The 461,373-nt window shown below is 58.4% G+C and carries 379 protein-coding genes, 9 tRNA genes and 13 pseudogenes (2 of these 401 running past the window's edge); 220 read left to right on the top strand and 181 right to left on the bottom strand.

What is annotated here, in order from left to right:
• A protein-coding gene (locus tag AC0L8G_RS16950) for a M28 family metallopeptidase (RefSeq protein ID WP_473385339.1) crosses the window boundary here: on the top strand, positions 1-514 show its 3' portion. It extends 1,163 nt beyond the left edge of the window; 514 of the gene's 1,677 nt are visible here — the last part of the coding sequence; its start codon lies beyond the left edge, outside the window; the stop codon is at positions 512-514.
• Between the two features lie 33 nt (positions 515-547).
• Here AC0L8G_RS16950 and AC0L8G_RS16945 read toward each other — a convergent pair whose 3' ends face one another.
• Positions 548-1,276 (bottom strand): SIMPL domain-containing protein, encoded by a 729-nt coding sequence (locus AC0L8G_RS16945; RefSeq protein WP_473385338.1) that lies wholly within the window; start codon positions 1,274-1,276, stop codon positions 548-550.
• Between the two features lie 188 nt (positions 1,277-1,464).
• Here AC0L8G_RS16945 and AC0L8G_RS16940 point away from each other — a divergent pair.
• Positions 1,465-1,541: transfer RNA gene (locus AC0L8G_RS16940), tRNA-Ile, on the top strand.
• A 104-nt stretch (positions 1,542-1,645) separates the two neighbouring features.
• On the opposite strand, the gene AC0L8G_RS16935 is transcribed toward AC0L8G_RS16940, so the two are convergent.
• Entirely contained in the window at positions 1,646-2,125 is a 480-nt protein-coding gene (locus tag AC0L8G_RS16935) for a P-loop nucleotide/nucleoside kinase family protein (protein ID WP_473385337.1), read from the bottom strand.
• A 240-nt stretch (positions 2,126-2,365) separates the two neighbouring features.
• Between AC0L8G_RS16935 and AC0L8G_RS16930 the strand changes: the two genes are divergently transcribed.
• The gene (locus tag AC0L8G_RS16930) at positions 2,366-3,838 is read left to right on the top strand and encodes an AMP-binding protein (RefSeq protein WP_473385336.1); all 1,473 of its coding nucleotides are present in this window, start codon (positions 2,366-2,368) and stop codon (positions 3,836-3,838) included.
• A 22-nt stretch (positions 3,839-3,860) separates the two neighbouring features.
• Here AC0L8G_RS16930 and AC0L8G_RS16925 read toward each other — a convergent pair whose 3' ends face one another.
• Positions 3,861-4,589 carry a TetR/AcrR family transcriptional regulator gene (locus tag AC0L8G_RS16925; protein WP_473385335.1) on the bottom strand — a complete coding sequence of 243 codons (729 nt, stop codon included), beginning with the start codon at positions 4,587-4,589 and terminating at the stop codon, positions 3,861-3,863.
• A gap of 280 nt (positions 4,590-4,869) precedes the next feature.
• Between AC0L8G_RS16925 and AC0L8G_RS16920 the strand changes: the two genes are divergently transcribed.
• From AC0L8G_RS16920 to AC0L8G_RS16905, 4 genes are all read left to right on the top strand, one after another.
• On the top strand, positions 4,870-7,482 hold the full coding sequence (locus tag AC0L8G_RS16920) for a TonB-dependent receptor plug domain-containing protein (protein ID WP_473385334.1): 2,613 nt from the start codon (positions 4,870-4,872) through the stop codon (positions 7,480-7,482).
• Positions 7,483-7,520: 38 nt separating this feature from the next.
• Positions 7,521-8,807: a serine hydrolase domain-containing protein gene (locus tag AC0L8G_RS16915; RefSeq protein ID WP_473385333.1), complete on the top strand. Its 1,287-nt coding sequence runs from the start codon at positions 7,521-7,523 to the stop codon at positions 8,805-8,807.
• Positions 8,808-8,856: 49 nt separating this feature from the next.
• Positions 8,857-10,344, top strand: a complete 1,488-nt coding sequence (locus tag AC0L8G_RS16910) for an MFS transporter (protein ID WP_473385332.1) — start codon at positions 8,857-8,859, stop codon at positions 10,342-10,344.
• A gap of 70 nt (positions 10,345-10,414) precedes the next feature.
• The gene (locus tag AC0L8G_RS16905) at positions 10,415-12,034 is read left to right on the top strand and encodes a carboxylesterase/lipase family protein (protein WP_473388898.1); all 1,620 of its coding nucleotides are present in this window, start codon (positions 10,415-10,417) and stop codon (positions 12,032-12,034) included.
• A 34-nt stretch (positions 12,035-12,068) separates the two neighbouring features.
• Here the strand turns inward: AC0L8G_RS16905 and putA are convergent, their stop codons facing one another.
• A complete protein-coding gene (gene putA, locus AC0L8G_RS16900; protein WP_473385331.1) occupies positions 12,069-15,737 on the bottom strand; it encodes a bifunctional proline dehydrogenase/L-glutamate gamma-semialdehyde dehydrogenase PutA in 3,669 nt (1,222 codons plus the stop codon).
• On the opposite strand from putA, the gene AC0L8G_RS16895 reads away from it, so the two are divergent.
• From AC0L8G_RS16895 to AC0L8G_RS16845, 11 genes are all read left to right on the top strand, one after another.
• On the top strand, positions 15,736-16,350 hold the full coding sequence (locus AC0L8G_RS16895) for an Lrp/AsnC family transcriptional regulator (protein ID WP_473385330.1): 615 nt from the start codon (positions 15,736-15,738) through the stop codon (positions 16,348-16,350). The two genes, putA and AC0L8G_RS16895, sit on opposite strands and share 2 nt — an antisense overlap.
• Before the next feature lie 101 nt (positions 16,351-16,451).
• Entirely contained in the window at positions 16,452-17,561 is a 1,110-nt protein-coding gene (locus AC0L8G_RS16890; RefSeq protein ID WP_473385329.1) for a winged helix-turn-helix domain-containing protein, read from the top strand.
• A gap of 13 nt (positions 17,562-17,574) precedes the next feature.
• Positions 17,575-19,056 carry a helix-turn-helix transcriptional regulator gene (locus tag AC0L8G_RS16885; RefSeq protein ID WP_473385328.1) on the top strand — a complete coding sequence of 494 codons (1,482 nt, stop codon included), beginning with the start codon at positions 17,575-17,577 and terminating at the stop codon, positions 19,054-19,056.
• A 50-nt stretch (positions 19,057-19,106) separates the two neighbouring features.
• The gene (locus AC0L8G_RS16880) at positions 19,107-19,616 is read left to right on the top strand and encodes a peptidylprolyl isomerase (RefSeq protein ID WP_473385327.1); all 510 of its coding nucleotides are present in this window, start codon (positions 19,107-19,109) and stop codon (positions 19,614-19,616) included.
• 153 nt (positions 19,617-19,769) lie between these two features.
• The gene (locus AC0L8G_RS16875; RefSeq protein WP_473385326.1) at positions 19,770-22,016 is read left to right on the top strand and encodes a TonB-dependent receptor; all 2,247 of its coding nucleotides are present in this window, start codon (positions 19,770-19,772) and stop codon (positions 22,014-22,016) included.
• 98 nt (positions 22,017-22,114) lie between these two features.
• Positions 22,115-24,160, top strand: coding sequence for a hydantoinase/oxoprolinase family protein (locus AC0L8G_RS16870; protein ID WP_473385325.1), 2,046 nt, complete (start codon positions 22,115-22,117; stop codon positions 24,158-24,160).
• On the top strand, positions 24,157-25,851 hold the full coding sequence (locus AC0L8G_RS16865) for a hydantoinase B/oxoprolinase family protein (RefSeq protein WP_473385324.1): 1,695 nt from the start codon (positions 24,157-24,159) through the stop codon (positions 25,849-25,851). Before AC0L8G_RS16870 ends, AC0L8G_RS16865 begins: the two co-directional genes overlap by 4 nt.
• Positions 25,852-25,869: 18 nt before the next feature.
• Complete coding sequence (locus AC0L8G_RS16860; RefSeq protein ID WP_473385323.1) at positions 25,870-27,933, top strand: hydantoinase/oxoprolinase family protein; 2,064 nt, start codon at positions 25,870-25,872, stop codon at positions 27,931-27,933.
• An 11-nt stretch (positions 27,934-27,944) separates the two neighbouring features.
• Positions 27,945-29,624, top strand: coding sequence for a hydantoinase B/oxoprolinase family protein (locus tag AC0L8G_RS16855; RefSeq protein ID WP_473385322.1), 1,680 nt, complete (start codon positions 27,945-27,947; stop codon positions 29,622-29,624).
• A gap of 30 nt (positions 29,625-29,654) precedes the next feature.
• Positions 29,655-30,893: a metal-dependent hydrolase family protein gene (locus AC0L8G_RS16850; RefSeq protein ID WP_473385321.1), complete on the top strand. Its 1,239-nt coding sequence runs from the start codon at positions 29,655-29,657 to the stop codon at positions 30,891-30,893.
• A 9-nt stretch (positions 30,894-30,902) separates the two neighbouring features.
• Complete coding sequence (locus AC0L8G_RS16845) at positions 30,903-32,228, top strand: MFS transporter (protein ID WP_473385320.1); 1,326 nt, start codon at positions 30,903-30,905, stop codon at positions 32,226-32,228.
• Positions 32,229-32,238: 10 nt separating this feature from the next.
• Here the strand turns inward: AC0L8G_RS16845 and AC0L8G_RS16840 are convergent, their stop codons facing one another.
• The 4 genes from AC0L8G_RS16840 to AC0L8G_RS16825 all read right to left on the bottom strand — a co-directional run bounded on the left by AC0L8G_RS16840 (position 32,239) and on the right by AC0L8G_RS16825 (position 38,336).
• Complete coding sequence (locus AC0L8G_RS16840) at positions 32,239-32,922, bottom strand: 5-formyltetrahydrofolate cyclo-ligase (RefSeq protein ID WP_473385319.1); 684 nt, start codon at positions 32,920-32,922, stop codon at positions 32,239-32,241.
• Positions 32,923-33,046: 124 nt separating this feature from the next.
• A complete protein-coding gene (locus AC0L8G_RS16835) occupies positions 33,047-34,396 on the bottom strand; it encodes an HlyD family type I secretion periplasmic adaptor subunit (protein ID WP_473385318.1) in 1,350 nt (449 codons plus the stop codon).
• 17 nt (positions 34,397-34,413) lie between these two features.
• Positions 34,414-36,624 carry a peptidase domain-containing ABC transporter gene (locus AC0L8G_RS16830; protein WP_473385317.1) on the bottom strand — a complete coding sequence of 737 codons (2,211 nt, stop codon included), beginning with the start codon at positions 36,622-36,624 and terminating at the stop codon, positions 34,414-34,416.
• On the bottom strand, positions 36,621-38,336 hold the full coding sequence (locus tag AC0L8G_RS16825) for a peptidase domain-containing ABC transporter (protein WP_473385316.1): 1,716 nt from the start codon (positions 38,334-38,336) through the stop codon (positions 36,621-36,623). Before AC0L8G_RS16825 ends, AC0L8G_RS16830 begins: the two co-directional genes overlap by 4 nt.
• Before the next feature lie 174 nt (positions 38,337-38,510).
• On the opposite strand from AC0L8G_RS16825, the gene AC0L8G_RS16820 reads away from it, so the two are divergent.
• Together AC0L8G_RS16820 and AC0L8G_RS16815 are read left to right on the top strand one after the other, a co-directional pair.
• Positions 38,511-40,535, top strand: coding sequence for a cadherin repeat domain-containing protein (locus AC0L8G_RS16820; protein WP_473385315.1), 2,025 nt, complete (start codon positions 38,511-38,513; stop codon positions 40,533-40,535).
• Positions 40,474-45,552, top strand: coding sequence for a PA14 domain-containing protein (locus tag AC0L8G_RS16815; RefSeq protein ID WP_473385314.1), 5,079 nt, complete (start codon positions 40,474-40,476; stop codon positions 45,550-45,552). Before AC0L8G_RS16820 ends, AC0L8G_RS16815 begins: the two co-directional genes overlap by 62 nt.
• 33 nt (positions 45,553-45,585) lie before the next feature.
• Here the strand turns inward: AC0L8G_RS16815 and AC0L8G_RS16810 are convergent, their stop codons facing one another.
• Together AC0L8G_RS16810 and AC0L8G_RS16805 are read right to left on the bottom strand one after the other, a co-directional pair.
• The gene (locus AC0L8G_RS16810) at positions 45,586-46,986 is read right to left on the bottom strand and encodes a TolC family protein (RefSeq protein ID WP_473385313.1); all 1,401 of its coding nucleotides are present in this window, start codon (positions 46,984-46,986) and stop codon (positions 45,586-45,588) included.
• A 111-nt stretch (positions 46,987-47,097) separates the two neighbouring features.
• On the bottom strand, positions 47,098-47,637 hold the full coding sequence (locus AC0L8G_RS16805) for a VOC family protein (protein ID WP_473385312.1): 540 nt from the start codon (positions 47,635-47,637) through the stop codon (positions 47,098-47,100).
• A gap of 169 nt (positions 47,638-47,806) precedes the next feature.
• Here AC0L8G_RS16805 and AC0L8G_RS16800 point away from each other — a divergent pair.
• Positions 47,807-47,898 (top strand) — tRNA-Ser (locus AC0L8G_RS16800).
• 442 nt (positions 47,899-48,340) lie between these two features.
• Here AC0L8G_RS16800 and AC0L8G_RS16795 read toward each other — a convergent pair.
• Positions 48,341-51,208, bottom strand: a complete 2,868-nt coding sequence (locus AC0L8G_RS16795) for a lytic transglycosylase domain-containing protein (protein WP_473385311.1) — start codon at positions 51,206-51,208, stop codon at positions 48,341-48,343.
• 133 nt (positions 51,209-51,341) lie between these two features.
• On the opposite strand from AC0L8G_RS16795, the gene dapA reads away from it, so the two are divergent.
• The 3 genes from dapA to AC0L8G_RS16780 all read left to right on the top strand — a co-directional run bounded on the left by dapA (position 51,342) and on the right by AC0L8G_RS16780 (position 53,453).
• On the top strand, positions 51,342-52,223 hold the full coding sequence (dapA, locus tag AC0L8G_RS16790; protein ID WP_473385310.1) for a 4-hydroxy-tetrahydrodipicolinate synthase: 882 nt from the start codon (positions 51,342-51,344) through the stop codon (positions 52,221-52,223).
• Positions 52,223-52,696, top strand: coding sequence for an SsrA-binding protein SmpB (gene smpB, locus AC0L8G_RS16785; RefSeq protein WP_473385309.1), 474 nt, complete (start codon positions 52,223-52,225; stop codon positions 52,694-52,696). Before dapA ends, smpB begins: the two co-directional genes overlap by 1 nt.
• Positions 52,697-52,763: 67 nt before the next feature.
• Complete coding sequence (locus AC0L8G_RS16780; protein ID WP_473385308.1) at positions 52,764-53,453, top strand: hypothetical protein; 690 nt, start codon at positions 52,764-52,766, stop codon at positions 53,451-53,453.
• Positions 53,454-53,477: 24 nt separating this feature from the next.
• Here AC0L8G_RS16780 and AC0L8G_RS16775 read toward each other — a convergent pair whose 3' ends face one another.
• The 3 genes from AC0L8G_RS16775 to AC0L8G_RS16765 all read right to left on the bottom strand — a co-directional run bounded on the left by AC0L8G_RS16775 (position 53,478) and on the right by AC0L8G_RS16765 (position 55,401).
• Positions 53,478-53,954, bottom strand: coding sequence for a hypothetical protein (locus AC0L8G_RS16775; RefSeq protein WP_473385307.1), 477 nt, complete (start codon positions 53,952-53,954; stop codon positions 53,478-53,480).
• 122 nt (positions 53,955-54,076) lie between these two features.
• On the bottom strand, positions 54,077-54,742 hold the full coding sequence (locus tag AC0L8G_RS16770) for a uracil-DNA glycosylase (protein ID WP_473388897.1): 666 nt from the start codon (positions 54,740-54,742) through the stop codon (positions 54,077-54,079).
• A 23-nt stretch (positions 54,743-54,765) separates the two neighbouring features.
• Entirely contained in the window at positions 54,766-55,401 is a 636-nt protein-coding gene (locus AC0L8G_RS16765; protein WP_473385306.1) for a LabA-like NYN domain-containing protein, read from the bottom strand.
• 160 nt (positions 55,402-55,561) lie between these two features.
• On the opposite strand from AC0L8G_RS16765, the gene folK reads away from it, so the two are divergent.
• From folK to era, 10 genes are all read left to right on the top strand, one after another.
• Entirely contained in the window at positions 55,562-55,960 is a 399-nt protein-coding gene (gene folK, locus AC0L8G_RS16760) for a 2-amino-4-hydroxy-6-hydroxymethyldihydropteridine diphosphokinase (protein ID WP_473385305.1), read from the top strand.
• 122 nt (positions 55,961-56,082) lie between these two features.
• Positions 56,083-56,448: a DNA-directed RNA polymerase subunit omega gene (gene rpoZ / locus AC0L8G_RS16755; protein ID WP_473385304.1), complete on the top strand. Its 366-nt coding sequence runs from the start codon at positions 56,083-56,085 to the stop codon at positions 56,446-56,448.
• 331 nt (positions 56,449-56,779) lie between these two features.
• Entirely contained in the window at positions 56,780-58,813 is a 2,034-nt protein-coding gene (locus AC0L8G_RS16750; RefSeq protein ID WP_473385303.1) for a RelA/SpoT family protein, read from the top strand.
• Positions 58,800-59,384 carry an orotate phosphoribosyltransferase gene (gene pyrE, locus AC0L8G_RS16745; protein WP_473385302.1) on the top strand — a complete coding sequence of 195 codons (585 nt, stop codon included), beginning with the start codon at positions 58,800-58,802 and terminating at the stop codon, positions 59,382-59,384. Before AC0L8G_RS16750 ends, pyrE begins: the two co-directional genes overlap by 14 nt.
• A 195-nt stretch (positions 59,385-59,579) precedes the next feature.
• Positions 59,580-60,344, top strand: a complete 765-nt coding sequence (locus AC0L8G_RS16740; RefSeq protein WP_473385301.1) for a pyridoxine 5'-phosphate synthase — start codon at positions 59,580-59,582, stop codon at positions 60,342-60,344.
• Between the two features lie 145 nt (positions 60,345-60,489).
• Complete coding sequence (locus tag AC0L8G_RS16735) at positions 60,490-61,233, top strand: glutathione S-transferase family protein (protein WP_473385300.1); 744 nt, start codon at positions 60,490-60,492, stop codon at positions 61,231-61,233.
• Between the two features lie 10 nt (positions 61,234-61,243).
• Positions 61,244-61,642, top strand: a complete 399-nt coding sequence (gene acpS / locus AC0L8G_RS16730; protein ID WP_473385299.1) for a holo-ACP synthase — start codon at positions 61,244-61,246, stop codon at positions 61,640-61,642.
• 57 nt (positions 61,643-61,699) lie between these two features.
• A complete protein-coding gene (lepB, locus tag AC0L8G_RS16725; RefSeq protein ID WP_473385298.1) occupies positions 61,700-62,521 on the top strand; it encodes a signal peptidase I in 822 nt (273 codons plus the stop codon).
• Complete coding sequence (gene rnc / locus AC0L8G_RS16720) at positions 62,518-63,216, top strand: ribonuclease III (RefSeq protein WP_473385297.1); 699 nt, start codon at positions 62,518-62,520, stop codon at positions 63,214-63,216. Before lepB (AC0L8G_RS16725) ends, rnc begins: the two co-directional genes overlap by 4 nt.
• Positions 63,206-64,144: a GTPase Era gene (gene era / locus AC0L8G_RS16715; RefSeq protein ID WP_473385296.1), complete on the top strand. Its 939-nt coding sequence runs from the start codon at positions 63,206-63,208 to the stop codon at positions 64,142-64,144. The genes rnc and era overlap by 11 nt, the downstream gene beginning before the upstream one ends.
• Position 64,145: 1 nt before the next feature.
• Here era and lepB (AC0L8G_RS16710) read toward each other — a convergent pair whose 3' ends face one another.
• The gene (gene lepB / locus AC0L8G_RS16710) at positions 64,146-65,159 is read right to left on the bottom strand and encodes a signal peptidase I (protein ID WP_473385295.1); all 1,014 of its coding nucleotides are present in this window, start codon (positions 65,157-65,159) and stop codon (positions 64,146-64,148) included.
• Between the two features lie 144 nt (positions 65,160-65,303).
• On the opposite strand from lepB (AC0L8G_RS16710), the gene recO reads away from it, so the two are divergent.
• On the top strand, positions 65,304-66,029 hold the full coding sequence (gene recO, locus AC0L8G_RS16705; RefSeq protein ID WP_473385294.1) for a DNA repair protein RecO: 726 nt from the start codon (positions 65,304-65,306) through the stop codon (positions 66,027-66,029).
• 4 nt (positions 66,030-66,033) lie between these two features.
• Here the strand turns inward: recO and AC0L8G_RS16700 are convergent, their stop codons facing one another.
• The 6 genes from AC0L8G_RS16700 to AC0L8G_RS16675 form a co-directional block, all read right to left on the bottom strand.
• A complete protein-coding gene (locus AC0L8G_RS16700; RefSeq protein ID WP_473385293.1) occupies positions 66,034-67,110 on the bottom strand; it encodes a ComEC/Rec2 family competence protein in 1,077 nt (358 codons plus the stop codon).
• 225 nt (positions 67,111-67,335) lie between these two features.
• A complete protein-coding gene (locus AC0L8G_RS16695; protein WP_473385292.1) occupies positions 67,336-68,448 on the bottom strand; it encodes a flagellar basal body P-ring protein FlgI in 1,113 nt (370 codons plus the stop codon).
• A gap of 1 nt (position 68,449) precedes the next feature.
• Complete coding sequence (locus AC0L8G_RS16690; RefSeq protein ID WP_473385291.1) at positions 68,450-69,451, bottom strand: hypothetical protein; 1,002 nt, start codon at positions 69,449-69,451, stop codon at positions 68,450-68,452.
• A gap of 2 nt (positions 69,452-69,453) precedes the next feature.
• On the bottom strand, positions 69,454-70,923 hold the full coding sequence (gene flgK, locus AC0L8G_RS16685) for a flagellar hook-associated protein FlgK (RefSeq protein ID WP_473385290.1): 1,470 nt from the start codon (positions 70,921-70,923) through the stop codon (positions 69,454-69,456).
• A 35-nt stretch (positions 70,924-70,958) separates the two neighbouring features.
• Positions 70,959-72,266, bottom strand: coding sequence for a flagellar hook protein FlgE (locus AC0L8G_RS16680; RefSeq protein ID WP_473385289.1), 1,308 nt, complete (start codon positions 72,264-72,266; stop codon positions 70,959-70,961).
• Positions 72,267-72,358: 92 nt separating this feature from the next.
• Complete coding sequence (locus tag AC0L8G_RS16675; protein WP_473385288.1) at positions 72,359-73,291, bottom strand: flagellar motor protein MotB; 933 nt, start codon at positions 73,289-73,291, stop codon at positions 72,359-72,361.
• Positions 73,292-73,430: 139 nt separating this feature from the next.
• On the opposite strand from AC0L8G_RS16675, the gene AC0L8G_RS16670 reads away from it, so the two are divergent.
• Together AC0L8G_RS16670 and AC0L8G_RS16665 are read left to right on the top strand one after the other, a co-directional pair.
• The gene (locus AC0L8G_RS16670; RefSeq protein WP_473385287.1) at positions 73,431-74,327 is read left to right on the top strand and encodes a hypothetical protein; all 897 of its coding nucleotides are present in this window, start codon (positions 73,431-73,433) and stop codon (positions 74,325-74,327) included.
• A 102-nt stretch (positions 74,328-74,429) separates the two neighbouring features.
• Entirely contained in the window at positions 74,430-76,118 is a 1,689-nt protein-coding gene (locus AC0L8G_RS16665; protein WP_473385286.1) for a M28 family metallopeptidase, read from the top strand.
• A gap of 186 nt (positions 76,119-76,304) precedes the next feature.
• Here the strand turns inward: AC0L8G_RS16665 and AC0L8G_RS16660 are convergent, their stop codons facing one another.
• Entirely contained in the window at positions 76,305-77,234 is a 930-nt protein-coding gene (locus AC0L8G_RS16660; protein ID WP_473385285.1) for a hypothetical protein, read from the bottom strand.
• Positions 77,231-77,911 carry a hypothetical protein gene (locus tag AC0L8G_RS16655; RefSeq protein WP_473385284.1) on the bottom strand — a complete coding sequence of 227 codons (681 nt, stop codon included), beginning with the start codon at positions 77,909-77,911 and terminating at the stop codon, positions 77,231-77,233. Before AC0L8G_RS16655 ends, AC0L8G_RS16660 begins: the two co-directional genes overlap by 4 nt.
• Positions 77,912-78,012: 101 nt before the next feature.
• Here AC0L8G_RS16655 and parC point away from each other — a divergent pair, with 101 nt between their 5' ends.
• From parC to AC0L8G_RS16640, 3 genes are all read left to right on the top strand, one after another.
• Positions 78,013-80,304, top strand: coding sequence for a DNA topoisomerase IV subunit A (gene parC, locus AC0L8G_RS16650; protein WP_473385283.1), 2,292 nt, complete (start codon positions 78,013-78,015; stop codon positions 80,302-80,304).
• Between the two features lie 128 nt (positions 80,305-80,432).
• Positions 80,433-81,041: a hypothetical protein gene (locus tag AC0L8G_RS16645; RefSeq protein WP_473385282.1), complete on the top strand. Its 609-nt coding sequence runs from the start codon at positions 80,433-80,435 to the stop codon at positions 81,039-81,041.
• Positions 81,042-81,245: 204 nt separating this feature from the next.
• Positions 81,246-81,425 carry a hypothetical protein gene (locus AC0L8G_RS16640; protein WP_473385281.1) on the top strand — a complete coding sequence of 60 codons (180 nt, stop codon included), beginning with the start codon at positions 81,246-81,248 and terminating at the stop codon, positions 81,423-81,425.
• Positions 81,426-81,453: 28 nt separating this feature from the next.
• Here the strand turns inward: AC0L8G_RS16640 and AC0L8G_RS16635 are convergent, their stop codons facing one another.
• The 8 genes from AC0L8G_RS16635 to AC0L8G_RS16600 form a co-directional block, all read right to left on the bottom strand.
• Positions 81,454-83,016: a hypothetical protein gene (locus AC0L8G_RS16635; protein ID WP_473385280.1), complete on the bottom strand. Its 1,563-nt coding sequence runs from the start codon at positions 83,014-83,016 to the stop codon at positions 81,454-81,456.
• A gap of 110 nt (positions 83,017-83,126) precedes the next feature.
• Positions 83,127-83,744 carry a TetR/AcrR family transcriptional regulator gene (locus AC0L8G_RS16630; protein ID WP_473385279.1) on the bottom strand — a complete coding sequence of 206 codons (618 nt, stop codon included), beginning with the start codon at positions 83,742-83,744 and terminating at the stop codon, positions 83,127-83,129.
• Positions 83,741-85,336, bottom strand: coding sequence for a DHA2 family efflux MFS transporter permease subunit (locus AC0L8G_RS16625; RefSeq protein ID WP_473385278.1), 1,596 nt, complete (start codon positions 85,334-85,336; stop codon positions 83,741-83,743). The genes AC0L8G_RS16630 and AC0L8G_RS16625 overlap by 4 nt, the downstream gene beginning before the upstream one ends.
• Positions 85,333-85,509 (bottom strand): hypothetical protein, encoded by a 177-nt coding sequence (locus AC0L8G_RS16620; protein WP_473385277.1) that lies wholly within the window; start codon positions 85,507-85,509, stop codon positions 85,333-85,335. Before AC0L8G_RS16620 ends, AC0L8G_RS16625 begins: the two co-directional genes overlap by 4 nt.
• Positions 85,473-86,441 carry an HlyD family secretion protein gene (locus AC0L8G_RS16615; RefSeq protein ID WP_473385276.1) on the bottom strand — a complete coding sequence of 323 codons (969 nt, stop codon included), beginning with the start codon at positions 86,439-86,441 and terminating at the stop codon, positions 85,473-85,475. Before AC0L8G_RS16615 ends, AC0L8G_RS16620 begins: the two co-directional genes overlap by 37 nt.
• Before the next feature lie 273 nt (positions 86,442-86,714).
• The gene (locus AC0L8G_RS16610) at positions 86,715-87,842 is read right to left on the bottom strand and encodes a glycosyltransferase (protein ID WP_473385275.1); all 1,128 of its coding nucleotides are present in this window, start codon (positions 87,840-87,842) and stop codon (positions 86,715-86,717) included.
• A gap of 60 nt (positions 87,843-87,902) precedes the next feature.
• Complete coding sequence (locus tag AC0L8G_RS16605) at positions 87,903-89,390, bottom strand: oligosaccharide flippase family protein (protein WP_473385274.1); 1,488 nt, start codon at positions 89,388-89,390, stop codon at positions 87,903-87,905.
• Between the two features lie 72 nt (positions 89,391-89,462).
• Positions 89,463-90,320 carry an NTP transferase domain-containing protein gene (locus AC0L8G_RS16600; RefSeq protein WP_473385273.1) on the bottom strand — a complete coding sequence of 286 codons (858 nt, stop codon included), beginning with the start codon at positions 90,318-90,320 and terminating at the stop codon, positions 89,463-89,465.
• Positions 90,321-90,643: 323 nt separating this feature from the next.
• On the opposite strand from AC0L8G_RS16600, the gene AC0L8G_RS16595 reads away from it, so the two are divergent.
• Positions 90,644-91,741 (top strand): hypothetical protein, encoded by a 1,098-nt coding sequence (locus AC0L8G_RS16595; RefSeq protein WP_473385272.1) that lies wholly within the window; start codon positions 90,644-90,646, stop codon positions 91,739-91,741.
• Positions 91,742-91,766: 25 nt separating this feature from the next.
• Here AC0L8G_RS16595 and AC0L8G_RS16590 read toward each other — a convergent pair whose 3' ends face one another.
• The 6 genes from AC0L8G_RS16590 to AC0L8G_RS16565 all read right to left on the bottom strand — a co-directional run bounded on the left by AC0L8G_RS16590 (position 91,767) and on the right by AC0L8G_RS16565 (position 104,779).
• The gene (locus AC0L8G_RS16590) at positions 91,767-92,447 is read right to left on the bottom strand and encodes an HAD family hydrolase (protein WP_473385271.1); all 681 of its coding nucleotides are present in this window, start codon (positions 92,445-92,447) and stop codon (positions 91,767-91,769) included.
• A gap of 171 nt (positions 92,448-92,618) precedes the next feature.
• The gene (locus AC0L8G_RS16585) at positions 92,619-95,048 is read right to left on the bottom strand and encodes a PAS domain-containing hybrid sensor histidine kinase/response regulator (protein WP_473385270.1); all 2,430 of its coding nucleotides are present in this window, start codon (positions 95,046-95,048) and stop codon (positions 92,619-92,621) included.
• Positions 95,049-95,089: 41 nt separating this feature from the next.
• Entirely contained in the window at positions 95,090-95,563 is a 474-nt protein-coding gene (locus AC0L8G_RS16580) for a hypothetical protein (RefSeq protein ID WP_473385269.1), read from the bottom strand.
• Between the two features lie 109 nt (positions 95,564-95,672).
• Entirely contained in the window at positions 95,673-98,246 is a 2,574-nt protein-coding gene (locus tag AC0L8G_RS16575) for a CshA/CshB family fibrillar adhesin-related protein (protein WP_473385268.1), read from the bottom strand.
• Positions 98,246-103,306: a hypothetical protein gene (locus AC0L8G_RS16570; protein ID WP_473385267.1), complete on the bottom strand. Its 5,061-nt coding sequence runs from the start codon at positions 103,304-103,306 to the stop codon at positions 98,246-98,248. Before AC0L8G_RS16570 ends, AC0L8G_RS16575 begins: the two co-directional genes overlap by 1 nt.
• Positions 103,307-103,528: 222 nt before the next feature.
• Positions 103,529-104,779 (bottom strand): hypothetical protein, encoded by a 1,251-nt coding sequence (locus tag AC0L8G_RS16565; protein WP_473385266.1) that lies wholly within the window; start codon positions 104,777-104,779, stop codon positions 103,529-103,531.
• Positions 104,780-105,122: 343 nt separating this feature from the next.
• Between AC0L8G_RS16565 and AC0L8G_RS16560 the strand changes: the two genes are divergently transcribed.
• The 13 genes from AC0L8G_RS16560 (at position 105,123) to AC0L8G_RS16500 (ending at position 122,125) form a co-directional block, all read left to right on the top strand.
• On the top strand, positions 105,123-105,767 hold the full coding sequence (locus AC0L8G_RS16560; protein WP_473385265.1) for a response regulator: 645 nt from the start codon (positions 105,123-105,125) through the stop codon (positions 105,765-105,767).
• Between the two features lie 3 nt (positions 105,768-105,770).
• Positions 105,771-108,575 (top strand): ATP-binding protein, encoded by a 2,805-nt coding sequence (locus AC0L8G_RS16555; protein ID WP_473385264.1) that lies wholly within the window; start codon positions 105,771-105,773, stop codon positions 108,573-108,575.
• A 564-nt stretch (positions 108,576-109,139) separates the two neighbouring features.
• The gene (locus AC0L8G_RS16550) at positions 109,140-110,327 is read left to right on the top strand and encodes a TonB-dependent receptor plug domain-containing protein (RefSeq protein WP_473385263.1); all 1,188 of its coding nucleotides are present in this window, start codon (positions 109,140-109,142) and stop codon (positions 110,325-110,327) included.
• 13 nt (positions 110,328-110,340) lie between these two features.
• Positions 110,341-112,230 carry a TonB-dependent receptor domain-containing protein gene (locus tag AC0L8G_RS16545; RefSeq protein WP_473385262.1) on the top strand — a complete coding sequence of 630 codons (1,890 nt, stop codon included), beginning with the start codon at positions 110,341-110,343 and terminating at the stop codon, positions 112,228-112,230.
• A 209-nt stretch (positions 112,231-112,439) separates the two neighbouring features.
• Positions 112,440-112,826: a FadR/GntR family transcriptional regulator gene (locus tag AC0L8G_RS16540; RefSeq protein ID WP_473385261.1), complete on the top strand. Its 387-nt coding sequence runs from the start codon at positions 112,440-112,442 to the stop codon at positions 112,824-112,826.
• Positions 112,786-113,190, top strand: coding sequence for a FadR/GntR family transcriptional regulator (locus AC0L8G_RS16535; RefSeq protein WP_473385260.1), 405 nt, complete (start codon positions 112,786-112,788; stop codon positions 113,188-113,190). Before AC0L8G_RS16540 ends, AC0L8G_RS16535 begins: the two co-directional genes overlap by 41 nt.
• Before the next feature lie 154 nt (positions 113,191-113,344).
• Entirely contained in the window at positions 113,345-115,612 is a 2,268-nt protein-coding gene (locus AC0L8G_RS16530; protein WP_473385259.1) for a polysaccharide lyase 6 family protein, read from the top strand.
• Between the two features lie 95 nt (positions 115,613-115,707).
• A complete protein-coding gene (locus tag AC0L8G_RS16525) occupies positions 115,708-117,801 on the top strand; it encodes a heparinase II/III domain-containing protein (RefSeq protein WP_473385258.1) in 2,094 nt (697 codons plus the stop codon).
• A 2-nt stretch (positions 117,802-117,803) separates the two neighbouring features.
• Positions 117,804-118,196 carry a cupin domain-containing protein gene (locus tag AC0L8G_RS16520; RefSeq protein ID WP_473385257.1) on the top strand — a complete coding sequence of 131 codons (393 nt, stop codon included), beginning with the start codon at positions 117,804-117,806 and terminating at the stop codon, positions 118,194-118,196.
• Complete coding sequence (locus tag AC0L8G_RS16515; protein WP_473385256.1) at positions 118,193-119,509, top strand: MFS transporter; 1,317 nt, start codon at positions 118,193-118,195, stop codon at positions 119,507-119,509. Before AC0L8G_RS16520 ends, AC0L8G_RS16515 begins: the two co-directional genes overlap by 4 nt.
• A 22-nt stretch (positions 119,510-119,531) precedes the next feature.
• Positions 119,532-120,413 (top strand): NAD(P)-dependent oxidoreductase, encoded by an 882-nt coding sequence (locus AC0L8G_RS16510; protein ID WP_473385255.1) that lies wholly within the window; start codon positions 119,532-119,534, stop codon positions 120,411-120,413.
• On the top strand, positions 120,310-121,074 hold the full coding sequence (locus AC0L8G_RS16505) for a bifunctional 4-hydroxy-2-oxoglutarate aldolase/2-dehydro-3-deoxy-phosphogluconate aldolase (RefSeq protein ID WP_473385254.1): 765 nt from the start codon (positions 120,310-120,312) through the stop codon (positions 121,072-121,074). Before AC0L8G_RS16510 ends, AC0L8G_RS16505 begins: the two co-directional genes overlap by 104 nt.
• Positions 121,075-121,126: 52 nt before the next feature.
• Complete coding sequence (locus AC0L8G_RS16500) at positions 121,127-122,125, top strand: PfkB family carbohydrate kinase (protein WP_473385253.1); 999 nt, start codon at positions 121,127-121,129, stop codon at positions 122,123-122,125.
• 458 nt (positions 122,126-122,583) lie between these two features.
• Here the strand turns inward: AC0L8G_RS16500 and AC0L8G_RS16495 are convergent.
• The 6 genes and pseudogenes from AC0L8G_RS16495 to AC0L8G_RS16470 form a co-directional block, all read right to left on the bottom strand.
• Positions 122,584-122,659: transfer RNA gene (locus AC0L8G_RS16495), tRNA-Asn, on the bottom strand.
• A 353-nt stretch (positions 122,660-123,012) separates the two neighbouring features.
• Positions 123,013-126,207 carry an efflux RND transporter permease subunit gene (locus tag AC0L8G_RS16490; protein ID WP_473385252.1) on the bottom strand — a complete coding sequence of 1,065 codons (3,195 nt, stop codon included), beginning with the start codon at positions 126,205-126,207 and terminating at the stop codon, positions 123,013-123,015.
• 2 nt (positions 126,208-126,209) lie between these two features.
• Complete coding sequence (locus AC0L8G_RS16485; protein WP_473385251.1) at positions 126,210-127,415, bottom strand: efflux RND transporter periplasmic adaptor subunit; 1,206 nt, start codon at positions 127,413-127,415, stop codon at positions 126,210-126,212.
• Positions 127,416-127,424: 9 nt separating this feature from the next.
• Positions 127,425-128,984 carry an efflux transporter outer membrane subunit gene (locus AC0L8G_RS16480; protein WP_473385250.1) on the bottom strand — a complete coding sequence of 520 codons (1,560 nt, stop codon included), beginning with the start codon at positions 128,982-128,984 and terminating at the stop codon, positions 127,425-127,427.
• A gap of 450 nt (positions 128,985-129,434) precedes the next feature.
• Positions 129,435-131,772: pseudogene (locus AC0L8G_RS16475) on the bottom strand (TonB-dependent receptor).
• 418 nt (positions 131,773-132,190) lie between these two features.
• Positions 132,191-132,264 (bottom strand) — tRNA-Cys (locus tag AC0L8G_RS16470).
• A 200-nt stretch (positions 132,265-132,464) separates the two neighbouring features.
• Between AC0L8G_RS16470 and AC0L8G_RS16465 the strand changes: the two genes are divergently transcribed.
• The 5 genes from AC0L8G_RS16465 (at position 132,465) to AC0L8G_RS16445 (ending at position 140,391) form a co-directional block, all read left to right on the top strand.
• The gene (locus AC0L8G_RS16465) at positions 132,465-133,118 is read left to right on the top strand and encodes a protein-L-isoaspartate O-methyltransferase family protein (protein ID WP_473385249.1); all 654 of its coding nucleotides are present in this window, start codon (positions 132,465-132,467) and stop codon (positions 133,116-133,118) included.
• Between the two features lie 115 nt (positions 133,119-133,233).
• Positions 133,234-134,571, top strand: a complete 1,338-nt coding sequence (locus tag AC0L8G_RS16460) for a TolC family outer membrane protein (protein WP_473385248.1) — start codon at positions 133,234-133,236, stop codon at positions 134,569-134,571.
• 110 nt (positions 134,572-134,681) lie between these two features.
• Positions 134,682-135,191: a DUF2497 domain-containing protein gene (locus tag AC0L8G_RS16455; RefSeq protein ID WP_473385247.1), complete on the top strand. Its 510-nt coding sequence runs from the start codon at positions 134,682-134,684 to the stop codon at positions 135,189-135,191.
• 210 nt (positions 135,192-135,401) lie between these two features.
• Positions 135,402-137,429: a prolyl oligopeptidase family serine peptidase gene (locus AC0L8G_RS16450; protein ID WP_473385246.1), complete on the top strand. Its 2,028-nt coding sequence runs from the start codon at positions 135,402-135,404 to the stop codon at positions 137,427-137,429.
• A 79-nt stretch (positions 137,430-137,508) separates the two neighbouring features.
• A complete protein-coding gene (locus tag AC0L8G_RS16445) occupies positions 137,509-140,391 on the top strand; it encodes a valine--tRNA ligase (RefSeq protein ID WP_473385245.1) in 2,883 nt (960 codons plus the stop codon).
• A 6-nt stretch (positions 140,392-140,397) separates the two neighbouring features.
• Here the strand turns inward: AC0L8G_RS16445 and AC0L8G_RS16440 are convergent, their stop codons facing one another.
• The 4 genes and pseudogenes from AC0L8G_RS16440 to radA all read right to left on the bottom strand — a co-directional run bounded on the left by AC0L8G_RS16440 (position 140,398) and on the right by radA (position 145,170).
• Positions 140,398-141,372 (bottom strand): class I SAM-dependent DNA methyltransferase, encoded by a 975-nt coding sequence (locus tag AC0L8G_RS16440; protein WP_473385244.1) that lies wholly within the window; start codon positions 141,370-141,372, stop codon positions 140,398-140,400.
• Between the two features lie 81 nt (positions 141,373-141,453).
• Complete coding sequence (gene purF / locus AC0L8G_RS16435) at positions 141,454-143,013, bottom strand: amidophosphoribosyltransferase (protein WP_473385243.1); 1,560 nt, start codon at positions 143,011-143,013, stop codon at positions 141,454-141,456.
• Positions 143,010-143,687, bottom strand: coding sequence for a CvpA family protein (locus AC0L8G_RS16430; RefSeq protein ID WP_473385242.1), 678 nt, complete (start codon positions 143,685-143,687; stop codon positions 143,010-143,012). The genes purF and AC0L8G_RS16430 overlap by 4 nt, the downstream gene beginning before the upstream one ends.
• A 114-nt stretch (positions 143,688-143,801) precedes the next feature.
• Positions 143,802-145,170, bottom strand: a pseudogene (gene radA, locus AC0L8G_RS16425) (DNA repair protein RadA).
• Positions 145,171-145,392: 222 nt separating this feature from the next.
• Here radA and AC0L8G_RS16420 point away from each other — a divergent pair.
• Both AC0L8G_RS16420 and AC0L8G_RS16415 read left to right on the top strand, forming a co-directional pair.
• Positions 145,393-146,664, top strand: a complete 1,272-nt coding sequence (locus AC0L8G_RS16420; RefSeq protein WP_473385241.1) for a response regulator — start codon at positions 145,393-145,395, stop codon at positions 146,662-146,664.
• 159 nt (positions 146,665-146,823) lie between these two features.
• Positions 146,824-148,215: a carotenoid oxygenase family protein gene (locus AC0L8G_RS16415; protein WP_473385240.1), complete on the top strand. Its 1,392-nt coding sequence runs from the start codon at positions 146,824-146,826 to the stop codon at positions 148,213-148,215.
• 7 nt (positions 148,216-148,222) lie between these two features.
• Here AC0L8G_RS16415 and AC0L8G_RS16410 read toward each other — a convergent pair whose 3' ends face one another.
• Positions 148,223-150,160 (bottom strand): EAL domain-containing protein, encoded by a 1,938-nt coding sequence (locus AC0L8G_RS16410; protein WP_473385239.1) that lies wholly within the window; start codon positions 150,158-150,160, stop codon positions 148,223-148,225.
• Between the two features lie 206 nt (positions 150,161-150,366).
• A complete protein-coding gene (locus tag AC0L8G_RS16405) occupies positions 150,367-151,125 on the bottom strand; it encodes an NAD kinase (RefSeq protein WP_473385238.1) in 759 nt (252 codons plus the stop codon).
• Between the two features lie 116 nt (positions 151,126-151,241).
• Between AC0L8G_RS16405 and egtB the strand changes: the two genes are divergently transcribed.
• Both egtB and AC0L8G_RS16395 read left to right on the top strand, forming a co-directional pair.
• Complete coding sequence (gene egtB, locus AC0L8G_RS16400) at positions 151,242-152,528, top strand: ergothioneine biosynthesis protein EgtB (protein ID WP_473388896.1); 1,287 nt, start codon at positions 151,242-151,244, stop codon at positions 152,526-152,528.
• Between the two features lie 68 nt (positions 152,529-152,596).
• Positions 152,597-153,430, top strand: coding sequence for a class II aldolase/adducin family protein (locus tag AC0L8G_RS16395; protein WP_473385237.1), 834 nt, complete (start codon positions 152,597-152,599; stop codon positions 153,428-153,430).
• Between the two features lie 15 nt (positions 153,431-153,445).
• Here AC0L8G_RS16395 and AC0L8G_RS16390 read toward each other — a convergent pair whose 3' ends face one another.
• Positions 153,446-153,889 (bottom strand): c-type cytochrome, encoded by a 444-nt coding sequence (locus tag AC0L8G_RS16390; protein ID WP_473385236.1) that lies wholly within the window; start codon positions 153,887-153,889, stop codon positions 153,446-153,448.
• A 78-nt stretch (positions 153,890-153,967) separates the two neighbouring features.
• Here AC0L8G_RS16390 and AC0L8G_RS16385 point away from each other — a divergent pair.
• Positions 153,968-154,043: transfer RNA gene (locus tag AC0L8G_RS16385), tRNA-Thr, on the top strand.
• Between the two features lie 161 nt (positions 154,044-154,204).
• Here the strand turns inward: AC0L8G_RS16385 and AC0L8G_RS16380 are convergent.
• Together AC0L8G_RS16380 and AC0L8G_RS16375 are read right to left on the bottom strand one after the other, a co-directional pair.
• Positions 154,205-154,678 carry a Dps family protein gene (locus AC0L8G_RS16380; RefSeq protein WP_473385235.1) on the bottom strand — a complete coding sequence of 158 codons (474 nt, stop codon included), beginning with the start codon at positions 154,676-154,678 and terminating at the stop codon, positions 154,205-154,207.
• 129 nt (positions 154,679-154,807) lie between these two features.
• Entirely contained in the window at positions 154,808-156,016 is a 1,209-nt protein-coding gene (locus tag AC0L8G_RS16375) for a pyridoxal phosphate-dependent aminotransferase (RefSeq protein ID WP_473385234.1), read from the bottom strand.
• A gap of 299 nt (positions 156,017-156,315) precedes the next feature.
• Between AC0L8G_RS16375 and AC0L8G_RS16370 the strand changes: the two genes are divergently transcribed.
• From AC0L8G_RS16370 to AC0L8G_RS16350, 5 genes are all read left to right on the top strand, one after another.
• On the top strand, positions 156,316-157,404 hold the full coding sequence (locus tag AC0L8G_RS16370) for a PAS domain S-box protein (protein ID WP_473385233.1): 1,089 nt from the start codon (positions 156,316-156,318) through the stop codon (positions 157,402-157,404).
• 88 nt (positions 157,405-157,492) lie between these two features.
• Entirely contained in the window at positions 157,493-158,617 is a 1,125-nt protein-coding gene (locus AC0L8G_RS16365; RefSeq protein WP_473385232.1) for a CaiB/BaiF CoA transferase family protein, read from the top strand.
• Between the two features lies 1 nt (position 158,618).
• Positions 158,619-159,092, top strand: coding sequence for an ATP-dependent zinc protease family protein (locus AC0L8G_RS16360; protein ID WP_473385231.1), 474 nt, complete (start codon positions 158,619-158,621; stop codon positions 159,090-159,092).
• Positions 159,093-159,104: 12 nt separating this feature from the next.
• Entirely contained in the window at positions 159,105-160,010 is a 906-nt protein-coding gene (rimK, locus tag AC0L8G_RS16355; protein ID WP_473385230.1) for a 30S ribosomal protein S6--L-glutamate ligase, read from the top strand.
• Positions 160,011-160,155: 145 nt separating this feature from the next.
• Complete coding sequence (locus AC0L8G_RS16350; protein WP_473385229.1) at positions 160,156-160,533, top strand: VOC family protein; 378 nt, start codon at positions 160,156-160,158, stop codon at positions 160,531-160,533.
• 29 nt (positions 160,534-160,562) lie between these two features.
• Here AC0L8G_RS16350 and AC0L8G_RS16345 read toward each other — a convergent pair whose 3' ends face one another.
• From AC0L8G_RS16345 to lgt, 4 genes are all read right to left on the bottom strand, one after another.
• Entirely contained in the window at positions 160,563-161,507 is a 945-nt protein-coding gene (locus AC0L8G_RS16345) for a ribose-phosphate pyrophosphokinase (protein WP_473385228.1), read from the bottom strand.
• An 88-nt stretch (positions 161,508-161,595) separates the two neighbouring features.
• On the bottom strand, positions 161,596-162,390 hold the full coding sequence (gene pgeF, locus AC0L8G_RS16340; protein WP_473385227.1) for a peptidoglycan editing factor PgeF: 795 nt from the start codon (positions 162,388-162,390) through the stop codon (positions 161,596-161,598).
• Positions 162,387-163,496, bottom strand: a complete 1,110-nt coding sequence (locus AC0L8G_RS16335; RefSeq protein WP_473385226.1) for a class I SAM-dependent methyltransferase — start codon at positions 163,494-163,496, stop codon at positions 162,387-162,389. Before AC0L8G_RS16335 ends, pgeF begins: the two co-directional genes overlap by 4 nt.
• On the bottom strand, positions 163,493-164,365 hold the full coding sequence (lgt, locus tag AC0L8G_RS16330; protein WP_473385225.1) for a prolipoprotein diacylglyceryl transferase: 873 nt from the start codon (positions 164,363-164,365) through the stop codon (positions 163,493-163,495). The genes AC0L8G_RS16335 and lgt overlap by 4 nt, the downstream gene beginning before the upstream one ends.
• Positions 164,366-164,472: 107 nt before the next feature.
• Here lgt and AC0L8G_RS16325 point away from each other — a divergent pair, with 107 nt between their 5' ends.
• The 3 genes from AC0L8G_RS16325 (at position 164,473) to proC (ending at position 166,193) form a co-directional block, all read left to right on the top strand.
• Positions 164,473-164,730, top strand: coding sequence for an accessory factor UbiK family protein (locus tag AC0L8G_RS16325; protein ID WP_473385224.1), 258 nt, complete (start codon positions 164,473-164,475; stop codon positions 164,728-164,730).
• A 105-nt stretch (positions 164,731-164,835) separates the two neighbouring features.
• Positions 164,836-165,339, top strand: a complete 504-nt coding sequence (locus AC0L8G_RS16320; protein ID WP_473385223.1) for a type III secretion system chaperone family protein — start codon at positions 164,836-164,838, stop codon at positions 165,337-165,339.
• A gap of 44 nt (positions 165,340-165,383) precedes the next feature.
• Positions 165,384-166,193, top strand: coding sequence for a pyrroline-5-carboxylate reductase (gene proC, locus AC0L8G_RS16315; protein WP_473385222.1), 810 nt, complete (start codon positions 165,384-165,386; stop codon positions 166,191-166,193).
• Here proC and AC0L8G_RS16310 read toward each other — a convergent pair.
• From AC0L8G_RS16310 to uvrC, 11 genes and pseudogenes are all read right to left on the bottom strand, one after another.
• Entirely contained in the window at positions 166,190-166,768 is a 579-nt protein-coding gene (locus AC0L8G_RS16310) for a hypothetical protein (protein ID WP_473385221.1), read from the bottom strand. The genes proC and AC0L8G_RS16310 overlap by 4 nt on opposite strands.
• A 97-nt stretch (positions 166,769-166,865) precedes the next feature.
• Positions 166,866-168,176, bottom strand: coding sequence for an ATP-binding protein (locus AC0L8G_RS16305; RefSeq protein ID WP_473385220.1), 1,311 nt, complete (start codon positions 168,174-168,176; stop codon positions 166,866-166,868).
• A gap of 5 nt (positions 168,177-168,181) precedes the next feature.
• Positions 168,182-168,880: a response regulator gene (locus AC0L8G_RS16300; RefSeq protein WP_473385219.1), complete on the bottom strand. Its 699-nt coding sequence runs from the start codon at positions 168,878-168,880 to the stop codon at positions 168,182-168,184.
• Entirely contained in the window at positions 168,877-169,431 is a 555-nt protein-coding gene (pgsA, locus tag AC0L8G_RS16295) for a CDP-diacylglycerol--glycerol-3-phosphate 3-phosphatidyltransferase (protein ID WP_473385218.1), read from the bottom strand. The genes AC0L8G_RS16300 and pgsA overlap by 4 nt, the downstream gene beginning before the upstream one ends.
• A 46-nt stretch (positions 169,432-169,477) precedes the next feature.
• The gene (locus tag AC0L8G_RS16290; protein ID WP_473385217.1) at positions 169,478-170,878 is read right to left on the bottom strand and encodes a DUF2330 domain-containing protein; all 1,401 of its coding nucleotides are present in this window, start codon (positions 170,876-170,878) and stop codon (positions 169,478-169,480) included.
• 15 nt (positions 170,879-170,893) lie between these two features.
• Positions 170,894-171,760: an RnfABCDGE type electron transport complex subunit D gene (locus AC0L8G_RS16285; RefSeq protein WP_473385216.1), complete on the bottom strand. Its 867-nt coding sequence runs from the start codon at positions 171,758-171,760 to the stop codon at positions 170,894-170,896.
• Between the two features lie 96 nt (positions 171,761-171,856).
• Positions 171,857-172,645, bottom strand: coding sequence for an agmatinase (gene speB / locus AC0L8G_RS16280; protein ID WP_473385215.1), 789 nt, complete (start codon positions 172,643-172,645; stop codon positions 171,857-171,859).
• Positions 172,646-172,916: 271 nt separating this feature from the next.
• A pseudogene (gene infA, locus AC0L8G_RS16275) lies at positions 172,917-173,199 on the bottom strand (translation initiation factor IF-1).
• A gap of 310 nt (positions 173,200-173,509) precedes the next feature.
• Positions 173,510-174,340: pseudogene (locus AC0L8G_RS16270) on the bottom strand (DEAD/DEAH box helicase); the annotation flags it as partial.
• A gap of 357 nt (positions 174,341-174,697) precedes the next feature.
• Positions 174,698-174,886, bottom strand: coding sequence for a hypothetical protein (locus AC0L8G_RS16265; RefSeq protein WP_473385214.1), 189 nt, complete (start codon positions 174,884-174,886; stop codon positions 174,698-174,700).
• Between the two features lie 130 nt (positions 174,887-175,016).
• The gene (gene uvrC, locus AC0L8G_RS16260; RefSeq protein ID WP_473385213.1) at positions 175,017-176,954 is read right to left on the bottom strand and encodes an excinuclease ABC subunit UvrC; all 1,938 of its coding nucleotides are present in this window, start codon (positions 176,952-176,954) and stop codon (positions 175,017-175,019) included.
• A gap of 79 nt (positions 176,955-177,033) precedes the next feature.
• Between uvrC and AC0L8G_RS16255 the strand changes: the two genes are divergently transcribed.
• Positions 177,034-177,516, top strand: coding sequence for a DUF3592 domain-containing protein (locus AC0L8G_RS16255; RefSeq protein WP_473385212.1), 483 nt, complete (start codon positions 177,034-177,036; stop codon positions 177,514-177,516).
• Positions 177,517-177,534: 18 nt separating this feature from the next.
• On the opposite strand, the gene folB is transcribed toward AC0L8G_RS16255, so the two are convergent.
• From folB to AC0L8G_RS16240, 3 genes are all read right to left on the bottom strand, one after another.
• Entirely contained in the window at positions 177,535-177,846 is a 312-nt protein-coding gene (folB, locus tag AC0L8G_RS16250; RefSeq protein ID WP_473388895.1) for a dihydroneopterin aldolase, read from the bottom strand.
• A gap of 105 nt (positions 177,847-177,951) precedes the next feature.
• The gene (locus AC0L8G_RS16245; RefSeq protein WP_473385211.1) at positions 177,952-178,713 is read right to left on the bottom strand and encodes an SDR family oxidoreductase; all 762 of its coding nucleotides are present in this window, start codon (positions 178,711-178,713) and stop codon (positions 177,952-177,954) included.
• Between the two features lie 3 nt (positions 178,714-178,716).
• Positions 178,717-179,694 (bottom strand): calcium/sodium antiporter, encoded by a 978-nt coding sequence (locus AC0L8G_RS16240; RefSeq protein ID WP_473385210.1) that lies wholly within the window; start codon positions 179,692-179,694, stop codon positions 178,717-178,719.
• Positions 179,695-180,069: 375 nt separating this feature from the next.
• Here AC0L8G_RS16240 and AC0L8G_RS16235 point away from each other — a divergent pair, with 375 nt between their 5' ends.
• From AC0L8G_RS16235 to mmsB, 12 genes are all read left to right on the top strand, one after another.
• Complete coding sequence (locus AC0L8G_RS16235; RefSeq protein ID WP_473385209.1) at positions 180,070-180,552, top strand: hypothetical protein; 483 nt, start codon at positions 180,070-180,072, stop codon at positions 180,550-180,552.
• A gap of 119 nt (positions 180,553-180,671) precedes the next feature.
• Entirely contained in the window at positions 180,672-181,172 is a 501-nt protein-coding gene (locus AC0L8G_RS16230) for a hypothetical protein (protein ID WP_473385208.1), read from the top strand.
• Positions 181,173-181,259: 87 nt separating this feature from the next.
• Complete coding sequence (locus AC0L8G_RS16225; protein ID WP_473385207.1) at positions 181,260-182,483, top strand: aminotransferase class V-fold PLP-dependent enzyme; 1,224 nt, start codon at positions 181,260-181,262, stop codon at positions 182,481-182,483.
• Between the two features lie 176 nt (positions 182,484-182,659).
• A complete protein-coding gene (locus tag AC0L8G_RS16220) occupies positions 182,660-184,153 on the top strand; it encodes a CoA-acylating methylmalonate-semialdehyde dehydrogenase (RefSeq protein WP_473385206.1) in 1,494 nt (497 codons plus the stop codon).
• Between the two features lie 4 nt (positions 184,154-184,157).
• A complete protein-coding gene (locus AC0L8G_RS16215; protein WP_473385205.1) occupies positions 184,158-184,583 on the top strand; it encodes a GFA family protein in 426 nt (141 codons plus the stop codon).
• 9 nt (positions 184,584-184,592) lie between these two features.
• Complete coding sequence (locus AC0L8G_RS16210) at positions 184,593-185,255, top strand: DedA family protein (protein ID WP_473385204.1); 663 nt, start codon at positions 184,593-184,595, stop codon at positions 185,253-185,255.
• Between the two features lie 6 nt (positions 185,256-185,261).
• The gene (locus tag AC0L8G_RS16205) at positions 185,262-186,410 is read left to right on the top strand and encodes an isobutyryl-CoA dehydrogenase (RefSeq protein WP_473385203.1); all 1,149 of its coding nucleotides are present in this window, start codon (positions 185,262-185,264) and stop codon (positions 186,408-186,410) included.
• Positions 186,411-186,420: 10 nt separating this feature from the next.
• Positions 186,421-186,699, top strand: a complete 279-nt coding sequence (locus AC0L8G_RS16200) for a hypothetical protein (protein ID WP_473385202.1) — start codon at positions 186,421-186,423, stop codon at positions 186,697-186,699.
• Positions 186,677-187,738 (top strand): enoyl-CoA hydratase/isomerase family protein, encoded by a 1,062-nt coding sequence (locus tag AC0L8G_RS16195; RefSeq protein WP_473385201.1) that lies wholly within the window; start codon positions 186,677-186,679, stop codon positions 187,736-187,738. The genes AC0L8G_RS16200 and AC0L8G_RS16195 overlap by 23 nt, the downstream gene beginning before the upstream one ends.
• Before the next feature lie 20 nt (positions 187,739-187,758).
• A complete protein-coding gene (locus AC0L8G_RS16190; protein WP_473385200.1) occupies positions 187,759-188,175 on the top strand; it encodes an EVE domain-containing protein in 417 nt (138 codons plus the stop codon).
• A 50-nt stretch (positions 188,176-188,225) separates the two neighbouring features.
• On the top strand, positions 188,226-188,900 hold the full coding sequence (locus tag AC0L8G_RS16185; protein ID WP_473385199.1) for an SDR family oxidoreductase: 675 nt from the start codon (positions 188,226-188,228) through the stop codon (positions 188,898-188,900).
• Between the two features lie 25 nt (positions 188,901-188,925).
• Positions 188,926-189,816 carry a 3-hydroxyisobutyrate dehydrogenase gene (mmsB, locus tag AC0L8G_RS16180; RefSeq protein WP_473385198.1) on the top strand — a complete coding sequence of 297 codons (891 nt, stop codon included), beginning with the start codon at positions 188,926-188,928 and terminating at the stop codon, positions 189,814-189,816.
• On the opposite strand, the gene AC0L8G_RS16175 is transcribed toward mmsB, so the two are convergent.
• Entirely contained in the window at positions 189,797-190,201 is a 405-nt protein-coding gene (locus tag AC0L8G_RS16175; RefSeq protein WP_473385197.1) for a PilZ domain-containing protein, read from the bottom strand. The two genes, mmsB and AC0L8G_RS16175, sit on opposite strands and share 20 nt — an antisense overlap.
• 200 nt (positions 190,202-190,401) lie before the next feature.
• On the opposite strand from AC0L8G_RS16175, the gene AC0L8G_RS16170 reads away from it, so the two are divergent.
• Complete coding sequence (locus tag AC0L8G_RS16170) at positions 190,402-190,722, top strand: hypothetical protein (RefSeq protein WP_473385196.1); 321 nt, start codon at positions 190,402-190,404, stop codon at positions 190,720-190,722.
• Complete coding sequence (locus AC0L8G_RS16165; RefSeq protein ID WP_473385195.1) at positions 190,719-192,233, top strand: ABCB family ABC transporter ATP-binding protein/permease; 1,515 nt, start codon at positions 190,719-190,721, stop codon at positions 192,231-192,233. The genes AC0L8G_RS16170 and AC0L8G_RS16165 overlap by 4 nt, the downstream gene beginning before the upstream one ends.
• Here AC0L8G_RS16165 and AC0L8G_RS16160 read toward each other — a convergent pair.
• The gene (locus AC0L8G_RS16160) at positions 192,230-195,745 is read right to left on the bottom strand and encodes a response regulator (RefSeq protein ID WP_473385194.1); all 3,516 of its coding nucleotides are present in this window, start codon (positions 195,743-195,745) and stop codon (positions 192,230-192,232) included. The two genes, AC0L8G_RS16165 and AC0L8G_RS16160, sit on opposite strands and share 4 nt — an antisense overlap.
• Positions 195,746-196,088: 343 nt before the next feature.
• On the opposite strand from AC0L8G_RS16160, the gene AC0L8G_RS16155 reads away from it, so the two are divergent.
• Positions 196,089-196,958 carry a DUF3137 domain-containing protein gene (locus tag AC0L8G_RS16155; RefSeq protein WP_473385193.1) on the top strand — a complete coding sequence of 290 codons (870 nt, stop codon included), beginning with the start codon at positions 196,089-196,091 and terminating at the stop codon, positions 196,956-196,958.
• A gap of 78 nt (positions 196,959-197,036) precedes the next feature.
• Here AC0L8G_RS16155 and AC0L8G_RS16150 read toward each other — a convergent pair whose 3' ends face one another.
• The 6 genes from AC0L8G_RS16150 to AC0L8G_RS16125 form a co-directional block, all read right to left on the bottom strand.
• Positions 197,037-197,465 carry a PH domain-containing protein gene (locus AC0L8G_RS16150; protein ID WP_473385192.1) on the bottom strand — a complete coding sequence of 143 codons (429 nt, stop codon included), beginning with the start codon at positions 197,463-197,465 and terminating at the stop codon, positions 197,037-197,039.
• Positions 197,466-197,636: 171 nt separating this feature from the next.
• Positions 197,637-197,996: a DUF805 domain-containing protein gene (locus AC0L8G_RS16145; RefSeq protein WP_473385191.1), complete on the bottom strand. Its 360-nt coding sequence runs from the start codon at positions 197,994-197,996 to the stop codon at positions 197,637-197,639.
• Between the two features lie 63 nt (positions 197,997-198,059).
• Positions 198,060-199,148, bottom strand: coding sequence for an ATP-dependent DNA helicase (locus tag AC0L8G_RS16140; protein ID WP_473385190.1), 1,089 nt, complete (start codon positions 199,146-199,148; stop codon positions 198,060-198,062).
• A complete protein-coding gene (gene xth / locus AC0L8G_RS16135; RefSeq protein WP_473385189.1) occupies positions 199,148-199,942 on the bottom strand; it encodes an exodeoxyribonuclease III in 795 nt (264 codons plus the stop codon). The genes AC0L8G_RS16140 and xth overlap by 1 nt, the downstream gene beginning before the upstream one ends.
• Positions 199,939-200,418 (bottom strand): SRPBCC family protein, encoded by a 480-nt coding sequence (locus AC0L8G_RS16130; protein ID WP_473385188.1) that lies wholly within the window; start codon positions 200,416-200,418, stop codon positions 199,939-199,941. The genes xth and AC0L8G_RS16130 overlap by 4 nt, the downstream gene beginning before the upstream one ends.
• Positions 200,419-200,425: 7 nt before the next feature.
• On the bottom strand, positions 200,426-201,097 hold the full coding sequence (locus tag AC0L8G_RS16125; protein WP_473385187.1) for a nitroreductase: 672 nt from the start codon (positions 201,095-201,097) through the stop codon (positions 200,426-200,428).
• Between the two features lie 99 nt (positions 201,098-201,196).
• Between AC0L8G_RS16125 and AC0L8G_RS16120 the strand changes: the two genes are divergently transcribed.
• Positions 201,197-201,856 (top strand): ATP-dependent Clp protease proteolytic subunit, encoded by a 660-nt coding sequence (locus AC0L8G_RS16120; RefSeq protein ID WP_473385186.1) that lies wholly within the window; start codon positions 201,197-201,199, stop codon positions 201,854-201,856.
• Between the two features lie 130 nt (positions 201,857-201,986).
• On the opposite strand, the gene AC0L8G_RS16115 is transcribed toward AC0L8G_RS16120, so the two are convergent.
• Both AC0L8G_RS16115 and erpA read right to left on the bottom strand, forming a co-directional pair.
• Positions 201,987-202,466 carry a nuclear transport factor 2 family protein gene (locus AC0L8G_RS16115; protein WP_473385185.1) on the bottom strand — a complete coding sequence of 160 codons (480 nt, stop codon included), beginning with the start codon at positions 202,464-202,466 and terminating at the stop codon, positions 201,987-201,989.
• A gap of 83 nt (positions 202,467-202,549) precedes the next feature.
• Complete coding sequence (gene erpA / locus AC0L8G_RS16110) at positions 202,550-202,891, bottom strand: iron-sulfur cluster insertion protein ErpA (protein ID WP_473385184.1); 342 nt, start codon at positions 202,889-202,891, stop codon at positions 202,550-202,552.
• A 336-nt stretch (positions 202,892-203,227) separates the two neighbouring features.
• Here erpA and AC0L8G_RS16105 point away from each other — a divergent pair.
• The 12 genes and pseudogenes from AC0L8G_RS16105 (at position 203,228) to AC0L8G_RS16050 (ending at position 214,304) form a co-directional block, all read left to right on the top strand.
• A pseudogene (locus AC0L8G_RS16105) lies at positions 203,228-204,461 on the top strand (deoxyguanosinetriphosphate triphosphohydrolase).
• A 196-nt stretch (positions 204,462-204,657) separates the two neighbouring features.
• On the top strand, positions 204,658-205,485 hold the full coding sequence (locus AC0L8G_RS16100) for an SPOR domain-containing protein (protein WP_473385183.1): 828 nt from the start codon (positions 204,658-204,660) through the stop codon (positions 205,483-205,485).
• 28 nt (positions 205,486-205,513) lie between these two features.
• Positions 205,514-206,533: a beta-N-acetylhexosaminidase gene (gene nagZ / locus AC0L8G_RS16095; protein ID WP_473385182.1), complete on the top strand. Its 1,020-nt coding sequence runs from the start codon at positions 205,514-205,516 to the stop codon at positions 206,531-206,533.
• Between the two features lie 110 nt (positions 206,534-206,643).
• Complete coding sequence (locus tag AC0L8G_RS16090; protein ID WP_473385181.1) at positions 206,644-207,558, top strand: segregation and condensation protein A; 915 nt, start codon at positions 206,644-206,646, stop codon at positions 207,556-207,558.
• Entirely contained in the window at positions 207,555-208,487 is a 933-nt protein-coding gene (gene scpB, locus AC0L8G_RS16085; protein WP_473385180.1) for an SMC-Scp complex subunit ScpB, read from the top strand. The genes AC0L8G_RS16090 and scpB overlap by 4 nt, the downstream gene beginning before the upstream one ends.
• Positions 208,488-208,578: 91 nt before the next feature.
• On the top strand, positions 208,579-208,791 hold the full coding sequence (gene tatA, locus AC0L8G_RS16080) for a twin-arginine translocase TatA/TatE family subunit (protein WP_473385179.1): 213 nt from the start codon (positions 208,579-208,581) through the stop codon (positions 208,789-208,791).
• Positions 208,792-208,848: 57 nt separating this feature from the next.
• Positions 208,849-209,253, top strand: a complete 405-nt coding sequence (tatB, locus tag AC0L8G_RS16075; protein WP_473385178.1) for a Sec-independent protein translocase protein TatB — start codon at positions 208,849-208,851, stop codon at positions 209,251-209,253.
• Entirely contained in the window at positions 209,250-210,077 is an 828-nt protein-coding gene (gene tatC, locus AC0L8G_RS16070) for a twin-arginine translocase subunit TatC (protein WP_473385177.1), read from the top strand. Before tatB ends, tatC begins: the two co-directional genes overlap by 4 nt.
• Before the next feature lie 43 nt (positions 210,078-210,120).
• The gene (serS, locus tag AC0L8G_RS16065) at positions 210,121-211,404 is read left to right on the top strand and encodes a serine--tRNA ligase (protein ID WP_473385176.1); all 1,284 of its coding nucleotides are present in this window, start codon (positions 210,121-210,123) and stop codon (positions 211,402-211,404) included.
• Between the two features lie 47 nt (positions 211,405-211,451).
• On the top strand, positions 211,452-212,129 hold the full coding sequence (locus tag AC0L8G_RS16060; RefSeq protein ID WP_473385175.1) for a phosphatase PAP2 family protein: 678 nt from the start codon (positions 211,452-211,454) through the stop codon (positions 212,127-212,129).
• A gap of 32 nt (positions 212,130-212,161) precedes the next feature.
• Positions 212,162-212,926: a 5'/3'-nucleotidase SurE gene (surE, locus tag AC0L8G_RS16055; RefSeq protein ID WP_473385174.1), complete on the top strand. Its 765-nt coding sequence runs from the start codon at positions 212,162-212,164 to the stop codon at positions 212,924-212,926.
• 157 nt (positions 212,927-213,083) lie between these two features.
• Complete coding sequence (locus AC0L8G_RS16050; protein WP_473385173.1) at positions 213,084-214,304, top strand: peptidoglycan DD-metalloendopeptidase family protein; 1,221 nt, start codon at positions 213,084-213,086, stop codon at positions 214,302-214,304.
• 148 nt (positions 214,305-214,452) lie between these two features.
• Here AC0L8G_RS16050 and AC0L8G_RS16045 read toward each other — a convergent pair whose 3' ends face one another.
• From AC0L8G_RS16045 to AC0L8G_RS16035, 3 genes are all read right to left on the bottom strand, one after another.
• On the bottom strand, positions 214,453-215,550 hold the full coding sequence (locus AC0L8G_RS16045) for a flagellar biosynthesis protein FlhF (protein WP_473385172.1): 1,098 nt from the start codon (positions 215,548-215,550) through the stop codon (positions 214,453-214,455).
• 190 nt (positions 215,551-215,740) lie between these two features.
• Entirely contained in the window at positions 215,741-216,031 is a 291-nt protein-coding gene (gene sciP / locus AC0L8G_RS16040; RefSeq protein WP_473385171.1) for a CtrA inhibitor SciP, read from the bottom strand.
• A 540-nt stretch (positions 216,032-216,571) separates the two neighbouring features.
• Positions 216,572-217,036 (bottom strand): Ros/MucR family transcriptional regulator, encoded by a 465-nt coding sequence (locus tag AC0L8G_RS16035; protein WP_473385170.1) that lies wholly within the window; start codon positions 217,034-217,036, stop codon positions 216,572-216,574.
• Positions 217,037-217,454: 418 nt separating this feature from the next.
• Here AC0L8G_RS16035 and glyA point away from each other — a divergent pair, with 418 nt between their 5' ends.
• The 4 genes from glyA to thiL all read left to right on the top strand — a co-directional run bounded on the left by glyA (position 217,455) and on the right by thiL (position 220,876).
• Positions 217,455-218,771, top strand: coding sequence for a serine hydroxymethyltransferase (gene glyA / locus AC0L8G_RS16030; protein ID WP_473385169.1), 1,317 nt, complete (start codon positions 217,455-217,457; stop codon positions 218,769-218,771).
• A 102-nt stretch (positions 218,772-218,873) separates the two neighbouring features.
• A complete protein-coding gene (nrdR, locus tag AC0L8G_RS16025) occupies positions 218,874-219,335 on the top strand; it encodes a transcriptional regulator NrdR (protein ID WP_473385168.1) in 462 nt (153 codons plus the stop codon).
• Between the two features lie 46 nt (positions 219,336-219,381).
• On the top strand, positions 219,382-219,864 hold the full coding sequence (nusB, locus tag AC0L8G_RS16020; protein WP_473388894.1) for a transcription antitermination factor NusB: 483 nt from the start codon (positions 219,382-219,384) through the stop codon (positions 219,862-219,864).
• Between the two features lie 25 nt (positions 219,865-219,889).
• A complete protein-coding gene (gene thiL / locus AC0L8G_RS16015; protein ID WP_473385167.1) occupies positions 219,890-220,876 on the top strand; it encodes a thiamine-phosphate kinase in 987 nt (328 codons plus the stop codon).
• A gap of 21 nt (positions 220,877-220,897) precedes the next feature.
• Here the strand turns inward: thiL and AC0L8G_RS16010 are convergent, their stop codons facing one another.
• On the bottom strand, positions 220,898-221,194 hold the full coding sequence (locus AC0L8G_RS16010; protein ID WP_473385166.1) for a hypothetical protein: 297 nt from the start codon (positions 221,192-221,194) through the stop codon (positions 220,898-220,900).
• A gap of 176 nt (positions 221,195-221,370) precedes the next feature.
• Positions 221,371-221,580, bottom strand: a complete 210-nt coding sequence (locus AC0L8G_RS16005; protein WP_473385165.1) for a hypothetical protein — start codon at positions 221,578-221,580, stop codon at positions 221,371-221,373.
• On the opposite strand from AC0L8G_RS16005, the gene AC0L8G_RS16000 reads away from it, so the two are divergent.
• From AC0L8G_RS16000 to AC0L8G_RS15965, 8 genes are all read left to right on the top strand, one after another.
• Positions 221,573-222,109, top strand: a complete 537-nt coding sequence (locus AC0L8G_RS16000) for a ubiquinol-cytochrome C chaperone family protein (protein ID WP_473385164.1) — start codon at positions 221,573-221,575, stop codon at positions 222,107-222,109. The genes AC0L8G_RS16005 and AC0L8G_RS16000 overlap by 8 nt on opposite strands.
• A complete protein-coding gene (locus AC0L8G_RS15995) occupies positions 222,106-222,630 on the top strand; it encodes a YceD family protein (protein ID WP_473385163.1) in 525 nt (174 codons plus the stop codon). The genes AC0L8G_RS16000 and AC0L8G_RS15995 overlap by 4 nt, the downstream gene beginning before the upstream one ends.
• Positions 222,631-222,760: 130 nt before the next feature.
• The gene (gene plsX, locus AC0L8G_RS15990; RefSeq protein ID WP_473385162.1) at positions 222,761-223,840 is read left to right on the top strand and encodes a phosphate acyltransferase PlsX; all 1,080 of its coding nucleotides are present in this window, start codon (positions 222,761-222,763) and stop codon (positions 223,838-223,840) included.
• On the top strand, positions 223,837-224,808 hold the full coding sequence (locus tag AC0L8G_RS15985; RefSeq protein ID WP_473385161.1) for a beta-ketoacyl-ACP synthase III: 972 nt from the start codon (positions 223,837-223,839) through the stop codon (positions 224,806-224,808). Before plsX ends, AC0L8G_RS15985 begins: the two co-directional genes overlap by 4 nt.
• Before the next feature lie 114 nt (positions 224,809-224,922).
• Positions 224,923-225,240: an integration host factor subunit alpha gene (locus tag AC0L8G_RS15980; RefSeq protein ID WP_473385160.1), complete on the top strand. Its 318-nt coding sequence runs from the start codon at positions 224,923-224,925 to the stop codon at positions 225,238-225,240.
• Positions 225,241-225,299: 59 nt separating this feature from the next.
• Complete coding sequence (locus AC0L8G_RS15975; RefSeq protein WP_473385159.1) at positions 225,300-225,806, top strand: MerR family transcriptional regulator; 507 nt, start codon at positions 225,300-225,302, stop codon at positions 225,804-225,806.
• A gap of 164 nt (positions 225,807-225,970) precedes the next feature.
• Positions 225,971-226,047, top strand: a tRNA-Pro gene (locus AC0L8G_RS15970).
• A 171-nt stretch (positions 226,048-226,218) separates the two neighbouring features.
• Entirely contained in the window at positions 226,219-226,689 is a 471-nt protein-coding gene (locus tag AC0L8G_RS15965; RefSeq protein WP_473385158.1) for a tetratricopeptide repeat protein, read from the top strand.
• Between the two features lie 58 nt (positions 226,690-226,747).
• Here AC0L8G_RS15965 and AC0L8G_RS15960 read toward each other — a convergent pair whose 3' ends face one another.
• The 6 genes from AC0L8G_RS15960 to rlmB all read right to left on the bottom strand — a co-directional run bounded on the left by AC0L8G_RS15960 (position 226,748) and on the right by rlmB (position 231,381).
• On the bottom strand, positions 226,748-227,137 hold the full coding sequence (locus AC0L8G_RS15960; protein ID WP_473385157.1) for a hypothetical protein: 390 nt from the start codon (positions 227,135-227,137) through the stop codon (positions 226,748-226,750).
• Positions 227,138-227,262: 125 nt separating this feature from the next.
• On the bottom strand, positions 227,263-228,912 hold the full coding sequence (locus tag AC0L8G_RS15955; RefSeq protein WP_473385156.1) for an acyl-CoA dehydrogenase family protein: 1,650 nt from the start codon (positions 228,910-228,912) through the stop codon (positions 227,263-227,265).
• A 112-nt stretch (positions 228,913-229,024) separates the two neighbouring features.
• A complete protein-coding gene (locus AC0L8G_RS15950) occupies positions 229,025-229,672 on the bottom strand; it encodes an HAD-IA family hydrolase (RefSeq protein ID WP_473385155.1) in 648 nt (215 codons plus the stop codon).
• A complete protein-coding gene (locus AC0L8G_RS15945; protein ID WP_473385154.1) occupies positions 229,672-230,055 on the bottom strand; it encodes a GFA family protein in 384 nt (127 codons plus the stop codon). The genes AC0L8G_RS15950 and AC0L8G_RS15945 overlap by 1 nt, the downstream gene beginning before the upstream one ends.
• Positions 230,056-230,679, bottom strand: coding sequence for a glutathione S-transferase family protein (locus AC0L8G_RS15940; RefSeq protein WP_473385153.1), 624 nt, complete (start codon positions 230,677-230,679; stop codon positions 230,056-230,058).
• A 27-nt stretch (positions 230,680-230,706) separates the two neighbouring features.
• A complete protein-coding gene (gene rlmB / locus AC0L8G_RS15935) occupies positions 230,707-231,381 on the bottom strand; it encodes a 23S rRNA (guanosine(2251)-2'-O)-methyltransferase RlmB (protein WP_473385152.1) in 675 nt (224 codons plus the stop codon).
• A 356-nt stretch (positions 231,382-231,737) separates the two neighbouring features.
• Here rlmB and AC0L8G_RS15930 point away from each other — a divergent pair.
• Positions 231,738-231,822: transfer RNA gene (locus tag AC0L8G_RS15930), tRNA-Tyr, on the top strand.
• Positions 231,823-231,876: 54 nt separating this feature from the next.
• Here AC0L8G_RS15930 and AC0L8G_RS15925 read toward each other — a convergent pair.
• From AC0L8G_RS15925 to AC0L8G_RS15890, 8 genes and pseudogenes are all read right to left on the bottom strand, one after another.
• Positions 231,877-233,535, bottom strand: a complete 1,659-nt coding sequence (locus AC0L8G_RS15925; protein ID WP_473385151.1) for an amidohydrolase — start codon at positions 233,533-233,535, stop codon at positions 231,877-231,879.
• A gap of 40 nt (positions 233,536-233,575) precedes the next feature.
• On the bottom strand, positions 233,576-234,532 hold the full coding sequence (locus AC0L8G_RS15920; RefSeq protein ID WP_473385150.1) for an alpha/beta hydrolase: 957 nt from the start codon (positions 234,530-234,532) through the stop codon (positions 233,576-233,578).
• Positions 234,533-234,543: 11 nt separating this feature from the next.
• Entirely contained in the window at positions 234,544-237,558 is a 3,015-nt protein-coding gene (locus tag AC0L8G_RS15915) for an amidohydrolase family protein (RefSeq protein WP_473385149.1), read from the bottom strand.
• Between the two features lie 4 nt (positions 237,559-237,562).
• Positions 237,563-238,483 carry an alpha/beta hydrolase gene (locus AC0L8G_RS15910; RefSeq protein ID WP_473385148.1) on the bottom strand — a complete coding sequence of 307 codons (921 nt, stop codon included), beginning with the start codon at positions 238,481-238,483 and terminating at the stop codon, positions 237,563-237,565.
• Between the two features lie 23 nt (positions 238,484-238,506).
• Entirely contained in the window at positions 238,507-239,778 is a 1,272-nt protein-coding gene (locus AC0L8G_RS15905) for a purine-cytosine permease family protein (RefSeq protein ID WP_473385147.1), read from the bottom strand.
• Positions 239,775-240,878 carry a DUF917 domain-containing protein gene (locus AC0L8G_RS15900; RefSeq protein ID WP_473385146.1) on the bottom strand — a complete coding sequence of 368 codons (1,104 nt, stop codon included), beginning with the start codon at positions 240,876-240,878 and terminating at the stop codon, positions 239,775-239,777. The genes AC0L8G_RS15905 and AC0L8G_RS15900 overlap by 4 nt, the downstream gene beginning before the upstream one ends.
• The gene (locus AC0L8G_RS15895; protein WP_473388893.1) at positions 240,868-241,878 is read right to left on the bottom strand and encodes a hydantoinase/oxoprolinase family protein; all 1,011 of its coding nucleotides are present in this window, start codon (positions 241,876-241,878) and stop codon (positions 240,868-240,870) included. Before AC0L8G_RS15895 ends, AC0L8G_RS15900 begins: the two co-directional genes overlap by 11 nt.
• A gap of 168 nt (positions 241,879-242,046) precedes the next feature.
• Positions 242,047-242,608 (bottom strand): annotated as a pseudogene (locus tag AC0L8G_RS15890) (hydantoinase/oxoprolinase N-terminal domain-containing protein); the annotation flags it as partial.
• Positions 242,609-242,724: 116 nt separating this feature from the next.
• On the opposite strand from AC0L8G_RS15890, the gene AC0L8G_RS15885 reads away from it, so the two are divergent.
• Complete coding sequence (locus AC0L8G_RS15885) at positions 242,725-245,463, top strand: winged helix-turn-helix domain-containing protein (protein WP_473385145.1); 2,739 nt, start codon at positions 242,725-242,727, stop codon at positions 245,461-245,463.
• Here the strand turns inward: AC0L8G_RS15885 and AC0L8G_RS15880 are convergent.
• From AC0L8G_RS15880 to AC0L8G_RS15850, 7 genes and pseudogenes are all read right to left on the bottom strand, one after another.
• The gene (locus AC0L8G_RS15880; protein WP_473385144.1) at positions 245,446-246,081 is read right to left on the bottom strand and encodes an MFS transporter; all 636 of its coding nucleotides are present in this window, start codon (positions 246,079-246,081) and stop codon (positions 245,446-245,448) included. The genes AC0L8G_RS15885 and AC0L8G_RS15880 overlap by 18 nt on opposite strands.
• Complete coding sequence (locus tag AC0L8G_RS15875) at positions 246,078-246,755, bottom strand: MFS transporter (RefSeq protein ID WP_473385143.1); 678 nt, start codon at positions 246,753-246,755, stop codon at positions 246,078-246,080. The genes AC0L8G_RS15880 and AC0L8G_RS15875 overlap by 4 nt, the downstream gene beginning before the upstream one ends.
• 13 nt (positions 246,756-246,768) lie before the next feature.
• Complete coding sequence (locus AC0L8G_RS15870; RefSeq protein ID WP_473385142.1) at positions 246,769-247,533, bottom strand: SDR family NAD(P)-dependent oxidoreductase; 765 nt, start codon at positions 247,531-247,533, stop codon at positions 246,769-246,771.
• A 13-nt stretch (positions 247,534-247,546) separates the two neighbouring features.
• Positions 247,547-248,365: an aldehyde dehydrogenase family protein gene (locus tag AC0L8G_RS15865; protein ID WP_473385141.1), complete on the bottom strand. Its 819-nt coding sequence runs from the start codon at positions 248,363-248,365 to the stop codon at positions 247,547-247,549.
• 31 nt (positions 248,366-248,396) lie between these two features.
• Positions 248,397-248,981, bottom strand: a pseudogene (locus AC0L8G_RS15860) (aldehyde dehydrogenase family protein); the annotation flags it as partial.
• Positions 248,982-249,181: 200 nt separating this feature from the next.
• A complete protein-coding gene (locus tag AC0L8G_RS15855; protein WP_473385140.1) occupies positions 249,182-250,399 on the bottom strand; it encodes a carbohydrate porin in 1,218 nt (405 codons plus the stop codon).
• A gap of 25 nt (positions 250,400-250,424) precedes the next feature.
• Positions 250,425-251,426: a PepSY-associated TM helix domain-containing protein gene (locus AC0L8G_RS15850; protein ID WP_473385139.1), complete on the bottom strand. Its 1,002-nt coding sequence runs from the start codon at positions 251,424-251,426 to the stop codon at positions 250,425-250,427.
• A gap of 313 nt (positions 251,427-251,739) precedes the next feature.
• Between AC0L8G_RS15850 and AC0L8G_RS15845 the strand changes: the two genes are divergently transcribed.
• Positions 251,740-252,366: an FMN-binding negative transcriptional regulator gene (locus AC0L8G_RS15845; RefSeq protein ID WP_473385138.1), complete on the top strand. Its 627-nt coding sequence runs from the start codon at positions 251,740-251,742 to the stop codon at positions 252,364-252,366.
• A 48-nt stretch (positions 252,367-252,414) separates the two neighbouring features.
• On the top strand, positions 252,415-253,560 hold the full coding sequence (locus tag AC0L8G_RS15840) for a CaiB/BaiF CoA transferase family protein (RefSeq protein WP_473385137.1): 1,146 nt from the start codon (positions 252,415-252,417) through the stop codon (positions 253,558-253,560).
• A gap of 48 nt (positions 253,561-253,608) precedes the next feature.
• Here the strand turns inward: AC0L8G_RS15840 and AC0L8G_RS15835 are convergent, their stop codons facing one another.
• Positions 253,609-255,678, bottom strand: coding sequence for a M20/M25/M40 family metallo-hydrolase (locus AC0L8G_RS15835; protein WP_473385136.1), 2,070 nt, complete (start codon positions 255,676-255,678; stop codon positions 253,609-253,611).
• Between the two features lie 142 nt (positions 255,679-255,820).
• On the opposite strand from AC0L8G_RS15835, the gene AC0L8G_RS15830 reads away from it, so the two are divergent.
• Positions 255,821-256,093 carry a hypothetical protein gene (locus AC0L8G_RS15830; protein WP_473385135.1) on the top strand — a complete coding sequence of 91 codons (273 nt, stop codon included), beginning with the start codon at positions 255,821-255,823 and terminating at the stop codon, positions 256,091-256,093.
• A gap of 258 nt (positions 256,094-256,351) precedes the next feature.
• Positions 256,352-258,352, top strand: coding sequence for a TonB-dependent siderophore receptor (locus tag AC0L8G_RS15825; RefSeq protein WP_473385134.1), 2,001 nt, complete (start codon positions 256,352-256,354; stop codon positions 258,350-258,352).
• Between the two features lie 346 nt (positions 258,353-258,698).
• On the opposite strand, the gene AC0L8G_RS15820 is transcribed toward AC0L8G_RS15825, so the two are convergent.
• Positions 258,699-259,172 carry a hypothetical protein gene (locus tag AC0L8G_RS15820; protein WP_473385133.1) on the bottom strand — a complete coding sequence of 158 codons (474 nt, stop codon included), beginning with the start codon at positions 259,170-259,172 and terminating at the stop codon, positions 258,699-258,701.
• Positions 259,173-259,481: 309 nt separating this feature from the next.
• Between AC0L8G_RS15820 and AC0L8G_RS15815 the strand changes: the two genes are divergently transcribed.
• From AC0L8G_RS15815 to AC0L8G_RS15770, 10 genes are all read left to right on the top strand, one after another.
• On the top strand, positions 259,482-260,102 hold the full coding sequence (locus AC0L8G_RS15815; protein ID WP_473385132.1) for a hypothetical protein: 621 nt from the start codon (positions 259,482-259,484) through the stop codon (positions 260,100-260,102).
• Between the two features lie 20 nt (positions 260,103-260,122).
• Positions 260,123-260,794 (top strand): Fe2+-dependent dioxygenase, encoded by a 672-nt coding sequence (locus AC0L8G_RS15810; RefSeq protein ID WP_473385131.1) that lies wholly within the window; start codon positions 260,123-260,125, stop codon positions 260,792-260,794.
• A gap of 148 nt (positions 260,795-260,942) precedes the next feature.
• Positions 260,943-262,694 (top strand): amidohydrolase, encoded by a 1,752-nt coding sequence (locus AC0L8G_RS15805; RefSeq protein ID WP_473385130.1) that lies wholly within the window; start codon positions 260,943-260,945, stop codon positions 262,692-262,694.
• Positions 262,695-262,729: 35 nt separating this feature from the next.
• Positions 262,730-264,064 (top strand): putative porin, encoded by a 1,335-nt coding sequence (locus tag AC0L8G_RS15800; RefSeq protein WP_473385129.1) that lies wholly within the window; start codon positions 262,730-262,732, stop codon positions 264,062-264,064.
• Between the two features lie 60 nt (positions 264,065-264,124).
• Positions 264,125-265,978 carry a winged helix-turn-helix domain-containing protein gene (locus tag AC0L8G_RS15795; protein ID WP_473385128.1) on the top strand — a complete coding sequence of 618 codons (1,854 nt, stop codon included), beginning with the start codon at positions 264,125-264,127 and terminating at the stop codon, positions 265,976-265,978.
• Entirely contained in the window at positions 265,929-266,852 is a 924-nt protein-coding gene (locus AC0L8G_RS15790; RefSeq protein ID WP_473388892.1) for a LuxR C-terminal-related transcriptional regulator, read from the top strand. Before AC0L8G_RS15795 ends, AC0L8G_RS15790 begins: the two co-directional genes overlap by 50 nt.
• 201 nt (positions 266,853-267,053) lie before the next feature.
• The gene (locus AC0L8G_RS15785; protein ID WP_473388890.1) at positions 267,054-268,628 is read left to right on the top strand and encodes a hydantoinase/oxoprolinase N-terminal domain-containing protein; all 1,575 of its coding nucleotides are present in this window, start codon (positions 267,054-267,056) and stop codon (positions 268,626-268,628) included.
• A complete protein-coding gene (locus AC0L8G_RS15780; protein ID WP_473385127.1) occupies positions 268,625-269,746 on the top strand; it encodes a DUF917 domain-containing protein in 1,122 nt (373 codons plus the stop codon). The genes AC0L8G_RS15785 and AC0L8G_RS15780 overlap by 4 nt, the downstream gene beginning before the upstream one ends.
• 48 nt (positions 269,747-269,794) lie before the next feature.
• Positions 269,795-271,987 (top strand): TonB-dependent receptor, encoded by a 2,193-nt coding sequence (locus AC0L8G_RS15775; RefSeq protein WP_473385126.1) that lies wholly within the window; start codon positions 269,795-269,797, stop codon positions 271,985-271,987.
• 54 nt (positions 271,988-272,041) lie between these two features.
• Positions 272,042-272,764 carry an aspartate/glutamate racemase family protein gene (locus AC0L8G_RS15770; protein WP_473385125.1) on the top strand — a complete coding sequence of 241 codons (723 nt, stop codon included), beginning with the start codon at positions 272,042-272,044 and terminating at the stop codon, positions 272,762-272,764.
• Here AC0L8G_RS15770 and AC0L8G_RS15765 read toward each other — a convergent pair.
• The 6 genes from AC0L8G_RS15765 to AC0L8G_RS15740 all read right to left on the bottom strand — a co-directional run bounded on the left by AC0L8G_RS15765 (position 272,761) and on the right by AC0L8G_RS15740 (position 278,653).
• On the bottom strand, positions 272,761-273,522 hold the full coding sequence (locus AC0L8G_RS15765; protein WP_473385124.1) for a sulfite exporter TauE/SafE family protein: 762 nt from the start codon (positions 273,520-273,522) through the stop codon (positions 272,761-272,763). The two genes, AC0L8G_RS15770 and AC0L8G_RS15765, sit on opposite strands and share 4 nt — an antisense overlap.
• A 106-nt stretch (positions 273,523-273,628) precedes the next feature.
• Positions 273,629-274,279, bottom strand: coding sequence for an Isoquinoline 1-oxidoreductase subunit (locus AC0L8G_RS15760; RefSeq protein WP_473385123.1), 651 nt, complete (start codon positions 274,277-274,279; stop codon positions 273,629-273,631).
• A gap of 9 nt (positions 274,280-274,288) precedes the next feature.
• A complete protein-coding gene (locus AC0L8G_RS15755; RefSeq protein ID WP_473385122.1) occupies positions 274,289-276,496 on the bottom strand; it encodes a xanthine dehydrogenase family protein molybdopterin-binding subunit in 2,208 nt (735 codons plus the stop codon).
• A gap of 3 nt (positions 276,497-276,499) precedes the next feature.
• On the bottom strand, positions 276,500-276,961 hold the full coding sequence (locus AC0L8G_RS15750) for a (2Fe-2S)-binding protein (RefSeq protein WP_473385121.1): 462 nt from the start codon (positions 276,959-276,961) through the stop codon (positions 276,500-276,502).
• Positions 276,962-277,097: 136 nt separating this feature from the next.
• Entirely contained in the window at positions 277,098-277,688 is a 591-nt protein-coding gene (locus AC0L8G_RS15745; RefSeq protein ID WP_473385120.1) for a nucleotidyltransferase family protein, read from the bottom strand.
• Positions 277,685-278,653, bottom strand: a complete 969-nt coding sequence (locus tag AC0L8G_RS15740; protein ID WP_473385119.1) for an XdhC family protein — start codon at positions 278,651-278,653, stop codon at positions 277,685-277,687. Before AC0L8G_RS15740 ends, AC0L8G_RS15745 begins: the two co-directional genes overlap by 4 nt.
• Before the next feature lie 239 nt (positions 278,654-278,892).
• Here AC0L8G_RS15740 and AC0L8G_RS15735 point away from each other — a divergent pair, with 239 nt between their 5' ends.
• A complete protein-coding gene (locus tag AC0L8G_RS15735) occupies positions 278,893-281,046 on the top strand; it encodes an anthranilate synthase component I (protein ID WP_473385118.1) in 2,154 nt (717 codons plus the stop codon).
• Positions 281,047-281,182: 136 nt separating this feature from the next.
• Here the strand turns inward: AC0L8G_RS15735 and AC0L8G_RS15730 are convergent, their stop codons facing one another.
• Together AC0L8G_RS15730 and AC0L8G_RS15725 are read right to left on the bottom strand one after the other, a co-directional pair.
• Positions 281,183-281,926 carry a glutathione S-transferase family protein gene (locus tag AC0L8G_RS15730; RefSeq protein ID WP_473385117.1) on the bottom strand — a complete coding sequence of 248 codons (744 nt, stop codon included), beginning with the start codon at positions 281,924-281,926 and terminating at the stop codon, positions 281,183-281,185.
• Between the two features lie 308 nt (positions 281,927-282,234).
• Positions 282,235-283,833: an isocitrate lyase gene (locus AC0L8G_RS15725; protein ID WP_473385116.1), complete on the bottom strand. Its 1,599-nt coding sequence runs from the start codon at positions 283,831-283,833 to the stop codon at positions 282,235-282,237.
• Positions 283,834-284,021: 188 nt separating this feature from the next.
• On the opposite strand from AC0L8G_RS15725, the pseudogene AC0L8G_RS15720 reads away from it, so the two are divergent.
• Positions 284,022-285,462 (top strand): annotated as a pseudogene (locus AC0L8G_RS15720) (helix-turn-helix domain-containing protein).
• 608 nt (positions 285,463-286,070) lie between these two features.
• Here the strand turns inward: AC0L8G_RS15720 and AC0L8G_RS15715 are convergent.
• Positions 286,071-288,218: a malate synthase G gene (locus AC0L8G_RS15715; RefSeq protein ID WP_473385115.1), complete on the bottom strand. Its 2,148-nt coding sequence runs from the start codon at positions 288,216-288,218 to the stop codon at positions 286,071-286,073.
• A gap of 132 nt (positions 288,219-288,350) precedes the next feature.
• Here AC0L8G_RS15715 and AC0L8G_RS15710 point away from each other — a divergent pair, with 132 nt between their 5' ends.
• On the top strand, positions 288,351-289,568 hold the full coding sequence (locus AC0L8G_RS15710; RefSeq protein ID WP_473385114.1) for an NAD(P)/FAD-dependent oxidoreductase: 1,218 nt from the start codon (positions 288,351-288,353) through the stop codon (positions 289,566-289,568).
• A 122-nt stretch (positions 289,569-289,690) separates the two neighbouring features.
• On the opposite strand, the gene AC0L8G_RS15705 is transcribed toward AC0L8G_RS15710, so the two are convergent.
• The 6 genes from AC0L8G_RS15705 to AC0L8G_RS15680 form a co-directional block, all read right to left on the bottom strand.
• Complete coding sequence (locus tag AC0L8G_RS15705) at positions 289,691-291,313, bottom strand: TRAP transporter large permease (protein ID WP_473385113.1); 1,623 nt, start codon at positions 291,311-291,313, stop codon at positions 289,691-289,693.
• Positions 291,313-292,083 carry a TRAP transporter small permease subunit gene (locus tag AC0L8G_RS15700; protein ID WP_473385112.1) on the bottom strand — a complete coding sequence of 257 codons (771 nt, stop codon included), beginning with the start codon at positions 292,081-292,083 and terminating at the stop codon, positions 291,313-291,315. The genes AC0L8G_RS15705 and AC0L8G_RS15700 overlap by 1 nt, the downstream gene beginning before the upstream one ends.
• Positions 292,084-292,086: 3 nt before the next feature.
• Positions 292,087-293,202 (bottom strand): TRAP transporter substrate-binding protein, encoded by a 1,116-nt coding sequence (locus tag AC0L8G_RS15695; protein WP_473385111.1) that lies wholly within the window; start codon positions 293,200-293,202, stop codon positions 292,087-292,089.
• A 123-nt stretch (positions 293,203-293,325) separates the two neighbouring features.
• Complete coding sequence (locus tag AC0L8G_RS15690) at positions 293,326-293,706, bottom strand: hypothetical protein (RefSeq protein WP_473385110.1); 381 nt, start codon at positions 293,704-293,706, stop codon at positions 293,326-293,328.
• 141 nt (positions 293,707-293,847) lie between these two features.
• Positions 293,848-294,618 carry an arginyltransferase gene (locus AC0L8G_RS15685; protein ID WP_473385109.1) on the bottom strand — a complete coding sequence of 257 codons (771 nt, stop codon included), beginning with the start codon at positions 294,616-294,618 and terminating at the stop codon, positions 293,848-293,850.
• Between the two features lie 71 nt (positions 294,619-294,689).
• Positions 294,690-296,534: an SLC13 family permease gene (locus AC0L8G_RS15680; RefSeq protein ID WP_473385108.1), complete on the bottom strand. Its 1,845-nt coding sequence runs from the start codon at positions 296,532-296,534 to the stop codon at positions 294,690-294,692.
• A 177-nt stretch (positions 296,535-296,711) separates the two neighbouring features.
• Here AC0L8G_RS15680 and AC0L8G_RS15675 point away from each other — a divergent pair, with 177 nt between their 5' ends.
• From AC0L8G_RS15675 to AC0L8G_RS15650, 6 genes are all read left to right on the top strand, one after another.
• Complete coding sequence (locus AC0L8G_RS15675; RefSeq protein ID WP_473385107.1) at positions 296,712-297,194, top strand: flavin reductase family protein; 483 nt, start codon at positions 296,712-296,714, stop codon at positions 297,192-297,194.
• Complete coding sequence (locus AC0L8G_RS15670; protein ID WP_473385106.1) at positions 297,191-298,069, top strand: NAD(P)-dependent oxidoreductase; 879 nt, start codon at positions 297,191-297,193, stop codon at positions 298,067-298,069. The genes AC0L8G_RS15675 and AC0L8G_RS15670 overlap by 4 nt, the downstream gene beginning before the upstream one ends.
• A 154-nt stretch (positions 298,070-298,223) precedes the next feature.
• The gene (locus AC0L8G_RS15665) at positions 298,224-299,570 is read left to right on the top strand and encodes an OmpP1/FadL family transporter (protein ID WP_473385105.1); all 1,347 of its coding nucleotides are present in this window, start codon (positions 298,224-298,226) and stop codon (positions 299,568-299,570) included.
• 87 nt (positions 299,571-299,657) lie between these two features.
• Positions 299,658-300,815 (top strand): acyl-CoA dehydrogenase family protein, encoded by a 1,158-nt coding sequence (locus AC0L8G_RS15660; RefSeq protein ID WP_473385104.1) that lies wholly within the window; start codon positions 299,658-299,660, stop codon positions 300,813-300,815.
• A gap of 39 nt (positions 300,816-300,854) precedes the next feature.
• On the top strand, positions 300,855-301,328 hold the full coding sequence (locus tag AC0L8G_RS15655; protein WP_473385103.1) for a GNAT family N-acetyltransferase: 474 nt from the start codon (positions 300,855-300,857) through the stop codon (positions 301,326-301,328).
• A 19-nt stretch (positions 301,329-301,347) separates the two neighbouring features.
• Entirely contained in the window at positions 301,348-301,980 is a 633-nt protein-coding gene (locus tag AC0L8G_RS15650; RefSeq protein ID WP_473385102.1) for a trimeric intracellular cation channel family protein, read from the top strand.
• An 18-nt stretch (positions 301,981-301,998) separates the two neighbouring features.
• On the opposite strand, the gene AC0L8G_RS15645 is transcribed toward AC0L8G_RS15650, so the two are convergent.
• Positions 301,999-302,241: a YdcH family protein gene (locus AC0L8G_RS15645; protein WP_473385101.1), complete on the bottom strand. Its 243-nt coding sequence runs from the start codon at positions 302,239-302,241 to the stop codon at positions 301,999-302,001.
• 146 nt (positions 302,242-302,387) lie between these two features.
• On the opposite strand from AC0L8G_RS15645, the gene AC0L8G_RS15640 reads away from it, so the two are divergent.
• Together AC0L8G_RS15640 and AC0L8G_RS15635 are read left to right on the top strand one after the other, a co-directional pair.
• Positions 302,388-302,461: transfer RNA gene (locus AC0L8G_RS15640), tRNA-Gly, on the top strand.
• A 128-nt stretch (positions 302,462-302,589) separates the two neighbouring features.
• A complete protein-coding gene (locus tag AC0L8G_RS15635; protein ID WP_473385100.1) occupies positions 302,590-304,002 on the top strand; it encodes a DUF6538 domain-containing protein in 1,413 nt (470 codons plus the stop codon).
• A 408-nt stretch (positions 304,003-304,410) separates the two neighbouring features.
• On the opposite strand, the gene AC0L8G_RS15630 is transcribed toward AC0L8G_RS15635, so the two are convergent.
• The 7 genes from AC0L8G_RS15630 to AC0L8G_RS15600 form a co-directional block, all read right to left on the bottom strand.
• Positions 304,411-304,779 (bottom strand): hypothetical protein, encoded by a 369-nt coding sequence (locus tag AC0L8G_RS15630; RefSeq protein WP_473388889.1) that lies wholly within the window; start codon positions 304,777-304,779, stop codon positions 304,411-304,413.
• A complete protein-coding gene (gene traG, locus AC0L8G_RS15625; RefSeq protein WP_473385099.1) occupies positions 304,676-306,760 on the bottom strand; it encodes an IncP-type conjugal transfer protein TraG in 2,085 nt (694 codons plus the stop codon). Before traG ends, AC0L8G_RS15630 begins: the two co-directional genes overlap by 104 nt.
• A 210-nt stretch (positions 306,761-306,970) precedes the next feature.
• On the bottom strand, positions 306,971-308,134 hold the full coding sequence (locus tag AC0L8G_RS15620; RefSeq protein WP_473385098.1) for a Fic family protein: 1,164 nt from the start codon (positions 308,132-308,134) through the stop codon (positions 306,971-306,973).
• A gap of 175 nt (positions 308,135-308,309) precedes the next feature.
• On the bottom strand, positions 308,310-310,229 hold the full coding sequence (locus AC0L8G_RS15615; protein WP_473385097.1) for a DUF3363 domain-containing protein: 1,920 nt from the start codon (positions 310,227-310,229) through the stop codon (positions 308,310-308,312).
• A gap of 218 nt (positions 310,230-310,447) precedes the next feature.
• Complete coding sequence (locus AC0L8G_RS15610) at positions 310,448-310,948, bottom strand: S26 family signal peptidase (RefSeq protein WP_473385096.1); 501 nt, start codon at positions 310,946-310,948, stop codon at positions 310,448-310,450.
• Positions 310,945-311,223, bottom strand: coding sequence for a helix-turn-helix domain-containing protein (locus AC0L8G_RS15605; protein WP_473385095.1), 279 nt, complete (start codon positions 311,221-311,223; stop codon positions 310,945-310,947). The genes AC0L8G_RS15610 and AC0L8G_RS15605 overlap by 4 nt, the downstream gene beginning before the upstream one ends.
• Positions 311,224-311,391: 168 nt before the next feature.
• The gene (locus AC0L8G_RS15600) at positions 311,392-311,724 is read right to left on the bottom strand and encodes a DUF736 family protein (RefSeq protein ID WP_473385094.1); all 333 of its coding nucleotides are present in this window, start codon (positions 311,722-311,724) and stop codon (positions 311,392-311,394) included.
• Between the two features lie 861 nt (positions 311,725-312,585).
• On the opposite strand from AC0L8G_RS15600, the gene AC0L8G_RS15595 reads away from it, so the two are divergent.
• Positions 312,586-312,924, top strand: a complete 339-nt coding sequence (locus tag AC0L8G_RS15595) for a Ros/MucR family transcriptional regulator (protein WP_473385093.1) — start codon at positions 312,586-312,588, stop codon at positions 312,922-312,924.
• Between the two features lie 432 nt (positions 312,925-313,356).
• On the opposite strand, the gene AC0L8G_RS15590 is transcribed toward AC0L8G_RS15595, so the two are convergent.
• The 12 genes from AC0L8G_RS15590 to AC0L8G_RS15535 all read right to left on the bottom strand — a co-directional run bounded on the left by AC0L8G_RS15590 (position 313,357) and on the right by AC0L8G_RS15535 (position 325,080).
• Positions 313,357-313,725 carry a hypothetical protein gene (locus AC0L8G_RS15590; protein WP_473385092.1) on the bottom strand — a complete coding sequence of 123 codons (369 nt, stop codon included), beginning with the start codon at positions 313,723-313,725 and terminating at the stop codon, positions 313,357-313,359.
• Between the two features lie 112 nt (positions 313,726-313,837).
• Entirely contained in the window at positions 313,838-314,875 is a 1,038-nt protein-coding gene (locus AC0L8G_RS15585; protein WP_473385091.1) for a hypothetical protein, read from the bottom strand.
• A 91-nt stretch (positions 314,876-314,966) separates the two neighbouring features.
• A complete protein-coding gene (locus AC0L8G_RS15580; protein WP_473385090.1) occupies positions 314,967-315,107 on the bottom strand; it encodes a hypothetical protein in 141 nt (46 codons plus the stop codon).
• A gap of 28 nt (positions 315,108-315,135) precedes the next feature.
• On the bottom strand, positions 315,136-316,269 hold the full coding sequence (locus tag AC0L8G_RS15575; RefSeq protein WP_473385089.1) for a hypothetical protein: 1,134 nt from the start codon (positions 316,267-316,269) through the stop codon (positions 315,136-315,138).
• Between the two features lie 243 nt (positions 316,270-316,512).
• Positions 316,513-317,433, bottom strand: coding sequence for a restriction endonuclease (locus tag AC0L8G_RS15570; RefSeq protein ID WP_473385088.1), 921 nt, complete (start codon positions 317,431-317,433; stop codon positions 316,513-316,515).
• 263 nt (positions 317,434-317,696) lie between these two features.
• Entirely contained in the window at positions 317,697-320,660 is a 2,964-nt protein-coding gene (locus AC0L8G_RS15565; RefSeq protein WP_473385087.1) for a cold shock domain-containing protein, read from the bottom strand.
• A 60-nt stretch (positions 320,661-320,720) separates the two neighbouring features.
• Positions 320,721-321,656 (bottom strand): HEPN domain-containing protein, encoded by a 936-nt coding sequence (locus tag AC0L8G_RS15560; RefSeq protein ID WP_473385086.1) that lies wholly within the window; start codon positions 321,654-321,656, stop codon positions 320,721-320,723.
• A 126-nt stretch (positions 321,657-321,782) separates the two neighbouring features.
• Positions 321,783-322,943: a tyrosine-type recombinase/integrase gene (locus tag AC0L8G_RS15555; protein ID WP_473385085.1), complete on the bottom strand. Its 1,161-nt coding sequence runs from the start codon at positions 322,941-322,943 to the stop codon at positions 321,783-321,785.
• Positions 322,940-323,083 (bottom strand): hypothetical protein, encoded by a 144-nt coding sequence (locus AC0L8G_RS15550; protein WP_473385084.1) that lies wholly within the window; start codon positions 323,081-323,083, stop codon positions 322,940-322,942. Before AC0L8G_RS15550 ends, AC0L8G_RS15555 begins: the two co-directional genes overlap by 4 nt.
• A 7-nt stretch (positions 323,084-323,090) precedes the next feature.
• Positions 323,091-323,648 (bottom strand): integrase arm-type DNA-binding domain-containing protein, encoded by a 558-nt coding sequence (locus AC0L8G_RS15545; protein ID WP_473385083.1) that lies wholly within the window; start codon positions 323,646-323,648, stop codon positions 323,091-323,093.
• A gap of 458 nt (positions 323,649-324,106) precedes the next feature.
• The gene (locus tag AC0L8G_RS15540; protein ID WP_473385082.1) at positions 324,107-324,517 is read right to left on the bottom strand and encodes a helix-turn-helix domain-containing protein; all 411 of its coding nucleotides are present in this window, start codon (positions 324,515-324,517) and stop codon (positions 324,107-324,109) included.
• Positions 324,518-324,522: 5 nt separating this feature from the next.
• Positions 324,523-325,080, bottom strand: a complete 558-nt coding sequence (locus AC0L8G_RS15535) for an antirestriction protein ArdA (RefSeq protein ID WP_473385081.1) — start codon at positions 325,078-325,080, stop codon at positions 324,523-324,525.
• Between the two features lie 380 nt (positions 325,081-325,460).
• Between AC0L8G_RS15535 and AC0L8G_RS15530 the strand changes: the two genes are divergently transcribed.
• From AC0L8G_RS15530 to AC0L8G_RS15520, 3 genes are read left to right on the top strand one after another with little or no spacing between them, the layout of a single operon-like run.
• Positions 325,461-326,129: a hypothetical protein gene (locus AC0L8G_RS15530; RefSeq protein WP_473385080.1), complete on the top strand. Its 669-nt coding sequence runs from the start codon at positions 325,461-325,463 to the stop codon at positions 326,127-326,129.
• Position 326,130: 1 nt separating this feature from the next.
• Complete coding sequence (locus tag AC0L8G_RS15525; RefSeq protein WP_473385079.1) at positions 326,131-326,697, top strand: hypothetical protein; 567 nt, start codon at positions 326,131-326,133, stop codon at positions 326,695-326,697.
• Between the two features lie 32 nt (positions 326,698-326,729).
• Positions 326,730-327,845, top strand: a complete 1,116-nt coding sequence (locus AC0L8G_RS15520) for a hypothetical protein (RefSeq protein ID WP_473385078.1) — start codon at positions 326,730-326,732, stop codon at positions 327,843-327,845.
• Positions 327,846-328,118: 273 nt separating this feature from the next.
• Here AC0L8G_RS15520 and AC0L8G_RS15515 read toward each other — a convergent pair whose 3' ends face one another.
• The 4 genes from AC0L8G_RS15515 to AC0L8G_RS15500 form a co-directional block, all read right to left on the bottom strand.
• Positions 328,119-328,973, bottom strand: coding sequence for a DNA -binding domain-containing protein (locus tag AC0L8G_RS15515; protein ID WP_473385077.1), 855 nt, complete (start codon positions 328,971-328,973; stop codon positions 328,119-328,121).
• A gap of 417 nt (positions 328,974-329,390) precedes the next feature.
• On the bottom strand, positions 329,391-329,807 hold the full coding sequence (locus AC0L8G_RS15510) for a hypothetical protein (protein WP_473385076.1): 417 nt from the start codon (positions 329,805-329,807) through the stop codon (positions 329,391-329,393).
• Between the two features lie 490 nt (positions 329,808-330,297).
• Positions 330,298-332,028 (bottom strand): hypothetical protein, encoded by a 1,731-nt coding sequence (locus AC0L8G_RS15505; RefSeq protein WP_473385075.1) that lies wholly within the window; start codon positions 332,026-332,028, stop codon positions 330,298-330,300.
• Between the two features lie 8 nt (positions 332,029-332,036).
• Positions 332,037-332,327, bottom strand: coding sequence for a hypothetical protein (locus AC0L8G_RS15500; RefSeq protein ID WP_473385074.1), 291 nt, complete (start codon positions 332,325-332,327; stop codon positions 332,037-332,039).
• Positions 332,328-332,703: 376 nt separating this feature from the next.
• Between AC0L8G_RS15500 and trbB the strand changes: the two genes are divergently transcribed.
• The 12 genes and pseudogenes from trbB (at position 332,704) to AC0L8G_RS15440 (ending at position 342,641) form a co-directional block, all read left to right on the top strand.
• The gene (trbB, locus tag AC0L8G_RS15495; RefSeq protein ID WP_473385073.1) at positions 332,704-333,651 is read left to right on the top strand and encodes a P-type conjugative transfer ATPase TrbB; all 948 of its coding nucleotides are present in this window, start codon (positions 332,704-332,706) and stop codon (positions 333,649-333,651) included.
• Positions 333,648-333,980, top strand: coding sequence for a TrbC/VirB2 family type IV secretion system protein (locus AC0L8G_RS15490; protein ID WP_473385072.1), 333 nt, complete (start codon positions 333,648-333,650; stop codon positions 333,978-333,980). Before trbB ends, AC0L8G_RS15490 begins: the two co-directional genes overlap by 4 nt.
• Positions 333,980-334,234, top strand: coding sequence for a VirB3 family type IV secretion system protein (locus AC0L8G_RS15485; RefSeq protein WP_473385071.1), 255 nt, complete (start codon positions 333,980-333,982; stop codon positions 334,232-334,234). Before AC0L8G_RS15490 ends, AC0L8G_RS15485 begins: the two co-directional genes overlap by 1 nt.
• Positions 334,228-336,687: a conjugal transfer protein TrbE gene (gene trbE, locus AC0L8G_RS15480; RefSeq protein WP_473385070.1), complete on the top strand. Its 2,460-nt coding sequence runs from the start codon at positions 334,228-334,230 to the stop codon at positions 336,685-336,687. The genes AC0L8G_RS15485 and trbE overlap by 7 nt, the downstream gene beginning before the upstream one ends.
• Before the next feature lie 11 nt (positions 336,688-336,698).
• A complete protein-coding gene (trbJ, locus tag AC0L8G_RS15475; protein WP_473385069.1) occupies positions 336,699-337,409 on the top strand; it encodes a P-type conjugative transfer protein TrbJ in 711 nt (236 codons plus the stop codon).
• Positions 337,410-337,415: 6 nt separating this feature from the next.
• Positions 337,416-338,740: pseudogene (gene trbL / locus AC0L8G_RS15470) on the top strand (P-type conjugative transfer protein TrbL).
• Positions 338,741-338,743: 3 nt separating this feature from the next.
• The gene (gene trbF / locus AC0L8G_RS15465) at positions 338,744-339,436 is read left to right on the top strand and encodes a conjugal transfer protein TrbF (protein WP_473385068.1); all 693 of its coding nucleotides are present in this window, start codon (positions 338,744-338,746) and stop codon (positions 339,434-339,436) included.
• 4 nt (positions 339,437-339,440) lie between these two features.
• Complete coding sequence (gene trbG / locus AC0L8G_RS15460) at positions 339,441-340,433, top strand: P-type conjugative transfer protein TrbG (RefSeq protein ID WP_473385067.1); 993 nt, start codon at positions 339,441-339,443, stop codon at positions 340,431-340,433.
• A 4-nt stretch (positions 340,434-340,437) separates the two neighbouring features.
• A complete protein-coding gene (locus tag AC0L8G_RS15455) occupies positions 340,438-341,694 on the top strand; it encodes a TraB/TrbI/VirB10 family type IV secretion system protein (protein WP_473385066.1) in 1,257 nt (418 codons plus the stop codon).
• A gap of 3 nt (positions 341,695-341,697) precedes the next feature.
• The gene (locus AC0L8G_RS15450) at positions 341,698-342,087 is read left to right on the top strand and encodes a hypothetical protein (protein ID WP_473385065.1); all 390 of its coding nucleotides are present in this window, start codon (positions 341,698-341,700) and stop codon (positions 342,085-342,087) included.
• On the top strand, positions 342,087-342,323 hold the full coding sequence (locus AC0L8G_RS15445) for a DUF2274 domain-containing protein (RefSeq protein WP_473385064.1): 237 nt from the start codon (positions 342,087-342,089) through the stop codon (positions 342,321-342,323). The genes AC0L8G_RS15450 and AC0L8G_RS15445 overlap by 1 nt, the downstream gene beginning before the upstream one ends.
• A gap of 3 nt (positions 342,324-342,326) precedes the next feature.
• The gene (locus AC0L8G_RS15440) at positions 342,327-342,641 is read left to right on the top strand and encodes a DUF736 domain-containing protein (protein WP_473385063.1); all 315 of its coding nucleotides are present in this window, start codon (positions 342,327-342,329) and stop codon (positions 342,639-342,641) included.
• A gap of 333 nt (positions 342,642-342,974) precedes the next feature.
• Here AC0L8G_RS15440 and AC0L8G_RS15435 read toward each other — a convergent pair whose 3' ends face one another.
• On the bottom strand, positions 342,975-343,451 hold the full coding sequence (locus tag AC0L8G_RS15435; protein WP_473385062.1) for an Lrp/AsnC family transcriptional regulator: 477 nt from the start codon (positions 343,449-343,451) through the stop codon (positions 342,975-342,977).
• A 187-nt stretch (positions 343,452-343,638) separates the two neighbouring features.
• Between AC0L8G_RS15435 and phhA the strand changes: the two genes are divergently transcribed.
• From phhA to AC0L8G_RS15395, 8 genes are all read left to right on the top strand, one after another.
• Positions 343,639-344,535 carry a phenylalanine 4-monooxygenase gene (gene phhA, locus AC0L8G_RS15430; protein WP_473385061.1) on the top strand — a complete coding sequence of 299 codons (897 nt, stop codon included), beginning with the start codon at positions 343,639-343,641 and terminating at the stop codon, positions 344,533-344,535.
• A gap of 95 nt (positions 344,536-344,630) precedes the next feature.
• Complete coding sequence (locus tag AC0L8G_RS15425; protein WP_473385060.1) at positions 344,631-345,545, top strand: tryptophan 2,3-dioxygenase; 915 nt, start codon at positions 344,631-344,633, stop codon at positions 345,543-345,545.
• Positions 345,542-346,168, top strand: a complete 627-nt coding sequence (gene kynB / locus AC0L8G_RS15420) for an arylformamidase (protein WP_473385059.1) — start codon at positions 345,542-345,544, stop codon at positions 346,166-346,168. The genes AC0L8G_RS15425 and kynB overlap by 4 nt, the downstream gene beginning before the upstream one ends.
• A complete protein-coding gene (gene kynU, locus AC0L8G_RS15415) occupies positions 346,165-347,406 on the top strand; it encodes a kynureninase (RefSeq protein WP_473385058.1) in 1,242 nt (413 codons plus the stop codon). Before kynB ends, kynU begins: the two co-directional genes overlap by 4 nt.
• A 10-nt stretch (positions 347,407-347,416) precedes the next feature.
• Entirely contained in the window at positions 347,417-348,436 is a 1,020-nt protein-coding gene (locus AC0L8G_RS15410; RefSeq protein ID WP_473385057.1) for a carbon-nitrogen hydrolase family protein, read from the top strand.
• Positions 348,429-349,562, top strand: a complete 1,134-nt coding sequence (locus AC0L8G_RS15405; protein WP_473385056.1) for a cupin domain-containing protein — start codon at positions 348,429-348,431, stop codon at positions 349,560-349,562. Before AC0L8G_RS15410 ends, AC0L8G_RS15405 begins: the two co-directional genes overlap by 8 nt.
• Before the next feature lie 44 nt (positions 349,563-349,606).
• On the top strand, positions 349,607-350,515 hold the full coding sequence (locus tag AC0L8G_RS15400; RefSeq protein ID WP_473385055.1) for a fumarylacetoacetate hydrolase family protein: 909 nt from the start codon (positions 349,607-349,609) through the stop codon (positions 350,513-350,515).
• Between the two features lie 11 nt (positions 350,516-350,526).
• Positions 350,527-351,279: a maleate cis-trans isomerase family protein gene (locus AC0L8G_RS15395; RefSeq protein ID WP_473385054.1), complete on the top strand. Its 753-nt coding sequence runs from the start codon at positions 350,527-350,529 to the stop codon at positions 351,277-351,279.
• Between the two features lie 185 nt (positions 351,280-351,464).
• On the opposite strand, the gene AC0L8G_RS15390 is transcribed toward AC0L8G_RS15395, so the two are convergent.
• The gene (locus AC0L8G_RS15390; RefSeq protein ID WP_473385053.1) at positions 351,465-352,580 is read right to left on the bottom strand and encodes an aminotransferase class I/II-fold pyridoxal phosphate-dependent enzyme; all 1,116 of its coding nucleotides are present in this window, start codon (positions 352,578-352,580) and stop codon (positions 351,465-351,467) included.
• Between the two features lie 37 nt (positions 352,581-352,617).
• Complete coding sequence (locus AC0L8G_RS15385) at positions 352,618-354,186, bottom strand: AbgT family transporter (RefSeq protein WP_473385052.1); 1,569 nt, start codon at positions 354,184-354,186, stop codon at positions 352,618-352,620.
• A gap of 150 nt (positions 354,187-354,336) precedes the next feature.
• Between AC0L8G_RS15385 and AC0L8G_RS15380 the strand changes: the two are divergent.
• The 7 genes and pseudogenes from AC0L8G_RS15380 to AC0L8G_RS15350 form a co-directional block, all read left to right on the top strand.
• A pseudogene (locus AC0L8G_RS15380) lies at positions 354,337-354,777 on the top strand (hypothetical protein); the annotation flags it as partial.
• Positions 354,778-354,897: 120 nt separating this feature from the next.
• Complete coding sequence (locus AC0L8G_RS15375) at positions 354,898-355,803, top strand: M17 family metallopeptidase (RefSeq protein WP_473388888.1); 906 nt, start codon at positions 354,898-354,900, stop codon at positions 355,801-355,803.
• 454 nt (positions 355,804-356,257) lie between these two features.
• Positions 356,258-357,805, top strand: coding sequence for an AMP-binding protein (locus tag AC0L8G_RS15370; RefSeq protein ID WP_473385051.1), 1,548 nt, complete (start codon positions 356,258-356,260; stop codon positions 357,803-357,805).
• A 176-nt stretch (positions 357,806-357,981) separates the two neighbouring features.
• Positions 357,982-359,322, top strand: coding sequence for an amino acid permease (locus tag AC0L8G_RS15365; RefSeq protein ID WP_473385050.1), 1,341 nt, complete (start codon positions 357,982-357,984; stop codon positions 359,320-359,322).
• Between the two features lies 1 nt (position 359,323).
• On the top strand, positions 359,324-360,283 hold the full coding sequence (locus AC0L8G_RS15360) for a threonine ammonia-lyase (protein WP_473385049.1): 960 nt from the start codon (positions 359,324-359,326) through the stop codon (positions 360,281-360,283).
• Positions 360,280-361,194 (top strand): aldo/keto reductase, encoded by a 915-nt coding sequence (locus tag AC0L8G_RS15355; RefSeq protein ID WP_473385048.1) that lies wholly within the window; start codon positions 360,280-360,282, stop codon positions 361,192-361,194. The genes AC0L8G_RS15360 and AC0L8G_RS15355 overlap by 4 nt, the downstream gene beginning before the upstream one ends.
• A 48-nt stretch (positions 361,195-361,242) precedes the next feature.
• Positions 361,243-361,677, top strand: a complete 435-nt coding sequence (locus AC0L8G_RS15350) for a VOC family protein (protein WP_473385047.1) — start codon at positions 361,243-361,245, stop codon at positions 361,675-361,677.
• A gap of 224 nt (positions 361,678-361,901) precedes the next feature.
• Here the strand turns inward: AC0L8G_RS15350 and AC0L8G_RS15345 are convergent, their stop codons facing one another.
• Positions 361,902-362,846 carry an IclR family transcriptional regulator gene (locus AC0L8G_RS15345; protein WP_473385046.1) on the bottom strand — a complete coding sequence of 315 codons (945 nt, stop codon included), beginning with the start codon at positions 362,844-362,846 and terminating at the stop codon, positions 361,902-361,904.
• 350 nt (positions 362,847-363,196) lie between these two features.
• On the opposite strand from AC0L8G_RS15345, the gene AC0L8G_RS15340 reads away from it, so the two are divergent.
• The 11 genes from AC0L8G_RS15340 (at position 363,197) to AC0L8G_RS15290 (ending at position 376,198) form a co-directional block, all read left to right on the top strand.
• Positions 363,197-363,352: a hypothetical protein gene (locus AC0L8G_RS15340; RefSeq protein WP_473385045.1), complete on the top strand. Its 156-nt coding sequence runs from the start codon at positions 363,197-363,199 to the stop codon at positions 363,350-363,352.
• Positions 363,353-363,371: 19 nt separating this feature from the next.
• On the top strand, positions 363,372-363,986 hold the full coding sequence (locus tag AC0L8G_RS15335) for an ornithine cyclodeaminase family protein (RefSeq protein WP_473385044.1): 615 nt from the start codon (positions 363,372-363,374) through the stop codon (positions 363,984-363,986).
• A gap of 614 nt (positions 363,987-364,600) precedes the next feature.
• Complete coding sequence (locus AC0L8G_RS15330) at positions 364,601-367,354, top strand: TonB-dependent receptor plug domain-containing protein (RefSeq protein ID WP_473385043.1); 2,754 nt, start codon at positions 364,601-364,603, stop codon at positions 367,352-367,354.
• A gap of 156 nt (positions 367,355-367,510) precedes the next feature.
• The gene (locus AC0L8G_RS15325) at positions 367,511-368,905 is read left to right on the top strand and encodes a serine hydrolase domain-containing protein (RefSeq protein ID WP_473385042.1); all 1,395 of its coding nucleotides are present in this window, start codon (positions 367,511-367,513) and stop codon (positions 368,903-368,905) included.
• Positions 368,906-368,981: 76 nt separating this feature from the next.
• Positions 368,982-369,575 carry an alpha/beta fold hydrolase gene (locus AC0L8G_RS15320; RefSeq protein WP_473385041.1) on the top strand — a complete coding sequence of 198 codons (594 nt, stop codon included), beginning with the start codon at positions 368,982-368,984 and terminating at the stop codon, positions 369,573-369,575.
• Entirely contained in the window at positions 369,460-370,191 is a 732-nt protein-coding gene (locus AC0L8G_RS15315; protein ID WP_473385040.1) for an alpha/beta fold hydrolase, read from the top strand. Before AC0L8G_RS15320 ends, AC0L8G_RS15315 begins: the two co-directional genes overlap by 116 nt.
• Positions 370,192-370,196: 5 nt before the next feature.
• The gene (locus AC0L8G_RS15310; protein WP_473385039.1) at positions 370,197-371,408 is read left to right on the top strand and encodes an alpha/beta hydrolase; all 1,212 of its coding nucleotides are present in this window, start codon (positions 370,197-370,199) and stop codon (positions 371,406-371,408) included.
• 184 nt (positions 371,409-371,592) lie between these two features.
• Positions 371,593-372,777: a lipid-transfer protein gene (locus AC0L8G_RS15305; protein ID WP_473385038.1), complete on the top strand. Its 1,185-nt coding sequence runs from the start codon at positions 371,593-371,595 to the stop codon at positions 372,775-372,777.
• A gap of 127 nt (positions 372,778-372,904) precedes the next feature.
• Positions 372,905-374,176 (top strand): dicarboxylate/amino acid:cation symporter, encoded by a 1,272-nt coding sequence (locus AC0L8G_RS15300; RefSeq protein ID WP_473385037.1) that lies wholly within the window; start codon positions 372,905-372,907, stop codon positions 374,174-374,176.
• 173 nt (positions 374,177-374,349) lie between these two features.
• Positions 374,350-375,180, top strand: coding sequence for an SDR family NAD(P)-dependent oxidoreductase (locus AC0L8G_RS15295; RefSeq protein WP_473385036.1), 831 nt, complete (start codon positions 374,350-374,352; stop codon positions 375,178-375,180).
• A gap of 94 nt (positions 375,181-375,274) precedes the next feature.
• On the top strand, positions 375,275-376,198 hold the full coding sequence (locus AC0L8G_RS15290) for a LysR family transcriptional regulator (RefSeq protein WP_473385035.1): 924 nt from the start codon (positions 375,275-375,277) through the stop codon (positions 376,196-376,198).
• A gap of 290 nt (positions 376,199-376,488) precedes the next feature.
• Here the strand turns inward: AC0L8G_RS15290 and AC0L8G_RS15285 are convergent, their stop codons facing one another.
• From AC0L8G_RS15285 to dgcN, 3 genes are all read right to left on the bottom strand, one after another.
• Complete coding sequence (locus AC0L8G_RS15285) at positions 376,489-378,081, bottom strand: N-acyl-D-amino-acid deacylase family protein (protein ID WP_473385034.1); 1,593 nt, start codon at positions 378,079-378,081, stop codon at positions 376,489-376,491.
• 98 nt (positions 378,082-378,179) lie between these two features.
• Positions 378,180-379,169: an N-acetyl-D-Glu racemase DgcA gene (dgcA, locus tag AC0L8G_RS15280; protein WP_473385033.1), complete on the bottom strand. Its 990-nt coding sequence runs from the start codon at positions 379,167-379,169 to the stop codon at positions 378,180-378,182.
• Positions 379,127-380,164 (bottom strand): N-acetyltransferase DgcN, encoded by a 1,038-nt coding sequence (gene dgcN, locus AC0L8G_RS15275; RefSeq protein ID WP_473385032.1) that lies wholly within the window; start codon positions 380,162-380,164, stop codon positions 379,127-379,129. The genes dgcA (AC0L8G_RS15280) and dgcN overlap by 43 nt, the downstream gene beginning before the upstream one ends.
• A 309-nt stretch (positions 380,165-380,473) precedes the next feature.
• Here dgcN and AC0L8G_RS15270 point away from each other — a divergent pair, with 309 nt between their 5' ends.
• From AC0L8G_RS15270 to AC0L8G_RS15255, 4 genes are all read left to right on the top strand, one after another.
• The gene (locus tag AC0L8G_RS15270) at positions 380,474-382,159 is read left to right on the top strand and encodes an acyl-CoA dehydrogenase family protein (protein ID WP_473385031.1); all 1,686 of its coding nucleotides are present in this window, start codon (positions 380,474-380,476) and stop codon (positions 382,157-382,159) included.
• Between the two features lie 182 nt (positions 382,160-382,341).
• The gene (locus AC0L8G_RS15265; protein WP_473385030.1) at positions 382,342-383,151 is read left to right on the top strand and encodes an HTD2 family dehydratase; all 810 of its coding nucleotides are present in this window, start codon (positions 382,342-382,344) and stop codon (positions 383,149-383,151) included.
• Entirely contained in the window at positions 383,130-383,987 is an 858-nt protein-coding gene (locus AC0L8G_RS15260; RefSeq protein ID WP_473385029.1) for an HpcH/HpaI aldolase/citrate lyase family protein, read from the top strand. Before AC0L8G_RS15265 ends, AC0L8G_RS15260 begins: the two co-directional genes overlap by 22 nt.
• 110 nt (positions 383,988-384,097) lie before the next feature.
• The gene (locus AC0L8G_RS15255; protein ID WP_473385028.1) at positions 384,098-385,312 is read left to right on the top strand and encodes a CoA transferase; all 1,215 of its coding nucleotides are present in this window, start codon (positions 384,098-384,100) and stop codon (positions 385,310-385,312) included.
• Between the two features lie 163 nt (positions 385,313-385,475).
• On the opposite strand, the gene AC0L8G_RS15250 is transcribed toward AC0L8G_RS15255, so the two are convergent.
• Positions 385,476-386,789: an MFS transporter gene (locus AC0L8G_RS15250; RefSeq protein ID WP_473385027.1), complete on the bottom strand. Its 1,314-nt coding sequence runs from the start codon at positions 386,787-386,789 to the stop codon at positions 385,476-385,478.
• A 383-nt stretch (positions 386,790-387,172) separates the two neighbouring features.
• Here AC0L8G_RS15250 and AC0L8G_RS15245 point away from each other — a divergent pair, with 383 nt between their 5' ends.
• From AC0L8G_RS15245 to AC0L8G_RS15235, 3 genes and pseudogenes are all read left to right on the top strand, one after another.
• Entirely contained in the window at positions 387,173-388,753 is a 1,581-nt protein-coding gene (locus tag AC0L8G_RS15245; protein ID WP_473385026.1) for an AMP-binding protein, read from the top strand.
• A gap of 317 nt (positions 388,754-389,070) precedes the next feature.
• Positions 389,071-389,978 (top strand): annotated as a pseudogene (locus tag AC0L8G_RS15240) (SDR family NAD(P)-dependent oxidoreductase).
• Positions 389,978-391,159 carry an acyl-CoA dehydrogenase family protein gene (locus tag AC0L8G_RS15235; RefSeq protein ID WP_473385025.1) on the top strand — a complete coding sequence of 394 codons (1,182 nt, stop codon included), beginning with the start codon at positions 389,978-389,980 and terminating at the stop codon, positions 391,157-391,159. The pseudogene AC0L8G_RS15240 and the gene AC0L8G_RS15235 overlap by 1 nt, the downstream one beginning before the upstream one ends.
• A 64-nt stretch (positions 391,160-391,223) precedes the next feature.
• Here AC0L8G_RS15235 and AC0L8G_RS15230 read toward each other — a convergent pair whose 3' ends face one another.
• The 10 genes from AC0L8G_RS15230 to AC0L8G_RS15185 all read right to left on the bottom strand — a co-directional run bounded on the left by AC0L8G_RS15230 (position 391,224) and on the right by AC0L8G_RS15185 (position 398,417).
• Positions 391,224-392,024 carry a crotonase/enoyl-CoA hydratase family protein gene (locus tag AC0L8G_RS15230; RefSeq protein WP_473385024.1) on the bottom strand — a complete coding sequence of 267 codons (801 nt, stop codon included), beginning with the start codon at positions 392,022-392,024 and terminating at the stop codon, positions 391,224-391,226.
• The gene (locus AC0L8G_RS15225; protein WP_473388886.1) at positions 392,021-392,488 is read right to left on the bottom strand and encodes an acyl-CoA dehydrogenase family protein; all 468 of its coding nucleotides are present in this window, start codon (positions 392,486-392,488) and stop codon (positions 392,021-392,023) included. Before AC0L8G_RS15225 ends, AC0L8G_RS15230 begins: the two co-directional genes overlap by 4 nt.
• Positions 392,446-393,015: an acyl-CoA dehydrogenase family protein gene (locus tag AC0L8G_RS15220; protein ID WP_473385023.1), complete on the bottom strand. Its 570-nt coding sequence runs from the start codon at positions 393,013-393,015 to the stop codon at positions 392,446-392,448. Before AC0L8G_RS15220 ends, AC0L8G_RS15225 begins: the two co-directional genes overlap by 43 nt.
• Before the next feature lies 1 nt (position 393,016).
• On the bottom strand, positions 393,017-394,213 hold the full coding sequence (locus tag AC0L8G_RS15215; RefSeq protein WP_473385022.1) for an acyl-CoA dehydrogenase family protein: 1,197 nt from the start codon (positions 394,211-394,213) through the stop codon (positions 393,017-393,019).
• Positions 394,173-395,378 carry an acetyl-CoA acetyltransferase gene (locus AC0L8G_RS15210; protein ID WP_473385021.1) on the bottom strand — a complete coding sequence of 402 codons (1,206 nt, stop codon included), beginning with the start codon at positions 395,376-395,378 and terminating at the stop codon, positions 394,173-394,175. Before AC0L8G_RS15210 ends, AC0L8G_RS15215 begins: the two co-directional genes overlap by 41 nt.
• Positions 395,379-395,389: 11 nt before the next feature.
• Positions 395,390-396,322, bottom strand: coding sequence for a Zn-ribbon domain-containing OB-fold protein (locus AC0L8G_RS15205; protein WP_473385020.1), 933 nt, complete (start codon positions 396,320-396,322; stop codon positions 395,390-395,392).
• A gap of 510 nt (positions 396,323-396,832) precedes the next feature.
• The gene (locus AC0L8G_RS15200; protein WP_473388885.1) at positions 396,833-397,150 is read right to left on the bottom strand and encodes a MaoC family dehydratase; all 318 of its coding nucleotides are present in this window, start codon (positions 397,148-397,150) and stop codon (positions 396,833-396,835) included.
• A gap of 32 nt (positions 397,151-397,182) precedes the next feature.
• Entirely contained in the window at positions 397,183-397,674 is a 492-nt protein-coding gene (locus AC0L8G_RS15195) for an FAS1-like dehydratase domain-containing protein (RefSeq protein ID WP_473385019.1), read from the bottom strand.
• A gap of 73 nt (positions 397,675-397,747) precedes the next feature.
• On the bottom strand, positions 397,748-398,203 hold the full coding sequence (locus AC0L8G_RS15190; RefSeq protein WP_473385018.1) for a hypothetical protein: 456 nt from the start codon (positions 398,201-398,203) through the stop codon (positions 397,748-397,750).
• A gap of 85 nt (positions 398,204-398,288) precedes the next feature.
• Positions 398,289-398,417, bottom strand: a complete 129-nt coding sequence (locus AC0L8G_RS15185) for a hypothetical protein (protein WP_473385017.1) — start codon at positions 398,415-398,417, stop codon at positions 398,289-398,291.
• A 445-nt stretch (positions 398,418-398,862) separates the two neighbouring features.
• Between AC0L8G_RS15185 and AC0L8G_RS15180 the strand changes: the two genes are divergently transcribed.
• Both AC0L8G_RS15180 and AC0L8G_RS15175 read left to right on the top strand, forming a co-directional pair.
• A complete protein-coding gene (locus tag AC0L8G_RS15180; RefSeq protein ID WP_473385016.1) occupies positions 398,863-400,182 on the top strand; it encodes a serine hydrolase domain-containing protein in 1,320 nt (439 codons plus the stop codon).
• Between the two features lie 71 nt (positions 400,183-400,253).
• Complete coding sequence (locus AC0L8G_RS15175) at positions 400,254-402,356, top strand: S9 family peptidase (RefSeq protein ID WP_473385015.1); 2,103 nt, start codon at positions 400,254-400,256, stop codon at positions 402,354-402,356.
• Positions 402,357-402,367: 11 nt separating this feature from the next.
• Here AC0L8G_RS15175 and AC0L8G_RS15170 read toward each other — a convergent pair.
• Positions 402,368-403,442 (bottom strand): annotated as a pseudogene (locus AC0L8G_RS15170) (Fic family protein); the annotation flags it as partial.
• A 303-nt stretch (positions 403,443-403,745) separates the two neighbouring features.
• Here AC0L8G_RS15170 and AC0L8G_RS15165 point away from each other — a divergent pair.
• The gene (locus AC0L8G_RS15165; RefSeq protein WP_473385014.1) at positions 403,746-404,681 is read left to right on the top strand and encodes a glutaminase; all 936 of its coding nucleotides are present in this window, start codon (positions 403,746-403,748) and stop codon (positions 404,679-404,681) included.
• A gap of 12 nt (positions 404,682-404,693) precedes the next feature.
• Here the strand turns inward: AC0L8G_RS15165 and AC0L8G_RS15160 are convergent, their stop codons facing one another.
• Positions 404,694-406,559 (bottom strand): class II glutamine amidotransferase, encoded by a 1,866-nt coding sequence (locus tag AC0L8G_RS15160; RefSeq protein WP_473385013.1) that lies wholly within the window; start codon positions 406,557-406,559, stop codon positions 404,694-404,696.
• A gap of 129 nt (positions 406,560-406,688) precedes the next feature.
• Between AC0L8G_RS15160 and AC0L8G_RS15155 the strand changes: the two are divergent.
• From AC0L8G_RS15155 to AC0L8G_RS15145, 3 genes and pseudogenes are all read left to right on the top strand, one after another.
• A pseudogene (locus AC0L8G_RS15155) lies at positions 406,689-409,962 on the top strand (transglutaminase family protein).
• 86 nt (positions 409,963-410,048) lie between these two features.
• Positions 410,049-410,135: transfer RNA gene (locus AC0L8G_RS15150), tRNA-Leu, on the top strand.
• A 329-nt stretch (positions 410,136-410,464) separates the two neighbouring features.
• A complete protein-coding gene (locus tag AC0L8G_RS15145) occupies positions 410,465-411,031 on the top strand; it encodes a nuclear transport factor 2 family protein (RefSeq protein ID WP_473385012.1) in 567 nt (188 codons plus the stop codon).
• A gap of 71 nt (positions 411,032-411,102) precedes the next feature.
• Here the strand turns inward: AC0L8G_RS15145 and AC0L8G_RS15140 are convergent, their stop codons facing one another.
• Positions 411,103-412,671, bottom strand: coding sequence for a serine hydrolase (locus AC0L8G_RS15140; protein WP_473385011.1), 1,569 nt, complete (start codon positions 412,669-412,671; stop codon positions 411,103-411,105).
• 31 nt (positions 412,672-412,702) lie between these two features.
• Positions 412,703-413,866, bottom strand: a complete 1,164-nt coding sequence (locus tag AC0L8G_RS15135; protein ID WP_473385010.1) for a dipeptidase — start codon at positions 413,864-413,866, stop codon at positions 412,703-412,705.
• Positions 413,867-414,029: 163 nt separating this feature from the next.
• On the opposite strand from AC0L8G_RS15135, the gene AC0L8G_RS15130 reads away from it, so the two are divergent.
• From AC0L8G_RS15130 to AC0L8G_RS15080, 11 genes are all read left to right on the top strand, one after another.
• Positions 414,030-414,575: a GntR family transcriptional regulator gene (locus AC0L8G_RS15130; RefSeq protein WP_473385009.1), complete on the top strand. Its 546-nt coding sequence runs from the start codon at positions 414,030-414,032 to the stop codon at positions 414,573-414,575.
• Positions 414,535-414,726, top strand: coding sequence for a hypothetical protein (locus AC0L8G_RS15125; protein WP_473385008.1), 192 nt, complete (start codon positions 414,535-414,537; stop codon positions 414,724-414,726). Before AC0L8G_RS15130 ends, AC0L8G_RS15125 begins: the two co-directional genes overlap by 41 nt.
• 247 nt (positions 414,727-414,973) lie before the next feature.
• On the top strand, positions 414,974-417,190 hold the full coding sequence (locus AC0L8G_RS15120) for a TonB-dependent receptor (RefSeq protein ID WP_473385007.1): 2,217 nt from the start codon (positions 414,974-414,976) through the stop codon (positions 417,188-417,190).
• An 88-nt stretch (positions 417,191-417,278) separates the two neighbouring features.
• Positions 417,279-418,133 carry a hypothetical protein gene (locus AC0L8G_RS15115; RefSeq protein ID WP_473385006.1) on the top strand — a complete coding sequence of 285 codons (855 nt, stop codon included), beginning with the start codon at positions 417,279-417,281 and terminating at the stop codon, positions 418,131-418,133.
• A complete protein-coding gene (locus tag AC0L8G_RS15110) occupies positions 418,067-418,393 on the top strand; it encodes a hypothetical protein (RefSeq protein ID WP_473385005.1) in 327 nt (108 codons plus the stop codon). Before AC0L8G_RS15115 ends, AC0L8G_RS15110 begins: the two co-directional genes overlap by 67 nt.
• A gap of 46 nt (positions 418,394-418,439) precedes the next feature.
• On the top strand, positions 418,440-419,462 hold the full coding sequence (locus tag AC0L8G_RS15105; protein ID WP_473388884.1) for an N-acetyltransferase DgcN family protein: 1,023 nt from the start codon (positions 418,440-418,442) through the stop codon (positions 419,460-419,462).
• A gap of 5 nt (positions 419,463-419,467) precedes the next feature.
• Positions 419,468-420,460, top strand: a complete 993-nt coding sequence (gene dgcA / locus AC0L8G_RS15100; RefSeq protein WP_473385004.1) for an N-acetyl-D-Glu racemase DgcA — start codon at positions 419,468-419,470, stop codon at positions 420,458-420,460.
• Between the two features lie 61 nt (positions 420,461-420,521).
• Positions 420,522-421,655: a DUF819 family protein gene (locus AC0L8G_RS15095; RefSeq protein WP_473385003.1), complete on the top strand. Its 1,134-nt coding sequence runs from the start codon at positions 420,522-420,524 to the stop codon at positions 421,653-421,655.
• A 37-nt stretch (positions 421,656-421,692) separates the two neighbouring features.
• Positions 421,693-423,702, top strand: a complete 2,010-nt coding sequence (locus AC0L8G_RS15090) for a serine hydrolase domain-containing protein (RefSeq protein WP_473385002.1) — start codon at positions 421,693-421,695, stop codon at positions 423,700-423,702.
• Positions 423,703-423,845: 143 nt separating this feature from the next.
• Positions 423,846-425,075: a thiamine pyrophosphate-dependent enzyme gene (locus tag AC0L8G_RS15085; protein ID WP_473385001.1), complete on the top strand. Its 1,230-nt coding sequence runs from the start codon at positions 423,846-423,848 to the stop codon at positions 425,073-425,075.
• 1 nt (position 425,076) lies between these two features.
• Complete coding sequence (locus tag AC0L8G_RS15080; RefSeq protein ID WP_473385000.1) at positions 425,077-426,090, top strand: alpha-ketoacid dehydrogenase subunit beta; 1,014 nt, start codon at positions 425,077-425,079, stop codon at positions 426,088-426,090.
• Between the two features lie 24 nt (positions 426,091-426,114).
• Here the strand turns inward: AC0L8G_RS15080 and AC0L8G_RS15075 are convergent, their stop codons facing one another.
• Genes AC0L8G_RS15075 through AC0L8G_RS15060 form a run of 4 tightly spaced genes read right to left on the bottom strand, consistent with a single transcriptional unit; the run spans position 426,115 to position 431,993 of the window.
• Positions 426,115-427,473, bottom strand: a complete 1,359-nt coding sequence (locus tag AC0L8G_RS15075) for a GntP family permease (RefSeq protein WP_473384999.1) — start codon at positions 427,471-427,473, stop codon at positions 426,115-426,117.
• Between the two features lie 60 nt (positions 427,474-427,533).
• Positions 427,534-429,270, bottom strand: coding sequence for an IlvD/Edd family dehydratase (locus AC0L8G_RS15070; RefSeq protein WP_473384998.1), 1,737 nt, complete (start codon positions 429,268-429,270; stop codon positions 427,534-427,536).
• A gap of 15 nt (positions 429,271-429,285) precedes the next feature.
• Positions 429,286-430,425 (bottom strand): fumarylacetoacetate hydrolase family protein, encoded by a 1,140-nt coding sequence (locus AC0L8G_RS15065; protein ID WP_473384997.1) that lies wholly within the window; start codon positions 430,423-430,425, stop codon positions 429,286-429,288.
• The gene (locus tag AC0L8G_RS15060; RefSeq protein WP_473384996.1) at positions 430,422-431,993 is read right to left on the bottom strand and encodes an aldehyde dehydrogenase (NADP(+)); all 1,572 of its coding nucleotides are present in this window, start codon (positions 431,991-431,993) and stop codon (positions 430,422-430,424) included. The genes AC0L8G_RS15065 and AC0L8G_RS15060 overlap by 4 nt, the downstream gene beginning before the upstream one ends.
• A gap of 108 nt (positions 431,994-432,101) precedes the next feature.
• Here AC0L8G_RS15060 and AC0L8G_RS15055 point away from each other — a divergent pair, with 108 nt between their 5' ends.
• Positions 432,102-432,614 (top strand): gluconokinase, encoded by a 513-nt coding sequence (locus AC0L8G_RS15055; RefSeq protein ID WP_473384995.1) that lies wholly within the window; start codon positions 432,102-432,104, stop codon positions 432,612-432,614.
• A gap of 12 nt (positions 432,615-432,626) precedes the next feature.
• Here AC0L8G_RS15055 and AC0L8G_RS15050 read toward each other — a convergent pair whose 3' ends face one another.
• The 6 genes from AC0L8G_RS15050 to AC0L8G_RS15025 form a co-directional block, all read right to left on the bottom strand.
• Positions 432,627-433,682: an SMP-30/gluconolactonase/LRE family protein gene (locus AC0L8G_RS15050; RefSeq protein WP_473384994.1), complete on the bottom strand. Its 1,056-nt coding sequence runs from the start codon at positions 433,680-433,682 to the stop codon at positions 432,627-432,629.
• Between the two features lie 2 nt (positions 433,683-433,684).
• The gene (locus tag AC0L8G_RS15045; RefSeq protein WP_473384993.1) at positions 433,685-435,949 is read right to left on the bottom strand and encodes a glycoside hydrolase family 3 N-terminal domain-containing protein; all 2,265 of its coding nucleotides are present in this window, start codon (positions 435,947-435,949) and stop codon (positions 433,685-433,687) included.
• Between the two features lie 191 nt (positions 435,950-436,140).
• Positions 436,141-437,325 (bottom strand): Gfo/Idh/MocA family protein, encoded by a 1,185-nt coding sequence (locus AC0L8G_RS15040; protein WP_473384992.1) that lies wholly within the window; start codon positions 437,323-437,325, stop codon positions 436,141-436,143.
• Between the two features lie 315 nt (positions 437,326-437,640).
• Positions 437,641-438,399 (bottom strand): SDR family NAD(P)-dependent oxidoreductase, encoded by a 759-nt coding sequence (locus AC0L8G_RS15035; RefSeq protein ID WP_473384991.1) that lies wholly within the window; start codon positions 438,397-438,399, stop codon positions 437,641-437,643.
• A 133-nt stretch (positions 438,400-438,532) separates the two neighbouring features.
• Complete coding sequence (locus AC0L8G_RS15030; protein WP_473384990.1) at positions 438,533-439,777, bottom strand: TetR/AcrR family transcriptional regulator; 1,245 nt, start codon at positions 439,775-439,777, stop codon at positions 438,533-438,535.
• A 28-nt stretch (positions 439,778-439,805) separates the two neighbouring features.
• Positions 439,806-441,602, bottom strand: coding sequence for an acyl-CoA dehydrogenase (locus AC0L8G_RS15025; RefSeq protein ID WP_473384989.1), 1,797 nt, complete (start codon positions 441,600-441,602; stop codon positions 439,806-439,808).
• Positions 441,603-441,865: 263 nt separating this feature from the next.
• On the opposite strand from AC0L8G_RS15025, the gene AC0L8G_RS15020 reads away from it, so the two are divergent.
• The 6 genes from AC0L8G_RS15020 to AC0L8G_RS14995 are packed head-to-tail and all read left to right on the top strand — an operon-like array spanning position 441,866 to position 449,515.
• Positions 441,866-442,279 carry a hypothetical protein gene (locus AC0L8G_RS15020; protein WP_473384988.1) on the top strand — a complete coding sequence of 138 codons (414 nt, stop codon included), beginning with the start codon at positions 441,866-441,868 and terminating at the stop codon, positions 442,277-442,279.
• Positions 442,176-444,137, top strand: a complete 1,962-nt coding sequence (locus AC0L8G_RS15015; protein WP_473384987.1) for a TonB-dependent receptor — start codon at positions 442,176-442,178, stop codon at positions 444,135-444,137. The genes AC0L8G_RS15020 and AC0L8G_RS15015 overlap by 104 nt, the downstream gene beginning before the upstream one ends.
• A gap of 3 nt (positions 444,138-444,140) precedes the next feature.
• Entirely contained in the window at positions 444,141-445,505 is a 1,365-nt protein-coding gene (locus AC0L8G_RS15010) for a spinster family MFS transporter (protein WP_473384986.1), read from the top strand.
• A complete protein-coding gene (locus AC0L8G_RS15005) occupies positions 445,505-447,175 on the top strand; it encodes a carboxylesterase/lipase family protein (RefSeq protein WP_473384985.1) in 1,671 nt (556 codons plus the stop codon). Before AC0L8G_RS15010 ends, AC0L8G_RS15005 begins: the two co-directional genes overlap by 1 nt.
• Complete coding sequence (locus AC0L8G_RS15000; protein WP_473384984.1) at positions 447,172-448,764, top strand: AMP-binding protein; 1,593 nt, start codon at positions 447,172-447,174, stop codon at positions 448,762-448,764. Before AC0L8G_RS15005 ends, AC0L8G_RS15000 begins: the two co-directional genes overlap by 4 nt.
• A gap of 55 nt (positions 448,765-448,819) precedes the next feature.
• Positions 448,820-449,515 carry a TetR/AcrR family transcriptional regulator gene (locus AC0L8G_RS14995; protein ID WP_473384983.1) on the top strand — a complete coding sequence of 232 codons (696 nt, stop codon included), beginning with the start codon at positions 448,820-448,822 and terminating at the stop codon, positions 449,513-449,515.
• Between the two features lie 8 nt (positions 449,516-449,523).
• Here the strand turns inward: AC0L8G_RS14995 and AC0L8G_RS14990 are convergent, their stop codons facing one another.
• The gene (locus AC0L8G_RS14990; protein WP_473384982.1) at positions 449,524-450,456 is read right to left on the bottom strand and encodes a helix-turn-helix domain-containing protein; all 933 of its coding nucleotides are present in this window, start codon (positions 450,454-450,456) and stop codon (positions 449,524-449,526) included.
• Positions 450,457-450,570: 114 nt separating this feature from the next.
• Between AC0L8G_RS14990 and pobA the strand changes: the two genes are divergently transcribed.
• From pobA to AC0L8G_RS14965, 5 genes are all read left to right on the top strand, one after another.
• A complete protein-coding gene (gene pobA / locus AC0L8G_RS14985) occupies positions 450,571-451,740 on the top strand; it encodes a 4-hydroxybenzoate 3-monooxygenase (RefSeq protein ID WP_473384981.1) in 1,170 nt (389 codons plus the stop codon).
• 196 nt (positions 451,741-451,936) lie between these two features.
• Entirely contained in the window at positions 451,937-452,554 is a 618-nt protein-coding gene (locus AC0L8G_RS14980) for an RNA polymerase sigma factor (RefSeq protein WP_473384980.1), read from the top strand.
• A gap of 4 nt (positions 452,555-452,558) precedes the next feature.
• Positions 452,559-453,608, top strand: coding sequence for a FecR family protein (locus AC0L8G_RS14975; RefSeq protein WP_473384979.1), 1,050 nt, complete (start codon positions 452,559-452,561; stop codon positions 453,606-453,608).
• 126 nt (positions 453,609-453,734) lie between these two features.
• Positions 453,735-456,446, top strand: a complete 2,712-nt coding sequence (locus tag AC0L8G_RS14970; protein WP_473384978.1) for a TonB-dependent receptor — start codon at positions 453,735-453,737, stop codon at positions 456,444-456,446.
• Between the two features lie 185 nt (positions 456,447-456,631).
• Positions 456,632-458,344: an N-acyl-D-amino-acid deacylase family protein gene (locus tag AC0L8G_RS14965; protein ID WP_473384977.1), complete on the top strand. Its 1,713-nt coding sequence runs from the start codon at positions 456,632-456,634 to the stop codon at positions 458,342-458,344.
• Between the two features lie 48 nt (positions 458,345-458,392).
• Here the strand turns inward: AC0L8G_RS14965 and AC0L8G_RS14960 are convergent, their stop codons facing one another.
• A complete protein-coding gene (locus AC0L8G_RS14960) occupies positions 458,393-458,773 on the bottom strand; it encodes a LysR family transcriptional regulator (RefSeq protein WP_473384976.1) in 381 nt (126 codons plus the stop codon).
• Between the two features lie 100 nt (positions 458,774-458,873).
• Here AC0L8G_RS14960 and AC0L8G_RS14955 point away from each other — a divergent pair, with 100 nt between their 5' ends.
• Positions 458,874-460,289 carry a D-serine ammonia-lyase gene (locus tag AC0L8G_RS14955; RefSeq protein WP_473384975.1) on the top strand — a complete coding sequence of 472 codons (1,416 nt, stop codon included), beginning with the start codon at positions 458,874-458,876 and terminating at the stop codon, positions 460,287-460,289.
• Positions 460,282-461,373: the 5' portion of a serine hydrolase domain-containing protein gene (locus tag AC0L8G_RS14950; protein ID WP_473384974.1), read on the top strand. Its footprint extends 681 nt past the window's final position; 1,092 of the gene's 1,773 nt are visible here — the first part of the coding sequence; the start codon lies at positions 460,282-460,284; the stop codon falls past the right edge of the window. Before AC0L8G_RS14955 ends, AC0L8G_RS14950 begins: the two co-directional genes overlap by 8 nt.

The following is a 461,373-nucleotide window of genomic DNA, read 5'->3' as shown; positions in this document are numbered from 1 at the left end:
CGCTGTGACAGCGGAAGAAAAAGGATTGCTGGGGTCGGAATATTTCGCGCATTTCCCGACAATCGGGGAGGGCTCGATGGTTGCGAATGTCAATCTCGATATGCCGGTGATGCTGCATGACTTCACCGACGTCATCGCCTTCGGCGCCGAGCGGTCTTCCATCGGGCCGATCATGAAAGCGGCGCTGGCGGATCTGGGCGTTGGGCTATCGCCTGATCCGATTCCGGAGCTCGGCATCTTCACCCGCTCGGACCATTACCCGTTTGTCGAGCAGGGCGTGCCGTCGGTGTATCTGTGGACGGGGTTTGAAAGTGGCGGCGAAGAAAAATTCTGGAATTTTTATCGCGACCACTATCACCGTCCAAGCGACGACATCAGCCAGCCGATTAAATATGACAGTCTGGCGCGTTTTGCCGTGGTGAATTTCGAGATTGCACAAGCGCTTGCAAATGTACCGGAAAAGCCGGCCTGGAATGAGGGCGACTTTTTCGGCGACCTTTTCGGCAAAGACTGAAAATGAAAACGGCCCCGATATGGGGCCGTTTTGCTATTCAATTTCGTATATTAGCGAAACCGTTACATTCACGCTTGATTCACCGGCTTGCAACGGAACCGAAGACTCGGCCATTTCCATACGTGCAGAATACATTTTCGGCTGCGGCGCAGCGGCGTAGCCTTCCTGAATACTGAGCAGTTTGCCGAGACGGACCCCTGCGGCGTCGGTCAGCAATGTGGCTTTTGCTTTAGCGCTGGCGACGGCGTCCTTGCGCGCTTCGTCAAGCAGCGGCTTCGGATCGGAAAAGGCGAATGAAATTCCGCCCAGCGAATTCGCGCCGGACTGCACGGCCTGATCAATGACAGCGCCCGCGGCGCTCAGGTCACGCAGGCGCACGGTGACGGTGTTGGAGGCGGTGAAGCCGATGACTTCGGGGCGCGAGCGGTTTTTCTCATAGTCGTAACGCGGATTGACCGACAGGCCGGACGTCTGGATGTCGCGTTCTGCAACGCCGAGTTTTTTCAACTTGTCTATCGTCGCGGACATGTTCGCCGAATTCTGGCGCAATGCTTCTGCAGCGGTCAGCGCGTCGCTTTGCACGCCGATTGAAACGACGGCCATGTCCGGCGCGGCCGAGGCTTCGCCCTCGCCATTAACGGAAATGGTGCGGTGTGTGGCGGCGGCATCGGCGGCGATGGCTTGGGGCGCGCTGCAACTGGCGGCCAGAAGCGCGGCGGCGGCGGCAGGGGCGAGGGCGTGACGCATTGGTTTTTTCTCCATTTTTGCGGTCTGCGCGGATGTGATCGGCTTCGCATGGCGAAATCAAGGCGGAAACAAGCGCAAGCGCTGGCGGTTCCTTCACGATCTGGTGGTCGGCGATGGCGAGAAAGCTGGCGGGAGCGGGCTTTCACGGTCGGGAAATAGCTGATAATAGGGCGCTCCCAATTTGCGGCGCGCGCCGCCTGATTGGGCCTGTAGCTCAATTGGTTAGAGCTGGCGGCTCATAACCGCTAGGTTGGGGGTTCGAGTCCCTCCGGGCCCACCAAAACCTTGCGGAAAAGCGGTTGGGATCACAAATCCCGAAACATGGCTGGCGCCGGATGGCGGCGAGAGAAAAGCTGGATGTCGGCGGACGGGGCTGATGGCGCCTCAACTTTCATGAATGGTTATGTTGAAACCCTCATCATCTCCGGGACGTTCGAAGTAAGCTGCAAATTGATCATACTCTTCGTCGCTTGTCTGGTACGCATGTCCATTGCGTTCATTGCGCGCGCGAAGCCTTTTCTTGCAGATATCGTCAGGCACATCCAGAAAGTGCAGAACATGATCGCATCCGCTATTGTCGATTATGCTTTTCATCCAGGCGCGGCGTTTTCGGGTGTTGGCATGAAAATCCAACACGACATTCGCACCCGATAAAAGCATGTCAGCGACTAGCGGCGCCAGCGCTTCTTCAAGACAGGAAGAGCGCCGCCGGAATTGTTCAAGCGTAGTAATCTCATTTGGATAGAGTGACGAAAGCAAGTCATCTTCGCTCAGACGAATACACGCCATCTCCGCTTCCAGTTTTGAGGCAAGCGTAGACTTTCCGGCTGCGATTTTTCCGCAGATCAAATGTAATGTTGGCATGCCAAAATATGACTTCGTGATTTTTCGCGGTCAATACAGTTTGCGGCTTCACGCCGGCGGTCAGGGTGATGCGGGAAACGGCCATTCCTTTCTATCACCGATGATCGCCATTGACCTTCGGCCAGCCTCTTGTCATTCATTCACGGCTAAATTAATGAATTCGCCAAACTGCACGCCTGCGCCAGCAAGAAAAGCAAAAGTGCAGCGGCGAGAAATCGGGATCAAGGGAGGCCCTGCGCTATGTCGAATGAAGTCGCTCTAAGCTCTATTCTGCGCCATCACGCGCAGCTTTCGCCGTCGAAAGCCGCATTGGTCATTGATGATGCGCAGATCACCTATGACCAGCTCGATGCCCGCGCGAACATGCATGCGCGGATGCTGGCGGCGCAGGGGGTTGGGCAGGGCGACTTCGTGACGGTGGCGCTTCCGAATGGCCTTGAGTTTTACGAAACCGTTTTTGCAATCTGGAAGCTGGGCGCGATTCCGAACATCGTTTCCGCCAAGCTTGCGCGCCCGGAAATGGAAGCGATCCTCGATATCGTGCGACCAAAACTGTTTTTGGGTGCAAGCTCAGGCCTTAACGCGCCGATGATTGCGGAAGGGGAGAATGCGCCGGAGAGCTACTCCGCTGAGCCGCTGACGGAAGCTGTATCGCCGCATTGGAAAGCCATGACCAGCGGCGGCTCCACCGGCCGGCCGAAGGTGATCGTTGACGCCATGCCGGCGCGGTGGAATCCGCAAGAAGGGTTTCTGGGTCAGCGCCCGGGCGATGTGATCCTCAATCCCGGACCGCTTTATCACAATGCGCCATTTCACTGCATCACCATGGGCATGTTTGTCGGCGCCACGATTGTGGAAATGGGCAAGTTTGACGCGTTGCGCGCGCTCCAGCTAATCGATGCGCTTCACGTCAATTGGGTGACGATGGTGCCGACCATGATGAACCGCATCTGGCGGTTGGGGCCTGACGTCCTGTCTGATTTCACCCTGCTAAGCCTGCGCATGATGCTCCATATGGCGGCCCCTTGCGCGCCCTGGCTGAAACAGGCGTGGATTGACTGGCTTGGGGGCGAGCGCGTCTGGGAATATTTCGGCACGACCGAAGCGATCGGCTCGACGATGATTTCGGGCGCGGACTGGCTTACGCATCGCGGCTCTGTGGGCCGTGTCCGCGATGGCTATGAGATGGCGATCCTCGACGGGGAAGGGCGTCCGCGTCCAACCGGCGAGGTTGGCGAAATCTTTTTCCGCCCGCAAGGCGGCGCCGGATCGACCTATCACTATCTCGGCAGCGCAGCGCGGCGCATCGGCGAGTGGGAGTCGACCGGCGATCTCGGCAGCGTGGACGAGGACGGATATCTCTTTCTATCCGACCGCCGCAATGACCTGATCATTTCCGGCGGCGCAAACATTTATCCAGCGGAAGTTGAGGCGGCGATTGACGCGCATCCGTTGGTTCGTTCCAGCGCGGTGGTGGGGCTTCCCGATGAAGACTGGGGCGCGCGCGTGCACGCTATTGTTCAGCGAGCCGATGGCGCGGCGCTTGATGAGGCGGGGCTGCTCGACTTCGTCGCCGAACGCCTCACGCATTACAAATTGCCTCGAAGCATCGAGTTCACCAGCGAGGCGTTGCGTGATGAGGCGGGCAAAGTGCGCCGGGCCGCATTGCGCGATGCGCGGCTGGAAAAAACCGGGACTGCGGCGCAGCCATAAACCCGTCAAACGGGCGGGGCGATCACTTTTTTTTCGTTTTCGCCTTTTTGCGTTTGGTCTTTGGTTTTGCGGTTTTTCTGCTGTTATAGAGCGCATCGAAACCGCCGGCCATGAATGTCACGAAGCGTTCGCGCACCGCTTCGAAATCATCGGAGGCGCATAGATTATTCGACAGCCTGTCAATGCGTCCGGTGCGCGACAGGATCAGCGTATAGGCGCCGGACGTGAACTGGAAACTCCAGAACAGATCTTCTGGTTTTGCGTCGGGAAGCGCCTTCTGCAACAGCTCAATCAGGCGCAGCACGAGGGGATCAAAATAGAGATCCATCTTTTCCGCGCCATAGCCGGGCGCATTGTTTACCTGCGCGAAAATCCGGCCGAAATTGCTCCAGCCTTTATCTTCATTGATATACACATCGAAGGCGCCGTCATAATAGGCGCGCAGCGCGCCCTCGATGGTCGGATGCTCGCCGACTTCTTCTTCATAGGCGTCTAGGCCGGCGGTGCGCGCATCGACTGCAAATTGCACGCGCCGATCAAAAACCGCGTCGAACAATGCTTTCTTGCCGTCGAAATAATAATGGATAAGCGCCGGATGGATGCCCATCTTGTCGGCGACATCCTTGATCGTCACGCCGAAATAACCGAGCTGCGCGAACAGGTCTTCGCTCGTATCCAGGATCTGTTTCACCGTCGCGGCCCGCTGTTCAGCGCGCGTGCGGCGACCTTCGCGTTTTGGCGCTGCCGCCATATTCTCAGGCCCCTATATTGATCGGCCGCTGTCAGAACGGCGCCAAGCTCTTGATAAATCAGGGAGACGATGGGGCGGGCGCCTTACGCAGTCAACCGATGGCGGGCGGAAATTTGATTTAGCAGTAAATAAATGAACTTGACCGGGCGAAGGGGCTGCGGTAGCAGTCGATTTCATTCATTTATGACTAAATGAATGAAATCGACTGCCCGCCCTGATGCGGGCGGCGACAAAGAAAAACACAGGCGCCCAAGAAAAGCGGCGCTATTGGGAGGGGTAAATGAGAACAAGTTTTAACCTGATGGCGTGCGTCTCGGCGAGCGCTCTGATGTTTGCAGCCGGACCCGCCTTTGCGCAATCTTCCGCTGCGGGGCAAGGCGACGAAGACGCGCCGGCCGATGAAATTGTCGTCACCGGCACCAGCATTCGGGGCGTGCCGCCCACCGGTTCAAACCTGATCAGCGTCTCTCGCGATGACATTGAGGCGATTGGCGCGGCGAATACGCCGGACTTGCTGGCGAGCGTTCCGCAGCTCAACAGCTTCAACACAGCGCCGTCGCCAAGTCTCGGCGGGTTCGGTTCCTTTGCGCCGGGTCTTCGCGGGCTGCCGGCGAATGCGACCTTGCCGCTGATGAACGGGCATCGCCTTGTCGCGGCGGCGGCGAATGAAACCAATCCCGATTACCCGCTTATCCCGAATCTGGCGCTTGAACGGATCGAAGTCGTTGCGGATGGTGCATCGGCAATTTACGGGTCGGATGCGGTTGCCGGCGTCGTGAACTTCATCACCCGCAAAAATGTGTCAGGTGTGGAAATCGCTGGCGGCTATGGCATAGCCGACGACTATGATTCTGTGCATGCGGGCGTGTTGTTCGGCGAGGACTGGGATAGCGGATCAATCCTCCTAGCCTATCAATATTCTGAAAATGACAACATCACCGGCGGCGATCGCGATTATCGGGTTCAGGATTTTCGCCCCTTTGGCGGCATCGATACACGCGGCGTATCCTGCCCATCGCCGAATGTGCGGGTCGATGCGACATTCTACGCGATCTATTACGGCGCGCCGGACTTTGCGCCTAATACGCAGAATTTCTGCGACAACGGCGCCGCCGCCGATCTCTATCCGAGCTCGCGCACGCACGCCGTTTTCGCCTCGGGCGAACAGGACATTGGCGAGCGCGTCACCTTGTGGGGCGAGGTTCTGTATACGGACCGGGAAGATTTGCTTCGCGTTTCCCCGCCGGTTCAGGCGGCGTTTCTCGCCAACACCAATCCATTCTTTCAGGCGCCTCCCGGAACCGGCGCGACGGTCGAATATGTGGAGTTCCGTCCGGACAATCTGGTCGGGGCCGATCATTTCACCAACACTGATGTGAGAAAAGTCGGCAATGCGTCTTTCGGGGTCGATATCTCCCTGCCGCGCGATTTGAATTTCAGCGTCTATGGGACTTACGACTGGGCCAAGAATGACGCCTTCATCCCGCAGATAAACCCGACCGCGCTTGCCATAGCGGCTGCTGGCGTGACAACGGACACGGCGCTTGATCCGTTCGGCATGGGCACGTCTCCGGCTGTTGTCGCCGCCATCCTTGATTCCTCAACGGATGTTTCGATTGACCAGCGCACGCATCTGGCGGCCGCAAAGCTCGACGGGCCGATTTCTGACTTGCCCGGCGGACAGTTGAGATTCGCCCTTGGCGGTGAATTGCGGCGCGAGACTTTCGAGCAGCAAGGCTTTGTCGGATCGACGCCTGTGCCCGAAGATTTGGTGCGTGACATCAGTTCTGTTTATGGCGAGCTGTTCATTCCGATTTTTGGCGACGGAAATGCTGCGCCCATGTTTAACAGCCTTTCTCTCTCCGTGTCCGGCCGGTTTGACGATTACAGTGATTTCGGATCGACGACGAACCCGAAGGTCGGTCTCAACTGGGAGCCGGTGAGTGGCGTCAATTTGCGCGGCTCTTACGGCACATCCTTCCGGGCGCCGGGCATGCGCCAGGTCGGCGCCACTGTCGGCGCATACTATCTGGACGCGGCAAACTCCGCCGTTGCCGCAAATGATCCGACGCGCGGACTGGCGCAGGTGAACACCGTCTACCTGCTTGGGGGCAATCGCGATCTGCAGCCGGAGAAAGCCACCACCTATTCATTCGGCGTTGACATCAATCCGGCGGCGCTGCCGGATCTACGCGCCAGCGTGACCTACTACAATATTGACTACACTGAGGTCATCGGCACGCCGTCAGCGGCGATTGTCTTCACCGATCCGACATTCACCTCAATCGTATATCGCGATCCCACGGTGGCGGAGCTGACGGAACTGTTGTCGATTGCGGTGCCGGTCAATTTGCCGAGCCCCTTGCCGGCGATTGGAAACTTCCTTGACCTGCGGCTCAACAATTTCGGCAGCCGCGACACGGACGGTCTGGATTTCAACATCAATTATCGCTGGTCGACAAATTTCGGCGCGGTGTATGCAGACCTGGCGGGCAATTACATCCTCAATTTCGACACGCAATTGTCTCCCGCATCGCCAACATCCGACAGCTTGCTGCTTGGGGTGCCGCGCGCAACGGCGCGGGCGACATTGGGCGCGCAAGTCGGGTCGCTGGGGCTGGCGAGCTTCGTCAATTATCGCGACGGGGTTACGAACAATTTCACCACGCCGACCGGTGTAAGTTCGTTTGAAGCCGATCCCTATGTAACGGTGGATCTGCGCGTCAGTTTGACATTGCCGAATGAGGGCTGGACGGAAGGCGGGGTCGTCGCCTTGCAGGTGAACAATCTGTTCGATCAGGATCCGCCATTCTTTCCCGCTACAGACGGCATTGGCGGCGCCTATAATCCGATCGGGCGGTATGTGGCGATCAATCTGCGCAAATCCTTTTGATCGACAAGAAGCAAGACAGCGGCCGAAGCACCCGATTCATGAACAGTGATCCACTTCGCCGCGCTACAGGCTTTGATCCAGCGAGACTCGCCATGGTTCGACCCGCCCTTCAGGCATTTGTCGATCATGGCGAGCTTGCGGGCGTCGTCACGCTGACCTCGCGCGCCGGCGAAATCGTTCAGTCGGAACAAATCGGCTGGAGCGACATTGAAACAAACACGCCGATGCGGTCCGACACGCTTTTTCGGATCGCTTCGATGACCAAGCCGATCACATCAGCGGCGGCGTTGATGTTGTTGGAGCAAGGAAAAATCGCTTTATCGGACCCGATTACGCGATGGATTCCCGAGCTTGCCGAACTGAATGTGTTGCGCGACGCCGCAGGATCGCTCGACAAGGTTGTCCGCGCGCAACGCGAAATCACCATTGAAGACCTGCTCACCCATCGGTCGGGAATAGCCTATGGCTTCTTCTCGGAAGGCCCGCTCAAAAAGGCTTATGAGGACGTTCTGGGCGATCCGGCGATGAACCGGTCAACTCCGGATGAATGGCTGGCGGCGCTCGGCTCGCTTCCCTTGGCCTATCAGCCCGGCGAGCGTTTTCACTATGGGCATTCAACCGACGTGCTCGGCTTCCTGATCGGCCGCGTTGAAGGCAAGCCGTTTCGCGATGTGTTGAAGGAGCGGATTTTTGCGCCGCTCGGTATGGCGGATACGGATTTCTGGCTTCCTGAAGAAAAACGAAGCCGTCTCGCCAGCGTCTACAAATATGACGAAGCGGCAGGCGCGCTGATCAAATCCGAACAGGTTATGTATGACGATCCGCCGGCCTATACGCCGGGGGGAGGCGGGCTGATTTCATCAGCGGCGGACTATCACCATTTTGCGCGCATGCTGCTCGGGCGCGGCGCCCTTGACGGGGTTCGCCTGTTGCGGCCCGAGACGGTGCGCCTCATGCACACGAACCGGCTGACCGACGCGCAGCGCGAAGTGCCTTTCGCCGGCATGCCGCTCTGGCGCAAAAGCGGTTTCGGGCTTGGCCTCTCCATTGCGGAGGACCTTGTCGACAACCCCTATGCTTGCGGCGCGCCGGGATCGATGACCTGGCCGGGCATATTCGGCACATGGTGGCAGGCCGATCCGGTCAATGATCTGGTCATGATCTATCTCATCCAGCATCAAGTGCCGGTGTCTGCAAAAGCGGGATCGACCATCGCAACAGGCCGCGGCGCCGCAGGACGGCGCGCATTGCCTGTCTATCAGCAGGGGATCTACGCCGCCTTGCAGGACGGGCGCGCCTTTGCCGATCGCGAACCCGTCGCATGAATCACCGGGCGCAGAGATAAAAATCAAAACAAGTCCCCAGGAGGAAGCCGTGGCCGGACATTCTGTCAGCTCCTACGACGAACAGGCCGCTCAGGCGGCCCGCAGCGTACCGCTCACGCGTCGGTTCAAGGCTGAATATGGCGCGGGCGCCATGGCCGATGGTCTGGTGGCGGCGGGGTTTGGTTTTTTCCTGTTGTTTTACCTGACGGCGGTGTGCGGCATGTCAGGAACCATGGCGGGCACGGCGAAACTGATCGCCTTGCTGGTTGACGGCGTCGCCGACCCGGCGATCGGGCTGGCGAGCGACCGGGTGCGCTCGCGCTTTGGGCGGCGACTGCCTTTCATGATCGGCAGTCTTGCGCCATTCGCCTGCGCATTCGGTCTGCTTTTCACCGTCCCCGCATTATTGACCGGCGGCGCGCAATTTCTGTTTGTCACAATCTGCCTTGTCGTCCTGCGGCTTTCGCTTTCCTGTTTCGTACTGCCCTTTACCGCTGTCGGCGCAGAGGTGACCGATAATTATCGCGAGCGCGCCAGCATCGTGTCCTACCGGCTGTCGTTTCAGAATGCGGGTATTTTATGCGGCGTGGTTCTCGGCCTTGGCGTCTTCATGTCGGGGCCTTCGGGACTTTTGCAGCGCGAGAACTATGTGCCCTTCGCCTGGACCTGTGCGGTGGTCATCATATTGACCGGCCTGATTGCAATTGGCGCCGTGCGCCGCGCTTCGCCGCGCTTGCATGGGGCGAAGCCGGGCGAAGTCAATTTTCTCGCAGGCTTTGCGCGTGAGATGATCGAGCTGTCGCGCAACCGTTCGTTTCTGGTCCTGTTCGGAACGGTGCTCACCTATTTCCTCGCTTATTCCGCCCATGTTTCGCTGGCGCTGCATGCCAGCCGCTATTTCTGGAAACTTGATTCCTTTGCAATCCAGCTGGTCCTGTTGAGCACGACGCTTGGTCCGTTGCTCGGCGCGCCGATCAGCGCTTTCGCATTGCGTCACATCGAAAAGCGAACTTTGTCTATCGGCGCGTTTCTGGCCATCGCTTTGTTTTTGATGTGGCCGCCATTGTTGCAGCTTTACGGCCCGTTTTCGCTGACGCCGGCAAGTGCAACGGTGGTTTTGTTCGTCAACGGATTAATGGTCGGCACCGCCATCATGGTGGGCGGCGTCGGCTTCCAGTCAATGCTCGCTGATACTGCGGATGAACATGAATGGTTATTTGGCGTGCGCCGCGAAGGCCTGTTTTTTTCCGGCCTGACGCTTGCCTATAAGGCGGCGTCCGGTCTTGGGGGGCTGATTGCCGGGGTGGCGCTGGATCTGATCCATTTCCCGGCGGATATCGCCTCGCGCGGACCGGAACTGACGATCCCGAGCGAGGTGCTCGACAAGCTGGCCCTGATTTCCGGGCCGCTGCCGGCGGTGTTCGCGCTTGTCGCGCCGCTATTCCTGTTCGGATACCATCTGACCCGCAAGCGGCACGCAGAAATCATAAATGACCTTGAACAGCGCCATGCACAGACATCCGACAACCCGTCCTGACCCCGCACGGCGCGGGAAATTATCTGAACGCCAATGCCATGGGAGGCGCCGTGTGAACCGTTTTATTCAGATGCTTGCGATGGTCACGCTGATCTGTTCCGGCGCCTGCGCGCATGCGGAGACTGCGCCGGTCGTCAATGCGCCCGCAGGTAAAATGCGCGGCGAGGCGGAAGGGGGCGTCCGGATTTATCGCGGCGTACCCTATGCGCGGCCGCCGGTTGGCGAATTGCGTTGGCGTCCGGCTCAGGCGCTGGCGCGCTGGGCCGGGATGCGTGATGCGACCGGGTTCGGCGATGCATGTGTGCAGCCGGCGACACCGTTCAATGTAGAACTGCAAAACGCCATGAGCGAAGATTGTCTCTTCCTCAATATCTGGACGCCGGAACATGCGAAAGACGCGCCGGTGCTTGTCTGGATCCATGGCGGGTCGCTGGTGAACGGCGCCAGCAGCGAGGCGTTGTATGACGGCGCGGGCTTTGCGAAGCGCGGTGTGATTGTGGTGTCGATCAATTATCGCCTTGGCGCGCTCGGCTATCTGGCGCATCCTGAACTCAGCGCTGAATCGCCCGACAATATATCGGGCAATTATGGCCTCACGGACCAGATCGAGGCGTTGCGATGGGTCAACCGCAATATAGCCGCGTTTGGCGGCGATCCGGACAATGTCACTATCGCGGGCGAGTCAGCGGGCGCCCTTAGCGTGATGTTTTTAATGGCCGCGCCGCAAGCGCGCGATCTGTTCCAGCGCGCCATCGCCCAGAGCGGCTATATGATCACCATGCCGGAATTAAGGAACAGCACATTTGCGGATTTACCCGCCGCCGAACCGGCGGGCGCATGGGTGGCCAGTCAGTTGGGCGCTGAGGGTCTGGCGGAACTGCGCGCCATGAGCGCGGAAGCGATTATAAATGGCGCAGCGAGCGTCGGTTATTTCCCGCTTGGAACCATTGACGGGCGCCTTTTGCCACGGCAACTCGCCGATGTGTTTGACCGGGGCGAACAGGCGCCGGCGCCGATACTCGCGGGCTATAATGAGGGCGAAATCCGCTCGCTGCCGATCCTGTTGCCGCCGCCGCCTGCGAACGCCGAAGCCTATGAAGATGAAATCAGGGCCCGATACGGCGATCTTGCGGATGCATTTCTCGCGCTCTATACGCCAGAGACGATAAAAGAGAGCATGTTGGCGACGACCCGGGATGCGATGTATGGCTGGACGTCGGAACGGCTGACGGCGAAGCAAACCGCCATTGGCGCGCCGTCATTCCTTTATTATTTCGATCATGGTTATCCGGCTGCGGATGATGCGGGCTATCGCGCCTTTCACGCATCGGAAATTCCTTTCGTCTTCGGCACGACGGGAGCGACGCCGGATTACTGGCCCGCTGTGCCGCAAACCGCGCAAGAGCAACGCCTGTCCGACGCGATGATCAATTATTGGGCTTCCTTCGCCCGGAACGGAATCCCGCAGGCGCAGAACGAGGAAGACTGGCGGCCCTATGGGCAGGACCGCGCCTATATGGCGTTTGAAGAGGCGCCGGTCATGCGCGCCGCGCCGCCAAACGGCTATGAAATCCACGAGGCGGTGGTCTGCAGGCGGCGCGCAGCAGGCGGCATCCCCTGGAACTGGAATGTCGGCGTCATCTCGCCGCCATTGCCGGCGAAGACGCCGGCTTGCGACGCGGACCAATAAGCGACGGCGCGCGCCGGTTTCGCGCCATGCATCATTATCCGCTATTGGCGAGCAGCGACGCGTTGCCGCCAGCTGCGGTCGTGTCGATGGTGACAACCCGTTCCAGAAAGAAACGCTCTATGGGATCGCAAGCGTAAAGGATCGGTGCGATCGCGCCGCTTCGTTGTTGCAAGAGAGCCATCACCTGATTTGCGTGTTGCGCTTCGGCGATGACGCCGGCGACGCCAGCGGAGGATATCGCCGCCGCCGCCCATGCCGCAGGCTTTAGGGTCAACAGAAGATCGTCCAGTTTTGTTTCGCGGCGAAGGGCGGACCGCGCCTGGCTCAGCCACTCGGTTTCTACATCTGAACACACAATAAGACTGTTCCCGGCGAGAAGCGCGCTGGCGATTTGCGCGTTGCGGGTTTTCGCATCCGATGCGGGCAAAAGCAGGAGCGCGCCACGGGGCCATAGGCGCAACCGGTTATTCTCTCCGGTTGGTCCGGGCAGCGAGGCGCCGCTTTCGCTTGTCTCCTCAACAAGGCGCGCATCCACGCTTCGTTCATTCGGAAAGAGCGCGGAAACGATACGGCGCCGGGACTGGAAATCGTGCTTCGAATTCCAATGCGCTTGCGCCTCTAGCGAGCGCTGAACGATTTTGTCTTGCCCGGTTTCCTGCCCATCTTGCCCGACGCTCACGCGCACCGGTAAAAGTCCAGCGTCGGGGGTGTCGATGGGAGCGGCGGTCTCGTTCTTCGTCAGTCGTAGCAAATAATGCGGTCCGCCGGCTTTGGGGCCCGTGCCGGAAAGACCTTCGCCGCCGAAAGGCTGCACGCCGACCACGGCGCCGATCTGATTGCGGTTCACATAGAGGTTCCCCACATGCGCGGTGTTGGAGACCTGCTCGACGCGCGTATCGATTCGCGTATGCAGCCCCATGGTGAGCCCGAAGCCGAGCCCATTGATCTGGTCTATTGTCGTATGAAGCTTGTCGGCGTCGTAGCGGCAGAGATGGAGAACGGGACCGAAGATTTCTTCGCGAACATCACTCACGCCGGAGAGTTTGAAGATGGTGGGGGCGATGAAGAATCCGTTCTCCGGCGCCGCCGAAACGTCAGCGTCTGTGAGGACCGGCCATTGGTTTTTCTTTTCCGCAATATAGGCGGAAATTTTTTGATGGGCGGCGGCGTCGATCACCGGACCGATATCGGTGCTCAGCTTTCTTGGGTCGCCCAGGGTCAGTTCAGCCGCCGCGCCCCGGAGCATTTCTTCAAATCGGTCTGCAATATCGGATTGGACGCAGACTAACCGGCAGGCGGAGCAGCGTTGCCCCGCGCTCTGGAATGCAGAATCAAGCACATCTTTAACCGCTTGCTCAAGCAGGGCGGTAGAGTCGATGATCATTGCATTGACGCCGCCGGTTTCGGCGATGAACGGAATGGCGCTGCGTCCGGTTTCAGTGAGGCTTTTTGCGATCGCCTTTGCGGTGGCGGTCGAGCCGGTAAAGCATACGCCGTCAACGCCGCCATGCCGGACAAGCGGCGCCCCAATGTCTGCGCCGGTTCCCAGAAGCAAACCAAGCGCGTCTTCCGGCACGCCCGCCTTATGCAACAGTTTGACAGCGCGATAGGCGACCAACGGCGTCTGGTCCGCCGGTTTCGCGATGACGCAATTACCGGCAGCGAGGGCGGCCGTTATCTGGCCCATGAAAATGGCGAGGGGGAAGTTCCAGGGAGAAATGCAAGCAACAACGCCCAGCGGTTTTCGCGACGCAATGCGCCCGCTCTTTGCTTCCATTGCATAGTAGCGGCAAAAATCGACGGCCTCGCGCACTTCCGCAATGGAGTCCGGTATCGTCTTGCCCGCTTCTGCGGCGCAGAGCGCGATGAAACTATCCTGTTCGCGTTCCAATAGCGTCGCGGCGCGCTCTATTATCTCAGCGCGCGCTTGCGCCGTCAGGGATGGCCAGGCGGATCCGCGTGCGGCGGTGACGGCTTTCTCGATAAGCGCTGGCGCAGCTTCCGCCACTTCGCCGATAGTGAAGGCGGCGTCGAATGGCGATGTGAGTTTGCGCGCGGCGCCGGTGACAGTCTCTCCGCTGATAAGGCTTGTTGCGCTGATATACGGCGCGTCGGCCGCCGCCTTTTCAAGCCGGCTTGCGATATCGGCCTGCGTCCAGTCTTCTCCGGCGGCCGCGCGGCGGGCGCTGTGCAAATAATCACGCGGCGCGCCGATTGAAGCATTGGACGAGAAATTATCGGCCGCCGCCATTGTCATCGGATCGCAGCTTATCTGATCGATATCGCATGCAGGGTTCGTCATCTGATTCACAAATGAACTATTGGCGCCGTTCTCCAGCAATCTGCGAACGAGATAAGGCAGGAGATCTTTGTGAGGACCCACAGGCGCGTAAATTCGGCTCGATATATTCGCTTCTTTCAGCAGGTGATCGTGCAGCGCTTCGCCCATGCCGTGCAGGCGCTGAAACTCAAAATCCTTGCGGCCGGCGGCCATGTGCAGGATCGCCGCCGTGCTGTTGGCGTTATGCGTTGCAAATTGCGGATAGACACACGTCCCCGCATCCAGCAGCTTGCGGGCGCAAGCCAGATAGCTGATGTCTGTGTGGTGTTTGTGGGTGTAAACCGGATATGTCTCAAGGCCGAGTTCTTGCGCGCGTTTGATTTCAGTATCCCAATAGGCGCCTTTGACGAGACGCACAGGAATGCGCTGGCGGGTCTTCTCCGCCAATTGACCGATCCAGTCGATCACGGCGGGCGCGCGTTTCTGATAGGCTTGTACGACCAGGCCGACGCCGCCTTGCTGGCGTAGGTCGCCATGCTCGATCAGGCGTTCAAAAATGGCGAGCGACGCTTCAAGCCGGTCCGATTCTTCCGCATCGATCGTGATCGAAAAATTTCCTTCGCGGGCGATCCGCGCAATGTCCAGCAATTTGGAAATGATCGCCGGCGCGCAGCTTTCCAGCTTGTTATATTCATAGCGCGGATGAAGCGCCGAGAGTTTGATTGAAATGTTATTGGCGTCTGACATTGGGGGCTGTCCGGCGAGTGCGATGGCGGCGCGTTTATATTTCTCAAAATACTGCTCGGCGTCGTCATCTGTCAGGGCCGCCTCGCCAAGCATGTCGAACGAAAACGCATAGCCTTTTTCAGCGTATCGTTCGCCTCTTTCGAGCGCGGCTTCGATGGTCTCGCCCAGAACGAAATGTCCGCCGATCAAGGTCATGGCGTGTTTGATGATGGCGGCGAGCAGGCGGTCGCCAAGACGCGCCGCAAGGTTTATGGCCGCCGGGCCCCCCGTCGCGTTGATCCAGAGTTTGGAAATCGCGAGACCGCCGCTCGCGGCGGAGACAAGCACCGGGCGCTCGCCGCCCATATGGTCGCGCCAAGTGCCGCGATAAAGCTTGTCGCGAATTAAAAGGCGCGCAGTCTCAAAATCCGGCGTCCGAATGAGCGACTCCGACAGGCGCATCAAGGCGACGCCTTCTTCCGTGGACAGGCCGTATTCCTGCAACAGAGCGTCGATGGCGCCCGTGGTCCGCGTTTCTGCGCGCAATTGTGCAATGATGTTTTTCGCCGAGCCCTCAATGGCTGCGCGTTCGCGTTCAGAGAGCGAAAGGGCGGCGATCAGGCGCTTTACGCAAGTGGATTCATCAATCTTGAGGAGATCGGAAAAATCAGGGGAGTTGTGTGGTTGGTCAAACATGGTGTGGGGCCCGGCGGTTGATGGCGAGCCGGCTTTTACACCCGGTGCGATAGGCTATGTTCCCAATGTTTCAGATTTTTGCTTGCAATATCGAAGTATTTCTGGTGTCAATTTATCCATTATGCCTACATATGATGAAAAACGTAGCTCTATAGACCACCTCGACAGGGCGCTCCTGAACGAGCTTCAGACGGATGGGCGGGCAACGGTTGTCGAACTCGCCGAGCGCATCAATCTGTCGAAAACCCCGTGCCAGAAGCGCTTGCGCCGGCTGGAGCGCGACAAGGTCATTCGCGGTTATCGCGCGGATATTGACCCGTCAAAGATCAATTTAGGCTATCTGGTTTTTGTTCAGGTCAAGCTTGAGAGCACGAGACGCGACTGCCTCACGCAATTTAACGCTGCGGTAAAAAAGGTGCCGCAAATTCTATCCTGCCATATGCTGTCGGGAGGATACGACTATTTGCTGAAGGTGCGGACAAAGGACATGGCGGCGTATCGCGCGCTTTTGGGTGATGTCATTGCTGACTTGCCCGGCGTTGCGCAAACATCGACATTTCCAGTTATGGAAGAGGTTAAAGACACTTCGGCGCTTGCAATCGCCGAGGGGTAACGCATCTCTCCCTGAAAATATGGCTATGAATGACAATTGACCCGAATTTACCGGATGTTCCATGGGTTTTGGAATCCAAATTTGAGCCGAACAGGCCGAGAGTGGATCTCGTACCGAGAAACCGGCTTGTCTCGCAACTGAGTGATGCGGTCGACAAACGCCTGGCGCTCATCGTCGCGCCGGCGGGATATGGAAAATCGTCTTTGCTCGGACAATGGGCTGCCGACGCCAGCGAAAAGGGCATCCGCTATGGCTGGCTGACGCTGGAGCAGGGCGAGGCGGACGAAAAACAGTTTCTCGCTTATGTCGTACTTGTCATGTCGCGCGCCGGCATAAGGCTCGACGAATTGGTGACCGGCGCCCGCGACGGCTTTGCCGATGCCGCGACTAATGCGGTTCTGGCGAAGCTCGTGCGATCGTTGAATGAGGAAGAAGGCCAGATTGTCCTTATTCTAGAGGACTATCACAATGCGGAGTGCGACGCGGTCAACGCAATTGTCAAACGCCTCATTCGCGATACGCTGTCGCGATTTACGATCTTCATCGACAGCCGCCGCCAGCCGAATATTGACGCCTTTTCCCTGATCGCCTCCGGTGATGCGATTGAAATCGACGCGCAACAATTACGGCTCACAAAGGGAGAGACGCTTGAGGCGTTGCGCGATGTCACGGATGAAAATAGCGGTCTTGAAATTTACGGCCAGACTGAAGGCTGGCCGGTGGCGGTGCAGCTCGCGCGCGTGCAAAGGCGGGCGGCGCCGGACGAGCCCATCCTCGCCGGAGTCGATGGCGGGCTTATTGCGTCCTATCTGACCGAGCAAATTCTCTCGACGCTGGATGAGAATACGCAAGAGCTTCTGTTAACGCTGGCGTTTCTGGAGCGCTTTAATCCCGAGCTTACCAACTACGTGCTCGATTCCCCCAAAGCCTGGGGGCGCATCGATTCCCTGTCTTCATTCGCCGCCTTGATCGTGCCCCTCGACACCCAGGGCGGCTGGTATCGCTTGCATCACCTCTTCGCGGAATATCTTAGGGAGATGCAAATCCGCCAGAGCCATGCAAAGGCGAGTTCAATTCAGTTGCGGGCCAGCCGCTGGCATGCAGAAAAGAAGCAATTAGTGGAGGCGGTGCGCTATGCAGCGAACGCCGGCGACTATGATGAATGTGAAGCGCTGATCCTCGCGGCGGGGGTGGAAAATCATCCTTCATGATGGGATTGGCGTCTTGCGCAACGCATTGCGCCTGATGCCCGATGACGTGGTTGCTTCTAGCGCGCGGCTGATGATTGCGCGCGCTTATTTGCACTGCAAATATGGGGAGATTCCAGAGGCGCGGGCGATGCTGGACGCTTCGGAACTGATTTCCGATATGCAGCAGCCGGAACTCTGCGATACGGACCGCCTTGTCGTGGAATCGATGATTAATCTGTATGAGGATAGAACATCCTGGACCGAGAATCACTCGCGCATACGAAAACAATATTCCGACCCTGCCTGCCTTGATGCTCTGGGTTGGGGCACGATCCGGTGCGAGGAAGTGCTGATCAATCTGGCCTGCGCCGAATTTGAACAAGCCAGCACCCGCCTGCGGGAAGCGTTTTCCTTTATGCGCCAAAGCGCATCGGTTCTTGGGTTGAATTATTGCTATATCCACGCGGCGCATACCGCTTTTTACAAGGGCGACCTTGCCACGGCGGCGGCGAATGTCGAGCGCGCCGGGAAAATGGCGGATGAAAATTTTGGGTCCGACAGCGGTCTCAAAGCGCTTGCCTCAGTATTGGGCTATACGCTGCGCATCTGGAAAGGCGAATGCGACCGCAGCGAGTGGCCGGCATTTGAAGAAACGCTGTTCCATACGGTCGAAAATGACGGGTGGGTGGATATCTACATAACCGGGCTGAACGCGGCGATCCTGTTTTCGCACCAATGCGGCGATGAGCAGGCGCCTTATCGCATTCTTTCCAGGATGCGCGCCTTTGCGCAAAACCGAAATCTCGACCGTTTGCAAAAGTTTTGCGCCATGCAGGGATACAGCCTGACGGCGCAGTATGGTGGTGGGCATATTCCAGGCGCCGCCGCATCTGATCCCGCGCGCCGCTTTCTGGGTGGTTACGATTATGAAACAAACAAACGGGACTGGCAGTCCTATTTGCTGGGGGCCAGCGTTGTCGGCGAGGGAGCTGCGAGCGACGGCCTTCAGCATCTCGATCAGGCTTTGGCGTTGGCGGATCAAGTGGGCTCCGGCGCATGGGCGCTTTATTTAAGGCTGGCGCAATGTGTCCGGCAAATCAAAAAAGGCGCGATTGAAGAGGCGAAGCAAGAGCTGACGCTCTTATTGAAGTTCGCGCTTCCCGGCCGCGTGATGGGGCCGTTTCTCGCGCATGCAGAGATATTACGCCTGTTGCCGGGGCTTCGTTCCGACCTGCATCAGCGCGAAGAAGAGCTGATCACCTTGCAGTTCATCAATGAGATCTTAGAGCGCGCGAAGGTCATGAATCCCGTGCGCGATACCGGTTTGTTAAGCGAGCGCGAATATGAAGTGCTGCAAAAACTGGCGATCGGCATGTCAAATAAAGAAATTGCGCGGGCGCTTGAACTCACCGAGAACACTGTAAAGTTTCATTTGAAAAGTCTTTTTGCAAAGTTGTCTGTAAACAAACGAACGCAAGCCGTCGTTGAAGCGCAGCGACTGGGGCTGGTTGACTAACCGAAAATTTCTCGCCAAGGCTTCCCCGCAATGTGAACCGGGAGGCGTGCGTGAAAGCCAGATTTCAAACTGAGTGCGGTGAATTTGAAATTCGCCTTTTTCTCAAAGAGGCGCCGCGAACCGCCGAATATTTCCGCGACTTGATTTCAAAGGGCGCGCTTGACGGTTCGTATTTCTTTCGGATTGTCTGTGCTGCGAACGCTTCCATGCGGAAAGACAATCCGATTGAGGTCATTCAGGGCGGGTTGCGCGAAGAGGATCCGCAGCCTGTTCCTCCGATCGCCCATGAGCCGACGTCGCAAACCGGGCTGACGCATAAAAAATGGACGGTCTCAACGGCTCGCCACGGCGCCGGCGAGACATTCGGCAGTTTCTTTGTCTGCATGCGCGATGAACCCGAGCTGGATTTCGGCGGCAAGCGCCATCCGGACGGATTGGGGTTCGCGGCGTTTGGCGAAGTGGTGAGCGGATTCGAAACGCTCGACACCATTTTTTCTCGCTATGAGCCGGAAGAATTTGTTAAAAAACAAATACTTATCGAGAAATGCACACTGGTCTGATTTGCGGCCCGGCGCCCGTCGCCACCTGAACGGGTAGTGTGTCATCTGCGGCTCACCCGATTTATACGCGCCCCAACTCTTTTTTACATTTGTGTGAACCCTGCGGTTTCTGACAAGTGTCTGGCTGTGTTTCGCCAAAGGTAGGGGTGCCCAGTGACCAAATCCAGTCGACTTTTTATCGCCGCGCTTATGTGCGGCTCTTCATTGGCGGCGCCTTCTGCGCCTGCTTTCGCGCAGACCGACGCCGATGCGTCGCAAGATGTCATTGTGGTGATCGGCCGCGGGCGGGAAGAGAATGTTCAAGACGTTCCGATTTCTGAAACCGTCTTCACGGCGGAATCGATCCGCGATGCGCGTATCGATCAGGTCGATGATTTCTTCGCACTGACGCCGGGCGTGACCTTCGCCAATGCGCAAGACTCCGGCACGAGCTTCATCACCATTCGCGGCGTTTCGCAGGTCCGCAATGGCGAGGCGCCGGTCGCCGTCGTCATTGACGATGTGCTGCAGATCAACGCCCGGTCTTTCGATCAGCCGCTTTTTGACGTGGACAGCATCGAAGTGCTGCGCGGGCCCCAAGGCGCGCTTTACGGCCGCAACGCAACCGGCGGCGCCATCATCATCAACACCGCCATGCCGACCGATGAATTTGAAGGTTACGGTCAGGTGAGCTATGGCAGCGGCAATGACATTCAGATCGAAGGCTCGGTTTCCGGACCGATTGTTCCCGGCCGTCTTCTTGGCCGTATTTCGGCGCGTTACTCAGATCGCGATGGCGTCTTCGACAACGTCATTCTCGACGAGAAGGTCGATTATAGCGAAGACTTCTCCCTTCGCGGTCATCTTCGTTTCATCGCCAGCGACGCGGTGACGGCTGACCTGCGCGGTTCGCTCGTCAGAACCGAGGGCGGTGCGCTGAACTACAGCTACCAGCCGGCGATTGTCGACAAGACAACGGGCCTGCCTTCCGCTTTCGATTTCGCGATCGCCGATGCCGATCTGGTTGAGCGTGAATTCACAGCGAACAATATTGGTGTTGATGAACGCGATGCGGAGCAACTCTCGCTGCGCATCAACGCGGATCTCGGTTTCGCCACGCTTCGCTCGGTAACCGCCTATGATCACATCGAGCAGACGACCTTCAGCGACCAGTTCCCCTATACGGCTGCGAGCACAGTGACCCCGGCGCCGCCATTCCCGCTCGGCGACGGAATTCAATCGCAGCACATTGAAGTTGAAGCGTTCAGCCAGGAATTGCGCCTGACATCGCCAGACGATCAGGCTTTCCGCTGGATGGTTGGGGCGTATTACGTTTCCACCGACCGTTTCATCAACTCATCGATCTATGATGATCTGGAGAACGGTTTGCCGACAGTCTCCAAGCGCCTGCCGGTTGTTGATCCATTGGCGCCGCAGACGAGCTTTATCGCTGACGATAACAACAACGAAGCATGGGCGCTGTTCTTCAACGCCGCTTATGATCTGACGGATCGTCTCGAGCTTGCTTTCGCCGGCCGTTACGACAAGGACACGCGCGAACAGCAAGTGTCTCCGCTGCAAGGCAACTATGTTGGCGGCGCTTATGTATCGCCGACGGGCGTGCCCGGTTCGCTCAATACGGCCGAGTTCGATCTGTTCCAGCCGAAAGTCACGCTGCGTTACGCGGCTCTGGATAATCTCAACCTGTATGCGTCCTGGGGCAAGGGCTTCCGCTCCGGTCAATTCAACCAGAACGGCGTTGGCGCAGTCGCCGCCGGCGGCGGCGTCCTGGGCGTTTCCGACCTGTTGCCGCAGGAAGAGACCTCGACCTATGAGGTCGGCTTTAAATCCGCTCTCGCAGATGGCGTGACGCTCAACACCTCCGGCTACCGGACGAAAGTCGAGAACGCGCCGTATTTTGTGTTCATCGGCGCCGTCAGCGCGCAGGTGCTGGTGCCGGTCGATGAGATCGAAATCTGGGGCGGTGAAGTGGAATTGACGGCCAACCTTTATGATGGCCTCGATTTCTACGCCAGCTTCGGCCTCGCGGACAGCGAGATCAACGCATATACCGTAAACCCGGCGGCGGTTGGCAATTACGCGCCTTATGTTGCGAAGACGACGTTCAACACAGGGCTGCAATACCGTACGCCGATCACCAGTTCGATCGGCATCTTCGGGCGCGTCGACTATGAGCGTCGCGGTCAGCAATTCTGGGATCCTGAAAATTCGACGGCCCGTTCGGCGCTCAATCTCGTCAATGCCCGCGCGGGATTTGAAGCCAATGACGGCTCATGGGCGCTCACCGCGTCCGTCGATAATTTGACCGACGAAGTCTACAACTCCGAATGGGTTCTTGGCGGCTTTGCGAATGCCGGCGTGCCTCGCTTGTGGCGCGTGGACCTGCGGGTGAATTTCTAGTCCTTCTGTAGGGCGCTCCGCGTCTTGTAACGCGGAGCGCCGTTTCTCCTGAGGGGGAGGGCGGACGCACTTAACATAATCGAAAGGCCTTGGTGACGATGCGCGTTGCAACGGATGTCGGCGGCACATTTACAGATCTTGTCTGCATTGATGATGACGGCATTCGGATCACAAAATCGGATACGACGCCGCCGAATTTCGAACAGGGCGTCATCAATGTCATCGAGAAAGCCGATATCGATCCTGGCTTGATTGATGACTTCGTGCACGGCACGACCGTCGTCATCAATGCGCTGCTTTCGCGGCGCGGCGCCAAGACCGGACTGATCACCACGCGCGGTTTTCGCGATGTCCTGGAAATCGCACGGGGCAATCGTCCGGACCTCTTCAATTTTGCATTCAAAAAGCCAGCGCCTTTTGTTCCGCGTTATCTGCGTCATGAAATCACTGAGCGGCTGGACTATCTCGGCCGGGTGGTTGAGCCCCTGGCGCTTGAAGAAATCGAACCCATTCTTGCGGCGCTGAAAGCCGAGGGGGTGGAAGCGGTCGCGATTTGCTGCCTGCATGCTTATGTCAATCCGGAGCATGAGCTGGCGATTGAAGCGCGCATCCGGGAATTATGGCCCGAGGTTTCGGTGATCGCCTCGCACAAGGTGTGCGGTGAATGGCGCGAATATGAGCGCACCAGCACGGCGGTTTTGTCCGCCTATGTTCACCCCATCGCAAAAGGCTATCTCGCCTCGCTTGATGAAAAACTGAGCGCAAGGGGACTTTCCGGCAAGCCGCTGATCATGCGGTCCAATGGCGGCGTGGCGACTGTAGAAGGCGCGCGCAACGATCCGATCTCAATGGTGGAATCCGGTCCGGCCAGCGGCGTTCTGGGCGCTGCGGCGCTGGGAACGCAGATCGGCGCGCAAAATCTTATTGCGCTCGATATTGGCGGGACGACCGCGAAAACCGCGCTCATAGAGAACGGCGCGGCGAAAATCACCACATCATACAAGATCGAATGGGACCGCGCTAATCCGGGCTACCCGATCCGCACGCCGGTGGTTGATCTCGTCGAGATCGGCAATGGCGGCGGCTCTATCGCCTGGGTCGACAAGGGCGGGCGCATGCATGTGGGGCCGCAAAGCGCGGGCTCGCAACCGGGTCCCGCAGCCTATGGCCGGGGCGGCAAGCATGTGACGACGACGGACGCCAATCTCGTCCTGGGGCGGATCAATCCGAAATTGTTTCTCGGCGGCGAGCAGGAACCGGACTGGGATAGCATTGATCGCGCCTTTGCCCCGCTGGTTGAAGCGCTGGGCGAGAGCAAGGAAGACATTGCGCGCGGCATAATCGGCATCGCAAACGCCAATATGGTCAATGCGCTCAAGCTGGTGTCGCTCAACCGCGGATATGATCCGCGCGAATTCGCCCTTATCGCCTTTGGCGGCGGCGGCGCCATGCATGCGGTTGCGCTCGCCGAAGAGCTGATGACGCCGAAAGTCATCATCCCGGTCAACTCATCGGTGTTTTCCGCCTGGGGCATGTTGATGTGCGATTTGCGCCGGGATTTTCTGAAGACTGATGTGAAAACCGTAAATGCAGGCGCTGCCGATGCAATCGAAGCCTCCTATGAGGCGATGGAAGCGCAGGCGCGCGAAACCTGTCTGGCGGAAGGCATGCCCGCAGACGCCATGCGCATCGAGCGCTTCGCCGATATGCGTTATGCTGGTCAGGAACACACGGTCAAAGTGCCGACGCCGCGAACACGGCTTGATGATGCGGCGCTCAGCGAATTGATTTCGGCGTTTCACGCCGAACATATGCGCGAATATACATTCCAGCTCGACAGCGATGTGGAGCTTGTGAATTTCCACGTCGTTGTTTTCGCCGATATCGACAAGAAGCAGCTTCCGGCGCTTCCCGTCACCGGGCGGGACGTCGCGCAAGCCCGCAAGGGCGCCCGCAAAGTCGATTTCGATGCGGACGGCGTTCACGATACGGACGAATATGACTTGTCCCTGCTGGAGCCGGGCATGGTCATTGAAGGGCCTGCCGTGCTGGAAGATCCGACCGCGACAATTGTCATCTCTCCTGGCAAGCGGGCGGAAATGGACGCTTATGGGAACATCCACATCCAGATGAGGGCGTCATGATCGAGCATAAGTCGGATAAATTCAGCCAGGAGATCATCAAGAACGCGCTGGTGGCGATCGGCGATGAGATGTTCGAGGCGATGGCGCGCTCCAGCATGAGCCCGATCATCTATGAAGTGCTGGACTATTCAGTCGGCCTGACGACGAAGGACGGCGACCTGATTGCGCAGGGCAATGGCACGACGGTCTTTCTGGGCATGATCGATGCGCTGGTGAAAGAGATCATCGAAAAGTTCGGCGCCAAAGACGACATCAAGCCGGGCGACGTGTTCATCAGCAACGACCCTTATTACGGCACGCATCTTTCGGATGTGGCGCTCGCCAAACCGATTTTCCATGCGGGCGCGCTGGTCGGCTTCGCCGTCAACAAGGCGCATTGGGTGGATGTCGGCGGCATGGCGCCCGGCAGCTTTACGCCCGCCTCGACTGAAATCTATCAGGAGGGGCTGCAGATTCCGACCATGAAGGTCATGGAAGAGGGCAAGGTTCTCCAGCCCATTCTTGACCTTATCTCCGCGAATATCCGAATGCCGCGAGAATCGCTTGGCGATTTCTGGGCGGGTGTTGCGGCGAACAATGTCGGCGCGGAGCGTCTCGTGATGCTGTATGAAAAATACGGCGCCGAGGCGATGGCGACGGCGATGGACGGCTTGCTTGATTACGGCGAGGCGATGATCGCCGAGGAATTGAGAAAGCTTCCCAAGGGCGTTTTTGAAGCGGAAGACTGGATCGATGATGACGGCCAGAGCGAAGAACCCTTACGGGTTTGCGTGCGCATCGAAATCAGCGACGAGACATTCAAAGTTGATTTCACCGGCTCTGCGCCGCAGGCGTTGGGTCCGATCAATCACGGCCGCACAGCGCTTGTGGCCGCCGTCCGAACCATTTTCAAAGCGCTGACCAATCCGCAAATTCCGTCTAATGGCGGCTGTTTTCGCGCGCTTGAAATCATCTGTCCGGATCGCACCGTGTTCACCGCCGAAAGGCCGGCGCCGGTCTCCACCTATTGGGAGACGATGCTCTATGCTGAGGATCTGATCTGGAAAGCGATGGCGGAGCATTTGCCTGACCGTCTGACGGCGGGGCATGTTCTGTCGGTTTGCGCGTTCATCCTTTCCGCATCGCATCCGGAAACCGGAGAGGAAGTCATCCTGGTGCAGCCGCTGGTTGGCGGCTGGGGCGCCATGAGCGACCGCGATGGACTAAACGGTCAGTTTTCCGTCGCTGACGGCGAGACCTACAACATCCCCGTTGAAATTCAGGAAGCGCGTTACGGCGTTCGCATCAAGCAATATGCGCTGCACAATGAAGATGGCGGCGAGGGCAAGTTTCGCGGCGGCAAAGGCGTCTATCTGGATTACGAAATCCTCTGCGATCAGGCGCATTTCAGCGGCAGCTTTGGCCGGTTTAAATTCCCGCCATGGGGCGCGGCGGGCGGCGCCAAAGGCTCTTCGAATTATGTCGAGCTGATCCGCAAGGACGGATCAGGAGCGGACAGAGAGATTTACGGCAAGCCTTCCCGCGTGCAGATGAAAAAGGGCGATGTTGTGCGCTGCGTGACGGCGACCGGCGGCGGCTGGGGCGATCCCCATGAGCGTTCTGCGGAAGCGCTGGAAGACGACCTTAAAAACGGTTTCATCACAAAAGAACAGGCGGCTCGTTTTTATAAACGCCCGCAAGCCGCTGAATAGGGAAGGTGTATTTCGGGCATGGTAAAAATTCGAGCGGCGTCCGATGTCGGCGGAACATTCACCGACCTCGTATATTTCAACATTGACGAAAAGACCGGCGAAGTTCGTTCGGTAGAGACCGAAAAAGCGCATACGACGCCGCCCAATTTTGAAAAAGGCGTGGCTGACGCGTTCCAGAAGGCGAAGGTTTCGCTGGAGGATGTTGAATTTTTCGCCCATGGCACAACCGTCGTCATCAATGCGCTGACCGAGCGCAAGGGCGTCAAAACCGCGCTGATCACGACCACGGGTTTCCGCGATATTCTTGAAATCGCGCGCGGCAACCGGCCGGATTTCTTCAATCTGAAATATCAAAAGCCGGAGCCTTTCATTCCGCGATATCTTCGCCGAGAAGTTGACGGGCGCATGAATTACAAGGGGGAAATCCTGACGGCGCTTGACCTGTCAGGCATTGAGCCGATCCTGGAAGAGTTCAAAGCGGAGGGCGTTGAAGCCATCGCCATCTGCCTGCTGCATTCCTACGCCAACCCCTTGCACGAAATTGAAGTCGCCGAACATATTCGAAAATTATGGCCGGAAGTATCTGTGGTCGCGTCGCACGAGATTTCGCGTGAGTGGCGTGAATATGAACGCACGAACACCGCCGCCGTCTGCGCCTATGTGCAACCGACAACGGAGCAATATCTCGGCAAGCTGGAAGCGCGGCTGAAAGACGACGCCTTTAAGGGCGTCTTCTATGTGATGCAGTCCAATGGCGGCATCGACACCGTGACGGCGACAAAGCGCACGCCGATTTCGATTGTCGAATCCGGACCGGCGAGCGGCGTTCTCGGCGCTGCGGCGCTAGGCGAAGCGCTCGGCATCAAAAACATCATCGCCTTTGATATTGGCGGCACGACTGCGAAATGTTCGCTCATCGACAATGGCGAGGTCGCCGTCACCAGCCAGTATATGATCGAACGCAGCGAGAAATCTGCAGGCTATCCGATCATGACGCCCGTGGTCGACATTGTTGAAATCGGCAATGGCGGCGGATCGATTGGCTGGGTCGATGCGCATGGCAAGATGCATGTAGGCCCGCAAAGCGCGGGCGCGGCGCCGGGACCAGTTGCCTATGGCAAGGGCGGCGCCGAGCCGACGACGACTGACGCAAACCTCATGATGCGGCGGATCAATCCGGGATATTTTATCGGTGGTGAGATCGAAGCTGACATGAGCGCTGTTGAAGCAGCCTTCGCCCGGCTCGGCGCCAAGCTTGGCCTCTCCGCCGAAGAGGCGGCGCGCGGCGTGATCCGCATCGCCAACAATAACATGACCAACGCGCTGAAGCTTGTGTCGATCAATCGCGGCTATGATCCGCGCGATTTCACCATGGTGGCGTTTGGCGGCGGCGGCGCCATGCATGCGACGGCGCTGGCGGCGGAGTTGAACATTCCGAAGGTCATCATTCCCGCCCATTCCGCGGTGTTCTCCGCCTGGGGCATGCTGATGTCCGATCTGCGGCGCGATTATATTCGCACGCAGCCCTGTCTTTTTGTTCCAGAAACTGCGCCGCTGGTCAGCAGCACATTCGCCGAAATGGAGCGCGAAGCGGTCGCCGCTTATGAAGCGGAGGGGATCGCCGGCAAGCGCATTCGCCTCGAACGCGCATTGTCCATGCGGTATCAGGGCCAGGAACATTCGGTACGGGTGCCGGTGGCCGAAGGCGCGCTGACGGAAGCAGGCATTGCGGCGGTCATCGAAGAATTCAAGGCCGCATATGAGCGCGAATATACCTACAGACTCGACAACGCCGTTGAAGTCGTCAACTTTTCCGTGGTCGCTTACGCCTCCGTCGATCGTCCGGCGCTCGCGGTCATTGACGAAGACCCTGACGCGGAAAGCGCCTTGAAGGGCAGCCGAAGGGTCGATTTCGATCGAGAAGGAATACTGGATGCGGCGATCTATGACCGCGACCGGCTCGGGCGCGGCGCAAAGATTTCCGGCCCGGCGATCATCGAAGAAGCAGGCTCGACAACCGTCGTGTTTCCGGGCCAGCGCGTCACGGTCGATGATTTCGGCAATCTGCATATTGAAATTTAGGGGAAACGCTCATGTCTTCCACTGCACAAAAACTGTCCCCCGAATTTGACCCGATCACCATCGAGATCATCCAGAGTTCGCTCTCGGCGATCACGGATGAAATGTTCGCCACCATGCGGCGCACCGCGATGAGTTCGATCATCTATGAGGTGCTGGATTTTGGTGTGGCCTTGTTCAATGAGCAGGGCGAACTGGCGAGTTCCGGCTCGGGCATTCCGGGATTCATCGGCATGCTGGAGCCGGGCGTCGCGGCGATCCTGAAAAAATTCGACGCCGCTGAAATTCGCGACGGCGACATCTTCATGTTGAATATTCCCCATCATGGCGGCGTCAGCCACATCAATGATGTGGTGATGATCCTGCCGGTCTTCGCTAACGGGTCGCTGATCGGCTGGCTCGCCAACAAGGCGCATTGGGTGGATCTCGGCGGCGCATTCCCGGGCGGCATAAGCCCCGACGCGACGGAGATCTATCAGGAAGGTCTGCAGCTTCCGGGCATCAAGGTGATCGACCGCGGCGAAGTCAATCAGGCGGTGCTCGACATCATCTTGATGAACTCCCGTGTGCCGGAAACCACCAAAGGCGATTTCTGGGCGGGCGTTGCGTCCATGCGCGCCGGCCAGAAGCGTTTTCTCAGCCTTGTGGAGAAATATGGCGACCCGGCCGTCCGCTTTGCGATGAACGACTATCTTGCGCTTGGCGAAAAAATTGCGCGCGCCGCCATGTCTGACTTGCCGAAAGGAACATTCACGGCGAGTGAGACCCTGGAGGACGGGCGCGTGCTCAAAGCGGCGATCACCATTACCGATGATGCGTTCACGGTCGATCTTCGCGGCAATCCAGAACAGAGCAAGACATCGCTCAATTCTTCGCGCGATGCGACCTTTGTCGATTGCCAGATGATTTTCAAAGCGGTCACCAGCCCGGAGACTTTCGGCAATGCAGGCTCCTTTCGCCCGATAGAGTTGCTGACGGATGAAGGGTCGATTTTCGACGCCAAATATCCCGCAGCCATGAGCATCTATTACGAAGCCAGCATGCTGCTTTTCGATCTTCTGTGGAAAGCGCTGGCGTCAGCCATGCCGAACCGGTTGACCGCCGGACATTACGCTTCGATCTGCGGCACTTTTATGGGCGGGCCGCATCCGGAAACCGGGCATGTGCATGGCATTGTCGAACCGCAGCTTGGCGGCTGGGGCGCGTCGCAGGAAAATGACGGCATCAATGCGCTCTACACCGGCTATCACGGCGATACATTCAATGTGCCGGTCGAGGTCACAGAGCAGCGCAACGGCTTGATGGTCGACCGTCTCGCCTTGAATGAAGCGCCGGGCGGCGAAGGCGAGCGCATTGGCGGCAAGGGCATCCTGCTGGATTATCGCATTCTCGCGGAAGACTGGTGGCTGACCATGGCTTACACACGTTCGGAGACCGGGCCGTGGGGGCTTGAAGGCGGCTTGCAGGGCTCAACCAACTATGTGGAAGTCGTCAAAGCTGACGGTGAAGCGACGCGCTACGCCGCCTGCACGGCGATTCCGCTTGGCGTCAACGATGTGGTGAAGGTTTATACCGCGACAGGCGGCGGTTACGGCGATCCCGGCAAGCGGCCGCGCAAAAAGGTTCTTGAAGACATCAAAAACGGCTATGTCACGAAAGAACGGGCGCAAGAGATTTACGGCGTTAGTGATTAAGGCGCCGCGAACTGGAACAGGAATATTCATATGACAACGGCGCTGATCAGGAACGCGCGGATCCTCGATACAAATCAGGAAGACGCTAGCGATCCGTCGGACATCTTCATCGAAAATGGCGAGATCAGGGAAATCGCCGCCGCAGGCGCCATCGGCGTCGCCAGCGATGCGGTAATTGATGCGGGCGGGCGGTATGCATTGCCGGGCCTGATCGACTGTCATGCGCATCCATTTCTCGCCGACACCAATCTCGCGCGGTTGAATGAAGTGCCGTTGACGCTGATGACGGCCCGCGCCGGCAACATCTTGCAGAAAATGCTGATGCGCGGCTTCACCACTATCCGCGACGCCGCCGGCGGCGATTGGGGCATCAAACAGGCAGTAGAAGAAGACGAGGTTATCGGACCGCGAATGTTCATCGCCGGACGGGCCTTGTCGCAAACAGGCGGACATGGCGACAGCCGCCGCAAGACTGAGACGGCGCATCCATGCCGTTGCGCAGATGCGCTCGCCCTGACTGGCGTCATTGCGGACGGTCTTGATGAGGTCAGAAAAGCGGTTCGCGAAGAACTTCGCAAAGGCGCGGACCAGATCAAGATCTTCGTTTCCGGCGGCGTCTCCTCTCCCCATGATCCGCTCGAATGCAATCAATATTCACCCGAAGAAATTCGGGTGATCGTCGAAGAGGCGACGCGGCGCAACACCTATGTGATGGCGCATGCTTATGGCGCCAGTGCGATCAAGGTCGCCCTGGAGCAGGGCGTCCGCACCATTGAACACGGAAACCTGATTGACGACGAGGCGGCCAAACTCGCGGCGGAGAAGGGCGCTTATGTCGTGCCCACGCTGGTCACCTACACGGTGCTGGAGGAAGAGGGCCGCAAGCATGGCTGGAGCAGCGCAATGCTTGAAAAGCTTGCGGTTGTGAAAGAGGCGGGCCTCGCCAGCGTCGACATATGCAAGAAGGCCGGCGTCAAGCTGGGGCTTGGCACCGATCTGTTGGGCGATTCATTCGATCACCAGTCGCGGGAGTTTCTGATCCGGTCGGAAATTGAAACGCCGCGCGAAATTCTCCATTCCGCGACTCGCGTCAATGCGGAGATACTCAACCGGTCGGGCCGGCTGGGAGAAATCTCGGCGGGCGCCATTGCGGATATTCTGCTTCTCGAGCGCAATCCTTTTGGTGATCTGGGCGTGTTGCAGGATCAGGGCGGACATATGCCGCTGATCATGAAGGGCGGCCGGGTTTACAAGAACACTCTTCACTAAAGGACTGTAATGCAGGGCGCGGATGTGAATGAGACAGTGACGGCGCGCCCGGTTGGCGAGTGGTTTGAGGACATGCCGGTGACGCGGGCCCATTGGCTCGCGGGGCTGGTGCTGTTTTTCGCTTTCGCCATTGAAGCATGGGAGATGATGATCATCATCCTCTCTTCCGGTGCGATCGGCGCCGGGTTTGAAGCGGATGCGAAAGCCGTCGGCGGTTTGATCAGCGCGATTTTTCTCGGCATGATTCCGGGCTCGCTGATTTGGGGCAAACTGTCGAATAGTCTAGGCCGCAAGAAAAGCCTGTTGATCAGCATCGGCGCTTATGGGGTGTTCCCGATTTTGAGCGCATTGGCGCCGTCCATCGAAATATTGTGGTGGGTGCGGTTTTTCGCCGGCGTTGTCCTGTCCGGTGCGCTGGTCGTCACATTTCCTCTGTTTACGGAGTTGCTGCCAGTCAAATCGCGCGGGCGCGGCACGGTCTTCCTGTCCGCCGGGTGGCCGGTGGGCACGTTGCTGGCCGTTTGCGTGACAGCATTGTTTGTCGACGCCGGCTGGCGCTGGACCCTTGGTTTCAGCACGATCGTATCTTTATGGGTGATCCCGATTTTTTTCTTCGTGCCGGAATCCGCTTATTGGCTGGTTGAGCGCGGGCGCAAGGCGGAGGCGGGCCGCGCCATGACGCAGCTTTCAGGCAAGCCGTTTGCGCCCGAAGCAATTGCGGATTCGCCGTCAAGCGGCGTTCAAACGCCCTTTATCGGCATATTCAGCCCGAGTGTCATGCGCCTTACGCTGCTCAATACGGTGATCAATTTCTGTTTCTCCTGGGGCTATTGGGGCATGACATCATGGCTGCCGTCGCTGCTCGCCCGGAAAGGATTGAGCGCCCCGGAAGGGCTTGGCTTTATCGCGCTGTCTGCGCTTTTCATGTTCCCCGGTTATTTGACCGCCAGCTATTTGACCGGCATCTACGGACGCAAAAAAATCATGGTCGCTTATGTGGCGCTTGCGACAATCGCCGGGTTTGGTTTCGCCAACGCCAATTCCCTGACGCAGCTTTACGCCTGGAACTTCATGTTGTCCTTCTTCAGCCTTGGCGCATGGGGCGTTTGGAATACATGGATGGGCGAAATCTACGACACGGCGCATCGCGGCGCGGGCGTGGCGTGGGGCGTCATGTTGCAGCGTGTGGCGAACACGATTGCCCCGATCGTCATCGGCGCCATTCTTGTCTCCGGCACCTTCACGGCGACCGTTGCGTTCATTTCGGCGTTTCTTGCAATCACCGCGCTGGCGTCGCTCTTCCTGCCGGAAACGGAAGGCAAGAGCCTGACCTGAGGCCGGTTGCTCAATCGCTGTTCTCGGTCAAAATCTCCGACATCGCGATATCATAGGGCTGCGGGCGGATTGTCGGGATTTTGCTGCTTTGATAGCCGACGCCGATGACGCGCGGTTTCGTCGCCAGGGATGCGAGTGTCCGGTCGAAATAGCCGCCGCCATATCCCAAGCGGTAATTGTCGCTGTCATAGCCGACGACCGGCGCGATGATCACATCGGGGATCACGACCGCCGCAGTCTCCGCCGGCACGGGAATGTTCCAGATGCCGCGCTCCAATGCATCGCCTGAAGACCATAGCCGGAAAATCATCGGCGCCGCGCGTGTGACGACTACCGGCAATGCGCTGCGCCCGCCGCCCTGAACAACGCTTTCTAGGAACGGGCGCAAATCCGGTTCTCCGCGAAAGGGCCAATAGGCGCTCACGGTCAGGCCGGAAAAGTCACCGATAGCGGCGGCGAGATTGGAGGCGATTTCACGGCCCATTTGCGCGCGCCGTTCCGCCGGAATGGCGAGGCGCGCTTCGATCAGGCGCTGGCGTTCGCGCTTTCGCCATTGAGAAATGTTTTCGGCGCCGCCACCAAGCCCGGAATAGGCCGGATCAACCTCATGCAGGGAGCAGGGGGGCGATGCGACGTCGCCATGGGCGGCGCGGTCGTCTTCGTTGGCGTCGTCATCTTGTGGTGGAAGCGTCATTCGTCACCGCCTGTGGCCCGCAAAATAGCCGGCTTTCCGGCGCCGCACCCGATTGGACGGGCGCCGAAAGCCTGCAATTTCCGAACGCCGCCATGGCGTGGCGGTCATGCGTGAGCGGTGAAAATCAGCGCTCCGTAAATGCGCGATCAAGCGAGCGCGATACCGGTTTCAATACATATTGCATCAAGGTGCGGCTTTGCGTGACGATTTCGGCGCGCACCTGCATGCCCGCTGCAAGCGAGCGAGCATTATGGCCTTTGCCGATCACCTGATCGCCGAGCGCGATATAGGCGATGTAATAGGCGTCGCCGGTGCGTTCATCGGTGAAGCTGTCGGCGGAGATATGCGACACGGTTCCGGCGATCTTGCCATAGCGATTGGGATCGAACGTCGTGATGGTCACATCGGTTTTTTGTCCCGGCGCAATATGGCCGATATCCTTTGGCGCGACTCGGACTTCTGCGAAAAGCTTGGCGCCGGTGGGCGTAATCTCCGCCACAACGCCGCCCGGTCGGACCACATCTCCGTGACCATTGACCAGCACCGCATTGACGACGCCGGCGACAGGCGCACGCACCGTCAACCGGTCGGAACGGTCCTGCAGGGCGCTAAAGGGTTGCTCAAGTTCCGCCAGTTCGCCGATGACGCTTGAGCGTTCCTCGGCGATTTTCGATTTGTAATCGGCTTCTGCGCCGGCGCGGTCGGCCGTAGCGGCCTCAAGCGCGTCGCGCGCCTGTTGCAACCGGGATTCGGCGACGGCGGCGTTCGCTTGTGCGGTGGCGACGGCGGACTTCGCCTGCAAATGCGATTGCTTTGAGGTGAATCCTTCATCGATCAGTTGGTCCTGAATGGCGAGCTGCTCGCGCGCAAATTCCAGGAGTTCGGTTTCCGCGAGCAATTGGGCTTCCGACTTCAGCACTTCGGCTTTCGCAGAGGTCTCGCGGGAAATGATGGTCGCCATGGCGGCGTCCTGCTTCGCGACCTCTGCGTCGAAGACGGATTTTTGTTCCGCCACAAGCGCCGGCCAGTTATTGAGCCATGCGGAAAAGTCGGGCTCGCGGGCGCCCGCCTGTGCATCCATGCGTTCGGCGCGAATGGCGAGGCTCGCCCGGCGGGCGGCCAGCCGGTCGACTTCACCGCCGGAGCCTTCTGCGCGCAATTTCGCCAGCGCCTGGTTTTGCGTGACCACATCGCCGGGCTCGACCAGCAGCTGGTCGATAATGCCGCCCTCAAGATGCGCCGCTTCGCGGGTTGAGCCATAAGGCGCAATCTCGCCATTCGCGATCGACAATTCGCGGATATGCGCGATGTTCGCCCAGACCAGAAGAACGATGACCAGCCCGCTGATCACGGCCATGGCCGCCCTCGCAATTTGCGGCGGGGCGCCTTCCTCGAGTTCGATCGGCAAGGCGAGGCCGTGGCGTTCGCCGACGGACTCGTGACGCGTTGCGATATTCATTTTGTGTTTCGGCATCGGTTTGCTCTCTGGAGTCATGCGGCAAGCACCTTTGGCACAATCGCATCTGGCGCGCCGATGTCGCGAACAAAGCCGCGATCCATCCACACGACAAAATCCGCCAGCCGCATATGGCTCGGTCTTTGGGTCGTCATGATGATTGAACTGGTTTTTCGTTTTTCCTCGAGAATCGACAGCAGCGCTTGCTCGCCTGCCTCATCGAGCGTCGCGCCCGGTTCGTCGAGGAAGTAGATCGGGGCGTCCTTGATGAAGGCGCGGGCGAGGTTGATCCGCGCCAGCAGCGGGTCCGGCCATTGCGCGCGCGCCATGGTGCTGCACTTCGTGTCCAGTCCCTGTTCCAGCACGCCGCCATAGTAACGGTCGATGCCGAGTTTTTCGGCGATGGCGTTGATCTCCCGGTCCGATGCATCCGGGCGGGCGAGGCGGATATTCTGCGCCACCGTGCCGTGGAAGAAATCCAGCGATTGAAGGGCGACGCCAATCGCATGGCGCCATTCGCCCTTGTCCAGCTGACGAAGATCCAGCCCGTCAATGAAAATCGAGCCGGCCTGTTGCTGGTGCAGACCGAGCAGCACCCGCAGCACGGTCGAGGCGCCGGAACCGCTTTGCCCATAAAGACACATCAACTGTCCGGGGCGCACCTCGAACGAGACGCCGCGCAGCGATGGTTCGCGTTGGCCGGCATAGCGGAAGGTCAGCTTGTCCGCCACAATGTGCCCCTTGAAGGAACGCGGGATCGACGGACTGCTATTGGGCTCACGCTCAAGCGGCATGCGCGCCAGACGGTTGACCTGTTGCAGACTCTGTAATGTTTGCCCAAGCGTCAGGCCGGTCAGGAACAGATTGCGAATAGGACCGAGCACGCGCCAGGACAGCGCCATCACGGCGATCAGCGCGCCGCCGGTGAGATTGCCGTCTATGACCATTTTCACGCCGATGATCAGCACCGCGACGCCGACAATCTGGACCATGGATTGCGAGAAGGTCTGCAACACGAAATTGAGCTGTCGCGCTTTCAGATTGGCCATGGCGGATTCTGCGGAAAGCTTGCGCTGACGGCGCAGCCAGACATGTTCCGCCGCCAGATCGCTAATCGCGCGCTGGCATGACACCGCCTCGACTGTGAGATTGTTGAGATGAGAGCGCGCTTCGCCGGCGCGGCGGATCAAATGACTGTTTTTGGGTATCGCCCAGGCGGCGGCGAGGGCGTAAATCGCCACCAGCGCAAGCGGCGCCCAGACCAGATGCCCGCCAATCATGGCGATCACCACGACAAACAGCGCGACGAAAGGCAAATCGAACAATGCGCTCGCCAGCGGGCCGGTGAACACTTCATGCAAGGATGTCATCTGCCGCAACCGGGTCAGTTGCGCGCCGATGGGCGCGTCTTCCGTGTGCGACAGGGAAAGGTGGAGCAAGTGACGGAACGCCGTTTCGTTGAGCTGTTCGTCGAGCCGGGCGCCGAGATAGGCCTGCAAACGCACCCGCAACTGGCGCAGCGCAAAATCGGCGGCCACGATAAAGGCGATGCCGATTGTCAGTCCGGCGAGCACATCAAACGACCGTGTCGAGATCGCTTTGTCATAGACCGACATCACGAAGATCGGCGGCGCCAACGCCAGCAGATTGACGACGAAGCTGAGGATGAAAATATGCCGGATCAGCGGGCGGAATACATTCAGGATCTCGGACGTCCAGGATGGCGCCGTCGGGCCTGTCTGGGTCTCGGTTTTTTCCGCCTTTTCAGGGAATATAGCGAGCCCGTCAATTTCTTCAGGCTTGCGCTTTGAACTGGTTGCTTCCGCCGGGTCGTAAAGGACGATATCCCCATCGCGCGTGCGTGACTCTGCGAGTTTGACCGATCCGTTTTCTTCGCGGATGAAGCAGGGCAAGAATTCCGGCCGCAGATTTTCCGCGCTGGCGGGTTCGGTCTTGGAGGTAAAGCCGAGACGGAATAGCACCGCGCGAAACGCCGCAACCGTTTCGACCGAGTCCGCATGGGGCATCGCTTCGAAGATGCGCCGCCGCCCCTGGGCCCAGTCTGTAAGTTCTAGAAAGCGCTCAAGCGCCGCGAGGCAGTCGTCATTCGTTGTCGCCTTGCGGCTATCGCCGGCGACAAACGCCTTGCGCACGCGTTCCTGCAATCGATGCACAGGTTGATCGCGGGCGTCGCCGTCAGCCGGATCGCCGGAGAGAGACAACGGGATTTTCGGCATGGTGATCATGACGCCACCCGATTGGCAGGTGTGTTGGATGCGCAAAGCGCAAGCTTGCCGTTCCGGATTTCCAGTATCGTATCAGCGAGGCGCAGCAAAGAAGGGCGATGCGTCGAAATGATGATCGTTACTTTGCCGCGCAATTTCTCCAGCGAGTCGAGAAATTTCTGCTCGCCAATCAGATCAAGCGACGCATTGGCTTCATCCAGCACCAATATGGAGGGGCGCATAGCGAGCGCGCGCGTCAGGCAGACCCGTTGCGCGGTCGGGATCGGAAGATCGCGGCCGGCGGAGTTTTTCAAAAGCGTGTCATAGCCGAGCGGCATGCGAACGACTTCGTCATCGAGGCCGATGAATTTTGCAGCAGAGAGCGCCACATTCGCCGGTATCTCGCCAAACAGGGTAATGTTGTCGAGGATCGATCCGCGGAACAAAACCGGGTGCTGCCCCACATAGCGCACGGAGCGCCGCGAAAGGCTTGACGTATCGGCGCCCGAAGCGTCATCCCCGATGACCACTTCGCCTTCGGTAATCGGTGCGTCGTGGATGAGTGCGCGCAAAAGGGTTGAGCGCCCGCTGCCATCTTCGCCCCTGATCGCGATGAAGTCACCCGCCGCGATTTCCAGATTGAGATTTTCAAACAGCGCCGGTCCGTCGCCATAGCGAATGGTGAGATTTTTAAGAGAGAGCGCTTTCGGCGTGAAGCGATTGGGAAAGCGCGCCTTGGGCAGCGGTCTTTCTTCGCAATCATCGAAGATCGCGGCGATCCGCTCGCGCCGGTGTTGCGCCAGGCGCGTTTCATTCCAGCTGGCGAGCGAGCGCATCAGGGGTTGCAGCAATTGTGAGGACAGCAGCATGCAGCATGCGAGCGCGCCGAGGGTCAGGCGGCCATTCAACACCAGGATCGCGCCAACGGCGACGATGAAGATCGTCGACAGGGCGGCATAGGCGTTGTTGTAAGTTTGCGCGACGCCCGTCAGCGTGACCATTTTTTTGGTGACGATGCTGGCGGCGGACTGCATCCGCTCATAGCGGCGCATCATCAACGGCTCCATGGCGTTCGCCTTGACCGTCTGGATTGCGCCCAAAACTTCAATTGTAAAATCCTGCTTACGCGCATCGAACGATTCGCGCTCATGGATTGTCTCGTTGAGAGATTTGGTGCCCTGAAATGCGAGAAATCCGAAGATGGCGAACAGCGCGATGACCGCGCCGAAAATCACCCCGCCAATCAACATGATCACGGCGGAAAAAACCGGGATGAACAAGATATCGACTTTAACGGTGCGGGATTGGGCGCTGAGATGCGCGCCGAGCCCGGTGATGGCGTTCAACCGTTCAAGATGTTCGCTGGCGGTGGTCTTGCCGAAAGACGAGGGCTGGGTCGCGAGCATGGCGGAAAGCGCGCGAACGGAAAGGCGGTGCGTGAAGGAGGCGGCCGACCAGTTAACCACGGTGGAGCGAAAATACTTTAGCAGCCCGTCAATCAGGATTGACGCGATGAGCAGCAGCACCAGCGCCGTCAGTGTTTCATAGGCGGCGTTGGGCAGCACACGGTCGTAGACCTGAAGAATGGTCAGCGGCAGGGCGAGGGAAAGTGTGTTGATGACGGCGGAGGCGACATAGGTGGTCGCACCGAGAGGCGGCTCGGGAAACGGGCTTTCCGTTTCGCCGCCGCTTTTGAAAACTTCGGCAGCGAATTCTCGTACTAACGATAGCATCAAACACACTTCGATTGACGACTGAACTTACCCATTCTGAATATGGTTAAAACCTTTAGGAATGCTAAGCGTATGGCGAGGTTATGTTTTACCGGACGTTAACTAGGTTGATAAGTTTCTGATTAAGTCTCGCCCGCTAAGCTCAATTAGTTGCGTAATGAGTAGAGTTGAGTGATGGCAAGAGACATCCCGGAAACGAACGAGACACCAAAGCCGGTCAACGGCGCGCCGTTGAATGGGCGCGAAGAGGCCGAGACTCGTGTGACGAGTGCGGATACGGATCTCGAAAGCGAACGGGATTCGCTCAAAAAAGCCCGTGAAAGCGACCTTTATCCGAATGAGTCCGAAGGCGTCGCGGATGGCTATGGCAATTTGCATTTCGGCGATCAGCGGATGGACGAAGAGCAAAACGGCGCCGGGCGCATTCGTGATGGCGGCTATGAATCCCCCGCTCTCGATGCTGGCGAACGCAGCCGCACAGAAGCAGGCGCGGAAGATGAGGGCAGCGAAGAAAGCAACGATTTGGAAAGCTTTGTTGACGACGCATTAACCAATGCGCCGGAAATAAACGCTAACAATCAATCTTCTTCACCAGCTGATTCAGACGGTGTTGCTGTCGCCGCGACAGCCGGCGCCGCAGCTTCGGCGCCAGCCGGTTCCGGGCTTGGCGCGCCGCAGGGCGTTTCCGCTCGTTCCGGTGAGCCGGCAGGCGCTGAAGGCAAGCCATTCGGCGAGCAATCGCCGGTCAATGAAGCGCCGACGGAAATTCTCCTGTCTGCTGCAAGCGCTGCGGAAAATGCTTCGGGCGCAGTGATTGCGAGCCTTTCTGCGGTTGATCCAGATGCTGATGACACGGCAGTTTTTGCGATTGCGTCGGACGAATCCGGCTTGTTCGAGATTGTCGGTGATGAGCTGAAGCTGAAAGCGGGCGCCGCCTTCGATTTTGAAGCGCAAGACAGCTATGTCATCACCTTGCGCGTGACTGACAGCGCAGGAAATGTCTTTGAAAAACCCGTCACCATAAATGTGACGGATGTGAATGAAGCGCCAGACGACATCATGTTGTCTGCGAACAGCGTCGATGAAAACAATAGCGGCGCGATGGTCGGCACGCTTTCGTCGACTGACCAGGATGCGGGCGACAGCGTAACCTATTCTATCTCGGAAGACGCTTCCGGCCTGTTCGAAATTGTCGGCGACGAATTGCGGCTGAAGCCTGGTTCCGCCACGGATTTCGAGGCGCAGGACAGCTATGAAATCACCTTGCTGGTCACGGACAGCGCGGGCAATACCTTCTCCAAACCGGTGACCATCAATGTCGCGGATGTGAACGAAGCGCCGCTCGACATAACGCTGTCTGCGAACAATATCGATGAAAACAATAGCGGTGCGACGGTCGGCACGCTGTCGGCGGTCGATCCGGATTCCGGCGACACCATGAGCTATTCTATCGCGGAAGACGCTTCCGGTCTGTTCGAAATTGTCGGCGATGAATTGCGCTTGAAGTCCGGCGCGGCGGCGGATTTCGAGGCGCAGGACAGCCATCAGATTACATTGAATGTCACCGATAGCGCTGGCGCCAGCTATCAGGAGATCATGACGATCAATGTCGCCGACATCAATGAAGCGCCGACGGATGTCTTGCTTTCCGCAAATATGGTTGCTGAAAATGATGCGGGCGCGACTGTTGGAACGCTCTCCGCAATAGATCCGGATTTCGGCGACAGCGTCAGCCTTGCGATCGCCAATGATGCATCTGGCCTTTTCGAGATTGTCGGCGACACGCTGAAACTGAAACCCGGCGCTGCGGTTGATTTCGAAGCACAGGATGCGTTCGAGATCACGGTGCAGGCGACGGATAGCGCCGGCGCCAGTTTTGAAAAAATCGTCACCGTCAATGCGAGCGACATCAACGAAGCGCCGCAGACAATTTCGCTTTCTTCAACCAGCGTTGCGGAAAACAGCGATGGCGGCGTGGTCGGCACGATCGCGACCTTCGATCCTGATGCGGGCGACACCATTAGCTATGCTGTTTCCGACGGCCGCTTTGAGATTGTCGGCGACCAGTTGAAGTTGAAATCCGGCGTTTCCCTCGACTATGAAACCGCCGAACCGATTGATGTGACCATCACCGCGAGTGATCTCGGGCGGTCTGACGTCGGTTCAGGACTTCACCCTGACAGTCGCAGATGCGAATGATGCGCCGATGCTGAGTTTTGTCAGCAATGCGGGCCTCAAAGCATCCTACTTCGACATTGGGCACTCGCTGAGCAATCTCGATGAGATCGATTTCGACGCGACGCCGGATGCGCAGGGCGTTGTTGACACTCTGAATTACATGCAAGGCCAGGAAGCTTTCTGGGAAGGCGCCCCGGCGGATTATTTCGCGGCGAAATATGAAGGCCAGATCATCGTCGAGGAGGGTGGAAGCTACACCTTCTCCATGGCGAGCGACGACGGCAGCATGATGTTTATCGATGGCGTGCCGGTGCTCGATAATGACGGATTGCATGGAACGACAACGCGCACGGTGACGCTGGATCTTGAGTCGGGCGCGCATGATATTGAAATCCGCTATTTTGAAAATGGCGGCAGCCAGACTTTGCAGCTTGCATGGTCGGGCCCTGACACGGGCGGCGCCACCGAAGTCATTGGCGGCGATTCTTACGCCCATGGATATTCTGCTGAAACGCTTTCCGTGCCTGAAGATACGGCGGGCGCAGTGGTCGCCGAACTGGCGGTGTCTGATATCGATGCCGGCGACACGCACAGCTTTTCCGTTAGCGATGATCGCTTTGAAGTTGTCGATGATGGCGGCGTCTATGTCCTGAAACTGAAGGACGGCGAGAGCCTGGATTATGAAGAAGCAAGCGCGGTCGACATTTCCGTCACCGTGATGGATTCCGGCGGCGCGACGGACACGATGAACCTTTCGGTCGCCGTCAATGACGTGAATTCGGCGCCGGAGCTGTCTTTGATGGGCGGCGAGGGGTTGAAAGCGTCCTTCTTCAATATTGGTCATTCGCTGAGCAATCTCGACCAGATTGATTTTGATGCGACGCCTGATGCGGAAGGCGTCGTCAGCAGCCTCGACCATATGCAGGGCCAGGCAGCTTTCTGGGACGGGGCGCCGGCGGATTATTTCGCGGCGAAATATGAAGGCCAGATCATGGTCGGCGAGGGGGGAACCTACACCTTCTCCATGGCGAGCGACGATGGCAGCATGCTGTTCATCGACGGCGAGCCGGTGCTTGATAATGACGGCTTGCATTCGACCAGAACGCGCACCGTGACGCTCGAACTCGATTCCGGCGCGCATGACATTGAAGTGCGGTATTTTGAAAATGGCGGCGATGCAACATTGCAGCTGTCATGGGCCGGGCCTGATACGGGCGGCGCCACCGAAGTCATCGGCGGCTCTTCCTATCGCCTGCCGGGCGTTACCGACGCCGACCGGCTTGGCATAACGGAAAATGTCGCGGGCGATCACGCAGCATTGCTGTCGATTGTAGATCCGGACGGGGATGCGGTCACGGTTACGGTAAGCGATGATCGCTTTGAAGTTGTTGAGTCTGAAAGCGGCTATGTGCTGAAGCTGAAGGACGATGCGTCTGTCAGCTATGAGGATGGTGCAGAAATCGCGGTGACGGTGACGGCGACGGATGCGAATGGAGAAAGCTCAAGCGAAAGCTTCGATATTCCCGTCGGCGATGTGGTCGAAACGCCATTCGGATTCGCGATGGCGCCGCCAAATTCGTCAGGCGCGCTGCTGCTGAACACAGATGGCGGCGTCGATGATGCGGCGGTGGCTTCAAATATCGCCGGTTTCCCGACACAGGCGCTTACTGTCGAGGTTGCCTTTGCCTCCGATCAGACGGATGTGGGCAATGGCACGCCCTTGTTCTCCTATGCCGCAAGCGATGGCTCCGACAATGAAGCGCTGATCTGGCTCGAAGGCGCCAGCGGCAATCTGAATATTTATCTCGCGGGCCAGCGCATTGATACGGGCATTCCGAATGCGTCGCTGCTTGATGGGGAGCAGCATCAGGTTTCCTTCACCTGGGATCAGTCCACCAATGAGCTGAAAGTCTATGTGGATGGCGAGGCGGCGTTCGAGACCGCTGTCGATATCCGCGATTTGAGGGCGGGCGGCACGCTGGCGCTAGGTCAGGAACAGGATTCAGAAGGCGGCGGCTTTAACAGCGGTCAGGTCTTCGAAGGCGAAATTGCTGAAGTGCGGATCTTCGACTATGCGCGCAGCGATGCGGAGATCGCCGACAATGCCGGCGCGCCGATTGGCAGCCCGGATACTGAGCCCGGTCTTGTCAATAATTGGGTGATGAACGCGGCGACTGATGGCGCAATCGAGGATCTCGTCGGCGGCGATCACCTGCAATTGCAAAATGGCGCTTCGGTTCAGGGCGGCGAGGCCTTTGATGTCCCGACCGTGGTGGAAAATCAGGAAGGCGCCGTTGCCGGCGTATTGTCTGCGAGCGATCCCGACACTGGCGGTCCGGTCACGCAATTTGCAATCGTGAACGACCCGTCCGGCGCTTTCGAGATTGTCGGCAATGAAGTGAAATTGAAGGAAGGCGTCGCGCTCGATCACGAAACGCAGAATTCCTACGATCTGACGATTGAAGCGATCAGCGCTTCCGGCGATCGCACCGAGATGAGCTTTACCGTTGCGGTTGCGGATGTGAATGAAGCGCCGACCAATTTCGCCCTTGCGCCGGTGAGCACGTCCAATGCGCTGGCGTTGAATGCGGATGGCGGCGACGATGATGCGGCGCTGGCGATGAATATGGAGGCGTTCCCCACAGACGCCGTGACCGTGGAAGTGAGTTTCGCGTCTGATCAAACCGATGTGGGCAATGGCACGCCGTTGTTCTCTTATGCCGCAAATGGCGGCTCGAACAACGAAGCCTTGCTCTGGCTTGAGGGCGGCAGCGGCAATCTGAACGTGTTCCTTGCGGGACAGAAAATAGACACCGGCATTCCGAATGCTTCCCTGTTGGATGGGGAGCGCCACCAGGTGTCGTTCTCCTGGGATCAGGCGTCCAACGAGTTGAAAGTCTATGTGGACGGCGAATCGGCGTTCGAGACCACAATCGATATTCGCGATTTGAGAGCCGGCGGCGCCGTTGCTTTCGGTCAGGAGCAGGATGCAGAAGGCGGCGGCTTTGACACCGGGCAGGTGTTTGAAGGCGAAATCTTCGAGGCCCGGATTTTCGACTATGCGCGCAGCCCGGAAGAGGTCGCGGCGCATTCAAACGCTCCGATCAACGATCCGGAAACAGAACCCGGCCTGATTAACAATTGGGTGATGGATGGCGCTGTCGACGGCGTGATTGAAGACCTTGCAGGCGCGAATGATCTGCAGCTTGTGAATGGCGCGGAAATCACCATGAGCGAGCTTTCCTATGCGCCCATGGTGGTTGAAAACAACCCCGGCGCCATTGTGGGCGACCTTTCCGCGATTGATCCGGAGACCGGCGGCGCAGTTACAGAATTTGTGATCGCCGATGATCCTTCCGGCGCATTCGAGATTGTCGGCGCTCAGTTGAAACTGAAGGATGGCGTCGCCGCCGATTATGAAGGCCAGCCATCCCATGATGTGACGATCAACGCGATCGGCGCGGGCGGGGAAGTGACGCCGATGGTGTTCACTATCGACGTCGCCGATGCGGAAGACTACGAAAATATTGCGGGCGGCGACAGCAATGACGTGATCACCGGCAGCGCCGGCAATGACGACATTCACGGCGAGGCTGGCGACGATCAGATCACCGGCGCCGCCGGCGATGATTATATCCATGGCGGCGAAGGGAACGACACTGTCGTCTTTTCCGGCGACCGGGCTGATTACACCGTGGAACAGATTGACGAGACGACTTTCCGCGTGATCGACAATCGCGCGGGCTCGCCCGACGGAACGGACACGGTCTACGAGGTCGAGAACTTCGAATTCGCAGACCAGACTGTCGGCGCGGAAGATATTCTCAATCTGCCGCCGACGGGCATTTCGCTCACGGCTGCTGACGCGTCGCGCAACGCAGACGCCAGCGTCAGCAATGGTGAAATCACAACCGCCGATGGCGGCGGCAGCGGGACAGCCACGGTGAACTTTGGCGGCGCGGCCGCCGGCGCCGGCGTTGTCACGCTGGCGTTCGCGTCGGTCGACAATTCATTTGAATTGCTCGTCAATGGTGACAGCATTTCGGACAAGACGCTGCAATTGCAGTCGAATGTCTATGACGCCGGCAGCCAGGCGTTCCTGCAATTCGAAGATGGCTCCGCGATTTCCGAACCATGGGTCGCTGGCGGCGAAAACACGCCGCGCATCGTCGTGCAGATCTCCGAAAGCGGCGTTCAGGTATTCGCCACGCGCACGCCCGGCTCCACGGAATATGAGCCGATGACGCTGGTGAATGGCGCGTTCACGCCGCCAAGCTTTATTGACGGTGACAACGCCATCACCATCATCAATCCCGATGATGACGGACCCGACGGCTTGTCCGCGGTGGTTTCGGCGCAGTTTGACGAAATCGTTCAAGGCCCGGTCGAAGGCGTTGACGGCGCGGTCGTCGGAACCCTGTCGGCGGCGGATGCGGATGCTGTCGGCGCGCCGAGCTTTGCGATTGCCGACGATCCCTCCGGCATGTTCGAAGTGGTTGGCGATCAGCTGAAAGTCAAAGACGGCATGTCCTTGGACTACGCTGATCAGGCCTCGCATGATGTCGTTGTCGAGGCGACGGACGAACATGGCGCAACCTATCAGCAGACGGTGTCGGTCGAGGTGCAGGAATCCGCGCCCGGTTCGCAATATCTGTTTGGCGGCGCTGGCGAAGATGCGCTTTCCGGCGGCGACGGCGATGACTATCTGTTTGGCGGCGGCGGCAATGATACGCTGGATGGCGGCGCGGGCGATGACTTCATGTCCGGCGGCGATGGCGATGATGTCTTCGTCTATGAAATGGGCGACGGGTCCGACCAGATTGCCGGCGGGGCCGGCTGGACGGACACGATCCAGTTGAATGACGGCTCAATGCCTTTGGGCGAGCTTGGCGCCGACTGGACCATCGAACTCACCGAAGGCTCGATTGTCTCTTCCGATGAAAACGGCGTGATCTTCAGCGAAGATTCCAGCGGCGTCATCACCTTGAGCGACGGGTCGACCATCGCCTTCTCTGAAATCGAGCAGGTGACGTACTAGTTCTGAGCGGAATGAAAGGGGTCGTCAGCGCGTTTATTCTACGCGTTCCGCGTCGCCGAAAAACGCTTCCAGAATGAAGCCGGTCGCGGCGGCGAGTTCATACTGGCTGACGCGGACTTCATATTCGGCCTGTGAAGCATTGATCTGCGCTGTGACGAGATCGCGCTGACCGTCAAGCACGTCGATCACGCTGCGCTGTCCGGCTTCATATTCAAGCTTTAGGCCGCGAACAGAATGGGTCGCCGCGTTGATGCCGGTTTTGGCGGCGGCGGCGCGGGCCATCGCTTCGCTCCATTGCCGCCAGCTGCGCGTTACGGTTTCTTCAATCGCGAGCACGGCGGTCATCAGCTGTGCTTGTTCCTGGGAGACATTGGCGCCGGCGCTGCGCAGGCTGGCGATGTCTTCGGTCTGGCGGAAGATCGGCATGCGCACGCGCGCGACAAGTTGATATTCTTCATCTTGCGTTTGCGGGAGCGGCGACATGGCCTGCGTGTCGCCATAGCGTTTCAGATAGCTCGCCTCAACCGTGAGACGCGGCGCAAAGGCGCCCTTGGCGGCGTTCTTGGCGTGCTTTGCCGCATCGACGCCTTTGTCCGCGGCGGCGATGACCGGATTGTTGTTATGCGCGGTGTTGATTGCGTCTTCGGCCGATGCAAATTCGGCCGCGAGATCGCGCGAGTCCGGAACGAGGTTTGCGGTCGGCGGGCGGCCGATGATGCGGGTGAAGGCGGCTTCGCTTTCGGCGAGCTGGGTGCGCGCCAGTCCGAGATCCACCTGCGCCTGGGCGAGGCGCATGCGCGCCTGCTCGACGCCGGTGCGACTTTGCGCGCCGGCCTGCTGACGTTTTTCCGCAACGTTGAGTTGCTCTTTGACCAGCGCCATATTGTCGATGCGGTGCTGCACGATGGCGCGCAGCAGGATGACGCCCGCATGGGCGCGCGCCGCGTCGAGCGCGGTTTGCTGTTGCGCGGCGAGCAGGGAAAGATCGGACTGGCTGACGCGCGCGCGTGCGGCGCGGAAGCGGTTGATCGCGGCGAGTCCCTGAAACACCGGCTGCACGGCGGTGACGCCGAGCGTTGTGCCGTCGCGGTCAGTCAGTGTCTGCAAGGACGAGCTGCGCAGATCATCATCCGCATAGGTCGCCGTCGCTTCGATATTCGGCAGGAAGCCGCCCAGCGCGCGAAACCGTTCGGCCTTGGCGGCGTCGGTTTGCGCGGCGGCGGCGCGGATTTGCGGATTATGAAAGAGCGCGGCGCGGATTGCTCCGACGACGGTTTCGACTTCTTCAGCGCCGCCATCGGGGGGCAGGGTTTCCTGATCGAAGGCGGCGTAAATGCTGCCCCGGACTTCAATCTCTTCATCGGCATGCGCAGCTGTCGCGAGCCCTGAAAGCGCGCAGCAGATCAGCAGCTGATAGTAATTTTTACCCGCCATGGTTGTATAAGCCTTTAGGCGCACCATGGCTGTAAATTGGTTAACGTTTTATGAATAGTTAACTTGGCGCGCGGGGAGCATCTCAGCAGGCATTGCATCCGGAAGCGGCGGTTACGCCATGGGGCGGACCGGGTCGCTTCCGTCCCATTTGATCGAGGCGGCGTAGAACCGGCTGAACGTGTCGTCGAGGCCCGGACCGGACTCGATCAGCTCCAGAAAGCCGGGCAGTTCGCCTTTGGTGTCGAGATAGCCGACGCGCCCGCCGGTGGGCACCAGCGCCTGAAAGGCGAGTTCATAGCCTGCCGCCTCATAATGCTTGAGATCGCCGTCATAGTCGGGCGAGGCCTTGCCGAAATGATGGAAACCATAGCCGCGCGCATCGATCACTTCCTTATAGACGGAAGGATGCGCGTCATTGGGCTGGATCAGCTCGATCTGCATATGGCCGGCGAAGCCCATGGCGATCGCCACATCGGCTTTCGACGGGCCGCCGCGATAGACCGGTTCGCCGCCGGTGAAATGCTCGATCAGGAACCATGGGCCGACATTCATGCGCTTGGTCCAGGAGGCCATGGCGGCGGACAGATCCTCGACCACATAGGCCATCTGGATGATGCCGTCGGCGGGCTGGCCGAAATCGAACTGGGTCATGGGGCGTTTCTCCTCAATGCGCGGGCGGGCGTGTTTTCACGCTTTTCTTTGGTAAATTTACCGCGCGGGCGGGGCGGGCGAAAGGCGCGGGACGGAAGCCGGAATGGCCCGCAAGCGCGACCGCCGGCGCGTCTTGCAATGCCAGACATTTCCGGGCATTACCGGCGGCGGAGAGGTGGCCGAGTGGTCGAAGGCGCTCCCCTGCTAAGGGAGTAAGGGCTTTAACTCCCTTCGAGGGTTCGAATCCCTTCCTCTCCGCCAGTCTTTATCTATATCTCGCGCCAACTCGCTTCGCTCGTGGCTCCGATGGGGCGCGCTAACCGCGCGGCGCACGCTTGTGCGCTGAGGGTAAGGTTCGAAGACTGTCTCATCTTACCGCCAGCGCTTCGGCAAACTACATCAGCGACATTGGCTTGAATAACACCTCTCGCGTCACCATTTTGTCGCTGCTGTAACGATGGGAGATTTCACCATCAAAACTTTGATATAGCGCCGGTCTAATCCAACGCCTGACTTTCAGGCGGCCCGTTGGGCAACCGGCTCCAAGCGCTAGGCAATTTGGATCATATCAACGGCCCCTCCTAGCGGGGCCGATTGCTTTTGCTGTTTGGGACTGCGCGCCGGGCGACGGGTCCGGCTAGCGCGCGTTGGCTCGACCCGCATCGCGTTTTCGCCAGCATGTACAGTTCATTAACGCGAACCGCTACTCGCAGGCGCTGCCGCCGCCGCCCTGAAGCTCGGCGAGCATGGCGGCGTTGAGGTCGGTCGCCGCGTCTGAATCTTCTTCCGCATTCCGCGCCAGGAAATCGCGATAGGCGAGGCAACTATCCATTTCGTCGGCGGGGATCGCATCGAGATCGGTTGCGATGGCGCTGAGATCGTCAACGGCGTCGACGATAGCTTCCGGCGGCAGGGGCTCGCTTTCTTCGGAAGCAAGCAGCTCTTCTTCGACCGCTTCCGTCTCGCCGCCTTCAGCGATTGCATCTTCGGCGGCGAGGGCGGCGTCGGCCGCGATGATGTCCGCCGCGTCCTTTTCGGTGAGCGTCGGGGCGCTTTGGTGCGCTGCATCTGTTTCATTGAGCGCGAGGGTTTCGGCCGGGGCGATGACGGCGCGGATTTCTTCCGGTTTCGGCGTAAGCGTCGGCGCCGGCTCTTCGCGCTGGCGGGTCTTGTTGCGCTTTCTGGAGTTTTTCTTCTTCGCGCTGGCTTTGCCGTCCGCCGGATCGGCCAGGGCGACGGCAGTCGGCTCCGGAGTCACCAGAGAGCCGGTGTCCGCGCCCGGCATTGTCGGCGGGTTTTCCATCGCATATTGGCGCGCGCGCGCTTCTGTGCGTTCCGGCACGGGCGGCAGGATTTGCGCGCCGAGCGGGGCGGCGATGCTGGCCAACACCAGCGACGGCGCCGTTTGACTGGCGATGCGCCCGAGCGCGCCGCCGCGTTCAATGTCGCCCGCCAGGCGTCCGGGGATCGGCTTGTTATTCAGGCGTCCGCGATAGACTTGCGTATTTTCCAGCACCCGCTGCACATAATTGCGGGTTTCGGAAAACGGAATCAGTTCGACCCAGTCGAGAGGATCAACCGCGTCGCTGCGCGGGTCGCCATATTCGCGCATCCACCGGTCAACGCGGCTGGCGCCGGCGTTATAAGAAGCGAGCGTCATGATCAGCGAGCCGTCAAACCGGTCGATAAGATGCGAAAGATGCGCCGACCCTAAGGTCATGTTGTAAACCGGATCATCGAGCAGCGCCGAACGCGAATAAGTCAGGCCCTCTTTGCGCGCGGTGATCTGCGCCGTGGTCGGAATAAGCTGCATCACGCCGCGCGCCCCGGCGCGGGAATAGGCGCGCGGGTTGAATTCGCTTTCCTGACGCGACAGGCCGAGAATGATCTCCGGCGAGACGAAACGCGCCGCTTCCTCGGGCACAAAGACAAGCGGATAGGCGACCGCCGGCGTGAAGGCGCCGCGCTGGGTCGCGACCTTGCCCGCGCGCACGGTAAGATGCGGCGCGCCTTCGCCATCGGTAAGCTTGGCGAGTTCAAGATATTCGCCGGGACGCTCCAACTGGTCGTCCACATGATAGGCGAAGACCATGAATTCATAATCGAGATCGAGATCGCTCAGCATGCGCAGCGCCGCAACCGCCGGGCGCGAGGCGAACAGCGCGCGATCCGCCGGCGTTGACTCCGTAAGCCCGGAGAAGGTGGCGGCCGACAGGTCGATGCCCGCTTCTTCCGCCGCCAATTGTCCGTAATAGGAGTAATAATGTTCAGCGGCGTTGGCGTAGTAAATCTCTGCGGTGGCGGCGTCGCCCTTCGCGGCGGCGGCGCGGCCAAGCCAGTATTGCGCGCGCGACACCGAGATCGGCGTGCCGACTTCGGAAGCAAGGGCGAGGAAATGCGTTTCCGCCCGCGCCGGCTCGTTCAGGAAGCGCAGGGCGATCCAGCCGGCGTAGAATTCCGCCTCCGCATAATCGCTGCCCTCGGTCATGCCGTGCGAGGCCGCCATCATATAGGCGTCGGCGAAGCGGCCGTTTTTCAGCGCCCAGCGCATCAGCAGATTGCGTTCATCCCACCAGCGTTCGCCATTGCGTAATTGTTCCGGATCGTCCGGCGCCATGGCGGCAAGGGCCATCGCATATTGTTCTTCACCGCGCCGGCGATGATAGCGCACCGCCGCATGCAACACGCCGCTGTCGAGTTTGTCAGCTTCAGGCAGGCGGTCATAAAGCTTCTGCGCGCTCGCCGCCTGGAGCAGGAGGGCGGCGCGCGCTTCGGCTTTTTTGCGTTCATGGCTGTCGAGATAGGGAAAGACGCGGCGCGAATTGGTGACCTGGCGATCCCATAACATCCGGTCGACCCGGGCTGCATGATCTTCCCGGTTCAGCCGTCCGCCATAATTCGACAGGATCCGTTTTTCTTCGGCGAGGGTGAAGTTGTCGTTGATCCAGGCGTCGCGAAGATAGAGTTCGCCGCCTTGCTTGTCGCCGACGGAAAAAAGAGCGCGGGCGAGTTGCACCTTGCCGTCGCCGGTGACCGGTTTACGAGTGTCGAAAAAGGCGAGCACCTGATCGGCGGGCGCATTATCGGGGATGCGTTTTTCGACGAAGCTGGCGATGCGCGAAATGGCGGGCCATTCCGGATTGGCGTCGAGGAACCGGTCCGCTTCTTTGAAATCCACCTGCGGGTCCTGCGCCATCAAATACATCCAGGCGCCGAGCTCGCGGGCCATCGGATCTTCGACCAGCGCGTTCAGTGATTGCGCTGTGGAAAACTGGCGGGCCTTGAGCGCCTTGGAGACCGCGAGCAAGCGGTCCTTGTCGGGCCGGGTCATATAGACAGGGCCGGGCGCGGGCGGTTTCAGGCGCGGGGCGAGGGCGGACATGCTGGCCGAGGCCGCGCCCATGGGCGTCGCGGCGCATAGGCCAATAAGGGTTAACGCCGCTGCGCCAGCGCGAAGCAGTTGCGCGATCGCCGACTTTTCTGGCGAAATTTGTCCTGTAGTCCGCCGGGCCCCGGTCTGCGCCCCCTTTTGCGTGCGCCGACGATGACCATTTGGCGCAAAACGCATCATACTCTCGAGACTCCCACCTAAACGCACCGGATCGCCTCATAATAGCCCAAACCGGGCGGCATCAAAACAGGCGACGCTTGCCGAATTCAGGGCTTGGGGTTATCGAGACCTTAAATTTGAGAAAATTGAGCCAATGACACAGTTTAAAGGGTCTATCACGGCCTTGGTTACCCCGTTCCGCAATGGCGCTGTCGATGAGCGCGGCGTGCAGACCCTTGTCGAGCGCCAGATCGCCGCCGGCACGCATGGGCTTGTGCCAGTCGGCACAACCGGCGAATCCGCGACGCTGACCGATGAAGAGCATGAGCGCGTCATCGCCTTGTGCGTTGAAGCCGCCGCCGGACGCGTGCCGGTGATTGGCGGGGCCGGGTCGAACGAAACCGCCTATGCGATTTCCATGGCCCAGCGCATCGAGAAGATCGGCGTTGATGCGATCTTGTCGGTGACCGGATATTACAACCGGCCGAATCAGGCGGGCCTTGTCGCGCATTACACCGCGCTGCATGACGCGACCGACATTCCGATCATTGTCTACAACATCCCCGCGCGCACCGTTGTCGGCCTGTCGCGCGAGACCATGGCGTCGCTGTCGAAACTGCCGCGCATTGTCGCCGTCAAGGACGCGACCGGTGATCTCGCCCGCGTCGCCGTGCAGCGCCGTGAATGCGAGAAGGGCTTCATTCAGCTTTCCGGCGAAGACATGACAGCGGTGGGTTTTAACGCCATGGGCGGGACGGGCTGCATTTCCGTGACGTCGAATGTGGCGCCGGAACTCTGCGCGCATATGCAGGAAGCCTGTCTCAATGATGACTACGTCACCGCGCGGGCGCTGCAGGACCGGCTCATGCCGCTGCATGACGCGCTGTTTTCCGACGCATCGCCGGGGCCGGTGAAATACGCCATGTCGCTGATGGGTTTGATGTCGGATGAGCTGCGCCTGCCGATGGTGACGCCGAGCGACGCTTCCAAGGCCAAGGTCAAAGCGGCGCTTGAAGAGCTTGGCCTGCTCGGCTGATGTCCGACAAAGCCAAAGACGACCGCAAGATCATCGCCGAGAACCGCCGCGCGCGTCACGAATTTTTCATCGGCGACGTGCTCGAAGCGGGGATCATGCTGACCGGCACGGAAGTGAAGGCGCTGCGCGAGGGCAAGGCGAATATCGCCGAAGCCTATTGCTCGCCGGAAGAAGGCGCGATCTGGTTGATCAACGCCAACATCCCGGAATATTCCGCCGGCAATCGCGAAAATCACGAGCCCAAGCGCAAGCGCAAATTGCTGTTGCACAAACGCGAGATTGAACGGCTTGCGCAAGCGGTGGAGCGCAAGGGTTTCACGCTGACGCCGCTGAAGCTGTATTTCAATGCGCGCGGCCGCGCCAAGCTGGAGATCGGCGTCGGGCAGGGCAAGAAGCTGCACGACAAGCGCGACACGTCGAAAGACAGAGACTGGAATCGCCAGAAGCAGCGGCTGTTGCGCGATCGGGGCTGACAAGTAGACCGCCCCCGGTATAGGATATTCTTTTACTTTACGGGTTTCGAGAAGTGGGGGGCTTTACATGCGAAATTTTTTATCAGTACTTTTCTGTGTAGCTTTATTTGGTTGTGCGACAACTGGTGAGGTGCCAATTGCAGGTTTGGCGAAGCCTAAGATCACTAAATTTGCGGGTATTGCTCCTCAAATTGGCGAATCCTCAACAGCATCTGTCGGCCAGACGATTTTCCAGAATTTTGATTACTACGCTTACCAGGCTGCAGATTATTATCACGTAGATACCGCAGTCGATATAACGGTTGGCCCAATGATGAGTGTGAAGGCTGAACCGCACACACAGCTGTTTCGTGTAACAGATAGTAAATACTGCATGGATAATTACGGCAAGGATTGCTTCTACGATGATGATGGTGATGGCTCGTTTGAGCGCGCTTCGAGCAAACCCGGATATATATTGTTCGATAAGGCGCTTCCTTCGCCGGTTTCCTATTCACAGGCGTTAGGCGAAACTGTGATGGCTGAAGCGGGTGGGTACAAACGGGAGTTGATCTATCAGGGCCGCGATGGCAACACGCTACGTGTTGCGTACAGGGAGTACACAGATAATTTGGCTCGCCCGGCTTTCAGCCAAGATTTAACCTACCCAATCAGTAATAAAAACATCTCTAAAATCGTGTTTCGAGGTGTCGTTATTGATGTGCAAAAGGTTCAAGACACTTCCATCACATATAGTGTAGTGGAGAGCAAGTTTTGACGGGTAATTTGCGTGCTTCAGTCCTCAGACTTCTTCTTCATAGTAAGGCACGAAGGCGATCACGGTCTGAAACGCCGCCGCCGCGCCGGCGCCGCCTGACACGCATAAAAGCAGCACGCTGATGATTTTCAAATCAATGATTCCGGTGAGTTTGGCGACCAGCAGCATCGCGCCAAGGCCAAGCGCCGCTTTGGCGTAAAACCGCAAGAGCTTTGAAAATGCGTCGCCCTTGCCGGAAAGCTGCGCGGCGAAACGCGGGCGCGCCAGCCAGATATAGACCCAGCACCCAAAGCCCGCCGCAACAACGGCGGCGACAAGGCTGAAGCCGTGAAACAGGCCGACAATCGCATCGCGGGCGTCGGCGAAGCTGATCGCCGCTACTGCCGCGCCGATGACCCCGAACACCGCGCTGACAAACAGCGTCAGGCCGGGCTTTGCATCCTTGGCGCTGCGGAATGCCGCGCGCTCGCCCTTTGCCGGAATGCCCCAATTTCTGTTCATGGCGTCATCGTTCTCGCTGCTGGCCCGTTGCTTGCGGCATGGGCCGGGGCTTGCAAATTGGGCCGGGCGCGCCAAAAGCGGCTCGGCGGCGTCTTCTTCCCTCAATTCGGCTGATCTTACCGTCAGCTCTTGCCGATCTTCTTTCGAATCGCGGCGAACACCGACTCAAACATTTCAGGCGTTAGCCTGCGCGTATTCGTATTGTAGCGCGAGCAGTGGTAGCTGTCGAACAAGATCAGGTCACGATCCGCGACCTCATGCGCGGCGCCATGGCCGAAGGGCGCATCCTTCGGTTTCAGCCCCAGCGCGGCGAGGGTGGAGTCGTGCGAAATCCGCCCGAGACACAAGATCGCCTCAAGCTTCGGCAGCGCCGCGATGCGCGCCACCAGAAACTGCCGGCAGGTCTTGATCTCCGCGCCCACCGGCTTGTTCTGCGGCGGCACGCAGCGCACCGCATTGGTGATCATCGCCGCGTTCAACCTCACGCCGTCATTGGGGTCGGCCTGATAAGTTCCTGACGAGAAACCGAATTTCGCCAGCGTCGCGTAAAGCAGATCACCCGCATAATCACCGGTGAAGGGCCGGGCGGTGCGGTTCGCCCCATGCAGGCCGGGCGCGAGACCGACAATCAACAGCCTGGCGTCCGCCTCGCCAAAGGATGGCGCGGCGCCGTTGAAATAATCCGGATAGGCCTCGCAGTTTTCGTCGCGAAATTCCGCCAGCCGCGGGCACAGCCTGCAATCGACAGGCGGCTCGGGGGGATTTTGGCGGGACGGGCGGTTGCGGATTTGGCGCGTTTCACCGGCACGGCTTAATCGACGTCTTCGAAATCGTCTTCATAGTCATCTTCGAAATCATCATCATAATCCGGCGCCGGTTTCGCCGGTTTGCGCGCCGGGCCGCCGCGGCGGCCGATGAGGTTTTCGAGGTCGGCGAGATCGAAGAAGCTGTCGGCCTGGCGGCGCAATTCGTCCGACGCCATGGGCGGCGACGATTTTACGGTGGAGACGACGCTGACGCGCACGCTTTTGGCCTGGATCGCTTCGATCACCCGGCGGAAGTCGCCATTGCCGGAAAACAGGATGACGTGATCGAGCTTGTCGGACATTTGCATCATGTCGACGACCAGCTCCACATCGGTCGAGCCTTTGAAGCGCTTGCGCCCCTGGGCGTCGGTGAACTCCCGCGTGATCTTGGTGACCATCGTGTAGCCATTATAATCGAGCCAATCGACCAGCGGCCGGAGCGGGGAATAGTCCTGTTCGCGGTCCTCTTGAATGGCGGTGTAATAAGACGCGCGCACAAGCTGGCAGCTGTCCTGCGCTTTCGCGAGCAGGCTCTTGTAATCAATATCGAATCCGAGATTTCTTGCGGCTTTATAGAGGTTGGCGCCATCAATAAAAAACGCGGTCTTTTCCTGCTCGCGCAGGCCGAGAAACTTCGTCATAGTCGCCTCTGAGAGTCTTGCTTTAAAATAAGTAAGTCCGCTTTCTGCGTGACATGCATTTGAGTAGAAATGATTTTTATTGCTGCCGGATCTAATCTGCCTTTTTGCGGTCTTGATCTCGCAACATATTGTTTTAAAGGCGTTTCAGGCTATTGGCCGAATGTCGCACCTGAAGTGCGTATCATGCCTTTATGAAACTCCTGCATGGCCCGACCCATCCGATCCGCCCTTTGTGAACGCGGTGGCGGAAATCGAGACCGAACTGGACCCCGACGCGCTGCTGGCGGCGCTGCATGCGGTGGAGGCGGGGTTCGGGCGGCAGCGCTCGGTCAAAAACGCCCCGCGCACCCTCGATCTTGATCTTGTGGCCTATCACGACGAGCGCCGCGACGGGGCGGAAGGCGGGCCGATCCTGCCGCATCCGCGGATCGCCGACCGGGCCTTCGTGCTTGTCCCGCTGGCCGAGATCGCCCCGGATTGGCGCCATCCGGTGAGCGGCGACACCGCCGCCGCCATGGCGGGCCGGATTTCCACGCAGGACGTGGTTAAAATCTCGTGATTTCACCGGTTTTTTGCATTGCAGCGCTTGTATCGCGTGGCCGCAGGGGATAAGCAAAAAGGCCCGCTCCGACCCTGCGGTCGGCGCGTTCGTATCCTATATGACGATTTCTGGAGAACTGAATGGCCCGCGTCACCGTCGAAGATTGCGTCGATAAAGTCACGAACCGTTTCGATCTCGTGCTGCTCGCAGGCCATCGCGCCCGCGTTCTGGCCTCTGGCGCGCCGCTTCTGGTTGAGCGCGACAATGACAAGAACCCGGTTGTCGCCCTGCGTGAAATCGCCGATGGCGAGCTTGTGCCCGACGAGATTGAAGAAGATCTGGTTGTCTCTCTGCAAAAGCAGGTGGAGCTCGACGATACGGACGATTCCGAAACAGCGCCGGAAAAAGCCGACGCGCCGGAATTCGATACGCTTACCGAAGAAGATTATCTCAAGGCCATTCAGGCTGCCGGCATCACCTCGCCGCAGACCCTGCCAAAGGGCTAAGAGACCTGGCCGGCGGTTCCGGACTGCCCGATTGAAGACGAGCATCCCGACCGGCCGCATTATGGTGTGATGGCCGAAGGGATATGGCGGATAAACAGGCGGCCAGCGGGACCGATAGTTCAGCAACAGGCATTTCAACAACTGCACCGGCAGCGGCGCCGACGCGCCAGCCCATCGGCTTTATTCGTCAGGTCGAACTGGTCGATCGCGTCAAGGCCTATGATCCGGATGCAGATGAAATCCTGCTGAACAAGGCTTATGTTTACGCCATGAAAGCACATGGCGGACAAACGCGCGCCTCGGGCGATCCTTATTTCTCTCACCCCTGGCGGTGGCGGCGATCCTCACCGGTTTGCGCGCTGATCCGGCGACAGTGGCGACGGCGCTGCTCCATGACGTGGTCGAAGACACCGACGCGACAATCGAAGACATTCGCAAGCTCTTTGGCGACGAGGTGGCGCGGCTGGTCGACGGCGTCACCAAGCTCTCGCAGATCGAGCTGAAAAGCGAAGCCAGCAAGCAGGCGGAGAATTTCCGCAAGCTTGTGGTGGCGATGGCCGATGATGTGCGCGTGCTGCTCGTCAAACTCGCGGACCGGCTGCACAATATGCGCACGCTGCATTACATTCCGAAGCCGGAAAAGCGCCAGCGCATCGCCCGCGAGACCATGGACATCTACGCGCCGCTGGCCGGCCGCATCGGCGTGCACCGGTTCCGCGAAGAGCTCGAGGATATTTCCTTCCGCGAATTGAGCCCCGATGCTTTTTCAACGATCTCAAGCCGGCTTGATGATTTGCAGCATCATTCTCTGGGCGGCGTGGTTGAGCTGGCGAATGTGCTGCGCGACCGGCTTGCGGCGGCGGGACTGAAAGCGCAAGTGACGAGCCGCGAAAAGCGCGCCTATTCGATCTGGCGCAAGATGACGCAAAAAAACGTCTCCTTTGACGAACTCGCCGATATTTATGCATTCCGGGTGCTGGTCGACAAAACCGAAGATTGCTACGCGGCGCTGGCGGTCATCCACACCAATTGGCGAATGATCCCGTCTGAATTCGATGATTATATTTCCGCGCCCAAGCCGAATAATTACCGCTCGATCCATACTGCGGTGATCGGCCCGCCTTCTTCCGACGGACGCCGCCAGCGCATCGAGATCCAGATCCGCACTTACGAAATGCACGAAACCGCCGAACGCGGCGTCGCGGCGCATTGGCAATATAAGGATGCGAGCTCAGGCGGCGCCAGCGTCGAGATTGTCACCCGCGGCCAGTATGACCCCTATGAAACGCCGCGCCGGCTGGTTGAGATGTTCCAGGCCGGCGAAGACCCGGACGAGGCGCTGCAATACGCCAAGCTTGAGCTGTTTCAGGATCAGGTGTTCTGTTTCACGCCAAAGGGCCGCGTCATCGCCTTGCCGAAAGGCGCGACGCCTCTCGACTTCGCCTATGGCGTGCACACCGATGTGGGCGATCAGTGCATCGGCGCCAAGATCAACGGCGTGCAGCGGCCTTTGCGCACCTCGCTCAATAATGGCGATGTCGTCGAGATTTTGCGCTCAGAACATGCGCCCGTGCCGGCGGAGTGGGAGAGCGTCGCCGTTATGGGCCGCACGCGCAGCGCCATTCGCCGCCGCATCAAAAAGATGCAGCATGACGAAGCGATCGCGCTGGGCCGTTCAATTGCGGAAAGCGTTTTCACCGGCGCGCATCTGGAATTCTCGCTGAAGGGCGTGCGCGAGGCGCTGAAGCGTCTCGACAAGACATCAGTCGAAGACGTGCTGTATGCGATCGGGCGCGGCGAACTTCCCGTGGGCGATCTGGTTGAAGCGGTCTATCCGGGCGCGTCCGTGGAAGAGAGCGAAAGCGAAATCCGCGCCGCCTCCTTGCGCGCTTTCCGGCCGCGCGCCGCGATCTCCGGGCTGACGCCGGGGGTGAAGGTGGCGATATCGCGCTGCTGCACGCCATTGCCCGGCGAGCGCATTGTCGGCATCCGCCAGGATGATGGCTCGGTCATGGTGCATGCGATTTCCTGCGAAACGCTGGAGCGCGAAGACCCGCCGCAGGAACGCTGGCTCGACCTCAAATGGCGCGATCAGGAAGAAAACGCGACTGCGTTCACCCGGGTTCGCTGCACCGTGCGCAACGGACTCGGCGTGTTGTCGGAAGTTGCGGGCATTGTTGCGCGCTATGGCGTTTCCATTGCCAATATTCGCATCCAGAACCGCTCGCGCGAATTTGTGGATTTCCTTATGGATGTGGAACTGAAAGATGCGCGCCATCTCGCGCAAGTGCTGGCGGGGCTGCGCGCGTCGCCAAATGTGATTGATGTGGAACGGACAGGAGCCGAAGACCATGACGAGCTTTGACGCGCTGAAGGAATTTGAAGAAGCCGGCGCGCTGATGAAGGGGCATTTCATTCTGTCTTCGGGGCTGCATAGCGACACCTATTTGAACAAGTCGATCGTCTCTATGTATCCCGACCGCGCCGAACGGCTTTGCCGGGCGCTCGCAGAAAAAATTGCGGGCGCGGTGAGCGATGTCGACTATGTGATTTCCCCGGCCATGGGCGCGATCATTTACGGTTACGAAACCGCGCGTCATCTCAAAACGCCTTTCATGTTTCTCGAACGCGTTGAGGGCGAGTTTCAATTGCGCCGGGGTTTTTCGATTGAAAAGGGCGCGCGCGTCGTGATCGTCGAGGACATCGTGTCCACGGGCCTGTCCGCGCGCGAGGCGATCATCGCGGTGAAAAAGGCGGGCGGTGAAATTCTGGCGCTTGGCTGTCTGGTTGACCGGTCGGCGGGCGCGGTTGATGTGGGCGCGCCGATCATTCCGCTTGCGGAAATCAAGGTCGAAGCGTGGGAGCCGGATAAACTTCCTGAACACCTAAAGGGCGTGCCGGCGGTGAAACCCGGCAGCCGCGGGGTCAGTCAGTGAGTTTTTATCTTGCGGCGAAGCGGAGGGCTTTACCCTCTCCCGCTGGCGGGAGAGGGTGGCGAATGAGCCGCAAGGCTCGCTCGCCGGGTGAGGGTGGAATTTGAATCGATGAAAGAGCTTTTGCTTTACACCCTCACCCCCGACCCCTCTCCCTTAAGGGAGAGGGGAGAAGAAACCGTGATTTGATGACGCGCCATGACTGAACAGAAAAAACCCATCCGCCTCGGGGTCAATATCGACCATGTGGCGACGATCCGGAATGCGCGCGGCGGTCCGCATCCCGACCCGGTGCGCGCGGCGCTGCTGGTGGAAGGCGCGGGCGCCGACGGCATCACTGCGCATCTGCGCGAAGACCGGCGTCATATTCGCGATGACGATATGCGCCGCCTGAAAGACGAAATCGGTCTGCCGCTCAATTTCGAAATGGCCTCGACCGCCGAGATGCTGCAATTGTGCACGCAGGTGCAGCCACATGGCTGTTGCATCGTGCCGGAAAACCGCAATGAGCGCACCACCGAAGGCGGGCTCGATGTGGCGGGCCAGCATAATTTCATCGCGCCTTTCATTCGGGAACTGACGGACGCAGGCATTCGCGTATCGCTATTCGTTGATCCGGAGCCGGAGCAAATCCACGCAGCGAAATCCGCCGGCGCGCCGGTGATCGAATTGCATACGGGCGCCTATTACGAGGCGACGCTCGCGACCGAGCCTGCGCGCTATAAAGCCGAGCTTGAGAAAATCCGCGCCGGGGCGGAGCTTGCGGACTCGCTGGGGCTTGAGGTTCACGCCGGTCACGGCCTGACATTCCTTAATGTGCAGCCCGTCGCGGCGATCCCGCAGATCGTTGAACTCAATATCGGGCATTTCCTGGTGGGCGAGGCGGTGTTTATGGGCCTTGCTGAAAGCGTGAAGGAAATGAAGCGCCTGATGAAGGACGCCCGCACCGGCGGGCTTTATTGATGATCCAGCCGGAGAACAGCTTCATCCTGAGGAGCAAAAAATCCTTTGCCCTTCGAGATGAACCTTCGGTTCTCCTCAGGATGAAGGATTTTTTGCGTCTCGAAGGACGACGCTGTTCGGCGTCCCTTATCCTTACGGCGGCCGTATGATCCAGATTATCGGCTCGCCGGTCTCTCCCTATGTCAAAAAAGTGCTGGCGCTGCTCGTGATGAAGGGCGTCGATTTCGAGGTTGATCCGATTACGCCATTTTATGGCGACGAACGGTTTTCTGCATTGTCGCCCTTGCGGCGCATCCCGGTTTTTATCGACGGCGATCTGGTGTTGAACGATTCCTCCGTCATTGCCCACTATATTGACGAACGCTGGCCGTCGTCCGCGGCGCTTCCTTCAACGCCCGAGGCGCGGGCGAAAGCGCGTTGGCTCGAGGAATATTCCGACAGCCGCATGGGCGAGATTTTCATCTGGAAAGGCTTCGCGGCGAAACTCGTGCGCCCACGCGTATTTAAAGAACCGTTCGATGACGCGGCGTTCAACGACAACATTGGGACTGGCGTCGTGGAAGTGATGGACTATCTCGAACGCGTCGCGCCGGAGGCGGGGTTCCTCGCCGGCCCGTTCGGCCTTGCCGACATTACGATCGCCGCGATGTTCCGCTGCATGCGCTACGCCGAATGGAAACCCGACGCCGCGCGATGGCCAAAGACCTGCGCGTGGCTCACCCGCGCGGAGGCGGAGCCGGTCATGATGAAGGTCAATGAATGGTCCGATGCGCTGATCACCGCGCCGATCCTTGAGCGCCGGCGGGTCGCCGCGGAAATCGGCCTGAAGCTCACCGAAGAAACGCTCGGCCTTAAAACCCCGCGCCGCGCGGCGATGTCACAACTGTAATGAGGGCCCCATGATCATCGGTCTCGGCAACGATCTTATCGACATCCGCCGCGTGGAAAAGACGCTGGCCCGCCATGGTGACCGCTTCACCACCCGCATCTTCACCGAGATCGAGCAGGCGAAATCCGACAAACGGCTCAACCGGGCCGCGTCCTACGCCAAGCGATTCGCCGCCAAGGAGGCTTGCTCCAAGGCGCTGGGGACGGGCTTGTCACGGGGCGTTTTCTGGCGCGATATGGGGGTTGTGAACCTGCCGGGCGGAAAACCGACCCTGGCGCTTACCGGCGGCGCAGCCGAAAGGCTCAAGGAAATCACGCCTGAAGGCTATGTTCCGGACATTCACCTGACCATCACCGACGATTTTCCATTGGCTCAGGCCATTGTCATAATCTACGCGCAGGCTAAATAGGGTCTCTTGGCGCCTTGGGCGGGGACGTCTTGGGGCAAGCAGCAAAAAGGTAGAGTCATGTCGACAAGCGAAGAAAGCGGTCCCGTTGCTGCGAAGGCCGCCGCCAAGCCGGCGAAGCCCGCGCAGATTCCCATGACCCCGGCGGAAGAGGCGTGGGATCTGGCCAAGACCGTTGTTTTCGCCGTCGCCATCGCGCTGGTGCTGCGCATCCTGATATTCCAGCCCTTCAACATCCCGTCCGGCTCCATGAAGCCGACCCTGCTGGTGGGTGATTTCCTGGTCGTGTCGAAGCCGACCTTTGGCTATTCCAAAGCTTCCCTTGTTTATCCGCTGACGCGCCTGCCGGTGGAAGGGCGCGTCCTTTCCTTCGCATCGCCCCATCGCGGCGACATCGTCGTCTTCAAGAACAAGAAAGACGACAACAAGGATTACATCAAGCGCGTTATCGGCATGCCCGGCGATACGGTGCAAATGCTTGGCGGGCGTCTCCACATAAATGGTCAGCCGGTTCAAAAAGAACTGGTTTCGGCGAACGTTGCCGACATTTGCGGCAATGGCATTGGCGGCCCGGAATATCGCGAGACGCTGGATAATGGCGTTTCCTATATTGTGCAGGAATGCAGCGGCGACGATGGCGCGCTCGATACGACGGGCGCTTACCGCGTTCCCGCCGGCCACTATTTCATGATGGGCGATAATCGCGATCAATCACAGGACAGCCGAGTCACCAGGCAGGTTGGCTATATCCCTGAAGATGCGATTGTCGGCAAAGCGGAGCGGCTGTTTTTCTCCGTAGACGGACAGAAGACAAAAATCTGGTCGGTCTGGAATTGGCCTTTCGCAATTCGCTATGGCCGCATTTTCGACCCGGTTAAATGACAAAGCCGAATTTCGCCGAACTTGAAAAGCGTATAGACCACGCCTTCGCCGACAAAGCCCTGCTTGTGCGGGCGCTCACCCATTCGAGCCTGTCGGGCGGCGATAATACGGTGCGCGACCTTGAGCGGCTTGAGTTTCTCGGCGACCGGGTGCTCGGGCTGTTGACGGCGGAAGAATTGTGGCGCCGATACCCGCATTATTCCGAGGGCGATATGGCGCCGCGATTGAATGCGCTGGTCCGCAAGGAAACCTGCGCCAAGGCTGCCCAGCATTTCGGCGTCGATGAGTTCATCATGATGTCGGAATGGGAGGCGCAGTCGGGCGGCCGCAAAAAGAAAGCGATCCTCGGCGATGTGATGGAAGCGCTGCTCGGCGCGCTGTATATTGACGGCGGGCTAGAGGCGGCGCGGCGCGTGTATGACCAGTTCTGGACGCCGAACCTTGAAGATTTGTCGAAGCTCCACAAGGACCCGAAGACGGCGTTGCAGGAGTGGAGCCAGAACAAGAAACTCGGCACGCCGCATTATGAAGTCATCAATGCGGACGGCCCGGCCCACGCGCCAGCCTTTACAGTTGATGTGCGGGTGAAGGGCATGAAGCCGACACAGGGCGAAGGGCGCTCGAAACGCGAGGCGCAGATGGAGGCGGCGAGACGCTTCCTGGTGCGCGAAAAAGTTTGGACAGATGATGAGTGAAGCTGAAACCCATTGCGGCGTTGTCGCGGTGATCGGCGCGCCGAACGCCGGCAAATCGACGCTGGTCAATGCGCTGGTCGGCGCGAAGATCTCCATTGTCACGCAGAAAGTGCAGACGACGCGGGCGCGGGTGCGCGGCATCCTGACCGAAGATGCGGCGCAGCTCATTTTCATCGACACGCCGGGGATATTCCTGCCCAAACGCCGGCTCGACCGCGCCATGGTCGCCGCCGCCTGGGAAGGGATCGACGGCGCCGATGTGACGCTGCTGGTCGTCGATGCGCCGTCTTATCTTGCGGGCGCCAATGAAAAGGGCGCGGCGGGCAAGGGCCGGGCAGACGCGGAACGCATCATTGAGGGGCTTACATCCGCGAACCGCAAGGCCGCGCTCATCCTCAACAAGATTGACGACATTGCGATCCCGAACCTTCTGGCGCTGGCGCAGGAGCTGAATGAAGCGGGCGTCTTCACCGACGTCTTCATGATCTCCGCGAAGAATGGCGACGGGCTCAAAGACCTCAAAAAATTCCTGCTGGAAAAAGCGCCGGCCGGACCGTGGCTTTATCCGGAAGATCAGCTCTCGGATATTTCCGACCGGCTGATGGCGGCGGAAGTGACGCGCGAAAAACTGTTCCTGCGCTTGCATCAGGAATTGCCTTATGACTCGACGGTCGAAACCGAAAGCTGGAAAGAAACCAAGAGCGGCATTCGCATCGACCAGACAATCTATGTGGCGCGCGATAGCCAGAAGCCCATCGTCCTTGGCAAGAATGGCCAGACCCTGAAGATCATCGGGCAGGCGGCGCGCGAAGAACTATCCGAACAGCTCGGACAGCCGGTGCATCTGTTTTTGCATGTCAAAGTCCGCGAAGGCTGGGACGAGGAAGCGGCGCGCCTCAGGAGCATCGGGCTCGACAGCGTGGATTGAGCTAGTTTTGCGTCTGGGGATTTGCCCCAGAAAGATGCGCCTTGCCCACAAGGGCGTCAAACTCAATATAACCGACCATTGAAACGACGCGGCTGTCCTGTGATTGATCGCGATTGTCGCCCATCATGAAATAATGACCGGCGGGCACTTGATAAACGCCGGTATTGTCGAGCAGCCCTTCATTGCCGCTGCATTCCTGCACGATGTAGGAAACGCCATTATCCAGCGTCTCGCGATATTCTGCGCCGCCAACGCCAGGGCCGCAGCTATCGGGCGCGTTTGCCGTGACCAGTTCTTTTTGAACCGGCTCGCCATTGATGTGTAAGCGGCCGCTAATCATTTGAACCTTGTCTCCGGGCAGGCCGATAACGCGTTTGACGTAATCTCGGTTGCCATCCTTTTTGTTTTTGAAGATGACAACGTCGCCGCGTTCCGGCGCGCTGGCGAAGATGCGCCCGTCCATCGGCATTCGCGTAAGGGGATAAATCAGCGACGCTCTTGAATAGCCATAGCGCCATTTTTCCGCGCCAAAATAATCGCCAACCTGCAAAGTCGGTTTCATGGAGCCCGCGGGGATGCTGAATGGCTGCGCGATAAAACTGCGGAGCAGCAATGTGATAAAGGCTGCGCCGAGGATCGGCAGCAACCAGATAGCGAGATAGCCCCAAAGCCTTACGGGGCCGGCTTTCGTAACTTCGCGTCCTTGCCGCGAGACGAATACGCCGACGGCGATGGCGGCGATAATCGCCAGGCCAAAACCGAACATGTCGAACACTGATCGAATGTCGCTGTCGGGAACTGATGAGCGTATGGGGCCGTTGGTGAAAAGAAAGGCAATCAGGCCAATGCCGATGATCGCGCTGATGGCGACTTGCGCGACCGCCATGTTGATGGCGGCGCGGGTGCGCTTCGCGTAAAAGAGGCCGAGACCCCAGCCGAAAATGGTCAGCAATCCGGCGATCCATGGCCGGATGCGGCGCGTCGGTGCGGCGGAAGCTGTTTCGGTCTCGGTCATAAGCTTCAATATCCAAATGAGTTTTGGGTATTTAACAATACAAATGCGGGGTTTGTCACGGTCAGACGTCGATTGAAAAAATGCCGAGTGGCGGTCTTTGTGCAACGAGCGTAGAACCAAACTCTCGGCAATCACAGCTTGGTCATGAACTTCACCGACACCGGCATTATTCTCGACGCGCGCGGCCATGGGGAGACCCATGCGATCGCGGATGTGTTCACGCGCGAGCATGGCCGCTGGGCGGGCCTCGTCTATGGCGGGCAGGGGCGCAAAATGCGCCCGCTCCTGCAGCCGGGCAATGAAGTGACGCTGGAATGGAAAGGCCGGAGCGAGGACACGCTGGGCCATTTCACGCTGGAGATGTCTCATGCGCGCGCCGGCGAGGCGATGGGCGAGCGCATGTCTTTGTCTGCATTGTCGGCGGCTTGCGCGGTGGCGCTGGCGACCTTGCCGGAGCGCGAGCCCCATCCGCGCGCCTATGAGGCGATGGCGGTGCTGCTCGCCAATCTCGACGACATGGAAGTCTGGGCGGCGCTGATGGCGCGCTGGGAATTGGGCTTGCTGGCGGAGCTTGGCTTCGGCCTGACGCTGGACCGCTGCGCATCAACCGGCGCGCGCGAAAACCTTATTTATGTGTCGCCGCGTTCGGCCTGTGCGGTGTCGGCGGAGGCGGGCGAACCCTATAAGGAAAAGATGCTGCCCTTGCCGCCCTTTCTGCGCGGCGCGTCGAGCGAAGCGAGCTTGCAGGAAGCGATTGATGCGCTGGCCACCACCGGACATTTTCTGGAGACCCGCATCCTGCATTTATCGGACAAGCAACTGCCTGAAGCACGACTGCGTGTAGTGGAATTACTGACCGGCAAGCTGTAGCGCGTCAGTGGATGTCGTAATTCACCCATTCCTCAGTGCGCGGGTTGTAAATACGAAACGACCCGTCGCCAAAGGCGCTGAGCTTGATCCAGTGCGCGGTCTGATCGTCTAGATTGGCGATCTGTTCCTCAGCGAAGTTTTCAACCCCGGTGTTTTCCGACGCGTGTAACTGCCACACATGCTCAATATCGCGGGCCAGGCGCAGATTGGCGAAAAGTTTCGCGCCGCCGCCTTTTCTGCGGCCATTATTGACGATCGCGACGCGCGGGCTGAAGGCGGCGAAAGTGGCGGGGTCGGCGGCGTCGTCATCGCCATGATGAGTTACGAGATAAACATCGACGGCGCCGATTTTGTCTGTCGGGCACACCAGATCGGATAGCGGCTGCCCGGTGAGGTCGCCAATATCGAGAAAGCGGAATTTGCCGAATTCGATCATCAGGCCGGTGGAGCGGGGATTTTCAACCGCTTCGCCCGGCGCAATGACGGACCCGTCGCAAGCGGTGTTTTCGCCGCCAGCGCCTTTGAGCGGCGAGGACAGGGTTTCGAGATTATTGCTGACAATCGTCGCGTCGATGCCCTTCACGGGAAGTTTGTCGCCCACCCTGGGCTCGATGAATTCATATTGCGCGCGGGTGTTTTTGTACGCCTCGATCAGTTCAAGCGTGCCGGGAACATTGAGCGCTTCAATCGCGTCCGTGCCGTGATCGATGATCGCGCCAACCGGCATGAGCTGCGACAGCTCCATGACGCCGCCGAAATGGTCGGGATGAAAATGCGTGATAAGCACATAATCAATCCGGATGACGCCAGCGTCTTGTGCGGCGGCGGCGATCCGTTGCGCATCGCGCGCAAGGGCCGGGTCGCCCGGCATCGAACTGTTCTTGCCGTCGCTCGGATAGCCCGCATCAATGAGAAGCGTTTCGCCCTCCGGGGTGATGACCAGCGTCGACTGCCCGCCTTCAACATCGATGAAATAGATGTCGACCGTCCCGGTGTTTTGTGAACAGGCGGCCAGCGCCAGAAAGCCGAAAATCACTGCGGCGAGCGCCAAAAAGCGCCGGGCGAGGTTGGTGTAGGTCATCTTCGTTCCCGCTACGGATGATAAGAATTTCAGCGCGGCGGAGACCGGCTGGCATGGGCGTAAACTCGCATGCTAGCTTTGAAAGGCTGTGGCGACAAGATTTTGGCTGGTTTGATGGAATATGGCGTAGGGGGCGCATTATCTGCGCCTTCGCCAGGCAGGTTTTTCGAGCAAAAGCGGGGCCGCGAAACTTTAGGACACCAGGTCACGCAAAAGTTGCGCGGTCTACATCAATACAAGTTCCGCATGGAGCGCGCCGGCGGCTTTCACCGATTTCAGGATATCGATCAATTCGCGCGGGCCGACCCCAAGGGCGTTGAGACCCTCGATCAGATCGGACAGCGAGACATTCTCGTCGACTTCCGCAATGCGCCGTTCGGAATTGGTGTTCACCTCAATCGTCGTGTCCGGCAGCACAATGGTTTCGCCATTGCGTGAGAACGGATTGGGCTGCGAGACGAAAGGCGTTTCGCGCACGGTGATGGTGAGGTTGCCCTGGGTTACGGCGAAGCGCGAAATTTTGACATCTTCACCCAGCACGACTGTGCCGGATTTCTGGTCGATGACGATGCGCGCTTTTTGCTCGGGGCGGATGCGAATGTTTTCGATGCGGCCAATCATGTGCACCGGGCTCATTGGCGCGCCGGCCATGGCGAGCTCAATCGTGCCGGGATCGAGAATTTTGGCGATCGGCTGGCCGAAAGATTTGTTGATGGCGTCTTCGATGCGCGCCGCTGTGGTGAAGTCTGGCGAACGCAAGGCCAAGTGCATGGTTTGCATTTCTTCGAAGTTGAAGTCGATTTCCCGTTCGACGCGGGCGCCTTGCGGGATCGAGCCGGTTGTCGGCGCGCCAAAGGTCACCGATGCGCCGTCGCCTTCGGCGGAAAATCCGCTGGCGAGGACAGGGCCTTGCGCGATTGCGTAAATCTGACCGTCGCCCGCATGCAGCGGCGTCATGATCAGCGTGCCGCCGAGTAGATTGCTGGCGTCGCCGATGGCTGAAACAGTGATGTCGATCTGCGAACCGGCGCGCGCGAAAGGCGGCAGGGTCGCGGTGACAATGACCGCAGCAACGTTGCGCGGCCGGAAATCTTCACCCTGCACATTGACGCCCAACCGTTCCAGAAGGCTGGACAGGGCTTCTTCCGTATAGGGAGAGTTGCGCAGGCCGTCGCCCGTGCCGTCGAGGCCGACAACAAGGCCGTAGCCGACGAGGTCGTTGCCCCGCACGCCTTCAATATTGACGATGTCTTTCAGGCGCACATCGGCAGCGGCGTCGGCGCAAAAGACAAAACCGGCAAGCAGCGCAGCGAAGAATATTTTCAATTGATCAATCATCTTATCTCAGGAAATTGGTGAGCGACAGCATAGAGATGCGCGAGGTGACGAGGTAGGACGCCTGCAATTGCGATTCGATTTGCTCAAGCAGCGTCGCGGCTTCATAGGGATCGCGGGCTGTGCGTTCGTTATAGGTAAGGCTGTAGGCTGTGGCTTCCGCCTCAAGGCGCAGATCAGCAGCGGCGATGCGCTCTTCCGATGCGCCGATGCGCGCGCGAATGGCGATGACGTCGCCTGAAGACTGGATCAGGCCGCCGGCGGCGGCGGCGAGGGCTTCGCTGCGATCGGCAAATCCGGTTTGCTCTTGCGCGACCACGACAGAGGAGAGATGGCGCAACAGGTCTCTGATCGGTTGCTCGTCGGCTTTCGCGCTATATCCCACCAATTCGCCATCGGCGATTTCCGTGCGCGCCGCGTCGCCTGCGCCGCCAGTATAGATATTGGTCTCAAACCCGCCGCCGACATCATTGAAATACGTATCGAGGTCGGTCTGAAGTTGGGCGTTGTCCGCCGCGCCTGCAAAGATCGCGCGAATATCGGTGAGCAATGTGTCGACATCCGCCAGCGCCGGCTGGTTGGTGGCGTCGCCGGCGAACAGGCTGCGCCCTTCATAGCGGGTGTTGAAGGCGGAGATCGCCGCGCCAAGTTGCAGCTTGGCCTGGGTGCTTGCAATGTTGATGCTCGGCTCATGGCCCTGGCTGACGGCGCTGAGCAGGTTGGCGCCGATTGTCTCGACGCCTTCCGTTGCGAGGTTCAGCGCCACTTGCGATGATTGCGCGCGGCCCAGCGCGCGTGTCGCCGCCGACTGGCGCGCCGTGACATCGTCAATCGCCTTGCGCAAAAGATGCACGTCGCCGACCGATCCGCCGAATTCGGTTTTGAGATCGGCGATGCGGTTGGTGACCATCTCGGTGCGCGCTGTTTCCGCGCGTGATTTGAGGTCAGCGGCCGAATTGGTCAGGCGGCTATATTGGAGAAGCGTGGGAAATCCGTATGAGGTCATGATCAGATATCCATCAAGCGGCGGATCATATCGTCCACGGTTTGAATGACGCGCGTATTGGCGGCGAAGGACTGTTCAATGATCAGCAGATTTTGCAATTCGCGATCGGTATCGACGCCGGTCTCGAATTTCTCCGCCTCATAGAGGCTTTGGGCGAGGGCGGATGAGGCGCTGAGCTGTGACGTTGCTTGTGAACGCGCGCCGCCGGCAAGCGAGGTGAGGTGAGCGGCGCCTTCCGCGGCGTTCAGATCGCCGGGTGATTGCAGCGCCGCATTGGTCGGGCGCGAATCCGTCATGGCGGAAATCAGGGCGCGCACAAATGCGTCGGAGCCTGCTGCTGCGGGCGTGACGGCGCCAATGCCGTCGCGAATGCGCCATACGGCGCCGCCTTGCGCAGGGTCGACCGAGGCGTTGATTTCGAGGCGGCCGGCGAGACCGTTCAGCGCCAGCACGTCGCCAGCGGCGCCGCCGTCGGTGAACAAGCCGGGATCGCCAGGATTGAGGGTCGGATCGACAGCGGGATCTTCAAAGCGGCCGATCAGGTCGAAGGCCAGCGCGTCGAGCGCTGACGACATTTCAGGAACCGTGTTGTCGCGGACATTGAACAGGCCGGCGATCGCGCCGCTGCTGCTCCGCAGCGTGCCAGGGCCGCCCGGGGTGATGTCTTTGCCTTCCACCGTGATGCCGGAAAGCGAGCCTGCGCCGCCAAGATATTCGCGGGCCGGGTCCATGATCGGAGACGGCGAAAATTCTACTGTGCGCGCCGTGCCGGCGAGCAGGAAAACGCCTTCCGGCGTCATCAGATCGACCTTGCCGCCATCGCGCTGAAGTTCGCGCACGGGGATCGATTCATTGACCGTGTTGATCAGCTGCTGGCGCTGGTCCTGCAACGCCGCGACATCGGCGCCGGAATTGATTCCGCGCGTGATCGAAGTGTTGAGCTTTTCAATTTTCTGGAGCGCATCATTTACGACCGAGACGCGTTCGCCGATTTCCTTGTCCGCATCTGCGCGGATTTTCTGATAGCTGGTGGAAAGCTGGTTGAAGGTCGTCGAAAGGTCTCTCGCAGCGGAAACGACATTTTGCTGCAGCGGCGTCGAGTCCGGGGTTTCCGCCAGCGCGCGCATCGCCGATTCGAGATTGGCGTATTTCTGGAACAGCGAACCCGCTTCTTCCGGTCCGCCAATCAGGTTGGAAATGCGCGTCATCGCACCGGCGTTGGCGCCGTTAAAGGAATGCTCGGCATCCGCGATGCGCCGCTCATAGGTGATGGACGGGTTGGTGACGCGGTTGACGCCTGAAACGATCACGCCGGCGCCCTGTGCGCCGGTGACGCGTTCGGAAAGAACCACGTCGCGCCGGCTATAGCCTTCGGTCAACGCGTTGGCGATGTTGTTGGAGGTGACGCCGGCCCGCCGCGACGCTGCGGAAAGGCCTGAGCCGGCGTTCAAAAGCGCTTGGGAGATTGTCATGGCGACGTCTCCTTTTCCTACTCTATACTACGCGCCTAGCGGATGATGTCGGTGGTTTCCTGCAACATCTCATCGACCGTTTGAATGATCTTGGCGTTCGATGAATAGGCGCGCTGGGTTTGAATCAAATCAGTCAGTTCCGATGCGATGTCCGTCGCGGATTCGGTCAGCGCGAAGCCGATGGTCAGGCCCGCAGGACCGTCGCCCGCATCCCAGAAATAGACGTCGCCGGAAGTTTGCGTGACGGAGAAGGCGGAGTTGCCGACGGCGTCGAGGCCCTTGAAGTTCGGAACGTCTGCGACCGGGATCTGGTAGATCGTGCGGCGGAAGCCGGTGTCGTAAACCGCCTGCAGCATGCCGCGTTCGTCGATCTCGATGGAGTTCAGATTGCCGATCGGCGCGCCGTCTTTAGTGACGGAGAGCGGCGCGAAGTTGGCGGAGAGCTGTGTCAGCGGCGAGGGTTGTCCGGCCGTGCCGATGTAAAGAGAGATAGGCGCGCCGGCGGTGTTGACCGTGACGGTGCCGGCGGCGGAATCATAGGTCGCGCCTGCGCCGGCTGTCACCGTGGCGAGCGAGCCGCCCGCATTCACGCTGTCGTCAAACGTGACGGTGAATGTCGCGATCGGCGTCAGCGGGTCGCCGGCTTCGTCGTAAATATTGGCGGTCCATTCGTTACTGGCGGGAGCGCTCGCCGGAACGGTCGGAATGAACTCGGTGCGCAAGGTCTGCGAGCGGCCGAGCGTATCGAAATACTCAATCGGCAGATCATAACTGTTGCCCGCTGCGCCAGGCTCGGTTTCCGTCGCCGGCAGGTTGACGCCGAGCTGGATGTTTTGTGTCGGCGCCGCCGCATTCTGGTTCAGGTTGACGCGCACTGGCGAAAGGCCGGTGGCGCTGTCGCGCGGCGGGGAGGCGATATTGCCGTTCACGTCAGCCGGCCAGCCCATCAGGTAAAGACCGCTGAGCGTGCGCAAAAAGCCTTGTTCGTCCGTATAGAACGAGCCGGTCGAGGTCAGCATGAGTGAGCGTGAACCGGCTGGCGCGTTAATGCTGCCAACATCGGTGACGGGGAGCATGCCGCGGCCGGATATTGAAATATCGGTAGAGCTTGAGGTCGTCACCAGCGAGCCTTGCGCGCCTGCGTCGCGATAGGTCAGTGCGCGTACGCCGCCTGCTGAATAATCGCCGCTGGTTTGCGCGAGCACCATGTCAGCGAATTCTGACTCGGCGCGTTTATACCCGTAGGTCTGCGAGTTCGCGATATTGTCCGAAATCGTACCGAGCTTAACCGCGTTTACGGCAAGTCCCATGACGCCGGCGTTAAGCGATGACGAAATCCCCATAACAATCTCCAGTCGGAAAAAATTTTACTGCTATTGTTAGTTCTATCGCCGCTCTATTTAAGGAACCCCTAATGAGACAACGACTTTTACAGTTATTTTTTCGTCAAAAGAGTAATCGCGATACGGCGGTTTTGCGGGGCAAACGGATCATTGGAGAAAGGTTCTGTCGCCGCCTTGCCGGTAACCTGAACGATTTGTTTACCTGTGATGCCGCTGGCGATCAGCATGCGTCGCGCCGCGAGCGCGCGGTCCGTCGACAGTTCCCAATTGGTGTAATCGGCGCCCGCTGAAAACGGTCTTGCATCGGTGTGGCCGACAATCGCCATGTCATTGCTGACGGTTGCGAGCACCGGGCCGACGACTTCAAGCAGATCGTGCAGCAATTGCGACGGATTGGATGAGCCGAGATTGAAAAGCGGGTCGCCATCGGCGTCCACCAGTTCAATCACCAGGCCGTCCGGCGTCATGCGCGTATGAATATGTTCCGCTAGGCCGCGTTCCAGCGCCTGCACCGTTTCGGCGTCGATCTGGTCTTGCACGTCTTCGAGGCCGCGAGCGTCCAGGCTGCCTATTTCTGTTCCGTCATCGGCCTTGGCGCCGGCGTCAAAGCCATCGCCTGCGCCATATTCATTATCGACGCCGCGGCCTTCCATATCGCCGTAAAGATCATAGTCGTTCATCTCGCCGTCTTCGTCGAGAACACGGCTTTTGGGGAATTCGTCGCTGGAGCCGGCGCTGTTCGAGACGGCGCTGTCTTCTGAAAACACCGATTCACCGTTCAGCGCGCCATCGCCGCCGCCGGAGATCCGGCTGATCGGAATAGAAGGATTGAAATAGTCGGCAAGGCCCTTGCGCTGGTCTTCGGTGGTGGCGTTCAAGAGCCACATCAACAGAAAGAACGCCATCATCGCGGTCACGAAGTCTGCATAGGCCACCTTCCACGCGCCGCCATGGTGTCCGCCCCCGGCGACCACCTTTTTACGCTTAATGATGATTGGCGCTTCGCCCTTGCCCCGGCCAGCCATCTAACCCACCTAACTGCACTAAGATTGGATGGTTAACTGAAACTCCTTTCCGGGACTTTTACGCGTTTACATAATTTATAGCTATTCGTGATGGAAATGGCCGCTGAAAACCAGACACCCAGTATGCAGTCAGGCGCGCATGAGCGACGATAGTACCCATATCCTTAAACGAAAAATGGCGACGGCGGGGCGTGATCCCGGTCCGTTGCATCTGATTGCAGATCTGTCGCGGCGCATGGGCGCAGAGGCCGCCGGCGCATTCACCGAATTTTTCGGAGAGAAATGCCAGCTCGCTGAAGCGCGCGCACCGGTCTTTGCGGCATTGGGCGAAGCGCTTACGCCTTTTGCGTCTGTGTCGGGGATTTATCACTTCCGTCATATCTCGGGCCAGGATTTTGTTCTGGTGCTTGATGTGGAAACTTCCTTGCGTGCGGCCGGGTGGTCGCTGTCGGCGTCGCGCGATTTGCCTGACCCGGCGCCGGAATCGGTGAGCGCGATTGATCGCCGTCTCGCCAAGCGGCTCGCCATCCGTTCGGCGGAACTGATTTTCGAAAAATGCGACAAGACCGCCATGTTGAAAGGCGGCGTAGAACTGATCGCCAGCGGCGACGATCCGCGCCGCTTTGATTTCACTGCCGATGATCAGAAAGTTGTCTGCGCCAGCTACGACATTCAAACGCTGGAAGCAGAAGGGCTCGGCACGATCCGGGTGTTCGCAGCGGAAAAGCTGACGCTCGCCATGCGCGATTATCATGACAAGGCGGTGCCGCTTGCGGCGCAAAAATGGAAGCGCGATCTGATGAAACTGGCGGCGATGTCGCCGGTAATGATGCGCACCTCGCTGACCGAGCAGGATATTCCGCTCGGCCTGCTGATGGAGCTGAAGCCGGGGCAGGTCATCGATCTGACCACGGCGACCATTGACGATGTGAAAGTCCGGCCGCTGTTCCAGACCAGTTCGAAGCTCGAACTGACCGGGGCGCTGGGCAATCGCGATGGGGTGCGCGCCCTCAAAATCCAGAATGTCGCGCTTTAGCCCCTGAAATTGCGCTTAAATCTCTGAATGCCGGCGTGTTTGACGCCAGCCGCGGCGAGGGGCAAAATCCCTCCCAATGATTCCTGCCAGAGGGTGTTCCACATGATTTACCGTTCTTCCGCCGCATTTGCGGCGCTTATTATGCTGTCCGCCGTCGCCTGCGCGCCAAAGGGCGAGGCGCCTGCTGATGCTTCGGAGACGACTGCTCAGAGTGACGCGCTTCAGCTCGCGCCGATCAACGAAGCGGATTTGCGCGCGCGCATCGCTACGCTCGCCTCCGACGAGTTTGAGGGCCGCGCGCCCGCGACCGCAGGCGGCGCCAAGACGCGCGCCTGGCTGGTCGATCAGATGAAAGAGATCGGCCTGAAGCCCGGCAATGGCGCATCCTACGAACAGCCGGTGCCGCTGGTTGAGCTGAAAGTCGATCCTGCGGCGTCCAGCCTGTCGATCAATGGCGACAAGCTCGAGCTTGGTTCGCAGACGGTGTATTGGACTAAGCGCGTCGAGGAAGACATTTCCTTCACCGACAGCGATCTGGTTTTTGTCGGCTATGGGGTCGTCGCGCCGGAATATGGCTGGGACGATTATGCCGGCGTTGATGTGACCGGCAAGACGGTGGTCATGCTGGTCAATGATCCGGGCTATGCGACCGAAGATCCCGAACTCTTCAATGGCCGCTCCATGACCTATTACGGCCGCTGGACCTATAAATTTGAAGAAGCCGCGCGTCAGGGCGCCGCTGCTGCGCTGATCATTCACCAGACCGCGCCCGCCGCCTATGGCTGGGGCGTTGTTGAGGGCAGCTGGTCCGGCGCGCAGCTCGATCTTGAGCGTCCCGATGGCGGGGCCGGGCGGATCGCGCTCGAAGGCTGGGTGCAGGAAGCGGTCGCGCAAGACCTGTTCGCAAAAGCCGGTCTGGATTTCGCCGAGCTTACCGCCGCCGCCCAGGAGCGCGGCTTCACCGCTATTCCCATGAGCGGGTTGAAAGCGTCGGGAACGCTCAAAAACACCATCCGCCGCAGCAATTCAGCGAATGTCGCCGGTATTCTTCCGGGAACGGATCATCCGGATGAATATGTGCTCTATATGGCCCATTGGGATCATAATGGTGTTGGCGCGCCCGACGAAAATGGCGATACGATCTGGAACGGCGCGGTCGACAACGCCACCGGCACGGCGGGGATCATCTCCATCGCCGAGTCTTTCATGAAATCGACGCCAAAGCCGAAACGCTCGATCATGTTCGTTGCGGTGACGGCGGAAGAATCCGGCTTGCTGGGGTCTGCCTATTTTGGCGAAGACCCGCTGGTCCCGTTTGCGCAGATTGTCGGCGGCGTGAATATCGACGCCATCCTGCCGGCGCCCCCGTCAAAGGATTTGATCGTGGTCGGCTATGGCGCATCGCAGCTTGAAGACCTGCTGAAGCAAGCAGCCGACAAGCGCGATATGTATCTGCGTCCTGATGCGGAGCCGGAAAAGGGATATTTCTACCGCTCCGACCATATTTCGCTCGCCAAAAAAGGCGTGCCGATGCTCTACGCTGATGCGGGTATTGATTATGTGGATGGCGGCGAAGAAGCGGGCCGCGCCTTTGGCGAAGACTACACGCTGAACCGCTATCACAAGCCGGCGGACGAATATTCGCCGGACTGGGATATGCGCGGCATGATGAACACGCTTGAAATTCTCGAAGAGGTCGGCGCCGCCATGGCGTATTCCGATGACTGGCCGAACTGGTATGAGGGCAATGAGTTCCGCGCCTTGCGCGATGCGCAGCGCGCCGGCGAATAGCCCTGTTCTGTTCTTTCGCGGGCGCGCACCAATAGGTTGATCGCGCCCGCGAATTTTACATCCTATGTGATGAATTCTTTTACGAAACCCGCATTTGGTGCGTAGTTATCCCCGGGTTTCGCAGCGGGCGTATGATGCCTTTTCTTCCTTGCTGGCAGAAGAAAGGAGCGCCCGATGCAAAAATCACTACGCCTTTATCAGCGCCGAGACTTTTTCCAATGTGCGCTCCACATTGGCGACGCCATCTATCGGCACGCGGCCGAAATATCCATTGACGCCCGTATGCGTCATGCGCGGCAGCTTGTGCAGGGTGATGCGCCCGTCGCGTTTGCCGGCGTTCCATTCGGAATAGGCGGCGGCGGCCCAGCGATCGGGAAACATCAGCGCGCCAACCCGTTCAACTTTGTCGCGGGCGCCGTAAATATGATGAAACGCGCGCAGATAGGCGAGGCCGGGGTCGGACGCCATGACGCCGCCAAGCGAAATGACGTCGATCGGCGCTTTCAGCCGCGCTCTCAGAAAGGGCGCGGCGCCAGTCGCGACCTGTGCGCCGCCGGAATAGCCGATGATCGTGATCGCAGCGCCGGAATCGCGCCGATAGCCTTCTTTCACAAGCGCCGCCTCGATCACGCCGGCCGCGCCCTGATTGAAAATCGGCCCGTAGCGGTGGTCGGCGGAGACCATCACCTGGAAGACATTGCGGGCCTTGATCAGCGCCGCGAGGATGGACGGCGCGCCGGAGACCCGCAGCGCCTGAACCCGTCGCCAGAGCTGGTCGAACAGGCGCGGCGCGGCGAGCAGGGGCAGACCTTGCGGCGAATAGGGGAAGACATCGGAGACGATGACCGCGCCGGGCACGCGCTGGCGCAAGGCGCGCAGGAACGCTTTTTCACGCGGCAGCAAATAGCGTCCGGAAATCGATCCGATGCCCGAGAGATAGACAATGTAATGCCGCGCCCCGCCGCCGGATTTACTGACGGGTGGCGGCGCGGCGCCGAGTTCCTCTTCGGTCCAGCCTGCCCACCAGCTCAGGGTTTCGAGCGGCGACAAGGCGGCGGTCAGCAACAGCGTGACAACGCCAAGGCCCAACGCCGCGAGCAGCACATCGGAAATCATAGATCACCATCCAGCCGCAACCGGCGCGCGAGATCGTCAATGATTTGCTGCGGCGTGCGTTCCAGCGGCGAGCCGGATACCAGCACCCGGACACGGGCGAGAGGTTTGGCGAGCAAGTGACCGAGATAACTGCGCACTCCATAGGACACGGCCCAACCGGCGCCGCCGCAAAACAACGCGGCCCACAAGGGCAGGCCGAAGCCCACATGCAGGCCGAACACCGCGAGCACCATGGCGGAGGCTTCCAGAAAATGCCCGAGCGCCAGGCCGAAATAAGGCGCGATGGCGAACACGCCGAACAGCCGCGGGGCGAAGGCGAGGGAAACGACGCCGACCACGCCGGCGATTTCATTCGGCGTCAACACGCCAAGCCGGGTCAGCGGCGCGACGGCTATTGCGGACAGGGACCAGGCGAGCGCCGTGATGACATAGGTCAGCCCGGTAAAGGCGAGGCTCGCGAGAAACCGATACAGCGCGACGCGGTTGATGACGAGAATGACCGACTGGCCGAGCATTTCGGAAACGCCGGCGAGGAAGGCGATGATGAGCGCGGCGGTCTGCGCCTCGCCGGATGTCGCCGCACGGGCGAAGGCCGCCGCCGAAAAGCGCAGCGCCCCGCCTGCGAGCGCCAGGACAGAGAGCGGAAAGGCGAAGATGTCGGCGAGGACAGCAAGCATGACAAGCGGAATAGCCGAATGCGCCGCTGGGGAAAACCTCGCCCTGCGGCTGGGCGACGGAAAGGCTGGCGGGAAGCGAAGACTCTGCTAGAGACAGGCCCATGAAACGTTCGAAAACCAAATCCGCCCCGTCTTCCAGAAAAGGCGGCCCGCCGAAACCGCCCCGGCCAGAGGAGATTTTCCTCGAGCCGTTCGATGAAGCGCTTTCCCAGCGCTATCTCGCTTATGCGCTGTCGACGATCACCTCGCGGGCGCTGCCCGATGTGCGCGACGGGCTGAAGCCGGTGCACCGGCGCATTCTCTACGCCATGCGCCAGATGAAGCTGAATCCGACGGGCAGCTTCAAAAAGTCTGCGAAAGTCGTGGGCGAGGTGATGGGTAACTTTCACCCCCATGGGGACCAGGCGATCTATGACGCCATGGTCCGGCTTGTGCAGGATTTTTCGGTCCGCGTGCCGCTGATCGACGGGCAGGGGAACTTCGGCAATATTGACGGCGATAACGCCGCCGCCATGCGCTACACCGAAAGCCGCCTGACCGAGGCGGCGCAATTGCTGCTCGACGGCATTGATGAAGACACGGTCGATTTCCGCGACACCTATGATGGCGAAGGCAAGGAGCCGACGGTTCTGCCCGCCGCCTATCCGAATCTGTTGGCGAATGGCGCCAGCGGCATCGCGGTTGGCATGGCGACATCGATCCCGCCGCATAATGTGGCCGAACTGATTGATGCGTCGCTGCATCTGATCAAAACGCCGAATGCGCGCACGGAAACGCTGCTGAAATATGTGAAGGGACCGGATTTCCCGACCGGCGGCGTGTGCATCGAGGATGCGGCGTCGATGGAAGAAGCCTATGCGACGGGGCGCGGCGGGTTCCGTTTGCGCGCGCGCTGGGAAACGGAAGATCTCGGGCGCGGCAAATATCAGATCGTCGTCACCGAAATTCCCTATCAGGTGCAGAAGTCGAAGCTGATCGAAAAGATCGCCGAGATGATGCAGGCGAAAAAACTTCCCGCTTTGGCGGATATTCGCGATGAAAGCGCCGAGGACATTCGCCTGATCCTTGAGCCGAAATCCGGCAATATCGAGCCGGCGGCGCTGATGGAATCGCTGTTCAAGGCGACCGATCTTGAATCGCGCTTCTCGCTCAACATGAACGTGCTTGGCGCCGATGGCAGCCCGCGCGTCATGGGCCTGCGCGAAGTGTTGCAGTCCTATCTCGATCACCGCAAGGACGTGTTGAAGCGGCGCACGGCGTTCCGCCTCGACAAGATCGCCAGGCGGCTTGAAATTCTCGACGGCTTTTTGATCGCCTATCTCAATCTCGACGAGGTGATCCGCATCATCCGCTATGAGGGCGATCCCAAAGCGGAATTGATGAAGACCTTCAAACTCACGGAGATGCAGACCGAGGCGATCCTTAATATGCGTCTGCGCAGTTTGCGCAAGCTTGAGGAAATGGAGATCAAGACCGAGCACAAGGACTTGCTCGACGAACAAAAGGCATTGAAGGCGCTGCTCAAATCCGACGAAAAGCAATGGGCGAAAATCGCTGACGAGCTGCGGGAAGTCAAAAAACTCTTCGATCCGAAATCCGACCTTGGCAAGCGCCGCACCGATATCGCCGGCGCGCCGGAGATTGAAGATATCGATCTCGACATCCTCGTGGAGAAAGAGCCTGTCACCATCGTCCTGTCCGAAAAAGGATGGGTGCGGACGATGAAAGGCCATGTGGAAGACGCCAAGTCGATCAAATATAAAGAGGGCGACCGCGAACAATTCATCGTGCACGCCCAGACGACCGACAAGCTGATGCTGTTCGCCACCAACGGAAAATTCTACGCGCTCGATGTGGCGGGGCTTCCCGGCGGGCGCGGCCATGGCGAGCCGATACGCCTGATGGTCGATATGGGTAATGACGACGCCATCGTTTCGGCGTTTTTGTATCAGGGCGGCCGTAAATTTCTCGTCGCTTCCTCATCCGGGCACGGTTTCATCGCGCCGGAAGATGAATGTCTGTCCAACACCCGCAAAGGCAAGCAGGTGCTGAATGTCGCCACCGGGGCGGAGGCGGTGGTGTGCCGCGCCGCACCTGCGGACATCAAGAAAGACGACATGCTTGCGGTGGTCGGCGAGAACAAAAAGTTCCTGGTCTTTGAGGGATCGGAACTGCCGGAAATGACTCGCGGCAAGGGCGTCGTCCTGCAGAAATATCATGATGGCGGCCTGTCAGACGCGAAGATTTTCTCGCGCAAGGAAGGCCTGACCTGGACGGACCGGTCAGGACGCACACAGACGGTCGATGACTGGAAATCCTATCTCGGCAAGCGCGCCCAGGCTGGCCGCATCGCGCCGAAAGGTTTCCCGACCTCGAAGAAATTCGGGGCCTAGTCTCGCATACGCGCCGGATATCTTGCCGATGCCTTAACCACGCCTGTGGGGTTTTAACAAAGGCCCACAGCAAACCGAAAATATCCGGGCGTATCCTTGCGGCGTAAAAACATGCCGGGGGAAACGCCATGAAAATTCTCGGAACGCTCGCCAGCGCCGCTGCAATGTTGTTTGCCAGCGCGTGTGATCAGAACGGTTCTGCGCAATCAATGAGCGCATCGATCAACTATTGGAGCATGCAGCGCGACGCTAAAAAGGCATATCCGAACCTGCCGAAAAATGAAGCGCAGCTTCAATATGCGAAACGGATGATCGGCCACGCGCTGATGAATGAAAGCGATCCGGCGAAAAAACAATGGCTCGCGACGCAGTTCTACCTCGGCTACGCCTTTATGGTTGGGCGTGCGGTGCCGGATTATTGCAGCGAAATGAATTTCGAGATGGACGGTTTGCGCAAACTCTATCGGTCGCAGAACCGGTTGCTGGAAAGACAGGCGGACAAGGTTCTGGAATCGCGGGGCCTGACCCGGGAGGATGTCTGGAACCGCGCAAAAGGGCGGCTGAAATCCAGCGTCAAGGCGCAGCTGGTCAATCCGAGCGGTGTTGGCGGCGGCGGCAGCTACGACACTTGCAAAGTGCTGCGCGACCAGCCGCATTTGCTGACCTCCCGGGTTCAGTTCTCCAGTCAGTTCTCCAATGTGGTCGCGGCAATGAACCTGCCGCTCGACGGCGCTTAGCGCTGGCGGCGTGAAATGCTGCGGAAGCAGAAAAAAGTTTCCGTAGAAACGATTATGCTTATTCTTTGACGCATTCGTTCGAAGTTGAACCTGCGTCAAAATTCCCCTTGGAAAATCACCGGCGCGCGCGGAATCTCGTTCTTGCGCAGATGCCTGCGTGATGAGCCGCGACGATCATGATCGCGGCGCCCCAAGGAGAAAAAGATGGCAAGCAATAGAACCGTCGCCATATTGGCGGTCGCTGTGGTCGCCGGCATGGTGTTCGCGGAATATGCCGTGGCGCATCACTGGATCCCGGACCCGCAGAAAGCCTTTCCGGCTTCGTCAGAAACGCCTGCGCCGGATGGGATTGTATCCGCGCCGGGCGCTCAGGAAGCATCCTAGGCGCGCGCGATAAGTCGATGACGGCGCGTTAGCTGTTGGCTGCTTGCGGGCGCGGCTTGGCCGCAAGCGGCGGCGCTTGCTTGGGCTTTGGCTGCGCGGGCTTTGCTGCCGCAGGATGACGCTCAGCGGTGTTCGCCTTTGCTGCGGGCGCCTGTTTTTGCGGAGCTTTGCGCGCTGGCGCGGAAGGCGCAGCTGCAGGTTTCGTTTTTGCGGCAGGCGCGGCCGCCGGCCGGGTTTTCGCCGTCGGGGTCAGTTTAACCGTCGGTTGCTTCACCGGCGGATGCGGCGCCGCTTGGGGCGCCGTTTGCGATGCCGGGGCGCTGCCGGTTTTCGGGGCGGCGGCGGGCTTTGCCGGCTGCGCTTGCACCGGCTGTTTGCCGCCAAGGCTGTTCATCAGCCTTTGTTGTTTGTGATCTGCGCGGGCGCGCGTCGCCTCTGAAAGCCGGGCTTTGGCGAAGCTCGAATAAGCCCTGTAGTGCTCGCTATTTAAGAAAACCCGCTTGGGCAGGGCGATGACATTGTTCGGCATAATGACGAGATAGGCGGTCAGGCGGCATTCGAGGAAGCTTTGCACGCCGTGCCATTCGATGACTTCCGTTGACCCGTTACGCTTGATGAAGACGCCGCTTTTGGACAGCGTCACCGCCGTCAGCTCTGATTGAGCGAAGGGCCAGTTTCGCGACTTGCGGAACGGAAACGCCGGACCACGGAAAAAGCGCGCATTCGTCACGAAGATGGCGATGGCGGCAAGCGCAAATGCAAAGCCGATCGCCGTCGCAATGAGGTCATATGTGCGAAACGCCGTGTAGAGGGCGATGGCGGCGACAGCCAGGAAAGCGATAAACAAGAACGCCGGCCAGGGGCGCCATTGCGAGAATGCACGCAGCGCGCTCAGCATGCCTTCGCGCTGGCGGTGGTAATGCGCGCGGTATTCTTTGAGATCTTCCGGGGTGCGCTCATAGCAAATGCTCAGCGGCGTAGCGTGCACCGCCTCATCGAAAGAGAGATTGCTTTTTATGGCCGCGCCGTGATGCTTCAGGAGAAGGTCGAGCAAGTCTTTTTGTTTGATCGTGTTTTTCGGCAGGAATTCGAAACTCCCGTCATATTTCCAGAAGATCAAATTCGATCTGGCGTACTCAATCCGGTCAATTGCGGACCAGGCGACTTTTTTCGTTGCATGCGGGCCCTTGATGACAAGATAGGCTTCCGTGAAATGGAAGTCGAAACGCCCGAGCGTCACGCCGGTTTTGAGGCGCTCGTGCCGCTTCGCCTTGGCAAGGGCGCGGCGCGCTTTGTAGACGCCAAACGATACGCCGCCGCATAAAGCGACGATGACGATAGCGGCGACAAGCTTAGTGAAATCCGGTGTAGGGGCTTGCGCGAGCGTCATCAGCGTTTCGCCGAGCGGGCCAGAATTGGCGCGCCGGATCGCTGAAAAGGCGGCAAAACCGGCGAACGCGGCGGCGAGGCATATGGCCGCCAATAGCGTAATGGTCGCCGCCAAACTGACGCGCGCGCGCGTGACGCGCTTCTGCACGTCACGCTGCACGTTCAAAATGTCCTGTTGGTCGATATCGGCGCGTATGGTCACTGAACGCCCCTGCTGCAATGGCAGGATAGCTATCGGCAATGATCAAACGCTCTGTGAAACAATTGCGTTGGATTTGTTTAAAACAAGCCGCTTTCCGCCAGCAATTGGCGCTATGCCTGATAGATCTTCAGGAAAGCCTCGACCGCGCGCTGCACTTTTTTCCGGCGCAATTTATCGGCGCTGGCGTCTTCCAATCCCATCAATGCAGCGAGCTGATCAGAACCTTTTACAAGGCCGAGAAATTGCTGTGCCGCCTCGGCCGTGTCGTCGATTGCGAGACGCCCTTTAATTTTCTCGCTTTCCAGATATTCCGCCAGCAGACTATGCACATAGCCGGGACCGCTTTCGAAAAACCGCCGGGCGAGGTCGGGAAATTGTTGCGCTTGTGCGATCAGCAGGCGCTGCATGGAAACGCGGCGCGGATCGAGCACGATTTCCTGATAGCGCAATCCAAGTTCACTCAGGGCGTCTGTGAGCGACGCCTGACGGCTGGCGTTGAACACCGCGCCGAACAACTGGTCCGCGCCCGCGCGGACGGCGGCCTCGAAGAGCTCTTCCTTGCTGGCGAAACGCGAATAGACGGTTTGTTTCGAAACACCGGCCAGCGCGGCTATATCGTCTATCGACACCGTATAGCCATGCTCGATAAATTGTGCGCTGGCGGCGTCGAGGATCGCCTTGTCTTTTGCCGGATCGGGCCGGCGTCCGCGTTTCACCGCCGCTGTCATTCGTGTCCTCCTGCCGCCAATTGCTTTTGCGGCGCGCGCGCCAGCAGTAATGTCAGCATGGTCAGAGCGCAAGCAAACATGATGATGCGGATCGTGTCGCTAAAGGCAAGCGTTGAGGCCTCCCTTTCGACGAGATGTTTCATCATCGCGAGCGCGGCGTTTTCCGGGTCAGCCATGCCGCGCTCCTGCATCATTGCCGTGAACCCGGCGAGCTTTTCGGCGACGATGGGCCGGCTCGGATCGAGCGTGTCGGCGAGGCGCTGCATATGGAATGTGGTTCGGTCCGTCAGGATGGTGTTGATGATCGCCAGGCCCATCGCGCCGCCGAGATTACGCATAAGATTGTAGAGCCCGCTGGCGCCTTTCAGTTTCTCCGGCGGCAGCGTTCCAAGGGCGATGACATTGACTGCCGACATGACCCATATAATGCCGACACCGCGTGCAACCTGCGGCCAGAATAATTGCTGAAATCCCCATTCCGATGTCAGCTTCGACATGGAGTAGGAACTTATTGTGACCATGATCAGGCCGGCCGCGGCGATCAGGCGCGGATCGATTTTGCGCGAAAGGATGCCTGCGATTGGCGCGGCGAAAAACATCGCGGCGCCGGTGACGAATAGCGTTTCTCCGACCTGAAGAGAATTGAAGCCCCGCACCCGCGCCAGGAACAGCGGCAGGAGATAGACCAGACCAAAAAGCGCGATGCCCATGACAAAGGCGATAAGACTGCCGGCGCAGAAATTCACATTGCGATAGGCGGTGAGATCGACGATGGGGTTCGTGCTTCGCAGAGATCGATAGAAAAAGGCGGCGCCGGCGGCGACCGCAATGACCGTCATGATCAAAATGGCGCGGCTTTCAAACCAGTCCTCGCCGGGCGCTTCTTCAAGGATGTATTCGGCCAGCCCGAGCGATGCGGCCATTAAAATGAATGCGCCGAAATCGAACCTCTTTAGCAGGGAGAGATCCGGCTTGTCGAAATCCGCGTAAAGCCAGGCGACGATGGTGATCAATGCGCCGGGAATGAGATTGACGAAAAACAACCAGTGCCAGGAGAGGTGCTCGGAAATGTAACCGCCCAGCGTCGGGCCGATTGTCGGGGCGAGGGTGACGATCAGGCCGGTGGTCGCCGATAGGGGGCCTGCATAGCTGCGCGGAAATGCCGAGAAGGACACGGCGAACACGACGGGTATCATTGCGCCACCGAGAAATCCCTGGATCGCGCGCATGACAATCAGCGATTCCATATTCCACGCCATGCCGCAGCCAAAGCTGGCGAGGGTGAAGCCGCCTGCCGAGACGACGAAAATAATCCGTGTGGACAGCGCCCGGGACAGATAGCCGGAGATCGGGATCATGATCACTTCGGCGATCAGATAAGAGGTCTGAATCCAGCTTACTTCTTCGGGGCTGGCGGCGAGGCCGGCCTGAATTTGCGGCAGGGAGGCGGCGACAATCTGGATGTCGAGGATCGACATGAACATGCCGGCCGCCATGGCGGCGAAGATGGCGAGCTTGCCGATGCTGACATTTGCCGGGTCGGCGAAAGACAAGGCGTCGCCCTTCGCCGGCATGACGCCCGCGGTGGTCATCCCGCGTCTTTCGTTTCTTGCGGCGCGACGGAGATTGGCGTGCCTTGCTCCACATGGCGCGGCGAAAACACCGGCGCATCATGATCGCCGGTGCGCGTATCCACTGAAGCGGTAACGGACAGTCCAGGCAGGATTGTCACGCCTTCCGGGACTTCGACGATGCGGATGCGCACGGGAATGCGCTGCACGATCTTGACGAAATTGCCGGTGGCGTTTTCCGGGGGAGGAGGCTGAACTCCGATCCGCTTGCCGGAGAGAAATTTTCGACCTCGCCGATGACCTCTTCGCCGGGATAGGCGTCAAGTTCGAGTTTCACCCTTGCGCCGGGTTTGATACGACGGATTTGCGTTTCTTTGAAATTCGCAATGACGTAAAGATCTTGCTGCGGCACCAGCGACATCAGCCTTTGGCCGGGGGTGACGAACTGACCTTCGCGCGCGGCAAGATTGCCAACGACACCGTCACGCGGGGCGCGAATGACCGTATTCTGCTCATGCAGGCGCGCCGTCTCCGCAAGGGCCAGCGCCTTTTCCAGCGCCGCTTTCGCTTCGTCGGTCTGGGCGAGTGTAATCTGCGCCGCTGCTTTTGCGGCGTTTAGCGACGCGGCCGCGCTTTCAAGTTTGCCGCTCCAGTTTTTGACGCCTGCATTGGCCTGATCGAGAGTTTGGCGCGCCGCGATATTTTGATCGGTGAGCTCGACTGTCCGTTTGCGGTCAAGCTGCTGCAAGGTCAGCGTGGCTTCCGCCGATTTCACCGCCGCCGCCGCGTCAGCAATGTTTGCATCCGACAACGCAATCTGTTGGCGTATCGCTTCGAAGGCGGCGCGACGCGCCGCAACTTCAGCTTCCGCCTGTTTGCGCGCTGCGACATAGTCAGCGTCGTCAAGATAGACCAGCGGGTCGCCGGCGCGCACATAGGCGTTTTCGCCGACGGCGACACGCGCCACGCGGTTTGCGAGCTTTGCAGAAATGGTGACCGCGTCCGCCTTCACATAAGCGTTGTCGGTTTCCTGCAGGAAACGGCCGTGCATCGCCCAGCGCCCGCCCGCGTAAAGCGAGGCGATCGCCAGCAACCCGACAAATGATGCGAGGATGATTTTTCGCATGTGAACCGGCTCAATATCCCGTCTGTAATCTCATACTGGACTGAGTAGTATGAAAAATGGGTTGCGAGCGCCAGTATTTTTTGATCGGCGCATGCGCGCAATCTGACGCGGCGGCGGGTACCTGTAGGTCGCTGTTTCTGTGTGGGAATTAGCTCTTTTGGGCTCCTGGCGGCGCCTGCGGGCGGTCTCTCCCGCGCCCGCCTTCGCACCGCGCCGCCTTTCGGTTTGGGCGATTTCTTAGGGGTGGGGCGAATTGCGGTGATGCTCGAAGGCTCAGCCAATCAGGGCGCGAACATGGTCCACATGGCTGCGCACGCCATTCTCGACTGTGTATTTTTCTGCAATGGAGCGCAGGCTATTCGGCCGTTTCAAGTGAACATGCTCGCGCATAAGCGCGGCCAAGGCGGAGGCGTCGTCGCTTTCTATCAGCGCGCAATGTTCTGCATGTTCCAGCAATTCGCGGGCGGCGGGAAAACAGTCTGTCGACAAAACAGGACAATTACAGGCAAGGGCTTCTAAAACGACCGCCGGCAGCCCCTCATAAACAGATGCCAGTACGAAAATATTCGCCGTACTAAGCCAGGAGGCGACGTCGGGTACAAAGCCCGGCATATGCACCCGGTCGCTGATCTTGAGTTCACGAACCAAAGCTTCGCATTCCTCGCGCTCAGGCCCATCCCCGAGAATGACCAGCCTGATATCCGGATCATCCATGAGCGCAAATGCGTTGATCAGCAGTCCCATGCGTTTCTGGGGTTCGAAGCGCCCGACGCCAAGAATGGTCTTACGGCCGTCTCCGGCATCATGCGTTGTTTCGGGGTTGAGCATTTCCGGCGTGACATAGGGGTTAATGACGGTTTCGATATTGCCAGCCGCTGAAGGGAATTGCTGATGTAACAGCCGGGTCTCCGCATCGGAAAGCGCGAGTACTTTGTCAGCATACTCAAAGGCCCGGCGATAAAAATATTTTCGAATGCGTGCATACAAACCCTTGTCGCGCTTGCGGATAATTGGGTTGGTGGTTTTTAAGATGAGCTTTGTGTTTGCGCCTTTCGCAGCATTCACGCCGAAAGCCGTAACCCAATTCATATTGTTGCAGGTGGAAAGGGCTGCGTCAGGCTTGTTTTGCTTTAGCCAGCCGATCCATTTTGGCGTCAGCCTGATGAGGTCAAGCAATCGCGAATTTGACCGCTCGCCGAGATAGGTCACGCGGACACGGCGATCCAGAATTGGCAGCAATGCATCCTCAGCCGGTCCGCCTTTGCAGAACACCAGCAGATCGACCTCGAAATTCGCTTCGGCGAAACCGTTTGCGAGCAGGCAGCCGACCCGGTCTATGCCGCCAAGCCCAAACATATGTTGTGTGAGGACAATTCTTTTGGCGGATTTATCTGAGGACATTCATCTGACTCAGCTGAACGGAATTTACATCAGCGCGCTTGCTGGTGGGCCGGCGCGACGTCACTGCGTAGAGGAAGGGCCGCGTTCACGCAACAAAACGAACCCTATTCCGCCATAGATGCAGGCAAAAACCAGACTGGCGACGAGGTAGGCCGCCGCATTGTCGGGCCCGAATTTGATGATGGCGAATGCGGGGACGGCGCCCGCCAGCGCGCCAGTTAAAACCCATAAATAGGTGCTGGTGAGCACCTGGAATTTATATTCCTTCCAGACAAGCAGCAGCCTAATGCCCGCCAGCAGGGCCATGGCGGCGGCGAATCCCGCTGCTGCGCCCGCCGCGCCGAATGCCTGCGCCAGCGCCAGTACTAATGCGCATTCCGCGGTCAGTGCGATCAGCACAGCCCTTGGGGGCCATTTTGGATGGCGGAACACCAATGGCAGCTCACTCAACCCGAAACTGCCGTCAAACAGCTCGCCAAGCAGTATCAACGCAAGGACGCCGGCGCCGGCGGCGAATCCCGGTCCGAACCAGGCCAGCAATCCATCGCCATTGAGAATTGCGATGACCAGCAAGCCAAGCTGCACCGTGAAAACGAACAGGCATAGGCGCTTCAAATGTGCGCCGATCACATCGAGCGACGCGCTCTGGGCGATGATCGGCGCGAGCATCGGCTCGAACAGGTAGCGTACTTTCTCGACTACCGTGCCGATCTGTTGCGCCAGATAGTAGATGCCAGTCGCCGCGGGGCCGGCGACAACGCCCAGCAAAATAATGTCGATACGCCGGAAGGCGAAGACGCCGGTTTCGTTAATGGCGATCGGGAAGCTGCGGCGCGCCAAGCCCGCAATCTCGGCGAAGGCGGGCTGGCGAAGTGTGGGCCCGTTGAATTTTCTGGCGGTGACGAAAAATGCGACGAGGGCGGAAAGGACAAGCGATCCGAGATAGGCGCCGATCAGCGCGTGGGGCATGGCGTGTGCCGTCGATCCGTCGATCAGCCAGTCGAATGCATTGGCTGAAACCAGCCAGTAGAATAGCAATGCCAGCGCCAAAAAACTCCAGGGCTTTATCGCAGCTTTGACGATTGTGTCCCAGGCGACGGTGCGATGATGCCGGGTTGCGGTCAGGGCGATATCCGTCAGGGCGATCAGCGGGATGCCGATGACGGCGACGCGCGGCGCAGCGTCGGTCGGAAAGAGGAGGGGCCATAACAGCCAGATAAACCCGGCGATGAAAGCGGATACCGCGCTTCCCAGCATGATCGCTTCGACAAGGCGGGTCTTGGTGGCGCCGCCCGCCGCCTCATCGCGCGCCATTTCGCCAAGCAATGTCTTTGTCAGTCCAAAACTCGCAAAGGCCGCTGCGAGTTCGATAATCGCCACCGTCTCGCCCAAGCGGCCAAAAACGGACGCGCCGAAAAGTTTGGCGACAAAGACGATCAGAAGAATGCGGGCGAGGATGCGCACGCCGAATCCGGAGAGGATTTGCCGCGCGCCTTTTGCGAGGTCGCGCCGGTCTCGGTTCATCGCGCCCGGATTATCTGCCGACATCGACTTGCTTCTCATGTTGCGAAAAGGTCTGGCGGTGGCGGGCGGGAATAATATGCGTGGAAGATTGCGCCATTAAGCGTGGTCAAACTGCCCTTGAGGCGCCGCGCCAACGGATTTTTCCGACGCAAAAATGGTGTTGACGGTTTCAAGGTCCGAGACCTTGTCTACATCGACTGCCGCATTGGCGTGACCCAGGAGAACCGGCCGAACCGTGCACTTCAAGAGTTTCGAGACTCGTTGAAATGCTTGCTCAGGCGTAAAAGCCCTCAGCAGAAATCCGATCAGATTGACCAGACCGAATGTAGAGACCATTTTCAGCGGCGATTTGCGATTGCGCTCAATGTGCCTGAAAAATTCAATGGCATGCAGCCCTTGCTTGCCATTGAAGGCAAATAAATTAGCGCCGGAAATTTTCGCTCCGCGAAACGGCAAATAGGTTCTCTGCATGCCCGGATGCCTGCGTTCAATTGTCTGCCGCTCAACAAATGCGATGGCAATGCCTTGCTCGGCGTCGGCTGCACTCAGGAAGTCATCGACCATGGCGGGGGTAAGGAGCGGATGATCGGACGTCGTCACCAGGAAGCGTTCGCTGTCCGGCCGGCTGGCGATGGCGCCGAGCACGCTCTCGCTCAGCGTTTCTTTCGCGCCGCATTCAGTAACGGGTTTGCCGTTGCAGGCGTCCCAAAGCCCGTCAATTTGACGCACATCACTTAATCCCTCGCCGGCGACGATAATAATATCGCTGATACGGTTGGACTGGCAAAGGGCCGCTGCGACATGGGTCACCATCGGCGCGCCGCATACTGGCACCATCGCCTTGTATATTTCGCCATGGGCGGCTGCGACTGGATCCACGCCGGGCCGTTTTCCGGCGAGAATGATAGCGCTATAGCGCTCGCAGGAGTGATTCGCCTTGGTGGCGGTGGGCATGTAGCGTTTCCTGATGCTGGACGGGAGTGTGTGCTATGATAGTTCAGTTCAACGGGCGGCTTGGCGGGGTTTTCGCCTTTACGCCCAAGGGTTACGCGAATAGGGAACGCCGGTATTGCGAATCGCGCATCGGCGGCGTCCCTTATGTGCGCAGTTTAGGCCACATCTTTTGGCTTGAATAGAATGAAAACGATATGGCTGAAATACACGCATTAGACGCTCCTGAGGACCTATCTCCCCCTAGGGTTGGGAGGGCGGCGGAGACCGCAAACCGGTCCATCGGATTTTTGTTTCTGCATGAGCAACCCCACCAGATTCCGCATTTGGCGCCGATTCTGGAGGCGCTGACGGAATTGCGGGCTTATCGCAAAATTCAAGCATTTGTGATGGGCGATGAAAACGCCAGATTGCTGCGGGCTCTGGTTTCCGAAAAAGTGCTCCGGCAGGTCGAGCTTATTGTTCTGCAACCGCCGAAAATAGCCCGGGGCCTCGAGGCGATGATCGGCAAGGCGATCCCGCTGCAGCGCATTGGCGCGCTCTATTCCATTCGAAAACAATTGGAGCAGCTTGATGTCATCGCGTCGCCGGAGATGACCTGTTTGTTGTTGCGCAGTCACTTTGGCGTCAAGGACGTGAAAATCGTGTGGACCCAGCATGGGTGCGGCGATAGGGCGGCGGGCTTCAAACAGAGCATTCGTCTTTTCGATCACGTTTTCGTGCCTGGCGCGAACCAACGTGACCGAATGTTAAGGGAGCAGGTAATCCAGGAAGGAAAATACAGCGTCGTCGGATACCCCAAATTCGATCTTGTGGATCACTCGGCGAAACGCGCATCACGTATTTTTGACAACGACAATCCGACTTTTGTTTACAATCCGCATTTCGACCCAAGCCTCTCCTCCTGGTACAAGCATGGCGAGCAAGTGATAGAGGCGTTCGCGAACCGGCCCGACTTCAATCTCATCGTCGCGCCGCATATCATGCTGTTTACGCGAAAACTGCATATGACCGGAAATCTTTCCGCGATCGAATGGCGTAAGAACATACCTCATCGCTATCGCAACCTTCCCAATATTCACATCGACACCGGTTCGATCAACAGCATCGACATGAGCTATTTACATGCGGCGGACGCCTATCTGGGAGATGTTTCCAGTCAGATTTATGAGTTTCTTTTTGAGCCGCGCATGTGCGTATTTCTGAACAGTCACGGCGTTGATTGGAAAAATGATCCAAATTACGCCAATTGGAAACTGGGCAATGTTGTTGCTGATGTTGAAGGCTTGAATGCGCTGCTCGATCGCTATTCAGAAGAGAAAGACCGTTTTCGCGATGCGCAGGTCAGGGCGTTTCGAGGCACCTTTGACGAGCCTATCCTGGGCGGGGCGCAGCGTGCGGCGATCGCGTTGAGCAAGGTCTGATCGTAGCGGGCAGAGCCTATCCCACTTACCAGACGACGACCGGCAGATTTTCTCTTGCGGCTTTAGTTTTTGTTTTCAATTTCGGCGTGACGACCACGGGCGTATCCGCTTCGTGGAGCAACACGAAATCGGAATGATGATCGCTGTAAAATGTCCAATGCTGCTGGTCCCTCGGTGCGCCGGTCGTCTCCTCCAGAATTGCGAGAACCATGTCGAGCTTGCTGCGCCCATAGCAATTGGCGCCGACAATGCGCGGCGCGTCTCCGTTTGCGTCCGAGGGCGGATCATTGAAGGTCGTGCGCGTCGCAATGCACAGATCAAAGCCCAAACGCTCAGCAAAAATACTTGCGTAAAAATCGACGCTTGCGGTGGCCATGACAAGTTTGTCGCCAGCGCCTTTGTGTTTTTTAATAGCCTCGACGGCTCCGGGGCGAAGGCCGGAAATCATTGTACGCTCGACGAAAGCTTGGGAATAGGCTGCGATTTCGGCGCGGCTGAAGCTGCTCAGCGTGTTCGCCATCATGCGATCCTTCAGCATTTTACGGTCGCTTGAGCCCACTCCATAGGCGGCGAGATGCGGAATAAACCCGCCAAGCAGCGCTGCGCGATCAAGCGGTGATTTCTGTGTGCTGAGGAGAAAGGGGGTGAAGGTGCCAAACGTTGTGATTGTGCGATCAAGATCGAAGATGGCAATTCGGTTGGTCATTGGCGGCTTTCTGCTGTGAACTTTGCGTTGTGCGCAATATGGCGAACATCAGGAAAAAGCAAACAGGTTTCTCGGAAGAAAGGACCTGCGGGGCCAGCCTGGGAGCGTGCTGTATGGGATGGCCGCAAAACGCCAGGTCGCTATCACCTGCTTAGCCGGGCCTTGCCGGGCTCAGCCGGCCTTTCTGGCAAGGCCGGTGCGCAATCTTGCTGCGATTTTCGCCAGCAGCAATTCCTTGTTGATTGGCTTGGTCATAAAGTCATCCATGTCGCCGGCCAATACTTTTTCACGCTGCCCCTCTTCAGCATGTGCGGTAATGCAAAAAATCGGCGTGCGCGGCGTGTTGCTCGCGGCCTCGATGGCGCGAATTTGCTTTACCGCGCCAAAACCGTCGAGATTGGGCATGGATAAATCCATCAAGATTAAGTCGAAGGAATGTTTGTGAAATTCGGCGACCGCCGCTTCACCGTCTTCGGCCATAGTCAGATCATACGAACCGTTCGAAAGAAGGCTTTCCAAAACCAGCCGGTTGATCTCATTGTCCTCGGCGATGAGAATTCTTGAACGATGTGAGCCAGGCGCCGGGTTCTCTGCGCTTTTACGCAACCTATCTGCGCGGCGTTGCTGGACTTTTCGAGTGGTTCGCAGAAATGCTTTTCTGATCGAGCAGTAGAGATTTTTCGCTCGCAGGGGTTTCACAACAAATTCGTCTGCGCCCGCTGCGCGGAACTCAGAAATTATCGATTCTTTATCGCCAGCCGACAGGACGACTATTGTCGTGCAGGCCAGTTCCGGGTTGGCTTGAATGAAGCGGGCGACGGCGAGTCCGTCAGTCTCGGGCATGTGGTGATCGAGCAGCACAGCCTCGAAAGGCGCCCCTTCCGCTGCGGCGCGTTTGAGTTTTTGAATGGCTTCGGCGCCGCTGATCGCCGCTTCGGGGTAGAGCGACCAGGCTCGGCATTGCTCCTCCAGCATCTGCAGATGTTCTTCAACATCGTCGACGATCAGGATGCGCGCTTTGGGCAGCGGCGCCTTTCCAATTCGTTGGGAAGGGGATTCCTCCTTGATTGGGAGGGGCAGTTCCACCCAAAATGTCGATCCCTTTCCAACTTCCGTATCAACGCCGATCTCGCCGCCCATCAGTTCCACGAGGCGCTTGGAAATGGCAAGCCCAAGCCCGGTGCCGCCGAAATGGCGTGTGGTCGTCTCATCAGCTTGTGTAAACTCGTCGAAGATGGAGTCGATATTGTCGGCGTGCACGCCTATGCCGGTATCGGTCACGTCGATGCGACAGCGTGACGAGCCATCTGCCTTCTGAATGTTTCCTACGCGAATGCGAACAAAGCCTTCGGCGGTGAATTTGATCGCGTTTGCAACAAGATTGCTGACAACCTGACGGATACGCCCGGCGTCGCCGATGAAGTGCTGCGGCAGAGCGGGGTCGCAATGAACGAACATTTCAAGCTTTTTCTTCTGGGCGCAGCCGTCGAGCAGGGCGGCGACGTCTTCCATCGCTACGCGCAGGTCAAAGGGAGAGGTATCGAGTTCGAGATTGTTGGATTCGACCTTCGAAAAATCCAGCACGTCATTGAGAATTGTCAGCAAGGTCGAGCCTGACCCTGAAATAGTCTCGGCGAACATGCGCTGCCGGCCTGTCAGGTCGCTGGCCAATAAAAGATCCGCCATGCCGAGCACCCCGTTTAAGGGCGTGCGAATTTCGTGGCTCATATTTGCAAGGAACGCCGATTTTGCGACATTTGCAGCTTCCGCCTGCTTAAGGGCCGCCTGCAGTTGCACGAGCGTTTCCTCTTGTTTCACCAGCAAGGCGTTGAGGGTGTCTTGATCGGCTTTTTGCTGAGAAATATCGCGCGTGATTTTTGCGTAGCCGACCAGTTTTTCTTCGTCAAAAATAGGATCGATCACCACATTCGCCCAAAATTCCGAACCGTCTTTTCGGATGCGAAAACCTTGCGCCTCGAACCGGCCTTGTTCACGCGCCTCTTTGAGCGCGCGTTGCGGCAGCCCGGCGTCGCGATCTTCCTTTTTGTAGAATGTTGAGAAATGCCTGCCGAGTATTTCTTCCTCTGTATATCCTTTCGCACGTTCGGCGCCGGCATTCCAATTGGCGACTCGTCCATCAGTGTCGAGCATGTAAATTGCGTAATCAGTGACGCCTTGCACCAGCAAGCGGAAACTGCGTTCGCTTTCCAGTAACGCATCGGAAGCGGCTTTTGACTCACTTCTGTCGCGCAGGATATGTGCGATATTGACGATGTTATGATCATCATCGCGAACGGCTTTCAAGATGACTGTAGCCCAAACGCGGGAGCCGTTTTTTTTGACGCGCCACCCTTCAGACAGGTGCTCACCTTTTTCCAAGGCGTCGTTTAAGGATCGCGCCGGCTCGTTGGCTTTTTGCGCCTCGGGCGGAAAGAAATCCGAGAAATACCGCCCAATAATTTCTTCGGAGCTGTATCCAAAGATATTCTGGGCAAATCCGTCCCAGCTTTCCACACACCCTTCAGGTGATAGCAGGAAATTCGCAAAGCCGGCCATGCCATCAACAACATTTCTTCTTGGTTTTGTCTTCGTTGATTGCATGAGGGCCTCCTGATTTCTTCCTTCTGCGTGTTGCGCGAGCGCTAGTTCAGTTTCGCGAGAAAACCGACAACTCCAGATGCGCCAGGCTTGATCGGCGCCGAGAAGCTCCAGCGCGCATGCGTCACATCATAAGCACTGTTTTGCGTTTCTTCGGTCGGGATTGCGTTTAACTCGCTGATCGACAGATATGATTTGCCGCCGTCAAGGGAGTAGCTGATTTTTGCGCCCGCCGGATTGGATGACTGACCGAGATACGACATTTCGTTCGGCACCGGCATGGTCAGCACCGCGTTTTCCGCGCCGGTATTGTCATTGTTTACATAGCGGATCGTATATCGAATCGTGTCACCCGGTGCGACGGTCTCAACCGGCACATAGCTGCGCGTGATTTCGCCGTCAGCAGATTTCGTCACGACAAGCTTGTGAATTTCCTGCGTAGCGGTGAGGTCGCCGGCCAGGGCGGGGAGGGCGAAGAGGCTCAGGCTTGCTGTCAGTCCGAGAAGTTTCGTGTTCATGGTATTTCCTTTCGAAGTGTTGTTCAGTTTCTAATCAGGCGTTTATTTAATCCTTGCCCTGAAGGACACGGAGAATCCCGGGTCAGGGTCTCCGGCGGCCATCGCTCCTTTAGGGTTGAAGCAGATATAGGTGACTGCCGGGTCGTAGCCCGCCGCTGGCGAATAGGTGCATGATGCAAAATCCGCGGGGCGCGTCGCCTGATTCTGAATAGGCGACATCAGTTGCGTAGGTGAAGGTGAGATTAGACGAAGCATCGACAAAGCCGACCGGGTCGCCGCCGGCGAAACTGTCCGGGCCGCCTGTGTCGATATCGCCGTTAAAGAACTCAACTTCGTCCGGGAGCCGGTCGATAAGCACGACGGTGTCGGCGTCGGCCGCGCCGGCGCCCGTGTTCGCCACGGACAATGTGTAGATCACATCCTCACCCGGCAAGGCGTAGACTTCGCCGGTCCCGGCGGGATCGAAAACCGAGATTGTTTTCGCGCCGCTCAGTTCCGTCTCCAACGCGACGAATGTGAATGAATAGTCTTCGGCTTCGCCGTCGGCGGCCATCGTCGCGTCATCAAGTCCCTGAACGCTCGACCAGCGAAAGCGAATGAAGCTGACGGTATTGACGGCGACCGCTGTCGGGACGGTCGTGTTGATTGTAATAACGCCTGGCGTAGCATCGCCATCGTCAGTGCGGCCAGCCGCGCCGACAACGCCGTCTTGTGCGTCAATCGCGATTTGTTCACCGGCGTCGGCGAAATCGCCATCGCCGTTCCAGTCCGCCCAAGCCTGCAAATACCCGCCTGCGCCGACAACGGTCACCGGAAACGAAACCGCGGCGCCAGGATTGATCGCAGGCATGACGACGCCGTCTTCATCGTCCGTCTTGTCGGCGTCATCGCCAGTGGCGTCGGCATTGGCCAATGTCGTCGGGTCGGCGTCCGGCCTTTCCGCGCCCATATAGACTGCCGCCGCCGGTTCGATACTCGCATAGGTAAGGCTGTCCGCGAGAGTCACCGCTGCTGGCTGGATGGCGGAACTCACCGCGACATGCCGTGCATAGTGACCTGCAGAGGCGAAACCCTGCGCGTCGCCGGTGTCGATCGGCAAGAAGAAGCCGAAAGCGACAGCGGAAACCGAATTGGAGATTATTTGAACGTTCACTGTCGTAACGTTTTCTGACAACGCCAGCAGTGTTCCGGCGCCGAAATTGGGCGGTTCGCTTTCAATGATCTGCTGACCGTTTTGCGGGAATGCGGCATAAACTTCGCCGGCATATTCGATTGGCTGCCATGCGCCGCCATTGGTGGTGGCCAGTGTGGCCTCTCCGCCGCCGAGGTCTTCAGCATCGGCGAAAACCAGATCAAGCGGGATCGCATTGCCGTTATAGCTTGCGGTCCATGCGATATCCAAGGTGGGGTCGCCAGCGCCAACCGCGTTGCGCAAACCGATCGGGTTCAGGCCTGCATACATGTTATCGAGTATGTCGCCGAGCCAGTCGCCGGTGTTGTATTGGCGAACGCCCGAAGTGAGGTTGGTGATCTGCGCCGTGACGATGATGCCGCCCGGCAGGGTCCAGCTCTTGTTGACTGTGTCGCCCGCATTGAAGGTGACGTTGCCGCATTCCCAGTCGAACCACCATATTTCGTTCTGGAATGTCCCGGTCCCGCCGGAGGCGTAGCCGGAACCGGTCGCAGAGGAGCCGGCGATGCAATTATGCGTGACCGCGCTGACGGTGATGGTGACGGTCGCAATGTCACAATTGAATGTCGAGCCGGAAGAGCAAAGTTGATAGTCAAAGCTGTAAACACCGGCTGCAGCGGTCGCCTCAAGGCTTACTGCGCCTGTGAGCGTGTCGAATGCGATCCCTGCAGGCAGGCTCGAACCAGAAGCGATAGACAAGTCAAAGCTGGAGACCGCCGCGCCATTGTCTGTATCGTTCGCGAGAACGTTCAGGATATTTGCAGCCCCGCCAGTCTGGTTGTTGACCGTTGTTGAGTCGTCATTAGCGACGACCGTGATTGGTTTGCGAAACTCAATATCGTCGATGGCGAGATCATTACCGCAACCGCCGGGCGCGTTATTGCTCAGAACCAGTTGAACCTGGGATGTTGATGGGCCCGTTGTGAAGTCCAGCACATACTCTTCCCAGGCAGGCGGATCGCTCAACGGGATATTGCCCGTTGTATTTGACGCCAGCACATTGCCGCTCATATCCTGAATGGAAAAAGTGACATTCGGCAAAATCAGGCCGCCGACTGTGTCGCAATAGTTTTTGACGGTCTGGGTGTTGGCGTTCACGATCCATGCGGAGAAATGGTATTCCTGATTTGTTTCGAGATTTACCGTCGTTCTGTAAAATTCGTCGGCGAACCCTTCAGTGGCGTTCACCACCATCATGTATCCGACGCCGTCATTGCTGGTATGGTCGTTCAGATCCACCCAGTTGTTGAATGCGCGGCGTGCATTCTCCGCGATGACGTACTGTCCGTCATCAAGAGAGTCCGGGAATGCGCCGGTTGTGGGTGCATTATAGGTATAGGTGGTCACCGTTGAGGGCAGGGGAGCGCCCGGATAGGCGCCGCCGCCGAAATCTTCCTTGTAAACGATCTGGGCGTTTGCGGCGCCGATAAGACAGGCCGTGGCGGAAACCGAAGCGGCGAGTCGCGTAAAAGTATTATTAAGTCCAGTCATTAGTTACGCCCTCCCGGAGAGACCCAGCGCAGTAAATCGCCTGCGTCGTTTTGGTCGAATTTTATCCGCAATTTTATGAACGCGCCCTTATGACTTTCAGACGCCGCTTCGAAATCTTCGTCTCTGAAGCCGATAAAATTGTATCCGACGCTAAACCACATGTTGTTTTTCGGGGAAAAACCTACACTTGGCCCAAATTGATACTCTGCGGTGCGGGTTGCAGTAGACTGCAACACAGAGGCGCGAAGGCCAAAATCTATATTTGTGGTGATGTCGCGGCGCAGCTCCATGCCAACCAGATTGGTCCAGCTTGAAAACTGCTCGCCGAAGAAGTTGGCGTTCGAATATTTGATGCCATGGAACGCGGCGAGTTGCGTTTTTTCGGACAACATGACGTTCGCGCCAGTATTGCTGACCAGTTTCCAGCTTTCGCCCTGGGCGTCGCCGCGCTGCATCGCAAAGTCGAGGCGGTTGAAAAGCGCGAACCGGTCTGACACGGGCCGCCATGCGAGGCCCAAGCGGGCTTCGACGCTGTCATTGACGCCAGCCAATTCGCTCTCGGTGCGTTGCAAGCGTGCGCCGCCTGCATAAGAAAGGCTTTCGGACAATTCACGCGCGGCGCCGAAAACAAGCGTCATGCGTTCATTCTCCTGCGTTTCGCGATATTCGGCGCGTGCTGACAAGGCGGTGTTGTCCTTGCGGAAACCGACGCCGAAATAGCCTGAAGTAAAGGCTTCTCTTTTGGCGAGCAGCGGCGAGTCTTCTTCCTCGCCCGCAATGTCGTCGGAAGTCGCATCATCCAGCCAATTGCGCTTCGCCAATCCAAGGCTTGCACTCCAGGCATCGCTCATGCGGAAGGATTGATCAACGCCGACGGTGGCTGCAATGCGCGACGCGCCGTCTTGCGTGATCTGATTGACATCCGTGACAATCTTGCCGCCGGTCCAGGGCAGAACAGTGACGCCGACAAGCGTATTCTGATTGGAGCCTTCAAGACCGTCAGTGATCTCGTGACGCAGATTGAGCGTAACGCGTTCGCCAATCGCCTTGTCGGCGCCGAGGATCGTTCTTTCAGGCGCGATCGCCGCCGGGTCGTCTGATCCGCCGATCGGCTGTTCGCGCGATGCGGAAAGGGTCAGGCCGAGATTCGGCATTGCGACGCTCACATTTCCGGTGGCCAGGAAAGACTGACGCTCCTTGCCGCCGATATTTTCCTGTACGGCGCGCAGTCCGGCGCCGGCGCTCAGGGTCGAGCCCGCATGAGTGACGCCGATTTCACCGACCGTGCGTTGATCGTCGGTTTCAAGCGCGGTCTCATTATAGACTTGAGCATTCAGGTTGCGCGTGCTGCGACGGCCGGATTTCTCACTCACCGATTCATCGATTTGCGCTGTGGCCTGACCGCCGATGCGGCGGATCGACTGGGTGCTGCGCGCTGTCTGGCCAAGACCGAAGCCAGCGCTTTCTTCGCGAATGTACGCTTCCGCGCCGAAAGTCTCGGTTTGGTGACGCAGTTCGACAAGATAGGCTTCCGCGTCGCTTGGCTCGCCTTCTTCGTCGTCGGCGCTGCGGCGCGAACGCGCATATTCAGCCTTGAGCTGCGTGTTTTTTCCGATTTTCACGGTCGCATCGACGCCGGCAAGTTCAGCTTTGTGGCTTGCGGAGGAGCCGTCGCCATCTTCGCGAATTGCAGTGGCCCCGGCGGTGATCCGCTCGCCCTTGCTGCGTACTTCCGCACGTCCGCCAAAGGTCAGATTGCGTTCCGCATCCGAATAGGTCTCATAGTCGACAACGATGACATTGTCGTTGAATTGCGGATCGGCGGCCACAACCGGCGCGCGGAAAATAAGCTCGCCCGTTTTGTAGTCGATTTCATAGTCGGCATAGCGCTCCATCGATGTTGTCGCCAGGACCTGATCCGGACGGAACCGGTCCCGCGTTTCAATGATGATGACTTCGGAATTGCGGACAATATCAGCCTGCGACAACTGGTACGGTCCGGAAGTGCCGTCAGCAGGGATTTCGTCTTTTGCAAAGCCCTGATTGGTCTCAGAGGCGAAGGCCGTGGCTGAGAAGTTGTTGCCGTCATAGCTGGCGCGCAGGCCCGACAGATTGCGGTTATAGCGCGTGAGCTCGGTGTCATTAAGTCCGGTGTTGAAGTCTCCGAACAGAAGCTGGGCGAGGTTGTTTTCCAGTTTCACGTAAAACGGATATCTGCTTTCAGCTTCATGACCCTGCACAGAGCGGTCGCCATACAGCGTGTAATACGCGTTCGGATCTATCTCTTCATAAAGAGCATTGTCTTCACGGCCACGTTTTTTCGCCGTATCCACAGCCACGGTCAGCAGCCAGTCGCCTTTGACGACGCCTTTTGCGAACAGAGCGATGCGGCCAGCTTCGTTCCACTTGCCATTCTGCCCGAGCGGGCCTGCGGCGCCGTCGAGTTGCGAAAGCTGGCCTTCCGCCAGACCGACGACGATCCAGTCGCGCTTTTCCGGACGAAGATGGGCGTCGATTTCCTCAACCCGCGTACCGGTCAGCGGCGCGAGGATACGCACTTTGCCGGTCTTCAGCGTCGGCTCCAGCTCAATGCGGGCGATGCCGTCAGCATCGACGCGAACACTGCGCGCTTCAGTCTGGCTTGCATCGACCGGCGCGAGCTTTGCCAGTTCGTTGTCCGACTTCAGCTTGTAAGGCGGCGCCACATCGATCTCGATGATGCGCCCGGCGTGAACTGCGCGTCCGGCGGCGTTTTCCAGGCGGATTGCGATGACCGGATTAGTGCGGCCGTCCGCAACCAGGATGGACTGATCGTCGACCAGGCGGGCGCTCTGCGCTTCGGTGACGAACCAGATTTCCCGCGTAAGGCGTTTCGTTTCGCCGCCCTTTAAGGTGATGACGGCCTCAAACACGTTTTTGCCAGGTTCAATATCGACGCCTCTCCAGCGATGAAGATTGACCGACTGATCGCGTGAAGAAATGCGAGCCTGTTTGTTTGCGCCGCTGGTCTTGCGGCCATTCAGGCGCAACTCGACTTTGGCGCGGGTCGGCGCCTTGATGCCGAGATTGACGCTCTGGCTGGACGGCGTCTTATTCGCATCAGGGTAGACCCAGGCAATGTCGGCGGACTGCGTGTTCAACCAGTCGCGGTCATAGGCGAGATATTCCGTAATATCATCTTCGACCGCTTCTTTGGTCTCTTGCGTAACCGGCGCAGCAGCCTCTGCGGTCCGCTTGAGGTAGAAGTTCGCACGCCAGACCGTGCCGCCCATCGCGTCTACGAATTTTGAAATGGCGCTGCCGGCATATCGGCTATTTGCTTCGCATTCCATCGGCTGATATCCGGCAGGCAGGGTCGCCGGATCGATCTGCACGACATGCGAACCAGGGTCGACATCTTCGAAATGGAATTGACCGTTTTCATCGGTGACAACAAAGTCGCCGGTTTCCATGTAGAGGCGCACGTCAGCAACGCCTTCACCCGCAAGGATCTTGCGCGCTGGTTCAGCCTCGCCATCGCAGGCATTGGTCGCAACGCGGCCGATAATCGTTAATTTCGAACGCAGCAGATCTTCCTGAATAGTGATCGCGGCTTCGGCTGTGTTCGACAGAGGGCGGTTATAGGGGTTGACCGCAGTTGCGCGATTAATGGCTTCGCCATTGCGCACGCCCGGGCCAATCGCAGCAACGTAGGAAAAGATGTGCGTGTCGCCCGGCTGAATGTCGCCGCCAGCGAAATAGAGAGTCTGGCCATTTGCTGAAATTTCCGGGTCTGCAATGCGCTCGCCATCAAGATGCGCCGTGCCTTCACGGTAGCGGAATCCATCCGGCAAGGCGTCTTGAACACGCAAGGGCAGGCGGCTGTCATCGCTGTTTTCGACTTCAACCGTGTAGGTGATGAAGTCGCCAATTGATGCGGTTGGGGCCCCGGACTTTTTCACGACAGTCAGGCCGCGATCGGTGTCAAGCGGGACATCGAAATGCAGGGGGCCGGAAGCCGAAACCGTGAATTCAAGCCCGTAGGAACCGTCAATGATTTCAAACGGACCATTTTCCAGGTTTTCAAACTGGTCGGCCTCAAAACCTGACGGGAAGACATAGCCGTCCGGCGGCGCAATCTGCAGGCGGTACTGACCAGGCGCCATTAGCGGAAACAGAAACTGACCCGGGTCCAGATCATAGACAGCGCCGGACGCGTCCGTAACGCTGCCGCCGGTGGTGAGGGTTGAGGGGTATGCCGACATGCCGTCGACGCCGTACACCGCCGCAGGCTGGCCAGTCGCTGCCTCGGCAATGGTGACCACTGCGCCATCGATAAGCTCGCCGGTCAGCGAATCGAACAGCAGGCCGAAAGGATCAACAAGCGCAGTGTCGATCGACACTTCTGTTGCGTCGAACGGATCAATATAGGTCGCGCTAAGCCCCGCCGATTCTGCGACAGTGAGCATAGAGTCATCGAACGCAGTGGCGCTGGATGTCGTTGGAATGTAACCGTAAAACTGGCCGCTATCCGGACCGTCTTCGTAAAGGCGAAGCGTAACGCGGTCCATGCCTTTTGATTCGATCGTGGCGGTCACTGTTTCGATCCGGCCCGGGTCGCCATTTTGGCCGGCGTCGGTAACGCGCACCAGCAGCAATTCGCCGCTGTAAAAAGCGTCGGCAGGGATCAGCGCATTGGGCTCGCCCTTGGAAAGCGGGGCGGTGGCTTTCGCCATTGACGGATCGACCTGCTCGAATTCTGCGGTTCTAGAAACGCCGCTGGAGCGCCGCGCGGAATTCGCGGCCGGACGGTAGTCGCTGCCATTCAGCGCGATCATCTGTCCGTCGGTGGCGGCAGGGGCGTGGCGGAAAAATTCAATTGTGGAAGGCGTCGGACGCGCAACGACCTGGAAGGTTGCGTCATTGGTTGGAAATGCAAAGCGTCCGCTCGGATGGTCATAAGCGACCACTGCAGTGTTCGTGACTTCTGTGCCCAGCGGCGAGGGTTGCGCGTGAGCCGCTGCTGCAAAGCAGACCGAAGTGCAGAGCGTTTTGAGGATGTATTGACCAAACTTAGACATCTTCAAATCCTTTGCTGACGTTCATTTCGCTCGCCGAATCTCGGCATGGTTGGGGCGGGCGCGCACTCGCCATCGAGTGCGCGGGAAGAGTAGTGTCTGGCGTATGTTGAACGCCTCGGTGGTTAGGAACGGGCGCCGATCAAGCGGGGGGCAGCAGAGTGATGATCGGCGCCCGTCGCGCGATGGCTAGATTTTGCTAGCCAATCCGGTCGCTAGATTTTTCTAGCGGACCAGTGCGCGGATATAGAGCTGAGCGACGGAGTTCGTGGTGCCCTCCGTTGCGGCGAGACCTGCGCTGGTGAGCGAAATCGTACAGATTTCACCATCGGCGCCGTCGCAGTCCGTTGTGTTGTCAGCTTTGGTGAAGGTAAGCGTGCCTGGCGTATCGAAGCCTGTGGTTGTGGCTGATACAAAGGCGACATTGTCCGGCAGCACGTCGGTAATATCGATGCTGTCGGCGTTGGAGCCGGCGACTTCGCCGGTATTGGTGACTTCGATCGTGTAAAGCACACAGGCGCCCGGCGTTGAATATTCCGCCGTCGGCTCGGTTGCCGGGATCGCTTCCGATGAACATGCCGTTGCGTCGGAATCGGTTTTCAGCACCCAGACCAGCTTTTCAGCCGTCAGGTCAGGCGAGGTCACAACAAAGCTGGACTGCGCCGACATGCGGCCATCCTGGCCCGCTTCTTCGGAAGTATTGCTGCCATCTGCGAAGACGTTTTCAGCAACGCCGTCGATTGTGTTGGAGCCGTCTCCATCCTGCGCGGTAACATCGCCAACCGCCGGAGCGACTGCTTCGTACGACCACGCGCTTGGGTTGCGGGTCTCGGCAACAAGAACGAGATTGTCGGTATTCAACTCCTGCAGGCCATCCGGAATATCGCCGGAAACCTTGACGGTGAAGGGAAGGTCGGCGGGAATGTCACAAGTGAAGCTTGCCGAACCAGCCGGTGAACCGACTACGGTCGCCGTCAACGGGGCGTCTGTAATTGCAGCTTCGCAAGCATCGGCGAAATCGCCGTCGCCATTGAGGTCGGCCTGCGCCCGTGAGTAGGTGATCTGCAGTCCGGTTGCGTCGAAATCATCACCCGCAACATCAGCGACGCTGAACGAATAGGACTGATGATCGTTACCGAGGTTGGTGATTGTATATTCCAGAATGCGGTCTTGCGCGTTGGACGGCACGACCAGGCCCGGATTGAGCGCCGTAACCTCAAGGTCAATGATCCGGTCGACCGTGAAGTCAGTCGGACCGTTAGGGTCGATTACCGGTGAGGGCTCGCCAGCGCCGGCCGTATATGCCGGATCGTTGGTGATGGTGCCTTGAGAAACACCGCTAACCGCATAGTCGAGGGTGAAGGTGTTCTCTACGGACTTGCCGGCGTCCGTGCCGTTTGCATTTGCAGTTCCAAAGAACGTGACCGCGCTCGCCGCAGTCAGAGCTAACTTTGAAACCTCCCAAAACTTTCGCATTTTCGTCTCCATTTGTTTGCGCCAGGAGTGCGAAAACTGCGAATTGGCCCTTTCCGAGAACTAAACAGTATAGATACGATTTTATCTATTAACTTAACCAAGAGTGCTTTTTTGATCTGCAGCTAATTCGTGAAGGCTAGTCGATACAAGCGTTCCAGGAACTGCTGGCGGCGACTTATACTTAATCTGATGGGGTTGCCGGGGGTGAACAGAGCATAAACATTCAGCCCAAGGTATTAGAACAATTTATTTAGAATTGTAGAGATTGGATAATACTTATGTACTAAACGTGGCTTTAGATTTGGATCGTGTTGGTTCGCGGGGGCAAAAAAAGGCCAAGTAAATGCTGAAACGCGCGCTTATTATTGATGACCATCCGCTATATTGCGATGCGCTTTCGGTTGGGCTTACGACGCTTAGTCCAAAAACCCAAGTGGACGTCGCGAAGACATTCTCAACAGCGCAAAGCATGATTGATCAAAGCGAACCTTATGATTTGATCTTGCTCGATCTCATGTTGCCAGACGCCTACGGGCTTTCCGGGCTTGGAAAGCTCAGGGAAGCGCTTCCCGAGGCGCGCATTGTTCTGATTTCGGCGCGCGAAGAAGCGGGCGTTATTCGCGGCGCGCGGACTTTCGGTGCGGATGGTTTTCTTGGAAAATCCATGACGATGCCGGAGATCATCAAGAAATTGCGATATATTTCATGGGGCGAAAAGGTATTTCCGGATATCGATATGGAGCCCGATAACGCAAAGGGTGTTTCCGACGGCATTGCCGGGCTTTCTCCAGCTCAGATGAGAATTTTGTTGTCGTTGGCGGATGGTCGTTCCAACAAACAGATTGCATTCGATCTTCAGCTTGCCGAGCAAACCGTCAAAAGCCACCTTTCGGTGATCTTCAAGAAGCTGGGCGTTACCAACCGCACCCAGGCGAATTTGGTTGCGCGTGATTTGCTGCCTGATTATGCGACAAAGAACGTCAGCTAGCCCATGAACCGTCCCTACGATTTGCGCTCACCTTTTGGCCCACCCTCGTCAGTAGGGAAGAAGCGAGTTGCGCCGGCGCGAGCGCATGACTGTGAAGCACAACGCCTGGCGGAACTGCTTTCCTATGACATTCTTGATACGCCGGAAGAGCCTTTTTTTGACGCGATAACACAAGCCGCCGCCCTTACATGCGGCGCGCCGATCGCCCTTGTTTCTCTGGTTGATGGAAAGCGGCAATGGTTTAAGGCCAGGGTGGGGCTTGATGTTGCGGAAACACCGCGTTCACTGGCGTTTTGCGCGCACGCCATTCAGTCGAGCGCGCCATTTGTTGTTGAGGATACTCACAAGGACCCACGCTTTGCTGATAGCCCGCTTGTCACCGGGCCGCCGCATATAAGGAGTTATGTTGGGGCGCCCTTGATTACGAAATCGGGCATGGCGCTGGGGACGCTTTGCGTCATTTTTCAACAACCGACAACACTGAATGCCGACCAGATCCGCCAACTCCAATTGATGGCGAAGGCGATCGTCGAGCACTTGGATGATCGACGGCGTGCGGACGAGGTTCGTGATAGCCGTGGCATGCTCGCAAGTTTCGTGTCGCGCTCTCCCGGCGCAATGGCCATGTTCGACAAAGACATGTGCTATATGACGTTGAGCAAGCGGTGGGCGGATGATTTCAACCTCGATGCGAAAGACGTGATTGGAAAATGCCAATATGACGTCATGCCGGAGATTTCCGACAGCGAAAAAGAAGTGAATAATCGTTGTCTGCGTGGCGCGGTTGAGCGCAGCAGCAATTACGAATTTCACAGGCTTGACGGAACGACAGTGCATATGCGCTGGGAAGTCCGGCCATGGGTGGAAGAGACCGGTGACATTGGCGGAATTATCATTTTTATTGAAGATATTTCCAGCGAACATAAAGCCATGCAGGCGCTTCAAGAAAGCGAAGCTCGGCTTGCGCGTGCATTGGATCTTTCAGGCGCGGCGATCTGGGAGATAGATCTTCACGAGCAAGTCTATCACCGGTCAAACAATTTCGAGAAATTTTTCAGCAAACCGCCGAGCTCTCTGCGGATATTCAGCGACTTCTGGAGCATCGTCCATCCGGATGACCAGGAGGGGGCGAGAAATGCCTGGATTGCGCATTATCGCGGCGGCCCGCCCATGGATTTCGACCACAGGCTTGCCAATCCGGCGGACGGCGTCACCTGGGTGAACACCTTCGCCCAGCTTCACCATGATGAGAATGGTGCGCCGTCTCGCATAACAGGCATGGTGCGCGATGTTACGCTGCGCAAGAAAGAGCAGATCGAACTCGCCAAAGCGCGGGACGCGGCTAATCAGGCGAGCATCGCAAAGACGGCGTTCGTCGCGACGATCAGTCATGAAGTGCGAACGCCGCTCCACGCGATTGCAGGGTTTGCGGAGTTGTTGAATGAAAGTCCGAGTCTGACGGCGCCTGACCGGCGTCATGCGGAACTCATTCATGGCTCTTGCGAAGTTTTGCTGGCGCTGTTGAACGACGTGCTGGACCTTTCGACAATCGAGTCCGGGGGCATGACGATCGCCCGAAATCCCATCAGCCTTTCCGCCATTGCGCAGGATGTAATCGACCTGCTTCGTGAGCCGGCCTCAGAGAAGGGCCTGGAGCTTTCATTCACGTTTAACCATGATGTCGCGCCGGTGCATCTTGGCGATGAAACAAGAATACGCCAGATCTTCACCAACCTGATTTTCAATGCGATCAAGTTTACCGACAAAGGCAGCGTGAAAGTGGCTGTGGACTTGCTGGAAAGCGAGCCGGAAGAGCAAAAGCTCCGTTTCTCCGTGACCGATACGGGAATTGGAATCGCCAAGGACAAGATTGGTTTGCTCTTCGACAAGTTCACGCAGGTTGAAGAATTCAATGGGCGCTCGCAAGGCGGCGCCGGCTTGGGGCTGGCGATTTGCCGCGCCATTGCGGAGCTGATGGGCGGCGAGATTGGGGTGGTCAGCACAGTCGGCAAAGGATCGACATTCTGGGTTGAGTTGCCCTTGTCAGTCTCCGCTGCGCCGGAAAAAGCGCTTAGGGATGTGAAAACACACCAACAGATCACCGGCGCATTGCTCAGTGACTGTGTTGGCAAGCGGTTGCTGCTTGTTGATGATGTCGAGCTTAATCATGAGCTGCTTAAGGGCATGCTGCAGCCAAGCGGCTGTGAAATAGACACCGCTTTTTCGGGGGAGGAAGCAATCCGAGCCGTTCGTCAGAAAGACTACGATCTCATTTTGATGGATATTCAGATGTCTGGCATGGACGGCATTCAAGCGACCCATTTCATTCGCGCGCTCGGGGAGAAATATCAGAAAATTCCGATTGTCGCGATGACAGCGAATGTCCTCTCGACACAGATCGACGCCTATTACGAAGCGGGCATGAACGCGCATATCAGCAAGCCTGCAAATCGCCGTCAGGTGTTGGAGGTTGTTGGTCGCTGGTTTGGCGACGATGCGCCTCTAACCGATGACGATAATATCCCTGATGATCTGACCAAAGCGCTTTCGGGGCGCTTTCTTGAGAATGCGCGTCAGGAGTTGGAGGAAATTGAGATTTGCCGGCAAAATCGCGATGCCGGCTCGGTCAAGCGCATGCATGAGTCTGTGCATCGCCTCGCCGGTGTGGCCGGCGCCTTCGGCTTTGAAGAAGTGGCGGCGCAAGCGCGTCAACTGGATCAGGCGTTTCATGCCAGTGACCCAGACACTGACGAGGCGATCGAACTGTTCGCTATGACGCTGCGCGATACGATTCACGCCGGTAGGTAAGCGAGCGTAATCTCGAGCCGTGTGCGATTAAGTTCAGTAACTACTGCTTTTTTAAGGGGTTGTGACGCTTTGAAAACTCATCCCGCGCTGTTGGGGTGGGCGGGGACTTCGGTTGACCCGCAGACTAACTGGCGGAATGTTACATAGCGAAATCAGTAGTTTGTCTGTGAACGGATGTAATATCGCGTCGACTAACTTCAGCGAGATAGATTCCGATCGCAAGCGGCTTGTCGTAGTTCCTACGCGGTAAGCCACTGTCTACGGCCTATTTTCCGAGTGAAACATGCATTTCCCGACAAAGGTGTTGGGTTTGTAATGGGTATGCGCCCCTCGAAAGCCCGGAGAATCCGAACTTACGTTGCGGATGGAACACAGTGGCGGTTCAAGCCCGCCAACCCCTTAAGATTATTATCCAAATGAAAACCGACGGCATGCGCCGCGAAATAACATACCAAAAACACATACCAATATATGCCAAATGGCATGAGTCATATGTTGACAGATTGAGGTTTATTGGTCGATGGTGCTGGCAATAACAACAATCGACGCCATGGGAGGGGTCACATGAAACTCAAGCAGACCAACACTATTTTCAGTGGTTCAAATAAAACCACCAGCAATTTCAAAGCATTGCTTCTTTCATCGGCGATTGCTCAAGTGCTTTTGCTGCCTTCTGGGACGGCCTGGGCGCAGGATGACGAAGCCGAGGACGTTATTGTCGTTCAGGGGATTCGTGCATCACTCGCGAACGCGCTCGATGAAAAACGTGAGGCGCCGAGCCTTAAAGAGGTCATTCTCGCGGAAGATATCGGTAAGCTTCCAGATCAAAACCTCGCGGAGGTTCTGGAGAACATCACAGGTGTCCAGATTACCCGTGAGGAGGGCGTGGGTACGGGTGTTCAAATCCGGGGTACGGGGAGCAACCGACTCGAAATCAACGGCGTCTCATCCGTTGGCGCCGGAAATGGACGTACGGGTATTAACTTTGAGGATCTAAATCCATCCATCATTGCGGGTGTTGAAGTTATCAAAGCGCCCGAAGCGAAAACGATTGAAGGATCAGTCGGCGGCACGATTAATCTGAGAACCATTCGCCCGCTGGACTTGAAGGAGACTCTCTTCAGCGTCCAAGCGCAAGCGGAAAATAGCAGCCTTTCGACTGAAGGCTTGCAGCCAAGATTTTCAGGGGCGGTTGGTAAAAAATGGGAGGCTGACTCCGGACAAGAATTTGGTGTTGTTTTGAGCGGCAGCTACACCCAATCAAGCAATACTTCTTTCCGTCCACGTCTTGATCTCGATAATTTGACGACATGTCCGGCTGTCGACACGCCAAGCTCGTGCCCAACCGGAGCCACTCATTTTCTTGGCATTCAGTTCTTGAATCAGGTTCAAAGGACAGAAGATTTTGAAACGTTCAACCTGGCGGGCTCCGTAGAGTATAAGCCGACTGCCAATCTGAAGCTTTACGCCGATTATATTTATACAGACCAAACCCGTCGAAGAGCAGGCTCCAGAGCGCAGTTTTCCAACGTTAGCCGGCTGAATGGCGACGGACAGCCCGGCGCTGGGGATCCTCTCACCAGAGACACCAATATTAACTTCACAGATTTTGAAACATTCGATTTAGGGCTCGACGCGATCGGTCAAGATCTTGGCAGCATTCTAGCCGTCACAGCCGGTACTTTTACGCCGTTTCAAGGGACAGAACCTTTTGATTCTGCGGGGAGCGCCATTCCTGCGGGGGTCCAGTGACAACAGTTCGCGGTTGACTAATAGCGATGTTCTTATTGGTGGGGCCGAATGGGAAGCGGGCCGGCTAAGCGTAGCCGCCGAATACTCCCGAGTGTCGGCGGACACAGTCAATCCAGCCCTGGAAATAACGCTTAACTTTATCAATCCGAACTCGGGAATAACCACGAGAGACGAAAACGGCGTCCCGATTATTTTCGACTTCAGCCAAGGAAACTCCTTCGCTATCAATTTTGATGACCCATTCGCGCCAACTGTAGACCAGTTGCTGGATCCAAATAACTATGTGTTTGATGGCAGTCCGAACTACAGCGGAGATATTCAGGAAAATGTGGAAAATGCATTTCGCCTGGACACCTCCTACGATCTTACTGACTCCAGCATACCCTTCATTAGTTCAGTTGATGTTGGCTATCGTTACAGTAATCGCACGACCCTTAGAGACAACAGGTCAGCGTCAACGAGCGGTTCCGGCTCATTAGCGAACAGTTTGAATGCTGGTGCTATTTCGCAACTCCTCACCGCGATTCCTGATAACTTTGGAGACGGTACAAATAGCGATTTGTTCGTTCGGGATTTATTGCACGTAAACCCAAACATTGCTGCAAATCCGGAAGAGACGGTAAACGCGATCAATGCCGCCGCTATGGCCCAGGGCCTCTCGCCAATCTTCACCTCCGGGTTAATGTCAGAGGATAGCGCGTTCTTTGATATCCAGGAAAAGACAAATGCTTTTTACGGTCAGGTGAACTTTGAAAGTGGAAGGTTCCGCGGCAATGCGGGTCTTCGCTATGTCAGGACATCCATTGCGTCGACGGCCAATGTGATAGACATTGGTGGTCCCGTCTTGACGACGGTTGATAGCAAATACGACCACTTTTTGCCGCGCGTGAACCTCTCTCTGGATGCAACAGATAGCATTGTCCTGCGTGCGTCTTACGCCAGAGAAATTAATCGCCCCGGCTTTGCCAATATATCATCTGCGCGATCCTTCCCGGATGCTGGCGGAGTCAACGGTAATTCTGTGGCTGGCAATCCTGATTTGCGGCCGGAAGAAATTACTGCCTTTGACGTATCTGCGTCATGGTATTTCGCGCCTGAAGCAGTCATCAGTGTGGGGTTGTTCCGCAAAGAACGTAATGGGCTGTTCGGAACGACCGTTGACGAGCCAGGCGGGCCGGGCGACGCGGGTGTTATTGCGCCCAACACGCGTGATACGGTTGGTCCTGTTTGCGAAGGCGGCGGTATTTTTTCTACGGGCACGGAAGCCGGTATTTTCGGTAATGGCGAGGTCGGCGTCTGTGTTGGAAATCAGTTCCCATTCAATTCCGACAACACAACCACGCAACAAGGTGTCGAAGTCGCTTTCCAGTATAACCTGGGAAGTTGGGAAGACAGACTTGGCTGGGCTTCCGGTTTTGGTGTCCTTGCGAATTACACTTACCAAGACGAGAATAACAATTCCGGTTTCACTGATATTGCAGGCAGCCGTGCTCAGGCGATTTTTGAGGCGCAAGGATTTGACCCTGCCGTAAATCCTGTTCAGCGTGAAACCGCCACCCTGTTGAACCTTTCCAATCACGCTTATAACGTGACGGCATTCTACGAAAAGTATGGGCTGTCAGCCCGTATGCGTTACACATGGCGTAGTTCGTTTAGAACTGATGATCTGCCGGGTACCGGTAGCGTATTTGATCCACTCGGCTTCAGAGGTGTCGTTGAGGCTAGAGGGCAGCTGAACGGCAGCGTAAGTTATGACGTTACTGATCAGATCACGCTCAACATAGATGCGGTCAATCTGACTGAATCCAGTCAAAATGTATTCTGTGTGAATAACAAAGCGTTGCTATGCTACGAAGGCATCACCGATCGAAGAATCATCTTTGGGGCTCGCTTCACATACTAGATCGCATTCGAGTATCGGTCAGTCCTTGCGTAAGGATACGGATTGACCTTTCCTCCGGCCCGCTTGCTGTTCCTCCCGACAGTAGGCGGGCTTTTCTTTGCGCGAAATAAGCCCCGCGTTCATAGAAATTCAACTGGAAATTGGTATGTGAAATTGATATAATTTCCGCAGGTGCGGCGGTATTCGCCGAATGGACGGATGTGTAGAGAATGGCTGAAAAACGGCTTTATCACTCAGTAGCGGAGCGCATTAAAGAGCTCGTTCGCAAGGGCGTCTATCCGCCGGGGAGCCGGCTTCCTGGCGAGCGCGATCTGGCGGAGGAGATGGGGGTGAGCCGGGTGACCATCCGCGAAGCGCAAATTGCGCTTGAGGCGGTCGGCATGCTGGATATTCGTGTCGGTTCAGGGGTCTATGTGTTGCGCAACTCCACCGAAGATGTAAGCGCCATGCCGGATGTCGGCGCTTTCGAGCTTACAGAGGCGCGCTCAGCTATTGAATCGGAAGCGGCGGCTTTGGCTGCGGCGGCAATCACTGATGAAGAGCTTGATAAGCTTGATGAAATCGTTGATCGGATGGCGTCAGATCTCGGAGCCTGACGCGCCTCTTGAGGCTGATGCGGACCGGGAATTTCACCTTTTGATCGCCCGTGCCACAAAGAACAACGCCATGGTTGAAACCGTTGAGCGGCTATGGCGCATCCGCAACGGGAAGCCCGAAGTCAAACAGGCTTATGATTCCATTTGTGAGATAGATTCGGAGAAGCGGCTCAAGGAGCATAGGGATATTGCGACCGCGCTGCGAAAGCGCGACCCGGAGCGGGCGCGCAAGGCTATGCGCACGCATTTCAAATGCATCATCGAAGCGATGTTGAGCGCAACGGAAGCGCAGGCAATCGAAGAAGCCCGGCGCAGGACTCAGGAGAGCCGTGAGCGGTTCCTCAACGGGGCGGCGGCTCTCTAAGAGTGCTGGTCTGGGTTATCTCTGATCTGCATACCAAATAATTTTACCACTTTTGAAAATTGGACTGTTAATAAACTTGTCCAATTCTGATTTTTCCCTTATTGTTTCATAAAAGAGCCGCACTAGCGGCGCCTGGAACAACAAGGGAGGAAGCATGGCCGGTGGATTTGGATCATCCCTGCGCATCCATTGGCCCGTCGGCGCTGGCGTGACGGCGTTATTGCTTGGAACAAGCTCTGCGCTGGCGGAAACCTTTCTGGTTGAAAATCAGGACGCATACAAAGAGGCGGCCGAGGGTCTGAAGCCCGGCGATACGCTGGTTCTCGCAGACGGGGTCTGGCGAGATTTTGAAATCGTTTTCAAAGGTCACGGGGCTGAGGGCTCGCCTATATCCCTGACCGCGCAAACGCCGGGAAAGGTGATCCTGACCGGGCAGTCGAATTTACGGCTGGCCGGAGAATATCTCGAAGTTTCCGGTCTGGTGTTTAAAGACGGCTACACGCCCACAAGCGAAGTGATTTCTTTCCGCGTCGACGCGAATAATCTTGCTAACAACTCCCGCGTCACTGAAGTCGTCATCGACAATTTCAACCAACCCGAACGCCAGGAAGTCGATTTCTGGGTAATGATGTATGGGAAGAACAACCGCTTCGATCACAACCACATTGCCGGAAAGCGCAATAAGGGCGTGACCATGGCCGTTCGGTTGAATACGAATCAAAGCCAGGAAAACCATCACCGTATTGACCATAATTATTTCGGGCCGCGCCAGGTTTTAGGATCAAATGGCGGGGAGACGTTGCGGATCGGCACAAGCCATTATTCGCTGAGCGATTCTTTTACAGTTGTTGAAAACAATTACTTCGATCGCGCCGACGGCGAGCTGGAAATCATTTCCAACAAATCTGGCAAGAATATTTTCCGGAACAACACATTTTATAAGTCTCGCGGCACGCTGACCATGCGCCACGGAAACGGCAACCTTGTTGAAGGAAATGTTTTCTTTGGCGAAGGCGCTGATCACACAGGCGGCATTCGCGTCATCAATGCGGGGCAAACAATTCGCAACAACTACATGGAAGGCCTGAAGGGCACGCGCTTTGGCGGTGCACTCGTGGTGATGAACGGTGTGCCGAACTCGCCGATAAACCGCTATCATCAGGTGAAAGATGCGAAGATCACGAATAACAGCATCATCAACAGCGATAACATTCAACTGGCGGCGGGAAGCGATGCGGAGCGCAGCGCTGTTCCCGTTGACAGTGAATTTGTTGAAAACCTCCTCTTTCATGCCGGCGCCAAAAACATCTTTACGGTCTACGATGACGTGTCAGGCATCATGTTTGCCGGGAATGTCATTGGCGCTATGGATCCGCCGGATTTCGCGCAAGGGTTTCGCCGTGAGAAATTCAAGCTTGCGCGTGCTGATAATGGATTGTTGTATCCGGCGGGCGATCTTGGCGCAGGGGCGCCCCGCAATCTTGAAGTGACAAGAAAAGAAGAAACGGGCGTAGCCTGGTATCCGAAGTCGGAGCCCATTGTAGAATTTGGTTCCGGCCAAAATGTAAAGGTGTCGCCGGAAGCGAATGAATTAGTCACCGCCGTCAGTGAAGCGGCGCCGGGCGATACGATCATATTAACGCCGGGCGACTATGTCGTTGCGAAGTTTCTTAAGATTGACAAGCCGCTTACCATCAAAGGGAAGGGTGAAGTCAACATCACCTTTGAGCGCTCAACTCTGTTTGAAATTCTCGACGGCGGCAGTCTCCGGCTGTCAGGCGTCAATATCTCCGGTGAAAATGCGCCGGATAATGCGGGCAACGCCGTCATCCGAACCAGCCCCTATTCCATGTTGGAAAACTACCGGCTGGAAATCATCGATGTTCGTTTCAAAGATCTCGATGTCAACCATTCTTTCAATGTCATCTCCGCATCCAAAGGCACATTCGCCGACAATATTCTGATCCAGGATTCCAGCTTCAAGGATATAACAGGTGCGGTTTTGAGGCTGGACAAGGAAAGCGACGATTACGGCATCTATAACGCCGAATATCTGGCCATCACGAACTCAAAATTTGAAAATATCGAAGGCGCGGTGGTCGATTTCTATCGCGGCGGCACCGACGAAAGCACTTTCGGTCCGCATTTTGAGCTTACCGGCTCTACTTTCACGAATGTCGGGGGAGGAAAACGGAACAAGTCAAAAGCCTCTATTCATCTTCACGGCGTTCAAGTGACGAATATTTCCGGCAATACGTTTAAAGACAGCGAGCCCTTTCTCATCAATCATACGGTTGGCGAGCCGAAAACGCGCGTTATCGACAATACATTCGTCAATATGGGCTTACCAAAGGTTTACGAGCTAAATAGCGGGCTTGAGCCGACAGCGGTGATTGAACACAACAAGGTGAAAAGCCAGTGAAGCGCGCCGTCCTGATATCCCTTTGCGGCGTGGCCCTGACGGCTTCGTCATGCGAACGATCAACGCAACCGGATTCACATGAAGAAGCCGTCTCCATGCATGCGGCGACAGATCAATCGATCGATTTTACTGCAACCATTAGCGCATTGGCGACAAAGATTGACGCTCAGATTGATGAGCCGATTGTCGTGCCCGAACCAAAAGACGCGGGCGGCGGCTATACGCATGAGCAACACAAAAGCAACGCCAAGGCGATCTATGAGGCCGGGAAACTATACGAGTTTACTGGCGATGAACGCTATGCTCAGCACGCCGAAAAATTGCTGCTTGCCTATGCAGATATGTATCCGGGGCTGCCGCTGCACCCTGAACAAAAAGAACAATCGCCCGGGCGGCTGTTCTGGCAAAATCTGAATGAAAGCTGGTGGCTGGTTTACGCTATCCAGGGCTATGACAGCATCAGGGATGGTCTGTCTTTACAGTCGCGGGAAAAAATCGAAACCGATCTTTTGCGTGAACTGACGGCATTTCTTTCGGAAGGCTCGCCAGAGACGTTCAACAAAGTTCATAATCACGGGACCTGGGCCAATGCCGCCGTCGGCATGACCGGCTATGTGATCGGCGACGAAGACCTTGTCGAGAAGGCGCTGCTGGGTCTCGACAAGTCCGGCGACTATGGCTTCCTCAAACAGCTTGATGAACTGTTTTCGCCGGACGGCTATTACAATGAAGGGCCATACTATCAGCGCTACGCCCTGATGCCGTTCGTCCTGTTCGGCCAGGCGATTGAGAAGAACGATCCTGAACGGAAAATTTTCGAGTATCGCGACGGCATACTGAAAAAAGCGATCTATGCGACGATCCAGCAAAATTACGGGGGACTGTTTTTCCCGATTAATGACGCCATCAAAGACAAGGATATTGCGACAGCCGAGCTGCAATATGGCGTCGCTATCGCGTATGATCTGACCGGCGATCCGGGCCTTCTATCGATTGCGAAGACTCAAGGAGAAGTTGTCCCCACCAAAGGCGGCAAGAAACTGGCTGACGCAATTGGGCGCGCCGAGGCCGAACCGTTCGAATACGCCTCAATGCGCCTGCGTGATGGGGGTAAAGGCGATGCGGGCGCGCTCGATATCCTGCGCGCGTCGAAAGACCCGGATGATCTGGCGGTTGTCGTCAAGAATACGTCTCAGGGGCTTGGTCACGGCCATTTCGATAAACTGGGATTGCTTGTCTACGACGCCGGACACGAAATTATCCGAGATTATGGCGCTGCACGGTTCCTCAATGTCGAAGCGAAATTCGGCGGGCATTATCTTCCGGAGAATGACAGTTTCGCCAAGCAGACTATCGCGCATAATGCGCTCGTCGTTGACCAGACAAGTCATTTCAATGGTGACACGGATACCGGCAACAAGTTCGCACCGGATGTCGGCGCGTTTTTCGTCTCGGACAATTTGCAGGCGACAAGCGCAAAAATTGATACTGCGTATGAAGGCGTCTCCCTCAGCCGAACAGTGGCGATGATAAAGGATGATGCGTTTCCAAATCCGATCATTGTCGATATGGTTGATGCGCATACGGAAAAGCCGCGTCTGTATGATCTTCCATTTTACTATAACGGCCAGCTGGTTGAGACGAATTTCGAGATCGCCGCTGATCCGCTGACCCGCAGTCCGATGGGTTCTGACAATGGCTACCAATATCTGTGGCGCGTCGCCGAGAGCGACTTTCTTGACGGAAATACGCAGATTACATGGCTGTTAGATCGGCGGTTTTATTCTGTGACGTCGTCCGTTCCCGACAACACAAAAATCGTCATTGCGGAAATCGGCGCAAACGATCCTAATTTCAATCTGCGCCGGGAGCCTGGGTTTATGTATCGGACGAGAGCACCGGCCGGCGTATCCTTCACTTCCGTCATTGAGCCGCACGGCGAATATAACCCGACAGCTGAATATACGGTGGGCAGCCATTCCAATGTTAAGTCCGTTTCTCAATTTGAAGCGGGTGCAGCCCGCTATGTGCTGATTGAAACCAGAGACGGGCAACGCGTGGGTCTTGGCGTTGCGGGCGATGTCGCCGCTGGCGCAACGCATACCGTAACAGCAGGCGGTCAAGACGTTTCATGGACCGGGCCTTACAAAATTTTCCACTCACAAAAGCATATCGATGGAGGGAAGTAACCGTGCAAAACCCGAAAACAAAAATTGAACAAAGTCGCGAGAGCCTTCCTTTCATACTGAACGCAAAAACGCCGGTTGAGACGGTGGGGCAGGGCCTGACGCGGCAAATTCTTGGTTACAACGACGAAATCATGGCCGTGCGCGCAATTTTTGAAGAGGGCGCCATTGGCGAGATGCACAAGCATCCGCACAGTCAGGTGGCGTTTGTCGTGTCGGGAAAATTCGATGTCACTGTTGGCGATGAGACGAAAACTCTCACCGCCGGAGACAGCTTTTACGTAGCGCCGGAAACAATGCATGGCGCCGTATGCAAAGAAGCTGGCGTATTGATCGATATGTTTTCGCCTGTGCGCGAAGACTTCCTTGCCGATCCGGCCAAAGGCTATTCGTCATGATGAAGGGGCGCCTCAGATGGGTTGTGGTGAGCCTTGTCGCGCTGGCGACAATCATCAACTATATTGACCGGCAAACGATCAATGTTCTGTGGCCGCAGCATATTGCGCCCGACCTTTGGCCCGATATGGGCCCAGACGGGCATAAAAAGATTTTGGGCGCAATTTCGGTCGCCTTTATCTTCTCTTATGCGTTAGGCCAGGCGATCTTCGGGAAAATATTTGACTGGATCGGTACACGGTTAGGATTTGTTTTGTCGATTGGCGTCTGGTCGCTGGCGACGGCGGCGCATGCGCTTGCACAAGGTGTCTTAAGCTTCAGTATTTTCCGTTCGATTCTTGGCGTTGCGGAAGCTGGCAATTGGCCCGGCGCCACGAAAGCGAATGCGGAATGGTTCCCGATCAAGGAACGCGCCCTGGCGCAGGGCATTTTCAATTCCGGCGCAGCAATCGGCGGGATCATTTCCATTCCGCTGATCAGCTATCTGGCGATTTTTCTTGATTGGAAAATCATATTCATCGGTGTGGGCGTCATTGGGCTGCTTTGGCTGGTTCCATGGTGGATTATCGTCAAGGCGCCGCCGAAATATCATTCATGGCTGACTGACAGCGAGCGCGAATACATTCTGAGCGGTCAGGCCATTGAGGATGTGGACGGAGATGGAAAGCTGGATGGCGGATACAATCCTTCCACCGGAGATCTATTGAGCCGAAAACAAAGTTGGGGTGTGATTATCGCCTCTGCCGCGATTGATCCAATCTGGTGGTTGTTCATCATCTGGATACCGACATATTTGTTTGAAGTTCACGGGTTCAACATCAAAGAGCTTGCCGCATCTGGCTGGCTTCCTTTTGTCGGGGCGATGTTCGGCGCATGGTTCGGCGGCTTGCTCGCCCAAAATCGGCTCAAAGCCGGCTGGGACGTTAACAAGACCCGCAAGTTTACGATCACCTTGGGCTGTCTGATTATGCTTCCCGCTTTGCTCGCAATGGCTGTCGCCGCGACGCCTGCGCTGGCTTTGACGTTGATGTTTATCATCCTGTTCGGGTTTCAAACGGCCATTGGCAATGTGCAAACGCTGCCCAGTGATTTCTATGGCGGCAAGACGGTCGGCACCTTATCCGGCTTCGCCGGCATGGCGGCGAAACTGACGGCGGCGGGGCTCACTTATCTTGTTCCGTGGCTGACGATGGGCGCCAATTACACGTCAGTCTTTATCGTCGGCGCCGCGCTGGCGCTCACCGCAATATTCAGCGTCTGGGTCCTGTGCGGCCATATCCAACCTCTGAAACCGCGCGCCGAAAACGTTGCGTAACTAGTTAGACAAGGAAGAGAATATGACAAAACCTGTGATTGGTTTCATTGGCCTCGGTCTTATGGGCGGCAATATGGTAGAGTGTTTGCAAAAGAACGGCTTTGAGCTTGTGGTCATGGACCTCAACAAGGACGCGGTCGCGACAGTACTTGAACGCGGTAACGCCTCCGAAGCGGCCTCGCCAAAAGCACTCGCCGAAGCCAGCGACATTGTGATGCTCGCACTAACGACATCTGCGGTTGTAGAGAAAGTCACCTATGGCGATGACGGCATTCTGGCCGGCATCAAAGAAGGTTCTGTCCTGATCGATTTCGGAACGTCGATCCCGGCCTCGACGCGCAAGATCGGTGCGGAGCTTGCTGAAAAAGGCGCAGGCATGATTGATGCCCCGCTTGGCCGCACGCCCGCGCACGCCAAGGACGGGCTGCTCAACATCATGGCGGCAGGCGATACTGAAACTTTCGACAAGGTAAAGCCGGTTCTCGATGTGCTCGGAGAGAATGTTTTTTATCTTGGGGCGCTCGGCGCTGGGCACACAACGAAACTGATCAACAACTTCATGGGCATGACGACGGTTTGCGCTATGAGCCAGGCATTCGCCGTGGCCGACCGGGCCGGCGTTGACCGCCAGCAGCTTTTCGACATCATGTCTACGGGCCCTTCCAGTTCGCCCTTCATGCAATTTTGTAAAAACTACGCGGTGGATGGCGTGAGCGATCTTGGGTTTTCTATCGCCAATGCAAACAAGGATCTCGGCTACTTCGTGAAAATGGTTGAGGACCTCGATACGCGCTCCCTGATTGCCGAAGGCACATCGACCAACCTCCAGGCCGCCCTCGACGTCGGCATGGGCGACGGTAATGTTCCGGAAATATTCGATTATTTCCGCAAGCTGGAGAGGTAAGCCGGGCGATGTTCAAGAGTATCAAAAAATGACAAACGCGATTGTCAAAACTTTGGAGCAGACGCGCGTCGTGCCGCTTGTTCAGGCAGACGATGCCGCAACGGCGATAAGGATTTCGGAAGCGCTTATCGAGGGGGGGCTCTCCGTCCTTGAGGTCGTTCTGCGTACTGATGAGGCGTTGAAATGCCTCGAGGCCATTGTGAACAAGTTTCCAGACGCCCATATCGGCGCAGGCACGGTTTTAAGCGCAGGGCAATGCAAAGAAGTCATCGCGCGGGGCGCAAAGTTTATTGTCTCGCCAGGTCTTGATGAGGCATCGGTGCAAGTTGCGCAATCGCAAGGCGTTCCGATCTTTCCGGGCGTGGCGACACCGACGGAACTTCAACGCGCGTGGAATTTAGGCCTTCGCACAGTCAAATTCTTTCCGGCCGGTCTTGCCGGGGGAACAAAAATGCTGAAGGCGTTCTCTTCGGTTTTTCGCGATATGCAGTTTATGCCAACCGGTGGGGTTAGCGCGAATAATCTTGCCGAATTCCTGGAAATCCCTTCTGTGCTGGCCTGCGGCGGCAGCTGGCTGACGCCGCAATCGGCCATCACAAATGGAGATTTCGCCGCAATCACAAGTCTGGCTCGAGAAGCGGCGAGCATTGCACAGCAGTAGCTATTCTACGGAGAACTTGTAAATGGCAAAATATCTATCATTTGGCGAAATCATGTTGCGCCTTAAAACGCCGGGCCATGAACGCTTTTTTCAATCGCCATCATTTGAGGCGACGTTCGGCGGCGGTGAGGCCAATGTCGCTGTTGCGCTGAGCAATTACGGCTTGCCCGCTGCATTTGTGACTGCGCTGCCCGATAATGATATTGGACATGCGGCGATCGCGGAACTCAGGCGGTTCGGTGTGGATACGTCCATGATCCGGCGGTCCGGCGATCGTATAGGGATTTACTTCTTGGAGACAGGGGCCAATCAGCGGCCGTCAAAGGTCGTTTACGACAGAGCGCAATCGTCAATTTGCGAATGTGCTCCTGGCGATTTCAACTGGTCGGAAATTTATGATGGCGCCAAATGGCTGCACATTACAGGCATAACACCGGCTTTGAGCCAGTCCGCAGCGGACCTTAGCCTTGAATGTGTGAAAGAGGCAAAGGCGCACGGCGTGACAGTGTCCTGCGATTTCAACTACCGTGGCAAGCTCTGGAAATATGGGAAATCAGCGCCCGAAGTCATGACCGATCTGGTGAAGTATGTGGATGTCGGTATCGCTAATGAAGAAGATTGCCAAAAATCGCTGGGCGTTTCGGTAGATGTGGACATTGAAAGCGGTGAGTTAGACACTGCAAAATACGAAGCGCTTTCTCAAAAAATGCTCGAGCTCTACCCGCAAATGTCCACGATTGCGATTACATTGCGCGAAAGCCATAGCGCCGATCAAAACGGCTGGTCAGCGTGCATGCGGGACAAGGACGGGTTTCGTTTGAGCCGGCGCTATCAGATTACAGATATCATAGACCGGGTAGGCGGGGGCGACAGTTTTGCGTCTGCCTTTATTTACGGCCTCAACGCATATGAAGACCGTCAACAATCGCTTGAATTCGCCGTTGCGGCGAGCTGTTTGAAACATTCAATACTTGGCGATTTCAATCGCGTGACAGTGGGTGAAGTAGAAAAGCTGATGTCAGGAGATGGTTCTGGAAGGGTGCAGCGGTAATTTAAGGAACGCCTATTGCCGGGCGGCCAGGCGCTTCGCACACGGCTGCATTCTGTCAGAAGCCGACGCTCGCTCTAAGTTCAGTTTAGGCGGGCTAAAAGCGGTCAGCATGCCAGGATATGGCCAGGGTTTATTTGCCGAGCCGCGAGCGGCTATCGTTGTGTCAAGCAATAGGGCTTAGCGCCGTCTGTGAAGGTCAGCCGCGTATATTTGTATCAAAAGGACGAGTTGCTGCGTTGGCATGACAATGGTCGTCCGGTGATAGGTCAGTCTGTGCGCTGCGCGTCGATGCGAAACTCAAGGTGGATGCAAGATTTGAGACCGCCGAGACGGTCGCCGGCGCGATGATCCCCCGACTAGCGAGAACACCACGCATTTGATTTCTGCAAACCGCCTGTAATCAGCCCAGCCCGTGAACGCCTGCCCGCGGGGAATATCTATTTTCTTCAATGAGATAATGGCTCCCCGAACTGGACTCGAACCAGTGACCCGCTGATTAACAGTCAGCTGCTCTACCAACTGAGCTATCGGGGAACGCCCTTGGAACGCGGCGTATAGCAACTGCGCCGCGCCAAATCCATACCCTATTTGCCGGGGAGTGCGCATTTTTTCTCTCCCCCTCACGCGAAAAACTGTCATCGAATCGGCGGTATGAGAGCGCCGCAGGGCGGGACCCAAATGGGGCGCACGAGCGACACCCGCCGCCGCCGGGCGATTGCGCCAAAAGCGGGCCATAATAGCGAGACGGCCGCGCTTGGGGGAAGCGCGGCCGGTACTCACTGTCGTGGGGTATGGTGGGGTATCTTCTCGGGAGAAGACCTAATTAAGGTCTCATCAAGATATTAACATAAGGTTAACGAGGGGGCGGGGAGGCTGGCCGTCGTAGGCTATTCCGCCGGGTCCCAAAGCGGATTGCGACGCTCGCCCAGCTCTGGCGCCTGACCCTCGCCACCATGATGGGATTCGCCATAATCGCTATGCTCTGATGCGCCATGGCCGACGGCGGCCTGCTTCTGGCCGGTCCACGCCCATAGGTAAAAGCGTTTGATATCCGCCCCGACCGCATACATCGCCGGGACGAACAGCAAGGTCACAAAGGTCGCGAAGAACACCCCGAAGGCGAGCGAGACAACCGTCGGCATGAGGAACTGAGCGTCGGTTGAGCGCTCGAACATGATCGGCAGCAAGCCGACAAAAGTCGTCAATGAGGTGAGCAGGATAGGCCGGAAACGCCCGACGCCTGCCTTCACCAATGCGGAGATGGCGCCTTCGCCGCTATCTCTCAGGCGGTTCACATAGTCGATCAGGACGAGGTTGTCGTTGATCACGACGCCGGCTGCGGCGGCTACGCCAAAGAACGAAAACATTGCAAAGTCGAGACCGAAGATGAGGTGTCCGAAGGTGGCCCCCATAAAGCCAAACGGAATCGCCGACATGATCAGCAGCGGTTGAGCATACGATCCAAAGGCGATAGCGAGCAGCGCATACATCGCGAAAATCGCCATGACGAACAGAGGGATTATGCCGGTCAGGAATTCCTGTTGCGCTTCGGCGTCACCGCGCTGGGCGAGGTTGATGCCGGGGTGGCGCGCGGCGAATTCGGGCTGGAATTCGCGATACATACGCATGACTTCGGCGCGGTCCGCGCCATCGCGCAATTCGCCGGTGACCTGGGCGGAGCGCTCGCGGTCGCGACGTTCGATACGCTTAAAGCTTGGCGCAAATTTCGCGTCGGCGACCGCCGTGAGCGGTACTTCGCGCCCGTCCGGCGTGCGCACGCGCATGGACTCAATGGAGGTGAGCGATTCCCGGGCGGATTTCGGATAGCGCACCATCACGCGCACATCCTGACCGCCGCGCGGCAGGCGCTGAACCTCTTCGCCGTAAAACGCCTGACGGATCTGCCGGGATACTTCGGCGAGGGTCAGGCCGAAGCGGTGCGCGCCCGGCTTCAACTCCACCTGTAGCTCAGGCGTCGCCGACTGCAAATTGTTGCGCACATCATATGTGCCGGGAAGCGTGCGCAGGAAATTTTGCAGATCAAGCACGCCGAGCCGTAAATCTTCGAGGTTTTTGGCTTCGATGCCGAATGACAGCGAGGGGCCGCCATCGTTCAGCGTATAGCCGACGGTGATTTCTTCAGCGTCGGGAATGTCGCTGAGCTTGCTGCGGAAAATATCCGCAACCTGTTTGGTTGAAAGGCGCCGTTGTTCGGCGGGTATAATTGTCAGATAGGCGTCGATATCGGTTTCGTCGGCGCCGATGTAAACGGATTTGACGAACTCCAGTTCGGGTGTGTTGAGCTCTTCTTTGAGCGCGCCTGCGGCTCGCTCGACTTCAGCGAATACCTGCTCGGTCCGCGCCCATGGCGAGCCTTCGGGCATGCGCACCGTGAGATTGACAAATGTGCCCTGGACTTCCGGTTCGAATTTGAAAGCGATCCAGCCCTGGTTCATCAGCGCAACGGCGACCATAAAGGCGCCGATAAAGAAGGCGACGGTGAAATAGCGTAAGCGCAGCGCCAACCTGACCATTGGCCGGTAGACCGTGTCGGCGAAGGTCATTAGCCCTTCGGCGAAAATGCCCTGCATCCGATAATACACGCCATTTTTGTTCTGCTTTTTCATATGCGCAAGGTGCGCAGGCAAGATCAGGAATGACTCGACCAGAGAAAACGACAGGGCGAAGATGATCGTATAGGAAATGTGTTTGGTGAATTGCGATGTCCCGCCGCCGATAAACAGCCATGGCAGAAAGGCGATCATCGTCGTCAGAACAGCAAAGAAAACCGGCTTCGCCATGAGCTGGGCGGCGAGAATCGCTGCGTCGACGCCTTTGCCCCCGGCCTCGACTTCGTTGTGAATGGCTTCGCCCACCACAATTGCGTCATCAACCACAACGCCGATGACAAGCAGGAAGGCGAACATGGAAAGCATGTTCAAAGAGACGCCTGAAACCGGCATAAAGATGAAAGCGCCGGTGAAGGAAACGAGGATGCCTACCGAGACCCAGAACGCAACATAGGGGCGCAGAAACAAAAGCAGCACGATCAGGACAAGCACGAGTCCGACCGCCGCGTTAGACGATACGAGGTTCATCCGGCCATGATAGAGATCGGCGAAGTCGAACCAGATATAGAGTTCCGCCTTGCCGTCGAGTTCTGCGTTTTTCTCATCGAGCCACGCATTCACGGCGTTTGAGATCTCGACAATATTGAGCGTATCTGGCGCTTGAATGGCGAGGTTGACGGCGGGCAGGCCGTTCATCTCGCGGATGGATTTTGAATCTTCAAATCCGTCAACAACATTCGCAACATCGCGAACGCGGATGGTCGATCCATCTGCGCGCTGGCGGATGATGATGTTTTCGAATTCTTCTTCAGTGTCAGCGAGATTGCGCGTGGCGAGTTGAATATTGCCCGTGTCCGTGCGCACTTGTCCGCCGGCGAGATTGAGAGACGATCCCTTGATCGCGCGCGAGACATCGTCAAAGGTCAGGCCGAACCGGCGCAGCGCTTCTTCAGACACCTCGATGGAGACTTCCTCGTTTCGGATGCCCCATGTGTCGACGAGCGGCGACCCTTTGGGAAGTTGGGCCAGTTCGTCGCGAAGATCGCGGCCGAGGCGATAAAGGTCGCGCGCAGGCATGTCGCCGAACAGCGCAATAAATTGCGTTGGCATTTGGTTGCGCCATTGCTGCACAACTGGCGGGAATGCGTCTTGTGGAAGGGTCGAAATGCCGTCAACGCGGTTCTTGATCTCATTGAGGAAGAAGGTGGCGTCGACTGTATCGATGCCTTCCACATTGACATAGCCGACACCTTCGCGCGCGGTGGAGTTGATGTGTTCAACGCCGTCAATATCTGAAACGGATTCTTCGATCCGCAGAATGATTTGCTCTTCAATTTCCTGCGGCGAGGCGCCAGGCCAAGCGACGGAGATCGTGGCGCCGTTGAAGCTTGCGGACGGAAAGACCTCGCGCTCGAGCCGCATGAATGCGATGACGCCGGCGATGATGATGGTGATCATCAACAGGTTTGCGGCTACGGAATTCCTTGCCCACCATGCGATCAGTCCGTTCACGGCTAATCTCCCGAAGTGGCGTTTTGCGCGGTCGCGCTGGCGCTTGGTGAAGGTTCATCAGACTTGATCGCGCCGGGTATGTTATCGAGCGGATCAGCGGGAGAAACCTTGGCGCCCGCGCCGGCGCCGCGCAGCGGAGAGATGACGACGCGATCGCCTGTGTTCAGGCCGCTGGCGATTGTGATCGTATCGCGGTCCGTGGAAACGATGTCCACTTTATGCTCCACGAGCATGTCGTCTTCACTGATCGTATAGACAGTGTCCCGTCCATAGAGAGCTGAGCGCGGCAGCACGATTGCGTTTTCATATGGTTTGCCGATGATCGACGCGTCGACAAACAGGCCCATCGCGAGCGGCGTGCCGTCATCAGAGCCCTCGCCATAGGGATCGTCAACGACGGCGATGGCGATAACCTGACGCGTGGCGGCGTCGATTGCGCCTTCCGTGCGCGCAACGCGGCCGGTCCAGTGATGCAGCTTGCCGGCGATTGTCGCGCTCATGCTGACGGTCGGGCCGGGGACGGCGTCGCTTTCCGAAAATGCGAGCGGCAGGCCGAGCTTGGCCAGATCATTGTCGGTCAGCGCCAGGCGAATTTCTGCGACATCAGTTGAGAATATCCGGCCGAGCTGGGCGCCAGGCGATACATATTGGCCGACGCCGGCGATGCGTTCGCGCACCCGGCCGGGGAAGGGCGCGCGGATGGTTGTGCGCTCGAGATCGAGCTGCGCGGCTTTGTATTCTGCTCTCGATTGCTCCAGTTGCGGGAGGCGCAAGGTCAATGCTGTGGGGTCTACCTCAAGGCCAAGCTCTTCATAATCCCTGCGCGCGAGCGCCGCTTCGGCTTCCTCTTGGGCGAGCCGTGCGCCCGCCGCCGCTTCCGCCGCGCGATATGGCGCGTCCTCGATTTTGATCAGCGTGTCGCCTTTGTTGAAAGCGCCGCCATTGACGAATGCATCTGACGTCGAAACGATTTGTCCAGAAACCTGCGCCGTCAATGAAATATCGGTGCGCGGGCGCACTTCGCCCTGGGCGGTGACATCAAGCGTCACTGATTGCGTTGTAGCGACGGTGTAGAAGACGGTCGGCGGCGTAACCACCGGGTCCTGACGTTCAGGCTTGGGCTTTAACGCGCCCATAAGCCCGATCAGTCCGAAAAAGACCACGAAAATGCCGACAGTGCCCAATATTGTGAACAGCTTGCGAAACATGACGGTTACTTACTCTCCCATTTCCGCTTGCAGCGCCGCGAGCTTTTCTTCCGTCAGGAAGTCGCCGCCAATGGCGAGGTAAAGCTGCACCCGGTTGGATACGCGTTGCTGTTGCGCCTGGATGTACTGGCTTTCCGACGAAATCCGGCGGGTTTGAGCATCCAGCAGGTTAAAAATTGTGGCGGCGCCGCTGGAATAGCGACGTTCGGTCAGCTCTTCCGCCGCCGCCGCTTCTTCATAGGCGAGACGCAAGGCGTCTTCGCGCAGCGCGAGCAAAGTTTCAGCGGCGATTGCGTTCTCAGCTTCCTGATAGGCGGTCAGCACGGTCTGCGCGTAGTTGTATAGAGACGCTTGCGCCGCGGCGCGCGCCCGTTTGGAATTTGCGAGGAGGCGGCCGCCCTGAAACAGTGGTTGGAAAAGGCCGCCCACGATGTTTCCGGCGAGGCGTTCAGGGTCAATGAGATCAGCGATCTGCGGACCCGACGTGCTGATCTGCGAGGTCAGGGTGAGTTGCGGCAAGAGCTCCTTGCGGGCGGCGCGCGCGCGAAGACCGGTTGCGGTCATGCGGGCCTCAGCGGCGACAAGATCAGGCCGTCTTGCGAGGATTTCACCCGGGGCGCCGGCGCCGGCAAGCGGTGGAAGGTTTGGCAGCGTCGCCGCCGCTTCAAGTTCCGCCGCCGGATAGCGCCCGAGCAGCACTTCAAGCGTGCGTGACGCTTCAAGCTCCAGCCGTTGGCGAAGTGCGAGGTTAGCCCGGCTGGAGCCCAGCGCTGAGCGGGACAAACGCACATCAAGACTGGATGAAACGCCGCGTTCATACCGACGTTCGGTCACGCGCAGATTGCGTTCGCGCGCATCGGTGTCGCGTTGCGCCAGTTCGCGCTGCTGCCGGGCTTCGATCAAAGCGAACCAGGATTGAGAGACCCGCGCGGCGAGGGACATGCGCGCCGCTTCCAGATCGGCGTAAGCGGCGGCGGCGTCTTTATAGGCGGCGCGCGTTTCGTCAGTCAGCCGCCCCCAAACATCGAGCTCCCAGCGGATCTGAGCGCCGAGCGAAAAATTGTTGATGTATAGCCGACGGTCCGGAAGGTCCTGTTCCGCTATGCCGTCACCATCGAGGTCGAGGCCGTCAAGCTTGCCGTCATTATTCGAGTCAACGCCGAACTGATCTTCCAGATCTTGCGCGCGCAATCCGCTGAGGCTGGTATTGCCGCCAGCTTGAGCGGCCGATGTCGGATCGGTGACGATGGCGTTGCGGCTGACATTTCCCGAGGCGCCAAGCGTCGGCAACAGGTTGGCGCGCGTGATCTTGGCGCTCGCGCGGGCTTGCTCCAGATTGGCGGCGGCGGCGAGGAAATTGTTGTTGCGATCCAGCGCCTCGTCGATCAGACCGCGCAGGGCGGTGTCCTGAAACGCGGCGACCCAATCACCGGTGGGCGCATCGACAATGCTGTCATCTGCGGTCCACGTATTGGGCGCTTCCGGCAATTGAGCCGTAAGCAATTCCTGATCCACGCTTGCGCATGACGCCGTCATTAATGCGGCTAACGCTACGCCCCCGATTCGCATGAAGTCGTCTCCTCAAACTCTCAACCTGACCTGGGAAGGTCGTCGCTCAGTACTTGTCGGTTGTTCACCGGAACCGCAAGCGCCAAGCGGCGGGCGGTTACGCGTGTGCGGCGAACAGCGTTTACCCAGTCTTATCCCTAACCAATTGAAAACATGTGGGCTTGAAATTTTAATGAAGAAATAAGGGCTCAGGCCCGGAAAATAAGGGCCAAAGGGCATAAAAACGAAAGAATGTCAGTATGTTGCGCCAGCCCTGCGCGGATGGCGCCATGGCGAGCAAATGCGGAAATGCGCTGCGGCGGCGAGTCCGCGCCGCGCATAAGTCATTGTTTAATATAGAGAAAAATCTGGGGCGGGAAACGCCCGCCGATGCGAGCCTCCCGGGGAGGCCCGCCAAGCGGCGTTTGAGCGTTCCACCGCTACAAAAAGCGTGGAACGCCCGTCGGTTTTTTAGAAATCCGCGACGATCGAGAACTGGAAGGTGCGCGGCGCCAAGGGGCGGTAGAAAGCCGTCCCGTTCACGGTGGTGAAGGTGAAGGAGAGCGTGTCCGTATCGGTGATGTTGGTCACGTTCATGCGCGCCTTCAAATTCTTCAGCGGACCGACGCCAAAGCCCTCGCCGATGTCGATATATCCATCGAGCACGGCATAGCTTTCCATCTCCTGCAAGTTGACGAAATCCGCATAGCGCTTGCCCACAAAGCGGCCCGTCAGATTGGCGACAATCCATTCGGTGGGTTCAAAAGTTGCGCCGGCCGTCACCAGCCAGTGAGGGCTGTCGGGAAGGTCATTGCCCGGAAGCCCCAGATCGGCGAAATCATCCTGGAACTCAGAAACGCTATAGGTGACGTTGCCGTTGAAATAGGCATAGCCTTTCAGGAATTCCGGTTTCCAGTTGCCGGTGAATTCGACGCCGTAGGATTCAACCGCGCCGACATTTTGCGCAAAGCTTTGCGTTGCGCCTGGCGAGCCGGGCAGTTCGCCGGCGGTCACTTCGATCCGGTCTTTGAATTTGACATAGTAAAGCGCGATGGCGCCGTTGAATGTCGGCCGGTTCGTACGGAACCCAAGCTCATAGTTTGTTGACCGTTCGCCGCTGATCGGCGGCGGCAGTTCGGTGGTGACGGTGGAGTAAATGTCATCCGCGCCTCTGGGGAGCGAAAAGTTCTGTGAATAGGACATGAACAACTGTTCGCGGTCGGAGAGCGAATAGACGGCGCCAACCATCGGAAGGAACGCATCGTCGAATTCAGCCGACACGGTTTGCGGGCCATAGCCGGGAACAGGCATGCCGCCGACGACGCGCGAATAGTCGTCAAAATCGCGATAGCCATCCAGTTCATAGTCAAGGAACAACGATTTGAAACCGGCCTCGAAGCGCAGTTGATCATCGAACAGGCTGACGGAGTCTTTCAAATACACCTGTATGAACTCGCGGTCCGTGGTGTAGTCGCGCCGGAAATAGGCGACTTCGTCCGGCAGCACGCGTCCGGCGGGATTGCCGCCCTCTTTGTTGGTTCGATATTGTTCGCGGTTATACTCTTCGGTCTCGTACCATCCGCCGAATTCAAAACTGTGCATGCCAAGATCAAGGACGCCGCCGGCGACTACGCCGTAGCGGTCGCCGCCAACCGTGGACAGGCCATATTGAACGCCGCGCGGCGGCGTGACGGCAAGTCCGACGGCGGACTGTTCCAGATAATGCGTGTTGGTGTTGCCATAGCTGTCAGGAGAAACGCCAAAACCGTCTTTTGATTCCCAATAGCCCGTGATCTTCGCTGAAAGATTTTCGAGCAGATTTGTTTCGAAAGTCCCGCCAACCAGTATGTCTTCGCGCTGGTTCACGCGATCAATGTAATATTGCGTGTAACCGCTGTCCTGAAACACCACATCCATACCGACGCCGAGGTCGGGCACGTCGCCGAGATAGGCGATGTTTCTGCCGGTGCGGCCTAGAGCGTCGCCCGCCGAGCTTTCATATTGGGCCCGCGACATGGACGGCGAGGTCGTAATCGAAGAAGTCATTATAGACGAATTGCAGCGATATCTGCGTGTCGTCATCAAAGGCGTATCTCGCTTTGCCTTCCAGATGCTCGCGGTCAATCGTGCCGGGGCCGCGCCATAGATCGCTGTCGGTTTTCGAGCGGCTCACATAAGCTGAGAAGCCGTCAAGATCGCCGGTCTGCACTTTCATGAAAGTGCGCTGAAGGTCGTCATCGCCAAAAGTAACGGACACGGTGGCGGCGAATTCGTCTGACGGCTCGGTTGTCAGATATTCAACGATGGGGCCGAGCGAGGTAGCGCTGGCCAGCGAGACGTCGCCGGCGCCGGGAGATGCGCGTACGAGTTGCAGGTTTTCATTGTCTACATAGCGGAAAATGGGACTGCCGCCGAACGCGTCAGGCCTGCCCATCGGTATATTGTCCAACAAGAATCCGATCTGACGGAAATTGAAGGCGCGAACAGTGACCGAATTACCGAATTCATAAAGACCAAGCGCGCCATCGGTCTGTACGTTGAAGCCGGGCAGGCCTTCCAGCATTTTGAGACCCGATATGCCGGCAGGCGCGGAAAGCAGCGCTTCGCGAGTGACGGCGACGGTGTTTGTCGGTTTATCTTCGCCGATCGCCAGGCCGGCGGTGGAGACGCGTCTGCCTGTGACCACGATTTCGTCGCCATCGGCCTCGGCATCGTCCTGTGCATGCGCGACCGAGAGAGAAGAAGCCAAGAGAACAGTGAGCGTAGTCAGTGAAACGTTGGAAAACAGCGATCGTCTCGCTGAACGTATTTTTGAAACAACATTTTATTCTCCGAAGTGGGGGTGATATGCCCACGTCAGAGGCGTTTCCTTTCGTGATCTCAGGAGTTATTCGGACTCAGGTGGAAATCTCCGCCCGCAAGGGCCCCAGGATCGATTCTTCATTCGATCACTGAGCGAAGTGGATCACTGATCGTTTTCTCAGGCAACTGATCAGAAGGTCTTGATACGGATAAATGCCGCCGCCATCATATGTGTGCGGTGTTTTTCACGGATTGTGTATTTGAGGTCACAGGCCCGCCCATTCGATGGCGTAACAAAAATAATCACCAGATTAGCTCGACTGACAAGGCATGCTCGCTCACGAAAACTTGAGCGGCTTCGAGCCAAGCTGCGCCACGCATACCGGCCGGGCATTGCTGATCGAAAGAAGAGGGGGCTTCGAAAATGGAGGCCACGGCCGGAATCGAACCGGCGTACACGGCTTTGCAGGCCGCTGCGTCACCACTCCGCCACGTGGCCGGAAGACAAACCGGCGGTGGTGAGCGCCGGTCCGGAAGGGCCGACCTCATAGCGCGGGGCGGTGGTGTGGTCAAAGCCTGATTTGGCCCGGATCGCCCATTCGTCCGGGACGGATTGCCGAACGGTCCTTTTGGCGCGTTGCCAGCCAGCGCGGCGGGATGTATGCCGCTCGGGAAAGAGCTTGTGAATAGAGGCCTCCCATGGATTTCAAAGAAGCCCGGCGCAAAATGGTGGATAGCCAGGTGCGCACCAATGACGTGACCGATATACGCCTCCAATCGGCGCTCGAAACCGTCCCGCGCGAGGCTTTTCTGCCGGTTGAACTGCGCGATCAGGCCTATGTCGAGCGCGAATTGGCCTTCGCGCCGGGCCGGACGATGATCACCGCCCGTGATTTTTCGAAGCTGGCCGACGCCGCCGCCCCGCGCCAGGGCGATCTGTGTCTCAATGTCGCCCCCGGCGCTGGCTATTCCACAGCCATCCTCGCCAGTCTGGTGGACATGGTGGTCGCGGTTGAAGGCGATGAGGCGCTGGCGGCAGCCGCGCAGGAGAATCTGACGACCCTGGGGGTCAGCAATGCTGCGGTATTGCATGCGGACAACACCAAAGGCGCGCCGGATCAGGGCCCGTTCGACCTGATTTTTATCGATGGGGTCATTGAAACCCGGCCCGATGCGCTGCTTGCGCAACTGAAGGACGGTGGCCGCCTCGCGGCGATCGAGCGCAGAAACGGCGTCTCCCGAGGCGTTCTGTATAGACGTTCTGCTGATGCTTTCGCCTGTGTCGAGAAATTTGACGCTTCGGCGAAATCCGTCCTGCCGGGCTTTGCAGCGGAGAAAACATTCGTTTTTTAACCGGAATTTTACGCCGCAAGCTGCGGAATCGCCTTGAAGAATGCCGGTAAAGGCACAGATTATCCCTGCGCCGGCGCAGCGGATTTAGATCATCGGGCGGCAAGGAGCGTATGTGGTGCGAGTTTCAGCTACAGTTTTGACGGCCTTGGCGGCAATCGCCGCCGGCACGATAGCCCCCGCGTCGGCGGATACGCTGAATGAGGCCATGGCGCTCGCCTATCAGACAAATCCGACGATTCGCGCCGAACGAGCGCGATTGCGCGCGGTGCGAGAATCAAAAGCGCAAGCATGGGCCGGCGCATTGCCGCAGGTTTCCGCCAGCAGCGCCTATTCCAAGGTGGACAACACAACACAGTCATCCGCATTTGGCGGGTCGTCCACAAGTAAACTCGATACGATTACAGCGGGAGTTTCCGCCGAGCAGCCGGTATTTACGGGATTTCGGAACTTCAACGCCATCAAGCAGGCTGGCGCGCGCATTCGCGCTGGCGGCGCGCAACTCGCGTCTACCGAACAGCAAGTGTTGTTTGATGTGGCGTCAGCCTATTTCAACGTACAGCGCAACATGGCGGTTTTTGAACTGCGCAATCGCAATGTGACCGTGCTGGTGCGCCAAAAGGAAATGGCGCAAGCGCGCTATGATGTCGGAGAAATTACGCGAACCGATGTGGCGCAGGCCGAGGCGCGGCTAGCTGAGGCTCGTGCGCAGCTTTCTTTGGCGCAGGGGGAGCTCGCCATCGCGCGTTCCGCATACGCCCAGTTGGTTGGTCAATTGCCGGGCGATCTTGAGCCGGTGGAAGAGCTTCCGCAGTTGCCGGAAACGCTGGAATCCGCGCAGGCGGTGGCGTTTCAATATGCGCCGGCGCTAATTAGCGCGCGCGAGCAATCTGATGTGTCGCGCCGTCAGGTGAATATTGCAAAGGGCGCCTTTCTTCCGTCGGTCTCCCTTACCGCAGGTTATCAGTATGCGGAGGAGCCCAGTTTTTTCGTGGACAACAGCAAGGAATTCAGCTTTGGCGCGCGGGCGTCCATGCCGATTTTTCTCGGCGGCCTGAATTTTTCCCGCGTGCGCGAGGCCAAGGCGCTGCATGCCAGTGATCGTTCCATGCTTACCGCCGCCGAACGCGCTGTAGAGGCGCAGACCATTTCTGCGTGGGAGCAATTAACGTCAGCCCGCGCGGTGACGATTTCAGCGGCGTCGTCAGTTGAGGCGAACAAGCTGGCGCTGGAAGGCGTCCGCCAGGAGGCGCAGGTCGGAACGCGCACCACGCTTGATGTGCTGAACGCCGAGCAAGAAGCGCTGAATGCGGAAGTGGCCCTTGTCAGCGCCCAGCGCGACGCCCAAACCGCCGCCTATGGGCTGCTCGCCGCGATCGGCATGTTGACGCCGGAAGCCGCCGGCCTGACGCCCGCAGCGCTTGAGGCGACGGCGCTCGACCTTTATGAGGAATAAGTCAGGCACGCTGGGTCTTGATAAGTGCCGCGAAGCGCTTGAAAACAGTATGAGAACAGCGTGCACATGCCGAATTTACTGAATTGACCCGCCAGAGGGACCCTAGGTCAATGGAAAACGCCCAACCTGAACCGAGTATGGAAGAGATTCTCGCCTCGATCCGCCGCATCATTTCCGAAGATGAGGAAGATCAGGCCCAACCTGCTGCGCCGGCGGCTGCCGCTGCTGCGCCAAAGCCGGAGCTGTCTTTGAAGGCGGCCGCGCCGGCCCCGGCGGCTGCGTCCGCAGCGCCGAAACCGGCAGAACCGGTTGCGCCTGCCGAAACGCAGAGCCCGGTTGAAAACGTCGAAACGGTGAAAACAACAATGGCGGCTCCCATGCATGATGATATTCAAGAAGACATCATTGACCAGACAACAGCCGCCGCAGCGTCGCAGGCGTTCCGGACGCTCTCGCAATCGGTGCGGATTTCCGAAGGGCCAGGGCGGACTTTGGAAGACATCGTCGTCGAAATGCTCAAGCCCATGGTCAAGGACTGGCTCGACGCCAACCTGCCGGGGATTGTCGAAGAAAAGGTCGAAGAAGAGGTTCAGCGCGTGGCGCGCCGCCGCCGCGGCTAATGCGGGCCTTCAACTGAACAGAGAGCCGGCCGTCAGGCCGGCTTTTTTTGTGTTTTGCGATCGCTTCGGAGACGTATCGTCTGTTGATTTCATCGGTAGTCCGCCTGAATGTGCGCGGGCTCAGGCCGAGAAAAATTTTTGTAGGCGTAAAAGGCTGCATCGCGCAGCGCGGAGGCGGAACTGCTCTATCCCAAGACCAAAAAAACCGAATTGACGGATGAGTTTTTCGGCGTTCGCGTGGGCGATCCCTATCGCTGGCTTGAGGCGGATGTGCGCGAAAGCGAAGAGGTCGCGGCATGGGTGGCGGCGCAGAATCAAGCCTGCAATAGCCATTTGGATGCGCTGCCGGGGCGAGACGCCATCAAGGCGCGCCTCAAGACGCTCTGGGATTATGAAAAATTCACCTTGTCGACCAAGAAAGGCGACCGCATTTTTTACGGGCGCAATGACGGGCTGCAAAATCAATATGTGCTTTTTGTAGAAGAACCGGGCGCCGATCCGCGCATCCTTCTGGATCCCAACGTGTGGTCCGAGGACGGGGCGACCGCGCTTGGCGAATATGCGCCCAGCCCGGACGGGGCATTGGTCGCCTATACGGTGCAGGATGGCGGGTCTGACTGGCGCACCGTAAAAGTCGTCGATGCAGCGAGCGGTGTTGTGCTGGACGATGCAATCGACTGGGTGAAATTTTCGGGCGTCAGCTGGGCGAAGGACGGATCGGGCTTTTACTATTCGCGCTATCCCGCGCCAGAAAAGGGCGCCGCATTTCAGAGCCTCAATCTCAACCAGGCGGTGTATTTTCACAAAATCGGCGATGCGCAGGAAGATGACGTGCAAATATATGCGCGGCCCTCTCATCCCGATCATGGGTTTTCTGCGTCGGTTTCAAGCGACGGCAAGGCGCTTGTGGTCACCGTCTGGAAAGGCACCGACAGTCGCTATGAGGTGGTGGTGATCGACCTTGTGCATTTTGCAGCGGCGCCGCTGGAAATAGTTTCCGGCTTTGAGCACGACTATAGCTATGTCGCGACAGCGGGTGGCCGCCATTTCTTCTTCACTGACAAGCAAGCGCCCAAGGGCAAGTTGGTCGCGACGCCGGTGCAGGCGCCCGGCGCCTCATGGGCGGACGTCATTCCCGAAACCGAGCATGTTCTTTCCGGGGTCAACATCGTTGGCGGGCGGGCGTTTGCTCATTACATGGAAGACGTAAAGTCCGCAGTGCGCATATTCTCCCTTGAGGGCGCATCCATGGGCGCTGTTGAGCTTCCGGGCGTCGGGTCGGCGGGCGGATTTGGCGGCGAACCCGACGATACAGAGACATTTTTCAGTTTCGAAAGCTTCAATCAGCCGCCGGCGATATATCGCTACAATATTGAGGCCGGGACGCGATCGGTTTTTCGGCAAGCGCAGGCGCCTTTCAGTCCGGAAGATTTTGAAGTTCGGCAAGTTTTTTATCCGTCCAGGGACGGAACAAAAATACCGATGTTCATCGCCCACAAAAAGGCGCTTGATCTGTCCGGAGGTGCGCCGACGCTGCTTTACGGATATGGCGGTTTCAACGTTTCCTTGACGCCGGGATTTTCCGTGACGCGGCTTCAGTGGATGGAGATGGGCGGCGTCTTGGCTGTCGCAAATCTGCGCGGCGGCGGTGAATATGGCAAAGCCTGGCATGATGCCGGCCGCCTTCTCAACAAACAGAATGTCTTTGATGATTTTATCGCCGCGGGCGAATATCTGATCGGGCAAGGGATCACGACCAAGGCCAAGCTGGCGATCCAGGGCGGATCAAATGGCGGATTGCTGGTCGGGGCGGTGGTCAATCAGCGCCCAGACCTGTTCGCGGCGGGGCTGCCGGCGGTGGGCGTGATGGACATGCTGCGCTTCAACCAGTTCACGGCCGGGCGTTTCTGGACGGACGATTATGGCGATCCGGCGAATGAGGCGGATTTCCGCAATCTCTATTCCTATTCGCCCTACCATAACATTCAGGATGGCGAGGCTTATCCGGCGATTTTGGTGACCACGGCGGACACCGATGACAGGGTGGTGCCGGGCCACAGCTTCAAATACGCCGCCGCGCTTCAGGCGGCTGATATTGGCGACAAGCCCCATTTGATCCGGATCGAGACCCGGGCGGGCCATGGCGCCGGCAAGCCGACCGAGAAAATCATCGAGGAATATGCCGATATGTGGGCGTTTATCGCCCATGAGACGGGGCTGAAGGTCGCTGGGGCGTAGGGCGCTGCGAAAGCGGTTGAGGAATTCCGCCCTGGCGGATAAACCCGGACCTTCGCAGCCGCAGAATGACCTTATCCCCATGTCCGAAAAAACGCTCGACAAGAATTTTGACTATAAAGACGCAGAAGCCCGCCTCTACAAGGCGTGGGAGGAATCCGGCGCATTCAAACCGGCAGGCGAGGGCGAGCCCTTCACCATCGTCATTCCGCCGCCCAACGTCACCGGCTCGCTCCATATGGGCCATGCGCTGAATAATACGCTGCAGGACATTCTCTGCCGTTTCGAGCGCATGCGCGGCAAAGCTGTGTTGTGGCAGCCGGGCACGGACCATGCGGGCATCGCAACGCAAATGGTGGTCGAGCGCCAGATGATGGAGCGCCAGGAGCCCAAGCGCACCGATATCGGCCGTGAGGCCTTTGTCGAGAAAGTCTGGAAATGGCGCCATGAGTCAGGCGGCACGATCATCAATCAGTTGAAACGCCTGGGCGCGTCCTGTGACTGGTCGCGCGAACGTTTCACCATGGGCGATGACGGCTCCGCCGACGACCAGATGGTCAAGGCGGTTATGAAGGTCTTTGTGGAGCTCTATAATCAAGGGCTGATCTATCGCGACAAACGCCTCGTCAACTGGGACCCGAAATTCGAAACCGCGATCTCCGATCTCGAAGTGGAGAACCGCGAAGTCGACGGCCATATGTGGCACTTCAAATATCCGCTGGCCGGCGGCGCCACCTATGAATATGTGGAGAAGGACGAAGACGGCAACGTCACCCTGCGCGAAACCCGCGATTACATTTCCATTGCGACGACGCGGCCCGAAACGATGCTCGGAGACGGCGCCGTCGCGGTGCATCCTTCCGATGAACGCTATGCGCCCATCGTCGGCAAGCTTTGCGAAATCCCCGTGGGGCCGAAGGAGCATCGCCGCCTCATTCCGATCATCACCGACGATTATCCGGACCCGGATTTTGGTTCCGGCGCGGTGAAGATCACCGGCGCCCATGACTTCAACGACTATCAGGTCGCCAAGCGCGGCGATATTCCCATGTATCGCCTGATGGATACGACGGGCGCCATGCGCGATGACGGCGCGCCCTATGCGGAAGAAGCAGCGAAGGCGAAGAAGATCGTCGAAAAGGGCGGCGCGCCGGACACTGCTTATGTGGACGGGATCAACTTAGTACCTGACGAATATCGCGGGCTCGACCGCTTTGAGGCGCGCAAGCGTGTCATCGCTGATATCGACGCCGAAGGGCTGATGATCCAGGTCGAAGACAAAAAGATCATGCAGCCGTTTGGCGACCGCTCAGGCGTCGTCATCGAACCGATGATCACTGACCAGTGGTATGTGGATGCGAAAACGCTCGCCAAGCCCGCCATCGAAGCGGTGCAAAAAGGCAAGACGAAGTTCGTCCCCGAAAACTGGTCGAAGACCTATTATCAGTGGATGGACAATATCGAGCCATGGTGCGTTTCGCGCCAGCTCTGGTGGGGCCATCGCATTCCAGCGTGGTACGGGCCTGACGGGCACTGTTATGTGGCCGAGAGCGAGGAAGCAGCGACCAAGATCGCCATCGCTAAATATACACAAGAAGGGTATTCGCTCGAAGACATTAACGACATGCGCCGTCACGAGCATGATGGCGCCCCGCTTCTGGTTCAGGACGAAGATGTTCTCGACACATGGTTTTCGTCTGCACTGTGGCCGTTCTCGACGCTCGGCTGGCCGGAGAAAACGCCGGAGCTGAAAAAACACTATCCGACCAGCGTCCTCGTCACCGCTTTTGACATCATCTTTTTCTGGGTGGCGCGGATGATGATGCAGGGCATCCACTTCATGAAGGACGTGCCGTTCCACACGGTCTACATTCACGCGCTGGTGCTCGATGAGCACGGCCAGAAAATGTCGAAGTCAAAGGGCAATGTGATTGATCCGCTCGTCCTGATCGACAAATTCGGCGCCGACGCTTTACGTTTCACTCTGGCGGCGCAAGCCGCGCAGGGCCGCAATATCCGTCTGTCGGAATCCCGCGTCGAAGGCTACCGCAATTTTTCGACCAAGCTGTGGAATGCCGCGCGCTTTTGCGAAATGAATGAATGCAAGCCGGACCCCGATTTCGACCCGGAAAAGGCGAGCCTGACCCTCAATAAATGGATCGTCCATGAGGCGAACCAATGCGCGGCGGAAGTGACCCGCGAGATCGAGGCCTACCGTTTCAACGATGCGGCGGGAGCGAACTACAAATTCATCTGGAACATCTTCTGCGACTGGTATCTCGAGCTCGCCAAGCCGGTCTTTATGGGCGATGACGAGGCGGCGAAAAAAGAGACGCGCGCCGCCGCCGCCTGGGCGCTCGACCGGATTTTGCAGCTCCTGCACCCCTTCATGCCATTCGTGACGGAAGAACTCTGGAGCAGTTTTGCGACCCGCGATGCGCTGATGCTTAGCCAGTGGCCGTCTTATACGGACGCACTGAAAAATGATGACGCGGCGACAGAAATGAACTGGGTGATCGACCTCATATCCGGCGTTCGGTCTGTGCGTCAGGAAATGAACGTGCCGGTCGCTGCAAAAATCCCGCTGATCTTTATAGGCGGTTCCGCCGAGGATGCCGCCAAGCTGGAGCGTCATGACGACGTCTTGAAACGCCTTGCGCGCCTGTCTGAGATTTCAACCGCTGACGCAGCGCCCAAGGGCGCGGTGCAGGTGGTTCATGCGGGGGCTGTTGCGGCGCTGCCCGTCGCCGACTTCATTGACATCGCGGCGGAAAAAGCCCGTCTCGTCAAAGAAAAAGACAAGACCGAAAAAGAAGTCGCCGGGATCGACAAGAAACTCGGCAACAAAAACTTTGTCGACAAGGCGCCAAAGGAAGTTGTCGAGGAGCAGCACACCCGCCGCACCAATTTCGTTGAACAATTGGAAAAGCTTGACGCCGCGCTGGCCCGGTTGAACGACTTGTAACGCGGTCTAGTTGGGCTTTGCGAGATAAGGCGTTTTGGACGAGTTCCTGTCTGGCGATTTCCGTCCGGATAGTTCTTCGGGTTTGCGGGCGACGACCAACAGGCCTTCCACATCGCGGCCACGATCCTGCCTAAGGGCGGCGGGTTCCATATTCACAACCTCGAAGCCCGCGCCATTCAGCGCTTTGCGGACATACTCCGCCGAATGCGCAAAACGCAGCGAGTCGCGCAAAGTTATATCAGCGTCTTTCGATCGCTCCACAGAAAAGGCGAATAACGCGCCGGAAGACATCTTCGCGGATGCCGCCGCAAAGAGATGTTTCAAGTCGCCAAAATAGATGAACACATCCGCGGCGATGATAAGGTCGTATGAGTTTTTGCTGGCGCCGAGAAAGGTCATGATGTCCGTGCAGGCAAGGCTGTTATAGATCCCCTTGTCCAGCGCTGCGCCGATCATCTCATCGGCAACATCGACACCATCAAGCCAGCCCGTGCTGGCGATAATGGCCTCACCGGCGAGGCCGGTGCCGCATCCCAGATCAAGCGCACGCTGAAAATGGCGCGGTGCGGCGCCGCTGATGGATTCGATCATTTGCGCCAGCCTTTGCGGGGCCGTGTAGTCGAGGCGTTCGACCAGCATCGTGTCGAACACTTCGGCGTAAGCGTTGAACAGGCCTTTCACGTAAGCGAGCGGGGCGGCGTCAATCGCAACGCTCGCATCGAGGCGGGTCAGCTCAAGGCTTGCGCCGAGCGTATCCGCCGGATCATGGCGCAGCGCTTCGCGGAAGGCGGCGATCGCTGCTGCCGCGTCGCCGGCATCGCGCCGCACGCGCCCCAGAGCGAACCATGCGTCAGCCCAGCCGGATGCGCGTTCAATCGCCTGCTCAAAAAGGTCATTGGCGGCGGCGAGGTCGCCCTTTTCGGCGAACGCCAGTCCGTATTGATAGCGGCGGTCGGCGATCAAATCGCCGGACGAACGCATGACGCGACGCATAACAGCTCCACGAGAATTCCGGCAGCGGGTTTGCAGCCGGGCGCAGGCGAAATCAAGCGATTTGTACGGTTAACTCGTTTCGGCGAGGAACGAGAGTTGGGTCACCATGGCGTTGCGCGCTTCGGCGTCGCGATCGGTGAGCTTGGTCGGGTAGTCGCCGGTAAAGCAGTGGTCAGTGAAGGCAGGGGCGTCGTCATCACGCTTGCCTTTGCGGAAGGCTTTGTAGAGCCCGTCGAGAGACAGGAAGGCGAGGCTGTCGACGCCGATCATCTGGCGCATTTCTTCGACGGTGCGGTCAACGGACAGAAGTTCTTCATAGGAAGGCGTGTTGATGCCGTAAAAGTCCGGATGAATAATCGGCGGACAGGCGATCCGCATATGCACTTCCTTGGCGCCGGCATAGCGGAGCATCTGCGCAATCTTGCGGGATGTTGTGCCGCGCACGATGGAATCGTCGATCAAAACAACGCGCTTGCCGCGGATCAGTTCGCGATTGGGCGAATGCTTGCGCGCGACGCCGGCTTCGCGAATTTTCTGTTCCGGCTCGATAAACGTGCGGCCAATGTGATGGCTGCGGATAAGCGCCATTTCGTAGGGCAGGCCGGTCTTTTGTGAGTAACCGATAGCCGCCGGCACGCCGGAATCGGGAATCGGCGACACCAGATCCGCCTCGCAAGGGGCTTCTTTGGCCAGGCGCTCGCCAAGGCGTTTGCGCAATTCATAGACGCTCTGCCCATCGACCACCGAATTCGGCTTTGCGAAATAGATCAGCTCAAAGATGCAGGCGCGCGCGTGATCTTTCTTCGGAAAGACCTGGCGGCTTTCAATGGTCCCGTCGGCCTTGCAGATGACGACTTCGCCTGGATTAATGTCGCGTACGAATTTCGCGCCGATAATGTCGAGGGCGCAGGTTTCCGAGGCGAGAATCGGCGCGCCTTCCAGATCGCCGAGCACAAGCGGACGGATGCCGACCGGATCGCGCGCGCCGATCAGCCCTTCCGGCGTCAGCACGGTCAATGCGTAGGCGCCTTCGATCTGTTTCAGCGACTCAATGAGCTTGTCGACCACCGACAAATATTGCGAACGCGCCGTCAGTTGCAGGAAGATTTCCGAGTCCGAGGTGGATTGGAAAATGCACCCGCGCCGCACCAGGTCGGCGCGCAGCGTTTTCGAGTTGGTCAGATTACCATTATGAGCGATGGCGATGCCGGTCTGGTCGAGATCTGCGTAAAGCGGCTGCACATTGCGAAGCACCGTGTCGCCTTGGGTCGAATAGCGCGTATGGCCAATCGCGGCTTCGCCATTTAGCGCGCCGAGCGTTGTTGCGTCGGAGAAATTATCAGAGACGAGCCCGAGAAACCGTTCATTGTGAAAGTGCTTGCCGTCATAGCTGGCGATGCCCGCCGCTTCCTGGCCGCGATGCTGGAGCGCATGCAGGCCGAGCGCGGTTAGCGCCGCCGCATCCTTGGTGCCGATGACGCCGAAAACGCCGCATTCCTCGATCAGTTTCGGTTTGCCAACCAGCGCCTCAAGTTCGGCCTGCCGGGCCTTATAGGCCGGACCTGCTGATTTGAGGAATTGGGCGGCGCGTTCGTTCATGGGCATAGCAGCGTCGCCGTTGATGGTCATTCGGGCGTGTCCTCATTCAGGATGTCGGCAATTGGGTCGTTTTCTTCATCGGCCGGAGGCGTCTCGTCTTCTGCTTCCGGCGCGCTCGCCGCAATAGCGGGATCTGTCGTGGTCACGGTGGTGACGATTTCATTTAGGCTGTTGCGATCGCCGCGCTCATAGCCGCTCACTGCTGCATCTTCTGCAGGCTCTGCTGGCGCATCGAGATCTGCGGTCTCCGGCGTAAATCCTTCGAACCAATTCGCCATGCCGGCGGCGATGGGCCGGGTTATCGCCGTTTTGACTTCTTCCGGCTGTTTGGCTTCGTCCAGATAAAAGGAGTAGCCGAGATAGCCGAGGCCAATGAGGACCAGTCCGCGCGCCAACCCGAAAACACCGCCGCCAATCCGGTCGGCCAGCGCCGCGCGTCCTGTCAGGGTGAACCGCTTGAGGGCGACGTGAAAGCCGATATGAGCAGCCACAAAAAAGGCGCCCACTAAGAGCGCCGCGATTATCGCTGTTCCGAAAAAGCTGCCTGCCTGGCCTGTAATCGCAAGCGCCGGCTCGATCAGGAGGAGCGTGACGCCGCCGGCCACTGCGAGTGACAACAGGGTCGACAATTCGCGCAAACCACCGCGCAGCACGGCAAAGGCTGTCGAGATCCCGACAACTACGAGAAACAGGAGATCAAACATTACTGAACCCGCCTATCACCGCCCCGAATATGCTGGTCGCATAATGGGCCGAGTCGCTCACTTCCCCCGGTCAATTCAATAGCTGTGCCGGGGAGAATTCTCAACCGGTAAGGCTCACCCATTGCGAGCCCATTTGACTAAATCCGCCAATGTTTCCGCCTCGACAAGGGAGAGTGTCCCGCTTTTGGCGCCCGTCGGGGCGAGCGCGCCGGAAAAGCCCAGCTTTTTGGCCTCCTTGAGGCGCGCCTCGGTCTGGTTGACGGGACGCACCGCGCCGGACAGCGCCACCTCGCCAAACACCACCCGGTCGCGGGGCAAGGGCGAGATCAAAGAGAGACGAGCAAAGCGCGGCGGCGGCGGCGAGATCCGCCGCAGGTTCGGCAATCCGGAGGCCGCCGGCGACGTTGAGAAAGACATCATTCCGGCCGAAATCGAGACCCGCCCGCGCATCGAGCACTGCGAGCAGCATGGAGAGCCGCGCGCTGTCCCAGCCGACCACCGCACGGCGCGGCGCGGCGAGGGAGGAGGGCGAGACCAGCGCCTGAATTTCCACCAAGACGGGCCGCGTCCCTTCAATGCCGGCAAAGACGGCGGCGCCGGAAACCGCCGCATCGCCGCCGGTCAGGAACAATTCGGACGGATTGGCGACCTCGCGCAGGCCGTCCGAGGACATTTCAAAAACGCCAATCTCATGCGCGGCGCCAAAACGGTTTTTCACGGCGCGCAAAATGCGGAAGTCGCGCCCCTGTTCGCTTTCGAAATACATGACGGCGTCAACCATATGTTCGACGACGCGGGGGCCGGCGATCTGCCCGTCCTTGGTCACATGACCGACGAGCATGACAATACAGCCCGACGCTTTGGCGAAGCGCACCAGTTCCTGGGCGCAGGCGCGGACCTGTGTCACCGTGCCGGGCGCGGCGGGCAGCGCGTCCGACCATAATGTCTGGATGGAATCGATGATTACCGCGCCGGGCGGGTCAGCTTTGAGGCTGGCCAGAATATCGCGCAATGATGTGGCGGAGGCGAGATTAACCGGCGCTTTTTCGACTCCGAGCCGTTTGGCGCGCAATCGAATCTGCGCCGTGGCTTCCTCGCCGGAAATATAGGCGACATTGGTTCCGCCTTTGGAAAGCCCCGAGGCGATTTGCAGAAGCAGCGTCGACTTCCCGACGCCAGGATCGCCGCCTATTAAAATCGCCGAGCCGGGAACAAGGCCGCCGCCGCAGGCCCGGTCGAACTCGCTATTGCCGGTGAGAAGCCTGGGCGCCTCTTCTGTGGAGCCGGAAAGCGATGAAAAATCGAGTTTTTTGCCTTTGCCCTTGGCGCCGCCGGCGCCTCCCGCCAATGAGCCGGGAGGACCCGCTTCCGAGGCCTCCATCTCGATCGTATTCCACTCGCCACACGCCTCGCAGCGTCCGGCCCATTTTCCATAGACCGCGCCGCAGGACTGGCAAACATAATTGTCGGTTGATCTCGCCATAAGTGGTTAATGCCTTACCGCCAACGCGGCGAAAATCAAAGGCAAAGCGCATACTTATCCAAAAACCGATAAGGCTCGCCGCGCCGTCAGGGAAAGTAGATAAAATTTAGGGATAATTTTCACACTTTAGGAGGGTGAGCGCCATAAAATCCGCCAATCGGCCCAGCCATTACCGGGCCTTCGCATGTCGAACTTAACCGGGGGAGAAAGCTGGGGCCGTTCGTGACAATCATTGGTGTGTTGTTCCTGTTTCTTTCATTCGCCGCTGGCGCTGCGACCGCTTGGATGCTGAGCAAGGCTCGGAACCAAAAATTGCTCAGTGCGCGCGTAGAGGCGAACAACGCGTTTTTGTCTGCGTCCGCCCAGCAATTGCGGGCGCCGTTAAACCAGATTGTCGGAACGCTGCAGGTCCTCGATTTCCAGAAAATGGGGTTGACGCAAAAGCAGGAAGAGTTGTTGGGCATCCTGAATGAAGGCTCGTACAATCTTCGCGGCGCGTTGATGGACATTCTCGACATTCTGGATTTGCAGGCCAACCGGCTGAAAATCGAAACGTCCAAAGTCAATTTCAAAAAGACCGTAAACTTGCTTGAACGGCGATTTGCAAAACGTGCGGCGAGCAAGGGGCTCGCGCTGAGTTTCGACACCCGTAAACTGGCTCACTGGCATTTTGAAATGGACCGGATGCGGTTCATACAATGCCTCTCAACTGTTCTGGCGCAATGTATCAAGCAAACCGAATCCGGCGCCGTAAACGTCGCGTTTGATCTTTCCGCCATGGGCCAGCAGAAACACGGAAGTCTGATTGTCGTCATTAAGGACAGCAGCGCCGGGATGGATCAGTATATGACTGAGGCCTATTTTAGTCCCGACAAGTTTGATTTCAATGCGGAGATGATGAATACAGAAGGGCGTCGTTTGGCGCTCATGCTTGCCCGAATGCTGGTCGTAAAAATGGGCGGCAAGCTGACAGTGAAGAGCGCCTTTGGCAGCGGCGTTGTGTTTCAACTCAGCATTCCGGTCGCGTTGGCGCCGGCGCCGGCTCAGGAAATTGAGCAGCCGCTGGTCAAACCCGCCGAGCGCGCGCGGTCGCTGCTTGCAAACAAAACGATCCTGGTCGCGGATGATGACCCGCTCAATTTGATGATCATGAAGGAACTGCTCGAGCAGGGACATGTGGGCGCCGTGTTGACGGCCCAAAACGGGCTTGAGGCGGTGAAGATCATCGCGCAAAACAAATGCGATCTTGTGTTCATGGATATTCAGATGCCGGTCCTGGACGGGCTGACGGCGACACGCGAAATTCGAAACTGCGGACGGGAGTTTTCAGCGGTTCCGATTATCGCCCTGACGACCGCTGTGCGTGAGGAAGATCTTACGCTGTATACTGAAGCAGGCATGAATGCTGCGCTGCCAAAGCCGATCATTATCGATACGCTGTTCGAAACGATTGAGCGCGTCCTGACCAGGAAAAAACAAAGCAAGGCTGCATAAGGCCAAGACTGGCCGAGTCTCAATCGCGCGCAACGCCAAGTGGCGACGGCATGCTGTGACGGCTGCTGGCGCACTCAACTAGACCACGCTAACCTCAATCGGATCAGACGACTGGCGTCCTGCGCCGGAACGTTATTGTATGGCGAAAGGGATTTTTCGATGAGTGAAGCGGCGCTAAATCGTGTGAACCCTTATCTCCACGGGCTTTTCGCACCGGTGCAAGAGGAGGTCAGCGCCGAGGACTTGCCGGTCAGCGGTGAAATTCCCCGCGACCTTCACGGCGCCTATTTTCGCAACGGGCCAAATCCATCCTCGCCGCCGGCGGGGATGCATCATTGGTTTGACGGCGACGGCATGATTCATGGCGTCTGGTTCGAGAACGGCAAGGCGCGTTACCGAAACCGATATGTGGGCACCGAAGACTTGGCGGAGAACGGCGCCGCTTCGCTTGGCGGCATATTCGAGCCATCGCGTAACGCACCTGGTCGCACAGTGTATTACCGTGACACGGCGAATACCGATGTCATCGTACATAATGGGAAGCTGCTGGCGTTATGGTATATCTCCGGCCAACCGGTCGCCGTGGACGTTGAAACGCTTGAAACGATCCGCACGGAGACTTTTGCCGGTAAATTGCCGCGCAACATGTCCGCCCATTCGAAAGTTGATCCCGAATCCGGCGAGCTGGTGTTTTTCGACTACGCACTTTACGAGCCGAAAATGTGGACAGGAACAATTTCCGCGACAGGTGTGCTGACGCAATTTCAGGAGATCGATCTGCCGGGGCCGCGGCTTCCGCATGATATGGGAATGACGGAGAACTACGTTGTTCTCCATGACTTGCCGGTGATTTTTTCCGAGCAGGCGATCCGCAACCGGCTCTGGCAAATCCATGTGGCCGACCAGCCAACCCGCTTCGGCGTTGTGCCGCGAAAAGGAGGCGCGCCGACATGGTTCGAGTTTCCGACATGTTATGTCTATCACGTCATCAATTGCTGGGAGGAGGGCGACGAAGTCGTCATGGCCGCCTGCAAAATGGTTCCCAACGGTCTTCGGCCTGATCCGGCATACGGCCCCTATGCGGCGATGGCGGATGTGCTGGCCCTGCGCGCGCACCCCTTTAGATGGCGCATGAATTTGAAAACCGGCGAGGGGCGTGAAGAGCAGATTGACGATGCGCTGTCTGAGTTTCCGGTCATCAATAATGATTATGCGGGCCGTCAAACGCGGTATTCCTATCACGTCATTTTTGACGATTGCATCGAGCAGCGCTTTTCCGGCTTGCTGAAATATGACCTCAGAACCGGCGCGGCGGTGCGCCACGAATTCCCCGACGGTGTATTCGGGTCAGAGCCGGCATTTGCACCGCGCTCGCAAGTCAGCGGCGGCGAAGACGATGGCTGGCTGGTTACTTTTACCGCCGATCTCGCCGGGAATTCAGAAGCTCATATTATTGACGCGGGAAATATGTCCGCACCGCCAGTCGCGCGTGTGAAGTTGCCCCAGCGCGTGCCGGCGGGATTTCATGGGACCTGGGCTAAGGGAAGTTAATTGCCGATTATTCCGCAGGTTGCGGCTGCGTCTCGGTTTCTTCTTCGCGTTCGGCGCGGCGCGCCTCGCGCTCTTCGGCTCGGCGTTTCCACGCGCGGCGCCAGCTATGCGGCCAGAAATGAGTCGGCCAGATCTGGTATTTCCGTTGCAGGAAGTTTTTGCGGCGCCGGGGTTTGCTGACCGGTTCGCGCGGTTCCCCGTCGTCTTGATGCAAATCCCCAAGCAGTTCGTCTTCGGTCGGCTGGGTTTTTTGCGGCGCGGTGAGCGGCGGCTCGCTGGCATCCGTTTCCAGTGTTTCGGAAGCCGGAATATCCAGTTTCGCAGCTGTAATCGGCTGGTCTGGCGCGCCGGGAAAGGCGGCGGCGCCGACCTTGATGCCGGGCTGGAAATAGGCGCCGGAATGGCCGACCGGCAATGACACCGGCTCCATCAAACTGGCGGCGCCTGGTTGCGCTGCATTTTGCGCCGCCATGGCGCGTTCAACCGTCGTGCCTGCGCTTGCAGCCCGGGCCGAAGCGGCATTAGCGGCTTTGATCGCGGCGGGCGTGACCTCATCGCGCGATACGATGAAGGGCGAACCCGCTGACACTTCCTTTTCGGGGGGCGGTGTTTCCTCGGTCGGGGCTTGCGCCGTGGGCGCGGCCTCTGCGGGCGCTTCTGCGTCGCCCGGTTTGAATGCCTTGTTCAGGCGTTCCTGCATCTCCCGCGGCGCGGTTTGTTTCTCATCGGCGAAATCCGTGAAGACTTCGTCGTCGCCCTCCGGTTTCGTCGCGGCTTTCGCCTTCGCCCGCTCTATAGCGGCGGTTTTGCGCGCGGCGCGCGCTTTCGCGCGTTTAGCGAGCGCGAGCGCCTTGGCTTTCTCACGGGCGCGCGCTTTTTTGTCATCCTCGCCGTCTGCGGCGGCTTCCGGAGCGGGCGTCTCGGATGCATTTTCGGAGACAGGCGCATCTTCCGCCAGTTGTTCGTCCTGTTCGATTTCTGCGGGCTCGTCCTCAACGGGATCGCCGAATTGCGCCACGCGCTCGTTCAATCGTTCGATCAGCGCGTCTTCGCTTTCGACATCCGCGCCGCTGGTCTCGCCCGCAGGCTGAACGGCTGGCGCTTCAGTCCGGAACAGCGCCGTCACGCTTTCGGCGGCCAATGGCTCAAGGCCGAGAAGTTCACGCACCTCGTTGATGCGGTGTGGGCGGAAATCTTTCAGATCGCCGACCTTGCCGAGATGGTTGCCTTGCGCCGCCGTGAAGCCGAGGCCGCGCAGCGCCGCGAGGGACGCCTGGTCCTCAACGCCGACCGCAGTGATGGCTGCATTAGATTTGCTAGCTACGTCCAAAAGGTCGGCGATTGCGGAAAGGCCGGGCCCGCGCACCGTGCGCGCAAAGCGCAGGATCGCCGAACCGCCGGTCTTGATTTCGTCAAAGGGAAAAGGGTCGAGCGTGCGCAGCAGGTCGTTGGCGCGGCCGCGCACCTCGATGGCGAGGCGGGCGCCGGTTTCCGACAAACGGTTGAAATGCGCCGCAGCCACGCCCACAGGCATGTCCACCGGCGGCATCGGGCATTCCAGCGTTACGAGATCTGCTGGAAAATCATAGTCTCGCAGCAATTTCGTAAAGTGTGAGGTGAAGGCGTCATCGCTGAGATCCGACAGCGCCAGATTGACCGACAATCCCGGAGGCCAGGGGCCGCGCCAGTCCATATAGGCGTTCAGAGCGCTGCCGAGGACATAGCGGGTGAGCTCGCTCATCCGGCCCTGGCTCTCAAAGAAAGAAATAAAAGCGCCCGGCGGCAACAAGCCGAGGCGCGGATGGCGCCAGCGCACAAAGGTTTCAACGCGCGCAAGGGCGCCATTGCCAAGATCAAAGATTGGCTGGAAAAGGACCTCGAAGTCCTTGTTCTTCAAGGCATTATCTATGTCGACATTGGAAAGTCGAACTGCTTGTGCGCCCATCCCTATGTCCTTCCGTCAGCCGTCAGGCCGCGACCCCCCGATTAAGACTCCGTCCATACTCCTTGGCGCGGGTTAATTCTCGCTGAACGGAACCGGTGGGTATACCTCAAAATCACCCTGATGCGATTCAGGCGACAAGGTAAACAGTTAGTTAGCCCTTGGGGATAAGGGATCAGCTAAGAATTGGTCGGGCCGCCGGGTCGGCCTCAATAGTCAAACTGTTCGCTCAGGATGCGTTCATCCAGAGACTGCCCGCGATCGAACAGCAGCGTCATGGCGATATCGCGATTCTCCCACGCTTCCACTTTGGCGACATCGCGCACTTCCTGATTGTCGGCAACGCCGGAGACGGGCCGCTTTTCGCTTTCAAGAGCTTCAAACGTTACGACCGCATCGAAGGGCAAAAGCGCGCCGCGCCAGCGTCTTGGGCGGAAGGCGCTGATCGGCGTCAGCGCAAGCATATGCGCGCTGATCGGCAGGATAGGGCCATGCGCGGACAAATTATACGCGGTGGAGCCCGCCGGCGTTGCAAGCAGCACCCCGTCGCAGGTCAGGCTTTCCATCCGCACTTTGCCGTTGATTGAAATTCTGATGCGCGCTGACTGGCGGGTCTCGCGAAAAAGTGAAACTTCATTTATCGCCATCGCAGTTTCGGTTCGCCCGTCAATGGTCGTCGCCTTCATGACCAGCGGATAGATTACGGTCGGTTCGGCGTCAGCTATTCTTTCCTTCAACCCTCCGGCGTCTGCATCATTCATCATGAAGCCGACAGTGCCGCGATTAAAGCCGTATATTGGCTTGCCTGCAGTCATATGCGCACGCAGGACGTCGAGCATGAACCCGTCGCCGCCAATCGCGACAATGACATCGCAGTCCTCGACCGGGTGATTGCCGTATCGCTTTTTAAGCTCTTTTTCCGTTTCTTGCGCGACCGGTTTGTCGCTGGCGAAAAAACACAGTTTCATGTCATGGGCATTGAGAGAGGCGCCCATCATGGAGGCAGACAATGTTGCATCATCCCCTCGTGTTCGGGTTATGATGCGCTCTGTCTTGCGATGACCGAAAAACTTCATTGACGCTTATGCCCCTGGACCTGCCTGTACCCTATTCCGCCAAGACTATACGCGAAACTTTCGCGCGCGTCAGGGGCGCGAGCGAGGCGCTAGCCCAGCCCTTGAGTCCTGAGGATTGCATGGTGCAGTCGATGGAGGCGGCGAGCCCTGTGAAATGGAACCTCGCCCATACCAGCTGGTTCTTTGAGACCTTCATTCTCGCTCCCCACGCCCCCGGATATGAGCCATTCGACCCACATTTCGGATTTCTCTTCAATTCCTACTACAATCAGGTCGGGGAGATGCATCCCCGTCCGTTTCGCGGCCTTGTCTCCCGTCCGACGCTGGAGACTGTCTATGCATATCGCAGGCATGTGAATGAGGCGTTGACGGCGTTTCTGGAAAAGGCGGACGAGGATGCGCTGGCGGCGGTCGCAGGGCTGATGGCGCTTGGTTGCGCTCATGAGGAGCAGCATCAGGAATTGCTGCTCACCGATTTGCAGCATGCAATGTCGTTCAATGCGCTGAAGCCCGCGATCTATGAAGAGGCGAGGGGCGTTGATGCGGTAAACGCTCCGTCGACGACTTGGCGCCGGATGGAAGGCGGCGTCTGCGACATCGGATGGGCGGGCGGTGATTTCGCCTTCGATAATGAAGGCCCGCGTCACAAGATTTATCTTCACCCTTTCGAATTGGCGAACAGGCCAGTGACGAATGGGGAGTTCATCGAATTCATGGAAGACGGCGGCTATGACACGCCTGATCACTGGCTTTCCGATGGTTGGGATATGGTCCGCGCCGAGCGCTGGCGCGCGCCGCTTTACTGGCGCAACATTGATGGCGAGTGGCGGCAATATTCATTATTCGGTGAAAAGAAAATTGATCCGCATGCCCCGGTTTGCCATGTGAGCCATTACGAAGCGGCCGCTTACGCCGCCTGGGCGGGGGCGCGATTGCCGACCGAGTATGAATGGGAGGCGGCGGCGTCGCTTTTCCCGGTTGAGGGGCGGTTTATGGAGCGCGGCGTCCCGCGTGCGCCGGCGCCCGCGCCGTTGCCGAGCGATGACAGCCTGTTGCAGCTTTTCGGCGATGTCTGGGAATGGACCGCCAGCGCCTATCTGCCCTATCCGGGATTCGCCGTCGCGGACGGCGCAGTCGGCGAATATAATGGCAAGTTCATGTCGGGTCAGATGGTGCTGAAAGGCGGATCCTGCGCGACGCCGGCCGGTCACATCCGTGCGTCCTATCGCAATTTTTTCCCGCCTTCTGCGCGCTGGCAGTATTCGGGTTTCCGTCTCGCAAAGGATATTAACTGATCTGGGTCATGGCGCGCAGCGGCCTAATCTTCTAAAATCACCTGAGAAAAAGGCGAGGAGACCGGATCATGAGCGCGCAGGAAAAAGGATTTCAAGGGATCGATAAGGCGCCGGGTTTCGACATACCCGATCCGTTGAGCCTGCCATCTTTGAAAGGCAAGGTCAGCGACGAGGAATGGCGCTTGCGCTGTGATTTGGCGGCGACCTATCGGCTAGCGGCGATCTATGGCTGGACCGACCTTATCTTCACGCATATTTCCGCGCGCTGCCCGGATGAAGGGGGCAAGCCGCGTTTCCTGCTCAACCCCTATGGCGTCCTTTATGATGAAATGACGGCGTCGGCCTTGCTGAAAGTGGATGTGGGCGGCCAGGTCGTCGGCGACACGCCGTATTTTTCAAATCCCGCGGGCTTCACCATTCACTCGGCGATCCACATGGCGCGCGATGACGCCCATGCGGTGATCCATGTGCACACGCCCTATGGCGTCGCCGTGTCAGCCCAACAGGACGGGCTGAAACGCTACACCCAATTCGCCATGGTTGTGCATGATGACATCGCCTATCACGGCTATGAGGGCATCGCGCTTGACCATGACGAACGCGAACGTCTGGTCGCGGATATGGGCGCCCATCATTTCATGATCCTGCGCAATCACGGCACGCTGACGGTCGGCGCCAATTGCGCGACGGCGTTCCTGCGCATGTATTTTCTTGAGCAGGCCTGCAAGTCGCAAATTCTCGCGCAGTCGGATCTAAAGCCGCCGCTGGAAGAAAGCGCGGAGATGAGCGCCAAGGTCATGATGCAGGGATCGCCCGCCTTTATTCCGGGCCTTGGCGACAATCTCGCCTGGCCCGGACTGTTGCGCCGGCTGAACCGGATCAATCCCGGCTACGACGTTTAACCTTCCGGCCGGGACCTATTTCAGCGTGTTGAGATAGGCGATGATGGCGGCGCGTTTTTCCGCGTCGCGCTGGCCGGCATAGGCCATGCGGTTGCCCCGCAGGAACATTTGCGGGTTTTCGATAAAGCTGCCGAGGGTCTCGTCATCCCAGACGATGCCCGACTCGCGCATTGCTTTTGAGTAGGCGAAGCCGTCACGGGTTCCCGCCGTGTGACCGACGACGCCGAACAGATTCGGGCCAACCCGATGGGCGTCCCCTTCTTTAACCGTGTGGCAGACAGCGCATTCGTTAAACAATTTGCGCCCGCGTTCTTCCGGGCTCACGGGAGCCTCAGCCACGGTGGCGGCCTCAGCGGGGGCTGCAGAAGAGGCCGCCGGGGCCGGCGCATTGGCGCTCTCTGCTTTTTCGCCGCAGGCGGTGAGAATGAGGGCGGCGGCGAAAATGAAGGGATATTTCATGGGGAGGCTCCGGAAAACTGACTGAGCCTCTATACCCCCTAGTCAGGCGGCGTCCAATCCGTTATCGAGACGCCCCGTGCCCCTATAGCTCAGCTGGTAGAGCAACTGATTTGTAATCAGTAGGTCGTTCGTTCGAATCGGACTGGGGGCACCATCCTTCCTTCAAATCCTTCAGGTCAGATTGTCGCGGCGTTCCGTTTTGCATGAGCGGAACCGAGGCGGACTTGCATGCGCTCCGATATGCGCCCGCAAAAGAAAAAAGGGCTGGCGCATGGCCAGCCCTCGAAAGATACAGAAGAGAAAAACCGTCGGCGTTTATTGTGTAAGAGCGCGCAGCATCCATGCGGTTTTCTCATGCGTCTGGATACGCACGGTCAAAAGGTCGGCGCTTGCGGCGTCGCCGGCTTCTTCCGCAGTCTCAAGGCCTTTGCGCGCGCGCTTGATCAGGATTTCATGATCCGCCAGGAGGCGGTTCACCATCGCGTCGGCTTTAGGCGGGGTAGTGTCGGCGTTATCGATTGCAGAAAGCTCCGCGAGTTGCTTGCCGCTGGTCGGCGCGAAAACGCCAAGCGCACGGACGCGTTCGGCGATCTCATCAAGCGCCGCCCACATTTCGCGATATTGTTCTTCGAACATGATGTGCAGCGTGTGGAATTGCGGCCCGGTCACATTCCAGTGGTAGGCGTGGGTTTTCATGTAAAGCGAGTAGGTGTCGGCGAGCGTTTCATTGAGGGCGACGGCGACTGCGTTACGCGCATTCTCTTCAATACCAATATCGATGCTCATCAAATCTCTCCTTTGTATAGCGGCTTCGATACACACATAGGAATGGCTGCGCGAACAATCAAATTGATTATATCAAAATGATTGTTCGGAATTATCGATGGAACACCGGCGCGGTCCGGGCTGTTGGCGCTCCTATTTCAAAGATGCCGTAAACCGCTGAATCCGGGTGCAGGCTTCGCGCATATCCTCAATCGAGGCTGCGTAGGAGACCCGGAAAAAGGGAGCGAGCCCAAATGCCGCGCCGAACACCGCCGAAACGCCCTCGGCCTGCAGCAATTCGGTGGTGAAATCCTGATCATTTGTGATTTTCACGCCGCCGGGCGTCGTTTTGCCGATCGTTCCCGCGCAGGACGGATAGACGTAAAATGCGCCTTCCGGTTTGGCGCAGGAAATGCCTTCCGCGTCATTCAGCATATCGACAACGAGATTTCTGCGCTCTTTGAACGCCGCATTGCGCTCGACCAGAAAGGACTGGTCGCCATTCAACGCGGCGACGCATGCATATTGCGAGATGGAGCACGGGTTCGAGGTTGATTGCGACATGACCTTCGACATCGCCTTGATCAGCGGCGCCGGTCCGCCCGCATAGCCAAGGCGCCAGCCGGTCATAGCATAGGCCTTGGAGGCGCCGTTGATTGTCAGCGTGCGGTCATAGAGCGCCGGCTCGACCTGCGCCGGGGTTGTGAACTGGAAGTCATCATAGACGATATGCTCATACATATCGTCGGACATGATCCAGACATGCGGATGACGCAGCAGCACATCCGTCAGCGCCTTGACCTCGTCGCGCGTATAGGCGGCGCCGGTCGGGTTGGACGGGGAGTTGAAGATGAACCATTTGGTGCGCGGGGTGATCGCCCGCTCAAGGTCTTCCGGCGTGAGTTTGAAATTGTTTTCCGCCGTTGCTTCGACGATGACAGGTTCGCCGCCGGCCAGATAAGTCATGTCCGGATAAGAGACCCAATAGGGCGCGGGGATGATGACTTCATCGCCCGGATTCAAGGTGGCGACCAGCGCGTTATAGAGCACGGCCTTGCCGCCCGGCGCGACGTTGATCTGGCTCGCCTCATAGCTGAGATCGTTGTCGCGTTTGAATTTCTGGATGATCGCCTGTTTCAACTCGGGAATGCCGTCAACAGCGGTGTATTTGGTCTTGCCCTCATGGATCGCCTTGATCGCGGCTTCCTTGACGAAGTCCGGCGTATCGAAATCCGGCTCGCCGGCGCCGAGGGAAATCACGTCCCGTCCAGCAGCCTTTAGGTCGCGGGCCATTTGCGTGGCGGCGAGCGTCGGTGATGGCTTGACGCGGGACAGGGCGGCGGAAGGTTCAAAGCTAGACATTTGGGATTCTTCTATACAGTTGCGGGGGCTCTTTACCCTTAACGCGGCGTGCGGCCAAACCCTTTTCGGTATTGCGGCGGATTTCTTGGGTGTTCCGCCATCAGCCCGGCTACGGACTGGATTAGTTTCGTTAACGATCTAAGGCGGCAGGTCGGCTTTCGGCGTTAACACCCCTGAATTTGGGCCATTTTTTGCAAATCTGTGGAAAAGCAGTTGAAGGGCTGAAAACACCCAACTTTTGGTTTGAGCAAGTCCCGCTTTGTGTTTTCATAGACCTGCGGGGGAACATGGGAGAGCCTATGATTGCGGAACTCCAGACCGCAATTTCAAAAGTTCCAAGCCGTAAGGCTCGGTTGAAAGGCCTGACACAGGTCGAAGCGGTCAAAATCAAAGTAGAGCGCGCGGCGCTCTTGTTCCGCGGAGCACCGGTCGCGGTGCTGGCAAGCGCGATGAATGCGATGATTACCGTCGCCGTCGCGTGGCGCGCGGTTGAACATCCTGTCCTGTTTGCCTGGGCGGGCGCGGTGATCGCGATTGCCGCATTACGGGGCGGCTTATGGCTGCGCTACCGGATGGGCGGCGTCGGCGCGCGCCATCTTTCCAATTTCGCCAGGCTCCATGTTTTCTTCATGGCGTTAAACGGCATGGTCTGGGGCGCGCTCGCGCCCATATTCGCCGTACACGGTGCAATCGATCATGCATTTCTTCCATTCGTTATCGCGGGCATGACGGCGGCGGCGATTGTATCAGCGGGCGCTTCCTGGCGCGCAGTGCTGGCGTTCAACATTCCTGCGCTGACGCCGCTGGCGGTGACTTATGCACTGGCGGCGAATGAAAGCGGTCTGTTGATTGCGATGGCGGTGGTGTTTTACGGCGTTTCCACCGGATATCTCGCCATGGTTACGCAACGGATGATCGACCGGTCGATCCTGTTGCATACGAAAAACGAAAAGCTGCTCACGGCGCTTCGCCGGCGCGTCGATGATGCGCATACGGCTGAGCAGCGGTTCCGCGCGCTGGTGGAGTCGTCGCTTGACGTCACGCTGATTTTTTCACCGCAAGGGCGCGTAACCTACGCCAGTCCGTCCGCTGAAAAAGCCTTCGCCACCCAGTCGGCCTTGTTGGTGGGGAAGACCACCAAGGAGATTGTTCATCCGGACGACATGCCCTTGTTCCGGGCGGTCGGTGAAAAAGCGCTGTCGCAGCTCGGCGAAGTTATGGCGCTTCCCCATATTTGCATGCGCGGCTGCGCCGATGGCGAATATATCGCGTTTAGCGGCCGGTTGACCAACATGCTCTATGTGCCGGGTGTCGAGGGGTTTGTCTTTGCCGGCGGAAAACTCTCGGAAAAGGCCGGGCGCCGCCACCATATCCACGCAGCGGAATAGGCTGTCCTTCCTGCTTGTCTCGCCGGGAATCATGGGCATTAGTGCCTTGGGCGCGCGCGCTATCTCCATCAGCGCCAACAGGTAATGAATGAGCATGCTCGCTGGCGTCAGGATTGTTGAATTTGAAGGCCTCGGCCCGGCGCCATTCTGCGGGATGCTGCTCGCTGATCTTGGGGCGGACGTGATCTTGATAGAGCGCAAGGGCGGCGCCGACGCCGGGCGCGCCGCGATCTACAAACGCGGCAAACGTTCGATAGCGCTTGACCTCAAAAACGACCAGGCGAGGCAGATCGCGCTCGACATCATCGCCAATTCCGATGCGCTGATCGAAGGGCTTCGCCCCGGCGTTATGGAGCGGCTTGGCCTCGGCCCGGACGATGCACGCGCGCGAAATGCGAAGCTGGTCTATGGGCGGCTCACCGGGTGGGGCCAAACCGGGCCGCTTGCGAATGCTGCAGGCCATGACCTCAATTATGCGTCCTTGTCGGGCGCTGCATGGTATGCGGGCGAGGAAGACGCCGCGCCGGTCCCGCCGCCGACGCTTGTCGGGGATGTGGGCGGTGGCGCTCTTTACCTTGCAATCGGCATTCTCGCCGGGATCATGCGCGCGCGCGAAAGCGGCGAGGGCGCGGTGGTCGATGCCGCCATCATTGACGGGGCGGCGCATATGATGAATTTGCTGTATTCCGTTCGCGCCGCAGGCGGTATGCCCGACGCGCGCGGGCAAAGCATGTTGGATGGCGCGCATTTTTACGGTTCCTATCGATGCGCCGATGGCGGATGGATCAGCATCGGTCCGCTTGAGCCGAAATTTTATGCGCAGTTGCTGGAGCGGTTAGGCCTGTCAGGCGACCCTGAATTCACTGCGCAATATGACAAGGCGAAATGGCCGGCCTTGAAGGCCCGGTTCGCGGAGATATTTAAAGCCAAATCAAGGGAGCAATGGTCGGCGCTGTTTGAAGGAACCGATGTTTGTTTTGCGCCGGTGCTGGCCCCGTCGGAGGCGGCGAACCATCCGCATATACGCTCGCGTGATATTTTGCGCGACATTGACGGCGTGTTGCAGGCCGCTGCTGCGCCGCGCTTTGACGGCGCCGCGCCCGCTGACCCCGGACCAATTCCTGTTGCTGGTCAGCATGCGGAAGAAATCCTCTCTGAAATCGGCGTCGATGATCGCCTGATCGCCCAGTGGCGCGATGCGGGGGTTCTCTAGCATGAAGAAACCCGCTGAGAAGACGAAAGCCAAAACTGCGAAAAGGCCAAAACAGCTTATCGGCTGGCGGGAATGGGCGGACCTGCCGGATTTCGACGTTAAGGGGGTCAATGCAAAAATTGACACGGGCGCCAAGTCATCGGCCATCCATGCCTTCCGGATACGCGAAACCATGCTGGACGGCGTTGAGCATGTGGAGTTTTACCTCCACCCGGTGCAAAGGCGGAAAAATCCTCAGGTGTTCTGCCGCGCCCCGATAGCCGGCCGCCGCACCATTCGCAGCTCAAATGGGCAGGAAGAGGAACGATATTATATCGAAACGCGTTTGCGTCTTGGTGGCCGGACGATCAAAATAGATTTGACATTGACGAACCGGGACGCCATGGGCTTTCGCCTCTTGCTGGGGCGGGATGCGCTACGCCGAAAATTCCTGGTCGATCCTGGCGCCTCTTATTTGCTCGACCGGCAAGACTGAAGGACAAAAATCATGAAACTTGCCTTGATGTGCCGCAATGCGGACCTCTATTCCCATAAGCGCATTGTCGAGGCCGCCGAAGCGCGCGGGCACGAAATCGACGTCGTTGACCATTTGCGGTGCTATATCAATATCACCTCGCATCGGCCCAGCGTGCGGTATCGCGGGGAAGATTTGCCGCTTTACGAAGCCGTCATCCCGCGCATTGGCGCGTCGGTTACGTTTTACGGCACTGCGGTGCTGCGCCAGTTCGAAATGATGGGCGTCTATCCGGTCAATGAGTCCGTCGCGATCAGCCGTTCGCGCGACAAATTGCGGTCGCTGCAATTGCTGGCGCGCAAAGGCATCGGTTTGCCGGTGACCGTTTTTGCGCACCGCACCAGCCAGGCGGACGAAATTCTCGATATGATCGGCGGCGCGCCGGTTATCATCAAGCTGCTCGAAGGCACGCAAGGCATCGGCGTTGTCCTAGGCGAAACCCAAAAAGCCGCTGAGTCGATCATTCAGGCGTTTGGCGGCGTGAACACCAACATTCTGGTGCAGGAATTCATCAAGGAAGCCGGCGGCGAGGATATCCGCTGCATCGTCCTGGGCGATAAAGTGGTCGCGACGATGAAGCGCAAGGGCAAGGAGGGGGATTTCCGCTCCAACATCCATCGCGGCGGGTCGGCCGAAAAGGTGAAGATCACGCCGCAAGAGCGCATGACGGCGGTCGGCGCCGCCAAAGCCATGGGCCTCAATTTTTGCGGCGTTGACATGCTGCGCTCCAATCACGGGCCGGTGGTTATGGAAGTCAATTCCTCGCCCGGTCTGGAAGGCATGGAGAAAGCCACGGGAATCGATGTCGCCGGGCAATTGATCGAGTTCATCGAGAAAAACGCCAAGCCCGGAAAAACAAAAACTCGCGGAAAAGGCTAATCCAAACCCGATATCGCCGCTCGTGGTTTGTCCGAAGCGTCACCCATATGGGTGAAACCGTGCGAATTCCATTGATTACCACCGGCGGACGCTTGCGTGCGTGCTTTCGTCATGATGCACTTCGGAAAAAATGAAGGAGAGGACCATGGAAAAAGTTGACGGCATTGGCGGGTTCTTTTTCCGCGCGAAAGACCCGGACGGCCTCGCGCAATGGTATGAAGACAATCTCGGCGTGACGATGGTGCCTGACGACTATGACAAGCCCGCATGGCGCACCAATGCCGGCACAACCGTGTTTGCGCCGTTCAAAGCTGACACCACCTATTTCGGCGATATGAGAAATCAGTGGATGTTGAATTTCCGCGTCCGTGATCTGGACGCCATGGCGAAACAATTGCGCGCCAATGGGACCGAGGTTGAGATCGATCCGGAAGAATATCCGAATGGCCGTTTCGCGCAGTTGTTCGACCCGGAGGGACATCCGATTCAGCTCTGGCAGCCGGGCGGGAAAGATCCCGGCTGAGCGACTTCACGGCATAACGCCCTAAGCGCTTAGTCGAACAGGCTGGAAACGGATTCTTCGTTGGCGATGCGCCGGATTGCTTCAGCAAGCAGCTTGGCGATCGAGACCTGCTCGATTTTCGGGCAGTCGGCCACGCCCTGACGCGCCTCGATCGAGTCGGTGATGATCAAGCGGGTCAGCGCGTCGGATTTCATCACACGCTGCTCGGCGTGATCGGAAAGCACGCCATGGGTGATGCAGGCGGTGACCGATTTCGCACCCTTGTCCATCAGCGCCTGCGCGGCGTTGCAAAGCGTGCCGCCGGAATCGACAATGTCGTCGAAGATCACGCAATGGCGGTCTTTGACCTCGCCGATGATATTCATGACTTCTGAAAGGCCCGGTCCCTCGCGACGTTTGTCGACAATGGCGAGCGGGCGGTCATCTAGGCGCTTGGCGAGCGCGCGTGCGCGCACCACGCCGCCGACATCCGGGGATACGACAGTGACCTGGCCGAGATCGCCATTATGCAATGCGCGAATACGAACTTCGAATTCCTTCACCGCGTATAGATTGTCGGTGGGAATGTCGAAGAAGCCCTGAATTTGCCCGGCATGGAGGTCAACCGTAAGAACGCGGTCGGCGCCTGCAGAGGTGATCAGATTTGCGACAAGCTTTGCAGAGATCGGCGTGCGCGGTCCGGCTTTGCGGTCCTGGCGGGCGTATCCAAAATAAGGAATGACTGCAGTGATGCGGCTTGCCGATGCGCGCGTCAGCGCGTCCATCGTAATCAACAGCTCCATCAGATTGTCATTGGCGGGATAGGAGGTCGACTGGATGACAAACACATCCTCGCCGCGGACATTCTCCTGAATTTCAACGAAGACTTCACCGTCTTTGAAGGTTTTGATTTCTGCTCTGGAAAGCGACGATGAAAGTTTGCGTGCGATTGCGTCGCTTAACCGTCGGTTGGAGTTGCCGGCGATTAGTTTCATGAAATCCGTCCTATAGGTGGCCCCCGCGCGGGCGTTTCATGACGGTTTCTTGAAGAATGCGCAACCCGGATTCGCGGCGATTCTCGATTCAATTCGCGCTGAGCGCAATCGCCGAGAGATTGCGGCCATAGTCAGCCTCGCCATTTCGGCGCATGGCGCGATAGCTGAAGAACCGGCCCGGCTGGTCAAGGGTGCACAAGCCGATATCGTCAAGCGTCGTGATTCCTGATTGCGCTAACCGCCAGCGTCCGAACGCAACCAGGTCGAGCTGGCGCTTTTCGTGGGTCTGGCCGGGACCGAAAAAGCGTTGTGCTTCCGGGTATTTGTTGGTGAATGTTTCCACGAGGTCGAGCCCGACTTCGAAATTCGGCTGGCGCAGGCAGGGGCCGACTGCGGCACGGATGCGTCCCGGATCGGCGCCGAGCTTTGTCATCGCGGCGACAGTGTTTTCCAGCACGCCAGCCAGCGCGCCGCGCCATCCGGCATGCGCCGCCCCGATGATCCGCGCTTGCGGGTCGGCGAACAGGAAGGGCATGCAATCCGCCGCCAGCACGCCGAGGGCGAGGCCGGGGATTTGGGTGACCATGCCGTCGACTTTTTCCGGACCCTGCGCCCAGGGCGCTTCAATCACGCGCACATCGGGGGAGTGAACCTGATAGCCTGACAGCAAGCGGTCCGGCTGGACGCCAAGCGCATCTGCGCAGCGGCGCCGGTTCTCGGCGACATTTTCCGGTGCATCGCCCGAGCCCGGCCCGGTATTGAGCGTCGCATAGGGTGCGGGGGAAACGCCGCCATCGCGGCTGAAAAACCCGTGCGAAATCCCCGGCAGATCAAGCAGCGGCGAAACCAGGTAAGGCGGAGAGTTTCGCTGCGCCGTCGTCATGTTTCAAAGCCCGCTGGTGCAGGAAGGTCGGGCGCTGCGAGGCAAAGCGCTTTGAAGATTTCGCCCATAGCGGCCGAGGAGGCGATTCGCGTTGCGCCGGATTGGATCTCTTTGGCCTTTTCCGGACTCTGGCCCCGGCACAGGGCTTCAACTCGCAGGGCGAGACCGAGCCGGTCAAGAAATTTGCCTTGGGGAACCGGGCCATGAGCGGCGACACCGGCTTCGATGGCGGCGCTCGCCAACAATTCGAAGTCCACATGGGCGGTCAGGTCGGCGCGGCCGGGCGAGGCGAGGGGCGGCCAGTATTTGTGGCGGCGAACAGCCTGAAGCGTGTCGCCAAATCCCCGCTGCATATGTCCGTAATCAATGATCAGCGCATAGCCGCCATGGGTCTTCAGTGTCGCGCAAATATCGGCGGTGAATTTTTTGGCTTCGAATGATATTTCAAAAATGTCGCCTTCCGACGTTTCATCAATATCGGGCAAATTATATTCTGGCGGCGGCGGCGTACGGCCGAGCTTAAAGGCGAGATGGTCGCCGGCCTCGTTGAGCCCGACCAGCCTTTCGCGCCAACCCGTTTTAATGCGTTCGAACTGGCGGATCGGCAGGCAGTCGAAAAATTCATTGGCGATAATGAGAGACGGCGCGGGCGGAATGTCTGCATATTCATCGGCCCAGAGCGGTTTGATCTCTGTCGCCTTTAGCCGCTTTTGTTGTTCAAGACGCAACCGCCCGGAGCTTTCGAGCAGCCAGACTTGCGCAGCTTTCGCAAAGGCCGGACGCAACCGCGCCGCGCGCAACACATCTTCCATCAGCACGCCGCGGCCCGGGCCAAGCTCGATCAGGTTAAAGCTCGCGGGCGCGCCCATCTGTTGCCACGCCTCGACCAGCCACATGCCGATCAGTTCGCCGAAAATCTGACTGATCTCGGGCGCGGTTGTGAAGTCGCCCTCAGCGCCGATTGGCGTTGCCTGCATGTAATAGCCTTCATGCGGATGGCCGAGCGCGTCGGTCATGAAGTCCGCAATCGTGATCGGCCCTTTCAGTTTGATGAGGTCGATCAGGCGTTCTTCCAGGGGCGTCGTTTCTGGCGCCTCGTCGTTCATGCTTCAGCCTTTTTCGTGGTTGGTTTTTTCGCCGCGCGCATTGTGCGCCAGACCAGCCACAATCCCAGCGCCAGCATTGGCAGGGACAGGACCATCCCCATGGTCAGGCCAAAGGGAAAATCAGGGAGCGTCGCAATGTCGTCTGGTTGGCGGAAATTCTCAACGATAATGCGCGAGATGGCATAGCCGGAGAGAAACAATCCAATCGTTGCGCCGGGACGTTTCAACAATCCGAATCTATGGGTCGCGATGCGCACAACGATAAAAAGCAGAACGCCTTCCAATGCGGCCTCATAGAGCTGGCTCGGATGACGGGCGAGGCCATCCGGATCGCTCGGGAACACCATCGACCAGGGGCCGTCCCATGGCCGCCCGTAAAGTTCAGCATTGATGAAATTGGCGATCCTTCCGAAGAAAAGTCCGATCGGCGCGGCGCAGGCGAACAGATCGCCCAGCGACAGGGCGTTCAGCTTGTGCTTGCGTGAAAAGAAAAAGCCGACAGCGGTCACGCCGATCAGCCCGCCATGGAAGGACATGCCGCCTTTCCACATCATTAGCAGCGGCGGCAATGGCAAAAAGCCGAGAACCTTTTCCCACGGCTCAAAAATCAAAGACGGTTCGTAAAAGAACACATAGCCGAGGCGACCGCCCGCCATGACCCCGATCGCGACCCAGAAAATCACATCATCGAGCAGCAGGCGTGTGATCGGGGCGCCATTCTTGTTCCAGATCGATGAATTCTTCAAAAGCCGGGACAGATACCACCAGCCGACGGTGAGCCCGCCAATATAGGCCAGCGAATACCATCGCAGCGGCAAAGGGCCGATCTGCAGCGCGACGGGGTCGATATTGGGGTAAGGAAGGCTCATTTCGGGCTCTGCGTGGCTGGCATGATTGTGCGTCTCAATAGCGCGCTTTGGCGCCCCTGTCGCCCTGCGCACATTGTTCCTATATTGGGGTCTTGAAGGAGCTTCATATGCAGACCCAGAACGCTATTTTCGATGAAATTGCAAAGCTGATGACCGAGGCCGCCGGCGCGGCGGACGGCGTCCGGCGTGAAGCGGAAACAGTGATGCGCAGCCGCCTGCAGCGCCTTCTGGCCGATATGGAAGTGGTCAGCCGCGAGGAGTTCGATGCGGTGAAGGAAATGGCCCGAATCGCCCGCGAAGAAAATGATGCGCTCAAAGCCCGCATCGAGGCGCTGGAAGAATCGTTAATTCCCCCAAGGCTTTGAGGAAAACCAACTAAATCGAGATCATTTCTCGGCGTCCCGAATCGCAGCGACATGCGGGTTGCAAGCGGCTGAATTTAGTCGCGCAAATCGGGAAAAGGGGCGCAGATGTCCATCGAGTTGATCCGCAAGCCAAAGCAAATCGCCAATCCGCTGAAAGCGCTTGAAGCTGCTGCGGCCGGACTTGAATTCGATATGGAGCGCGCGGGCGAACATGAACTCCATGTGATGTTGCCCGGCGTATGGCGCGATATCGGATTGTGGTTCACCTGGCGCCCGGAACTGGCGACATTGCAAATGGGCGCGCCGCTCGACCTGAAAGCGCCCGCAGGCCGCCTCGATGAGGCGAGCCGGCTGGTGGTGATGGTGAATGAGCGTCTATGGATCGGGCATTTCGATTTGTGGGCTGAAGATCATTCGATCGTTTATCGCAATGCCGCGTTGCTTACCGCAGAAGGCGGTCTCGACAGCATTCAGGGGGAGGCGTTGCTGCGGGCGGCAAGCGAGGCGGTGGATCGTTTTTATCCTGCTTTCAACTTTTTCATCTGGGGCGGCAAGAAGCCCGACGACGCATTGAAAGCATCTCTGTTTGAGACAGCGGGCAACGCTTGAGCGGACGCGTTTCCAACCGCGCATAAACGCGCTAGTCTGTCTGCATGACTGAAAAACCTTCTGTTGCATTGATCGGCGCGGGCGCCATGGGCGGCTCTTTGTTGAAAGGCTGGCTCGCCGCTGGCTCGATTTCTCCTTCGCGGTCGGCCATTTTCGATCCGTCACCAAGCGAAGATATGAAAGCGCTGTGCGGCGCTTCCAGCGTAGAATTGAATTCCGCCAGCGAGCAATTCGATGTCATGGTGGTCTCGGTAAAGCCGCAAATGGCTGACCTTGTGCTGCCAAAATACGCCTATCTGGCGAAGAACGCGCTTGCGATCTCGGTCATGGCCGGCAAAAGCATTGCGAGCATTTCAGCGGGACTGGGCGGCGCCGACCGGGTGGTGCGGGTGATGCCCAACCTTCCCGCCGCTATCGGCAAGGGCGTTTCAGGCCTTTTCGCGCCAGATGCGGTGTCCACCGAAGGCAGAGATCTCGCCGATACGCTGATGCAGGCGGTTGGCCAGACCGTCTGGGTGCGGACAGAACAGGAGATCGATTTCGTCACGGCGATTTCCGGGTCCGGCCCCGCCTATTATTTTCTGCTGACCGAAGCGCTGGCGGAAGCGGGCGCTGCGTTGGGGCTGGAAAAAGACGCCGCCGCCGCGCTGGCGCGCGCGACATTGGCGGGCTCCGGCGCAATGATGGATGCGGATGCGCGCGAGCCGAGCGCGATGCGCAAGGCGGTCACGTCGCCAGGCGGCACGACTGAAGCTGCGTTAAAGGTTTTCGATGGCGAAAGTGAAGCAATGCGAAAACTGGTCAACCAGGCTGTCGCCGCAGCGGCCAAACGCGCCGGCGAACTGACAAGCTAACCATATAGCCGCTTTGTGAAGTTGCGCCAGATCCATAGGGGCGTGATGAGAAAGACGACGCAGAACGCGCCGCCCACAAGCAACAGCCATAGCGGAATATGGATAAGTTCAAGCATCGTAATGAAAATGCCGCAAAGTAAAGGCGGGCAAAGAAATGCGAAAAAAATCGCAAAATTGAAAATCCATTTTTTGACCTGGAAATAGCGGGTCAAATTCAACTGCGCCCGATATTCATACCAGTACAGGTCCCCATGCGTGTCGACGGATTTTTCCTTGGTCCGCAAAAACCTGTCGATCCCGGCAATGGTGATCGCGTCATCAACCCAAAACAGAAATAGCGTCGCCGAGATTGTGGTCAGGACAACCATCATCGCGAAAATTATCGATGCGTTGTTGCTGACGGCGTCAAGCGTGTCTGTGCTCGCACCGACAACGCTGTAAATGCCTGACACCGATACGACGCCGACGCTGATCAGATTCATCCGCACGCATTCAAATTGTTGGCGGCTTCGGCGCAATCGCTCTTCGTTCAGAAGATCGATTTGCTTCATCAAAATATCGTTTTCCAGAGTCATGTATCGCCGCGAATTTGAATGGATGAGAAGGCATGGACGATGAGCTTAGGAAAACAGGGCGCCAAGGTCCAGAGCGCGCCGGAGACTATCGCCCGAACTAGATCGGCAGGCGCATGGTGGCTTTCAGTCCGCCCTCGTCAGATTTTTCCAGCGTGACTTCTCCGCCATGGGCGCGCGCGACATCGCGCACGATCGTCAATCCCATGCCGACGCCGCTTTCATTCTGGTTACGCGCCTCATCGAGACGCGTAAACGGCTTGAAGACATCTTCATAGCGCGCCGGGTCAATGCCCGGGCCGTCATCTTCAACGATGATTTCAATATAGCGGTTGGACCGGCGTGTGCTGATCCAGACATGATCGGCATAGCGCAGGCTGTTATTGGCGAGATTGCCGATTGCGCGTTTGAGTGCGCTGCGCCGGGCCTCGATGTTGATCGGAGCAGGAGCGTTCACCGTAATCTCCCGTCCGCTGCGTTTTGCGTCCCCGGCGATTTCCCGGATGAGTTCGCCAAGGCGGAAAATCTCGGGATCTTCATCCGCCGCCTCATTGCTCGCAAAGTCGAGATAGGCCTGGATCATCCGTTCCATCTCGGTCGCGTCCTTGCGAATGGCTTCCATCTCCTCGCTGTCTTCCTGCATGGCGAGCGCCAGCTTGATGCGGGTCAGCGGCGTTCTGAGGTCGTGGCTGATGCCTGCAAGCATGGCCGTGCGCTGCTCCAGGTGACGTTTGATGCGCTCGCGCATGGCGATGAAGGCGTAGCCGGCTTTTCGCACTTCGGTCGCACCGGCAGGGCGGTAGTCCGGCGCATCGCGTCCGCGCCCGAAGGCCGCCGCCGCGTCGGCGAGGCGCAAAATCGAACGCACCTGGTTGCGCATGAAAATGATCGCGACGATGCCCAGCAGCACCGATGTACCGGCGAGCCAGAACAGGAAAATACGGCCTGTGGTGGCGAAGACCCGGTCACGGCGGGCGAAAAACACCAGCGCGCCTTCATTCATCGCGACGCGTATTTCAACATCCTGCGGCCAGCTTTGCGTATTGAGCCAGTACGGTCCGTCGAGCGTATTTTTCAGGCGCCGGTCCAGGGTCGCGTTATAGACATTGAAGCGCGCAAGGAGGTTTGCGGAAGGAATTTCTGCTTCCGGGTCGTAAGTGACGCGCATTTTCAGATCGTTGAACGTCATGGCGGCGATCGCATCGCGTTCGGCGAGGCTGTCCGCCTCATTATACAACCGCGTCACCATGGCGATTTGCCCGGCGACGCTTTCGGAAAGATTGGCGGTGACATGGTCCCAGTGACGGGCGAAGAAAATATAGGTGACGAGCGCCTGGGTCAGAAAGATCGGCAAGATCACGATCAACGTGACGCGCGCATAAAGGCTTTTGGGAAGATACCGGCGAAACATCGGCGCTAATCCGTCATCAGCGCGTAGCCGATGCCGCGTACAGTCTGGAGATAGATCGGCGCGCGCGGGTCTTCTTCGATTTTTTTGCGCAGCCGCGTCACCTGCACATCCACTGAGCGCTCCATGCCGGCGGCGGTCTGTTCCGCAAGCGCTTCGCGGCTGATGGCGTCACGGGGCTTTTGCGCAAGTGCTTTCAACAGCGACGCCTCTCCGGCGGTGAGCCGGACAAGGTCGCCGTTTTTGCGCAACTCGCTGCGTCCGAGCGAAAATGTGCAGACGCCAAACTTGACTTCACGCTTGTCAGGGCTCGCGGTTCCGGCGCGCCGCAACAAGGCGTTGACGCGAAGCAGCAACTCGCGCGGTTCAAACGGCTTTGACAGATAATCGTCGGCGCCCATCTCCAGACCCTCAATGCGGTCTTCGGGCAGGCCGCGCGCGGTGAGCAGCAAGATCGGAACATTCGATGCAGCGCGCACCGATTTTGTCAGGGCGAAGCCGGTTTCGCCAGGCATCATCACATCGAGAATGAGCAGGTCAAAGTCGACAGACGCCATTAATGCGCGTGCTTCCTTTGCATTGCCGGCGACCGACGTGCGGAAACCATTTTCGCTCAGATAGCGTTTGAGCAAGGTTCGTATGCGATCATCATCGTCAACGATCAGCAGATGCGCGGCGCCCTCAGCAATGGTCTGTACGGGGTTCACTGTTGCGGCGTCCGCAAAAGGGTCGCTGCGCGCAAGGAATATTCAGCGCCGGTCCAGAAGGTCATCACCGTCGCGATCCACAGGGCGGCGCTGGCGACGGGGCGCAGCGGCTCGCCGATTATCCCGGTAGGCGCGGCGGCCAACAACAATCCGGCGGCGACGAGTTGTGCAGTGGTTTTCCATTTGGCGAGGGTGGTGACTGCAAGCGTTTTTTGCTGTGCGCTTAACGCTTCCCGCAATCCGCTAACCAGAAGTTCGCGCAGGATGATCACAATGACGGCGATGACGCCGGCGCCGACAATAACGCCATTTCGCACCAGCAAAATAAATGCAGCGGCGATCAGCAGCTTGTCGGCGATCGGGTCAAGCGCGGCGCCGAGCGCGCTGGTTTCGCCGCGCGCGCGGGCGACCCAGCCGTCAACAAAGTCGGTCAGCGAGGCAATGATGAATATCGCCAGCGCGACAGTCATGTTCCATGGCGCATTGGCGAGAAACGCGATGACGAACGGAATGATAAGCGCCATGCGCGCAAGCGTGATGAGATTGGCCATGACCGGAAGATAAGCCGGTCCGCGGCGCGAGGCTAGTCTGCGCGGCTCAGCCTTCCTTCTTGTCGCCGCCCCACAGGCGCTTCCACCAGGGTTCCGGTTTTGGCGGATCAAAGCTCTGGTCTGCAGCGCTCATTTTGCCTCGTATGTCGTCAATGTCCCAGCCTGTGAGGGTCGCGAGGGTTTGCGCTTCGGCTTCGAAACGCTTGGGCAGTTCGGCGCGGTAAGCCTGTCCGGCGTCGCAAGTCGCGTCGCCCTTATAAGGGTGGCGCAAGACATAGCGGCCCTGATAGTTTGACCGGTCGCCGGTTTCCTTGAAGATCAGATCTTCCGGAAAATGCTCTGCGTCATAGGAAACATGCAGACGCGTGACGAAAACATCCTGCGCGCCGCCTGGCGACGGGCGTCGCGGCAAAACGCCATTGCCGCTTCCCACGCCATCAAGCCAGTACACCCCGAGTTCGCGCAGTTCCTGTTGTGAAAGCGGGTCGGCGGCGCAGGGGTCGCACCAGGCCATGTCCCAGGCATATTCGAGGAAGACGGCGCGGCCATTTTCCTTTTCGACCTGTTCATGGAACATGGATTTATAAAAACTGCCGAACTCATCTTTGACGAAAAGCGGTATATCCATGCCCGTAGGAAGCTTCACCGTGCGGTAATTGGTGGTTTCAATACGGCCGGAACGGGTGAGGGCGAAAACGAACAATTCCTGCTTGCCTTCGGCGTTCACCGTGCCGAGGCGGATGGGCAACTGGAATTTCGGCGATTCAAACGCGACCTGAAGCGGCCGCAGATATTTCAGACCCGTCTGCGCTTGTTCTTCGAGATTGACCTTGGCGACGAAAAACTTCGTGCCTTGCTTGATGTAGCTGCCCAGCGTTGCTTCCGCGCCTTTCGGCAGGTTGTAGCCGTTATCGGTTAGCCATTGCGCGAGGCCGTCTGACTGATCGGCGGAGAGGATCTGAATGTCATATTCGCCGACGGTGTATTCCGCCTCTATGGTGACGCCGTAGCTGTTCTGCTTGCTGGCTGTTACGACAATGGTCTCGTCCGCCATTGGCGCAGCCATCGCCAGTTCTTCGCGATAATAAGTCCGGCAGGGATCTTCATCGAAATATTCGACCAGGCGCGGCGCCGTATAGGCGTCGATATGATCGAGGATCGCATTGTCTGTGACATGGATCTGGCCTTCCTCCAGCACTACCGGCACGGGGATGACGATCGCAAATTCATTGAGCTCGCCCTGAAAGTCATTGGCCATGGTGATGACGGTGCGCTCGCCATCGCGCATGATCGCGACCTTCGACGCCTTGTTGAATAGTTTGGTGTCGGCTTTCGCGACGTAAAATCCGCAAAAGGCGACGGCGCCGCCGGTGAGTGCTAATGCTGCAGTCGCGGATACGGCGGCGAATAGCGTTTTTCTCAAGGAACGATTTCTGGATCTCGTCATGGATATTTTCTCCATCTATTCGGCGGGAAAAGGATGGACCCTCGATGGGGCCAGACGCTTCAGGAAAGGCGGCGGTTTCACAGGATCGCCCCAGCGGTAATGCGGCGCCGGGTCAAACGCTTCGAGCAGCGGGCGGATCAGACACATGGCCGCCAGCGCGATGAAAATTCCGTCGGACATGTAGAAATGATAGCCGAGCACGTAAGCGATAAGCGCGGCGCCGGCGGCGAACACGCTGCGCGCTATGGCGCCGTCCGGGGTCGTTTTCGGATCGGAGATCATGAAGAAGGCGAACAGAATGAGCGCGCCATTTTGCAGGCGCAGCAAGGGGATCGCCAGCGGATCGCCGAGCCACAGCGCGCGAGCGATGATCAAGAACGCATAAGTTCCAAGAAAGATCAGCGGCACGTCTATCCGCGCCGCGCGATAGGTGACGAGCATGCCGGCGCCGGCCAGCGCTGCGGCGAGCCAAAGCGCGGTTCCCCATTGGCCCGGCGTCGTCCAGGCGGCATCGGGCATGATGGTCGCCGACAGGATGAGCAGCGCGACAATGCCGACATTCGCCGGATTGAAAACATGCTTACCGTAAAGCCGGAGCGTGAATTTCGACCCGATGGCGAGCGCCGCAGCGATCATCAGCGGCGCGAGCGCGTCAGCGCGCAACAGAAGCGATAGCGAAAGGGTTGTGATCAATGCGCTGCGCGGTTCGAAGCGGATCGCCGTCATGAACGAGCCAAGAAACTGCACGCTGAGGGCGGTGACAAGAATGGCGGCGATCTGGAGCGGCGAAATATCGAAGGCGCGGGTTGTGACGCCAAAGGCGAGGAGCGCAGACAGGGTCGCGATCTGGTAGTGCCTCGGGTCTTTCAACAAGCCCTTCATAATCCCGCCATCCGGTTCGCGCTGACCTCGCCCAGCCGTAAAAGAGCGCAGGACTAAGGCGGAAACGGGGCGCCGGTTGGATGGTTTGTGGGCGCGTCAGCCCGCCATCATCCCGGCAAGCTCCTTCACCAGCCGCCCGGCGACCTGCGCCGTCATCATATTGATGTCGCGCTCCGGATTGAGCTCGACAATATCAGCGCCCACAGGCGCTTCCGGCAAATGCTTCAGGATCGAAATCACGTCGCGCGTCGACAGTCCGCCGGGTTCAGGATGGGACACCCCCGGCGCGAAGGCCGGATCAAGCCCGTCGAGGTCTATAGAGACGTAAACCGGCGCCTGAAGGCGTTGAAAGGGGATAGCGTCAACTTCGTCCGCGCCCAGCATGACGACGCCGTGTTTTTCGCCGAAGGCGCGGCAATCTGGCGAAATGGAACGCAAGCCGACCTGAATGAGGGCGCCGACGCAGCCATCTTCAATGGCGCGGGCAAACGGGCATGCGTGAGAGTAGGGATCGCCTTCGAACTCCTGGTAAAGATCCGTATGCGCATCGACATGCAGAATGTTCAGCGGGCCATGCTTTTCCTTCATGGCGCGCAAAATCGGATAACTCACCGAATGATCGCCGCCCAGGCTCAAGGGCTTCTGGCCTGCGTCAAGTGATGCAGTAATGCGGGCGCTGATCGCCGTGCGCGCCGCTGTGCCCTCTATCGGCAGATCGCCGAAATCAAATTGGGAAATGGCTTGTCGCGCGTCGATGCCGGAAAGCGAATAGGGGCTCGATGCTTCGGAAAACAGAGATGCGCGAATAATGGCGGGCGCCAGCGCTGGCCCGCGGGCATAAGAGGAACTTGCGTCCCAGGGAAAACCGTGAAGGGTGACCGGCATGGGCGCGAGATTAGCGCCGGCGCACGAGGCTTGTCCATGCCATGGTCAAGCGCTCGCGCAGCATCGGTATGCTTGTGTGTGGTTCAGCCGTTGGCGAGCTTGCGCAGCTTCAGTTCAGCCCGAAACAAGGGGGCCAACCGAATGGCGCGCGCTTGTTTCGTTTTGTTTTTGCTTTGCGTCGACCGCCATGCCCGAAAGGCCAGAGCCTGAAGCTTGGCGTCCGAAAGCGCAGCGATCTTATCGCGCGGCGAGAGTTCAGCAGCTTCTTTGCTCATCTCCGTCCTCGTGATTTGAAGGAGCTCTGGCGTTTGACGGATGGCGGGCCCGAACCCTCTGGCTTGTGCCGGAAGGTAATACGGCCCTTGGTCAGGTCGTATCCGGACATTTCGATCGTCACCCGGTCGCCCGCCAGCGTCTTGATGCGGTTCTTGCGCATCTTGCCGCCAGCATAGGCGAGAACCATGTGCTCGTTATCCAGCTTGACCTCGAAAGTTTCCGTCCGGAAGAGCCTCGGTGACGACGCCGTCGAACTCGATCAGTTCCTCTTTCGCCATTTGATTCGCCTTTCTTGCCGCCGCCTTCATGGGCGCGACGGTCAGTTTGGGGTTTTCCAGACCGTTTTGACGGTCCGCCGGCGGCTGGCCGCTGCCGGTTTTGATTTTTGCGATTTTGATTTGCAGGTTTGTGGAATTCGGGGCGTTCGCCGCCGCCTTCCACGGGCATGGTCTGGCGCGTCAGCTTTTCGATCGCGCGCAGGAAAGGGCGTTCTTCGCCGGAGCAGAAGGAGACCGCAATGCCAGTGGCGCCCGCGCGGCCGGTTCTGCCGATGCGGTGCGTATAGGTTTCCGGCGTATTCGGCAGGTCGTAATTCACCACATGGGTGACGTCGCGCACATCAATGCCGCGCGCTGCAATATCCGTTGCAACGAGAATGCGGGTTTTGCCGCGACGGAATGCATCCAGCGCTCTTTCGCGTTGAACTTGTGAGCGGTTGCCGTGGATTGCATGAGCAGGCGAACCTGCAGCATTCAGCGCACGCACGAGCTTGTCTGCGCCGTGCTTGGTGCGGGTGAAAACCAGCCCGCGCGCAAATTCCGGCTTTTTCACAAAGGCGATCAAGGTCGCCGCTTTGTGCGGTTTTTCGACGAAGAGCACGCTTTGGTCGATTTTCAGCGGTTTGGCTGCTTCTATCTCGACGCGCGCCGGGTTGGAGAGCAGGCTGCCTGCGAGTTTTGCGATCGCCGGCGGCATTGTCGCTGAGAAGAAAATGTTCTGGCGTTTTTCTGGAAGCTTCGCTGCGACTTCACGAATTGAGTGAATGAAGCCGAGGTCCAGCATTTGATCGACTTCGTCGAGGACGAAATATTCAACGCCTGTCAATTTCAGTGCGCCCTTGTCCATCACGTCTTTCAGGCGGCCGGGCGTGGCGACGAGAATATCGACGCCGCGATTAAGCATGGCGCGTTGTTTGCCAAAGGCGACGCCGCCAATGACGAGGCCGGTAGAGAGGCCCTGAGCGGCGCCATAGGCCTTGAAACGGTCTTGCACCTGCAGCGCGAGCTCGCGCGTCGGCGCCAGGATCAGCGCGCGACATTCGCGGGCGTTTGTCCTTTGGCGATTGTCGGCGAGGTGCTGCAGGATCGGCAGCGCGAACGCCGCCGTCTTGCCGGTGCCGGTCTGGGCGATGCCGAGCAAGTCGCGGCCCTTCAGGATTTGCGGAATCGCCGCTGCCTGAATTGGCGTTGCTGCTGTATGTCCTTCGCGCGCAAGCGCTGCGAGGATCGGCTTTGAAAGGCCGAGTTCGGTAAAACTGGTCAAAATAATCTTTCCGCGCTCGGCACAAAAAATGCGCGGAAACGCTAGAGGTTCTTTGAGAACCCGCGTGCCAGGGCGCTCTTTATGTCAGGATGAAGGGGCTAGGCGGGACTTTGATCCGCTTACACGCGCCACGAGCGGCTTATATGGGTTGCACATGCGAAAAAGCAAGCAAAATCTTGGCTGCAGCCCGGCTTCGTCCGTGGACGTAAAGTCTTAACACGGGCGAGAAGCGGCTTAACGCTCCCGCTCGAACTCGGGCAGGCCGCGTTTTCTCGGCGTTTTTGCGGCCTTTTTTGGCTTTTCAGCCTCGACGGCGCGTTCTTCGGCCTCTTTGGCGAGGCGCAATTCGCGCAGTTTGGCGGTTTTGCGCAGCGTATCGCGCTTTTCTTTTTCAACTTCAGCGACGGCTGCTTTCGCATCCACTTGCCGAAATGCCTTGCTTTGAGCGGGCGTTGGTCCTGAAGCCAAGCGGCTATTCCCTTCGGATTTCGCCAGAAACAGCACCATGCGGCCGAGGCGTTGGGCCTTCTAACACCCCGGCGCAACGAATGCATCAACTGCTGTGGAAATAATCATATATCTTCTGCGCCAGCGCGGCGGAGACGCCTTCAACGGCCTCCAGATCAGCAGGTTTGGCGCGGGCGATCTCTTTTGCTGATCCGAAATGGTTAAGCAGCGCGCGTTTGCGCTTGGCGCCGATGCCGGCGATTCCGTCCAGCGGATTGGCGGCGATGGCCTTCTTTCGTTTCGCCCGATGCGCGCCAATTGCAAAGCGATGAGCCTCATCTCGGAGACGTTGCAACACGAAGAGTCCGGGGTCGCGCGGCGGCAAGGTAAAAGGCTCGCGTCCCGGCATCACAATTTGTTCGCCGGTGGCGCCCATTGTCCGGTCGATGCGCTTTTCGCCAGCATCATTCTCACGCCGGCCTTTCGCTACGCCGATAATTGTCACGCCTTCCGCTTCGGGATCAACGCCAATCTCTTTCAGCGCATCCAGCACAACGGATAATTGCCCTTTGCCGCCGTCGATAATGACAAGGTCCGGGCGTTCAGCGTTTTCATCCTTCAGCATGCGGGCGAAACGCCGGGTAAGCACTTCGCGCATCATGCCGAAATCATCACCGGGCGTCAGGCTGTCCGTTTTGATGTTGAACTTTCGATACTGGTTTTTGACGAAGCCTTCAGGGCCGGAGACGATCATGGCGCCGACGGCGTTGGTTCCCTGAATATGCGAGTTGTCATAAACTTCGATGCGCTCTGGCGATGCTTCCAGTCCCAGAATATCGGCAAGCTGCCGCAGGCTTTTCAGCTGGCTCGCCGATTCCGCCATGCGCCGTGACAGCGCTTCGCGGGCGTTCATCTCCGCCGCTTTTACGAGATCGCGTTTTTCACCCCGTTGCGGCGCCAGAATGGTGACCTTGCGTTCGGCTTTGATAGAGAGCGCTTCTGCGAGGAGATCATCTTGCGGCGGCTTCACCGAAACCAGAATTGATGGCGGCGGCACGCGTGAATCATAGAATTGCGCGATGAATGCGTCGAGAACCGCGGCAGGTTCGTCTTCCTTGTCGTGTTTTGGGAAAAAGGCGTGATTGCCCCAGTTTTGCCCGGCGCGGAAAAAGAAAACCTGCACGCAAGATTGTCCGCCTTCGGAGTGAATGGCGAACACATCGGCTTCGGAAACCCCGCCCGGATTGATATCCTGGGTTCCCTGAATATAGGAAAGCGCGCGGATGCGGTCGCGCAGTTTTGCGGCGCTTTCGAAATCGAGATCGGCGGAGGCTTGCTCCATTTGCGCAGACAGCGTTTTCTGCACGCTTGCGCTCTCGCCAGACAGGAATGACTTCGCCTCGGCGACAAGTTCGCTATAGTCTTCAATGCTGACAAGCCCGACGCAGGGAGCCGCGCATCGTTTGATCTGGTGCAACAGGCAGGGCCGTGTGCGTCCTTCATAAACGCTGTCGGTGCAGGAACGCAGAAGAAACGCCTTTTGCAGCGTGTTCAGCGTGCGATTGACCGCGCCGGCGGAAGCGAAGGGGCCGTAATAGGCGCCGGGGCGTTTCTGCGCACCGCGATGCTTTTGCAATTGCGGCGCTTCGTGATCTTCGGCGACAAGAATGAACGGAAACGACTTGTCGTCGCGCAGAATGACATTGTAGCGCGGCTTAAGCTGTTTGATCAGATTGGCTTCGAGAAGCAGCGCTTCGGTTTCCGTGCCGGTGACCACAAATTCCATGGCGCGCGTTTCTGAAATCATCCGCATGATGCGGTTGGAATGACCGCGTCCTTGTGCATAGGACGAAACGCGATTTTTGAGATTTTTCGCCTTGCCCACATAAAGGACGTCGCCCTTGGCGCCATACATCCGGTAGACGCCGGGCTTGGACGGCAGGCGCGACACTTCGTCCGCGATAAGCTCGGCGCCCGTAAGCGCTTCCCTTTTCGAGGAATTCAGGTCGACAGCGTCTTGTGAGTCAGGTGTTTCGGGGTTCATGGCGTAATGGTTAACCGGGCGTTCACAATCCGGATTTACATCTGGCCCATGAGCTAATGGCGCGCGGAGGCGAGGTCAAATGCCCCCTGAACTGAAAACCAAGTCAGATGTCTCGATCGTGTTGATTTTCTTCACGGCGCTGGCGGTGTTTGGCGTGGCCGGGGGCGGATTTTTCGTACAGGACTATGCGCGCTCGCGGGCCAGTCTCGCCTGGCCGGCGGCGGATGCGATTGTCCTCAGCCAGCTCGATCGCGACCGGGCGCGGCTGCGTTATGTCTATTCTTTTGACGGGCATAGCTATGAATCAACGCGCACCCGCAATTTCATGGCGCAGTTCACGAGCGCCGAACGTCGCGATTTCAGGCCCGGTGAAACCCTGACAGTCTACGTCAATCCGGAAGAGCCTGACTATGCCGTGATCTATCCGGGCGGCGCTGGGGCCGCCTTCGTGATCTTGTCATTGCTTGCAGGGTGCGCCGTGTTTTTTGGGGTCGGCGGCGTCGTATGGGCGCTTTCGCGTGCAAACGCGCAGGACTTCGCGATTGCCGGACACGCTGCGTAATCCGCAATTTTTTCCGGTCTAGTTTTTTGTGCGAATGATCTCGACGCCTGCTGCGTCGGCTTCGGGAATCGCGTTCGGTTTTACGATGCGCACCATCACCGAATTCACCATGGGATGCGACATGACGAGATCGGCAATACGCTCGGCCAGCGTTTCGACCAGTTTGATATGGCCTTCAGCGACAATCGCCTTAATGCCCTGGGTCATCGCATCATAACAGACGATATCGTCAAGACTGTCGCTCACCGGATTGGCGGGCTCAAGCACGTCGGCTTCAAAGTCGATCCGGATTGGTTGGGTGACGCCCTGTTCGCTTTCATAGGCGCCGATATAGGCGTCGAGAACCAGGCCGCGAATAAAGACCCGCCGGCGCGGCGCGGTCGCGCTGCGGGGAAGGGGGTGATGTCGGGCGGGGTTTGTCGCTTGCTCATTCGCCTATTCCTGCACCAGAACGTCCGGGGTGCGCCAAGCCAGATGTTGCCCTCCGTCGACCGCAATCATCTGTCCTGTGACCGAACGCGCTGACAGCAAATAAAGAAGCGCCCCGCAAATATCTTCCAGCGCGGCGCCATAACCAAGGATCGTCGCCTCATTCTGGCGCGACCAGTCGGCGTCGGACTGGCGGGGGTTCTTCAAGGTGGGACCGGGACCAATAGCGTTAACGCGAATTCCCTTGGGCCCGAGCGCCTGCGCCAGCGTTTGGGTCAGCGTAAACAGCGCCGACTTAGACGCCGTGTAGGAAAGAAATTGCGGCGTCAGTTTGAGGACGCGCTGATCGACGAGATTGACGATCTGGCTTCCGGTCGATGCTTGTGCGGCGAAATCCTGCGCGAGTTTCAGCGGCGCGCGCGCATTGACATTCATATGCATGTCCCAGCTTTCGCGGGTCATGTTTTCAACGTCATCATGTTCAAAAACAGAGGCGGAGTTCACAAGCAGAGTAAGCGGGCCGACCGCCGTTATGGCGTTGCCGATCAGCGCCGCCATTTCGGCTTCGTCCGACAAATTTGCGCCGATAGCGGCGGCCTTGCGGCCCTTTGCTTCGATGAGCGACACAACTTCGTCGGCTTCCGCTTTCGATGTGTTGTAATGCACCGCCACGTCATAGCCCGCATCCGCCAGCGTGAGCGCCAGCGCGCGGCCGATGCGTTTTCCTGCGCCGGTGACGAGCGCGGCGCCCGCCTTTTTCGCAGCCATGATCTAAAATGCTCCGGCGTTATGGGCGAGCAGCAGGATAAAGCCGATATAGGCGACTGTGAACAGGAAGCCGGTAAGGCGGCCGATATCCCGGCGCGTTATAACGAAACCGGCCAGGATGATGGCGGCGATCGCCATGACCGGCAGGTCGAGGCGCAGCGAAGCTGCGTCGAAAACAGCAGTGCCGGAAAGGCCGGCGGCACCGCCGACAGCGAGAATGTTGAATATGTTCGAACCGACGACGCCGCCAATCGCGACATCAGATTTCTTGTGAATGGCCGCGGCGAAGACTGTAGCCAGTTCAGGCAGCGACGTGCCAAAGGCGATGATCGTCAGGCCGATCAATTCTTCGCGGACGCCAAGGTCCGTCGCCAGGCTGGCGCCGTTCGTAACCAGGAGTTGCGCTCCGAGCGGCAAGCCAATCAATCCGGCGATGAGAAAACCGATAGTCTTGGCGTTGATGCTCGCGGTTTCCTGATACTCTTCGACCTCATCAAGGATCGGGTCGTTCGCGCGTCCGCTTGCGGCGCGCACCCACATATATCCCACATAAGCAAGGATGCCGGCGAACAGGCCGGCGCCGATTTTCGTGCCGATTTCACCGGGCCCGTAAGCGGCGCCGAAAAAGGCGACCGTCGCCAGCAGCATGATCACCGCATGGCGGCGCAGACCCAGAACATGGGTGCTTACCGGGTAAATGAGGGCCGGCAGACCAAGCACCAGAAAAATATTGGCGATATTGGAGCCGACAATATTCCCCAGCGCTATGCCGTCATTTCCGGACATGACGGCTTGCACGGTCACCACAAGTTCCGGCGCGGATGTGCCGAAGGCGACAATGGTCAAGCTGACCAAAAGGGCGGGAACCTTTAACGCCGCCGCCAGACTGACGGCGCCGCGGACAAGCAAATCTCCAGCGACCAGCAAAACGGCAAGGCCGAGAATGAGAAAGGCGATCTGGGAGGCGATCTCCGGGACCATGAAACCCCTGGGGTTAAAATCAGCGACATCCGGCGAGGGCCGATCCCATGCGGGCTCGGCCGACGCGCCGGTGCGGCCTAATCAATGCGGCCTTTTTCGACAACATTCAGCAGGGCGAACGCAATAATAAAAATGCCAATCGCCGTGACCGCCATCCAACCTGGATTCATGGATTTACCCCTTCTTTACGCTGCGTGGCGCTCCTTATAGGGCCGCTCGGGCGGAGCGTCACCCCCTTTGCAACCGCTAAAAGCCGCCCCCCTTTGCGCGAAATCGCTTCAAATTTAGGAAAAAACCCCACAACGCTCGATACAGGTTTTTCATGTCTTGAGAGGTAGATTCGCGCATGGGTTGCGAAAATTGGTGGGCGACAAAATGAAAAACGACGTCTTGGAGACTCCCGGCTCAGCGGGAGATCGTCGCAGCGGCGAGCGCCGGGTGACCGAACGGCGGTTGACGGCAAGGATTCAAAACAAATGGGCGCGTATCGCCCAGGGCAGGCTGCCAAGCTTGCGTGAGGTCGAAGAGCTGAATTTGGGTCCCGACAGACCCTTTTGCTTCGCGATCGATTTGCGCCTGTCTGACGTCTTTCCCTATTTCGTTTTTATGGGCGAAGAGCTCACCCGGTTTTCATCTGCCTATCCGCTGGGCGATCCGCGCCGGGAAAAAACCGTGCTCGACGCCGCCATGGCCAAAATGGATGAGGCTGCGCTCAGCCGCAAGCCGGTGGAATATTCAGATATCAAAAAGCTGGATGACGGACGCCGCGTCGGATTTCGCAGCATCCTTCTGCCGGTTTCCGAGAACGGGCAAGATGTGAGCCACATTTTCGGCGCCGCAAAGGGGCGCATGTTGTAAAGCTCATGGGCGTCCATGCTTAAAGGCCGAACCAAATTTGATCTAAATTTGCGCCGCCGCAAAAATCATCAGCTTACGAACATGTTTTATCATACGCCTGTTGAATTTATGGGGCGGTAATGCTGAGCGATGTAGCGGAATTATTTGGCGACGGGTTTGTCGTGCCGGCGGCGGACCGCCGCCTGACGCGCCGATTGGTCGATGCATGGGCGCGCGCCGCGCGCGGACATTTCCCGAGTTGGGAGGCGATGCAGGAAACCGGTCTGGAAGAAGACTGGGATTGGGTTTTCGCTGTCGATTTGGAAAAGAGCGTTGGCTTTCCCTTTTTCATTTTCCTGGGCGACAGTCTCGCAAAACTTTCCGACGTCCATCTCAGCGGAGAAGCCGACTGGACTTTTACGCTGCTCGATAAGGCGACAGCGGATATCTATGCCGCCGTTGCATCCGAAGCGCCGCATTTTCGCGATGATGTGCTGACCCTGTGCGATGGCCGCAAGGTGCAGTTCCGGTCGGTCACCGCGCCGCTCGCGGAGGACGGTTCCACCATCACGCATGTGGTCGGCGCGGCAAGCGGCCGGCTCGCTTTTGACGCTGATCCGGTGCTGCGTCTCGCCGATTAGCGGCAGCGGACCGCGCGTCGGGCGCGGTGATCCTTGCAAGTTCGAATGAGCCCGGTCAGGGTGGTCTCGCAAAAAATCCGAGGCCCCATGCCGTTAGATATCGACTTCGTCCGCAGCCAGTTTCCCGCATTTGCAGAGCCGTCGCTAAGAGGCCAGGCGTTTTTTGAAAATGCCGGCGGATCTTACATGTGCCGGCAGGTCATGGACCGGCTGACGCGGTTTTTTCACGAACGCAAAGTTCAGCCCTATGCGCCCTATGAGGCGTCACGCCTTGGCGGCGAGGAAATGGACGAGGCGCGCAGGCGTCTGGCCGCGATGTTGAACGTCGAAACAGATGAAGTGAGTTTCGGGCCGTCCACAACACAGAACACCTATGTGTTGGCGCAGGCTTTTGGTCAGGCGCTGGCGCCGGGCGATGCAATCATCGTCACCAATCAGGATCATGAAGCCAATTCCGGCCCGTGGCGCCGGCTTGCTGATCGCGGCGTGGAAATCCGCGAATGGCGGATTGACCCCGACACGGGGCATTTGCCGTTGGACGGGCTTAAACGGCTGCTCGACCACAAAGTGAAACTGCTTTGCTTTCCCCATTGCTCAAACATCGTCGCTGAAATCAATCCGGTCGCGGAAATCGCGCGGCTCGCGCATGAAGTTGGCGCTGCGGTCTGCGTGGATGGCGTCAGTTATGCGCCGCATGGACTTCCCGATGTGGCGGCGCTGGGCGCCGATATCTATTTGTTCTCCGCCTACAAGACCTATGGTCCGCATCAAGGCGTCATGGTGATGCGCCGCGCCTTGGGCCAGCGCTTGCCCAATCAGGGGCATTATTTCAACGCTGGCGTTTTGTACAAACGATTTACGCCGGCGGGACCAGATCATGCGCAAGTGGCGGCGTGCGCCGGCATGGCGGACTATATGGATGCGCTTCATTCGCACCATATTGGCGGTGATGCGAGTGACATGGAAAAGGCGCGGGGCGTGCATGACTTGATGCGTGAGCATGAAGTCGCATTGCTGCAACCTTTGCTCGACTATCTTTCCGACAAAAACTCCGTGCGTCTTCTGGGGCCGCGGCAAGCGGCGCGGAGGGCGCCGACGGTCGCCATCGCGCTGGAAGCGCCGGCGGAAGATGTTGCGATCAAGCTGGCGCCGCTGGGGATCATGGCGAGCGGCGGCGCTTTTTATGCGGATCGCTGCCTTGAGGCGCAGGGCGTGGACGTGAAACGCGGAGCGCTCCGGGTCAGTTTCGTTCACTACACAAATGCGCAAGAGATCGAAAAGCTCATCGGCGCGCTGGACGCCGTGTTGTAACCCCCGATTCAGAATCGACATGCGCCAAATACGCTAGTTTATGGCGTCGAAGCCCGGCATGTCCGGCTGATATCCGCCATTTGCTTCGAACCGGGAGCACACTCTGCCGCCGCTTGCGGGGGGCGCTGCGAAGACTAGTGTCCCGCCAAATTTCAAGAGCGTGAGCGAGGAAATCGATGACCATCCACGGACATTTTGTTGGCGGGCAGCTTCTGGCGGGGACAAGCGGACGAACCAGCGATATTTTCAACCCCACGACCGGCGAGGTGCAGGCTCAGGCCGCGCTGGCCAGCGCCAGCGAGGTGGCGAAAGCGGTGGATGCGGCGGAAAAGGCGTTTCCCGCCTGGGCGGCGATGAACCCTCAGCGCCGGGCGCGGGTGATGTTCAAGTTCAAAGAGCTTGTCGAAAAGGACATGGACAATCTCGCCAAGCTGATTTCTTCGGAGCATGGCAAAATCCTGCCCGACGCGCGCGGCGACGTGCAGCGCGGTCTCGATGTGATCGAATTCGCCTGCGGCATCCCGCATCTGCAAAAAGGCGAATACACCGAAGCCGCCGGTCCGGGGATTGATGTCTATTCCATGCGCCAGCCTTTGGGCGTGGTGGCGGGCATTACGCCTTTCAACTTTCCAGCGATGATTCCCATGTGGATGTTCGGCGTTGCGGTTGCGTGCGGCAACACCTTCATCAACAAACCATCCGAGCGCGATCCGTCCTGTCCGCTGCGCCTTGCGGAGCTGATGATGGAAGCCGGCGCTCCGGAAGGCGTCCTGAACGTCGTCAATGGCGACAAGGAAGCGGTGGACGCGCTCATCGCGGAACCCCGCGTCAAAGCGATCTCATTTGTTGGCTCGTCCGATATCGCCAACTACATTTACGCCGAAGGCGCAAAGCACGGAAAGCGGGTGCAGGCGTTTGGCGGCGCCAAGAACCACATGATCATCCTGCCCGACGCGGATATGGAAAATGCGGTCAACAATCTGATTGGTTCGGCCTTTGGCTCGGCTGGCGAACGCTGCATGGCGACGCCGGTCGCCGTGCCGGTGGGCGAGGGAACAGCGGAAGCGTTGATCTCCATGCTGAAGCCAAAAGTGGAAAGCCTGCGCATCGGCCCGTCCATGTCGGAAGATTCAGACCTCGGCCCGCTGGTCACCGCCGCGCATAAAGAGCGTGTATCGAACTACATCCAGATGGCGGTCGACGAAGGCCAGGAAGCCATTGTCGATGGCCGTGATTTCAAGCTTCAAGGCTATGAGAATGGATTCTTCCTTGGCGGCACCTTGCTCGACAAGGCGAAGCCCGGACACAAATCCTATGAGGAAGAAATTTTCGGGCCGGTGTTGCAAATTGTCCGGGCGAAGAATTTCGAGGAAGCGGTGGCGCTGCCGTCGCAGCATCAATATGGCAATGGCGTTGCGATCTTCACGCGCAATGGGGCGGCGGCGCGCGAATTCGTCAAGAACGTCAATGTGGGCATGGTCGGCGTCAATGTGCCGATCCCCGTGCCGGTTTCCTACCACACATTCGGCGGCTGGAAGCGGTCGGGCTTTGGCGACACCAATCAGCACGGGCCGGAAGGGGTGAAGTTCTGGACCAAGATCAAAACCATCACCCAGCGCTGGCCGGAAGATGTTCAGGGTTCGGAGTTCGTTATTCCGACAATGGAGTAGGGCGATGCAAACCGACAAGGGTCCATCGAAAAAGCTCACCGGAAAATGCATGTGCGGCGGCGTGGCCTTTGAGTTCCGCGCCGACCGTGAGGATGTGACGGCCTGTCATTGCGGGCAATGCCGGTCATGGAGCGGTCACTATTGGGCGTCGCTCAATGTGCCGTTTGAATCCCTGAAAATCAAAAAGGGCGAAGATCTGCTCGGTTGGTTCAAGTCCTCTGACTTCGCCCGTCGCGGCTTTTGCAAGCAATGCGGGTCTGCGCTGTTTTGGCACGCCGAGCGGCTGGACGACTACAAGCACCGCATCGCCATCGCGGCGGGCTCCATCGACGAGGGCGCGACCATAAGACTTGCCGAACACATTTTCGTTGCGGACAAAGGCGGCTATTACGACATTGGCGACGGGTTGCCGCAATTGGAAACGCATTAAGGGGGCCGGGTGTTCGGGATTGAAGTTGCAGATATCGGCTCGATGAGTCTTTGGGTGCTGTTTGCCGCCCTGTTTTTTTCGCCCTTCCTGCAGGAGGATTTCGGCGTCATTCTCGCCGCCGCCGCGTCGCTCGCCGGTGTTGCGCCGACGCCGTTTCTGGCCGTCGCGATCCTGACTGGGCTCGTTGCGTCTGACGCCTGGAAATACTGGATGGGGCGTCTCGCCCGGCGCTATGACTGGGCGCATAAATTTGCGGAAAAACCGGGCGTTTCCGTCGCCGGTGATTTGATCCGCAAAGAGTTTCTGCAGACCATGCTCACGGCGCGATTTGTTCCTGGCACGCGCATCCCGACTTACATCGCGGCAGGCTTTTTCAAGGCCGATTATGTTCGATACATCCTGACGCTGATGTTCACTGCGTCTTTGTATATTTGCGTCGTGTTCACAATTTTTCACACGGTCGGCGCCGTCGCCGGCGAGGAAGCGATTGTTTGGCTTCCAGCGATCGCGATCGTCCTGCTCGTGGCTTATGTTTTGTTTCGCTGGTTCAACCATCGGCGCAATCAGGAAGGTGTCATGACGCCGCTTTCAAAAGAAAAAGATCACCCGATGCCCGGCATGCCGGGTTTTGAAGGAACGCCTCTCGAAAAAGAAGAAGAGGAAGAGGAGTAGGCCGGAATGGATTTTGCGCTCAGTGACGAACAGGAAGCCATTCAGGACATGGCGCGGCGTTTCGCCGAAGACGAACTGGCGCCGAACGCCGCGCAATGGGATGAGCAGAAGCATTTTCCCGTAGACGTCATCAAGAAATCGGCAGCGCTTGGTCTCGCCGGAATTTACACGCGCGAAGATGTCGGCGGCTCTGGCCTCGGACGGCTCGATGCGGCGCTGATTTTCGAGGCCTTGTCTGCGGGCTGCACCGCAACGGCGGCATATATCTCCATTCACAATATGTGCTCCTGGATGATCGACCGTTTTGGGTCAGAGGAGTTGCGTCAGAAATATTGCCCGAAATTGACCTCGATGGAGATGGTGGCGAGCTATTGCCTGACCGAACCGGGTTCGGGTTCCGACGCGGCGGCGTTGAAAACGAAAGCTGTGAAAGACGGCGACCACTATGTCCTGAACGGATCGAAAGCGTTCATCTCCGGCGCGGGCGTTTCCGACCTTTACGTGGTCATGGTCCGCACTGGCGGCGATGGCCCGAAAGGCATTTCGACGGTGCTGGTGGAAAAGGATACGCCCGGTCTTTCTTTTGGCGCCAATGAAAAGAAAATGGGCTGGAACGCGCAACCGACCGCCATCGTGAATTTCGAAGACTGCCGCATACCGGCTTCGAACCGTGTCGGCGAGGAAGGCGAGGGCTTTAAGTTCGCCATGATGGGGCTCGATGGCGGGCGCCTTAATATCGCTGCCTGTTCACTGGGTACGGCGAATGCCGCGCTCAAAGCCGCGCTTGATTATTCGAATGAACGCAAAGCCTTTGGCAAGCCGCTGAACCAGCAACAAGCATTGCAGTTCAAGCTCGCTGACATGGCGACGGAATTAGAAGCTGCACGCGTCATGCTCTATCAGGCGGCGTGGAAGCTCGATCAGAAAACCCCGGATGCGACACGCGCCTGCGCCATGGCCAAGCGTTTTGTCACTGATATGGGCTTTAATGTGGTCAATGATGCGCTGCAAATTCATGGCGGCTATGGCTATCTCAAGGATTACCCGCTGGAGCGCATGCTGCGGGATGTGCGCGTGCACCAGATCTTGGAGGGCGCGAATGAAATCATGCGCGTCATCGTCGCGCGCGATTTGCTGAAGGAATATCAGGCGTAAAGAGATTGTTTTGAGAATACTCGCTTCCATCGCTTTGCTTCTCGCCGGGCTCGCCGCCATCGGCTATTCTTATTTAGACGCCTATGCGGCGATCGGGCGCGACATTGCCGCAACGGCGGAGCGCGGCGAGGAAGTCTCCGCCTTTAACAAGGCGCTCGCCGTGATTATGTCCGGAGAACTGCCGCAGCCGACAAGTTTTATTTATCTGGGCCTTCTTTTCATCGCTATTGGCGTGGTGGTCCTGATCATGAATGGCGGAAAAAAGCATGACGACAGAGATCCTGTTTGAAGAAATCGGCGACTGGGGCGTCGTCACGCTGAACAATGAAAAGGCGTTGAACGCGCTTAACTGGGATATGGCGAAAGCCATGCGCGCACAACTGACAAAATGGGCGGGCGGGCGCTCATCTGTGAAGGCGGTGATGGTGCGCGCAGCGGGTGAACGCGCCTTTTGCGCCGGCGGCGATATTCGTTGGCTGCATGATACAGCCAAACAAGACCCTGCGCATGCGAGTGAGTTTTTCCGCGAGGAATATCGCAACAATTCGCTGATCTATCATTATCCCAAACCCTATGTGGCGATGATTGACGGGATCGTCATGGGCGGTGGTGTCGGGATTTCCGTGCATGGCGATTTCCGCGTCGCGGGCGATGCAACACTCTTCGCCATGCCCGAAACCGGCATCGGTCTTTTCCCCGATGTGGGCGGCGGGCATTTCATGCCGCGCTTGCATGACGGGCTCGGGCTTTATTACGCGCTGACCGGCGCGCGGGCGAAAGCCGCCGACTGCATGGCGGCGGGCATCGCCACCCATTACGCGCCGGGTGACAAATATGCAGAACTTGAAGCGGCCTTGCTGAAAACCCCGCTTGGCGGGCACGCCCATGCGGATATCGAAACTGTGCTCGATATTTATGCGGGCGATCCCGGTCATGCGCCGGTGAATGATTTACGCGAGGACATTGCGCGCCTGTTTCAGGGCCATGAAACGCTTGATGGCCTGATGAAGGTGCTCCAAGCAGACAAAAGCGATTTCGCGAAAGAGACTTTGAAAACGCTCTCCCGTATGTCGCCGACCTCCATGCGCCTGACATTTGAACAGATGAAGCGCGGACATGAGCTTGATTTCGATGACGTCATGCAGATGGAGTTCCGCATGGTGCGACGGGTCATGGAAGGCCATGACTTTTTCGAGGGCGTGCGCGCGCAAATCCTCGACAAGGATCGCAATCCGAAATGGAAGCCTGCGTCACTGGCTGAGGTGAATGATCCGGACATTGCGCATTATTTCGAGCCGCTAGGTGATGACGAGTTGGCGCTCCCTTAAGCGACGTGTGAGGAACTGAGATGGCCTACTGGCTTTTGAAAACCGAACCCGATGACTGGTCATGGGACCAACAGGTCGCTCGCGGCAAAAAGGGCGAAGTCTGGACCGGCGTCAGGAATGCGCAAGCGCGCAATTTCATGCGTGAAATGAAGAAAGGCGATCTCGCCTTCTTCTATCACACGGGCGGCGAGAAACAGATCGTCGGCGTGGTGAAAGTCATCAAGGAAGCTTACCAGGACCCGACGACTGACGATGAGCGCTGGCTGGTTGTTGATGTGGCCGCAGTGGAGCCGGTTCCGCAGCCCGTCACGCTGGCGGCGATCAAAGCTGAACCGAAACTCGCCGAGATGAAGCTTGTAAAGTATGCGCGGCTCTCGGTTCAGCCGGTCACGCAAGCAGAATGGAAACGCATTCGAAAAATGGCCGGCATGAAATAGCCGACCGAAATCTGACGACCAAAAGAAAAAAGCAAAAATAGGGATCGAAAATGTCAACAATTCTGATTACCGGCGCCAATCGCGGGATTGGCCTTGAATTCGTCAAGCAATATGCGGGCGAGGGCGCGCGCATTCACGCCTGCTGCCGCAATCCGGATAAGGCGGATGCGCTGCGAGCGGTGAAGGGCGATGTTGTCATCCATGCGCTTGACGTTTCCGACTTCGCTGCGATCAAGGCGCTTGGCGAGAAGATTGACGAGCCGCTCGACATTGTCATCGCCAATGCGGGCGTCGCGGGTTTTGATTCAGGCGAGATGGGCGACTTGAATTTTTCAACTTTCGCTTCGGTGATGACGATCAACGCAGTGTCGCCAATCGCAACATTGGAGGCGTTTGCGCCGCAGCTTAAAAAAGCAAAGGGAAAATTCGCAGCGATCTCTTCGATACTGTCATCCTTTGCCGTCAACATGGCTTTCGATCCGTCATATTGCGCGTCGAAGGCCGCGTTGAACCGCGCGCTGCTCGCGTTCGCGCCGTCCTTCGTGAATGACGGCATTGCAATTGGGCCGTTTCATCCGGGCTGGGTGCGCACCGATATGGGCGGGCCGCAGGCCGATGTCGCGGTTGAAGACAGCGTGTCGGGATTACGCAAACAGATCGCAAAGATGCGAGTTGATGCGCCAATCCGGCTGATCGATTATCAGGGCAATGAAATCGGCTGGTGAGCCGCCGGGCCAAGAGGAAACATCAATGACCAAAATCGGATTTATCGGACTTGGCAATATGGGCGGGCCAATGGCGGCCAATCTCGCCAAAGCCGGCTTCGAGGTGACGGCGACGGATCTGTCGATCGGCGCCATGGATCGGGCGGAGCAGGCCGGATGCAAACGCGGAGAGACGGTGGCGGCGACCGTCAAGGACGCTGACATTGTGGTCTCCATGCTGCCTGCAGGTGCGCATGTGCGCTCCGTCTACACGGACTCCTATGGGGTGCTGGCCAATGCAAAACCGGGCGCGCTGTTCATTGACAGCTCGACGATTGACGTTGATTCCGCGCGGGCGGTGATTTCCGCGGCGACCGATAAAGGCTTCGCCATGGTCGATGCGCCTGTCTCCGGCGGCGTGGCGGCGGCGAGCGCGGGCACACTGACCTTTATGGTTGGCGGCGAGGCCGACGCCTTTGCGCGCGCCAAACCAGCGCTTGAAAAAATGGGCAAGAACATTTTTCACGCGGGCGCCGCCGGCAACGGGCAAGCGGCGAAAATCTGCAACAACATGCTGCTCGGCATTTCGATGATCGCCACCTGCGAGGCGTTCAACCTTGCGGACAAGCTTGGCCTCGACGCGCAGACCTTTTTTGACATTTCCTCAACCGCCTCGGGGCAGTGCTGGTCAATGACGAGCTATTGTCCGGCGCCCGGACCGGTGCCGAATGCGCCGTCAAACCGCGAGTATCAGCCGGGCTTCGCTGCGGCGATGATGTTAAAGGATATGCGCCTGGCGCAGGAAGCGGCTCATCAGGCGAAAGCCGCGACGCCGCTCGGGGCGCAGTCGGAAGCGCTTTATGCGTTGATGGAATCGGCGGGCAAGGATGATCTCGATTTTTCCGGGATCATGAAGCTCATTCAGGGGGCGCTTTAGAGCCCGCCTCATGCGGGTCCGGGCCCTCGCGGCCCGGCGTCAGGTCCTGAATATATGCGAGGCCCGCTTCGGTTTCTTTTTGCCAGGCGACGCGGGCTTTCTTGATGACCCCTGTCTGATCGAAGTGCAGCACCACTATCGGCGGCAGGGGATGCATGCCTTCAAGATGCACATAGGCGCCGCCGCCGCTGACATTGCGGATGACGCAGCGCACATGCGCTGATTTTGAGACATAGAGCTTGCCGGGCCGGAATACGGCGCCGCGCTCGCTGCGCGACGGCGGTCCGCGCCTTTTGGGGGGCGGAATACCGGCGTCGGTCACGACATGGGCGGCGTTTTTGATTGCCGCCAGGCGCTCCGCGATTCGATTGTTCTTCTTATCCATCAAAGCCGTCTGCTGCTCGAGCCGCCTCTCCCCCGATCAGCGTGTCCTAAATATAGTCATTTCATCGCCCAGCGCTATCGATGCGAAGCATTGTATTGAATTTCTTTTGTGATCCCGTATGGGCTCCGAAATTCCCCAACTGATCGATTTTTCACCGGCGGGGGTGGTTTTTCCCGCCCGACAGTCCCACTTTCCGGCTCGTGCGCAGTCATGATGAACAGGAATTCGCCAGCGAGCCGGCGCCCTTCGGGCGCTCGGTCTCACGCATGTTTGGCGTGCTTTTAAGGCCCGAACTCTCGCGCTGGCGCTTCCGGATATTCCTCGCCTTTGTGCTGACCGTTGCCGCGATGGGGCTGAATGTGGCCTCGCCGGTCTTTATGGGCATGGGGGTGGACGCCATTGTGGCCGGCGACTCCGAACAGGCCGGCGTCTCCTTCGCGCTTTTCTTCATTCTTTTCGCCGCCGCCCGATTCGCCTCCAACGCTCTGCCAGCGCTTCGGGACGGATTTTTTCACCAGTGACCCAGGACGCCCAACGGCTCGTGGCGGTGGACGCCTTTCGCCATGCGCAAAATCTCGACCTGCAATTTCACCTGACGCGCCGGTCTGGCGCGCTGAACCGCATCATCGAACGCGGCGCTGGCGCGATGGAATATTTGCTGCGGTTTCTCGCCTTCAATATCGGGCCGACCTTCGTGCAGTTGGGCTTCGCCGCAATCGTCATGGCGAGCCTTTACGGCGCGCAATTCTCGGTGGCGACGATCATCACCATCGCGATTTATGCGGCCTTCACAATCATCGTCACCGAATGGCGCAACAAGCAGCGCCGGGTCATGAATGAGGCGGACACGCGGTTGCGCGGCATTGCGCTCGACACGCTGTCGAATTTCGAGACCGTGAAAGCGTTTGCGGCGGAGGATCGCGAGGCGGACCGCTATGACGGCGCCATGCGCGACTACAACCAGCACTATGTGAAAATCATGACGTCGCTGTCCTTTTTGAATGCGGGGCAGGAGTTGATCATGGCGGGCGGCCTGCTGGCGGTCGCCTTGATGGCAGGCTATGGCGCCGCTGCGGGAACGCTTCAGGTGGGCGCCGTCCCCGCCGTGATTTTCATGTTGTTCAACCTCTATCGCCCGCTGAACATTCTCGGCTGGGCCTGGCGCGAGATCAAACAGGGCACGGTCGATATTGAAAAACTCTTCGGGCTGATGGACCGGCAACCCGATGTCGCTGATGCGGCGGATGCGATTGCGTACCGGCCGCGCGAAGGCGATATCGAATTTCAGCAGGTTTCCTTCGCCCATGAGGGCCGGGCGAGCGGATTGCGCGACGTGTCGTTTTCGGTTCCGGGCGGCGCCTTTATCGGCGTGGTCGGGCCATCCGGCGCGGGCAAGTCGACAATTTTGAAGCTTCTCTTCCGGTTTTACGATCCGGCGGCGGGGCGTATTCTTGTGGACGGGCAAGACATCAAGTCCCTGTCGCAGCAGTCCTTGCGCACGGCGCTGGGCCTGGTGCCGCAGGAAGTGACGTTGTTCAACGATACGTTGCGGTTCAATCTCGCTTATGCTCGCCTTGACGCCAGCGATGAAGAGATCATGGCGGCGGTGCGCCGGGCGCAACTAGGCGCCTTTATCGAAAGCCTTCCTTTGGGGCTCGACACCAAGGTTGGTGAACGCGGGCTAAAGCTTTCCGGCGGGGAGAAACAGCGGGTCGGCGTCGCGCGCGCGATCCTGCTGGACCCGAAAATACTCATCCTCGATGAAGCCACATCGTCGCTCGATTCAACGACAGAGCGCGAGGTGCAGGCTGCGTTGAAGGAAGCGGCGCGGGGGCGCACCACCATCGCGGTGGCCCACCGTCTTTCGACGATTGCCGGCGCCGACATGATTTTGGTGTTTGATCAGGGCGAAATTGTCGAGCGCGGAACCCATCAGGATCTGATCGCGATGGGCGGGCTTTATGCCTCGCTGTGGCAGCGCCAGACAGGCGGCGAAGAGACGGCGTTGCTGGAAACGGAACCGGTATATTAAGAGGCGGCGCTGACGGCGCCGGTCTGCCTCTCGATCGTCCATTTGGCGAGTATAGCCTCCAGCGCATCCTGCTTCACCGGCTTTGGCAGATAGTCATCCATGCCCGCATCGAGGCAGCGCTGGCGATCTTCGCGCAGCGCATGCGCGGTGACGCCGACGATCGGGATGTGAAAGCCCTCTTTTTCCTGCAAGGTGCGAATATGCCCTGTAGCCTGAGCGCCATCCATTTCAGGCATGGACATATCCATCAGCACGATATCCGGGCGTTCTGCGGCGTGTTGTTCGACCGCGAATTTACCATTCGGCGCGATGGACACGACACAAGACAGTTTCTCAAGCATCGCCCGGATCACCATTTGATTGACGTCATTATCCTCAGCGACCAGTACGCGCAGCGGCTCCCCGGAAGCGGTGAAGCGGCAGGCTTTGACGGCGTTGTCCTCGGGCAGGACTGCGCTTTGCGCGCGCAGTGACGAGACGGCGCTGTCGTTGAACGCTGTCAAAATGGAATCGAGCAACATGGATGAGCGCGCCGGCTTGACCAGATAGGCGGAGAAGAGGTCGCCTGACAATCCGGCCGGGTCGCCCTTGCGGCCCGCTGACGTAAGCAGCACCAGCGGCGTAGAGGCGAGGGCGGCGTCTGCCTTGATCAATCTGGCGAGTTCAATCCCGTCCGCGCCCGGCATTTGGAAATCAAGAACGCCGATCGCGTATGGCGCGCCATTGGCGGCCGCCTTGCGCATGGCGGAAAGCGCCTGGCCTGCATCTTCGGCTAAATCAGAGACCAGCCCCCAGGAGGCGAGTTGTTCTTTCAAGATGGTCCGATTGACTGCGTTGTCATCGACGATGATCGCTTTTTTCCCGTCAAATGACACCGCCGGCGCCGGCTTTGCGCATGGCGCGCTGTCATCGACCGCTAAAGGTATCGAAATCCGGAATGTGGAGCCTTTGCCGGATTGGCTTTTGACGCTGATTGTTCCGCCCATCGCTTCGATCATTTTCTTGCTGATCGCGAGGCCAAGGCCGGCGCCATTATGTTTGCGCGCAGACGAACCGTCGACCTGTTCGAATTCTTCGAAAATCGCCTGCAGCTTGTGGTCGGGAATGCCGCAACCGGTGTCGGTGACAGCGATGTTGACTTCCGCGATCTCGCCGCGTTTTGCGCCGTCCACTTCAACCAGAATATGACCTTCCTCGGTGAATTTCACAGCATTGCCGACGAGGTTTGTAACGACCTGGCGAACCCGGCCCGGATCGCCGATATAGGCGCCGTCGAGGTCCGGGTCGAACCGCAGCAAAAGCTCGAGATTTTTTTCTTCCACCGGAAGCGACAACAGTGCCGCAACATCTTCCACGCATTCGCGCAAGCTGAAGGACTCGCGCACCAGGCGCAATTTCCCGGCCTCGAGGCGGGAGAAGTCGAGAATGTCGTTGATGATTTTCAAAAGCGCATCGCCGGAGCTGACGATGACGCGCGCCATGTCTGACTGGGTGTCATCCAGTTTTGTGTCAAGCAAGAGCGAGGCCATGCCGATCACCCCATTCATCGGCGTTCTGATCTCGTGACTCATATTGGCGAGGAATTCGGATTTCGCCCGGTTCGCAGCCTCAGCTTCGTCTTTTGAGATGCGTAGCTGCTCCGATAAGGCGCGCAATTCATCCTCGCGAATTTGCGCAATCGTGATGTCGCGATAGGTGATGACAAGCCCGCCATTGGGGCGTCGACGCGCGCTTTCTTCGATGATGAGGCCGTCTTTCTGGCGCCGGATGGCGCGGAAATCTTCGCCAGCATCAAGCGCGGCGTTGCATTTTTGCAGATATTCATCGGCGCAGGAGAATTCATACATGCCATGTCGGATGCCGACTTCAAGCAAGGGCTGAATGTGGTTTCCGACCGCCCAGGCCTCGCGCGGCAAGCCTGACATGCGCCATGCTTTTTCGTTCAGCTCGATAATTCGGTTGTCCTCGTCCAGCACAATGACCCCCTGGGCCATGGACTGCAAAACTTCAGTCATGAGCAGTGACTTGGTCGCGATGTCTTCCGTGCGCTGGCGAACGGTTTCCTCGAGATTTAAATTGGCGTTCTCAAGTTTGAGGAGCGCATCGGCGGCGGCGAGCTTGGCTTCCATACGCTCGGAAATGTCGTGCGCGACACCGCGATAGCCACGAAACTCACCGTCTGACCCGAAAACGGGTTTGGCGCTGCGCTCAATCCAGACGCTCTTTCCATTGCTAAAGGTCACACGCGAGGTGAAGGCGTTGATCGGCTCGCGCTTCTCGATGGTTGCTTGCAACTCCGCCCAGGCTTCTTCGTTCACCATATTGCCGGAAAGAGTCATCTTTGTGCCGATAAACTGGCTGTGATCCGCACCGGTGACTTCGGCCGCACGCTCTGAGATGTAAGTGTAACGCAGTTCGGCATCGACTTCCCAACGCCAGTCGCCGGCGGACTCGGCGAAGTCGCGATATCGCGCTTCGCTCTCGCGCAATTTATTCTCGGCGAGGGCCTGCTCGGAAATGTCTTTCGACCAGCCCACATAGCCTTTGAAGCGACCGTCCTCGGAAAATTGCGGCATGCCATGTTCGGCGACCGTGATTACAGAACCGTCCTTGCGAACAACGTCATGACGAATTCCGTCGATCGGCTTACGTTCGTCAAAGAGACGTATAAATTCCGCTTCCGCCTGCTTCGACTTTCCACCGTCGAGGCGGGAAATTCTAAGCGCATCCATGTTGAGCACTCTCTCCGACGAGAGCCCGGACAGGCGATTAAAGTTCGGCGAGATATAGGTGAGTTTGCCCTCGGCATCGATCTCCCAGGCCCAATCCGACGCGGCTTCGATAAAATGCCGGAAGCGCATGGCGGCGCGATCTGCGTGCCTCTCGATGATTTGCTGTTTCACCGAAAGTTCAATCAGCGCTCTGCCGACGCGCAAATTATGGAGATAGGCGATAACCGATGCGATGAGCGTGATGCTGCCGATGATAATGAGATCAGGCTCGCCGGTAGCCAACAGGATCGGCGCAAAAGGCAGGATACAGGCGAAAAGCGGAAAGCTCATCGCGCGCGGCAATGAAGCAAGTCCCATCGACGCCGCGACGCCGCAATAAAGGCACCAAAGCGCCAGCATGATGAGGCCGTCTTTGTCGGCAAATTGCGAAAGGTAGATCGCCAGCAATGGACAAGTCACGCCAAGCCCGGCGGCGATCCGCGGCGTCGCATCAATGCGACGGCGTTTTTCTTCGACGCTCATGGCGTCTATCTTGAGGCCGATCCAGCTGGGCAGACGAAATGCGAGAAAGACGGTGTAAAGGCCGAGCGCTGGTAAAATTATGACTGCTGCATGGTCGAGAAAGCGATAACCGATAAGAGCAGAGCACAATGCAATGCCGATCAATACGCGCGGCAATTGCACTTTCAGTTCGCATAATTGCCGATCAATGACAGCCTCGGATTCGGCGTCAATCGCCGCCTCGGGGGCGTCTGCGGTCTTGTTATTTTGTCCGAACATCCGGGAAAGACTCCAGAAAAGAATGCCCCTGATCATGGAAAATGATGGTTAATTCGCCGTTTACCGGCCATGGGGCAGCGGCGATTATATGATAAAGTGTTCTCCGGGTGCGGATGGTTCACGGAAAAGGTTTTCAAGTTGAAAAGGTCGGTTAATAAATTGCTAGCATTCTGGGCGCCGATGATCGGCGCTGATGCAATGCCGGGCTGAAAGGGGAGTCTGCTGCTCATGATGATGTCGCCGCCATCGGACCGCGAAGAATTCAACGGTTTTCAGGAATTTTACGAGATCCGAGATCGCGCCTTTCCTGCGCGAACGGGAAGAGGCGCGCCAGTCGGCGGTCATGCAGGCCGGACTGGTGGGTATCGCCAGCGCGGTCACAGCGTTCGCCGCATTTCGGTTCGGCCCGTTCGGCGACGGCAACCTTCAACTTGGCGTGGTGCTGGGCATGCTGGGGCTGGCCGCCGCGACATGGCGCATCAACCGGACGAGAAGCGACATCACTCACGGGCTGCTGCAGCGAGTCTGCGGGCGGCTCGGCTTCGCCTATAAGCGCGATATTGACCGGCCGGAATATTTTGCGGAGTTCGACCGTTTGAAACTCATGCCCGGTTTTAACCGGGAAGGCTGGGAGGATGAGGTTCGCGGGGCGCGCGCCGGCGCGGATTTCGTATTTTGCGAGGCGCATCTCAAATACAAATCAAGCGGCAAGAATTCGTCGACCCGCACCGTGTTTCACGGCCAATTGCTGGTCATTGACTATCACAAGAAATTTCTCGGCGAGACCGTGGTTCGCCGCGATGCAGGAATTTTTAACCGGTTCGGAAAGCCGGATGCGCGTTTTCAGCGTATTGGCATCGCATCCCCGAAATTTGAAAAGATCTTCGAAGCCTGGTCAACGGATCAGGTTGAGGCGCGTGACCTGCTTGACCCGTTGGTGCTGGAGCGATTTGAGGAGCTTGACCGGTTGTTTGACGGCGCGAAGCTTCGGGCGGCATTTGCGGGCGGCAGACTTTATCTGGCGCTCGAAACCGGTGACAAGCTGAATATGGGATCGATGTTTGCGCCGCTGGAAGGGCCGCAACGGGTCGAAAACATACTCCATGAGTTCGATCTGATTTTTGACTTGATTGACGTGTTGTTGAAGCGCGTCGACACGCGTCTTGACGGCGCTTTTTCTGTAGACGCGGTGCGCGCTACCGGTTCGTCGTGACCTTTCGGTTTCGCTGATCGGCGAAATTGTACGCTATGATGGCTGGCTCGAACCGGTCGCGGCAGAGGCGGACACGCTTTAATTTTGGGCAACGGGTTCATGCGGCGGGTCAACAATGACAGCGCGGTCCTGGGCGCGCGCATCCGTGACAAGCCGGCGAAAAGTGACAGGGTCCGCCATGGGATGGGTGCGAATATGCCCTTCGCCCGTGCCCGAGACTTCAATGACTCCGAAGCCGAACAGGCGGCCCCAAAAACCTTGATGGAGCTGTATCTGTTCCAGCGTTGAAACGCCGAGTTCCATTGTTTCGCGGCGGAACAGCCCTCTTTTATAGACGATCCGGCGCGACGTAAGCGCTGACTCCGTCGTTGAAAAGTGGATGAGCATCAGCGCCCAGATGAGAATGCCGACCCCGGCAACCCCTAAAAACACCAATGCAGCCCAGGCCGCCAGATGATATGGCCATGGGAAGCGGGCGATCATCAGGACTTCTTCGTCCGCGCCCAAGCTATCCTTCACATATGACATAAACTATCCGGCTTCGGTTGCTGCTAGTGCAAGAACACCGCTGCCGGAATTTGGTTGCTCAAGAACGCGCTGCTACAGGCGATGCGCCCTAAATGCTGTCAGTGCCGAATTTAATGTCTTTTGGCGCGCCGCCGCCGACAGCCTCCTGAACTACGCCGCGGGACCTTGCGGGCCTTCGCCATACTGGTTCGGGCCTTCAGAGACTTTGGTGAAGAAAATAAGCCAGACGATGAGGTTCACGATCGGGATGATGAACAACAGGCACCACCAACCCGATTTTCCGATATCGTGAAATCTTCGGACGCTGACCGCGATGTTGGGTATGAGAAGGCCGATGGCGAGCAGGCCAGCGAGCAATTCGCCAGCGCCGACAATCGAACCCACGATATATGCGGCGATATAGGCGATTACATAGGCGAGCACCCACCACCAATATTCAGAGCGTCCTGAACGCCCCTCGAATTTTGCGTAACTCGCCAAAACGGTCTTAACTGCCTGCTGAATGTCCATCTCAGACTCCCTCCTGAAATTTGAAGCGAGTCTAGCCGGGTTTGTTTTCCGTGCAAGGAGGTTTCAGCGCACTAAAATCAACCGCTCTGCGGCCCGTGTAACCCCCGTATAGAGCCAGCGAGCGCCATGATCGCGGAACATATAGCTCTCATCGAAGAGGACCACATTATCCCATTGGGAGCCTTGCGCCTTATGGACCGTGAGGGCGTAGCCATAGTCGAATTCGTCCGCGCCCTTCTTTTGCGGCCAGGAAACGGACTCAGGCCCCTCCGTAAAGAACTGGCGCGGCACGGAGACATTGACGGATTTCCCGCCTTCTTCGGGGAGAACCGAAAAACGCACGCGCCCGCCGCGCGGGCTCATGCGCTGCCTGACGGTCCAGATGCCGCCATTGAGCAACCCCTTTTTCTTGTTATTCCGCAGGCAGACGAGCTTCTCACCGGCCTCGGGCGAGGAATCTGTAAATCCATGCAGCTCACGCAAGCGGTCATTATAGCGTTTGCGGGTTTTATTGGCGCCGACAAGGATCTGGTCTGACTCCATGATTTCTTCCGTCGTGATCTCGCGGCGCGACACGATACGGCATTCATCCGACTGCTCGTCAAATTCGCCGCCCTCGCGGATCGCCATCGACAGCCGGATGATCGGATTATCGGCCGCCTGGCGGTGGATTTCCGTCAGCATGAAATCCGGTTCGCCCTCGGTGAAAAAACCGCCGCCCTTGACGGGGGGCAACTGCGCCGGGTCGCCAAGCACCAGCACCGGCTTGCCAAAGGTGAGAAGGTCGCGGCCGAGATCTTCATCGACCATGGAGCATTCGTCGATGATGATGAGGTCTGCGTCGGCGGCGGGCGCGTCATGGCGAATGGTGAAGGAGGGTTCGCCTTCTTCCTCCTCAACGCGCGAGGGCCGATAGATCAGCGAGTGGATTGTCGTCGCGCCGACACAGCCCTTCTGGCGCATCACATGGGCGGCTTTGCCGGTGAAGGCGGCGAAGGCGACGTCGCCGCCGGCGTTTTCGGCGATGTGGCGGGCGAGGGTCGTCTTGCCGGCGCCGGCGTAACCGAACAGGCGGAACACCTGTTGCCCGCCGGCCTTGCGCCAGCGCTCGACAGCCATCAGCGCGTCATCTTGTTGGGGAGACCATTTCACTATGCAAGTTCCACCCAAACCGGCACATGATCTGAAGGCTTTTCCTTTTTGTCGCCGGGCGCGCGTTCCTTGCGATCGACGCCGGCGTCCTTGAAGCGGTCAGCCGCCTGCGGGCTCAGGAGAAGATGATCAATGCGGATGCCATTATCCTTCTCCCAGGCGCCGCGCTGATAATCCCAGAAAGTGTAGCGTATGCCGGTCGGGTCCGCCTGTCTCAGCGCGTCAGTCAGGCCGAGATTGAGGATGTCGCGAAACGCCGCGCGTGTTTCGGGAAGGAACAGCGCATCATCGGCCCAGGCTTTGGGATCATGCACGTCTTCTTCCTGTGGAATGACGTTGTAGTCGCCAGTGAGGACAAAGGCTTCTTCATGCTCCAGCAATTTCTGCGCATGTTTTTTCAGCCGCTTCATCCATTTCAGCTTGTAATCATATTTCGGACCGGGCGCCGGATTGCCGTTCGGCAGATACAGCCCGCCAACGCGCACAGGCTCTGCATTGTCGGGCATGATCAGCGCTTCGATATAGCGGGCCTGGTCGTCAACCTTGTCGCCGGGAAGGCCGCGCACCACATCGTCAACGGGATGTTTCGATAGCAGCGCTACGCCATTATAGGTTTTCTGGCCGTGCACTTCGACATTATAGCCGCGATCTTCAAATTCCAGCGCCGGGAACTTCTCATTCACGCATTTGATTTCCTGCAGCACCGCGACGTCGGGTTTTGCAGAATCGAACCAGTCGAGAATTCTGGGCAGGCGCGCATTGATGGAGTTGACGTTGAAACTTGCGATTTTCATGGCTGTCCGGCTTCGGCTTTCTGTTTGACGCGGGCGAGGGCGCCTTTCAGATAGCCGGGCCAGAACATTTTGACAACAAACCACAGGACAGGCTGGGCGAGCGGGCCTGTCGGCGTGAACACATAGGTCCAGTCGATTCGGGTGCGCGCCGCGCCCGATTGGGTGAAATGCCAGTCGGCGCGGGCATGGGCGACCAGCGGCGCGAACGCCCCGGCGAAGTCTGTGAGGCGATAGCCGAATGTCGTTCCTTGCGTGTAGGCGACTAACTCTTCGCATACGGATGAATTATCGGAAAGAGTGTGCCGGCGCGTCTCGCCAATGGCGGACCATGGCGCGTCATGGCCTTCCACATTGACGATGCCGGGCAGGATGCCGTGTTTTCTGATCAGGTCGCGCGCATCGATCGACGTTGCGGCGCGGAAAACATCGCGCGCATGGGCGTTGACGTTTTCCGTCACCGAAATTTGAACCGCCATGAAATGTTTATTCCGTAATAAAGTGCGCGAACGCATCGACGGGCTCGCGCGAGGAGCGCAGTTCATTGACCTTCGCCGATTTGTCGGCATAGCCCAAAGCCATCCCGCAATAAAGCTGTTCTGTCTCCGGCAGGCCGAGAAAGGCGGAAACAGTCTTGGCGCGCGCCGCCCACGCCTCCTGCATGCAGGTCGCGAGGCCCATCTCTTTCGCTGCAAGTGCGAAGCTGGCCATGAACATGCCGAGATGGGCCCATTGACCCTTGTCGAACTGCCGGTCGAGGGAGAAGAAAAGGCCCGCAGGCGCGCCGAAAAATTCGTAATTTCGCAGCAATTGCTGGATCCGCGCCGGCTTGTCGTCGCGCGGAATACCCAGCAATGCGTATAAGGCTTCACCAACCTCATAGCGCCGTGTCCGCCAGGGCTCGCCCAGTTTTTGGGGGTAGATCGCCAGTTCGCTCTCATCGGCGAAGGGATTGTCCCTGATCGCCTGCTGCACGGTGGCGACCAGCCGGTCGCGGCCTGCGCCGGTCACCACATGCACCTTCCATGGCTGCAAATTGCCGCCAGAGGGCGACCATCGGGCGGTGTCGAGCAAATCGCGTATCTGAGATTCGCAGACTGGCGTGTCGAGAAACTGTCTCGTTGAAATGCGGGATTTGATCGCTTCGGTGACGTTCATGGTTTTTCAGCGCTTTTATTCGTTGATGGGCGAACCTAAATATATCCGTATTCGAGACGAGCGTAGGCGCAATTGGCGTGCAGGCAATGACGGTGTGCAGTGGATAAACGTCAGCAATCGAGACTGACCTTGCTTGCGACGCTGTTCATGTTGGCGGCGACGGCGTTTTTGATCGCGCGCAATGAAGAGCTGATCTTCAAGGACAAGGGCGAGCTTTCCGTCACCCGGGACCGCCAGGACGCTGAAGCGCTCATATTCACCTGGCGCAATCAGGTTGAGGCGCCGATGGCGCGCCGTTTTGAAGAGGCTTACCGGGAATGGAAAGGCAAGGGGACGCGCATCATCATCGATCTTCACTCGCCCGGCGGCTCAATCGCCGAGGGCGAACAGGTGATCCGGATAATCGACCGGATGAAGCGCACGCATATTGTCGAAACGCGCGTGCGGTCGCGCCGCGCTTGCTATTCCATGTGCGTGCCGATCTATCTGCAAGGCGAGACGCGATATGCGGCGGCGAATGCGCGGTTTATGTTTCATGAACCGACAGCCTATGATTTCTACACCGGTGAGGAAGTCGACCAGCCGCAATTCGAACGCGACTTCACCAGCCGCCGGTTTTTCGACCGCTATTTCGTCAACTCGCCCATGGATGCGACATGGCGAGAGGGGCTTGCGCGCGAATGGAAGGGCAAGGATTTGTTCTATAGCGCGCAGCAATTGGTCGATCAGGATTCCAATATCGTGACGGTGTTGGAGTAGCTGTCAAATTTGCAACGAGCCTTCATCCTGAGGAGAAAAATTTCCTTCGTCCATCGAGACACGGCCGCTTCGCGTCCGCCCTCAGGATGAAGGAAATTTTGCGTCTCGAAGGACGAAGGCGTGATCGCCGCTAGAACATTGTATTTTCATTCGCCGAGGTTTCCGGCACCGGCTGCACGACGTCCCAGTGCTCGACGAACTTGCCGTCTTCCATGCGCAGGATGTCGACCACTGCGAGGCCGAGCAGATCCGGCGTTGGCTTGTTATTGTAATGGATCCAGACGAGATCGCCTTCGGCGGCGACGCGCTTCACATCAATGGCGAGATCGGGGTTGGCTTCAAAGAACGGCGTCATGAAGGAGAACAAGGCTTCGGCGCCGTCAGGTGCATGGGGGTTATGCTGAATATAGGTTTCGCCCCAGCACTCGGCGCGCGATTTTTCGATGTCTTTTTTGTTGAAGAGTAGGTCCATGCAGTAAAGCGCCTTCTCCTTGTTGGCGGCTTCAAGCGCCGCCTGCGCGTCGCCGCCGTCCTTGTCCGCCGCCGTGCAGGCCGCCACGACCATGCTCGCTGTCAGCGCCGCAACGCCAGTCATCAAAATGTTCCGCATGTGCTTCCTCCCGTTTGTTTGTAGGGGGAAGATAGCGGGGAATGATACGTGCGGCCAGAAAGGGAAAAGAGTCTAAACCGGGCTCAAAGCGAAAAACTCGTACCGCAGCCGCAGGCCGCCGTCGCATTCGGGTTTTCGATCTTGAACGCCGCGCCGATGAGTTCGTCGGAAAAGTCGATCACAGAGCCCGCCATATAGTCGACCGACACGGAATCGACGAGCACGGAATGTCCGTTTGCGTCGAGCACGAGGTCGTCATCCTCGCGCGCCGTCACGATGTCGAATTTATACTGAAAGCCAGAACAGCCGCCGCCCTCGACCGCGACGCGCAGCATGGCGCCGGCGGGCTCCTTGGCGAGGATCGCGGCGATGCGCTTGGCGGCGCGGGGGGAAACAGAGACGGGTGTGGTGGTTTCGACGGTCATGGGGCTCACTTTACGCTTCGTGTGAAGATAGGGGGTTAATGGACGGATTTCGAGGGCTGGCGTGCTTTTCTTCCCCCGTTTACGGGGGAAGTGGCCGCGAAGCGGTCGATGGGGGTGATCTGGCGGAAACCCCCTCCGTCACAGCGGCGCGCGCCGCTGTGACACCTCCCCGCAGGCGGGGGAGGAAAGGCGCTTCTAAGTGGTCAGCGGGCGAAATCCTCCGGAATTGCCTATATTGATCCAAGCAATGTTAACGGAATCGGCAGACAAGACCCTATAGCCCGCAGGCGGCAGCGGAGCGCTTAAATGAAATTACAGGGCCAAGTGACTGAAAATATGCCGAAATCGGCGTTTGAAGACGCATCTGCGCTCGCGACAGCGCCTATCGGATTTCCCGCGCCGCTCGCGCCCTATGCCGCGCGTGCGCAGGAGACCCGCGGGCGCCTGCATCCCGAGGCGGAAAGCCGGGGCCGCACGCCGTTCCAGCGCGACCGCGACCGAGTGATCCATGCGGTCGCCTTCCGCCGACTGATGCACAAAACCCAGGTTTTCATCTCCCATGAGGGGGACCATTACCGCACGCGGCTAACCCATTCCCTTGAGGTCGCCCAGATCGCCAGAACGCTCGCCCGGTCATTGCAGCTCGACGAAGACCTCGCAGAGACCCTCGCGCTCGCCCATGATCTCGGCCATCCGCCTTTCGGCCATACGGGCGAGGACGTGCTGGTTGAGTGCATGGCGCCCTATGACGGGTTTGATCACAACGCCCAGACCCTGCGGCTGCTGACCAAACTCGAGCGCCGCCATGCCGGGTTTGAGGGGCTGAACCTCACCTGGGAGTCGCTCGAAGGGGTAGTCAAACATAACGGCCCGCTCACCGGGGCGCTGGCGCGCAAGCAGGAACCGCTGCCCGCCGCCATCGTCGAATATGCGGCGACCCATGATCTCTGGCTCGACACCTATCCCTCGCTGGAGGCGCAAGTCGCGGGCATCGCCGACGACATCGCCTATAATAATCACGATGTGGATGACGGGCTGCGCGCCGGGTTGTTCAGTTTCGCCGAGGCGCGGGAATTGCCGCTGGTCGGTCCGGCGATCCGCTCGGCGGAAGAGCGCTTTGCCGATGCGCCGCGCGACATCCTGATCGCCGAGGCGGTCTCCGATCTGATCGGCGCTATGGTGGAAGACGTGCTCGCGGAAACCCGCAAACGGCTGATCGCGGTCAACCCGAAGGACGCCGACGCGGTGCGCCGCGCGCCGGCGGCCCTATGCGCCTTTTCCCCAGGGATGGAGGCGGATCTGGAAGGATTGCGCGCCTTCCTGCATCAAAACATGTACCGGCATTTCAAGGTCAATCGCGCCCGCAGCCGGGCGAAGCGAGATCATTAAATCTTTGTTTGAGTTGTTTTTTACCGAGCCCGAAACATTGCCGCCGGAATGGCGCGAGCGATATGAGAGTGGCGGCGAGGCGCGACGGGCGCGGGCGGTCTGCGATTATATCGCGGGGATGACGGACCGATATGCGGCTCGGGAGTACCGGCGCCTTTTTAGCGTCGAATTTGACGGCTAGCGCTCTGTCTTCGCGTCTTCCGGTGTTAGAATAGCGCGGAATGGCGATTCGGCGTTTCGTAAGGCGTTGGGTTGGAATGACAATTTAAGACCAGCGAAGCGCGGCGATGATGCGCTTCCTTCAGCCCGGTTCCGGGCGGTCTTGGGGAGAATATCGGGCGCGAAATTTCAGCGCTTTCGAAGGAGCGGTTTTAGACATGGCGAACGCAGCACACGAAGAAGGCTACGAGGAAGAGTACCAGGAGTACGACGAGTTCGACGATGAAGAAGATGATCGCGGACTATCGGGCTTCGCCGTCCTGATCATGGGCATCGTCATGATCGGCGCATTCGTGTCGGTCGTGTGGATCGCTTACAAGCAAGGCATGAAAGTCGGCCGTGACGGCGGCGCGATTGAAACGCCTTATGTCGCCGCCGACCCCGAGCCGATCAAGATCGAGACCGCCGAAGACGGCACGCCGACGGTTGAGCGCGAAGTCTATGATGCGCTGGGCGGCGACGCTGATCCCGTGACGACGCTCGCCGAAGGGCCGGAAGAGCCGGTTGACCGCAATGTGGAAGACGCTATCGGCGCCTTGAGCGCAGAGGCCGAGACCGCCGCTGCGGACATGACGGATGAAGTGGAGGACCGGCTGGCGGATCTGGCGGCGCAAGACGCTGCGGTGCTTGATGACGCGCCGACCGTTGAAGAGCCTGTCGATACGGCGCCGCCGACTGTCAGCGTAACGCCGACCCGCAGCTCGCCCTCAAGCACAAGTCCGGTGCGCGCCGGTTCGGGCACCCATGTGGTGCAGGTTGGCGCTTTCCGTTCGAATGACGAAGCCATGGGGCAGTGGGGCCGCATGCAGACCAAGCTTGGCGACTATGTCGACGGCAAGGGCCCGGATGTGGAAGTGGCCGATCTTGGTGATCGCGGCGTCTATTACCGCCTTCGCGTCGGTCCGTTTTCTTCATCCGATGAAGCCAAGACCTATTGTGTCGGCTTGAAAGAGCGCGGACAGGACTGTCTGGTAAAAGCGCTTTAAGCGCGCAGAATAAGGGCGAAGTTGAGTTATGCCCACAGCTGCGATCTTTGATTGCGAAGGCCCGCGCCTCTCAGCAGAGGAGCGGGCTTTCTTTAAGGATGTCGATCCCTGGGGATTCATCCTGTTCGCCCGTCATTGTGAAAACGCCGATCAGATACGCGCCCATTGCGATGAATTGCGCGACTGCGTCGGCCGTGAAGATGCGCCGATCCTGATCGACCAGGAGGGCGGGCGCGTCGCGCGGATGAAGCCGCCGGCATTTCCCGCCCATCCGGCCCCGGCGGTTTTCGGCGAACTCTGGAAGCTTGATCCGAAAAAAGCCGGTGAGGCGGCGCGGCTCAATGGTTATCTGCTTGGCCGGCTGGTTTCAGATCTTGGAGTCACGGTGAATTGCGTGCCGATGCTCGACGTGCCGCAAATGGACGCCGATCCTGTGGTCATCGGTGACAGGGCGCTCGCGAAACATGCGTCGACCATCACCTTGCTCGCCACGCAGATGGCGGAAGGGTTGATAGAGGGCGGGGCGCTGCCGGTGATCAAGCATCTGCCCGGTCATGGCCGCTCCCTTTGCGATTCTCATCATGATTTGCCGCGTGTCTGCGCAAAGCAGCGCGATTTGAAATATTGCGACTTCCTGCCGTTCAAAGCGCTGCGCGATACGAAGATGGGCATGACCGCGCATATTGTTTACGAAGCCTATGATGCGGAACGCCCTGCGACTTTGTCGCCTATCATTGTTGAAAATGTCATCCGCGGCGAAATCGGATTTGAGGGTCTGCTGTTTACGGATGATCTGAAAATGAAGGCGCTGGGCGGCGCCATCGCGGAGCGGATTTCAGGCGCTTATGATGCGGGTTGTGACATCGCGCTCGCTTGTAATTTCTCGCTCGCGGAAAAGAAAGAAAGCGCTGGCGCGTTGTGCGAACTCACGGGCGAATCGGCGCGCCGGGCCGGGGCGGCGCTGGCGGAATTGAAGTCGCCGGAGCGGAGCGATACAAGCGCTGACTATGAGCGTCTCAACGCGCTGATAAAGCCGGCGCTTGCTTAATTTTCAACAGGGCGGCAAAGCCGATAGGATGCGGCCAGAATCGGCCCTAAACTGACTTGATGGCGGATGGTGAACATAATCCCATGGCGGCGGCCCAGATGGCCGCTCACATGACGGCCCCGATAGCATCGGAAAATGGGCCCGAGGCGGAAGCAATTGATGCTTTCGATGCGCCGGTGCGCGCGGAAACGGGCGACGAGGCGGTCGATGCGCTTGTCGTGAATATTGAGGGCTATGAAGGCCCGCTCGATGTTCTGCTCGATCTCGCACGCCACCAGAAAGTCGATATCCGCAAGATATCCATGGTCGCGCTGGTCGATCAGTATTTGCTGTTTGTCGAGGCCGCGAAGGCGCGCAATCTTGAGCTAGCCGCCGACTATCTCGTTATGGCGTCCTGGCTGGCTTATCTCAAATCCAAGATGCTGTTGCCTGCGGCGGAAGATCAGGGCGACGAGCCGACTGCTGACGAGATGGCGGCGCGGCTCGCCTTCCAGCTCCAGCGGCTCGAAGCGATGCGCAAGGCGGTGGAGGATCTGCAAGCCCTGCCGCAGCAAGGCTGGGACTTTTTCCCGCGCGGCGCGCCGGAAGGCGTGCGCGTCACCCATAAGCCGGACTGGCAGGCGGACCTGCTCGATCTTCTCAAGGCATATGCCGTGCAGCGTGTCGCAGCGGTGGATCGCGAATATCATATTGAACCGCCGGCGGTGTATTCCATTGAGGCCGCGCGGAACCGCTTGCAACGTATTCTCGGCGCCATCCCGCAATGGACGGACCTCCGTTCACTGACGAAAACCTACGATGTCGATGCGCCGCCGGTTTCGATTCTGGCGAGTTCATTCAATGCGGCGCTGGAATTTGCAAAGGCCGGACGTATTGATCTGCGTCAGGTCAGCGCTTTTGAGCCGATTTACATTAAAGCCCGCGCTGAGGGCGAAGAAGCAGACAACACCGAACAGGATAACGCCATGCCCGAAGGCGCTGAAGATGGCGCGGTTGCGGCGGGCGATGAAGGAGAAGCGTCATGACGCTCGAAGACGCAGGACGCAATTTCAAAGGGCTCGACGCCCGTGAAGCGCAAGAAGCGCTGGCAGAGGAAATGGCGGAAGAGGCGATGCATGAGGAAGACGAGGCCGAAGCCGTGACCGACGAAGCAGAAGAGACGGATGCAGAAGCGGTAGACGCCGGCGATGACGGCGAGGAAACTGCGGCTGAATCAGACGCAGAGTCCGTTGAAGGCGATGCCGCCGCCGAACCAGAAGCCGCGCAAGCTGAACAGGCGCCGGTGGAGTGGAGCGAAGAGGAGCTGGCCGAACATAAATGCATGGTCGAGGCCCTGTTGTTCGCCGCCGCCGAGCCGCTTGATGAAAAAAGCATCGCCGACCGCCTGCCGGCCGGGGCGGCGATTTCTGAGCTGATCACGCGCATCGCCGCCGACTATGAAGGGCGCGGCATCGAGCTGAAGCGGATCGAGTCCAAATGGCGCTTCGTGACCGCGTCGGGCGTGGCGCATGTCCTGCACAAGGAAAAGACGACCCAGCGCAAACTATCGCGCGCGGCGCTCGAGACCCTTGCGATCATCGCCTATCACCAGCCTTGCACCCGCGCCGATATCGAAGATGTGCGCGGCGTTCAGGTCGCCAAGGGCTCGCTAGACCAGCTTTTGGAAATTGGCTGGGTGAAAATGCGCGGCAAGCGCCGCGATGCGCCGGGCCGGCCGACGCTCTATGGCACGACCGAGGGTTTTCTCGAGCATTTCGGGCTGGAGAGCATTCAGGACCTCCCCGGACTGGCGGATTTGAAGGCTGCGGGCCTTCTGGATGCGCGCCTGCCGCCCGGCTTTTCGGTCCCGTCGCCCGCTGACAGTGACGATGAGGACATCGAAGATGACGAGGAATCCGGCGAATTTGCGCAGGATTTCCTTGATGAAGGCGAGGACGAGGCGGCTGATGCCTGACAAGGCGCATAAAATGCACCGTTCTTTCGCATTTGCGTCCTAACCTCTGTCGCATTACCTATAGACCGCAATTCAAGTTGAGAGGCGCATCATGGGCGCAATCGGACCCTGGCAGATCGTCATAATCCTCGTCCTGGCGTTGTTGCTGTTTGGCGGCGGCGGCAAGATATCCGCGATTATGGGCGACTTCGCCAAAGGCATTAAATCCTTCCGCAAAGGCCTGCAGGAAGAGGATAAATCCCTCGATGACCGGGGCGACGCGGCGATGGACGTGACGCCAGTCGAGGAAAAGGACAAGGCGTAAGCCTTGGGCCGCGAAGGCCGGACTTGCTGAAGCAAGTCGGATTGGTATTGGGCCGACATGAACCTCCTGCCGCAATTCGGGTTTTTCGAGCTGGTGCTCGTCGCTATCGTGGCGTTGATCGTCGTTGGCCCGAAGGATCTTCCAAAACTTATGCGTTCCGCCGGCCGGATGGTGGCGAAGGCGCGCAGCCTTGCGGGCGAGTTCACCGCCGCTTTCGACCAGATGGCGCGCGAGGCGGAGATGGAAGATCTCCGCAAGGAAATTGACGATCTGAAAAAGAACAATCCGGTCGCCGACGCCAAGCGCGCCCTGGAAGAGACCATGGCGCCGATCGACAAGGAATTGCGCGACGAAGCGCGAGAGCTCAACAAAGCCGTGACGGAGACGGCGAAAACCGAGGCCGATCCAGACCAGCCTGCACAACAGGGCGAAACCGGCCAGGGCGAAGCGGCGAAGTCATGAGCGCGCAGCCGGACAAGGACAAAATCTCCGAAGAGGAGGAGCTCAAGGCGTCATCGGCGCCCTTGCTCGATCATCTGGTTGAGTTGCGGTCGCGTCTGATTGTTTCGGTCGCCGCCTTCGGCGTCGCCTTTGCCCTGTGTTTTGCGTTTTCGGTGCCGCTTTACGATTTCCTCGTCATCCCGTTTGAGCGCGCGGTGACCGCCGCCGGCGCGGAACCGAAACTCTATTTCGCGCCGCTGGAGTTTTTCTTCACACGGGTTCGGCTCGCAGCATTGGGCGGGATTGCGCTCGCCTTTCCGGTAATGGCTTATGAGCTCTACAAATTCGTCGCGCCGGGCCTGTATCGGCGCGAGCGCGCGGCGGCCCTGCCGTTTCTGGCGGCGATGCCGGTGTTGTTCACGGCGGGTGCGGCGCTGGTTTATTTTGTGCTGATGCCCTTCGTCATGCGCTTTGCGGTCGGCATGGAGCAGGCCCCGGCGCAGACCGGCGGCGTCGCCATCGAATTGCTGACCCGGGTGGGCGACTATCTCTCCTTGATGACCACCTTGATCATGGCGTTCGGCTTCGCCTTCCAATTGCCGGTGTTTTTGACCTTGCTGGCGCGGGCCGGGCTGATCAATTCAGCCTTTCTGGTCCGCAACCGGCGGGTGGCGATCGTCGTGATCTTTGTGCTCGCGGCGTTCCTGACCCCGCCGGACCCGTTCAGCCAGCTCGTTCTCGGGGCCTGCATTATCGGGCTCTATGAGCTTTCCGTCCTGTCCGTTCGCCTTGCCGAGAAAAAGGTGAAAGAGCAAATGGAAGAGGCCGAGGAGGCTTCGGTCTAAGTCAGGCTGGACCGTTTGGCGCGGGCAGGCTAAACCGCGCCCCATGTTTGACATCAGATTTATCCGCGAAAATCCGGACGCTTTCGACGCCGGTCTGGCGCGCCGGGGCCTTTCCCCCCGCGCCGGGGAGATCCTTGCGCTGGACGAGGACGCCCGCAAATTCACCCATGCGCTGAACGAGATGCAGGAAAAGCGCAATGCGTCTTCCAAGCTGATCGGTCAGGCCAAGGCCAAGGGCGACGAAGCGGAATTCAATCGTCTTCGCGAGGAAGTCGAGACCATCAAGGCGCAAATGCCGGTGGCGGAAGCCGAGCAGAAGAAATACGCAGATCAGATCCGCGACATTCTTTCCGCGCTTCCGAATTTGCCCGCCGATGATGTGCCCGAAGGCGCCGACGAAAAGGCCAATGTTGAGTTGCGCAAAATCGGCGAGCCGAAGCGCCTCAACAATGCAAAAGAGCATTTCGATATTGGCGAAGCTCTGGGGCAGATGGATTTCGAGACTGCTGCGAAAATGTCGGGCTCGCGCTTTGTCCTGCTTAAAGGCCAGCTCGCGCGGCTCGAACGCGCCATCGCGTCTTTCATGCTCGACCTGCATACCGGCGAGTTCGGCTACACCGAATGCGCGCCGCCGCTGCTCGTCAAGGACGAAGCGCTTTACGGCACGGGGCAGTTGCCGAAATTCGCGGAAGATTTGTTCAAAACAACGGGCGAGCACTGGCTTATTCCCACCGCTGAAGTTTCGCTGACCAATTTGGTTTCCGGCGAAATTTTGAGCGAAGAAGAACTGCCAATGCGGTTGACCGCCTGGACGCCGTGCTTCCGCTCTGAAGCGGGCTCGGCCGGTCGCGATACGCGCGGCATGATCCGTCTGCATCAATTCTCGAAGGTCGAACTGGTTTCGATCACCACGCCGGAGCAGTCGCAAGACGAGCATGAGCGCATGGTCTCCTGCGCTGAGGAAGTCTTGAAGCGCCTTGAATTGCCTTTCCGCACCATGGTTTTGTCCACCGGCGATATGGGTTTCAGCGCGACCAAGACCTATGACATCGAAGTCTGGCTGCCGGGGCAGGGCGAGTATCGCGAGATTTCTTCCTGCTCGAATTGCGGCGACTTCCAGGCGCGGCGCATGAATGCGCGCTATCGCGCCGCCGCTGAGAAGAAAAAGATCAATCCTGTCCATACGCTCAACGGTTCCGGCCTGGCGGTGGGGCGCACGCTGGTGGCGGTGCTTGAAAACTATCAGCAGGCGGATGGCTCCGTCGCGATTCCGGATGTGCTGAAACCCTATATGGGCGGCGCGGAAAAAATCGAGGCGCTCAAATAAAGCTCCCAGAGATAAAGTTCCTCAAAGAGCATCCCGTAGTTCGTCTGATGCTCGACAGGGCGCGGTCAGAACTTGGCGCGCTGATCGCCTTTGCCGTCGCTGCGACAGGACTGCTCAGTTTCGCCGCTATTGCAGACGAAACCACCGAAGGCGAAACGCATTCATTCGACGAGAACATTCTACTCGCCTTGCGCTCGCCGCTCGACCGGTCCGATCCGATCGGTCCGGCCTGGCTCGATCTGGCGGTGAGCGACATCACCAGCCTGGGCGGTTTTGTCGTGCTGACGCTGCTGGTGCTCAGCGTCGTTATCTATCTTCTCATTCAGGGCAAATGGAAAAACGCGCTCGTCATTGCGGGCGCATCAGCGAGCGGCATTGTCTTGAGCGAAGGGTTGAAGGTCGGTTTTGGCCGTCCGCGCCCCGATCTGGTGCCGCAGCTTGCGGAAGTGCACTCACTCAGCTTTCCCAGCGGTCACGCCATGCTGTCGGCGGTGATCTATCTGACCCTTGGCGCGCTGCTGGCGCGGTTTCACAAACGCAAGCGCGAACGCGCGTTGATCATGCTCTATGCGGTGCTGGTCACCATGCTGGTGGGCGCGAGCCGGGTTTATCTCGGCGTGCACTGGCCGACCGATGTGCTGGCGGGCTGGGCGTTGGGCGCGGCATGGGCGGCGCTATGGTGGCTTTTCGCTTGGGCGTTTCTGCGCGATAAGCAGGAAACCTGAAACTGGTTCGCGCGTAATTAAAGGGTTCTCACATGCGTATTCTCTGCACCAATGATGACGGCATTTATGCGCGCGGGCTCGAAAGCCTTGTGAAGATCGCGCGCGACTTGTCCGATGATGTCTGGGTCTGTGCGCCGCAGGAAGAGCAATCCGGCGCCGCGCGCGCGCTGACGCTGGCGCATCCGGTTCGCATGCGTGAATATGATGCGCGGCGTTTTGCGGTGACCGGCACGCCGAGCGATGCGGTCTTGATGGGCATTCAAAAAGTGCTGGGCGGCAAAAAGCCGGATCTCATTCTCTCCGGCGTCAATAACGGCCAGAACCTTGCGGAAGATGTGACGGTTTCCGGCACCATCGCCGGCGCGTTTCAGGGCATGGCCATGGGCGTGCCGTCCATTGCGTTGTCGCTGTCGCGGCTGGCGCGTGATGCGGCGCGCTGGGAAACGCCGGAGGCCCATGGCGCAAAAATCGTTCGCATGTTGCTGGAGGCGGGCTGGCCCGAAAATGTCGTCATGAATGTCAATTTTCCCGACTGCGCTCCGGATGATATCGCCGGCGTAGAAGCGACGCGTCAGGGCCATCGCGACTCGGTTCAACTCTTCGCCGAGGAGCGCCGGGATCTGCGCGGCGGGACCTATTTCTGGTATGGTTTTTCAGGCGAGCTTTCCAACCCGCCAGAGGGGACGGATCTGCGCGCAATCTATGACGGGCGGATTTCAATCACGCCGCTGCATCTGTCGCTGACCGACAATCCAACCCGTGACGCGCTGGAAAAGGCGCTGGCGAAAAACGCCTAGGCGGCGCGTTTCAGGCTTGTGGGAAATGCTGCAACAAAAGCTTAACGATCACGCCATATCTTAACGCTTCGTTAACCAAAGAAGACAAACGTCGGATCGAATCGGCGATTGGATTTGCGGAAAACGTTCCGCAGCTTTTTTGCATTGAGGAGGGGCGATGAAACGCGTGCGTTGGGCGATGTTGACGGGATCACTACTGGCGATTTCCGCTTGTGGTTCTCACAGCAATCATGCGCCGGTGGTTTACGGCTCTGATGCTGCGCGCCAGACCCGCGTTTATCATTCGCCAGAAGAAATCTATCGCGAACAGCAGGCGGCGCGCGCTCAGACCGCGCAAGCGCCGGCCTACCGGCAACCGGAATTCAATCCGCGTCCGGCGGCGAGCATTGAACCGGTGCAGCTTTCGCCTTTGTCGGCCGTTTATCTCGACGACGCCGATCGCGCCCGCGTTCACAAAACATCCGCAACGCCGCCGGCGCATTTGCACAAAGCCAAGGGCTATATTGAAGTGCAGCGCGGCGACACGGTTTATGCGATCGCGCGCCGGTTCAATGTGACGCCTGCGGCGGTGATTGACGAGAATGATCTGAAAAAGCCCTATGCGCTGAAGGTCGGTCAGGCGTTGAAACTGCCGAGCGGCGCAACGGCTCTGGCTGTTGACGCGCCATCGCGGCAGACCGCCAGCGCGGCTGTTTCAACGCGTCAGGTTGTGGCGGCAGACAAGCTCTACACCGTGCGCGCAGGCGACACGCTTTACGAAATTTCGCGCCGTACCGGCGTGCCGGTGCAAAACATCGCCGCCGCCAACAAGATGCAGCCGCCCTATGCGCTGGATGTGGGGCAGGGATTGCTGATCCCGCAGGCGCCGACAGGCGCGTCGCGCCCGATGACCGTCGCGCGCACCGCGCCCGCCAAGCCCGCCGAGACGCAAGCCCCCGCCAACGTCGCCGAGATTGCGCGCAATGCTTCCTATACGAAGCCCGCGCCGGTTTCCGCCAAATCGATGTTTGACTGGCCGGTGCATGGCGCAGTGGTTTCTGAATTCGGATCGGGAAATCTCGGCCGCCGAAATGACGGCGTGAACATCGCCGCGCCGGTCGGCGCTCCGGTGCGCGCCGCTGCGGATGGACAAGTCGTCTATCGCGGCTCGGAACTGGAAGGCTTTGGAAATCTGTTGCTGATCAAGCATCAGGACGGGTTCGTCACGGCCTACGCCCATAATGACACGATGCTCGTCAAAAAGGGCGATCAAATCCGTAAAGGCCAGGTCATCGCAAAAGTCGGGCAAACCGGCGCGGTGACAACGCCGCAATTGCATTTTGAAATCCGCCAGCAAAGTCAGGCCATCGACCCGGTTGCATTGCTCGGCAAACCATAATACGCGCCTGTGTAAAGCGCGGACTGACGAGTTAGTAGCTGCGTATTCCGTATAAAGAAGAAAATCAGTTGAGTATCATTTGGCGGGCCTGTTGGCCCGCTTTTTCTTTGCCAGCCCGCGTTGCCGGTTCGCGTCGTGCTTGTTCGGTTCAGGTGATTTTTCCCGGCCGGCTCGCGATCAGGCGGCGGGCGAGAAATTCCGGACTGGCGTTAAGCAGGCCTTCGGAAATAAACGCGGTTTCGGAAAAATGCGCCAAGGCCAGTCCGCCTTCAAAGGCGGCGCGCAATCCGGCGCCGACGCGTTTGGTTGCATCGAACTTCGTCAGGATGCAGCGCCGCACGCCTATTTCCTTAAAGGCCATGGCCCAGTCCACATATTCATCGGCGTCGCCGCTTGCGGGCAGGACCAGCACGGGCTCCGCATCCGCCGCCTCGCGATATGACCGCAAGGCGGCGATATCGCCTGCATCATAGGGGCTGACGCCGGGCGTATCGAACACCACCGCGCCGCCAGGGCGATGGCTCTTTAAAATTTGCGCCACGTCGAGCGGGGATTCAGCGATAAAATAATCTGCACCCAGGGCGGCCCCATAGGCCCGGATTTGATCAATAGCGCCGGCGCGGCCGACATCAGCGGTGATCATCGTGGCCGGCGCGCCGCCTGCCTGCGCTGACGCGGCGAGTTTTGCGGAGCTTGAGGTCTTGCCGGCGCCAGTGGGGCCGACCAGCATGATCGGCGCGGTCGGCGCAAAATGCAGCGGCGCGTAAGTGAAGACTTCGCGAAAGGCGGTTTCGAGCCGGTACAGGTCTTCGTCAATCTGAGATTTGCGCGCCCCATCGACCAATGCCGCGAGCAGCGCATCGCCAATTCCGTGGGGCGCGAGAATTTCCGCCATAGCGCGAACGCTAACATCGCTCATATCGAGAGAGCGCTGGCTCTTGCCGCCGGTGAGCTTGGAGGAAAGTTTTGACAGAGCGTCGGCGGAGAATTTCGATTCAATATTTTCGCTTAGGCGTGCGCCCGCGCCCATCTTGAACGGGCCTTCATCGACGGCCTCGCGGGCGGCGCCGGCGAATTGCGCTTTCGGCGCTGGCTCCGGCGCAGCCGGGGCGGGTTTGTCGGACGCCGTGACTTCCACATCGCCGCTCGGCAGCTCCCGCACTGAAAGGACCACCATCTTGTCCCCCAGGGCCCGGCGCGCTTTGGACTTGGCGGCGTCAAGGTCAGAGGCGATGAACTTCATCATTGGCGGGATACCGGCGGGTTACTACAGGGCCACATGGCCCGGATTGATACAAAGTCGAGCATAGCGCGAAGCAGGCGCGGGTTCCAAGGGGAGGGCCGCCGCCCGGCCCGCCAGCCGGTCGCCTGGGCGAAAAAAAACCCGCCGGGGCAGCGCCTCGGCGGGTTTCGAAGACCGAAAAGTGTAGGAGGGGTTAGCGGTATTGCTGGACGCGGGTCGCCCGCAGCCCCGGCAGACCAAACTGGTCGATCGCTTTTTGCCAGGACAGAAACTCTTCAACTGTCAGCGTGTAGCGGTTGCACGCTTCTTCAAGCGTCAACAGGCCTCCGCGCACGGCGGCGACAACTTCTGCCTTGCGGCGGATCACCCAGCGTTTGGTGGTCGGCGGCGGCAGATCTTGTAATGTGAGCGGCGTGCCATCCGGACCAATGACATAAGCATCGGTTTTTGCGGATGGTGCAGCGTTGTCAGCAACGACAGACATGAGCTCTATAACCCTTAAAACACAACTATCTTCTGACGCAGACTAGGCGTGCGCTTTTAAAAAACGCCTAAACAGCAAGGTAAAAGCTTCTATAAGTGGTTGATTATTGGTGAAAAAATAGGGTTTCCGCTTTCTGAAAAGGAAACAATTGTATCTTTGTGCGACGCTTCGGGCGGATGCGGTCGCATGATGCGTTGTTGAGATGTATCGCAGCGTTTGCGCGTGGTCTTGTGCCGCGCGCGCGGGTTTTACCGCTAATAACAAGGCTTATGCGCTTGTGGCTGTGAATGGCGCAGGCGCGATGTTGCGGCGAATGCGTGTCGCGCCTATCGCGGCGCAGGAAACTTCGTTTCAGAAAAGGACAGCGCATCGTCCCGTATCAAGACCATGCGGGTTAATTCGGCGCAGGGCGTCGCGTGATAAATTTTGCGGAAATATGCAGATAAAAATGCGCCCTTTCGCAATTTCGATGAAACCGCGGAAGTAAAAGCGCAGCGGAAGGTCCGCCGCTGCGCTTCACAGGTAAGGCACGAAGTGGTCTTAAGACTTTTTGCGCGTTGATTTGCGCTTGACGGTCTTACGTTTTTTGGACGTCGCCGCCGTCCCCAAACCAATATCTTTCGCGAGTTGCGAACGAGACTTTGCATAGTTCGGCGCAGTCATCGGATAATCGGCGGGCAATCCCCATTTGCGGCGATATTCCTCTGGGGACAGATCATAATGCGTACGCAAGTAGCGTTTGAGCATCTTCAGTTTTTTGCCGTCCTCCAAGCAGATCACAAAATCGGGTGTCACCGATTTGTTGATCGGCACGGCTGGCTCGCGGTTAGCGAGGAACGATGCACCTTCTTCGGCGAGGCCGGAGACGGCGGAGTACACATCATGCAGTAGAGTAGGAAGTTGGTCGGCTTTTACAGCATTGTTTCCGACATACGCGGCGACGATATCACTCGCCAGGTGGATCGCGCTGATCTGGTCAACGGAATCCGTCTTCTTATTGGCCATTCTAGTCTTCTCCAGTGCGGAAGCCACCGACAATAGCGTTCTCGCTATCCCTTGCCTTCTCGGCAGCCCGCAGGTTCTAGGCGCAACTTGCCATTGCGCACAGTTTTCACCCCGCAAGGGCGGTAACGGGTCTTTCTGCTGATAGCAAGCTGCTCATTTATGATGACTGTTAAATCAGCGTTGTATAAAGCCGATTTCTTCCACTTTAAGTGAAGCTGTATTTGTCATTCGTTTTTGGCATGATATCATTCCGGCTAAGCATGCGTTTAAGTCGGCTAATGGGTGCGGCGATTGGGTAGGGCGCTTTTGGGCCTGGATGTTTGGCGGCGCCATTGCTGGCGGGGGCGGCCGCCTCTATATGTCGCCGCTGTTAGTGGGGCCTCATTTCCGGGGTCGAATGCCGCCAGGAGCCGCCGGGATGAGCGCAAGTAAATTAGCCAGTGACGTCGCCAGTTCTTACAAGCTTCCGGAAGGATTTTTCACCGAATCGCTCTCCAGCCGCGATGACGAAGTCTTTCATTGGGTGAAGGGCGAACTCGCCCGCCAGCAGCATCAGATCGAGCTGATCGCGTCGGAAAACATTGTTTCAAAGGCGGTTCTCGAGGCGGCCGGGTCGGTGCTGACCAACAAATACGCCGAAGGATATCCCGGCAAGCGCTATTATGGCGGTTGTGAGCAGGTGGACGAGGTCGAAGAAATCGCCATCGCGCGGGCGAAAAAGCTGTTTAACTGCGAAGAGGCGATCGTTCAGCCGCATTCCGGCAGCCAGGCAAATCAATGTGTTTTCATGGGCTTGATGAAGCCGGGCGACACTTTCATCGGCATGGATCTCGCCGCTGGCGGTCACCTTACCCATGGCGGCGCGGCCAACCAGTCCGGCAAATGGTTCAATGCGGTGTCCTACAGCGTCACCAAAGACGATCACCGCATCGACTTTGACCAACTGGAAAGCCTTGCGAAGCAACACAAGCCGAAGATCATCATCGCCGGCGGCAGCGCTTATTCCCGCATCATCGACTTCAAGCGGTTCCGCGAGATCGCAGACAGCGTTGGCGCTTTCTTGATGGTCGACATGGCGCATTTCGCCGGGCTTGTCGCGGGCGGGGTTTATCCCAATCCGCTGGAGCACGCCCATGTTGTGACCACGACCACCCACAAGACGCTGCGCGGCCCACGTGGCGGGATGGTGCTGACCAATGACCCGGCTTTGGCGAAAAAAATCCGCTCCGCATTGTTTCCGGGCATTCAGGGCGGTCCTTTGATGCACATCATCGCCGCCAAGGCGGTGGCGTTCGGAGAGGCGCTGCGTCCTGAATTCAAGACCTATGCGCAAGCGGTCATCGACAACGCCCAGGCGCTTGCGGGATCGCTGGTCGATGCGGGCTATGCGGTGGTCTCAGGCGGCACGGACACGCATCTGGCGCTGATCGATCTGCGGCCCAAGGGCGTTAAAGGCAATGAAGCCGAGCATAGCCTCGAGCGCGCCGGCATCACCTGCAACAAGAACGGCGTCCCTTACGATCCTGAAAAATTCACCATCACTTCAGGCATTCGAATCGGCTCGCCAGCCGGGACCACTCGCGGCTTTGGCGTCGCCGAGTTCCAGGAAGTGGGCGCGATGATGGCCGATGTCCTCGACGCGCTGGCGGCGAAGGGTGAGGCGGATCCGGCGGTGGAAGCGTCTGTCATGGCCAGGGTCAAGGCTCTGACGGCGCAGTTTCCCATTTACGGCTGACTCGCGTAGAACCGGCCTTCTGTAGGTTTTTTATCGCATTTTCTTAACGCGAACCGGCATCCACTTCGCTTGAAAATGCTCTGACCAGCCGGAGGCAAGCCCATGCGATGTCCGTTTTGCGGCAGCGATGATACCCAGGTTAAAGATTCCCGTCCCGCAGAGGACGGCGCGTCGGTTCGCCGACGGCGGGAATGCTCTGCCTGCGGCGGCCGCTTCACGACCTTCGAGCGGGTGCAATTGCGTGAGCTGGTGGTGATCAAGAGCACCGGCAAGCGTGCGCCCTTCGACCGCGACAAGCTGATGCGTTCGATCCTGGTGGCGCTGAGAAAGCGCGATTTCGAGCCGGAGCGGATGGAGCAGATGGTTTCCGGCATCGTCCGCCGCCTCGAGGCCACCGGCGAATCCGAGATCGAAACCAAATTGATCGGCGAGATGGTGATGGAAGGCCTCGCCAAGCTCGATGATGTCGCTTATGTGCGCTATGCGTCGGTCTATAAAAATTTCAGAGAAGCAAAAGACTTCGGTGAATTTCTTGGCGGCATGGAAGAGGGTGAGGGCGAATAGCCCTTGCTGATATTGAGTTTGGACAAGGCCCTTGGGCGCAATGAGTATGACCGCAAAAGACAATAAAAAAACCGAAGGCGCGCCGCCGCGCTCCGCCGCCCGGCTCGCCGCCGTGCAAGCGCTCTATCAAATGGAGACGGGGCGTCAGGGCGTTGAGTCGATTATCCGTGAATTCAAGGACTTCCGCCTTGGCGGTGAGATCGAAGGTGAAACGCTTCATGCGGCGGATGCGGCGTTTTTCGCCGACATTCTGCGCGGCGCTGTGGAGACGCAGGGCAAGCTGGATCCGTATCTGCAACGCCAGCTTGCGGAAGGCTGGCGCCTGGCGCGACTCGACGCGACGGTGCGGGCGATCTTGCGCGCCGGTTTGTACGAGATGATCCGCCGGCCCGATGTGCCCTACAAAGTCGTCATCAACGAATATGTGGATGTGGCGCGCGCCTTTTTCGAAGGCGACGAGCCGGGCTTTATCAATGCGGTGCTGGATGCGGCGGCGAAGGAAGCGCGCAGCGATGAATTGCAGCTATAGCAATCAGGGTTGGCGCTAGGGGCGCATGAGCGAATTTGACATCATCCACGAGATTTTTGCGCCGCTGACGGCGTCGGCGCCGGGCGCCTTTGGTCTCACCGATGATGCTGCGCTGCTTGAATCTCAGCAATTTGTGGTCACCAAAGACCTGATGGTGGCGGGGGTGCATTTCCTCCCGAAAGATCCGCTAGATCTTGTTGCGCGCAAGCTCATCCGCGCGAATTTGTCTGACCTTGCGGCGAAGGGCGCCAAGCCGGCGGGGTATTTTCTCGGCTGTGTCTGGCCGCAAAATGTAAAGCGCGCAGATATAGAGTTGTTTGCGCGCGGCCTCGCCGAAGACCAGCAGCAATTCCGAATTTCGCTATATGGCGGCGACACAACGGTGCATGGCGCGAAGAGCGCGCCGCTGACGTTGTCGGCGACATTTTTCGGCGCGCCGCCGCGCCAGGGCATGACCCCGCGTTCGGGCGCATCGCTTGGCGATGATCTATATGTGTCGGGCACGATCGGCGATGCGGGGCTTGGCCTCGCGGCGCTTAGGAAAGAGTTCAAGTTCACGACCGTCGACAAAGCATCGCTGGCGAGCCGTTATCACCTTCCAGAGCCGCGGCTGTCATTGGGGGCGGCGTTGGCGGGGCTGGCGACCGCTGCGATTGACGTATCCGACGGACTGATCGCTGACGCCGGGCATCTGGCGCGCGCATCCGGCTTGCGGGCGGAAATCGAAGCTGTGGCGGTGCCGCGCTCCGCCGGCGCGGCGTCATGGGTCGCGGCGCAGGAAAACCGCTGGAAAGCGCTCGCGGCGCTGACCGGGTTTGGTGATGATTATGAAATTCTGTTTGCTGCGCCGCCGGCCATGCGCCGCTCTGTGACGGTCGCCGCCAAAGCCTCGCGCACCGAAGTTTCGCGTATCGGCACGCTGACGAGAGGCGACGGTGTGTTGTTTCTCGCCGAAGGCGGCGCGCCGATTGCCGTACCGCATAGCGGCTTCGACCACTTCACAAAGCGCTGACCTTCGGTCTCGCGCCGAGCCTTACTGACCGGGGACCGGGCCTTCTTCGCCCAGCGAGGCAGGCAGCGCGCCCACATTGCCCAGCAATTGCTCCCAGAAATTCAGCTCCTTGCCGCGTGTCGGCGTTTCACGCTGGACGAGGCGAATGTCTTCGCCGTCTTCCAGGGAGTAGGTGTCGAACTTGCTCACTTCGCCGCTGGCGGGATCGAAATTGATGGCGATGACATTGCGCGTTGATGTCTTGGGCTTGAAGAAGGCGCGGGTCTGGTCGGTGGAGTAAAGATAGTACCAGGCGTTGCGGTCGAATGTGCCGATCATCGACGGCTCGCCATATTTCGCGAGGATCGAGATCCTTGGTGTCGAAGCCTACTTTGGCCTCCAGCGCTGACTGGTCCGCTTCAAGGACATAGCCATGGGAGGTGCGGACGGAAACGCAGGCCTGTAGTGAGAAAAAGCACAACGCAAGCAGGACAAATCTGGTCATCGGGTTCTCTTTACTCTGCCGGATCGGCCTGCCGGGCGGGGCGTCCCGCGGGCGGCGCGACCAAACCTGCGACGCCCGGGGACTTGATCCCGGGCCTTGTGAGGAATAACTGGCCTTCGATACCAGTGATTTCAACTCGCCGCAAATCCAAGATGTCGTCCCTGATATGGGCAAGCAGGCGGTTTTCGCCCGCGCCGAAGAGGAAAAGCCAGATGTTCAAGGCGTTATTCAGGAAAGATCCCGCCCATGAGGCTGGCCGGGCGCTCTATGCGGCGGCGGTGGAGCAAGCCCGTAATCCTGTGCTGTATCAGAAATTCGGCGCGCCGGACACGGTTGAAGGCCGGTTCGAACAGGTGGCGCTGCATGTCTATCTCATCATGCGCCGCCTCAAGGGCGACGAGGCCGCCAAACAGGCGAGCCAGAGCCTCATTGATGCGATGTTTCAGAATATGGATGACAGCCTGCGCGAGCTTGGAGTCGGCGATCTTCAGGTCGGCAAGAAAGTGCGCAAGCTGGCGGAAAATTATTATGGCCGCGTAGAGGCTTACCAGGCCGCGCTTCAGGAAGACGCGGAAGAAGGCGCGCTGGCCTCCGCGCTTGCCCGCAATATTTACGGCGTCGAGGCCAGCGAGAATGCAGACGCGCTCGCGGCCTATGTGCGCCGCGCCGATGATTCGCTCGGCCGCCAGCCTGCATCACGCATCGCAAATGGAATTGTGGTGTTTGCCGCAACGGAACAGACTTCATGACTGACGACGAACAAATCACGCCGGAATTCAGTCACGAGATTGATCTGGGCGACGTCGGAAAGCCGGGCAAAACCTTTCGCTTGTCCGCCAGCGAAGAAGAGCGGCGCAAGGTTGCAGAAAGGCTAGGCGCGCTGTCGATAGAAGCGCTCTCCGGCGAGTTGCAGGTCTTTGTCACGAAATCGACTATTCGCATTGAAGGGACCATCAAGGCCGAGATGACGCGCGAATGTGTCGCGAGCCTCGAGCCGACGCCGGAAAGCATTTCGGAAAGCTTTGATCTGGATTTGCTGCGCACCGCTTCGGATGGCGACGAAGAAGAGAACTGGGATGCGCCGGAAATCCATGAGGGCGATACGCTTGATCTCGGCGAAGTGCTTGTCCAGCAATTATCGCTGGCTATGGACCCATTCCCGCGAAAGGAAGGCGCGGCCAGCCTTGCGGACGCCTACGCCCCTCCCGAAAAAGTTTCGCCCTTTGCCGGGCTTAAACAGGCTTTGGGAAAAGACGATGATAATCAATAGGTTTACGGCGGCGGCGAAGGGGTTATAAGGGCTGTTTCGGCGCTTCCCAGGGGCGCACAAGGGGCGCGTTGCCAGCGGCGGCGGGCGCTCATATTCTGCGCCGCACCAAGAATGGCAGGTTAGTACGGCGATGAGCGAAGCGCGTGAACTAACGCTCGCGGTTGACGCGATGGGCGGCGACGCAGGCCCGCAAGCGGTCGTCGACGGCGTCGCTTATGCGGTGAAGCGCGGCCTTAAAGTGCCGGTCGTGTTCTTTGGCGACAAGGCGCAGCTTGAACCGATGATCGCCGCGCGCCGCGAAATCGCCGGCGCGCAAATCCATCATGCCGATAGCGTTGTCGCGATGACCGACAAGCCGATGCATGTGCTGCGGCGCGGTCGCGATACCTCCATGTGGGCGGCGATAACAGCGCTCAGCGAAGGCAAGGTGCAGGCGGTGGTGTCCGGCGGCAATACCGGCGCGCTCATGGCGGTGGCGCGCAAGCAGCTCGGCATGATTGACGGCATTGACCGTCCGGCAGTGACGGCGTTGTGGCCGACGCCGCGCGGGCGTTCCGTGGTGCTCGATGTCGGCGCCAATGTGGAAGCCGATGAAAATCAACTCGTGCAATTCGCGATCATGGGCGAAGCTTTTTTCCGTGCGCTGATGAATGTCGAGCGGCCGACCGTCGGCCTGCTGAATGTCGGCGCTGAAGATTTGAAGGGCCATGAGCTGATCCGTGCGGCCGCGCGGGTGTTGCGCGAGGCTGACCCGGATATGGCCTTCAAAGGCTTTGTCGAAGGCAATGACATTTCCAAGGGCACTGTGGATGTTGTCGTCACTGACGGCTTCACCGGCAATGTGGCGCTGAAATCGGCTGAAGGCGCGGCGCGGCTGCTTGGCGGCTGGATGAGAGAGACGCTCACCGGCACGCTAAACGCCAAGATTGGCGCGCTGTTGATGGCGCCGGGGTTGCGCAAACTGAAAGACCGGATCGACCCGTCCTCGAATAATGGCGGGGTTTTCCTCGGCGTAAACGGTGTGGTCGTGAAAAGTCATGGCGGGGCGGATGCGCGCGGCGTCGCCAGCGCAGTCAATATGGCGGCGAGCCTTGCGGGACGTCCGTTCCGCGACGATGTAGCGTCTACAGTGAAAAGCGTGATGAACCGGCGTCAACGTATCGCCGAAGCATCGGCGAGTGAAAATACGATAAAAGCGGCGGCGGTATGAGTTTTAAAGCAGTGCTGCGTGGATGCGGCGCTTTTTTGCCCGAGCAAATTCTCACGAATGATGATCTGGCAAAGCGCGTGGACACGAGCGACGAATGGATCCGTGCGCGCACGGGCATTACTGAGCGACACATCGCATCGGAAGGCGAGCTGACATCAGACCTCGCGGCGCGCGCGGCGGAAGCGGCGTTGAAAGACGCCGGGCTGTCTGCTGCGGATATCGACCTTATCATCGTTGCGACGACAACGCCGGATCTGACCTTTCCGTCGACCGCCGCCATCGTGCAGGCGAAGATCGGCGCCGGGGAGGGCGCGGCCTTCGATGTTCAGGCGGTGTGCACGGGCTTTATCTACGCGCTGTCGACAGCGGAGAAATTCCTTCTCAGCGGCCAGCACAAACGCGCGCTGGTGATCGGTGCGGAAACATTCTCGCGCATTCTCGACTGGGAAGACCGCACGACCTGCGTGTTGTTTGGCGACGGCGCGGGCGCCTTTGTGCTGGAAGCTCAGCCTGCGGACGAAGCCGGCGATCGCGGCATGATGGCCAGCTATCTGCGCTGCGACGGGCGCATGGTCGATTTGCTCTATGTGGATGGCGGCGTGTCATCCACCCGCACTACCGGCCATGTCCGGATGCAGGGAAACAAGGTGTTCCGCGAGGCGGTCACCCGGATTTCCGATGCGATGGTGCAGGTCTGCTCTGAAGCAAAGATCGCGGTCACCGAAATTGACTGGTTCGTGCCGCATCAGGCGAATGAACAGATCATCCAGGGCGTGGTCAAAAAGCTCGATTTGCGCCCCGATCAGGTGGTCTCGACCATCGCCCGTCAGGGCAATACCTCCGCCGCGTCGATCCCGCTGGCCTTTTGCGCCGGGGTGGCTGACGGGCGGATCAAGAAGGATGATCTGGTGCTCTTTGAGGCGATGGGCGGCGGTCTCACCTGGGGTGCGGCCCTGATGCGGATTTAGGACGCTCAAATCCGCCTGTCTGAAAAACAGGCAATATATATCAAAGACTTATTGACCAATGCGCCCTCGAGCCGTTAACCTCGCCGCTCTGTGGGACAAGCGGGCAGGACTATCATGACGGGAAAAACCATCACGAGGGCTGACCTGACCGATGCGGTTTATCGGTCGCTTGGCATTTCGCGAAATGAGTCATCGGCATTCGTTGAGCGCATTCTCGACGAAGTGGCGCAAACCCTGGAGCAGGGCGAGACGGTGAAGATTTCCTCCTTCGGGACCTTCTCCGTGCGCGACAAGAAACTGCGCATGGGCCGCAATCCGAAAACCGGCGAAGAAGTGCCGATCGAGCCGCGAAGGGTGATCACCTTCCGCGCGTCGCATGTGCTGAAAGATCAGATCAACAATACTCACCGGCAGGCTGACGCCGCCGAATAGCGCAATTGCGCCAGACTTTGAACCAGAGCTGAATCTGGGGCTGAACCCGGGCTTGAGTTATGTCAGTGGCGAAATCCGCCGATGCCTTCCGAACAATCTCCGAAGCCGCCCAGGAACTGGACGTGCCGCAACATGTATTGCGTCATTGGGAAGAAGTGTTTGGTCAGGTTCGCCCGATGCGCCGGGCAGGCGGGCGGCGCTATTATCGCCCGCTCGACATAGATCTCCTGCGCGGCATTCGCGTTCTGCTTTATGAACAGCGCTACACCACCAAGGGCGTTCAGAAGATCTTCAAGGACGAAGGCATTAAATATGTCTCCGAGATCGGGCGCCGCGCGGCGGCGGGCGAGCCGGTGGATATACGCCCGGTCCTCGAAGATGATGAAAGCGCGCCAAACCAGACAGAAACGCTGGAACTCGGCGAGGCCGAGGCGTTCAAAGCCGCGCCTTTGCCGCCGGAAATGCGCCGGGCGTTGAAGGCGCTGCTGGTCAGGCTCGAAACCGTGCAGGACGCACTGGATCAGGCCGCGCTGGCGCTCGAGGCCATCGAGGCTGAGCGCGACTGAGCGGTCGCGCCTCATGAGGTTTCGCCATGCCGGTCCTGGCGCCAACCCCGGAGGCGCGAAAATCCGCCATGCGCACGATTTCTGCGAAAAATCGGTTTCCACTCCCACGCATCGTGCCTATAAGACGCGCTCGCGCCGGATGAACTCTCATTCGCCGCATGGGTCGGAGCGTAGCGCAGCCTGGTAGCGCACTTGACTGGGGGTCAAGGGGTCGTGGGTTCGAATCCCGCCGCTCCGACCATTTTCTCCAAACACGGATTGATTTGCGCGCCTTGTGCGCATGCGCGCGGTTTACGCAAAAATTACCAAGAATAGATTGGAAGCGCCGATCTCGATTAAGATTTCGGATGGAATTCTGTGTGATTCAGATGGGGTGCTGACTGTCTGACGTTAATCCAATCAGGGACTTCGAATGTTCATCGGTTATCGTGGGAAACATTGTGACCACGCTGGCATGTTCCGGCTTGGCGCAATCACCGGCTTTGCATTGTTTGCGATGCCTGCATTCGCGGCGGAGGCGCCGGCTAAGGAAAAGCCGCCGACCCGGCAAGAACAGCTCTATGAATTCCGCATGCAGTGCCAGAAGGGTCATGGCGAGGCGTGTTTAGAACTCGCACAGACCTATGAGACGCGGCTGGACATGTGGGGCCAGCCGGTGATGGGCGATGGCGTGCGGCGGAATGACAAGAAAGCCGCCTATTATTTCCGTCGCGCTTGCGACTTGGGATTGAAAGATGGCTGTCGCAGTCTCGGCAGGATGTATGAATCCGGCAAGGGCGTTGCGAAGAGCCGGGCTGAGGCCGCCCGCTACAACAATATGGTTTGCGGCATTGGCGACGATGGGCATTGCGAACATCTGAACGGGGCGGCGTTGCGGGACTAGGCGACGCCAGGCGTCCGCGCCTGCATTCGGCGTTCACCCGCGCATTGACGCGGCGGTATTAAATCTCAATCCGCGTGCGCCGGTAGCGATGGTTTCGCGCTTGATCCGACAAGCGACGGTCAAGGCGATACAGGCTCGCAACGTCGCATTGCGGGCGAACCTGCAGGACAAATCGCGCGGCGTCTTCGTCATTGCGGGCCGGAAACTGGTGGCTGAAGCCGCCGGCGAAACCTTTGGCGACGCTCGCGGCGTCCATTTGGGCGCTATCGCTTCCATTCGCGCAGCGCGCATACATCACTTCATATTTTCCGGCGAGCCCGATCATCCCCTGCATCTCCAGCAGCGGATCGCGGCGCAATTCTTCAGGTTTCATGACAAAAGCGATCCCCGCCAGCGCAAGGATCGCCGGAATCGCCGCGTAAGATGAAATCTCGACTCGATGCGCCATGGCGCCCGCAGCCCCCGCTCGTGTCACATTCGTCCGGCCAAATTAAAAGCCGGCCCTTAGAGGTTATTTAAGGGAATATGTCGGATTGCGTTTAACCTTTTAGCGCCGGATTTTGGCTCGCAAATTTATGCGGGCCTTGCGCGATTGATGATCGCATCCACATCTATCCCGGCGGTCACCGCGCCATAGGCCAGATTGCGCTCGCTGCGATCGAGGCGGGTATTGCAGAAACCGTCAAACACATAATCCGGCGCCGACTGGGACAAGGCCATGGCGGAAAGGGCGAGCGCCATCTCTTCGGCGAAAGCGCGCGCCGTGGCTTCGTTCAGCGCGCCCGGTTTAAACCAGCGATCCAGTGCAGCAAGATGCGCATCGAGATGGGGGTTGGCGCCGCGGGCGGTGAGCAGTTCGCCGCGCACCGCTTCAAGGCTGTCCGGCTCGCGCGCCAGCGCGCGCAGAATGTCGAGCGCGATGACATTGCCCGACCCCTCCCAGATGGCGTTCAGCGGCGACTGGCGGAACAGGCGCGGCATCGGCCCTTCCTCAACGAAGCCTGCGCCGCCATGACATTCCAGCGCCTCATAGACGGCGCCGGGCTGGCGTTTGCACACCCAGTATTTCGCAATCGGCGTCGCCAGGCGCATGAAGGCGGCTTCTTTCTCATCGCCTGCCTTGTCGAAGCTCTGTGCTATACGAAAGGCAAGCGCCGATGCGGCTTCTGTTTCCAACGCAAGGTCCGCCAGCACCATCGCCATCGCAGGCTGATCAATTAACTTCTTTTGAAAGGCCGAACGGTGCGCTGTGTGCCAGAGCGCTTGCGCCAAGGCGGCGCGCATGCCGCCCGCAGATCCGGCGATGCAATCAAGCCGCGTATGCTGAACCATGTCGATGATAGTGCGCACGCCGCGGCCTTCTTCGCCGACGCGTTGCGCCCAGGCGCCGTGATACTCAATCTCCGAAGACGCATTCGAGCGATCGCCCAGCTTGTCCTTCAAGCGCATGATGTGAAAGGCGTTGCGGCCGCCATCCGGGCGCCAGCGCGGCACGAGGAAACAGGTGACGCCCGCATCTGTGCGCGCCAGCGTTAAGAACGCATCGCACATCGGCGCCGAGCAGAACCATTTATGCCCGACCAGTTCATATGCGCCATCGCCGATGGGCGTCGCTGTCGTCGTATTCGCGCGTATATCCGACCCGCCCTGTTTTTCAGTCATCGCCATGCCGATGGTCGCGGCTTTCTTGTCGCTCGCAGGCATGAAGCGCGGGTCATAGGCGCTGGCGGTGATGCGCGGGATCCATTCTTTGGCGATGTCCGGCGCATGACGAAGCGCTGGAGCTGCCGCATAGGTCATCGTCATGGGGCAGCCGACGCCGGGTTCCGCGCCCGCCTGCATATAGACCATTGCGGCATGGGCCACATGACCGCCTTCCTTTGCGGTCCAGGCGATGGACGCATATCCCGAAGAAAGGCCGAGATCCATCAGCGCATGATAGGCCGGGTGAAACTCCACTTCGTCAAGGCGGTGGCCATAGCGGTCAAAGCTGACAAGCTTGGGCGGATTGGCGTGTGCGAGACGCGCATTCTCCTGGGTCTCGGCGGAACCAAGAGATGCACCGTAGGCGGATAATTTCTTCAGAAGCGTCGCGCCGCCGCGTCGCTCAACTGTCGCGCGCAAGGCGAGATCGCCGTCAAACAAATTCACCCCTTCGAAAGGCGGGGGCTGGTTTGTGACGTCATGGGTTTCAAGTTCGGATCGGGGGCGCAAATAGGTCATGGACGTCTCCTCAGGAGGCGCATTCTATCGCAACACGCGTCGCCGCCAAAACAGCTTATGCAGATGGAGCGCAATTCCATCGCGGCGTACTTTGTGCGGGCGATGGGCGGGGCTAGGCCAGTTCGAGCAGGGCGAATAATTCTGCGATCGCCGGGCTCACATCGGCGAACGGCACTTTAATCGTGGTCATGCCCATGGCGCGGGCGGGCTTGAGGTTGATGCCGAGATCATCGAGGAAAATGCAGCCGGCCGGGGCAACGGCGAGCGCGTCGCACATCATTTCATAGATCCGGGGCTCCGGCTTTCTGACGCCCGCCTTGGATGATTCAATGATGTGATCGAAATCGGCGTTTATGCGGGTCGCCAGGGCGCGGCTTTCTTCCGGCGCCAGCATGCCTTTTGAATCGAGCTTCGGAAGATTATTGGTGATGCAGCCGGTCTTGTAGCCGGCAGCTTTCACCCGCGTCAGCGCGTCGATCATGTTGTGATTGAAATGCAGCTTGAGAAGCTTCACCAGGGTTTTGCCGCGAATTTCAAACCCCGCCGCCTTGCTCTCCACGGCGAAAGCGTCATCGAAGTCTTCCAATGTCATCTCTGCCCGTTCGAATTGCGCCCAGGCGTTTGTGTGATGATTGGTTTTGATGACATTGCCGATAAATCGCTCGGGCAGATTATGCTCGCTCTCAAAGGCAGCAAAATTCTGCACCGGCGAGGTGGTGAAGACCCCGCCAAAGTCAAAGATGACGGCTTCAAAGCCCACTAGCGAACACTTTCGATATGCTGGGACCAGCTTAGCGCCTTATCAGCGAAAACTTCGCCTGTTGGCACGTAGTCTTCGGGACGGTCCATAACGCCGATCAGGAAATGCGTTTCGCCTTTCCATTTGTCGCTGGCATAGGTGAGGGGCGTGCCGCAGGCGCCGCAGAACCCGCGCTTGACGCCTTTTGAACTGGCGTAAAAGTCTGGCGCGCGCGTCGTCCATGTGACCTTGCCGTCTTCAAAGCCAATCCATGTAGAAAACGCAGCGCCCGTTGCCTTGCGGCATGCCGCGCAATGACAAATAGCGATGAATTTCGGCGCGCCGGTCGCTTCAAATCTGTGGGCGCCGCATTGGCAACCACCCTGATGAATTGCCGCGCTCATTCAGATGCCGAGATCGGCGGCGTGTTTGGCGCTGGTCTCCTGCGTCTTCGCAAAGGCAGGGCGCGCCGTCATGCGGTCAACATAGTCGGCGATCTTCCCCTTCTTTTCGACGGCGCCGAACATGATCGCAAAGTTCAACAGCGACCCCATGACGATATCGGCGGCGCTCAGCTTGTCTCCGAGAATGTATGGGCCGGAGGAGAGGGCGACATCAATGGATTTCAGAACGTCTTCTTCCGTGCCGTAACCGGCGGACATGGGGTTTTCGCGTTTCACGCCGCCAAGCTTGTCGAGCATCATCGGTTCGATGCAGGAAGGCGCATAGAACATCCAGCGATAATAGGCGCCGCGTTTGGGATCGCTCAGCGCCGGCGCAAATCCTTTATCCGCAAACGCATCGGCGAGATAGGCGCAGATCGCGGCGCTTTCGGTCACGTTTACGCCGTCATGAACAAGCGCTGGCACTTTGCCCATGGGATTGATCTTCAGGAAGTCCGGGCTTTTGTGCTCCCCGGCCTTCAGATTGACGAGCTTGATGTCGCAAACGCCGCCAAGCTCTTCATTCAACCACATAACTGTGTCGGCGCGGGTGCGCGGGCAGTAATAGAAAACAGGTTTCGCCATTATTCTCTCCCAAATTCCAGCGGCAGTTTAACGCCCCCGGCGCGCTTCGTACAAAGAAATCGCAGCGGCGTTCGATACGTTGAGACTTTCCATGCCTGGCGCGATCGGAATGCGGTAGAGCCGGTCGCAAGTCTCGGCGACGAGCCGGCGCAGCCCGCCGCCTTCGGCCCCCATCACCAGCGCAAGCGGCGCATCGGGAAGGGCGGAGATTTCCGCCTCCGCTTCTCCGGCGAGCCCGGCGCAGTGATAGCCGAGTTCTTGAAGCGCATTGAGCGCGCGGGCGATGTTCACGACCTGCACGCAGGGAATGGTTTCCACCGCGCCGGCGGCGGCCTTGGCGAGCGCGCCCGATAACGGCGGCGTTCTGCGGTCCTGCACGATGACGGCGCAGGCGCCAAATGCGGCGGCGGAGCGGAACAACGCGCCGATATTTTGCGGATCGGTGATCTGATCGAGAACCAGAACCGGGCGATTGTTTTCCGCCGGGGCGCAAACATCTTCCAATTGCGCGCGGGGAAGGTCGTCGACCAGCGCGGCGACGCCCTGATGCACCGCGCCCTCGCGGAGCAGATGATCGAGGTCTTCAGGCCTTGCATCTTCAAGGCGGGCGAGGCTGGCCGCATTTGCGCCATGCTCGGCCAGCCAATCAGCGGCGTTTTTGGTGGCGAGAACGCGCTTCACCTTGCGGGCGGGGTTGGCCAATGCGGCGGCGACCGCATGGCGGCCATAAAGCCAGAGCCCATCCGCCGCGGGGGGTGCGATTTACCCTGTTTCGGCCGGGCGGAATTTCGCTGGGCCTTGGAGGGACCGTCCTTTTTGGCGGGCGGTGGATTTTTTTGGTTTTTGGGCCGTTTTTCCTTCATGGGGACGGCCTAGCCGGTTCTTATTGCTGGGGAAACAGGAAATTGCCCCTGACCACCCGCCGGAATGGTTGCGAAGCCCGACCGGCGCGGCTATAGACCCCGTTCTCCCGACAGTGGCGGGCCGGGCTCGCCCCGGATTGCTGTTGTCGCCATGCTGAGCGGAAAGCCTTTCCGGCCGCCCGGTCAGCACCCTGTGGAGGGGTGGGAGAGTGGTTAAATCCACCAGACTGTAAATCTGGCCGCTTAGCGTACGATGGTTCGAATCCATCCCCCTCCACCATTTTTTCAGCTTCTGGTCTCTTCGCCGACCGGCATTCAATTTCCGTATGTCTCCTCAGGCGTCGTATCTTTCTTCGCCGCCAACAATTGTTTTGAGGACACGCGTTTCATGAATGTCGTCCGCCACAATGCTGGTGATGTCTCTGTCGAGAACCACAAGATCAGCGAGAAGGTTTGGCGCGATGCGTCCGGTGGTGTTCTCTTGAAAACCGGCATAGGCGTTTTCCGCCGTATACGCATGAAGCGCCTGCTCAACCGACACTTTTTCTTCGGGCAGCCAGCCTTTGGGGTTGGCGCCGTCGATTGTCTCTCTGGTGACCGCGCCTTGCACGCCCAGTAACGGGTTCATCGGCGCGACCGGCCAGTCGGACCCGAAGGTGACATGGGCGCCGCTGCGGATCAGCGCGCCGAATGCATAAGTGCCATGCAGCCGGTCCTCGCCAATCCGGTTTACCGCCCAGCGCCCGTCGTCAATGGCGTGGTAGGGTTGAACGGAGGCAATCACCCCCTGTTCGGCGAAGCGCGGGATGGCGGCAGGGCGAACATGCTGGGCGTGTTCTATGCGGAAACGCCGGTCGCGCGGTCCATTGCTCGCGGCGACAGATTTGAAAATATCAAGCACGTCATCATTGGCGCGGTCGCCAATCGCATGGACGGTGACATGCAGTCCCGCCTTGTCAGCATTCGCAACGGCCTCTGAGAGTTCGTCGAGCGGCAAAATGCGAACGCCCGAAGTTGTCGGGTCATCTGTATAGGGATCGTGGAACAGAGCAGTCCGTGAGCCCAGCGAACCGTCGGCGAGGCCCTTGACGCCGCCCCAGCGCACCCAAAGGTCGCCTTTGCCGTCTTCGGCGACGCTGTCGGCCATCTTTCGCCAGTCCTGTAGCGGGACCATGGAATAAAATCGCAAGCCCTTGTCGCGCGCGACCGAAGATCGCCGCAGCGCGTCATGACAGCGCCAGTCAATTTCGGGGACGTGAACCTGCGCGACGCCATTTGAATGACAAAGATCAATGGCGGCGCGAAGCGCGGATTCCTCATGCTCCGGCGTCGGCTTGGGGATGACGCGATCAACCAGGGATTTGGCGTTGTCCCTGATAATCCCGGTCGGTTCGCCCTTGCTGTCGCGGTCAATGACGCCGCCATCAGGATCGGGCGTGTTGCGGTCGATCCCGGCGAGGCGCAAGGCGAGTGAGTTCAACAGATAAAGATGCAAGTCAGTGCGCGGCACGGCCACGGGCGTATCCGGCGTCACACCGTCGATCCATTGGCGCGACGGCAACTCGCCGCCCATCCGCTGTTCGTCCCAGCTTTGTCCGGTAATCCAGCGTCCCGGATTGGCGCGCGCAGCTTCGCCGATGCGCGAAACGAACTCGGCGCGGTTTTTGACATTCAGCAAATCCGGTTGCGCCAGCGCCATCGCCGCTTTCAGAAAATGCGTGTGATTGTCGATAAAGGCGGGCATGGCGAAGGCGCCGTCGAGGTCAATGATGCGGGTTTTCTTCGCTATCGCAGAGCGCACGGCGTCGCCCCCAAGGGCGACGATGCGATCTCCGATGATTCCGACAGCGTCCGTGCGGGGTGCGTTCGGGTCGCCAGTCCAGAAATCGCCGCCCACAAGTGCAAGATCGAGTTGGGCGTCGGCCGCCGCCGGCCGGACCAGCATTAAGGAAAAGCCGGCGCCCAGGAAATAACGGCGTTTCATTTTCATCATTGGCGTCCTCTTTCAGGTCGTAAAATTTGCGCGGGAAAACTCATTCAAGATGATTGGCGATAAAGTCGGCGCCGTCGCGGATCGCTTCGCGGGCGAGCGTGGATATGGACATGGCTTCCAGAAAGCTGTGCGTTGCGCCGCGATAGATTTTTGTCGTCGCAGAAACGCCCGCCATGTTCAGTTTCTCAGCCAGGGCGAAACTGTCGTCAGAGACGATATCACGGTCAGGGATGGCCAGAAATACCGGCGGCAGTTCGCGAAGATCCGCGTGAACCGGACACGCAAAAGGATTGCATTTTTCCGCGTCGCTGTTGAGATACTGGTTCCAGAAATACTCTACTTCAGCCTTGTTCAAGACAGCGCCGGCGCCGCCGCGTTGGGCTTCCGCTTCATCGCTGCATTCGGCGGAAAAGCCGCCATAGTTTGAAAGAACGGCCTGTATCAGATGCAATTTCGAGGCGCCCCGCAATTGAAGGCATGTGCTGATGGCGAGGTTGCCGCCTGCGGAATCACCGCCAATCGCCATGCGCGCGGGGTCTATGCCAAGCCAATGCGCATTCTCTTCAAGCCATAGGACAAGATCGGTGATGCAGTTAAGCGCCGCCGGGAATTTGTGTTCGGGCGCCAGCGGATAATCAACGCCGATCACGACGAAGCGGCCTCTGGCGGCGTATTCGCGCATCAGCCTGTCATGCGTATCGTTGCTGAACATGACGAAGCCGCCGCCATGCAGATAGATCAGCACCGGCGACGCTTCGTTTGCGTGTTGAGGGTAGTAAACTCTTATTGGCGCTTTGCCGGTTTTTAACTCGATTTGATGATTTTGGATGTCCGCCATCACCGGACCGCCAGCGGCCCATGGCGCGCGAATTTCCTCCGCAATTGCGCGCAGCTCCGCCATGGAAAGCGTATCCAGCGCCGGGCGCCGCCCCCATGCCGCGCGCAATTGCGCGTTGAAAGCCGCTATCTCGTCATCTACTGCATCACGGTCGTTCAAAAGTTTCTCCGTCAGTCTGTCGGAAGAAAGGGGTCAAGCAGCGCCGCCATCTCGAACGGAATTCCGTCGCGGATCACGGTTCGCACGCGCGCCGCATCAGCAATGTCAGCCAGCGGGTCGCCCTCGACCAGAATAAGGTCTGCAAGATGCCCCGGCTGGATTGCGCCAATCGGTTCATCCAGAAATTCGCCCGCATATCGCGTCGCCGTGAGCAGCGCGTCATAGGCCGACACGCCGAAGCGCGTCATGGCGCGTAGATTGAGGTGATAGCTCACGCCCACCGTATCGATAGGCGCATCTGTGCCGGTGTGAACGCGCCAGCCTTCCGCCATCATCGATTTTATCTGCGCGACATTGCTCTCCAACGTTTTCAGCAACGGTTCGAGGTCGGTGTCAGCGATCATCTGCGCCAGCGCGTCGAAACGCGCCAGCTCCCATGGCGGCAGGAGCGTGCGGATGCGTTCGTCGTCAACAAGGTCACGATTATCCGGCAATAGCGCATTCGCCGCGAATAATGTCGGGGCGCGGCCGGCTTTCGCCGCTGCGAATATTTTGATGACGTCTTCATAGGCAGCGCCGAGGGCGGTGATCGTGCGGGAAAACCCGAACCTGTTCGTCGCGCCGAGATGTTCGACCGCGTCCGCGCCATGGCGGATGGACGGATAGTGGTAATGGGAACTGACCGGCATGCCCATTTTATGCGCGGCCTTGATGACCTCCGCCTGCGTGCGGTTGTCCATGCGCACATAGGTTTTGATCATGTCATAGTCGAGCGCTTTGGCGCGGGAAAGTTCAAGCGCGAGTTGCCCCGGCTCTGTCACGGGGCGCATGAAATTGTAGTAGATGCGGCTGCCGTCGAGCGCTTCGCCGGCCGCAAAATGGCGAGGCGCGATACGCAGTCCCGCGTCAATCGCTTCGCGATCTTCCGCCATGTAATAGGCCGCGCTGCCGGGCGAGCGCGTCGCTGTCACGCCCATGGCGAGCAAGGCCCGGCCCATCCGCGCGCCATAGCTGGCGCCGTGCACCTGCCGATGCGTATGCATGTCAATGAGGCCAGGCATCAAGGTCTGGCCTTGGCCATCAATGATGCGCATGCCGTCAATATGGATGCTGTCCGGCGGCGCAATTTCTGCGATGCGGTTCCCGCGCAGGATGACATCGCCTTCGCGATAATCCGGACCGAGCGCATCCCATATCTGTGCGTTGCGAATGACGGATATTTCCGGCGCCTTCGCTTGCGCCCATTGTAGCCGCAGGGGAACAGTGCGGGTTTTGCCGTCGCGCAAATTGGTCAGGCGCAACTCGCCATTGCTCAAATATAAAAGCGATTGTCCGTCGCCGCTCCAGCTTGGGGCGTCCGTGACTTCACCGCTGATCTGCCGCGCTGGCCCCTCGAAGCCGCCATCAGGTGAGACGGGCTGTATCCACAAGGTGCTCGCGAAAACATAGGCGAGATGTTTGCCGTCGGGAGACCAGACCGGGCCGTCATCACCGCGCGTTGCGATGGATTTGTTTGCTGCAATCGGCGTATAGGCGCCCGCGCCGGATTCAACATGGACAATCAAAACTTCCGACAGGCCATCGCGGAACCGGCCGGAAATCGCTTTGAATGCTGCGAGCGCGATCTTCTTTCCGTCCGGACTGAAGCTGGGCCGGCCGGGCAACCAGAGCGGATCATGGATTTGTTTGACCGCGCCGGAGTCGATATCGGCGATATGGAGCGCCCCGTTTTGATTCATAAATGCGATTTTTGAACCGTCCCGGCTCCAGCAGGGCAGGGTGGCGGCGTTTGAAGGCGACTGCGTAAGCTGGCGCTTTTCTCCGGTTGAAACATCATGCAGCCAGATATTCATCGCGCCATCGTAATCGGCGGAATATGCCAGTTGTTTGCCGTCCGGCGACCATGCTGGGTACGCTTTCGCATACGGCCCTTCGGTGATCCGGCGCGGCGTGCGCTCATCGATTGTCAGAACATAAATATCGTTTAGCGCCCCAAAGGCGATATGATCGCCGCCGGGGGAAAGCGCCGGCGAGGTCAGGCCAAGCACATTTCGCGGCTGCTCGCTTTTGAAGTCGCGCCGCCGTTTTTTATAGGATGGAGTCGCGACGTCTATGGTCGCTGTGAAAGGGATTTCTTTGGCAACATCTGCGGCGTCTATCGCTCTTATTTTTCCGTTTGAAGCGTAGATAAGGCCGCCGTCCGGCAACCAGCCGGTGCGAAAAGGAAAAATATCTTCATCCTCGACCGCGACTTCGTCACCAACGCGTAGCGCCGCCTTGCCCTCGACGATTTCAACATGCGACAGGCGTCCGTCCGGTGCGAAACTTGGAGCATAGAGCTTCGACCACTCCGCCCAGCTTTTTGAGGCAGGAACGGAGGCGACGGCTTGCGCTGCTTCATTTCCTTCCTGCAGCATAAGGCGGCGGCCATCGGCGACATAGGCGATCCGGCGCCCGTCCGCCGCAATGCAGGGCTCGCTATCCTGGCTTTTGCCGTGGCTGATTTGCGAAATCGCATTGCTCGCCAGATCGAGGCGGTGAATGGCGTATCGTCCCGTGCGATCGGAAGAAAAATAAATTGAATCGCCGTCCGGATGGAAGAATGGTTCGCGATGGTCCGAGAAACCGGTTGTCAGCTGCGTCAGACCGCTTCCATCCGCGCCCATGATCCAGATGTGAAAGTTTTCGGTTTGATAAGACTGGAAAGCGATGCGATCTCCGTCCGGCGACCAGCACGGATAGGCGATATCCGCGAACCCGTCATCGGTCAGGCAAGCCGCTTCGCCGCCATCAACGCTGACAAGCCAAAGCATACCCAGAAGATCGAAGGCGATCAGCATGCCGTCTGGCGATGGCGCGGCTGTAATGTTCGTCGCTTCACCTATCTGAATGCGGGCGCTGTTCATGTGCGCCGGGCGGGCCGACGCCCCCATGCCGGAAAATCCCGCCAGTCCGGCGGTAAGGCCGCCGGCCTGTAGCAAATCGCGGCGGTTCAAATGAGGGATGCGCCGGGATAAATGCTTCATGTGACTAAGGCCGCTGCATGACGGCGCGCATTGTCGCCGTCACCGCGCGGGCGGGCACAGTGATGTGAGTTTCCTTATCAAGAACGGCGTATCCGCTTCTGAGGCCATAGCCGGAGAGCGCCTCCAGGCGTTTGCCGAGCGCAATCGTGTCGCCAACGACCACTTCTTCTTCCTCAAGCTCGCCGGTCAGCAACACAATACGGCTTGTTGGGAAAGGCTTTTTCTTAAGGCGCGAGGTAAAGGCGCGCTCTTCCTCCAGGATGCTCTGATTGTCCCACCAGATAGACGGGCTGGTGGCGACGATTGTGTGGAACGCCGAAGGTTGTGTGTAGAGAATATGCAGGGCGAACAGGCCGCCTAGAGAATGGCCGAACAGGGACTGGCGTCGTTTGTCGACGGAATAGCGGCGTTCGATTTCCGGGCGCACTTTATCGAGAAGAAACGCGCTAAATTCGTCTTGTTTGCCCGACGGATAGGCGGCGAACATTTCCTTCAGTTCTGGCGTTTCGATGGGCGGCGTAAAGTCGCCGAGCCGGCGGCCGTCATAGAGTTCAGTATTAGGATAACCAATGGCGACGACAATCATCTTGTCGAGGCCTTTGTCATAGACGCTTTGTATGCGGCGCGCTTCTGCGAAACCGGCGAACATGGCGTTGCCGTCCAGCACATAAAGAACCGGATAGCCGCCTTCCGGCGCGTCGCCATCCGGGCGGGAGACATAGATCCGATACCGTTCCCCATGCGCGGCATCCATGTCCCAGACTTCTGTTTCGGGCATCACATAAGGCGCGCCGGCGGGATCTTTTGCTGCTTCGGCCTGTGCATCGCTCTGGGCGTAAACGGGCGCCGTCAGCATGCCGGCGAATGCGGCGATCATGTAAACGCCGGCCTTTAAGGCTTTATGCATGGCTGAGGAGTGTTTCATGTTTCACCTGCTTCATGTTGCGGTCACCGTTTCGGAAGTAGTCGCAGCAAGGCGAGATAGGCGAGCGCGGCGAGGATCGTGGCGTCAAGAGCGGGCACGGTTGTCAGCGTCACACCCGCCGCGGTCGCAGGCAGCGTAATGACGAGAGAGCCGAGCCATACGGCGATCGCCAGCCACCGAAATGGCGCCGCATCGGGCCGCTCGGTTTCAGAGGCTTTGCTGCGAAATGTATAAAACCCGTCAATCACATAAATTGCGGCGATCGGCGGAATGATCAGCCCGAGCGTCACAAGAAACGGAATGAAAGAGTTGATAATGCCCATCAGCGCAAAAATGCAGCCGACCGCGCCGCCGATGACCGTGAAAACGATGCCGCGAATTTTGGGAAATGTCGCTGACATGGAGAGACTGGCTGAATACAGGTTGAGCGCGTTGATGGTCCAAACAGAAAGCAGCAACATCACCAAAGCGGGCGCGCCAAAGCCGAAGCCGACAACCAGCTGCATGATGTCGGTCTGCAATGTCACAAGCGCGATCAGGGCGGAGACGATCATGAGCATCGGGACGGCGAACGGAAAAGACAGCGCCATGCCGACCAGGGCGCCGCGCTCCGTACGGATAAAGCGCGAGAGGTCCGGCATTGCTGCAACCGTCAGCATGTTTCCGCCAATCAGTGAAGAAAGCGCGATCCCGAAACCCATGGGCACAGGCGGCGCTTCTGCGGGCGCTAGATTGACCGGGTTGGCGCCGAGCGCTTTGACGCAGACAGCGGCGAGAATGACGCCCACAAGCGGCACGGCCACCATCGCCAGCCTGTCCAGGGTTTTGAAGCCGTAAATCGTGGAGAAGGTGATCAAGATGCTGCCGATGATCACGTAAATGCTGAAATTGCCGGGAATGCCATATCCTTCATTCGCCGCTGCGACCATGGCGTCCCCGAAGAAAGAGACATTCACGCCGAACCAGCAATAATGAACAATCGCGATGACAATATTGACGAGTGCCGCGCCTTTCACGCCGAATGAACGCTGCACAAGCAAATATGTCGTCAGCCTGGTTCTGACACTGATGATCGCTGTAAGGACAGCGCCGGCGCAAAGGATCAGCCCGGCGAGCAGCGCCGCCAGAACCGCCTGATGAAAGCCCAGCGCGAGACCGATTTGCGCGGCATTGAGAAAACCCGGCAGCGCGAAGGTAAAGCTCATGATGATCAGCGCAACGCGCCAACCAGGAACCGTCATGCTTTCGGGCAAAGCCGCGCTTGCGTAAGATTCGCTGGTTGGGCCTGTGCTCATACGGTGTCCCTGGCGTTCAGTTTTTCAATTGGCGTGAAGTCCATACCGAAGCCGAAAGCCGCCGGTCCGACAAACTTAAGCGCATTTTCCTCGCGCAGCATAGCGGGCGCCGCCGCCCCGACAACTTTTACGCGCTGACCGTATTTCAATTTCTCGGTTGTAATCGTGTCCGCGGTTTCGCGGTCCATGACGGTAATCAGGTCCGGCGTCATGGCGCATACTTCCCCGTTCCGCCGGGCGATCAGGTTTTCATTCTGAAACTCGATCTCCATGCGGTTTTTCCCGCCAAAGCCATCAATCACAACCTTGCCGACCGAAAACCCGCCCCGCGTTTCGCGTTCAAGGTCGACAATCTTTCCGTCAAACAACGTAAAGCTGTGGGGATAGAGACCGGATTCTCGAAGCGCTGTTGTGAGCGCTTGGAACAGATCTTCGCCTTTTGCGCGCGCCTTGCGTATCGCCGCGCCGGCGGAAATTGCGGCGCTCACACTGCCGGCGATCGCATTGGCTCTCGCCTGGGCGCCCGTCAGCGGGTACTCGACCAAATGCGCGATGCCGCCCAGTGCAACGGAAAGACTACGCGCCATGCTTTCATGGGTAAGGTTGTCCTGGGTTTCAATCACGGCCAGCGAACCGCAGGAAGCAGTCAGCACGGAGGGGCAGGCGGACAGGTTCCTGATATTGAAAATTGTCATCTGCGATTCCGGGAAGGCTCTTCCCATGCCGTCACAATCGAGGACGGGGACGCCCAACTCCGCCGCGGCGATCAGCGGGGCCAGCCCGTTGCCGCCGCCGATTTCGATGGGCAAGACGGCGTCTATCTTTCGCCCCATGATCGCTTCCAGCCGGCGCAGCCCGGTCACCACTTCGCGTCCGTTTGGCAGCTTTTCCAGCGACACGGTCGGCGCGCCGATCCATCCGCATGGCGCGACCAGCGCGTTGTCCGGTATTTCTGACAGCGGTAAAAGCTCGAAGCCGCCGCAACGTTTGATCGCCGCTTCCGCCAGAAGAAGACTGTAATAGGGGTCGCCGCCGCCGCCTGATCCCAGAAACGCAGCGCCCCGGGCGAGGTCGGCCAGCATCGGCTGATCAATGCGCACGGCTTACCTTCGCCATTGCCTCATTGTCGGAATGGGTCGTTGTCGTTGAGCTGATATCGGCGAGGTCGCCGACGGCTTTAATGCGCACTTGCGCCGCGCGTCCTGGCAGATAGCTCAAAAACACCTCTTCCACATCGACAATTTCAATATTCTCCCGCGCCCCACTAGCGGCGACTTGCGCGACGACGGATTTTCGCAGGCTGGCCTGCGCCGCCTCGCGCGGTGTTTTATCGTAGTCGATGATTTTATCGATTTGCGCGCCGACCTGCGCGATTGCGGCGCCGACCGCGTTCGCAACCGAAGCGTGGTTTGGGCGCAAAACGGTTGCTGCGCCTTTTAGTGAATCAGCGATCAGAAAATTCGCGCCGCCCACAGCGATGATTGTTGTATCGCCTGCGGTTGTTTTCATTCTGTCCACGCCGTCTTCAAGCAGCGCCTGTATTTTGCGCCAGATTGTGCTTCGGACTTCAGGGCTTAGCGCCGGCACGCGCGAAGGATCGCCGAATTGCGCATGCCCGCAGGCAACAGCGATATCGCTTGCTGTCAGCGTATCGCCGCCAAAAAGAAAGCTTTCCTGCATGATCCGGTAGCCCACCGGATCCGGGCCGATGCGAAGACCGTCGCGGGCGCCGGCATTCGCCATAGACATTTCCGGGTCATAGTGAATGCGCGTGCCGCCGCCCAGTCCGATCGCGAGCACGTCGGGCATGCGAATATTGGTGCGCACGCCGCCAATATCGACCGCGACGCTGGATTCGCGCGGCATGCCGTTTACCAGCACGCCGATATCGCAAGTCGTGCCGCCGACATCCATGACGATGCCGTCGCGGATATTGGTCAGAAACGCCGCCCCTCGCATGCTGTTCGTCGGACCAGACCCGATAGTCATCACCGGAAACCGCGAAGCGTGCGCCGCCGAAATCAACGTTCCGTCATTTTGCGAGATGAATAATCTGGCGTTGAGGCCATGCTGCTCAAGCGCACGCTCAAAGGAGGTCATCACATGGCGGGCAAGCGTCGCGAGCGCCGCATTCAAAATCACGCCGTTCTCACGCTCGATCAGGCCAAGGCGGCCGATTTCATGAGACAGGCTGATCACCGCATTCGGAATTTCTTCGCGGATGATTTGCGCCGCGCGTTGCTCCATCGCCTCATTGATGGGCGCGAAGGCGCTGCTGACAGCGATGCTTGAGATGCCGCGCTGGCGACAAGAGCGAGCCGCATCACGCACTTTTTTCATCGAACGCGGAAATTTCTCTACCGTCGAACTCGTAACCGCCGGGCAATAAAAAATAGTGCTTTCCGACCCGGTCCGTCAGATCTTCCGGCCAGCCGGTAAAGGGAGGCAGCGCCTCGCCAGAGGGGCTTGCGAGGCGAATGATTCCGATTTCATCAAGGCGCGAACGCTCAACCAGTGCGTTGGTGAAATGCGTTGTGCCGATCATGACGGCGCGAATAGCGCCCGGCGCGACATTGGCGCGACTTAAGACGGCTTCGATCGCATCAGAGACGCCGGCGGTTATGTTTTCGGATGTAGGCTTCTTGATCGAGGCAAGGACATGCGATCCGTTAATCAATACCGCATCGGTGTTCGTCCCGCCGACATCAACACCAATACGCACCCTTAAACCCCTGCTGTAATTTGCAAACTTCCAGATAGGTAAATAGCGGCCAGACGGGGTGCAACGAAGGAAACGGGTGCTGGGTGTTGCGAACGGGTAAACCGGCATGCGAATGCGGGTAATTTGACCGGTCGGGCGGTTCATCACCAGTTGCCACAATTGTCATAAAACCATAACCTAACCAAATGGATAGTGGTTGTTAGCAACGCATGAAGCAGGCTCAAATGCATGATGTAATTGAGGCCAAGTTCAATCCGCCGGTATGGATGGGCGGTCAGATCCGTCGCGCGCACCTGCTATCGCTTCTCAATTCCGCATTGGCGCATCGGCTGACTCTGATTCAGGCGCCTGCGGGCTATGGCAAAACAAGTTTGCTGGCGCAGTGGCGCGACAATCTGGATGAAGCGTCAACCGCCGTCGCCTGGCTTACGCTGGAACGCGATGACTGCGATCTCAAGCGGTTGGTTAAGTGTCTTTCAATCGCGGTCCAAAACAAGGGACAGAGCGGAAAACGCAAAACCTTTTCCGGCGACCTGCCGCAACGCGCAGCGCTTTCCGCGATCATCAACGAGCTGGATTGCAAGGAGCAGCCCTTTGTTCTGATCCTTGATGACCTTCACCACGCGGACAGTTCTCCGGTATGCGAGTTTTTAAAGTCGCTCATCAGGATGGCGCCGCCCAACTGTCACTTCATCTTTGCGTCGCGCGATATCCCGGCGCTGGGTCAGTCTGTGTTGGCGGCGGAAGAACAATTGCTTGAAATCACGGCGCAGGATCTGAAATTTTCGGCGCAGGAAGCGAAGACGCTTTTGGCCCATAGCGATAAATCGCTCGCCAGCGGTGATCTCGGGAAAATACTCGACCGCACCGAGGGATGGCCAATCGCCTTGCAGTTGACCTCTCTTTCGCTCAAGCGCGGCGTCGACCCGCATAATGTTATCGACCATTATTCCGGTTCGGGAGCGGAGCTGGCGCGCTATTTGTCTGATCAGGTGTTGATGGCGCTGCCGGAAGAAACGCGCGAGATCGTCATTCGAACCTCCTTGCTCGATCGGCTGAACGGCGAAATCGTCAATCTTCTTTGCGACCGGCAAGATGGCTGGGTAATCCTCGAAAGCCTGGAACAACAAGGCGTGTTCCTGGCTCCCGTCAGCGCGGAACGGCGCGAATATCGCTATCACCAGTTGTTTGCGCAATTTCTGCGGGACCGGTTCGAGAGGGCGGACACGGTGAAATTCGCCTCGATGCAGCGGAAGATCGCTTCCTGGTATGCAGAGCAAGGCGAAGTAGCGGACGCCGTCAATCACGCACTCCTGGCTGATGATGACGGATTTTTGGCGGACATACTTGTCGAGGCCGGCGGATGGCGGCTCATTCCTCAAGGCATGCAGAGCGTCGTTGAACGCGCTTTGTCAAAGCTCGATAGCGCTTTTATACAATCGCGTCCGCGCCTTTTGCTTGCCCATGTCTATCTCCTGATCAAGCGCGGTGAATTGGGGGCGGCGCGGATCGAATTTGACCGTCTTGGCGAAGAAGCCGAATTTTCCGCTGACTTGAGAACAGACATTCGTGTCGTCGGCGATACTTTAGCAGATTACGAAAATCAGCCCGTCAGGCTCGATGACTTGATTGCGCGCGAGGCGTTGCTGCGAAAATTGCCGGCGAATGATCACCTTGTGCTCGCGCATATCAGTGAAACATTGGGCGCCAAATATTACGAAGGCGGCTGGCTTGAGCGGGCGCTGCAGCCAACGCTCGCCGCGCGCGAGCATTACCAGGCCTTCGGATCGATTTACAGCGACCTTTTCACCCGGTTTCTTGAAGCGCGGATTAAACGCAGTCAGGGCAGATCGAAAGAAGCGGGAAAAATTCTCGACGAAGCTTGGCAGGCTATCGTGGAGAATTTCGGCGATCGATCCGACCTCGCCGCCAATTGCGCGGCTTTTCAGGCGGAGCTGTTATATGAAGAAGATCGCGTCGCCGAGGCCCGCGACCTGATCAGTTGGGCGTTGCCGCATATGGAGCAGTCCGACGCGTGGGTTGATGTATATGCGGCGGCTTACCTGACCGAGGCGCGCGTGCTCGCAGGAGAAGGCGCGCTGGCGGAGGCCGGAGACGTTATCGCGCGCGCCCGGCGTGTCGCCTCGCGTCGCCGCTTGCGCCAGCTTGAATTGCTCGCCGCGATTTTCGAAATCGATCTTCAACTATTGTTCGGCACCGAACGGGATGCAGCGCGTCAAGCCGCGGAAACGATCAAGCTTGACGACTATGCGGATATGATGACGGAGGAATCGACCCTTTACCGGCCGGTCGTCATCGCCGCCTCCTTGTGCAGGGTGAGATTGCGGCTGCTTGGCGGTGAGTGCCAGAAAGCGATGGCGGATCTTGAACGGCTCAGGGCGTGGGCCAACAAGCGCGGCGCGGGCGGGTTGCTCATCGACATAAATATATTGGCGGCTTATGGCCATCGGCTGCTGGGCGCAATGACCGAGTCGCGAAGCTGTTTTGATGAAGCAGTGGGCGTTGCAATGTTTCAGGATATCAAACGCCCCTTCGTCGATGGGCGCCAGTTTGTGCAACCTTGCCTTGGCGACGCCATGAATGCGGATACGGCGGGTGACCGGTTTCGCGATCAGTTTTTGAAGTCGATTGAAAAGTCGATTAATGCGTGCAGAAATTACGTCACCGTTTTGGGCGTGTTCAGCGAAGCCGAGGCCGAGGTTCTGTATTACCTAAAACTCGGCCATGCGAACAAAGAGATCGCCCGATTAATCGGCATGTCACCGGATACGGTGAAATACCGGCTGAAATCTGTTTTCAAAAAGATGGGGGTCAGCAAACGCCGGGATGCGGTTCGCATTTCTGCGGAGCGATGGGATTTGCCGCCGCCACCATCTTGCGCGCAGACGCAAGATGAATGCGATAAAGCCGCCGAGAAGGAGCGCTCACCGCTCAGCGAATGACCGGCGCGGGAGCAAAAAGAGCATTGTTGCGGCGACCAATCCGCCGAGCCCCATTGCAAGAGATACGACGAGCAGGCTTGCGCCGCTGGCGAAAAGCGAGCCGGCGATGATGGGGCCGATAGCGGAGCCGCCTCTGCCGACGCCAATCACAAAACCGATGCCGCTGGCGCGCAGGTGAGTGGGAAAAATATTCGCAAAGATCGGATACATGCCCACAACGCCCGCATTGATGAAAAATGCGGCGAGCGCGATGGAAACGGAAAGCGCGCCGAGCGTCGACAGCCCGGAACCGAACACGCCAATCAAGATGAAACCAGAGATCATGGCGCCGATTACCATGGGGCGGATGCTGAATTTCTGCGCGGCGACGCCGATCAGCACTGCGCTTAACAGATTGCCGATATTGGCGGCGACAAGCACGCGCCCGGCTTCGGCCGGACTGTAGCCTAAATCCACAACGATTTTCGGCACCCATTTCACAACATAATAGAACAGCATGATTTGCGCGAAATAGGCGGCGGTCAGCAATAGCGTGATCCGGGCATATTGGCCGGAGAACAATGCGGCGATTGAGCTTCTGGATTGCTCGCTTGGCGGCGCCGGAAGTTTCTCAATCACGGCGTGGCCAAGGCGTTCCAATGTTGCGTTGATGCGCCCCAATGCTTTCGCCGGCCGCCTTGCCAGAAGGGGTCAATCGATTCCGGGAGCAGGACCCAGGCGAGCGGAAAGCCGATAATTGTCATGACGCCGCCAAAAATGAATACACTGCGCCATTCGCCGGTGATCTCAAGCAATTGCGACGCCACCAGCCCGCCCAAAATCGCGCCGGTCGAATAGCCCGCAATATTGAGCGCCATGTTGAGGCTTCTTCGGCGCGCATTGGAAAACTCGGCCACCATGGCGCTGGTTGAAGACAGCATGCCGCCAATCCCAAGCCCGGTCAGCAGGCGCGTCGCCGACAGATAGGCGACGCTTTCTGCGGCGGCCGCGGCGAACATGCCGATCGCCATGAGAATGATGCAGCCAAGAATAGTCGGGCGCCTGCCGATGCGGTCGGCGATGTTTCCCATCACCACGGAACCGACGGCCATGCCAATCAGCTCCATCGATAGAACGACGCCCAGAACGGCTCTGTCGATGCCCCATTCATCCGCGATGCCCGGCGCGGCGAAGCTGATCGATAACACGTCGAACCCGTCAAGCGCATTGAGGCCAATGCAAACCGCAACAACGGCGAATTGACGCCAATGCATTGGCGCGGCGTCGAGCGTCTCTCTCGGGTTGTGGCTCATTACAGGACCTTTCTCAACGCGCGGTGAAGCCGCCATCCACCGGCAAGGCGACGCCGGTCACGAAACTCGCCTCACTGGAAACCAGCCAGAGCACGGCGTCTGCGACTTCGCCCGGTTTGACGAGCCGGCCCATGGGCACAGCCGCCATCAGCTTTGCTTCATTGGCGGCGGCTTCCGCCGGATCGCCGCTGCGGCCGGTGAAGCCGATCTTCATGGGCGTGTCGGCAAGCCCCGGACAGACCACATTGACGCGAATATTGTCGCCCGCGAGCGCCAGCGACAGCGATTTTGTCAGGCCGACAACCGCCCATTTGGCGGCGGAATAGATCGGGCTCATCATGGAGCCAACCAGTCCCGATACGGATGATGTAAAGACAATGGCGCCGCCGCCACGCGCGCGCATATGCTCGGCGACTTGACCAGCGCCAAGCGCCGCCGATGTAATGTTGAGGTCGATCGCTTTTTGATAAGCGGCGAGGTCGAGATTTTCGACCGAGGCCGGACCGGGCATGCCGGCATGGGCCCAGAGAATATCTGCGCCGCCAAGTTCAGCGACCGCCTGGTCGATGCTTTCTTTCGCGCCTGCCGCCGTTGAAAGGTCAGCGACGATGGGAACGACATTCTCTGCGCCGAAATCTTTAACCAGCGTGTTCAGCGCATCTGCGCTGATGTCGATGGCGGCGACGCGGGCGCCTTCGCGCACGAACCGCTCAACGCCGGCGCGCCCCATGCCGGAGGCGGCGGCAGTCACGATAGCGAGTTTATTGTGCAGGCGCATTGCAGCGGCCTCCTCAGTTTGCAAATGGATCGGGGAATTTTCCGGTGGTGGAAATGACGGTGGTGCGGGTTTCGAGATAGGAATCGAGCGCCTCTATGCCGTTCTCGCGCCCCCAGCCGCTGGTTTTGAACCCGCCATAAGGGGTCGACCAGCGGATATAGCGATAGGTGTTCACCCAGACGATGCCGGCCTCGATGCGTGATGACACGCGGTGCGCGCGGCCAACGTCATTTGTCCAGAGCCCTGCGGCGAGACCGTAAGGCGTGCCATTGGCGATGGCGACCGCTTCTTCTTCGCCGTCAAACGGAATGATCGAGGCGACCGGTCCGAAGATCTCCTCCTGTGCGATGCGCATGTCGGGCGCGACATTCGCAAACACCGTCGGCGTCACGAAATAACCGTCGGCGAAATTTTCTGACTCAATGCGTTCACCGCCGGCGACCAGCGCGGCGCCTTCGTCCTGACCGATTTCAATATAGGACAAGGTCTTGTCGAGTTGCTCCTGATGCGCCTGCGGTCCCATATGGGTCGCCGGGTCGAGGGGCATGCCGACGCGCACGCATTTCGCACGGCGCCGGAATTCTTCTACGACGCGATCATATATCGGCCGCTCGACCAGCACTCGCGATCCGAGCGCGCAGCTTTGCCCGCACAAGGCCCAGGCGGATCCGGTCGCCGCATTGAGCGCCTGATCCACATTGGCGTCGGCGAAAATGATATGCGGCGCCTTGCCGCCAAGTTCGAAGCTGAAACGCTTCAACGTGTCCGCGCCGGTCTTCAATATCGTTTTCGCTGTAGGCGCCTTCGCCGGTGAAAGCGATTTTATCGACATCCGGATGCGCAACAAGGCGCGCGCCGGCGACCGGGCCGTCGCCGGGCGCCACATTGACGACGCCCGGAGGAAAGCCCGCCTCTTCGAAAATACGCGCCAGCGCGAGAGACGACGCCGGCGTTTGCTCGGCTGGTTTTAGAACGACGGTGCAACCGGCGGCGAGGGCGGGGCCGAGTTTCCACGCCGCCGCCATCATTGGCACATTCCACGGCGTGATCGTGCCCACAACGCCGGCGGGCGCCCGTGTGGTGAAGGCGTGCACGCTGTCATCTATGGGAATGGTGCGGCCGGAGAGTTTGTCGGCGAGCGATGCAAACCAGTGGTAATATTGTGAATGCATGCCGATGTCGCCGCGCGACTCGCGAATAGCGCGGCCATTATCCTGCGATTCAATTTGCGCAAGCTCTTCGACTTTGGTGGCGTAGAGATCTGCAAATTTTCGCAACAGCGCCGCGCGCTCCGCGCCCGGCATGGTGCGCCAGGGCCCCTCGAAGGCTTCGCGCGCAGCGGCGACGGCCCGGTTGATATCCGCCGCGCCGCCAAAAGCGACGTCGGCCCAATGTTTTCCGGTCGCCGGATCGATGCTGCCGCGGACGCCGCCGTCAATTGGCTTCACCCACTCGCCGCCGATAAATAGTCGGTCAAATCGCGCGTCGCCCAACGCTTTCTCCCTATGGTTTCGTTTCTTATTGAGAATAGCTGTCGGTATAAACGACCTCCGTCAACGGGCGGCGGCGTTGCAGAGATCGGATTACCCGAATGCGGCGGCATTACCCGTTCTGAATTTCGCGCGCGGAAGCAGAGGCGGCTTCGGTGTCAGTTGAAATTATGCCGGGCGGAGATTTCGAAGCGCATGCCGAGGACAAGCGCATTGGCGGTCATCGGGTCTGCGCCGGGCGAAACGACATATTGCAGGTTTGGCTGGAGCGCCAAATAGGGCGAAACATTACGCCGGTAGGTCAGTTCGAACACTGTTTCGCTTTTGGCGCCGCCGGTCGTTTCGCGCCAGGCTTTCGATGTTCGCGCCGTCGCCATTGCGAGACCCAATTCATCCTCGACATCTTCCGCAATCAAGCCGGTTAGCTTTACGCCAGCGCTGGCAAAGGCGCCGAACATATTGAAGCGCCCATCCGCCTCGCCGATGCGAAAAAATGCATCGAGTGTTCTTCGGTCGGTTCGAAAGAGTTCGGTTTCGCCTCTGATGTAAAAACCGTCATTGCCGCGTCGTGTTCCGCTATCGAATGTTTCGAACGATGCGGTGTAGCGCCAGTGCCCGATGAGAAGGCGCGAGGTTTCAGTAACCGGAACATCCAACTCTGCGATTGCGAGGGCGCCTTCATCTTTGTTGATCCGTATCAATGTGCGGTCGGGATGGTCAGGATCGCCCGGCACGGCGTCGAGCAGGGCGGCGCGTAGTTTGAGACCGGAAGCAAAGGATTTCTCAACCCTGAACGCAAGCGAAGTGTAAGGAAAGATCGATGGCCCGTTCAGTCCGCTCTGACTGATGTCCGCGCCGATTCCATGGGCGCTGCCCATGAACAAGCCAGTTGATTCAAGTGAATCGAATTCGGAATTGAGATCATACAAGCCGGCCTTAACGGAAAAGCCGCCGCCGATCTGTTGGTCGATCCAGGCTTCATAAAGACGAAAGGCGGATGTGCCGGTTTCGATATTGCTGACCGTCAGCGCGTCGCCTGCAAGCTCGCTAATGGAAACGCCATTATTGTAGAGCCCGTAAAGATGCAACTCGCCGCCGCGCCAACCCGCCAGCGCCTCGAGGTCCGCTTCTAACACCAGATCCAAATTGTCGAGATAGCGCGCGCCGCGCCCTATGCCGCCGGCGGCATTCGCGATTGTCTCGCCGGTATAGGTCGCTTCGACAAGCACCGGACCATGCATCTCATCGATTTCATCATGAGCGTGAAGATGGGAATGCGAGCGCCCTTGCGCAGGCGGCGTCGGATCGCCCGGCAGCGCGGCGTCCGCATTCGCCGCAATTGCTGCGAACATCGATGCAAACAAGTGCGACGTCATAAACAGCTTATCAAATTACGGAAATTTATGCGAAAGACCCGGTCTTTTTTCGCCGCCGCAGCCATAGCATGATGCCGAGAACGATCATCGCCGTGAGCCACACACCGACAGCCATCACGATAATCCGCCCGGAAAGCCCTGCGAATTCACCCGTGTGGATCGGATATAGCGACCTTATGAAGGTATCTGCGGAAAACAGATTGGTGCCCGGATAGGCGCCGCGAATGCTCGCATCATTGGCGTCAACGATCACAAGGCTGGCGCCGTAAGCGCGAAAAAGTTCGCCCGGCGCGCGCACCCACGCATAATAGCTGGCGTCTTCGGCGGATGGCATGGTGGTGCCGACGAATTTGCTGCCCGGAACAGCCGCTTCGGCTGCGCGTGCGGCGGCGGCGAAGCCGGCGCCCGCGCCGTCAGGGGGATTTGCGGCCAGCGTAATGGGTTCGATGCCGATGGCGTGTTCGATTTTGTGTTCAAAAAAGATCAGTGTGCCGGACAAGACGACGATGAGCGCGGGAATGAAAACCCAAAGTCCGAGCGCGCGATGCCAGGAAAGCACGCCAGAATCTACGCCGCCCTTACTCGAAGGGGTTAGCGCGCGCCGCCATGCGCCGCGGCGCGGCCAGGCGGCAATGAGGCCCAGCACAAGATTGCTAATGAGCAAGACGCCGGAAGCGGCGAGTATCCAGTAACCGGTATCGCCGGACAAAAGGTTGAGATGCAGCTCGCGCATCAGCCCGAGAAAGGAGTGCTTGTTCGCGGCGCGGTCACGATGGATTTTTCCATCGCCGCCAACACGCACCATGCGTTCAGCGCCGTCTTTGTCCGCGTAATTGATAACATAGCGGTCCGCGAGGCCGGCCGTAGTCCAGATCCAGTTGATTTTTGCGTCCGGGGCCGCGCTTGTCAGCGCCGTCATGCGTTGTTCGATGGCTGTGAAGTCGGTTGGCTGATGTTCCGTCGTCAGCAGCGCGTCTTCCAGCTCGAAATGGAAGCTGAGAATGACGCCCGTAACCGCCTGCAGCATCCAGAACGCCGCGGCGCCGATGCTGAGCCAGCGGTGAATTTTTTCACCGCTCTTCGCGTGCCCCGTGGCGCAGGAGATTGGGTTGATGACATTGGAAACCTTTAACGCTGCAATTGAAGCCCTTTGACCTATCCGCAATACAGAAGGCGCCGCCCAATCGACCAGCGGTAAATAAGGGAATGCGGGGGAATTACCCGATTTTCGGCGGCCTGACCCAAGAAATCCCCGATATTGTATTCTGGCTATAGGTCAATCGGCGCTAGAGCCAAGGCCGCCGGTCTGCTCAAATGCCGGCCTTCACATCCGGGAACAGATGACCAAAATCGCTTCGTCCGACAATGCGCGTTCACCCTTTGAAAATTATAGCCACGATGATGTCAGGCAGCTCATCGAAGGGCATCCGCTTGCCTGGGTGTGCGCCGCAGAGGGAGAAGAAGCGAGCCAGTTGCCGCTGATTGGCGTATATGACGCCGACAACAGGCTGACAGGCCTGATCGGACATTTCGCCCGGCGTAATCCTCTGGGCGCGGCTTTTGAAAAGAATCCCAAAGCGAAAATTCTTTTCAACGGGCCTTCCGGCTATGTGTCGCCCGCGCAAGCCGAGCGCGGCAACTGGGCGCCGACCTGGAACTACGCGCATGTTCGGGTGCAGGCGGAAATTACGGTGGAACCGGATTTCACCGCCGAGGCCGTAGACATATTAATCGAGAAGATGGAGCAGAATTCGGCCAAGCCGTGGAGCGCTAAGGAACTGGGCGAACGATATGACTTGTTATTGCCCCTGATCGTCGGGTTTCGCGCCCGCGTCACCGGCATAGCGGCAAAGTTCAAGCTCGGACAGGATGAGCGACCGGAAACGCTCCACGCTATTGTTAAGAACATGCAGAACAAAGAGCTTGAAGAATTGATGCGGCAGTTCAATCAGACGCGTCCGGATTAACTGCGCCGGAAGGCGCATCACGATTACTACTTGAGTTGAGGATAAAAGATGTATGATTTGCTGAAGGGCCTGCGCGTTATTGATCTGAGTACGGTCGTTCTCGGTCCTTACGCCACGCAGCTTGTTGCGGATTTGGGCGCCGACGTCATCAAGGTGGAGCCCGTGGGCGGCGATGTCTTTCGCGCGGCGCGCCCGGGGCGGGAAGGCGGTGATGGCGCGGGCTTTCTTAATCTCAACCGCAACAAGCGCTCAATCGCGCTCGACCTCACCAAGGCGGAAGACCAGACTATTCTGGCGGATCTGGTGGCGACGGCGGATGTTTTTGTTCACAATCTGCGCGATGCGAGCGCAGAGAAACTGGGCGTAGACTACGCTTCCATCAAGGCGAAAAAGAACGACATCGTCTATTGTTCGGCGCGCGGGTTTGGGCAGGGGCTTTACGGCGACGAACCCGCTTATGACGACTGCATTCAGGCGGCGTCCGGCCTCGCCTGGCTCAATGCTGACGACAAGGGCACGCCGCGTTTTGTGCGCACGATCCTTTGCGACAAGGTCGCCGGGTTGCATCTGGCGTTCGCAATCGCCGCGGGCGTCGCCAGCCGGGAGCGCACGGGCGAGGGCTGCCATATCCAAACGCCCATGTATGAGGCGATGGCGTCATTTCTGTTGATCGAGCAACTCAGCGGGCAGAGCTTTGTGCCGCCATTGCCTGATCGCGGATATGGACGGCTGAACGCGGCGGGGCGCCGTCCTTATCCGACGCGCGACGGATATGTCGCGATCATGCCTTACACGGCGGCGCAATGGCGGCGGTTTCTTCAGATCATCGGCAAAGAAGAGCTTGCGGATTCGCCGCGCATCACAAATAGCGAGATGCGGTCGCGTCATATCGAAGAGCTTTATGAACTCATAGAGCAGTCGGCGCCGGCGCGAACGACGGAAGAGTGGCTTTCGGTTTTGCGTGACGCTGACGTTCCCTGCGCGCCGGTCAACCGGCTGGAAGACCTGCCCGATGAACCGCATCTCGCCGGCGCCGGGTTTTTCAAATCCATGACTCATCCGGCCGAAGGCGAACTCCTCTACGCCGCATCGCCTTATACAATCGAAGGTGCGCAGAAGCGCCCTGACCATCCTGCGCCTGCGCTGAATGTGGACCGGGACGGGATTTTAGCGGAACTCAAGTCTAAAAACTAAAACAACCCCATATCCGTCATGCGGGCGACTTTAAAAAGGTAACCGCGTTTAGAACGCGATCCGCTTTTGAACTTCCGAATAGTCGCCCAGCCCGCTGGGGACCGCTGTATCGGGACGGATTGATTGCAGCGAAGCGGCGTCGGCGGGAATTGAAGACACCTCATAGAGCGTGGCGGGAACTGGCGCTTCGCCGGCGACGATTTCAAACGGGATGGCCTGTTCGCCCATGCCTAAAAACATGGCCAGCGCGCCGGTCTTGGTCTTGCCGAGCTTTTCAGCGGTGAGAAGATCGGTCTCAAAGGCGGTGAACCGCTCAATCGCTGCGTCTTTGTTGAACGCGACGCCGAAATAGGGGCCGTTCCGCCCCGGCGTCAGGGTCCCGTGAATGATGCGCTTGCCGTTTTCAAGCGTAGTGCGCTGAATGGCGACGCCCGGTCCCGCAAGGCCAAGGTCTTGCGCCGGTTTAATATAGGCGTTGAGGTCATAGACATTATAGAGGCGATAGGATTCCGGCGTGCCGGGAAATTCAGCTTTCTCCGCGATGCGATCAGCGTCCGGCCCATAAGTCTGCAGGCGCCAGCGCGCCGCCCGCTCTCCGTCCAGCGCTTCAACCTGTTCATAGGCAAAGCTCATGGCGCGCGGCCGGTCGAATGTGTAGGCCGGCATTTGTGAAGCGAACAGGGCGGCGGCCAGCGTAATCGCCAACAAGGCTATGGCTGGCCCATTCGCGCTTTTTGATTTGTCTGTATGCCACATGACAAGCGGCGCGCCGGCGATTGCGGTCATAAACAGCAACAGCGCCTTGAAGTGGCTCAGATGAAAACCCAATACGACCTCGAACGCCAGAAAATGATACAAAGCCATATAGGCGGCGGCGATAAATCCGATATGGGCGGCGACTGCTCCGTTGCTTTGCGGAGCTATCACCCGCTCTATTGTCGCGGCGATGGCGAATAAGAATACCGGCGCCAGCGCGAGATAGGTCGCGCCGGGCAAGGCTGCGGCCAGAACGCCTCCCAGCAGAGCTATGAATGTCCAACAGACAAACAAGCATGTGCTGAAACCGGCGCCGCGCATAAAGCGGGGCGCGATGAGTGTTGGAACAAGCAAGCTTGATGCGGCGAGGGCTATGCGCCCCGGGCAGGGAAAAGGATGGTCGAGATAGGCGGCCCCCGGCCAGACGGCGAGAGGGAATGACAGCAGCCAGCCGATCACGCCAAGCGACGCCAAAATAGCGGCAAACGCCGCCATGCTTGATAAGACGGCTTTCGCGCGAAAAGCCTTGGCGTGTCGCCCGGTGAAGACGATCAGCGCGAGGGCGACGAGCAATAAGGGAAAATTCAGCCAGGCCGGCCAGAAAACCAGTATTTTTCCGAACAGGTCAAAATAGACCGCGTCGCCGGATGTGGTCATTTCGCCGAGTTTCGCATCACCGGCGGCGCGCAGCGTTGTTAGCAGATTGTCGCCATGATGGGCGAGAGAGCGCAAGCTTAAATGCGCCGGATCGTCTCGCGATGTGTGATACAGCGAAACGCCGCCAGTGAAAGCGAAGTTAAGGCCAGCTGCGCCATTTGCTTTGTACACAGACATGTCCGTGTCGTTCGGCATCTTGCGGTAGATTTCATATGTCAATGAATTGGCGAAGGGTCGCGAAGCCGCGCCGGCGTAGAGTTTGATCAGATTGCTGTTATGGGCGCTTGTTTCAAACATTGCCGAAGGGCCGGCGGCGCCGCGCGCCTCCAGATTGATGACCAGCCGAACGCGCGCCATTTCCGGGCTTTGCTCGGCGAAGGCTCTGGCGCCCCATAGCCCTGCTTCCTCAGCGTCGGCGAACAGAAAAATGATATCGTTCGAATAGGTTTCGTCCTGAATAAGCTGCATGACTTCAAGGATGGCGGCGACCCCGGCCATATCGTCAGCCGCGCCCGGACCGGCCCGCGTGCTGTCATAATGGGCGCTGACGAGAATGGCGTCGCCGCCGGAAGCGTGACCGGATTTTATCGCGTAAAGGTTCTCGACAGCGGCGCAGCCGGACCGCTCTTCAGAACAAATGACCGTCTTTTGAAGCTGCGGCGCATAGCCTAGCGCCGCCAATTTTCCCTCAATCCGTTCGCGCACGCGCCGGTTTTCCGCGCTGCCGAGGGGGTGCGGCTTTGCCTCCGGAATGAGATCTGAAACGAGCTGATGCGCGCGGGGTGCGTTAAATCCGGACTGTGGCGGCAACGGCCCTTCCACCAGCACTCTCAAGCCCAGGAATAATATGGCGAAGACAGCGATTGAAAAGCCGGGCCAAACCCATGGTGAGCGCGTCATTGAAAACCCCTCCGTCTGGGAACTAGCCATAGTTCCTCTTAAGGCAAAAACAAAACGCGAAAAACATTGCGGATCGCAAGCGGGCGAGGCGGGCCGGGTTGGCTCTGAACCAGAATGCCAGACAGTAAATTCCGACTATGCTATTGCTGTTTATGAAGGCGTATCCATAATTCTTGACTCTGCCGGGATGATTTCTTCCCGCTATTGCCAGAATTCATAAAGCGCATAATGCGCGCCCGCGCGGAAACTCCAAAACAAACCTTCATCGGGCTCACACGGGCCCTGATTACCCAAAGGCCTACCCAGTTACCCCCCTTCTCAACTACCATTCATGCGCATTGCGCCTGTAGGGTTGGGGAATCTGTAACGAATATCAGAGGGGGGCCGTCATGGCTCGGAAATATATTAAACTGCCAACAGCTGCAGGATATTTGCTGTCGGCGTCAGCGGCGGCGCTGGCTTTCGTTGCTTCACCGGCTTGGGCGCAGCCTGGGGGGCTGATGAGGACGACGAAATCGTTGTCACGGGGACGCGCGTTGTCACCGCCACGAAAACCGAAACGCCCAACACCGAAATTCCGCAATCGATCACCGTGATCTCGCTGGAACAGATCAAGGAGCAAGGCGCGCTGAATATCCGTGAGGCGCTGCGCTATACGGCTGGCGTGACAAGCGGGGGCGACGATACGCGGGGCGATTTCAACTATACTCGGGGGTTCTTGTCCGCCACCTATCTCGATGGGCTGAAACGGAATTTCGGTTTCGTTTATACGCCGCGCGCGGACCCGAATACGCTTGAACGGGTTGAGGTTTTGTTCGGGCCGTCAGCGGTTCTTTACGGCGCCGGCAGCTCCGGCGGCCTGGTCAATATGCAGAGCAAGCGCCCGCAATTTGAATTTGGCGGCTATGCCTCGGTCAGCTACGGCACCTATGATCGCAAGGAAGCGGTGCTCGACGTAACCGGTCCTTTGGGCGACACCGTTGCAGCGCGCGTCGTCGGCGTTTTTCGCGATGCGAATATGGTCCAGCGCGGCACGCCGGACGACAGCGTGGTCATTCAGCCTTCGATAACCTGGCAACCCAGCGATGCGACCGATGTGACCCTGCTCGGCTTGTTCCACAGGGATTACACCGGGCCAGTGCAATATGCGCCCTCCGCGGCGACCTATCTGGCTGAAGATCTCGGTTTTGCGCAGGTCAGTCGCCGGACCCAGATCGGCGAGCCTGAATTCAACAAGGGGCCGAAGCGCGACCTTCAGGCGACACTGATCGTCAACCACGAATTTTCTGATGTGCTGAGCTTCCACAGCTCATCACGCTATCAGGACGCCCATACGGAGTATGGCGAGATCTACGGGGATTTTTTCGGCAATCCGCTGGATCCGTTCATTGATGTCGCCAACACCACGGTCAACCGAAACCTGTTTGCGATCAATGCCGACTACAAGGTGTTTAACACGGCGAACCACGCTGTGATAAATTTCGCTACGGGATTTATCGAGCACCAGGTGCTTATCGGCGCCGACTTTGCGCGCTTTGAGCAAGTAACCTCGCAAGCTTTCGCGTTTGGTGGCGGCGGCCCGCTTGATATCTACAACCCTGTCTACGGGGTTGCGCCAGCGGCCGTGTTTGGCGCCGAAGCAACGCAAGTGCAGAAATCATACGGTTTCTACGCTCAAAATCAGATGCGCATTGCTGATCGCGCTTCGCTTGTTGTTGGCGTAAGGCACGACAATGTGGATCAGACGGACACCTTCTCACCAGACCAGGACGCCAAGGCGACTACCTTCCGGGCTGGTTTGACGGTTGATGTGACCGACACCATTTCGCCCTATGCCAGCTATTCGCAGTCCTTCGAACCGGTTTCCGGGCTTAATCAATTCGGAAATTCATATGTGCCGCTTGAGGGCGAGCAGTATGAGGGCGGCGTCAAGTGGCAGCCATTCAGCGGCACGTTAGTGCGCGCCGGCTACTACCGCATCAAGGAGTCGAATGCGCTTCGGCCTGACCCGATGAACCCGCTGACCAGCATTCAAACCGGATTTATCACCTCGAAGGGTTTTGAAATCCAGGCGGATCACCGGGTTCCGGGGGATATCACGCTGACGGCGAGTTATTCTCACAACTCGACCCGCGTTTCGGGCGAAAACCGGCAGCAAGACACGCAGCCAAAAGATACGGCCAGCTTCTTCGCGACCAAAACCATCGAGGCTGGAAACGATCTCAGATTTCGGATCGGCGCCGGCGTGCGGCATGTCAGCGAGCGGACAAGCGGTGATATGGCGTCACCGCTGTTCATTGCTGTCCCCAGCACCACCCTCGTGGATGCAGTCGTCTCGGCTGAATATAAGGAATGGGAGCTGCGGGTGAATGCGGTGAACCTGCTCGACAAGTTCTACTACTCGTCTTGCAGCCAGTTTGGCTCTTGCCAGTTCGGCGACGACCAATTGTTCAACGCCACATTGTCCTATCGGTTCTAGTCTCTCTCATCCGCTCCGGCGGGCAACTAACGAAGCAGGCAGGCTCTCTAATGAGCCTGCCTGTTTTCATTTGGGGGCGCCGTGTTGGTTGAACGGAGTTTCTTTATTCTAAGGAGGGCGCCTCATCTGCGCCGGGCAGCAAGCGCACCGGCAAGCGGGCGCAATCCACGGACGTGACTCACTCACGGGCGTGATCCAGATGCCCCGCATACGCCAAATAGGCCATCACCACGCTCAAATGAATGATAGCGCGGCCATGGGCGCAGTGTCGCTACGCCTATCATCAGGTCATGTGGCTTTTTTTGGCGCGCGGCGCCTGGAGTGTAAAGGAAAAGCGAAAGCGGAATTATTTTCCGCTGTTCATCTCCGCGCGAATACGATCAATATCCGCGACCCATTGGGCCGCCGTCGTCGGACCGGATGCTTCGAAATGGACGTGATCGGCCATTTTTTCGCGTACGGTCACATAATAGAGCGCGCCGGTGGGCAGGCCCAGCTCCTTGACCTTTTTCGCCATAGCGGCGTTTTGCGCCGCCGTCGGTTTGGGGCGGGCGGGCTTGTAGAGCAGGACATCCCAGCCTTCACCGCCAGCATGCAAAAACAACTGCGTAGGCGGCTGGCCGCCGGCGACGCTGACCTTGTCCCATTCCGCCATGCTGCGAATAAAAGGTTCGGTTTGACCGGGCGCGAGGCGGAACATTTCAAACACCGGGGTCGTCATTTCAACTTCCGCATTCGCGGAGCTTGATGTTTCCGCCAGCGCGGGCGCCGTCCCGGCTAAAACCAGAGCCGCAATGGCGCAACATGACTTTAAAAACATACCGGTATCCCCTTTGTAGGTCGCCACACTGTATAAGTGCATCACTGTGTGATTTTGCGCGCAGATGATCAACCGGACGGACGGGTTATGCGCCGGCGCAGGCGGGTAATCCGGGGCCGGTCATCGCTGTGAGATGGCGGTTGCCGGCTGGCCGCACTTACCCCTTATAAACCGGCGTTACCCGAGGAATTAGCTGATCAATATGGCGGGCTGTGATGTGCTTTGCGGACGTTGAATTGGTCGAGTTTGTGTGAAGGCGCGGGCCGGTTCGGTGGTTGATGTATTTTAACGCACACGAGGTTCCAAATTATGCATAAGTTTACGATCAAACTCTGGACCGCCGCGGCGGGAACGGCTGCTGCAACGGCGATGGCTTTGCCCGTGGCGGCTGCGGAAGCGCCCACGGTTTCAGACCCGACCGAATTTGTTTACCCGACCGGCTTTGACAAGGCGCTGTCGCTCATGATGGCGGGCGAGGGCGGCGAGAACGGCATCGGCGTGCATAAAGTATGGCCGACCCTGTCCGTTCCTGCGCTGACCACTGAGCAGATCGGGAAAGCGGTCTCGGGCAATTCGCTGGTGATCGCCTATCATTACGCGCACCAATACAGCCCGGACGGCAAGGTTGGCGGATACAATATTCGCTATGATCAGGTCGACGTGAAAAAGTGTCCGACGACGGAAGTTCCCGGTGACGGATATTTGTTGTATGAAGGCGTTTGCAGCGCGCAGGTCGAAGAGCCGGTCACGGGGTTCTGGGAAGCCAAGGACAACAAGCTCTGCGTTGACATCGCATGGGCGGGCAGCACACAAATCAAAGGCTGCTACATGATGTTCTTCATTATGGACAGCGTGGCGATGGTGAAGCCGGACGGTACTGTTTCCGGCAAGGCGCATGCCTTAAAGAAGGGCGCTGCACGGGATATGTAGCGGCGAGAAAAGGGCGAGTTTTGCTTATCTGCGTACCGGATATTCTTACTGCGGACCAGCTTTCCAGGCTGTCCGCGATGATGGACAAGCAAGCCTTTATCGATGGTCGCGAGACTGCGGGCTGGGCCGCCGCCAATGTGAAAAACAACAAGCAAGTCGCCAGCAATTCTGGCGACTATGCTGCTCTGCAGACGCTGGTCTCCGAAGCGCTCGCCGCCAACAGATTTTTCGCCATGGCGGCGATGCCGAAAATCATGCGGCCCATTCTGTTTAGCCGGTACATGATCGGCATGAGTTATGGACCGCATGTCGATAACGCGCTGATGGGCGAGAGCCCTCAGACCCGGATCGACCTTGCCTTCACGCTGTTCCTTTCCGATCCTGCGAGTTATGAGGGCGGCGAGTTGGAGATAGACGAGCCCGCCGGCACGCGGTCCTTCAAACTTCCCGCTGGCGCGGCGGTGCTCTATCCAGCAAACTCATTGCATCAGGTTACGGAAGTCACATCCGGGCATCGCGATGTCGCGGTTGGGTGGATCCAGAGCCTCGTCCGCGAAGCCGACAAGCGCAGGGTGCTTTTTGAACTGGAAAATTTGCGCGCGACGATGTTTTCGGAATCGGGAAAGACTGCGGCTTTTGATGCGCTGACTCGTAATACGAGTGATTTGTGGCGGATGTGGGCGGAGCCTTGATTGGCGGCGTTCCGTCTTACCCGCTTTTTTTGATGAATACCTTTTATATCCGAACAATTTGAGGCCGACGTCGCGTTTAATATGCGGGTTGCAATGCGCGGAGCCGATCAGGCGGCGCCTGCATTTTATGACTGATTTAGGGGACGGGATGAAAATGTATTTTGTAAAAAGCCAATCTCAACGCCGGCTGCGCGCCAGTTTGAGAACCGGAGCGGTCGCGGTGTTGGGGATTGTCGGCGCTGTCTCCTGCGACCGCGCGCCTGCTCCAACTCAGTCTGCGGATCTTATTTTTACGAACGCCAATGTTTACACCGTTGACGAAGATCGCCCGCACGCCGAAGCCGTCGCCATCAGTGACGGTAAAATCATCGCCGTGGGCGCGAGTGAAGATATCGCTGCCTTACAGGGCGCCGATACGCGCGTGGTTGACCTGCACGGACGTTTGCTCATGCCCGCCTTCGGTGATGCGCATGTGCATCCGGTTTTCGGCGGCATGTCCCATTCGAGATGTTCGCTGCATGATGGCGAGAGCATAGAAGAGTATCAGGAAATCATCGCCGGTTGTGTTGCTGCAAGCCCCGGTGATGATCCGATCTATGGGGTGGGGTGGGGGGACTCCATGTTCCCGCCAAATGGCGTGCCGCGCAAAGAATATCTTGACGAAGTCTCAACCGAGCGCGCGCTGATTTTTGAATCAGTCGGCGGCCACACCTATTGGGTGAATTCAAAGGCGCTGGAGCTTGCCGGTATCGACAAGGACACGCCTGACCCTGCGAACGGAAAGATTGACCGCGACGAAAACGGCGAGCCCGTGGGTGGTTTGCAGGAATCCGCGATGGAGCTTGTGGGCGAGTTCATTCCAAAGCCCAGCGCCGAAGAAATTCAGCAATCCATTTTATATGTCGCCAAGCTGTTCAACAGCCTGGGGATCACCTCCTGGCATGACGCCGGCATCGATCTGAATGCAGAAGGCGAGAGCGAAACCATGAACGCCTATAAGGCGGTGCATGATCAAGGCGCGCTGACCGCTCATGTCACCCTGGCGTTCAAATGGGAGAATGAACGCGCGCTCGATCAAATTCCGGTCATTCTTGATGCGTCTCAACAAGCGGCGGCATGGGGTCTCCACGCCAAAACTGTTAAATTCTATGTGGACGGCGTCATCCCGCAAAACACGGCGGCGATGATCACGCCCTATGAGGGCGTCGATGTAAGCGGCTCCCTTCAGATCTCGCCGGATATTTTGTCATCTGCGGTCGTCCAGCTCGGCGCCGAGGGGCTTCAGTCGCATGTGCATGCGATCGGGGATCGCGCGGTGCGCGTCGCGCTTGATGCGTTTGCGGACTCAAAGAAGCAGAACGGCACGACGCTGCGTCCGATGATTTCACATCTCAATGTCATAGACCCCGCCGATCAACCTAGATTTGGCGAACTGGGCGCGATTGCGGTGTTCCAGCCTACCTGGGCGAGCAATTACGACTATATGGATATGACCAAGCAGGCGATTGGCGCTGAGCGGTCGAAAAGCATTTATCCCGCCAATAGCGTGTTGCAGGGCGGCGGCATGCTCGCTTATGGCGCGGACTGGCCGGTCGGCGCAGCCGATCCGTTGCTGGGGCTTGAGGTCGCAGTGACCCGCACAAATTATGAGGAGCCCGAGACCGGTCCGCTCCTGCCGCAGGAAGGCGTGACGCTTGAAGAGGCTGTGCGCGCACATACGATCAATGTCGCCTATGCGAATAATCTGGAGGACGTAACAGGATCGATCACGCCCGGCAAAAGCGCCGATCTGATTGTTCTCGATACAGATATTTTCTCGATCCCTGCAGCAGATATCTCCGAGGCGAGCGTAGTGTTCACCTTGTTCCGGGGCGAAGTGGTTTACGGAGAAATAGAGTGACGCAGCGTTGAGTGCTGGACATGCGCAAGATGCGAATGAACCAAATTGTCATTTCGGCTTTCTGCTGCCTTACCGTATTCCAATGCCAAATCACCGCCGCCTCGGCGCGAACTGCTTCGCCTGAAGACATTTCCGAATTGCGCCGCCAGCTTGATGGTTTGCGCGCGGTGCAGGCAGAGACCAACAGGCGAATAGAAGAAATCGAATCATCTTTGGATGCGCTGGCGGGAAGCAGCGCGCAGTTTGCGGGGGCGCCGCAGCAAGCTGAAGAAAGCCCTGTTCCCGTTTCCGCCGAAGCGCCCAGTCAGAGCGACGGTGAAGCGACGCTGGAAGCAAACAATGTTCGGGAAGACCGCCTGAAAATCAACGGCGACTTCCGGCTTCGATATGAGGCCAATCCCGCATCGCCGACGCATCCCTATCGCGGCCGCGGCGTGGTCCGCGCGCGTATTCGCGCCGCCTATAAGATCAATGACTGGGCGAGCATCGGGGGGCAGTTGGGAACAGGCGATCCCAATGATCCGAACAGTGACGATGTTACCTTGTCGAATTTTGCCGACGACCTCAATGTCAGTCTTGATCAGGTTTTTGCGAGGCTGTCTTTCGGAGACGTGACATTTACCGGCGGTAAAATTCCCAATCCCTTTCAGCGCACTGATCTCGTATGGGACGGGGATGTAAACCCGCAAGGGGTCGGCGTGCGCTATGCCTCAAAGCCGGAGAGCCGGATCGATGTCGCCGCCAATGGTCTTTATTTCCTGATAGACGAAGATGTGGCCGGGCCGGACAGTCACATGTTTGGCGTGCAATCAACGCTTCGGGTCGACGCCGGTTCTCTCTGGCGGTTTGCTGTGTCGGGCGCCTATTTCGACTATTCCCTGTCGAGCCTTGCGGGCGCGGATGCGGGCGATTTTCGCGCCAATCTTCGCGCCATGGACGGAAGCTATCTGTCAGACTTTGACTTGCTCAATGTGATCGGCGCCGTCACCTATCAAGGGTTGGGGCCGAAATGGCCGGTTACGCTGACTGGTGATTTTGTCAGGAATTTTGGCGCCGCGACATCGGCAGACACCGGATATGGCCTCGATATCATGCTTGGCCGGGGCGGCCAGTCGGGCGATTGGCGGTTCGGCTATGGCTATCTCCAGACGGAGGCCGATGCGGTCCTTGCAGCCTTTAGTCATGACAACATTGATCTCGCCACGAATTACCGCGAGCATGCGCTGACGGTGGACTTCGCGCCGCGTGACCACGTCACCTTAAACGCGACTTATTATCGTTACCGACCACTTGACGGCGAAATCCTGAATTACTCGGGCGGCGATGAGTGGCGCAACCGGTTACGGTTAAATCTCATTTTCGGGTTTTAGGCGCGGGCGTTGCGCACTTGCTATTTTCCCCGTCAAAGCGACAATGGCGCGCAAGATGAGTTGACGGGCCCTTTCCCCATTGCGGCGATGAACACAAACTGGATTATCGAAACCAAACTCAGCCCTCCGCATTGGGGCGGCGGCTTGATTGCGCGCGAACGGCTAAATGACGAGTTTTCCCGCTGGCGCCGGTCGAAGCTGGGGTTGATTATCGCTCCTGCGGGCTACGGCAAGACCTCGCTTCTGGCGGAATGGTGCGTGCGCTGGCGGGAAGAGGGCGCGCATGTCGCCTGGTTGTCGCTGGATGATAATGACAGCGAACTTCTGCGCCTTACCTCTTATCTGATCGCAGCGATTTCAAATGCGGGGGTTCGGCTCGGCCGGCTGGAAATGGCGGCGCGGCAGGGGCTGGCGGACACATTGACGGATGCCGCATTCGCCTCCCTGATCAATCAGCTCGCCCAATGCACGCAGGATATCGTGATTGTGCTCGATGATTATCACCGTGTTCAGTCAGCGGAGGCGGACAAGCTGCTCGACGCTTTTATCGCGAGTGCGCCGGAACATGTCCATGTGTTCATCAGCGGCAGAGAGCGCCCGAAAATCGTTCACGCCAGCTATCGGGCGCGCGACCAGTTGATTGAAGTCGGGTCAGAGGCGCTGCGCTTCACCGAGGCCGAGGCGCGCGACCTATTGGGGCCCGCGATCTCCGCCAAAGTGCTGGACGGGCTGATCGACCAGACCGAAGGCTGGGCGGTTGCGCTGCAATTGGCGAAATTATGGTGCGAGGATCGTCAGGATGCGGCGGCCCCGAAAGCGGCGGATCTTTTGTGGTCTGGAAATATCGCAGATTATTTCGCCGAGCAGATATTGTTTGAACTGGAGCCTGCGCTACAGGAATTTCTGCTGAAAACATCAATCCTTGAGCGGTTCAATGCGGATCTCGCCAACACCGTATGCGGACGGGCGGATTGCGGGCAGTTGCTTTCCAGTTTGCACAGGCTGCATGCGCTTATTTTTCCGCTCGACCGGGAGCAATCCTGGTTCAGGTGTCATCAACTGTTCAGTGATTTCCTCGTTCGCACTCTGGAGAAAGAGCGGCCGCAATCCATTCCCACGCTCCATGCCGCTGCGTCTGAATGGTTCGAAAAACAGGGCTTTCTCGTCGAGGCGGTCAAACATGCGAAAGCCGCCGGAGATGTTGTCCGCGCCGCGGATATCGTTGTTTCCGCTGGCGGCTGGCGGTTGATCATCGAATATGGCGTGGGGGTGGCGAGCAGTCTGTTGCAGCAATTTTCCGCCGAGGAAATCAGGCGGTTTCCGCGCCTGCAAATTTGCCAAGCCTATCATTGCATGAAGACGGGCGACATCGCCCGCGCCCACCGGCTGCTTGAAGAATTGTCCCCATGCGCTGAGCAAGACGGCGAACATATCGACGCTGTTACAGTGAGGGATTTCGATCATGTGGGCGGGCTGCTGCGCCGCTATGAAGACCGGCCGATCGGGTTTGCAGATCTTGCGGAGACGCGCGACAAGCTGAAACGCGCCAATGAAAATGACGCCGGCGATTTGGCGGTGCGATTGACGGAGGCTTGCCTGCAGCCATTGGTGATTGGCGAAATAGAAACCGCGCAGGCCGCCAGCGGCGAGGCTATTCGCAGATTGCAGGCGAGCGGGCAGGTGCTGCCGCTGAACTATTGCTATTTTCATCTTGGTCTTGCGCAGTATCACGCCTTGAACCTCAATGAGGCGGAAGCGACGATCAGTGAGGCGCGGGCGCTGGCGGAGGAAAATTACGGTTCCGACAGCGGCCTTAAAAACATTGCCGACGGCTTGCTTGCGGTGATGCGGGCGGAGCGCGACGATATGGATCTCGGCGAAAGCGTTCCTCGCCAGCTCGCTCAGCTACATTGAGCGCCATGATTCCTGGCTGGAAATCTTCGCGCCGGTCTATCAGGCGGCGGCGAGCGTCGCCAATTGCACTGATGGCCATGAAGCGGTGCTGGCGATGTTGGCGCGCGGTGAAATGACGGCGCAACGGCGCCGGCTGTATCGCCTTGAATCGCTCATGCTCGCCGAACGCGCGCGCTGGCTCGTGCATTTTGGCGCGCTTGATGAGGCGCGGGCGTTGTTGACCGACAAGCGCTTGCCTTTCGAGATCGGCGCCTGGCGCGATGATCCCTATCAATGGCGCCGTCATCACGCCTGCGGCGTCGCCCGTCTCAGCCTGCAACTCGCGGAACGCCGCATTGAAGGCGCGCATGAGATCATTGACGATCTGGAAGCGGCGGCGGAACGCGGCGGCCGCGCCTATGACGCGGCGCAAGCCAGAATCATGCGGGCGTTATTCAGCTATGTGGGCAAAGAAGAAGTCAACGCGGCGACCGAGCTGTTAAAGGTCCTGGCGGCGACGGCGCCGCAAAATGCGCGTCGTCTTTTTCTGGAGATGCCCCAGGACATTGAAGACCTTCTGCGCCATTGCCGCCAGCAGAGTAAATTGCGGGCGTCGGGAAGTTTTGTGCGCGGCTTTATCGAGGACCTGCTGGAAGCGCGACGCATGCGCCGGATGCGGCTGAAAATTCACCAGCGTCTCGACCTTTTAAGCGCGCGAGAGCGCGAGGTGATGTCCGAGTTGAGCAATGGCGCGCGCAACAAGGAGATCGCCCGTGTTCTCGACATGACCGAGAACACGGTGAAATTCCACCTGAAGAACATCTTCGCCAAGCTCGGCGTTGAGAGTCGGGCGGAAGCCGTCTCGGTCGTGCGGGAGCGCGACTTAATCCACTGATTTTAATGATATTTATTTTTCTGGACGCGCCGGGGCCCGGCGCGCAGCGCCTACCCTTTTGAGTAGGGCGCGAGGCAAGCGCGCGGCGTGCGCCCACACCGAAAATCCGGCGACCTACACGGAACATGCTTTGACGGTGAGGGCGGCTGTTCGGATGGTTGGGCATGGCTGGCGACCATGAAATGCGTAACCGGAGGCATGATGCGGATTGGCGTTGACGTTGGCGGAACGAACACGGATGCGGCCCTTATGGATGGGGGCGCCGTCGTTGCGACGGCGAAGACCGCAACGACCCGCGATGTTGGTTCCGGCGTCGTAAACGCGATTTCGACCGTGCTCGCGGAAGCGGGGCAATCGCCGGCGGCGATCGATGTCGTCATGATCGGCACCACGCATTTCACCAACGCCATCGTCGAAAGAAACGGTCTCTCTCGTGTGGCGGTGATCCGGCTTTGTCTGCCCGCAACACGCAGCCTGCCGCCGATGATCGATTGGCCTGAAGACCTTTCGGACATTATCGGCGAGGATGTTTATCTCGCGAAGGGCGGGTACGAATTTGACGGGCGGCTTATCAGCCCGCTTGACCCGGATGAAATCGCGAAAATCGCTGATGACATCGCGCAAAAGGGCATCAAGGATATCGCGATCTCCTCTGTCTTTGCGCCGCTGAACGCAGCGATGGAGCAGGGCGCGGCCGAGATCATCAAATCGCGCTTGCCCGACGCGAACATAACGCTGTCTTATGAGATCGGACGCATCGGACTGCTTGAGCGCGAAAACGCCGCGATTTTCAATGCGGCGCTGACGGCGCTGGCCGATGATGTTGTGGCGGCGTTCAAACGCGCGCTGAGCGAGCTTGAAATCACCGCGCCGCTTTACATCAGCCAGAATGACGGCACGGTCATGAGCGCGGATATGGTGGCGAAGTTTCCGGTGCACACATTTGCGTCCGGGCCGACTAACTCCATGCGCGGCGCAGCGTTTTTATGCGATGTCAAAGACGCCATCGTTGTCGATATTGGCGGCACGACAACGGATGTCGGCGTCCTTATCGGCGGATTTCCCCGCCAGGCGTCATCACGCGTCGATATTGGCGGCGTGCGTACGAATTTCAGAATGCCAGACGTGTATTCCATCGGGATAGGCGGCGGCAGCATAGTCTCCAATGACGGTAGCACCAGAGTAGGCCCCAAATCTGTCGGCTATCGTTTGCCCTTGGAGGCGCGAGTCTTCGGCGGCGACGTTCTTACTGCAACAGATATCGTCGTCGCCGCGGATTGCGCTGAAATCGGAGAGCGCGCGCATGTGCGCGATCTCGATCAAAAACTCGTCGCGTCCGCGCGCCGATATATAAACGCCAGAGTCAACGAAGCAATTGACTGTGTGAAGACATCGGCGGCGAAAGTGCCGGTCATTCTGGTCGGCGGCGGGGCGGTGCTGGTGACGGAAGACCTGCCGGCGGCGTCGACAACGATCCGTCCTGACCATGCGGCTGTGGCCAACGCCATCGGCGCCGCGATCGCGCAGGTCGGCGGTGAGATCGACAAGGTTTACGACTTTGATTCGATGGGCCGGGACGCCGCGCTTGACGCCGCGCGCGCTGAGGCGCGAGAGCGCGCGGTCGCCGCTGGCGCCGAACCCCAATCGATCGAAATCGTTCATGTCGAAGAAATTCCGCTCGCCTATCTGCCGGGCGCCGTGCGCGTCAATGTCAAAGCCGTGGGCGATCTCGCCGCTATGGCGCCGGCGCGAGCAAAAGAGGTTGTGGCGCAATGACCAAAACACAAAACGCCGGTTTTGAAATCAAAGCGGAATATCTTGAGGATATGGCGCGCGGCGCGGCGTTTCTCGGCGCTGGCGGCGGCGGCGATCCCTATATCGGCAGCTTGACCGCGCTGCATGCGGTGCGGACTTATGGCGCGCCGCGCTGCATCTCCGTTGAAGAGCTTGGCGATGAGGATCCGGTATATATCGCCGCCATGATGGGCGCGCCCAGCGTGATGGTCGAAAAGCTCACCGGCATTGAAGAAGTCGAAACAGCGATCAGCGCGCTGGAAAAACAGACTGGACGGCAAGCCAAGGCGATCATGCCAGCGGAGATCGGCGGATTGAATGCGCTGGTGCCTGTCGCGGTCGCCGCCAAGCGCGGACTGCCGCTGGTGGATGCGGACGGCATGGGCCGCGCATTCCCGGAATTGCAAATGGTGACATTCGCCGTGCATGGGATATCGACCAGCCCGCTTGGCGTCGGCAATGAGCATGGCGAATATCACGTCATCAATGCGCGCGACAACAAGGCGTCAGAGAACGCGGCGCGCCGGCTCGTCATTGAAATGGGCGCCTCGGTCGGGCTGTCCTGCTATCCGATGCTCGGCGCCGACGCAAAACGGTCGGCGGTTCGCGGCACCTTGTCGCTGGCGCATGGGATCGGCAAGGCGATTGCGACTGGAAGGCGCGAGGGGGATCCGTTTGACGCGCTGATGGGCTATTTGCGGTCGACGGAATATTATAATCAATGCGGCGTTCTGTTCAGCGGAAAAATCGTCGACCTTGAGCGAAAGACCGATCGCGGATTCACCCTCGGCGTGTGCAAGATTTTATCCAACAATGGCGATGGCCGTGAAATGGAAGTGATCTTTCAGAATGAATATCTGCGCGCGCGTTGCGGCGAAAAAACAATGGCGATCGTTCCCGATCTGACCTGCATTCTGGATGCGGAAACAGCGGAGCCGATCACCACGGAATCATTGCGCTACGGACAGCGCGTCAAGGTCATGGGCGTCAGCTGCGCGCCGGTGATGAGAACAAAAGCGGCGCTTGAACTTTTCGGCCCGGGGGCTTTCGGGCTTGAAGAACCGTTCATGCCGATTGAAGACCTGATCGCCGTCGTCTGACGCGTGATCAATGCGAAAAAATTGAGGGGATTAAGAGGAGTTAAGGCGATGAGAAATATGAAATCGACTTTATTGGCGGGGACGGCGATTGCAGTAATGGCGGGGGCGGTTGTTCCGGGGGGAATGGCGCTGGCGCAGGATACAAATGCGGCGCCGCTAGATACGATTACCGTGACAGCGCGAAAGCGCGAAGAAAACATTCAGGAAACGCCGATTGCGCTGACTGCTTTTTCACAGGCGACTTTGGAAGATCGCCAGATCTTCAATGTGAATGAGATCGCGCAATACGTGCCAAACTTGCAGGCGTCATATGCGGCCGGGGGATCGACGGCGTCTGCAAGTTTTTCTATCCGCGGCATTGGACAGCCCGACTTCATCACCACAACGGATCCCGGCGTCGGGACCTATCTTGATGGCGTCTATCTTGCGCGCGTGACGGGCGCTGCGCTTGAACTGGCTGACATTGAACGCATCGAAGTCCTGCGCGGACCGCAAGGGACCCTGTTCGGGCGCAACACCATTGGCGGCGCGGTCAGCGTTGTGACCGCCAAGCCGTCCGGCGAGTTTGGCCTCAAAGGCGAACTGACCGCCGGCAATCATGGCCGCTTTCAGGGCCGCGCGATTATGGATGCGCCGCTGGTCGAAGACTTGCTGGCGGCGAAAATCGCAGTCTATGGCAAGACCAGCAATGGCTATGGCGAGGATGTGGAGCCGCTGGGCGGCGCAGGCCATCTCGGCGCCGATGACGACATCGCCGGCCGGCTGCAGCTTCGCTTTACGCCGACCGACCGGGTCGAGTTCAACCTTTCCGGCGACTATTCGCGCCGGCGCGGCACGCAAGCGCCGCAGGGCCGGGTGTTTTTCGACGCCGTCGGGGGCGCGGCCTATGATGATGGCGGCGCCAATGATGTGATCGGCGTCAATGGCGATGTGGATAGCGATGATCTGAACATGATCACCGTCGACACGCCGATGGTCGACGATCTCGATGTCTATGGCGTGTCGCTGATGTCCGATTTTGATCTTGGCGCTGTCGATCTCAAACTGATCACTGCCTATCGCGGCCTGGAAAGCACCAGCGGTCAGGATTTTGACGGCGGCAATGATCAGATCCTCAATCAGTTCATCGACAGCGATCAATGGCAGTTCAGCCAGGAGATTCAGTTCACCGGCGCCAGCTTTGACGGCCGTCTCGACTGGCTGGTCGGCGGTTACTTCTTTACCGAAGAAGGTCGCTTTGACACTGACGCGACCATCGCCGGGACGCAGGTTCTTGTCTTTACAAACAACAAGACCGATTCCTATGCGGCGTTCACGCAAGGCACGTTCCATGTAACGGAGCGCTTCGCGGTCACTGGCGGGCTGCGCTACACGTCTGAAACCAAAGAGATCGATATCGACACGTCGTTCGGCGGCTTCCCGCTGGTGACGGACGGCATCGGCGAGCAGAATTTTGACGCGCTGACGGCGAAAGGCAGTCTGGAATTTCAGGCGACCGAAGACTTGTTGCTCTATGCGTCGATTTCTCAAGGCTTCCGCAGCGGCGGCTTTAACGGCCGTCCGTTTTCGCCAACCGATTTGGCGCCGTTCGACGATGAACGCTCGCTTTCTTACGAGGGCGGGATCAAGTCCGAATTCGCCGACGGCCGCTTGCGGCTGAACCTCGCCGGTTTCGTCAACAAATATGACGATGTGCAACTGACGGCGACAACGATGGACTCCATGGGCGGTTTCATCGTCATCACCGACAATGCCGGCGAAATCAAACTCTATGGCTTTGAAGCGGAAATGCAGGCGGCGCCGACCGATGCGCTTCGCCTGTTTGCGCAGGTTGGCTACACCGACACGGACAATCTGAAACCGAAAACCGGCTTCATAATCGGCGCCAATACTTTGCCGCTTGCTTCTGAATGGACTGCCGGCGGCGGGCTTGAATACACCGTGCCGATTGGCGGCGCCTATGAGGCGACATTGGGCGCGGACGCCAGCTATAGAAGCAGCTTCTATCCGCAGTTCAATAACTCCTCCTTCGCGCAGGAAGATGGTTACGCATTGCTCAATGCGCGGCTCGCCTTGCGGCCGACGGACGCCAACTGGTCGCTGACCTTCTGGGGAAAGAACCTGACGGATGAGGTCTATCGTTCCTTCGGTCAGGACGGGCAGGGCGGCGGCGCCCCGGTCGTTGTGGCTTATTTCGCGCCGACGCGCGAATATGGCGTGACCTTAGGGTTCGACTTCTAGCAACAAACAAGACTCCAAAGCGGCTTTGCATCGATTGACTGAAAGGAAAACGCCATGACGATTGTTCAACTGGTGACGCCGATAATCACCGAAGGCGTTCGCTGCCTTGACGATGTGAAGCCGCTTGAAAAATTCGGGATTGAAATTCGTCACTCCCTTCTGGATACCGGACCCGCTTCGATTGAGTGCGAATATGACGAAGCACTCGCCGTGCCGGACACGATCAAGAAATGCATCGAGGCTGAACGCGGCGGAGCCGATGCAATTGTCATTGACTGCATGGGCGACCCCGGCGTGCGCCCGTCGCGCGAAGTTGTTTCCATACCGGTGCTTGGCCCGATGGAAACCAGCATGCATCTGGCCGCGACATTAGGCTCGCGCATGTCTGTGGTGACGGTTGTCGACGGGGTGGTGCCGATGATCGAAAACCTGGCGCGCATTTACGGCGTGAAAGAACGCCTTGCGCCGGTCCGCGTGATCGACATGCCGGTGCTTGAAATCGAAAAAGATATTGAGCGCACCAAGGCGCTTTTATGTGAAGCCTCGCAGCGCGCAGTTGAAGAAGATCGCGCCGATGTCATCATTTTCGGCTGCACCGGGTTCTTAGGCTGTGCGGACGCCATCAGCCGCCACCTTGCGGAGCGTGACCTCTCCGTGCCGGTGATTGATCCGGTGCCGGTCACGATGATGCAGGCGGCGGCGATCGCCAAGATCGGCCTGTCGCACAGCAAGCGTTGCTATGCGGCGCCGAGACCCAAAGAGGTCCGGGGCTATTAAAAAACCATGCCGTACCAGCGCAGCAATAAGCGGGCGCTGACATAAAGGATGAGTAGGGCGGTCAGGCGCTTGATGGTCAGGCTCGACAGGCCGACATTCGCCAAGCGCGATCCGATCTGCCCGCCGATCAATACGGCGGGGAACACCATCCAGTAATCGCGCATCATCGACAGCGCCTGCATGTCGCCAAGTTTCATCAACTGGCCAGTCAGCCCGGACAGGGAATTGACGAGGATGAACAGGCTGCAGGCGCCGGCGATCTCTTTCGGCTTGCCCCATCGAATAAGGTAGAGCACCGGCGCCAGAAAAATGCCGCCGCCAATACCCACAAGACCGGACAAAAAGCCTATGCCGCCGCCAACCGCCCAGGCGAGCGCGGCGGGCGGCGCTTTGATTTCAGCGTCAAGATCGCGATTACGATCCAGCGCAAGGTGAAGACCCGCGGCGAGCAGCGAAAATCCGAGCGCGCCGATAAACAGGGTTTCGGAAACCGGGATTCGCCCGCCCGCCCATGCGGCGGGAATGGAGGTGATGAGGAAGGGCGCGATGCGCCGCCATTTCAGATTGCCGGCGCGGGCGAAGGCGAACGCGCCGCCGGTAACGACGATGATGTTGCAGCTAAGCGCGACCGCCGGAAGGATGCGATAATCGGCGCCGGACAGAACCAGCAAGGCGTTATAGGTCGAGCCGCCGCCAAAGCCGACCGCCGCGTAAAGCGCCGCGGTGACGAAGAACAAAAAAATCAGCACTACAGGCATTGTTGGAACACGGTACCGCCGCTCGTTCTATTGCGCATGCCGAATGGCTGACGCCGACGATATGCGGGCTTAACGCAATAGAACGATGCTTGCAAAACCCCGCCAATCAGGAGGGGCAATGCGCGCCTGTCTCAACCCAGGCGGCGGTCAGCGCCCCGAGCGTCGCCTGATCGCCGGGCGCCGGGGTGCGGCCTTCGCCGGGATGCCAGGCCCAGTTGACGAGGTGATCGCCGCCATTATGGGCGACCAGTTCCTCGGGGCTGCGACCGCCATTGCGCTCAGGATCTTTTACCTGCGCGCAAAGTTCAGCGGGCGTGGACCCCGCCCATCCCATGCTCTGCGGCGCCAGCATCCAGGGCTGCGCACCGGGGATGGACCCTTCCATGCTGGCGAATTCGACATTTTCCGCGCCGTGGCAGGTAAAGCATTCCATGCCCGCCGCGCCCATGCCGGCGCCGCGCACGACCGGCGGCTCATGGGGATGCATGTCGTCGCCTTGCGTCGGGCCGCCGGATTTGGGGTGGCAGTTCGCGCAGCGCGGATGCAGCATCACTTTCGCCATTTCGCTGAACAGCGCGGCGGAGCGTTCTTCTACATTGTCGATTGAATCGAAGGAGATGGGCGTGGCGAGCCCGCTCACCTCGAGCGCCGCTGAGGGTTTGGCCTCTTGTTGTCCGCAAGCGGCGAGGAGCAAAAGCCCTGCGGTGGTCGCCGCAGCCGTCGCCCAGCGTGAAGGGAAGCGTGAATGATTGCGCATGGTTGATCCTTAGGACTGCAGGCTTTTGATCATCGGCAGGTTTCGCGGCGTCGCGCCGGTCAGGCGGCGCACCGCATTGGCGACGGCGGGACCGATAGGCGGCGTGCCGGGTTCGCCGACCCCTGTCGGCGGCGCGTCGGAGGCGATGATCTCCACTTCGACCTCCGGCATTTCGCTGATCCGCAGGGTGCGGTAATCATGGAAGTTGGATTGCGTCACCGCGCCGCCTTCATCGAGGGTCAGTTCATTGAACAGGATGGCGCTGAGGCCGTAACCGATGCCGCCTTCCATTTGCGCCCGGACGACTTCCGGATTGACGGCGATGCCGCAATCGACGGCGCACCAGACTTTGTGGACGCGGGGGAGGCCGTTCTCGATTGAGACTTCGGCGATCTCCGCCACGTAAGAGCGGAAGGATTCAACCACTGCGACGCCGCGCGCCCGGCCTTCCGGCGCAGACATGCCGCTGGCCAACGCATTGACGCGCTTCAAAACATTGGCGAGGCGCGCATGTTTCGGATCGGTCATCAGCGCGAGGCGCCCGTCAATCGGATCCTTGCCGGCTTTTTCGAGCAATTCGTCGATAAAGGTCTCGACCGCATAACCGGTATGGGTGTGGCCAACCGAACGCCACCACAAGGTCGTCACCGGATTATTGATGATGTGCGCCGTCACATTGTAATTCGGAAGGTCGTAAGGCGTGACCGCCGCGCCCTCTACCATGGTGGCGTCGACGCCTTTTTGCAGCATGCCTTCGAAGGGCGAGTTGGCGACAAATGATTGTCCGGCGATCACATGTTCCCATGCGGTGATGTCGCCTGCGCTGTTCACGGCGCCGCGCATGCGGTGCACCATGAGCGGGCGGTAATAGCCGCCCTGAACGTCATCTTCGCGGGTCCACATCAGTTTGGTGGGTGTTTCACCGCCCGCAGCCATAAAGACTTCTGCAGCTTCGACCGCGAAATGCGCGTCCGCTTGGGCGCGGCGTCCGAAACTGCCGCCCGCCAGCACGGTGTTGAGCTTCACCTGTGACGGTTCGAGTTTGCACACGCCCGCAATCGCGCCTTGATCCATGGTTTGAATCTGGCTGCCCATCCAGACTTCCACGCCGCCATCGGCGCTTCTTTCGAACACCGCATCAAGCGGCTCCATCGGCGTATGGGCGAGATAGGGGAACACGAATTCCGCTTCGATGGAATTCGCCGGATCGGCAAAGGCGGCTTCGTCAACCACGCCTTTTTCACCGGCAAGGGCGCCGCGCTTTTTCGTCGCTTGCCGGCGTTCTTCGATGATTTCATCTGTGGACCGTGTTTCCGCGGCGCTTTCATCCCAGGTGATGTTGAGCGCCTTGCGGCCCTTGAGGGCGGCGAAAGTATTGCGCGCATAGACGGCGACGCCGGCGCTGATCTGTTTGACATCGACGACGCCGGCGATATCGCGGGCCGCCTTGTCGTCAAACGAAGCGACTTTCGCGCCGAATTTGCGCGGATGGGCGACAACCACGGTGAGCATGTTCTCGCGATAGACATCCAGCGTGAATTGCGCCGCGCCGGTCGACTTCATGCCGGTGTCGAGCTTCGGCACATTCTTGCCGATATAGATGAACTGGTCCGGCGTTTTCAGTTTCGGGTCCGCAGGCGCCTCGAGCTTGGCGGCGGCTTCAGCAAAGTCACCGAAGGAACCGCTCTTGCCGGAAGCGGCGTGCGAGAGGAGGCCCTTCGATACGGTGATCGACGATGCAGGCACGCCCCATTCCTGGGCGGCGGCGGCGACCAGCATGGCGCGCGCGGCGGCGCCGGCTTTGCGCATGACGTCAAAAGAGGCGGCCATGGCGGAAGACCCGCCGGTGCCTTGTATGCCGCCGAACAGAACATTGCCGTAAAGGGTCGCGTCCGCCGGCGCATGTTCAGCGCGGATCTGTGACCAGTCGGCGTCCATCTCGTCGGCGACGAGGGTTGCAAGTCCGGTAAACGGGCCTTGTCCGAATTCAATATGCTTGATCAGAACGGTGACGAGATTGTCCGGGCTGATGCGCACAAATGCGTTTGGCGCATATTGCGCCTCGGCGACGGTCTTGCCGCCGAAGACAAGTTCTTCGCCGGACTGTGCGCGGGTCTTGAGCGGCAGCGTGACGGCGATGACGAGGCCGCCGGCGCCGGAGAGAAAGGCGCGCCGCGATGGCGCTTTCAACGGGGCGGGAGTATCCAATACAGTCATGTCTTAACCTCCCAGTGATCCGCCGGCGGCCTTGATGGCCTTCCGTATGCGGACATAAGTAGCGCATTTGCAGATATTGCCGGCGAGCGCATTGTCGATGTCTTCATCGCTGGGGCTCGGATTGCGCGACAGCAGCGCCGCGGCGGTCATGATCTGTCCCGACTGGCAGTAGCCGCATTGCGGCGTGTCGAATTCGGCCCATGCGTCGCGCACCGCGTTCGCTTCCGGGCTGTCGAGGCCTTCAATGGTTGTCACATCCGCGCCGTCGAGCGTGGACACGGGCGTGACGCAGGAGCGGCGCGGCTGGCCGTTGACGTGAACGGTGCAGGCGCCGCATTGCGCGACGCCGCAGCCGAATTTCGTGCCGGTGAGTTTGAGCTCGTCGCGCAGCACCCAGAGCAGCGGGGTGTCGGGATCGACATCCAGCGTGCGCGGCTCGTTATTGACGTTAAAACTTACACTCATGTCCGCGCCCTCCGATTCAATCTGCATGCATAACGGTTTTGCATATAATGAAGGCGTCACCTGCGCCTGTCTAGCAGGGGTTTGCGCCGATCAGATACGGATCGGGCAGGGATTGTGACTCAATAACGAACTCGACTCATTTTTCGATATCTTGCAGATCGTGCACTGTGTCGATATCGCGCAGGGCGCCCTTTGCGGCTACGACGCCCCATCCCTCAGGCTGCGCGGAAAGTATCGCGCGGGCGCCTTCATCGCCTTTCAAGGCGCGCAAATCTGCGAAGTAACTTGCGCCGAAAATCGCCGGCGGTGACCGGCGTTTGCCTGAGAGTGAATAGGCGATCATTTTATTGTTACTGCGCGCGCGCTCGAAAAGACTTGCGAAGTGCGACGGCGACACAAAGGGCATGTCCGCAAGCGCAATCAGGACGCTTGTCGCGCCTTGTTGTTGCGCCCAGGACACGCCTTTGCGCAAAGACGCGCTTAGGCCTTCCTCTGCGTCATCATTGATCAGCGATTCAAATCCAAGTTGTTGCAATTCGGGCGCATGGGATTTTGTTTTTTCACTGAGCACCGCCGCCCGCAGTCCGCATCCCGAACGCGCCAGCGCACTGGCGGACCGGTGGAGGACAGACTCTCCGTCAATCAGCGCCGCCAGCTTGTCGCCGCCGAATCGTCTGGCGGCGCCGGCGGCGAGCAGAATTGCAGCGCACTTGTCTTCTTTGGTCATGCCCGCCCATACGGCCAGGCGGCGAGGACGCCCGCCAGCACCGAAACCGCAAGCGCGGACGGATCGCGCGTCGCCGGGATGAGGCCGATGGGACCGTCGATGCGGGAGATGGATGCGTCATCGACGCCGCTTGCGCGCAAAGCCTCAACGCGCTCCCCGTGGGTCCGGCGGCTGCCGACCGCGCCAATGTAAAAGGCGGCGGAGGCGAGCACCGTCGGCGCCAGCGCCAGCTCCCATTCGCGATCATGGAAAAGGAAAATAAAGGCGGTCCAGGGATCGGCGGGAATCTCCGGCAATGACGAAGAGGAAGTCAGGCGGAACGTTTCGTCGGCGCCGCATTGGGTGAGGATGGTTTCATCCGGCGAGATCGCGCAAAAGCGATGGCCGGCCGCGCGGGCGATATGCGAGAGCAGTACCAGTTCCGCGCCGACGCCGGCGGCGGCGATCCTGAGCGACGGTTGATAGACTCTCGAATAGGTTTCGGCGCTCTTTTCATTTTGCGTTGCAGGCGAGATTTGTACGCCATCGGTCTGAAAACGGAGGGCGACCGGCGTGCGTTGCGCCAGCGTCGCGCAGGCTTCGTGCAGGATTTCTTCAGACGGATTGACTGAAAATAACAGATCGACTCCGGAGCCGCAGGGCAGGGTGACATCCAGAAAGCGCGAGCCCTTGCCGTAGCGGATGACGCCGCCATCGCCGCGCGCCATGGCTGCGCGCGCTTCCTCCACAATCGCGCGCTCAAGGCAACCGGAAGAAATCGATCCGGCGAAGCGGCCATCTTCGGCGACCGCCATCTGGGCGCCGCGCGCGCGCGGCGACGCGCCGTCAATCTCGACCAGCGTGACAATGGCGGCGGCGCGCCCGGCGCGGCGCTCGGCCAATGCAAAACGCAATACATCCGCGCCGGACGGGTCAAAGGCGGCGGCAATGCTCGGTAGGGGCGAATTTGGGGCTGCATCCAGCATGGTTTATTCTTAACGCGTGGCGGCGTCCGGCGCCATATGGGCCGGCGGCTTTCGGCGTCTCTTGACGGGCCGCCCCGAGGATGAGATGAGAGTTTCATGAACCGGATGCAAACATTCTCAAACTGGTGGCGGCTGTCTCAATAGGGACGGCTCAGACTTTGACGCCGTCTCGCTAGCGAGGTGGTGTGCATTCCCGGATATACGCCTCGCCGGCAGCCGGCGCCCGAACAGAGGCGGAGATGACTCAAAAAGACTATACAACCGCAGGCGGCGTCCGCGTGACGCGCGAGATCGTTCCCACGTCCTATGAGGCGGGGATCGGCGCGCTGTGCCGTGACATGGATACACGCTGCGGCGTGGTGCTGGCGTCGGGGTTTGAGTTTCCCGGACGTTACAGTCGTCTCGATATGGGGTTTGTCGATCCGCCGGTGCATATCGTCAGCCGCGGTCAGGATTTCACCATCCGCGCCCTGAACGAACGCGGCGAAGTGTTGCTGCCCGCCTTCGTTCCCGCGCTTGAGGCGAATGACCATGTTGTGGTCGAACGGGTTGCGGCCGATTGCATCACCGGCTCGGTCAAGCAGGCGACGCAATCGGTTCCCGAAGAAGAGCGGAGTCGCCAGCCCTCGATTTTTTCCATGTTGCGCGCCTGCCGCGATGCGTTCGCCGCCTCCGATGACCGTCATCTCGGGCTCTATGGCGCCTTCGCCTATGACCTTTGTTTCCAGTTCGAGCCGATCAACCTTCGTCTTGAACGGCCGGAGGATCAGCGCGATCTGTCGCTGTTCCTTCCCGATGAAATCACCATTGTCGATCATGTGCGCAAGGAAGCGCTGATCTATCGCTATGATTTCGCGGTGGGCGAGCGCTCGACCGCCGGCATGGCGCGGCTGACCCAGGACGATCCGATCAAGGTCGGCGGGCATGATTTCGAAGCGACGTCCGATCATGCGCCGGGAGAATATCCGGCCCTGGTGGAAAAGGCGCGCGAGGCGTTTTATCGCGGCGATCTGTTTGAAACCGTGCCCGGCCAGACTTTCCGGGAGCCGCTTGATTCACGGCCCAGCGCGATTTTTGAACGGCTGTGCACTGAAAACCCGTCGCCTTATGGCGCCTTCATGAATCTTGGCGCGGGCGAAGCGCTGGTCGCCGCCTCGCCGGAAATGTATGTGCGGGTCGAGGGCGACCGGGTCGAGACGTGCCCGATCTCCGGCACGGCGCCGCGCGGGCGCGACGCGCTGGAGGATGCGGAGAATGTCCGCATACTGCTCAATTCGGAAAAAGACGCCGCCGAACTCACCATGTGCACCGATGTGGATCGCAATGATAAATCGCGCATCTGCACGCCGGGCTCGGTAAAAGTGCTCGGCCGCCGTCAGGTGGAGTTCTATTCAAAGCTCATCCACACGGTCGATCATGTGGAGGGCTATCTGGCGCCGGGCTATGACAGCCTTGATGCGTTTCTCACCCATATGTGGGCGGTGACGGTCACCGGCGCGCCGAAAGTCTGGGCGATGCAATTCATCGAGGACAATGAGAAAACCCCGCGCCGCTGGTATGGCGGCGCCATCGGGCGGCTGACCTTTGATGGCGATATGAATACCGGGCTGACCATCCGCACGACGCGCCTGAAAGACGGCGTGGCGGAAGTGCGCGCCGGGGCGACGCTGCTTTATGATAGCGACCCGGAAGCGGAAGATGCGGAATGCCGTCTTAAGGCGTCTGCATTATTCGCGGCGATCCGCGGCGCAGGCAAGGGTGCGGCGGCGCCGTCAAAACCAGCCAAGCCGCCGCTGCGGCGCATTCTGGTGGTCGATCATCAGGATTCTTTCGTCCACACGCTGGGCAGTTATTTCCGCCAACTCGGCGGCGAGGTGACGACCTTGCGTCCCGATGCGGCGCGCGAAGCGATCAAGGCGCGCGATGACATCGATCTTGTGGTCCTGTCGCCGGGGCCGGGACGGCCGTCTGATTTTCAGACTGCAGAAACTCTCGCGCTGATCGAGCAGAAAGACCTGCCGGTGTTCGGCGTGTGCCTCGGCTTGCAGGCGATGGTGGAATATCTCGGCGGTTCGCTCGACGTGCTTGCATATCCGATGCACGGCAAAATGAGCCACGCGGTCAGCGGCGGCGGGCGCTTGTTCAAGGGCCTGCCCGAAAGGTTTGAGGTCGGACGCTATCACTCGCTCTACGCCAATCGCGGCGTCTTTCCGGACAGTCTCGAGGCGACGGCGCAAACCGATGACGACGTGATCATGGCGGTTGAGCACAAAACTTTGCCTTGGGCCGCGGTGCAGTTCCATCCGGAATCGATTCTGACCTCGCCGCAGGCGACCGGCCTGCCGTTGCTGCGCAATGCGCTGGAAGCTTTGTGCCCGAAGAATTCGGAGTAGCGTTCAAACACGACCCGCTCTTCCCCGCGCAAGCGGGGATCCAGAGTCATCAATGGCGGCGCTCGCCGCTTCTGGGCCCCGGCTTTCGCCGGGGAGAGCGGAGAGGGCAATCCGTGATTGAAACGAACCGGTAAGCCTAGTCCTTCGCCGGGCCGCGCTTGAATTCATTCGGCTGCTTGGAGAACATTTCCTTCGCCGCCGGGCGGTCATTGATGCGCGCCAGCCAGTCGAGAATCGCCGGCGTGTCCTTTTCGTTCACGAATTCGGCAAAGCCATGCTGCATGCCGTTGGCGATGGCGAAATTGCAGATGTCGGCCAGCGTATACATGTCGCCAGCGAGCCATTTGCTTTCTTTCAGGCGCGCTTCGAGTTTTTTCACTGAATGGCCGATCTTGCGCATTTCTTCATCAAGAAGATCTTGCGGAAAGCCTTCGCGGGCGCGGCGCCATTTCACTTTCTGTTCGTGGATCGGCACCTTGTCGACCATCGCCTCGAATTCTTCGTCGGAAAGCGGCTTCACCATATTGCCGACCATGCGGTGCCAGCCGATTGTAGACACGCACCAGCAGAAATATTCGTCGACCCATTTGGTCCAGATGCGCATTTGCGCGCGGCCGAAACTATCGGCGGGACGCAGCGGCGGCGCATCGGGAAACTCGTCCTCAAGATATTCACAAATCACCGTCGATTCGGTGATGATCTTGCCATTGTGCTCAAGCGCCGGCACCTGGCCGTTCGGGTTGAGCTTTTTGTACCAGTCGGCGTGATGCTCGAATTTCGCCGGATTGAGGAACACGCTTTCAAAGGCGAGGCCCTTTTCATATAGCGCAAGCAAGGGCTTCAGGGAGTTGGCGCCGGGGCCAAAGCTATAGAGTTTCAAGGGAGTTCCTCCTGGGCAGGTGCTTTTGTCATTAGGATATCATTTATCCGAATGAGCGGAGCCGAAGCTGCCGCTCTAGGAAGTGACTTGCCCGGAATTTATGAATTGCGCGCGCCAGCGCCGCCTTCGATCCTTCGAGATGCAAAATTCCTTCACCCTGAGGGGCTCCGCGAAGCGGAGACGTCTCGAAGGGCGAAGGAATTCTTGCTCCTAAGAATGAAGGCCAGGCGGGAGCGGGACAAGGAAACGCCGCCGGAGCGGGTGAGCTCCGGCGGCGTCCTTCGCAGGGCGTTCCCTCCCTGTTAGGTTTAGCTGGCTGCAGCGAACTGGTTCATTGTGTTGTCTTTTCCGCCCGCTTTCAGCGCAGCTTCGCCCGCGAAATATTCCTTGTGATCATCGCCAATGTCGGAGCCCGCCATGTTCTGGTGTTTGACGCAGGCGATGCCCTGGCGGATTTCTTCGCGCTGGACGTTCTTGACGTAGCCCAGCATTGCTTCCTCGCCGAAGTAACGCTTGGCGAGATTGTCGGTTGAGAGCGCCGCCGTGTGATAGGTCGGCAGCGTGATCAAATGGTGGAAGATGCCCGCGCGCTTTGAGCCGTCGCGCTGGAATGTCTGGATGCGCTTGTCTGCTTCCAGCGCCAGTTCGGTGTCGTCATAATCGACGCTCATCAGCTTGTCGCGATTATAGGCCGAAACATCCTTGCCTTCGTTCGACCACGCATCGAACACCTGCTGGCGGAAGTTCAGCGTCCAGTTGAAGCTCGGCGAGTTGTTGTAGACCAGCTTGGCGTTCGGAATGACCTCGCGAATGCGGTCGACCATGCCTGCGATCTGTTCAACATGCGGCTTTTCGGTTTCGATCCAGAGCAGGTCGGCGCCGTGTTGCAGCGAGGTGATGCCGTCGAGAACGCAGCGATCTTCGCCGGTGCCCTTGCGGAACTGGAAGAGGTTGGAGCGCAGGCGTTTCGGGCGCATCAGCTTGCCGTCACGGGTGATGACGACGTCGCCATTGTTGATGTCGCCTGTCGCAACTTCTTCGCAATCGAGGAAGGAGTTGTACTGGTCGCCAAGATCGCCCGGCTTTTCGCTGAAGGCGATCTGCTTCGTCAGGCCGGCGCCGAGGCTATCGGTGCGCGCGACGATGATGCCGTCATTGACGCCGAGCTCAAGGAAGGCGTAACGGCAGGCGCGGATTTTCGCGATAAAGTCTTCATGCGGAACAGTAACCTTGCCGTCCTGGTGGCCGCATTGTTTTTCGTCGGAAACCTGGTTTTCGATTTGCAGCGCGCAAGCGCCGGCCTCGATCATTTTCTTCGCCAGCAGATAGGTGGCTTCTGCATTGCCGAAGCCCGCATCGATGTCGGCGATGATTGGCACGACATGGGTCTGGAAATTGTCGATCTGGCTGACGAGCTGCTTTTCCTTGACCTGATCGCCGCTTTCGCGCGCCGCATCGAGATCGCGGAACAGGCCGCCCAGTTCGCGTGCATCGGCCTGACGCAGGAACGTGTAAAGCTCTTCGATCAGCGCCGGGACGGAAGTTTTTTCGTGCATGGACTGGTCGGGCAGTGGGCCGAATTCCGACCGCAGCGCGGCGACCATCCAGCCGGAGAGGTAGAGATAGCGGCCCTTGGTTTCGCCGAAATGTTTCTTGATGGCGATCATCTTTTGCTGGCCGATAAAGCCATGCCAGCAGCCAAGCGACTGGGTGTAGTTCGCCGGGTCCGCATCATAGGCCTCCATGTCGGCGCGCATGATCTTCGCGGTGTATTTCGCGATATCGAGGCCGGTGTGGAAGCGATTCTGGAGCTGCATCCGGGCGACCGACTCGGCGTCGATGCCATTCCAGCCTTTTTCGGCAGTGATGATGCGGCTCGCCGCGTTCAGGTTTTCGAGATAGGTCATTGGGCTTCCCCTTTGATTCTGTTTGGCTAATTTCACTGTGGCGGCGGACCCGAGACAGGCCGTTTGCGCCATTGGCGTCAGAAATAGCGGGCGAAAAGGGCTTTGTGCAGGCGCGAAAAAGTCTTATTGTCAAACTTTACAGATTTTGCCTGTAAAGTTGTAAAGACTGAACTTTGTGAGGAATCGCAATGCCTAAGGACCGGGCCAAAGACTTTCCCAAAGACAGGGCAAAAGACCGGGCCGCTTTTATGGGCCCCCGCCTGCGCCGCTTGCGCCGGGAGATGGGGCTGACCCAGGCGGTGATGGCCGAAGATCTTGGCGTTTCGCCATCCTACATCGCATTGATGGAGCGCAACCAGCGGCCGATGACCGCTGAGATGCTCCTGAAACTCGCCCAGACCTATCAGCTCGATGTGGCGTCCCTTGCCGGTGATCGCGGCGAGGAATTCACCGCACGTCTCGATGGGGTGATGCGCGATCCGCTTTTCGCCGATCTCGAAATGTCTTCGCTGGATGTGGAGGATGTTTCGCGCAGCTATCCGGCGGTGGCGGAGGCGGTGATACGTCTGTATACGGCCTATCGCGACGGACAATTGGCGCTTGCTGATCGCGCAAGTCCGGGGGGGCGACGGCGCGGACGCGCCGGACCCGGTGGCCGAAGCGCGGCGGTTTTTGTCGGCGCGGCGCAACTCCTTTCCGGCGATTGACGATCATGCGGAGCGTATCGCCGCAGAGATTGGCGGCGCGGATAATTTCGAAACCTATTTCAAGGACAAGCACAAGCTGGGCGTTCGCCGCCTGCCGCCGGATGTGATGATGGGCGCGGTTCGCCGTCTGGACCGTCATCGCGGCGAGGTGGTGCTTGATGAAACGCTGGACAAGGCTAGCCGGAATTTTCAGCTCGCCTTGCAAATCGCCTATCTCGATATGCGCGAGTCGATTGATGCATGCATCGCTGATGGCGGCTTCACGTCTGAGAACAGCGAACGCCTGACCCGGCGCGCGCTCGCCAATTACGCCGCCGGGGCGCTGATGATGCCTTATCGCGGATTCGTCAAAGCCGCCGAGGCGCGCAAATATGATCTCGAAGCCCTGTCGCGGCAGTTCGGCGCCAGCTTTGAGCAAGTCGCCCATCGCCTGACGACCTTGCAAAAGCCGGGGCAGGAGGGCGTGCCGTTTTTCTTCATTCGCGTCGATGCGGCGGGCAATGTTTCCAAACGCCTCGACGGGGCGGGCTTTCCTTTCGCCCGCCATGGCGGTTCGTGCCCGCTATGGTCGCTACACCAGACCTTCCGCGCGCCGCGCGAGATCATCACCGAATGGGTTGAATTGCCCGAAGGCGAAAAGTTTTTCTCTATCGCCCGGACAGTGACGGCAGGCGGCGGCGCCTATGGCGCGCCGCGCATCGAGCGGGCGATTGCACTTGGCTGCGCCGCGAAACATGCGCATCGCTTGATCTACACGCAGGGGCGCGATGCGAAGACAGAACCGGCGACGCCGATTGGCGTCACCTGCCGCCTGTGTCACCGCATCGAATGCGCTGCCCGCGCCGAGCCGCCAATTGGAAGGCAGGTTCTGCCGGACGATTACCGCCGCACCATTGCGCCGTTCGGGTTTTCGGATCGATAGCGAGAACCTCTGAACTGTCATCCCGCACGCGCTGCAACACGCTAGTGTTGCTGTGCAGATGCGGGACCCATTTGCGAAGCTGAATTCTGTGAGTGGGTCCCGGGTTCGATCCGCCGGATCGCCCCGGGATGACAACGCAGAGAGTGCGAAAAGCAACACCCCAATAACGCGAAACGGGTTTCTCAAAATACATCCTATGTGATGAATTCTTTCAGGAATCCCGCATTTGGTGCGTAGTTATCCTCATCTTTCAAAGCTGCCTTATTATTCATCCGTCGCCGGACTGTAACCCTATGCAAAAGGCGGGAGCCGCAAAGGCGCGCCCGCAATCATCAGCAACCAGGTTCTGACGGCGGCCATGATCCGGGAGTCCGCTCGCCGGGTCAGGCTCTTTGACATTTTGGTTTTTGCGCGTTGCCGGTTCGATGCTGGTGATGCGCGGTATATGCGGCGATGGATCCGCCCCTCACCCGGATTTTCTGTGAAAATCCGACCTCTCCCCAGGGAGAGGTAGATTTGCGTCGGGTGCTCACGCCCTACCTCTCCCTCGGGAGAGGTCGAAATCGCGCATGCGATTTCGGGTGAGGAAATCCGCGCCAAAACGCCGCTTACTTTGCCGCTTTGGCTTTCTGGCGCCAGCTTGTGAGCAGAAACTCCGTATAGCCATTCGCCTGTTCCGCGCCTTTGAACACAAGCTCGCAGGCGGCCTTGAAGGCGGGGCCGTCAAAGCCCGGCGCCATCGGCGTATAAGCCGGGTCGGCTTCGTTCTGTTTGTCAACCACGGCGGCCATGCGCTTCATGGCTTCCATCACCTGGGCCTCGGTGACGACGCCATGCATCAGCCAGTTGGCGAGATGCTGGGAAGAGATGCGCAAGGTGGCGCGGTCTTCCATCAGGCCCACATTGTGAATGTCCGGCACTTTTGAACAGCCGACGCCATGATCGACCCAGCGCACGACGTAACCAAGAATCCCTTGCGCGTTATTGTCGATCTCTTCGCGGATTTCCTCTTCGGAAAAATTCGCGCCGGCGGCGAATGGCGGCGTCAACAGCTTGTCGAGGTCGCCGGTCGCTTTTCCTTTCAGTGCTTTCTGCACCGCGAACACATCCACCTCGTGATAATGCATCGCATGCAAGGCTGCGGCGGTGGGCGAGGGCGTCCAGGCGGTGGTGGCGCCGGCTTTCGGGTGGCCGATCTTCTGTTCGATCATCGCCGCCATCATGTCGGGCGCGGCCCACATGCCCTTGCCGATCTGCGCTTTGCCGGAAAGGCCGCAAGCAAGGCCGATGCCCACATTGCGCGCCTCATAGGCCTTGATCCAGACCGAGTCCTTGACCGCGTTCTTGCGGACAATTGGCCCGCCCTGAATGATCGTGTGGATTTCATCACCGGTGCGGTCGAGAAAGCCTGTATTGATAAACACCAGCCGCTCGCGCGCGGCATGAATGCAGGCGGCAAGATTGGTGGAGGTGCGCTTTTCCTCGTCCATCACGCCGATTTTCAGCGTGTTCTTCTCAAGGCCGAGGATTTCCTCGACACGCCCAAACAATTCTGCAGCGAAGGCGACTTCTTCAGGCCCGTGCAGTTTCGGTTTGACGGTGTAAACCGAACCGGCGCGCGAATTCATGCGCTTGCCTTTAAGGTCATGCAGCGCGATCAGCGAGGTCACCGCGGCATCCATGATGGTTTCGGGAATGCCGTCGCCATTTTGATCGCGGATAATCTCTGTCACCATATGATGGCCGACATTACGCACCAGCATCATCGAGCGGCCATGCAGCGCGAATGGTTTTCCCGCCGGAGAGAGATAGTCGCGGTCAGCATGCAGCTTGCGCGTCACTTTCTTGCCGCCCTTGTCGAACGTATCTTCAAGATCGCCTTTCATCAGGCCGAGCCAGTTGCGATAGACATTGACCTTGTCTTCCGCATCGACCGCCGCGACGGAGTCTTCGCAATCAATGATCGTGCTCACCGCCGCTTCGATGATCAGATCGGCGACGCCGGCCTTGTCCGTCTTGCCGATCGGGCTCGCCGGATCGATGACGATCTCCAGATGCAGGCCGTTGTTTTTGAGCAGAATGGCGGTCGGCGAGGCGGCGTCGCCGCGATAGCCGGCGAATTTTTCCGGCTGCGCGAGTGTTGTCGCGCCGTTAGCGGTATCAATGGCCAATTCGCCGTTTGCGATGGCATAGCCGGTTGCATCGGCATGGGAGCCTTTGGCGAGCGGCGCGGCCAGATCAAGCAGGGCGCGCGCCCGGGCGATGACTTTTGCGCCGCGCGCGGGATTATACCCGCCGCCGCGTGTTGCGCCGCCCTCTTCTGAGATCGCGTCCGTGCCGTAAAGCGCGTCATAAAGCGAGCCCCAGCGCGCATTCGCGGCGTTCAGCGCATAGCGGGCGTTGCTGGCGGGCACCACCAGTTGCGGCCCGGCGATGGCGCGCAATTCCTCGTCGACATTGGCGGTGGAGATTTCAAATGGCGCCGGTTCCGGGACGAGATAACCGATCTCCTTTAGAAACGCGGTATAGGCTTCCAGGTCGAAATCACCCTTATGGGCGCGATGCCAGTCATCAAGTTTTGTTTGCAACACATCACGTTTCGCCAGCAATTCGCGATTGCGCGGAGCAAGGTCGGCGATGATTTTGGCGAATCCATTCCAGAAATCATCAGCGATCACGCCCGTTCCGGGCAGCGCTTCGGTCTCGATAAAGGCTGCAAATTGCGGATCAATGGCTAGTTGTGCGCGTGTTGTCATATCAATACACCTGTAGGCTTCGCGCCTATCCCTTAAGGCTTCATTCGCAAAATGGAATAGGCAAAGCGAAATTCTAATGTTATTTCGTGGCCGCGTCAGGGCGGATACAACAGCGGACACGGACAAAAATACATGACGGTTAATCGCATTGTCATCATCGGAGCGGGACAGGCGGCAGCACAGGCCGCCGTCACTTTGCGCCAGCGCGGCTATGCAGGCGCGATCACAATGCTGGGCGCCGAAGCCGCGCCGCCATATCAGCGCCCGCCCTTGTCGAAGGCCTATTTAAAGGGCGAAATGGAAGAGCCGCGGCTTTATCTGCGCCCGGCGGAATTTTACGAAGCGCAAAAGATTGACTTGCATCTTGGCGTGCGCGCGACCGGCATTGATCGCAAGGCGAAGCGCGTCACCAGCGATGATGGCGAGACGCATGGCTATGATGCATTGCTGATCGCAACCGGCGCGCCGCCGCGGCGGCTTGATGCGCCCGGCGCGGATCTTGAGGGCGTTCACTATTTGCGCACGCTCGCCGATTCTGAGCGATTGCGCCCGATGCTGTCGGCGCCGGGGCGCATCGTCATTGTCGGCGCCGGATTTATCGGCCTCGAGGTTGCAGCGGTTGCGCGCCAGCATGGGCGCGAGGTGACGGTTCTTGAAATGGCGCCGCGCGTGCTGGCGCGGGTCGCCGCAGAACCGGTCTCGAATTTCTTTCAGCGCCTGCACCGCGACGCCGGGGTTGATCTGCGCATTGGAACCGGGTTTGAGCGCTTTGAAGGCGAAAATCGTCTGCATGCGGCGCAAATCTCCGGCGGAGAATCAATTGAATGCATCGCCGCGCTGGTGGGCATTGGCGCCGTGCCGGAAGCAGCGCTGGCGCAAGAGGCGGGTCTTGACGTCGCCAATGGCGTTGTCGTTGATGAATATACGCGCACGTCAGATCCGGCGATTTTCGCCGCCGGCGATTGTTCAAACTTTCCGTCGCTGCGTTACGGGCGGCGCGTTCGTCTTGAGTCCGTTCCCAACGCCATTGAGCAAGCCAAAGTCGCGGCGATGAACATGCTAGGCGGCGAGACGGTTTACGATGCGCTGCCATGGTTCTGGTCTGACCAGTATGACGTGAAACTGCAGACGGCGGGATTGAACGAAGGGCATGATGAACTGGTTGTGCGCGGCGATCCGGCGGAAAAGAAATTCGCGGTCTGGTATCTCAAAGACGGCAAAGCGCTCGCGGTCGATGCAATCAATGATCCGGCGTCGCTCGCCATGGGCAAGCGGCTGATCATCGCCGGCGCGACGCTTGATCCGAAAAAACTCGCGGATACAAGCGTCGACCTTAAAACGCTGGCCTGATCGTTCCCGCTTCATCGTGAGGAGCAAAAATCCTTTCTGTCCTTCGAGACGGCGCTTCGCGCCTCCTCAGGATGAAGGATTTTTGCGTCTCGAAGGACGAAGCGCAGAAGGGATGGATGCGGTTATCCGTATAGCGCCTTCGGCAGCCAGGTTGCGATCTGCGGATAGAGCGCCAGCACGCCAAGCGCGATGACCTGGATCGCGATATAGGGAATGGCCCCTCGATAAATATGCATGGTGCGCACTTCCGGCGGGGCGACGCCGCGCAAATAGAACAGCGCGAAGCCAAAAGGCGGCGTCAGGAATGATGTCTGCAGATTGATCGCCATCATCACGCCGAGCCAGACCGGATCAAGTCCCATGGCGAGCAGCGGCGGACCGACCAGCGGCACGACGACCAGCGTGATCTCGATGAAGTCCAGGAAGAAGCCGAGGATGAACATCACGAACATCACCATCAAGACGGCGCCGATGACGCCGCCCGGCGTTGCGGCGAGCGCGCGATGCACCGTGTCGTCGCCGCCGAGCCCGCGGAAGACGAGGGAGAACAGCGCGGCGCCGATCAGGATGGTGAACACCATGGTGGTGACGCGCGCCGTCTGATCGACGATTGGCGATAATGCTTTTTCCCGCCGCAATTGGAGAAGGCTTGCGACCATTCCCCATGGGGTCAGCGCAAAGAGCAGCAGCGCGATCGCAATCCCGGCGGTCTCAAGCGCGGTGATGTGATCGCGGCCAAGACGGAGATCAAGTGTCGCCGTGAGGGCGAGCAGGCCGACAATGGCGCCCGTCGAAACCAGCACCGCCGTCCGTCCCGCCAGCAGCGAGCCTTTCGGCGCAAGGCGCATGCCCGCAATCAGCAGCGCGCCAATGGCGCCGACGCTGGCCGCTTCGGTCGGGGTTGCAACGCCGGCAAGGATCGAGCCTAGCACCGCGACAATGAGAATGAGCGGCGGCGGCAGGGTTTTCATCGCGGCGCGCCAGACTTCCGAACGGGAGCCAAGTTCGGCAGCCGGAATGGCAGGCGCCTTTTTCGGCTGCGTCACCGCCACGAAGACCTGCCAGAGCAGATACATGCCGACCAGCATCAGGCCGGGCAGCAGCGCGCCGGCGAAAAGATGTCCCACGGAAACCGTGTCTGGCGACGTGATGCCCTGCTGGAGCTGCGCGCGCTGATAGGCGTTGGAGATCACGTCGCCCAAAAGGATCAACACGATTGATGGCGGGATGATCTGGCCGAGCGTGCCGGCGGCGGCGATAGAACCGGATGCAAATGCCGGATCATAGCCGCGCCGCAACATGGTCGGCAGGCTGAGCAATCCCATGGTGACGACAGTGGCGCCGACAATGCCGGTGGAGGCGGCGAGCAAGGCGCCGACAATGGTGACGGACAGCCCAAGCCCGCCAGGGAGCGAGCCGAACAGCTTCGCCATTTCATCGAGCAGTTCTTCGGCGATCTTTGATTTCTCCAAGATCACGCCCATGAGAATGAACATCGGCACGGCGATTAGCGTGGTGTTGGTGACGGCGCCGAAGACCCGCAGCGGGAAGGGGATGAGGTAGCTGATGTCGAACACGCCGAACATCAGGCCGAGCACGGCGAAGAGCAGCGCCGTTCCGGCGAGGCTGAAGGCTACCGGATAGCCCGCCACCAGTAATGCGCAGAGCACGAACACCATGGCGATATCGAGCCATCCGGCGAAGGCGCAGGCGCAAAAATGCAGATCGCCAATTGCGAAATCCATCAGCCGCGCTCCCGCAATAAGGCGCTGGCGCGCGCAGCGATCACGAAGCCGGCCATCATCATCAGGGCGGCGAAGGCCGGGATGAAGGATTTCAAAATGAACAGGGCGGGAATGCCTGACGATTCATTTGAGCCTTCGCCGACAGCCCATGAGCGCGCCACATAGGGCGATGCGGTCCATAGCAGCAGCAGGCAAACCGGGATGAGAAAAAGATAGGTCCCGGCGAGATCGATCATGGCCTTTCGCCTCGGCGAGGCGCTGCCATAGAAAATATCGACGCGCACATGATCGTCGGTGAGCAACGCATAGCCGCCGGCGAGCAGGAACACCGCGCCATGCATGTAAGTGATCGATTCCTGCATGAAGATGTAGTTGAGGCCGAACACATAGCGCAACACGACGACGCCGAACTGGATCAGCGCCATGGCGAGCAGCAGCCACATTACGGAGCGGCCGGTTTTGCGTGTGATTTTGTCGAACAGGCTCGACAAAGCGAGGGTTGCTTTCGCGATGCTGGCATAGGCGACGATGGCTGCGGTGGCGGCGAACAGACCGAAAAACACCAGGAGTTTTGTCCAGGAAGGCGTGATCGAAAGGATCGGCGCCAGCCGCGCGAAGGCAAGGCCCGCAGCGGCGATAACAATGACAACCAGCACCCATGAAACAAGCGGGCGCTTTGCGGACATCAGAAAGCCAAGCGGCAGGAAGAGCAGCGGAAAAAACACGCCCGCCGCCGCCCAGTTGAGAATATCGCCGGTGATTTCAAGCATGGGTCACAGCGTAAAGACTTCGCGACGCTTGGCCATATACGCCTCGTCGGCGATGCGGCCCCATTGCATGGAGCGGGTGAGCGAGTCGCGATAGCTGTTGAAGATGCGGCTGGTGATGTCGTCGGTCGCGGCGGCTTCTTCGAGCACGGTGCGGCTTTCTCTCGCAAGCGCCGCCATCACATCGTCCGGCATCTGGCGCAATTGCACGCCATGTTCCTTGACGAGTTGCTCCAGTGCAATGGCGTTATGATGGGTGAATTCGGCGATGGAAATATTGTTGGCGCGCTGACAGGCGCCCTGGAAAATTGATTTCTCCTGCAGCGTCAGGGAATTCCAGAGATCGAGATTGATGCCGCAGGTGAGCTGCGATCCCGGTTCGTGAAAGCCCGGCCAGTAATAATATTTCGCTTCCTGGTAGAGGCCGAAAGCGAGATCGTTCCACGGGCCGACCCATTCTGTTGCGTCGATGGCGCCCGATTGCAGGGCCGGATAAATCTCGCCGCCGGAAATCGCCACCGCCGATGCGCCGATGCGGCGCAACACTTCGCCGCCAAGGCCCGGCATGCGCATTTTAAGGCCGCGCATATCTTCAAGCGAATTGATTTCCTTCTTGAACCATCCGGCCATCTGGTGCCCGGAATTGCCGGCGGCGAAAGGCTTGATGTTGAAACGGCCGGACAACTCGTCCCAAAGCTGCTGGCCGCCGCCGAATTCGGTCCACGCCATGATCTCGCTGATGGTCATGCCGAAGGGCAAAGCGGTGTAGAAGGCGAGGCCCGGCGATTTGCCGACCCAGTAATAATCCGCGCCGTGATACATGTCGGCCGCGCCGTTGGAGACGGCGTCGAAGCTTTCAAATGCGCTGACCAGTTCGCCCGCCGATAGCACTTTGACGGTGATCGCGCCGCCGGACATCTCGCCGATGAATTGCGCCACGCGTTCCGGCATGGTGCCGAGGCCGGGGAAATCCTTTGGCCAGGTGGTCACCATTTTCAGCTCGCGCGAGCGAACCGTGCCGGGCAAGGCGACACCGCCGGCGGGCACGCCGCATTCGCAACCGGCGGCAAGGCTGGCCGCGCCCAAAGCGCCGCCGGTAAGCAGTTGTCTGCGCTTCATCATTCTTCGCAAGCCCCCCGGCCATGCGCGCATTGAGTTTTTGGTTTGCGCGCCGCCGCGCGCGGGGCGCCGCCTGTCGGCTTTTGTTTTCGCTTCAGCATGTGGCTGACGCTTCCTCCCTCGGTGTTATTTTTCTTTTGGTTCGACGATTTCGATTTCCACATCGCTTTCGCCGGACGCGGCTTTCTCGCGTTTTTGCTGTGCGCGCCAGGCTTCGAAGTCAGCTTCTTTTTCCTGCTGACTGCGCGCTGCGGCGACGCCCTGATCGATGGAAAGGGATGATCCCGATCCGTCATAGCCGCTAGCGGTGCATCGATCTTCGACGGTGTAGCAGCGCTGGATGCAGGCGGATCGCGCCGGGCCGTCGCCAAGCCCGAGGCAGTCGCGCTGACACTGGTTTTGCTGCCCGGTGCAGCGGTTTTCCGCATAGCCGCCAAAAGAGGTGGACGAGCAGCCGGCGGCAAGGGCCGCGGCGAGGACGGTGCTGGCAATAAGTCGGATACTCAATGCATGAACTCCCAGTTGCTGATTGCAGATTCCGCCCGCTCGCAGCGAGAACGCTACAATGACCCGCCGCCGCGCGCAAAGTCCTGCGACGCGAATTCCCGCTTAAGTCGGTTTCGTAATTAAGATTTCGCCGGAAACGGCTTATTCGGCCGCCACGCTTTGGCGGTCCATCCGGGTCCAGCCCGCAGGACCGAGCTTTTCCAGTGGCTGGAAGCTCTTTTTGTAGTCCATCTTGTCGGAGCCGTTCACCCAATAGCCGAGATAGACATAGGGCAGGTCCAGCTCGCGCGCGAAGGAGATGTGATCAAGGATCATGAAGCGGCCAAGCCCGCGGGCTTGTTCGTCGGGCTCGAAAAAGCTGTAGACCATGGACAGCCCGTCGGTGAGACGGTCCGTCAGCGCGGCGCCGATCAGCCGTTCCTCGCCGGTTTCTTCGTCCTTGAGGCGATATTCGATAATGATCGTATCGACGGCGGTCTCTTCGACCATGGAGGCGTAGTCGAGCACGGTCATGTCCGCCATGCCGCCATCTCCGTGGCGGGCGTCCAGATAGGCGCGCAGCATGGAAAATTGTTCGCCGGTGGCGCGCGGGCCCCTGATGCGGCGGATGATGTCGGCATTGCGCGACAGGGTGCGCCGGCGCGAACGCGACAGGTCGAAATCATCGACGACGACGCGAACAGGCACGCAGGCGTTGCAGCTTTCACAAGCCGGCAAATAGATCAGATTTTGCGAGCGGCGAAATCCACGCCGCGTCAGCAGCGCATTTGTAGAAGAAGCGCCATCGCCGGAAAGGTAGGAAAAGATTTTCCGTTCGCGCTTGCCCTTCAGATAGGGGCAGGGGGCCGGCGCGGTGATGTAAAACTCACCCCCGTCAAGGCCGAACCGTCGCGCGAAATCTTCGTTACTCATAATTTCCAACGTAAGGCATAAACCTTAGCGGGCCATTAGCGTAACGGCAATGAATCCGTTCTTCCGGCGTGTCAATTAAGGTCGAAATACATGCCGGCGGCGACGGTGTAGACAATCCAGAGTAGAATAATCAGCGGGCCGCCCACCACCATATAGTCCCTAAATTTGTAATGACCGGGCGTCATCACGAGCAAATTGGTCTGATAGGCGATAGGGGTCGCGAAGGAGCAATTGGCGCTGAAAATGACCGTCAGCACCAGAATATGTTCGTCCATGCCGACCTGCTGGGCGGCGGCGACGGCGATAGGCGTGAACAGGACGGCCGTCGCATTGTTCGACAGCACATTGGTGAGCGCCGCGCACATGATGAAAAACGCAGAGATCAGCGCCAGCGGGCCAAACCCGCCCGCCGTGGTGGCGATGGCCTCGCCGAGAAACGCCGCGCCGCCGGTTCGCTCCAGCGCGACGCCCATGGCGAGCGAGGCGCCGATCAGGAGATAGATGCGCCGGTCTATGGCGCGCGCCGCCTGACGCACATTGAGGCAGCCAAAGGCGACCATCGCCGTCGCGCCGGCGATCGCGGAGACGGCGATCGGCGCAATGCCCGTCGCCGTAACGGCGATCACCCCCGCGAAGATTAGCGCCGCGACATTGGCGTTGCGCTGGTCCGGCAGGCCCTGCATCGACCATTCCAGCAGCAGGACATCGCGATCGGATCTGAGCGCGCGGATATCTTTCAGATCGCCGAGAATGAGGAGCACGTCGCCGGCCTCAAGCCGGATCGTATTCATCTGGGTCCGGATCATCCGGCTGCGCCGCTCAATGCCGAGAATGACGCAATTGGTCTGGGCGTGGAAGCTGATCTGCGCCACCGACCGCCCAATGAGGCGCGAGCCCGGCGCCACAATGGCTTCAACCAGGGTGAGCTGGGTCGAGCGCTGAACCGAGCCGTCCTCTTCGTCGGCGATTGTGGTCTCGGCCATCAGGCCTTCCAGCATCGCCGGGTTCGCCTTGAGGAGCGAGGTCAGCGCCGAGCGCGTGGCGGCGACGATCACCATATCCCCGGTGCGGAAGCCGAAATCCTCAAAGGGTGGCAGGATCGCCCGCTCCCGGCGCTGCACCATGCGCACGGTAATGTCCGGCAGGTCCACAAACAGCCCTGCGACCGGGCCTTTGCCGATTAGCGGGTGGCCGCGGGTGATTTCGATCTGGGCGATGAAATGCTTGCCCTCGCGTTCATTGATGTTGGTCTGGTTCGGGTTGTCGCGCTTGGGCAGCAGCCAGCGGCCCGCCGTCGCCATATATAAAATGCCGGCGCTGGCGAGGATCAGCCCCATCGGGGTCAGTTCGAAAAATCCGATCTCGCCGCCAGTCGTCGCGCGATAGGATTGCGCCGCGAGCAGGTTGGTGGACGAACCGATCAGCGTCGTCATGCCGCCGAGAATAGAGAGATAAGAGAGCGGCATCATGAACCGCGACACGCGGATTTTACTTTGCTGCGCGATCGCCGCCATGATCGGAATGAACATCACCACGACCGGCGTGTTGTTGAGAAACGCGCTGATGATCATGATAAAGGCGAAGACGGAGCCGGTGACGAGTCGCGGGCGCTTGTCGAAAGCGCGCAGGAGATATTCCGTCGGATGTTCAAGGGCGCCGGCCTGGAACATGCCCTGACCGATGATCAGCAATCCGAGAATGGCGAACAGGGCGGGACTCGCAAACCCCGCAAGCAGGGTTTCGGTCGACAACAGGTCTTCGCCATTCGCCTCAAGGGGGGCGATGATGAACAGCGCGAGCAGGCCGACGATCGCGCCCGCGGAGATAAGCTCCAGCGGGAACCGGTCGAGCGTGTAGAACACGATCGTGACCATAATGATCGCGAGCGTGGCCCACATCTGCCAGGGGGCTGCCAAAAATACTTCCATCATGTCAGATTGTCGTGACCCGGCCTTGTTGTGAACCATCCCTGCGACGCCGGCTTTGGCGACGCATCCCGTGGCGCTTTGTATTTTCCAGATTTGATGGTAACGCCACAAGTCCTAAATGTTTCAATATGTTGTGGGATTAAGCCCATGACGCTAGGTTGCTGAATGACCGATAAATACCGCCCCTTGAAGAACGCCTTTGGCCGTTTCGCTACCGGAATCGCCGTCGCCGCCTGTCGCGGCGAAGCAAACGCGATCACGGCGATTACGGTTAATTCTTTCACATCGGTGTCGCTGGAGCCGCCTTTGGTGCTCTGGTGTCTGGAAAACCGCGCCTCAACCTATAGCGCCTTTATGGCGTCGGAGAGTTACGCGGTGTCGATCCTGCGGTCCAGTCAGCAGGCCGCGTCGCAGCGTTTTGCGCATTTCCTTCCCGATGGGCCGCGCAAGGAAGAATTCGAAACCCTGACTACTGGCGCGCCGGTATTGCGCGAGCGTCTCGCCGCTTTCGATTGCAAAATCGTCGCCCGTCACGCCGCCGGCGATCATGTGATCCTGGTTGGCGAAGTGGTGCAATTTGACAGCGCCGACGGCGCCCCGCTGATTTATTATGCGAGCAACTACATACAGGGTACGGAGAAATCATGACCAGTGCTGTGCAGCTGAAAACCGCGTTCCTCGGCCTCGGCGTCATGGGCTATCCCATGGCCGGCCATTTGGCTGCGAAGGGCTATGACGTCGCGGTGTATAATCGCACCGGCGCAAAGTCCGACGCATGGGCGAAAGAGCATAAGGGCGCCGCTGCAAAAACGCCTGCGGAAGCGGTGAAAGACGCTGATCTCGTATTCGCCTGCCTTGGCGATGATCCTGATGTGGAAGCGGTGGTGAATGCCGCTATGCCCGGGCTGAAGCCGGGCGCGGTGTTTGTGGATCACACGACGGCGTCGCCGGCGCTGGCGCGCAGGCTGCATGCGTTGCTGGGTGAAAAGGGCGTCGGCTTTGTCGATGCGCCGGTTTCCGGCGGTCAGGCGGGCGCGGAGAATGGCAAGCTGTCAGTGATGTGCGGCGGCGACAGCGCCCATGTGGAAAAAGCCCGCGCAGCGATGGACGCCTATTCGGCGCGCGTCGTTCATATCGGGCCGGCCGGTCATGGCCAGCTCTGCAAGGCGGTGAACCAGATCTGCATCGCCGGCGTGTTGCAGGGATTGTCCGAGGGCGTGCATTTCGCGACCCGCGCCAATCTCGACATCGACCGCGTGCTGGAGGCGATTTCCGGCGGCGCGGCGCAAAGCTGGCAGATGGAGAACCGGACCAAGACCATGGCGGCGGATGAGTTCGATTTCGGCTTCGCCGTCGATTGGATGCGCAAGGATCTGCGGATCGCCCTCACGGAAGCCCGGGAAAATGGCGCTCGCTTGCCGGGAACGGCGCTGGTCGACCAGTTTTACGCCGATGTGCAAGCCATGAATGGCGGGCGTTGGGACACATCCAGCCTGCTCCGGCGGCTCAACAAGATAGACTGACGCGCCGAACCACATCACTAGACCTTCTGTTAACCATTTTATTTCATGAAATGGAAAGCAGGCGCGGCGATTTTCCGCGTCATTGCTGCGGTGCAAGAAGAATTCAAGCGATTGTAGGGGTATGGTGTCAGTGTCTGGAAAGAGCGCTTCAAGAATGAAGACGAACTTGACCTTGAGCATGGCGCCGCTGTCTGTGTTGGCGGTCTTCGGATCAGCGACGACAGCGGCGGCATCGGGATTTTCACTTAACACGCAAAGCGCGGAAACGCTTGGGGCGGCGACAGCGGGCGCGCAGGCGACACCTGGCGCGCCGGGCAACGCCTATTTCAATCCGGCGTCCATTGTCGGCGTGGAAGGATTTGAAACATCCTTTTCCGCTGTGCTCGTCGTGAATGACACCAATTATTCAAACGCAAACGCCGCATTGTTCGGCACGGTTCCCGTCGCGGGCGATGTCTCCGGCGAAGCGGTGATCGGCGACGGGGTTTTCCCGGCGGCTTCCTTCGCGGTGAAGCTTAACGATTATCTTTATGCGGGCGTTGCGACCTATGCGCCGTTCGGTTTCAACTCCGCCTATGACGACACTTCCGCCGCGCGCTATCACGGCACGTTTTCGCAAGTGGTGTCTGCTGCGATTTCACCGATTGTCGGCGTAGATCTCGGCAATGGCTGGTCGGTCGCTGCGGGGCCGCGTTTTCAGTATGTGGACAACGAGATCAGAGGCGCCATTGACGCCGCCGGCATCGAAGCGGCGCTGCTGATGAACGCAACCGTACCGGGTACGGATGATGTGTTCTATGAAATCAACGCCACCGATTGGGGCGTCGGCTACACCGTCGGCGTTCACGGTTCGCTTGGCGACAACATTACTGTCGGCGCCAGCTTTGCGTCGAAGATTGAGCATGTCACCCACGGGACGGCGGAATTCGACATCACCGATTCCACCTCGGGCCAGACGCTGGCCGGGCTCGCCGGGTTGTTCGCGACCACTGACACGACGGGCACGCTGTCGACGCCGGGGTCCTTGCAATTTGGCGTCAAGGTCGATGTTAACCCAAAGACCCGCGTTCTGGGGTCTGCTGTGCAAACCCGCTGGAGCAATTTTCAGGAGCTGGTGACCAGCTTTGAAAATCCGGCGCAGGTCACCGAAGTGATCACGCAGGACTGGCAAAACACCTGGGCGGGCGCCGTCGGGGTGGAACGCGACTTCGGTCCGGCGCAGACCCTGCGTCTCGGGGTGATGTATGAAGAAGATCCGGTGAACGCCGATTTCGCATCGCCGCGCCTGCCTGGCGCGAGCCGTGTCTGGCTCGCCGGCGGGTATTCGCGCAAGATTTCCGACAATGCGGAGCTGCATCTAGCGGCCTCTTATGTGATCAGCGATACGCAGCCGCTAAATGAATCCGGGGCCTATCCGGAGAATCTTTTCCGCGGGTCCTATACGGGCGATTGGCAGATCGGCTCCGTGGTCGCGGCCATCGGCGTTGACTGGAAATTCTAAGCGCCTATAAGTCGCTGCGACTTATCATTGCCGCCAGAGCCGCACCGTGCGATTTACGGGGCGAATTCATGCTTTTGGAGTGCGTCAATGTCTGTTCTGCAAACCCCGACACCCGCCTGGAAAACCGACGATCTTGAGCTTTTCGAAGAAGAAGTCGGAAAGTTCTTTACGCGCGAACTGGCGCCCCATGTCGAAAAATGGCGCGAGAACGGCGTTGTTGACCGCTGGGCGTGGAACAAGGCGGGCGAGGCCGGGCTTTTGTGCATGTCGATGCCGGAAGAATATGGCGGCGTTGGCGGCAGCTTCGCCCATGAGCAGATTTTCATCGAACAACAGATCCGTTCCGGCGTTGAAGGTTTCGGCGCGGGCCTGCATAATTGCATCGTCGCGCCCTACATCCTCCATTACGGCACGGAAGAGCAAAAGAAACGCTGGCTGCCGCGTATGGCGTCGGGCGAACTCGTCGGCGCGATCGCGATGACCGAGCCGGGCACCGGCTCCGATCTTCAGGCGGTGCGGACCACGGCGATCAAAGAAGGCAACCAATATGTGATGAACGGGTCGAAAACCTTCATCACCAATGGGCAGACCGCCAATATCATCATCGTCGTTTCAAAAACTGATCCGTCGGAAGGCGCCAAGGGCGTATCGCTGATGGTTGTTGAAACCGATGATGCGGAAGGTTTTTCGCGCGGGCGCAATCTGAAGAAACTCGGCAACAAGGCGCAGGACACGTCGGAGCTTTTCTTCAATGACGTGAAAATTCCGACAGAAAATCTTCTCGGTACGGAAGAAGGTCAGGGATTTTTCCAACTGATGGAGCAGCTTCCCCAGGAGCGCCACCAGATTGCGGTGGGCGCCATCGCGCAGATCGAGCGCGCATTGGAGCTGACCATCGCCTATGTGAAAGAGCGCGAAGCCTTTGGGCGTCCGATCATGAAGTTCCAGAACACGCAATTCGTATTGGCCGAGTGCAAGGCGAAAGCCACCATGGCGCGGGTGTTTGTGGATAGCTGCACCCAGCAATTGCTCGACGGCACGCTCGATGCGGCGACCGCCTCCATGGGCAAGATGTTGCTGACCGATCTTTGCGGCGAGATTGTCGATAAATGCCTCCAGCTGTTTGGCGGCTATGGCTATATGGACGAATATCCGATCAGCCGGATCTACGCCGATTGCCGCGTCGAACGCATCTATGGCGGCACCAACGAAATCATGAAGCTGCTAATCGCGCGCACGCTTTAAGCCATGCGGCTTCGTCCCGCGACGGCGGATGATATTCCCATGCTGAAGCGTTGGGATGAGCATCCTCATGTGGCGTCGGCGGGCGGCGATGATGACTGGTATGACTGGGACGCGGAAATTCCTCGCGACGCTGCATGGGGCGAAATCCTCATCGCCGAGGAGGCCGGGCGTCCCGTTGGCGTTGTAGAGGTTATCGACCCTGCGAAAGAGCCAACTCATTATTGGGGCGAGATCGAGGATAATTTGCGCGCCCTCGATATCTGGATTGGCGAGGAGGGTGATCTTGGCCGCGGGCTTGGAACGCAAATGATGCGCGCGGCTTTTGAGCGATGCTTCGCCGACAAAGCAGTGAAAGCCATCGTGATCGATCCGCTGGAAGGCAATCACCGCGCCCGCCGCTTTTACGAGCGGCTTGGCTTTCGGTTCGTTGAACGCCGCGTTTTCGGAAAAGACCAATGCGCGGTTTACCGGCTCTCGCGTGCGGATTATGAGGCGCTTGCCGGAGGCGCATGAATCGGCGCTATGCTCGGCCATGGAACCCGCCCAGATTTTCGCCGCATTGAGCACGATCGGCCTGTTTGTTTTCGCCATTTCCGGCGCGCTGACGGCGTTGCGTAACGATATGGATGTGTTCGGCGTCGCGATGATCGCCTTTGTGACCGGGGTTGGCGGCGGCACCATCCGCGACGTGCTGCTCGGCTCCTTTCCGGTCTGGTGGATCGCGTCGCCTTCGGCGGTGTTTATCTGCCTGGCCGGCGCGGTGATTGCGACCCTCGCGCAGCCGCTGATCGACTCGCGCTTGAAGGCGCTGATCTGGGCTGACGCCATGGGGCTGGCGGTGTTTTCCGTGCTTGGCGCGCAGGCGGCGCTTGCGGCGAACGCGCCCACCGTCATCGCCATTTTCATGGGCGCGGTGACGGCGACATTCGGCGGCGTCGTGCGCGATGTTCTGTTGAACGAACCGCCGCTGATTTTGAAACAGGATATTTATGCGACCGCGGCGCTGATCGGCGCCGGGGTTTATGTGGGGCTGCTGGCGCTCGGACTTGGCGAGAGTGCAGCCGCCATTATCGCGGCGCTGACCACTTTCGCCATCCGGGCGGCGGCGATCATTTTCAATATTCCCTCGCCGAGATACGCCCGCCCCAGAAAGAGCGAGCTGTAAAGCGGCCGCCAGACGGCTTTATTCGGCCTTGGCGAGAATGCCGGCGATTTCGTCCTTCAGCGCCATGCGCTTTTTGCGCAGCTCTTCCTCGTGCATTTCGCTGGCCGCCTCGACCCGCGCCTCCAGACGGTGAATGTCCCGGTTCAGCTCGTGATAAGCATCCGCCAATTTGGTGAAATGCGCGTCAGAAGTCTTGAGCTTGTGGATCAGATCAGCCTTGTCGGGAAATTCTTCATGCAGTTCATGCGGCGTGTGGGTCATTGGGTCGGCTCCATTTTTCTATGGCCAGACTACCGCCAGGGCTGGGGCGGTGTTTGATATCCGTCAAAAATGGGGCGGATGGTCGGAGTTTAAAGGCTTGCGCGGGCCTATAAATCCGCTATTTAAGGCGTCCCAATCCAAGGGGCGCGGGTATAGCTCAATGGTAGAGTCGGAGCCTTCCAAGCTCAAGATGCGGGTTCGATTCCCGCTACCCGCTCCAGCTTTTCCCCGACAATGCGAAATAACCCATTGAAAATAATATGTTATTGTTTTCGCGCGCAGCGGCCGATTCTCAAATTGGCGATTTTTGGGCTACTTTTTTGATACAAACTGGGCTACAATTTTGCCATGGCTCGGTCTGCGAAAGACGAAAAATTCCTCAAGCAGCGCGGCGGGCGGTACTATTATTACCGCCGCGTTCCCACCCGCTTGCGCCCCTTCTATCCGAGCGAATTCATCCGCCTCGCGCTCGGCACGTCATCGCTTGAAGTCGCTCGGGCGAGACGCGACGCACTCGTCGATGCAGACGAAAGCTATTGGGGGAAACTGCGCCTTTCGCTCGACCTCGAACGCATCGGCGAGCCGATGGAAATGGCGCATGCAAGGAAAAGATACGAAGTCGCAAAAGCGCGGGCGCTTGCAGCCGGCTTCAGGTTCCGAGCGATAGATGAACTCGCTACGCCTTCGATGATCGACGAAGTCGTCAGCCGGCTTCAGGCGATCGAAAGCCGGGCGCCGTCAAATGGCGAACTCAATGAAGAAGACGTCTCGGCAATGCTGGGCGCAGTTGAGGCGCCGAAAGTCTCCGTCAGCGAGGCGATGGAAATTTACCAGACCCGGATAGCGCCGCCTCTGCTCGTCAAGAAATCGCCCGAGCAAAAGCGCCGGTGGAAAGCCACGAAGGATCTGTCGCTCAAATATTTCGTGGACGTCATCGGCGATCTCGCCATGGTAGACATCACCCGCGAACACGGCCAGCAATATTACGATTTCTGGAACAATGAGGTGTCGCCGAAAGATCCGGGCGCGAAGCCGAAACAGCCGAAGACTGCGGATCGCCATTTCGGCGACATTCGCAGGCTTTATACGGATTACTTCAACTATGTCGGCGATGAGACAAGACTGAACCCGTTTCGTAATCTCACTTTCAAGGAACGGCTCAATCGCGGCACGCGAAAATATCCGCCGTTTTCCGACAAATGGATTCGTGAGAAAGTCCTCGTGCCGGGCTGGTATCAACGCCTTACTGATGAAACGTTCCTGGCGCCTTTAATGATGATCGAAACTGGCTGCCGGCCAGGGGAAATTATTAATCTGCGTCCGGAAGACATTCGGCTCGACGCGGAGATTCCCCATCTCGTCATTCCTGATCGTGAAGACCGGGAAGTCAAAACAGAGACGTCAGTGCGCCGGATCCCGCTGGTCGGCGTCTCCCTGGAAGCTGCAAAGCGAGCGCCGAACGGATTTCCGAAATATCACGACAAGACGAATTCATTCTCTGCCGCCGCCAATGCCGCCTATCGGCGTCTCGGCCTCTTTCCAACCGATCGCCACGTTATCTATTCCTACCGGCATTCATTCGAAGACCGAATGAAAGAAGGTCACATTGATTACGAGTTGCGCATGATGCTTATGGGACACAAGAACAACCGACCCGAATACGGAACCGGCGGTTCGCTCGACTATCAGTGCAAAGAGCTTCTCAAAATCGCACACCGCGTTCCAAAAAACTTCTTCCGCGCTTTCGACGGCGCGCGCTGAGCTCAGGCGAGGCGTGGTTGGCGAGAATTGAACGGATGGAAGCCTCTTCCTCCCGGCGTTTGCACACTTCGTCATCGAGCACTTTGAATATCGGCAGGTAGGCCGTCCCGAAGGTCGCCACGATTTCGGCGGCCAGGTCGCGCGCGTGCGTCAATGCTTCATCTGAAACAGCCATGAAGCCATGATCTTGTGAGATAGGCGGGTCTGTATAGTTGGAGCGACGGAAAGTACCGGCAAGCTTTGGCAAGGCGAGACAACGGGCGATAAATTGGATGCTTGCGGCGTTGACTGCTGACGCAGAGAGTGTCTGTGCCCATCTCCAGTTTGGCGCGCAATGCGCAGTTTTTATTTTGTAAAAAATTCCATGTGGAACAAGTCGTGCAGCAAAAAAATGAGGGGCTGCGGCGGTCAGGCTCCGTCAATGCCGCTATCGGGCTCATGATGAGCAACCTTTTGTGCAACCTGCGCAATGAAATGATCGAACCGCCGCCGCGCGATCGCATGGGCGGCGTCGCGCTCGCCGTCGGGAATGGGGTCGGTGTAGGCCATCCAGTAGAGAATGAAATGCGCGAGCGTCTCGTAGGTGAAGGCGACATCGCGCTCGATTTCGGACTGGCGTTCATCGAAGGCGTCGAGTCTGGAAAGAAGTCGCTCTTCCAGCACGGCGTTTGTTTCAGGATTGAACCAGGCGTTGAGCGCTTTTTCCACGACCTCCGACTTCGACGCCCCGGGTTTTTGCGCCTCTTCGTCGAGCCGAGCGTAAAGATTTGTCGGCAGGCGGACGTGAATGCGCGGTCTCGTCATCGCTGTTAAAAGTCAGGCAGGAAATCAGGACCGTCGGGATCGACGCCATTCGCCTTTCGGGGCGCGTCCGCGTCTTGGCCGGAAGGCGGATCGAGCGGGTCGCCCTTGTCCGCATCAAGGTCCCTATCGGAGCCCCCTTCAGGCTCCGGCGCTTCCAGCGCCCGGTCGTGCTCAATGGCGAGGCAGTGTTCCGGACCACTACCGTCAGGCCGGCGTCGCGGCTCCCAGGGGGTGGTGCATCTGCCCAGTCGGTTGATTTGGGCTTTGCAACGTGCGGCGTGACGGGCGCTTCGTCCATCACGCGGTTCGTGAAGTTGGCGTCCTCAAAATAGCGCAGTTTCTTTGCGCGTATAGGCGCCGTCCCGGAGACAAGGACGATTTCGTCGTCGTCGGGAAGCTGCATGACTTCACCCGGCGTGATCAGCGCGCGCTGTGTTTCCTGACGCGACACCATCATATGGCTAAGCCACGCCGAGAGCCGGTGGCCGGTGTAATTTTTCTGGGCGCGCAGTTCAGTGGTTGTGCCGATGGCGTCGGAGACGCGTTTGGCGGTGCGTTCGTCATTCGTGGAAAACGCTATGCGCACATGGCAATTATCCAGTATCGAATTATTCGGGCCATATGCTTTCTCGATCTGATTGAGCGACTGCGCGATAAGATATGACCGGATGCCATAGCCCGCCATGAAGGCTAGGGTGCTTTCAAAGAAGTCGAGCCGGCCGAGTGCAGGAAACTCGTCGAGCATTAAGAGAAGTTTGCGTCTCGACTTGGATGGAAGTTTTTCGGTCAAACGCCGCCCGATTTGATTGAGGATGAGGCGCATGAGGGGCCTTGTACGCGACAGGTCTGACGGCGGCGTTGCGAGATAAAGCGACAGGGGGCGGTCCGCATCTACAAGGTCTTCGACGCGCCAGTCGCTTGCGCTTGTCACCGCGGCGATGACGGGATCGCGATAGAGCGCAAGGAAGCGCATGGCGGTCGAGAGCACGCCTGAACGTTCGTTCTCTGTTTTGTTCAACAATTCCCGGGCGGATTGGGCCACAACCGGGTGAGCGCCCGCCGCCCCCAGATGCGGCGTCGCCATCATGGCGCGCAGCGTCGCCGAAAAGGATCGTTCGGGATCGGACAGAAACCGCGCGCAGCCCGAAAGCGTTTTGTCGGGCTCGGCGTAGAGAACATGGAGGATAACTCCGATCAGCAGCGAGTGTGCGGTGTCCTCCCAATGGTTGCCGCGCTGGAGCGAGCCCTCGGGGTCGACTAGGATGTCGGCGATGTTTTGAGCGTCACGCACTTCGCATTCGCCGCGCCGCACGGCGGTCAAAGGATTATATCGGGGGCTGCGCCGGTCGGTGGGGTCGAAGCGAATACAGGTTGAAAAGGTCGAGCGCCATCCCGAGGTGAGGCTCCAATTTTCGCCCTTGATGTCGTGAATGACGGCGCTGCCTGTCCATGACAGCAGGGTCGGCACAACCAGGCCGATGCCTTTTCCTGACCGGGTCGGCGCGAAGGCCATAACATGTTCGGGACCGTGATGGCGTAGATAGCGCTCCTCCCACCGTCCGAGGAAGACGCCTTCATTGTCGAGAAGCTGTCGACGCTCAATATCGGATTGGTCGGCCCAGCGCGCAGACCCGTAGGTGATCACATTGCGCTCGTGCTTGCTTCGGAGTATCGACCCGATGATCGCGGCGATGATCGCCAGCCCGGTCCCGCTGATCGTAATAAGGCCGCCGCGCGCGAACAGGTCCGGCGCGTAGGCTTCATAAGCGTACCACCATTGGAGCAAACGCCAGGGCTTGTAGACCGGATAGCCGGAGAGTTCGAACCAGGGCGCGCCCAGCGAGGATTGAAAACCGAGCGCGTCGGCCGTCGACTGCGTTGCGACCCAAAGCGCGCCGATTATCAGCGCGAAGACGATGAAAATTTGTCCGATTAGAATGCGTGTACCGGCCATGGATCGCTCCTGAAGTCTGATTGCGGGCTTCAGGAGGTTCGCGTCTTAGGTCGCACATGCCTAGTTGGACGGCGGGCAACGAGCGGCGATGTCGTGCAAAGCCAGGTAATGCGCTACACTTCGTGATCACCTCTTATGGCGCATGCCACTGTCGGCCGAGCAGCGTTTGGTATGCAGATACGATTGCACCTGGAAGGCGCACTTCAGGGCTTATGCCAGTCCCGCCTTGGATAAAGTTTGTTTTTGGACCTGCTCGCCCCCTTTCGCACGTAGGTCGAAAGGCAACCAATACCGCGTGCTCCTGCCGCCTCCGGTGACGACCAAGGCTTTCATTTCCGCCAATGCCTGAAGGTCGCGCGTCGCTGAAGGCTTGGATGTTTTTGCGATGGAGACATACTTGTTTGCACTCATGCCACCCACAAATCCTTTGGGACCTTCATCGAGCATGCGGCGGATAACGCGTGTCTGGCGCTCATTGAGTCTGTCCTTGAACGTATCGAAAAACTTCACCTTCTGGAGTGTGAAATCGATCTGATCTTCAGCATCCTGCTGCGCCTTGAGGCAGACGCTCAGAAAGTATCTGATCCAGTCCGTCACCTCGTTCGTTTGCTGAGCCGCTTTCAGGGCATCATAATAGGCGTTCCGGTCCGACTCGATGGCCTTGGACAGGCTGAGCAAGACTGGCCGCCCAACTCCCTGAGACAAGGCCTTTTCCGAGATAGTGCGTCCAATGCGTCCATTTCCGTCTTCAAACGGATGAACGCTTTCAAAATAAAGGTGCGCAAGGGCGGACCGTATCGGCGCCTGTTTGATTGGCTTGTGGCCGCCCGGTCCTGTTGTGTTAAACCATTCGACGAACTGGGTCATCATTGTGGGCACGTCTGCAGATGGCGGGGCCTCATAGTGGACAGTCTCCCGCCCAATCGCGCCGGAAACAACCTGCATCGGTTCTTCGTGCGTGCGCCAGGCGCCCACAGAAACGCGTTGATTTCCGCGCATCAGCATCCGATGCCAATTAAAGAGCATGTCTTCTGTAAGCTGAGATGCAAACTCTCGCCTTACAGCCACCATCAACTCCGCGACGCCGGCTGCTCTTGCATCTCTGGCGGGTGGCGCGTCTGTCAGGCCCAGATTGCGCCGGATGGATGACATCACATCGGCGCGGCTGAGATACTCGCCTTCGATCTCAGATGTCTTTATGGCTTCCGAGACCATGACTTCGATCAGGGTCTCGACTTGCGTGCCCTCCGGCAAAGCCTCAAGAACACCACTGACACGGCCGACACGGCCTTCGAAAGCCGTCAATTCATCGAGAATTGCCGAGATATCGTAGGAGAAATTCGCCCAGTCCGGTTGTTGCCAATTATAGGTCATGAGCCGATTATGACAGACATTCGGCTCAATATCACGTAAATTTTGAGCCGAATGTCGAAATTATTCGGCTCATGCATCGCCGTCATGAACATGTGGACCTTTCCAAGGCACATCAGGCGATCTTGGATAGGAGAAGCCGCAAGCGCTAAAGCGTCTTAGCGGCATCCGTCAGGCGTCATCGGGCGAGCCCGCGCCGCCGCTGCGGTCCCATCGCCCAGCCGATGCCTCGGACGGTGCGCTCGATGGTCATGTTCCGACCGACCTGTCGTCCGAGACTGTCGCGCCATGGCGCCATGATGAAGGCTTTGTCTGTCCCGATGACCGCCATACGGCCCTGGGCGAGATCCACGCAGCCTTCGAGTTTTCCGTTGAATCGCTCTCCAACGCCTAACGCCATCGCCTGACGCCCGGTCTTTGAAGCCTGGTGTGCAGCTGCACGTCGCAGCTCTTCATGCCGCAATGCTGCGCGCTGGATGCCAGACAGGCGCCCTCCAGCATCGTCCGTAAGCAAACCTTCGCGCCGCAAGAATGCAAGCCGCGCTGCGCGATGCTCCAAAACACGAGGGCCGTCATGTTCTGCGCTGTCTAGCCATGTGTCGGCGCGCAACGTTGCTTGTCTGTCGAGTGAGAGCCAGGAGACAGTCTTGAGCTGCAGGCCGCCAGAACGGCGGGACTCGAAACGCGCCGCCCGTTCCAGGTAGTCGTCCGGCACGCTCCAGGCTCCGTCGTTTTTGCGCTCGACTATCCCGGCTCGGCGCAAAGCTTCGAGCCGGCGCTTATGTGCGAGCCGGTATTCGCTGGTCGAGCCCGGATCGGCTTCGGCATGCAGCGCATCCGACCAGATGCCGCCGCTGTGTTCGGCAATCTCTGCAATCGTCCGGTCGGCGCGCTTCGGTGCGGCTTGGTTCCGGCTCACTTCAACGACGGCGCCGACGGGCGGAGCGTTCGCCTGATCCATGGCGGCGGCGGGGACATGCCAGACGCGGCCATCGAAGTCTTCCACCAGGAGAAACCGGGTGTCGCGCAATTCGTCTTCCGGCCCGTGTTCAAGGACGGTCCCGGATATAGCCGGGGCGTCCGGCGCCAGCGCATCTGCGAATTTCAGGGCCTCGCGGCGCTTGCCGCCCGCGCGCGCCAGGGTGCGGATAATGTCGCCGCGACGGCCCATTTCTTTGAGCGTGTCCGTCCAGCCGGTCTTCATAGTCCATGCTGGCGACCCGGTTTTCTCCGTAAGCCCCAGGTTTTCGAGATGGCGAAGACGCGCGAGCTTGAGGTGACGTTCGAAACGATCGGCCTCGGTTGTCGCGCGGTCAATGATGACAACGCCGTCTATAGCGTCTCGTTCAAGCGCATGGTCGATGGCGGACATGCGGTCCTTGTCAATCTCGCTTTGACGCGCCCGGAGGATGTCGAGATCGCGGCGCGGTCCGAGCCGTCTTGTGACGATGTCTTCGGCCGCCTCGCGGATGCCGTTCATGAGGTAGTCTTTCGCAATCACTACATCCTTCAGGCGGGCGTCGCGTCCGCGGATGACGATATGGGCATGGGGATGGCCGCTATTGTGATGATCGACGGCGACCCAGTCGAGCCGCCGGCTCGTGTCGCGCTCCATCCTTTCCATCAGTTCGCGAATGGCCGGCTTGAGGTCGCCGAGCGCCACGCCGTCTTCAGGCGAGACGACGAGGCGAAACTGATGCGGATCGCGCTCGCTGCGCTCCAGGAATTTCCTCGGGTCAATCTCCTCCCGCTCGCGGTCATAAAGCCTGCCGCCTTCTCCATTGCGGTCGACGCCGTCGCGCTGGAGGTATCCGACATGGGCGCGGTAGAGGCCGGCGCCGGACTTACCGGCGCGGGCGATGTGCGCTTTGACGATGACGCGGCGCACGCGCCGGCGCGCCAGATGGCGGGTCGCGCGGGCTCGCGTTCTGGCGGCGCCGCCGGCGCCGTAGCGCTTGCCGGTGAACGCACTCTTCGCTCGCGCTTTTTTGAGACGCGCGACGGCGCGTTTGAGCCGGGTCCTGACGCGCTTGCCGCCGGATTTACCGAGATCCCTGATGCGGCCGAGGCGCGGCTTGAAATCATCCGCTCCCGTCATAATCGTTGCAATCGGGGCGGCGCTACACAAATTCTAATGTTTTCACACACTTCGCCTGAACAAGAGCGCCGCAGCGTTGTGCAACGCGCGCCAGAAAAACGATGTGCAGACAAGGCGTTGCCTGCAGGGCGGCGCCACTGCTTTAATCTTGCCCTACCGGGTCCGCTTTTCCATTCCTTGCGATTGCTTGCAGCGCATTGCATGGGCTTGCTGTGCTGTCAGTCGCCGAAGAGCAGAACGGGGAGGGCGACGGCGTCCACATCATCGATCCGGGTTACGCCGAAATAGCGTCCATCGAGGGAGCGCGGATGCTCGTTCAGCAGGAATATTTCGCCCGCATGGAGGATGAAACAGCCGCTCCAGGTTGGCAATTCCTTGCCCAATTGATCGTGCTCAAGGGCGGTTGCGACCGGTTTTCCGTCTATGAAAATTTGCAAATTTTCGCGGCAGATTTCGGTGCCGGGAAGGGCCGCGACGCGCTTTAGCAGCGGCCAGCCATCGCCGATAAAGCCATGGCGCGCTGCCCAACTGGCGGCGTCGCTCCGGTAGGAGACGATGACCCAGTCGCCGAGCGCTATGGGATCGCTGCTTGTCCGGTAAATGCCTTCAGGCGCGGAGCCGGTGCGATTCCAGATGAGCTGCTTGTCCGGGTCTGCAGCGCTGCTTAAACACATCGCTGCAAGACCGCAGACCATGATGATCAGGGGGCGCTGTCTCATTTACGCCTCCCTATGCGCTGCGAGGTCGACTGGTAGGTGCTTCGTTCCGACCAGGCTTTGAGGCTGCGCCGCGTGTAGAACACGCGGGGACCATGCTTGCGATAGATCGGCCCGCGTCCGATGCAGCGGTAGTGATTGAGCGTGGAGCGCGAGAGACGCAGCAGTTTGGCCGCCTCATCGACAGTCAACAGCTCATCGAGGTCGTGATCGTCAGCTGATTTAAGGTCGTCCCGTCGATGCGTATCGGACTTTTCACCATGCTTTTTGCGTCTCATAGCGCGGTTTCCTTTTCAAACGCTTGCGATGGCGAGAGTTTGGACAGAAATGCGCGCGCCGGGAGACGGAATATTCCCGGCGGGATTTTCCAACAGCGGCGTTAATCCTGATACGGACATGAAAAAGCCGCCCCGGATCGTCTCCGGGGCGGCTTTTTCGTGGGTGCGCTACGCGCCTAGCTGTGGGGGTTCCAGAGGATGACGTGACGGCCATCTTTGCCCTTCACGGGCGCCAGATCTCGCATAGACTTTGCGCGGGCCGATCTGCGGATCTGCGAAGCTGAGAGAGAGATATTCGCGGCCGGAAGATTTCGAGACGCGTAGCCAGCCGCCGCCGATTTCGGTGCCGGTTTCGCCTGCGAAGATGCGGTAGTCGGCGGCGCGGTCGGATGGTTTCTCGGCGACTTTCTCGATGCGGATTGATGCGGCGAGATTGATCATGGCGAGATGGCCTTCATAGCCGGTTTTCGTTTCGCTGACATATCCGAGTGCGTTTGCCATGTTAAAAGTTCCTTTCAGTTGCTTTGCTGTTCCGGGGACCCATTGCCCCCGTCGACGCCGGACCGAAAGGACGGCGGCGGCCGGCCCTGAACCTGCAAAAAACAAAATAAAAAGCGGGCGCAGCGCGAGCGAAGCACCGGCGGGGCGATGAAATTTGCTCCGCGCGGAATGCGCGCCAGCGCAAGGGAAATTTCTTCGGCCCGCCGGTTTCAGGGGCCGGCGGCCGTCGTCCAGGTCTAAAGGCCAAAGACGGGATGCAAGGGGAGCAGCCAAGAAGTCAAAGCGGATTGAAAGAACGCGGACGGCAATGTTTCGGAAATTTGCGGGAAGCGCCGGAGTAAGAACGGCGTCTTCCTCGCCTACTGAACCACAATCGCCTCGCTGAAGGACGACGTCGGCGCCGGTCTAATGACCCCCGCGGCTTTCTGCATCGGGGCCCTGGAATCTTGTATGGAAAGCGCGGCGCGTCCGGCGGACTCGAACGCCACGCCAGCTCTTCGCGAACCCGAGTTCGCCAGTCTTTGATCGATGCGATAAACCGCGGTTTGCGTAGGGCTTCAATGCTGGGATTCACACTCTTCGTCAGGCCGTCATATCGAGCCTGCGGCAGCGAGGCGTCAGCGTGGGAGAGGCGAGGGGGACGAATGATGACATCCGGGCGGATCTTGTTTGACGGGAGTTGCTTTGACCTTTACGGCCTGCTGCTGGCAATGAAAGGGAGATACCTATGGGAATCGGCAAAGAGATTGTCGCGGATGAGGAAAATCTTCTCGGGCTTACGGGAAGGATTGTCGCCGCCTATGCCGGAAACAATTCGCTCAAGCCCGACCTCCCGTCCTGATGCAGGAGGTCCATGCGGCAGTGTCTTCGCTTGCTGAGGGCAACGGGCGTTTGATCAGCCAGAGGGACCCGGCCGTACCGGTCGAGAAGTCGCTGGCGGCCGATCACATTATCTGCCTTGAGGACGGCAAGAAGCTGAAAATGCTGAAGCGCTATCTGCGGACTCATTACGATCTGTCGCCCGAGGAATACCGCCGCAAATGGGGGCTTCCCGCTGACTATCCCATGGTGGCGAAGAACTACGCGAAAAAGCGATCACAGCTCGCCAAGGAAATCGGGCTCGGAACGCTTCCGAAGACGAAGCGAAAGGCGGCCCGGAAAACGGCAAGCCGCACTAAAGGAAAACGAGCGCGCGCCTGACCCGCTTAAATCTTGAAAATGTGCGGCGCTTTGAAAAAACCCGGTTATCATTGTTACGGCCTGATTTTTTCTCGGCCGTTCACAGCATAATTCCAAGGAAGGTCACTGAAGACCGAGCCGTTCGCCAACCGTACCGGAACACCGCACAGATATCTCTTACAGGTCCGGGACGAAGCGTTGACGGTAAACACACGACGTTTCAATTATCACACCCCGGCGCCTGAAGGCGGTGGAAGCGGATAACGTCGAGCCGGAAAGGAAGTCCCCTGAATACCTGCCGTATCGGGACTAACTTGCGCTTGGGCTGAGGCGCTGCAAGGCTCCGGGTCATGCGACCACGGACAATATGCAATGAAGAACTGGTGATTTCAAGCGTCACACTTGATGATCAGACTGACAAGCAAGAACGTCCGCTGTATCAGCTTTGGAACGTTAGCTTCCAGGTTTTTCGCAATCGTCATCGTCTGGTTTAGCGGCAGCAGTCGACATGACCTTTGCCAGTGTGTCCAATGCGCTTTCAACTTCGTTGGCGCCTTTGATGCGTACGCCGTACTCTCCCGCCTTCAGTTCAATTTCACGTTCAGACCGATAGCTTAACCAAGCCGATATAATCTCCTTAAGCGTTACAAGAATTTTCCCGGTGAGAGGCGCGCTACTTAACATTAAGACAGCGCCAACAATTAGGCCGGGATCTCCAGCTTCATCTGGCAGCCCTTCTGATCTTTCCGATTCAAACTCTAGCTTGGCCCCGATATCGAACGCTAGCATTTGCAGTGAGCTACTAGTCCTCTGGTCGCCCATGTCAGCATCCCCGGCGTAAAACTGTCAGCAAAGATTTAATACTAGTAATGACGATAGTCAAAAGACCATGGATCAAATCGCGACAGAATCAAAAATACGTGCGTCGCCGATATCATGTGAGGCGAGACTTTTGATCATTTTGGTATTTCGAAAGAGGCAACTTGACCCGCGAAAACTGGATCTCGGATAGGTGAAATACTCGATTGCGATAAAATGGTTGTTTAGCAGACAACTCCAGAAACGCGGTGTCATTAGAAAGTATGGCGTCTACGAAAGGCGCGTAGACCATATGCATACCATCATGAAGCACACCGCGATTTAAATGACCTGCACGAAACTGCGACGCCGCCATTACAGCCATCTCAACAACAGGACCACATACAAAAATCTCAGGATAATCAATAAATATGCGCGTAACTTGTGCGTACTCCAAATCTCCAGTGAACCCTTTTTCCGCCCACAAACTGTTGGCTTCGGATCGATCCAAGTCTGAACATATTATGAGAAGGAGAAATACATAGAGTATTACAAACTTCGCAGTAATTTCGTCGACATTCCATGTTTCTAAATCCTCACGGAGCGCGGAATAGATTTCCATTACATACTTCGCGGCAAGGCTGACAGTTTCGTCCGCATGGTTGGCGCCGCACATTACGCTGTTCAAATTCTTCGAAATTGTACGAAAGGGCCGTGTCCTCGCGGTAAGATCAGCTAACTTGAAGGCGAACGTTTTTGAAAAGTCCCTTGTCATATCACTCCACAGGTTGCGCCAATTCAAACCTGTGAAACAGGAGTAGTTAATCCTGTTCACAGGATAGGCGTGACGAAGGTATCGGACCACTAACTCGGTTGGCGTTGCGAGTAGCAAAGGATCGAATAGCGCTTGCGCAGCCAACAGCATTTTATCCGCTCGCAGTTGATCCGTATTCAACATTATCTCCCAGAGCATCGTTGGCGATGTAACGAAGATGACATTTTTCTCACGCTGATACGCACGCGTTAACTCAATGTCAGCAATCTCAAAATTATCCACGAAATGGTTGAATGCTGAGGTTTCCAAATACAACCGCTGAGCGCGAAAAAAACGGTTAATTTCAGACTCGCCTACGCTAGAGTTCCTTTGAACTGCTTTTTTATCTATGCCTCGCATGAAACTTAGTCCCAACTATTGCCAGAGGAACTCGCTGCATAACGCAACACCGTGCGAAATACTCCAACAAACTTAGAATCCCACACATGCCTCAACCGGCAATATTTTTATTAATCTTCGCGTCATTTCTGTGCGCGATTTTCTCGATCACATTTGCAGCTTTATCACCGCCGCAAATAGCGAAAACCATTGGAGTTGCAATCACCATTTCTGCGCCAAGCAGCTTGAGCAAACCAACAAAAGTCGTGATTAGGCTCAGCCTAACGGCCCAATCGACAAGTTCTGGTCCGTTGTTGTTCAGCCAATCCTCGAGGTGAGATGCAAGCTTGTTTAGAATGGCTTTTTTCTTCGCTGTCGCCGCTGGCGCAATTAATAAAATTAGTGGTGTCGATTCTTAGCTGTTTAAGAAATGCCCTTTTTCTTTCCAGAGTATCGATTGCTGTTTCTGAGTTCGGTCGTTCTTCTTCAAGCCGGCGAAGCTCGTTGTCTATCTGTTCAATTAGGCTAAGCGCTATCAGTTTTGCACCTTCAAGATCACTTACATGTATTGCAATGTCGCCATGATTTCCGTTTGGCGAGGTCACTTGATTCGGGCCGTCTCCCGAACGAAGAGCTAGCTTTCCGCATAAGGATGAATTGATGTGTTTCGCACCCAAGAGCCAATCGCCTTCTGATAGCCCCGAGACATATGAGCTGAAACTTGTGTCTGGCTCATCACCCCTCAAAATCGATTCATACCACTCAATCCAATTTTGCCAATTTTCGTCTTGGCGAGTGAGTATTTCCTTTAAACGCCGCCAATGAGAGTTCACGTCACGTGGAACCGTATATTCAACATTCGGCCACAACGGGCCGAATTCATATATACTCAGTCCATCAGTTTCCTGGGCGCGCTTGATATCGGCATTGACACTGTCAATAATAACTGACTGCCACGCGGCCTCATGGAATTTTCCTCCTCCCGCCTTCTTTATCGACGCAGAGTAAGCTTGCATGGAGCCGGTAACTGAAGTTAGGCAAAATTGCACTGCATCCATCTCATCAATAGATGTGCACGACAAAGCGGAAGCCATAGATATCGTCACAGATTCCAGCGAAGAATTTCGTTTGCTGAACTTCCTTGCGTTATCTACCCCATGGATAGCGGGTAGGTTTTTTATCCGTTTATTTGGCTCGTCACCAATCGTTGATTCGATTGCGTTCGCGGCTGATCTAAATATTGCCAAGCACACTTGGTTGATAAAGCGTTCCGACTCTAGCTTTGTGCTATTTTCACCACTCCCCATAAGCGGGAGAACGCGCAGCGCTGATCGAAGCGCAACGAGGTGAGACAGCCGAGCCGGCTGATCCGACAAGAATTTTCGCAATTCTTCTTCTGATACGATGACTTGCATGGGGTTCGGCGCTCCAAGGCCAATCTTTTACATTTCAGGTGATTTGCCCTGATTCGCAATGCTTTTGCGCAAATTTTAGGCTTTTTCAGCTCGAAGTATTGGCGGCTATCCGCTCTGTGGAAGGCCCCGAAAAATGCTCAATTTCCCTTCATGCCCAAGGGCTTCGTGTTATCTTAGGGGCTGCTATTTCTGCCCGGATAGATAACTCAGACACAAATAATTTGAGCTGCAAATTGGTAATTTCTATTTGAGGCCCTGAACGAAATCGGGAAGCGCGTAATGGCACGGATTGTATATTCTCATCCGCGCGGCTCCGACTTTAGGGACATCCGATACAGTTTCGAACATTGTAAATTTAGAATGGTAAGCCCCTGATAAGAACTCTAGCGGATTCAGGAAAAGTGTTCGCTCTCCACTTATCACGTCAGAGATCACTTTTGCATCTTTGATCCCGCTAAGGTAACCAAAATAGTATCGCATTGCGTTAACCTGGAACGTGATGTCTGGGTCACTGATGTAGATGCGCTTATTGAACTCATCTAATATCCAGTCCTTAGTCGCCGCCCCACGTAAACATAAGACAGACTCTTCTTTTAAGTTTATATCCGTATCCGGAACTTTGGAGAGTGCTTCCGCGACATATTGATATAGCGGCCTACCGTTAAGGTAATACCACTGATCATCCGCTACGACTGTTTCGTGTTCAAAGTCTATTGCACCGCCGCCAAGCGCAGCATTAATGTCGATCTCAGTGACGATAAACGGTACGTCTAAGCCGACTTCGATGACAGAGTCTGAAAAGCGTTCCCCTTGAAAGCACGTAAGTAACGAAATTCCAAGTCGCTTGGCTTTTGAAACCGCAGTTGCTGTAAAACCCACGGGGCTAACTATCACCCCCTTATTCGCGCGGACATCGGATAGTTTGGAGTGAAATGCGTCCACGTGCGTAACATCAAGCTTCGTGCTATGATCACGACACTCAACAACCGTTAAAAGATCAAAGCCGCAGACCTTGGATCGCAAAACAATATCAAATTCTCGCTCTCCATCGTGCCCTTCCAAGAAAACTCTTGGTCCGTCAACCGATGTGTACCGGTTGCTTGCTGACATAATGGTTATGAGCTCAGTCAGCAGCTTTTCAAAAAATTTCCCATCATTTTTCATAAAGGCTTGCTACCCTTGCGCTCCCAGCTACCACTAACTTATGAACTCGAATGTTGGCGGCTCGGCAACTACTAATCTATAGGTCTTGAGCAGTCCGCAAGTCATAGTGCCCGAGAATAGCGGACGTGTTGCTGCGACACTCAAGCGGACGCCCCCTTCGAGGCATGAGCGGAATCTTCCAGGCGGGCAATGGCCACTAGGGTCCGACTTGCAACTAACCAACCTCACGGAAGGTTGTAGGGCAGGTTGGACATTTAAATAGCTCAGTTTTGAGTATAAATTGTTCGCATACGTTTAACTTGCATGCCTTTTCCTTTAGGGTCCAGCCAAACGTCGGCTGTCAATTTTGTGCCGATACTAAGTTTATCCCTTTCGGCTTTCGGCACGACCGACAAATGAAAGAACGCATCTCTGTGGCCGTCATCAAAAGTTATGAAACCGTATCCTCGTTCCACATATAATTTTACGATTTCCGCATCAACAGTCTCTACTATGCTATCGTTGGTGTTTATGTCGGTAATGTTGCCAACATTTAGCCCCTTTTCGTTTCGAGCGATGTCGCAAGTAATAACATCACCGTCAGAGACACGGTTTGTTCCATACGCCTGTAGCACCTTCGCGTGTATGAAAACCTGAACATCAAACTCTTCGGCATCGCCAAATCCATAGCCCACTTCGTCATTGTACCAATCAACCGTAACTATAACCCCCTTTGCAATTAGCCCGCTCCGATATTGATCACCAATAGCTAAAAGTTGGTCTTTATCGGTCTCACGACCAAACACATCAAACTTCTTTAGTCCCTGCAGGAGCGCTTGTTGATTGTCGTACTGCTCTTTCTCAATATCTGTAGAAACGAGCTTTGCATCCTCGCTTAATATATAATCCAGAAATAATTTTCGAATTTGGCTCATCCGCTCGATAAAGTTCCGCGATGACTGATATGCGCCGCGTATTTTCGCCGCAACGTCGTGATCGGCAATTGGTGTAGTCAAGGCCATTTGCTCAAAGAAAACTTGATTTGTGCTAGCAAGCCGCAAGTGCGCTATGCCGCTTGAGGTGATGGCTAACCTTTGCCTAGGAGAAAGGGTTCTATTGGAGATATCGTAGGGTTCGATAAGATTTGCCTCAAGCAACATACCGAGTACGTTATCGACGGCGCCTTCAGCGATGCCTATCGAATCAAAATAGTCAACTATTGATTGAACGCTTAGATGTTGATCCTCGATCTTGCGATTTCCTAAGCGCGCAGCATTTAACACTGAGAGAATTCTAAGCGCCAAGAGTGGCGAATAGTAGAGTTTTGAATCATAAGAAAAGATTGGGTAGACTTGGTGATCATCGCTTCTGCGGTACAACTCGTAATCGCCCCTCAGCAAGGCATTCAGAAACCCTGTATAGCTGGGCGTAATTGGGACTCCGGTCACAAACGATTTCAATAGGTCTTCAATCTTGAAGACTGATGATGTTATAACTCTCTGTGAGAGCAAAAGAGTTCTGCGTATGTTATAATTGGTCAGCTCACCGATCGTTTTTGACGTATAGTCGTGATCAACAAAAACTTCTTCCAACACTCTCGCGAAGCCGCTTAAGTCTTCGATGGATATCTTTATTCCGCGACGCGAAAAATAGCTCCGTCTTTCATTTATGTCGATATCATCGGACAATCGACGTTTGATGTAATTTACGCGCTTTTCAAAAACGTCTCTCGGTGACGGCGTCGGGAGAAAAAACGACTTTGAGCTGTAGATTCCAAAAATGTCGGTTTTTGAAAAAGCCCAAGCGGACTTATCCGTGACAGGAAAGATAACGAGGCAATGATTTATGTTACGCCGCAGAGATTGAGCAAACTGAAATACGCTGCGCTTATACAGTTCAGAAAATTCATCGGTGTTATCAATTACCAGTATTGGGAGCTTTTTCCGGTTTGCGACTGTGTCAGTTAGTAGTCGTTTCAAATACTCCTCTCTGTTTGCGCCCACCGCCTGGTCAAGAAACTTTCCAAACTCTTCATAAAACTTTTGTTTGTCATTCGCATAGAGTTTGGCGCTGGCGCCTTCTCGTCGGTTACTGTATTCAGAATAATACAGTCCTCTGAGTTCCTCCCAGTTTGGTGAGCCGGACTTATAATTGTGCTTTTCAAGTGAGCGGATAAGTTTTTCCGTCATCCAGTTCACAACTGTAGACTCGTCTCCAGTGGAATCTAGACAGTTAATGCGCATCACAACGCATTGGCGCTGCAATGATTGAGCTAAAGTTTTTTTGAAAAACCTATTCAGAAATGTTGTTTTGCCAGAGCCAGTGGGCCCCACAATAAAAATTGTTTGCCCGGATTCTGATGGCGAATATTCCACTTCAACGTTGGATTTGATTAAAGCGGCTAGCTGATCGTCGACATCTTTTGCAGCGGGGTTGATGTTTCCTAATACTGCTGCCGTCATTTTTTCGAGCGAAAAATCCGCAATCCGGCTTTCCTTTGTTTCGACGAAACATTCGATCAAGAGATTGTCGTCTTCGTCGCCGGTTAGCTTGGCAAAAAAGACGGAGAATACTCGCTCTAAGTCGAACGCGAGTGAATTTTTCGGTGCAATCTTTATCTGATCTTCTTCAATCGCGGCGACCAGTTTTTGCGTTAGCAATAGTCTGCTCTGGTGAACGGTATCGAAAATCGAATTGTAAAGTTTCGATGCTACGCTTGCCTTCGATATCAGTTCAAAAAACCTTGAAAAATCGCCAAGCACAGCCTGCATGCTTGGAAAAACAATGGCCTCCTTCGACCTAAAGTCTGCGCCTGGTATAAAAGTTTTAAAAATAATCCACGCATTGCCATCGGTTACTACGGCGACGGGAATGCCGTTCTGGGCTGCGTAGGAAAAAGCTTGGTTTATGCCGTCGAGCGATTTCTTTAGGCCGGGGCCAGCGATCTTTAGCTCCTTCGACCGAGCGGTTTCTGTCGTTTGGACTTCGAGTAACCCGAGTCGCTTCGCTTCGAATATTAGCACTGGCGTGTGCTGCAGTTTTAGCACGTAGTCCGAATAGCCGTTGGCATGGCGCGTTTCGGCGCTTATATCATCAAATGACCAGCCTAAACATTCTGTAACGATACGATTGATAATTTGAATTTTCGCGTCTTCTTCAGTCGCTATATTTTTATGATTTGCCGCTGCTTGATCGGCAATTGTTTTGGCAACTGCATACGCATCATCGATAGTTGTTGGCGCTTTCATTTCATGCAGTCCTATATTTTCGACTTCTCAAACTCGCAAACTGCCCAGGCCCTTGTGTATCTATCGTAGCGGCTCTTGCTTCGCAGCTTGTAGGCGCTCCAGGCACCGATGGTTCACAAGTTTTGCTAGTTGATTTGCTTGCTCACCAAGCCACACGAGTTCGTTTTCAGCGATTACGTAGTGCTTGGAATACCGCGCCTTGACATACGCGTCTTTCAGGCGCTCAAAGCTTCTTCGTTGAATCTTGTCCTCATCGGGCCAAATTTCACGAAACCGTTCGTCCATCTCTTCAACTAGTGAGCGTAGTTTTCGAATGTTGTGTGTGGATGGACTGTATAGCGTTGTTGTTAGGAGGTACGCAGTATATTGATTTTCGACCGCTTGGTGAAGAAAAAATGCCGCTTTATTATTCCAAGATCGAGATTTTGCATCTTCAAAGTAGAAAATGAACTGCTTGGCGCTCTCGCTCCACTGATCGTAATATCCTTTGGCTAACTCATAGGCTTCTTCGCTATCGATAGGTTTCGGCTCAACAAACCGATGCCCTTCCAGTTCATAAAGCGCGATGCCGTCGCGAACGATGTCGACGAAAAAATACTGCCCCTGCGCCAGCTTGTCGTTCACCTCGCCAAGGGAATGAACGATGAGGCCGATGGGGGTTTTGATTGCCTTGTCGCGGATGATGCGGTCTTCGGCCTTGTACCAGTAGGTCGCCATGTCGGTGAGTTGCTTGTAGTTGACCACCACGAGGAGATCGAAATCGGACTGGTAGCCCTTGGCGGTCTTGCCGGCTTCGTCGACCCAGTCGCCTCTGGCGTATGAGCCGAAGAGAACGATTTTGAGGATGCGGCCTTTTTTGTCGTATTCCTTCTGGCTGTTCTTGCCGCGAGCGAGATCGAATTCCTCGAACAGGATCTCCTGGATGCGCGCGAGTTCGCGCTGCTTCTTCTCAGGCAGGTGATCGAGGCTCGTCTTCATGTGCTGCAGCGGGGCCATGATGGCAGTTCGGGTCCTCTTAGGCTTAGGCTTAGGCTTGTTGGCGGCGGAGAGAAGCCCCCGCGCCTAAATACCGGATTCTATTGCATTTCGAACCGGGATCGCCAGAGCGCGGGGACAATTACTTCATTTCATCATTTCTTCGACGATTCCTGAGACCCGGTCGGCGGCCTCTGCGAGATAGCTGGCGTCAAGATGGGCGTAGATTTCCGTGGTCGCGGGCTTTTTATGCCCGAGGAGGCGGCCCGCCATGTCGAGGGTTTCCCCGCTCATGATGGCGTGGCTGGCGTAGGTGTGCCGGAGATCGTGGAGCCGGATGTCTTCCGGCAGGCCGATCCGGTCGCGGATGCGCCGCCACGGGCTGTCGATATCGCTCATGGGGCGGCGCCAGTCGTCCCGGTGGGGGAAGACGAAGCGGGTGTGCAGGATCGCTTCCTTGCGCCGCTTAAGGATCACGAGCGCGGGTTTGGAGAGGAGCACGTCCCGCGCGCCGGTCTTCGTGGCGTCGAGCCGCAGCCGGTCTTCCTTTACTTCCGACCATTTGAGCCGGGTGATCTCGCCCGACCGGCATCCGGTGAAGATGAGGAGCCGGATCGCGTCGGCGACGTCACGCCAGCGTTCTGGCGGCTCGTCGAGCCATGCGCCGATTTTAGCGAGCTGCTCGGCGTTGAGGAGACGCCCCCGCGAGGGCCGCACATTGCGCCGGATCGGATAGGACGGATCCGGCGCATTGCGCGGCAGGTAGCCTTGCTCGCGACCGAAGCGCAGGACGCAGCGCAAATACGTCAGCGCATGATTGGCGCCGCCGGGCCGCCTCGCCGAATAGGCGAAGAACCACTCGGCGATCTCCGGCGTCGTAAGTTTGCCCGCAATCTTTGTTCCAAAGGCTGGCATGAGCTGGGCTCTCAGATAAATCCGGAAGCTCCGCTCGGTCGACGGTCGCCAGCTCGGAATCTTGGCCTTCAGATAATGCTGCGCAAGCGCTTTGAAAGTGATGGCGGGTTTGTTGTCTTCCTTGGAAACAGACGCAGGAGGCGGCGCGTCGCGGGCCATGATTTGGTGAGCCCGCGCCCGCGCCGCCTCCGCTTCCATCCCGGGAAAAGGGCCGATGGTGATGCGGCGGTGCTTGCCGTCGACCTTGGTGCGCAGGGTCCAGGATTTGACGCCGGACGGCAGGATGCGGAGCGCGAACCCTTTGAGGCGGCTGTCCGGGATGGCGTATTCGCGCTTGCGGGCGCTGGCGGCGAGCGCCGTCGTTTCGGTGAGCAGTCGGGGCGTGTTTTTCATGACGACGCCTCCATGCCAAGCTTCGCCTGCACCGCCTTCATGTGATCTTCGAGGCGGCGTTTGAGCGCCTGATAGTCAAGGCCGGTCTCCAGCGCATATTCGGCCAGCGTCTTTTGCTGGCCAAGGAAGTCGGCGAGCACCGGATCGTCAACTGCCCTGGCGGCGGATTCCCTGACACGGATTAGACCCTGCTGGCCGGACGCCGATCAGCTCCGCATGGCGCATGATCCCGGAGAGAACAGCAAGGGCGCGATTGCAGGTGTCCGGGCTCTTGCCGAGCCCCGTGCGCCAGAGCGTCACGTCGTCCGGCGTGATCGCGGCGGCGGGACGGTCCCCCAGCGCCGGATTGATGTAGCGGACCGCTGTATAGCGATGGGTGCGCAAGGTGGCGGGCTTCCAGCTTGCGGCCCCGTGCTTGAGATAGGCTTCGGCGCACCGGGCGACGCTGGCGTTTCGATGCGGGCTCTTCCTCAGGATGTCGGCCTCGCCGGTGATGGCGGCAATGACGGCCAGCGCCGCCGCTCTTGCATCCTCGATGGTCATCGCGTCGCCGGGTCCAAGCGACCGCCTTCGCGTGCGTCCTTCGTGGCGCAGCTGGACGCACCAGGTGGACCGCTGGTTCGGACGAATGCGCAGGCCAAGTCCCGTCACCTGATCGTCCCATTCGAAATACTCCTTGGCCGTCTGCTTTTTGGTCTCCTGCATGAGAATATCTCCCAACGCTTTCCGGGGTTGGACATGGGTCATGCAGGTGTCCCGGAAAGCGCTGTGGACAATGCACGGGAAGCAGTGTCCCGGCCGCCGTGCGCGAATTCGTCAGCGGCTTCGGGCTCCCGAAGCGCTCGCGGAATGGATGGAAACTGCGTGCAACCGATTGATTGCAAAAAGGCATCCCTCGCGCTGTCGAACCGGCGTCCGCAGCGCATCAGCCCAAAAGAAACCCCTTAAGGGTTCCTGCTACAACGTTTCAGATATCACACCCTATGCACCTCACGGCGCCTACCGGCCTGGGGCCAGACAGCCAGCGCCCGGAATTTCTGGGGGCTTTAGCAGTGGCTGCGTCATATGCGAATTCATCCTTGCGGCGTCCGCAATTTCCAGATCGCCGGGCGAAAACCGTCATCACACGGATAAATAAAAAGAGATAAAGCTGCCGCCGACGTCTATTTCGCGGCCAGCTTATTCAGGATCAACAGCAGGCTGTGTCGCAGGTCGGGCTCGCGCAATTCATCGATCAGCCGCGCCGCCTGGCAGGCGTCATGGGAGCGCGCGGCCTGTATTTCGTCGCGCGTGCGGTCCTGGCCAAGCCGATAGCCGTCACTTTCCACGAGGTCGCGCATCAGGAACGTCACCGAGACGCCGAGCGCGTCGGCCGCGCGAATGAGACGGCCGGCGCCGATGGATGCGCCGCGCTCATAGCGCTGGATCGATTGAAAAGAGACGTCGAGCGCTTGCGCCAGCGCGTCCTGTGTTTTTCTCGCATCAAGCCTGGCCTCCCGCAGGCGCGTTCCGATGGCGAGGTCGCAGCGCCGGGCTTGGCAGGCGGGGGTCGCGAGTGTGTCGGCGTCCGCCATGGCGGTCACTGCGCCCAGAAGATTTGAATTTCGTCGAAGCCGGTTTCGAAAGCGAGGATCTGGCCATTCAACTCCATGTCGCGGCCAAGCGCGGCCCAATCGATATAGAACTCGAGGGCTTTGGGGATTTCGGGGCCGGTTTCGCGGGTCAGGTCTTCGGCGAAGTCGGCGAGGGATTCGAACGCGCCCGCATAATCGTCGAAGGCGGCGCGCGCCTCGTCCAGGTCCTCGCCGAAATGCTCATAGAGCCTTGCGCCGAGGCGTCCATGCTCGCCGATGAAGTCGGCGAGGGCGCACACGGTTTCGAAGGAGGCGTATTCGGAAAGGTTCGCGCCTTCGAATCCTTCAAAGTCATGCAGGGCCCATTCTTCCGCCTGCGGAACAGGCGAGGCGGCCAGCATGGCGCGCACCTCGTTGTTGATCTCGTCTGGCGTGGTCGCCTCGATCCAGCGCCCGTGCAGGAAGCCGTTATTATAGGCGGCGAGGCAGGCGGCATAGATGCGGGGACGGTGCGGCGGCGCTGGCGCGGCTGGTTCCGAGGGCGCGACGGTGCGATCAATCATGGCGGTCTCCTTCTCTCGCCCGTTCCGTTTTTCCCCGCAGGGAGGCGGGGGCGGGCGGCGAGAAGGCGCCAAAGCCGGAGCGCAGAAGGACGCGGCGCAAGGGGCGCTGTAGGTAGGAGACCTCAAGACGATCCTTTACGACAAAGACCCGCCCCCTTGCGCAGCGGCCGCGCTCCGGCACAAGCGCCGCCCGCCCGCGCCCGACTCCCAGGGACGACAATATTGACGTGTTTCAGGAGACCGAGCGGCCTGGTTCAGGATGGGGAGGGAATGCAGATGTTTGGCGGCTTGTTTGATGTAACGAGCTCAAAGAGCTCGTGAATCCGAAGATCGGATAGTTTCGCCTGGTCAGGCGCCCCCTTTTTACTGAAGCGACGTAATTGAAGTACGAAGTTCAAGAATCTAAACAACTAGCTTCAAACTTGACTATTATTGGCGAATACAGAGAGTGCGCAACAGACGGAGTTTTCAATGAAACAAAGTTTTCGTGGCTTTTTGGCTTTTTTGGCGCAGTCATTGTTCTCGTCTCCGGCTGCGGAAAAAGTTCCGGTGCTGGCGTTGCTCCAGCGACTGATCCAGACGCGCCGAGTTTCGATGAGATCGAGGTGATGCAGCGTTCAGCGCTTACGAGCGTAGGCGTTGTTTCAGATTGGCGGCTTCCGGCGGACCCAGATGATCCCAGCATTGGCGGTGGTCACGAAGCGGTCAGTTACTTTCAGAACCTTCTGGCTGAAAAAATCCCGGTCTGTACGGCGCAAATGGAAGCCTCATTCGCGGATTGGGCAAAAGATGCGGGCCTGGAAATCGTACGGCGAACGACCTCGCCAAATTCCGCTAGGATGTTGGCTGATCGTTCGGGTCTGGGCGGCTTTCTTGAATTCACCTACCGTGTGCGAATAGAGGATAAACGAGCGCGCGCAACCTTATTCTTTTACGCCAATGATGGCGCCCGTCATGAGTGGCCCGCTCTCCAAACCATACTTGAAGAGCTAAATGTCGCCGATTTGCAAGACGAGATTGCACGCAGAATAGACTGTGGGGGCGTCTGATATGTCCAATACGACTCTAACCGGTTTGGAGGTCCTGAAAAGAGACCCGAAAAACCACAGCCTTTTTCACAGCTCAATTATGAAAATCGTGCCCAACGCAAGGATTGAGCAGGTTCTGACGCTGGATGGCGCTCATATTGATCACTTTGAGGCGACTGCGGAAGGAGTGCTTGTTTCGAGCGTTAAAGAAGGTGTTGTCCAGGCCGTAATTCGTTTGCCAAAGTCAGAAGACCTTCTCGCCAAGGATCTGCTTGAAGCTCAAAAGCTTTCCCTTGAAGACAAGTGGAAGCGACGAACATTGATCGCTTCGATCTCGACAGCGCTTGTTACAGCTTGTTCAGGGGTGTTGATCGCACTGGTGAATTCCGGCGCGCTTCCAACGCCTCATGATACTATCGTTCAATCGGTTGCGAGCGAACGAATGCAGGCATGCGCTGACAGTTTGGAACGCCTGGATTACCTATCCGGTAGAGAGGGGCAGACTTTGGTCGACTTTAAAACAGCGGTATCGGCGCATAACGCTTTGTGCCGGGATGTTTGGGTCGAGCTTTTGGGGCCAGCAAAATGAAGCATACTTTGATACCGCACGGGGTTGCGGCCATGTTGATTTTATGGGCGCTGAGTTCTGGTGCTGCGCGGGCCCAGCCAGACTATGTTGTTCGCTTGTGTTATGATGAGCCGCGCGCCGAGCGCTCCATTTGGGATGTTTCCATTTTAAGAGCGATGGCTGACGCAATTGGGGGAACAGGGAACATTGGCGTCAAACGCGGCACTTGTGACGATTTACCAGTTCAAGCCACATGCTTCGCAGGCGGATTCGCTTTAATGTGCAAAGTTGAACCGCTAGAGCGAATTTTGCGCGCGGCCGCATGGTATGCTTTCCAATATCACGAAAGAGGTCTCGTCGAATATGAGGATTTCTACCGGACGGATCAGCGCATGCCCGCAACAGCCTTTCGATTTGCGGACAGACAAGGCGCTGAACCAAGAATTGAAGAGTTCGCACGACGAATGGCGGAACTTGACAGTTTACCCGTCCTGGCGGTCGAAGAGGCCGATGATGATGCGACCTTTTATCTTGTCTATGAGGCCATCGCGCGATTGGCGCTGACGCCGCTATTAGGCCACGAAGCGGGTCACCTTGAAGAGGAGACATGTCCTATTAAATCCGCCGGCAGACTTGAAGAGGAGGGCATTCTTGATTTGATATTGAAAGAGCACCGGCAAGGAACACTTTTCTGCCCACAAAGTATCGATGTTTCCGAATTCAAGGCTGATGTTTGTGCGCTAAGGCGTATCCGTAGATTGGTGGACAACGCAGACCGATTAGAAGGTTTGAATAATGATGTTAGCGATTTTGTCCGGCGCGCGGCGTCTGAAATCGCCGCATTTCAAGCGTTAACTGGTTATTCCTACCGTGTCGATGATAGCGGCGGCCAATATCAACTCATCCAATTTCCCAATTACCTGAGTGCGCCGTACCGACTGTTGGCAGTTGCGGCGGAGATGCATGGCGGACGCTCTGCACCGCCGGTGTGCGGAAATGCTGCCGGATTGTTTGTTAAGGGGGTTCAGTCGGATTTTCAAAAATGCAGCAATGGGGGCGGGAAAGTGTCAGATCCGATTTTGGCGCTGTTGTCGCCTGGCGTGGAGTCATCTTGGAATGGAGCTCCGTGGTCAGCAGATTCTTTCAGCTGTGTAGCGCAACTGCAGTAGCGGCTTGTCGAGGCGTCACTCCAGAGCATCGGAAATTAAAAAAAGCTGATGTGGGCGCGTCTATGAATGACTGAATGAAAAATCGACGCCCAAGTGGACAAAATGCTGCGCTAATATTGAATGGCAGCGATACGGAATAGTGCGGAGAGGGTGAACATTACAAACCGCCGGTTATTGTCTGCTTTTAAAATCACTGATCACCAAGACTCTGACGTTCTTGATTATCCATTGAGATGGCTGGTTTGGCGTTTGCATCACCAGCGGCGAACGCGGTCAAAGCGTTTGCCCGAATGGCGCCGCGTGCGGTCCCGCCCGGTCCGCGCCCAGCAGTTCTGTGAGATAGCCGCCGGCGCGCAGGGATTCGGCTTTTTTCACCAGATAGCGGATGGCGTGTTTCAGGGACGGCCCGGTCCAGGCATCGCGCACGCGCTCGGCGCCATAAAGAACGACGGCGATCTCGCGCCGGCTCATGCCGATGTCGAGGCAATCGAGGGTGATGAGGGCGTTGCGCAGGACTTCGGTGGTTTTGCTCCAGCGCGGCATGGAAAGGTCGGGCGGCTCGCCGTAAAGGGCGAGGGCTGCACGTTGCATCCTGACGCGTCTGTCGTAGTTTTCGACGCCGGAGATGGCGAGCTTCATGTGGACGGGTTCCAGTCCGAGAAGCGACAGGCCGGTGCAGCGGAATTGAACGGCGCAGCAGGCGCGCTGAATGATCAGGAATTCGCGGCCGACCGGATCGGTGATATGGGTGACAGCGCAAGCCGGAAAGGTCCGGTCCCAGAGTTCGCAAGGTTGTCCCGGCGCGCGCGGGGCGCAGATCAGCTCCACCTGATCGGGAAAGGCGCCAGGGCTCCACACGGCGTCGGCTTGATATGCGTTGCGATCTGGATCGGGCATGAAGACGAGCCCCCACCGTTCGGCGAGGGTCTGCGGGGCGGCGGCGCGCCGCAGGCGGACGCCGGGAAGCCGGGCCGGCGGCGATGCAAGATCGCCTGGCCGCAAACCGGTGTCGCGCCGGAATTCGGGGTTGCGCCTTAAGAACTCCCAGGCCCACCGGTCGGGCGATAGCCGCCAGAGATAATCATAGGGCGCGAGATCGGCGTTGGTGTTAAGGGTAAAGCGCTTCATGGGGCAGCCCTCCTTGATTTGGGGAAGGCAAGTCCGGTGCCAGTATATTACAAATATAATCCTTGAAATATTCAGTATATATATGTAAAGAGCGGTTTTTTTGACTATAGCGCCCCAGTCGCAATAAACTGACGGCGCCGCTCTCCGGCTCGACGGCGGCAGTGCGTCGAGAAGCGCATTCCCGGGCCTGCATCATGCGGTGATCATTTGCGCTTCGCCGCTGGTTTCTGTATGCGGCGCGGCGATGTCAGGCTTCATCGTCGCGCTGAGTAAAGCCGCCCATTCACCGGTGCATAGCGTGACTGGGAATCTCAAGCCCAAGGGTCGCCGGCGACGCGTCGGCCCTTGCAACACCGTAACGGATTAGCCAATGTCAAAGAGGCCGTGTACGGAGATATCTGGCCAACGGTTCCCCCGCTATGTCGCGCTGTCCTGTCTCGCTTGACGGAAGGCGTCCCAGTCCGGGGCTGCGAAGGCAAGGTCGTTGTCGGTCATCTCGACGAGATTGAAGCGCGCTGCGGCTCTGAAGATTTCGGGCGTCAGCTGATTTAGAATCTCGTCGACGTTTATGGGCGCGCGTTCAGAGCCGGGGCTGTTTTCCGGAATGAGCCGGTCCAGTAATTCATACAGCGCGCAGGCACGGCGAAAGATATGGACCACCTCGCCCGGAGGGCGATCGGGGAGCCGTGCGGCGAGGGCCGACAAAATGGAGACGGCGTCGATTTCGGGCGGCTCTTCGTCGGGCGCGAGGGCGCTCATGAAGTCCAGGAAGAACGGGAAGACGAATGCGAGCGCATCCGCATCGACGGGGGGCACGATTTGCGTATTTCGCATGTTTTGCCCCTGATGTTGCGCCCCCTAAAGTCAGGCGATTTCTTTTGATGGCGCCGGGTGTTTGTCCTCATCTTCGCGAACCGATCAGCGGCATGCAAGAAAAATTTCGGCATCATCAGCGTCAAATATATGTATCGGTCATGTTGTGAAAAAGTTTGGATAGAGCTTGCACTGACAAAAACACAACCTCTACATTGCGCAGTGGCGATTTGACATCAAATACGCCCGTACGCCAATTTGGGTTGCGTAACGCATCACCCGACTGATCAATTAAGCACGATGTAATCAATGCTTAAGCTTGTATGCGGAGTGCCGAAATCGATCCAGACGCACCCCGTATTTTGGATATTGGGCGAATAATATCAACCACTGATTTTTTTGCTGCGGCGCTTTGTGGCTGCGTGTTGTCTTGGAAACGGCACTAAGCACATTTCCTTATGCTTGCGATTTGTATTCAGCGGCTTTTTTACTGACCGAAATGGCATGCTATCTATTTGAGCAGATACATGTAGCGCTTATGCGTCATCCAAAGTCCAAAGTCGCCATGCTCCATATTTTCGATAATCATTGTCGCATTTTTTCCGAGAATTGGATGTTCACGTAAGCTAGGAAAGGCAATGAAATCCCAAGGCGACAATAGGATTGCCTCATCGCGGCCCAGCTCTTCGGACGTAAAATCACAGCGGCATTTTGTAAGCCCACGCAAATCGAAATATAATGAAGCATCTCGATCAATTAATGGGAATTCGTAAGAGGGCTCAAATTGGGCCGCCAAGCCGTCACTTGCGAGTTGATGATGCTCTGCAATGCGTAGCTCGATATCAAGCAAACTTCGCACGCGCCTGCCGTTTCGTGCGAGTTTCGTGACCGGCGCCAAACTCTGCATCACATTGCGCCAGTCTTCATGCCTATGAAAACCAATGATTTCTGGGGAGTCCGTTTTGGGTTGCACTAAGAGTGCGGCTGCACCCTTTTTGCCGAAGAAGTCGTCACCAGGAAATAGTATGGTTTTGTCCGGCGGCGGATTACCAAGGGGGCTGCGAAAGCAAATCACTTGGGCCGGTCGAATATCAAATCGCGTTATATACTGATACATGCCGGGCTCAACCAGCATTTCGGGATCGTTGCGAAGAAGGTGCGCAAGGCGCCGCCGCAAAGCGAGGTAATCTTCACATATATTTAGCACAAAATCACGGGTTTGACCGCGGGCCTTAATAGCCTCAAAAAATTGAGCCTCGAAAGCTACATCGGCGTCGAGCTCGTCGGTTGAGCTTGCGCCCCAAATGTTTTGGCACGCTTCTTCAACACGCTCCCATGCTTCAAGGCTACGTGACACCTTGCCGTCAAATCCCTCAGCCTGAAAGTGCTCAAGCAGTTTAATGAGGCGCGAGGAGGGGTTTCCGCGCGCGATTTCGAGAGGGCTCGGCTCCCTTTGGTAATTCGCACGTCGGCACATTAAGGATGCTGTCAGAAGAGAGAAAACGAACCGTAGATCCATGATCATTTGGTCTTGAGGGCCGGGACGCATAACCTTGATACCGTAAATCGCGCATACTGCTTCGATTGAACGAGTAATCTCAGCAGTACGTATAGCGTGTGGTGTTGCGCTCCAGATCGCTTTCGAAAGAGACGGTTCGAAAACCGATTGTGTTACAGCTATCTGGGCGTAAAACGCCAAAGCTTCTAATTGTGCGGGACCCCCGACAAAGATTTTGCGATTATCGAGAGCGGCGTAAATATGGTCGCCATCAAAAAAGCTGCGTCGACGCTTCAGTTGGCTGGCATATTCAATAAGACGGTCTGAGGGGGCCGCCGCACCGAGTCGACGTACACGGATCGGATCAGCGTAAAGAGTTAGCGGAAAAGCAACGTTTGGCCCAACATCACTCATCATTCCTCTAAGGTTATCGAAGCTGCAATACGCTTCAAGATAGCTCCGAAACTGACTCGCTCCATAATTTGTTAAAACAAAGTCTAGAAAGTGGCGCTGCTCATGCCATTGCATAGAGCATAAGAAGCCGACACGCTTTTTGTCGTCATCCTCAACGCGACTAAATAAGCCATCAAATTCAGCACTACTAAGTTCGAATTGTCTAGTCAGGAGCTGATAATCTGGTGCGTTGGCATCGATGGTCGCAAACGCGGATTGCGCGGCGGCAAGCTGTCCGTAATCCCATCGTACAGTGAGTGATGCCGGATCAAGAAGCGCGAAGGCAGGCATGATGCGCGCTATTCGATAGGTTTATGGGTTTTGCCGTCGCGCACCTGCATAGAATTTGATTGTGCCTTCAGTTTTAGGATTTCGCGAAGCAATGCCGCTGAAGCGGCGCCAGCCTTGAGGCACAATACCGCTATCTTTAGGCCAACGATGATTTCTGCACCGGTTAGTTCGCTTGGGCCAAGCTCGTAGGCTTCTGGTTCGCCGAGCTCAGCTTCTTTGTGCTTCTCCAAAAGCGCGCGGATTTTCGCTAAATCTTCTTCTGTACCCACAATGTCGAAAAACTGTTCTTCTGCGGCCATTGTCGCCCCCTCACAAATAAGGATCTCGATTAAAGTACAATGTAGAGCATTAGACGATAAAAGAATGGCGGCTTTAGTGAGAAATGCAAGTAAAAAGGCGCTGGCGGGCAGGTTCTTTGAATATAAATTCTGCGAGGCCGCTCTCATTTAAACCATTATCTAATTGGGAGGTTGCCTTCCGCTCGAGAACGCAGCCGGATCTCCGCCTATTTCATCAAATTGCATAGCCTTGCACGACGCTGTGCAGAATGGCCGCTATTCCAACTTCTCAAGCCTCCTTCGATCCGCAATGCTCCCTGTCAGGACGAACTAGTCAGAGAGGCTGGAGATGCGCGAGGCGGAGCAAAGGAACGAAACGGAGGCGAGACGGGGCGCCATGCTGCGCACCGCCTTTTGCGCCGTCATTCGGGACGCGCTCGCCGATCCGGAGACGACCGAGGTGATGGCCAATCCGGACGGGTCGGTCTGGATCGAGAGAGCGGGCCAGGAGATTGCCGTTTCACAAGTCCGTCTTGGAAACGCCGACCGGGAGCGGATCATCCGCCTGGTCGCGTCGGGGGCGGGAGAAGCCTTCAGCTGCTCCTCACCGATCGTCTCCGCTGAACTTCCCGGCGGCGGCGAACGGTTTGAAGGACTTCTCCCGCCAGTTTCGGCGGCGCCGTGTTTTTCCATCAGGAAACCCGCGATCACGCCGTTCAGTCTTGGGGACTATGTGTTGGCAGGCGCGCTTTCACTCGATCTGTGCGAGGCGCTGCGGGAGGCGGTGGAGGCGCGCGAGAATATTCTGGTCGCCGGGGGAACATCCTCGGGCAAGACCACTTTCGCGAACGCGATCCTGAAGGAAGCGGCCTTCGAGACGTCGCGTCTTGTCATTCTCGAAGACACCCGCGAGCTGCAATGTTCGGCCCCCAATCTGGTGCAGCTGAGAACGCGGCGTGATCATGTCAGCTTGCAGCAGCTTGTTCGATCGACCCTGCGCCTGAGGCCTGACCGGATTATTGTCGGCGAGGTGCGGGGCGGCGAAGCGCTCGATCTGTTGAAGGCGTGGAGCACCGGTCATCCGGGCGGGATCACGACCCTGCATGCGAATTCCGCGCGGAGCGCGCTCGCCCGGCTTGAGCAATTGACGCTTGAGGCGACACGCCATGCGCCATGCGCGCTCATTGCGGATGCTGTCGACGTGGTGGTCTTCATGAGCCGCGTCGGCGGCGCGCGCCGGGTCGAAGACGCGTTGCGGGTCACCGGTCACGGGGCCGACGGCTATGTCGCCGAACCGCTCATTCAACCCGTTCTTTCCCTCGTCAGCCAAGGAGACGCGTCATGACCCATGACCACAAGCAGACCGCAAAGCGAAACATGAAAACTGCGGCGTGCATCGCCATTGCAATGGTTCTCGCCGGCCCGGCCGATGCGGCGGGTTCGGGCATGCCCTGGGAAGCCCCTCTTGATCAGATCCTGTCCTCGATTGAAGGCCCGGTCGCGCGCATTGTGGCGGTGATCATCATCACCATCACCGGCCTGACGCTGGCGTTCGGGGAATCGTCGGGCGGTTTGCGCAAGCTGATCCAGATCGTGTTCGGTCTTTCCATCGCCTTTGCGGCGACGAGTTTCTTCCTGACCTTCTTTTCCTTTGGCGGCGGGGCGCTCGTCTAATGGCGGAAGGTTTCGAAATCCCTGTCCATCGCTCGCTCGCCGAGCCGATCCTGATGGCGGGCGCGCCGCGCGGGGCGGCCATCGCCATCGGCACGCTCGCCGCAGCGCTCGCGCTGGGACTGCGCCTGTGGCTGCCGGGGCTTGCGCTGTGGGCATTCGGGCACACGGCGGCTGTGCTGATGGCGAAAAGCGATCCGGATTTTATGGGTGTTGCGTTGCGCTCTGTGCGGCACAGGGAGCATCTTTCATGCTGAACCTCAAAGAATATGCCGAAACGCCGCGGCTGCTCGCCGATTATCTTCCCTGGGGCTGCATGCCGGCCCAGGGGGTGGTCCTCAACAAGGATGGGAGCTTCCAGACGACGTTTCGCTATCGCGGGCCTGATCTTGAAAGTTCGACGCAAGACCAGCTCGTTGCGGTGACGGCGAAGGTCAACAATGTGTTGCGCCGCTTCGGCTCCGGCTGGGCGCTGTTTTTTGAAGCGGTGCGCGAAGAGGCGCGCGACTATCCGATGAGCGACTTTTCCGACGCCGCCTCCTGGCTGGTTGATATGGAGCGCGCCTTGCAGGCGGACGAAGCCGGCGCGCGCTATGAAAGCAATTATTATCTGACGCTGCTCTGGCTGCCGCCGGCTGATGCGGCGGCGAGTGCTGAAAAGGCGCTGATCCAACGTCCGCATGCGGAGGAGTCCGCGACATGGCGGCGCCGGCTGGAGGGTTTCCAGCAACAGGCCGGGCGTGTCTTTGACCTTCTTTCGACCTGTCTCGACGACATCGTGCGCCTTTCGGATGATGAGACGCTGAGCTATCTGCACGCCTGCATCTCGACGAAGCGTCATCCAGTGTGCGCGCCGGAGCTGCCGGTGTTTCTGGACGCGATCCTCGCGGATGAGCCTTTTGCGGGCGGTCTCGAACCGATGATCGGCGACGCGCATTTAAGGACGCTGACCATTTTGGGGTTTCCGGCGTCGACGCTGCCGGGGATTCTGGATGAGTTGAACCGGCAGGACTTTTCCTACCGCTGGGCGACGCGTTTCATCGCCATGGACAAGGCGGATGCGGAAAAAGTACTGAGGCGCAAGCGCCGTCACTGGTTCGCCAAACGCAAATCCATTGGGGCGGTGTTGCGCGAGACCATGTTCAACGAACCATCGGCGCTGCTCGATACGGACGCCGACAACAAGGCCGCCGACGCGGACGCGGCCTTGCAGGAGCTGGGCGGCGATCTTGTTTCCTATGGATATGTCACCACAACCATTAGCGTGGCGGATGAAGACCGGCGCGTCGCGGATGAACATATCCGTATCGCGGAGCGCATCATCAACGGGCGGGGGTTCACGGTGATCCGCGAGACGCTGAACGCCGTCGACGCCTGGCTCGGAAGCCTGCCCGGCCATGTCTACGCCAATATGCGCCAGCCGATTTTGCACACGCTGAACCTTGCGCATATGGTTCCCTTATCGGCGGTCTGGGCGGGCGAAGCTGAAAATCGTCATCTCAATGCGCCGGCGCTGATCCAGGCGCAGACCGAAGGCGCGACGCCGTTCAGGTTCAATCTGCATGTGGGCGATGTAGGCCATACGCTCGTCGTCGGCCCGACGGGGGCCGGCAAGTCGGTGCTCCTGTCGCTGATGGCGATGCAATGGAAGCGCTATGAGCGCGCGCAGATCTTCATTTTCGACAAGGGCCGCTCGGCGCGTGCGGCGACGCTGGCTATGGGCGGCGCCTATATTGATTTCGGCGGTTCGGCGCGCCCGAGCCTGCAGCCGCTCAAAGACATCGACGTGGAGAGAGGCGCGGGATTTGCGGCGGATTGGCTCGCCGGGCTGTGCGCCGGGGAGGGCTTGCGGGTGACGCCTGATCTGAAGGCGAATTTGTGGGAGGCGGTCCGCGCGCTCAGCTCCGCGCCGCCGTGCGAGCGTACCCTGACGGGACTTTCGCTGATGGCGCAGGATGAAGAGGTCAAGGCGGCGCTGCAGCCTTTCACGCTGGAAGGCCCCCATGGGCGGCTGCTTGACGGCGATCATGACAGCCTAGCGCTCGCCGACATGGTGTGTTTCGAGATGGAGGCGCTGATGCAAAGCCGCGGCGCGGTCGCCCCGGTCATCACCTATCTCTTCCATCGTCTTGAAGTGCGATTTGACGGCCGGCCGACGCTGCTCATTCTCGACGAGGCCTGGCTGTTTCTTGGCGACCCGATATTTGCGGCGCGCCTTCGCGAATGGCTGAAGGTGCTGCGCAAGAAGAACGTGTGCGTGGTCTTTGCGACCCAGTCTCTCGCAGACATTGCAGACAGCACGATTGCGCCGGCGCTGGTCGAGTCCTGTATGACGCGGATATTCCTGCCCAATGAGCGCGCCCGGGAGCCGCAATCGAGCGAGATCTATCAACGCTTCGGTCTCAATGACCGTCAGATTGAATTGATTTCGAGGGCGTCGCCGAAGCGCGATTATTACTATCAGTCGCCGCTGGGCCGCCGAGTATTCGAACTTTCGCTCGGGCCCATCGCGCTCGCCTTTTGCGGCGCCGGCTCTGCTGCGGACCAAAGGCGTCTCGACCGGGTGTGGGCGGAAACCGAAGGAGAGGGGTTCGCTGAGGCCTGGTTGCGCGATCAGGGCCTCGTCTGGGCTGCGGACCTGCTTGGCCGCTGGCCGGGCGCGTCCTCGCCGCAAGCCGACACTCTTTCTCACGCCGTCGCCGCCGAATAGGAGCCTGATCCATGAAACGCATCCTTGCCAGCATCATTTTCTGCGCCGCGCCGCTGAGCATCGCGACGGCGTCGCCCGCCTCGGCGCAGTTTTTCGGCGGCGTTGTTTATGATCCCACAAACCATGCGCAGAATGTGTTGCAGGCGGCGCGCGCGCTTCAGCAGGTTGAGCAGCAGGCCCGCCAGCTCGCCCATGAAATTGCGATGCTGGAGGACATGGCCCGCAACCTTGAGGGTCTGCCCGTCAATGTCGCCGACGCGATCATCTTTGAGCGGATCAATCGCCTTTCCGCGCTGATGGAAGCGGCGCAGGGCATTGGCTACCAGGTGGACGGGATCGAAGCGGCCTATGATGAGGCTTATCCGGAAAGCTATGGGGACGCGCCGCCGTCGCAGGCGGTGCTGACGGCGGATGCGCGGGCGCGCTGGCGCCACTCGCGTTTGGCCTGGCGCGATGCGTTGATGACCCTGGCCGCTGCGCTTGATGACAATGAGATGGATGCGGCCGCAATTACCGGTCTCATCGATCGCAGCCAGAGCGCGGCTGGCGCGCTGCAGGCGGCGCAGGCGGGCAATCAGATCGAGGCGCTGCAAACCCAGCAGCTGATGCAGATGGAAGCGATGCTGGCGGCTCAATATCGCGCCGAGGCGCTTGATCGGGCGCGCGTGCTTGCAGAAGAAACGCGCGCCCGGGCGCGGACCAAGACATTTCTGGAGAACTGACCGGCGATGGATGTGATCGATGAGATTCCTGGCGACATTCATCGCCTATATCGACTCCGGCTTCGGCCTCGTCGCGGATGATGTGGCGTATCTCTCCTCCACGCTGATCGTGATCGACATCACGCTGGCGGGGCTGTTCTGGGCGTTGTCGCAAAACGCCGATGTGATCGCCGGGCTTTTGAAGAAGGTGCTTTATGTGGGCTTTTTCGCCTTCGTGATCGGCAATTTCTCATGGCTTGCGGCGATCATTTTCAACAGTTTTGCGCAGCTCGGGATCACCGCGGGCGGCGGGACAATGACGGCGGAGGATCTGCTGCGTCCCGGCTTCATCGCTGGCGTCGGTCTTGATGCGGCGAAGCCCCTGCTGGAAGAGATCGGCGACATGACCGGTCCCGTCGCCTTTTTCCAGAATTTCGTGATGATCGCGGTGATGTTCATCGCCTGGGGCGTCATCATGATCGCTTTCTTCGTCCTCGCGATCCAGCTCTTCATCACCATTCTTGAGTTTAAGCTGACGACGCTGGCGGGCTTCGTGCTTGTGCCTTTCGCGTTGTGGAACAAAACCGCGTTTCTTGCCGAGCGCGTGCTCGGCAATGTCATCAGTTCCGGCGTTAAACTGATGGTGATGGCGGTGATCATCGGCATCGGCTCGACGCTCTTCGCCTCGGTCACCGATGCATTCACGACCGGCGATGACGTCACCCTGGCGCAGGTGATGGGAACGGTGTTGGCGGCGCTGGTTTTCTTCTGGATGGGGATTTTTGCGCCGGGGGTTGCGTCGGGTCTCATCAGCGGCGCGCCGCAACTCGGCGCAGGCTCAGCAGCCGGCGCAGCGGCGGGTGTAATGGCGGGGACATACCTTGCCGGCATGGGCGCAAGGGCCGCTATCGGTGCGGCGGCGGGCGGCGCATCGAACGCCGTCAAGGCCGGCGCTTCCATGGCGGGGGCGGCGCGCAGCTCCTATGCGCTCGGTTCGGTCGCCGCCGGAGCAACTGGCGCCGGCGCGGTGGCGGCTGGTCTCGCGGGGGTCGCCCGGGCGGGCGGCGATGCGATCTCGCCGGACCGCATCACGCCCCGCGGAAGCGATCCGGCAAGCCTATGCAAGCGGCAGCGCGGGCGCATGGAGCGTTGCCGGCGGCGCCTCTCCTGGCGCTTCAGCGTCGACACAATCAGCAATGTCGCAGAGCCCCGCTTCTTCTGAGGCCTGGGCGCGGCGGATGCAGGCGAGGCGAGGCGTCAGCGAAGCCGGCCAGATGGCGGCGCACAGTCTGCGCGATGGCGATCGCGGATCGGGCGGCGCGGCGCCGAACCTTCAGGATAAGGACGACTAGACAATGTTCTTCAAGCGATCATCCGCGAGCTATGGGCAAAGTCCGTTCCCGGAGACGCCTTACCAGAAGGCCGGGCAGGTCTGGGACGAGCGGATCGGATCGGCGCGGGCGCAAGCGGAAAACTGGCGGCTGATGGCGCTTGGCTGTCTGGCATTGAGTTTCGCGACGTCGGGCGCGCTTGTGTGGCGCTCGATGCGGTCGGTGGTGACGCCTTATGTGGTTGAGGTGGATGAGACGGGCGCTGCGCGGGCGGTTGCGCCGGCGCTTGAGCGTTATAGCCCGAGCGACGCGCAGATCGCCCATCATCTGGCTAATTTCATCGAGCATGTGCGCGGACTTTCCGTCGATCCGGTGGTTGTGCGCAAGAACTGGCTCGCCGCTTATGATTTCGTAACCGATCGCGGCGCGATGACGCTCAACGATTATGCGCAGGCCAATGATCCTTTTGCGGATGTCGGCCGCAAATCCCGCACGGTGGATATTGTCAACGTGGTGCGCGTTTCCGACGACAGTTTCCAGGCCCGCTGGATCGAGAAAACTTATGAGAACGGCGCGTTGACGACGTCGGAGCGGTTCACCGGGCTGTTCACCATCGTCACCCAGCCGCCGCGAGACGCGGCGACGCTGCGCGCCAATCCTCTCGGCCTTTATGTCCATGAGCTCCATTGGGGCCAGGACCTTGTCACAGGAGAATGATCCCATGTTGCGTTTCCTGCTCGCTGCTTCTGCGCTTGCCCTGACAGCCTCATGCGCCTCGCGCCCGGATGGCGAAGCGATTGATCGCGTCGGATTTGTCGGCGCGGTCCCGTTTGAGGAAACACTCGACCGGCCCTTGAAGATTGTGGAAACAGCGACGCCCCTGCCGCTGCCAGGGCAGCTGAAGCGGATCGAATCCGCATCCCCCAAACCGGAAATCCCGCCGGAGGAGGCGATCAGGGAAGGCCGCGCGCATGCGCTGATAGAGCCTTCCGTCGACGGCTATGTGAATGCGATTCAGGTCTATCCGTACACGGAAGGCGCGCTCTACCGGCTCTATGGGAGCCCCGGCCAGGTGAGCGATGTGGCGCTGCAGCCTGGTGAGGAGCTGGTCTCGGTATCCGCCGGCGATACGGTGCGCTGGGTGGTCGGCGATACAGTTTCGGGTTCGGGGCTGACCGCGCGGGCGCATGTGCTGGTCAAACCGATCAGCGCCGGCGTCCGCACCAATTTAATGATCGCCACTGACCGGCGGACCTATCATCTGGAGCTTGAGAGCGTCGATAGCGGTTACATGGCGGCGTTGTCCTGGCGCTATCCGGTTGACGAGCTGGCCGGGTTTGCGCTGCGCAATGAACTTGCCGCCGCCCGCGAAGCCGCGACAGTGGAGCGCGGTTTCGCGCTTGACGGCCTCAATTTCGACTATCGCATGACTGGCGATGATCCTGACTGGAAACCGTTGCGGGTATTCGATGACGGGCGGCAGGTGTTCATCCAGATGCCGGCGACGATCGCTGCGACCGAGACGCCGCCGCTGTTCGTGCTCAACGACAGGGGCGACGGCGAACTCGTCAATTATCGCATGCGCGGCGACTATTATGTGGTCGACCGGCTGTTCCGCGCGGCGGAGCTGCGCCTCGGCGGAAAACGTCAGACGGTGGTGCGGATCATGCGCAAGGGGCGCCGCCCGAGCGCCGCCGCCGGATCGGGAGGCTAGAGAGATGGCCGATCCGGTTCCTTTCGATGAACATTCAAAGCGGCTGAAGATCCGCGTCGGGCCAAGGCAGGTCACCCGCATCAACCGAAAGGCCTTGATGGCGGGGGCCGGGATTGGCGCGCTGGCGCTGTTTGCTGCTGCGGGCTTTGCGCTCAAACCGCCAAAAGCTGTCGATCCGGCTGACGGCCGCAACCTTTACAACACGACCAACAAGCGCAGGCCCGAGGGCCTCGCCTCGCTGCCGGCGAAATACTCAGATCTTCCGAAACAGGAAACGGCGCTGCGCCTTGGACCGCCGCTGGCGGGGGATCTCGGCGGAACCATTCTCCGGGCTGAACGCGAGCTTGGGATCGAACCGGAAACTGCGGCGCGGGTCGGCCAGGAATTCCGGCCCAATCCGGCGGATGAGGCGGCGCGCGCGCGGCGCATGCGCGAGGCGGCGCTCAAGGAGGAAGCCGCCCGCGCGCCGGTGTTCTTCCCGCTGCAATCGCAAGCCCGCGCCGCAGCGCCAGGCGGCGTCACAAGCGCCGACCGCGATATGGGCTCGGATTTGTTTGCGCTCGCGGGCCGTCCCCAAAGCATGCCGTCAACATCCGGACGAATGCCGGATGCGGATCTGCAAAGCCGCAAACTCGGCTTTGCGCGCGATCATACCGGCGGCGACATCTATAATGACCATGGCGTTGAAGAGCCGGCCTCCATCTATCAAGTGATGGCGGGGTCGATCATTCCGGCTGCGCTGGTGACGGGGATCAACAGCGATCTTCCCGGAACGATCATCGCGCAAGTGACCCAGCCCGTATATGATACGGTAAGCGGCCGATATCTCCTGATCCCGCAGGGCGCGCGCCTGCTGGGCCGCTATCAGTCGGAAGTCTCTTTCGGACAGGACCGGGCGCTGGTGATCTGGGACCGGATCATCTTTCCGGATGGATCGTCGATCGTGATCTCGGCGCCCGGCGCGGATGCGCAGGGCTATTCGGGTCTCGCCGATCGTACGGATCATCATTGGGGGCGCGTCATCGCCGCCGCCGGCATGGCGACGATCCTCGGCGTCGGCGCTGAATTCGGCGCCGACGGGGACGGCGACATCGAACGCGCGATCAGGCGCGGGGCGAGCGACACGGTGAACCAGGCCGGTCAGCGCATCGTCGAGCGGAACTTAAGCATTCAGCCGACCATTCGTGTGCGCCCGGGCTGGCCGGTGCGCGTGATCGTTACGCGCGATCTCGTTCTCCGGCCGCAAATACAGGGAGATTAAAAGATGTCAGATCCTCCTCAGGACCTTGCCATGACGCGTCTGCCCGACGGCCGGAGCATTCTCCTGGCGCGGCGCCGGGCCAGGCCGCTTGGCGAGTACGGGCTCTATTGGCTTTTAACCGTCCATGTCATTGCCTGGTGTGCGGCGCTCCACGTCATGATTGAGATTGCGTCGGTATTGCCGGTCCTCGCCGGCATGGCGATCCTGTCCGCCTTCGCCTTTGCGAGCGTGAAGGGCGCGATTCACATCTGGCGTTGGGCGCGCACGCCGCCGCATGAGCATTTCAAATGCGACATTGTCGCGATCGGTCTTCCTGACGAAATTCTGGCGTTTATGGTTGTGGCCCCGTTTGAGGAGGCGCTCGACTATATAAGGGAAAGGAAGGTTCACTGATGTCGCTTCGTCTCGGAAGACTCCCCGACCGCACGCTGGTGAAAATGAGCATCAGCCTTGATCCTGATCTTGCGGCGGCGCTGACTGACTATGCAGATCTCTATCGCCAAACCTATGGCGACGACCAAAAGCCGGAGGCGTTGGTTCCGGCCATGCTCGAGCAGTTTCTCGGCGGGGACGCCGGGTTCAAACGGGCCCGTAAGGTCCTTTACGCCAACGCCAGCAAAGGAGATTGACCCATGGCGCAGATCGGCAGTTTTACACGAAAGGATGGAAAATATACCGGAACCATCCGTACCATGACGATTAATGTGAAAGCGCAACTGGTTCCCAGCAAGGACAAGGGCGGCGACGACGCGCCGGATTTTCGGCTTTATGCCGGCGGGGCGGAACTCGGCGCCGCCTGGCGCCAGAACACCAGGGACGGGGAACGGCCGTATCTTTCGGTCAAACTTGACGATCCGAGTTTCGCGGCGCCTATGCGTGCGGCCTTCTTTGAAAATCATGAGACCCGAACCGGGATTATGGTCTGGAGCCGGTCAAAGAAAGGCTGATCTGCGGACGCTTTTGTCGTTGCGGCATGGACGCCGCACAACAACCTGCCGAGTCTAGCAAGTGACTCGGAGCGCCTCGATAGGTCAGGCCTAAAGTGGTTGCTCCGAGATAATGGTCCGATGATTCTGTTAGTTTCGGCCTTGAATGAAGCGCTTGGGGATGGTGGTCCGGGTTCAGCGTTATATTCCGACTGCTGATTATTTAATTGAGCCTCGGTGGCCTGACCCATCGAGGCGCTCCGTTCCTTGAAGTCGTCCGCGCTCGACGCGCCTCTGCCGCCTGGCTGGCCTCCGCCATGAGCTCGGGTCACAGGAAATAGAATTCCACGAGCTTCAGGCTGGCGCGGTCTCGCTGCTGGCCTGCGCCCATTCGGTTATCAGGCCTTGCTGTTTAATGGTCTTAAGACACACAAGTGTCGCGAGGCCATGCACTCCTGGAAGCTTCGACAGCCCATGTCGCAGCAAATCGTCCAAGTGGTCGACAGACCGTGCAAAAACGTGGAGCAGGTAATCGCTGTCGCCTGCGGTTGTGTGGCATTCTAATATTGCTGGGTGCTTCATCACCGCTTCCTCAAATTCTGCATGCGCATGAAGGTTGATCTTCACCTCCACGTAGCTTTGTACAGCCAGCCCCAGGGCGCCCGGCTTTAATCGAGCTTTATAGCCCTCAATTACGCCTTGCTCCTGTAACTGGCGCACTCTGGCCCAGCAGGGTGATTTGGAGAGGCCCACACGCTCGCTGAGTTCGGCGAATGATTGCCGGCCGTCGCGCTCTAGCTCGATCGCGATCTTCCAGTCGATCCTGTCCATTCAGTACTCCAAATTGTGATATTTTCAGAACGTTCTGCCTATGCGATTTCTGCAAGAAGGACAATGTTTTGCAGTATGAACGGTTTTATCCGCAACGTTCCTTATGGGAGTTCTTTTTGTCTGCAATTCCAAACAATGTTCGGCCGGTTTGCCAATAATTTCCGAAGCCTGACAACAAGCGGAGGCGATGGTGGCGGCTAGCCATATTTACGAGAGCCCGCCCGAGGGCGCGGCGGCGGACTGGACGCTGCCGCAGAACTGGCAAGCTTTCACTGCGGAACAGCACGAAGTCTGGGACAAGTTGCTTCAGCAGCAGTCGGTTGCAGTGGAGCGTTTCGCCTCACGGTCATTTTTGCGCGGCCTTGATATCCTCAAGATGTCGCGGCCCGGAATTCCGGACTACGACGAACTCAACGCCCGGCTGAAGGCGAACACCGGTTGGGAGGTCGTGGCCGTGCCGGGATGGATTCCCAACGAACCGTTCTTCACCCATCTGGCCAACCACCGTTTTCCGGTTGCGAACTTTCTGCGATCAGCCAAGGACCTCGCCTATAGCGATGAGCCGGACATGTTTCACGACCTCTTTGGACATGTTCCGACCCTGACCGATCCCGCCTTTTCTGAATTCCTGGTTGCCTATGGCGAGGCTGGACTGCGTGCGGAAAAGCTCGGCGCCGCAGATTATCTCGGCAGGGTGTGGCTCTACACGGTGGAGTTCGGTCTGGTCGTGGAAGAGGGAGGCTTGCGCGCCTATGGCGGCGGCCTGTTGTCGAGCTATGCGGAGACAATCTCCGCTCTCTCGGCGCCTGATATACTGCGGGTGTGGCTGGACATAGAACGTGCGATGCGGACGAACTATAATTTCGACGAATTCCAGCGGAATTACTTCGTGGTCGAAAGTTTCGATCACCTGCTGCAGCTCACCGAAACGGCTGACTTTGCGAACATATATCGCAAGATAGCCGAACTTTCGGCGCTGGAGCCTGGAGAGCGATGGCGGGATGACAAACTCTATCACGGCCCTCTTGCAGATATTTCCGAAGACCTGCGCGGCGGTGCGCCCGATGGTCAACAGGACGGGTAAGGGATCGTGGTGAACCGATGTCTTCTAATAAACGCAACCGGTTTGCACCTATTGTCGCAGGATTGTGTGCGAATGCGGGGCAGGAGAGCTGAACAATGATCAAACAGCGTAACAAGGATGGGGTCGAAATATACGAGGCCGAGATCGACGGCGAGAATATCCAGTGGGATAACGGTCTCACCTATGCGCGGCACTTGCAGATAGAACAACTCCTGTCGGCCCAGGTTCCGGTTTCCGACAAGCCGGACGAAATGTTGTTCATCATCATGCACCAGACAATGGAGCTGTGGCTGAAGCTGGTGCTGCACGAAACGAAAATCGCGCTGTCTGGCGTCAAGGAAGAGAAACTGCATGTTGCGGGTAAGGCGCTGGATCGCATCGCCACGATTCAGCGTCATATGATCCATAGCTGGGAAGTGCTCGCCACCCTGACGCCGCACGATTTCATGACCTTCCGCGGCTTTCTGCGGCGGGCTTCCGGTTTTCAGTCGCATCAGTATCGCGAACTCGAATATCTGCTGGGCAACAAGCGTGCGGATGTGGCTTTAGTTCATGAAGGCGACAAGGAGAGGCATGCGCATCTGATGGCGGTGTTGAATGCTCCCTCGCTTTACGACGAAGTGCTCAGGCTGCTCGCGCGCCGCGGCTTTTCGATCCCGCAGAGCCATCTCGAACGCGACTGGAGCAAGCCCTACCAGCATTCTGCTGAGGTCGAGGCGGCGTGGGTCGAAATTTATTCGGATGTCGACAAATATTGGGACCTGTACACATTGGGAGAGAAGATCACGGCGCTGGAATATTATTTCCAGGAATGGCGTTTCAAGCATATGAAAACCGTTGCTCGCGTCATTGGTCACAAACCTGGCACAGGCGGTTCGTCCGGCGTCGACTATCTGGTGAAAGCGCTTAATCTCTCCTTCTTCCCTGAGCTCTGGTCGATGCGCACCTTAATGACCGCGCCGGAAATGGGACCGAGTTACGCGGAAACAGCCACGGATGGCGCGGAATGAGAATTTGGGACATCTCCCAGATCCTCCGGCCGGAGATTCCCGTATGGCCAGGAGAGCCTGCGTTCGCAGTGACGCAGATCGCGACGATTGATGATCAGTGTCCGGTCAATGTCGGCGTCATGCATACATCGCTACATGCCGGGACGCATGCGGATTCTCCCTATCATTACGATCCGCAGGGGTCGGTGAGCGCCGAGTGCGGCCTCTCGCCCTATTTTGGCCGCTGCGTCGTTGTGGACGTGCGCAATGCGGGTGAACGGATAACGGAAGAGGATGTCGACTGGCGCGTGCTGCGCGGTGCGGAACGGGTGCTGCTGCGAACCTATGATCAGTTTCCCGTTGCGCAATGGGACGGAGCGTTCAGGGCGATCGCGCCGGAACTTGTCGCGCGCCTGGGCCGTGAAGGCATCTGCTTGATCGGCGTCGACACGGCGTCGCTCGATCCGCAGGATTCGAAAACGCTCGATGCTCATATGGAAGTGCGCGCCGCCAATATGCGCATTCTGGAAGGCCTTGTGCTCGATGATGTGCCGCCGGGCGAATATGAGCTGATTGCATTGCCGCTAAAAATCGCCGGCGCAGACGCCAGCCCGGTGCGCGCGATTCTGAGGGAAATTCCATGACGGCCACTGTTGACCTTACAGAAATTGAGGCGCTTGACGCCCGCGATCCGCTTGCGTCTTTCCGGGATGAATTTGAGCTGCGCGACGGGCTGCTTTATCTCGACGGCAATTCGCTGGGCGCGCTGCCGAAGGCCAGTGGCGCGCGCATGGCTGATGCTGTTTCGCGCGAATGGGGCGAGGGGCTGATCACCTCCTGGCTGGGCGCAGAGTGGGTGAGCGCGCCCCGTCGTATTGGTGACAAGATTGGCGCGCTGATCGGCGCCAAGCCGGGCGAGGTGATCGCGGCGGACTCAACGTCGGTCAACATCTTTAAGGCGCTGTCTGCGGCGCTCTCGCTCCGCCCGGACCGCAATGTGGTGTTGTCCGAGGATACGAACTTTCCAACCGATGTTTACATGATGCAGGGCGTCGAGGCGTTCAGCGGCGGCCGCATCCAGTCCGTCACCGCCGAGCCGGAGGCGGTGCTCGACACGCTCGACGAGAATGTGGCGGCGCTGCTCCTCACCCAGGTTCACTACAAGTCTGGCCTCGTGCGCGACATGTCGGAGGTCACGCGCCGCGCGCAGGAAAAAGGCGTGCTGACGATCTGGGATCTCAGTCACAGCGCAGGCGCTATCGAAGTCGATCTGAACGGAGCAAATGCGGACTTCGCGATAGGCTGCGGATATAAGTATCTGAATGGCGGGCCGGGCGCGCCAGCTTATATTTTCGTCGCCCAGCGCAACCAGTCGGCCATGCAACCGCTGTCCGGCTGGTTCGGGCATGCGCGGCCTTTCGCATTCGAAGGGGACTACGCTCCGGCGGCGGGCATCGAGAGATTTCTTTGCGGTACCCCGCAGGTGCTTGGTTTGACAGCGCTCGAATGCGGTGTGGATATTTTCGGCCGGGTGGACATGGCGGAAGCGCGCCGCAAGTCACTGCGGATGAGCGAGCTGTTTATGAAACGAATGGATGAACGCTGCGCTGAATTCGGCTTCACGCTGATCAGCCCGCGCGATCCTGACCTTAGAGGCAGCCACGTCGCCTACGCCCATCCGAAGGGTTACGAGATCATGCAGGCGCTCAAGGAGCGCGACGTGATCGGCGATTTCCGCGCGCCCGATGTCCTGCGCTTCGGTCTGACGCCGCTTTACCTGCGCTTTGGCGATATCGTCGAGGCGGTCGAGCGGCTGCGCGAGGTTTGCGAAAGCAAGGCCTGGGACCAGCCGCAATTTCGCGAACGCGCGGCAGTCACCTGAAAGGAAGTTTATGCTGAATTTGCCTAAATCCAAAGTCGCCGCGGTGCAGACAGCGCCGGTGTTTCTTGATGCGGCCGCGACTGTCGATAAGGCTTGCGCGTTAATCGCCGAAGCGGCCGGGAACGGCGCAAAGCTGGTCGCTTTTCCGGAAGTTTTCATTGGCGGCTATCCCTATTGGAGCTGGCTGATGACGCCAATCGAGGGAGGCCCCTGGTTCGAGCGCCTGTGTCATGCAGCGATTGTAATTCCGGGACCGGAGGTCAAGCGACTTTGCAAAGCTGCGCGCGAGAATAGCTGTGTGGTCGTCATCGGAGCGAATGAGCGCGATCCGAAGCGGCTGGGCACGCTCTTCAACACCAACATCGTTATTGGCGCCGATGGCGAACTTCTTGGGCGGCATCGCAAACTGGCGCCGACTTGGGCGGAGAAGCTGACCTGGGCGGGCGGCGACGGCTCCTCCCTTCGCGTCTACGACACGCCGGTGGGGCCGCTCGGCACGCTTGCCTGCGGAGAAAACACCAACACATTGGCGCGCTTCGCGCTGCTCGCTGAGGGCGAGCTGGTGCATGTCGCAAATTACATCTCGTTACCCGTGGCGCCTGCCAGCTACGACATGGCCGAGGCGATTCGCATTCGGGCAACCGCCCACAGCTTCGAAGGGAAGCTGTTCACCATCGTCTCCTGTTCGACCGTGAGCGAAGAAATCATAGCGGCGATGAGCGAAGCAAGGCCGGAAAATCGCGCCCTGCTCGAACGTAAGAACAGCGCCTTTTCCGGCGTCCTCGGCCCGGACGGCGCCCTCATCGGCGACGCGCTGATCGACGACGAGGGAATCGTCTATGCCGACATTGATCTCAACCGCTGCATCCAGCCCAAGCAGATGCACGACATTCTCGGCGGCTACAACCGGTTCGACATTTTCGATCTGCGCATCGACCGGTCTGCGAAGCCGCAAGCGACTTTCAACGATCCGCCCATTGATCCCGCCGAGTCGGCAAGCCCGCCAACCCAGGAGAAGCAAGATGGCTGAGCAGCATGCGTCACTGGACCCTCGCGATCAGCAATTGGGGCGTTCACATGTCGCCGCCACGCCGGAGCTGACGCAATTTTATAAGGAGCTCGCCCGCCACAATGCAGATGCATTCTGGAACCGGGCGAATGCGATCGAGCCATGGGAGCCGGTCAGCCGCTACAATCCGACTCTTTGGAAATATTCGGAAATGCGGGAATTGTGTCTCCGCTCGATCGAACTGGTGAGGCCCGGGGACGCCGGGCGGCGCGTTGTGACCCTCCTCAACGATAGCGAGGCGGGGCGGGAGAACACCGCTGTCGTGGGCTGGCTCTTCAGCGGGCTTCAGGCCATGAAACCTGGTGAAATCACGCCTGCGCACAAGCATACGGCCTCTGCACAGCGCTTCATCATGGAAGGCGGCGGAGCCTACACCGTTGTCGACGGCCATCGCATCACGCTCGGCAAGCACGACTATGTGCTGACGCCCAACGGGTGCTGGCACGACCATGGCGTCGTTGCCGACGGCAAGGTGTCGATCTGGCAGGACGGGCTCGATATTCCGCTGATGAACTCCATGGAAACGAACTTCTATGCGGTACACGATTCTCCCGCCCAGACGCCGGCCCACCCGACCAACGATCTGCCCATGAGCTATGGCGGCGGCATGCTGCCGGAAGGGGTTCCGGGCTGGGACAAACCCTATTCGCCCGCTATGGTCTATCGCTGGGAACAGACGCGGGACGCGATCTGGAGCTTCGCCAAAGTGTCCGACGGATCGCCGTTTGACGGACACATTATGCGCTACTCGAATCCGCTGACGGGCGGATGGGCCATGCAGACCATGGGCGCGCAGATGCAGATGCTTGCGCCCGGTTTCCATTCCAAAGCGCATCGCCACACCGGGAATGTCGTTTACAATGTCGCGCAAGGTCACGGCTATTCGATCATCGGCGGCAAGCGCTTCGACTGGACGGAGCATGATATTTTCTGCGTGCCCGCCTGGATGTGGCACGAGCATGTGAATCTGGACGAAAGCGAGGAAGCTTTCCTCTTCTCCTTCAACGATTTCCCGGTGATGGAGGCGATGGGTGTGCGGATCGAAGAAGCCTATGGCGACAATGGCGGCTTCCAACCCACGTCTTGAACCATCGGGGCCGAATTTGTTTCAATAAAGAACAGGATGATAGAATGCGCTTTGTAACTTATCGCATGGGCCAGTCGGAAGCCCGTCTCGGCCTTTTGCATGACGGGCTGGTGGTGGATGTCGCCGATTTCGGCGCGGCCATCGGCGTTTTTCTTCCCCGAACGATGCTCGAATTCATTGATCTTGGACCGCTGGCGGCCGCAACCTTGATGGAAAAGCTGTCCGCGGCGGATCGATCCGCCTTGCTTGGATGCTCCGTGCCCGATGGTAATGTCAGGCTGCTCGCGCCGATCCCGCGTCCGCGCAAGAACATTTTCGGCATTGGCCTTAACTACACCGAGCATGTTGCTGAATCGGCGCGTGCGCTCGATACGTCGGTCCAGTTGCCCAAGCAGCCTGTCATCTTTTCCAAGCCGCCGACCGCAGTCATCGCATCTGGCGATCCGATCCTGCACAATGCGATGGTCACGCAGCAGCTGGACTGGGAAACCGAGCTCGCCGTCGTGATCGGCCAAACCGCACACCATGTGCGCGAGGAGGACGCGCTCGATTATGTGTTCGGCTATACCGTTATCAACGACGTAAGCGCGCGCGATTGCCGCCGCGCCGGTCAGTGGATCGTTTCCAAGGGACAGGACAGCTTCGCGCCGATGGGGCCGTGTATTGTCACGCGCGATGAGATATCCAATCCGCATGCTCTCAATCTGTGGACAAAAGTGAACGGAGTTGAAAAGCAGAACGGCAATACCCGTTTCATGCTGTTCAACGTCAACCAGTTGATCGCTGACATCTCGAGCGTCATGACGCTCGAGCCGGGCGATATCATCGCCACCGGCACGCCTGCCGGGGTGGGGGCGGGCCGCGAACCGCAGGAGTTCATGTGGCCCGGCGACATCGTCGAATGCCATGTCGAGGGCATTGGCACGCTGCGCAACCCCATCGTGGCGGCGTAAGGAGAGTGGCTATGTCGCGCCCATTCCGTATTGGCCAGATCGTGCCGAGTTCGAACGTCACCATGGAAACGGAAATTCCGGCGATGCTGCGCGCGCGGGAGGCCATCCTGCCCGAGCGCTTCACCTTCCACAGTTCGCGCATGCGCATGAAGAAGGTGACAAAGGAAGAGCTGGCGGCGATGGACGGCGATTCTGACCGCTGCGCCCTGGAGCTGTCTGACGCAGCGGTCGACGTGATGGGCTACGCCTGTCTCGTTGCGATCATGAGCATGGGCAAAGGTTATCACCGTACGTCGCAAGCCCGGCTTCAGTCCCGCGCAATCGAGAATGGCCATGCGGCGCCGGTCGTGACCAGCGCCGGGGCGCTGGTCGATGGTCTTGCGGCGTTGGGTGCTAGACGCGTCTGTGTCGTAACGCCCTATATGAAACCGCTCACTCAAATGGTCGTCGATTATATCGAGCATGAAGGGGTGGCGGTGCAGGACTGGCTGGCGCTTGAAATTCCAGACAATCTGGAAGTGGCCGCCCAAGACCCGGCCAACCTTCTCGACCATTACAGGAAGCTGGATATTGCCGGCATCGACGCGCTGGTCCTGTCGGCTTGCGTGCAGATGCCCTCGCTGTCTTCGATTCAGCGGGTGGAGGATGCTATCGGTCTGCCAGTCGTGTCAGCTGCTGTTTGCACAACGCACCAGATGCTGAAGCGTCTTGGCCTGGAAACGCGCGTGCCCGAAGCAGGCGCGCTGTTATCCGGTAGTTATTGAGTTGTATGGCGCGATCCGAAATGCCGAGAATGGCGTTTCGGACCGATCCGGACTTGATCGGGTTTTTTGCCCCTGTTCCAACGACGTTTCCGTGTGCTCCAAACTTCGAATATGTGGCTGCACGTTCAAGAAGAACTAAAGCAGAAACGCGGATATTGGCAGGTCAATTGCTTGCCTTCTATATTCTAAAATTCGCGAATTGCATTCACTAAAGCGTCAATATCTTCTTTAGAATGATCGCGGAAAACAGCGCAACGAATGACTCCTTCATTATCCGCGCCTGAGAATGTTGAGTGATAAATATAGATGCCTTTGTCAAAAAGATATCGTTGCAAGGCATGCATGTCAGCGTACTGGCCGATTTGAAAGGTTATTATAGGCGCCGGCGTATCAATACAGTCAATCCCGATAGAGCGGAGCTTGCGCCGAAGATAATTCGCCTTTTCGCGCAATAGTGAGGGCAACTCGGGATGGTTCAAGAAGTATTCCATGCTTTCGCTTGCAGCTATCGCGGACAAAGGCGAACCGGCGCATGCGTTTCGAATTGGCGGAGTTTTGATCAATCGTTCTGCTTGTAATGGGGTGCAGCCTAAGATGGCGCCGTGGGCGCAAAAGGCTTTACTTAGGGTGGCGCCGGCAGTGGCCATATTTGCGACCCCGTAATATTCGATCGCGCCGCGGCCCGTCTTACCGACTACGCCAAGGCTATGGGCTTCGTCGATGAAAAGTTTGCCGTTATAAGCGGCCAGAAGGGTTGCATATTCATGCAGGGGAGGGAGAAGGCCTGACGTCGCAAAAACGCCATCACTTATCAATAAAGGCCTTTGTTCCGATACTATGTTGGATTTCAATTTGTCCCGAAGGGAATCAGGATCACGATGTCTGTATTTGACGATTTTACATTGGGTTTGGATTGCCGCGTGAAAGAGATTTGCATGCGCTAACTCATCAAGAAGGATGATGTCGAACTCCTTCGCCAGACTTGCGAGCCCAACGGCGCCAGTTAAATAACCTGAAGCGAAATAAACACTTGACGGCGCCCCGATCGCGCGAGCGCCGAGAGTTTCCGCCCGGTCAAAGGCGCGCTCTACGCCGCCAACGCCCGCCGGCATTTGGCGAGAAAAGGCAATACCTTCATTCAGGGCTTTCGTCACAGCTTCGCGTATTTGAGGAATACATCCCAAGGCGAGATACCCGGAGCCGTAGAAGTTAATATAATCGAGGCCCTCAATGCGGGCGCGTCCCGAAACTGATCCTTCGATCGATTTGCCCGCAAGAATATTATCTGACTGATCTGGCATCGTCTCCGCCTTTAGTGTTGCTCGTCAGCTTTTCATCTCACTGGGCGGACAATTCATAGTTCAGCTGCGCGCCCGGTCCGAGCGGCAATCCCAACACGGCCCAGGCAATCACCAGCGCAAGTCCGCCAATCAACAAAAAGAGTGAGTAGGGAATCATCGTCGCGGTCAAACTTCCCATTCCGTAATTTTTTTCCCAGCGCTGGCAGAAAGTCAGGATCAATGGAAAGTAGACCATCCAAGGCGTAATGATGTTTGTTGCGCTGTCGCCCACGCGATAGGCGGCTGTCGTCATCTCAGGACTGACGCCGAGAAGCATTAACATCGGGACCAGCACCGGCGCCAAAATCGCCCATTTCGCGCTCGCCGATCCGACGACGAAATTGATGGCGCCGGTAAAAACAACGATCAGCCCCAGCATCAGCGGCATAGGCAGGCCGCAGGATTCGATAAAATCGGCGCCGTTCATCGCGATGATGAGGCCAAGATTAGACCAGGCGAACATGGCTACGAAATGCGCCGCGGCGAATGCCAGAACCAGATAATAGGCGAGTTCTCCCATGGCTTCCGACATCATGCGCACAATGTCGCGATGTGTTTTGACGGCGCCGGTCGCGGCGCCGTAGGCCCAGCCCGATGCAAGGAACAAGACGAAAAATCCAGCGACAAGCGATTTGTAGAATGGCGACAGCCGGGCTTCAGGGCCTGCAGCGTCATCGATCAGTGGCGTGCCGGGGCCGACTGTGAAAAAGAGCCAGGCCGCGCAAACGGCCAACGCTGCAGCAAATGCATGGGATAGACCCTTCTTCTGATCGGGCGCCAGCGGCCGGTCGCCATCTTTGATTATTTCGCCGCCTGCGCCTTGTGGAGCATATTTTCCAAGTCTCGGTTCAATGATGCGGTCGGTCACAAACCAGATCAGAGGCAGGTAAACCATTGTCATTGCTGCGATGAAATACCAGTTGCCCGCAATGTTTGCGTCCCAACTCGGCGCGATTGTTTCTGCAGCGGATTCGGTGATGCCGAATAGAAGCGCGTCGAGTTGCCCGGGCAGGAGGTTTGCTGAAAAGCCGCCAGAAACCCCGGCGAAGGAAGCGGCGATGCCGGCGATCGGATGTCTCCCGGCCACTGCATAGAGAACGCCGGCAAGCGGAATGAGCACAACATACCCGGCGTCAGCGGCCAGATTGCCTATCATGGCGACGAGCGCCACCATGGGCGTTAGTAAGGCCGTGGGCGCTCGTCTGACGGCGGCGCGCATGGATGCGCCGAACAAACCGCTGCGCTCTGCGACGCCTGCCCCGAGCATGACGACCAGCACATAGCCGAGTGGATGAAAGTGCGTGAAGGTTTGGGGCATCTCGACCCAAAGCTTTTGTATATTCTCCGCCGACAGGAGACTTGCGGCGCTGATGATGATTGGCGCGCCGGCCGCGTCTTTTTCTGTTGGATGCTGAACGGAAAAGCCGATCAGGGACGCAAGGATGCTGACGGCGACTAGGGTCAAAATCAAATAGACGAAAATGAAGACCGGGTCCGGCAGCCGATTTCCTGTCCGCTCCACCCAGCCCAGGAATCCTTTTTCTCCGTTCGCCTGAGCTTCGCTCATGCGCCCCTCCTTGTCTGTCGATCCCGGCCATAGCATTATTCTTCACAATATGAAATGTATAACCTATGATATGATCAAATATGGGGTACACTCTATGACTGAGGCGCAAAGACCAAGGCGGCGCGATTGGGGGGGCGGGCTTCTTGCCGTATGTGGTCATGGGCTTGCCTCGCGCGGCGTTTGGTTTTTAGCGTTGCGCGCGGCAAAGTGTGGAAACGACATAACGGGGCGTTGCTTCAAGGGAGCCGCACGGTGTTGCGGCGGCGCTCAATGAGCGCCGATGAGCTTTCAGTGTTAACCGAACCTGATGTGTCGGCGCGCCCTTTAATCGCGATGACCAGGCAAGAGTTGGCGTCCTGGGTCGCCGATCAGCCAAAGCGGACAACTGATTTTGTCAGAAGCTGCGGGTTTAGCGCAGAACCTTATTCAATCGCTTACCTGCCGGATGAAGATCGCACAGTTCTTTTGGGGCTAGGAGACCAGCCCGATCGTTGGAGCTTTTCATCGTTTCCGTTCGCCTTGCCGGAAGGCTGTTTCCGGTTCGCCGCGTGCCGCTCGCCCACAGAGTCGGCGCTCGGCTGGGCGCTCGGAGCTTATCAATATTCTCGCTATAAGAGTCCAAACCGGCAGCCGGCAAAGCTTTGCTGGCCTGAAGGTTCTGATCGTCTTGCTGTTAAGCGGGCGTATCACGCGGTCGCCCTCGCGCGCGACATGATTAACACTCCGGCTGCGGAAATGGGACCTGCAGAGATAGCCGGCGTCGCAGAAAAGCTGGCGCTTCAGCATGGCGGGAAATGTTCAGTGATTGTCGGCGACGCCTTGCTTCGTGAAAACTATCCGCTCATTCACGCAGTCGGTCGCGCCGCCGGTTGCGAAGGCGCGCGCGCGCCCCGTTTGATTGATTTAAACTGGGGCGATGAAAGGGCTCCGAAGCTTACTCTCGTCGGTAAAGGCGTCTCCTTCGACACCGGGGGACTCGATCTCAAGACTGGCGGCAAGATCACCATTATGAAGCTCGACATGGGCGGCGCCGCGCATGTTTTGGCGCTTGCGGGCATGATAATGGACGCCGGCCTTTCGGTCCGGCTTCGCATCCTGATTCCGGCTGTCGAAAATGCGATTGGCCCCGATGCGCTGCGACCACTGGACGTCGTACGGGCTCGCAATGGCGTATCTGTTGAGATTGGAAATACGGATGCGGAAGGTCGCCTGATTTTGGCCGATGCGCTCACGGAAGCCGCTAGTGAAGAACCTAGTCTAATCCTGGATTTTGCGACTTTGACAAGCGCCGCGATGGTTGCGCTCGGTCCGGACATTCCGGCCATGTTCTGCAATGACGACGAACTGGCGGCGGAACTCCTGAAAGCTGCGCGGGTGGCGCAAGATCCGATGTGCCGTTTGCCGCTTTGGCAATCCTATGCTGAGGATCTTAAGGGCAAGGCAGGAGATATAACAAACGTTGCAGATTTGAATCTCGGGCCGACGACTTTTGCGGGAGCAATCTATGCAGCCCTTTTTCTGGAACGCTTTGTCGGCGGCGCATCACCGTGGGTTCATTTGGACCTCGCGACATGGAATTTTCGGTCCCGGCCGGGGCGGCCTGAAGGGGGGAAATGAAGGCGGTGCTCGGTATCTTTGCATATCTGCAAGAGAGATTTTCCAGAGATGGCGGTTGAATAACAGGGGAATATTGATGTCCGCTATTGGGGGCTCAACTTATCCGGCGCCATTGAAACAAACGTGTCTTTGACGACATCGCGCATCCGTCGGGAGTGCTGATGAAAAAGCCGGGTCATAAACGGGCATAGACAAGGGGGTTTCTTGTCGGACTGCTCGTGCCGAGCCTGTTCGCAGCGTCATCCGGAACGGTCGATCAATCTGCGGCGCTTAACCTGGGGCGCGTTGAACGGATGCTGCCGCTCATATCCAGAGGCAGGATAACCTATTGTATTAATTGCGGTATTCGATCGTAGCGCCGCAAGTGCATAATAGATATTCACAATATGGAATTAAATACTTATAATATGATTATCAAAAGGCGCCGGGAGAGATACGCGTGAATGAATTACCTATGTCGGCTATTCCTTCGTACTACGCAAAACAGTTGGGGGATGGCGCGGCGGCGCTTGTCTTTGGCGATCAAACAATCAGCTGGGCGGAGTTGGATTCTCGGTCGGATCGTCGTGCAAGCTGGCTTCGATCGGCGGGAGTTCGTCAAGGTGATTTCGTTATCCTGTTGCTGGGCAACGAACCGGCGTTTTTTGAATCGACATTCGCCGCCTGGAAGGTCGGCGCCACGCCCGCGCCGGTTCCTCAAAATACGCCCGTCGGCCAGTTGGCGGAGATCGTCGCCCTTCTAAAGCCCGGAGCAGTCTTTGCGCGGGAACAGAGTAGTGCGCTGAATTCCGTGGTCCCTGTTTTATTCGAACCGGCGGAATTGCCAGATTGTGACGAGGAAACTTCAGCCCCGGCGGTCGCGCCGAACTGGAAGGCGATCTTAAGCGGCGGGTCTACCGGCAAGCCGAAAATTATCGTCGATCAGCGCGCGGCCACATTCGATACTGATGCGCCCGCGATGATGCAAAAACCTTTCGGTTGTATGCTCAACCCGGGCCCGCTTTACCACAATGCGCCGTTCCTCACCGCTCATAACGCACTATTCATAGGCGGGACTGTGGTGAGTATGAGCCGTTTCAACCCTGAGGAGGCTTTGCGGTTGATTGAACGGCATCGCGTCGACTGGGTAAATCTCGTTCCGACAATGATGCACCGGATCTGGCGCCTGCCGCAGGAGATTCGGGAGCGGTATGATCTGTCCAGTCTGGAGACGGTATTCCATATGGCTTCCGCCATGCCAACTTGGCTTAAGCAGGCTTGGCTCGACTGGATCGGCCCTGAGCGAATTTGGGAGTTGTACGCAGGTACTGAGGCATTCGGCGGGGCAATAATAAATGGCGTGGAATGGCTCGATCATCCCGGCTCCGTAGGCCGACCAGCCCCCACCAGTTATATGAAGATTGTGGGAGCGGATGGAAACGAATGCGCGACCGGAGAAACAGGCGAGATCTTCTTTCGTCTAAAAGACGATATTGAGAAATCGTACCGCTACCTCGGCGCGCCCAGTGCGCCGTCGAGCGATGGCTGGGAATCTTATGGCGACCTTGGGCACGTAGATGAGGACGGATATCTTTATATCGCCGATCGAAAATCGGATCTCATAATACGCGGCGGCGCCAATATTTATCCGGCGGAGATCGAAACTGCGCTCGATGAACATGAGGATGTAAGTTCATCTCTGGTAATAGGTTTGCCGGACGACGAGTTCGGTGAAACGATCCATGCGATTGTTCAAACAGACTCAATAGTCTCACAAGATAAATTTGTGGGAGAGCTTGTCGCTCACCTGCGCCAGCGTGTTGCGCCAAACAAAATACCGTCCAGTTTTGAGTTCTCGCGCCAAGCCATGCGTGACGACGCTGGGAAGGCGCGTCGGTCGGCATTGCGCAAGGATCGGGTCGCGAGGCTGGCCGTTGGCGATACGGTTTGGCAGAATCCAATGTTTGAGAGAGCCGCGTTCTGCATCTGCATGACGCATTTTAGCTGCCCTTGGCCGCTTTAGCCCAAACGAGATTTAACGATTGCGTTTGTGAACAGTTTACTTGTGCTCATGGCGTTGCTGCTGCCGACGAGCAGTGCGAACCACAGCTTTGGACTTCGAGGGATGCTTTGTTAGATTCATCGATAAATATTCGCGAAGCGGGGCTTCATAAAGGTCTTACTAAAGCGCAGGCGATTATGATCAGCTTGGGCGGAGCGATCGGCACCAGTCTGTTTCTTTCAAGCGGCATTGCAATCGGGTATGCGGGCCCGGCCGTTCTTGTCAGTTATGCGATTGCTGGACTTGTGGCGATTGCGATCGTGTTTAGCCTTTCCGAAATGGCGGTGATGCATCCGACAGCAGGATCGTTCGGCGCCTATGCTGAAGTCTACCTTAGCCGCTGGGCGGGCTTTGTAGTTCGCTATACGTATTGGTTTGCGCAGGTTGTTGCGACGGGCTTCGAAGCAGTCGCCGCCGGCATCTACATGACTTATTGGTTTCCCGGTTCTCCGGTCTGGCTTTGGTCTCTCGGTTTCGCCCTTTTTGTAATTATTCTGAATGCGCGATCGGTCGCGCATTTCGGCGCCGCCGAATATTGGCTATCTTTTATCAAAGTTACGGCGATCGTCCTCTTCGTCGCAATCGGCGTCGCCCACATTCTCGGCATTGGTGCGGAGCCTGTCCATCTGGAGAATCTTTATGGATTGCCCGGCGGATTCATGCCGCATGGCGCTCAGGGCGTGTGGATGGCCGTGATAATTGGAATGCTTTCCTTTGTGGGGGTGGAGGTGATCGCCGTTACATCGGGGGAGGTGCCTGACCCGAAGTCGACCATTCCGGCCGCATTGCGGACTATGCTCATCCGTTTGCTGTTGTTTTATGTCCTCGCGCTTGGCGTTGTCGTTACTGTCGTACCCTGGATGCAGACCGGGGAGAGCGTTTCCGTGTCCGAGAGTCCATTCGTAAAGGTGCTCACTATCTTCGGGATCCCTTACGCTGCAGGGATTATGAACTTTGTCATCGTCAGCGCTGCGCTATCAGGCATGAACGCCAATGTTTACCTCTGTTCGAGAATGCTCTTCTCGCTCTCACGCGGAGGCTATGCGCCATCGGCCTTGGGCCGGCTAAAGGAAAATGGATCACCGCAAGTCGCTGTTCTCGCGTCGGGCGTCTGCGTTCTGGTGGCGGCCATGCTGGCGAAATTTACACCCTTCGCTTATGCGTATTTACAGAGTGTCGCGCTGTTTGGAGCGATTACCGTTTGGGCCATCATTCTGTTGAGCCATCTGAAATTCCGCAGGGTGCACCGACGCTCCGATTTGCCGGTCACAACTCCTTTATTTCCGCTGATTCAGTTTATCGGCCTTTTCCTTTTGGCTGCGATCCTCGTCACGATGGCGTTCGATCGAGACTGGAACAGATCCGTGATGGTCGGCCTGCCATGGCTTGTGCTGCTGAGCATTGCCTATCTGGTCTGGCGGCCGCGGTTTTCGGATTTCGATCTGCCCCCTTTTGAGAAGGTATCCGCCAATGACTGACATGTTGCGCCTTCCGACATCTCATGATGTTGAGATCGCCCGCGCCAACCTCGCCGGCCATGTGCGGCGAACCCCGCTTTGGCGGTTGGACGTCGATATTCCTGGCACCCGGATCTGGCTGAAACTTGAAAACTTGCAGCCGCTCGGTTCTTTCAAGCTTCGGGCCGCATTCCACGCACTGCGCAGTGCTAAACATGAAGACTTGCAAAAAGGCGTGCTGGCGCCGAGTGCTGGAAATTTTGGTCTCGGACTTGCGCGTGCAGCGCGCGCCATGGCTGTTCCCGTAACGATCGTCGCTCCTGACGGCGCGGCGAAAATGAAGACCGACGCTTTGGAGGCGCTTGGCGCGCAAGTGCGCCGGGTGCCATTTGAAGTGTGGTGGGAGACTCTAAACAGGCGCAGCTTCGAGGGTGCAGAAGGGTTATTCTTTCATCCGGTGGCTGATAATTCCGTTATCGCCGGCAATGCCACCATCGGGGCGGAAATCCTTGAGGACATTGCCGAGCCCGATGCGATCGTCGTTCCATTTGGCGGTGGCGGACTGATCAGCGGGGTAGGCTCAGTGATGCGAAGATTACGGCCCAAAACCCGGATGATTGCGGTCGAAACGGAGGCCGCGCAGCCCCTGGCGGCGGCTCTAAGAGCGGAAGGCCCGGTCACCGTACCTTACTCGCCAAGCTTCGTCGACGGTATCGGCAGTGGGGCCATGCTTGCCGAAATGTGGCCTCTGGTCCGACAGGTTGTGGATGAAGCCATATCGGCCTCGATTTCGGAAATCGTAGATACGATACGGCTGCTTGCCGCTCGACATCGCGTGATTGTGGAGGGCGCCGGGGCTGCGTCCGTCGCGGCTGCAATAGCCGGGCGCGCAGGCAAAGGAGACATCGTCTGCATCATCTCCGGCGGCAATATTGATGCGGCGAAGTTAGCCGCAATTTTTAGTGGAGACATTCCGACATGATTAAAAAAGACGAGCTTGGCCGCATTGTGTTCGGCTGTGGAAATTTTGGCGGCATGGGGTCTTCGCCGGCGCTTCGCCATCAGGGGGATGATCGTGATCGCGCATTTGTCTTGCTCGATCGCGCGCGTGCGCTGGGGTTAACCAGGTTCGATACCGCGAACACCTATGGCGGCGGAGCCAGCGAAACCATGCTGGGAGAGTGGTTGCGAACGCAGGGTGTCGCGTGGCGATCAGGCATTCAGATAGCAACCAAGGTCGGCAATCCGAACGGGTGCCCTCCCGACGAGCGGCCGCTGAGCCGCAGACAAGTCGCCAATCATCTCGATCATTCGCTCAAGCGCCTCGGCGTCGATCGGATCGATCTCTATTATCTCCATGAGTTCGACGCGCTGACTCCGCTGGAAGAAACGCTGGATGCGCTCGACCGTGCGTTGAGCGCAGGCAAGATCGCGCGCTTTGGCGTATCGAATGCAACGATTGAACATTTGCGTGCGGTTCTCTCGCTAACTGGCGAAAGCGCGTTGCGAGCGGCGTTTACCCATGTCCAGAACCAATTCAATTTATTAGAGCAGGGCGATTTGACGGACGTGATTCCCCTCGTCCAAGACGAAGGACTTTCCTATGTCGCGTTCAGCCCGCTTGCAGGGGGACTGTTGAGCGGAAAATATCAAATCGGAAAAACGCCGGCGTCAGGAACGCGGCTCAGCGCCGCCCCGGATTATTACAAAAGTCAGACTACGCCTGAAGCCTTCGCTGCGATCGAGGCGCTGGGGCGGAAGGCCGCCGTCGAGGGCCAGACCGTCGCCGCCGCTGCTCTGCGTTTCATCCTCGACACGGCTGGCGTAGAGTCGCTCATTATTGCGCCGCGCTCCATCGATCAATTCGACGCTTATGCAATCGGAAAGGAATGAGACCGATATGCGATCAATCGATTGCATTGCAAAAGAGGGCTACTGCCGATGACTGTCACGAAATTTTGGCACGCAATGTTACGGGTGTCTAATCCCGAAGAGACGCTGAAGTTCTTTGAACTTCTCGGCATCAGAGAGGTGGAGCGACACGAGAGAAAAGAGCGTCGCATCACACTGTATTTGCTGGCGGCGGACGATAATGAAGATGCAGCCCAGATTGAACTCATGCACGACTGGGACCATGACGCGGATTATGAAGGCGGGCGCAATTTTGGCCATCTCTGTTTCTACGTCGATGACATATATGAAACATGCCGGTGTCTGGCGGACGCTGGCGTGATTATTAATCGCCCGCCTCGTGATGGTCATCAGGCGTTTATAAAAACGCCCGATAATATCTCTATCGAACTGATCCAAGCAGATCGGAAAACACTCCCGCCCCAAGAACCGTGGCTATCAATGCGGGACCAAGGTGAGTGGTAGGCGTTAAAAACCTGCGGCGCGCCGGTTCCTGCGGACGGGTGGTGCAAAATACGCGTGATCTGGAGATCGGAAGAATAATCGTCACCTTGAATTACATGGGTGACAACTGCTATCAGAGCTTACTGCTGTAAGAACGATCCATTGAGTAGCATTTCGCCACAGACTCCACTGGTCTCGCCTGAGCTGTTTGTTGACGCGAATGATGTGCAACTGTGCAAAGGGTTCTAGTCGTTTGGGGGCGGAACGCTGTCGAGAACGTGTCTCAGGCCATTCAAATACTCTGCTCGCTTAGCTTCGGTTAACCTGGACCGAAATGTGACGACGCCAATTGATCCCAGCACCGCGCCATGCGAGTCGGTTATCGGCAGCGATAGGCTCACCACCTCAGGAACGAAATAATTGTCCTTAAACCCGTAACCCAGCCTGCGGCCGAGCAATACAGCCTCAATCACCTCTTCGGCAGTCAAGTTGTAAGCGCGGTACAAGCGCTCATTTCTCTGGACCGTTGCGCGCATTTCTTCCTCTGGAAGGAAAGCCAATATGCCCAGCGTGCCCGCTCCGACTCCAAGAGGAAGCCGTACGCCGACATCGCCGCTCAAAACTCTTATGAAGGCATCCGCTTCGTACCGAGCGAGACAAGTAGCCTGGTCGCCAATTCTCAGCCAAAGATAGCACGTCTCTCCGATCCGATCGGTTAATTCACGAAGTGAGGCGTCATAATGCGCGCCGAGAGAGAATTGCTGGCCACGTACGGCTGCTAAGAATACGATCTCCGGGCCAATCCGATACAACCGGTCAGGACCGAAGCGTTCGAGCATTTTTTCGTCGGCCATTACTCTAAGGATTCGGTCGGCGGTCGCCAGATGAAGTCCGGTTTGTTCAGCGACGAATTTGGGACGGCAGCCGCGGTCACCCCATTGAGACACCACGCGAAGCACCGCCACCGCCCGGCGCAAACTTTGGGCGCCCTGGATGTTGCCGCCGCCGTCGTCAACCTCCTCCAACTCCTCTTTCCCACGGGCCTGACGCTGATCTTGCGCGGGTTTTGTGGTTTTGCCGTCTTGTTTTGACTTGGCGGCGCGCGAGCTTGACGGAGAAGAGGGTGCTTTTTTTGACATAGGAAATGAATAGCCGGTTGGGTTTCCAAGGCAAGACGCAAAACGGCTCATGTCATTCGCTATGAACAACTCCAGACGCCGGCGCAGCATAGTCAATGCCTTTTATACCGGTTTGTTCTCCCTGGCCGCAATACTACGATAAGAGCTTGCGTGGTTGATTTCAATCGCACAATAAAGAGTCCTCTGATTTTGCTGCTCAATGTGCGAGGATGAATGTCAGAACTGCTTGTGATTGATCGAGAGACGGTGCGGCGTCTATTGCCTTATGATGCCTGTACGCCGCTGATGCGTGAGGCGATGATCGCACTATCTAGAGGACAAACGCAGCAATTGCTACGCCAGATTATCGACCTGGGAGGGGGCGCGCGTTCGGCGTAATGCCGGGGACAATGAAGGAGGCGATGGGCGCAAAGCTGATCAGCGTCTTTCCGGAGAATGTCGCCATTGGCGGCCAGTCTCATCAGGGTGTTCTCGCGCTGTTCGATCCATCGACCGGCGCGCCGGTCGCCATCATCCATGCTGGTGAGGTCACGGCGATTCTGCACGGCATCAGCTAGCGCCGCAGCAACCCAGGCGTTGGCCAAGCCTGAGGCTCGGCGGCTTGCTATTCTTGGGGCGGGCGAGCAGGCGGAAAACCATGCCGCTTCGATCGCCCAGGCGCGGCCATTAACGCAAATTCGATTGTGGGCCCGATCGCTTCCCAAGGCGCGGGCCCTGGCGGAGACTCTAGAAGTCACGCTCGGCGTGCCGACAATGGCGTTTGCAACATCGGAAGAGGCTGTTCGCGATGCGGATATGATTTGCACCGTGACGGCTGCCTCCGAGCCTGTTCTGAGGAGCGAGTGGGTTGCGCAGGGCGCCCATGTCAACGTCGTGGGTTCAAGTCGCGCCGGGCCGCGTGAGATTGATGATGCGCTCGTTATGCGCGGACGCCTATTCGCCGATCATCGGGAAGGCGTGTTGCGGCAGGGCGCAGAGTTTCTCCACGCTAAGGCCTTGGGGCTTGTTGGCGACGATCACATCATCGGGGAGATCGGCGAGGTTATGGCCGGTGTTTTGCCAGGGCGTGCTACGTCCGACGAGGTAACGCTATATAAGTCTCTCGGTTCAGTTATCCAGGATCTAGCTGCCGGGTGGTTTCTGTATTCCCGGGCACATGAGGCGGCCGAAGGATCTGTTGTCCGTTTCTGAGTTGTCGATTGAAGCGTCGCGTCATCGCGACTCTAGGGGACAACCACCGAACGGCCGGTTCCTTCGTTTCTTCTCGCATTTATAATGCGTATGCTGAGTGTATTAAATTCGCTTTGTATGGTCCGATAATGGAGTTGAGGCGCGGGCCTGAAGATGTTTATGGCGCCTCACGACCGGCGCGTATAGCGTTGATCGGCAGGCACGCATTATGTCGGTGCTGGCGTACGCGACATTCATCATTAAATCATCAAAACCTGCCTTAGGCATGACAGGCTGGTTTTCTCTGACAGCACAGTTGTATCGCGTCTCGGCTTGTCTGCAGATTTACCACTAAGACCGTCATGCCCGAAAATACTCTAGTTCTGGTTGTTTTCTTGGCGTCGGCGCCAGCCGCTATCTCCGCCTGTACGGGTCCTTTGCGTTCCGCCAAGGATAGCCGGCTGACGACCTTGAGCGGCGCCGGAATTTTGGGCGTAAATTTTTAGCTTGGTAGTGTTTCATAATTATGATATGACTATCTCATAATATGAGATAGTCGGGATTGTTTTCTGACATGCGGGGCCGAAAAAGCGCCAAATGTCGAGGCAATCACTGGAAAAGTAGGGGAAGTTCACATGAACGCTAAAATTGCTAAGCTGCTTGCGTGCAGCGCTCTTTCGTCGATGGTTGTAAGCGGTCCGGTATTCGCTCAGGACAGCGCAGGGGGCGAATCGGTCCTGGAGGACGATGTTATCGTCGTATCTGCTTCCCGTATTAAGCGGGATGGGTTCGATGCGCCGACGCCGACTGCAGTGCTCGGCGAGGCCGAGTTGCGACAGGGCAACCGTCCAAGTGTTGCAGAAGTCCTAAACGATTTGCCGCAATTCCGATCGACCCTCGTTCCGGCGACTACGGGCCCGACGGTGCAGAGCGGTCGTGCCGGTACGGACTTGCGCGGACTTGGGACGGACCGGACGTTGACCTTGCTCAACGGGCATCGTTTTGTCGGATCTGGCGACCTCAATACAGTTCCCCAAAGTATCGTCGAGCGCGTTGACGTCGTGACAGGCGGCGCCTCTGCTGCTTGGGGCTCGGGCGCAGTAGCGGGGGTTGTGAACATAATTCTCAATGACGATTTGGAAGGGGTGCGCGCCGGTGTTGAGGGCGGCATCGCCTCTCGCGGCGATGGCGCCCGGTATGGGGGGCATGTCGCATTAGGCAAGAAATTTGCCGATGGCCGTGGGCATGTGATGTTCGCGACGGAAATCCGAAAGGATGAAGGGATTGAGGGTGTCGGCCGTAAAGACCGACCGGCGCTCGAGTCAGGCTTGTTTGTACGGGCCAATGGCGATCAGATTCTGGTCCATGATCCGAACTCCCGGGTCGCTAACATCGGCGGCGCGATTCTCGATCCGGCGACCGGCGCGCCCTATGACCTGATCTTCAATCCGGATGGGTCGGTTGCGCCGCTAGTTCTCGGTTCCGAAACTTTCGGTGCGACGACTGTCGGTGGCAATGGGCAGCTTGCAAATGATTTTTATGGCGTTTCCGCTCCATATCAGCGGGTGAACTTGTTTGGGCGCGCCAGCTATGAATTCAGCGAAGCGGCCAAACTGTGGGTCGATCTGAACTACACCCGAATGTCGGCGGAGTATCCGTTTTATGCACAAACGTTCCCCGCTTTTATTGCGCCTGACAACGCGTTTCTCACACCTGCGGCGCGTGCGCAGCTGGACGCTGCTGGTGTGCCGGCGAGCTTTCGTCTCGGCCGTCTTCTCACTGATATTGGTCAGCCGGACACACAGATGAATTTCGATTATAGCCGTCGCCTGCTTGAGGGGGCGGTCGGGCTTGAGGGTAGTTTTGGCGACTGGGAGTACAACCTCTATTACAATCATGGTGAGGAACGAAATAATACACAGACTCATAACACCGCCCGCCTCTCAATCGTCCAGGCGGCCGACGCGGTGCTTGTGGGCGGCGTGCCGACCTGCCGCATAAACGCGAACGCCAGTACGGCCGATGACGATCCGGCTTGTGTGCCGATCAATCTGTTCGGCAACGGCAGCATCACCCCGGAGGCGGCCGCCTATTCATTTGCGTCGCGGCAGATGATTGAAACAACCAAGCTTGATGCGGCCGGCGGCGCGCTGCGCGGGGAACTCTTCGCCACATGGGCCGGGCCGGTCGATGCGGCGGTCGGTGCTGATTTCCGTTGGGAGGAAATTGAACCGAATTACGTTGATCCATTGTCAGCCGCTGGGGCGCTTACAGTCAATTATTCTCCGCTTGGCGGCGGCTTCAGCGTGAAAGAGGTGTTCGGCGAAGTTAACGTGCCGCTGCTAAATACGGACGGTATCGCCAAATTCGAAGTAAACGGGGCGGCCCGCTATTCCGACTATAGCACGAGCGGCGGCATCTGGTCGTGGAAGGGCGGGGCCACGCTCCGATTGTTTGAAGATTTGTTGCTTCGCGGTGTTTATTCGCGCGATATCCGTTCGCCGAATATCCTGGAGCTCTTTTCAAGCCAAAGGACCAGTTTCAATCCCGTAATTGACCCGTTCCGGACATTGCCCGGCAGTTCAACACCAGGCGTCGCTCAGGCAAGCGTCACGAATTTCGGTGGCGGGAACCCCAATCTGGATCCGGAAGTCTCTCATACGTTAGCGATCGGCGGGTCTTATTCCCCGGGTTCTGTGCCAGGATTGCAGCTTTCTTTGGACTATTATGAGATCAAAATCGACGACGTCATCGCGACGCTGTCACCGCAGGACACGCTCAACGATTGCTTCGCCAATGCGCCTGGTGACCCGACTTGCGGCGGCGTCGTCGCTCGAGAGTCCGATGGTTCAATCGCATCTATCCAGCGCACCTATCGCAACCTCGCCGAATACGATACGCGCGGGATAGATGTGGAAGCGTCTTTCGTAACCCCGCTCAATGCTATCAGTGCGAACTTGCCAGGACAGCTGCGCCTTCGGGTGTTCGCGACGCGCCTGTTCAAGCTTGACATTGACGACGGGATTCGCATCGCTGACCATGCGGGGATTGTCGGTGAAGCAAGCACCTTCAGTATGGCGAAAACTCGCGTGACCGGTACGGTTGGTTTTGAAAACGGGGGTTTTGGCCTCGACGTCCGGGCGCGGTATTTCGGTTCCGGGAAATGGGCGTTGCCGAATCCGACGACCGGTCAGGAAATCCTGAATAACGATGTCGACGCGAGAATTTATATCGACTTGAATGCCCGATATAAAATCGATGACCGTTTTACGGTATTCGCCAACGCAAACAACATATTCGACGTCGATCCGCCTTATGTGGGTTTTGCTTCCCGCATCTATGACACCATCGGCGCCTACGTTTCGGCTGGAGTGTCGGCGGAATTTTAAAGACCATGGGGCGGTCGCAATGCGATCGCCCCATGCCTGTTAGCGCGGCCGTCGGTCTGCCCGGCCGGACCGGCGAATAATCAGCGACCCGCGCAGGAAACATACGTTTACGCAGTATAAAAATTATCGCGCTATCTAAAAAAATAAGGAGAAACCATGTTCCGCCACTTCACACTCTCCATATGCGCTGGTTTGTCTGCAATCGCGTCAGCATCCGTGTCAGCATCCGACACGCCCGCGGCGATAGAATCTGAGATTCGTGCGGCAATTGCTGATCCAATTGGCCTAGCTGGTCCCGGCTGCGCCGCCGGCGTGTTCCGTAACGGTGACACGCTTTACGCTGTAGCGTCCGGCGCCGCCGATATCGAAAGTCAGCGCCCGCTCAATATCGATACGCAATTCTACGCGGCGTCGGTTTCCAAGCATTTTACAGCAGTCGCCGTCATGCAGCTGGTCTTGCAGGGCGAGATCGGTCTCGATGAGGATATTCGCACGTATCTGCCGGAAATGCCGGCGTATCAGCGGCCGGTAACCGTCCGTATGATGCTTAATCACACTTCCGGTATCCGAGACTCGCTTTTTCTCCTGATCTTCAATGGGCAGATGGACTGGTCGAAGGCGACACGCGCCGAAGCGCTCCGCCTGACTCTCAGGCAAAGCCAGACTGATTTTAAGCCAGGCACGCAATATGCGTACAGCAACGGAGGCTATTTGCTGCTGTCGGAGATCGTTGCACGAGTTTCAAAGACGCCTTTCCACCGCTACGTCGACGAACAAATCTTGCGACCGCTAGGCATGACGCGCAGCTATATCTTATCCGGCGCGCGCCCAAGCGGCCCTAACCTTGCTCATGGCTATGCCATACACGATGGGTCGGTTCGTCAGGCTGATGACTATCCGCTCTTTGGCGGTTCGGGAGGTCTGATCACCACGGTTAGTGATCTTGCTAAGTGGGACCATGACATTGACAGCGGGCGCCAGGTCTGGACACCCGCCCTCTTGGAGCTAATGGTTGAGCCTGGCCAAATGGATAATGGCAAGGCGCATGCTGATGCTTCGGAAACTTATTATGCAAGCGGCCTGGAGGTAGGGTCAGATTGGGTTAGCCATGGCGGTGCGGCGAATGGTTTTAGGAACTTCTTTGCCCGCAACCAAAAGGCCCGCGTGGGTGTCGCGCTCCTCTGCAATCGCAGCGATGTCGAGCCAAACGCACTTACCGACAAGATAGTTGCAGCATTTGATAGTAGCTTGCCCCGGGGTCAGCTTCAGCGGAGTCCTGGCGCGGCTACTGCGGCGGAAGCGTTATCTGATCTGAATGGCCGCTATCGCTCGAATGACTTGGATGCAGTTTATGAGCTGGAGCTTAAAAGCGACATGCTCGAGATAACCGTTTTGGGACAAGACAGCGAGGTGTTGCGCCAGCTCGCGCTTAAAAGGGTTGCGGAAGATGTTTACACGGCTGGTCCAGTCGAACTGCGCCCAAACAGCGACCGCAACGGTTTTGAACTATCCGTGGCGAGGCTGGAAATGCACTTCGTCCGGGAGCATTAGGCGGCAGGAAGCGGCGACTACAACGACTTCGTCGACTTGTCTCGCGTAGCCTGAACAATATCGGGGAGCTGATCTTATGACACGACATATGACGTGGTTTAAGCGGATTGGTTTGACTTGTGCGGGCCTCGCTTTTCTCGCTGTGGTCTTTGCGGCAGGGTACGGCGCCGGCTTTTTCAAATTCCGCAGCATAATGACGGATGCGTATCTCGGGATCGGCCGCATCGTGGCGCCCGACGGCATTGATGAGGGGAAATACATTCGTCTGGGCGGGGCCCGGCAGTGGGTCAGAATTCGCGGGCAAAACCAGCATGCGCCGGTTTTGCTGTTTCTGCATGGCGGCCCCGGCGGTGCGGTCACCCAGACCGCGTATTATTTTCAACGTCCCTGGGAAGATGATTACGTGGTTGTTCAGTGGGATCAGCGCGGTGCGAATCGTTCCGGCGTCGAAGGCGGCGAGGCGCTGCGCGGCACCTTGAACAAAGAGCAGCTGGTCGCAGACGCAATTGAGTTGCTGACCTACCTTAATCGTCGATCTCGACCGGAAGGTCGTCGTGGTCGCACAGTCTTGGGGCACGGTTTTGGGCGTCGAAGTTGCGAAGCGCCGGCCCGACCTCATCGAGGCATATGTCGGAATGGGTCAGATGACGGCGTGGGAGCCGACTTTTGAAGAGTCGCGTCGTCTGCTCATGGAGATGGCGGAGAAGGCGGGTGACGGAGCTCTATACGATAAACTCGCGGCCGTTCCGGACGAGGTGCCGCCTCATAGTGAGAAAGAGGCGCGTGCACGCTGGAGGAAGACGGTCTCGGAAGAGATCTATCGCCGCGGCTATTCCTGGCATAATTATCAGGGCCCCGGCGTGTCGTGGTCGTCGAGAACAGTCGCCCTAAGAGCGGCGTCCCCGGATGTGACGAACCGCGAGCTTATTGACTGGATGCGGGGACGTCGCCGGCCGTTGCCTCCTGAAATTCAGCAGGAGACAGAAAGATCCGTAAGCGGATGGCGTGTTGAGAATGATGTAGGAACCAACTTTGAAGTGCCGGTCTTCATCGTGACCGGTCGTTACGATTGGCAAACTCCGCTGACATTGGCGCGCGACTTCTACGACGAGATATGTGCGCCGTATAAAATGTGGGTCGAGTTCCCCAATTCCGCCCATGCGTTGCTGCGTGAAGAGCAGGGAAGGCTTAATCGCTTTCTCGGTGAAACGGTGCTTCAGGCGGCGTCTGGCCTTGCGCCCAAAGAGGCTGAGCGGTGCGCGGCGCCGAAACGAAACGAGGGGTAGAACGCATGCGTAAAAGGGTTTGGCTTAAACGCGGCGGCTTGGCGGTTGGCGGATTGTTGCTCGTCGCAGCTGTATTTGCGCTTGGATTCTCGATGGGTTTCCTGAAGCTGCGCACCATGATGACGGTTGCATATCGCGAGATTGGCCAGATCGTCGCCGAGAACGGTGTTGAGGAATCGAAATATATTCGGCTAGGCGGGGCGCGACAGTGGATACAGATAAGAGGTCGGGACCGCGATGCGCCTGTCATCCTTTTCCTGCATGGCGGTCCTGGCGGCGCATTGTCGGGCATCTCCTACTCGTTTCAGCGGCCTTGGGAAGACGACTTTGTGATGGTGCAGTGGGATCAGCGCGGCGCGGGCCGGTCAGGCGTAGACGGCGCTGCGGCGCTGCGCGGTACGTTGAACAAGGAGCAGCTGGTCTCAGATACGTTAGAGTTGTTGACCTATCTCAACGAGCGTTTCGGACGAAAAGTCGTTGTGGTGGGACAGTCCTGGGGTTCAGTCCTCGGTGTTGAGGTCGCCAAGCGCCGGCCTGATCTGATTGCGGCGTATGTCGGCATTGGCCAGGTGATCTCAAGAGAGGGGTCTGGCGAAGAGTCGCGCCGCCTGCTCATGGCGATGGCCCAGGAGACCGGGAACGACGCGCTGTTCGATAAGCTCGCGGCTCTTTCGGATAAGATTCCGTCTTATAGCGATGAAGAGGCGCGAAAGCGCTGGAGGGCAACGGTGATGGGCGAGATCTATCGTCACGGTTATTCCTGGCGTAATTTCCAGGGGCCCGGCGCGTCCTGGTCATCCAGGACGCTTGCCTTGTGGGCAGGGTCCCCGGAAGTCACGAACCAAGAGTTCCTCAGACGCTTATTCGGACGCACCAGACCGCTACCCCCCGAAATCACAGAGGAGACGGATCGGTCCGTAAGCGGATGGAGCGTTGAGAAGGATGTCGGAACCAAGTTTGAAGTGCCGGTCTTCATTGTGACCGGGCATTACGACTGGCAGACTCCACTGACATTGTCGAGGGACTTCTACGACAAGATATGTGCGCCATATAAAATGTGGGTTGAGTTCCCCAATTCGGCGCATGCGTTTCTATTGGAGGAACCGGGCCGACTTAACCGATTTCTCGGCGCGATCGTGCGGCCCGCTGCGCTTGGTCGCGCGCCAGAGGAAGCCGAGCGTTGCGCGGCCGACGCTGGCGTCCGGATTGACGAGTAAGGCGCCGGTGTGAGCGTCAATGAGTGCGGACAGTCCTGCGAAATCCAACGCCCGGTCGAAGCCTGTGGCGGGTTGGCCCTGTCTTCGCGAACTTACAGCGTTCTGGACGAATATATGGAAACAAACCGGCGCCATCTCTGCGTGGGCATGAACTTTAGAAAAATATAGTAAGGGACTATGGCGAATGAGTAAGGCGCGTATTGCCGGGGTCGGCATGATCCCTTTCACTAAACCAGGCGCCAGCGAGGACTGGGATGTTATGGCGGAGAAAGCAATCCGCCTGGCGCTCGAGGATGCTGGCATATCCTACAATCAAATTCAGCAGGCCTATGCCGGATATGTATATGCCGACTCTACGGCGGGCCAGTCGGCGATTTATCGCGTAGGTTGCACTGGCATTCCGATCGTAAATGTCAACAACAATTGCTCTACGGGCTCCACTGCGCTTTATCTTGGACGTCAGGCTATTGCACAGGGCGCTGCGGACTGTGTTCTCGCAGTCGGGTTTGAGCAGATGCTTCCTGGAGCGCTAGGCCTCGTATTTAATGATCGAAAGCGGACTTTAGACTTTCATTTGGCCAAACAGGCCGAGATACAAGGTTTCGACGACACCGCCCCGATCGCCGCACAGCAATTCGGAGGCGGCGGGCTCGAATATCAGCAGCGCTACGGCGTCAACGACGAAACCTTCGCTCTGATTTCAGTCAAAGCGCGCCGCCATGCTGCGAACAACCCGCTTGCGCTGCTGCGCGAGCCCCTAACGTTGGAAGACGTCATGGCAGCGAAGCGGCTCTACGGACCGATTACGCGTTTCCAGGCCTGCCCGCCGACCTGTGGCGCGGCGGCGGCGATCCTCGTCTCGCCCGCGTTCTCTGCGCGCCTTGGCCTGCGCGCTCCGGTCGAGATTGTGGCGCAGGCTTTGACTACTGATTTTGCGGGCACATTTGATGGTCGTTCGATGATGAGCGTTGTTGGTTATGACATGAGCAAGGCCGCCGCAAATCAAGTTTACCAAGACTCGGGTATTGGCCCCAATGAAATTCAGCTTGTCGAATTGCATGACTGTTTCACGACCAACGAGCTCATTTCCTATGAAGCTCTGGGGTTGTGCGAGGAAGGCGGGGCGGAGCGGTATATCCGAGACGCTCAGAACACCTACGGCGGCCTACATGTTACAAATCCCTCAGGCGGACTTCTGTCAAAAGGGCACCCGCTCGGTGCGACCGGGCTCGCGCAATGTTACGAGATCGTCAACCAGCTGCGTGAGAGTGCTGACAGACGTCAGGTCGAGGGTGCGCGGCATGGACTTCAGCACAATGTCGGGCTGGGGGGTGCTTGCGTCGTGACCCTTTATGGGAAGGCCGCGTGAATGCGCCGAATCGCGAAGGCCTTGCCGGCATGAATCACGTAACCAGGTCTGGCGCCAAAGCGCCGCCCGACGTCATGGAAAGTCAGGACTTTTTAAGTCTGCGCATACGCGGATGCGGGGGCGCATAATGAAGTTATGGTTTTCAATCAAGCTTTGGAAACGGGTATTGCTTGGCTTGGTCTTGGGCGTCGTGTTCGGCGCGGCCCTTGCGATATTTGCATCGCCCGACCAGGCGCGAGATATATTGGTTCAAGTGCGCGTGGTTGGCGACATTTTTCTCCGGCTTGTCCGGATGCTTGTCGTGCCGCTGGTGTTTTTTACGCTGGTCTCCGGTGTTTATGCCATTGGCGATCCGCGGAAGTTGGGATCCATCGGCGCTAAAGCGATTGCGCTTTATCTTGTGACGACATTTTTCGCTATTACGATAGGGTTGGCGCTTGGTTTTGTTTTTAAGCCAGGTGTTGGCGTCGACTTCGGTTCTGTCGAGCCACGGGTGCTTGACGTCGAGGCGCCGAGCGCTCAAGACCGGCTTTTCAACATCATCCCGAATAACCCTTTCGCGGCATTGGTTGATGGGGATTTTCTCTCCATCATCTTCTTTGCAATTCTGTTGGGGGTTGGGATATTGATGTCTGGCGAGCGCGGTCAACCTGCAGGCCGTTTTTTTGACGCGGCCGGCGACGCAATGTTGAACGTGACTCATTTGGTCATGGAGCTTGCACCTTTTGGGGTTTTCGCGCTCGTCGCCCATACTGCAGGAACTCAAAGCCTTGAGACGTTGCTCAGCATCGTCAAGCTAGCTCTGGTCGTGTATGCTGGTTGTCTTATCCACATGCTTTTGATCTATGGCGGGCTGATGCGCTTGGTTTTAAAGTTGCCGCTGCTGAATTTTCTGCGTGGTGTTCTCGATGCGCAGATGGTGGCGTTCTCAACTTCATCCAGCTCCGCCACTTTGCCCGTAACGATGTCAAATGCGGTTGATAATCTCGGCGTGGGAAGATCGGTCGCGTCTTCCGTTTTGCCGCTTGGGGCGACTGTCAACATGGACGGAACGGCCTTATATCTTGGCGCACTTGCGCTCTTCACCGCTCAGGCTTTCGGCTACGATCTGGATTTTCACCATTACTGCCTGATTGCGCTTACCGCCACATTAGCGTCCGTCGGCACGGCGGGCATACCTTCTGCAAGTTTATTTTTGTTCGCTACGGTCGTAAGCGTCTTCAACGTTTCGCCGGAGCATACAGGTCTTATCCTCGGTCTCATTTTCCCGATTGATAGAATTCTGGACATGATGCGAACTGTGACGAATGTCACTGGCGACGCGGCGATCACAGTGACTGTGGCGAAGTCAGAAGGCGCACTGGACGAGGACGTTTTTCGCAGGCGTGCAGTGGAGTGATAGAGTCTGGCGCCATGGAGGCGATCCGCCTTTTTTCTGGTTCGCCTTGCGGCGGCGGAGCGGCAAGATGAAGGCAAGGCGCGTACGCAGTTTCAAAGATCATCGCCTGCAGCGCATTACGTGGTCAGGAAATCCACGCCGAAGAAAATGCCGCAATGGTTGGGAGTATGCCGATGTCTGTAAAACTTGCAGGTAAAGTTGCAATTATTTCAGGGGCCGGGCGAGGGATCGGGCGAGCTGCAGCGCTGAAACTGGCGTCTGAAGGGGCGCGTGTCGTGGTGAATGATCTCGACGAGGCGCCCGCCGATGAAGTGGTTCAGTTGATTCTCGCAGCGGGAGGACAAGCTGTCGCATGTGTCGGCAATGTTTCGGCGTCGGATTTCGGAGACCGCTTCGTGAAGACGGCTCTGGATACCTTTGGCGGGTTGGATATTATCGTAAACAACGCAGGCTATACGTGGGACGGGCTAATTCAAAAACAAACGGACGAGCAGTTTCAGTCGATGCTCGAGGTTCATGTCTTGGCCCCCTTTCGCATCCTGCGCGCCGCCGCCGAACCGATCCGCGCGATGGCGAAGCTGGAAGCCGAAGAAGGCCGAGAGGTTATCCGCAAAGTCGTCAACGTTTCATCCGTGTCAGGCACCAATGGGAATCCCGCCCAGGTGAACTATTCTTCCGCCAAGTCCGCCATTGTGGGTATGACGAAGACGCTTGCTAAGGAATGGGGGCGATACAAAGTCTGCGTCAACTGTGTCGCATTCGGCCTCATCGAGACGAGGTTGACGAAGTCAAACGACAATCCGGACACGCGCTTCCAAATCGATGGCCAGCAGGTTAGGGCCGGAGTGTCGGCGCCTATGCTGGAGGCGGTCGTGAGTCAAGTTCCATTGGCGCGCGCGGGCACGACGGAAGAGGCGGCAGGGTCAATCTATCTCTTTTGCGCGCCGGAGAGCAACTATGTGAGCGGCCAGGTCTTGCTGGTCAGCGGCGGATTGAGCGTATGAAAGAGCGACAGAATTCAGATATGGATAGCTATATTGCGGCCGCCACCATCCAAGGGGATGTAATTCCTTGTACGGCGTCGATTGAGGCGAGTGCTTGTCAGAGCAATCGATCAATGCGGTTTTCCAAAGTCATGCCATGAAACTGCGTCATATCGAGATATTTCACGCCGTTTACGTGAATGGGACCGTCAGCGCTGCAGCGCGAGCGTTAAGCATCTCTCAACCGGCTGTTACGAAAACGCTCAAGCATGCCGAACAAATGCTCGGCTTTCCACTGTTCGACAGGCGCGGCGGCAGGCTCGTGCCGACTGAGGATGCACATGCCATCTTCGCCGACGTTGCGAATATTTTCGAGCAGATAACGTCGTTGCGGCATGTCACCGGCAACATGCGTCGCGGTTCGGGTTCGTTGCGCATTTCCGTTTTGCCATCGCTTGCGCTGCATATTCTGCCCCGTGCAGTGGCTATGTTTTCACGGAAGCATCCCGATGTATTTCTCGACCTTCAGACGCTACATCACGAGGAAATAGGCAGAAGCTTGTATGAGCGAGAAGCCGATATCGCGATTGCGTACAAGGTTCCTCCCGGTCTTCCGTTGGTTTCAGAATGGATTGGCGAAGGTGAGCTCGGGCTCTTGTACCGCGACAATGATTTTCCCGACGCCCCGAAGCGGGTGCCGTTGGAATTGGTGAAGGACAGGCGGTTCATCAGCCTCGCGCAAAGCGGGCCCATTGGCGATCTTTTGCGTGCGGAGCTAGAACGCGCCGAGGTTTTGTTGAACGAGGTTGCATCCGCTCGCACTTTCTACATCGGATCGGCGCTTGTCAGGGAGGGGCTTGGCATGGCGCTGCTGGACAATTTCACTGCTATGTTTGCAACAGATGAACAGGTTCAATTCCGACCGCTTCGACCCGGTGTGGCCTTTGACGTATATGCAATGACTCTGGAAAGTCGGCCCTTTTCGCATGCAGCCTCTGAGTTTCTGGAGTTTCTCAGGGCGTGCATCGAAGAAGCATGAACGAATTTGAGAGCCGGCTAAGATGCTTGTGATTTTCCACTGCGCTCTCCGCATAAGGCTAAATCCAATGGAGTGAAAATGCAATGACGGTGTAACGGGAGAGTTTGGCGGAAACTCATCCGAAGCCTGCGTCACGCTGCCGAAGTCGTCCACCTGCATTCTAGCGTGAACGGGGCAGCAATGACTGGCAGACATCGGATCAAACTTTCCTACTCTTCCGTAAGTGGTCAAATACCATTAATGTCATGACGTTGGCGCAGACTGTGCGATCATTTACATCGTGTCGCAACTCACTTGCAGTTTTTTGCTGTCGGGCTGTGCGGCAGCGGTCGGCCGGCCGCCACGCCGGTCGGCTCGCCGTTATCGATAGCGATTTGGCCGTTTATCACCACAGTGTTCAGCCCGGTTGAGAACAAGAACGGATTGGCGTAGTCGGCGCGGGGTGCAAACGTCTCTGGGTCAAAAGCGATCACGTCAGCGAACGCGCCGACCTTCAGGCGCCCTCGTCCTTCGAGCGCGAATATCTCCGCTGTCGAGCTTGTGGATCGGTCGATAAAAGTGCGAAGGTCGATAACTTTTTTGTCCTTGACATAGGTCGCATATTTGCGCGCAAACGAAGCATAATAACGCGGATGCCCAAGCGACGCGTCGGAACCGGTCATGACCCAGGGGCGCTTCATGAAGGCAATGATATCACTCTCGGCCTGATTGAAGGAAACGACGCCGGCTTCCGACCGCTTTAGCACGTCTATCGCTGCCTGCACCGGATCATGACCTGAAGCGGCAGCCAGGTCCTGCAATGTTTTGCCAATCACATCGGCGGGGCCGCGCATGATGAGTAGAGATGCCGGGCCGCCGCGGCGCCGCATGTTTTCGGCCATCTCAACTCTGATGCGTTTCATTTCCGCCGGATTAGCGAAACGAGCGAGCATTGCGTCGCGTCCGCCGTCCTGCGCCCAGCGTGGGACGAGCGCGGCCGAAAGGCCAGTGCCTGAGGCGTTCCACGGATATTGATCAGCGTGGACGACCTGTCCGTTTCTCTGCGCCTTTTCGATTTTTGCGATAATGGCGGGGGCTTCTCCTTGAACGTCGACGCCCAACGCTTTGATGTGAGCGATGTGAACCGGAATATTCGCTTCCCGTCCGATCAGCAAAGCCTCGTCAATCGCTTTTTCCAACCCGACCGTATAGCTGGATTCATCGCGAATATGGCTATCGTAGACGCCGCCATATTTCGCCGCAGCCCGGGCGAGGGCGACGACCTCGCCGACTTTTGCATAACTCTGCGGGGCGTAAAACAGACCCGTTGAAAGCCCCAGCGCGCCCATGCACATCGCCTTTTCGGTGAGCGCGGTCATTGCGGCGAGCTCAGACGGGGTTGGCTCGCGATCGTCCAGGCCGACGGCTAGTTTTCGCAATTCGCCGAACCCCACATAACTCGCGAAATTAACCCCGTAGTCGTGTCCGGTGTTCTTGCCAAAAGTAGCTTCGAGATCCGGGCTCCCCAGGCCGTCAACTCCGATAAAAGCTGTCGTGACGCCTTGAGTGAGAAATGGGAGAACCAGCCGCGCTGCGGGCAGCTCGCTCATCAATGCCGTTTCGATATGTGTGTGGGGGTCGATGAAACCAGGCGCTACGATCAAGCCGGTGGCGTCTATTGTGCGCTCGGAGGCATGATCCGCAGGAGGGCCCACATAAGTGATGCGATCGCCCGTAATTGCGATATCGCCATTGAACGGGTCGCCGCCGCCAGGATAAATCGTGCCGCCGCGAATGAGGATGTCATAGGTCGCATCTTCGGGCTCGCCAGCCAGAGCATTCGCTGGCAATGCCACATGCAGCAGGAGGCTCGCCGCGGCCAGTGTTGTGCCGTTAAGTTTCATGAGATGTCCTTACAGTACTGTTTGAGCATTATTGCGGTAATGCCGGCTTCAGAAACAGGTGATGCGCTCATACGGCCCGAGCAAATTTCAAGGGGAGGTTATGATCCTCCCCAGAAACCTGGCCTTGCGGGCGCGAGCACGCCGCCTTTTTCCGTCACGCCATTGGCGCGGTCTTCGGTAAGCCAAGTAGGGCCGTCGAGATCCACGAACGCGCATTTTTGCGCCAGGATTAAGGCTGGCGCGATCGACAGCGAACTTGACACCATGCAACCCACCATAAGTCCGAGGCCAGCCTTTTGGGCGGCGTCTGCAACAGCAAGAGCGGCAGTAAGGCCACCGGTTTTATCGAGCTTTATATTGATGAATTGGTAGCGTTTGGCCAGCGCCGGAATATCGCCCGGCCCATGCCCTGATTCATCGGCGGCTAGGGGCGCCAATGGCGTGAATCCCTCAAGCTCCTCGTCGTGGTCGGCGGGCAGCGGCTGCTCCAAAAGATCGACATTCAATGTAGCCAGTTCGGACTGTGCATCGGCAAGCGTCGCCATGCTCCAGCTTTCATTTGGGTCGACGATGAGCCTCGGTCTTGGCGCTGCTTCACGTACGGCGCGGATAGCGCTGAGTGGATCGCGGCCATCCACTTTCACTTTCACCAGCGGAACATGTCTAAGCGCCGCCGCCGCCTTGGCCATATTTTCAGGCGTATCAAGGCTGATCGTCATTGCCGTGGCGACAGGGGCTGCTTCAGGCCATCCCATGAGTTTGGCGACGCTGGAGCCGGCGATGCGGGATTCAAGATCCCACAATGCGCAATCCAGGGCGTTGCGGCCTGCACCTGGCGCTATAAGGTCAAGCAGTTCGCTTCTCCCGGCGCCGTCTTCGATAGCGGCGCGCACCAATTCGATCTGTTCGAGCACGCTTTCAAGCGTTTCGCCATAACGGGCGTAAGGCACGCCTTCGCCGCGTCCACTCACGCCGTTTTGCTTGATCTCGACGGTGATGACCTCCGCCGCAGTTTTGATCCCGCGTGAAATCCGGAAGGGCCGGTTCAGGCCAAACGAAGATTGGGTTGCGTGTAGTCGCCGAAGCATTCTTCGATCCGATCAATGATATTCTTGACGCCAAAGGCGATGGGGTCGGTGACGGGCAGGCCAATTTCGTTTGCAACTTGTTCGCAAAGCGCCATGGCTTCAGATTGTCCCATACCGGATGTGTTCAGCGCAACGCCCACGGCAATGACGTCAGGGTTGGTAAGGCTCGCGACACGAATGTTCGCCTCTATCGTATCTTTAAGCGAAGGAAGCGGAAAGTGCGGTAAGCCACGCATGTGTTTGCGCTTCGGGTCATGGCAAATCACGATCGCATCGGGCTGCGCGCCGTGCAGCAATCCGGTTGACACGCCTGCAAAAGAGGCATGAAAGAGCGAGCCTTGGCCTTCGATCAGATCCCAGCCGCCGTCGTTTCGCGCCGGTGAAAGCATCTCAATTGCTCCGGAAATGAAATCGGCGATCACGGCGTCGAGGGGAACGCCCGCTCCTGTTATCAATATTCCGGTCTGTCCGGTCGCGCGAAAATCCGCCGTCATGCCCCGCGCCCGCATTGCCCGCTCAAGGCAAAGCGTGGTGACCATTTTGCCAACCGAGCAATCTGTTCCAACGGTTAAAAGCCGTCTTCCGGCGCGCGGCAGACCATTTCCAACCGGCAAGGTGGTGCGAACATCTCTCACATCGAATAGCTTTTGACCATTGCGTTTGGCCGCATCCAGAAGGCGTGGGTTGTCGCGCAGGCGTGAATGCAGCCCTGACGCGATGTCCAGTCCGGCGTCCAGAGCGGCCTCGCAATCATTGATGAGATCGTCCTCCAAAGTTCCGCCGGCATTGGCGACGCCAAGAATAAGCGTTCGAGCGCCTGCCGCAGCGGCTTCGGGAAAATTCATTCGTGGCAGGTCGAGGGTCAAAGCGGCGTCGCCGGTAGAGAATTCACCGACGCAATCCTGGCGGCGAAACATGGCGACCCCGCGAGACGTCTTGATTGCGACAGGATCGGAAGTGGAGCCGAGATAGAGCAAATAGGGTGTTTGAATCATGATGCGTGTCTTCACTTTGTGCCGGATAATTTTGGCAGGAAAAAAACGAGCATGCCTATCAAACTGTATCGGCGAGCTATAACCCTGGTTTATAGAAGATGCTTGCGCGGGCGCATTTTTCTAATGATTACAATACATTGTAATGGACCGACGGCCTTAGGCCACACTTGGACTAATTCCGATCTAACGGTTACATGACGCCAGCCGCGCCGTCGGGGTTTGGTAATACGAATGCTTTTGGCGCCGCTATCTCTCACCTTGAGAAGCGATTTCCGAATTCTCATTAAATGCCGAAGGCGCGAGTCTCTCATGACCGAATACAAGGCAACTATTACGGACAATAAAAGCGACCCGTTGTTCGCCGCCACGTCAAACTTACAAAGCCGAATTCATAAACTGCTGGATGTGGCGATCTGCGCCGCCGCAAGGCGTTGCGAGAAGAAAGGGCGTATTTCTGCAGAGTTGCTGGATAACCACCAGCAGGTCTCCTTTGAGCTTGCGACAGCATATGCAGAACTATCGGCTGGAGGGTCGCTTGTCGCCAGCTGGAGGACGCTTGCGAAAGTTGATGGCAAACTCGCTGCAGCATATTTGGCGGATGTGTACGGCGCTTTGTTGACGCGGCTCGAGACCGTCTATCTCGGCCTCGGTCTTGCTCCGGATGTTTTGCGTGAGGTTGCCTGCAGTCGTGAGCTGACGCATCTTCGAAGCGAAGCTTGCATGCCGGATATACTTGCTGATCTCGGCGCTGAAATCGCAGAAACGAATGTCGACATCGGCCAAGTTGATCTGGATGATCAGACCATGATGGCGCAGGACATGTTTCGACGCTTTGGTGAAGATGTCGTTGCGCCCCTAGCCCAGGAGATTCACAGGAAAGATCAGATCGTTCCTGAGTCTCTGCTGCAGTCGATGCGGGAAATGGGCGTCTTCGGCCTTTCGATCCCCGAGCAGTATGGCGGAAGCGCTGGCGAGCGAGATAATACGCCGATGATGATTGCTGTAACCGAAGCGCTATCCGAGGCGTCGCTTGCGGCTGCAGGAAGTCTGATGACGAGACCGGAGATTCTGGCGCGGGCGCTGATCGCGGGCGGAACCGAGAGGCAAAAAGACAAGTGGCTTCCCCGGATTGCGGCTGGCGAACCGCTTTGCGCGATTTCCATTACCGAGCCTGATTTTGGTTCGGATGTGGCCAATTTGACGCTGAAAGCTGCGAAGGTCGAGAAGGGCTGGCTCCTCAACGGTGCAAAGACATGGTGCACGTTCGCTGGAAAAGCCGGCCTCTTGATGGTGGTCGCACGGACAAACCCCGATCGTTCGCTTGGGCATAAAGGCCTTAGTATTTTTCTGGTCGAGAAGCCGTCCTATGACGATCACACCTTCGCTTACATTCAGCCGGACAAAGGCAGACTTGAAGGAAGGTCGATTCCGACGATCGGTTATCGCGGCATGCATTCATTCGACTTGGTGTTTGAAAATTTCTTTGTTCCGGACGAAAACATTATCGGTGAGCAGGCGGGGATCGGCCAGGGTTTCTATCTGACGATGAAAGGAATGGTGGGCGGCAGAATACAGACGGCGGGCAGGGCGCTGGGCGTAATGCGTGCAAGTCTGAAAGCTGCTGTGCGCTATGCGCAAGACAGAAAAGTCTTTGGGACGCCGCTAATCAATTTCCAATTGACGCGCGTCAAGATTGCAAAGATGGCCAGTCTTTATACGGCTTGTCGCCATCTTGCTTTTGCCGTTGGTCGAGACCTTGATTCCGGCGGATCGGGCGCCGCCGCTAGCCTCGTCAAGCTGCTGGCTTGTCGATCTGCTGAAATCGTCTCTCGTGAAGCGATGCAAATTCATGGCGGAATGGGATACTCGGAGGAAGTGGCCGTAAGCCGCTACTGGATTGACGCCAGAGTGCTGTCGATATTTGAGGGGGCGGAGGAAACATTGGCTCTCAAGGTTATCGCAAGGAGCCTTTTTGAGGAGGCAATCGCAACATGATCGCCGCCGGCGCAGGATTGCGCTTTCAGGAAACTTCTAACGAACCCGTCCAAGCATCGACACTATGGTTGCTGATGAGGGGAGAGGGGCCTCTGTGATCAGAGCTATCGAAACCGGTTTTTGGAGACTGATTTTCAATGAATGAACCGAGAGATATCTCAACGTGGATAGGGCGTCAGGTCGTGGAGGATGACGTGGCCGTCGCGTCGCAGGTGTCACGACTGGCCGCCTTACTTGATCATGATGCGCCTCCGTGGCGTGACGGACTGGTGCCGCCTCTCGGGCATTGGCTGTTTTTCCTGCCTTGGGTGCGACAATCGCTTGTCGGGCCTGATGGCCATCCCTTGCGCGGAGGCTTTATTCCGCCGATAGACCTTCCTCGGAGAATGTGGGCGGGCAGCCGCATACGAATTATCGATGATATTCCGATTGGCGCCGCTATAAGTCGATTATCGACAATCAAGAATATTCAACAAAAGACCGGCCGCTCTGGGGCAATGATTCTCCTTACAGTGCTTCACGAAATCTCTGTAGCATCGAAAACGAAAATCGTTGAGGAGCAGGATATTGTGTACTGCGAAGCTTCGAGTTCGCCTCGAACTCCTGCGGGCAGTGCGGTGAAGTTTGAGAATGGAGCAATTCAATCCCAAGTCGTCGCTGATCCTGTGCGATTATTCCGGTTTTCGTCGTTAACGTCGAATGCGCATCGGATCCATTACGACCGGGAATACGCGATTAGCGCTGAGCACTACCCGGGACTGGTCGTGCATGGCCCTTATATCGCCAACCTGTTGATGGATCTCTACCTTGGCGAGCATCCCGGCGCCGCAGTGTCAGAATTCAATTTCCGTGCGAGGTTGCCGCTTTTTGCGAACGAGGCGTTCATGCTCAACAGCAATCCTTGTCAGAACGGCGCTCTATTGTGGGCGCAGTCCGCCGGACAACCGGCGGCCATGGAGGCGGAGCTCAAATGTCGACACGCCAAAAATTGAGATCGTTATTATTTTCACCTGCCGACAATACCGAGCGCGCGGCGAAAGCAATGCGCAAGGGCGCTGATGCGGTCATTCTGGATTTGGAAGACGGCGTGTCGCCGGGGCGGAAAAGCGTTGCTCGTGGAAATGTAGCGAAGCTGGTTGAAATGGCCCCGGATGAATTGCCGCTTATCGTGCGCATCAATAGCTCCTGGATCGATGCATTTGCGGATCTGGAAGCCTCGATCATACCGGGAATTAACGCCGTCATGGCTCCAAAAGTAGAATGCCCAAAGCGGTTAGCCGTGATTGAGGGCGTTATTAGTGAGTTTGAAGCACGTCGTGGGCTCGCTGTCGGGGAAATCAAGCTCATTGCGTTGATAGAGTCCGCGAGCGGTCTTGCGGCCGCGGCTTCGGTCGCGTCGGTCCTTCGCGTTGTGGCGCTGGCGCTTGGATCCGAGGACTTCTCTGCGTCTGTCGGCGTGCGTCCGACGCCGGAGTTCCTCGACCTTCCTGCGCGGCAATTGGCGCTTGCTGCAGCGACCGCCGGGTTGATGGCGTTTGCAGTTCCGGCTTCGATCGCTGTCCTGGGAGATGTCGACGGGCTGCGTGAGGCCGCGCGACGCGCGCGAGCTTACGGAGTTACTGGAGGACTTGCCGTTCATCCCGATCAGGCTGCGGTATTCAATGAAGTGTTTTCGCCGACCCAGGAAGAGATAGGGGAGGCTCGCCGCATCCTCGACGCTTGGCAAAAAGCTGTCGCAAAAGGCCGTGCGGCGTTTACGATAGAAGGCAAAATGGTCGACCTGCCGGTGGCTTTGCGCGCAAGCAAGTTGCTTGGCGAGCCGCTTTAGGCTTTTTGAAAGATAGATGTATTCGGCATGGCTGCGGGCGCTTAGCGCAAAGAAACAGTTCCCCTTGTGCACTGCTCGATTTGAGACAGCTCGTTGTTGGAAGGTGTATTATGTACCGTTTGTTGGACGACGTTAAAGTCGTTGAAGCTTCATCTTTTGTTGCGGCGCCAAGTGCAGGTCTTTATTGCGCGCAATTCGGGGCAGAAGTGATACGCGTCGATCAGATCGGCGGAGGACCAGACTATCGTCGCTGGCCAGTTACGCGCTCCAATGACTCTTTGTATTGGGAAAATCTTAATCGCTCAAAAAAAAGCGTTGCATTGAATTTGCAGTCGCAAGAAGGACGGGAGGTCCTTGTGCGCCTCGTTCAACAAGCGGGATCGCTGCTCACGAATTTTCCGGCTCGCGGCTTCCTTGCGCATGAACGCATCGCTGCCGAGCGGGACAATCTCGTCACAGTTCGCATAGCAGGGTGGCCGGACGGGGCCCCGGCTCTAGACTACACGGTAAATTGCGCAGTCGGTTTCCCGGAAATGACGGGACCAGGCCCAGAGCCAGTAAATCATGTGCTCCCTGCATGGGACTTGCTTGCTGGGGCCTACGCCGCCTTTGCGCTTGTGTCCGCGCTGCGGCGGCGAGAATTATCGGGAACGGGCGGCGAAATTATCATACCGCTCGCGGATATTGCGATCGGGACGGCGTCAAATCTCGGCAATCTTGCAGAGGTTTTGTACGGAGAGGCAAACCGGGAGCGTGGCGGGAATACTGTTTACGGACTTTTTGGAAGTGACTTTGTCACACAAGACGGCATCCGGATGATGATCGTCGTGGTGACGCCTGTACAATGGGCGAATCTCTTGAAGGCGCTAGACCTTAAGGGCGAAGTGCACAGAGTTGAAACAGAGCGCGGCGTGTCTTTTGAGACTGATGACGGAAAGCGGTACGAACATCGCGACGCGCTTATCCCGGTGTTCGCCAATGCGATAGCTCAGAGAACCTGCAGCGACCTTGAGCGCACGCTTGCGGCTGCCGGGTGCGTTTACAGCCGGTATCGCACCATGCTTGACGCGGCGCATGACAGGAAATTGGTCGGCGCGAATCCTTTGTTTTCACAAGTGTCTCAGAATCCAAGCGGGTTTAGTTACCCTGCGGCTGGGGCCATCGCGACGATCGCTGATGAGATGCGGGCGCCTGCAAGTCCTGCTCCACGCAACGGTCAGCACAGCGAGCAAGTTCTTTGTGATGTACTGGGGCTATCGTCGGGCGAATTCAACGGTCTTGTTGATCGTGGAATTGTTGGCGTTGATAGCGCCGGTCTGGAATGAGCGCACGAGCAATTCCGATGAATTTGGAGAGAGTTTTAATAGCGCTCATGTGGCGGCCAAAAAAATCTCCGACGATCTTGATGCTTGTAATGGGCGTAGTGCAGAAAGCGAAACACGGCGTCACCCTCGTATCATTGGAAGGCTTTTGAATGTCGTCGCGCATTTAAACGACGCTTGAAATCCGCCTTCGCAGCGCCATCATCAATCCGATAGCAATTATAAGAAGAACTGTAGCAAACCATGCTCCGGCCGCGAAGCTTTGAGTCAGATCCTTTAAAACTCCTGTCAGCGTAGGACTTAAAATCGCGGCTAAAGTGCCAACCGTAGAAATTAGCGCGATCCCGACTGCATGGTTGCGGCGTGGGATTAGTTCGGCTGCGGTGGCCCAGAACAGAGGTATGACGGTAAAGGCTCCTGCGAAGCATATGACGAGGCCGGCCAGCTGCAGCCACGGTGCGGTGAACAGCGCGATCGCCGCCCAACCTGCTGCGGTAGCCATGAAAGCACAAATGGCATACCGAAACCGAACATCTGCGCCGTCTGCATTGCGCGTCCACACGAACATCGCGATGATAGCGAATAAAGGCGGAACGGCGCTGACTGCGCTAACTAGCAACGTTGCCGGACTCCCGCCCAGGAGGTCCTGCACGATCAACGGAGTCCAGACACTGAACGTTGAGGTCGTGTTGATCAGGCAGAAGTAAATGATTGCAAGCAGTATGATTGCGGGATTTGTATAATCGCGCCAATGTGCGCTGGTTTTTTCGGCTGGCGAAGTCGCGCGATAGTCATGCTCTACTCTTTGAGCGAGTGCATCTCGTTCCTGCGGTGACAGCCATTTAGCTTGGCCTGGACCGTCAAAGAGGATGAAATAGGCTGCGACCCCCATCACGACCGATGGCAATCCTTCCAGAAGAAACAGCCAGCGCCATCCGGCGAGGTCGAGAATCCCGTCCATCTGCAAGATCAGTCCGGAAAACGGCGCTCCGATAAGCATGGCGATTGGCAACGACATGAAAAACAACGCATTGGCGCGGGCTCGGTGGGCGTGTGGAAACCATTGCCCAAGGTAGAGCATTATGCCGGGCAGCAATCCGGCCTCTGCGGCGCCCACAAGTGCCCGCAAGATGGCGAGGCTGTATGGTCCGGCTGCAAACATGGTCGCAATCGAGGCCACTCCCCATGTGATCATAATCCGAGAGATCCAGAAACGAGCGCCGTATCGCGCCATGCCAAGATTGCTGGGCACCTCAAATAGCGAATAGGCGATGTAAAATGCGGTGCCGGCCATTCCGTAAGTCGTGGCGGTCAATCCTAGGGCGGGATTCATCGTCAAGGCTGCAAAGCCGATATTGATGCGGTCCACATACGCTAGAACGTAAAAGACCATGCACCAGGGAATCAGTCTCCTAAAAGCTTTGCGGATTGCGATCGCTTCAATTTCTTCTGCGCGGACGGAATCGGGCGTTTTGTTCATTGTCGTTTCCGGACTTACGGTCGGGCCGAGAAGCTCGCTGGTCCGCCAACGCGACCGCCCTTCATCTCGCCGCCGATCAAGTCCTCTCCCATTATGTTCTTACGCCTTTTTGCGTATTGTTGTGAATTACAGGTATCAGTAAATTTTACAATCGTAAAGGACTTGATTCGCGGCTATCCGCGGTGTGCTTGGCTGCTGACCAGTTGGCCAAACAGGCCGTTTTGAGCCTGTGTCGACGTTTGTTACGGCACTGGTTCGCTGGATAAGAGCCAGATAACAACAATATGGCTTTATGACTATAAAGTTACTCTGGCGTTATCTGGCCCTGCACGTTAGCGTGCAGGCTGAATCGCCAATATGTCACGAAGAACTGGGAGTAGGGGATGAACGGACAATCGGTCGCCGAGCACGCAGAAGAGGCGCTATTCGCGGACCTTCCCTTCGTGGCGCCGGCGGTGGACGTGGAGGTCCGCGCGGACGGATGCTTCCTGCTTCGCAGTCCCTACGCCCCGACGGGCGAGGCTCAATCAGTCGCACATCTGCTGGAAGAGCGCGCCTCCGAGCATCCCGGTCGTCCGCTCATCATGAAGCGAGACGCAAGCGGAGAGTGGCGCGGTTTAAGCTATGGCGACATGCGGCGCGGCGCCCGAAATGTTGCGAATTGGCTTCTTCAAAAAAGCGCTGGTCCCGGGCGGGGGATCTTCATTCTCTCAGGCGTTTCGCCGTTTCACGCGCTAATGACGCTTGCCGGCTACTACGCCGGAATTCCATCGACAGCCGTGAGTGAGGCCTACAGCCTTTCGTCCAGTGATTTCGGCAAGCTAGAGCATTGCTTTAATTTTCTTCGTCCTGGTTTGATTTATGTCGAGTCCGGTGAGACCTATGCCCGCGCGATCGAAGCATTGCGTGCGATAGATCCTACGGTTCTCGTCGTCTCAGGCGATGGAAAGCGCTACACGCCGATGATGGAACTGCTGAGCGCGGCTGGTGCGGAAAAGGTTGATCGTGCGTTGGAGCAGGTCGGATCTGATACGGTCGCTCGGTATATCTTTACATCCGGCTCCACCGGCATGCCGAAGGCGGTGACCATTACACAAGGAATGATGACGGCTTATATCGCCGCTCGCGCCGCGCTTTTAACAGACGAGACCGTTCGGCTGCCGCCATTGACTGTCGATTGGATGCCATGGAGTCATCTCAGCGCCGGGATGGCGTTTAATCAAAATATTTGGGCTGGGGGGACGCTTTATCTTGACGATGGCCGGCCATTGCCGGGGCGGTTCGGTGAGACGGTGCGCAACCTCGCGGAGCTTTCACCGATGCAGATATCATCGGCCCCGATTGCATACGAGATGTTGGCCTCGGCGCTTGAGGCGCAGCCTGACCTCGCTAAAAAGATTTTTCGCAATCTTAAATGGATGATCTACGGGACTGCTGCGCTTTCGCAGGATGTGTATGACAGAATACAACGGCTTGCGGTCACAGCGACAGGCAGGCGAATCCCGTTCATCACTTCATATGGCTCTACGGAAGTGCATGGGATTACGGGCGTCTATTGGCCCGCTACGAAGGTCGGCCTGCTAGGGCTGCCATTGCCTGGAGCGACGGTCAAGCTGGCGCCGGTGGGCGACAAGCTGGAGGTTCGGGTCAAGTCCAGAACTGTGACCCCGGCGTATTTCGATGACACGCAACGAACCAGGGAAGCTTTCGATGAGGAAGGTTTTTTTCGGATGGGTGATGCTGCGCGTTTCGTGAATCCTGATCGGCCAATCGAGGGGCTGATATTCGATGGGCGCATCGCAGAAGATTTCAAGTTGACGACCGGAACGTGGGTGTCTGTTGGGCCATTGCGTCTTGAGGTGCTTGCCGCGTGCGAGCCGCTGGTTAAGGACGTAGTGATCACTGGACACGACAAGAGATCTCGTTGGCGCGCTGCTATGGCTGTCCGAGGAAGGAAACCGTGACAGCAAGGCCGCTCGCCTCACCATATGCGAGCGACTGCGCGAATTTAATGCGCGGGGGCTTGGCTCATCACGTCAAATTGGCAGGGCCGTTCTGCTTGAAGAGCCCGCATCCTTCAAAGCGGGCGAGATTACGGAAAAGGGCTATGTGAACCAGCGGGCCGTTCTGGCGAACCGCCAAGGCGTTGTGCAGCGCATCTACGCTGACCGCCCTGACCACCACATATTGCAGTTCAATTAATTGCAGGCGTGCGCGCCCGCCTTGCGCTGGCCGAATTGTTGACTTAACACTCGTAAAGTGAAATTAGGCGGAGAGGTAAATGCTGCTTGAAGGTAAGGTTGTTGTCGTAACCGGGGCTGGCCGTGGAATCGGCCGTGAAATTGCGCTGGAATGCGCGCGGCAGGGTGCGCGGGTCGTCGTAAACGATTTTGGCGGTGGGGCTGATGGCGCTGGCGGTGACGCCGGGCCGGCCGAGGAAGTGGCGGCCGAAATTGCTGCAATAGGAGGCCAAGCCGTCGCCAATCTGGCCAGCGTGGCGGACCCGCAGGGCGCCGCCAGCATCATCGACGACGCGGTGACCAAATTCGGGGGCTTCACGGAGTGGTCAACAATGCAGGAATCCTGCGTGATCGCATCTTCCATAAAATGAGTCATGCCGACTGGTCGGATGTAATCGATGTCCATCTGCACGGCGCGTTCAACGTCAGCAGAGCCGCAGCGGGCTATTTCAAAGACCAGGGCGGCGGGAGTTACGTGCACTTCACGTCGACCTCGGGGCTGATCGGCAATCTCGGGCAGGCGAACTATTCCGCTGCCAAGCTGGGAATTGTCGGCCTCTCGCAATCGGTGGCGCTCGACATGGCGCGGTTCGGCGTGCGGTCTAACTGCATCGCCCCGTTCGCCTGGAGCCGACTGATCGCCACGATCCCGACTGAGACTGAGGCAGAGAAGGCCAGAGTCGAGCGGATGAAGGCGATGACGCCGCAAAAAATTGCACCGCTCACGGCATATCTGATGACGGACGACGCCAAGGACGTATCGGCGCAAATTTTCTGCGTTCGCAAGAACGAAATTTTCCTGTTCAACAACATGCGGCCAATCCGTTCAATGCAGCGTGAGTCAGGCTGGACGGTGGACACGATAAAGAGCGATCTCATGCCGGCTTTCCGTCCCTCTTTCGCGCCGCTTCAACGCTCAAGCGACGTCTTCGGGTGGGATCCGGCCTGATGTCCGGATCAACGGGGCTCGATGCCGCGACCCTTGCGCAGTTACGCGACACTGTCCGCAGGTTCACGCGCGAACGGCTGGTGCCTGCGGAAGCCGAACTTGCCGAGACCTGTCGTGTTCCAGACGTCATCGTGGCTGAAATGCGTGACCTGGGGTTGTTCGGGCTGACAGTTCCGCACGAGTATGGCGGGCTTGGGCTTTGCGCTTCAGAAGAGTTGGAGATCGTGCTCGAACTCTGCTGGGCGTCGGTAGCGTTTCGCAGCGTCATCGGCATTAACCTCGGGGTCGGGAGTCAGGGCTTGGTGCATGAGGGCACGCAAGAGCAGAAAGCGGAATGGCTGCCGCGTATCGCCAGCGGAGAGGTGATAACCAGTTTCGGACTGACCGAACCACATTCGGGATCAGATGCTGGAAGTCTGCTGACTAGCGCCCGGCTGGACGGCGAACATTATGTGCTGAATGGCCGCAAGCGTTTCATTACAAATGCGCCGTGGGCGTCGCTTATTACGGTGCTTGCACGCACCAACAATGAGCGGTTGCCTGGGAATCGCCACGTAAGTGCGTTTTTGGTCCCGTCTGACAGTCCGGGCGTTACGATCGGGTCGCCCGACCGTAAGATGGGACAGGCAGGCGCACTGACGGCGGATGTAATGCTCGACGATGTTAGGCTGCCGGTTTCGGCGTTGCTGGGCGGTGTCGAGGGGCGCGGTTTTAAGACAGCGATGAATGTTTTGGACCGCGGCCGGATCAATGTTGCAGTTATGTGTGTCGGCCAGGCTAAGCGGATCATGCACGAAGCGACGCGCTACGCGTGTGAACGCGAGCAGTTCGGAAAGCCGATTGGCGAATATCAGTTAGTACAGGCCATGCTGGCCGACAGTCAGGCGGAGATCATGGCCGCAGAGGCGATGGTGCGTGAAGCGGCGCGTCGATTGGACGAGGGCGAACGGGTTTCGTTGGAGGCGAGTTGTGCGAAGATGTTCACCTCGGAAATGGTCGGGCGCATAGCCGACCGCGCCGTCCAGATTCATGGCGGCGCCGGCTATATGCGCGACAGCGCCGTCGAGCGGCTCTACCGCGATGTCAGAGCCTTCCGCATTTACGAAGGCACAACGCAGATCCAGCAACTTATCATCGGCAAGGAAATGACGCGTCGTTTTCGGACCGGCGATCTCGGCTAGATCGCCTGGCCATTATGCGCCATCTAGGATTGCTCGCGGAACCGACAGTGGTTGAGGCGTTATGTCAATTGCCATGAAAATGCGGTTCGCGTCGCTCGAGAAACGCGGCCACGGCCTCGTCATGATCTGAGGTGGCGTGAGCGAGCGCCTGAAGCGCAGCGGAGAGTTCGAGAAGGCCGTTGAGCGATGCGGTCTGACCTTCGCGCAAAAGGCGCTTGGTGAGGCGGACTGCATGTCGCGGATTGGCGGCGATGCGTTCGGCGATCATTAGAGCTGCCGCCAGGAGGTCGTCGTCGGGCGCGACGCGCGACACCAGGCCGCAAGCCAGCGCCTCCTGTGCATTGATCGTATCGCCGGTAAGCGCCATCTCACACGCTTTGGAAAATCCGACAATGCGCGGCAGCAGCCACGCCCCGCCGTCGCCGGGGGTCAATCCGACTTTCACAAAACTCTCGGCGAATTTAGCGCTGGCGCCGGCGATGCGCAGGTCGCACATGCATGCGAGATCGCAGCCGGCGCCGATTGCGGGGCCGTTGACTGCTGCTACAATAGGTACGTCAAGCGATTGAAACAAGGTCGGCAGGCGTTGGATCCCATCGCGGTAATTGTCGCGGGTGCGAGCAGGTAATGCGTCGCGCAGACCTTGCCCGGGCGCCATTTTTTTCAGATCGCCGCCGGAGGAGAAGGCGCTGCCAGCGCCAGTCAGGATCACGGTTCGCACGCCCAAATCGCCGTTGGCCTGCTTCAGGGCGGTGCAGAGTGCGTCCACCATGGGCAGGTCGGAGATCGGGTTGCGCCGCTCCGGTTGATTGAGGGTCAGCGTGAGGATTGCGCCGCGTTGTTCGGCGATCACAAGATCTGTCACAGGTCGGCTCCGTGATTGTCTGGCAGGAGGCTGCGGATGAATTCGGCGCTATAAGGAGTATCGGCGGTCAGTCGTAATTTGCCGAGCAGGGAAAACCAGTAGCTTTCTGACCCGTCCGCCATGCGCCATTCATGAAGGCGTCGGGTAAATAACTGGAGATCGTGCTCTTCGCTGATGCCGATTGCGCCGTGTACGGCATGCGCGATCGACGTGATGTCGGTCACCGCGGCGCTCACGCTTCCCTTCGCGACGGCGGCGGCTCTTATGTCGGGTAGTAAATCGCAAGCACAACCGATCTGTGCAGCCATGTGCATCGCGACCGCCTTTTCGACCATTAGCGCCAATTGTTGCTGAATCGCTTGCTGCTTGCCGATCGCCTTGCCGAATTGCTCACGTTCATTGGCGTATGAAACCGTTAACTCTACTGCGCGCGCCGCGGCGCCGCCATAGCGGCTGACCGCAATACGGCTGACAGCGGCCTGATCCCGGCCGATGGGCGAGTGAGGATCGCTGCGCTCTTTGCGAATCGTAAGACTGCCGCGTGAGTTGTATGCGCGCCAGCGGCGACCATCGCGTCTCTTGCCAGCGGCGTCAGTCGGAGCTTTTCGCCGTCATCCGTCAGGGCGAAGTCGGCAGTCAGCGCGAACGGGACGATGCCGGTTTCACCTTGTTTCGCCGTTGCGAGCACGATCCATCCGGAAGGAGCGGGGATCTTGCAGCGCGCCAATAGGGCGCGCGCAGCCATCGTGTCTGCGATTGGCGCGGGTGGGATGTGGCGACCAAGCGCCTCAAGAAGAGGCGTCGCGTCGCGCAGGGTCAATCCGGACCCGCCGGAGTCTTCCGGAACGAGCGCGTCTAGATACCCGCTTTCGGCGACCGGCTTCCAAACATGGTCAATGTTGCGGCCTTGTTCGAATTCACGGACGACCGCCAGGGGCGCGACGTTGTCGAGCAGACGTTGGAACTGATCGAGTAGCAGGGTTGCGTTCATTTCAGCGCAGTCCAAGGCCGCGCGCGATGATGCCGCGCAGGATTTCTCGCGTACCGCCACGAAGTGAATAGCTTGGCGCGATTTGTGTGACGAATGTGAGGGTGCGCATCAACTCGTCGCTGGGCCGGGCGTCCGGCCGAGCGCCGAGAGCGTCCGCGATAAGCGCAGGTATCGCTTGTTCGAACGCCGTGCCAAGGTCCTTGACGAGTGTGGCTTCGACCACCGGAGAACGTCCCTGCGCGAGTTCCGCGGTAACCGCAAGCGACATTGAGCGCAGGATGGCCAGTTGTGCTGTCAGGCGCCCGGCAAGAACGGCGCTTGCCAAGTCAGCGGCATGCGCCTGCGCGATCCACGCGTCCAGCAGTGTAATGCTTGAAAATATTCGCTCCGGACCGCTGCGTTCAAAGGCGAGTTCCGCCATAACTTGCGTCCACCCGTCGCCTTCGCTTCCGATCAGCGCGTCCTCTGCCAGCTCAACGCCGTCGAAAAAAACCTCAGCGAAGTGTTCGTCACCTGTCTGGTCACGGATCGGCCTTATGGTTACGCCGGGCGCGGCGAGATCGATGATAAACTGGGATAGTCCTTGCTTGCGGTCTGCGATAACGCTTGATGTGCGTACGAGCGCAATCATGTAGTGGGCGTCTTGGGCGAAGGTCGTCCAGATCTTCTGGCCGTTGAGGCGCCAGCCGTTTGCGCTGCGCTTCGCGCGTGTTCGTACGCTTGCAAGATCCGATCCTGAGCCGGGCTCGCTCATGCCGATGCAGAAATAAGTCTCGCCACGACAGATGCCGGGCAGATACGTGTCGCGTTGATGCTGTGTGCCGTATTGCAGGATCAATGGCGCCGACTGCCGGTCGGCGATCCAATGGGCTGCGACTGGCGCGCCGACGCCAAGCAGTTCTTCGGCGACGACAAAACGTGCAAAGGCGCCGAGGTCCCGCCCGCCATATTGGCGCGGCATGGTGAGGCCTAGAAAGCCTGCAGCCCCAAGAGCGCGGCTCAGTTTCGCATCGAACCCCATCCACGAACGGGCGCGCTGATCGGAGGAAAGCAAGGAAACATGCTCCGCTAGCAGCGCGCGAAGCGGTTTGCGAAGCGACTCGGCTTCAGCTGGGGGGCATAAAACTGAAAGGTATCGAACAGCGACATTTTCCGAGTTATGCGTCTTGCAGACCGATGATCGAGATCGCGCACACATTCTGGTTGGGCATGCCGCCGAGATTGTGTGTGAGTGCGAAGACCGGATTGTCCTTTCGCTGGCGCGAGCCGGCGCGGCCAAGCAGTTGCAGATAGTTCTCGTAAACCATGCGCAGACCGGACGCTCCAATAGGGTGGCCGAAACATTTGAGACCGCCATCGATCTGGCACGGGATCTCGCCGTCTGCGTCGAAACGGCCAGAAAGCACATCTTTCCATGCTCGGCCTTCTTCACTAACGAAAAGGTCTTCCATCGTCACCAGTTCGGTGACCGAGAAACAGTCATGGACCTCCATCAGGCTGAGCTGTCTTTCGGGCGTCGTGATTCCAGCCTCGTCATAGGCTCGGACGGCTGCTTTGCGCGTCGTGTGAAAATAGCTTCCGTCCCAGCCGCTGCCTTGCAGCTCCCAGCCGTTCGAAACGGCGATCTGCAGGGCTTTCACGGTTACGATTTCCGTTTTTCCTAATGCCTGCGCGATTTCTGGCGTCGTTACGATTGCGCACGCGGCGCCGTCCGAAACGCCGCAGCAGTCGAACAGCCCAAGCGGTTCTGCGATCATTGGCGCATTCAGCACCGTGTCGATGTCGATTGGCTTGCGCAAATGGGCTTTCGGATTCTTTGCGCCGTTTGCGTGGCTCTTTACCGAAACATGCGCCATTGCGCGCTTCAGATCGCTCGCCGAAACATTGTGCCGTGCGCGGTAGGCGCCCGCGAGCTGTGCGAAGTTGCCGGGCGCGGAGCCGTTAACGCCGATCATGTCAAACATTGTGCCGCGCGTGCGCGCTGGCAACCCGCCATATCCGGTGTCCTTGAGCTTTTCGACGCCGAGCGCAAGCGCGATATCGGCAGCGCCGGACGCAACAGCGTAAACAGCGCCGCGCAGCGCCTCGGTGCCGCTAGCGCAGTAGTTTTCGACTTTTGTTACCGGTCTGTTGTCGAGACGCAGCGCAATGCTCAGCGGCACGCCGGAAGGTCCAATATTGACTGCGTCAAAAGCGACCGAAAGCCATGCCGCGTCGATCTGCGATGTCTCGATCTCTGCGTCTCCGAGCGCTTCAAGATAGGCTTCGACCATCAACGTCTCGGGATCGTCGCCCCAACGTTCGCCGAACTTCGAACAGCCCATCCCTAAGATAGCAACTTTGTCCTTGATGCCCTTGGACATGCCTCATCTCCTCAGGCGCCGGCGTCAGCCGGAACCGCTTTCCAGAAATAGCGTTTGAAATCACGCAGCTCGTCCACCGCCTTGATGCGGAAGACCATGCGCACCGCGCGTCCGACGTCCACATCTTCGGCGGCCACGTCCGCAAATTCGGCGACCATCCGACCGCCGCCTTCGAATTCGATCATGCCGTACCAACAGGGAGGATCCGGCGTGTAGGTCAGCGCGTCGGCCGTGTAGGTGACTATGCACGCTGGCACGTCGGCGAGCGGATAGTCTTCCTGCGTGCCGATGGCGGGGTCATTCTGGTTGACCGAAATTTCGCTGCGGGGGTACTGAACCGTGCCTGTTTTTCTGCATCGGCCGCCGACGAGTCCGAGCACCGTCTTGCGATTGCGATAAAGCGCGGTCAGCGCGGTCTTCATATCCTGCTCGGCGCGCATGCCCCGCTCATAAGCGACGGCTCCGGTAAACCAGAGATGGCGCATGTAGTTGGTTTCGGGCGTGCGGCGTGAGAGGGCGTGCGTGAAATTGTTTCCGCGCTGGCGGGCAATGGCGTTGGTTGTGCGCAGCGCCAGCACGTCGCAGCCCTGGCCGAAGCCGACCAGAACAATCAATTCGTCTGGCGCCGCGGATTCCAGCGCGGCGGCCAACATCAATAACGGGTGTGCGGCCCCTGAATCGCCGACATTCGCTGACAGCACGTCGCAGATCGAGTCGGGCGCAATGTCGGCGGCCTTGGCGAAGAGATTGGGAGCTCCGCGCATCGTGAGCGGGACGATCAGTTTATCAACACGGGCGCCATCGATAGACAGCTTGTCCAGCGCTTCCTGCAAAGCGCAAGCGCCGAGTTTAGCGTAGCCCTCGTCGCGCACCCAGCGGCTTTCCCACCCATAGTCGGTGTCAGCGTCATGGCTGCGGAAATGGTCGACGAAATCCGCCGACACATGGTGCTCTCCGACCAGTGTTGCAATCGGATCACCCTCTCCGATAAGCAATGCGGCCGCAGCGTCGCCGAACATCATTTCGGCCTCGGATCCCGGCGCTGCGCGGCGATTTTCCGCTGCGCAGCATAGAGTTGTTCGGCTTGTGGCGTTAAGCGCGCTGGCAAGCGCGACAACGCCAGCGCGAAGTCCCCCGCCGACATCCATTGTCGATACGGCGTCTTGAAGGTTCAGCGCTTCCTTGACAACGCCGGCGTTCTGTCGATCTGCGAAGGGATGCGAAGTTGATGCGAAGACGACCGAGTTCTATCGCGTTGCGGTCTTTTGAAGCGAGAGATGAGCGCGCCGCTTCTACGGCCATGGTTATCGAATCTTCGTCCCAATTAGCAACCGCGCGTTCGCCCTTGGCGAGCGACTTCAAGCCGCCGGCAAACCAGCCATTAGCGGCGTGAATTGAGGTTCGCTGCAGACGTCGCCGAGGGATGTAGGCGCCCACGCTCAGGATGCCAAACGTCATGCGAACTCCATGTAGCCATTGTTGATGACAAGGTCTCCGCGCTCTTCGGCGAAGGCGCGAAATGACGCCCGCCCCTCGCTTTCGCGCCAGATATCCGTTCGGATGGTTTCCCCAGGGAACACAGGGCTGGAGAAGCGTGCGTCCATCCCTTGCATGCGAGCGCCGTCGCCCCCGCACAGCGCCTTTATCAGAGCGCGTGCGACAATTGCGTAGGTGCATAAGCCCTGAAGGATAGGACGGTCGAAACCGCACTCTCTCGCGACTTCGGGATCTATATGTAAAGGATTGTAGTCACCCGAGAGCCGGTAAAGCATCGCTTGGTCGGGTCGGGTCTCTAGCAACACTGTCATGTCGCGCTTGCGATCAGGTATCGAGTGCGGGGTGGGGGGCTCGTTTTTGGCGCGTTGCCCGAACCCCCCTCGGACCGCAGAAAGGTGCTTGACCAAACCGTCGCCAACAGCGTCGTGCTAGCTGCATTTCGGATTGTTCTGCGCACGCGCATGATCGCGCCTTTGTCAGCTCCCTTGTCGAAGATTTCTTCGATGACGGTTTCGCCAGTGAACACGCCTTCTACTGGCAGGGGGGCGTGGAGCTTAATCGACTGCTCGCCGTTCAATGCTTTCTTCCAGTCTAGGCCAAGCTCCGGCCGTGCGGCGACAAAGCCTGGATAGGCAAGAACAGCCGCCATTGTGGGCAACGCCTCTAAGCCCTGCTCATAGACATGTTCCAGGTCGTGAGCGCCGACGCCCAGCGCATAGATAATCGTATCCCTAATGCTGAGGGTCTGCTGGGTGATTATTGGCGGAAGCCCCATAATGCGGTCGTAATCGAGCGGCATGCGTTTCCCGTTTCTTGGGAGCCGCGACGTTGGGCTTTCCCTTTACGACCGTAAAGCGAAGGGAGACCTGCTGTCAATCGCCTCGCGGCGCTTTAAGGCCATTAAGCAGAATGTCCGCCACGGTGTCTGCAAACTCCCTTACAAATACGGGATCGGTCGGCTTCCCGTTCATGATATCGCGGAATGCGACTTGGGATGCAGAGAGGTGTTGGCAAGCGCCGACAATGGTGAAGTATACTTTGTCCGGGTCTAGCGGACGAAGCGCCCCCAACTGAACGCCTTCGTCAATTATCGTTCTCTGGGTCTCAATGAGCGGCATAATAAACTGTTTGCGGACGAGTGCGGCGACTTTCCGGTCCGGCCCGCGCAGCAGGTGATTGAAAAGCCCAATGAGATATGGAAAGCGGGTGTAGGTGCGGGCGATCCCGGTGATGTTTATGCGCAATTTCGTCACCGGGTCGGCGTTCATTGACAAAAGCCCGTCCAACTGGGCGAAAGAGTGGGCCGTGTCCCGCTCGATCAGCGCCAAAAGCAGCCCCTCTTTGGATCCGAAGTGATAGGTGATTAGCGGCGCTGTGACTTTAGCGCTGCGCGCGATCGAATGAAGTGATACGTCATATGTCCCCGATCTCGACCATTAGCGCGCTTGTCGCATCCAGCAACCTATCTCGGCCCGCCTGGTCGGCCTTTTTCTTATCCGTCTTCTTTTTTGCTACCTTGCCGGTCGCGGCTTGCTTCGCCATTGGCGCCTCTCGCTTTATGATCGTACAACCATGCCCCTTGCGGCATGGTGTTGGATAGCTGAAAACATGCGGGGCTGAAACATTGATTGGGGTGGCTTCGAGCCGTCATCGTAGCAATCAACTTGTCGACAGAGGTGCGTTAAGTCGCTCCGACTGGCGCAGCTGATGAGCCGCGACCCAAGGTTTGGCGCTCCATTTCAGTCGCAAGCTCCAATTACGAAGCATGAGCGGCCGAGATTCTTTCATTGCGGTTGATATTATGATATCAATACATCATAATATGATATATTATTTTCTGATTGGCGCGGCTTCCAACGGCCGCATGTGAACGATCAGAATGCGTGGGAGGGATGGAATGAGTTCTCGATGTACTCATTCGCTCATTGGCGGTGCGCTGTGCTTTTTGGCTTTTTCCGCATCCGCTTCAGAATTAGATGAAGCAGCGATGAGCGCGGATAGAGTTCGCGCGGCGATTACCGATCCTGAGGGTCTGGCCGGCCCCGGCTGCGTCGCCGGCGTGTTCCGCAACGGAAAAACCCTTTATTCCGTGGCGTCCGGGGCCGCCGATATTGAGAGTCAGCGACCGCTCAATATCGATACGCGTTTCTACGCTGCATCGGTTTCCAAGCATTTTACCGCTGTCGCCGTCATGCAGCTCGTTCTGGAAGGCGAGATCAATCTCGACGAAGACATTCGCACCTATGTGCCCGAGATTTTGTCTGAGATGTCGGCGCACGAACGTCCGGTCACAATACGCATGTTGCTCCACCACACTGGCGGCATCCGGGACACTTTGGGGCTCCTCATTCTCAATGGACAATTTGACTGGTCGACAGCCACCCGGGCTGAAGCGCTGAGCCTGGTCTTGGAGCAAAGGCGTCCCGATTTCGAACCCGGCACGAAATGGGCGTACAGCAATGGCGGCTATTTGCTGCTCTCCGAAATTGTGGAACGGGTCTCCAGGACGCCGTTCGACCAATATATGAAAGAGCGGGTGCTGGGTCCTGCCGGCATGACGCGCAGCTACATTCTTTCTGATGTGCGACCAGGCGGTGAGAACGTTGCCCATGGTTATGCGATGAAAGAGAGGGCGTTTCGCCAAGCTGACGACTACCCGCTCTTCGGCGGAGCGGGCGGTCTGATGACAACCGTCAGGGACCTGGCGAAATGGGATCATGACATCGACACAGGCCGCAAGGTCTGGACGCCGGAACTGGTCAAGTTGATGATCGAGCCCGGCATTTACAATAACGGGGTCAAGGTGGGGCTTCCCGATAATTATTACGCGAGCGGGTTGAGGGTGGCGCCGGACTGGTTCAGGTCGGCAGGCGGCGCCAATGGTTTCAGAAACTACTTTGCTCGCAACCAGAATGCCCGCCTGGGCATAGGCATGTTATGCAACCGTGATATCGCCAGCCCCGAAGAACGCACCGATAAAATCATCGCGGCGATAAACAGCAATGCGCCAGACGGCCTGTCTCCGCTAAGCCCCGTTTCTGTGGCTGCTGTCCAGCCTTCCGCTGCGAACGGTCGCTATCGCACAGAAGATCTCGACGTAGTTTACCAGCTTGAGGCAAAGGACGACGAAGCGCTCCTAATGACCATTTTTGGGCCGGACGGCGAGGTTCGGCGTCAAGTGACGCTGAACCGCGCCGCAGAGGATGTTTACAAAGCCTTTGGTATTGAGCTGCGCCTTGACGGTTATCGGAACGGGTTCGAACTGACAACGGTAAGGGTGACGATGCGTTTTGTTCGAACGCCTTAGTCAGACGGCTGAGGCGCGGTTTTGAGATGCGGCATTGATCGTAGGGATTGGTGCAAAAAAGGAGTCTGATAATGAGTCGGAAATCTGCTCTGCGGATATTTTTAGTTTCGATATTTCCGCTCACGCTTTTTGCAACTGTCGGATCAGGCGGCGTGGCGCGCGCCGATGAAAAGGAACAACAAAGCTATCTTGAGGGCCTTTTAAGCGTGCCGCTTGCAAGAGACCTGACGGCTTCCGATGAAAGCGGCAAGGTTGCTTGGATTCAGATGGTGCGCGGGGCTAGAAATATCTGGGTAGCGGAAGCGCCAGACTATGTTGGGCGGCCGATTACCTCAAATACGGCGGACGACGGGCAGGAGATTTCCGAACTCACACTTTCACAGGATGGCCGGTTTGCGGTTTATGTGCGGGGCGGCCCCCAAAACAGGAATGGCGAGTGGCCGAACCCGCAGCATAATCCCGAGGGTGTGGAGCAGGCAATCTGGAAGATCGCGACGCGAAGCGGGAAAGCCGAGCGGCTGGCGGAGGGGCATTCGCCGGCAATTTCGCCCGACGGCAAGCAATTGGCGTTCATTCGACAAGACCAAATGTATCTGATGGATCTGCGGCGAGGGTATGCATCGCTAAGGCAGATTCACGCAAATGGCGTGATCGCTTCGCCCTCCTGGTCGCCGGACGGCCAAAAGATCAGCTTCACGAGCGATCGCGAGACGCATAAATACATCGGCGTTTTTGATCTGCCAGGTAATTCGATCCGGTATATGGATCCGAGCGTGGATTGGGATGGTGGCCCCGTCTGGTCGCCAGACAGCACTCAGATCGCTTTTATCCGCAAACCGGCTTCCAGCGCGGGCCGTTTTACCGATCCGAAGGACATGCCCTGGTCGATCCGGGTTGCGCAGGCGGCTGACGGCTCCGGCCGAGAAATCTGGATGGCGAGCCCAGGCATAGGCAGCGATTTGGATATAGCGATTGTCGCTAAGAATATTCTTTGGGGCGCCGACAATCATATTGTGTTTCCATGGGAAAGCACCGGCTGGGTGAATTATTACTCCGTGCCGCTTGCCGGTGGAAAGCCGATCGAACTCGCGGTCGGTCAATTCGAAGTCGGCCACGCCACGCTGAGTCCCGACCGCACGCAACTGCTTTATTCGTCCAATCAGAGCGCGCCGGAAGACTGGGACCTGTGGCAAGTGGCGGTAAGCGGAGGCGCGCCACGCCAGGTGACGAGTGGAGCTGCGACGGATGTGCTCCCATTCTTCGCTGATGGTGAAGGACGGATCACTTTTATCCGGGCGGATAACGTTCGACCGCCGCATGCTGTGATCAAGATGGACAATGGAACGGAAAAGGAACTGGATCCGCGCGGGATTCCGGCGGAATATCCGAAAGACGAAATCGTCGTCCCGGAGCCGGTGGTGATTACCGCCGCCGACGGCATGAAGATACCTGCGCAGATTTTCCGGTCGTCCCGGCTTGCAAAAGGAGAGCGCCATCCGGCTGTTGTTTTCGTTCATGGCGGCCCGGGGCAGCAAATGCTGCTGGGTTGGCACTGGATGTATCAGTACCAGAAGCTCTACGCCTTGAATCAGGCTTTGGCCGAAGAGGGCTTTGTCGTTCTAAGCATTAATTTCCGCGGCACGCCGGGCTATGGTCTGGAATTCAGGAAAGCGCCCAAGACTGGCCCTTTTGGCGGCAGTGAAATTCACGATTTGATCGGCGCGGGCCAATATCTCAAGACCCTTCCGGACGTAGATCCGGAACGGATTGGTATCTGGGGCGCTTCATATGGAGGTTACCTTACGGGGCTCGCTCTCGCCAACGCATCTGATCTTTACAAGGTCGGCGTCGACTGGTGCGGCATCCACGACTTCAGCTTGTTCATACCCCCGGCGACTGCCGAACTCGCCAAGCAGTATCGTGATGCATCTCCAATCGGTGCTATAGACAGTTGGCGCTCGCCGGTGCTCCTGATTCATGGAGATGATGATCGTAATGTGCCTATTAACCAGACGGTGAAGCTTGTTGGAGAACTCAGACGCCATAATGTGGAGTTTGAGCAGCTGATTGTTCCCGATGAGGTGCACAGCATGTTGGTGCACAGTACGGTGCTGAAAGGAATGGAAACCGCTTTGCACTTTCTTGACCAGCACTTGAGTCCGCAATCGCAATAAAGGGCATCCATGCTGGTGCTTCTGCCGCCACCTTCATTTTGCTTGAGGATGTGTTTCTCAATCAGATCCTTGATTTCCCATGAAGCCTTATGCTGGGAAACTTTCGTCAACTTTGTCTATTTCGAGCTTGTCAGTTTTCCTTCGAAATCATCTGATAAGCGATTCAATGCAGTCACCTACCGTTCGTTTAGCGGCTTTCGCGGTGGCGTTCCCAAAACCGCGCTATTGCGAGTACATTCGAGAGCAGCGTTTCTGCCTGATCGATGGCGTCGTTCAGGCAGGACAAGAACCACAACAACCACTCCGTGATGTTGAGATCGCCTTTCTGAGAACGTTCGAGAATGTCGTAGTAGGCGTTTCTCTGAACGCGGATTTGCGCAGACATGCTGTAAAAACCCAGGAGACACTTTTCGTGGGCAAGCTGCATATCTGCCATGGCGCGCGCCATACGCCCGTTGCCGTCCTCAAATGGATGAAGCGTAACAAACCATATATGAGCTGCGCCTGCTTTCGTAACTGGATCGAGCGTGTTTTCTTTTTCGAACCATGGCTGGAACGATTTCATTTCACTCGGCAAGCGCGCCGCGGCCGGCGCTTCATAGTGAACGTGTTCTTTGCCTAAGGGGCCGGAGACGACCTGCATGGGCCCTTCAGTATCGCTGCGCCATCCGTCGACGCGTATTTTGCGTATGCCGCTATGGCCGGGTGGCGATCAGCGCCGCGCGCCAGCCGAACAGCCTTTTTTGTGTCAAAGACGAATCATAGCGGCTCGTTGCATCCAGCAGCATTTCAACGACGCCATCCACATGGCGGTCCGAAGGGACAAGCCCGGCAATGTCCATGCCGAGCCGTCGAGCAATGGAGGAGCGGACCTGATCGCGATCAAGAATTTCGCCTTGGATATCGCTGGATTTGACGACATCTTCTGTCAGGTCTGCCGAGCGGCCTCATTGCGCAGCTTAAATCCAAGCCCCCCACTCTGCCGATCAAGCGGCCCTGCCTCCGGCTGACTTCGGCGAGCGTGGGCGCCGCGGTCTTTTCGTTCCAATGGAACTCTGGCCATTCATTATGCTCATGGATATACACGGACCTATTCTCAGCAATACAGACGAGTGCAAGACTGGATGTTGAGAAGGAACGATGTCGAGAATTATACGGAATCTCGATGCACTAAGCTTTGGGGCTTTGGAGTGATCCAAACTTCGAAATGTGGCGATTACGGCGAAGTAATGGGCTACAAATTGGATACAAACCGGGCTACATTTTTGTCGTCGAGATTTCGTATCTATTTGAATTAATTATTAAAAAGGTTTCCCTTAGTTCCCGCTACCCGCTCCAGTTTCCTCACCGCGTTAGCCGTTTCACTCAGGATCTGCGGTTTCGGCTGCCATGGCGAATAAACTTCCCACAGATTTCACGAAAATTCTGTCTGACATTCAGTCAGAAGTGCAGGGTGATTTCGGCAAGGGCCATGTCGCGGATTACATCAAGGCGCTGGCGCGGGTTGATCCGCGTAAATTCGGCATGGCCATCTGCACTGTCGACGGACAGGAATGGACCTGCGGCGACGCTGATGAGCGTTTTTCCATTCAGAGCATCTCAAAAGTCTTCACCTTGCTGCTTGCGTTGAAGGATGTGGGCGCGGACGCTTTGTGGGAGCGGGTCGGCAGAGAACCTTCCGGCTCGCCCTTCAATTCGCTCGTCCTGCTTGAGGCGGAAAACGGGGTGCCGCGAAATCCCTTCATCAATGCAGGGGCAATCGTTGTTACTGATTGCATCGTTGAGCGCTCCGCTCACCCGGTCCGCCGCATCCTGTCATGGGTGAGCGAGCTTTCCGGTAATGACACGCTGCGGATTGATGAAGAGGTCGCTCAGTCGGAGGCGGAGAACGGCTATCGCAATGCGGCGATTGCAAACTTCCTGAAAAGCCACGGCAATCTGCATACGGATGTCGACATCGTTCTGGAAACCTATTTCCGGCAATGCGCGATTTCGATGTCCTGCATCGATCTGGCGCGCGCCTTCCTGCCTTTGGCGAATAAGGGCGTGTCGCCGATCACCGGCGCGGAAATCATGCCGCCGCTTCGGGCGCGGCGCGTGAACTCGCTGATGCTGACTTGCGGCCTCTATGATGGCGTCGGCAATTTCGCCTTTCGCGTGGGCATTCCGGCGAAAAGCGGCGTTGGCGGCGGGATTGTCGGCGTCATACCCGGCGAACTCTGTGTTTGCGTCTGGTCGCCGGAACTGGATGAGTCCGGAAACTCGCTGGTCGGCACAAGAGCGCTGGAGCTGTTTACCGAAAAGACCGGGCTGTCCGTCTTTTAGGCTCGCTTGCGGCTAGTCAGTCACTTCGCGCATTTTCACATCGATCGACAAGGTCTCGGTGCCGCCGCCCTTGTAGATCGTGCCCGATGTGGGCGTTGCGTCGATGTAATTGCGCCCGCAGGCGACGCGGATATGGTCCTGCGCCACCATGCAGCCATTGGTCGGATCGAAACCGCGCCAGCCGAGATAGGGCAGGTAGACTTCCGCCCAGGCATGCGATGCGTCCGATTGGATTTTGTTTTCGTAATTGGCGCCGGTGTAGATATAGCCCATCCGGTAGCGCGCGGGGATGCTGAGCAGCCGCGTCAGGCAGATGAACAGATTGGCGAAGTCCTGACACACGCCTTGCCGTGTTGCATAGACTTCAAACGGCGTGGTGTTGAGCGACGTGCTGCCCGGCACATATTTATAGTCATTATAGATGCTGAGATTGATGTCGTTGATCGTCTTGAGCAGGTGATAGCCATTGCGCTCCACAAAGCCCATTGCGTATTCGGTCAGCTCGCGCAATTGCGGTTCGGGCAGTTCCTGCGGCAGCAAATAGGGCGTCATCATTTGCCGCTGCCATGGCATCCAGATCAGCGGAATCGAAGTTTGCCGGTGCGAATGGCTGTGATCGTCCGGCGGCGCGGCGTAGATTTTCACCAGGCTTTTGGCGGTTAATGACAGCCGCGAATAGGGCTCGTTAATCGTGCAGTGCAGGGACTGATTGCCGAACACATCCTCAAACTGGATTTCTTCAGCAGGCGAAGAAATCGTGATGCTCGAATGGAGAACTTCCTGAATCGGATCGACGACCGGCTGCAGGCGGAACAAATGCGTGCTGTGCTCGACCGGTTCGGAATAGGCGTAATGGGTCTCGTGGACTAACTCATAAGTTCGAAAGGTGAGATTGTCTCCATCCGCTGACTTTGTGATGGAGCGCGGGCTGGTGAGGAAGGTTTGCGACTCGATCTGCGATTGCGCCTGTTCGGCCTGCACCGCCGCCATTGGATTGGCTTTTTGCTGCGGCGTCAGCGGCTGGATCGGTTGCATATTGGGGCGGGCGCCCGCAGCGACCGGCGCTGAGTCCCAGGCGATGGCGCCGTGATTGGCGATGATCATCTGACCCGGCGCCATTGCGGTCCATCCGTCGCCCTCAAAGGGCGATGAGCTGACCACCAGCGCCGTGCGATAGGTGTCTCTCGGATCGTCGAAAAGAATGTCGGCGGCGTCGGAAGCGAGCGCGTCGGGCCGGTCCGGCGGCGTCTGACGTGAATGAAAAAGCTGTTTGGGCGAGCGCGCGCCCTGGAAGCAGACAAGGCTCTGGCCGTCGCTGATGAACATGTCGGCGCTGCCCAGTTCGTCAAAGCGTTTGAACCAGTCATGCAGCATCGCCGGGTCGAGATCGGCGATTTCGCGCGCGCCGCTATATTGCATCTGGGACAGCAGGTTGCAGAAGGCGAGTTCGGAATCGGTGCCGCCCAAAGGCTCCAGCAGGCGGATCTGCCGCCCATGGAGATTGGTCAGCGCCTGCTTGTCGAGATCGCCATTATGCATGAACAGCCAGTCGCGCCCGGCGAAGCTGCGCGAGAAAGGTTGCGTTTCCGCTTGCGCATAGCCGTCATCGGCGCCGCGGACCTTGCAGAAGAAGATGTTTGACCGGAAATTCGACCAGTCGGCGATGGCGCTTGTCAGCACTTCAGAGCCGCGCGCGGCGGGGTCTTTCACCACCATCGCGGATTGTTGATTGCCCGGATACCACCCAAAACCCCAGCCATGGGAATGGCTGCTGCGGTACTGCCGGGACATTTTCAGGTGGATCGTCGGCGAGCTGGGGGCATCGAAATTGATGGCCAGGATATCGCTGGTAAGGGGCGGAATTTTAAACACCGACATAGTCCTGATACTGGTCGCTTTGGGGGCTTGGCGTCTGTATCATACACTATATTGCGCGTTTGCATTTGAAATCTCTTAAAATCGGATGTCCGGTTTTCAAGGCTTTCGCACCGGATTCAGGACCTCAACATGAGTATTGTCGCCGCCCTTCACCATCTGACGCACTACCAATATGAGCGGCCGGTGACGCTTGGGATGCAGACGATCTCGGTTGCGGCCCGCGCCCCATGTCCGCTCGCATATCCAGTCTTACTCCCTCAAGATCGAGCCGAAGAACCATTTCATCAACTGGCAGCAAGACCCGTTCGGCAATTTCCTGGCGCGCGTGGTGTTCCCGGAAAAGGTCAGCGAGTTCAAAATCGAGGTCGATCTCCTGACCGAGATCCGGGTGTTCAACCCGTTTGATTTTTTCCTTGAGGACTATGCGGAGAATTTCCCGTTCGCCTATGCGCCCGATTTGAAAGAGGAACTGGCGCCCTATCTTGAAGTCAAGGAGAGCGGGCCGGGCCTGAAAGACTGGCTCAAGGAAATCGACCGGTCGGAAAAAGGCATCATCGATTTTCTGGTGTCGATCAATCAAAAGCTCAGCACTTCGCTTTCTTACACGGTGCGCATGGAGCCGGGCGTTCAGACTTGCGAAGAAACGCTCAAGCTCGGCAGCGGCTCCTGCCGCGACATGGCGTGGTTCCTGTGCCAGGCGTTGCGCCATCTGGGGCTCGCCTCGCGTTTTGCGTCCGGCTATCTCATTCAGTTGGCGCAGGATGTGAAATCGCTCGACGGTCCGTCCGGCACGGAAACGGATTTCACCGATCTCCATGCATGGACCGAAGTCTATCTGCCCGGCGCCGGTTGGGTCGGACTTGACCCGACATCGGGATTGTTTGCGGGCGAGGGGCACATCCCCGTTTGCTGCACGCCAAACCCCTCCAGCGCCGCGCCGGTGACCGGATCGCTGGAAAGCGATGTCGGCGTTGAATTCCGCCACGACATGACCATCACCCGGATGATCGAGGCGCCGCGCGTCACCAAGCCCTATAGCGAGGCGCAATGGCGCGACATCGACAAGCTCGGGCGCGCGGTTGATGCCAAACTCGCCAAGGGCGATGTCCGCCTCACCATGGGCGGCGAACCGACTTTCGTCTCCCTCGACGATCGCGAAGGCGATGAATGGCACTATGGCGCGCTCGGCGGCGCCAAGAAAAAGCTCGGCAAGGACTTGCTCAATCGCTTGCGCAAACATTTCGCGCCGGGCGGGCTGGTCATGTTTACGCAGGGCAAGTGGTATCCGGGCGAGATTTTGCCGCGCTGGGCGATGCCTTGTTTCTGGCGCGAGGATGGAGAGCCGGTCTGGCGCGATGACAAGCTGCTGGCGGACCCCGATGCGCCGCTGGAGCATAAGCCGGACACCGCGAAACAATTCCTTGATGCGCTCGGCGCCCGCTTTGGCCTGCCGGCGAGCTATGTGCTGCCCGCGCGTGAGGACACGCCTTACTATCTATGGAAAGAACAGCGCCTGCCGCTCGAAGATGAAATGCTGGAGGCGGATGTTTTTGAACGCAGCGAACGCGCGCGCCTGCAAAAGCTCATGGATGCGAATCTGAACGAGCCGGTCGGTTATGTGCTGCCCTTGCATTACTCCCATAAGCGCGAGCGCTGGATCAGCAATGCCTGGAAGTTTCGAGGCCCGCATATGGTCCTGCTCGCCGGGGATTCGCCGGTCGGCTTGCGGCTGCCATTGAACAGTCTGCCGACGCCGCCCGAGGCCTATGAAGAAATCACGCCGGAGCGCAGTTCGTTTGACAAGCTCGGCCCGTTGCCGAGTAGCGATGCGCTTTCAAAACAGGCCGCGAAATCAACCAAGCCCGATGATCGCGCCTTCAAGGGCGATCCGAACGGTCTGATCAAGACGGCGATCTGCGCTGAAGCGCGCGGCGGCGTGTTGCATTTGTTCCTGCCGCCTCTCGCTTACGCCGAACATGTTCTCGAACTGATCGCCGCGATTGAAGCGACCGCCGCGGCATTGAAAACGCCGGTGGTGCTTGAAGGCTATACGCCGCCATCGGATCTGCGGCTGCGCCATTTCAGCGTGACGCCAGACCCCGGCGTGATCGAGGTCAATGTCCAGCCGGCGAAAGACTGGGACGAGCTGAAAACGATCTCCAGCACGGTCTATGAAGAAGCGCGCCTCGCCAGACTGTCGACCGAGAAATTCATGATTGACGGGCGGCGGACCGGCACGGGCGGCGGCAATCATATTGTCATGGGGGCGGCGAAGCCTGATGACAGCCCGTTTCTGCGCCGTCCGGATTTGCTGCGCTCCATGGTGAGTTTCTGGCAGAACCATCCGTCGCTCTCCTATCTTTTCTCCAGCATGTATATCGGGCCCACAAGCCAGTCGCCGCGCATTGACGAAGCCCGCCATGACTCGCTTTACGAGCTTGAAATCGCGTTTCAGCAATTGCCGGAAAAGGGCGAGGTTGCGCCGTGGATCGTCGACCGGCTGTTCCGCAATTTGCTGGTCGATCTGACCGGCAACACCCATCGCGCGGAATTCTGCATCGACAAGCTCTACAGCCCTGACAGCGATCGCGGCCGCTTGGGACTGCTGGAAATGCGCGGCTTTGAAATGCCGCCGCATCCGCAGATGAATCTGGTGCAGGCGCTGCTCATCCGCAGTTGCATCGCGATGTTCTGGGGCAAACCCTATACGGGTCGGTTCATCCGCTGGGGCTCGCGGCTGCATGACCAGTTCATGTTGCCCCATTATGTGCGCGAGGATCTGGTTTCGGTGCTGCATGATTTGCGCGCGGGCGGGTTTGATTTGAAGCCCGAATGGTTTGAACCGTTTCTCGCCTTCCGGTTCCCACTTTGCGGCAGCACGCAGGTCGGCGATGTGACGCTGACCTTGCGCTCGGCGCTGGAGCCATGGCCGGTCATGGGTGAAGAACCGGCGGGCGGCGGCGTCAGCCGTTCGGTCGACGCCACGGTCGATCGCGTAGAACTGAGCGTTGCGGGGCTGGTCCCTGATCGCCATGTGATCACCTGCAACGGACGCATGGTTCCCTTGTCCCCGACCAGCGAAAACGGCAGGCATGTCGCCGGCGTGCGCTTTAAAGCCTGGTCGCAACCATCGAGCCTGCATCCAAGGATGCCGGTGCATGCGCCGCTGGTATTCGATGTCATCGACGTGGCGCAGGGCCGTTCGCTGGGCGGCTGCACCTATCATGTGGCGCATCCGGGCGGGCGCAGTTTCGAGACATTCCCGGTCAACGAAAACGAAGCGGAGGGCCGCCGCATTGCCCGCTTTGAAGCGATGGGCCACACGCCGGGCAAGGTTTCGCCGCCGGCGCCGGAGGTCAATCCGGAATTCCCGCACACGCTGGATCTGCGTTTTCGGCCCTGAACCCCGGAAAATGGCGGATTGGCGGGGGTGAGGGCGCTCTTTGCTGTTGCCAATCGCCAAGGGCGCCTGTTTAGTGCGGCCCCGATGCGGACGTGGTGGAATTGGTATACACAACAGACTTAAAATCTGTCGGGAGTAATCCCATGCGGGTTCAAGTCCCGCCGTCCGCACCATTCCCCGAGCCACCCAAAAGATGACGCGATCCGATCCGCCGCCGTGCGGTAGATCGCGAAATAAATCCCTGTACAGATTAAAGCGGCCGCCGCTAGAGTTGATATTTTCTCCACAGAGAATGCCGGGGCGCTGGCGCGAGTCTAACACCGCGTCACGGGGCATGGGCCCGGCCGGGCGCGCCCGATCCCGCCCGCGAGGCGGACCCATCAAGAAGCGTAATCACTGATTGAATGAATCTTGATGAGCGGTGGGCGGTTGACGCCTTCACGGCCCGCACCGGCCCATGCGATAAGGGGAGGGAAAATAAACATAACGGGAGGACGACAGAATGAAGAAACGTACACAGAATAAAGCGGCGAGAATTGCGCGTATGGGTGCGCTTGCGCTCGTCCTGTCGCTGTCGGGCGCCGGGCAATCGGCCATGGCGCAGGATTGGGTGACGACGCAAAGCGAGCTTCTTGATCGCATCCAGATCGAGGACATTATGGTTGGCTATTACGCCGGTCTCGATTCCGACAGCGATCATGGCTTCGGTTCTTACTACACCGAGGACGGCGTGATGGACGTCAATGGCAAAGTGGCGCGGGGGCGCGACGGCATTCAGGCGTTTTACAAAAATTACAGCACCATGTCGCCGGGCGAAGCGCTGCCGGGCAAGCTGCATGTGATGCTGAACAATATGCGTATTGTCGTGGATGGCGACAAAGCGACCGTGCATCTTATCTGGACGGAAGTGAATTCAGACACCATCAAACTGGCGCCGCGTGTGGTTGAGCAGGGCGTGGACGACACCGAACTGAAAAAGGTCAACGGCCGCTGGCTGATCACCAAGCGCGTGATCACCAGCAGCGGCGGCCTGCCGGACGCCTATGACGACAGCTTCAAACCGCGCTGAGCATTGGTCTGAACAGAAAAGGGCCGGCGCATGTCTGCGACCGGCCCTTTTTTCGTGTTTGCTAGCGCAGCCTAGTCCTGCTTGCTGAAATTCAGATCCTTGAAGTCGAACGAAAAGTCGGTCGTCGCTGAAACCGGCTTCATGGTCATGCCTGTTACCTTGCCGTCTTCAACGGAGAACATCACAAAGGCGTCCGCATTGAGATTGCGATCAGGCCAGCGGGCGACGAATTTGTGGTCGCCAAGGGAGATCAGCGGCGCATCGAGCGCTTGCGACCGGCTCATATCAATGAACAAATCGTCATCGCGGATCTCGATTGAAACCGGTCCGTACCATGGGTCTATATAGGTTCCCACATAGTCGGAGAGGGGGAGCAGGGCGGCGACAGCCACATCGGCCGTTGCTTCATCCCCATGGCCCTGATCTTTTGCGGCGGAAGCCTGGTAAGCATTGTAGAATTCAGTCGCTTTGCCAAGCCAGTCGGAGTTCGCCTCCGGGTCGGCGGCGTCGTCAAGAATTTGCAGGGCGATAAAGCTGGTGGCGATGGCGAAGTCATTGGTGGTGAGAAACACGGCGAAGTCCTGTTCGGGCAGAATGCCGAAATAGGAAACCGCGCCGAGCAAGCCGCCGCTATGATTGACCATCAGCTTGCCGTGGAAATCGCGGAGACTCCAGCCTAGCGCGTATTCCGAGAAATGCGTGCCGCCAAGCTCCGCCAAAATCGGGCTTACATTGGTAGGCGTGACGCCGGTCCAGAGTTCTTTGACCTGCGCCTCCGAGACCAGCCGCTTTCCCGATGCGGTCGTTGCATCATTGAGCCAGAACTGCGCCCATTTCGCGAGGTCCTTGATGGAACAGCTAATGCCGCCCGCCGGCGCGGTGTTGTCGCTAAGGATGTAGCGCGGGTTGATCGGCTCGCCTTCCCAGCTGCCGGGCTTGCGCAAGTGCTGGGTGATGGTGTTCTTCGCGGCCGCGCCTTCAGACGGGACGGCAGTGCAGGACTTCATCTTGATCGGTTTGAAAATTCGCTGCTCAATGGATTTGCGCCATGGCTTGCCGTCAATGCGCGACAGAACCTCGCCGGCGATCACATACATCAGATTGTCATAGGCGTATTCCGAGCGGAAACTCGTCGCAGGCGGAATGTGTTTCATCGCTGCGATAATATCGGACACTTCGGGATTGGCGTCGGGAAACACCAGAAGGTCGCCGGCGCCGAGCGGCAGGCCGGAGCGATGGGTCACCAGATCGCGGACGGAAAATTCCGCCGTGATATACGGGTCTGACATTTCGAATTCGGGAATGAAGTTGCGGACCGGATCGTCCCAGTTCAACTTGCCTTCATCGACCGCCATGGCGAGCGCCGCGGTGGTGAACGCCTTGCCGATGGAGGCGAAGGGAAACAGCGTGTCCTCATCGACTTTCACATCCGGTTCGCGCACATCGCGGACGCCGAAGGTTTTTTGATATATGACGGAGTCGCTGGAAACCACGGTGACCGCGAGGCCGGTGATCTTGAACTCGTCGACTGCCTTTTGCACATAGGCGTCGATCTGTTCCGGTGAAACTTCGGCGGCGCCGACATTTCCCGTACAAAGAAGACAGGCGGCGGCGGACATGAAAAAGCGGCGTAGGCTCATAGAAATTCTCCGATAAGACCGGTTTGCTTGATTAGGGTTTCCAGATTTCGCCAAGGGCGCGTTTGAAATTGCCGCCGAGGATCAACTCAATATCCGCATCGGCATAGCCGCGCCGGATCAGACCTTCCGTCAGCGTGAATATTTTCAGCGGATTGTCGAAGCCGTCCGTATCGATCTTGTCGCGGAATTTATAGCTGTCCTTATAGGCGCCTTTCAGCGCGCTATAGGCGGGCTCTGGAATGTCGTCATAGCCGTCCGGGTCCATATCCGACCCGACGCCCAAATGTTCAACGCCGACAAGTTTCGCCACATAGTCGAAATGATCGAGCATATGTTCGATGGTGGTCGGCTCCTTGTCGCGGACGAAATTGCGCACGCCGGTGATGCCCATCACGCCGCCGGATTTCGCCATTTTCTTGATCGCTTCATCGGATTTGCACCGTGGATGACCGCCGGCGAGCTTGCGCACATTGGAATGGGTGATCAGCACCGGCGCCTTGGAAACCTCGAAAGCGTCTAGCGTTGTCTGGTCGCCGCAATGGGAGACATCCACGGCCATGCCGACTTCGTTCATGCGCGCGATGATCGCCGCGCCGAAATCGCTGACGCCGCCATCTGCGCGGTCCGTTGCGCCGGAACCGATGCGGGTCTGCGTGTTGTAGGTGAGTTGGCTGACGCGCTGGCCGAGATGATAAAACAGATTGACGTCGTCCGGCGTATTGAAATGTTCTGAATTCTGTATGCCGACAATGTAACCGATCTTGTCGTCGGCTTTGGCGGCGTCCATCTCCGCGATGCTGGTGATCCGGCGGAAGGCGTCTGGCCGCTCCGCTGCGAAGGCGTTGAGGCGCGCGACAAATTGCAAGGCGTCGTCATACCGGACAAGGCCGGTCGCGGGATGATAAATATTGACCCCGCTGGCGCGAATCTTCTCGAGCTGCGCGTCGGTGATCTTTTCGCTGTCGATGGTTTTGGGATGCTCGCTTTGGGAGGCGATCATCGACTGGCCGAGATTGGTCAGGATCGACAACATGTCGACGACAAGGCTGCGATTGACCAGCTCGATCGCCTTGGCGCTGTAAACGCGCCCGGTTTCGGCGCCCAGGCCGTAGGAGCCCACATTGATCATGGGCGCGGCGATTGCGGCTGTGGCGGTCTTGAGGATGCGCCGGCGCGAAATGCCTGTCTTCGTCATGCGTATTTTTCCCGAAAACGCCCCATTTGACGTCAGCCTAGCGGAAGACACGCATTTTTAACAGCCAAAAAATAAAATAAGGCGTCCAAAATGCCCGCTTATGTAGACGAGCGACGCTAAATCCGGCAAATATCGTTGAAAGCTAATGGCTTAGGCGGAGAGAATGAAAAAAGCCCTGAACGGCAATGACAGCGGCGCAGTCTATGAGGAGATCATGGACGCCATCGTCACGCAGCGGCTCGCGCCGAGTCAGAAGGTGTCCGAAAACATCCTGACCGAGATGTTCGACATCAGCCGGACGACGGCGCGAAATATAATGGAGCAGCTCACCGCGCAGCAGTTCCTTGTTTCCATATCCCCGCGCGTGACGCGCGTGACGCCGCTGACCCTGCTGGATGTGAAACAGAACTTCGCCATGCGTAAAATGTTGCAGCCCAATATTTTCGCCATGGCCGCATCGCAAGTGGACTTCGCCGAGTTCGTCAAACTGAATGACGCGCTTTCCCATAAAGGGCCGATCAATGATGATCACGTCGTATTGAAGCTTTTAAAGGCGAATAAGCGCTTTAACGTCTATGTGGCGGAGCAGGTGAAATACCCGCTTTTAATGCATTGGGTCAGCCAGCTCGAAGATACGACCATGCGAGATCTATTGGCTCTATGCGAAGATGAAACGCGTCCTGCCATTCACCTGGGAGCATCAGCGTGAACTGCTTGAAGCGGTAAAAAACGATCACGCTGAAGATATCCGCGACCAGACCCACAAGATTCTCGCGATCTGCGAGGAGCGGGTGCTCGATGCGATTTTCCTGCATGACCAGCTCTACACGCAGGACCTCCGTGTGCCGATGAAACCCTGACGGCGCCTCGGGTTTTTTAAATTACAACCTTCCCTGACTGGCGCCGCCGCGGCGCGAGGTCCGTTCGCGTTTTCCCGTTTCGCGGGATTTCGGCGGCGTGAGGCGCTGTGCCCCGGCGGCAACAATTCCCTGGGGGAGGGGCGAAATCCGTTAAAGCGGGTATCCAAATAAATAAAAATGTCTTATAAGAAAATAAGGCAGCCAAAACGCGGGGCGCGAAAAGGCTGGAGGGGCAAAGGAGATAAGCATGGATCTTGGATTTAAAGCGATGCTGATGGCGGGCGCCGCCATGGTGGCGTTTGGCGCGTCGGCGAATGCGCAAACTAGCGACAGCGAAGACCGTGATGTCATCACGGTGACCGCGCAAAAGCGGACCCAGACATTGCAGGAAGTGCCGCAGTCGATCAGCGTTGTCGGCGGCGATACGCTGGAGCGTTTGAACGCTACGAACTTCCAGGACTATCTGGCGCTCATTCCCGGTTTGCAGTTGAATCAGAGCACGCCGGGCGAAGCCCGCCTGGTTTTGCGCGGCGTCAATACAGGCGGCATTGCTTCAACGGTTGCGGTCTATGTTGATGAAACGCCGTTTGGATCAAGCAGCGGTCTTGTGAACTCAGGCATTCTCGCCGGCGATTTCGATACGTTTGATGTTGAGCGCGTCGAAGTGCTGCGCGGACCGCAGGGTACTCTTTACGGCGCCAACTCGCTGGGCGGTGTTTTGAAATTTGTGACCGCAGAGCCCAGCACTGACGGTTATCTTGGCCGCGTGCGCGCAGGCGTGGAAACTGTCGATGGCGGCGATATCGGTTATTCCGGCGCGGGCGTTGTGAACATGCCCCTAAGCGACCGGGCGGCGATCCGCGGCAGCGGTTTTTATCGCAAGAGCGGCGGCTTCATCGATACGACCGGCGCTGAAGGGTCGGATGTTGCTGAGGATATCAACGGTTCGGAATCCTATGGCGGCCGGGCGTCATTGCTGGTCAATCCGACCGACAATTTCACCGTTCGGTTGAGCGGCCTCCTTCAGGACATCAAAACCGATGAGTCAAACAGCATTAATATTGATGCGGCGACGCTCGATCCGCTTGGCGGCGAGCTGACCAGATACCGCTATGCCGACTCAACTAACAAAGTTGCGTACCGTATTTTCAACGGCACGATGGAATGGGATCTCGGCTCGGTGAACCTCGTTTCATCTACGAGTTACAGTAAGACCGACCAAACCATTCACGATGACTTCATGACCTATTCCCTGGGCGGGCTTGTGGCTGGCGCGCTGATGGTCGATCCGCTGGAGCTGGTGCTGGATCAGCAGACAGATCAGAGCAAATACACCCAGGAAGTGCGGTTGTCTTCTGCTGATAATGACAGCTTTGAATGGGTTGTCGGCGGTTATTTCTCCAGCGAAAAAGGCTTCATCAATCAGGTTGTCACGGCGGTGGACCCGGGAACGGTCACGCCTTCGGCTGGCGTGCCGACTCTCGCTGATCTCAGCATTAACTCGAAATACAAAGAGTTTGCGGGCTTCGCCAATGCAACGCTGCATCTTAGCGACCGCTTCGATGTGACAGCGGGCGGCCGTTACAGCCACAACAAGCAATCGGTGTTTCAGGTGACGGACGGTCTTCCCGGTCTGTTTGTCGGGCCGCCGGAAACTTACCCTGATATCGACTCCAGTGAAGGCGTTTTCACATGGTCTGTCGCGCCGCGCTTCGAGCTGAATGACAATGCGGCGGTCTATGCGCGCGTCGCCAAGGGCTTCAGACCGGGCGGCCCGAACGTGCTGCCGCCGACAGCGCCAGAGGGAACGCCTTTCACGTATACGTCGGACACTATCCTGAGCTACGAAGCGGGTGTGAAGGCGCAGACGGAAGATAACGTGTTCGGCATCGATATTTCCGCATTCTATCTTGATTGGAATGATGTGCAGTTGGTCACGGCGGTGAATGGCTTTGGAGTCAACTCCAATGGCGGCGGCGCCAAAAGCATCGGCGGTGAAGCAACTGTAACGCTTCGTCCGACAGACGGGCTGAGCCTGCTTGCGACCGGCGCCATTACGGACTCTGAACTGACGACAGACACCGACCCTCTGCTCGTCGGCGCTCTTGATGGCGACAAGTTGCCCTTTACGCCGAAATACTCGTTCGGCTTTAGCGGCGATTATGAACGGCCACTGGGCGACAGCGTGATTGGCTATGCTGGTCTCACTTATCGCTTCCAGTCGAGTCAGTTCACAAACTTCTCTGCGGACGGGCGAAACGAGTTTCCGTCCTATGGCCTGCTGAGTTTGCGGACCGGGCTTCAATTCGAAGGTTACGCCATCGAGCTTTATGCGCGTAACGTCACCAATGAAACCGGGTATACCTCTGGCGGCAATCCAAGCACGAACCTGCCTGTTGGCGTGCTTAGCGCGGGCATCATCCGACCACGGACGGTTGGCGCGACGCTAACCGCCGAATTCTAGGACCCCGAAGAGGGCGGCTCGGTGTTTGGTTTTGCGCCGGGTCGCCATTTTTTGCGGATTTACCGGACAGACCGGCGATACATGTCACATGAAGAAATTTTTCCAGACATATATGCTGCCGGGCCTGATCTTTCAGTCGGTGATCGTCGGCGGCGGCTATGGCACCGGACGTGAGATCGCTGAATTTTTTCTCACTCACGGACCGCTTGGCGGGCTCTTGGGCCTTGCGGTCACCGCGCTGGTCTGGGGCGTTTTGCTGGCTGTCGCTTTCGAATTTGCAAGGATCAGCAAAGGCTATGATTATCGCACGTTCTTTCGGGCGTTGATCGGGCCGTTCTGGCGCGTGTTTGAGGTGCTCTACTTGCTAATCGGATTGCTCGTCCTTTCTGTGCTTGGCTCTGCGGCCGGTGAAATGATGGCGCAGGCGCTGGGGCTGCCCCCGATCGCCGGCGCGATGATTTTGCTCGGCGCCGTCGGCGCGCTGGCGTTTTTCGGCGGCAAGATGATTGAGCGCGTGCTCGCTGGCTGGTCATTCGTGCTTTACGCCGTTTACGGAGTGTTTTTGGTGTGGGTCTTTGCAAATTTCGGCGCCGATATTTCCGGCGCCCTTGCTCAGGCTGAAATAAGCGGCTCATGGGTTGTCGACGGCATACGCTACGCCGCCTATAATCTCATCGCGCTTGGCGCCGTTCTGTTTGTGCTGCCTTATCTGAAAACCCGCAAAGAGGCGCTGGTGTCCGGGCTGGTGGCGGGATTGGCCGGGGTGATCCCGGCGGTGATGGTGTTCCTGGCCATGCTCTCGCAATATCCGGCGATTCAACAAGAAGCCGTGCCGGTGTTGTCAGTCCTGCAAGGGCTGAACTCGGTGTGGTTTTTGTGGTGTTCCAGATCGTGTTGTTCGGCACCTTTGTTGAGACCGGCGCGGGCATCGTTCATGCGGTGAACGAACGCGCAGCATCCGCCTTTTCAGAAAAGAACATCGTCTTTCCTCATTGGGCGCGCTTTGCGCTGGCGGCGATCCTGCTGGGCGTTGCAATTTTTCTGGCCCGCGCGGTCGGGCTCATCGATTTGATCGCAAAAGGCTATGGCGCGCTGTCTTACGCGTTTATCGCAGTCGTCATCGCGCCCTTGCTGACCATCGGACTTTATAAAATCATCATGACGAACACCAACCATGTGGAGGCGATGAGTGACGCTCGCTAGTCAGAATTGGGCGCATCAGCGCGCCGCTGAAACGTTTGAAGAGCCGGTGTCGCCGCATAATCTGCGTGCGCCCTATCTGATCTATTTCGGCGATGTGCAGGATTTCGGTCATGCCAAGACCGGGCTTGGGCTCATTCAATGGCGGCGTGAGTTATGCGCCGGGCAAATGCGCGCCGCCGGCTGCCGGGTCGATGGCGGCATTCGCGAAATGTGCATTGATGACGCGGTCGAGTCTGGCGTGAAGTCGCTGGTGATCGGCGTGGCGCCGGCCGGCGGTTCCATTTCCGCGCCATGGATCGCCGATCTCGCCGCGGCGGCGCGGGCCGGGCTTGATATTGTCTCCGGCATGCATGCGCGCCTCGCGGATTTTCCGGAGATCGCGGCGGCGGCGCGCCAGTCGGGCGCGCAATTGGTCGATGTGCGGACGCCGCCGAAGAACATTCCCATTGCAACCGGCGCGAAACGCACTGGCAAGCGTTTGCTGACCGTCGGCGCCGATTGCGCTGTCGGCAAGAAATACACCGCCCTCGCCATTGAACGGGAAATGCGGGCGCGCGGATGGAGCGCGGATTTTCGGGCGACGGGACAGACCGGCATCATGATCGCCGGTTCGGGGATCGCCATCGACTCTGTGGTGGCTGATTTCCTGTCCGGTGCGGCTGAAATTCTGTCGCCCTCGGCGCCGGCGGAACATTGGGACGTCATTGAAGGGCAAGGGTCGCTGACGCATCCGAGTTTCGCCGGCGTCAGTCTTGGCCTGCTGCACGGTTCGCAGCCTGATGCGCTGGTGCTCTGTCATGACCCGTCGCGCGATTTCCATCTGGGGATGGAAGGAGCCCATGGTTTTCCCATCGCGCCGCTGACGGAAATCATCGACATGAATCTTGCGCTGGCGCGGCGGGTGAATCCGAAGGCGCGCTTTGTCGGCCTGTCGCTCAATACGAGCCGGCTTTCCGAGGAAGAACGCGCAAGGCTTTATGAAAAATACGCCGCAGAAACGGGGCTTCCTGTAGTCGACCCGATCCTCGATGGCGTCAGTGCAATCATCGACCAGTTGATGGCGGAGTAAAACGAATGGGCCTTCAGTTAAACGTTCACAAGACAGCCTGGCCGATGAAGGCGCCGTTCCGGATTACCGGACATGTCTTCACCAGCGCAGACGCAATTGTGGTCGAACTTGTCGATGATGGCTGCGCCGGACGCGGGGAGGGGCTTGGCGCCTATTACCTCAATGAGAACGCGGATCTTTTGCTGGATCAGGTTGAAGCGGTGCGCGGCGAGATTGAGCGCGGGATCAGCCTTGATGATTTGCAGGACTTGTTGCCCGCGGGCGGCGCGCGCAATGCGGTCGATTGCGCCTTGTGGGACCTGACGGCGAAACGGAGCGGCAAGTCGATCTGGGAGCTGACCGGCATCGACCCGAAGCCGCAACGAACCGTTTTCACAATCGGCATTCAGGCGACGCCAGCAGAGATGGCGGAAAACGCCGCGCGCGCCAGCGCCTATCCGGTGTTGAAAATCAAACTGGACGGCGTTGAGCCGGTTGAACGCATCGCCGCCATTCGCGAAGCGCGTCCCGACGCCACCATCGTCATCGACGCTAACCAAGGCTTCTCCTTTTCCTTGTTGAAGGATGTGGTCAAACCATTTGCGGAACTGGGCGTCGCCATGCTGGAACAGCCAATGGCGCGCGGCGGCGATGAAGAGCTTGAAGGATTTGACTCGCCGATACCCCTTTGCGCCGATGAAAGCTGCTTGCATCGCGGCGAACTGGCGCCGGCGCTCAAGCGCTATGACATGATCAATATCAAGCTCGACAAGACGGGCGGTCTGAGTGAAGGCCTGGCGCTTGCGAAAGAAGCAAAGCAGGCGGGCAAGCGGCTGATGATCGGCAATATGGTGGGCACGTCGCTTTCCATGGCGCCCGCTTTCGTGATCGCGCAGCTTTGCGACTTCGTCGATCTCGACGGGCCGCTGGCGTTGAAATCGGACTATGCGACACGCATGAATTACGACGGAGCAGTGGTGACCGCGCCGCAGACCGGGTTCTGGGGTTGCGCCGCATGACCGGCTCAGCAACCCTTTCGCAGGCGCACCGGCTTTCACCGCCCGCAAATGGCGCGGTGCTGTGATCGCAGCGGATAACATATTCGGTCTGCTCGCCATCTTGCTGGCCTTGTCGGCGACCGCTGCTGCGCTTGAAGGCACGGCGGTTGGCAAGCGCATTTCCGGCGTCGGCATTATTCTGCTGACTGCGATCGCAGCCGCGCATTTTGGAATCATTCCGCGCAGCGCGCCGCTTTACGGGGGCATCTGGTCGTATCTGGTGCCGCTCTCCATTGCGATGTTCCTGATCAAGGCCGACTTGATCAAGGTCTTTCGCGAGGGCGGGCGTGTGCTGATCGGCTTTGTTGCAGGGATGGCGGGAACAGCGGTTGGCGCGGTCATCGCGGCGAGTTTTCTCAATCTCGGTCCTGACGAAGCCAAGCTCGCAGCGGTGTTCAGCGCGACCTATACGGGCGGCTCGCTGAATTTCGTCGCTGTCGCAGAAGCTGTGAAGCTTGATGACGCCTCGCAACTCGCGGCGGCGCTCGCCATCGACAATATTATCGGCGTCGGCTTCATCATCATGATGAACCTCGCTGCCGCCTGGACCATATTCCATCGCTTGTTTCCATGGCGTGCGGAAATGATTTTCGACGGACCGAGCGCATCGGTTGAAACACAAGCCGCGCCGCTGCAACTGGCGAACCTGCTGACGGCGCTCGCCGCTGCGGCGATTGTGGTCGCGCTAAGCCAATGGATGGCGGCGGCGCTGGGGCTGGAAAGTTACAGCCTGCTCTTCATCACCGTGCTGATGACGGCGCTGGCGACGCTTGGGCGGCGATATTTCGCGAAGCTGCAAGGCGAAGACGTGATCGCGATGATTTTCATGTATTTGTTCTTTGCGATCATTGGCGCGGGCGCCGACATCAATGCGATGCTGAGCGCGGCGCCCGGCCTGTTCATCATGGTCGGCGTTATCTTCGCGACGCATCTCATCTTCCTGTTCGCGGCAGGCGCGATCTTCAAGCTCAACTATGCCGAGCTTGTCGTCGCGTCGCTGGCCTGTATCGCGGGGCCGCCCATCGCAGCGGCGATCGCGATCCTGCTCAAATGGCGCAATCTCGTCGCGCCGGGCGTGCTCACCGGCATTCTCGGCTATGTGCTCGGCAATTTTGTCGGGCTTGCAATTTTCACACTGCTCGGGGGCGCGAGCTGATGACCAACTGCGTAGATTTAAAATGTCTGGAGGCAACATGTCGTTAACAGCACTCGCACGAAACGCAGCGGCCGCGTTATTGGCCGCGACTTTACTGCTCCCCGCTTCGGCGGCGGCGCAAGACCTTAACCCCCTCACGCCCGAAACTGCGGTTTCGGACGAGGCGGCGGTCACGGAAACCGTGCTCGAACCCGTCGCTCAATCAGCCGAGGGCGTACCCGAGCTGACAAAAACCGATGTAGACGCATGGCTCGACGGTTTCATGCCTTACGCCCTTAAAGACAGCGAGATTGTCGGCGCGGTCGTGACGGTCGTTAAAGATGGCGAAATCCTGACCAGCCGCGGCTTCGGCTATTCAGACCTTGAAACCCGCAAGCCTGTTGACGGCTATGAGACGATGTTCCGTCCGGGTTCGGTCTCCAAGCTTTTCACCTGGACTGCGGTCATGCAACTGGTGGAGCAGGGCAAGGTCGACCTCGACGAAGACGTCAACACCTATCTCGATTTCAAAATTCCCGACGCTTTCGACAAGCCGATCACGGTCCGCCATTTGATGACACACACGGCGGGCTTTGAAGAAGCCGTGCGAAATCTGATCCTTGAAAAGCCGGAACAGCTGATGTCGCTGGAAGATTATCTTAAATCTTCCATTCCGGGGCGTATCTTTCCGCCGGGCGAGGTTCCTGCTTATTCGAATTATGCGACGGGCCTTGCCGGGTACATCGTCGAGCGCATCTCAGGCGAGTCGTTCGAAGACTATATCGACAATCACATTTTCCAGCCACTCGGCATGGCGCATTCGACCTTTCACATGCCGCTGCCTGAAAAATTCAAAGACAACATGTCTAGCGGCTATAGGAATTCGGGGGATTCAGAACCGGGTTATTATGAGCTTATCCCGGCTGGACCGGCGGGCTCGCTCGCTTCGACCGGCGCCGATATGGGCCGGTTCATGATCGCTCATCTCAATCAGGGCGGCCCGCTGTTGAAACCGGAAACGGCGCGCATGATGTATGAGACAATCGATCAGCATACGCCGCCCCTGAACGCTATGGCGTTGGGCTTCTATCAGCAAAACCGCGGCGAGCTGCGCAGCATCGGTCATGGCGGCGATACGGTCTTCTTCCATTCCGATCTGTCGATCTTTCTCGACAAGGGTGTTGGCCTTTTCGTGTCGTTCAACAGTTCCGGCACAGGCGGCGGCACGCTGATGTTGCGCGGGCGCCTGGCTGAAAATTTCGGGTTACGATATTTCCCCGAAACGCAAGTCCCCTTTGAACCGCGTCTCGATACGGCCAAGGAACACGGCGCGCTTGTCGCCGGTGTTTACGAAAGTTCGCGCTCATCGGCGACCAACTTTGTCGCGCTGACCCGCTATCTGGGACAGATGAAGATTACGATGAACAAGGACGGTGATCTCATCGTTCCGCTCGGCGCGACTGAATTGCGCTGGCGCGAGGTGCAACCCTTTGTGTGGCGCAGTACTGAAGGGTCGGCATTGCTGGCGGCCAAACTTACTGAAGACGGCAAGATCGACCATTTCAGTTTTGAACCAGTCTCGCCATTCATGAAACTGATCCCGCCGCCATGGTACCGCTCGTCTAGCTTGTTGACGCCGCTTCTGATGGCGGCGCTTGGAGTGCTGGGGCTGACGCTTGTTATGTGGCCGGTGCGTGCGGTCGTGCGCTGGCGCTATAAAAATAGCTTCGCGCTGACCGGTCAGCAAGCGATGGCGCATCGTCTCGTGCGCGTCGGGATCGTTCTTGTGTTTGTTCAGCTCATTTTGTGGATGCTGGTTATACAAACCTTGAGTTCGTCTCTGACGTCGCTGAATGCGTCGTTCGATGCACAGATACGCATTGCGCAATTCTCGCAAGTCTTGCTCTATGCGGGGTTCGCCATTGCGCTGTGGAATATGACGGTGGTCTGGCGCAGCGCGCGGAGCTGGTTCGGCAAAGTGTGGAGCCTCGTGCTCCCCCTCGCCATCATGATCGTCATCTGGTTCTGTGCGATCAGCGGCCTGCTCAGCCTCAATACGACCTACTAACAACAAGATTAGCTAAGCTCCATAATGCGCCCGGCGTGTTATGGAGCTTGGCTCATCAACAATTGGGCGCCGGCGCTGGCTCCGTTAGCGCCGGCGATCCTTTTGGTGTAGGGGAAAGTCTTATCTTGCAGAGAAGGTGTTCGATGAAACCACCGTCAAAACTTGTCATGCATGTGCCGGCGCCCAAGACCCGGCCGGGCGATCAGCCGGATTTCAGCGGCCTTGTCATTCCGGGCGCGGGTGCTGTCCGCCGTCCAAATCCTGACACGGCGGAAGCGGCGGTTCGCGATTTGCCTTATTCGCTCGTCCGCGTGCTGGATGACGACGCTCAAGCGCAAGGGGAGTGGCGCCCGGATATTTCTGCAGCGCGATTGCAGGACGGGTTGCGCGCCATGCTGCTGACGCGGATCTTCGATGAACGGCTTTTCCTGATGCAGCGTCAGGGCAAGACCAGCTTTTATATGAAGTCCACCGGAGAAGAGGCAATTGCGGTCGCCACTTCCATGGCGCTTGGCGCGCGCGACATGTGCTTTCCCACTTACCGGTTTCTCGGCTGGTTGATGGCGCGCAATCATCCGCTGACGCCGCTGATCAATCAGATTTTTTCAAATGAAAAAGACCCGTTGAAAGGCCGGCAATTGCCGATCCTGTTTTCTGCGCGCGATTACGGATTTTATTCCTTGTCCGGCAATGTGGGCAGCCGCTTTGGTCATGCGGTCGGCTGGGCCATGGCGTCCGCCTATAAGGGCGAAGACGGCATCGCCATGGGGGTGATGGGCGAGGGCACAACGGCGGAGGGCGACTTTCATGAAGCGCTGACTTTCGCCAGCGTCTATCGCGCGCCGGTCGTCTTATGCGTGACCAATAATCAATGGGCGATCTCCACTTTTTCCGGCATCGCCGGCGCTGAAGCGACAACTTTTGCGGCGAAAGCGCTTGCCTATGGCGTGCCCGGCTTGCGCGTTGACGGCAATGATTTCCTGGCGGTCTGGGCGGCGACGCAATGGGCGGCGGAACGCGCCAAGCTTAATCTCGGCGCGACGCTGATTGAATTTTTCACTTATCGCGCGGAAGGCCATTCGACCAGCGACGATCCGACAAAATACCGTCCCGCAGGCGACGCCGGCGCATGGCCGTTGGGCGATCCGATTGAACGATTGAAACGGCATCTGATTTCCATTGATGAATGGAGTGAGGAACAGCATGAGGCGTTGAAGGCGGCGCTTACCGAAGAGGTGAGGGCGGCGGTCAAGGAATGCGAGCGTTCCGGTGTGCTTGGCGCGTCAAAGCCGGACTTGAAAGAAATGTTCGAAGGCGTGTTTGAAGAACCGGACTGGCGGGTTGTTGAGCAGCGCCGCGAATTGGGAGTCTGACATGCCGGAAATGTCGATGATCAAGGCGCTGAACGATGCGCTTGACGTCATGCTAGGGCGCGACCCGAATGTACTGATTTTCGGTGAGGATGTCGGCTATTTCGGCGGCGTTTTTCGCGTCACCGACAAACTGCAGGCCAAGCATGGATTGACGCGGTGTTTCGATACGCCGATTTCCGAAGGCGGGATTGTTTCGACCGCGATCGGGATGAGCGCCAACGGGCTGCGGCCGGTCGTGGAAATTCAGTTTGCGGACTATATCCTGCCTGCCTATGACCAGATTGTCTCGGAAGCATCGCGCTTGCGTTATCGCTCTAATGGTGAATTTAGCGCGCCGCTGACCGTGCGCTCGCCCTATGGCGGCGGCATTTATGGCGGCCAGACTCACAGTCAAAGCCCGGAAGCGATTTTCGCTCATGTGACCGGCGTCAAAACCGTGATCCCCTCAACCCCTTATGACGCAAAGGGATTGTTGATCGCCTCCATCGAATGCAACGATCCGGTGATCTTTCTGGAGCCCAAGCGCATCTATAACGGCCCGTTTGACGGCCATCATGAACGCCCGGTGACCACCTGGGCCGGGCATCCGGCGGCGGATGTGCCCGAGGGGCATTACACGGTGCCGCTAGGCAAGGCTGCGGTCGTGCGTGAAGGCGCCGCGGTCACCGTTCTCGCTTATGGCACCATGGTGCATGTGAGCGCGGCGGCGATTGAAGAGAGCGGCGTCGACGCAGAGCTGATCGATCTCAGATCAATCGTGCCGCTCGATATCGATACGATAGTCGCGTCGGTGCGCAAGACCGGTCGCTGTGTCGTCGTGCATGAGGCGTCGCGTTTCGCCGGCTTTGGCGCAGAGCTTTGTGCGTTGGTCCAGGAACGTTGCTTTTATCATCTCGAAACGCCGGTTGAGCGCGTCGCGGGATGGGACACGCCATACCCCCATGCGTTTGAGTGGGATTACTTTCCCGGTCCTGCGCGGGTCAGTGCGGCGTTGAAGCGAAGCCTCGCCGCTTAACGCACACCGACGCCCTGCGACGCGTCAGACAAAAATCGCCAGAACATTGATGACGGCAAAGCCGGCGATGCTGGCAATGGTGGCGGTTGCGGACCAGGTGCGCAGGGTTTCGTTCGGCGTCAGGCCGAAAATACGGCCGACCAGCCAGAAACCGGAATCATTCACATGGGACAGGGCGGCGGAACCCGCCGCGCAGGAAAGCGCCACCAGCGCCAGTTGCGGTCCGGAAAGTTCAGCGGCGATGGCGAAAGGCGCCACCAGTCCGGCGCCGGTGATCATCGCGACCGTGGCGCTGCCCTGTGCGATGCGGATCAACAGCGTCAGCACATAGGCGGCGATGATCGGCGTCATGCCGAAACTGAGCGCCGCTTCGGCGAGTTGGGCGCCCGCGCCGGTTTCCACCAGCACTTGCTTGAACGCGCCGCCCGCGCCGGTGACGAGGATAACCGCGCCTGTGGGTTCGAGCGCTTTGGACAGCGCGACAGAAAGTTTTTCTCTCGCCGCTGACGGCGCGCCGCGGAAAAACATATAGGCGCCGCCGCAAGCGAGGATGAGCGCGACAAAAGGATGGCCGATGAGCACGAGCAAATAGCGAAGGGCGCCAAGCGCGCCTTCCGCGTTTTCCGCGATCATGGTGCGCGCCAGCGTGCCGGCGAGGATGAGCACCAGCGGCATGATGATGATCGACGCGGTCGCCCCGGCGCCGATGACCGGCGCATCGTCATTCGGCGCTGCTTCGGACATATGATCTCGCCCCGTCGGCATGGCTTTCATCCGGTCGAGGATTGAAGCGAAGATCGGTCCCGCGACGGCGGCGGCCGCTGCGCCGGAAATCAATCCGAACACAATCATCCAGGCGAGGTCGGCGCCGAATATTTTTGCGACCGCGATCGGTCCCGGCGTTGGCGGGATGAATGAATGTGCGACAACCAGACCGGCGAGCAAGGGAAGGCCGAAGGACATGGCGGGCATGGTGGCGCGGCGTGCGGCGGCGAAGACCAGCGGCGCCAGAATGATCAGGGCGACATCGAAAAAAACCGGGATGGAAGCGAGCAAGCCGATCAGCGCCATCGCCCATCGTCCGGTTCCGACGCCGCGATTATGGAGCAGGCCATTGGCCAGCGCGGTCACGCCGCCGGATGCTTCCAGCATCGCGCCAAACAGCGCGCCGAGCCCGATGACGACGGCGATGAAGCCGAGTGTGCCGCCCATGCCGGCGACCACCGTATCCAGCGCCGCTTCCGGCGCCATGCCGCCGGCGATGGCGCTCAAAATCGCGACCAGAATAAGCGCGATAAAGGCGTTCATTCTCGCCCAAAGAATGAGCACCAGCAGCGCGACGACGCCCGCGCCGGTTGCGATCAATGGCTGAAATTCTGTCATGGTTTTCCGTCCCCTTATGCGCACGGGGTCTTTTGCGCCCCGTTGCGTAGAATCTGTCCCTTAGATCAATGCGAGATCCGCTGGAACGTCTGAACCGCGACAACCGATCAGGAAATCGAAGTCGCAGCCTTCATCCGCCTGCAGAACATGTTTTTTATAGAGCCCCACATAGCCGTCATCTTGCGCGTCCGCGCCGGTTTTACGGGCTTTCAGCCGCGCCTCGATTTCCGCGTCGGTGAGGTCGACGCAAAGCAGGCCCTTTCCCACATCGAGCGTGATCATGTCGCCATTTTCAATCGCCGCGAGGGGGCCGCCATCAGCGGCTTCCGGCGAGACATGCAGGACGACCGTGCCATAGGCGGTGCCGCTCATCCGTGCATCGGAAATGCGCACCATGTCCGTGACGCCTTGTTTCAGGAGTTTCGGCGGCAAGCCCATATTGCCGACTTCGGGCATGCCCGGATAGCCTTTCGGTCCGCAATTTTTCAGGACCATCACGCAGCTCTCATCAATATCGAGATCCGGGTCTGCGATGCGTTCGTGGTAATGTTCGTAATTTTCAAACACGACGGCGCGGCCGCTATGTTGCATCAGTTCCGGCGTGGCGGCGGAGGGTTTCAACACGGCGCCGCGCGGGGAAATATTGCCGCGCAGGACGGTGACGCCCCCATGAGCGACAAGCGGCGCATCAACCGGTTTAATGACATCGTCATTGTAACAGGGCGCGTCCTTCACATTTTCCCAGATCGTGTTGCCGTTGACGGTGCGGCAATCCTTGTCGAGGATGCCCGCTTCGCCGAGGCGGCGCAGCACAACCGGCAGGCCGCCCGCATAATACAAATCCTCCATCAGATATTCACCCGACGGCACGAGATTGACGATGGTCGGCACGTCGCGTCCATAGGTTTGCCAATCGTCCAGTGATAATTCGACGCCCATGCGCTGGGCCATGGCTTTCAAATGAATGACCGCATTAGTTGAGCCGCCAATTGCGGCGTTGACGCGAATGGCATTCAGGAAAGACTCGCGTGTCGCAACGTCGGAAATTTTCAGACCCTCTTTGATCATCTCGACAATGCGCATGCCTGACATATGCGCGAGTACGTAGCGCCGAGAATCGACGGCGGGGATGGCGGCGTTGTGGGGCAGGCTCAGCCCCAGCGTCTCGACCATCGACGCCATGGTGGATGCTGTGCCCATTGTGTTGCAGGAACCCGCAGAGCGCGACATGGATTCCTCCGCGCTCATGAATTCTTCGGCGGTGATCTTGCCTGCATTCATCTGTTCGCTAAGGCGCCAGACCAGCGTGCCGCTGCCGACATTCTGACCTTTATGTTTGCCATTCAGCATCGGCCCGCCGCTGACCACAATGGCCGGCACGTCGCAACTGGCCGCGCCCATGACAAGCGCCGGAGTCGTCTTGTCACAACCAACGAGCAGAACAACGCCGTCAATAGGATTGCCGCGGATCGCCTCTTCCACATCCATGGAGGCGAGATTGCGGGTCAGCATAGCGGTCGGGCGCAGCAGCGCTTCACCGTTTGAGAACACCGGGAACTCAAGCGGAAATCCGCCGGCTTCATACACGCCTTGTTTCACCCGGTCTGCGAGCTGCCGCAAATGCGCATTGCAGGGCGTCAGCTCCGACCATGTGTTGCAAATGCCGATGACCGGCTTGCCCTTGAATTGATGGGCGGGAAATCCCTGATTTTTCATCCAGCTTCTATGCATGAAGCTGGGCTTGTCGGCGTCGCCGAACCAGGCCTGCGAGCGCAAGTCTTTCTTTTTGTCAGTCATTGACGTTTCCTGTGGTCAAAGCAGATTTCTTTTCGCCAGCGAGCGCATTAAATCTCCGACGCCGAAGGTCCATGGCGGCGCCAGATCAGATGTTGTGACGCGGTTGATCAGGCGTCCAAGTTTGTCGGATTGAATTTCCACAACATCGCCGATTTTGTGGGTGAAGCCGCCGCCTTCTTCGTCCCGGTCCTGTGTCGGCGCAAACATGGTGCCGAGAAACAGCGCGGCGCCGTCGGGATATTGATGCTGGCTGAAGCATTGGCGCATGAGGTTTTCCGGATCGCGGCTGATCAGGCGCATGGAGCTGGCGCCCTCAAGCGCAAATCCGTCTTCGCCAGTAATGCGCAGCGACACTTCGCTCTGGCGCACATCATCAAGGGTGAACTTGCCGTCAAACAGGCGAATAAGCGGGCCGATGGCGCAGGAAGCGTTATTGTCTTTCGCCTTGCCGAGCAGCAAGGCCGAACGGCCTTCAAAGTCGCGCAGATTGACGTCATTGCCCAGCGTCGCGCCGACGGGCTTTCCGTTTCTGTCCGCGACCAGCACGATTTCCGGCTCCGGATTGTTCCAGCCGGAATCGGATCGCACGCCAATGTCGCCGCCCCAGCCGATGGCTGAAAGGATCGGCGCCTTGGTGAAAATCTCCGCGTCGGGACCAATGGCGACTTCCAGATATTGCGACCACAATCCCGCTTTGATGAGCGCGGCTTTCAGCGCGGCGGCGTCTTCGCTGCCGGGCGCAACCGTTTGCAGGCCAGCGCCGACGTCAGTTTCCAGCCGCGCGCGAATTTCTTTCGCCTTGCCCGCATCGCCGCCCGCGCGTTCTTCGATGACGCGCTCAAGGGTTGACGCCGCAAAGGTGACGCCTGCCGCCTTCACGCATTGCAGATCGAGCGGGCTCAACAAGCGAACGGGCGCACCGTCTTTGACGGAGAGATTGAGCGAGTCGAGATCGCCTAGGTCTTCGCCTTTCGCGGTGACGTCGCTGTCGAGTAAAGCGGAAACGGTCGGCGCTTTGCCCGCAACATCGAAAAGGCGCCCATCGCGCAACAATACGGGCGACGGGCCATCACCCCGGTCGATGCGGCCAGCAAATAATCCCGACCGCCAATCAGCGGGAAGGTCAATTGAGGGATCAAAGACCGCCATGGTCATGACTCCCGCGCGCCATTTATGCGGCGCGCAACTCGCAGTGGATTGTCATCGGCGAGACCGTCCGGCAGCAAGCTCGCCGGGAAGTTCTGATAACAGACCGGGCGCAGGAAGCGGTTGATGGCGAGCGTGCCGACAGAAGTTGTGCGTCCGTCGCTGGTCGCGGGGAAGGGCCCGCCATGCACCATCGCATCGCAGACTTCGACGCCGGTGGGCATGCCATTGACGAGAATGCGCCCGGCTTTGCGCTCCAGGACCGGCAGCAAAGCGCCGACCGCTTGCGCATCGCCGTCATCCATTTGCACGGTGATGGTGAGCTGGCCTTCCATCGCGGCGATCACGGCGCCGAGTTTTTCCGTCGCCGGCGTTTTGATGATCAGGCTGGAGGCGCCGAACACTTCTTCTTGCAGCGTCGGGTCTGCTGCGAAACGAGCAAGATCAGTTTCGAACGCCGCAGCAGGACGGCAGGCGCCGTCCGCGCGGCCCATTGCAATCCGGCGCAATCCGGCGCGCGCCGAAAGCGCTGCGATGCCGGAATCATAAGCGGCCGCGATGCCTTCAGTGAGCATGGTAGCTGGCGCCGCAGCCTCAATCTCCTCGGTCAGCGCAGCCAGAAATGCGTCATAGCTTTGCGTATCATCTGAAGCGACAAACACCGTACCCGGATTGGTGCAGAACTGTCCCGCACCCAGCGTAATCGATCCGGCGAGCATTTTGGCGATGTCGCCGCCGCGCGCTTTCAAGGCGGCGGGCATGATCAGCACCGGATTGACGCTCGACATTTCCGCGAAGACTGGGATGGGCTCCCGGCGCGCAGCGGCAAGGTTCATCAGCGCCGTGCCGCCGCGACGCGAGCCGGTGAAACCGACCGCCTTCACCGCCGGATGGCGAACAAGCGCCGAACCGATATCCTCGCCCCCATGCAGCAGCGCAAAAACTCCTTCCGGCATGTTGCATTTTCTGATCGCCGCCATGATCGCGCGACCGGCGATTTCCGATGCGCCCGGATGCGCCGGATGGGCTTTCACGACAACCGGACATCCCGCCGCGAGGGCCGAAGCCGTGTCGCCGCCAGCAACGGAAAAGGCGAGGGGAAAATTGCTGGCGCCGAAAATCGCTACGGGGCCAAGCGGAATATGACGTAGGCGAATGTCGGGCCGGGGAAGCGGCGCCCGGTCCGGCAGGGCGTGATCAATGCGCAGGCCAAGCCAGTCGCCAGCACGCACTTCCTTTGCGAATAATCGCAACTGCCCGGTTGTGCGGCCGAGTTCTCCTTCGACGCGCGGCCGCGGCAAGGCGGTTTCCGCCATCACGCGCTCTACAAGCGGGTCTTTCACCTCTTCAAGCGCGGCGGCGATTGTTTCAAGAAACTGCGCGCGGTCTTCAATCGGCCGGTCGGCGAATGCGATCGCTGAGTGCGCGGCCAGTCCGGCCGCTTGCGCCACATCGTCTTGCGTCGCTGCGCTGAAAGCCGGTTCAAGCGCGGCGCCCGTCGCGGCATTGCGTCCGTGAAACACTGCGCCGCCGGCGCGCGTCTCACTGCCGATCAAATTCCCTCCGGTGATCTTCATGACGCGTATCCTCTCGCTCGCATGCTTTCAGACTCCATTTTTTCTTGCATCTTCGGCGCAGTTCCACGATCAAAAGGGTCTTCGCAATAACGCTTCGCCAGGGAATTTATGACGACGGCTTCACATGCGATCATTGTTATGGGCGTCGCCGGCGCGGGCAAATCGACTGTCGGCGCTGGTCTGGCTGCGCATTTTGGCACGGCGTTTCTGGAAGGCGATGAGTTCCACCCCGCGAAGAATGTGGAAAAGATGACGCGCGGCGAACCGCTTACCGATGCGGATCGCGGGCCATGGATCGACGCGCTTGCGTCCGCCATTTGCCATGCGCGCGAAGGGCTTGTCTTCGCCAGTTGTTCAGCGCTGACGCCCGGCGTCAGGGCGCGTCTCGATACTGCGATTGATCGCCCGACGGCGTTTTTGTTTCTTGATGCGCCGGAGGGCGTGCTGCTCGAGCGCCTTGAAAAGCGGCCCGGCCACTTCATGAAGTCCGACATGTTGCGCTCGCAATTCGAAGCGCTTCGCCGCCCGGAAAACGCCATCCTCGTCGATGCGGCGTTACCCTGCGACGATGTGCTGGCGGCGGCGATCAGGCAGGTTGAAGCGTATCTCGCGGATAAATAAAGCTCTGGGATATTAGTCATGGGCGGATGCAAGCGGAATGCGCAGGATCTGCGTGTTGGCCGCGATGAACAGCGTTTCGCCGCCTTCGCCAATTGTACAATTCGCATTCGCAACGCCTGTATCGATGATGCCGATCAAGTCGCCAGCAGGCGAAAAGATGTGAACGCCGCCGGGCGCGGTCGCGAACAAATTGCCGGTTGCGTCAATGGCGAGCCCATCGGGCAATCCGGGTTTGCCTGCGGCCACATCTGCGGCGCCGTCATGCAGCAATCTTTTGCTGACCACCAGATCGTCGGCGGTCAGGTCATAGGTCAAAATGACCGGGCTTTGCGGATCGGAAACTGCGACGTAAAGCGTTTGCTCATCGGGCGACAGGCCAATGCCGTTGGGAAAGGTGAGATCATCAATCAGTAAAGTGATGTCGCCGGAAGCATCGCGCCGATAGACCCCATTCGCTGGCTGGCGTTTCATGGGCGATGCGTTGATGCCTTCGAGTCCATAGGGCGGATCGGTGAAAAATATCGCGCCATCATTTGCCAACGCCAGATCGTTGGGGCTGTTGAAAGGTTCGCCATTAAACGCTGAAGCAACGAGCTCATAGGATTTGCTCGTAAGGTCGAGCCGCGCGATTGAGCGCAGGCCGTGATTGGCGACAAGGATGGCGCCGTCATTTGCATCGCGGATCAGCCCGTTTGAGCCCGGTTCGCGAAAACCGGGGATGTCGGTCGCGCCGCCTGAGGGTTCCAGAAAAATGCTGGCGCCTTCGCCCCGGCTCCATTTGTGCATGCGGTTGCCGGGCACATCCGAAAACAGCAAGTAACCGGCTTGGTCATCGCCGATCCAGACCGGTCCTTCCGACCATTGAAGGCCCTCGGCGATAATCTCCGCTTTCGCATCCTCAGCGATGATTGCGTCGAGCAGAGGATCGAGGCGCTTAATCGAAATATCCTTGTAGTGAAGCTGCGTCGCTGCTTTTTCTTCCGGCGCGGCGTTTACGCTTGCGTCTGGCGCGCTGGCTGAACATGCTGAAGCCATGAGAAGCATGGCGCTCAATATTTTGAGGTTCATCTCTAATTCTCCAGCTTCGTTGTTTTTGTTTGCGTCTCGAAGGCGGCGCCGGCGAATGTCGCGACGCCATCTTCGGTGATCGTAAATTGCGTGCTGGTGCGAATGTCGGCGGAGGACGCGCCGATCATCACCTCGATGACGCCTTTTTCAACGCGCCATTTCCCGCTTGCATCGAAAAAGGCGAGACTTTCCGGCGTGAGGGTGAACTCGACCTGCATGCGCTCTCCCGGCTGAAGATGCAGCCTTTTAAACCCGCGCAATTCAGATACGGGCCGCGCGACGGAGGCCAGCGGATCGCGCACATAAAGCTGCACCACTTCGTCGCTCGCCACAGCGCCGGTGTTTTTCACGGGCACCGAGATTGTAACGGTCTCGCCCATGCGCGCCGTGTCTTTGCTGATGCGCGCGTCGCCATATTCAAAACTCGTATAACTTAGTCCGTGCCCGAAGGGGAACTGCGCGGTAATCGGCAAATCATGATAACGGGCAGTGTCTTTCGTGATGTCCGGATCGGCTGGGCGGCCTGTATTGCGATGGCTGTAGACGAAGGGCGACTGACCGGTGACGCGCGGCATGTCGACGGGCAAGCGCCCGGCGGGCGAAGTATCGCCTGAAAGAATCGCGGCGAGGGCGTCACCCGCCTCAACGCCAAGGAACCAGCTTTGCAGCATTGCGGGTGCGCGGTCCGCCACATCGCCCAAAGCGAGCGGGCGGCCGCTCATCACTATAGTGATGAAGGGTTTGTCTAACCCGGCGACTGCATCGAAAAGCGCCGCATCGGCCGGGGGCAGGGCGATATCCGAGCGGCTGCGCGCTTCGCCGCTTAGATCGTAATCCTCGCCAATCGCCAGAATGACCACATCCGCGGCGCGAGCGGCGCGGGTCGCCCGCTTCAACGCTTTCGCAGTTGCGACGCCATCTTCGGAGCCGGGTTCATAAGTTATTTTCGCATCGGGATAGCGGCGCGTAAGGCCCGAGAGCAGGGTGATGACATCTTCCGCCTTGCCTTGCGCCCGCCAGGAGCCGAGCTGGGACAGAGCATCATCAGCGAGGGCGCCGATCACCGCGATTTTCTTCGGCGCAGCCGGGAGCGGAAGCAGGCCTTGCTCGTTTTTTAAAAGGATGATCGATTCTTCCGCAGCGCGGCGCGACGCTTTTCGATGGGCGTCGCTTAACATGAGCGCGGTTTCGCGCGAGCCGTCATGATATTTATACGGATCATCGAACAGGCCGAGATCGGCCTTTGCTTTCAGGATGCGTTTGACGGCGGCGTCGAGCTTGCGCATTAGCGACGGATCACGCTGTAGCGCGGCCTTGAGTTCATCCACAAAGACGCGGCTGGTCATGTCCATATCGACGCCGGCGGCAAGGCTTTGCGCCGCCGCATCCGTCCGGTCGGCGGCGGTGCCGTGATTGATCAATTCAGCGATGGCGTTCCAGTCGCTCAAAATAACGCCGTCCCAATCCCAGCCCTTCCTGACCGTGTCGTTGATGAGCGCGCCGTTCGCGGTTGTGGGCACGCCGGCGATGTCATTGAACGCTGTCATGAAGGACGCGGTGCCGGCCTTTGCGGCGGCGTAGAACGGCGGCAGATAGACTTCGTTCAGCTCGCGCTGCGAAATATCCGCGCTGTCATAGTCGCGCCCGCCATCGGCGGCGCCGTAAGCGCCGAGATGTTTGGTGGTTGCGAGAATGGTGTCGTTGGCAGCGAGATTGTCGGCCTGGTATCCGCGCACCTGTGCGGCGGCCATGACCGCGCCGAGATAGGGATCGGCGCCGGCGCCTTCGACGATGCGGCCCCATCGCGCATCGCGCGCAATGTCCACCATCGGCGCGAAGGTCCAGTGCAAGCCGGCGGCGGATGCTTCGATCGCGGAGACGCGCGCCATTTCCTCAACGGTCGCAGGGTTCCAGCTTGACGCCATGGCGATCGGCACGGGGAATATCGTGCGATAGCCGTGCACAACGTCCATGGCGAAAAGCAGCGGCACGCCATTTGGCGTTTCCTCAACCGCGACGCGTTGCAAATCACCCAAAAACTCTGCGCCGGCGACATGAAGATAAGATCCCACGAGCCCGCTGCGCACGCGATCAAGCTCCGTCTCGTCAATGCGCGAGTTGAGATTTTTGCTGCGCCCGCCGGCGATCTGATTGAGCTGGCCGATTTTTTCTTCGACCGACATTTTGGCGACCAGCGCGTCAATGTCCGGCGTTTGCGCATGCGCCCATGTCAGGCACGACACAAGAACCGCGCCCAATATTGTCAAACAAGGGGCTCCGGTCAGTTTGTTCCGCCGCATAAAAATCCTCTCCACAGTCTGGACGCGTGCGCGCCCGGCGTTTCCCGTCGTCCGTTGCGTCCGGACTGGCATGTTGTTTTGGCAGGTGTCAGCCGCGCACAGTTCCGTCCGCATTCAGCGCGAGCGTGCGCCTGCTCGCCGCCGCCTTGTAGATCGCTTCAACAAGGCGAATGTCGCGCAGACCCATTTCTCCGGGCGTGCGGATGGCGACACCGTCGCGAAGGGCGTCTGCGAAATGGCTGAGCTGGTTTGAAAACTGGGTTCCCGGATCGCCGGGGTTTAATGTCTCGCGTGATCCGAATTTTTGCAGGACCATGGTGTTGCCGCCATAGCCGGTCGCGGGCTCCATCACGAGCGCGCCGCTGGAGCCGCGCGCCGACACCGCATTGAGTCCCATAGGAATCATAAGAGGTCGCAAGCTGCGCCACTGCGCCCGAGGGGAACCGCAATTGCGTCGATGTGTGCGCGAAAATCTCTGCAAATCGCGGATCGTTTTTCGGTTGCAGCGTCGATGCGGCGACGCTTTCAGGCATTTCGCCGGTCAGATATAAAGACGCCTGCAATCCATAAAGACCGTAATCCTCCAGCGGTCCGCCGCCCGCCAGGGCGCGGCTTAAGCGCCAGTTTTCCGCCGGCGTCGCCATGCCGGTTTTGTATTGATGGGCGGTTCTGATCAGCCGCAGATCGCCAATGGCCTTGTCACGCATCAGTTCCATTGCGCGCAAGTTGAAGGGCTCGAAATGACAGCGATACCCGATCATCAGCTTGCGATCCGCGCGTTTCGCAGCGGCGATCATCCGCTCGCATTCCTGCGCCGACAGCGCCATGGGCTTTTCACAGAGCACATGTTTTCCCGCAGCGAAGGCGTGTTCGGCCCAATCGGCGTGCAAGCCTGTCGGCAGAATTATGTAGACCGCATCGACGCGATCATCGGCGGCGATCTCGCTGAAATTTTCGTAGCTGTAGATCTGATCTTCCGCGAGACCATATGCGGACGCGACGCGTTTCGCCTTGTCTGCATTGCCGGAAACCAGCGCCGCGATATGGCAGCCGCGCGCCGCGGCGAAGGAAGGCATGATCTGCGCCAGCGCATATCCGCCGAGACCGACAATCGCAATGCCGATGCTGTCGCCTTGCGGCGCGGCCGGCGGCGTCGAAGGCAGCGATGCGCCGGAAGGGAAGGGCTGACCTTTGGCTGCCGGTTTTTCGGTTTTCGTTTTCGACGCATGAGAGGGCGCGATTAGGCCCGGCATGGCGGAAGCCGCCGCGCTCCATTGCAGGAGGCGCCGCCGGGGAATCGGATGGGGGCTAACTTCGGATACGGTCTGGCGCGTTTTCGTCACGTCGTTTCTCCCCTTGGCCCAAATGAACGGTTCTTGTGTTCGTGGTTTCGCCCGGGTCTTGCGGCCCGAAACTTCCACGCATTTTTGTCCGTCACGGAGACCGTACCGCGATTTATGTTAGCGCTCAACAAGAAGGCGCTCTAATGCGGTAGGGTATTGGTTTTAAGCGGTTTTCCGGGATGCGGGAGGAAAATGCGCGCGGCCGTGCTTCGCCGGACGTTCTCAGGCTGCGAGTCGCGCCGCCGCAATTACGCATGCGAAGAAGGGCCGCCGAGTGGCGGCGCCAGGGGCGATGACAGAACTTCGCCGAGCTTTTTAGAGCGAGCTTAAAAGGTGTCCGCCGTCAACCGCGATGACAGCGCCGGTCATGAAGGCCGAGGCGTTTGAAGCAAGCAGCAATAGCGGACCATTCAGGCTCGGATAGTCGCCCAGGCGGCGCATTGGAATGCGTTTGATCAATGCCTTGCCGGGTTCTGAGTCAAAAAACTCTCTGGTCAAATCCGTTTCAAAATATCCCGGCGCGATGGCGTTCACGCGAATATTGTATCGCGCAAATTCGAGCGCCATTTGCTTTGTCATCTGAATGACGGCGGCTTTTGATGTTGCGTAAGGCGTGATGCCTTGGACCTGACGCAAGCCGGTGATCGACGCGATATTGATGATGGAGCCAGCAATACCAGCGTCTTTCATGCTGCGTGCGGCTTCTTTGCCGACATTCCAGACGCCGGTGAGATTGGTGTTGATGACGAAGTTATAGTCGTCTTCGGTTTGATCAAGGATCGGCTTTGGAACCGATACGCCCGCATTGTTTACAACTATATCGAAGGGGCCATGCTCGCCCATGAGCGCGACGACGGACTCCAGATCCGTCACGTCCAGGGCGGCGGCGATGGCTTTGCCGCCTTTTCCGCTGATCTCTTTGACAAGGTCATCAAGCGCTGGTTTGCGCCGCGCCGAGACGACGACCGTTGCGCCGGCATCCGCCAGCACATGGGCGAAATGGCGTCCGAAGCCGGCGCTCGACGCGCCCGTGACAAGCGCTTTCTTACCATGAAGGTTTGCTTCTATCGCCACAGGTAAACTCCTCTTCAGCCAGAGACGGTGTTTTCGCATCGGCCATCCACTGGGGCGCGATGCGGATTTCGACAAAGCCGGAAATACGGTCTGGTTATAGCGCTGTCAACAAAACTGAACAGATGTACGTTATCTAAAGCTGGAATGCGCCATCCGCCAGGGCGCGAATATCCGCCTGAAAACGCTTGCGGATGGGGAACAGGCTTTCGGCGCTCGCCTGATCGCCGAGATGGCGAAGCAGGCGGCCCTGAAAAATCGCTTGCGCGAGGAGGCCGTCAATCTCTCGAAAAGATTTGCTGATCGGTTGCAGGATCCGGTTCCAGGCTTGCCATTGTTCGTAAGTGGATTGCGCAATCGTACTGCGCAAGGACGGCATGCGGGCGCCGTTAAGGCCGACCGCGAAATAGGCGGCGTTAAAATCCCGGTATTGCGTCGCTTCCAATAGAAAAATGGTCGTCGTCAGTTCAGCGACGGCGTTTCGCGTCAGGCGTTTCTGTCCGGCTACGCGCATGACGCTGCGATACCGGTCTTTCGCGCGCTCATATAATTCGATCTGCGCTTCGGCGAAGAGCGATTTCATATTCGGATAATGATAGGACGGCGCGCCGACAGACAGGCCCGCAACAGCGGCGATATTCCTGTGAGTGACGGAGGCGGGGCCTTCCTTCAGCATAATATCGATTGCAGCATCGATGATGCTTTGCTTGGTTTTTCTTGCTTTTTCCGTCGCCGCAATTTCCGTCGTCGCTTGCTCGGGCGCCGGTGTTGTCCATTCGGAAAAAACGCCCAGCGGATTGTCGTCGCTTAAAAGACGCTGAATGTCATCGCCGGAAAGCGCCAGCGAGCGCGTCAGATATAACAGGCCGATAACCGCCTCAACCACGGTTTCCGGATAGACGCCGCGAAGCTTTTTTGCGTCGACCATCATGGCCCATTCGCGATTGAGGTCAGCGAACCACGACGCCGCCATCGGCGAGAAGCGTTCGTCGCGCCCGGCGTGAAGGATGATCTCCAGCCACGCAAGCGTGTCGGTCGCGTAGCGATCGCCGGCGCGGATGATGACTTGTCTGGCAAGCGCAAATAGCGACGAAGGGTCGAGCTCGTTTCCCTCGATTTTCCGGCGCCCGGCGCGCAGCCGTGAAAGATATTGCTGCAATAGGCTATTGGACGCTGCTTCGATAATGTCGTGCTTGGTCGCGAAGTGATAGGTCGTCGCCGCGAGGGGCACGCCGGCCTTCTCGGCGATCATCCGGTGGGTTACGCGCGCAATTCCTTTGTCGGCGATGCAGGCAAGACTTGCCGACAGGATATCGCTGCGGAAATCCTTGCCGTCCCGGCGCTGTCTATGTTGGCGCTGTGTGTTCTGCCGTTGGTTCAAGGGCGTCTTCTCTGTTGCCGCGAAAATGTTAGGCTGATCCGAGAAACTCGTCAGCCCCGGCGTCCGCAAAAGTTTGATCCATCTGTCCGGCGAGGTTTAGTCCGAGTTCGGTCTTCGGAAGCTCATATCTGTAGAAATATTTCATTGCTCTGATTTTGCCGCTGACGAATGCAGCGTCGCCGATAGCGCCGCTGCTCGATTCTATTGCGACGCCTTGTTTGAGCCACATCCAGGCGATGACGATATGGCCGAACGCATCGAGAAAGAGTGTCGCATTCGCCAGTTCCTTGTTTAAATCGCCGCATTCTACGATGTTTTGAATGGTTGACTTAACCCGGCTCAAGGCGTCGGCCAATTGCCCTGCCTCTGCGGATAAGGCGTCAAATTTTTCCGCTTCTTCAATGGTCTCCATCATGGCGGATTCCAGCGCAATCATGGCGGCGCCGTTCTTGATCCGGACCTTGCGGCCAAGAATGTCCATCCCGTGAATGCCATGGGCGCCTTCGTGAATCGGGTTCAGGCGGTTGTCGCGATAGAATCGTTCCACAGGATAGTCCTTGGTGTAGCCATATCCGCCCAATATCTGAATCGCGTGCTTGTTCGCTTCGAGACAAAATTCGGACGGCCATGATTTCGCAATCGGCGTGAGCAGGTCGAGCAAATCGCTGATCCTTTCGCGCTCGCTTTCATCATCGAGAATAGCCAGTTCATCGACCAGAGAGGCGCAATAAAGAATGAGGCAGAGCGCGCCTTCCACATAGGCCTTTTGCGTCAGCAGCAAGCGTTTGATGTCAGCATGCTGAATGATCGGCGCTTGCGGCGTCGATGGATCTTTATTCATCGGATTGCGGCCTTGCGCCCGGTCTTTTGCGTATTGCAGCGAATGCAAAAAACCGGCGAGGCCGAGCATCGTCGCCCCGTGACCGACGGCGATGCGCGCTTCATTCATCATGTGAAACATATAGCGAAGGCCCTGATGGGGTTCGCCGATGAGCCAGCCATGGCACTCCCCGTCATCGCCAAAATTCAACAAGGTATTTGTCGTGCCGCGATTGCCCATTTTGTGATTGAGCCCTGCAAGCGCGATATTGTTGGGCGCGCCAAGATCGCCATTTGGTTCGACGCGAAATTTCGGCACGAGAAACAGTGAAATGCCTTTCACGCCCGGCGGGCCGCCGGGAATTTTGGCGAGAACCATATGCACGATGTTTTCGGAAATGTCCTGTTCGCCACCGGATATCCACATTTTCGAACCGCTAATCGAATAGAGGTCGCCTTCGATCGGCGTCGCCTTGGTGCGAATATCTGACAGCGAAGATCCCGCTTGAGGTTCCGACAGGCACATTGTGCCGAACCAGCGGCCTTCCAACATCGGAGGCAGGTAAAGCGCTTTGTGCTTTTCGCTTGCGAATGCGTTCAGCATGTTCGCCGCCGCCATGGTCAGCATGGCGTAGTTGTGAACAGACAGGTTAGCGCAGGAGAACATGCCGTTGATGGATGTTTGCAGTACCGCGGGGGTTTGCAGCCCCCCGATTTCTTCATCAAAACCGGCGGCGAAGAGGCCCGCTTCTGCGAAAGCATTTAGCGCCGGCTTGACCTTCGGATGCGTGATGGCCGCGCCGTCGACAAAGGCGGGCTCTTGCGCGTCGATTTCGGCGGCGCAGGGCAGGTAGAAATCTTCCGCGATTTTTTGCGCGGCATCCAGAATTGCGCCCACAGAGTCCCGGTCATAGGCGCGGAACCGCTCCGCCGCCGTGATTCTGTCCAGTCCCACCACGCGATACAGCAAAAATTCGAGATCGGGCCGGCTCACAATCTGGGACATGTCTTGTCTTTCGTAATTTAGAAACTGAACAAAAGTACCTTATTGCGCAGCTTTTTGCGCGCGCCAACATGAAATGCGGCGAATATGCAGGGACGGAGGCCCTTGGCGGGGCGCTTGCGGCGGCGTTTACCCTATCAAAAATGCGGACGCTAAGTGGCATGCGGATACTAACGCGCTTGCGAACATTCTTTTTTTCTGTATGTTGAAAAGGCAAAAAATGTCATGCGTCGGCGAAAAGACCGACCACTGGGAGGGAATTATCTATGAAAAACAAGCTTCTTGCGTCCGCGTCTGCGGCCGCTGTCTTCGTGTGTTCCGGCTCTGTGTTCGCGCAGACTTCGGAATCAAATGCCGCTCAGAATGCGTCGAGCGGTGACGAAATCATCGTTTCGGCGACCCGCCGTGAAGAGCGTCTGCAGGATGTGCCGCTCAGCGTCACGGCCTTTTCTCAGGAAGACCTGACCGAAAAGGGCATCGTCGGTTATGACGGGATCGCGTTTGAAACGCCTGGCGCGATCATCAACAGAACCAGTGCGAACTTCAACAACTTCTCCGTTCGCGGCGTCGCGACCAATGGCTATGGTGCGAGATCTGCAAAGCACGGTCGCCATCTATATCGACGAATTGCCGATTTCTGCGAATGGCAACTCGACCATTCTCGATCCGACGCTTTTTGACGTGGAGCGCGTTGAATTCTTGCGCGGTCCGCAGGGCACATTGTTCGGCTCCGGCTCGCTCGCCGGCGCGATGCGTATGCTGACGAAAAGCCCGGACCTGAATGACTTCGACGCCGCCGCGCTTGTGGATTTCGGCCTGACCGATGATGATTCCCTGCGCCAGCGCTATAACGGCATGGTCAATCTGCCGATTGTCGAAGACAAGCTGGCGCTGCGGGTTGTCGGCTGGTATCGCAATGAAGAAGGCTGGGTCGAAAATATCGGAACCGGCATCGACAACGCAAACACGCTTATCGATTGGGGCGGCCGCGCCATTCTGCTTTGGGAGCCGACGGACCGCCTGTCGCTGCGCCTGATGGCGCTGCACGAGGAAAGCGACCCGGAAGACGCGACGCTGATCAACCCCGCTCTTGGCGGCGGCGACCGCGAAACCCGGCTTTCCGACCGTCCCGACCTCTATCAGAGCAATCTGGATTCCTACAATGCGACGTTGAAATATGATTTCGATTTCGCCGAGTTCACCTCGTCGTCAACCTATTCGAAAATCGATGGGGAGTTTTTCATCGATCTCGCCGGCACCTTTGCGCAAGCGATCCCGTTTGCGCTGGACGCCACGGGCTATGACGACATTTTCGTAGAGGAAGCGCGCCTGGTTTCCACGATGGACAGCAAGTTCGAGTGGGTGGCCGGGTTCTACTACTTCTACAAACGCCGTGACGTTGATTTCTTTTACCGGTCCAGTCAGCCATTCCTCGATGCCCGCGGCATTACAGGGCTGCCGGATGAATATTATTCGCGGTCCAGAAGCTACGCCATCTCGCACGAGATCGCCGGCTTCGGCGAGCTGACATATCGCGTCAGCGACAAATTCTGGGTGACCGGCGGCCTGCGCTATGGCGGAACAGATGTTCAAGGTTTCACTGTGGATGGCGGCTATAGCAGTAACTACCTTACGAACGCTTTGTTCGGCATTCCCGGCCCGCTGACGATTACGCCGGTGATTGCGGAGGAGGGTGAAAAAGTCAAAGAGACCGGCCCGTCATACAAGTTCAGCGCTTCATTCAAGCCGGTGGACAACATTACGACCTATGCGACCTATTCAACCGGTTTCCGTGCGCCGATCGTCAACGCACGCGCCGGACTGGCGAGCCTTGTCGATCCGACGGATATCATCATTCCCGATGGCGCGTCCTCGGATAAGCTCAAAAACTATGAGATCGGCGTGAAGGGCACGTTCTTCGACGGCAAAGTGTCGGCCAACCTCGCGGCCTATCTGATCGACTGGAGCAACATTCAGATTCAGGCCAACCGGGTTTCTGACTCGGTGCAGTTCGCCGCCAATATCGGCAAGGCGCGCAGCAAGGGTTTCGAATTTGAAATCTTCACCTTCCCGGTTGAGGGCCTTGAGATCGGCTTTAACGGGTCGGTTAACGATACAGAGGTCACGGAACTCACTCCGGAAGAGGCGGCGATTTCCGGCGCCGTTGAGGGAATTCAACTTGCATTTCCCCGCTTCCAGGGCGCGGCTTATTTGAAATATTCCTTCCCGATTACAGCGAGCACGGAAGGCTATTTCGCGGTGAATGCGCGTCATGTGGGCGATTTCCCGAACCAGTTCCCGAATGTGCCGGGGCAGCCGGGCGTCGTGTCTCCGACCTACATGTTCACGGAGCCATATCAGGAAGTCCAACTCGCACTCGGCGCGAATGTCGGCGACCACTTCAAGGCGACCTTGTATGTGGAGAACCTGCTTGATGATCACTCGATCATTTACGCTCACCCGGAAGCCTTTGCCGACTCCCGGCTAAGCACGATGCGCCCGCGCACCATCGGGCTGAGAATTGGCTACGACTACTAGGCCATGCAATCGAAAAACGCCGCGCCGGCAATCGGCGCCAATGCAACAACCGCTACCGGCTCCGCTGCAAATGCAGCGGGGCCGGGCGCCCGCGCTTGGTGGGTGCTGGGCATGTTGTGCTTCGTTTACGTCCTGAATTTTCTGGACCGGCAGCTCCTTTCCATTCTGGCGAAGCCGATCCAGGACGAGTTGCAAATCACTGACGGTCAGTTGGGGCGGATCACCGGCCTCTACTTTGCTTTGTTTTATACATTGATCGCGATTCCGGTTGGCTGGCTGGCTGACCGGACGAACCGTGTGAAGGTGCTTTCCTTTGCGTGTTTCCTGTGGAGCGCCGCGACAATCGCTTGCGGTCTTGCAAAAACCTTCCCGCAATTAGTCGTCGCCCGCATGGCGGTTGGTGTGGGCGAGGCGGGCGGCGTGCCGCCGTCATATGCGATCATTTCGGATTATTTCCCGTCCGGCATGCGCGGCCGCGTGCTCGGCATCTATAATATGGGACCGCCGATCGGCATGGCGCTGGGCGTCGCCTTTGGCGCGTCTATTGCGGCGAGCTATAGCTGGCGCGACGCATTCGTGCTGGTAGGCGCGATCGGCGTTGTTACCTCGCTGGTTGTTTTCTTCTTTGTGCGTGAGCCGGTGCGCGGCGGTCTCGACGTTCCGAAAAGCGGTGCGGCCGCGCCGCAAGGCAAAGAGCCTGCCGCTGATTTCTGGGCGACATGCAAGATGTTTTTTACGCGGCCTGTGTTGTTGCTGATCGCTCTTGGCAGCGGCGCGACGCAATTCGTGACTTATGCCGTTATCAATTTCACAACGCTTTTTCTGATGCGCGAAAAGGGCATGACCCTGAGTGAAATTGCAATCTACTACGCCTTGCTTGTGGGCATCTGCGTCAGTCTTGGCATGTATGTTTCTGGCCGGCTCGTCGACTGGCTCGGCAAGCGCTCTAAAACCGCTTATGCCTATGTACCCGCCGTGGGATTGTTCATCGCCGTGCCGTTTTTTGCGGGCTTTGTGTGGGCGCCGACCTGGCCGGTTGCGCTGGCCTTTCTCGCGGTGCCGACAGTGCTGAATTATTTCTATCTTTCACCGGCTGTTGCGCTGGTTCAGGAAGAGGTGAAGCCGAATGAACGCGTTCTGTCCGGCGCGCTTTTATTGCTGGTGATGAACTTAATCGGGCTGGGTTTCGGCCCTACCTATCTCGGCATGGCGAGCGACTTTTTCCTCGCCAATCATCCGGAGAACTCACTGCAAATCGCATTCTACACGCTGATCCCGTTTTATTTTCTGGCGATCGGAATTTTTATTCTGCTCGCGCGGGCGTTGCGTCGTGAGGAAACAGCCGGACAAACCGGAGGAGCTTCGTGATGATGTCGTTTTCCCGTCCCGCTACCGTGATGTTTACCGCTGCGCTTTTTGCGGTGATCACCGCTTGCGCGCCGAAATCCGCGGATCCGAAGTCTGTGGATATGGGCGCCGTCGTGCGCGCGCCGGCGGGCGATCTGCGCGGCGCCGAACTGGGCGATATACAGGTCTTTAAAGGCATTCCCTATGCGGCGGCGCCTGTGGGCGATGCACGTTGGAAACCGCCCCTTCCAGCGCCGGAATGGGAAGGCGAGCGCGACGCGACTGAGTTCGGTCCCGCATGCATGCAAATTGAGTCGCGTTCGGGCAGTATTTACTCCGACGAAATCGGCGCAATGAGCGAAGACTGCTTGTCGCTCAATATCTGGAAGCCGAAAGACGCCAAAAAGGCTCCGGTATTTGTCTGGATTCATGGCGGCGCATTGCGGGGCGGCACGAGCAAATCCGCGATCTATGACGGCGTATCGCTCGCAGAGTCGGGGCTTATCGTTGTCTCGATAAATTATCGGCTCGGCGTTTTGGGCTATCTCGCGCATCCGGAATTGAGCGCAGAATCCCCGGACAATGTTTCCGGCAATTATGGATTGCTCGACCAGATCGCAGCACTTGAATGGGTGCAGCAAAACATCGAAGCGTTTGGCGGCGACCCGGAGAATGTAACAATCGCCGGCGAGTCAGCGGGCGCGCTTAGCGTGATGTATCTGATGGCCTCGCCGGCGGCGCGCGGCTTGTTTCACAAGGCGATCGCGCAAAGCGCCTATATGATTTCCACGCCTGAATTGCGCCAGCAGCGTTTCGGTTTGCCTTCGGGTGAAGCGGTCGGGCTTTATGTCGCCGACAAACTCGGCGCTGAAAACATTGCGGCCTTGCGCGAGATGGACGCCGCCGCCTTGATCGAGCAATCCACTATGGCGGGATACGCCCCATGGGGATCGGTGGATGGCGATGTCCTGCCGGCTCAGCTTGTTGATGTGTTCGATAAGGGCGAGCAAGCGCCGGTCTCGATCATCGCGGGCTTCAATAGCGGCGAGATAAGGTCGCTGCGCGTTTTGTTGCCCCCGCCGCCCGCAGACGCATCAGCCTATGAAAGCGAGATCCGCGTACGCTATGGCGAACTCGCCGAGAAATTCCTCGAGCTCTATCCGGCTGACAATATCGATGAAAGCATGCTCGCGGCGACGCGTGACGCCATGTATGGCTGGACCTCTGAACGGCTTGTCGCCAAACAGAGCGAAATCGGTCAGCCCGGATATCTTTATTTGTTCGATCATGGCTATCCGGCGGCGAATGAAGCGGGGCTTCACGCATTTCACGCCGCAGAGATCCCCTACATGTTCGGCACGATCTATGACACTGCGCCGGAATGGCCGAAAATTCCCGACACGCCGGAAGAGAGGAAACTTTCCAAGGCCATGGTCGGATATTGGTCGTCCTTTGCAGCATCCGGCGCGCCGAGCGCGTCCGGTGAACCTGCCTGGCGGGCATATTCTGCAGACAGGGCGTATATGCATTTCGATGGCGCGCCCCAGGGCGACAAGACGAATGTTTTTCCCGGCATGTATGAGCTGAACGAAGAAGTCATCAACCGTCGCCGCGCGGCGGACATTTCCTGGAATACAAATATCGGCGTTGTGTCGCCGCAATTGCCGCCGCCGGCGCCGGGGCGCCAATGATTGACGGCGCCATGCAGACATACGGGCTTACGCTCAACCGGTTCATCGAGCATGCGGCGAAGTGGCATGCAGACACGGAGGTTGTCACTGGCCGTGATGACGGTGAGATCGATCGCGTGGGCTATGCGGGCCTGAAGGCGAGGGCGTTGCAGGTTTCCGCCGTGCTTGCTGCGCGCGGCGTCGGGTTTGGCGAACGTGTCGCGACGCTCGCTTGGAACACGCAAGCCCATGTGGAAGCCTGGTACGCCATTATGGGAATGGGCGCGATTTGCCATACGCTCAATCCCCGCCTGACCGCGGAACAACTCGCCGACATGCTCAATCAGTCAGAGGCGCGCGTGTTGATCGCCAGTGCTGACCTTGCGCCGCTGGTGCGCCAGATTGTCCAGCGGGCGCGGTCAGTGGCTGAGATTTTCTTTATCGACGGGTCATTGCCGGACTGGCGCCCTGAGAATGGGCAGGTGACTACCGGCTTGCTGGAATCCGCGCTGGTCGATGTGACAGATGCGCCGGAATGGAATGACATTGATGAGATGGCGCCGTCAGGTCTGTGCTTCACATCCGGCACGACCGGCGCGCCGAAGGGCGTCACCTATACGCATCGATCGAGCTATCTACACACGCTGCGCCTGTTGCAGGCGGACACCATGGCGCTGACTTCAGCGGACTCCATTCTCACAGTCGTGCCGATGTTTCATGCAAATGCATGGGGTCTGCCTTTCGCAGCGCCTGCCGCAGGCGCCAAGCTGGTGTTGCCCGGACGCATGACGGACGGGGCGAGCCTCGCGCGGCTGATCGAATCGGAAGGCGTCACCATTGCTTTGGGCGTTCCCACGGTCTGGCTCGGTCTGGTTGAGCATCTTGAAGCCGTCGGCGGCGAGTTGCCGAGTCTGAAGCGGATCATAGTCGGCGGTTCACCGCTTGCGCCGGCCCTGATGGAGCGGATTGAGCAGCGCCTAGGCGTGGTCGTTCAGACCAGTTGGGGCATGACCGAACTCTCGCCGCTCGGCACCAGCGCGCCGCCGGACGATCCGGGCAGGAAAGCATCGGTTTCCGGCAGAACGGCGGTCGGCATTGATCTGTTGCTGACGGATGCGGAGGGCGTCGCCCTTGCCGAGCAGCGAAATGTCGAGGGGCATTTACGGGTTCGCGGCGCGGCGGTCGTGGAGCGCTATTTCGGGCAGGAAGAAAAGGCGACGGACGCCGATGGCTGGTTTTTCACCGGCGATCTCGCCCGAATCGACAGCGACGGCAATCTCATTATAACGGGACGGGCAAAGGACTTGATCAAATCGGGCGGGGAATGGATAAACCCTGCTGAGATCGAGGCCGTGGTCGGCGCGCTGCCTGAAGTGTCGCTTGTCGCCGTCATCGGCCGATCCGATCCGAAATGGGGAGAACGTCCGATCCTGCTCGTTGAGTTGAGCGAGCGCCAGTCGATCAGCGATCAGGAGCTGTTGGAGCCGCTGCAGGGGCGCGTAGCGTCCTGGTGGATACCTGATACTGTGGTGCGTGTGCCAACCATGCCGCTGGCGGCTACAGGGAAAATCGACAAGATGCGCCTGAGGTCGGAATATACGAATGGATAAGTCACGCCGCCTTGTTTCGAATTGACGGGGGGCGGCAAAATGGAAGGGCCTGACTTTGTCTTCTCTAGCAACACCTCGGCGCAAACGTCTGACCAAGGCGGAGCAACGAGCGGCGACAATTGAGCAAATTCTGGATACTGCGGAGTATCTGTTTTCGAAGCGTGGATTTTACGGCGTGACGCTGAAAGACGTCGCCGACGGCGTTGGCGTTCATCACTCGCTGCTCAGCTATTATTTCGACGACAAAGAAAAGCTCTTTGACGCAGTGTTCTCCCGCCGCTCGATCATCACGAGCCAGCGGCGGATGAAGGCGCTGGAAGAATATGATGCGCGCGTAAAAGACAAGCCCACGGTGGAAGGCGCGCTGCGCGTTTTTCTCGATACGGACTTTGACCTTTATATTGAAGGCGGAGAAGGGTGGCGCAATGCGCTCGTCCTGGCCGGGCAAGTGGCGAACACGCCGGGTTGGGGCGCGGAAGTCATGGATCAGCATTTTGATCCCGTGGTCTTGCGCCTGATCGACATTCTTCAAAAGGCGCTGCCCGATTGTCCCAAGGAAGATTTGTTCTGGGGGTATCACTTTGTGACCGGCGCGCTCATGCATTCGCTGGCGAGAACCGGGCGGATCGACAAACTGTCCGGCGGCTTATGCAAGTCGGATGACCTTCCCGCGGTAAAGCAAAGAATGGCGCGTTTCATGGCCGCCGGTTTCCACTCCATCTGCGAAGAGCGCGCGCAAGACCGGGCCTAAGCATCGCCCTATCGCGAGGCTGTGCGGTCCCGGCGCTGTTTCCGACGGCTTCTTTCGCGATATTCGCGCGGCGTAAGGCCCGTCATGCGTTTGAAGAAGCGCGAGAAATAGGCCGGATCCTGAAAGCCGAGATCGAGCGCGATCTGTGCGGCGGTTGCTTCCGTAAAATGCAGATTGCGCTGAGCTTCCAGCATTAACCGCGCATTGATGAGCGCCGCCGGCGACTGGCCGGCGAGATGGCGGCAGGTTCGCGCCAATCGCGACTGGCTGACGGCGAGCGCGCTGGCGTAAGCGGGCACGGCCCAATGCTCGCGAAAACGCTGATTGATCAATTTGCGATAGGCGGCGAGCAAGTCTGTGGCCTGGGGGTCGTCAGCGCCGTCGCTCTTTCCTTGCTCCGCCTCGCGCATGAGCAAGATCAGCAAAGTGTTGGCAAGGCTGTCGAGCATGCTGCTTCGCGCGTCGCGCATATGCGCAAACTCTTCGTGAAGACGCCTGAAAAAAACGCCGATCTCATTTCGTTGCGATTTCAAGTCCAGCCGGGTTGCATGGAATCCACTGCGAAAGAGAAGTTTTTTCGCCTGTGCAAGCATCTCCGTGTCAAGCAAGTCGGTCTCAATGGAGAGCACCCAGCCCGCCGTGCCGGTCTCGAACTCAAAGCCGTGCACGACGCCATTCGGAATGCACAGCGCGCAATAATCGCCGAGATGCATAGCCTTGCTTTCAACGATGGCCTCGGCGCGGCCTTTTTCGATGTAAACGCATTGCCACAAATCCGCATGGGCGTGCGGCGTGATGGTCCAGTCATAAAGCCGCGCGCGCGAATTGATGTCTTCAATATGGATGCGCTCAAGGCTGGTTTGCCCCGGCGCCTCGCCAAACAGGGCGAAATTCGCCGGCGCGGAACCTTGCGGATCGAATTGCTGTGGTTGAGAGGTCATGACCGAAAAGTACCATTATAAGGCTGAAATGTCCATTTAAGCCTCAATTACCGACCGTATTATGCAATCCATCAGGCGCCGCCGCCGTCGGTGAACAACAAAAATGGGGGATTTGTGAAAACGCAGGTCGCTATCATCGGATCTGGTCCGTCGGGATTGATGCTCGGTCATCTGCTGCGTCAGGCAGGCATCGACGCAATCATTGTCGAACGTCAGAGTACGGACCATGTGCTTTCACGCATCCGCGCGGGCGTTCTGGAAACCGTCACGACGGAGCTTTTGGAAGACATCGACATTGCGGAACGAATGCATGCCGAGGGGCTGCCGCATGACGGCTTTAACCTCGCCGATGGCGAACGTCTGATCCGCATCGATTTGAAAGCGCTCACCGGCAATCATGTGATGGTCTATGGTCAGACCGAGGTCACCAAAGATCTTGTTGACGCTGCGCCGTCGCGCGGGCTGGAAATAGTCTGGGAGGCGGCGGATGTGGCGTTGCATGATGTGGAAAGCGATGCGCCCTATGTCACCTATCGGAAAGACGGCGCCGAACATCGCATCGATGCGCGGTTCATCGCCGGTTGCGACGGGTTTCACGGGCCTTCACGAAAAGCGATCCCTGAGGCAGTCGGAAGGGGCTTTGAAAAGGTTTACCCCTTTGGCTGGCTCGGCATTCTCTCCGATGTGCCGCCCTGCAATCACGAATTGATTTACGCCAATCACGAGAATGGGTTTGCGCTCGCCTCCATGCGCTCGCCGACGCGCAGCCGCTATTATATTCAGGTTCCGCTTACGGAGCGTGTTGAGGATTGGCCGGACGAGAAATTGTGGGATGAGCTATGCCGGCGACTGCCGCCGGAAGGGGCTGCGAATGTCACGCGGGGACCGGCGCTCGAAAAATCGATTGCGCCTTTGCGGTCCTTCGTCTTCGAGCCCATGCGACATGGCTCTTTATTTCTGGCTGGCGACGCTGCGCATATCGTGCCGCCCACAGGCGCAAAAGGTCTCAATCTCGCCGCGTCAGACATACGTTATCTGTCCCGGGCGCTGATTGCATGGTTCGAAAAGAACGATGCGGACGCGATCGCTGCTTACTCGGACAAGGCGCTGTCGCGGGTCTGGAAATCGGTGCGCTTTTCCTGGCAGCTGACCACGCTCATGCACCGTTTCCCGGAGGATGGCCCGTTTGACCGGCGCATCCAGATTGCGGAGCTGGATCATATCGCGGCGTCGGAAACCGCCCGCCGGGGGATCGCCGAGAATTATGTGGGGCAACCCTTATAGATTTGATTTTATTATATAAAATCTACTTTTGCCGCGCTCTTTTCTGCCTTCCCGGAACGCGCGCCGCAGGAAATTTCAGCCAGACTAGGCGGTTTTTCAGCATTTCCGCCTCTAACTATGAATGGGGCGTGTTTCGCCCGATAGCGCTTTTGACGGGCCGGCGCGGCCCGCATCGACATGTGCGAGATGCTGTGACGTGAGTGACAGGAATGAAAATCCGCGATCCGGAGATGGCGCGCTCGCCCACGCCTTTATGCGCTATCGCGAGAGCCTGCGCCGTTACATTGCGCGCCTCGCGATCAAGCCGGAAGATGTTGAAGACATTTTACAGGACACGTTTGTCAGCGTGCATCGCCTTAAAGATGCGGAGAGCGTCCGGTCGCCCAAATTTTATCTCTACGCCGTGGCCCGCCGAACAGCGTTTCGCGAATTGAAGCGGCAAGCTGCAAGAGTTGCAGACTCGATAGATGAGGCGATCGAACAGGGAAACGAACCGGCCGCCGACATTGCGCCGCTGGATGACGCCTTCGAGGCGCGAGAACACTTTAAGACCCTGACGGATGTTGTCGCGGAATTGCCGCCGCAATGCCGCCGGGTCTTCGTCCTTCGCAAGGTTTTCGGCTTTTCGCATAAGGAGATTTCCGCCGCGATGGGGATTTCGATCAGCACCATCGAGAAATATCTCGCCCGCGCCATGGTGCGTTGCCATCAAGATCACCGGCTCAGCAATTTTCGCGGCAATGAGCAAAGCGACGTCGCGTCGGTTTCCGCGCAGCCCGCGCCTCAATCGCCGGCCAAAACCATGAATGAGTAATGTCATGACTTCTGTTATCAAAATTGTGGACAGGCAGACGGTGGACGCAATCGCCGCGGCCTGGCTCGCGCAGCTTGACGGAGGCGATCTGTCGTCGGCCGATATGGCCGCCTTCCGTGAATGGCTCAACCGCAGCCCGGAGCATCTTGAAACGTTGACCCGCATGGCGCGAGTCTGGGCGGGCCTCGATACCGTCATTGAAGCGCGGCTTGAAGAAGTTCTTGCGGCCGCAGAGGTCAGCACGAAAAAGCCGGTCGGCTTGCTGCCGTCTTTGGCGCGCCTTTACCCCGTACGGTCGTCGATGGCCGCCGCTGCGTCGCTGTTCCTTGTTGCGTTCAGCCTTTTTGTAATCGCAACGGATCCATTCGGATTTTCTTTGGCGCCGCAAAAAGCCGTTTATGCGGCTGCGATCGGCGAGCAGAAGGAAATGCGCCTCGAGGACGGCACGGTAGTGCGGCTCAATACCGGCAGTTCTCTTGAGGTGGACTATTCGCCGGAAGAAAGGTCGGTCCGCCTGCTTGAGGGCGAAGCCTGGTTCGATGTCGCCCACAATGCGCGCCGCCCGTTTGTGGTCTATGCCGGCGACGGCGCCGTGCGGGCGGTGGGCACTTCCTTTGCCGTCAGAAAACGCGAGCATGTGGTTGACGTGACTGTCACATCGGGCCGTGTCGTGCTGTCGAACCTGAAACATGAAGACAATGTACAGCCGTCGCCCTATCCGCTGGCGACGCTGGAAGCGGGGCATCAGGCGTCATTCGATGAGCGTGTGGAGTCCGTTGAAAGCCTCGACACAGAAGAGCTGGACCGCAAGCTCGCCTGGCGCGACGGCTATTTGCGATTTAACGGGCAACCCTTGTCGGAAGTCGTCACTGAGATCAGCCGGTACACGACAGTGACCATAGTGATCGACGATATGGCGCTCCAGGATCTCAGAATTGGCGGCTATTTCCAGACCGGCGACATCAACACCATGCTGGATATTCTTCATCAGTCCTTTGGCGTGGAACATGAGTGGAAAGGGGAGGAACAAGTCATTCTAGCAGCGGCGAAATAGACGCTGAAAAAAATCGCAAAAAAATCCGAAATCCTTGTGGCGGGTTTTTCTTTGCAAGCGCTCTAACATTATAGGCCAGGCAATCGCTGCAAGAGATAGCGAGACCGGGCCAAGGCAGGAAACGCATTGAGGGGCATTAGAAATAGCGGCGTTGCAGCTTTGGTCGTCTTGACATCGGTGGTTTTGCCGCCGGCGGTGTTGGCGCGTGATGAAACGAGCCAGCAGGAAACACTCCATCGCTTTGACATTAAAACAACGAACGCCGCTATCGCGCTCAACATGCTCGCTGAACAGGCGAGCGCTCCGATTTTGTTTCCCTACGACCGCGTCAGGTCTCTCGAGACCAACGCCTTGCAAGGCGAGATGACGCTGGAAGACGCGCTTCCGGTCTTGCTCGTAGGCACCGGCTTGCGCGGATCGATAAGCGAGCGCGGAGCGATAATCGTTTCGTTCGCAGAGGGCAAAACGCAGGAGGATCAACGCGTGTCTAAAAAAACATCATTTCTCGTCACCGTGTCAGCGATTGCAGCATCGGCTTTCCTGCCCCAAGGGGCCAGCGCACAGGATGGCGAGGGAACCGCAGCGTCTAATGTGGACTCCATTACGGTCACGGCGCGCCGTCGCGAGGAAAATCTACAGGATACGCCTGTTTCGATTTCCGCATTTTCAAAAGAGTCCTTAGAGCGGCAACAGATCGAGGGCACTGAAGACCTCGACATGATCACGCCGAATCTTCAATTCACAAGCTATGGCCCGCTTACCGGCAACAACTCCGCGGCGCAGGTCTTCATTCGCGGCATCGGACAAACAGACGCGACGGCGGCTGTCGATCCCGGCGTTGGCATCTATATGGACGATGTCTATCTCGGCCGTTCGGTGGGCGGCGCCATGGAATTCCGCGACATCGCGAATGTTCAGGTGCTGCGCGGACCGCAGGGCACGCTGTTCGGCCGCAACACAATTGGCGGCGCTGTGCTGTTGACGACCAAGGATCCCGGCGACGAGTTCGGCGGCGAGCTGAAGGCGCGCACTGGTACCGATGATCTTATTCAGGTGTTTGGCGGCGTTGATCTGCCCATCTCTGAAACGCTGGGCGCGCGTATTTCCGGCGGACTGAAGAAGCGCGACGGGTTTGTCACGCGCACCGTGGACGGGCTCGATCTCGGCGATGATAATACATACAGCCTCAACGCCACTTTGCGCTGGGAGCCCACGGCGGATTTCTCCTTCAAGGTGAAGGCCGATTACGCCCATGAGAACGAAAACGGTTCCCCCTTCGTCTTTACGGATATCAACACCTCGCAGGTCTTTCCGATAGCGGTCAGCGTCGGCGCGGGATGCCCGGGCGCCTCATTCCCGCCTCCGATGCCCGTGCCTAATATTGACGATCCGCGCTGCGCCAACGATTTCTACAATCAGGGGGAGTTCACCAATGGCGGCAACGCGCCGGTCACCAGCACGCTCGAAAGCTGGGGCGTGTCGGGGCATGCGGCGTGGGATGTCAGCGATGTGCTGACGCTAAAGTCCATCACGTCCTATCGCAATCTGGAATGGAAGGGGCTACGCGACGCAGACAACACGCCTTTCAACATTCTGACCACCAATCTTGAAAGCGATAGCAAGCAGTTCAGCGAAGAATTGCAGGCGTTGTTCGATTTCGGGTCGGTGAGCGGTGTTGTCGGCGGTTATTTCTTCGATGAAAACACTGACGACTTCACGCGCGTGCAGTTTTCACCGCCGATTGCGCCGGTTCTCGCTGGCGGTCCGGGCGTGCTTGACGTGCAGCTTGTGGACCTCGGTACGAAAAGCTTCGCTTTCTTCACGCAGTGGAGCTGGAATCTTACGGAGCAACTCGCGGTCAGCGGCGGCATTCGCTATACGGACGAAGAAAAGTCGATGCAGGCGACGATCTACAATGCCGGCGTACAACCGATTGACTTCATGCCGACCACCTTGCCAACCATGGCGACAACGGAAGGCGGATCTCTATTCATCTTCCCGGACCTATATACAGAAGACTTTTCTTCGGTGATCGGGTCGGCCTCGCTGCAATATCGTTGGAACGACAACTTCCTGACCTATTTCAGCTGGTCGCAAGGCTTCAAAAGCGGCGGATTTAACGAGCGATATAACGCCGCGACGGTGGATCTTTCGACGGGCATCGAAAACAACGAGCCGATTTTCTTCGATGAAGAAACAGCGAATACTTACGAAGTCGGCTTCAAGTCTGATTTCGGCGGCGTCTTCCGCTTAAACGCATCGGGATTTCGCACGAAATATGACGATATCCAGCTGATTTACCGGCTTGGCATCGTGCCGCTCCTGTTCAATGCGGGCACGGCGACGATTTCGGGTTTCGAAGCGGAGTTCACCTACGCGCCGAACCGCGATTTCATTCTCGACGGCAGCGTCGGCCATCTGCGTGACACGTTTAAGGACATCATCTCCGTGCCCCTGACCACGGCGACCGTCGGCCCGGATAATTCCTTGCCCTTCACGCCGTCCTGGACCGGTCATCTCGGCGCGTCCTATACGCTGCGCCCGACAAGCGATCTGGAGTTGTCGCCGCGGGTGAACCTCGCCATCACCAGTTCGCAGTTCTTCGATGCAGCGAATACGGTTGAAGTGGCGCAAAACGATACGACCGTCGTGCTCAACACGTCGATCAAGCTTGCGCATCCAGATGCGGGATGGGCGCTTGTCGTCGGTCTGAACAATGCGACTGACGAGCTTTATCCGGTCGCGGGCAACGCGTCCTTGTCGACATCGACCGGCTATGCAGAGAATATCTACGCCCGTCCTCGTAACTGGTTCGTGGAACTAAGTTACGATTTCTGAGGTTGTCCTTCCTTAGCCTCAGCTATTGGCGGCCGCTCAAAAACTGAGCGGCCGCCTAAACCGACAAACACACAAAGTCGATAGTCTGCGCTCCGGGCGGTCGTGTAAACACGTCCGTTCAAAAGCATGTAGACGAATAAGATTGCATGTCGTACCTACGGGCAAAGTGGTTGTAGGAGCGAAGAATGTTGCTGTACGGACGAAAGTATTACGTCATCTTATGCGCGTTATTAGGCAGTCTAATAGGCTGCGCGCCGCAGGCCGCGACGGACGGCGAATATGATGCGATCATCCGTAACGGCATGATTTATGACGGCGACGGCGGAGCGCCTTATGGGGCGGATCTGGCGCTGCGCGATGATGTCATCGTCGGGATCGGTGATTTTCGCGACTCCCATGGCGTCATAGACATTGATGCGACCGGGCTTGCGGTCAGCCCCGGCTTTATCAACATGATGAGCTGGGCGGTGGATTCCCTGATGGCCGATGGGCGCGCGCTCAGCGACATTCGTCAGGGGATCACCTTGGAGGTTTTAGGAGAGGGGCAGTCCTGGGGGCCGGTGAATGAGCGCACGAAAGCCGCGATGCTGCGCGCTCAGGGCGATATCCGCTACGATGTCGAGTGGACCACGCTTGGCGATTATCTCGATTACATGGAAGCGCGCGGGGTCGCGCCTAACTTCGCCTCCTTTATCGGGGCGACGACTGTGCGGGACTATGTGATCGGCGAAGAAGACCGGGCGCCGACAGCAGAAGAGCTGGATAAGATGCAGGATCTGGTGCGCAGCGCCATGCGGGAGGGGGCGCTCGGAGTTGCGTCGGCGCTGATCTATGCGCCCGGTTTCTATGCGCAAACTGAGGAGCTGATCGCGCTTGCAAGCGCTGCCGGTGAATTTGACGGGTTGTACACCTCGCATATGCGCAGTGAAGGCAATGCGCTGCTGCAGGGAATTGAGGAGCTGATTACAATCGCGCGCGAGGCGGACATTCGCGCGGAGATCTATCATTTCAAACAATCCGGGCGCGCTAACTGGCCTAAAATCGACGACGCGATCGCGATGGTGGAAGCGGCGCGGGCGGAGGGCCTTGAGATCACTTCCGACATGTACACGTATAATGCATCCTCTACGGGGCTGGATACGACATTGCCGCCCTGGAGCCGCGAGGGAGGGCAGGCGGCGTTTATCGGGCGCTTAAAAGACCCGGAAATTCGCGCCAAAATCATCACCGACATGCGCACCCCTACAGATGCGTGGGCGCAATATCTGGCGCAAAATGGCGCTGAAAATATCCTGCTGGTGGGCTTTAAATCCGACGCGCTGAAGCCGCTGACAGGCGAGCGTTTGTCAGATGTTGCGGCGATGCGGGGGACCTCCGTTGAGGATACGATCCTTGATTTGTTGATCGAAGATGACAGCCGAATTGACGCGATTTATTTTGCGATGTCAGAAGATAACGTCAAAAAGGCGCTCGCCTTGCCGTGGATGAGCATCTGCACGGACTCGCCCGCCATTGCGGCGGAGGGTGTTTTTCTCAATTCCATGACGCATCCGCGGACCTATGGCAGTTTTGCGAGGCTTCTTGGAAAATATGTACGCGAGGAGAATGTCATAAGCCTGCAGGAGGCCGTGCGTAAAATGACCTCTTTGCCGGCGAGCAATCTGCGGATTGACCGGCGTGGCCGGATTGCAGAAGGCTATTTTGCTGATCTCGCCATTTTTGATCCGGACACGATCACGGATAACGCGACCTTCGAAAAACCACACCAATATGCGACGGGCATGCGTCATGTATTCGTCAATGGCGAGTTGGTCTTGCAAGATGGCGAGCCGACGGGCGCTTTGCCGGGGCGCGCTGTGCGCGGTCCCGGTTGGCAAGCTGAAGCGTCGCCCCGCTAGCGGGGGCGTCGCGCCGGGAAGTAGGTGAAATCAAAATCCGGCGTGCGGTCAGACTGCTTCGCTGTCTGCGCTGCAAGTCATCTCAGATGGCGCCAACCATTCTCTAGCGAGTGAAGGGCAGCAGCTAAGCGTCAGCGCCGTCTGTGCTTCGGGGCGGCCGATAGTCGCGAATGTTTTTGAAAGCTGCTCATAGAGCGGCGCCAATATCTGATAAATTTTACGCCCGTCCGTGGTGAGCTCTAACGCGCCGCCGCGGCGGATCAGCAATGCGACGCCCAACGCTTTTTCCAAACGGGCGATGCGCTGGCTGACGGCGCTCTGCGTGATGTTCAGCTCTGCGGCGGCATTGGTGAATGAACGCCGCCGGACAGCGAATTCAAAGACAAACAGATTCGCCGCAAGCTGGGGACTGATGGGGCTCTGCTTCACTATGTGACGATGCTCCTGACGAAACGATTGCGGTATTGCGCAGAATATGCATGATAGATGGCATACCAAACAAATAAAGCGTTTGCGAGAAGATTTATCGATGTCCACGCCGCCCGAAACAACGGAACCGCCGGACGGCAGCGCGTTCTGGATCAATACGGGTCGGCGCGCATGGGGCGATGTGAAAGCGACGCTGCCGCTATCGCGCGAAAACTGGTCAGAGGCTTGTGCGCGACTGGTTTCCTTTCGTCCGCTTTATGCAGCTCTCTTCAATGAGCTGCGTGAGATGGAAGGCGAGGTCGTTTCGCCATTGCTCGAGGCGGAAGGGCTGGGCGCAGCTATGGGCGTCGATCCAGCGCGTCATGGCCGGTATTTTGTGAAATGCGACCACGAATTGCCGGTGGGCGGTTCGGTAAAGACGCGCGGCGCTCTCTATGAAGTCGTTTCACTTGCCGACAAGCTGGCGCGTCAAAGCGGCGTCGTGGGGTCGGAAGCGCCGCCGATTGCGCTCTGTTCGGACAAATGCCGCGAATTTTTTGCGCAATATACGATTGTCGCGGGCAGCACGGGCAATCTTGGCATGGGCATCGGCGTCGCCGCGCGGGCGCTGGGGTTCAACACGGTCATTCACATGTCGCGCGAGGCGAGTGACTGGAAGAAGGATCGGCTGCGCGCCTATGGCGTCGACATTCGCGAGCATGATTCTGACTATACGAAAGCGGTTGAGGCCGCGCGCGCAGCGGCGGATGCTTCAGACAAGGCGTATTTTATCGACGATGAAGCGTCGACGGAGCTGTTTCTGGGATACAGCACGGCGGCGAACGAAGTGAAGGCGCAACTGGCCCGCGCCGGAATCTGTGTTGACGAAGATCACCCGTTATTTGTGTATATTCCCTGCGGCGTGGGCGGCGCGCCGGGCGGCGTTTCGTTTGGATTGAAGCAGCTTTTTGGCGACAATGTTCACTGCTTTTTCGCTGAGCCCGCAATGTCGGCCTGCATGTTGCTCCAGCTTTCGACGGGAAGCGCCGCGCCGGTCTCTGTTTATGATCACGGGCTAGACAATTGCACGGTCGCTGACGGGTTGGCGGTCAGTAAAGCCTCGGTTCTCACAAGCGCATTGATCGCGCCGATTGTTTCGGGCGTTTTTACGGTGCGCGATGATGATCTCTTCCGCTGGCTGTACCTGGCTTACGAGCATGCCGGCATCAAGGCCGAGCTATCGGCTGTCGCCGGGGCTGTCGGGCCATATCTGGTCGCGAATACGCCGCAAGGGCGCGCCTATCAGCAAGCGAACGGCCTGACGCCCAGAATGGCGAAGGCGACGCATATCATCTGGAGTACGGGCGGGCTTTATCAGCCGCTTGAAAAATGGCGCCCCCAATGCGCGCGCGGCGGCTCATTGCAGGAACGCCATGCATGGCCGCTTCCGGCGGCGTACCCGGAAGCTGCAATCGCCCCCTGTCATCGAAGTGATCACGCGGCGCAGAGCCGGCGTAATGGAGTCGACAATGATTAAATCACCGACCATTCATCAAAGCCGAAATGAACGCGCGGGGCGTGCTGGAGTGGCGGTTATGGGCGCTATGCTTGCGGCCATGGCGTTCATCTTGTCCGGTTGTGCGCCACAAGCAGAAGGCGAGGCGTCGTCACTGTCAGCAGACGAGGCCGCGCTGGTCGATGCGGTATTCGAAGACTGGGATTCCAGCACGTCGCCGGGCGGGGTCGTCGCGATAGTGAAGGGCGACAAGGCCTATACGCATGCTTACGGCATGGCGAATCTGGAGACGGCAACGCCGCTTACACCTCAGTCGCGCCTGCATGTGGCGTCCATATCAAAACAATTCACCGCCTATGCGGCGGGCATGCTGGTCAATGATGGGAAATTGTCGCTTGACGCAAAAGCGCAGGACTATGTGGCCGAAGTCCGGCAAATCGAAGAGCCCTTGCTGGTTGAACAACTGATCCATCATACAAGCGGGCTGCGCGATCAATGGTCACTGGCCAGCATGGCGGGCATCCGCCCGAGCGAGGTCATCAGCCAGCGCGATATTCTGACATTCGCGTCGCAACAGGATGAATTGAATTTCGCGCCGGGCGAGGCGTTTATCTATTCCAATATGGGGTATTCAATTCTGGCTGAAGTGGTGGGCGCCGCTGGCGGCGCGCCGTTTCCGCAATTCGTTCGGGAGAACATTTTCGCGCCCCTCGGCATGACGCGCACGACTTTCTTTTCCATTATGGATGCGCCGCTTGAAGGACGGGCCATGTCCTATGAGCCGGATGAGGAGCGCTTTCGGCAGATCCCGCTGAACTTCGACAATTACGGCGCGACATCGTTGCAAACGACCGCAAATGACATGGTGTTGTGGCTGCGGAATTTACTCTCCGAAACGCCGATTGGCGGGCCGGAGATGAAGTCGATGATCCTGCAAAAGGGCGTTCTGAATGACGGGCGCGAAATTCAATATGCGTTTGCGCTGGAACTCGCGGATTTTCATGGATTGCAGGCTGTGGAGCATGGCGGTTCCGACGCCGGTTTCCGCGCGCATGTCATGTTCATTCCCGAAAAACAATTCGGGATCGCCGTCCTCGCCAATCGC

The organism is Hyphococcus sp. D3-15 (assembly GCF_055809375.1).
Note: the sequence above shows the minus strand (reverse complement) of the source record. Positions and strands in the feature narration are given on the sequence as shown.

Bases quoted from the DNA above. Each gene is read 5' to 3' on its own strand.
- AC0L8G_RS15925 (WP_473385151.1), bottom strand. From the start codon at position 233,535: ATGATGAAAATGAAACGCCGTTATTTCCTGGGCGCCGGCTTTTCCTTA.
- AC0L8G_RS15450 (WP_473385065.1), top strand. From the start codon at position 341,698: ATGTCAGATCCTCCTCAGGACCTTGCCATGACGCGTCTGCCCGACGGC.
- AC0L8G_RS16830 (WP_473385317.1), bottom strand. From the start codon at position 36,624: ATGATCACCATGCCGAAAATCCCGTTGTCTCTCTCCGGCGATCCGGCT.
- AC0L8G_RS15820 (WP_473385133.1), bottom strand. From the start codon at position 259,172: ATGTTTTTAAAGTCATGTTGCGCCATTGCGGCTCTGGTTTTAGCCGGG.
- AC0L8G_RS16680 (WP_473385289.1), bottom strand. From the start codon at position 72,266: ATGGGGATTTCGTCATCGCTTAACGCCGGCGTCATGGGACTTGCCGTA.
- AC0L8G_RS16230 (WP_473385208.1), top strand. From the start codon at position 180,672: ATGCTGAGCGATGTAGCGGAATTATTTGGCGACGGGTTTGTCGTGCCG.
- AC0L8G_RS15915 (WP_473385149.1), bottom strand. From the start codon at position 237,558: ATGAAGCATTTATCCCGGCGCATCCCTCATTTGAACCGCCGCGATTTG.
- AC0L8G_RS16240 (WP_473385210.1), bottom strand. From the start codon at position 179,694: ATGGTCCCGGAGATCGCCTCCCAGATCGCCTTTCTCATTCTCGGCCTT.
- AC0L8G_RS16845 (WP_473385320.1), top strand. From the start codon at position 30,903: ATGCAGGGCGCGGATGTGAATGAGACAGTGACGGCGCGCCCGGTTGGC.
- tatA (WP_473385179.1), top strand. From the start codon at position 208,579: ATGGGCGCAATCGGACCCTGGCAGATCGTCATAATCCTCGTCCTGGCG.
- AC0L8G_RS15295 (WP_473385036.1), top strand. From the start codon at position 374,350: ATGTCTGTAAAACTTGCAGGTAAAGTTGCAATTATTTCAGGGGCCGGG.
- AC0L8G_RS16415 (WP_473385240.1), top strand. From the start codon at position 146,824: ATGAGTGAAGCGGCGCTAAATCGTGTGAACCCTTATCTCCACGGGCTT.
- AC0L8G_RS15300 (WP_473385037.1), top strand. From the start codon at position 372,905: ATGAAGTTATGGTTTTCAATCAAGCTTTGGAAACGGGTATTGCTTGGC.
- AC0L8G_RS15305 (WP_473385038.1), top strand. From the start codon at position 371,593: ATGAGTAAGGCGCGTATTGCCGGGGTCGGCATGATCCCTTTCACTAAA.
- AC0L8G_RS16555 (WP_473385264.1), top strand. From the start codon at position 105,771: ATGAACCGTCCCTACGATTTGCGCTCACCTTTTGGCCCACCCTCGTCA.
- AC0L8G_RS16225 (WP_473385207.1), top strand. From the start codon at position 181,260: ATGCCGTTAGATATCGACTTCGTCCGCAGCCAGTTTCCCGCATTTGCA.
- AC0L8G_RS16050 (WP_473385173.1), top strand. From the start codon at position 213,084: ATGAAACGCGTGCGTTGGGCGATGTTGACGGGATCACTACTGGCGATT.
- AC0L8G_RS15735 (WP_473385118.1), top strand. From the start codon at position 278,893: ATGACTCAAAAAGACTATACAACCGCAGGCGGCGTCCGCGTGACGCGC.
- AC0L8G_RS15855 (WP_473385140.1), bottom strand. From the start codon at position 250,399: ATGACGTCGCACTTGTTTGCATCGATGTTCGCAGCAATTGCGGCGAAT.
- acpS (WP_473385299.1), top strand. From the start codon at position 61,244: ATGATCATCGGTCTCGGCAACGATCTTATCGACATCCGCCGCGTGGAA.
- AC0L8G_RS15425 (WP_473385060.1), top strand. From the start codon at position 344,631: ATGATCAAACAGCGTAACAAGGATGGGGTCGAAATATACGAGGCCGAG.
- AC0L8G_RS15660 (WP_473385104.1), top strand. From the start codon at position 299,658: ATGTCTGTTCTGCAAACCCCGACACCCGCCTGGAAAACCGACGATCTT.
- lepB (WP_473385298.1), top strand. From the start codon at position 61,700: ATGTCGACAAGCGAAGAAAGCGGTCCCGTTGCTGCGAAGGCCGCCGCC.
- AC0L8G_RS15510 (WP_473385076.1), bottom strand. From the start codon at position 329,807: ATGCGAAATACGCAAATCGTGCCCCCCGTCGATGCGGATGCGCTCGCA.
- AC0L8G_RS15175 (WP_473385015.1), top strand. From the start codon at position 400,254: ATGAGTCGGAAATCTGCTCTGCGGATATTTTTAGTTTCGATATTTCCG.
- AC0L8G_RS16570 (WP_473385267.1), bottom strand. From the start codon at position 103,306: ATGTCTAAGTTTGGTCAATACATCCTCAAAACGCTCTGCACTTCGGTC.
- AC0L8G_RS15780 (WP_473385127.1), top strand. From the start codon at position 268,625: ATGACCAAAACACAAAACGCCGGTTTTGAAATCAAAGCGGAATATCTT.
- AC0L8G_RS16205 (WP_473385203.1), top strand. From the start codon at position 185,262: ATGGATTTTGCGCTCAGTGACGAACAGGAAGCCATTCAGGACATGGCG.
- AC0L8G_RS15050 (WP_473384994.1), bottom strand. From the start codon at position 433,682: ATGAACCTCAAAATATTGAGCGCCATGCTTCTCATGGCTTCAGCATGT.
- AC0L8G_RS15025 (WP_473384989.1), bottom strand. From the start codon at position 441,602: ATGTCCCAGATTGTGAGCCGGCCCGATCTCGAATTTTTGCTGTATCGC.
- dgcA (WP_473385033.1), bottom strand. From the start codon at position 379,169: ATGCTTCGGCGACTACACGCAACCCAATCTTCGTTTGGCCTGAACCGG.
- surE (WP_473385174.1), top strand. From the start codon at position 212,162: ATGCGTATTCTCTGCACCAATGATGACGGCATTTATGCGCGCGGGCTC.
- AC0L8G_RS16290 (WP_473385217.1), bottom strand. From the start codon at position 170,878: ATGACGAGATCCAGAAATCGTTCCTTGAGAAAAACGCTATTCGCCGCC.
- AC0L8G_RS15220 (WP_473385023.1), bottom strand. From the start codon at position 393,015: ATGAACGCAACCCTGCTACTCGATCAGTTCCAACGTCTGCTCGACAAC.
- kynB (WP_473385059.1), top strand. From the start codon at position 345,542: ATGAGAATTTGGGACATCTCCCAGATCCTCCGGCCGGAGATTCCCGTA.
- AC0L8G_RS16575 (WP_473385268.1), bottom strand. From the start codon at position 98,246: ATGACTGGACTTAATAATACTTTTACGCGACTCGCCGCTTCGGTTTCC.
- AC0L8G_RS16125 (WP_473385187.1), bottom strand. From the start codon at position 201,097: ATGAACGTCACCGAAGCGATCAAATCCCGCATTTCAACGAGACAGTTT.
- AC0L8G_RS15185 (WP_473385017.1), bottom strand. From the start codon at position 398,417: ATGGCGAAGCAAGCCGCGACCGGCAAGGTAGCAAAAAAGAAGACGGAT.
- AC0L8G_RS15985 (WP_473385161.1), top strand. From the start codon at position 223,837: ATGAGTTTTAAAGCAGTGCTGCGTGGATGCGGCGCTTTTTTGCCCGAG.
- AC0L8G_RS16500 (WP_473385253.1), top strand. From the start codon at position 121,127: ATGTTGCGCCTTAAAACGCCGGGCCATGAACGCTTTTTTCAATCGCCA.
- purF (WP_473385243.1), bottom strand. From the start codon at position 143,013: ATGACCATCAACGGCGACGCTGCTATGCCCATGAACGAACGCGCCGCC.
- AC0L8G_RS16735 (WP_473385300.1), top strand. From the start codon at position 60,490: ATGATCCAGATTATCGGCTCGCCGGTCTCTCCCTATGTCAAAAAAGTG.
- AC0L8G_RS16350 (WP_473385229.1), top strand. From the start codon at position 160,156: ATGGAAAAAGTTGACGGCATTGGCGGGTTCTTTTTCCGCGCGAAAGAC.
- AC0L8G_RS15210 (WP_473385021.1), bottom strand. From the start codon at position 395,378: ATGTCCAAGGGCATCAAGGACAAAGTTGCTATCTTAGGGATGGGCTGT.
- AC0L8G_RS16585 (WP_473385270.1), bottom strand. From the start codon at position 95,048: ATGCAATCAACGAAGACAAAACCAAGAAGAAATGTTGTTGATGGCATG.
- putA (WP_473385331.1), bottom strand. From the start codon at position 15,737: ATGTTTGACCAACCACACAACTCCCCTGATTTTTCCGATCTCCTCAAG.
- AC0L8G_RS14990 (WP_473384982.1), bottom strand. From the start codon at position 450,456: ATGACCTCTCAACCACAGCAATTCGATCCGCAAGGTTCCGCGCCGGCG.
- AC0L8G_RS15655 (WP_473385103.1), top strand. From the start codon at position 300,855: ATGCTGAAGCGTTGGGATGAGCATCCTCATGTGGCGTCGGCGGGCGGC.
- AC0L8G_RS16915 (WP_473385333.1), top strand. From the start codon at position 7,521: ATGAACAGTGATCCACTTCGCCGCGCTACAGGCTTTGATCCAGCGAGA.
- AC0L8G_RS16655 (WP_473385284.1), bottom strand. From the start codon at position 77,911: ATGCTTGCTGTCCTCGCCGACATCTTCGCCTTTCCGCTCTCTGTCCTG.
- AC0L8G_RS16905 (WP_473388898.1), top strand. From the start codon at position 10,415: ATGCTTGCGATGGTCACGCTGATCTGTTCCGGCGCCTGCGCGCATGCG.
- AC0L8G_RS15940 (WP_473385153.1), bottom strand. From the start codon at position 230,679: ATGGCGAAACCTGTTTTCTATTACTGCCCGCGCACCCGCGCCGACACA.
- AC0L8G_RS15770 (WP_473385125.1), top strand. From the start codon at position 272,042: ATGACGATTGTTCAACTGGTGACGCCGATAATCACCGAAGGCGTTCGC.
- lepB (WP_473385295.1), bottom strand. From the start codon at position 65,159: ATGACCGAGACCGAAACAGCTTCCGCCGCACCGACGCGCCGCATCCGG.
- AC0L8G_RS16100 (WP_473385183.1), top strand. From the start codon at position 204,658: ATGGCGAACGCAGCACACGAAGAAGGCTACGAGGAAGAGTACCAGGAG.
- AC0L8G_RS16440 (WP_473385244.1), bottom strand. From the start codon at position 141,372: ATGCGTTCGTCCGGCGATTTGATCGCCGACCGCCGCTATCAATACGGA.
- AC0L8G_RS15325 (WP_473385042.1), top strand. From the start codon at position 367,511: ATGTTCCGCCACTTCACACTCTCCATATGCGCTGGTTTGTCTGCAATC.
- AC0L8G_RS15115 (WP_473385006.1), top strand. From the start codon at position 417,279: ATGAAGAAATTTTTCCAGACATATATGCTGCCGGGCCTGATCTTTCAG.
- nrdR (WP_473385168.1), top strand. From the start codon at position 218,874: ATGCGATGTCCGTTTTGCGGCAGCGATGATACCCAGGTTAAAGATTCC.
- AC0L8G_RS15260 (WP_473385029.1), top strand. From the start codon at position 383,130: ATGTCGACACGCCAAAAATTGAGATCGTTATTATTTTCACCTGCCGAC.
- AC0L8G_RS15245 (WP_473385026.1), top strand. From the start codon at position 387,173: ATGAACGGACAATCGGTCGCCGAGCACGCAGAAGAGGCGCTATTCGCG.
- AC0L8G_RS16185 (WP_473385199.1), top strand. From the start codon at position 188,226: ATGTCAACAATTCTGATTACCGGCGCCAATCGCGGGATTGGCCTTGAA.
- AC0L8G_RS15710 (WP_473385114.1), top strand. From the start codon at position 288,351: ATGACGGTTAATCGCATTGTCATCATCGGAGCGGGACAGGCGGCAGCA.
- AC0L8G_RS15845 (WP_473385138.1), top strand. From the start codon at position 251,740: ATGACCAAAATCGCTTCGTCCGACAATGCGCGTTCACCCTTTGAAAAT.
- nagZ (WP_473385182.1), top strand. From the start codon at position 205,514: ATGCCCACAGCTGCGATCTTTGATTGCGAAGGCCCGCGCCTCTCAGCA.
- AC0L8G_RS16445 (WP_473385245.1), top strand. From the start codon at position 137,509: ATGTCCGAAAAAACGCTCGACAAGAATTTTGACTATAAAGACGCAGAA.
- AC0L8G_RS16410 (WP_473385239.1), bottom strand. From the start codon at position 150,160: ATGGGCGCACAAGCAGTTCGACTTTCCAATGTCGACATAGATAATGCC.
- egtB (WP_473388896.1), top strand. From the start codon at position 151,242: ATGCCCCTGGACCTGCCTGTACCCTATTCCGCCAAGACTATACGCGAA.
- AC0L8G_RS15120 (WP_473385007.1), top strand. From the start codon at position 414,974: ATGGATCTTGGATTTAAAGCGATGCTGATGGCGGGCGCCGCCATGGTG.
- rnc (WP_473385297.1), top strand. From the start codon at position 62,518: ATGACAAAGCCGAATTTCGCCGAACTTGAAAAGCGTATAGACCACGCC.
- AC0L8G_RS15725 (WP_473385116.1), bottom strand. From the start codon at position 283,833: ATGACCTATCTCGAAAACCTGAACGCGGCGAGCCGCATCATCACTGCC.
- pyrE (WP_473385302.1), top strand. From the start codon at position 58,800: ATGACGAGCTTTGACGCGCTGAAGGAATTTGAAGAAGCCGGCGCGCTG.
- AC0L8G_RS16810 (WP_473385313.1), bottom strand. From the start codon at position 46,986: ATGGCGGGTAAAAATTACTATCAGCTGCTGATCTGCTGCGCGCTTTCA.
- AC0L8G_RS16820 (WP_473385315.1), top strand. From the start codon at position 38,511: ATGGCAAGAGACATCCCGGAAACGAACGAGACACCAAAGCCGGTCAAC.
- AC0L8G_RS15070 (WP_473384998.1), bottom strand. From the start codon at position 429,270: ATGACTGACAAAAAGAAAGACTTGCGCTCGCAGGCCTGGTTCGGCGAC.
- AC0L8G_RS16010 (WP_473385166.1), bottom strand. From the start codon at position 221,194: ATGATCGGCACATTCGACCGCAACGCCTGGTACTATCTTTACTCCACC.
- AC0L8G_RS15195 (WP_473385019.1), bottom strand. From the start codon at position 397,674: ATGCCGCTCGATTACGACCGCATTATGGGGCTTCCGCCAATAATCACC.
- AC0L8G_RS16590 (WP_473385271.1), bottom strand. From the start codon at position 92,447: ATGACCAACCGAATTGCCATCTTCGATCTTGATCGCACAATCACAACG.
- AC0L8G_RS16335 (WP_473385226.1), bottom strand. From the start codon at position 163,496: ATGAACGACGAGGCGCCAGAAACGACGCCCCTGGAAGAACGCCTGATC.
- recO (WP_473385294.1), top strand. From the start codon at position 65,304: ATGAACTTCACCGACACCGGCATTATTCTCGACGCGCGCGGCCATGGG.
- AC0L8G_RS16390 (WP_473385236.1), bottom strand. From the start codon at position 153,889: ATGAAATATCCCTTCATTTTCGCCGCCGCCCTCATTCTCACCGCCTGC.
- AC0L8G_RS16630 (WP_473385279.1), bottom strand. From the start codon at position 83,744: ATGACAGCGGCGGTGAAACGCGGACGCCGGCCCGATCCGGCAAAAGAC.
- AC0L8G_RS15755 (WP_473385122.1), bottom strand. From the start codon at position 276,496: ATGACTGTATTGGATACTCCCGCCCCGTTGAAAGCGCCATCGCGGCGC.
- serS (WP_473385176.1), top strand. From the start codon at position 210,121: ATGTTTGACATCAGATTTATCCGCGAAAATCCGGACGCTTTCGACGCC.
- thiL (WP_473385167.1), top strand. From the start codon at position 219,890: ATGAGCGAATTTGACATCATCCACGAGATTTTTGCGCCGCTGACGGCG.
- AC0L8G_RS16310 (WP_473385221.1), bottom strand. From the start codon at position 166,768: ATGACTCTGGAAAACGATATTTTGATGAAGCAAATCGATCTTCTGAAC.
- xth (WP_473385189.1), bottom strand. From the start codon at position 199,942: ATGAAAATCGCAAGTTTCAACGTCAACTCCATCAATGCGCGCCTGCCC.
- AC0L8G_RS15385 (WP_473385052.1), bottom strand. From the start codon at position 354,186: ATGAGCGAAGCTCAGGCGAACGGAGAAAAAGGATTCCTGGGCTGGGTG.
- AC0L8G_RS16920 (WP_473385334.1), top strand. From the start codon at position 4,870: ATGAGAACAAGTTTTAACCTGATGGCGTGCGTCTCGGCGAGCGCTCTG.
- AC0L8G_RS15005 (WP_473384985.1), top strand. From the start codon at position 445,505: ATGATGTCGTTTTCCCGTCCCGCTACCGTGATGTTTACCGCTGCGCTT.
- AC0L8G_RS16935 (WP_473385337.1), bottom strand. From the start codon at position 2,125: ATGCCAACATTACATTTGATCTGCGGAAAAATCGCAGCCGGAAAGTCT.
- AC0L8G_RS16850 (WP_473385321.1), top strand. From the start codon at position 29,655: ATGACAACGGCGCTGATCAGGAACGCGCGGATCCTCGATACAAATCAG.
- trbF (WP_473385068.1), top strand. From the start codon at position 338,744: ATGTTCTTCAAGCGATCATCCGCGAGCTATGGGCAAAGTCCGTTCCCG.
- phhA (WP_473385061.1), top strand. From the start codon at position 343,639: ATGGTGGCGGCTAGCCATATTTACGAGAGCCCGCCCGAGGGCGCGGCG.
- AC0L8G_RS16155 (WP_473385193.1), top strand. From the start codon at position 196,089: ATGCAGGCCGGACTGGTGGGTATCGCCAGCGCGGTCACAGCGTTCGCC.
- AC0L8G_RS16220 (WP_473385206.1), top strand. From the start codon at position 182,660: ATGACCATCCACGGACATTTTGTTGGCGGGCAGCTTCTGGCGGGGACA.
- AC0L8G_RS15200 (WP_473388885.1), bottom strand. From the start codon at position 397,150: ATGCTTTACCGGCTCTCGGGTGACTACAATCCTTTACATATAGATCCC.
- kynU (WP_473385058.1), top strand. From the start codon at position 346,165: ATGACGGCCACTGTTGACCTTACAGAAATTGAGGCGCTTGACGCCCGC.
- AC0L8G_RS15565 (WP_473385087.1), bottom strand. From the start codon at position 320,660: ATGAAAGCGCCAACAACTATCGATGATGCGTATGCAGTTGCCAAAACA.
- plsX (WP_473385162.1), top strand. From the start codon at position 222,761: ATGAGCGAAGCGCGTGAACTAACGCTCGCGGTTGACGCGATGGGCGGC.
- AC0L8G_RS15745 (WP_473385120.1), bottom strand. From the start codon at position 277,688: ATGACCAAAGAAGACAAGTGCGCTGCAATTCTGCTCGCCGCCGGCGCC.
- AC0L8G_RS15370 (WP_473385051.1), top strand. From the start codon at position 356,258: ATGTCGGCTATTCCTTCGTACTACGCAAAACAGTTGGGGGATGGCGCG.
- AC0L8G_RS15010 (WP_473384986.1), top strand. From the start codon at position 444,141: ATGCAATCGAAAAACGCCGCGCCGGCAATCGGCGCCAATGCAACAACC.
- AC0L8G_RS15665 (WP_473385105.1), top strand. From the start codon at position 298,224: ATGAAGACGAACTTGACCTTGAGCATGGCGCCGCTGTCTGTGTTGGCG.
- AC0L8G_RS16510 (WP_473385255.1), top strand. From the start codon at position 119,532: ATGACAAAACCTGTGATTGGTTTCATTGGCCTCGGTCTTATGGGCGGC.
- AC0L8G_RS16855 (WP_473385322.1), top strand. From the start codon at position 27,945: ATGTCTTCCACTGCACAAAAACTGTCCCCCGAATTTGACCCGATCACC.
- AC0L8G_RS15600 (WP_473385094.1), bottom strand. From the start codon at position 311,724: ATGGCAAACGCACTCGGATATGTCAGCGAAACGAAAACCGGCTATGAA.
- AC0L8G_RS15620 (WP_473385098.1), bottom strand. From the start codon at position 308,134: ATGACCTATAATTGGCAACAACCGGACTGGGCGAATTTCTCCTACGAT.
- AC0L8G_RS15445 (WP_473385064.1), top strand. From the start codon at position 342,087: ATGTCGCTTCGTCTCGGAAGACTCCCCGACCGCACGCTGGTGAAAATG.
- AC0L8G_RS16215 (WP_473385205.1), top strand. From the start codon at position 184,158: ATGCAAACCGACAAGGGTCCATCGAAAAAGCTCACCGGAAAATGCATG.
- AC0L8G_RS16765 (WP_473385306.1), bottom strand. From the start codon at position 55,401: ATGACGAAGTTTCTCGGCCTGCGCGAGCAGGAAAAGACCGCGTTTTTT.
- AC0L8G_RS15165 (WP_473385014.1), top strand. From the start codon at position 403,746: ATGGCGAATAAACTTCCCACAGATTTCACGAAAATTCTGTCTGACATT.
- AC0L8G_RS16285 (WP_473385216.1), bottom strand. From the start codon at position 171,760: ATGAAGGGCTTGTTGAAAGACCCGAGGCACTACCAGATCGCGACCCTG.
- AC0L8G_RS15830 (WP_473385135.1), top strand. From the start codon at position 255,821: ATGGCGAAGACAGCGATTGAAAAGCCGGGCCAAACCCATGGTGAGCGC.
- AC0L8G_RS15750 (WP_473385121.1), bottom strand. From the start codon at position 276,961: ATGAGTGTAAGTTTTAACGTCAATAACGAGCCGCGCACGCTGGATGTC.
- AC0L8G_RS16485 (WP_473385251.1), bottom strand. From the start codon at position 127,415: ATGTTTCGCAAGCTGTTCACAATATTGGGCACTGTCGGCATTTTCGTG.
- AC0L8G_RS15960 (WP_473385157.1), bottom strand. From the start codon at position 227,137: ATGGCGCATCGAGTCGAGATTTCATCTTACGCGGCGATTCCGGCGATC.
- AC0L8G_RS15085 (WP_473385001.1), top strand. From the start codon at position 423,846: ATGAAACCACCGTCAAAACTTGTCATGCATGTGCCGGCGCCCAAGACC.
- tatB (WP_473385178.1), top strand. From the start codon at position 208,849: ATGAACCTCCTGCCGCAATTCGGGTTTTTCGAGCTGGTGCTCGTCGCT.
- AC0L8G_RS16640 (WP_473385281.1), top strand. From the start codon at position 81,246: ATGGCAAGCAATAGAACCGTCGCCATATTGGCGGTCGCTGTGGTCGCC.
- parC (WP_473385283.1), top strand. From the start codon at position 78,013: ATGAAACGTTCGAAAACCAAATCCGCCCCGTCTTCCAGAAAAGGCGGC.
- AC0L8G_RS16515 (WP_473385256.1), top strand. From the start codon at position 118,193: ATGATGAAGGGGCGCCTCAGATGGGTTGTGGTGAGCCTTGTCGCGCTG.
- AC0L8G_RS15800 (WP_473385129.1), top strand. From the start codon at position 262,730: ATGAACCAAATTGTCATTTCGGCTTTCTGCTGCCTTACCGTATTCCAA.
- AC0L8G_RS15350 (WP_473385047.1), top strand. From the start codon at position 361,243: ATGACTGTCACGAAATTTTGGCACGCAATGTTACGGGTGTCTAATCCC.
- AC0L8G_RS15400 (WP_473385055.1), top strand. From the start codon at position 349,607: ATGCGCTTTGTAACTTATCGCATGGGCCAGTCGGAAGCCCGTCTCGGC.
- AC0L8G_RS16405 (WP_473385238.1), bottom strand. From the start codon at position 151,125: ATGAAACTGTGTTTTTTCGCCAGCGACAAACCGGTCGCGCAAGAAACG.
- AC0L8G_RS15540 (WP_473385082.1), bottom strand. From the start codon at position 324,517: ATGGCGGACGCCGACACACTCGCGACCCCCGCCTGCCAAGCCCGGCGC.
- AC0L8G_RS16670 (WP_473385287.1), top strand. From the start codon at position 73,431: ATGAGCGACGATAGTACCCATATCCTTAAACGAAAAATGGCGACGGCG.
- AC0L8G_RS15685 (WP_473385109.1), bottom strand. From the start codon at position 294,618: ATGAGTAACGAAGATTTCGCGCGACGGTTCGGCCTTGACGGGGGTGAG.
- AC0L8G_RS16695 (WP_473385292.1), bottom strand. From the start codon at position 68,448: ATGATTGATCAATTGAAAATATTCTTCGCTGCGCTGCTTGCCGGTTTT.
- AC0L8G_RS16375 (WP_473385234.1), bottom strand. From the start codon at position 156,016: ATGTCTAGCTTTGAACCTTCCGCCGCCCTGTCCCGCGTCAAGCCATCA.
- AC0L8G_RS15865 (WP_473385141.1), bottom strand. From the start codon at position 248,365: ATGTCGATAAAATCGCTTTCACCGGCGAAGGCGCCTACAGCGAAAACG.
- AC0L8G_RS16320 (WP_473385223.1), top strand. From the start codon at position 164,836: ATGTCCATCGAGTTGATCCGCAAGCCAAAGCAAATCGCCAATCCGCTG.
- AC0L8G_RS16565 (WP_473385266.1), bottom strand. From the start codon at position 104,779: ATGCGAAAGTTTTGGGAGGTTTCAAAGTTAGCTCTGACTGCGGCGAGC.
- AC0L8G_RS16870 (WP_473385325.1), top strand. From the start codon at position 22,115: ATGCGCGTTGCAACGGATGTCGGCGGCACATTTACAGATCTTGTCTGC.
- AC0L8G_RS16615 (WP_473385276.1), bottom strand. From the start codon at position 86,441: ATGCGAAAAATCATCCTCGCATCATTTGTCGGGTTGCTGGCGATCGCC.
- trbE (WP_473385070.1), top strand. From the start codon at position 334,228: ATGCTGAACCTCAAAGAATATGCCGAAACGCCGCGGCTGCTCGCCGAT.
- folK (WP_473385305.1), top strand. From the start codon at position 55,562: ATGTCGCACCTGAAGTGCGTATCATGCCTTTATGAAACTCCTGCATGG.
- AC0L8G_RS16245 (WP_473385211.1), bottom strand. From the start codon at position 178,713: ATGGCTGCGAAAAAGGCGGGCGCCGCGCTCGTCACCGGCGCAGGAAAA.
- trbB (WP_473385073.1), top strand. From the start codon at position 332,704: ATGCTGCGCACCGCCTTTTGCGCCGTCATTCGGGACGCGCTCGCCGAT.
- AC0L8G_RS16115 (WP_473385185.1), bottom strand. From the start codon at position 202,466: ATGCGGAACATTTTGATGACTGGCGTTGCGGCGCTGACAGCGAGCATG.
- AC0L8G_RS16895 (WP_473385330.1), top strand. From the start codon at position 15,736: ATGGTGTGGGGCCCGGCGGTTGATGGCGAGCCGGCTTTTACACCCGGT.
- AC0L8G_RS16690 (WP_473385291.1), bottom strand. From the start codon at position 69,451: ATGACCTCATACGGATTTCCCACGCTTCTCCAATATAGCCGCCTGACC.
- proC (WP_473385222.1), top strand. From the start codon at position 165,384: ATGACTGAAAAACCTTCTGTTGCATTGATCGGCGCGGGCGCCATGGGC.
- AC0L8G_RS15490 (WP_473385072.1), top strand. From the start codon at position 333,648: ATGACCCATGACCACAAGCAGACCGCAAAGCGAAACATGAAAACTGCG.
- AC0L8G_RS15215 (WP_473385022.1), bottom strand. From the start codon at position 394,213: ATGTGTGCGCGATCTCGATCATCGGTCTGCAAGACGCATAACTCGGAA.
- AC0L8G_RS15545 (WP_473385083.1), bottom strand. From the start codon at position 323,648: ATGCAGGAGACCAAAAAGCAGACGGCCAAGGAGTATTTCGAATGGGAC.
- AC0L8G_RS15535 (WP_473385081.1), bottom strand. From the start codon at position 325,080: ATGATTGATCGCACCGTCGCGCCCTCGGAACCAGCCGCGCCAGCGCCG.
- AC0L8G_RS16780 (WP_473385308.1), top strand. From the start codon at position 52,764: ATGCGAAATTTTTTATCAGTACTTTTCTGTGTAGCTTTATTTGGTTGT.
- AC0L8G_RS16525 (WP_473385258.1), top strand. From the start codon at position 115,708: ATGCATGCGGCGACAGATCAATCGATCGATTTTACTGCAACCATTAGC.
- AC0L8G_RS16045 (WP_473385172.1), bottom strand. From the start codon at position 215,550: ATGATGAAGTTCATCGCCTCTGACCTTGACGCCGCCAAGTCCAAAGCG.
- AC0L8G_RS15805 (WP_473385130.1), top strand. From the start codon at position 260,943: ATGAAAATGTATTTTGTAAAAAGCCAATCTCAACGCCGGCTGCGCGCC.
- AC0L8G_RS16700 (WP_473385293.1), bottom strand. From the start codon at position 67,110: ATGACCTACACCAACCTCGCCCGGCGCTTTTTGGCGCTCGCCGCAGTG.
- AC0L8G_RS15700 (WP_473385112.1), bottom strand. From the start codon at position 292,083: ATGCTTGAAATCACCGGCGATATTCTCAACTGGGCGGCGGCGGGCGTG.
- AC0L8G_RS16395 (WP_473385237.1), top strand. From the start codon at position 152,597: ATGAGCGCGCAGGAAAAAGGATTTCAAGGGATCGATAAGGCGCCGGGT.
- AC0L8G_RS15555 (WP_473385085.1), bottom strand. From the start codon at position 322,943: ATGAAAAACACGCCCCGACTGCTCACCGAAACGACGGCGCTCGCCGCC.
- AC0L8G_RS16325 (WP_473385224.1), top strand. From the start codon at position 164,473: ATGCAGACCCAGAACGCTATTTTCGATGAAATTGCAAAGCTGATGACC.
- AC0L8G_RS16480 (WP_473385250.1), bottom strand. From the start codon at position 128,984: ATGCGAATCGGGGGCGTAGCGTTAGCCGCATTAATGACGGCGTCATGC.
- AC0L8G_RS16455 (WP_473385247.1), top strand. From the start codon at position 134,682: ATGGAAAACGCCCAACCTGAACCGAGTATGGAAGAGATTCTCGCCTCG.
- AC0L8G_RS16740 (WP_473385301.1), top strand. From the start codon at position 59,580: ATGACTGAACAGAAAAAACCCATCCGCCTCGGGGTCAATATCGACCAT.
- AC0L8G_RS15395 (WP_473385054.1), top strand. From the start codon at position 350,527: ATGTCGCGCCCATTCCGTATTGGCCAGATCGTGCCGAGTTCGAACGTC.
- AC0L8G_RS16775 (WP_473385307.1), bottom strand. From the start codon at position 53,954: ATGAACAGAAATTGGGGCATTCCGGCAAAGGGCGAGCGCGCGGCATTC.
- AC0L8G_RS15140 (WP_473385011.1), bottom strand. From the start codon at position 412,671: ATGAGCCTACGCCGCTTTTTCATGTCCGCCGCCGCCTGTCTTCTTTGT.
- uvrC (WP_473385213.1), bottom strand. From the start codon at position 176,954: ATGAACCCCGAAACACCTGACTCACAAGACGCTGTCGACCTGAATTCC.
- AC0L8G_RS15650 (WP_473385102.1), top strand. From the start codon at position 301,348: ATGGAACCCGCCCAGATTTTCGCCGCATTGAGCACGATCGGCCTGTTT.
- AC0L8G_RS15440 (WP_473385063.1), top strand. From the start codon at position 342,327: ATGGCGCAGATCGGCAGTTTTACACGAAAGGATGGAAAATATACCGGA.
- AC0L8G_RS15995 (WP_473385163.1), top strand. From the start codon at position 222,106: ATGACTGACGACGAACAAATCACGCCGGAATTCAGTCACGAGATTGAT.
- AC0L8G_RS15875 (WP_473385143.1), bottom strand. From the start codon at position 246,755: ATGAGCCACAACCCGAGAGAGACGCTCGACGCCGCGCCAATGCATTGG.
- AC0L8G_RS15910 (WP_473385148.1), bottom strand. From the start codon at position 238,483: ATGAAACACTCCTCAGCCATGCATAAAGCCTTAAAGGCCGGCGTTTAC.
- AC0L8G_RS16465 (WP_473385249.1), top strand. From the start codon at position 132,465: ATGGATTTCAAAGAAGCCCGGCGCAAAATGGTGGATAGCCAGGTGCGC.
- AC0L8G_RS16530 (WP_473385259.1), top strand. From the start codon at position 113,345: ATGGCCGGTGGATTTGGATCATCCCTGCGCATCCATTGGCCCGTCGGC.
- AC0L8G_RS16835 (WP_473385318.1), bottom strand. From the start codon at position 34,396: ATGCCGAAACACAAAATGAATATCGCAACGCGTCACGAGTCCGTCGGC.
- AC0L8G_RS16360 (WP_473385231.1), top strand. From the start codon at position 158,619: ATGAAGAAACCCGCTGAGAAGACGAAAGCCAAAACTGCGAAAAGGCCA.
- AC0L8G_RS16365 (WP_473385232.1), top strand. From the start codon at position 157,493: ATGAGCATGCTCGCTGGCGTCAGGATTGTTGAATTTGAAGGCCTCGGC.
- AC0L8G_RS16235 (WP_473385209.1), top strand. From the start codon at position 180,070: ATGAAAAACGACGTCTTGGAGACTCCCGGCTCAGCGGGAGATCGTCGC.
- trbJ (WP_473385069.1), top strand. From the start codon at position 336,699: ATGAAACGCATCCTTGCCAGCATCATTTTCTGCGCCGCGCCGCTGAGC.
- AC0L8G_RS16190 (WP_473385200.1), top strand. From the start codon at position 187,759: ATGGCCTACTGGCTTTTGAAAACCGAACCCGATGACTGGTCATGGGAC.
- speB (WP_473385215.1), bottom strand. From the start codon at position 172,645: ATGCCGGTCACCCTTCACGGTTTTCCCTGGGACGCAAGTTCCTCTTAT.
- AC0L8G_RS15330 (WP_473385043.1), top strand. From the start codon at position 364,601: ATGAACGCTAAAATTGCTAAGCTGCTTGCGTGCAGCGCTCTTTCGTCG.
- AC0L8G_RS15355 (WP_473385048.1), top strand. From the start codon at position 360,280: ATGATTAAAAAAGACGAGCTTGGCCGCATTGTGTTCGGCTGTGGAAAT.
- AC0L8G_RS16795 (WP_473385311.1), bottom strand. From the start codon at position 51,208: ATGATGCGTTTTGCGCCAAATGGTCATCGTCGGCGCACGCAAAAGGGG.
- AC0L8G_RS15130 (WP_473385009.1), top strand. From the start codon at position 414,030: ATGAAAAAAGCCCTGAACGGCAATGACAGCGGCGCAGTCTATGAGGAG.
- AC0L8G_RS15500 (WP_473385074.1), bottom strand. From the start codon at position 332,327: ATGGCCGCAGAAGAACAGTTTTTCGACATTGTGGGTACAGAAGAAGAT.
- AC0L8G_RS15870 (WP_473385142.1), bottom strand. From the start codon at position 247,533: ATGCGCCTGCACAATAAACTCGCTATCGTGACTGCCGCCGCCTCCGGC.
- AC0L8G_RS15635 (WP_473385100.1), top strand. From the start codon at position 302,590: ATGGCTCGGTCTGCGAAAGACGAAAAATTCCTCAAGCAGCGCGGCGGG.
- AC0L8G_RS16145 (WP_473385191.1), bottom strand. From the start codon at position 197,996: ATGGACATTCAGCAGGCAGTTAAGACCGTTTTGGCGAGTTACGCAAAA.
- AC0L8G_RS15320 (WP_473385041.1), top strand. From the start codon at position 368,982: ATGACACGACATATGACGTGGTTTAAGCGGATTGGTTTGACTTGTGCG.
- AC0L8G_RS16610 (WP_473385275.1), bottom strand. From the start codon at position 87,842: ATGTCCTCAGATAAATCCGCCAAAAGAATTGTCCTCACACAACATATG.
- AC0L8G_RS16130 (WP_473385188.1), bottom strand. From the start codon at position 200,418: ATGGCGGTTCAAATTTCGGTGACGGAAAACGTCAACGCCCATGCGCGC.
- AC0L8G_RS15135 (WP_473385010.1), bottom strand. From the start codon at position 413,866: ATGACGAAGACAGGCATTTCGCGCCGGCGCATCCTCAAGACCGCCACA.
- AC0L8G_RS16160 (WP_473385194.1), bottom strand. From the start codon at position 195,745: ATGTTCGGACAAAATAACAAGACCGCAGACGCCCCCGAGGCGGCGATT.
- AC0L8G_RS15785 (WP_473388890.1), top strand. From the start codon at position 267,054: ATGCGGATTGGCGTTGACGTTGGCGGAACGAACACGGATGCGGCCCTT.
- AC0L8G_RS15455 (WP_473385066.1), top strand. From the start codon at position 340,438: ATGGCCGATCCGGTTCCTTTCGATGAACATTCAAAGCGGCTGAAGATC.
- AC0L8G_RS15610 (WP_473385096.1), bottom strand. From the start codon at position 310,948: ATGAGACAGCGCCCCCTGATCATCATGGTCTGCGGTCTTGCAGCGATG.
- AC0L8G_RS15740 (WP_473385119.1), bottom strand. From the start codon at position 278,653: ATGCTGGATGCAGCCCCAAATTCGCCCCTACCGAGCATTGCCGCCGCC.
- AC0L8G_RS16035 (WP_473385170.1), bottom strand. From the start codon at position 217,036: ATGGCCAATAAGAAGACGGATTCCGTTGACCAGATCAGCGCGATCCAC.
- AC0L8G_RS15160 (WP_473385013.1), bottom strand. From the start codon at position 406,559: ATGTCGGTGTTTAAAATTCCGCCCCTTACCAGCGATATCCTGGCCATC.
- AC0L8G_RS15375 (WP_473388888.1), top strand. From the start codon at position 354,898: ATGATTAACACTCCGGCTGCGGAAATGGGACCTGCAGAGATAGCCGGC.
- AC0L8G_RS15270 (WP_473385031.1), top strand. From the start codon at position 380,474: ATGACCGAATACAAGGCAACTATTACGGACAATAAAAGCGACCCGTTG.
- era (WP_473385296.1), top strand. From the start codon at position 63,206: ATGATGAGTGAAGCTGAAACCCATTGCGGCGTTGTCGCGGTGATCGGC.
- AC0L8G_RS16255 (WP_473385212.1), top strand. From the start codon at position 177,034: ATGCCCCCTGAACTGAAAACCAAGTCAGATGTCTCGATCGTGTTGATT.
- AC0L8G_RS15435 (WP_473385062.1), bottom strand. From the start codon at position 343,451: ATGGACAGGATCGACTGGAAGATCGCGATCGAGCTAGAGCGCGACGGC.
- AC0L8G_RS15125 (WP_473385008.1), top strand. From the start codon at position 414,535: ATGAAACGCGTCCTGCCATTCACCTGGGAGCATCAGCGTGAACTGCTT.
- AC0L8G_RS15345 (WP_473385046.1), bottom strand. From the start codon at position 362,846: ATGAGCCGTTTTGCGTCTTGCCTTGGAAACCCAACCGGCTATTCATTT.
- AC0L8G_RS16305 (WP_473385220.1), bottom strand. From the start codon at position 168,176: ATGTTTCGCCGGTATCTTCCCAAAAGCCTTTATGCGCGCGTCACGTTG.
- AC0L8G_RS16925 (WP_473385335.1), bottom strand. From the start codon at position 4,589: ATGGCGGCAGCGCCAAAACGCGAAGGTCGCCGCACGCGCGCTGAACAG.
- smpB (WP_473385309.1), top strand. From the start codon at position 52,223: ATGTCCGACAAAGCCAAAGACGACCGCAAGATCATCGCCGAGAACCGC.
- AC0L8G_RS16175 (WP_473385197.1), bottom strand. From the start codon at position 190,201: ATGGATAAGAAGAACAATCGAATCGCGGAGCGCCTGGCGGCAATCAAA.
- AC0L8G_RS16860 (WP_473385323.1), top strand. From the start codon at position 25,870: ATGGTAAAAATTCGAGCGGCGTCCGATGTCGGCGGAACATTCACCGAC.
- AC0L8G_RS15765 (WP_473385124.1), bottom strand. From the start codon at position 273,522: ATGCCTGTAGTGCTGATTTTTTTGTTCTTCGTCACCGCGGCGCTTTAC.
- AC0L8G_RS15945 (WP_473385154.1), bottom strand. From the start codon at position 230,055: ATGAGCGCGGCAATTCATCAGGGTGGTTGCCAATGCGGCGCCCACAGA.
- AC0L8G_RS15850 (WP_473385139.1), bottom strand. From the start codon at position 251,426: ATGCTGCAGGCGGTTACGGGCGTCATTCTCAGCTTCCATTTCGAGCTG.
- AC0L8G_RS15975 (WP_473385159.1), top strand. From the start codon at position 225,300: ATGTCAGTGGCGAAATCCGCCGATGCCTTCCGAACAATCTCCGAAGCC.
- AC0L8G_RS15015 (WP_473384987.1), top strand. From the start codon at position 442,176: ATGGCTATGGTGCGAGATCTGCAAAGCACGGTCGCCATCTATATCGAC.
- AC0L8G_RS15525 (WP_473385079.1), top strand. From the start codon at position 326,131: ATGTCCAATACGACTCTAACCGGTTTGGAGGTCCTGAAAAGAGACCCG.
- AC0L8G_RS15075 (WP_473384999.1), bottom strand. From the start codon at position 427,473: ATGACAGAATTTCAGCCATTGATCGCAACCGGCGCGGGCGTCGTCGCG.
- AC0L8G_RS15615 (WP_473385097.1), bottom strand. From the start codon at position 310,229: ATGACGGGAGCGGATGATTTCAAGCCGCGCCTCGGCCGCATCAGGGAT.
- AC0L8G_RS15705 (WP_473385113.1), bottom strand. From the start codon at position 291,313: ATGGATTTCGCAATTGGCGATCTGCATTTTTGCGCCTGCGCCTTCGCC.
- erpA (WP_473385184.1), bottom strand. From the start codon at position 202,891: ATGACCGTCGAAACCACCACACCCGTCTCTGTTTCCCCCCGCGCCGCC.
- AC0L8G_RS15255 (WP_473385028.1), top strand. From the start codon at position 384,098: ATGTACCGTTTGTTGGACGACGTTAAAGTCGTTGAAGCTTCATCTTTT.
- AC0L8G_RS16060 (WP_473385175.1), top strand. From the start codon at position 211,452: ATGCTCGACAGGGCGCGGTCAGAACTTGGCGCGCTGATCGCCTTTGCC.
- AC0L8G_RS16580 (WP_473385269.1), bottom strand. From the start codon at position 95,563: ATGAACACGAAACTTCTCGGACTGACAGCAAGCCTGAGCCTCTTCGCC.
- AC0L8G_RS15760 (WP_473385123.1), bottom strand. From the start codon at position 274,279: ATGCGCAATCATTCACGCTTCCCTTCACGCTGGGCGACGGCTGCGGCG.
- AC0L8G_RS16865 (WP_473385324.1), top strand. From the start codon at position 24,157: ATGATCGAGCATAAGTCGGATAAATTCAGCCAGGAGATCATCAAGAAC.
- AC0L8G_RS16345 (WP_473385228.1), bottom strand. From the start codon at position 161,507: ATGAAACTAATCGCCGGCAACTCCAACCGACGGTTAAGCGACGCAATC.
- AC0L8G_RS15840 (WP_473385137.1), top strand. From the start codon at position 252,415: ATGTATGATTTGCTGAAGGGCCTGCGCGTTATTGATCTGAGTACGGTC.
- AC0L8G_RS15520 (WP_473385078.1), top strand. From the start codon at position 326,730: ATGTTGATTTTATGGGCGCTGAGTTCTGGTGCTGCGCGGGCCCAGCCA.
- AC0L8G_RS15980 (WP_473385160.1), top strand. From the start codon at position 224,923: ATGACGGGAAAAACCATCACGAGGGCTGACCTGACCGATGCGGTTTAT.
- AC0L8G_RS16675 (WP_473385288.1), bottom strand. From the start codon at position 73,291: ATGGCTGGCCGGGGCAAGGGCGAAGCGCCAATCATCATTAAGCGTAAA.
- AC0L8G_RS14965 (WP_473384977.1), top strand. From the start codon at position 456,632: ATGTTGCTGTACGGACGAAAGTATTACGTCATCTTATGCGCGTTATTA.
- dgcN (WP_473385032.1), bottom strand. From the start codon at position 380,164: ATGATTCAAACACCCTATTTGCTCTATCTCGGCTCCACTTCCGATCCT.
- AC0L8G_RS16430 (WP_473385242.1), bottom strand. From the start codon at position 143,687: ATGTTTGATCTCCTGTTTCTCGTAGTTGTCGGGATCTCGACAGCCTTT.
- rimK (WP_473385230.1), top strand. From the start codon at position 159,105: ATGAAACTTGCCTTGATGTGCCGCAATGCGGACCTCTATTCCCATAAG.
- AC0L8G_RS15020 (WP_473384988.1), top strand. From the start codon at position 441,866: ATGAAAAACAAGCTTCTTGCGTCCGCGTCTGCGGCCGCTGTCTTCGTG.
- flgK (WP_473385290.1), bottom strand. From the start codon at position 70,923: ATGACAATCTCCCAAGCGCTTTTGAACGCCGGCTCAGGCCTTTCCGCA.
- AC0L8G_RS15340 (WP_473385045.1), top strand. From the start codon at position 363,197: ATGGGCGCAAAGCTGATCAGCGTCTTTCCGGAGAATGTCGCCATTGGC.
- AC0L8G_RS16000 (WP_473385164.1), top strand. From the start codon at position 221,573: ATGTTCAAGGCGTTATTCAGGAAAGATCCCGCCCATGAGGCTGGCCGG.
- AC0L8G_RS15560 (WP_473385086.1), bottom strand. From the start codon at position 321,656: ATGGCCCCGCTGCAGCACATGAAGACGAGCCTCGATCACCTGCCTGAG.
- AC0L8G_RS15585 (WP_473385091.1), bottom strand. From the start codon at position 314,875: ATGCGAGGCATAGATAAAAAAGCAGTTCAAAGGAACTCTAGCGTAGGC.
- AC0L8G_RS16665 (WP_473385286.1), top strand. From the start codon at position 74,430: ATGATTTACCGTTCTTCCGCCGCATTTGCGGCGCTTATTATGCTGTCC.
- traG (WP_473385099.1), bottom strand. From the start codon at position 306,760: ATGGCCGGTACACGCATTCTAATCGGACAAATTTTCATCGTCTTCGCG.
- AC0L8G_RS15570 (WP_473385088.1), bottom strand. From the start codon at position 317,433: ATGAAAAATGATGGGAAATTTTTTGAAAAGCTGCTGACTGAGCTCATA.
- AC0L8G_RS16195 (WP_473385201.1), top strand. From the start codon at position 186,677: ATGACGACAGAGATCCTGTTTGAAGAAATCGGCGACTGGGGCGTCGTC.
- nusB (WP_473388894.1), top strand. From the start codon at position 219,382: ATGACCGCAAAAGACAATAAAAAAACCGAAGGCGCGCCGCCGCGCTCC.
- AC0L8G_RS16090 (WP_473385181.1), top strand. From the start codon at position 206,644: ATGACGGCCCCGATAGCATCGGAAAATGGGCCCGAGGCGGAAGCAATT.
- AC0L8G_RS15145 (WP_473385012.1), top strand. From the start codon at position 410,465: ATGAAGAAACGTACACAGAATAAAGCGGCGAGAATTGCGCGTATGGGT.
- AC0L8G_RS15060 (WP_473384996.1), bottom strand. From the start codon at position 431,993: ATGAAGATCACCGGAGGGAATTTGATCGGCAGTGAGACGCGCGCCGGC.
- AC0L8G_RS16550 (WP_473385263.1), top strand. From the start codon at position 109,140: ATGAAACTCAAGCAGACCAACACTATTTTCAGTGGTTCAAATAAAACC.
- AC0L8G_RS15590 (WP_473385092.1), bottom strand. From the start codon at position 313,725: ATGGGCGACCAGAGGACTAGTAGCTCACTGCAAATGCTAGCGTTCGAT.
- trbG (WP_473385067.1), top strand. From the start codon at position 339,441: ATGTTGCGTTTCCTGCTCGCTGCTTCTGCGCTTGCCCTGACAGCCTCA.
- lgt (WP_473385225.1), bottom strand. From the start codon at position 164,365: ATGAGCCTTCCTTACCCCAATATCGACCCCGTCGCGCTGCAGATCGGC.
- AC0L8G_RS15360 (WP_473385049.1), top strand. From the start codon at position 359,324: ATGTTGCGCCTTCCGACATCTCATGATGTTGAGATCGCCCGCGCCAAC.
- AC0L8G_RS15815 (WP_473385132.1), top strand. From the start codon at position 259,482: ATGCATAAGTTTACGATCAAACTCTGGACCGCCGCGGCGGGAACGGCT.
- AC0L8G_RS15080 (WP_473385000.1), top strand. From the start codon at position 425,077: ATGCCGGAAATGTCGATGATCAAGGCGCTGAACGATGCGCTTGACGTC.
- AC0L8G_RS15065 (WP_473384997.1), bottom strand. From the start codon at position 430,425: ATGACCATGGCGGTCTTTGATCCCTCAATTGACCTTCCCGCTGATTGG.
- sciP (WP_473385171.1), bottom strand. From the start codon at position 216,031: ATGTCTGTCGTTGCTGACAACGCTGCACCATCCGCAAAAACCGATGCT.
- AC0L8G_RS16805 (WP_473385312.1), bottom strand. From the start codon at position 47,637: ATGACCCAGTTCGATTTCGGCCAGCCCGCCGACGGCATCATCCAGATG.
- AC0L8G_RS15250 (WP_473385027.1), bottom strand. From the start codon at position 386,789: ATGAACAAAACGCCCGATTCCGTCCGCGCAGAAGAAATTGAAGCGATC.
- AC0L8G_RS15365 (WP_473385050.1), top strand. From the start codon at position 357,982: ATGATCAGCTTGGGCGGAGCGATCGGCACCAGTCTGTTTCTTTCAAGC.
- AC0L8G_RS15410 (WP_473385057.1), top strand. From the start codon at position 347,417: ATGCTGAATTTGCCTAAATCCAAAGTCGCCGCGGTGCAGACAGCGCCG.
- AC0L8G_RS16645 (WP_473385282.1), top strand. From the start codon at position 80,433: ATGAAAATTCTCGGAACGCTCGCCAGCGCCGCTGCAATGTTGTTTGCC.
- AC0L8G_RS15675 (WP_473385107.1), top strand. From the start codon at position 296,712: ATGACCGATAAATACCGCCCCTTGAAGAACGCCTTTGGCCGTTTCGCT.
- glyA (WP_473385169.1), top strand. From the start codon at position 217,455: ATGAGCGCAAGTAAATTAGCCAGTGACGTCGCCAGTTCTTACAAGCTT.
- pgeF (WP_473385227.1), bottom strand. From the start codon at position 162,390: ATGACGACGGCGCAGCGAAACTCTCCGCCTTACCTGGTTTCGCCGCTG.
- AC0L8G_RS16535 (WP_473385260.1), top strand. From the start codon at position 112,786: ATGAAATCGTTGATCGGATGGCGTCAGATCTCGGAGCCTGACGCGCCT.
- AC0L8G_RS14975 (WP_473384979.1), top strand. From the start codon at position 452,559: ATGACTTCTGTTATCAAAATTGTGGACAGGCAGACGGTGGACGCAATC.
- AC0L8G_RS15055 (WP_473384995.1), top strand. From the start codon at position 432,102: ATGACGACGGCTTCACATGCGATCATTGTTATGGGCGTCGCCGGCGCG.
- AC0L8G_RS15090 (WP_473385002.1), top strand. From the start codon at position 421,693: ATGTCGTTAACAGCACTCGCACGAAACGCAGCGGCCGCGTTATTGGCC.
- AC0L8G_RS15895 (WP_473388893.1), bottom strand. From the start codon at position 241,878: ATGACCTCCTTTGAGCGTGCGCTTGAGCAGCATGGCCTCAACGCCAGA.
- AC0L8G_RS15180 (WP_473385016.1), top strand. From the start codon at position 398,863: ATGAGCGCGGATAGAGTTCGCGCGGCGATTACCGATCCTGAGGGTCTG.
- AC0L8G_RS16660 (WP_473385285.1), bottom strand. From the start codon at position 77,234: ATGATTTCCGATGTGCTGCTCGCGGCGTTGGGCCTTGGCGTTGTCACG.
- AC0L8G_RS16930 (WP_473385336.1), top strand. From the start codon at position 2,366: ATGTCGAATGAAGTCGCTCTAAGCTCTATTCTGCGCCATCACGCGCAG.
- AC0L8G_RS16600 (WP_473385273.1), bottom strand. From the start codon at position 90,320: ATGCCCACCGCCACCAAGGCGAATCACTCCTGCGAGCGCTATAGCGCT.
- AC0L8G_RS16560 (WP_473385265.1), top strand. From the start codon at position 105,123: ATGCTGAAACGCGCGCTTATTATTGATGACCATCCGCTATATTGCGAT.
- AC0L8G_RS15505 (WP_473385075.1), bottom strand. From the start codon at position 332,028: ATGCCTGCCTTCGCGCTTCTTGATCCGGCATCACTCACTGTACGATGG.
- dapA (WP_473385310.1), top strand. From the start codon at position 51,342: ATGACACAGTTTAAAGGGTCTATCACGGCCTTGGTTACCCCGTTCCGC.
- AC0L8G_RS15575 (WP_473385089.1), bottom strand. From the start codon at position 316,269: ATGCAAGTCATCGTATCAGAAGAAGAATTGCGAAAATTCTTGTCGGAT.
- AC0L8G_RS15645 (WP_473385101.1), bottom strand. From the start codon at position 302,241: ATGACCCACACGCCGCATGAACTGCATGAAGAATTTCCCGACAAGGCT.
- AC0L8G_RS16625 (WP_473385278.1), bottom strand. From the start codon at position 85,336: ATGACCACCGCGGGCGTCATGCCGGCGAAGGGCGACGCCTTGTCTTTC.
- pgsA (WP_473385218.1), bottom strand. From the start codon at position 169,431: ATGGCCAATCTCATCACGCTTGCGCGCATGGCGCTTATCATTCCGTTC.
- mmsB (WP_473385198.1), top strand. From the start codon at position 188,926: ATGACCAAAATCGGATTTATCGGACTTGGCAATATGGGCGGGCCAATG.
- dgcA (WP_473385004.1), top strand. From the start codon at position 419,468: ATGGGCCTTCAGTTAAACGTTCACAAGACAGCCTGGCCGATGAAGGCG.
- AC0L8G_RS14955 (WP_473384975.1), top strand. From the start codon at position 458,874: ATGTCCACGCCGCCCGAAACAACGGAACCGCCGGACGGCAGCGCGTTC.
- AC0L8G_RS15695 (WP_473385111.1), bottom strand. From the start codon at position 293,202: ATGATGAAGCGCAGACAACTGCTTACCGGCGGCGCTTTGGGCGCGGCC.
- rpoZ (WP_473385304.1), top strand. From the start codon at position 56,083: ATGGCCCGCGTCACCGTCGAAGATTGCGTCGATAAAGTCACGAACCGT.
- AC0L8G_RS15905 (WP_473385147.1), bottom strand. From the start codon at position 239,778: ATGAGCACAGGCCCAACCAGCGAATCTTACGCAAGCGCGGCTTTGCCC.
- AC0L8G_RS15775 (WP_473385126.1), top strand. From the start codon at position 269,795: ATGAGAAATATGAAATCGACTTTATTGGCGGGGACGGCGATTGCAGTA.
- AC0L8G_RS16540 (WP_473385261.1), top strand. From the start codon at position 112,440: ATGGCTGAAAAACGGCTTTATCACTCAGTAGCGGAGCGCATTAAAGAG.
- AC0L8G_RS15405 (WP_473385056.1), top strand. From the start codon at position 348,429: ATGGCTGAGCAGCATGCGTCACTGGACCCTCGCGATCAGCAATTGGGG.
- AC0L8G_RS16605 (WP_473385274.1), bottom strand. From the start codon at position 89,390: ATGTCGGCAGATAATCCGGGCGCGATGAACCGAGACCGGCGCGACCTC.
- AC0L8G_RS16370 (WP_473385233.1), top strand. From the start codon at position 156,316: ATGATTGCGGAACTCCAGACCGCAATTTCAAAAGTTCCAAGCCGTAAG.
- AC0L8G_RS15390 (WP_473385053.1), bottom strand. From the start codon at position 352,580: ATGCCAGATCAGTCAGATAATATTCTTGCGGGCAAATCGATCGAAGGA.
- AC0L8G_RS15515 (WP_473385077.1), bottom strand. From the start codon at position 328,973: ATGAAGCGCTTTACCCTTAACACCAACGCCGATCTCGCGCCCTATGAT.
- AC0L8G_RS15670 (WP_473385106.1), top strand. From the start codon at position 297,191: ATGACCAGTGCTGTGCAGCTGAAAACCGCGTTCCTCGGCCTCGGCGTC.
- AC0L8G_RS16945 (WP_473385338.1), bottom strand. From the start codon at position 1,276: ATGGAGAAAAAACCAATGCGTCACGCCCTCGCCCCTGCCGCCGCCGCC.
- AC0L8G_RS15000 (WP_473384984.1), top strand. From the start codon at position 447,172: ATGATTGACGGCGCCATGCAGACATACGGGCTTACGCTCAACCGGTTC.
- AC0L8G_RS15605 (WP_473385095.1), bottom strand. From the start codon at position 311,223: ATGAGACGCAAAAAGCATGGTGAAAAGTCCGATACGCATCGACGGGAC.
- AC0L8G_RS15310 (WP_473385039.1), top strand. From the start codon at position 370,197: ATGCGTAAAAGGGTTTGGCTTAAACGCGGCGGCTTGGCGGTTGGCGGA.
- AC0L8G_RS16825 (WP_473385316.1), bottom strand. From the start codon at position 38,336: ATGCTATCGTTAGTACGAGAATTCGCTGCCGAAGTTTTCAAAAGCGGC.
- AC0L8G_RS15715 (WP_473385115.1), bottom strand. From the start codon at position 288,218: ATGACAACACGCGCACAACTAGCCATTGATCCGCAATTTGCAGCCTTT.
- AC0L8G_RS15235 (WP_473385025.1), top strand. From the start codon at position 389,978: ATGTCCGGATCAACGGGGCTCGATGCCGCGACCCTTGCGCAGTTACGC.
- AC0L8G_RS15485 (WP_473385071.1), top strand. From the start codon at position 333,980: ATGGCGGAAGGTTTCGAAATCCCTGTCCATCGCTCGCTCGCCGAGCCG.
- AC0L8G_RS15885 (WP_473385145.1), top strand. From the start codon at position 242,725: ATGCATGATGTAATTGAGGCCAAGTTCAATCCGCCGGTATGGATGGGC.
- AC0L8G_RS16840 (WP_473385319.1), bottom strand. From the start codon at position 32,922: ATGACGCTTCCACCACAAGATGACGACGCCAACGAAGACGACCGCGCC.
- AC0L8G_RS15285 (WP_473385034.1), bottom strand. From the start codon at position 378,081: ATGAAACTTAACGGCACAACACTGGCCGCGGCGAGCCTCCTGCTGCAT.
- AC0L8G_RS15955 (WP_473385156.1), bottom strand. From the start codon at position 228,912: ATGACCTATTTGCGCCCCCGATCCGAACTTGAAACCCATGACGTCACA.
- scpB (WP_473385180.1), top strand. From the start codon at position 207,555: ATGACGCTCGAAGACGCAGGACGCAATTTCAAAGGGCTCGACGCCCGT.
- tatC (WP_473385177.1), top strand. From the start codon at position 209,250: ATGAGCGCGCAGCCGGACAAGGACAAAATCTCCGAAGAGGAGGAGCTC.
- AC0L8G_RS15965 (WP_473385158.1), top strand. From the start codon at position 226,219: ATGTTCATCGGTTATCGTGGGAAACATTGTGACCACGCTGGCATGTTC.